Source organism: Bradyrhizobium sp. ISRA464, from assembly GCF_029910095.1.
Taxonomy (GTDB): domain Bacteria; phylum Pseudomonadota; class Alphaproteobacteria; order Rhizobiales; family Xanthobacteraceae; genus Bradyrhizobium.
Genome location: NZ_CP094526.1, coordinates 2,671,547 through 3,132,919 on the forward strand (window position 1 = coordinate 2,671,547; position 461,373 = coordinate 3,132,919).

Annotated in this window: 390 protein-coding genes, 29 pseudogenes and 1 riboswitch (2 of these 420 only partly in view); of the genes and pseudogenes, 242 read left to right on the forward strand and 177 right to left on the reverse strand. The window is 62.7% G+C overall.

The features are described 5' to 3' along the window. A protein-coding gene (locus MTX19_RS12395; RefSeq protein WP_280983842.1) for an ABC transporter permease crosses the window boundary here: on the reverse strand, positions 1–484 show its 5' end (the start). Its footprint begins 497 nt before the window's first position; the window shows 484 of its 981 coding nt (coding positions 1–484); its start codon is at positions 482–484; its stop codon lies beyond the left edge, outside the window. Positions 485–588: 104 nt separating this feature from the next. Next, complete coding sequence (locus MTX19_RS12400) at positions 589–2,187, reverse strand: ABC transporter substrate-binding protein (protein WP_280983843.1); 1,599 nt, start codon at positions 2,185–2,187, stop codon at positions 589–591. 197 nt (positions 2,188–2,384) lie between these two features. On the opposite strand from MTX19_RS12400, the pseudogene MTX19_RS12405 reads away from it, so the two are divergent. From MTX19_RS12405 to MTX19_RS12435, 7 genes and pseudogenes are all read left to right on the forward strand, one after another. Further along, positions 2,385–3,167, forward strand: a pseudogene (locus MTX19_RS12405) (FAD-dependent oxidoreductase). A gap of 112 nt (positions 3,168–3,279) precedes the next feature. Continuing rightward, on the forward strand, positions 3,280–3,534 hold the full coding sequence (locus MTX19_RS12410; RefSeq protein WP_280976740.1) for a DUF6489 family protein: 255 nt from the start codon (positions 3,280–3,282) through the stop codon (positions 3,532–3,534). A gap of 8 nt (positions 3,535–3,542) precedes the next feature. After that, on the forward strand, positions 3,543–4,334 hold the full coding sequence (locus MTX19_RS12415; protein ID WP_280983844.1) for an alpha/beta hydrolase: 792 nt from the start codon (positions 3,543–3,545) through the stop codon (positions 4,332–4,334). Between the two features lie 60 nt (positions 4,335–4,394). Further along, the gene (locus MTX19_RS12420) at positions 4,395–5,945 is read left to right on the forward strand and encodes a wax ester/triacylglycerol synthase family O-acyltransferase (protein WP_280983845.1); all 1,551 of its coding nucleotides are present in this window, start codon (positions 4,395–4,397) and stop codon (positions 5,943–5,945) included. 12 nt (positions 5,946–5,957) lie between these two features. Then, positions 5,958–6,953: an alpha/beta hydrolase gene (locus MTX19_RS12425; protein ID WP_280983846.1), complete on the forward strand. Its 996-nt coding sequence runs from the start codon at positions 5,958–5,960 to the stop codon at positions 6,951–6,953. Positions 6,954–7,664: 711 nt separating this feature from the next. Next, positions 7,665–8,987: a group II intron reverse transcriptase/maturase gene (gene ltrA, locus MTX19_RS12430; protein ID WP_280980119.1), complete on the forward strand. Its 1,323-nt coding sequence runs from the start codon at positions 7,665–7,667 to the stop codon at positions 8,985–8,987. 323 nt (positions 8,988–9,310) lie between these two features. Then, positions 9,311–9,771, forward strand: a pseudogene (locus MTX19_RS12435) (transposase); the annotation flags it as partial. 572 nt (positions 9,772–10,343) lie between these two features. Here the strand turns inward: MTX19_RS12435 and MTX19_RS12440 are convergent. Continuing rightward, positions 10,344–10,802, reverse strand: coding sequence for a hypothetical protein (locus tag MTX19_RS12440; RefSeq protein ID WP_280983847.1), 459 nt, complete (start codon positions 10,800–10,802; stop codon positions 10,344–10,346). A 418-nt stretch (positions 10,803–11,220) separates the two neighbouring features. On the opposite strand from MTX19_RS12440, the gene MTX19_RS12445 reads away from it, so the two are divergent. Further along, positions 11,221–11,784 carry a DUF3617 family protein gene (locus MTX19_RS12445; protein ID WP_280985987.1) on the forward strand — a complete coding sequence of 188 codons (564 nt, stop codon included), beginning with the start codon at positions 11,221–11,223 and terminating at the stop codon, positions 11,782–11,784. 300 nt (positions 11,785–12,084) lie between these two features. Then, positions 12,085–12,645 (forward strand): hypothetical protein, encoded by a 561-nt coding sequence (locus tag MTX19_RS12450; RefSeq protein ID WP_280983849.1) that lies wholly within the window; start codon positions 12,085–12,087, stop codon positions 12,643–12,645. Between the two features lie 80 nt (positions 12,646–12,725). Here the strand turns inward: MTX19_RS12450 and MTX19_RS12455 are convergent, their stop codons facing one another. Beyond that, a complete protein-coding gene (locus MTX19_RS12455; RefSeq protein WP_280985988.1) occupies positions 12,726–13,157 on the reverse strand; it encodes a hypothetical protein in 432 nt (143 codons plus the stop codon). Between the two features lie 235 nt (positions 13,158–13,392). Here MTX19_RS12455 and MTX19_RS12460 point away from each other — a divergent pair, with 235 nt between their 5' ends. Further along, complete coding sequence (locus tag MTX19_RS12460; RefSeq protein WP_280985989.1) at positions 13,393–23,697, forward strand: DUF5801 repeats-in-toxin domain-containing protein; 10,305 nt, start codon at positions 13,393–13,395, stop codon at positions 23,695–23,697. Between the two features lie 144 nt (positions 23,698–23,841). Here the strand turns inward: MTX19_RS12460 and MTX19_RS12465 are convergent, their stop codons facing one another. The 6 genes from MTX19_RS12465 to MTX19_RS12490 all read right to left on the reverse strand — a co-directional run bounded on the left by MTX19_RS12465 (position 23,842) and on the right by MTX19_RS12490 (position 32,008). Then, positions 23,842–24,849 (reverse strand): transglutaminase-like cysteine peptidase, encoded by a 1,008-nt coding sequence (locus MTX19_RS12465; protein ID WP_280985990.1) that lies wholly within the window; start codon positions 24,847–24,849, stop codon positions 23,842–23,844. Positions 24,850–25,088: 239 nt separating this feature from the next. After that, complete coding sequence (locus MTX19_RS12470) at positions 25,089–26,336, reverse strand: HlyD family type I secretion periplasmic adaptor subunit (RefSeq protein WP_280985991.1); 1,248 nt, start codon at positions 26,334–26,336, stop codon at positions 25,089–25,091. Further along, a complete protein-coding gene (locus MTX19_RS12475) occupies positions 26,323–28,605 on the reverse strand; it encodes a type I secretion system permease/ATPase (RefSeq protein WP_280985992.1) in 2,283 nt (760 codons plus the stop codon). Before MTX19_RS12475 ends, MTX19_RS12470 begins: the two co-directional genes overlap by 14 nt. Before the next feature lie 171 nt (positions 28,606–28,776). Then, positions 28,777–30,477 (reverse strand): TolC family outer membrane protein, encoded by a 1,701-nt coding sequence (locus MTX19_RS12480; protein WP_280983853.1) that lies wholly within the window; start codon positions 30,475–30,477, stop codon positions 28,777–28,779. Between the two features lie 294 nt (positions 30,478–30,771). Then, positions 30,772–31,050 carry a hypothetical protein gene (locus MTX19_RS12485; protein ID WP_280983854.1) on the reverse strand — a complete coding sequence of 93 codons (279 nt, stop codon included), beginning with the start codon at positions 31,048–31,050 and terminating at the stop codon, positions 30,772–30,774. Positions 31,051–31,471: 421 nt separating this feature from the next. Beyond that, positions 31,472–32,008, reverse strand: a complete 537-nt coding sequence (locus MTX19_RS12490) for an NYN domain-containing protein (protein ID WP_280985993.1) — start codon at positions 32,006–32,008, stop codon at positions 31,472–31,474. Between the two features lie 790 nt (positions 32,009–32,798). Here MTX19_RS12490 and MTX19_RS12495 point away from each other — a divergent pair. Further along, a complete protein-coding gene (locus tag MTX19_RS12495) occupies positions 32,799–35,834 on the forward strand; it encodes a hypothetical protein (RefSeq protein WP_280983856.1) in 3,036 nt (1,011 codons plus the stop codon). Between the two features lie 358 nt (positions 35,835–36,192). Continuing rightward, on the forward strand, positions 36,193–36,513 hold the full coding sequence (locus MTX19_RS12500; protein ID WP_280983857.1) for a hypothetical protein: 321 nt from the start codon (positions 36,193–36,195) through the stop codon (positions 36,511–36,513). Between the two features lie 53 nt (positions 36,514–36,566). Here the strand turns inward: MTX19_RS12500 and MTX19_RS12505 are convergent, their stop codons facing one another. Continuing rightward, a complete protein-coding gene (locus tag MTX19_RS12505) occupies positions 36,567–36,761 on the reverse strand; it encodes a hypothetical protein (protein WP_280983858.1) in 195 nt (64 codons plus the stop codon). An 846-nt stretch (positions 36,762–37,607) separates the two neighbouring features. On the opposite strand from MTX19_RS12505, the gene MTX19_RS12510 reads away from it, so the two are divergent. Both MTX19_RS12510 and MTX19_RS12515 read left to right on the forward strand, forming a co-directional pair. Continuing rightward, complete coding sequence (locus MTX19_RS12510) at positions 37,608–38,852, forward strand: glycosyltransferase family 87 protein (protein WP_280985994.1); 1,245 nt, start codon at positions 37,608–37,610, stop codon at positions 38,850–38,852. Positions 38,853–39,259: 407 nt separating this feature from the next. After that, the gene (locus tag MTX19_RS12515) at positions 39,260–39,547 is read left to right on the forward strand and encodes a DUF5658 family protein (protein WP_280983860.1); all 288 of its coding nucleotides are present in this window, start codon (positions 39,260–39,262) and stop codon (positions 39,545–39,547) included. 211 nt (positions 39,548–39,758) lie between these two features. Here the strand turns inward: MTX19_RS12515 and MTX19_RS12520 are convergent, their stop codons facing one another. The 6 genes and pseudogenes from MTX19_RS12520 to MTX19_RS12545 all read right to left on the reverse strand — a co-directional run bounded on the left by MTX19_RS12520 (position 39,759) and on the right by MTX19_RS12545 (position 45,624). Beyond that, positions 39,759–40,001: a hypothetical protein gene (locus tag MTX19_RS12520; protein WP_280983861.1), complete on the reverse strand. Its 243-nt coding sequence runs from the start codon at positions 39,999–40,001 to the stop codon at positions 39,759–39,761. Between the two features lie 2 nt (positions 40,002–40,003). After that, positions 40,004–40,237, reverse strand: a pseudogene (locus MTX19_RS12525) (transposase domain-containing protein); the annotation flags it as partial. A gap of 22 nt (positions 40,238–40,259) precedes the next feature. Continuing rightward, positions 40,260–42,329 (reverse strand): recombinase family protein, encoded by a 2,070-nt coding sequence (locus tag MTX19_RS12530; RefSeq protein WP_280980173.1) that lies wholly within the window; start codon positions 42,327–42,329, stop codon positions 40,260–40,262. Then, positions 42,316–42,495 carry a hypothetical protein gene (locus MTX19_RS12535; protein WP_280980172.1) on the reverse strand — a complete coding sequence of 60 codons (180 nt, stop codon included), beginning with the start codon at positions 42,493–42,495 and terminating at the stop codon, positions 42,316–42,318. The genes MTX19_RS12530 and MTX19_RS12535 overlap by 14 nt, the downstream gene beginning before the upstream one ends. Before the next feature lie 302 nt (positions 42,496–42,797). After that, positions 42,798–44,183 (reverse strand): annotated as a pseudogene (locus MTX19_RS12540) (IS66 family transposase); the annotation flags it as partial. Between the two features lie 166 nt (positions 44,184–44,349). Continuing rightward, entirely contained in the window at positions 44,350–45,624 is a 1,275-nt protein-coding gene (locus tag MTX19_RS12545) for an IS256 family transposase (protein ID WP_280983862.1), read from the reverse strand. Positions 45,625–46,096: 472 nt separating this feature from the next. On the opposite strand from MTX19_RS12545, the gene MTX19_RS12550 reads away from it, so the two are divergent. The 20 genes from MTX19_RS12550 to MTX19_RS12645 all read left to right on the forward strand — a co-directional run bounded on the left by MTX19_RS12550 (position 46,097) and on the right by MTX19_RS12645 (position 66,122). Then, entirely contained in the window at positions 46,097–46,915 is an 819-nt protein-coding gene (locus tag MTX19_RS12550; RefSeq protein WP_280985995.1) for a sterol desaturase family protein, read from the forward strand. Between the two features lie 530 nt (positions 46,916–47,445). Beyond that, positions 47,446–48,243 (forward strand): sterol desaturase family protein, encoded by a 798-nt coding sequence (locus MTX19_RS12555; RefSeq protein WP_280983864.1) that lies wholly within the window; start codon positions 47,446–47,448, stop codon positions 48,241–48,243. A 429-nt stretch (positions 48,244–48,672) separates the two neighbouring features. Continuing rightward, positions 48,673–49,608 carry a phosphatase PAP2 family protein gene (locus MTX19_RS12560; protein WP_280985996.1) on the forward strand — a complete coding sequence of 312 codons (936 nt, stop codon included), beginning with the start codon at positions 48,673–48,675 and terminating at the stop codon, positions 49,606–49,608. Between the two features lie 444 nt (positions 49,609–50,052). Beyond that, positions 50,053–50,268, forward strand: a complete 216-nt coding sequence (locus MTX19_RS12565; RefSeq protein WP_280983867.1) for a hypothetical protein — start codon at positions 50,053–50,055, stop codon at positions 50,266–50,268. Between the two features lie 105 nt (positions 50,269–50,373). Continuing rightward, the gene (locus tag MTX19_RS12570; RefSeq protein ID WP_348638281.1) at positions 50,374–50,574 is read left to right on the forward strand and encodes a hypothetical protein; all 201 of its coding nucleotides are present in this window, start codon (positions 50,374–50,376) and stop codon (positions 50,572–50,574) included. Between the two features lie 64 nt (positions 50,575–50,638). After that, the gene (locus MTX19_RS12575) at positions 50,639–51,145 is read left to right on the forward strand and encodes an A24 family peptidase (protein ID WP_280983869.1); all 507 of its coding nucleotides are present in this window, start codon (positions 50,639–50,641) and stop codon (positions 51,143–51,145) included. 1 nt (position 51,146) lies between these two features. Further along, positions 51,147–52,127 (forward strand): Flp pilus assembly protein CpaB, encoded by a 981-nt coding sequence (gene cpaB / locus MTX19_RS12580; RefSeq protein ID WP_280983870.1) that lies wholly within the window; start codon positions 51,147–51,149, stop codon positions 52,125–52,127. 170 nt (positions 52,128–52,297) lie between these two features. Then, complete coding sequence (locus MTX19_RS12585) at positions 52,298–53,329, forward strand: AAA family ATPase (RefSeq protein ID WP_280983871.1); 1,032 nt, start codon at positions 52,298–52,300, stop codon at positions 53,327–53,329. Then, complete coding sequence (locus tag MTX19_RS12590) at positions 53,326–54,765, forward strand: CpaF family protein (RefSeq protein WP_280983872.1); 1,440 nt, start codon at positions 53,326–53,328, stop codon at positions 54,763–54,765. The genes MTX19_RS12585 and MTX19_RS12590 overlap by 4 nt, the downstream gene beginning before the upstream one ends. 50 nt (positions 54,766–54,815) lie before the next feature. After that, positions 54,816–55,694 carry a type II secretion system F family protein gene (locus tag MTX19_RS12595; RefSeq protein WP_280983873.1) on the forward strand — a complete coding sequence of 293 codons (879 nt, stop codon included), beginning with the start codon at positions 54,816–54,818 and terminating at the stop codon, positions 55,692–55,694. Next, complete coding sequence (locus MTX19_RS12600; RefSeq protein ID WP_280983874.1) at positions 55,691–56,599, forward strand: type II secretion system F family protein; 909 nt, start codon at positions 55,691–55,693, stop codon at positions 56,597–56,599. Before MTX19_RS12595 ends, MTX19_RS12600 begins: the two co-directional genes overlap by 4 nt. Positions 56,600–56,602: 3 nt before the next feature. After that, positions 56,603–57,247, forward strand: coding sequence for an isoprenylcysteine carboxylmethyltransferase family protein (locus tag MTX19_RS12605; protein WP_280983875.1), 645 nt, complete (start codon positions 56,603–56,605; stop codon positions 57,245–57,247). An 87-nt stretch (positions 57,248–57,334) separates the two neighbouring features. Continuing rightward, positions 57,335–57,766, forward strand: coding sequence for a hypothetical protein (locus tag MTX19_RS12610; RefSeq protein WP_280983876.1), 432 nt, complete (start codon positions 57,335–57,337; stop codon positions 57,764–57,766). An 18-nt stretch (positions 57,767–57,784) separates the two neighbouring features. Then, positions 57,785–59,026 carry a pilus assembly protein TadG-related protein gene (locus MTX19_RS12615; protein ID WP_280984773.1) on the forward strand — a complete coding sequence of 414 codons (1,242 nt, stop codon included), beginning with the start codon at positions 57,785–57,787 and terminating at the stop codon, positions 59,024–59,026. Next, positions 59,026–59,430, forward strand: coding sequence for a TadE family protein (locus tag MTX19_RS12620; protein WP_280985997.1), 405 nt, complete (start codon positions 59,026–59,028; stop codon positions 59,428–59,430). The genes MTX19_RS12615 and MTX19_RS12620 overlap by 1 nt, the downstream gene beginning before the upstream one ends. Positions 59,431–59,877: 447 nt before the next feature. Beyond that, positions 59,878–61,506 (forward strand): type II and III secretion system protein family protein, encoded by a 1,629-nt coding sequence (locus tag MTX19_RS12625; RefSeq protein WP_280983879.1) that lies wholly within the window; start codon positions 59,878–59,880, stop codon positions 61,504–61,506. A 13-nt stretch (positions 61,507–61,519) separates the two neighbouring features. After that, entirely contained in the window at positions 61,520–61,915 is a 396-nt protein-coding gene (locus MTX19_RS12630) for a hypothetical protein (RefSeq protein WP_280983880.1), read from the forward strand. A gap of 207 nt (positions 61,916–62,122) precedes the next feature. Beyond that, positions 62,123–62,581, forward strand: coding sequence for a tetratricopeptide repeat protein (locus tag MTX19_RS12635; protein ID WP_280983881.1), 459 nt, complete (start codon positions 62,123–62,125; stop codon positions 62,579–62,581). A 627-nt stretch (positions 62,582–63,208) separates the two neighbouring features. After that, positions 63,209–64,531 (forward strand): group II intron reverse transcriptase/maturase, encoded by a 1,323-nt coding sequence (gene ltrA, locus MTX19_RS12640; protein WP_280980119.1) that lies wholly within the window; start codon positions 63,209–63,211, stop codon positions 64,529–64,531. A gap of 193 nt (positions 64,532–64,724) precedes the next feature. Beyond that, positions 64,725–66,122 carry an IS1380 family transposase gene (locus tag MTX19_RS12645; protein ID WP_280980118.1) on the forward strand — a complete coding sequence of 466 codons (1,398 nt, stop codon included), beginning with the start codon at positions 64,725–64,727 and terminating at the stop codon, positions 66,120–66,122. Positions 66,123–66,288: 166 nt separating this feature from the next. Here the strand turns inward: MTX19_RS12645 and MTX19_RS12650 are convergent, their stop codons facing one another. The 5 genes from MTX19_RS12650 to MTX19_RS12670 all read right to left on the reverse strand — a co-directional run bounded on the left by MTX19_RS12650 (position 66,289) and on the right by MTX19_RS12670 (position 74,477). After that, positions 66,289–67,416 carry a hypothetical protein gene (locus MTX19_RS12650; RefSeq protein ID WP_280985998.1) on the reverse strand — a complete coding sequence of 376 codons (1,128 nt, stop codon included), beginning with the start codon at positions 67,414–67,416 and terminating at the stop codon, positions 66,289–66,291. A 671-nt stretch (positions 67,417–68,087) separates the two neighbouring features. Continuing rightward, positions 68,088–69,332, reverse strand: a complete 1,245-nt coding sequence (locus tag MTX19_RS12655; protein WP_280983884.1) for a glycosyltransferase family 87 protein — start codon at positions 69,330–69,332, stop codon at positions 68,088–68,090. A 755-nt stretch (positions 69,333–70,087) separates the two neighbouring features. Further along, positions 70,088–70,354 (reverse strand): hypothetical protein, encoded by a 267-nt coding sequence (locus MTX19_RS12660; RefSeq protein WP_280983886.1) that lies wholly within the window; start codon positions 70,352–70,354, stop codon positions 70,088–70,090. Between the two features lie 690 nt (positions 70,355–71,044). Then, positions 71,045–71,473, reverse strand: coding sequence for a heme-binding protein (locus MTX19_RS12665; RefSeq protein ID WP_280983887.1), 429 nt, complete (start codon positions 71,471–71,473; stop codon positions 71,045–71,047). Continuing rightward, positions 71,466–74,477 carry an FAD-binding and (Fe-S)-binding domain-containing protein gene (locus MTX19_RS12670; RefSeq protein ID WP_280984774.1) on the reverse strand — a complete coding sequence of 1,004 codons (3,012 nt, stop codon included), beginning with the start codon at positions 74,475–74,477 and terminating at the stop codon, positions 71,466–71,468. The genes MTX19_RS12665 and MTX19_RS12670 overlap by 8 nt, the downstream gene beginning before the upstream one ends. Positions 74,478–74,647: 170 nt before the next feature. On the opposite strand from MTX19_RS12670, the gene MTX19_RS12675 reads away from it, so the two are divergent. Next, positions 74,648–75,844 carry an aminotransferase class V-fold PLP-dependent enzyme gene (locus MTX19_RS12675; RefSeq protein ID WP_280983888.1) on the forward strand — a complete coding sequence of 399 codons (1,197 nt, stop codon included), beginning with the start codon at positions 74,648–74,650 and terminating at the stop codon, positions 75,842–75,844. Positions 75,845–75,876: 32 nt separating this feature from the next. Further along, on the forward strand, positions 75,877–76,674 hold the full coding sequence (locus tag MTX19_RS12680; RefSeq protein WP_280983889.1) for an enoyl-CoA hydratase/isomerase family protein: 798 nt from the start codon (positions 75,877–75,879) through the stop codon (positions 76,672–76,674). A gap of 133 nt (positions 76,675–76,807) precedes the next feature. Here the strand turns inward: MTX19_RS12680 and MTX19_RS12685 are convergent, their stop codons facing one another. Then, positions 76,808–78,139 (reverse strand): acetamidase/formamidase family protein, encoded by a 1,332-nt coding sequence (locus tag MTX19_RS12685; RefSeq protein ID WP_280983890.1) that lies wholly within the window; start codon positions 78,137–78,139, stop codon positions 76,808–76,810. Between the two features lie 492 nt (positions 78,140–78,631). On the opposite strand from MTX19_RS12685, the gene MTX19_RS12690 reads away from it, so the two are divergent. The 7 genes from MTX19_RS12690 (at position 78,632) to ltrA (MTX19_RS12720) (ending at position 86,836) form a co-directional block, all read left to right on the forward strand. After that, complete coding sequence (locus tag MTX19_RS12690) at positions 78,632–79,282, forward strand: DedA family protein (RefSeq protein ID WP_280983891.1); 651 nt, start codon at positions 78,632–78,634, stop codon at positions 79,280–79,282. A 406-nt stretch (positions 79,283–79,688) separates the two neighbouring features. Beyond that, on the forward strand, positions 79,689–80,672 hold the full coding sequence (locus tag MTX19_RS12695; RefSeq protein ID WP_280983892.1) for a tripartite tricarboxylate transporter substrate-binding protein: 984 nt from the start codon (positions 79,689–79,691) through the stop codon (positions 80,670–80,672). A 205-nt stretch (positions 80,673–80,877) separates the two neighbouring features. Beyond that, on the forward strand, positions 80,878–81,753 hold the full coding sequence (locus MTX19_RS12700) for an S-methyl-5'-thioadenosine phosphorylase (RefSeq protein ID WP_280983893.1): 876 nt from the start codon (positions 80,878–80,880) through the stop codon (positions 81,751–81,753). Continuing rightward, positions 81,750–82,853 carry an S-methyl-5-thioribose-1-phosphate isomerase gene (gene mtnA, locus MTX19_RS12705; protein ID WP_280983894.1) on the forward strand — a complete coding sequence of 368 codons (1,104 nt, stop codon included), beginning with the start codon at positions 81,750–81,752 and terminating at the stop codon, positions 82,851–82,853. Before MTX19_RS12700 ends, mtnA begins: the two co-directional genes overlap by 4 nt. Positions 82,854–82,925: 72 nt before the next feature. Beyond that, entirely contained in the window at positions 82,926–83,468 is a 543-nt protein-coding gene (locus MTX19_RS12710; RefSeq protein ID WP_280983895.1) for a tripartite tricarboxylate transporter TctB family protein, read from the forward strand. A 22-nt stretch (positions 83,469–83,490) separates the two neighbouring features. Next, entirely contained in the window at positions 83,491–85,002 is a 1,512-nt protein-coding gene (locus MTX19_RS12715) for a tripartite tricarboxylate transporter permease (protein WP_280983896.1), read from the forward strand. Positions 85,003–85,513: 511 nt separating this feature from the next. Continuing rightward, positions 85,514–86,836 carry a group II intron reverse transcriptase/maturase gene (gene ltrA, locus MTX19_RS12720; RefSeq protein WP_280980119.1) on the forward strand — a complete coding sequence of 441 codons (1,323 nt, stop codon included), beginning with the start codon at positions 85,514–85,516 and terminating at the stop codon, positions 86,834–86,836. Between the two features lie 265 nt (positions 86,837–87,101). Here ltrA (MTX19_RS12720) and MTX19_RS12725 read toward each other — a convergent pair whose 3' ends face one another. Then, positions 87,102–88,499, reverse strand: a complete 1,398-nt coding sequence (locus MTX19_RS12725; protein ID WP_280980118.1) for an IS1380 family transposase — start codon at positions 88,497–88,499, stop codon at positions 87,102–87,104. Positions 88,500–88,593: 94 nt separating this feature from the next. Further along, complete coding sequence (locus tag MTX19_RS12730) at positions 88,594–89,784, reverse strand: CoA transferase (RefSeq protein ID WP_280972634.1); 1,191 nt, start codon at positions 89,782–89,784, stop codon at positions 88,594–88,596. Positions 89,785–90,179: 395 nt separating this feature from the next. Here MTX19_RS12730 and MTX19_RS12735 point away from each other — a divergent pair, with 395 nt between their 5' ends. Beyond that, on the forward strand, positions 90,180–94,046 hold the full coding sequence (locus tag MTX19_RS12735) for a M10 family metallopeptidase C-terminal domain-containing protein (protein WP_280983897.1): 3,867 nt from the start codon (positions 90,180–90,182) through the stop codon (positions 94,044–94,046). A 69-nt stretch (positions 94,047–94,115) separates the two neighbouring features. On the opposite strand, the gene MTX19_RS12740 is transcribed toward MTX19_RS12735, so the two are convergent. After that, positions 94,116–95,003, reverse strand: a complete 888-nt coding sequence (locus MTX19_RS12740) for a formyltransferase family protein (protein WP_280983898.1) — start codon at positions 95,001–95,003, stop codon at positions 94,116–94,118. Beyond that, positions 94,997–96,061 (reverse strand): glycosyltransferase family 2 protein, encoded by a 1,065-nt coding sequence (locus tag MTX19_RS12745; protein ID WP_280983899.1) that lies wholly within the window; start codon positions 96,059–96,061, stop codon positions 94,997–94,999. The genes MTX19_RS12740 and MTX19_RS12745 overlap by 7 nt, the downstream gene beginning before the upstream one ends. A 792-nt stretch (positions 96,062–96,853) precedes the next feature. On the opposite strand from MTX19_RS12745, the gene MTX19_RS12750 reads away from it, so the two are divergent. After that, the gene (locus tag MTX19_RS12750; RefSeq protein WP_280983900.1) at positions 96,854–97,627 is read left to right on the forward strand and encodes a class I SAM-dependent methyltransferase; all 774 of its coding nucleotides are present in this window, start codon (positions 96,854–96,856) and stop codon (positions 97,625–97,627) included. 98 nt (positions 97,628–97,725) lie between these two features. On the opposite strand, the gene MTX19_RS12755 is transcribed toward MTX19_RS12750, so the two are convergent. Continuing rightward, complete coding sequence (locus MTX19_RS12755) at positions 97,726–97,923, reverse strand: hypothetical protein (protein WP_280983901.1); 198 nt, start codon at positions 97,921–97,923, stop codon at positions 97,726–97,728. Between the two features lie 876 nt (positions 97,924–98,799). Between MTX19_RS12755 and MTX19_RS12760 the strand changes: the two genes are divergently transcribed. Then, entirely contained in the window at positions 98,800–98,979 is a 180-nt protein-coding gene (locus MTX19_RS12760) for a hypothetical protein (protein WP_280983902.1), read from the forward strand. 21 nt (positions 98,980–99,000) lie between these two features. On the opposite strand, the gene rffA is transcribed toward MTX19_RS12760, so the two are convergent. Continuing rightward, positions 99,001–100,143: a dTDP-4-amino-4,6-dideoxygalactose transaminase gene (gene rffA / locus MTX19_RS12765; RefSeq protein WP_280983903.1), complete on the reverse strand. Its 1,143-nt coding sequence runs from the start codon at positions 100,141–100,143 to the stop codon at positions 99,001–99,003. A 523-nt stretch (positions 100,144–100,666) separates the two neighbouring features. Here rffA and MTX19_RS12770 point away from each other — a divergent pair. The 8 genes and pseudogenes from MTX19_RS12770 to MTX19_RS12805 all read left to right on the forward strand — a co-directional run bounded on the left by MTX19_RS12770 (position 100,667) and on the right by MTX19_RS12805 (position 109,052). Next, on the forward strand, positions 100,667–102,538 hold the full coding sequence (locus tag MTX19_RS12770) for a hypothetical protein (RefSeq protein WP_280983904.1): 1,872 nt from the start codon (positions 100,667–100,669) through the stop codon (positions 102,536–102,538). A 352-nt stretch (positions 102,539–102,890) separates the two neighbouring features. Further along, the gene (locus MTX19_RS12775; protein ID WP_280983905.1) at positions 102,891–103,082 is read left to right on the forward strand and encodes a hypothetical protein; all 192 of its coding nucleotides are present in this window, start codon (positions 102,891–102,893) and stop codon (positions 103,080–103,082) included. Between the two features lie 222 nt (positions 103,083–103,304). Continuing rightward, positions 103,305–103,718 (forward strand): annotated as a pseudogene (locus MTX19_RS12780) (oligosaccharide flippase family protein); the annotation flags it as partial. A 106-nt stretch (positions 103,719–103,824) separates the two neighbouring features. Next, a pseudogene (locus MTX19_RS12785) lies at positions 103,825–104,356 on the forward strand (tripartite tricarboxylate transporter permease); the annotation flags it as partial. Positions 104,357–104,643: 287 nt separating this feature from the next. Continuing rightward, positions 104,644–105,198: a sugar transferase gene (locus MTX19_RS12790; RefSeq protein WP_280983906.1), complete on the forward strand. Its 555-nt coding sequence runs from the start codon at positions 104,644–104,646 to the stop codon at positions 105,196–105,198. 258 nt (positions 105,199–105,456) lie between these two features. Beyond that, positions 105,457–106,764 carry a nucleotide sugar dehydrogenase gene (locus tag MTX19_RS12795; protein ID WP_280985999.1) on the forward strand — a complete coding sequence of 436 codons (1,308 nt, stop codon included), beginning with the start codon at positions 105,457–105,459 and terminating at the stop codon, positions 106,762–106,764. Continuing rightward, the gene (locus tag MTX19_RS12800) at positions 106,761–107,822 is read left to right on the forward strand and encodes a Gfo/Idh/MocA family oxidoreductase (protein ID WP_280986000.1); all 1,062 of its coding nucleotides are present in this window, start codon (positions 106,761–106,763) and stop codon (positions 107,820–107,822) included. The genes MTX19_RS12795 and MTX19_RS12800 overlap by 4 nt, the downstream gene beginning before the upstream one ends. A 163-nt stretch (positions 107,823–107,985) precedes the next feature. Next, positions 107,986–109,052, forward strand: a protein-coding gene (locus MTX19_RS12805) for an IS630 family transposase (protein ID WP_280979624.1) whose coding sequence is annotated in 2 segments (ribosomal slippage) — positions 107,986–108,472 and positions 108,472–109,052 — 1,068 coding nt in all. Because the reading frame shifts where the segments join, the coding sequence is not laid out codon by codon here. A gap of 466 nt (positions 109,053–109,518) precedes the next feature. Here the strand turns inward: MTX19_RS12805 and MTX19_RS12810 are convergent. Beyond that, positions 109,519–110,175 carry a hypothetical protein gene (locus tag MTX19_RS12810; protein WP_280983908.1) on the reverse strand — a complete coding sequence of 219 codons (657 nt, stop codon included), beginning with the start codon at positions 110,173–110,175 and terminating at the stop codon, positions 109,519–109,521. An 865-nt stretch (positions 110,176–111,040) separates the two neighbouring features. Next, on the reverse strand, positions 111,041–112,042 hold the full coding sequence (locus MTX19_RS12815; RefSeq protein WP_280983909.1) for a hypothetical protein: 1,002 nt from the start codon (positions 112,040–112,042) through the stop codon (positions 111,041–111,043). 437 nt (positions 112,043–112,479) lie between these two features. Between MTX19_RS12815 and MTX19_RS12820 the strand changes: the two genes are divergently transcribed. From MTX19_RS12820 to MTX19_RS12845, 6 genes are all read left to right on the forward strand, one after another. Beyond that, positions 112,480–113,655, forward strand: a complete 1,176-nt coding sequence (locus MTX19_RS12820) for an oligosaccharide flippase family protein (RefSeq protein WP_280986001.1) — start codon at positions 112,480–112,482, stop codon at positions 113,653–113,655. Continuing rightward, positions 113,656–115,677, forward strand: coding sequence for an asparagine synthase (glutamine-hydrolyzing) (asnB, locus tag MTX19_RS12825; RefSeq protein ID WP_280986002.1), 2,022 nt, complete (start codon positions 113,656–113,658; stop codon positions 115,675–115,677). 8 nt (positions 115,678–115,685) lie between these two features. Beyond that, positions 115,686–116,774, forward strand: coding sequence for a UDP-N-acetylglucosamine 2-epimerase (non-hydrolyzing) (gene wecB / locus MTX19_RS12830; protein ID WP_280983912.1), 1,089 nt, complete (start codon positions 115,686–115,688; stop codon positions 116,772–116,774). Positions 116,775–117,223: 449 nt separating this feature from the next. Next, positions 117,224–118,420 carry a hypothetical protein gene (locus tag MTX19_RS12835; protein ID WP_280983913.1) on the forward strand — a complete coding sequence of 399 codons (1,197 nt, stop codon included), beginning with the start codon at positions 117,224–117,226 and terminating at the stop codon, positions 118,418–118,420. A 381-nt stretch (positions 118,421–118,801) separates the two neighbouring features. Continuing rightward, a complete protein-coding gene (locus tag MTX19_RS12840; protein ID WP_280986003.1) occupies positions 118,802–119,368 on the forward strand; it encodes an acyltransferase in 567 nt (188 codons plus the stop codon). A gap of 253 nt (positions 119,369–119,621) precedes the next feature. Further along, positions 119,622–120,698, forward strand: coding sequence for a glycosyltransferase (locus MTX19_RS12845; RefSeq protein ID WP_280983914.1), 1,077 nt, complete (start codon positions 119,622–119,624; stop codon positions 120,696–120,698). A gap of 181 nt (positions 120,699–120,879) precedes the next feature. Here MTX19_RS12845 and MTX19_RS12850 read toward each other — a convergent pair. From MTX19_RS12850 to MTX19_RS12865, 4 genes are all read right to left on the reverse strand, one after another. Then, positions 120,880–121,925 (reverse strand): IS630 family transposase gene (locus MTX19_RS12850; RefSeq protein WP_280986004.1). Its coding sequence is split into 2 segments (ribosomal slippage): positions 120,880–121,388 and positions 121,388–121,925, totalling 1,047 coding nucleotides; the frame shifts between segments, so codons are not numbered across the junction. A 365-nt stretch (positions 121,926–122,290) separates the two neighbouring features. Beyond that, positions 122,291–123,622: a glycosyltransferase family 4 protein gene (locus MTX19_RS12855; protein ID WP_280983916.1), complete on the reverse strand. Its 1,332-nt coding sequence runs from the start codon at positions 123,620–123,622 to the stop codon at positions 122,291–122,293. A gap of 348 nt (positions 123,623–123,970) precedes the next feature. Continuing rightward, positions 123,971–125,161 carry a CoA transferase gene (locus MTX19_RS12860; RefSeq protein WP_280983917.1) on the reverse strand — a complete coding sequence of 397 codons (1,191 nt, stop codon included), beginning with the start codon at positions 125,159–125,161 and terminating at the stop codon, positions 123,971–123,973. Between the two features lie 291 nt (positions 125,162–125,452). Next, positions 125,453–125,614, reverse strand: coding sequence for a hypothetical protein (locus MTX19_RS12865; protein WP_280983918.1), 162 nt, complete (start codon positions 125,612–125,614; stop codon positions 125,453–125,455). 270 nt (positions 125,615–125,884) lie between these two features. Between MTX19_RS12865 and MTX19_RS12870 the strand changes: the two genes are divergently transcribed. The 7 genes from MTX19_RS12870 (at position 125,885) to MTX19_RS12900 (ending at position 133,894) form a co-directional block, all read left to right on the forward strand. After that, positions 125,885–127,438, forward strand: coding sequence for an oligosaccharide flippase family protein (locus MTX19_RS12870; protein ID WP_280983919.1), 1,554 nt, complete (start codon positions 125,885–125,887; stop codon positions 127,436–127,438). A 2-nt stretch (positions 127,439–127,440) separates the two neighbouring features. Beyond that, a complete protein-coding gene (gene asnB, locus MTX19_RS12875) occupies positions 127,441–129,279 on the forward strand; it encodes an asparagine synthase (glutamine-hydrolyzing) (protein WP_280983920.1) in 1,839 nt (612 codons plus the stop codon). Between the two features lie 3 nt (positions 129,280–129,282). After that, positions 129,283–130,371: a glycosyltransferase gene (locus tag MTX19_RS12880; RefSeq protein WP_280983921.1), complete on the forward strand. Its 1,089-nt coding sequence runs from the start codon at positions 129,283–129,285 to the stop codon at positions 130,369–130,371. 272 nt (positions 130,372–130,643) lie between these two features. After that, entirely contained in the window at positions 130,644–131,234 is a 591-nt protein-coding gene (locus MTX19_RS12885; protein ID WP_280983922.1) for a methyltransferase domain-containing protein, read from the forward strand. After that, a complete protein-coding gene (locus tag MTX19_RS12890; RefSeq protein ID WP_280983923.1) occupies positions 131,231–131,794 on the forward strand; it encodes an acyltransferase in 564 nt (187 codons plus the stop codon). The genes MTX19_RS12885 and MTX19_RS12890 overlap by 4 nt, the downstream gene beginning before the upstream one ends. Positions 131,795–131,807: 13 nt before the next feature. Next, positions 131,808–132,737 (forward strand): NAD(P)-dependent oxidoreductase, encoded by a 930-nt coding sequence (locus tag MTX19_RS12895; protein ID WP_280983924.1) that lies wholly within the window; start codon positions 131,808–131,810, stop codon positions 132,735–132,737. Between the two features lie 14 nt (positions 132,738–132,751). Continuing rightward, positions 132,752–133,894 (forward strand): glycosyltransferase family 1 protein, encoded by a 1,143-nt coding sequence (locus MTX19_RS12900; protein WP_280983925.1) that lies wholly within the window; start codon positions 132,752–132,754, stop codon positions 133,892–133,894. A gap of 39 nt (positions 133,895–133,933) precedes the next feature. Here the strand turns inward: MTX19_RS12900 and MTX19_RS12905 are convergent, their stop codons facing one another. Further along, on the reverse strand, positions 133,934–135,316 hold the full coding sequence (locus tag MTX19_RS12905; RefSeq protein WP_280986005.1) for a hypothetical protein: 1,383 nt from the start codon (positions 135,314–135,316) through the stop codon (positions 133,934–133,936). A gap of 563 nt (positions 135,317–135,879) precedes the next feature. On the opposite strand from MTX19_RS12905, the gene MTX19_RS12910 reads away from it, so the two are divergent. From MTX19_RS12910 to MTX19_RS12920, 3 genes and pseudogenes are all read left to right on the forward strand, one after another. Continuing rightward, complete coding sequence (locus MTX19_RS12910; RefSeq protein ID WP_280983927.1) at positions 135,880–136,941, forward strand: Gfo/Idh/MocA family oxidoreductase; 1,062 nt, start codon at positions 135,880–135,882, stop codon at positions 136,939–136,941. Next, positions 136,938–137,406, forward strand: a pseudogene (locus tag MTX19_RS12915) (acyltransferase). Before MTX19_RS12910 ends, MTX19_RS12915 begins: the two are co-directional and overlap by 4 nt. A gap of 10 nt (positions 137,407–137,416) precedes the next feature. Then, a complete protein-coding gene (locus tag MTX19_RS12920) occupies positions 137,417–138,514 on the forward strand; it encodes a DegT/DnrJ/EryC1/StrS family aminotransferase (protein WP_280983928.1) in 1,098 nt (365 codons plus the stop codon). A gap of 17 nt (positions 138,515–138,531) precedes the next feature. On the opposite strand, the gene MTX19_RS12925 is transcribed toward MTX19_RS12920, so the two are convergent. Further along, the gene (locus tag MTX19_RS12925) at positions 138,532–139,062 is read right to left on the reverse strand and encodes an HAD family hydrolase (RefSeq protein WP_280983929.1); all 531 of its coding nucleotides are present in this window, start codon (positions 139,060–139,062) and stop codon (positions 138,532–138,534) included. 214 nt (positions 139,063–139,276) lie between these two features. Then, positions 139,277–140,500 (reverse strand): AMP-binding protein, encoded by a 1,224-nt coding sequence (locus MTX19_RS12930; RefSeq protein WP_280983930.1) that lies wholly within the window; start codon positions 140,498–140,500, stop codon positions 139,277–139,279. A 95-nt stretch (positions 140,501–140,595) separates the two neighbouring features. Here MTX19_RS12930 and MTX19_RS12935 point away from each other — a divergent pair, with 95 nt between their 5' ends. Next, complete coding sequence (locus MTX19_RS12935) at positions 140,596–141,747, forward strand: AGE family epimerase/isomerase (protein WP_280983931.1); 1,152 nt, start codon at positions 140,596–140,598, stop codon at positions 141,745–141,747. A gap of 57 nt (positions 141,748–141,804) precedes the next feature. Here MTX19_RS12935 and MTX19_RS12940 read toward each other — a convergent pair whose 3' ends face one another. From MTX19_RS12940 to MTX19_RS12965, 6 genes are all read right to left on the reverse strand, one after another. Further along, complete coding sequence (locus MTX19_RS12940) at positions 141,805–142,644, reverse strand: ABC transporter ATP-binding protein (RefSeq protein ID WP_280983932.1); 840 nt, start codon at positions 142,642–142,644, stop codon at positions 141,805–141,807. A gap of 138 nt (positions 142,645–142,782) precedes the next feature. Beyond that, complete coding sequence (locus MTX19_RS12945; RefSeq protein ID WP_280983933.1) at positions 142,783–144,066, reverse strand: ABC transporter substrate-binding protein; 1,284 nt, start codon at positions 144,064–144,066, stop codon at positions 142,783–142,785. 58 nt (positions 144,067–144,124) lie between these two features. Beyond that, positions 144,125–145,198, reverse strand: coding sequence for a branched-chain amino acid ABC transporter permease (locus MTX19_RS12950; protein WP_280983934.1), 1,074 nt, complete (start codon positions 145,196–145,198; stop codon positions 144,125–144,127). Positions 145,199–145,201: 3 nt separating this feature from the next. Then, positions 145,202–146,095, reverse strand: a complete 894-nt coding sequence (locus MTX19_RS12955) for a branched-chain amino acid ABC transporter permease (RefSeq protein ID WP_280983935.1) — start codon at positions 146,093–146,095, stop codon at positions 145,202–145,204. Between the two features lie 139 nt (positions 146,096–146,234). Further along, positions 146,235–148,163, reverse strand: coding sequence for a long-chain fatty acid--CoA ligase (locus MTX19_RS12960; RefSeq protein WP_280983936.1), 1,929 nt, complete (start codon positions 148,161–148,163; stop codon positions 146,235–146,237). After that, entirely contained in the window at positions 148,160–148,981 is an 822-nt protein-coding gene (locus MTX19_RS12965; RefSeq protein ID WP_280983937.1) for an ABC transporter ATP-binding protein, read from the reverse strand. The genes MTX19_RS12960 and MTX19_RS12965 overlap by 4 nt, the downstream gene beginning before the upstream one ends. A gap of 398 nt (positions 148,982–149,379) precedes the next feature. Here MTX19_RS12965 and MTX19_RS12970 point away from each other — a divergent pair, with 398 nt between their 5' ends. The 3 genes from MTX19_RS12970 (at position 149,380) to MTX19_RS12980 (ending at position 152,216) form a co-directional block, all read left to right on the forward strand. Beyond that, positions 149,380–150,054 (forward strand): Crp/Fnr family transcriptional regulator, encoded by a 675-nt coding sequence (locus MTX19_RS12970; protein WP_280983938.1) that lies wholly within the window; start codon positions 149,380–149,382, stop codon positions 150,052–150,054. Between the two features lie 139 nt (positions 150,055–150,193). Beyond that, positions 150,194–151,279, forward strand: a complete 1,086-nt coding sequence (gene gmd / locus MTX19_RS12975) for a GDP-mannose 4,6-dehydratase (RefSeq protein WP_280983939.1) — start codon at positions 150,194–150,196, stop codon at positions 151,277–151,279. Continuing rightward, complete coding sequence (locus tag MTX19_RS12980; protein WP_280983940.1) at positions 151,260–152,216, forward strand: GDP-L-fucose synthase; 957 nt, start codon at positions 151,260–151,262, stop codon at positions 152,214–152,216. Before gmd ends, MTX19_RS12980 begins: the two co-directional genes overlap by 20 nt. A 111-nt stretch (positions 152,217–152,327) precedes the next feature. On the opposite strand, the gene MTX19_RS12985 is transcribed toward MTX19_RS12980, so the two are convergent. Beyond that, positions 152,328–153,170: a uroporphyrinogen-III synthase gene (locus MTX19_RS12985; protein WP_280983941.1), complete on the reverse strand. Its 843-nt coding sequence runs from the start codon at positions 153,168–153,170 to the stop codon at positions 152,328–152,330. A gap of 138 nt (positions 153,171–153,308) precedes the next feature. Here MTX19_RS12985 and purU point away from each other — a divergent pair, with 138 nt between their 5' ends. After that, positions 153,309–154,172, forward strand: coding sequence for a formyltetrahydrofolate deformylase (gene purU, locus MTX19_RS12990; protein ID WP_280983942.1), 864 nt, complete (start codon positions 153,309–153,311; stop codon positions 154,170–154,172). On the opposite strand, the gene MTX19_RS12995 is transcribed toward purU, so the two are convergent. Beyond that, positions 154,169–154,459, reverse strand: coding sequence for a hypothetical protein (locus MTX19_RS12995; RefSeq protein WP_280983943.1), 291 nt, complete (start codon positions 154,457–154,459; stop codon positions 154,169–154,171). The genes purU and MTX19_RS12995 overlap by 4 nt on opposite strands. Before the next feature lie 342 nt (positions 154,460–154,801). Between MTX19_RS12995 and MTX19_RS13000 the strand changes: the two genes are divergently transcribed. From MTX19_RS13000 to MTX19_RS13025, 6 genes are all read left to right on the forward strand, one after another. Further along, a complete protein-coding gene (locus MTX19_RS13000) occupies positions 154,802–155,965 on the forward strand; it encodes an ABC transporter substrate-binding protein (protein ID WP_280984775.1) in 1,164 nt (387 codons plus the stop codon). Positions 155,966–156,140: 175 nt separating this feature from the next. Beyond that, a complete protein-coding gene (locus MTX19_RS13005) occupies positions 156,141–157,010 on the forward strand; it encodes a branched-chain amino acid ABC transporter permease (protein WP_280983944.1) in 870 nt (289 codons plus the stop codon). A gap of 7 nt (positions 157,011–157,017) precedes the next feature. Continuing rightward, a complete protein-coding gene (locus tag MTX19_RS13010) occupies positions 157,018–158,049 on the forward strand; it encodes a branched-chain amino acid ABC transporter permease (RefSeq protein ID WP_280986006.1) in 1,032 nt (343 codons plus the stop codon). After that, positions 158,046–158,798, forward strand: a complete 753-nt coding sequence (locus tag MTX19_RS13015; protein ID WP_280983945.1) for an ABC transporter ATP-binding protein — start codon at positions 158,046–158,048, stop codon at positions 158,796–158,798. The genes MTX19_RS13010 and MTX19_RS13015 overlap by 4 nt, the downstream gene beginning before the upstream one ends. Beyond that, positions 158,791–159,507, forward strand: a complete 717-nt coding sequence (locus MTX19_RS13020; protein WP_280983946.1) for an ABC transporter ATP-binding protein — start codon at positions 158,791–158,793, stop codon at positions 159,505–159,507. The genes MTX19_RS13015 and MTX19_RS13020 overlap by 8 nt, the downstream gene beginning before the upstream one ends. Before the next feature lie 19 nt (positions 159,508–159,526). Further along, on the forward strand, positions 159,527–160,645 hold the full coding sequence (locus MTX19_RS13025) for a cobalamin-independent methionine synthase II family protein (protein WP_280983947.1): 1,119 nt from the start codon (positions 159,527–159,529) through the stop codon (positions 160,643–160,645). A gap of 19 nt (positions 160,646–160,664) precedes the next feature. Here the strand turns inward: MTX19_RS13025 and MTX19_RS39220 are convergent, their stop codons facing one another. The 5 genes and pseudogenes from MTX19_RS39220 to MTX19_RS39240 all read right to left on the reverse strand — a co-directional run bounded on the left by MTX19_RS39220 (position 160,665) and on the right by MTX19_RS39240 (position 162,382). Then, complete coding sequence (locus MTX19_RS39220) at positions 160,665–161,306, reverse strand: caspase family protein (RefSeq protein ID WP_348638282.1); 642 nt, start codon at positions 161,304–161,306, stop codon at positions 160,665–160,667. Next, a pseudogene (locus MTX19_RS39225) lies at positions 161,293–161,361 on the reverse strand (hypothetical protein); the annotation flags it as partial. The pseudogene MTX19_RS39225 and the gene MTX19_RS39220, both read right to left, overlap by 14 nt. After that, on the reverse strand, positions 161,358–161,678 hold the full coding sequence (locus tag MTX19_RS39230; protein ID WP_348638283.1) for a hypothetical protein: 321 nt from the start codon (positions 161,676–161,678) through the stop codon (positions 161,358–161,360). The gene MTX19_RS39230 and the pseudogene MTX19_RS39225, both read right to left, overlap by 4 nt. Continuing rightward, positions 161,620–162,141: a tetratricopeptide repeat protein gene (locus MTX19_RS39235; protein ID WP_348638284.1), complete on the reverse strand. Its 522-nt coding sequence runs from the start codon at positions 162,139–162,141 to the stop codon at positions 161,620–161,622. Before MTX19_RS39235 ends, MTX19_RS39230 begins: the two co-directional genes overlap by 59 nt. Positions 162,142–162,160: 19 nt before the next feature. Beyond that, positions 162,161–162,382 (reverse strand): hypothetical protein, encoded by a 222-nt coding sequence (locus tag MTX19_RS39240; protein WP_348638285.1) that lies wholly within the window; start codon positions 162,380–162,382, stop codon positions 162,161–162,163. A 171-nt stretch (positions 162,383–162,553) separates the two neighbouring features. Between MTX19_RS39240 and MTX19_RS13035 the strand changes: the two genes are divergently transcribed. From MTX19_RS13035 to MTX19_RS13055, 5 genes and pseudogenes are all read left to right on the forward strand, one after another. Next, positions 162,554–163,909, forward strand: coding sequence for a hypothetical protein (locus MTX19_RS13035; RefSeq protein ID WP_280984776.1), 1,356 nt, complete (start codon positions 162,554–162,556; stop codon positions 163,907–163,909). A gap of 60 nt (positions 163,910–163,969) precedes the next feature. Continuing rightward, on the forward strand, positions 163,970–165,163 hold the full coding sequence (metK, locus tag MTX19_RS13040) for a methionine adenosyltransferase (protein ID WP_280983948.1): 1,194 nt from the start codon (positions 163,970–163,972) through the stop codon (positions 165,161–165,163). A 125-nt stretch (positions 165,164–165,288) separates the two neighbouring features. Then, a complete protein-coding gene (gene ahcY / locus MTX19_RS13045) occupies positions 165,289–166,716 on the forward strand; it encodes an adenosylhomocysteinase (protein WP_280983949.1) in 1,428 nt (475 codons plus the stop codon). Positions 166,717–167,380: 664 nt separating this feature from the next. Next, a pseudogene (locus tag MTX19_RS13050) lies at positions 167,381–167,611 on the forward strand (lipid A hydroxylase LpxO); the annotation flags it as partial. 588 nt (positions 167,612–168,199) lie between these two features. Beyond that, on the forward strand, positions 168,200–169,810 hold the full coding sequence (locus MTX19_RS13055) for an IS1182 family transposase (RefSeq protein WP_280978673.1): 1,611 nt from the start codon (positions 168,200–168,202) through the stop codon (positions 169,808–169,810). A gap of 72 nt (positions 169,811–169,882) precedes the next feature. Here the strand turns inward: MTX19_RS13055 and MTX19_RS13060 are convergent, their stop codons facing one another. From MTX19_RS13060 to MTX19_RS13075, 4 genes are read right to left on the reverse strand one after another with little or no spacing between them, the layout of a single operon-like run. After that, a complete protein-coding gene (locus tag MTX19_RS13060; protein ID WP_280983950.1) occupies positions 169,883–170,677 on the reverse strand; it encodes an IclR family transcriptional regulator in 795 nt (264 codons plus the stop codon). A 28-nt stretch (positions 170,678–170,705) separates the two neighbouring features. Next, complete coding sequence (locus tag MTX19_RS13065) at positions 170,706–171,470, reverse strand: glucose 1-dehydrogenase (protein WP_280983951.1); 765 nt, start codon at positions 171,468–171,470, stop codon at positions 170,706–170,708. Next, positions 171,467–173,191, reverse strand: coding sequence for an FAD-dependent oxidoreductase (locus tag MTX19_RS13070; RefSeq protein ID WP_280983952.1), 1,725 nt, complete (start codon positions 173,189–173,191; stop codon positions 171,467–171,469). Before MTX19_RS13070 ends, MTX19_RS13065 begins: the two co-directional genes overlap by 4 nt. Positions 173,192–173,201: 10 nt before the next feature. Further along, positions 173,202–174,401 (reverse strand): ABC transporter substrate-binding protein, encoded by a 1,200-nt coding sequence (locus MTX19_RS13075; protein ID WP_280983953.1) that lies wholly within the window; start codon positions 174,399–174,401, stop codon positions 173,202–173,204. A 394-nt stretch (positions 174,402–174,795) separates the two neighbouring features. Here MTX19_RS13075 and MTX19_RS13080 point away from each other — a divergent pair, with 394 nt between their 5' ends. Then, positions 174,796–175,725, forward strand: a complete 930-nt coding sequence (locus MTX19_RS13080; RefSeq protein WP_280983954.1) for an aspartyl/asparaginyl beta-hydroxylase domain-containing protein — start codon at positions 174,796–174,798, stop codon at positions 175,723–175,725. Between the two features lie 106 nt (positions 175,726–175,831). On the opposite strand, the gene MTX19_RS13085 is transcribed toward MTX19_RS13080, so the two are convergent. The 4 genes from MTX19_RS13085 to MTX19_RS13100 form a co-directional block, all read right to left on the reverse strand. Beyond that, positions 175,832–176,629: a class I SAM-dependent methyltransferase gene (locus MTX19_RS13085; RefSeq protein WP_280983955.1), complete on the reverse strand. Its 798-nt coding sequence runs from the start codon at positions 176,627–176,629 to the stop codon at positions 175,832–175,834. A gap of 452 nt (positions 176,630–177,081) precedes the next feature. Next, positions 177,082–177,360, reverse strand: coding sequence for a hypothetical protein (locus MTX19_RS13090; RefSeq protein WP_280983956.1), 279 nt, complete (start codon positions 177,358–177,360; stop codon positions 177,082–177,084). 21 nt (positions 177,361–177,381) lie between these two features. Beyond that, complete coding sequence (locus MTX19_RS13095) at positions 177,382–178,488, reverse strand: trypsin-like peptidase domain-containing protein (protein WP_280986007.1); 1,107 nt, start codon at positions 178,486–178,488, stop codon at positions 177,382–177,384. Between the two features lie 598 nt (positions 178,489–179,086). Continuing rightward, the gene (locus MTX19_RS13100; RefSeq protein WP_280986008.1) at positions 179,087–179,953 is read right to left on the reverse strand and encodes an FkbM family methyltransferase; all 867 of its coding nucleotides are present in this window, start codon (positions 179,951–179,953) and stop codon (positions 179,087–179,089) included. 291 nt (positions 179,954–180,244) lie between these two features. Here MTX19_RS13100 and MTX19_RS13105 point away from each other — a divergent pair, with 291 nt between their 5' ends. Together MTX19_RS13105 and MTX19_RS13110 are read left to right on the forward strand one after the other, a co-directional pair. Further along, positions 180,245–181,585, forward strand: coding sequence for an MFS transporter (locus MTX19_RS13105; protein ID WP_280983959.1), 1,341 nt, complete (start codon positions 180,245–180,247; stop codon positions 181,583–181,585). A gap of 38 nt (positions 181,586–181,623) precedes the next feature. Continuing rightward, positions 181,624–182,001, forward strand: a complete 378-nt coding sequence (locus MTX19_RS13110; RefSeq protein ID WP_280972572.1) for an SPW repeat protein — start codon at positions 181,624–181,626, stop codon at positions 181,999–182,001. Positions 182,002–182,437: 436 nt separating this feature from the next. Here the strand turns inward: MTX19_RS13110 and MTX19_RS13115 are convergent, their stop codons facing one another. The 3 genes from MTX19_RS13115 to galE form a co-directional block, all read right to left on the reverse strand. Next, positions 182,438–183,139, reverse strand: a complete 702-nt coding sequence (locus tag MTX19_RS13115) for a fumarylacetoacetate hydrolase family protein (RefSeq protein WP_280983960.1) — start codon at positions 183,137–183,139, stop codon at positions 182,438–182,440. Positions 183,140–183,173: 34 nt separating this feature from the next. Beyond that, positions 183,174–184,985 (reverse strand): ABC transporter ATP-binding protein, encoded by a 1,812-nt coding sequence (locus tag MTX19_RS13120; protein ID WP_280983961.1) that lies wholly within the window; start codon positions 184,983–184,985, stop codon positions 183,174–183,176. Between the two features lie 99 nt (positions 184,986–185,084). Continuing rightward, the gene (gene galE / locus MTX19_RS13125) at positions 185,085–186,098 is read right to left on the reverse strand and encodes a UDP-glucose 4-epimerase GalE (protein WP_280983962.1); all 1,014 of its coding nucleotides are present in this window, start codon (positions 186,096–186,098) and stop codon (positions 185,085–185,087) included. Positions 186,099–186,234: 136 nt separating this feature from the next. Here galE and MTX19_RS13130 point away from each other — a divergent pair, with 136 nt between their 5' ends. Then, positions 186,235–187,275, forward strand: a complete 1,041-nt coding sequence (locus MTX19_RS13130) for a glycosyltransferase family 4 protein (protein WP_280984777.1) — start codon at positions 186,235–186,237, stop codon at positions 187,273–187,275. Here the strand turns inward: MTX19_RS13130 and waaF are convergent. Next, positions 187,257–188,321: a lipopolysaccharide heptosyltransferase II gene (gene waaF, locus MTX19_RS13135; RefSeq protein WP_280983963.1), complete on the reverse strand. Its 1,065-nt coding sequence runs from the start codon at positions 188,319–188,321 to the stop codon at positions 187,257–187,259. The two genes, MTX19_RS13130 and waaF, sit on opposite strands and share 19 nt — an antisense overlap. 137 nt (positions 188,322–188,458) lie before the next feature. Here waaF and rfaD point away from each other — a divergent pair, with 137 nt between their 5' ends. The 6 genes from rfaD (at position 188,459) to MTX19_RS13165 (ending at position 196,386) form a co-directional block, all read left to right on the forward strand. Next, complete coding sequence (gene rfaD, locus MTX19_RS13140) at positions 188,459–189,439, forward strand: ADP-glyceromanno-heptose 6-epimerase (protein ID WP_280986009.1); 981 nt, start codon at positions 188,459–188,461, stop codon at positions 189,437–189,439. A 17-nt stretch (positions 189,440–189,456) separates the two neighbouring features. Continuing rightward, on the forward strand, positions 189,457–190,929 hold the full coding sequence (gene rfaE1, locus MTX19_RS13145) for a D-glycero-beta-D-manno-heptose-7-phosphate kinase (protein ID WP_280986010.1): 1,473 nt from the start codon (positions 189,457–189,459) through the stop codon (positions 190,927–190,929). A gap of 35 nt (positions 190,930–190,964) precedes the next feature. After that, entirely contained in the window at positions 190,965–192,215 is a 1,251-nt protein-coding gene (locus MTX19_RS13150) for an O-antigen ligase family protein (protein ID WP_280984778.1), read from the forward strand. Between the two features lie 76 nt (positions 192,216–192,291). Continuing rightward, positions 192,292–194,244 (forward strand): nucleoside-diphosphate sugar epimerase/dehydratase, encoded by a 1,953-nt coding sequence (locus tag MTX19_RS13155; protein ID WP_280983966.1) that lies wholly within the window; start codon positions 192,292–192,294, stop codon positions 194,242–194,244. Next, complete coding sequence (locus tag MTX19_RS13160; protein WP_280983967.1) at positions 194,228–195,442, forward strand: glycosyltransferase family 4 protein; 1,215 nt, start codon at positions 194,228–194,230, stop codon at positions 195,440–195,442. Before MTX19_RS13155 ends, MTX19_RS13160 begins: the two co-directional genes overlap by 17 nt. Beyond that, complete coding sequence (locus MTX19_RS13165) at positions 195,439–196,386, forward strand: NAD-dependent epimerase/dehydratase family protein (RefSeq protein ID WP_280986011.1); 948 nt, start codon at positions 195,439–195,441, stop codon at positions 196,384–196,386. The genes MTX19_RS13160 and MTX19_RS13165 overlap by 4 nt, the downstream gene beginning before the upstream one ends. A gap of 13 nt (positions 196,387–196,399) precedes the next feature. Here the strand turns inward: MTX19_RS13165 and MTX19_RS13170 are convergent, their stop codons facing one another. Continuing rightward, a complete protein-coding gene (locus MTX19_RS13170) occupies positions 196,400–197,416 on the reverse strand; it encodes a glycosyltransferase family 4 protein (protein ID WP_280983968.1) in 1,017 nt (338 codons plus the stop codon). 12 nt (positions 197,417–197,428) lie between these two features. Then, the gene (locus MTX19_RS13175; RefSeq protein ID WP_280983969.1) at positions 197,429–198,394 is read right to left on the reverse strand and encodes a lysylphosphatidylglycerol synthase transmembrane domain-containing protein; all 966 of its coding nucleotides are present in this window, start codon (positions 198,392–198,394) and stop codon (positions 197,429–197,431) included. A gap of 333 nt (positions 198,395–198,727) precedes the next feature. Between MTX19_RS13175 and MTX19_RS13180 the strand changes: the two genes are divergently transcribed. The 6 genes from MTX19_RS13180 (at position 198,728) to MTX19_RS13205 (ending at position 207,364) form a co-directional block, all read left to right on the forward strand. Continuing rightward, entirely contained in the window at positions 198,728–200,140 is a 1,413-nt protein-coding gene (locus tag MTX19_RS13180) for a mannose-1-phosphate guanylyltransferase/mannose-6-phosphate isomerase (RefSeq protein ID WP_280986012.1), read from the forward strand. Positions 200,141–200,577: 437 nt separating this feature from the next. Then, entirely contained in the window at positions 200,578–201,594 is a 1,017-nt protein-coding gene (locus MTX19_RS13185; RefSeq protein WP_280983970.1) for a Gfo/Idh/MocA family oxidoreductase, read from the forward strand. Between the two features lie 34 nt (positions 201,595–201,628). Then, positions 201,629–202,780 carry a DegT/DnrJ/EryC1/StrS family aminotransferase gene (locus tag MTX19_RS13190; protein WP_280983971.1) on the forward strand — a complete coding sequence of 384 codons (1,152 nt, stop codon included), beginning with the start codon at positions 201,629–201,631 and terminating at the stop codon, positions 202,778–202,780. A 44-nt stretch (positions 202,781–202,824) separates the two neighbouring features. Continuing rightward, positions 202,825–204,354, forward strand: a complete 1,530-nt coding sequence (gene murJ / locus MTX19_RS13195; RefSeq protein WP_280983972.1) for a murein biosynthesis integral membrane protein MurJ — start codon at positions 202,825–202,827, stop codon at positions 204,352–204,354. Positions 204,355–204,484: 130 nt separating this feature from the next. After that, positions 204,485–206,794: a xanthine dehydrogenase family protein molybdopterin-binding subunit gene (locus tag MTX19_RS13200; protein ID WP_280986013.1), complete on the forward strand. Its 2,310-nt coding sequence runs from the start codon at positions 204,485–204,487 to the stop codon at positions 206,792–206,794. A 123-nt stretch (positions 206,795–206,917) separates the two neighbouring features. After that, complete coding sequence (locus MTX19_RS13205) at positions 206,918–207,364, forward strand: cytochrome c (protein ID WP_280983974.1); 447 nt, start codon at positions 206,918–206,920, stop codon at positions 207,362–207,364. Between the two features lie 107 nt (positions 207,365–207,471). Here MTX19_RS13205 and MTX19_RS13210 read toward each other — a convergent pair whose 3' ends face one another. Further along, positions 207,472–207,894, reverse strand: a complete 423-nt coding sequence (locus MTX19_RS13210; RefSeq protein WP_280983975.1) for a CHRD domain-containing protein — start codon at positions 207,892–207,894, stop codon at positions 207,472–207,474. Positions 207,895–208,059: 165 nt separating this feature from the next. Here MTX19_RS13210 and MTX19_RS13215 point away from each other — a divergent pair, with 165 nt between their 5' ends. Beyond that, on the forward strand, positions 208,060–208,995 hold the full coding sequence (locus MTX19_RS13215; RefSeq protein ID WP_280983976.1) for a cytochrome c: 936 nt from the start codon (positions 208,060–208,062) through the stop codon (positions 208,993–208,995). A gap of 79 nt (positions 208,996–209,074) precedes the next feature. On the opposite strand, the gene MTX19_RS13220 is transcribed toward MTX19_RS13215, so the two are convergent. Further along, positions 209,075–209,320, reverse strand: a complete 246-nt coding sequence (locus MTX19_RS13220) for an Lrp/AsnC ligand binding domain-containing protein (protein ID WP_280972549.1) — start codon at positions 209,318–209,320, stop codon at positions 209,075–209,077. Between the two features lie 213 nt (positions 209,321–209,533). Between MTX19_RS13220 and thiD the strand changes: the two genes are divergently transcribed. Beyond that, positions 209,534–210,337 (forward strand): bifunctional hydroxymethylpyrimidine kinase/phosphomethylpyrimidine kinase, encoded by an 804-nt coding sequence (gene thiD, locus MTX19_RS13225; protein ID WP_280983977.1) that lies wholly within the window; start codon positions 209,534–209,536, stop codon positions 210,335–210,337. A gap of 221 nt (positions 210,338–210,558) precedes the next feature. On the opposite strand, the gene MTX19_RS13230 is transcribed toward thiD, so the two are convergent. Together MTX19_RS13230 and MTX19_RS13235 are read right to left on the reverse strand one after the other, a co-directional pair. Further along, positions 210,559–213,042 (reverse strand): hypothetical protein, encoded by a 2,484-nt coding sequence (locus MTX19_RS13230; RefSeq protein ID WP_280983978.1) that lies wholly within the window; start codon positions 213,040–213,042, stop codon positions 210,559–210,561. A gap of 261 nt (positions 213,043–213,303) precedes the next feature. Further along, positions 213,304–213,480, reverse strand: coding sequence for a hypothetical protein (locus tag MTX19_RS13235; protein WP_280986014.1), 177 nt, complete (start codon positions 213,478–213,480; stop codon positions 213,304–213,306). A gap of 899 nt (positions 213,481–214,379) precedes the next feature. Between MTX19_RS13235 and MTX19_RS13240 the strand changes: the two genes are divergently transcribed. From MTX19_RS13240 to MTX19_RS13250, 3 genes are all read left to right on the forward strand, one after another. Next, on the forward strand, positions 214,380–215,192 hold the full coding sequence (locus MTX19_RS13240) for a UDP-2,3-diacylglucosamine diphosphatase (RefSeq protein ID WP_280972545.1): 813 nt from the start codon (positions 214,380–214,382) through the stop codon (positions 215,190–215,192). Next, positions 215,189–216,280 carry a glycosyltransferase family 1 protein gene (locus MTX19_RS13245; RefSeq protein WP_280983980.1) on the forward strand — a complete coding sequence of 364 codons (1,092 nt, stop codon included), beginning with the start codon at positions 215,189–215,191 and terminating at the stop codon, positions 216,278–216,280. Before MTX19_RS13240 ends, MTX19_RS13245 begins: the two co-directional genes overlap by 4 nt. A 116-nt stretch (positions 216,281–216,396) precedes the next feature. Beyond that, the gene (locus MTX19_RS13250; RefSeq protein ID WP_280983981.1) at positions 216,397–217,386 is read left to right on the forward strand and encodes a threonine/serine dehydratase; all 990 of its coding nucleotides are present in this window, start codon (positions 216,397–216,399) and stop codon (positions 217,384–217,386) included. Positions 217,387–217,483: 97 nt separating this feature from the next. Here the strand turns inward: MTX19_RS13250 and MTX19_RS13255 are convergent, their stop codons facing one another. Next, complete coding sequence (locus MTX19_RS13255; RefSeq protein WP_348638379.1) at positions 217,484–218,578, reverse strand: hypothetical protein; 1,095 nt, start codon at positions 218,576–218,578, stop codon at positions 217,484–217,486. A gap of 234 nt (positions 218,579–218,812) precedes the next feature. Between MTX19_RS13255 and MTX19_RS13260 the strand changes: the two genes are divergently transcribed. Continuing rightward, entirely contained in the window at positions 218,813–220,012 is a 1,200-nt protein-coding gene (locus MTX19_RS13260; protein WP_280986016.1) for an MFS transporter, read from the forward strand. On the opposite strand, the gene dgcA is transcribed toward MTX19_RS13260, so the two are convergent. Then, entirely contained in the window at positions 219,982–220,983 is a 1,002-nt protein-coding gene (gene dgcA, locus MTX19_RS13265) for an N-acetyl-D-Glu racemase DgcA (RefSeq protein WP_280986017.1), read from the reverse strand. The two genes, MTX19_RS13260 and dgcA, sit on opposite strands and share 31 nt — an antisense overlap. A gap of 140 nt (positions 220,984–221,123) precedes the next feature. Between dgcA and MTX19_RS13270 the strand changes: the two genes are divergently transcribed. The 4 genes from MTX19_RS13270 to MTX19_RS13285 all read left to right on the forward strand — a co-directional run bounded on the left by MTX19_RS13270 (position 221,124) and on the right by MTX19_RS13285 (position 226,161). Beyond that, a complete protein-coding gene (locus MTX19_RS13270) occupies positions 221,124–222,257 on the forward strand; it encodes an ABC transporter permease (protein WP_280983983.1) in 1,134 nt (377 codons plus the stop codon). Next, positions 222,254–223,036 (forward strand): ABC transporter ATP-binding protein, encoded by a 783-nt coding sequence (locus tag MTX19_RS13275; RefSeq protein WP_280983984.1) that lies wholly within the window; start codon positions 222,254–222,256, stop codon positions 223,034–223,036. Before MTX19_RS13270 ends, MTX19_RS13275 begins: the two co-directional genes overlap by 4 nt. A 102-nt stretch (positions 223,037–223,138) precedes the next feature. Then, positions 223,139–224,005, forward strand: coding sequence for an MlaD family protein (locus MTX19_RS13280; RefSeq protein WP_280983985.1), 867 nt, complete (start codon positions 223,139–223,141; stop codon positions 224,003–224,005). 572 nt (positions 224,006–224,577) lie between these two features. Beyond that, positions 224,578–226,161: a Fic family protein gene (locus MTX19_RS13285; RefSeq protein WP_280983986.1), complete on the forward strand. Its 1,584-nt coding sequence runs from the start codon at positions 224,578–224,580 to the stop codon at positions 226,159–226,161. A 276-nt stretch (positions 226,162–226,437) separates the two neighbouring features. On the opposite strand, the gene MTX19_RS39245 is transcribed toward MTX19_RS13285, so the two are convergent. Together MTX19_RS39245 and MTX19_RS13295 are read right to left on the reverse strand one after the other, a co-directional pair. After that, on the reverse strand, positions 226,438–226,686 hold the full coding sequence (locus tag MTX19_RS39245) for a hypothetical protein (protein WP_348638288.1): 249 nt from the start codon (positions 226,684–226,686) through the stop codon (positions 226,438–226,440). A gap of 505 nt (positions 226,687–227,191) precedes the next feature. Next, complete coding sequence (locus tag MTX19_RS13295) at positions 227,192–233,233, reverse strand: negative regulator of septation ring formation (protein ID WP_280983987.1); 6,042 nt, start codon at positions 233,231–233,233, stop codon at positions 227,192–227,194. A gap of 369 nt (positions 233,234–233,602) precedes the next feature. Here MTX19_RS13295 and MTX19_RS13300 point away from each other — a divergent pair, with 369 nt between their 5' ends. Continuing rightward, positions 233,603–233,980 (forward strand): Hpt domain-containing protein, encoded by a 378-nt coding sequence (locus tag MTX19_RS13300; protein WP_280983988.1) that lies wholly within the window; start codon positions 233,603–233,605, stop codon positions 233,978–233,980. Positions 233,981–234,141: 161 nt separating this feature from the next. After that, the gene (locus tag MTX19_RS13305; RefSeq protein WP_280972534.1) at positions 234,142–234,462 is read left to right on the forward strand and encodes a 2Fe-2S iron-sulfur cluster-binding protein; all 321 of its coding nucleotides are present in this window, start codon (positions 234,142–234,144) and stop codon (positions 234,460–234,462) included. A gap of 80 nt (positions 234,463–234,542) precedes the next feature. Here the strand turns inward: MTX19_RS13305 and MTX19_RS13310 are convergent, their stop codons facing one another. Further along, entirely contained in the window at positions 234,543–235,004 is a 462-nt protein-coding gene (locus MTX19_RS13310; protein WP_280983989.1) for a thioesterase family protein, read from the reverse strand. A 165-nt stretch (positions 235,005–235,169) separates the two neighbouring features. Here MTX19_RS13310 and MTX19_RS13315 point away from each other — a divergent pair, with 165 nt between their 5' ends. Beyond that, on the forward strand, positions 235,170–236,198 hold the full coding sequence (locus MTX19_RS13315; protein ID WP_280983990.1) for an NAD(P)/FAD-dependent oxidoreductase: 1,029 nt from the start codon (positions 235,170–235,172) through the stop codon (positions 236,196–236,198). 125 nt (positions 236,199–236,323) lie between these two features. Beyond that, positions 236,324–236,893 carry a DUF2147 domain-containing protein gene (locus MTX19_RS13320; protein WP_280984780.1) on the forward strand — a complete coding sequence of 190 codons (570 nt, stop codon included), beginning with the start codon at positions 236,324–236,326 and terminating at the stop codon, positions 236,891–236,893. Between the two features lie 70 nt (positions 236,894–236,963). Here MTX19_RS13320 and MTX19_RS13325 read toward each other — a convergent pair whose 3' ends face one another. Together MTX19_RS13325 and MTX19_RS13330 are read right to left on the reverse strand one after the other, a co-directional pair. After that, positions 236,964–238,895 (reverse strand): hypothetical protein, encoded by a 1,932-nt coding sequence (locus tag MTX19_RS13325; RefSeq protein ID WP_280983991.1) that lies wholly within the window; start codon positions 238,893–238,895, stop codon positions 236,964–236,966. Positions 238,896–239,015: 120 nt separating this feature from the next. Further along, positions 239,016–240,092: a YbhN family protein gene (locus MTX19_RS13330; RefSeq protein ID WP_280983992.1), complete on the reverse strand. Its 1,077-nt coding sequence runs from the start codon at positions 240,090–240,092 to the stop codon at positions 239,016–239,018. A 587-nt stretch (positions 240,093–240,679) separates the two neighbouring features. Between MTX19_RS13330 and MTX19_RS13335 the strand changes: the two genes are divergently transcribed. Then, a complete protein-coding gene (locus MTX19_RS13335) occupies positions 240,680–242,122 on the forward strand; it encodes an MFS transporter (protein ID WP_280983993.1) in 1,443 nt (480 codons plus the stop codon). Between the two features lie 164 nt (positions 242,123–242,286). Then, positions 242,287–244,689 (forward strand): EAL domain-containing protein, encoded by a 2,403-nt coding sequence (locus tag MTX19_RS13340; RefSeq protein WP_280983994.1) that lies wholly within the window; start codon positions 242,287–242,289, stop codon positions 244,687–244,689. Positions 244,690–244,793: 104 nt separating this feature from the next. Here MTX19_RS13340 and MTX19_RS13345 read toward each other — a convergent pair whose 3' ends face one another. Beyond that, the gene (locus MTX19_RS13345) at positions 244,794–245,228 is read right to left on the reverse strand and encodes a hypothetical protein (protein ID WP_280983995.1); all 435 of its coding nucleotides are present in this window, start codon (positions 245,226–245,228) and stop codon (positions 244,794–244,796) included. A gap of 71 nt (positions 245,229–245,299) precedes the next feature. Here MTX19_RS13345 and MTX19_RS13350 point away from each other — a divergent pair, with 71 nt between their 5' ends. Then, the gene (locus MTX19_RS13350) at positions 245,300–245,926 is read left to right on the forward strand and encodes a hypothetical protein (RefSeq protein ID WP_280983996.1); all 627 of its coding nucleotides are present in this window, start codon (positions 245,300–245,302) and stop codon (positions 245,924–245,926) included. Positions 245,927–245,996: 70 nt separating this feature from the next. Beyond that, positions 245,997–246,537, forward strand: a pseudogene (locus MTX19_RS13355) (YdcF family protein). Between the two features lie 65 nt (positions 246,538–246,602). Here MTX19_RS13355 and MTX19_RS13360 read toward each other — a convergent pair. Next, positions 246,603–247,946, reverse strand: coding sequence for a PLP-dependent aminotransferase family protein (locus MTX19_RS13360; protein ID WP_280983997.1), 1,344 nt, complete (start codon positions 247,944–247,946; stop codon positions 246,603–246,605). A 182-nt stretch (positions 247,947–248,128) separates the two neighbouring features. On the opposite strand from MTX19_RS13360, the gene MTX19_RS13365 reads away from it, so the two are divergent. Beyond that, on the forward strand, positions 248,129–248,365 hold the full coding sequence (locus MTX19_RS13365; RefSeq protein ID WP_280983998.1) for a DUF1127 domain-containing protein: 237 nt from the start codon (positions 248,129–248,131) through the stop codon (positions 248,363–248,365). A gap of 151 nt (positions 248,366–248,516) precedes the next feature. On the opposite strand, the gene MTX19_RS13370 is transcribed toward MTX19_RS13365, so the two are convergent. Together MTX19_RS13370 and MTX19_RS13375 are read right to left on the reverse strand one after the other, a co-directional pair. Beyond that, the gene (locus MTX19_RS13370) at positions 248,517–248,942 is read right to left on the reverse strand and encodes a universal stress protein (protein ID WP_280986018.1); all 426 of its coding nucleotides are present in this window, start codon (positions 248,940–248,942) and stop codon (positions 248,517–248,519) included. A 134-nt stretch (positions 248,943–249,076) separates the two neighbouring features. Continuing rightward, the gene (locus MTX19_RS13375; protein WP_280972519.1) at positions 249,077–249,619 is read right to left on the reverse strand and encodes a histidine phosphatase family protein; all 543 of its coding nucleotides are present in this window, start codon (positions 249,617–249,619) and stop codon (positions 249,077–249,079) included. 95 nt (positions 249,620–249,714) lie between these two features. Between MTX19_RS13375 and MTX19_RS13380 the strand changes: the two genes are divergently transcribed. The 6 genes from MTX19_RS13380 to MTX19_RS13405 all read left to right on the forward strand — a co-directional run bounded on the left by MTX19_RS13380 (position 249,715) and on the right by MTX19_RS13405 (position 261,350). After that, positions 249,715–251,205 (forward strand): FAD-binding oxidoreductase, encoded by a 1,491-nt coding sequence (locus tag MTX19_RS13380; RefSeq protein WP_280986019.1) that lies wholly within the window; start codon positions 249,715–249,717, stop codon positions 251,203–251,205. Between the two features lie 62 nt (positions 251,206–251,267). Further along, positions 251,268–251,768 (forward strand): peptide-methionine (R)-S-oxide reductase MsrB, encoded by a 501-nt coding sequence (gene msrB, locus MTX19_RS13385; RefSeq protein ID WP_280984001.1) that lies wholly within the window; start codon positions 251,268–251,270, stop codon positions 251,766–251,768. 185 nt (positions 251,769–251,953) lie between these two features. Then, positions 251,954–253,762: a flagellar hook-basal body complex protein gene (locus MTX19_RS13390; RefSeq protein WP_280984002.1), complete on the forward strand. Its 1,809-nt coding sequence runs from the start codon at positions 251,954–251,956 to the stop codon at positions 253,760–253,762. Between the two features lie 44 nt (positions 253,763–253,806). Continuing rightward, the gene (flgK, locus tag MTX19_RS13395; RefSeq protein WP_280984003.1) at positions 253,807–255,684 is read left to right on the forward strand and encodes a flagellar hook-associated protein FlgK; all 1,878 of its coding nucleotides are present in this window, start codon (positions 253,807–253,809) and stop codon (positions 255,682–255,684) included. Between the two features lie 7 nt (positions 255,685–255,691). Further along, positions 255,692–257,572, forward strand: a complete 1,881-nt coding sequence (locus MTX19_RS13400; protein ID WP_280984004.1) for a flagellar protein — start codon at positions 255,692–255,694, stop codon at positions 257,570–257,572. A gap of 418 nt (positions 257,573–257,990) precedes the next feature. Continuing rightward, positions 257,991–261,350 carry an adenylate/guanylate cyclase domain-containing protein gene (locus tag MTX19_RS13405; protein WP_280984005.1) on the forward strand — a complete coding sequence of 1,120 codons (3,360 nt, stop codon included), beginning with the start codon at positions 257,991–257,993 and terminating at the stop codon, positions 261,348–261,350. Between the two features lie 67 nt (positions 261,351–261,417). On the opposite strand, the gene MTX19_RS13410 is transcribed toward MTX19_RS13405, so the two are convergent. Next, complete coding sequence (locus MTX19_RS13410) at positions 261,418–262,713, reverse strand: patatin-like phospholipase family protein (RefSeq protein ID WP_280984006.1); 1,296 nt, start codon at positions 262,711–262,713, stop codon at positions 261,418–261,420. A gap of 1,027 nt (positions 262,714–263,740) precedes the next feature. After that, positions 263,741–264,172 (reverse strand): flagellar biosynthesis repressor FlbT, encoded by a 432-nt coding sequence (gene flbT / locus MTX19_RS13415; protein ID WP_280984007.1) that lies wholly within the window; start codon positions 264,170–264,172, stop codon positions 263,741–263,743. A gap of 369 nt (positions 264,173–264,541) precedes the next feature. Between flbT and MTX19_RS13420 the strand changes: the two genes are divergently transcribed. From MTX19_RS13420 to MTX19_RS13430, 3 genes are all read left to right on the forward strand, one after another. Further along, positions 264,542–266,140 (forward strand): flagellin, encoded by a 1,599-nt coding sequence (locus MTX19_RS13420; protein ID WP_280986020.1) that lies wholly within the window; start codon positions 264,542–264,544, stop codon positions 266,138–266,140. A 212-nt stretch (positions 266,141–266,352) separates the two neighbouring features. Continuing rightward, complete coding sequence (gene flaF / locus MTX19_RS13425) at positions 266,353–266,718, forward strand: flagellar biosynthesis regulator FlaF (RefSeq protein WP_280984009.1); 366 nt, start codon at positions 266,353–266,355, stop codon at positions 266,716–266,718. Between the two features lie 27 nt (positions 266,719–266,745). Further along, positions 266,746–267,111: a hypothetical protein gene (locus MTX19_RS13430; RefSeq protein WP_280984010.1), complete on the forward strand. Its 366-nt coding sequence runs from the start codon at positions 266,746–266,748 to the stop codon at positions 267,109–267,111. A gap of 18 nt (positions 267,112–267,129) precedes the next feature. Here the strand turns inward: MTX19_RS13430 and MTX19_RS13435 are convergent, their stop codons facing one another. The 4 genes from MTX19_RS13435 to MTX19_RS13450 all read right to left on the reverse strand — a co-directional run bounded on the left by MTX19_RS13435 (position 267,130) and on the right by MTX19_RS13450 (position 269,601). Beyond that, the gene (locus tag MTX19_RS13435) at positions 267,130–267,516 is read right to left on the reverse strand and encodes a hypothetical protein (RefSeq protein ID WP_280984011.1); all 387 of its coding nucleotides are present in this window, start codon (positions 267,514–267,516) and stop codon (positions 267,130–267,132) included. A gap of 157 nt (positions 267,517–267,673) precedes the next feature. Next, entirely contained in the window at positions 267,674–268,171 is a 498-nt protein-coding gene (locus MTX19_RS13440; protein ID WP_280984012.1) for a hypothetical protein, read from the reverse strand. A 21-nt stretch (positions 268,172–268,192) separates the two neighbouring features. After that, positions 268,193–268,498 (reverse strand): flagellar assembly peptidoglycan hydrolase FlgJ, encoded by a 306-nt coding sequence (flgJ, locus tag MTX19_RS13445; protein WP_280984781.1) that lies wholly within the window; start codon positions 268,496–268,498, stop codon positions 268,193–268,195. A 50-nt stretch (positions 268,499–268,548) separates the two neighbouring features. Next, positions 268,549–269,601, reverse strand: a complete 1,053-nt coding sequence (locus tag MTX19_RS13450; RefSeq protein ID WP_280978156.1) for a flagellar basal body P-ring protein FlgI — start codon at positions 269,599–269,601, stop codon at positions 268,549–268,551. Positions 269,602–269,937: 336 nt separating this feature from the next. On the opposite strand from MTX19_RS13450, the gene MTX19_RS13455 reads away from it, so the two are divergent. Beyond that, positions 269,938–270,351, forward strand: coding sequence for a flagellar assembly protein FliX (locus tag MTX19_RS13455; RefSeq protein WP_280984013.1), 414 nt, complete (start codon positions 269,938–269,940; stop codon positions 270,349–270,351). A gap of 25 nt (positions 270,352–270,376) precedes the next feature. On the opposite strand, the gene MTX19_RS13460 is transcribed toward MTX19_RS13455, so the two are convergent. After that, positions 270,377–270,763: a helix-turn-helix domain-containing protein gene (locus tag MTX19_RS13460; protein WP_280984014.1), complete on the reverse strand. Its 387-nt coding sequence runs from the start codon at positions 270,761–270,763 to the stop codon at positions 270,377–270,379. A gap of 105 nt (positions 270,764–270,868) precedes the next feature. Between MTX19_RS13460 and MTX19_RS13465 the strand changes: the two genes are divergently transcribed. Continuing rightward, positions 270,869–271,480 carry an NAD(P)-dependent oxidoreductase gene (locus tag MTX19_RS13465; protein WP_280986021.1) on the forward strand — a complete coding sequence of 204 codons (612 nt, stop codon included), beginning with the start codon at positions 270,869–270,871 and terminating at the stop codon, positions 271,478–271,480. 210 nt (positions 271,481–271,690) lie between these two features. Beyond that, positions 271,691–272,056 carry an RNA polymerase-binding protein DksA gene (gene dksA / locus MTX19_RS13470; protein WP_197082755.1) on the forward strand — a complete coding sequence of 122 codons (366 nt, stop codon included), beginning with the start codon at positions 271,691–271,693 and terminating at the stop codon, positions 272,054–272,056. 241 nt (positions 272,057–272,297) lie between these two features. On the opposite strand, the gene MTX19_RS13475 is transcribed toward dksA, so the two are convergent. The 7 genes and pseudogenes from MTX19_RS13475 to MTX19_RS13505 form a co-directional block, all read right to left on the reverse strand. After that, positions 272,298–272,726, reverse strand: coding sequence for a hypothetical protein (locus MTX19_RS13475; protein ID WP_280984015.1), 429 nt, complete (start codon positions 272,724–272,726; stop codon positions 272,298–272,300). Between the two features lie 168 nt (positions 272,727–272,894). After that, entirely contained in the window at positions 272,895–273,662 is a 768-nt protein-coding gene (gene istB / locus MTX19_RS13480; protein WP_280982906.1) for an IS21-like element IS1631 family helper ATPase IstB, read from the reverse strand. Beyond that, positions 273,640–275,422, reverse strand: a pseudogene (gene istA, locus MTX19_RS13485) (IS21 family transposase). Before istA ends, istB begins: the two are co-directional and overlap by 23 nt. Positions 275,423–275,966: 544 nt before the next feature. Next, on the reverse strand, positions 275,967–276,329 hold the full coding sequence (locus MTX19_RS13490) for a hypothetical protein (RefSeq protein WP_280984016.1): 363 nt from the start codon (positions 276,327–276,329) through the stop codon (positions 275,967–275,969). Positions 276,330–276,536: 207 nt separating this feature from the next. Continuing rightward, positions 276,537–276,896 carry a hypothetical protein gene (locus MTX19_RS13495; RefSeq protein ID WP_280984017.1) on the reverse strand — a complete coding sequence of 120 codons (360 nt, stop codon included), beginning with the start codon at positions 276,894–276,896 and terminating at the stop codon, positions 276,537–276,539. Positions 276,897–276,965: 69 nt separating this feature from the next. After that, positions 276,966–277,223: a hypothetical protein gene (locus tag MTX19_RS13500; protein ID WP_280984018.1), complete on the reverse strand. Its 258-nt coding sequence runs from the start codon at positions 277,221–277,223 to the stop codon at positions 276,966–276,968. After that, positions 277,201–277,874: pseudogene (locus MTX19_RS13505) on the reverse strand (heavy metal response regulator transcription factor). The gene MTX19_RS13500 and the pseudogene MTX19_RS13505 overlap by 23 nt, the downstream one beginning before the upstream one ends. Positions 277,875–278,187: 313 nt before the next feature. On the opposite strand from MTX19_RS13505, the gene MTX19_RS13510 reads away from it, so the two are divergent. From MTX19_RS13510 to MTX19_RS13540, 7 genes are all read left to right on the forward strand, one after another. Beyond that, entirely contained in the window at positions 278,188–279,081 is an 894-nt protein-coding gene (locus MTX19_RS13510) for an N-acyl homoserine lactonase family protein (RefSeq protein ID WP_280984019.1), read from the forward strand. 113 nt (positions 279,082–279,194) lie between these two features. Then, positions 279,195–280,142 carry an ABC transporter ATP-binding protein gene (locus MTX19_RS13515; RefSeq protein ID WP_280986022.1) on the forward strand — a complete coding sequence of 316 codons (948 nt, stop codon included), beginning with the start codon at positions 279,195–279,197 and terminating at the stop codon, positions 280,140–280,142. Beyond that, a complete protein-coding gene (locus MTX19_RS13520) occupies positions 280,139–280,840 on the forward strand; it encodes an ABC transporter permease subunit (RefSeq protein ID WP_280984020.1) in 702 nt (233 codons plus the stop codon). The genes MTX19_RS13515 and MTX19_RS13520 overlap by 4 nt, the downstream gene beginning before the upstream one ends. Positions 280,841–280,852: 12 nt before the next feature. After that, positions 280,853–282,466, forward strand: coding sequence for a Gldg family protein (locus tag MTX19_RS13525; protein ID WP_280984021.1), 1,614 nt, complete (start codon positions 280,853–280,855; stop codon positions 282,464–282,466). Further along, entirely contained in the window at positions 282,463–283,527 is a 1,065-nt protein-coding gene (locus MTX19_RS13530) for a DUF4340 domain-containing protein (protein ID WP_280984022.1), read from the forward strand. Before MTX19_RS13525 ends, MTX19_RS13530 begins: the two co-directional genes overlap by 4 nt. Then, positions 283,524–284,615: a HupE/UreJ family protein gene (locus tag MTX19_RS13535; protein ID WP_280984023.1), complete on the forward strand. Its 1,092-nt coding sequence runs from the start codon at positions 283,524–283,526 to the stop codon at positions 284,613–284,615. Before MTX19_RS13530 ends, MTX19_RS13535 begins: the two co-directional genes overlap by 4 nt. A gap of 64 nt (positions 284,616–284,679) precedes the next feature. Next, the gene (locus MTX19_RS13540; RefSeq protein WP_280984024.1) at positions 284,680–285,399 is read left to right on the forward strand and encodes a GDSL-type esterase/lipase family protein; all 720 of its coding nucleotides are present in this window, start codon (positions 284,680–284,682) and stop codon (positions 285,397–285,399) included. A 406-nt stretch (positions 285,400–285,805) separates the two neighbouring features. Here MTX19_RS13540 and MTX19_RS13545 read toward each other — a convergent pair whose 3' ends face one another. The 3 genes from MTX19_RS13545 to MTX19_RS13555 all read right to left on the reverse strand — a co-directional run bounded on the left by MTX19_RS13545 (position 285,806) and on the right by MTX19_RS13555 (position 288,208). Continuing rightward, on the reverse strand, positions 285,806–285,943 hold the full coding sequence (locus MTX19_RS13545; RefSeq protein ID WP_280984025.1) for a hypothetical protein: 138 nt from the start codon (positions 285,941–285,943) through the stop codon (positions 285,806–285,808). A gap of 310 nt (positions 285,944–286,253) precedes the next feature. Beyond that, entirely contained in the window at positions 286,254–287,036 is a 783-nt protein-coding gene (locus tag MTX19_RS13550) for an enoyl-CoA hydratase-related protein (RefSeq protein ID WP_280984026.1), read from the reverse strand. 83 nt (positions 287,037–287,119) lie between these two features. Then, the gene (locus MTX19_RS13555) at positions 287,120–288,208 is read right to left on the reverse strand and encodes a LacI family DNA-binding transcriptional regulator (protein ID WP_280986023.1); all 1,089 of its coding nucleotides are present in this window, start codon (positions 288,206–288,208) and stop codon (positions 287,120–287,122) included. A gap of 285 nt (positions 288,209–288,493) precedes the next feature. Here MTX19_RS13555 and MTX19_RS13560 point away from each other — a divergent pair, with 285 nt between their 5' ends. From MTX19_RS13560 to MTX19_RS13595, 8 genes and pseudogenes are all read left to right on the forward strand, one after another. Further along, positions 288,494–289,729 (forward strand): CoA transferase, encoded by a 1,236-nt coding sequence (locus tag MTX19_RS13560; protein WP_280984029.1) that lies wholly within the window; start codon positions 288,494–288,496, stop codon positions 289,727–289,729. Between the two features lie 54 nt (positions 289,730–289,783). Next, the gene (locus MTX19_RS13565; RefSeq protein ID WP_280984030.1) at positions 289,784–291,058 is read left to right on the forward strand and encodes an extracellular solute-binding protein; all 1,275 of its coding nucleotides are present in this window, start codon (positions 289,784–289,786) and stop codon (positions 291,056–291,058) included. Between the two features lie 18 nt (positions 291,059–291,076). Next, positions 291,077–292,033: a sugar ABC transporter permease gene (locus MTX19_RS13570; RefSeq protein WP_280984031.1), complete on the forward strand. Its 957-nt coding sequence runs from the start codon at positions 291,077–291,079 to the stop codon at positions 292,031–292,033. Further along, entirely contained in the window at positions 292,030–292,884 is an 855-nt protein-coding gene (locus MTX19_RS13575) for a carbohydrate ABC transporter permease (protein ID WP_280984032.1), read from the forward strand. Before MTX19_RS13570 ends, MTX19_RS13575 begins: the two co-directional genes overlap by 4 nt. A gap of 14 nt (positions 292,885–292,898) precedes the next feature. Beyond that, entirely contained in the window at positions 292,899–293,996 is a 1,098-nt protein-coding gene (gene ugpC / locus MTX19_RS13580; protein ID WP_280984033.1) for a sn-glycerol-3-phosphate ABC transporter ATP-binding protein UgpC, read from the forward strand. Continuing rightward, positions 293,993–294,559 (forward strand): MaoC family dehydratase, encoded by a 567-nt coding sequence (locus MTX19_RS13585; protein ID WP_280984034.1) that lies wholly within the window; start codon positions 293,993–293,995, stop codon positions 294,557–294,559. The genes ugpC and MTX19_RS13585 overlap by 4 nt, the downstream gene beginning before the upstream one ends. 76 nt (positions 294,560–294,635) lie before the next feature. Beyond that, complete coding sequence (locus MTX19_RS13590) at positions 294,636–295,796, forward strand: hypothetical protein (protein ID WP_280984035.1); 1,161 nt, start codon at positions 294,636–294,638, stop codon at positions 295,794–295,796. Positions 295,797–295,840: 44 nt separating this feature from the next. After that, positions 295,841–296,047 (forward strand): annotated as a pseudogene (locus MTX19_RS13595) (dihydrodipicolinate synthase family protein); the annotation flags it as partial. A 35-nt stretch (positions 296,048–296,082) separates the two neighbouring features. Here MTX19_RS13595 and MTX19_RS13600 read toward each other — a convergent pair. Next, on the reverse strand, positions 296,083–297,306 hold the full coding sequence (locus tag MTX19_RS13600) for a glycoside hydrolase family 88 protein (protein WP_280986024.1): 1,224 nt from the start codon (positions 297,304–297,306) through the stop codon (positions 296,083–296,085). Between the two features lie 475 nt (positions 297,307–297,781). After that, positions 297,782–297,943, reverse strand: a complete 162-nt coding sequence (locus MTX19_RS13605) for an acyl-CoA dehydrogenase family protein (protein ID WP_280984037.1) — start codon at positions 297,941–297,943, stop codon at positions 297,782–297,784. Between the two features lie 376 nt (positions 297,944–298,319). Between MTX19_RS13605 and MTX19_RS13610 the strand changes: the two genes are divergently transcribed. The 7 genes and pseudogenes from MTX19_RS13610 to MTX19_RS13640 all read left to right on the forward strand — a co-directional run bounded on the left by MTX19_RS13610 (position 298,320) and on the right by MTX19_RS13640 (position 304,856). Then, positions 298,320–299,573, forward strand: a complete 1,254-nt coding sequence (locus MTX19_RS13610) for an ABC transporter substrate-binding protein (protein WP_280986025.1) — start codon at positions 298,320–298,322, stop codon at positions 299,571–299,573. Positions 299,574–299,653: 80 nt separating this feature from the next. Next, complete coding sequence (locus tag MTX19_RS13615; RefSeq protein WP_280984038.1) at positions 299,654–300,523, forward strand: branched-chain amino acid ABC transporter permease; 870 nt, start codon at positions 299,654–299,656, stop codon at positions 300,521–300,523. Further along, complete coding sequence (locus MTX19_RS13620) at positions 300,520–303,021, forward strand: ATP-binding cassette domain-containing protein (protein ID WP_280984039.1); 2,502 nt, start codon at positions 300,520–300,522, stop codon at positions 303,019–303,021. The genes MTX19_RS13615 and MTX19_RS13620 overlap by 4 nt, the downstream gene beginning before the upstream one ends. A gap of 133 nt (positions 303,022–303,154) precedes the next feature. Further along, positions 303,155–303,463, forward strand: a pseudogene (locus MTX19_RS13625) (hypothetical protein); the annotation flags it as partial. 243 nt (positions 303,464–303,706) lie between these two features. Further along, positions 303,707–303,949: pseudogene (locus MTX19_RS13630) on the forward strand (hypothetical protein); the annotation flags it as partial. Between the two features lie 60 nt (positions 303,950–304,009). Continuing rightward, a pseudogene (locus MTX19_RS13635) lies at positions 304,010–304,573 on the forward strand (multicopper oxidase domain-containing protein); the annotation flags it as partial. Beyond that, positions 304,554–304,856 (forward strand): copper-binding protein, encoded by a 303-nt coding sequence (locus MTX19_RS13640; protein WP_280984040.1) that lies wholly within the window; start codon positions 304,554–304,556, stop codon positions 304,854–304,856. The pseudogene MTX19_RS13635 and the gene MTX19_RS13640, both read left to right, overlap by 20 nt. A gap of 665 nt (positions 304,857–305,521) precedes the next feature. Here MTX19_RS13640 and MTX19_RS13645 read toward each other — a convergent pair. Continuing rightward, complete coding sequence (locus MTX19_RS13645) at positions 305,522–305,923, reverse strand: type II toxin-antitoxin system VapC family toxin (RefSeq protein ID WP_280984041.1); 402 nt, start codon at positions 305,921–305,923, stop codon at positions 305,522–305,524. Then, complete coding sequence (locus MTX19_RS13650) at positions 305,920–306,156, reverse strand: AbrB/MazE/SpoVT family DNA-binding domain-containing protein (protein WP_280984042.1); 237 nt, start codon at positions 306,154–306,156, stop codon at positions 305,920–305,922. Before MTX19_RS13650 ends, MTX19_RS13645 begins: the two co-directional genes overlap by 4 nt. 461 nt (positions 306,157–306,617) lie before the next feature. On the opposite strand from MTX19_RS13650, the pseudogene MTX19_RS13655 reads away from it, so the two are divergent. The 5 genes and pseudogenes from MTX19_RS13655 to MTX19_RS13675 all read left to right on the forward strand — a co-directional run. Then, positions 306,618–306,794, forward strand: a pseudogene (locus tag MTX19_RS13655) (integrase core domain-containing protein); the annotation flags it as partial. Positions 306,795–306,953: 159 nt separating this feature from the next. After that, positions 306,954–308,506 (forward strand): annotated as a pseudogene (locus MTX19_RS13660) (ISL3 family transposase). A gap of 51 nt (positions 308,507–308,557) precedes the next feature. Further along, positions 308,558–308,677, forward strand: a pseudogene (locus tag MTX19_RS13665) (SOS response transcriptional repressor); the annotation flags it as partial. Between the two features lie 312 nt (positions 308,678–308,989). Continuing rightward, positions 308,990–309,451, forward strand: a complete 462-nt coding sequence (locus tag MTX19_RS13670; RefSeq protein WP_280984043.1) for a GNAT family N-acetyltransferase — start codon at positions 308,990–308,992, stop codon at positions 309,449–309,451. Positions 309,452–310,132: 681 nt separating this feature from the next. Further along, positions 310,133–310,414: a tRNA 5-methylaminomethyl-2-thiouridine synthase gene (locus MTX19_RS13675; RefSeq protein ID WP_280984044.1), complete on the forward strand. Its 282-nt coding sequence runs from the start codon at positions 310,133–310,135 to the stop codon at positions 310,412–310,414. A 248-nt stretch (positions 310,415–310,662) separates the two neighbouring features. Here the strand turns inward: MTX19_RS13675 and MTX19_RS13680 are convergent, their stop codons facing one another. The 4 genes from MTX19_RS13680 to MTX19_RS13695 form a co-directional block, all read right to left on the reverse strand. Next, complete coding sequence (locus tag MTX19_RS13680; RefSeq protein ID WP_280984782.1) at positions 310,663–311,043, reverse strand: hypothetical protein; 381 nt, start codon at positions 311,041–311,043, stop codon at positions 310,663–310,665. 53 nt (positions 311,044–311,096) lie between these two features. Then, a complete protein-coding gene (locus tag MTX19_RS13685; protein ID WP_280984045.1) occupies positions 311,097–311,318 on the reverse strand; it encodes a hypothetical protein in 222 nt (73 codons plus the stop codon). Positions 311,319–312,403: 1,085 nt separating this feature from the next. Beyond that, the gene (locus MTX19_RS13690; RefSeq protein ID WP_280984046.1) at positions 312,404–312,853 is read right to left on the reverse strand and encodes a hypothetical protein; all 450 of its coding nucleotides are present in this window, start codon (positions 312,851–312,853) and stop codon (positions 312,404–312,406) included. Next, the gene (locus tag MTX19_RS13695) at positions 312,777–314,078 is read right to left on the reverse strand and encodes a Rieske (2Fe-2S) protein (protein ID WP_348638384.1); all 1,302 of its coding nucleotides are present in this window, start codon (positions 314,076–314,078) and stop codon (positions 312,777–312,779) included. Before MTX19_RS13695 ends, MTX19_RS13690 begins: the two co-directional genes overlap by 77 nt. Before the next feature lie 885 nt (positions 314,079–314,963). Here MTX19_RS13695 and MTX19_RS13700 point away from each other — a divergent pair. From MTX19_RS13700 to MTX19_RS13730, 7 genes and pseudogenes are all read left to right on the forward strand, one after another. Further along, positions 314,964–316,034 (forward strand): class I SAM-dependent methyltransferase, encoded by a 1,071-nt coding sequence (locus tag MTX19_RS13700; protein WP_280986026.1) that lies wholly within the window; start codon positions 314,964–314,966, stop codon positions 316,032–316,034. A 490-nt stretch (positions 316,035–316,524) separates the two neighbouring features. After that, positions 316,525–316,828 (forward strand): annotated as a pseudogene (locus MTX19_RS13705) (GlsB/YeaQ/YmgE family stress response membrane protein). 48 nt (positions 316,829–316,876) lie between these two features. Continuing rightward, positions 316,877–317,155 carry a hypothetical protein gene (locus MTX19_RS13710; RefSeq protein ID WP_280984050.1) on the forward strand — a complete coding sequence of 93 codons (279 nt, stop codon included), beginning with the start codon at positions 316,877–316,879 and terminating at the stop codon, positions 317,153–317,155. A 478-nt stretch (positions 317,156–317,633) separates the two neighbouring features. Continuing rightward, on the forward strand, positions 317,634–318,803 hold the full coding sequence (locus MTX19_RS13715; protein WP_280984051.1) for a saccharopine dehydrogenase NADP-binding domain-containing protein: 1,170 nt from the start codon (positions 317,634–317,636) through the stop codon (positions 318,801–318,803). A gap of 313 nt (positions 318,804–319,116) precedes the next feature. Then, positions 319,117–319,395: a hypothetical protein gene (locus tag MTX19_RS13720; protein WP_280984052.1), complete on the forward strand. Its 279-nt coding sequence runs from the start codon at positions 319,117–319,119 to the stop codon at positions 319,393–319,395. A 914-nt stretch (positions 319,396–320,309) separates the two neighbouring features. Continuing rightward, complete coding sequence (locus MTX19_RS13725; protein ID WP_280984053.1) at positions 320,310–320,741, forward strand: cupin domain-containing protein; 432 nt, start codon at positions 320,310–320,312, stop codon at positions 320,739–320,741. A gap of 177 nt (positions 320,742–320,918) precedes the next feature. Then, positions 320,919–322,033, forward strand: a pseudogene (locus tag MTX19_RS13730) (IS110 family transposase). 304 nt (positions 322,034–322,337) lie between these two features. Here the strand turns inward: MTX19_RS13730 and MTX19_RS13735 are convergent. From MTX19_RS13735 to MTX19_RS13745, 3 genes and pseudogenes are all read right to left on the reverse strand, one after another. Continuing rightward, a pseudogene (locus tag MTX19_RS13735) lies at positions 322,338–322,748 on the reverse strand (hypothetical protein). Then, positions 322,748–323,008 (reverse strand): annotated as a pseudogene (locus MTX19_RS13740) (transposase); the annotation flags it as partial. The pseudogenes MTX19_RS13735 and MTX19_RS13740, both read right to left, overlap by 1 nt. A gap of 709 nt (positions 323,009–323,717) precedes the next feature. Further along, positions 323,718–323,987: a hypothetical protein gene (locus MTX19_RS13745; RefSeq protein ID WP_280984054.1), complete on the reverse strand. Its 270-nt coding sequence runs from the start codon at positions 323,985–323,987 to the stop codon at positions 323,718–323,720. Positions 323,988–324,062: 75 nt separating this feature from the next. On the opposite strand from MTX19_RS13745, the gene MTX19_RS13750 reads away from it, so the two are divergent. After that, a complete protein-coding gene (locus MTX19_RS13750; RefSeq protein WP_280984055.1) occupies positions 324,063–324,839 on the forward strand; it encodes a Crp/Fnr family transcriptional regulator in 777 nt (258 codons plus the stop codon). A gap of 6 nt (positions 324,840–324,845) precedes the next feature. Here MTX19_RS13750 and MTX19_RS13755 read toward each other — a convergent pair whose 3' ends face one another. Continuing rightward, complete coding sequence (locus MTX19_RS13755) at positions 324,846–325,028, reverse strand: hypothetical protein (RefSeq protein ID WP_280984056.1); 183 nt, start codon at positions 325,026–325,028, stop codon at positions 324,846–324,848. Positions 325,029–326,271: 1,243 nt separating this feature from the next. Between MTX19_RS13755 and MTX19_RS13760 the strand changes: the two genes are divergently transcribed. Then, positions 326,272–329,601 carry an adenylate/guanylate cyclase domain-containing protein gene (locus MTX19_RS13760; RefSeq protein ID WP_280984057.1) on the forward strand — a complete coding sequence of 1,110 codons (3,330 nt, stop codon included), beginning with the start codon at positions 326,272–326,274 and terminating at the stop codon, positions 329,599–329,601. A gap of 20 nt (positions 329,602–329,621) precedes the next feature. Continuing rightward, a complete protein-coding gene (locus MTX19_RS13765) occupies positions 329,622–330,302 on the forward strand; it encodes a redoxin domain-containing protein (RefSeq protein ID WP_280984058.1) in 681 nt (226 codons plus the stop codon). A 297-nt stretch (positions 330,303–330,599) separates the two neighbouring features. On the opposite strand, the gene MTX19_RS13770 is transcribed toward MTX19_RS13765, so the two are convergent. Next, positions 330,600–330,797, reverse strand: a complete 198-nt coding sequence (locus MTX19_RS13770; protein WP_280984059.1) for a hypothetical protein — start codon at positions 330,795–330,797, stop codon at positions 330,600–330,602. Positions 330,798–330,805: 8 nt separating this feature from the next. Between MTX19_RS13770 and MTX19_RS13775 the strand changes: the two are divergent. From MTX19_RS13775 to MTX19_RS13785, 3 genes and pseudogenes are all read left to right on the forward strand, one after another. Continuing rightward, a pseudogene (locus MTX19_RS13775) lies at positions 330,806–331,497 on the forward strand (phytanoyl-CoA dioxygenase); the annotation flags it as partial. 193 nt (positions 331,498–331,690) lie between these two features. Further along, positions 331,691–332,719, forward strand: a complete 1,029-nt coding sequence (locus MTX19_RS13780) for an aldehyde reductase (RefSeq protein ID WP_280984060.1) — start codon at positions 331,691–331,693, stop codon at positions 332,717–332,719. Positions 332,720–332,806: 87 nt separating this feature from the next. After that, complete coding sequence (locus MTX19_RS13785; protein WP_280984061.1) at positions 332,807–333,592, forward strand: fumarylacetoacetate hydrolase family protein; 786 nt, start codon at positions 332,807–332,809, stop codon at positions 333,590–333,592. Positions 333,593–333,607: 15 nt separating this feature from the next. Here the strand turns inward: MTX19_RS13785 and MTX19_RS13790 are convergent, their stop codons facing one another. Next, on the reverse strand, positions 333,608–334,339 hold the full coding sequence (locus MTX19_RS13790) for a carbonic anhydrase (protein WP_280984062.1): 732 nt from the start codon (positions 334,337–334,339) through the stop codon (positions 333,608–333,610). Between the two features lie 776 nt (positions 334,340–335,115). Here MTX19_RS13790 and MTX19_RS13795 point away from each other — a divergent pair. The 3 genes and pseudogenes from MTX19_RS13795 (at position 335,116) to MTX19_RS13805 (ending at position 337,012) form a co-directional block, all read left to right on the forward strand. Then, entirely contained in the window at positions 335,116–335,775 is a 660-nt protein-coding gene (locus tag MTX19_RS13795; protein WP_280984063.1) for an Arm DNA-binding domain-containing protein, read from the forward strand. Between the two features lie 321 nt (positions 335,776–336,096). After that, a pseudogene (locus MTX19_RS13800) lies at positions 336,097–336,498 on the forward strand (tyrosine-type recombinase/integrase); the annotation flags it as partial. A 328-nt stretch (positions 336,499–336,826) separates the two neighbouring features. Continuing rightward, positions 336,827–337,012 (forward strand): hypothetical protein, encoded by a 186-nt coding sequence (locus MTX19_RS13805; protein WP_280984065.1) that lies wholly within the window; start codon positions 336,827–336,829, stop codon positions 337,010–337,012. A gap of 583 nt (positions 337,013–337,595) precedes the next feature. On the opposite strand, the gene MTX19_RS13810 is transcribed toward MTX19_RS13805, so the two are convergent. Next, complete coding sequence (locus tag MTX19_RS13810) at positions 337,596–337,808, reverse strand: hypothetical protein (RefSeq protein WP_280984066.1); 213 nt, start codon at positions 337,806–337,808, stop codon at positions 337,596–337,598. A gap of 282 nt (positions 337,809–338,090) precedes the next feature. Between MTX19_RS13810 and MTX19_RS13815 the strand changes: the two genes are divergently transcribed. Then, positions 338,091–338,414: a hypothetical protein gene (locus MTX19_RS13815; RefSeq protein ID WP_280984067.1), complete on the forward strand. Its 324-nt coding sequence runs from the start codon at positions 338,091–338,093 to the stop codon at positions 338,412–338,414. Positions 338,415–338,760: 346 nt separating this feature from the next. On the opposite strand, the gene MTX19_RS13820 is transcribed toward MTX19_RS13815, so the two are convergent. Beyond that, on the reverse strand, positions 338,761–338,937 hold the full coding sequence (locus tag MTX19_RS13820) for a hypothetical protein (protein ID WP_280984068.1): 177 nt from the start codon (positions 338,935–338,937) through the stop codon (positions 338,761–338,763). 421 nt (positions 338,938–339,358) lie between these two features. Here MTX19_RS13820 and MTX19_RS13825 point away from each other — a divergent pair, with 421 nt between their 5' ends. Together MTX19_RS13825 and MTX19_RS13830 are read left to right on the forward strand one after the other, a co-directional pair. After that, positions 339,359–339,559 (forward strand): hypothetical protein, encoded by a 201-nt coding sequence (locus MTX19_RS13825; protein ID WP_280984069.1) that lies wholly within the window; start codon positions 339,359–339,361, stop codon positions 339,557–339,559. A 51-nt stretch (positions 339,560–339,610) separates the two neighbouring features. Further along, a complete protein-coding gene (locus MTX19_RS13830) occupies positions 339,611–339,820 on the forward strand; it encodes a PRC-barrel domain-containing protein (protein WP_280984070.1) in 210 nt (69 codons plus the stop codon). 28 nt (positions 339,821–339,848) lie between these two features. Here MTX19_RS13830 and MTX19_RS13835 read toward each other — a convergent pair whose 3' ends face one another. Continuing rightward, the gene (locus MTX19_RS13835) at positions 339,849–340,202 is read right to left on the reverse strand and encodes a nuclear transport factor 2 family protein (protein WP_280984071.1); all 354 of its coding nucleotides are present in this window, start codon (positions 340,200–340,202) and stop codon (positions 339,849–339,851) included. A 145-nt stretch (positions 340,203–340,347) separates the two neighbouring features. On the opposite strand from MTX19_RS13835, the gene MTX19_RS13840 reads away from it, so the two are divergent. From MTX19_RS13840 to MTX19_RS13850, 3 genes are all read left to right on the forward strand, one after another. Continuing rightward, positions 340,348–340,497 carry a hypothetical protein gene (locus MTX19_RS13840; RefSeq protein WP_280984072.1) on the forward strand — a complete coding sequence of 50 codons (150 nt, stop codon included), beginning with the start codon at positions 340,348–340,350 and terminating at the stop codon, positions 340,495–340,497. 225 nt (positions 340,498–340,722) lie between these two features. Continuing rightward, on the forward strand, positions 340,723–341,361 hold the full coding sequence (locus MTX19_RS13845; protein ID WP_280984073.1) for a ParB/Srx family N-terminal domain-containing protein: 639 nt from the start codon (positions 340,723–340,725) through the stop codon (positions 341,359–341,361). Between the two features lie 48 nt (positions 341,362–341,409). Next, the gene (locus MTX19_RS13850; RefSeq protein ID WP_280984074.1) at positions 341,410–342,513 is read left to right on the forward strand and encodes an IS630 family transposase; all 1,104 of its coding nucleotides are present in this window, start codon (positions 341,410–341,412) and stop codon (positions 342,511–342,513) included. Between the two features lie 135 nt (positions 342,514–342,648). On the opposite strand, the gene MTX19_RS13855 is transcribed toward MTX19_RS13850, so the two are convergent. Further along, positions 342,649–343,071, reverse strand: a complete 423-nt coding sequence (locus MTX19_RS13855; RefSeq protein ID WP_280984075.1) for a hypothetical protein — start codon at positions 343,069–343,071, stop codon at positions 342,649–342,651. A 969-nt stretch (positions 343,072–344,040) separates the two neighbouring features. Between MTX19_RS13855 and MTX19_RS13860 the strand changes: the two genes are divergently transcribed. Beyond that, the gene (locus tag MTX19_RS13860; protein WP_280984076.1) at positions 344,041–344,280 is read left to right on the forward strand and encodes a PilZ domain-containing protein; all 240 of its coding nucleotides are present in this window, start codon (positions 344,041–344,043) and stop codon (positions 344,278–344,280) included. Between the two features lie 537 nt (positions 344,281–344,817). Here the strand turns inward: MTX19_RS13860 and MTX19_RS13865 are convergent. Beyond that, the gene (locus tag MTX19_RS13865) at positions 344,818–345,252 is read right to left on the reverse strand and encodes a hypothetical protein (protein WP_348638290.1); all 435 of its coding nucleotides are present in this window, start codon (positions 345,250–345,252) and stop codon (positions 344,818–344,820) included. A gap of 187 nt (positions 345,253–345,439) precedes the next feature. On the opposite strand from MTX19_RS13865, the gene MTX19_RS13870 reads away from it, so the two are divergent. The 5 genes from MTX19_RS13870 to MTX19_RS13890 all read left to right on the forward strand — a co-directional run bounded on the left by MTX19_RS13870 (position 345,440) and on the right by MTX19_RS13890 (position 347,902). Next, positions 345,440–346,138, forward strand: a complete 699-nt coding sequence (locus MTX19_RS13870; RefSeq protein ID WP_280984077.1) for a hypothetical protein — start codon at positions 345,440–345,442, stop codon at positions 346,136–346,138. A 157-nt stretch (positions 346,139–346,295) separates the two neighbouring features. Further along, complete coding sequence (locus MTX19_RS13875; RefSeq protein ID WP_280984078.1) at positions 346,296–346,619, forward strand: metalloregulator ArsR/SmtB family transcription factor; 324 nt, start codon at positions 346,296–346,298, stop codon at positions 346,617–346,619. Further along, positions 346,616–347,047: an SRPBCC domain-containing protein gene (locus tag MTX19_RS13880; protein WP_280984079.1), complete on the forward strand. Its 432-nt coding sequence runs from the start codon at positions 346,616–346,618 to the stop codon at positions 347,045–347,047. Before MTX19_RS13875 ends, MTX19_RS13880 begins: the two co-directional genes overlap by 4 nt. A gap of 74 nt (positions 347,048–347,121) precedes the next feature. Continuing rightward, a complete protein-coding gene (locus tag MTX19_RS13885) occupies positions 347,122–347,358 on the forward strand; it encodes a hypothetical protein (RefSeq protein WP_280984080.1) in 237 nt (78 codons plus the stop codon). 121 nt (positions 347,359–347,479) lie between these two features. After that, on the forward strand, positions 347,480–347,902 hold the full coding sequence (locus MTX19_RS13890) for a DUF1801 domain-containing protein (RefSeq protein WP_280984081.1): 423 nt from the start codon (positions 347,480–347,482) through the stop codon (positions 347,900–347,902). Positions 347,903–348,031: 129 nt separating this feature from the next. On the opposite strand, the gene MTX19_RS13895 is transcribed toward MTX19_RS13890, so the two are convergent. The 6 genes from MTX19_RS13895 to flgF form a co-directional block, all read right to left on the reverse strand. Beyond that, entirely contained in the window at positions 348,032–348,325 is a 294-nt protein-coding gene (locus tag MTX19_RS13895) for an antibiotic biosynthesis monooxygenase (RefSeq protein ID WP_280976967.1), read from the reverse strand. 97 nt (positions 348,326–348,422) lie between these two features. Next, positions 348,423–348,866 carry a hypothetical protein gene (locus tag MTX19_RS13900; protein WP_280984082.1) on the reverse strand — a complete coding sequence of 148 codons (444 nt, stop codon included), beginning with the start codon at positions 348,864–348,866 and terminating at the stop codon, positions 348,423–348,425. A gap of 221 nt (positions 348,867–349,087) precedes the next feature. Next, complete coding sequence (flgH, locus tag MTX19_RS13905) at positions 349,088–349,840, reverse strand: flagellar basal body L-ring protein FlgH (protein ID WP_280984083.1); 753 nt, start codon at positions 349,838–349,840, stop codon at positions 349,088–349,090. A 5-nt stretch (positions 349,841–349,845) separates the two neighbouring features. Continuing rightward, entirely contained in the window at positions 349,846–350,898 is a 1,053-nt protein-coding gene (gene flgA, locus MTX19_RS13910; RefSeq protein ID WP_280984084.1) for a flagellar basal body P-ring formation chaperone FlgA, read from the reverse strand. Positions 350,899–350,900: 2 nt separating this feature from the next. Further along, positions 350,901–351,689: a flagellar basal-body rod protein FlgG gene (flgG, locus tag MTX19_RS13915; protein ID WP_280976972.1), complete on the reverse strand. Its 789-nt coding sequence runs from the start codon at positions 351,687–351,689 to the stop codon at positions 350,901–350,903. Positions 351,690–351,703: 14 nt separating this feature from the next. Further along, on the reverse strand, positions 351,704–352,468 hold the full coding sequence (gene flgF, locus MTX19_RS13920) for a flagellar basal-body rod protein FlgF (RefSeq protein ID WP_280984085.1): 765 nt from the start codon (positions 352,466–352,468) through the stop codon (positions 351,704–351,706). A 381-nt stretch (positions 352,469–352,849) separates the two neighbouring features. On the opposite strand from flgF, the gene fliL reads away from it, so the two are divergent. Genes fliL through MTX19_RS13940 form a run of 4 tightly spaced genes read left to right on the forward strand, consistent with a single transcriptional unit; the run spans position 352,850 to position 355,823 of the window. Then, positions 352,850–353,338: a flagellar basal body-associated protein FliL gene (gene fliL, locus MTX19_RS13925; protein WP_280984086.1), complete on the forward strand. Its 489-nt coding sequence runs from the start codon at positions 352,850–352,852 to the stop codon at positions 353,336–353,338. Between the two features lie 18 nt (positions 353,339–353,356). Then, the gene (gene fliM / locus MTX19_RS13930) at positions 353,357–354,559 is read left to right on the forward strand and encodes a flagellar motor switch protein FliM (protein ID WP_280976975.1); all 1,203 of its coding nucleotides are present in this window, start codon (positions 353,357–353,359) and stop codon (positions 354,557–354,559) included. Next, positions 354,556–355,023, forward strand: a complete 468-nt coding sequence (locus tag MTX19_RS13935) for a DUF6468 domain-containing protein (RefSeq protein WP_280976976.1) — start codon at positions 354,556–354,558, stop codon at positions 355,021–355,023. Before fliM ends, MTX19_RS13935 begins: the two co-directional genes overlap by 4 nt. Beyond that, positions 355,020–355,823 carry a flagellar protein FlbB gene (locus MTX19_RS13940; RefSeq protein ID WP_280984087.1) on the forward strand — a complete coding sequence of 268 codons (804 nt, stop codon included), beginning with the start codon at positions 355,020–355,022 and terminating at the stop codon, positions 355,821–355,823. The genes MTX19_RS13935 and MTX19_RS13940 overlap by 4 nt, the downstream gene beginning before the upstream one ends. Positions 355,824–355,910: 87 nt before the next feature. On the opposite strand, the gene MTX19_RS13945 is transcribed toward MTX19_RS13940, so the two are convergent. Together MTX19_RS13945 and MTX19_RS13950 are read right to left on the reverse strand one after the other, a co-directional pair. Beyond that, complete coding sequence (locus tag MTX19_RS13945; RefSeq protein ID WP_280984088.1) at positions 355,911–356,303, reverse strand: type II toxin-antitoxin system HicB family antitoxin; 393 nt, start codon at positions 356,301–356,303, stop codon at positions 355,911–355,913. 44 nt (positions 356,304–356,347) lie between these two features. Next, positions 356,348–356,536, reverse strand: coding sequence for a type II toxin-antitoxin system HicA family toxin (locus MTX19_RS13950; RefSeq protein ID WP_280984089.1), 189 nt, complete (start codon positions 356,534–356,536; stop codon positions 356,348–356,350). A gap of 244 nt (positions 356,537–356,780) precedes the next feature. Here MTX19_RS13950 and MTX19_RS13955 point away from each other — a divergent pair, with 244 nt between their 5' ends. Then, positions 356,781–360,563: a tetratricopeptide repeat protein gene (locus MTX19_RS13955; protein WP_280984090.1), complete on the forward strand. Its 3,783-nt coding sequence runs from the start codon at positions 356,781–356,783 to the stop codon at positions 360,561–360,563. 628 nt (positions 360,564–361,191) lie between these two features. Here the strand turns inward: MTX19_RS13955 and MTX19_RS13960 are convergent. From MTX19_RS13960 to MTX19_RS13975, 4 genes are all read right to left on the reverse strand, one after another. After that, the gene (locus MTX19_RS13960) at positions 361,192–361,425 is read right to left on the reverse strand and encodes a hypothetical protein (protein WP_280984091.1); all 234 of its coding nucleotides are present in this window, start codon (positions 361,423–361,425) and stop codon (positions 361,192–361,194) included. A 539-nt stretch (positions 361,426–361,964) separates the two neighbouring features. Beyond that, a complete protein-coding gene (locus MTX19_RS13965; protein ID WP_280984092.1) occupies positions 361,965–362,237 on the reverse strand; it encodes a DUF5985 family protein in 273 nt (90 codons plus the stop codon). Continuing rightward, the gene (locus MTX19_RS13970; RefSeq protein ID WP_280986027.1) at positions 362,237–362,494 is read right to left on the reverse strand and encodes a DUF5985 family protein; all 258 of its coding nucleotides are present in this window, start codon (positions 362,492–362,494) and stop codon (positions 362,237–362,239) included. The genes MTX19_RS13965 and MTX19_RS13970 overlap by 1 nt, the downstream gene beginning before the upstream one ends. A gap of 6 nt (positions 362,495–362,500) precedes the next feature. After that, positions 362,501–362,872 carry a hypothetical protein gene (locus MTX19_RS13975; protein ID WP_280976983.1) on the reverse strand — a complete coding sequence of 124 codons (372 nt, stop codon included), beginning with the start codon at positions 362,870–362,872 and terminating at the stop codon, positions 362,501–362,503. A gap of 583 nt (positions 362,873–363,455) precedes the next feature. Between MTX19_RS13975 and MTX19_RS13980 the strand changes: the two genes are divergently transcribed. From MTX19_RS13980 to MTX19_RS13995, 4 genes and pseudogenes are all read left to right on the forward strand, one after another. Continuing rightward, the gene (locus MTX19_RS13980) at positions 363,456–364,262 is read left to right on the forward strand and encodes a Crp/Fnr family transcriptional regulator (RefSeq protein WP_280984094.1); all 807 of its coding nucleotides are present in this window, start codon (positions 363,456–363,458) and stop codon (positions 364,260–364,262) included. Between the two features lie 281 nt (positions 364,263–364,543). Continuing rightward, positions 364,544–364,636: pseudogene (locus MTX19_RS13985) on the forward strand (cytochrome c oxidase assembly protein); the annotation flags it as partial. Positions 364,637–364,706: 70 nt separating this feature from the next. Continuing rightward, positions 364,707–365,084 carry a c-type cytochrome gene (locus MTX19_RS13990; protein WP_280984095.1) on the forward strand — a complete coding sequence of 126 codons (378 nt, stop codon included), beginning with the start codon at positions 364,707–364,709 and terminating at the stop codon, positions 365,082–365,084. An 812-nt stretch (positions 365,085–365,896) separates the two neighbouring features. Continuing rightward, positions 365,897–367,479: pseudogene (locus MTX19_RS13995) on the forward strand (trehalose-6-phosphate synthase). A gap of 45 nt (positions 367,480–367,524) precedes the next feature. On the opposite strand, the gene MTX19_RS14000 reads toward MTX19_RS13995, so the two are convergent. The 3 genes from MTX19_RS14000 to MTX19_RS14010 all read right to left on the reverse strand — a co-directional run bounded on the left by MTX19_RS14000 (position 367,525) and on the right by MTX19_RS14010 (position 369,930). Next, positions 367,525–368,997, reverse strand: coding sequence for a chloride channel protein (locus MTX19_RS14000; protein WP_280984096.1), 1,473 nt, complete (start codon positions 368,995–368,997; stop codon positions 367,525–367,527). A 44-nt stretch (positions 368,998–369,041) separates the two neighbouring features. Further along, the gene (locus MTX19_RS14005; RefSeq protein WP_280984097.1) at positions 369,042–369,341 is read right to left on the reverse strand and encodes a hypothetical protein; all 300 of its coding nucleotides are present in this window, start codon (positions 369,339–369,341) and stop codon (positions 369,042–369,044) included. Between the two features lie 136 nt (positions 369,342–369,477). After that, on the reverse strand, positions 369,478–369,930 hold the full coding sequence (locus MTX19_RS14010; RefSeq protein ID WP_280984098.1) for a hypothetical protein: 453 nt from the start codon (positions 369,928–369,930) through the stop codon (positions 369,478–369,480). A 377-nt stretch (positions 369,931–370,307) separates the two neighbouring features. Here MTX19_RS14010 and MTX19_RS14015 point away from each other — a divergent pair, with 377 nt between their 5' ends. From MTX19_RS14015 to MTX19_RS14030, 4 genes and pseudogenes are all read left to right on the forward strand, one after another. Further along, entirely contained in the window at positions 370,308–370,481 is a 174-nt protein-coding gene (locus tag MTX19_RS14015) for a hypothetical protein (RefSeq protein WP_280984099.1), read from the forward strand. A gap of 112 nt (positions 370,482–370,593) precedes the next feature. Next, positions 370,594–370,689: pseudogene (locus tag MTX19_RS14020) on the forward strand (LysR family transcriptional regulator); the annotation flags it as partial. 9 nt (positions 370,690–370,698) lie between these two features. Next, a pseudogene (locus MTX19_RS14025) lies at positions 370,699–370,818 on the forward strand (4-oxalocrotonate tautomerase); the annotation flags it as partial. Positions 370,819–370,944: 126 nt separating this feature from the next. Beyond that, entirely contained in the window at positions 370,945–372,240 is a 1,296-nt protein-coding gene (locus tag MTX19_RS14030) for a YbfB/YjiJ family MFS transporter (RefSeq protein WP_280984784.1), read from the forward strand. Between the two features lie 41 nt (positions 372,241–372,281). Here MTX19_RS14030 and MTX19_RS14035 read toward each other — a convergent pair whose 3' ends face one another. The 4 genes from MTX19_RS14035 to MTX19_RS14050 all read right to left on the reverse strand — a co-directional run bounded on the left by MTX19_RS14035 (position 372,282) and on the right by MTX19_RS14050 (position 376,130). After that, the gene (locus tag MTX19_RS14035) at positions 372,282–373,433 is read right to left on the reverse strand and encodes an aminotransferase class V-fold PLP-dependent enzyme (RefSeq protein ID WP_280986028.1); all 1,152 of its coding nucleotides are present in this window, start codon (positions 373,431–373,433) and stop codon (positions 372,282–372,284) included. 56 nt (positions 373,434–373,489) lie between these two features. Beyond that, positions 373,490–374,377, reverse strand: coding sequence for a hypothetical protein (locus MTX19_RS14040; RefSeq protein WP_280984101.1), 888 nt, complete (start codon positions 374,375–374,377; stop codon positions 373,490–373,492). Between the two features lie 86 nt (positions 374,378–374,463). Next, positions 374,464–375,216, reverse strand: coding sequence for a flagellar type III secretion system pore protein FliP (fliP, locus tag MTX19_RS14045; RefSeq protein ID WP_280986029.1), 753 nt, complete (start codon positions 375,214–375,216; stop codon positions 374,464–374,466). After that, positions 375,213–376,130 carry a flagellar biosynthetic protein FliO gene (locus MTX19_RS14050; RefSeq protein ID WP_280984102.1) on the reverse strand — a complete coding sequence of 306 codons (918 nt, stop codon included), beginning with the start codon at positions 376,128–376,130 and terminating at the stop codon, positions 375,213–375,215. The genes fliP and MTX19_RS14050 overlap by 4 nt, the downstream gene beginning before the upstream one ends. A gap of 358 nt (positions 376,131–376,488) precedes the next feature. Here MTX19_RS14050 and flgB point away from each other — a divergent pair, with 358 nt between their 5' ends. From flgB to MTX19_RS14100, 10 genes are all read left to right on the forward strand, one after another. Further along, complete coding sequence (flgB, locus tag MTX19_RS14055; RefSeq protein ID WP_280984103.1) at positions 376,489–376,899, forward strand: flagellar basal body rod protein FlgB; 411 nt, start codon at positions 376,489–376,491, stop codon at positions 376,897–376,899. A 27-nt stretch (positions 376,900–376,926) separates the two neighbouring features. Then, the gene (flgC, locus tag MTX19_RS14060; RefSeq protein ID WP_280984104.1) at positions 376,927–377,352 is read left to right on the forward strand and encodes a flagellar basal body rod protein FlgC; all 426 of its coding nucleotides are present in this window, start codon (positions 376,927–376,929) and stop codon (positions 377,350–377,352) included. 29 nt (positions 377,353–377,381) lie between these two features. After that, complete coding sequence (fliE, locus tag MTX19_RS14065) at positions 377,382–377,693, forward strand: flagellar hook-basal body complex protein FliE (RefSeq protein ID WP_280984105.1); 312 nt, start codon at positions 377,382–377,384, stop codon at positions 377,691–377,693. A 122-nt stretch (positions 377,694–377,815) separates the two neighbouring features. Beyond that, positions 377,816–378,079 (forward strand): flagellar biosynthesis protein FliQ, encoded by a 264-nt coding sequence (gene fliQ / locus MTX19_RS14070; RefSeq protein ID WP_066514213.1) that lies wholly within the window; start codon positions 377,816–377,818, stop codon positions 378,077–378,079. Between the two features lie 18 nt (positions 378,080–378,097). After that, positions 378,098–378,868: a flagellar biosynthetic protein FliR gene (gene fliR / locus MTX19_RS14075; protein WP_280984106.1), complete on the forward strand. Its 771-nt coding sequence runs from the start codon at positions 378,098–378,100 to the stop codon at positions 378,866–378,868. Positions 378,869–378,884: 16 nt separating this feature from the next. Further along, a complete protein-coding gene (flhB, locus tag MTX19_RS14080; RefSeq protein ID WP_280984107.1) occupies positions 378,885–379,958 on the forward strand; it encodes a flagellar biosynthesis protein FlhB in 1,074 nt (357 codons plus the stop codon). 145 nt (positions 379,959–380,103) lie between these two features. Beyond that, a complete protein-coding gene (locus tag MTX19_RS14085) occupies positions 380,104–382,677 on the forward strand; it encodes an ATP-binding protein (protein ID WP_280986128.1) in 2,574 nt (857 codons plus the stop codon). 149 nt (positions 382,678–382,826) lie between these two features. After that, on the forward strand, positions 382,827–383,780 hold the full coding sequence (locus MTX19_RS14090) for a TIM44-like domain-containing protein (protein ID WP_280984108.1): 954 nt from the start codon (positions 382,827–382,829) through the stop codon (positions 383,778–383,780). A gap of 151 nt (positions 383,781–383,931) precedes the next feature. Next, positions 383,932–384,609, forward strand: a complete 678-nt coding sequence (locus tag MTX19_RS14095) for a lectin (RefSeq protein ID WP_280984109.1) — start codon at positions 383,932–383,934, stop codon at positions 384,607–384,609. Positions 384,610–384,717: 108 nt separating this feature from the next. Next, complete coding sequence (locus MTX19_RS14100; protein WP_280984110.1) at positions 384,718–385,425, forward strand: glutathione S-transferase; 708 nt, start codon at positions 384,718–384,720, stop codon at positions 385,423–385,425. 115 nt (positions 385,426–385,540) lie between these two features. Here MTX19_RS14100 and MTX19_RS14105 read toward each other — a convergent pair whose 3' ends face one another. Together MTX19_RS14105 and MTX19_RS14110 are read right to left on the reverse strand one after the other, a co-directional pair. Next, positions 385,541–385,900: a GFA family protein gene (locus MTX19_RS14105; RefSeq protein ID WP_280984111.1), complete on the reverse strand. Its 360-nt coding sequence runs from the start codon at positions 385,898–385,900 to the stop codon at positions 385,541–385,543. Between the two features lie 9 nt (positions 385,901–385,909). Next, on the reverse strand, positions 385,910–386,584 hold the full coding sequence (locus MTX19_RS14110) for an isoprenylcysteine carboxylmethyltransferase family protein (protein ID WP_280984112.1): 675 nt from the start codon (positions 386,582–386,584) through the stop codon (positions 385,910–385,912). Between the two features lie 133 nt (positions 386,585–386,717). Between MTX19_RS14110 and MTX19_RS14115 the strand changes: the two genes are divergently transcribed. Then, on the forward strand, positions 386,718–387,044 hold the full coding sequence (locus MTX19_RS14115) for a metalloregulator ArsR/SmtB family transcription factor (RefSeq protein WP_280984785.1): 327 nt from the start codon (positions 386,718–386,720) through the stop codon (positions 387,042–387,044). Continuing rightward, entirely contained in the window at positions 387,044–387,490 is a 447-nt protein-coding gene (locus MTX19_RS14120; protein ID WP_280984113.1) for an SRPBCC domain-containing protein, read from the forward strand. The genes MTX19_RS14115 and MTX19_RS14120 overlap by 1 nt, the downstream gene beginning before the upstream one ends. Before the next feature lie 37 nt (positions 387,491–387,527). On the opposite strand, the gene MTX19_RS14125 is transcribed toward MTX19_RS14120, so the two are convergent. Then, on the reverse strand, positions 387,528–388,019 hold the full coding sequence (locus MTX19_RS14125; protein ID WP_280984786.1) for a hypothetical protein: 492 nt from the start codon (positions 388,017–388,019) through the stop codon (positions 387,528–387,530). A gap of 97 nt (positions 388,020–388,116) precedes the next feature. Further along, complete coding sequence (locus MTX19_RS14130; protein WP_280984114.1) at positions 388,117–388,431, reverse strand: hypothetical protein; 315 nt, start codon at positions 388,429–388,431, stop codon at positions 388,117–388,119. A gap of 220 nt (positions 388,432–388,651) precedes the next feature. Here MTX19_RS14130 and MTX19_RS14135 point away from each other — a divergent pair, with 220 nt between their 5' ends. After that, a complete protein-coding gene (locus MTX19_RS14135; RefSeq protein WP_280984115.1) occupies positions 388,652–390,307 on the forward strand; it encodes a fumarate hydratase in 1,656 nt (551 codons plus the stop codon). Beyond that, positions 390,304–390,978 (forward strand): DUF429 domain-containing protein, encoded by a 675-nt coding sequence (locus MTX19_RS14140; protein ID WP_280984116.1) that lies wholly within the window; start codon positions 390,304–390,306, stop codon positions 390,976–390,978. The genes MTX19_RS14135 and MTX19_RS14140 overlap by 4 nt, the downstream gene beginning before the upstream one ends. A 122-nt stretch (positions 390,979–391,100) precedes the next feature. Here the strand turns inward: MTX19_RS14140 and MTX19_RS14145 are convergent, their stop codons facing one another. The 4 genes from MTX19_RS14145 to MTX19_RS14160 all read right to left on the reverse strand — a co-directional run bounded on the left by MTX19_RS14145 (position 391,101) and on the right by MTX19_RS14160 (position 394,318). Then, positions 391,101–391,397: a hypothetical protein gene (locus tag MTX19_RS14145; protein ID WP_280984117.1), complete on the reverse strand. Its 297-nt coding sequence runs from the start codon at positions 391,395–391,397 to the stop codon at positions 391,101–391,103. Between the two features lie 83 nt (positions 391,398–391,480). Then, entirely contained in the window at positions 391,481–392,035 is a 555-nt protein-coding gene (locus MTX19_RS14150) for a septation protein IspZ (protein WP_280984118.1), read from the reverse strand. A gap of 95 nt (positions 392,036–392,130) precedes the next feature. Beyond that, positions 392,131–392,706, reverse strand: a complete 576-nt coding sequence (locus tag MTX19_RS14155) for a hypothetical protein (protein ID WP_280984119.1) — start codon at positions 392,704–392,706, stop codon at positions 392,131–392,133. A 208-nt stretch (positions 392,707–392,914) separates the two neighbouring features. Then, entirely contained in the window at positions 392,915–394,318 is a 1,404-nt protein-coding gene (locus tag MTX19_RS14160) for a carotenoid oxygenase family protein (RefSeq protein WP_280984120.1), read from the reverse strand. A 112-nt stretch (positions 394,319–394,430) separates the two neighbouring features. On the opposite strand from MTX19_RS14160, the gene MTX19_RS14165 reads away from it, so the two are divergent. Then, positions 394,431–395,156, forward strand: a complete 726-nt coding sequence (locus MTX19_RS14165; RefSeq protein ID WP_280984121.1) for a TetR/AcrR family transcriptional regulator — start codon at positions 394,431–394,433, stop codon at positions 395,154–395,156. Positions 395,157–395,243: 87 nt separating this feature from the next. Here MTX19_RS14165 and MTX19_RS14170 read toward each other — a convergent pair whose 3' ends face one another. Beyond that, positions 395,244–395,846, reverse strand: a complete 603-nt coding sequence (locus MTX19_RS14170; protein WP_280984122.1) for a hypothetical protein — start codon at positions 395,844–395,846, stop codon at positions 395,244–395,246. A 164-nt stretch (positions 395,847–396,010) separates the two neighbouring features. On the opposite strand from MTX19_RS14170, the gene MTX19_RS14175 reads away from it, so the two are divergent. Next, positions 396,011–396,682: an SET domain-containing protein-lysine N-methyltransferase gene (locus MTX19_RS14175; RefSeq protein ID WP_280984123.1), complete on the forward strand. Its 672-nt coding sequence runs from the start codon at positions 396,011–396,013 to the stop codon at positions 396,680–396,682. Between the two features lie 117 nt (positions 396,683–396,799). Here MTX19_RS14175 and MTX19_RS14180 read toward each other — a convergent pair whose 3' ends face one another. Together MTX19_RS14180 and MTX19_RS14185 are read right to left on the reverse strand one after the other, a co-directional pair. Next, the gene (locus MTX19_RS14180; protein WP_280984124.1) at positions 396,800–397,087 is read right to left on the reverse strand and encodes a DUF6522 family protein; all 288 of its coding nucleotides are present in this window, start codon (positions 397,085–397,087) and stop codon (positions 396,800–396,802) included. Next, positions 397,084–397,518: an Rrf2 family transcriptional regulator gene (locus MTX19_RS14185; protein ID WP_280984125.1), complete on the reverse strand. Its 435-nt coding sequence runs from the start codon at positions 397,516–397,518 to the stop codon at positions 397,084–397,086. Before MTX19_RS14185 ends, MTX19_RS14180 begins: the two co-directional genes overlap by 4 nt. Before the next feature lie 83 nt (positions 397,519–397,601). Between MTX19_RS14185 and MTX19_RS14190 the strand changes: the two genes are divergently transcribed. Both MTX19_RS14190 and MTX19_RS14195 read left to right on the forward strand, forming a co-directional pair. Continuing rightward, a complete protein-coding gene (locus MTX19_RS14190) occupies positions 397,602–398,063 on the forward strand; it encodes a group III truncated hemoglobin (RefSeq protein WP_280984126.1) in 462 nt (153 codons plus the stop codon). Then, the gene (locus tag MTX19_RS14195; RefSeq protein ID WP_280984127.1) at positions 398,060–398,218 is read left to right on the forward strand and encodes a hypothetical protein; all 159 of its coding nucleotides are present in this window, start codon (positions 398,060–398,062) and stop codon (positions 398,216–398,218) included. The genes MTX19_RS14190 and MTX19_RS14195 overlap by 4 nt, the downstream gene beginning before the upstream one ends. A gap of 50 nt (positions 398,219–398,268) precedes the next feature. On the opposite strand, the gene MTX19_RS14200 is transcribed toward MTX19_RS14195, so the two are convergent. After that, entirely contained in the window at positions 398,269–398,667 is a 399-nt protein-coding gene (locus MTX19_RS14200; protein ID WP_280986030.1) for a hypothetical protein, read from the reverse strand. Between the two features lie 29 nt (positions 398,668–398,696). Continuing rightward, positions 398,697–398,921: a hypothetical protein gene (locus MTX19_RS14205; RefSeq protein ID WP_280984787.1), complete on the reverse strand. Its 225-nt coding sequence runs from the start codon at positions 398,919–398,921 to the stop codon at positions 398,697–398,699. A 95-nt stretch (positions 398,922–399,016) separates the two neighbouring features. Between MTX19_RS14205 and MTX19_RS14210 the strand changes: the two genes are divergently transcribed. The 3 genes from MTX19_RS14210 (at position 399,017) to MTX19_RS14220 (ending at position 401,291) form a co-directional block, all read left to right on the forward strand. Beyond that, the gene (locus tag MTX19_RS14210; RefSeq protein WP_280984128.1) at positions 399,017–399,841 is read left to right on the forward strand and encodes a helix-turn-helix transcriptional regulator; all 825 of its coding nucleotides are present in this window, start codon (positions 399,017–399,019) and stop codon (positions 399,839–399,841) included. A gap of 61 nt (positions 399,842–399,902) precedes the next feature. Further along, complete coding sequence (locus MTX19_RS14215) at positions 399,903–400,568, forward strand: DsbA family oxidoreductase (RefSeq protein ID WP_280984129.1); 666 nt, start codon at positions 399,903–399,905, stop codon at positions 400,566–400,568. Positions 400,569–400,652: 84 nt separating this feature from the next. Further along, entirely contained in the window at positions 400,653–401,291 is a 639-nt protein-coding gene (locus MTX19_RS14220; protein WP_280984130.1) for an NIPSNAP family protein, read from the forward strand. Positions 401,292–401,630: 339 nt separating this feature from the next. On the opposite strand, the gene MTX19_RS14225 is transcribed toward MTX19_RS14220, so the two are convergent. Next, on the reverse strand, positions 401,631–402,494 hold the full coding sequence (locus tag MTX19_RS14225) for a tetratricopeptide repeat protein (protein ID WP_280984131.1): 864 nt from the start codon (positions 402,492–402,494) through the stop codon (positions 401,631–401,633). A gap of 74 nt (positions 402,495–402,568) precedes the next feature. Next, positions 402,569–403,225: a FecR domain-containing protein gene (locus MTX19_RS14230; protein WP_280984132.1), complete on the reverse strand. Its 657-nt coding sequence runs from the start codon at positions 403,223–403,225 to the stop codon at positions 402,569–402,571. Positions 403,226–403,628: 403 nt separating this feature from the next. Here MTX19_RS14230 and MTX19_RS14235 point away from each other — a divergent pair, with 403 nt between their 5' ends. After that, positions 403,629–409,460: a DUF5801 repeats-in-toxin domain-containing protein gene (locus tag MTX19_RS14235; protein ID WP_280986031.1), complete on the forward strand. Its 5,832-nt coding sequence runs from the start codon at positions 403,629–403,631 to the stop codon at positions 409,458–409,460. Between the two features lie 165 nt (positions 409,461–409,625). On the opposite strand, the gene MTX19_RS14240 is transcribed toward MTX19_RS14235, so the two are convergent. Then, positions 409,626–410,810 carry a GNAT family N-acetyltransferase gene (locus tag MTX19_RS14240; protein ID WP_280984134.1) on the reverse strand — a complete coding sequence of 395 codons (1,185 nt, stop codon included), beginning with the start codon at positions 410,808–410,810 and terminating at the stop codon, positions 409,626–409,628. Positions 410,811–411,167: 357 nt separating this feature from the next. Between MTX19_RS14240 and MTX19_RS14245 the strand changes: the two genes are divergently transcribed. Beyond that, positions 411,168–412,292 carry an amidinotransferase gene (locus tag MTX19_RS14245; RefSeq protein WP_280984135.1) on the forward strand — a complete coding sequence of 375 codons (1,125 nt, stop codon included), beginning with the start codon at positions 411,168–411,170 and terminating at the stop codon, positions 412,290–412,292. A 35-nt stretch (positions 412,293–412,327) separates the two neighbouring features. Here the strand turns inward: MTX19_RS14245 and MTX19_RS14250 are convergent, their stop codons facing one another. Beyond that, positions 412,328–412,642 (reverse strand): multidrug efflux SMR transporter, encoded by a 315-nt coding sequence (locus tag MTX19_RS14250; protein ID WP_280984136.1) that lies wholly within the window; start codon positions 412,640–412,642, stop codon positions 412,328–412,330. Between the two features lie 283 nt (positions 412,643–412,925). Here MTX19_RS14250 and MTX19_RS14255 point away from each other — a divergent pair, with 283 nt between their 5' ends. Next, positions 412,926–413,864 (forward strand): complex I NDUFA9 subunit family protein, encoded by a 939-nt coding sequence (locus tag MTX19_RS14255; protein WP_280984137.1) that lies wholly within the window; start codon positions 412,926–412,928, stop codon positions 413,862–413,864. 102 nt (positions 413,865–413,966) lie between these two features. Here the strand turns inward: MTX19_RS14255 and MTX19_RS14260 are convergent, their stop codons facing one another. The 4 genes from MTX19_RS14260 to MTX19_RS14275 all read right to left on the reverse strand — a co-directional run bounded on the left by MTX19_RS14260 (position 413,967) and on the right by MTX19_RS14275 (position 418,987). After that, entirely contained in the window at positions 413,967–415,316 is a 1,350-nt protein-coding gene (locus MTX19_RS14260) for an IS5 family transposase (protein ID WP_280984138.1), read from the reverse strand. Between the two features lie 311 nt (positions 415,317–415,627). After that, a complete protein-coding gene (locus tag MTX19_RS14265; protein WP_280986032.1) occupies positions 415,628–416,458 on the reverse strand; it encodes a hypothetical protein in 831 nt (276 codons plus the stop codon). 1,133 nt (positions 416,459–417,591) lie between these two features. Further along, complete coding sequence (locus MTX19_RS14270; protein ID WP_280984139.1) at positions 417,592–418,284, reverse strand: response regulator transcription factor; 693 nt, start codon at positions 418,282–418,284, stop codon at positions 417,592–417,594. A gap of 97 nt (positions 418,285–418,381) precedes the next feature. Further along, positions 418,382–418,987, reverse strand: coding sequence for a hypothetical protein (locus tag MTX19_RS14275; RefSeq protein ID WP_280984140.1), 606 nt, complete (start codon positions 418,985–418,987; stop codon positions 418,382–418,384). Positions 418,988–419,326: 339 nt separating this feature from the next. Here MTX19_RS14275 and MTX19_RS14280 point away from each other — a divergent pair, with 339 nt between their 5' ends. Next, the gene (locus MTX19_RS14280) at positions 419,327–420,205 is read left to right on the forward strand and encodes a tyrosine-type recombinase/integrase (RefSeq protein WP_280979743.1); all 879 of its coding nucleotides are present in this window, start codon (positions 419,327–419,329) and stop codon (positions 420,203–420,205) included. Between the two features lie 14 nt (positions 420,206–420,219). Continuing rightward, on the forward strand, positions 420,220–421,410 hold the full coding sequence (locus MTX19_RS14285; protein ID WP_280979744.1) for an IS91 family transposase: 1,191 nt from the start codon (positions 420,220–420,222) through the stop codon (positions 421,408–421,410). 450 nt (positions 421,411–421,860) lie between these two features. Here MTX19_RS14285 and MTX19_RS14290 read toward each other — a convergent pair whose 3' ends face one another. After that, the gene (locus tag MTX19_RS14290; RefSeq protein WP_280984141.1) at positions 421,861–422,607 is read right to left on the reverse strand and encodes a C13 family peptidase; all 747 of its coding nucleotides are present in this window, start codon (positions 422,605–422,607) and stop codon (positions 421,861–421,863) included. A gap of 342 nt (positions 422,608–422,949) precedes the next feature. Here MTX19_RS14290 and MTX19_RS14295 point away from each other — a divergent pair, with 342 nt between their 5' ends. After that, positions 422,950–423,399: an SCO family protein gene (locus MTX19_RS14295; RefSeq protein ID WP_280984788.1), complete on the forward strand. Its 450-nt coding sequence runs from the start codon at positions 422,950–422,952 to the stop codon at positions 423,397–423,399. 768 nt (positions 423,400–424,167) lie between these two features. Here the strand turns inward: MTX19_RS14295 and MTX19_RS14300 are convergent. After that, on the reverse strand, positions 424,168–424,620 hold the full coding sequence (locus MTX19_RS14300) for a hypothetical protein (protein ID WP_280977042.1): 453 nt from the start codon (positions 424,618–424,620) through the stop codon (positions 424,168–424,170). Between the two features lie 151 nt (positions 424,621–424,771). Between MTX19_RS14300 and MTX19_RS14305 the strand changes: the two genes are divergently transcribed. From MTX19_RS14305 to MTX19_RS14315, 3 genes are all read left to right on the forward strand, one after another. Further along, entirely contained in the window at positions 424,772–424,993 is a 222-nt protein-coding gene (locus MTX19_RS14305; RefSeq protein WP_280984142.1) for a hypothetical protein, read from the forward strand. A 135-nt stretch (positions 424,994–425,128) separates the two neighbouring features. Continuing rightward, entirely contained in the window at positions 425,129–426,553 is a 1,425-nt protein-coding gene (locus MTX19_RS14310; RefSeq protein WP_280984143.1) for a caspase family protein, read from the forward strand. Between the two features lie 75 nt (positions 426,554–426,628). Next, on the forward strand, positions 426,629–428,650 hold the full coding sequence (locus tag MTX19_RS14315; RefSeq protein WP_280984144.1) for a pyrroloquinoline quinone-dependent dehydrogenase: 2,022 nt from the start codon (positions 426,629–426,631) through the stop codon (positions 428,648–428,650). Between the two features lie 38 nt (positions 428,651–428,688). On the opposite strand, the gene MTX19_RS14320 is transcribed toward MTX19_RS14315, so the two are convergent. Further along, complete coding sequence (locus MTX19_RS14320) at positions 428,689–429,153, reverse strand: PaaI family thioesterase (protein ID WP_280984145.1); 465 nt, start codon at positions 429,151–429,153, stop codon at positions 428,689–428,691. 35 nt (positions 429,154–429,188) lie between these two features. Further along, positions 429,189–430,664: an amidase gene (locus MTX19_RS14325; protein ID WP_280984146.1), complete on the reverse strand. Its 1,476-nt coding sequence runs from the start codon at positions 430,662–430,664 to the stop codon at positions 429,189–429,191. Positions 430,665–430,827: 163 nt separating this feature from the next. Between MTX19_RS14325 and MTX19_RS14330 the strand changes: the two genes are divergently transcribed. From MTX19_RS14330 to MTX19_RS14340, 3 genes are all read left to right on the forward strand, one after another. Then, positions 430,828–430,959 (forward strand): peptidylprolyl isomerase, encoded by a 132-nt coding sequence (locus MTX19_RS14330; RefSeq protein WP_280977048.1) that lies wholly within the window; start codon positions 430,828–430,830, stop codon positions 430,957–430,959. An 87-nt stretch (positions 430,960–431,046) separates the two neighbouring features. Continuing rightward, positions 431,047–431,331 carry a hypothetical protein gene (locus MTX19_RS14335; RefSeq protein WP_280984147.1) on the forward strand — a complete coding sequence of 95 codons (285 nt, stop codon included), beginning with the start codon at positions 431,047–431,049 and terminating at the stop codon, positions 431,329–431,331. A 96-nt stretch (positions 431,332–431,427) separates the two neighbouring features. Further along, entirely contained in the window at positions 431,428–431,658 is a 231-nt protein-coding gene (locus MTX19_RS14340; protein ID WP_280984148.1) for a hypothetical protein, read from the forward strand. Between the two features lie 112 nt (positions 431,659–431,770). Here the strand turns inward: MTX19_RS14340 and MTX19_RS14345 are convergent, their stop codons facing one another. Beyond that, positions 431,771–431,977 (reverse strand): hypothetical protein, encoded by a 207-nt coding sequence (locus MTX19_RS14345; RefSeq protein ID WP_280984149.1) that lies wholly within the window; start codon positions 431,975–431,977, stop codon positions 431,771–431,773. Between the two features lie 1,445 nt (positions 431,978–433,422). On the opposite strand from MTX19_RS14345, the gene MTX19_RS14350 reads away from it, so the two are divergent. Then, positions 433,423–433,557, forward strand: coding sequence for a hypothetical protein (locus MTX19_RS14350; RefSeq protein ID WP_280984150.1), 135 nt, complete (start codon positions 433,423–433,425; stop codon positions 433,555–433,557). Between the two features lie 7 nt (positions 433,558–433,564). Here the strand turns inward: MTX19_RS14350 and MTX19_RS14355 are convergent, their stop codons facing one another. Then, a complete protein-coding gene (locus MTX19_RS14355) occupies positions 433,565–433,696 on the reverse strand; it encodes a hypothetical protein (RefSeq protein WP_280984151.1) in 132 nt (43 codons plus the stop codon). A gap of 348 nt (positions 433,697–434,044) precedes the next feature. Between MTX19_RS14355 and recA the strand changes: the two genes are divergently transcribed. Further along, positions 434,045–435,133 (forward strand): recombinase RecA, encoded by a 1,089-nt coding sequence (gene recA, locus MTX19_RS14360; protein ID WP_280984152.1) that lies wholly within the window; start codon positions 434,045–434,047, stop codon positions 435,131–435,133. A 105-nt stretch (positions 435,134–435,238) separates the two neighbouring features. Further along, positions 435,239–436,219 (forward strand): hypothetical protein, encoded by a 981-nt coding sequence (locus MTX19_RS14365; RefSeq protein WP_280984153.1) that lies wholly within the window; start codon positions 435,239–435,241, stop codon positions 436,217–436,219. A gap of 5 nt (positions 436,220–436,224) precedes the next feature. On the opposite strand, the gene MTX19_RS14370 is transcribed toward MTX19_RS14365, so the two are convergent. The 4 genes from MTX19_RS14370 to gcvT all read right to left on the reverse strand — a co-directional run bounded on the left by MTX19_RS14370 (position 436,225) and on the right by gcvT (position 441,413). Continuing rightward, positions 436,225–436,662, reverse strand: a complete 438-nt coding sequence (locus MTX19_RS14370) for a thioesterase family protein (RefSeq protein ID WP_280984154.1) — start codon at positions 436,660–436,662, stop codon at positions 436,225–436,227. A 200-nt stretch (positions 436,663–436,862) separates the two neighbouring features. Further along, positions 436,863–439,736, reverse strand: coding sequence for an aminomethyl-transferring glycine dehydrogenase (gene gcvP / locus MTX19_RS14375; protein WP_280984155.1), 2,874 nt, complete (start codon positions 439,734–439,736; stop codon positions 436,863–436,865). Positions 439,737–439,892: 156 nt separating this feature from the next. Further along, complete coding sequence (gene gcvH / locus MTX19_RS14380; protein ID WP_280977060.1) at positions 439,893–440,258, reverse strand: glycine cleavage system protein GcvH; 366 nt, start codon at positions 440,256–440,258, stop codon at positions 439,893–439,895. A 9-nt stretch (positions 440,259–440,267) separates the two neighbouring features. Beyond that, complete coding sequence (gcvT, locus tag MTX19_RS14385) at positions 440,268–441,413, reverse strand: glycine cleavage system aminomethyltransferase GcvT (protein WP_280984156.1); 1,146 nt, start codon at positions 441,411–441,413, stop codon at positions 440,268–440,270. A 142-nt stretch (positions 441,414–441,555) separates the two neighbouring features. Beyond that, positions 441,556–441,643: riboswitch (glycine riboswitch) on the reverse strand. A gap of 199 nt (positions 441,644–441,842) precedes the next feature. On the opposite strand from gcvT, the gene alaS reads away from it, so the two are divergent. After that, complete coding sequence (gene alaS, locus MTX19_RS14390; protein WP_280984157.1) at positions 441,843–444,512, forward strand: alanine--tRNA ligase; 2,670 nt, start codon at positions 441,843–441,845, stop codon at positions 444,510–444,512. Between the two features lie 15 nt (positions 444,513–444,527). Here alaS and MTX19_RS14395 read toward each other — a convergent pair whose 3' ends face one another. The 4 genes from MTX19_RS14395 to MTX19_RS14410 form a co-directional block, all read right to left on the reverse strand. After that, positions 444,528–445,028, reverse strand: coding sequence for a DUF3455 domain-containing protein (locus MTX19_RS14395; protein ID WP_280984158.1), 501 nt, complete (start codon positions 445,026–445,028; stop codon positions 444,528–444,530). A gap of 35 nt (positions 445,029–445,063) precedes the next feature. Next, positions 445,064–446,278, reverse strand: coding sequence for an NADP-dependent isocitrate dehydrogenase (locus MTX19_RS14400; protein WP_280984159.1), 1,215 nt, complete (start codon positions 446,276–446,278; stop codon positions 445,064–445,066). A 118-nt stretch (positions 446,279–446,396) separates the two neighbouring features. After that, a complete protein-coding gene (locus tag MTX19_RS14405) occupies positions 446,397–446,813 on the reverse strand; it encodes a hypothetical protein (protein ID WP_280986033.1) in 417 nt (138 codons plus the stop codon). 5 nt (positions 446,814–446,818) lie between these two features. Then, on the reverse strand, positions 446,819–447,034 hold the full coding sequence (locus MTX19_RS14410) for a hypothetical protein (RefSeq protein WP_280984161.1): 216 nt from the start codon (positions 447,032–447,034) through the stop codon (positions 446,819–446,821). Between the two features lie 669 nt (positions 447,035–447,703). On the opposite strand from MTX19_RS14410, the gene ltrA (MTX19_RS14415) reads away from it, so the two are divergent. Next, positions 447,704–449,026, forward strand: coding sequence for a group II intron reverse transcriptase/maturase (gene ltrA, locus MTX19_RS14415; protein ID WP_280980119.1), 1,323 nt, complete (start codon positions 447,704–447,706; stop codon positions 449,024–449,026). A gap of 238 nt (positions 449,027–449,264) precedes the next feature. Continuing rightward, the gene (locus MTX19_RS14420; protein ID WP_280984162.1) at positions 449,265–450,464 is read left to right on the forward strand and encodes a TrmJ/YjtD family RNA methyltransferase; all 1,200 of its coding nucleotides are present in this window, start codon (positions 449,265–449,267) and stop codon (positions 450,462–450,464) included. Between the two features lie 805 nt (positions 450,465–451,269). On the opposite strand, the gene MTX19_RS14425 is transcribed toward MTX19_RS14420, so the two are convergent. Both MTX19_RS14425 and MTX19_RS14430 read right to left on the reverse strand, forming a co-directional pair. After that, positions 451,270–454,428, reverse strand: coding sequence for an efflux RND transporter permease subunit (locus MTX19_RS14425; RefSeq protein WP_280986034.1), 3,159 nt, complete (start codon positions 454,426–454,428; stop codon positions 451,270–451,272). After that, complete coding sequence (locus tag MTX19_RS14430) at positions 454,425–455,498, reverse strand: efflux RND transporter periplasmic adaptor subunit (protein ID WP_280984163.1); 1,074 nt, start codon at positions 455,496–455,498, stop codon at positions 454,425–454,427. The genes MTX19_RS14425 and MTX19_RS14430 overlap by 4 nt, the downstream gene beginning before the upstream one ends. A gap of 159 nt (positions 455,499–455,657) precedes the next feature. Here MTX19_RS14430 and MTX19_RS14435 point away from each other — a divergent pair, with 159 nt between their 5' ends. Continuing rightward, positions 455,658–456,233 (forward strand): Chromate resistance protein ChrB, encoded by a 576-nt coding sequence (locus MTX19_RS14435; protein WP_280984164.1) that lies wholly within the window; start codon positions 455,658–455,660, stop codon positions 456,231–456,233. Between the two features lie 365 nt (positions 456,234–456,598). Here the strand turns inward: MTX19_RS14435 and MTX19_RS14440 are convergent, their stop codons facing one another. Both MTX19_RS14440 and MTX19_RS14445 read right to left on the reverse strand, forming a co-directional pair. Further along, positions 456,599–456,868, reverse strand: coding sequence for a hypothetical protein (locus MTX19_RS14440; protein WP_280984165.1), 270 nt, complete (start codon positions 456,866–456,868; stop codon positions 456,599–456,601). Positions 456,869–457,289: 421 nt separating this feature from the next. Next, positions 457,290–458,276: a L,D-transpeptidase family protein gene (locus MTX19_RS14445; protein ID WP_280984166.1), complete on the reverse strand. Its 987-nt coding sequence runs from the start codon at positions 458,274–458,276 to the stop codon at positions 457,290–457,292. A gap of 206 nt (positions 458,277–458,482) precedes the next feature. On the opposite strand from MTX19_RS14445, the gene MTX19_RS14450 reads away from it, so the two are divergent. Next, positions 458,483–459,481 (forward strand): lytic transglycosylase domain-containing protein, encoded by a 999-nt coding sequence (locus MTX19_RS14450; protein WP_280984167.1) that lies wholly within the window; start codon positions 458,483–458,485, stop codon positions 459,479–459,481. An 80-nt stretch (positions 459,482–459,561) separates the two neighbouring features. Here MTX19_RS14450 and MTX19_RS14455 read toward each other — a convergent pair whose 3' ends face one another. The 3 genes from MTX19_RS14455 to MTX19_RS14465 form a co-directional block, all read right to left on the reverse strand. Next, positions 459,562–459,957 carry an NUDIX hydrolase gene (locus MTX19_RS14455; RefSeq protein WP_280986129.1) on the reverse strand — a complete coding sequence of 132 codons (396 nt, stop codon included), beginning with the start codon at positions 459,955–459,957 and terminating at the stop codon, positions 459,562–459,564. A 116-nt stretch (positions 459,958–460,073) separates the two neighbouring features. After that, on the reverse strand, positions 460,074–461,264 hold the full coding sequence (locus MTX19_RS14460) for an acetate/propionate family kinase (protein WP_280984168.1): 1,191 nt from the start codon (positions 461,262–461,264) through the stop codon (positions 460,074–460,076). Between the two features lie 28 nt (positions 461,265–461,292). After that, on the reverse strand, positions 461,293–461,373 hold the final stretch of the coding sequence (locus MTX19_RS14465; protein WP_280984169.1) for a phosphoketolase family protein. It continues 2,340 nt past the right edge of the window; the window shows 81 of its 2,421 coding nt (coding positions 2,341–2,421); its start codon lies beyond the right edge, outside the window — the gene reads right to left on this strand; it ends in the stop codon at positions 461,293–461,295.

The following is a 461,373-nucleotide window of genomic DNA, read 5'->3' on the forward strand; positions in this document are numbered from 1 at the left end:
GCAGCCAGCCCAGTGTCACCGCGAACAGATAGATCAGGAGGATGCCGATCAGGAAGGTCGGCAGCGAAATGCCGATCAGCGAAATCGCCTGGAATAATCTGGCAAGGATGGTGTCGCGGCGCAGCGCCGAATAGACCCCCATCAGGATGCCGGCCACCATGGCGAACAGCGTTGCGCAGATGGCGAGCTCCAGCGTCGCCGGCATGCGCTCCATCAGCAGCGAGGAGACCGGCAGGCGGAACTGATAGGACACGCCGAATTTGAACTGCAGGGCGTTGATGAAGTAGCAGCCGAACTGCACGAGCACGGGATCGTCGAGGCCGAGCGACTGCCGGATCGAGGCGCGTTCGGCAGCCGAGGTGTCGATCGAGACCATCTGGTTCACCGGATCGCCGGCGAAGCGGAACATCGCGAACGCGATGACGCCCACGGCGAGCATGACGCCGACGGCCTGGAGCACGCGACGAAGAGTGAAAGCGAGCATCTCTACCTTTCACTGCTTTTCAAGCTTGGCGCGCGGCGTTGCGCGGCCGGAAAGCGAGAAGTCCCGGAAGCAGGCGCTTTCGGGACCCACTTGGCAAGGCGCACTCAATCACCCTGTTTGGTCGCCCAATAGAGCAGGACCTGGTTGTCCGCACGCTGGGTCAGCTTGACCTTGTTCGAGACGCCCCAGGCCAGCGACTGCTGGTGCAGCGGAATGTAGCCGTAGTCCCTGATGACAATGTCGTAGGCCTGCTTGATCAGCTGGTCGCGCTTGGCGTTGTCGGTCTCGACCAGGATGTTGTCGGCGAGCGCGTCGACCTCCTTGTTGCAGTAGCCGCCGAGATTGGCCTCGCCGCGGGTCGGATCCTTCGGATCGTTGCGGCAGCCGAGGATGTCGTGCAGCACGTTGTGGGAATCGGACGTTGCCGGCGTCCAGCCAAGCAGAAACAACGAGGTCTGGTAGCCGCCGGGTTTCAGGACCTTGGCGAAATATTGTGCCTTCGGCTGCGCCAGCAAATTCACCTTGACGCCGATGCGGGCGAGCATGCCGACCACCGCCTGGCAGATCGCGGCGTCGTTGACGTAGCGGTCGTTCGGGCAATCCATCGTGACCTCGAAGCCGCTCGGATAGCCGGCCTCGGCCAACAGCTTCTTGGCGCCCTCCGGATCGACCTTCGGCCGGGTGAACTCATTCGACAGCGGGTAGAGCTGGGGGGCGATCATCAGCACCGAGGGGGTCGACATGCCCCGCATGACGCGGGACTTGATCAGATCGACGTCGATCGTCTTGTAGAACGCCTCGCGGACGCGGATGTCCTTGAACGGATTCTTGCCCTTGACGTTCGAGTACAGGAGTTCGTCGCGCGACTCGTCCATACCGATGAAGATGGTTCGGATTTCCGGCCCGGTCAGCACCTTGGCGGTGCCGCTTGAATTGACGCGTTGGATGTCCTGGATCGGAACCGGCTCGATCACGTCGACCTCGCCGGAGAGCAGCGCGGCGACGCGCGTGGCGTCGGAGGCGATCGGCGTGAAGATGATCTCCTTGAGGTTATGCTCCGGCTTGCGCCAGTAGCCCGGGAACACCTTGAAGACGGTCTTTACGCCGGGCTGGTGGCTCTCGATCATGAAGGGACCGGTGCCGTTCTCGTGCAGCGAGGCGTAGCTCGGCGTGGTCGCGGACGCCGGAGTCGGCGCGACGGAGCTGTTCTCCTCGCACCACTTCTTGTCCATGATGTACCAGCTATCCCATTGCGAGATCAGGATGGGATTGGGCGAATCCAGCGTCACGTCGACGGTGTAGTCGTCGACCTTGGTGAACTTGGCATCGGCCGGAACGTTGCTGAGGAAGTTGGAGCCCTTGGCGCGGACGCGATCGGCGGAGAACAGCACGTCGTCCGCGGTGAAGGGGTCGCCATTGTGGAATTTCACGCCCTTGCGCAAATGGAAGCGCCATTTGGTCGGGCTCAGATTCTCCCAGCTTTCCGCCAGCGCCGGGATGATCTTCAGGTCCTTGTCGCGCGCGATCAGTCCTTCATAGACATGGGCATGATGCGCGATGGTCGTGGTTTCTTTCAGCGTATAGGGATCCAGCGATTTGAGCTCGCCCTGATTGGCGTAGCGCAAGGTCTGGGCTGATGCCGGCAGGGCACAAACGAGAAATGCGACGGCTGTCGCCGCAAACAAACGCCAACGTACCGACATGTAATTCTATTCCCCCGTTATTGTCTGCCGGTTGCTGACGTCCGGCTGATATTGTGGTGCATGTTGCCAGAGTTTGCTGCCCACGCAAGCGCGATTTCTCAAAGGGTTAGCCGGTTTGCGCGGGTGCGCCGCAATGACTAGGATTTCAGGATAAGGGGTAGCCGCGAGCGCGCGACATTCAACTTTCGGAGTGCCGGATGGCGGAATTGAAGGCCGACACTGTGATCCTGGGAGCAGGAATGGTCGGCGTCAGTGCCGCTTTGCACTTGCAAAAACGGGGCCGCGACGTGGCCCTGATCGATCGTCACAATGTCGCGGGCGAAGAGACGAGCTTCGGCAATGCCGGCATCGTCGAATACGCATCGATCTTCCCCTACATGTTTCCGCGCGACGTCGGCGAGATCCTCAACTACGCGCTGACCTGCACGCCGCACATGCGCTACCGCGTCGTCGACCTGCCGGATTTCCTGCCGTGGCTATTTCGTTACTACCTCGCTTCGTCGCCGCCGCGGGCGCTCGCCAGCGCGCATGCCGAGCTGCGTTGATCAGGCAGAGCCTCATCGAGCATGAGGCGCTGGTCGCGGAGGCGGGCGTGCCGCGTCTGCTGCGCAAGACCGGCTGGCTGAAGCTGTATCGCTCCGAGGCGTCGCTGGCCAAGGCGGTGCACGAGGTCACGCGCGCACGGGATTACGGCGTCGACAATGAGGTGCTCGACGCCAAGGCGATCGCGGCGCGAGCCGCAGCTGACCGGCGCGTTCGCGGGCGGGGTGTATCTGCCGACGCCGGGCTTCGTTCCGGATCCCGGCGGGCTCGCCAAGGCCTATGCCGCCCTGTTCGGTCGCCGCGGCATCTGGGCTTTCGGCCATCAGCATCGTGGCTTGACGCTTGGACCGGTCACCGGCCGGCTGCTCGCGGAGATGATGACCGGCGAGGCGCCGTTCGCAGATACCGGTCCATTTGCCGCGGAGCGGTTTGGTTGACCATAACGGATGATTGAGGCCGACTGGGGCCTCCGGCAGGTTGTGGTCGCTTGCATGACTCACCCTGTCGCGGTGATACTGATGCAGATCAGGCGCATGTGAGGAGGCGGATATGAAGGTCAATGTCGAGGTAGATTGCACGCCCCTCGAAGCGCGGCAGTTCTTCGGTCTGCCCGACGTGGCGCCGATGCAGACCGCCGTCATGGACAAGCTGCAGCAGCAGATGCTGTCGAATATCGAGAAGATCTCGCCGGAATCGCTGATGCAAAGCTGGTTTACCTTCGATCCCAAGCTCGCCGAGCGCTTCCAGGACATGTTCGTGGCGATGGCTGGCCTTGGCGGCATGGGCAAGAAAGACAAGAAATAGTGGCCGCCATGGACAGGAGCGCCGATGTGGCCGGACGCCGGTTGCGCCCACCGAGCCTGTTCCTGATGCTGGCCGAAGCGCGCGGCGTGCTCGAATTCAATTCCAGCCTGTTGCTGTCGCCGCTCTTGATGCAGGCGCCGAGAGGCGACGGCCATCCGGTCCTGACGCTGCCGGGCTTCCTCGCCAGCGACCTTTCGATGGCGCCGATGCGGCGCTATCTGAAGGAACTCGGCTATGACGCCTATGCCTGGAACATGGGCCGCAATTTCGGCGGCATCGCCACTAGGCGGAGCGCGTTGCGCGACCTCCTGAAGCGGATTCACGAGGCGTCCGGGCGCAAGGTCTCGATCGTCGGCTGGAGTCTGGGCGGCGTCTATGCGCGCGATCTCGCGGTGCAGATGCCGGAGCTGGTGCGCTCCATTATCACGCTGGGCAGCCCGTTTGCCGATGACATTCGTGCGACAAACGCGACGCGCCTCTATGAGCTGTTGTCCGGCGAGGCGGTGGACGACATCCCCGAAATTCGCGCGGCGATCGCCGGCGACATGCCGGTGCCTACGACCTCGATTTATTCCCGCACCGACGGCATCGTGAACTGGCGGACCAGCCGGGTGCGGCTGTCGGCGACGGCGGAGAACATCGAGGTGCATTTCGCGAGCCATATCGGGCTCGGCGTCAATCCGGCCGCGCTGTGGGCGCTCGCCGACCGCCTGGCGCAGCCGGAAGGCGAATTCCGTCATTTTGACCGGTCCGGCCCCTTTGCCATTGCCTATGGGCCCGCGGAACAGGCACTATCCTGACCGGACAACAAGAAGCGCCGCCAGGGCGCCCGCATGAGTTCTTGCTCTCGGGAGGAAACCATGGGCGACGCCAGGAAGCTGTCCTCGCTGGACGCATCGTTTCTCTATCTGGAAACGCCGGAGATGCCGATGCATGTCGGCAGCATGGCGATCTTCCGCCTGCCTGAGGATTACAAGGGCGACTTCTTCGAGGAATTCAAGGCGATGCTCGCCTCGCGGCTGCACATCGCGCCGATCCTGAAGGCGCGCCTGCAGAAGGCGCCGCTCGACATCGATCATCCGTCCTGGGTCGAGGATGACCAGTTCGACATCGACCGCCACATCTTCCGCGCCAGCCTGCCCGAGCCGCGCGACCGCGCGACGCTCGAGCGCATCGTTGGCTGGATGCACGCCAAGCTGTTGAACCGCGCCCGTCCGCTCTGGGAGTTCTACGTGTTCGAGGGCATGAAGGACAACGAGATCGGGCTTTATTCCAAGATGCATCACGCCTGCATCGACGGCGGCGCGGGAGCTGCGCTGACCAGCATGATCTACGACGTGACGCCGGTGCCGCGGCAGGTCGATCCGCCGAGCGCGAAAAAGGTCGCGCAGGAGCCGCGTGACATCGCCGCCAATCTGCTCGACGCTTATCAGCAGCTCTGGACCCAGCCCTTCGAGGCGGCGGCCGCGGCACAGAAGAGCCTGGAGCTGCCGCGCTCGGGCAAGAGCGACCTCGGCTCGATCCTGTTCGACAACGCCATGTTCCAGATCGAGAACGCGGTGAAGTTCGCCGGCAGCATGCCCACCGTGCTGAAGAGCCTGTCTGATGTCGTCGCCAAGATCGCCGATCCCAGGTCGCGCGAGAGCCTGCAGGCGATGTCCTCGCCGCCGACTATCCTAAACAAGGCGATCTCGTCTGAACGCAGTTTCGCCGGGACCTCGATCTCGCTGTCGCGGGCCAAGGCGGTGGCGAAGGCGTCCGGCGGCAAGCTCAACGATGTCGTGCTCGCGCTCTCTTCCGGCGTGGTGCGGCGTTATTTGATCAGCCAGGGCGCACTGCCGAACAAGTCGCTGACCGCGGGAGTGCCGATCTCGCTGCGCGAGGAGGGCAACGCCGAATCCAATAACCAGGTGTTCGGCATGATCTGCTCGATCGCGACCGATATCGAAGACCCCAGGAAGCGGCTGGAGACCATCATCGCGCAATCCACCAAATCCAAGGAAATGTCGCATCCGCTGCGCGCCCTGGTACCGCAGGTTTCCAACATCTCATTGCTGGGCGCACCGATCCTGGTCCAGGTCCTGTCGCTGCTGTACAGCCGCTCGGATCTTTCCAACGTGCTGCCGCCGGCGGTCAACATCACGGTCTCGAACGTACCTGGGCCGCGGCAGACGCTGTACGCCGCCGGCGCCGAGCTGTTGCACATCTTCCCGGTCTCGATCTCGACCCACGGGGTCGCACTGAACATCACCGTGCAGAGCTACCGCGATCAGCTTGATTTCGGCTTCATCGTGGGTGCCAACATCATTCCCCACGTGCAGGTTTTGTGCGACATGCTGCCGCTCGAGTTCGATGCACTCGAGGCGGCGTTCGCGCCTTCGCCTGCGGACATCAAGGGCGCAGCCGAATAGGAGGGGCTCTCAATGATTGAAATGCCGCAGCTGCAGTTCGCCGAGACCAACGGCATCCGCATGGGGTTCTACGAGGCAGGCCCCAAGACCGACACCCCGCCGGTGGTGCTGTGCCATGGCTGGCCGGAGCTTGCCTTTTCCTGGCGCCACCAGATCAAGGCGCTGGGCGTGGCCGGCATCCGCGTGATCGCACCGGACCAGCGCGGCTATGGCGCGACCGACCGGCCGGAGCCGGTCGAGGCCTATGACATGGAGCATCTGACCGGGGACCTCGTCGGCCTGCTCGATCATCTCAAGATCGACAAGGCGATCTTCGTCGGTCACGACTGGGGCGGGTTCGTCGTCTGGCAAATGCCGCTCCGGCATCCGTCGCGGGTCGCCGGCGTGGTCGGCGTCAACACGCCGCATTGGGATCGTGCGCCGATGGATCCGATCGCGCTGTTCCGCCAGCGCTTCGGCGACCAGATGTATATCGTCCAGTTCCAGGATCCGGCACGCGAGCCGGACCGCATCTTCGGCAGCCGCGTCGAGCAGACTTTCGACGCATTCATGCGCAAGCCCGTGACGCGTCCTCCGGGCACGCCGGAGGAGCAGCCGATTGCCGGCGTCGGCGCGTCGGCCCGGCTCAACCTCGCGTTTCCGCAGATGATCGCGAACTACGACGCCAGACATGATCCGCGCACGCCGATCTTGTCGGCGGAGGAGAAGAAGGTGTTCGTCGATACCTTCACGAAGACCGGCTTCACCGGCGGTATCAACTGGTATCGCAACTTCACCCGCAACTGGGAACGTTCGGCCGGCCTTGATCATCATGTGCGGGTGCCGGCGCTGATGATCATGGCCGAGAACGACGCGGTGCTGCCGCCGTCGGCCGCCGACGGCATGGAGAGGCTGGTGCCGGACCTCGAGAAATACCTGGTGCGGGACAGCGGCCATTGGACGCAGCAGGAAAAGCCGGACGAAGTCAGCGCCAAGCTGATCGAGTGGCGTAAACGAAGGTTCGGGTAGGCATCATCCTGAGGTGCGCGCCGGCTTCGGCGCGCCTCGAAGGATGGGCCGGCGGTTAGCCCAGATGAGACAGAGGCGTAGCTCGGATGAAGCGAAGCGAAATCCGGGGGCACGTCGATCCGCGGGCGGAGCCGACCCGGATTGCGCGGAGCCTGTCATCGGGCGCGCATTCGCGCGACCCGTTGGCTCCATCCGGCTCCCTGCTAGCCCGCATTTCTCAGTGCGCCCCGACGGCGCGCATCACCAGTGGAGGAGGATTCCACCCAGATAGTTGTCGATTGATCTGGTAGCTGACGAGCGGATCGGTCGGGTAACCGGCCGGTTCGAAGCCTCGTGACAAAGGCCGCCTTGGGCGGTCGAGCAATCCAGCGGGCCGTAATATGAGTGAAGTCTGAGCAGGCCTCGAAAGTGAAGATGCGGATGCCGACCCGCCTGAGATACGGGGAAGGCCGTGTGGATAGGGAAGCAATCGACGTGCGCACCTGTTTGATCCGCCGGGGTAGTGGACTCGGCACGCTGGAAGGGCGATGCGGGTAATCGGGGGAGACCCGCAGCGGGCGGAGGTCGCGTCTTCAACGTCGCAATTGGCGGCGGCCTGCAGCGGGAGTCGGACAGGGACGCGGTACCGTTGAAACCGGGTAATGCCGGCGGAGGGAAGGTCCCTGACTTCTGGTGTGCTTTCAAAGACGGTGAGGAAACAGGTGATTGGCGATGAGCCTCGAAACGCCTGAAAGGATCAGGACCCTTCAGAGAAAGCTCTATTGCAAGGCGAAGGCGGAGCCTGCCTACCGCTTCTATTTGCTCTACGACAAGATCTGCCGTGAGGACATTCTGCGCCACGCCTACGCGCTGGCCCGTGCCAATGCGGGTGCGCCTGGTGTTGACGGGGTGACCTTTGAGCAGATCGAGGCGTCGGGCGTGGAAGCATGGTTAGCGGGGCTGCGCGAGGACCTCGTTTCGAAGACGTACCGACCCGATCCGGTGCGGCGGGTGATGATCCCGAAGCCCGGGGGAGGCGAGCGCGCGCTCGGCATTCCCACGATCCGCTGTCGCGTCATTCAGACTGCCGCCAAACTCGTGTTGGAACCGATATTCGAAGCGGACTTCGAGGACAGTGCTTATGGCTATCGTCCGCGTCGCAGCGCGGTCGATGCGATCAAGGAAACGCACCGGCTGATTTGCCGGGGCTATACCGACGTGGTTGACGCCGATTTGTCGAAATATTTCGACACGATCCCGCATTCGGACCTCCTCAAATCGGTGGCCCGACGCATCGTTGACCGGCATGTGCTGTGGCTGATCAAGCTGTGGCTGCAAGCGCCGGTCGAGGAGCGGGACGGCAACGGGAAGCGGCGCATGAGTGGCGGCAAGAACAGCAAGCGCGGCACACCGCAAGGCGGTGTTGCAAGCCCGCTGCTCTCCGTCATCTATATGAACCGGTTCCTGAAGCATTGGCGATTGACCGGACGCGGCGAAGCCTTCCGCGCCCACATCGTCTCGTACGCCGACGACTTCGTCATCCTCAGCCGCGGCTATGCGCACGAGGCTCTGGCGTGGACGAAAGCGGTGATGACGAAACTCGGGCTGACGCTCAACGAGGCGAAAACCTCGGTGAAGGATGCCCGGCGCGAGAGCTTCGACTTCCTTGGTTATAGCTTCGGGCCGCATCGGTACCGGAAAGATGGCCATTGGTATCTGGGCGCGAGCCCGTCCAAGAAGAGTGTTCAGCGGCTCAAAGCCAAGGTGAGCGATATCCTGGTCCCCGGCAACACCGGGTGCTGGCTTGACGTGCGTGACCGGCTCAATCGCTTGTTGCGAGGCTGGAGCACGTACTTCGGCTACGGCACTCGGAAACCGGCGTACCGGACCGTCGATAACCATGTGTACGAACGGGTCCGCGGATTCCTGGTCCGACGTCACAAGGTGCCGTCGCGTGGCACCCGCCTCTTCCCGCGAGAGGCTGTGTTTGGCGCGCTCGGGGTCTTGCACCTCCGACGCGTCCACTTGGGACCGCCGCCGTGGGCCTTGCACTGAAGCCAGTCGGAAAGCCGGATGCGGTAGCTCCGCACGTCCGGTTTGATGAGCGAGGAAGGGAAACGGGGCGTTGCCGAATGGCCCAAGCTACCGCGCCCTTCCCCGACTCTACCCCGAAGAGGCAGACGAGATCAATAGGCTCGTCGATGAAATCCTCAGCAGCAAGGCAAGTTGGATCGACAGTGCAGGGAAGGAAGCCGCGCGAACCGCCTGAACGTGGCCACGTCGCGTGCGAAATGCCTCTGCATTATGGTCGCCTTGACCTTGCCCCACAGGCTTAATCCAGCCAGAAGTTCGTTCTGGCCGACGACAAGGACCAGAGCGTGAAGCGCAGCCGCTTTTCGGAAGAGCAGATCATCTTGATTTTGAAGGAGCACGAGGCCGGCGTTTCGGTCGCCGACCTGTGCCGCAAGCACGGCGTCAGCGACGCCAGCATCTACAAATGGAGGGCGAAGTTCGGCGGTATGGAGGTGTCAGAGGCCAAACGGCTGAAGGCACTGGAGGATGAGAACACGCGGCTGAAGCGGTTGCTGGCGGATGCCATGCTCGACAATGTCGCGCTGAAGGATTTGCTGGGAAAGAAATGGTGACGTCCGCGACTGAGCGGAAAGCTGTCGCCCATCTCATGGATGCCCACGGGATGAGCGAACGGCGGGCGTGTAAAACCATCGGCGGCTGCCGCATGACTATGAGATACAAGACGATCCGGACGGACGACGGCGGCCTTCGCCAGCGATGAAGGCGATCGCTCATGAGCGCCGCCGCTTCGGCTAACCGACTGCACTTCTGCCTTGAGGGAGCTCAGCGTGCTCGTCCAGTCGCTGATCGAGCGGAGCGAAAGCGGTCAGTGCTTGTGCCCGGCAGAAATAATAACGACGCAAAGCGGACCGAATCTTTGCGGCCGGCCCAGCACCGGAGGAGAGGCTCGAGCTGCAATCAGTAATATAAGGATGCGTTGGGAGCGGGCTGCACCTTGATAAGCTCCCCCCGATTTGGCACTCTTGGACTCGACACGTCATCTGATCGAGGGCGTTATGCATAAGTCATTTTGTGCGATCATTGCCACCGCGGCTTCAATTGTGGTTCTTTCATCGACTGCGGCGCGATGCGGAGAGTATCCGTTTGGTGATCCGCCTTACCGGCTCGACTACTGGAGCGAGCCTCAGATTGAATCAGGCTGCTGGAAATGGAATTGGCAGCTGTATCAGTGGCAGGACTATTGTCCCGTGTACGTCTACCCCAAGGCTTATATGTATCCGCGCGCGTCACGCGCGGTGCTTCGCACCAAGGGGTGAGGACGACCTTCCGGATGATTGGGCCCGCGTCGCGCCGACCGAGCTGACGCGGGCATGCGCGCTAATGCGCGATGGTGCACGCCACCTGGCGGTGCTTTCCGAAATTGAGCAACGCGTTTTCCCGGAATCCGTCCAGCCAGATGCCGTGACCGGCGTAGCGATAGCCGACCCCCATCGGAACGAGCCGCACGCGTACGCCGCTGTGATGACCGGTGCGAAGTGAGGCCGTGACCACCTCACCTTCCACGCTTACCGCATGCGGGCATAGCGGGTACCGACGGCCATTCTCGCAGGTGAAGACGATCCCCGAACAGTTGCCGACCGACGCCGGTTCCGACGTCATCAGGCCGAGATCGGCGGCAGCCCCCGGCCGAGAATTGCAAAACAGCGTCGCAGCCAATGCCAGAACGCCAGCAACGGTGTAGCCAAACCGAATATGCATCAGAGCCGCCCTCGTCAGCGATAGGGAAAGTAATTGAACAGAAATATCTCGCTTTAGATGAGCAAAAATATCCCCCAAGGTCAAACCCGTCCGGCGCGGCCCGCAAGATTGTCGGCCTGCCTGTTGCAAGCATTCGGCCTGGCCGTGCCACGGAGCAGGGACCACCCGGAGGCATACCGGACGGCTGGTCCGGCGTCGACGGTCCGGCAGCTAACCCTGCGTTTTGTGGAGCCGACTTGGCGTGTCAATTAGAGTTGCTGGGACATTGGCTGCAACGGCGGACCTCGAGCCGTTGGCCGGAGCGGCCAGGTGTTGCAACTTTGCTGCAGTGAATCGGAATCAGATCTGCTCCGGCTTCACTGCGGCGCCACGCCTTTACTCGCCACAATTGGCCTGCAACTGGTGAGGAGATGCCGAATCATCTTCGTGGGGACTTCGTTAAGGGCTTGGTCCGAACTGCATCGCATGCGGTTCGGAATACCATTTGGGGGTGGGAATGATCTTCCGGAATGGCATCGCATGCATGCTGCTGACGTTGACGATCGTCGCGGCGCTATCGGCTGAGGCTCACGCACAGACGTCATCTCTTCCTCGGCCGCAGAACGGCAAGGAAAGCGCGGTTCGCTCCAGTCAAGACGATCAATCCTTCTCTGGCCCCAGCTTCCGCAAGGGCTTGTGGCGCTTTGTTAGAACGCTCGATGTCGTGAGAGGCGTCAACAAGAACGTGAAGTCTCGGATCATCGACAAGGAGATGACGCGCTGCGTCGACCCAACCCAAGCGATGAAGGCCACCTTCTCCTCGGGATCTGTCGGAAGCTGCGTCTCGGACAAGCCTGAAAAGGTCGGTAACAAATATACATTTGGGCACCGATGCGACTACATGGGCGCGGTCAGCACGGTCATCACTGTGCGCAGCGACGAGGCCTATACCGAGCTGAACGAAGTCACGACTGGCGAGCATCCCAAAACCGACCTGGTGGTGGCGACGAGGATCGGCGATTGCGACGACGGCGCGGCGGTCAATTCGGAAGAGTTGACCCCATCGCACCTGGACCACTAGCCCGGGGATCTGCCCGACAATCAGCCGTCAGGTCGTCGCTTAAGAGGGGGCGGCCGCAAGGTTCTGGGCCGCTCCTTTGGGACGAGAGTTTCTTCGGCCTGCCGCGAGACGCCGCGCTGCCGGTGTCGTTCCCCGCTCATCCGACGCCGAGAATTCGACCGTCGAGAAACTTTAACCATGCGGCAAGCATTTACTTCAACTTAACACGAAGTGGCATGGAATGATGCCGTACCAAAGCAAGCGCAGGCTTCGATCCGGAGCCGCGCAACCCCCGCAGTGCAGCCGATAGGGAATCGATAAATGATCTCCGGTGACGGCTTCGGGCGGTCGAAGATTTTCGCACGCTCCCTTTGCGCCACGATCGCCTTCTCCGTGTCCTTGCTTGCCTCGCACGGCGCGGCAGCGGACGAGAGCTTTGGCGGACCGACCTTTCGAAAGGGGATGTGGCGTTTCGTGCGGACGTTGGAAATCGTCACATCCTCAAACGTTCGGCAAAAGCTGCTTGAGCGCGAGATGACCCGATGCGTCGATCCAACTCAGGCGATGAAAGCTACGTTCGCATCCCCTTCCGTTGGAAGCTGTCATTCTTCGAAGCCGGAGAAGATCAGCAACAAGTACATCTTTTCCAACAGATGCGACTATATGGGGCCGGTCAGCACCGTCATTACGGTTCTCAGCGACGAAGCCTACACTGAAGTCAACAAAATCAATGTTGGTCAGGCACCGAGGACCGACCGGGTGGTCGCCCGCCGAATCAGCGATTGCCATGAGGGCAGTGCTTCGCCTGGCCAGCCGACGGCCGAACGAGGAGACGTCTCGCAAGGGCGTCAACTGGAGCTGGACGAGGGCGAGCCGCTCTGACGCGGGTGTCTATCGCCCGATCCTTTATCATCAAGGCACACTTGGTTCGGGCTTGGACAATTCCGTCGCCTGTGGCGCGATCAGATTTTTTGCTGCCCCCCTGGGGCACTGACCTTGACGGTAAACTTCTGAATTTCGGTACGTCCGCCCTGATACTTGACCTCGATGGTCAGGGTGTCATCGCCGACAAACTCGGGCGGTGCCTTGTAGAAGACAACGTAAGCGGGCACCTCGAGCGCCAGGCAGGCCTTGTAGTTGGTTGCTTTCGCTTTCCCAGACTTGACCACAACCTTTCCGGCGGCCGGAGGGCTGACCAGGCGAATGGTCGGCAGCGGTCCCGACGTGCAGTCAGGCAACACGTTGAGGTAGATGCCGATTTGGGTGTCTCGGTTAGCCTGGGTCCGAACTGAACGTTCGATCGTGGTCTCTGAGGCAGCGGGGCTTTGCGCGAATCCGGCGCCTAGAGAGCTCCAGAGCAAGGCTGCGGCACACGCCTGAGAGATCACCCGCATCGACCACTCCAAATCGCCAGACAAGGCAAGCTTAGCCAGGCTGTACACGGCCAGTGGGCCAAGTCGACCTGGCTAAGCCTTTGTTCTTTCAGACCAGGCCTGTCCGATCTTTACCACACTGCGACGGAAAGTATTGATTAACCAAATAGATTTCTTGACCGTCGGTGGGGTTAACAATAGCTTAAATCTAAATTTTTCGACAAGCTTTCCTCTAATCGTTTTTTCGGAGTTGATAATGCAGGGTCAGTTTCAGGTTGCTCAGGCCGCCGGCACCGGAAATTCCGCCAATTCTGCTCCCGTTCGAATTTACAAGCTGACGAAGCCGCTGACCGATCAGGCGGTAATCGTCAATCTTGGGTACGACCAGAAGGTGCAGGTCGATTTTTCGGCGATCGCCAAGGAAAAAATCACCTTGGTCCACATCGGCGAAAAGCTGATCATCCTGTTCGACAACCAGTCGACTGTGACTGTCGAGCCGTTCTTCGATTCGCGCTCGGACCCGCTCAGCAACATCACGGTTGAGGTGGCACCGGGTCGCGACGTCTCGGGCCAAGAGTTCGCGACTCTGTTTCCGATCAGCACAGACGCCTCCGTGCTGCCGGCAGCCGACAATGGCGGCAACGCGAACGGCAACGCCCAGGCGTCCGGTGCGAACTTCAGTCCATTTGCGATTGATGCACTGGATCCTGTGCCCACCAATCAATTGGCTGGGCCGGAAACGCTGCCGAATTTTACGGACACACAGCCGACAGGCTTTGTGCTCGAGCAGACTTTCGTCGCACCGACCATCGCGGTCAATTCCACGGTTGCACTCACGCTAAGTGACGCAAACCTGACGGCAACGACCAACAACGGCTTCAATGGCACCGCGCACAGTGCGGCGTTGACGAGCGTAAAGGGAAACTTTGCCGCTGACTTCACCGATACAGCGGGAAGCACGGGCATCAGCTCGGTGAGCTACGCGCTCTCGATTCCCGGCAACGGCACCCCATCTGGTTTAATCGATTCGCAGACCCAGCAGCAGGACGTGCTGGTCCAGGTCAACGCCACGACGATCGAGGGGCACGTCGGTATCGCATCAGGTGCGCTCGCCTTCACGATTACTGTCGACCCGACGACGGGCGTGGTGACGTTCACCGAGGACCGAGCGGTCAACAACAACGGCACCGGTGCCACTGGCGTATCGCTGGCGGCCGGAACCGTGACGTTGACGCAGACGGTCGTGGACAATGATGGCGGCACGGCTTCTGCGAGCATCGATCTCGGCACCAAGCTGTCGATCACCGACGACAGGCCGATCGTCACGGTGGTGCCGGGCAGCGAGCCGTCGCTGATGCTGAGTGAGACGCACCTGACGGCTGCGACCAACAATGGGGTCGACGGCACGGCGCATAATTTGGCGCTGACCTCGGTCACGCACAGCTTTGCCGGTGCTTTCAACGACAATTTTGGCGCGGACGGCAGCGGTCCGACGGCGCTCGATCCGCATCCCGTGGTGTACACGCTGTCGATCGGCAATGGCGGTCTGTCGGGGCTTGTGGATTCGCAGAGCCAGCAGAACGACGTGCTGGTGCAGACCAGCTCCAACACGATCACCGGCTACGTCGGCAGCCAGGCGAGCGGCCTGGTGGCGTTCACCATCACGGTCGACGGCTCGGGGAACGTGACGTTCACCGAGGACCGTGCGGTCGACAACAACGGCACCGGCGCGACCGGGGTGTCGTTCGCGGCTGGGGCGGTGACGCTGACGCAGACCATCACTGATGGCGACGGTTCGAGCGCGAGTGCGAGCCTCGACCTCGGCGCCAAGCTGTCGATCACCGATGACGGCCCGACCGTGACGGTGGTGGCGGCGAACGAGCCGTCGCTGACGCTGAGCGAGACCCACCTGACGACGGGGACCAACCCGGACAGCGGCACCGCGCCGAGCCTGGCGCAGACCACGTCGACGGGCAACTTCTCTGGCGCCTTCACGGACGTGGCGGGCGCCGACGGCATCAAGTCGACGGCCTATTCGCTGACCATCAATGGCGGCAGCGGCACCGCGTCCGGCTTGGTCGACTCTCACACCCAGCTGAGCGACGTGCTGGTGCAGGTCAATGCCACCACGATCGAAGGCCATGTCGGCAACGCCGCCGGCGCGCTGGCGTTCACGATCTCGGTCGATCCGTCGACCGGCATCGTCACCTTCACCGAGGACCGCGCGGTCGATCAGCCGCAGAGCGGCAGCAATCCGTCTGCCACTCCGGCGCTGTTCACCGCCGGTGTGCTGACGCTGACCCAGACCGTGACCGACAATGACGGCACGACGGCCTCGGCGGGCCTCGACCTCGGCGCCAAGCTGTCGATCACCGATGACGGTCCGACCGTGACGGTGGTGGCGGCGAACGAGCCGACGCTGACGCTGAGCGAAACCCATCTGACGACGGGCACCAACCCGGACAGCGGTACCGCGCCGAACCTGGCGCTGACCACGACGACGGGCAACTTCTCGGGCGCCTTCACGGACGTGGCGGGGGCCGACGGCATCAAGTCGACGGCCTATTCGCTGACCATCAATGGCGGCAGCGGCACGGCGTCCGGCCTGGTGGATTCCCACACCCAGCTGAGCGACGTGCTGGTCCAGGTCAATGCCACGACCATCGAAGGCCATGTCGGCAGTGCTGCCGGTGCGCTGGCGTTCACCATCTCGGTCGATCCCTCGACCGGCATCGTCACCTTCACCGAAGACCGCGGCGTGGATCAGCCGCAGAGCGGCAGCAATCCGTCTGCGACGCCGGCGCTGTTCACCGCTGGCGTGCTGACGTTGACGCAGACCGTGACCGACAATGACGGCACGGTGGCTTCGGCCGGCCTCGACCTCGGCGCCAAGCTGGCGATCACCGACGACGGTCCGACCGTGACGGTGGTGGGGAAGGCTCCGACGCTGACGCTGAGCGAGACCCATCTGACGACGGGCACCAACCCGGACGACGGCACCGCGCCGAACCTGGCGCTGACCACGACGACGGGCAACTTCTCGGGCGTCTTCGCTGACGTGGCGGGCGCCGACGGCATCGAGTCGACGGCCTATAGCCTGACCATCAATGGCGGCAGCGGCACGGCGTCCGGCCTGGTGGACTCCCATACCCAGCAGAATGACGTGCTGGTCCAGGTCAACGCGACCACGATTGAGGGTCATGTCGGCGGCATCGGCGGCGCGCTGGCGTTCACCATCTCGGTCGATCCGTCGACCGGCATCGTCACCTTCACCGAAGACCGCGCCGTGGATCAGCCGCAGAGCGGCTCCAACCCCTCTGCCACTCCGGCGCTGTTCACAGCCGGTGTGCTGACGCTGACCCAGACCGTGACCGACAATGACGGCACGGTGGCCTCGGCCGGCCTCGATCTCGGCGCCAAGCTGTCGATCACCGATGACGGCCCGACCGTGACGGTGGTGGCGGCGAACGAGCCGACGCTGACGCTGAGCGAGACCCATCTGACGACGGGGACCAACCCGGACAGCGGCACCGCGCCGAGCCTGGCGCTGACCACGACGACCGGCAACTTCTCGGCCGCCTTCGCGGATGTCGCGGGAGCCGACGGCATCAAGTCGACGGCCTATACGCTGACGGTCAATGGCGGCAGCGGCACGGCGTCCGGGCTGGTCGACTCCCATACCCAGCTGAGCGATGTGCTGGTCCAAGTCAACGCTACCACGATTGAAGGCCATGTCGGCAACGCCGCCGGCGCGCTGGCCTTCACCATCTCGGTCGATCCCTCGACTGGCATCGTCACCTTCACCGAAGATCGCGCCGTGGATCAGCCGCAGAGCGGCAGCAATCCGTCTGCGACGCCGGCGCTGTTCACAGCCGGCGTGCTGACGCTGACGCAGACCGTGACCGACAATGACGGCACGGTGGCCTCGGCCGGCCTCGATCTCGGCGCCAAGCTGGCGATCACCGATGACGGTCCGAGCGTGACCGTTGTGGCGGGGAGGGAGCCGACGCTGACGCTGAGCGAGACCCATCTGACGACCGGGACCAATCCGGACAGCGGCACGGCGCCGAACCTGGCGCTGACCTCGACGACCGGCAACTTCTCGGCCGCCTTCACGGACGTGGCGGGCGCCGACGGCATCAAGTCGACGGCCTATTCGCTGACCATCAATGGCGGCAGCGGCACGGCGTCCGGCTTGGTCGACTCTCACACCCAGCTGAGCGACGTGCTGGTCCAGGTCAGCGCCACCACGATCGAGGGCCATGTCGGCGGCATCGGCGGTCCGCTGGCGTTCACCATCTCGGTCGATCCCTCGACCGGCATCGTGACCTTTACTGAAGACCGTGCGGTTGATCAGCCGCAGAGCGGCTCGAATCCGTCCGCCACACCGGGGCTGTTCACCGCCGGTGTGCTGACGCTGACCCAGACCGTGACTGACAACGACGGCACGGTGGCCTCGGCCGGCCTCGACCTCGGCGCCAAGCTGTCGATCACCGATGACGGCCCGACCGTGACGGTGGTGGGGATGGCTCCGACGCTGACGCTGAGCGAGACCAATCTGACAACGGGCACCAACCCGGACAGCGGCACGGCGCCGAACCTGGCGCTGACCTCGACGACCGGTAACTTCTCGGGCGTCTTCGCGGATGTGGCGGGCGCCGACGGCATCAAGTCGACGGCCTATTCGCTGACCATCAATGGCGGCAGCGGCACGGCGTCCGGCCTGGTGGACTCCCACACCCAGCAGAATGACGTGCTGGTCCAGGTTAATGCCACGACGATCGAAGGCCATGTCGGCAGTGCTGCCGGTGCGCTGGCGTTCACCATCTCGGTCGATCCGTCGACTGGCATCGTCACCTTCACCGAAGACCGCGCCGTGGATCAGCCGCAGAGCGGCAGCAATCCGTCTGCGACGCCGGCGCTGTTCACGGCCGGCGTGCTGACGCTGATGCAGACCGTGACCGACAATGACGGCACGGTCGCTTCGGCAGGCCTCGACCTCGGTGCCAAGCTGGCGATCACCGACGACGGTCCGAGCGTGACGGTGGTGGCAGGGAGGGAGCCGTCGCTGACGCTAAGCGAGACCCATCTGACGACCGGGACCAATCCGGACAGCGGCACTGCGCCGAACCTGGCGCTGACCACGACGACCGGCAACTTCTCGGCCGCCTTCGCCGACGTGGCGGGCGCCGATGGCATCAAGTCGACGGCCTATTCGCTGACCATCAATGGCGGCAGCGGCACCGCGTCCGGTCTGGTGGATTCCCATACCCAGCAGAACGATGTGCTTGTCCAGGTCAACGCCACCACGATCGAAGGCCATGTCGGCGGCATCGGCGGCGCGCTGGCGTTCACGATCTCGGTCGATCCGGCGACCGGCATCGTCACCTTCACCGAAGACCGCGCGGTCGACAACAATCTGGCGGCTGCCTCGCTGACGGCCGGCGTTCTGACGCTGACGCAGACCGTGACCGACAATGACGGCACGGTGGCCTCGGCCGGCCTCGACCTCGGCGCCAAGCTGTCGATCACCGACGACGGTCCGACCGTGACGGTGGTGGCGGCCAACGCGCCGTCGCTGACGCTGAGCGAGACCCATCTGACGACGGGGACGAACCCGGACAGCGGCACGGCGCCGAACCTGGCGCTGACCACGACGACCGGCAATTTCTCGGCCGCCTTCACGGACGTGGCGGGCGCGGACGGCATCAAGTCGACGGCTTATAGCCTGACGCTCAATGGCGGTAACGGCACGGCATCGGGTCTGGTGGACTCCCACACTCAGCAGAGCGACGTGCTGGTCCAGGTCAATGCCACGACAATTGAAGGCCATGTCGGCAGCGCCGCTGGTGCGCTGGCGTTCACGATCTCGGTCGATCCCTCGACCGGCATTGTGACCTTCACCGAGGACCGTGCGGTCGACCAGGCGCAGAGCGGCTCGAATCCGTCCGCCACTCCGGCCCTGTTCACCGCCGGCGTGCTGACGCTGACGCAGACCGTGACCGACAATGACGGCACAGTGGCCTCGGCGGGCCTCGACCTCGGGGCCAAGCTGGCGATCACCGATGACGGCCCGACCGTGACTGTTGTGGCAGGGAGGGAGGCGTCGCTGACGCTGAGCGAGACCCATCTGACGACGGGCACCAACCCGGACGACGGCACGGCGCCGAGCCTGGCGCTGACCACGACGACCGGCAACTTCTCGGCCGCCTTCACGGACGTGGCGGGAGCCGACGGCATCAAGTCGACGGCCTATACGCTGACCATCAATGGCGGCAACGGTACGGCGTCAGGGTTGGTGGATTCCCACACCCAGCAGAATGACGTGCTGGTGCAGGTCAATGCCACCACGATTGAGGGTCATGTCGGCGGCATCGGCGGCGCGCTGGCGTTCACCATCTCGGTCGATCCGTCGACCGGCATCGTCACCTTCACCGAGGACCGCGCGGTCGATCAGCCGCAGAGCGGCAGCAATCCGTCTGCCACTCCGGCGCTGTTCACCGCCGGTGTGCTGACGCTGACCCAGACCGTGACCGACAATGACGGCACGACGGCCTCGGCGGGCCTCGACCTCGGCGCCAAGCTGTCGATCACCGATGACGGTCCGACCGTGACGGTGGTGGCGGCGAACGAGCCGACGCTGACGCTGAGCGAAACCCATCTGACGACGGGCACCAACCCGGACAGCGGTACCGCGCCGAACCTGGCGCTGACCACGACGACGGGCAACTTCTCGGGCGCCTTCACGGACGTGGCGGGGGCCGACGGCATCAAGTCGACGGCCTATTCGCTGACCATCAATGGCGGCAGCGGCACGGCGTCCGGCCTGGTGGATTCCCACACCCAGCTGAGCGACGTGCTGGTCCAGGTCAATGCCACGACCATCGAAGGCCATGTCGGCAGTGCTGCCGGTGCGCTGGCGTTCACCATCTCGGTCGATCCCTCGACCGGCATCGTCACCTTCACCGAAGACCGCGGCGTGGATCAGCCGCAGAGCGGCAGCAATCCGTCTGCGACGCCGGCGCTGTTCACCGCTGGCGTGCTGACGTTGACGCAGACCGTGACCGACAATGACGGCACGGTGGCTTCGGCCGGCCTCGACCTCGGCGCCAAGCTGGCGATCACCGACGACGGTCCGACCGTGACGGTGGTGGGGAAGGCTCCGACGCTGACGCTGAGCGAGACCCATCTGACGACGGGCACCAACCCGGACGACGGCACCGCGCCGAACCTGGCGCTGACCACGACGACGGGCAACTTCTCGGGCGTCTTCGCTGACGTGGCGGGCGCCGACGGCATCGAGTCGACGGCCTATAGCCTGACCATCAATGGCGGCAGCGGCACGGCGTCCGGCCTGGTGGACTCCCATACCCAGCAGAATGACGTGCTGGTCCAGGTCAACGCGACCACGATTGAGGGTCATGTCGGCGGCATCGGCGGCGCGCTGGCGTTCACCATCTCGGTCGATCCGTCGACCGGCATCGTCACCTTCACCGAAGACCGCGCCGTGGATCAGCCGCAGAGCGGCTCCAACCCCTCTGCCACTCCGGCGCTGTTCACAGCCGGTGTGCTGACGCTGACCCAGACCGTGACCGACAATGACGGCACGGTGGCCTCGGCCGGCCTCGATCTCGGCGCCAAGCTGTCGATCACCGATGACGGCCCGACCGTGACGGTGGTGGCGGCGAACGAGCCGACGCTGACGCTGAGCGAGACCCATCTGACGACGGGGACCAACCCGGACAGCGGCACCGCGCCGAGCCTGGCGCTGACCACGACGACCGGCAACTTCTCGGCCGCCTTCGCGGATGTCGCGGGAGCCGACGGCATCAAGTCGACGGCCTATACGCTGACGGTCAATGGCGGCAGCGGCACGGCGTCCGGCCTGGTGGATTCCCACACCCAGCTGAGCGATGTGCTGGTCCAAGTCAATGCCACGACAATTGAAGGCCATGTCGGCAGTGCTGCCGGTGCGCTGGCGTTCACCATCTCGGTCGATCCGTCGACCGGCATCGTGACCTTCACCGAGGACCGCGCGGTCGACCAGGCGCAGAGCGGCTCGAATCCGTCCGCCACGCTGACGCTGTTCACCGCCGGCGTTCTGACGCTGACGCAGACCGTGACCGACAACGACGGCACGGTGGCCTCGGCCGGCCTCGACCTCGGCGCCAAGCTGGCGATCACCGATGACGGTCCGACCGTGACGGTGGTGGGGAAGGCTCCGACGCTGACGCTGAGCGAGACCAACCTGACAACGGGCACCAACCCGGACGACGGCACGGCGCCGAACCTGGCGCTGACCACGACGACAGGCAACTTCTCGGGCGTCTTCGCTGACGTGGCCGGCGCCGACGGCATCAAGTCGACGGCTTATAGCCTGACCATCAATGGCGGCAGCGGTACGGCATCCGGTTTGGTGGACTCCCACACCCAGCTGAGCGATGTGCTGGTTCAGGTCAGCGCGACCAAGATCGAAGGTCATGTCGGCGGCGCCGCTGGTGCGCTGGCCTTCGTCATCTCGGTCGATCCGTCGACCGGTATTGTGACCTTCACCGAGGACCGTGCCGTCGATCAGGCACAGAGCGGCAGCAATCCGTCGGCCACCCCGGCGTTGTTCACGGCCGGGGTGCTGACGCTGACGCAGACCGTGACCGACAATGACGGCACGGTGGCCTCGGCGGGCCTCGATCTCGGCGCCAAGCTGGCGATCACCGATGACGGTCCGACCGTGACGGTGGTGGCGGCCAACGCGCCGACGCTGACGCTGAGCGAGACCCATCTGACGACCGGCACCAACCCGGACAGCGGCACCGCGCCGAGCCTGGCGCTGACCACGACGACGGGTAACTTCTCTGGCGCCTTCACGGACGTGGCGGGTGCCGACGGCATCAAGTCGACGGCGTATAGCCTGACCATCAATGGCGGCAGCGGCACGGCATCCGGCCTGGTGGACTCCCACACTCAGCAGAGCGACGTGCTGGTCCAGGTCAATGCCACCACGATCGAAGGCCATGTCGGCAGCGCCGCTGGTGCGCTGGCCTTTGTCATCTCGGTCGATCCGTCGACCGGCATTGTGACCTTCACCGAGGACCGTGCGGTCGACAACAATCTGGCGCCCGCCTCCCTGACTGCCGGCGTGCTGACGCTGACGCAGACCGTGACCGACAATGACGGCACGGTGGCTTCGGCGGGCCTCGATCTCGGGACCAAGCTGTCGATCACCGACGATACGCCGCATTTCGGTGAAATTGACACGGCGATCATCACGGACTCGGCAGGTTATTCGGTGACGGGCAATATTACCTTCGTTACCGGTGCCGACGGCTTCGGAACACCCGCGGCCAGCCTGGTCGGCAATACGGCGCCCGCCGGTTTGATGTTTGATGGCCAGGCGGTGAGCTACTACGTCGATCCGAGCAATCCCGAGCTCCTGATTGCCTATATCGGTACGGATCACACCATAGCTGCCGATCAGGTCTTCACCCTGTCGCTCGATCCGAGCAACGATCAGTATACGTTCACGTTGCTGCAGCCCTTCACCGAGAGTTCGCTCCTGTCCGTGACAGGTGCAACCTCGTTCGGATCGGGACCAGCTCAGGAGCAGATCCTGACCTCCAATGGAAATGAGGTGGCCGTCATTTCCGGCTCGAACAGCGGCGGCGCAGCGTCAGTGAACGGCTCGACCGCAGGATGGGGCGTCGATAACAACAACTTCGACCCCGGCGAGAAGATGTTGTTCGACTTCACGAACAATGCCCAGTTCACTCCGGGAGGGGCTACGGGCTTCACCCCGGTGGCAGGTACCTTGGATGCCAATTTTACGTTCTCGAAGAGCTTCAGCTTCAGCTACGTCGAGACATACGGCCATTACGTTGGGGGCACGTTCCACGTTGATGGTACGATCACCGGAACGGTCAACAACGTCAGCAGTTGGACCAGCCCAACGCTTTCCACGGCGCTTCCTGGCTACCAGGCCGGGGACCAAATGGGTTCACTTCAACTGAGTGACCTTTCCGGACAGTCAACCAAGGTGGACTTGACCGGCGTGGATGTACTCACGACCATCAATGTCTCGGAGAATCTCAGCTTTACGGTCCACACGACTGACGGTGACGGAAGCACTGCGGCCCCCGGTACGATCAATGTCGATATCAACGGCGGCACCAGCCTCTCCGGAACCGGCAACGAAGTTCTTGCCGTCGCGCCCGGCGACACCGTCACCCTGACGGGCAACAATAACACGATCCAGTTCGATCATCCGACTGACGGTGGTACTTTGGGGATCAGCGTCACCGGGTTCAATGCAGCCACTGACGCCATCTCCGTGTCGGCGGCGGGCTTCACCGCAGGCAGCATCACGTTCGGCGAGGTCTTCAACAATACCCAGGTGCAAAACAGCACGTCGAATGCGTTCACCAATAGTTCCGAGCGCTTCCTGTTCGATAGCACGAACCATACGCTCTACTATTCGCCCGACGGGACGACAGCGCACGAGCAAGCGCTGGCTATCCTGAACGGCGTTACGCAGATCAACGCGACGAACATCCACGTCGCGCATTGAAATCCGAAGCCAATTGACTTCGGTTTCTGATCTGAGCTGTTCGCCCCGGATTCGATCCGGGGCGAACGGAGAGGGATCTCGGGCGTTCTCGCTTACCCAAGACCAACCGGAGCCGGTCCGGAAGACAGTTAAGTCACCGGGCCCTCACATCCACAGCGGCAACGAGTTCAGTTCAACAGCGCCGTCGTTCGGCTCGTTCAATCCATTCCATTCCCCAGCATCATTGTCCTTCGCCGCAGCGGGGACGGCCTCGACTTCGCCCGCGAGCAGCGGGCGCTTCACGTAGGGGGCTGCAAGGAGACCGACCCCGTTATGGTCGATCGCGAACAAGGGTGTAAGGCCTAGAGCATCGGAGTCCTCGAGCAATTCCGGGCGCCTGCTGTCCAGGATCAGCCAGCGGCCATCGAGACGAGCAGCCAGGACCGCATGATCCTGCCCAAGCGAACGATCGCGGCCCAGCACCAATCGCAGGTCATCGCGCGGGAAGCCGGCTTGCTGCAGAGCCACGTATTTGGCGATTGCGTAGTCCTCGCAGTCGCCTTTTGCGGTTGCAAATGATGCCAACGGCGCGCTCCAGCGATCCGCTTCGCCGAATTGCGCATAATCGCTGACGTAGCGGATGGCGGCGTTGACGCCAAGATTGGCCTCTTCAAGCTGAGCTCGGCCAGACTTCCCCTGGACGGCACTGATCAGGCGCAGGAATTGCGCGGCGTTGGGGGGGCAGTCCTTGGCGCCGTCGCGGCAACGATCCAGGACGGCTTGTTCTTTCGCCATGTCGGCTTCGAGGCCGCGCCATTTCCGCCACAGCATCCCGTCGGGCGCGCGGAACGTGAACAGGCCAAATGGCTCCGTCCCTCGCGCCGGTGCTTCCTTCGGAGCAGGCATTGCATCGGTTGCGACGTTCGCCGGCGTCAGCGATGCGAGGCGCGTGGCGCCCGGGCCGCGCCCCTTTTGACGATCGATTTTCGCAAGGACGGCGTCGATGGTGAAGAACGTCGCCGCGGCTCGCACCGGTCTGGCGTCGGTGCCCGACGCAGACTCGCTGGAGTCAGCCCCCACGTCGTCGGCGGCTCGCGCAGTCGTTGAAACCGAATATGCACCCAGAGAAAGAATGAACGCAGCAACAAGTGCGGGTGAGCCCGGCTTCCGCAATCTCAAGCGCGGTGTCATGAATGACGTCCCCTGTGTCAGGGACGTCGTCAACGTCTTTGCGTCGATCTGCCGTCCCTATCTGTTATCGGGACGGAGGGTGCAGCCTTGGCCGCTTAAGCGGGGTTAAGGTGCGCTGCGGGTGGGGGGAATGTCCGTAATGCGGTCAACGGCAGGTTGGCGGGATCGTTCGAAGTTGAACGATCGGAAGATATCATCCGTTAAGCAAATCTTGGCCCGCCTCAATGCTCGCGCAGCGCCTCGCTGCGCAACGTGCGCGCCGGCTTGAGAAGATAGTCGAGAACAGATTTCCGACCGGTCAGGACTTCGACGGTCGCGACCATTCCGGGAATGATCGGCAACGGCTTCTCTTCCGTGCCCAGATGGTTCTTCTCGGTCCGCACCATGACCCGATAGAACGTTTCCGGACGCTCGGTCCTTTCCTTGTCGTCGACAATGGTGTCGGCGCTGATGCGCTCGACCTTGCCCTTCAGGGAGCCGTAGACCGAGGAATCATACGCGGAGATCTTCACGACCGCGTCCTGATCGGGCCGGATAAAGGCGATGTCCTGCGGCCTGATCCGGCTCTCAACCAGCAATGTATCGTCGAGCGGAATGATATCCATCAAATTGGCGCCAGGCTGCACCACCGCGCCGATCGTGGTGACGTTCAGTTTGTTAACGATGCCATGCACCGGAGCTTTCAGATCCGTCCGCCGGACGCGATCCTTGGCGGATTTGAGATTTTCGTCGAGCACCGCGAGGTCTGCTCTCGATTTGGCCAGGTCCTCATCGGCCTGGGATCGAAACGAGGTGGTGATGTTGGCGATCTTCGCTTGAGCCTCGGCGAGTTGCCCTCTCATGTCGGTGGCTTGTCGATCCAGCCGCAACATCTCGATCTCGGGCACAACCTTCTGATCATAAAGCTTGCGGGTGATGGCGAGCTCGCGGTCCAACAGCTTGAGCGTGCCCGTGAACCGCATCACCTGCTGGTTCAGCACGTCGATGTCCTGGGCCACCTTTTGCTGCCGCATCTTGAAGACACTGCTTTCGGTTGCGACGGCCGCCGGCACCACCTTGTCCAGTTGATCGGGAAACACGACTTCGCTGCGTCCCCTCGCTTCGGCCTCAAGACGCGCAACCCGCGCCGCCATCGCCGCGCGCCGCTCCCTCACTTCACCAAGCTCGGCGGCAAATTTGGTGTCGTCGATCCGCATGAGCGACTGGCCCTGCTCAACGATGGCTCCTTCTTGCACCAGGATATCACCGACGATGCCGCCCTCGAGGCTCTGGACCACCTGGGTCTGTCGCGATGGCACGACCTTGCCGTTGCCGCGCTTCACCTCGTCCAGGATCGCGAAATGCGCCCAGACGAGAAACACGACCAGAAGGGTGAGGGAGGCGAGCAGCAGCATGCGCGAGGTGCGCGGCGTGCGCAGGCTCGCAGCTGCCCGGATGTCATTGGCGAAGGCAAAATCAGACTGCGGCATTGGGTTTCTGCACCACGGTTGTCGTTGCCGCAAAGCCGGGTTGCGCCACCGTTGGCACCGCCGCGGGTCTACCCTGCAAGAGCGCCAGAACCTTGTCGCGCGGTCCGTCGGCGATCAGGCGGCCCTGATCAAACAGCAGCAGCCGGTCCACCATGCTGAGGAGCGAAAGCCGGTGGGTGGAGATGATAATCGTCATCCGCTCGGAGCGGATCGCCTTGAGGCGCTCCAGAAACTCGTTCTCGCTGCGGACGTCGAAGTGTGCGGTCGGCTCGTCGAGGAACAGGACCTGCGGCTTTCTGATCAGCATACGGGCGAGCCCGATGGCCTGCTTCTGCCCGCCGGACAGGCTGCGTCCTCCCTCGGAAATCGGCATGTCGTAGCCCAGCGGGTGTCCGGCAATGAAGCTTTCCACCCCCGACAGACGCGCTGCGGCGATAATCTCCTCGTCGGTCGCTGCCGGCTTGCCGAGCGCAATATTGTCGCGCAGCTTGCCGAAGAACAGGTCGGTATCCTGCATCGAGAACCCGATGCCGGTGCGCAGATCCGACGGGTCGTATTGTCGCGAGTCGATGCCGTCGACCAGGATGCGTCCTTCCTGAGCTTCGTAGAATCCGAGCAACAGGCGCCCGACCGTGGTTTTTCCGGAGCCAACGCGTCCGATGATGCCGACCCGCTCGCCGCCCTCGATCTTGAACGAGACCTTGCTGAGGGCTTCGTCAGCGGAATTGGGGTAGGTAAAGCTGACGTTCTCGAAAGCGATCCGGCCGTCCTGGATCTTTCGTGAAACGTAGGTCCGCTGGGGCGATCGCTCACGCTCCAGGGACATGATGCGGTCGATCGATTTCAGCGCGGACAAGGTCTGCGTTCCCCGGGTGATCACCGATGTGATGCCCGCGATCGGCGCAAGGATACGGCCGGCCAGCATATTGGCTGCGACCAGCGCGCCGACCGTGAGGTGACCATCGAGAATGAGAAAGACGCCGACAATGATCAACAGCAGGCTGGTAATCTGTTGGGCGGCGGCGGTGGCCGACAATGCCAGCGATGCCCAGAAGTGCACGTCTTCTCCTGATCGCGCGGTCGCCGCAACCGACCGCTCCCAGATCGTCTGCATCCGCGCCTCGGCACCGGCCGCCCGAACGGTCTCCAGCCCGGCGAGGGATTCGACGAGCACGCCGTGGCGGGCCGAGGATTCGGCCTGAAGCCGCTTCATGGCCCGGTCCAGCGGGCGCTGCATCGCCAGGCCGACAATCACCATGACCGGCAACATCAGCAGCGGGATGAACGCCAGCAGCCCTGCAATCGTGTACAGGACCGCCACGAACAAGACGGCAAACAGCAAGTCGGTGGCGGATACGACGCCGCCCGACGTGAAGAACTCCCGCACCGAGTCAAAGTCGCGAATCTGATTGGCGACAATGCCGACGGAGGTCGGCCGCTGCGACATCTTCACCGACATCACATGTTCGAAAATATTGGCAGCAAGAACGACGTCGGCGGTCTTGCCGGTCACGTCGATCATGCGGCTTCGCACCATGCGAAATATGAAATCGAAGAGGATCGCCAGTCCCATCCCAATCGACAGCGCGATGAGCGAGGGTATCGCACCGTTCGGAACCACGCGGTCGTAGACGCTCATGATGAACAAGGGCGTCGCCAGCGCGATCATGTTGATCAGGAAGGCGGCGATAGCGATGTGCCCGTAGCTGCGCCAGTGGGCCTTGACGACGGACCAGAACCAGTGGTTTCGCGGAAGGTCGGCGGCGGCTGCGGTCCGGGCGTCGGCCTCGACCGTCGCCCTGATCAGGAATGCGTAGCCGGTATAATCAGCCGCAAGGGCTCTCAGGTCGCGGAGCTCCGGAGCAAAGGGACTTAACAGCGGGTCGAGGACCTTGGCGCCTTTCTGCTGCTCGTCGAAGCCGAGAAGGATCAGCGCGGTCCCGTTCTTCATGATCAAGACAGCGGGAAGCACCAGCGCGGGGATATCGGTCATGTCGCGCTTGATGGCCTCCGTCTCGAGACCTGCGCGCCTGGCGGCGCGGTCGTAGAGCGAAACGGACAACCGTCCGTCCACGATAGGGAGACCGCCGAGAAGCGCCTCGCGGCTGACGGCGCGGCCATGATGAGCTGCGAGGTAGGTCAGCGAAGCGGCGAGGGAATCATCGCCCGGAGGGCGTTGCCGGCCTTGCGCGGCAGGCTGCGAATTGAGGTCATCTGCCGACAGCGGCTCGCCGGCGTCGGCCGCCGACTTGGGAGCTCGAAATAACAACTTGCAAACCCTTAAATGGCCAAAAGGGGAGTTTCAAAAATCGCATTCGATCAGTTCGGCCAGATTACAGCAAAAAACGAACGAAATCATCGAATCTTGCTTTAAGAGTTAATTAGGAAATGGAAAAGGGCCCCTTTCGGGGCCCTCGCGGAAGCCTTGATCCCGTTGCCGCTACTGAGCCGAAGTGGGGAAGGCCGACAGCAGCCAATGCGGCTTCGTCGAGGCATAGGAATTTACGTTCGCCGCTGATGGATCCGCGTAGATGACGTTCGGCTCGTCGGTAGCGCTCTTTTGCTGTGTGGCCCATTCGGGCGTGCCGGACACGGCCGCAGTCGCCGTCGAACTGGGCCAGCGGTCTGCGAACCCGGCATTCTTCGGCTGAGCTTCCGCGTAAGCCCTGGCGGGGCGAACCGAAGCAGCGGGTGCCGGAACAGCAACATGCACCGGCTCAGATCCTGTCTGCGGCAGGTCCACGCGCAGGGTCGGCAACGTGTAGCGGGGCAGGCCGTACTGAAGCACATCCACCGGAGCAGCATCGACCGGCGGAGGCGCCTTCAGATATTCGATCAGAGTCCCCATCGCTGCCAGCAGCTGATAATCGGCGAAAACGACGACGCCGCGAGCAGAGGTGAGCGAAACCGACGCGTTGAAGAATTGGTTCTGCGCGTTCAGCAGATCGATCAGGGAACGCTGACCGAGCTCATATTCCTTCTGGAAGGCCGCGATGGTCTTCCTGTCTGCATCGAGCTGGCGCGTCAGTGCCGCAATACGCGTGGCCGTAATAGTACGGGCATTCCACGCCTTGTCGATCGATTCATAGGCGTCGCGCTGCAGCCGGGCGTGGCGCATGGTTGCCTCGGTGTAGCGCTCGGCCTTCTCCGAGCGATTCCAGGCATCCTGTCCGCCACGGAAGATGTCCCACGACATCACGACCTTGCCGCTGTAGTCCTCATGGGTCACGCTGGGAAGCCCAGGGTTCGTGACGTAAGGGAAGGAGTTGTCGTAGTGCGTTGCGCGTCCCTCAAGATAGAACTTCGGGCCGAACAGGCCGTCCGTGGCCCGAAACTCATGCTTTGCGGCATCGACGTCGGACTGAGCCGCCGCGATCGTTGAATTGAACCGCAGGGTTGTCGCCAAAGCTTCGTCGCGGCTGTGCGGCAAGCCGGCGAGAGGTGCCGGGAAACGGAGATTGATCGGCTCGAGGCCGACCACCTTCCGATACTTTGCCCTGGCATCATCAAGGCTGCGCTGAAATTCCGCGAGCGCCGCGCGAGCGTTCTCGACGCGCTCCCGCGATTGCTCCAGATCGCCTTCGCCAGCCCGGCCACCCGAGAAGCGGGAGTTCACGTTTGCAAAAATCTTCTCGTGGTTTGCGACGTTTTGCTGCGCGAGGCTGACGAGGCGCATGTAGCGCACGACGTCCACATAAGCCTCAGCTGCGTCGAGCGCCAAGAGTTCGGTGCGCTCCTTGACGCGGGAGGCCGCAGCGTTCACGCGTGCCGTCTGACGCCAGACCTCATGGATCGACGCGAAGCCGTCCCAGAGCAGCTGCCGCACCACCACTGATTCCTGGCTGCCATTCCGCCACGGTCCTGACCCGGCGGTGGGGACCGTCAAATTCGTGCTGATGACGCCGGGCGGTTGATCGAACTTTTCCGGTCCGTAGCTGGCGTCGATGCGCACCTGCGGCAAAAGCGTGCTCTGCGTTTGCCTCAGCTCGCTTTCGGTCGCACGCCGGTTCGCCGACGCCTCGCCAACCCCCGGGTTGGTCTGCATCGCCTGGCGCAGTGCGTCGTTAATGGAAAAACCGTCAGCACATGCCGGGCTGGCCGCTAGGCAGAGGCCCGCGATTACGATGTATGCCGGTTTCATTATCCGCCCCTGCTCGCAAAAAAAATTAATTGGAATCTACCGAAACCGTAACAAATGAAGGTTCCAGAACCTATGACATTTCGGCCACACAACCGCCCTAAGTGAGCCGGGAGCTGTCATCCGTCCGTGAAAAATAGTCCTTAGATTATGAATAGAATTCAACGATTTAGGATGCGATTTGCAGATCAATCAGGTCGCGCGCAGGCAGCAATACCCTCGTCAAAATAGAAAGGTCGGTTAAGCCAGTCCTAATTCAGCCAGTCCTAACAAGAGCGAGCCAACCAGCCGCCGGGCCTATTGCTCCCGACAGGTCGCAATGTAGGTGGCCACGAAGGGAGACTGGGTTTTGTTGTCCGACGACAGGTCTCCAGCACGGCTCGTGAGCTTGTAGAGCGCGTTGCTGCCGAAATAGAATCTGAAAATCTCCGCCGTCGTTTCGTCCACCCGGGTGGCAAAGATCGACCCAGCATCACGTTGGGCGGCCGCAAAGACGTAGGTTGTGAGCTTCGCTCCCTTGCCTTCGGGGGCAACAGACGTTCCCCACGTCACCGAGAATGTCTGGCCATCGATCACAACGGCTGGTCGGACGTTATCCAGATCGTCGTCGTTTCACTGGGCGTCGTTGCCCGAAGGATCTAGTTCAATCCGCTTGCCCCGTGGCGGGTCGCAAGTAAATCGTGAGGGCGTGAGCGATCGCTGCAGTGGTCGTGGCCAGGAACAGGAACAGACAACCGACCGATCTCCGCATTGGCTTTCTCCCTGCCGTTCGTATTCGTCGTCATACTGACGTTTCCGCCAGGGCTTGCGCAACTCGACGATCGCCGGGACCAGCGCGGTCATGATCTTTGCGCCGCTTTGGCACGACGCGAGCGTCGCGAGCGCAGCATGACGCACGCCCGACGGGCTGGCTACCGGAGCGGCTGGTTTTCCTGCCTGTGCTTTCCGTCTCGTACCCTTTGTTGCGGGCTGTGTCCTTGGTGCGAACGGGCAGGCGTTACTCTGGCGCGATCGGATGCGGTGGCCGCTCGATCAATGGCCTGAGGCTGTCGAGCTCAAGGAACACATCAGCCTGCCGCCGAAGCTCGTCTGCTATCATGGGAGGCTTCGTGCGAATACTGGAGATGACGGTCACGCGGACCCCCATCCGACGAATTGCCTCGACGACGGCCCGCAAATCGCCGTCGCCCGAAAACAGGAATGCGTGGTCGATGCGGCGCGCGATCTCCAATGCGTCGACGGCAATCTCGACGCCGACGTTGCGCTTAATCCTTCGCCGTCCTTCGCCGTCGTCGTGCTCTCTGGCTGGCTTGGACCGAACCGCATACCCATTGTAGTCGAGCCAATCGATCAACGGTCTTGTGCTCGTGTACTCGCCATCATCTTTCACCACGGTGTAGAAGTAGGCGCGGACCAATCGTCCGTGCTTGCCGAACTCCGAAAGCAATCGCCGGAAATCGACCTCAAAGCCGAGGCTCTTGACGGTGTTGTGCAGATTCGCTCCGTCAATGAAGAGCGCAATACGATCGGTCATCTCAAATCCCCTTGACGTCGGATCGTTCGCTGTGTGCTTCGCTCTGGGGGCTCGTTGAGCGTATAGGGGTGAACGTTCCGACGGAAATATCCGATCCTAGAGCATGAAATCGGTCAGGAAGAAGAGGAAGTTTCGATAGTGCCGAGGCCGGCAGTCATCGCTCGTCCCGCATGTTCGCGGGCGGATGCGCATGACTGTGGGATCGCCGACGGGTGCCGGGTTTGGTCCCCTGCTGACATTGCGAGCGACGACCGATCCCTTCGGTCCCCGCTAGGGGGCCAGCCCTTGGCGGACGGGCAAAGGGCGTCAAGGATCGGCCGAGTGAATGCAGCGATATGGGTCCTCTTGCGGCGAAGCGAGGCATGTGGCGGCTTGAGGCGCTGACGGCGCCGCCGCCCATCTGAGTAGATTGAGACTCGGCAAGACGACTGTGCGTGCAGCGAGCGTCTCCTGCCGAAGTGGCGCCCGCGCCCGCAGCGCTTTCACGCTCATAAGGTTTCTATTGCGTCGGCAACAAAAGTATACTTAAAATTAAATTGTTGCGGCGGTGCCGTTCGCGCCGACGCTATTTTTGTGCCCAAAGCGATTTTTCCACCGACACGATTTCTACGCCCAGACGGGGGAGGGCGGTCTGCATTACCGATATGGGTCGAGACAGTTGACATGCGCTCTGCATGCACGCGGCCCCTTTGCGTTCACCATCCGACCCGTCCTTTCGCCTCACCAACGATGAGCCGATTACGGCTGGGTCTTGGCAACCATTTTTGTGTTGTTCTTACAGGGATTTCTCATGTCCATTTACAAGTACGATGCAAGCACCAACACGTATGTTCTCGTTGATGATTCTTCGCTTCTCGGCACCGATTCTTCACTCGCCGATCTTTCTGTTGCCACCGATCTTTCCGACTATGCGCCCGGTTCGACCGCCAGCGTCACAGCGACTGTCGGCGTGGGTGATACTGTGACATTCAATGTAAGCGACGTGGCGGGAGCTGCCGTCTCGGGCACCAACCAGCCTTGGACGGTCACCGATGGCGGTCCCGGTGATCTTGATGGGATTGCCAATGGCGTGATCCAGACCTCCTGGGCGGTCGGACTGGATGCAGCCGGCCAGTCCTTTGTCCTAAGCGCGACGGATCAGACGGTCGGCGCCATGGTGACGACCAGCTTCACGGACAGCCCGCACACGCCGGTGCCGGCTGTCGTTCCTGCAAATCTGACCAACGGCATCGTGTTTCTGACCGGTGATACCAACACGTCGACAGGCACCGGAATCTTCCCATCGTTCGTGCAGATTCAGGCAAGTCCGCAAGAAGGCGGCGTCGAGCAAGCCTTCAACACCGACGCCGCGCCCGTTGAGGATAGCGGAAGCTCGCCGCAGCACAATCACAGCCTTCTGCTGAGCGCCGTCCCGATCGTCACGGTCAACGGCGTCGACTATCGGGAATTCCGTCTCGATCTGAACGAGCAAAGCGATCCGATCAGCCTCGATAAGCTGCAGATCTATGCCGCGACGTCCGGAAACCTCACCTCGCTGGCCGGGCTGACCCAGATCTACGACATGGACGGCGGAGCGGACGGGAAGACCGGCGGCGGCGACGACGTCAATGTGTCCGTCGGCCTGACAGCGTGGTCATCGGGCAGCGGGCACAGCGACTACAAGGTCCTGATCCCGAATTCTTATTTCGCTGGGACGGACCCGGGAGCCTATATCTATCTCTACTCGCAGTTCTCGAACGCGGACGCGGGATTTGAGGAATGGTCGGTCGGGCCGACAAGCCCCGCAGGCACCACGCCGGCTGCGGTGGTGGGCATCGACAAGCAGGTTTCGGTCGATGGCACCAATTGGCAGGACGTCGGCGTGTACGGCACCATCGCCGGCAGCGACGCCGCGCCGACTCTGCTGGCGGGGTCGACCGTCTACTACAAGGTGGTCATCACAAACGAAACGGTCCCCAACGCGTCCGATCTCAATCCCAAGATGCTGGTTTCGTCGTTGACTGACGATCCGGCGCTCAGCTTTCAATACCAAAGCGGCGATACGAACAATAACGGCCTGATCGACCTCGGCGAATCCTGGATCTACACGGCGTCGACCACAGCGGTTGATGGGTTGCAGCCGGGCGGCAACGGTCAGAAGCTGCAGATCGACACCGCGACGGTGACCGGCACCGTAACCGATCAATATGGAACGACCACCGGCACAAACAGCGACCAGGCCAACTACATCGGCGTGACACCGAAGATCGCGATCGACAAGGTGACGGTCGACGGCACGCTGGATGCGAACGGCAACCTCGTCCTGGCGGACGGCAAGGGGGCTGCCGGCGACAACCTGACCATCATCGCCGGCGAGAACATCATCTGGGAGTACAGGGTCACCAATCCCGGCGATGTCGCGCTGTCCAATGTGACGGTGACCGATGATCACGCGGGCGTGACGCCCACGAGCCTGCTGAACGGCGACGGCTTCAATGTCGGCGACACCAACGAGGACGGCAAGCTCGACACCAACGAGACCTGGATCTACACGGCTGCCGGGGTCGCGATCGACGGTGCCTACACCAACAAGGGCACGGCGAGCGGCAGCTTCACCGACAGCACCGGGCATATGGCGACGCCGACGGCCAGCGACTCGTCCGGCTACACCGGCGTCAATCCTGCCATCGCTATCGACAAGGTGACAACGGGCGTCGACTCCGTGACTGTCGTGGACGGCATTGTAACGTCCACGCATGCGTCGACCGGTGATGGTCTCAGCTTCCTGGCGGGCTACGGGGTTACCTGGACCTACACCGTCACGAATTCCGGCGACGTCGCGCTGGCGAACGTCGCCGTGACGGACGATCAGCCCGGCGTTTCGCCCACCGCCGTGCTGCAGGCCGATCACGTTCACAATGTCGGCGACATCAACGACAACGGATTGCTGGATGTCGGTGAGAGCTGGATCTTCACGGCCTCCGGGACCTCCGTCCTCGGCAACTACAGCAATACGGGAACAGCGAGCGGGTCGTTTACCGATACGGCTCATCATACTGTCACCCCTACAGCCAGTGATCCCTCAAGTTACATCGGCACCTTCACCGAGCAGGGCGGCACGCTGACCCAGGGATTCTGGGGCAGTCATACCGATGCCTGGGATGGGACGCTGGGCAAGGAAAGCAATTCAACCAAGAGCGCTTATAGCAGCGGCGTGCTCTCGGCCCTGGACGTCAATCCGCGGCACGACGGTAATCTCCTGCTCGGCGATTCCAACCACAACGGTGTGGCGGACGATGCCCACGATCTGCTGATCTCGGACGCGTTGGCGGCGTCGATTCTGTCGTCGAGCACGAGCGGCGATGCGCGCATCATGATGCTGCAGCAGACGATTGCGGCGCAGCTGAACATCGACAACGGCAAGGCAGAGCCGAACGACCTGATCGACGAAGCGGTGATGTGGCTGACCGGCAAGGGCGCCTGGAGCGGCAATGGCTTCACCGTCGACGCCGACATTAACGGCATCATCGATACGTCCGGCGGCAAGCTCGCCGGCTCGGCGGTGTCGACCAGCGGCAATGCCTGGCAGAAGTACGTCGACGTGACTGATCCATCCTCGGGCATCGCCGACTGGAATGGCGGCAAGGAAGCCGACGGCGAAGGTCTCAAGAACGCGCTGATGTGGTGGAATGACGGCCACCTCGTGACCAGCACGTCGGGACAGGTCGCCTACGACACGAACGGGACGTCCGCTGGCGGCATCAATCCGGCAACTGTCAATCTGAACACGCTGGACGAGTTCTGGCTGACATTGCACCAGCAGACGTCGTTGACCGGGATTGCCTGATCGTTTGCGGATGGATGGACGACGATGCCGAACGCGGCCGGGTGCTCCGCGCCGGGCCATGCTCGGCCGTCGTTCCGTCATACGGCTCGATGGTTCGATCGGGCATGACAGTTGAACGGGTTCGCGATGACGGGCCCGTCGCAGCCGACTGATCAATCCGGCCTCCAGAACAAGGAGCGCAACCGGGAGCGTCGGTCACCGCACGCACGGCGCCTTGCCGCCTTGCCGCTCTGCATCATGCTGGCCGCCTGCGGGGGGGGGGGGGGGTCGCCAGGCCGTCGAGGAACAGGCCGATCCGGCGCCTGTCAATTTAAACGCTGCACTGGCGGATTGTCGCAATGCCTTTCCGGATCAAATCGTGCAAGCTGTGGCGCGTGCCTCATGCGTGGTTAAGGCGATGGACCTGGTGCGGCCCTTGTTGCCGTTTCCGGAACTGCTCGACCGGGAGAACGCCTTGCGCAGATCGCTGGCCGAGCAGGTTCAAGGCGGAAAGATCTCTCTGCTCGAGCGAAATCTTCAGATGCAGAAGCTGCATTTGCAGATCCTGGAGGAGGAGCGAAGCAGGCAATCCTCCGCGCCGGCCGACTCCGGCAAGCAGCCATTGGCGGTGACGCAGTGGCGGCAGTCCAATCCGGAGGTGTGCGGGCGGCTCGGAGGTGATACCGCGAATTGCTATTGAGCCGGGCAATGTTGAGAGCCATTGAATCCCGCCCCTGGGCACCACGTCGATTTTCATCCTTTAATCCTGTTGCGCTTTTTGGCGATGTTGTCCTGTTCGGACCGCACCGCTGATGTTGGCGGGACAATTTTGTTCGCGGTAAGTGCCGCGGCAAGTCTCGTGGCAGCCTCGTTGGCGAGGCGTTTCTGGTCCGCGCCGCGCGTGTAAGTCGCCACCCGTTTTCGGCTCTCCCAGCCAAACAGCGCCACAAGTTGTTCATTTGTTCGTCGGTCGCGCCTAGATCGGCGGCGATCGTTGCCCCGGCCCTTCATGGCCCGCGCGCGCTGCAATGACGGAGGCCAGCTGCATCGTACCAATCTCGGAAACAGTTCCCGAACCCCGCATCGCTGAACAGTTGCCGAAACCGGTAACGATATAGTTGAGTCGGTCAATCTTCGATATCGATCATCGACGGAAGCGCTGGCAGTACCGGTTGGCTCACGTCCTTCGCTGCTTTACCCACGTGTCGTGACTTTCTTCGGCGTAACCTCAGCCATCCGTCCTTGACGTGCTGCGGGCCCATTCGGAGTACGTCAGCGCGGCGCTGACCCGTGAGGAGCAACAGGCAAGCGCGAGAACCGCCGGCGAACCGACCCCGTAGTGATCGATGGACTTCGCCAACTTCATCCAACGTGCAGGTGTGGAAGCCGCCTGTAGCGATGGGAATGTAGGGGACAGCCTTCGCCGGATTGTCCCTCGCTTCGTCGAGACTCATCAAATGATCAAATACCGCGCTAGGCTTTGAGGAATTCATTTCGCCGCCTCAACGAACGTTTCGAGCGCATCGATCTGACGCGCCGCAAAGACGATTGATCCCGCCGCACGTTTGTGAACCAGTTCACAATCACGCTCCCGATGCGGATGGGGCAGCTAACCTTGATCGGTTAGGTTAAGGACAGAAACATCTTTGCGGCGTCTGCAATTAAAATTGAGACCACGCAAGCTGGGATAAGGCTCAGCGTGTCGCTTGGAATGCTTTAGAATTCTATTACGCGGCGACGTTGTTGGTTTTCCAGTTGCGCTTAACCCTTCGATTTTTAGAAGTGATTTCAATCATGACCCGTTCGCTGAAAAAAATTCTGGACTGGGATGTTTCTGCGGGGGATGACCCGGCGCAAGCAGTTGCCTGTGTTCTCTTAATACTTGTCTCGGTACTGCTATTTGTTAGCGGTGACGGCGAACCCCCTGGGTTCGATTTTTCGTGTTTTTGGGCTGCGGGCACGATGGCGCTCGATGGCCACGCGGCGTCCGCCTACGATTGGGAGCAACTGCATCAGCAAATTGTTGTTCGGATGCAACTGATCAATCACGTCTCGTATCCCTACGATCAGTTTCCAATTCCGTTTTTTTATCCGCCTGTGTTTTTCTTGGTATTGGCGCCCTTGGCGCTCCTGCCGTTTCCGATTGCGTTCTGGGTTTGGAGCGCGGCAAAGCTATTTTGCTGGCTCCTCGTTATCTATGCCATCCGGCCACGCTCCGCCGCGCTCCTGCTGGCGCTCGCCACTCCGCCCATCTTCTACGATATGTTTCACGGCCAAAGCGGGCTGCTTGCGGCATCGTTGTTTGGTGGCATCTTGTTGACATTGAATAGGCGTCCAATCTTCAGTGGCTTCTTGCTCGCGTTCCTTATCTTCAAACCTCAATACGGCATTCTTCTCCCTTTCGTGTTGGTCGCCACCAGGCGTTGGAGCATCATCATCACCACCGTTTTGGTAATGCTGGCCCTAGTGCTGCTCACCGGAGTCACCTTCGGCTGGGATACTTTCAGGGCATTTGGTGAGGCGGCTACTTTTGGAACGACACGGTTTCACCTTAGTGGAGGGCTAGCATGGTATAATTTGTCGAGTGTTTATGGACTACTTCGGCTGGTCGGCTTTGGTTACGGAGTGGCCTTGTCGTTCCACATAGCCGTCGCGTCAGCCACGGTGATTTGGGTGGTTGTCATATGGAGTCGCAACGTCTGCTTCGCCATTCAGGCGGCCAGCCTGCTTGTGGCAACGCCGCTCATTTCTCCTTACTTTGCCATCTACGATCTGCCGATCCTAGCGATGGCGTTGGTCTTTCTCATGAACGCGAACATGGATCAGGTCTCGCTGCTCTCGAATCGACGAGCCCTCCGGATCGGTCTCAGTACCATAATCGTACTAGGATACGCTTTCCCGTTCGTGCTCATGCCCGTTGGTCCGTTTATGTGCGCGACCATGATTGTGATCGTCTGGATGAAAATGCGGCAACTCGAGGCTAGCGGGATAATCATAAGCGAGCAGCCGCGAAAATCTGCAACGGTCCGAGGCTATTAACTCGGGTCTACCCAATTGCGGCGGCGCGCCAATGACGCCGCCCAGGCTGCCTGCCAACCAAGACGTCAAGTGCACTCGCCGCGGCAGGCGCATAAGCGTTCTACAGAGCAATTTAGATCCACTCTCGGGCCACACCGTGCGGCAGTTCCGATGCGAATGCAGAGAGCGCATTTGGAAAGACGATTGAGGCCGCCTCAGCGCGGGCTGCATGCCAAGCCGCTGTCCATGGAATACATCCAGCGGCCGATGAGACCCTGATCTCTCTCGCTGGCCACCTGCGTGCTTTTGTCCGGTTGACCCCGGCAATGGTCGCACCTTCAAAAATAGGACTTGTGCATAATGAGTGAGTAGACATTTAAATAGGTCGATCTGACCAGTCCGGCACCTTCGGCACCGCGAGGCGAAAAATGAATTGGGGTAAGGCAGTCTTGCTGCTCTCCTGCTTGTTTCTTGGGTGTGCAGACCTCATCACCACCAATGAGATCCTGCATCTTGGGTTGGGCGAGTTGAACCCGTTCATGCGGGTAGCCCAAGCATGGTTCGGTACGTGGTGGCTCATTCCCAAGCTGGGCTTAACGTATCTCGTCATGTGGCTGCTCTGGCGGAGCAACAACATCTATAATATCGCTCTCGTAGTAGCGTTCTGCTCTACGCCTGTGCTGAACAACCTCATGCTTATCGCCGGCACGAACTGAAGCGGTCACGCGTCGGTTGTCGCAACCGGCGACGTGAGGTTGTTCGGTGCGGCTGGCGATCCGATCGCCTCTGAAAAAGCTGCGCCGTCGAGCTCGAAATGTCGTCGTGTCGTCGTGTCCCGGCGGCGCCCTGTTGTTGCTGGGTCCTGAAATTCGCCAGCGAGCTATGATCTAGCAGCGTATCCATCCGACCTAGGCCGCGGACAGGGGCTCACCGAATCCACCGCTTGAGGAGTTCGGGGTCTTCCTTGTGCATCCTGATGAGCTCCATCAGGTTTTCGATGCCGAAGTCAGTGAACGCCATGACCTGGTCGTCACCTATGCCGTAAACCCAGATGACGCCATCCTCTGTGCCCATTCCGTTGGCCACGTCCCAGAGCCAGTCCTCGTCTTCGCCGAGGTCTTTTGCGACGCGAGCGATGGTAAAGACGGCGTGAACCTTGTTGACGTGCATGGCTACGCCGCCTGGGCGGAGGACCTCGACGCAGAAGGCGTCCAGTTCCAGGGCAGCAACTCGTGCAGGCGGTTCTGCGGCATGTCGGCGATGCGCGCGAAGACGTCGGCAAGCCAGGCTTTCGGGTCGATGTCGTTGAGACGCGCCGTCACGAGAAGCGTGGCCATCACGGCAGCCCGCTCGGCGCCGCGATCAGAACCGGCGAACAACCATGCCTTTCTTCCCAGAGCAAGCCTTGAGTCATTGTGCGCCCCTTCTTTAAGTGCTTGTAAACATTGGAAGCGTGTCCGCGTCAATTTCGCGAGACGGGCGACCCTTTCGGGCAATCGCTGTTTTGACCGCCTCGGACGCCAAATCGGCAGCTCGAATCTGACAGGGTGCTCGCGGAACAACCTGCACAGCAGGAAGAACGCCGCTGGAGACAAGGCGGCGGATCATATGACTTGAGACACCGAGCGCTTTTGCGGCCTCGATCTGCGTAAGCCATTCGCCGTTTTTTTCCGCTGAACGGTAGGCATGGATGCCACGCACACGGCGAATAGAGCTGACCCGATGTGCTGTCCAGGTCTTACCCATGCCGGTGGGCAAGCCCATGCGATTGAGCGTGGCGGCGATGTGCTCGTCAGACCAGCGCCCGGCCATGCTGCGGACAACAGCCAAGGCATCTTCCGCCGTGGAGGAACCGTGTTCACCGGAGCGCGGCTTGCGGATCCGAAGCTCGGAGTGCTGCCCACCCTGCCAATGGATCGTGAGCACAACGTCGCGTACCGCATCGTCGACGTCCGCGATGATGTCGACAATCAAGGCTCGCAGTAGCTGCTGGCGCGCGCGCATCGTCACATCAGGGGATTTCCAGGCTACGGACAGGTTATCCACCAGATCGGCAAAGGTGCCGGGATCGACCGCGTGGCCGGATGACTGATGGTCATTCTGGCGATTTTCCAGCTCGCGCAGACGGCGCAAAGCGTATTCCCAGTTCTTCTCCAACTGCGCAGCGATCAGGCGATTATCGGGGTCACAGGCAGCGTAGCGGCGCTCAGCAAGCGTGGCATCGTACCGGGCTTGCTGGAGTTCCAGATCAAGGATCCGGCGCTTGTCATCTTGGCGTTCCCGTTGCATGCGCTGCGCCTCGAACGCGGCCTCGATCGCCATGGGTTCTACCGCTCGTAACAGTTCTCGTGCAACTGCCGCGTCGATCTTTGAAGCACCGAATATCATACAGCGAAGCCGACCTGCCAGACTACCCTTGTCACAGCGGTAGACCGGGTAGCTGATTCGACCGCCCCTGTAGCTGACGCTCAGGCGCTGACCACAACGAGCGCACGTCAGAATGCCCGACAAGAGCGCCTGGCCGCCCCGGCCTGATTTTGCGCCATCTGGGCGACCGTAGGCGTTAAGCGCCAATTGCTTCTGGTTGCGCTGGTAGTCATCCCAGGTGATGTACCCTTCGTGATGATCCTTTATCATCACATCCCAGGTGCCCGCCGGTTTGTAGTGCCCGTAGGTCCGCCGCGCTCTTCCTTCGACAATCGCGGTTCGCTTCTCGCTTTTGCCGTATACGTAAACACCCGCATAGAACGGATTCTTCAGCACACTGATCACATTGCGGTAGCGGATGGGCTGCCAAACGAAGTTTGTCATGCGACCTTCATCAGCCGGTCGGGGGAAGTGGATTTGCTCCGCCTTCATCGACAACAACACCTGGCGAGCGCTACCAAGTTCGCGAAAGCGAGTGAAGATAAGTCGAATCACCTCTTGCAGACGCAGGTCAGCATCCAGGCCCAGACCGGCTTCGCGATGCCAGACATAACCAAACGGCACTGATAAGCGTAGCTCACCACGTTGGGCCTTCGCCCTGGCTGCGTCTAGCATCCGTGCCCGGATTATGCCCAACTCAAACTCGCTTATGCTTCCCTTCATGCCGAGCAAGAGCCGATCGTTCGGAAGGCAAGGATTATAAATGCCGTCGTGATCAATCACCCTCGCTTCAACAAGCCCGCACAACTCAAGCAGATGATGCCAATCGCGGCCGTTGCGCGCGAGCCGCGATGCATCGAAACAAATCACGGCGCCGACGGCTCCTGCGCACAACCATGCGACCAGCCGATCAAATCCGGGCCGGGCCACCGTTCCACTCGCCGAACGGCCGAGGTCATCATCAATGACTTCCACGTCGGAGAAGCCGTGCCGGCGCGCAATATCCACAAGATCGTACTGTCGCCGTTGGCTCTCCAGATTGGCCATCACCTGGGATTGCGTTGACTGCCGCACATAGACGACAGCTTTGCGCTTCAAGAGCGCTTCCGGGATCTGGTCAGTGTCGGGCATCACCGAGCTCCTCGACTACCAGGCCGGCGGCCTGCATGAGGATTTGGGCGAGCGTCAGTAACGCCTTCACCCGCGCCGCCTCGTTCATCCTGTCCAGCCTGTCCGGCTCGAATATCAGGCTCAGTTGCCCGACTGAAATCTGTGCAGCTACGCGCTCCTGCTTCATCGGCGTTCTCCCATACGACTCGATCGCTCGGGGAGTTTGCGGAAATGGCGAGCGCTGTGACCAGTCTCTTCAGCTCTGATAATGCAGCAAGATCAACTTGTGGTCGCCCGGAGGTCATCTCCGCGCACGCGATTGGATCTACCATCCAGCTGGGAATCGTGATGACCGTGCCCAATGGGGCTCGGATCCGCAAAAACTGACCTGTCGCGCGTTGCTCCACACGACGCACGTTCACCATCTGGCCAAAATAGGGATGCCAGCGATAGTGGACCTCAAAATCCTCCCCGACATGGGCAGAATGAACGGTAAACGGCAAAACCGCGCAACGCTCGCTCCGCTGCATTGTTTGTCATGCAGATCCGTCCGTCGTGGACAAGGCGGGCAAAGCCCTCCCAACGGTTGAGCAGATAGTTGATCGGCTTAATCACGTTGGACGAACGTGAGAGCCGGGCAGATTCCGTCCGGAGCCAAGCCTCAAGGTCGGTCAGCAGTGGCGCGCTTCTCTCCCGGCGGATCTGCAGCCGCTCCTCAGCGCTCAGCCCATAGATGTCGCGCTCGATCTCGAACAACTGGTCAATCCGACGAACCGCTTCCAGCGCAACGGGCGAGATCGCCGTCGCCGATCTTCCGCGGCGAGCGTTCTGGGCGATGTCGGCAAGTTCGAAGAACGCCCTCCGGCCATGTGCCCAACGGAAGGCGGGCGTGGCCGGCAACGCCTTGCGTCCGGGATCGAAGAGAGCGTTGAACCCGCTATAGGCATCGGCCTGCAGGATGCCGGCGAAGTTCTGAAGATGCCGCGCGGGATGCTCGCCGCGCCGATCACGTGAGGCGTAGAACAGCGCCGCCGGTGGATCTCGCCCGCCGAATGGCCGATCGTCGCGAACATAGGTCCAAATCCGGCCGGTATCTGCTTTCCCTTTCGCCAGGATCGGTATCTTGGTGTCGTCACCGTGGAGCCTGTCGGCGGAGAGCACATAGGCTTCGATCAGTTCAAAGATCGGCCTGACCGCAAAGGCTCCGGCGCCCACCTGGTCCGCCAGCGTCGAGACCGACAGGGCGATCCCCTCACATTTGAAGCGCTGGCTCTGTCGATTTAGCGGCTGATGCTGACCAAATTTGTCGAACAGGATTGTCGCCAGAAGCTGGGGTCCGATATAGCCCCGGGGTGTGGCATGGAACGGCGCTGGCGGCTGCGTGATCGCCTCGCAATCCCGACAACTGAACTTCTCCCGCACTGTGTCGATCACCTTGAACCGGCGTGGGATCTCCTCCAGCGTCGAGGTCACGCTTTCGCCGAGCTTCGACAGCCGGGCCGATCCGCAGCAGGGACACTGCGTCGGGGGCGGCAGCACCACGCGCTCCCGCTCGATATCATCGGGAAAGGGCTGGCGCACCGGCCGCCTGCGCTCAAACGAACGCACCGTCTGCGTCTTTCCGGTCGCCTTCTCGGCAGCGAGCTCATCCTCGGTCGCGTCCGCCGCGAGTTCCTCAAGCTCAAGCTCCAGCTGATCGAGCAGCCGCGCCGACCGCTCGGAGCGAGCGCCATATATCGTGCGTCGTAGCTTCTCGATCTCGAGCTTGAGATGGGCAATCAGCGCTTCGGTGCTCGATTGCTTCGCCTGGGCATTGGCCGCTTCAGCAAGCCTGGCTTCCGCCGCAAGCCTGGCCGTGCGCTCGACCAGGATCATTGCATGCGCGGCGGCAAGATCAGGCGGCAGGTCGGCGCTGGAGTCCATAGCCAGATGGAATCACATTCGCCACCAAACTCAAATAACAAAGTCTCAGCCTACGCTGGTCGGGGGGATGTCCCGATCGGTGTTGAACTACGTCGGGCCGACGTTGCCGGAATGAATGTTACGCGGCCCTCGTGACGTGGGCAACGGGCTTGATCGTCATGCGATCGTGGTGAGCTTGAAGGGCCGCACGCAGAACCGACAATTGCTTATGCGCCTTCAATCGTCGGAAGCCGTTGTTGGCCTCGATCATGCCGGCCGCGACCCATCGCAAGGCCATACCGGCATCCCGCCAGCGTTTGACGTTGCGCGTGACGCGGCGAATGGTGCCCATCATGTTCTCGGCGATGTTGGTACAGGCGAGCGATCGACGAAGCTCCTTCGGCAGCTTCAACCGGACGACAGTCAGGATTTCGTCGAGGCCTTCGAGGATGCTGGCCGCTACGCCGGGCCATTGCTGGTCGAGTCGACGCGCGAGATTGCGGATCAATTTTTCAGCCTTGTCGGCGTCATCGAGCTCCCAGGCCTGGCGCAGCACCCGACGAGTGGCCGCATGATGCTCTTTTGGCAGGTGTTCCATGATGTTGCGCGCCTTGTGGATCTGGCAGCGCTGGATCGCAGCGGCCGAACCGAAGGTGCGGCGGATCGCCTTCGACAACGCTTTCGCGCCGTCGACGATGAACAGTCTTGGCACCGTCGGGTCGAGCCCGCGCGAGACCAGGTTGTCCAGCAGGGCCTGAACCGTTGCGGCATTCTCGGTCGCCCCTTCCACCAGCGCCAGCGGATGCTTGTTGCCTTCGCCGTCAACCCCGATCGCGGCGACCAGCACGAGATCGTCGCCGAGATGCAGCCCATCGATTTGGACCACCAGAAGGTCGAGCGCGGACAGATCGGCAGCCATGAAGTCGGCCAGCCGCGCCGCCGACAGCGCTACGAACCTCCGCGAGGCCGCCGACTTCGAAACCCCCGATCCGGGCGGTGCCGGCACGTCACCCTCGGGCAGCCGGACAGCGCGGCCGAACCGGCGCGTCGACACATTGATCAGCATCAGGTTCATCGCCCAACGACCGAGCCAATCCTCCTCCGCCGCCGTTTCCCAGCTCGGGATCGTGACCTCGCGGCCGTCCACGCCTCGGACGCGCGGGCGCTCGACCTCGATCTTGCCGCCGTGGAAGCCGATCCGTCCCCGCGTTCGGCCCCAACGGTGCGCCCGCCGCGCCGCGTCGCGACCGTGGCGCGGCCCGCAGGCCGCCGTAACATCCGCCTCCATCATCGTGCCGAGCGCCTCGATTCCTGCCGCAAGGCAGAACCGATCGAAGCTCGCCCGCACTTCTGCAAACGCTTCGTCCACAGCCCCGGTCGCCGGCGAACCAGCCGGTGTGATATCTCTCGTCATGGCGTTGCTCTCCTTTGTGGAATCAGCACCCCGAGCCTACCGGCTCAAGGTGGGCAACGCCGACCTCTTCAGAAATTCAACAGAACCCGGGACATCCCCCTGGTCAAGGCGTCTCTCCTCGGAGGCTTACCTAGCAGCCATCGCGCCGCAGATTTGTGAACCAGTTCACGGTCGCGCCCCGTAGAACCACGGGCAGATGGTGGGCGCGGGAAGCTAACCTTGATTGGTTAGGTTAAAGGATGAAACGCGCTTGCTGTCTGCAATTGAAAATTGAGGCCAGCTCAAGCTGGGGTAGAGCTTAGCGTGGCGTTTGAAATATTATTGAGCACGCAATGAACAGCTCAACGACGTTAGTTCGCTATCTTCGCTTGGTCGAGATGCGTTAAGCGTGGCGAAGAAAATCCCGTAAAAACCCTGCTTGCGCTCCCCCGAAGACTGAGAAAAACTAAGGTTTTTGGCTCATGGTGATAGAATGCTCGCGTCATTTCTCATGTCAAGCGTGATTGCACGCGCTACTGGCTACGCGGCCTTGTACCTAGGAATCTATTACGCCACTCGCCTTTTGGAAAAAAAGTGGCCCATTGCGGATATTCCCCGCTCCGAATTTCGTGATGACTGGCTGGCGGTTATCGTGAGCATCGGACTGGAAAACATGTTTGCTCCGGTGGCTGCGATATGCGCTGGCACGATTATGGGCTATACTGGGTTCGGCTGGATTCAGCTACCGACTGAAGGTTACTGGTGGTGCGCCTCTCTCGCATTCGTCGTGGTGGCACTGGATCTCTACAAGTACGCATTCCATCGTCTCCAACATGCGATCCCGTTCCTTTGGGCGATGCATTCGTTCCATCACAGCGCAAATGCCGTTACGTTTATTACCGGCGGCCGACATTATTGGCTCGAGAGGGTGTTGGCTGATGCCTTTCTTCCAATTCTGGCGATCTTGCTTCGGGTCCCAGCAGATATGGCAATAGCCGCGGGCGTTATCTTCTTCGTCCCCGATACTTGTGCTCACCTCAACGTCCGCATGCCGCTCGGTCGGTTTGTGACATGGATAAACAATCCGCAATGGCATCGCATCCATCATTCAGTCCTGATGGAGCATCGGGACAAGAACTTCGCCTCCTTTTTCCCGCTCTGGGACATTCTGTTCGGCACAGCGTGGGTGCCGAGACCGGACGAGTACCCTGCAACAGGACTTGTGCCCGCTGAACGAGTAGACATCATAAATAGCGTGATCTGGCCAATCCGGCATCTTCGGCATCGTGAGGCAAAAAACGAACTGGGTTAAAGCACTATGGTGCTCTCCTGCTTATTACTGGGTTATCCGACCTCTTGACCACGATGTGATCCTGCAGCTCGGATTGGGCGAGTTGAACCCATTCATGCCGCTGGGCTAGTCATGGTTCGGTGTATAGTGGCTTATTCCCGAGTTGAGTTTAACGTTTGTCGTGATGCGGTTGCTTTGGCGCAGTAACAACCTTCACCACATCGCCGTGGTAGCTTTCTGCTCTACGCCTGTGCTGAACAACATCGTTATCGCAGACACGAGCTGAACCAATCACATCGCCAGTTGCGGCAATCGGCGATGTGATCGTTCTACTTGGGTTCCTTGCCGACAAGGGACGATCAGATCAACGTCGGCGCAGCACTGAAGCGGCACCTCCCCAAGAATATTGCGAGCGACCAAATTACCAAATTATTGTATCGCCGAAATCAGATGAATCGAGAGCGGAATGGTGATTGGCACTCTTCCTTTCTTGTTGACGCTCATGGGGGGGCAGATGATACCCTTCACCCATTTTGAGGGCGGCCATTTGAATGAGCGATCTATTTGGGCTGAAGCAGTTTTTGCTGACGCTTTTGATCTTCGTGCCGTTTGAGCGGCTATTTGCTGCGAGGCCTCAGAAGATTTTTAGGCGTGGCCTGCTGACCGATATGGCCTTCCTGTTTCTCAACGGGTGGTTGGTGATGGTCGGCGTGATCGTCATCGTCGCAGTGGCCACTCTGGTCAATCAATCGATACTGCCTTCAGCCGTGAAGCAGGCGATCGACGATCTTCCGTATTTGGTTCAAGCGCCCCTTGTGATCGTGATCGGGGATCTCGGGGTCTACTGGACACACCGCATCCTGCATGTCGTGCCTGCCATGTGGCACATCCATGCCGTTCACCACGCTGTCGAAGAACTGGACTGGCTCGCTGCAGTTCATCAGCATCCGCTTGATCTGATGTTCATGAAGGCCGGCTCGCTGTTTCCGCTCTTCGCGCTCGGCTTCTCGACAGAAGCGATCGGGACTTACTTCCTCGTCTACTACTGGCAGGCCTATCTCGTTCATGCCAACGTGCGCTTGAGCTACGGCCCTTTGCGCTACGTCCTGGTGTCGCCGGAATTTCACCACTGGCACCACAGCAGCGAGACGGAAGCCAGGGACAAGAACTTCGCCGGGGTGTTCGCGTTCTACGATCTGCTGTTCGGAAGCGTCTATCTTCCAGAAGGGCAGAAGCCGAAAACGTTTGGCGTCAATCATTCGATGCCGTCCAACTATTTGGCTCTTTTGGCTTACCCGTTCATCACATGGGCATCGAGCCGTAAGCGCGGCGATCCGTCGGGCACCTAGCGTCCAGGCGGCCGCGCTGCGCTTCAGCTCGAAATATGCGACGCGGCCTTCTCTATTGCGAGTGGCGGGATCGTGGCGACCGGGACTACACGCCACCACTCTTCCGGAGATGTGCAGGCGCTCGGAGCGGCTCCACGAATGGCTGCTGAGACAAGGGTCTCGCGAGTCGGGCCTCGTGCTAAGGTTTGTCGACAACGAGGTATTGGTGCTTATTCTGCTGTGTGATGCCGATCACCTTTCGGGTCGTTTCGACGAGATGTGCCTGGGCTCCGTATCTTCGGTAGGGGCGATTTGCTCGCCGCATTACCAGTCGACTTGATACTTAACCAAATAGTTGCCGCGTCCCTTTGAGGCGTCGCGCGGATCGACTATCGTGCCGATTTCGCGCGATTGACGCGCGGCCCGCTCGCTGTGCGGCCTGAGAGGCAGATGCTCATGCAAAATCGTGCGGGAATAGCGAAGCCGATCTACCGTAGCCACGCGGTCTGGGTGATCATCGTCCTGATCGGATGCGTAGATGTGTTGTGGGTATGGTGGGCCGGCATAAGGATTGTGCCCGATCTGAAGACCCCGCTCGGTCTGGCGGTGCTGCTTCTGATAAATTATGTCTACGTCACATTAAGGCAGAAGCCAAGGATCGCAGTTCTCGCCGCTGCTGCGGCACAACTGGTGGCGTTTACAGCGGTTTACGGCGTTCTCACCTATCTCGCGGCCAGATCCAATTTTCCGCTCATCGACCCGTATCTTTCAGCGGCAGATGCTTCGGTCGGATTCGATTGGCTTGCGCTGTTCAACTGGACTAAAGACCATCCTGACATCAATTCGGTGCTCGGTTTTATCTATGGGACCGGAACGGTGCAGATCGCCGTTCTCCTCATCCTGCTAAACGTGTTCGGAATGCTTGAGCGCACGACCGAATTCGTATGGCTGTTCGTACTGACATTGTTGATCATCATCCCGTTCTCCTGGCTCATTCCCGCCGAGGGAGCGTGGGCCTATTACGGGGTAGCGCACCTCACCAGCGCCTACTACCTGCCTGACTTTTTTGCACTGCGCGACGGGACGATGCAGGAAATCGTCGTGGGTAAAATGACAGGCATCGTTCAGTTTCCATCCTTCCATACCGCCCTTGCGCTCATTCTGATTTATGCCACCCGTGGAATTCGTATCTTGTTTCCCGCATCGCTCGGATTGAACGCGCTGATGATCGCTTCAACGCCCGTAGCCGGCGGACACTACCTTGTAGACATCGTTGGCGGCGCGGCCCTGGTCCCACTGGCCATCCTGATTCTTGGTTGGGGGCAGCGAGGGGCAAGCAAGCATCGGCTTGCCGACACCGGCGTGCTGAGCGTGGTGAGGGATTGAAATGCGCTCAGGAATCGCGCGCAGCGCCTGGCAAGAATTCGTTCACTGTCGCTGTCGCGTGTGCGGGCGCGGCGCGTGTCCGAAAGCAAGGCTCCTCGGGAGCCCTCGATAGAGCTCATCGAAGGGCCCTCATGCTTCCGGATCAAGAGGGGTACCTCTTCCGCGAACACCTCTTGTTCATGCCGGCAGGGCCTCCGTATTCACACGGAGCAGGCGCGCCAAAGGTGAGGCCCGTTGGAAATTCCCAATTATCTCAGGGGTTCTGGTCGTCACCTGGCGTAGGCGCAACGCTCAACAGAAGCGTCAGCAAGCTGCTCCGGTAGGGTTAATAAAGGATTACCAGATGACAGCGTTCGGACCAGTCATTATAGTTTGACTTCAGTTGGCAACGAATTTGCCTGCCAACCCTGTGCGTAAATTCATCGTAAAAAGGGATTTTGTCCTATGCTCAAGTATTACATCAAAACCACGGAAGCCTTTAAGCGTCTGCGCGCGGACCAGGACGGCGTCGTGTCGTTCGAGTACGTGATCGTCGCCGCTTGCATCGTCGCCGCAGTGGCCGCCGCGTTCGGCACCAGCACTGCTTCTGGTATTGGCTTGGCGCTGAGCACCGCGATCGCCAAGATCAGCACCGCTGTCCAGACTGCTGTCTCTGCCTAATTCCAGACGTTGAATGCCGTTGGCAATTCTTCTGCCAGCAATTGTCAACGGGATTGCGATGTTTGCAATTTTGAAGGGAGGCTTTCTTCTATGTTGCAGTCTTACATGCAGATCACGGAAGCGATGAAGCGTCTGCGCATGGACCAGAACGGCGTTGTGTCGTTCGAATACGTGATCGTCGCCGCTTGCATCGTCGCCGCGGTGGCTGCCGCGTTCGGCACCTCCACGGCTTCTGGTATTGGCCTCGCGTTAAGCAACGCGATCACCAGTATTAGTACCGCGGTCACCAACGCAGTCTCTGCATAAGTCCAGACAGCGCTTCGGAGGGGGCATCATTTTGTGCCCCCACCGTTTCTGAGGCATTTATTTCATGAGTTGGATTGCTTCCACGACCTCGTGTCTGGAAATCGCATTGTTGTTGTATGTCGCAACGATCGATATCGCGACGCGATTGATTAGAAATGAAATTTGTCTGGCGCTGGCGCTCCTTGGGATCGTCGGTCAAATGGCCAGCCCGATGCAGGTCGTCCAGTCGCTGATCGTCGCGGCGATCCTGTTGCTGGTGCTTTTCGTGATCTACCAGCGCGGATTGATCGGTGGCGGCGATGTTAAGCTGCTGGTTGCGCTGGCGACCGGTCTGCCGCTCACCGGCGTGATCGGATTGTTGACCGTAACCGCACTGGCCGGCGGAGCTCTCGGCGTGGTGCATCTGATGATGCGTGCGCTGCCGCAGCCCAGGCTGGCGCCCGCCGGATCGTCGCTGGTGCGCCGTGTCTACGCGATCGAGCGCTGGCGTCATTTGCGGCACGCACCGCTCCCTTACGGGGTCGCCATCGCGTGCGGAGGTATTTGGAACATTTTAAGCAAAGGATTGTGACATGTCATCCGCTTTGCGCCTTTCGATCATCATGGTGCTGTTGCTCGCAGCCACAGCGCTCGGGCTCATCGCCTATAACATGAGCCGGCCGGAGGCACCGGTGGCGGTCGCGGAGAAGGCGCCGGCGCCGGCAGCAGCTCCGGCCACGGTCGGCTATTTTGTTGCGGCACGTCCCTTACCGAAAGGCACGCTGACCCGCGAAGACGACTTCACCGTACGTCAGGCGCCGCCGGAAGGTGCTCCGGCCGGCGCGATCCTTGACACGCCGGAGACCAAGATCGGGCTTCCTGGCTCCCTGGTTCGCAAGTTCGTCGACGCCGGCAGCCCGATCACCCTGCAGGACATCTTGCGCCCGCGCGATCGCGGCTTCCTCGCCAGCGTCCTGGCGCCGGATAGCCGCGCCATCAGCATCAAGGTTGACGAGGAGACGGGCGTCTCGGGTCTGATCAGGCCGGGCGACAATGTGGATGTCGTGTTGACCCAGGTTTTCGAGAAGGCGGATCCAGCGCGTCGGGCCGTCAGCGAAACCGTTCTGTCCAATGTGCGCGTGATCGCGATCGATCAGGAGATTGCACAGGGCGGGCGACCCATTGGCAATGCCGTGAACAATGCCGTGGCAGCCAAGTCGGCGCAAACCGTGTCGCTGGAGCTCGCCCCCGATCAGGTCAAGAAGATCACGGTCGCGAAGCAACTTGGAACACTTTCACTGGTCGTGCGGGCAGCAGCCGATCAGTGGAACAAGGCGGACAATGGCGACATTTCGAGCTGCGATGTGTCTCCGGAGCTTGCCCGACAGAGTGCAATTGCCGGGCAGAGCACAACGATCGCGATCTACAACAGTGGGGGCGTCAAGCAGTACTCGGTGAGGAAGGATGATTCGGATGAGGGTGACGTGCTTGTCGCCTGCGATGGGTCGTCGGAGACGAGCCGTGGGACCACGACGGCGATGCGTGACGCGAGCAAGTTGCCGGAGAAACGCTGATGAGTGTTAACATGGCAATGGTGGGGCCACCCGAAGAAGCGACGTCTGCTCTCGCGCGCAATCGAATCGTCTGTTTCGTCAATGACGAGTTGAGTGCTGCGGCTTTGCGCAAAGGCCTCGATGGCAGCAATCTGTCGATCCGCCGTGGCACGATCCGCCACGCGACGCGGATGCTCGAGACCGACACCGACCTGTTCGCGCTGGTGACCGACATCAGCGGGATCGATGATCCGTTCGAAGAGCTGGAGCGACTGGCCAGCGTCTGCCCGCCCGATGTCCGGGTGGCGCTGATCGGTGAGAACAGGGAGATCACCTTCTACCGCGAGCTGATGGAAATCGGCCTGACCGAGTACCTTCCTCGGCCGATCACCCGCGATATGGTGCTGGACCAGCTGCGGCCGAAGCTGCTCGGCGACGTCGCGCCCGCTCAGAACGATCGCGGCGGACACGTGGTTTCGATCTGCGGTGCCCAGGGCGGCGCCGGCGCGACGAGTATCGCGATCAATCTCGCGCTGCAATTGGCTGAGACCACCAAGGCCAAGGTCGCGCTGCTCGATCTCCATCTGCAGGGCGGCGAAACCGCTGTTATGCTGGGGGTGCGGGCTGGACCCGGGCTGCGGATTGCGCTGGAGAACCCGATGCGGGCGGACACGCTGTTCCTCGAGCGCGCGGCGATCGAGGTCAATGAGCGGGTTTGCCTGATCTCGGGCGACGAGGATCTGGATGCGCAGCTCGACATCACCGAGGCGGGAGTGCGGCACGTGCTGGGTCTGCTCCGCCAGCGCTTCAACTACATCGTTGTCGACGTCCCGGTGCCGTTCCCTCCGTCGATCCATCCGGTGATCACGCTGTCGCGTCACGTGCTGGTGCTGCTGGAAGCCGAGGTGACCGGGCTGCGCAACGCGCATGCACTGCGCAACGCCGTCACCAACATCGCCGGCAAGGACCGCGTCTTTACCCTGCTGAATCGGGCCGACCGGGCCGGCGGCCTCCCCAAGGAGACGATCGTCAAGGCCCTGGGCGCAGAGCCGGACATGGTGATCCCGGATCTCGGCAAGGGAATGACCCAGGCGGTCAATCTCGGAATTCCGGCCCTGAAGCACGTCTCCGGTTTGCGACGCCATCTCGCTCCGATCGTGCGGGAGATTACCGGCGTCGGCGCCGAGCGAAAGGGACGGTGGAGGAGGTGGCTCGGGCTATGAAAAAGTTCGGGAGGCGCGCAGACGAAACGCCAACGCGTTTGCCTGCACTGATGCCGAGCTTGCCGGCGGCAGAGCCAAGCATGTCGCAAACCGCACCGGTCTCGCCGCCGGCGGCGCCGAGCTTGGTGTCATCGAGCGCCCTCCCGTCGATGCAGAGGCGCGACGAGCCTTCGAGCCATCATCCGGTGATGCCGGCGTCGCTGCGCGAGCGGGTGATGGAGCAGATTGATCCGTCGGTCGCCGCCACCGTCTCGCGGGAGGTTCTCCGGCGGCAGATCGAGGAGATCATCCATGGCATCGCCAATCAGGAGCGGCTCGAACTGTCGGGTCGCGAGCAGATTCAGCTGGCGGACGAGATCGCGGACGACATGACCGGTTACGGGCCGCTCCGTCCGCTGCTGCTGGATGAAACGATCAACGACATCATGATCAACGGGCCGGCCAACATCTACGTCGAGCGAAGCGGCAAGCTGGAGCGGGTCGCCGTGCGATTCCGCGACAACGATCATATCGTGTCGGTCGCGCAGAAGATCGCTGCGCAGGTCGGCCGGCGTGTCGACGAATCCAGCCCGATGGTGGACTGCCGCCTGCCGGACGGTAGCCGCGTCAACATCATCCTCCCACCGCTCGCGATCCATAGCCCCTGCATCTCCATCCGAAAATTCCCGAATCGGCGCCTGAACATCGCCGGAATGATCGAAAACGGCTCGATGAGCGCGGCCATCGGACAATTGCTGGAGATTGCCGCGCGGTGCCGGCTCAATGTTCTTGTCTCCGGCGGTACCGGTTCCGGCAAGACCACGCTGCTGAACGCGATGAGCCAGTTCATCGATCACAGCGAGCGCGTCGTTACGATCGAGGATGCGGCGGAGTTGCAGCTGCAACAGCCGCATGTGATCAGCCTGGAGACGCGCCCCCCGAGCCTCGAAGGCACGGGACAGGTGACGCAACGCGACCTCTTGTGGAATGCCCTGCGCATGCGCCCCGACCGGATCGTGGTGGGCGAGGTCCGCGGCGCTGAAGCATTCGACATGCTGCAGGCGATGAACACCGGCCATGACGGCTCGATCTCCACGGTGCATGCCAACAGCACCCGTGATGCGCTGACCCGCATCGAAAACATGGTGCAGATGGGGCAGGTCAACCTGCCGTCGCGTGCGATCCGCGCTCAGATCGTCGCCGCGCTGGATCTTATCGTGCAGGTCGAACGCATGCGGGACGGGCAACGCCGCATCGTCCAGATCAGCGAGGTGATCGGGCTCGAAAGTGATGTGATCACAACCAATGATATCGCGGCGTTCGAGTACAAGGACGAGGACGTTCACGGCCGGATATCTGGCACTTACAGGTCCACCAACGCGATCCCGAAATTCAAGAGCCGCCTTGTCTATTATGGGCTTGACCGAGCCTGGGCAGACGCGATGAGGCAGATATGATACCGACATCTGTCATCGCAATTGTCCTGGCGCTGCTGATGTGTGCTGCGATGACGTCGCTGTGGCTCGATGCGCGACAACGCCGCGTCGACCGTCAGCTCGAGATAGCTCTGCCGGCTGGCCAGGCGGCGAGCCTGCCATCCATCCGTCGTGCACAGGCGGCGTCCCGATGGCAGTCGATCCATCGCCTCACGAACTACAAGCCCGATATCGCTTACGGCTTTCATCCAGCCTATGTGCTCGTTGCCGGCCTCATTGCGGCGGGAGCCGTCGTCTACGCCAATCGTCTGCTGCATTATCCGACGCTCCAGGTGTCGGTCGCGGCCGTTGTCGTGGGCTTCCTGGTGGTGCGTGGCCTGTTCAAATGGCAGCAGCAACGCTTTGCCAATCAACTGTTTCGGCAGCTTCCTGATGCGATCCAGCTGGTGACAAGCACGGTTCGATCGGGGCTGCCGGTCAACGAAGCCTTTCGCACGATCTCTCGCGAGATGCCGCAGCCGACATCCGGCCAGTTCGCCATCGTATGCAGCGAATTGAATCTCGGAAGGCCCCCCGAAGAAGCTGTCGAGGCCGTTTACCGACGCACGCAAGTGTCGGAATACGCGATGTTTGCGGTGACCCTTGCGGTCCAGTTGAAGTCGGGCGGCAGTCTGGCCGAGACCTTGCAGACACTGGCTGAGACCGTGAGCCAGCGAGTTGCACTGGCTGCCCGCGCCAAGGCGCTGGCAGGAGAGGTGATCTTTTCTTCTCGCGCGCTTTCGCTTGCGCCCCTGATCGTAGGAGGATTGCTCTACGCGATCAATCCGCAGTCGATTGATCTGCTGTTCACCGACCCGACCGGAAACAAGCTTCTGGCCTACGCGATAGGCTCGGTGCTGGTCGGGCACTTCGTGATACGCTGGATGATCAGAAGGGAAACGACGCTATGACAGGTAGTCTCGGCCTCGCGACCCTTGCCGTTGCAGTCGCGGCTGCAACCTTCGTGCTGATCATCCGCGAAATGCATCTCCGGGCCCTGAATACCCGTGTATCGAACGCGGTGCTGGGCATTCCTGACCCGTCGAGCTCGTCAAAGGATCTGACCGGATGGCTTTCATCGGTTGGCGCGCGCTATCGGCGCTTCTATGCCGAGGAAAACCTGGACCAGCTCCGAACTATTCTTCAGTCATCAGGCTTCAACCATCATCGAACATTGCCGATCTGGATCGGCGTCAAAGTCGTCAGTACGTTCCTGTTCCCGATCGCTGCGTTCATTGCTGCGCAGCTTCTCGAAAGACCGCTGAGCGACGTTCTGATCTTCACGCTGTTTGGCCTGGCGATCGGAATCATGGGGCCGCGGTTGATCCTGCTTGTTGCGAAACGGCGATTTGATGCGGCCATCAGGCTCGGCACGCCCGATACCATCGATCTGTTGGTCGTTTGCAGCGAAGCGGGAATGGGCCTTGAGAGCGGACTGGAACGCGTGGCTGAAGAGATGAAGGAGACCAATTCGGCCATGGCGCAGGTGTTGCGCGGTCTCCTCGATGATCTGCGGATCTTGCCAAATCGTGCCGATGCATTCGAGAAGCTGGCCTCCACGTCGGAGGGCCTTCGCCGCTTCGGCACCATGGTCAGCCAGAGCCTGCAGTATGGAACGCCGTTAAGTCAGGCGCTACGCGCTATAGCGGTCGATCTTCGTCGAGAGAGGATCACCAAGCTGGAAGAACGAGCTCACAAGCTGGGCGCCAAGCTGACCGTCCCGATGGTGCTGTTTCTGCTCCCAGCCATGTTCGTCATTCTGGGTGGAAGTCCATTTCTGCATCTCATGGGCGCGTTCAACAACATTGGTAAGTAAGTCATGAGTACGATGACCCTGTCGACAAGCCTGTCTTATGATCGGACGCTCCGATTCCTGGGCAGCGCGTGGTTCATGTTGCTGGCGCTTTGCGTCGCCCTTAAGCTCGGGTCGTCGCCTGGGTCCGTGCCATCACTCCTGTCGAGTCTTTGCCTCGCGACCTTTTACGTGCTCCTGGCGCTGTTGATCCTCACGCGTCCGCCTGCGAAGGCGCATGCCGACGGCCTGATGCCGAGAATAGCGGCGTTCGTCGGCACCTATCTGCCATGGACGATCACCCTTTTCGGCAAGACCGAGGGGGCGTTGCCGAACGTGGCGTCGACCGTTTGCGTCCTGGCGGGCATGATCATGATGCTCGTCACGATCCGGCATCTGGGGCGGTCGTTCAGTATAGTGCCACAGGCGCATTCCGTGGTGCAAAGCGGTCCGTATCGATGGATCAAGCACCCGCTCTATTTGTCGGAGGAAATCGCGGTACTGGGCGTCGTGTTGCAATACCTGAGCCCGCTGACGGTTGCTTTGCTGATTCTGCACATCGGCATTCAGGTATCGCGCATTCTGTACGAGGAAGACCTGCTTCGGCGCACGCTTCCTGAGTACTCCAGCTACGAAGCGGCGCGCTGGAGATTGATTCCTTATGTCTGGTGAGTGACGACGATGGCCGGATGGTCGTGGATCTAACCGTGGTTCGAAGGTGCTGACGTGCTGCATTCTTTGTCCCGCAGGAACAGGCTTATGAGCCGCAAGTATTTTTTAATCGCGGATCAACGCGGCGCCGTCGCGTTCGAGATGCCGATTGTCTACCTTTTCATGATCATGAGCCTGCTGCTGCCGCTTGCCGACCTCGCTATCGCGGGCTTTAAATTCATCTCTGCACATCAGGCGTTGCGTGATATGGCGCAGCGCACGCAGTTTTCTCCGCCAGGCGATGTTACCAGTTCGTCCAGCATCGCGGCGTGGCAAAGCTCGCTCCCCGCTACGGTCGACGGCTATTCTGTCAGTGCGCAAGTTTACTGCGGCAATCCCGGGACGCTTGCCCCCTGCGCTTCGGGCGCAACGCTACCGAAGTACTACATCTTTACGACAAGCTTCACTTTATCGCCGATGGTGCTTGGGTCCGTGTTGTGCAGCACTTGCACCGTAAATTTCTCACATCCATTTCAATAGGAGTATGTCGTGCGTAACATGCTTCGCTGCTGTCGTGGCTCCGCCGCTTTCGCAACGGTCGTCGCCTTGGTTCCGCTGATAGGATTTGTAGCGCTCGGCGCGGAGGCTGGGTCGTGGTACGTCGTCAAGCAGCACGCGCAAAATGCGGCCGATAGCGCCGCAATGGCAGGTGCGTTGGCGATCGCGAATTCTGATTCACAACCAAATTTCGGTACAATGAACGGCTTCTCGTCAAACGTGACATTGACTCAGGGCACGTACAGCACCAGCTCCGGTTTTTCGTCTGGCGGTACCTCCCCGAATGCAGTTCAGGCCGTGGTTACGCAGTGCCAACCTCAGTCGTTGTCGCTAGTCGTTTACACGGGCACTTGCAACGGCACGTCGAAGAACGTCACGATCACGGCGCAAGCTGTCGCGAGTGTTGGCCAACCAAAGAAGCTTCCATGCGCTTTGGCACTTTCTGGTCCCGTCACGTTCCAGGACGCGGCGGTCCAAGTCAACGCCCCAAACTGCGGGATCGCGTCGAACGGCACACCGATCGGCATCAACTTTAGCGTAGCACCGAAAACGCTGAATGTCGGCTCGCTATCGACAGCCGGTGGCTGCAGTGGGTCTCTCTGCGGGTCCGTCGTGACTTATGCTCCACCAGTGACAGATCCATTCTCTGCTCTCACGACCGCCGTTGACAATCTGACGCTACCAGCGTGCGGGGGGGCAACGTTGCAGTCGTATGGCACCGGCCAGTGCGCTAACGACAAGCAAACGATCAACAGTGCTACTCAAATAACTGTCAGCGGCATCTACTTCTTTTCTGGAGGACTTTCGCTGGGCGGCACTGGTTCACTCACGACTGCGTCGGGGGTGACGGCGACGATCATTATACTTCCGGTCTCTGGCAACAAAGCAAGCCTCAAGATGGCCGGCGGCAGTTCTTTCAACATCACGGCACCAACGACAGCACCATCCGCATCCGCGATTCCCAGTCAGCTTTCTTCTGTTGCAAGTCTTCTCACGGATATGGCGCTCTTTGATCCCGAGAAGTCACCGCAGATCACCGGAAATGGCACCATGATGGGCAGTGGAGTGTTTTATCTTCCGAACGCAGCCCTCAACTATCAAGGCACGTCGACCAGCGCTAGCAGCACCTGCACCGAGGTCATCGCCGCGTCTATCCAGTTTTCCGGCACGCCGAGCTTCGATAACTCGGGATGCCCGCCCAGCATAGTTCCTACGAGCAAGCTTGTAGTATTGGTGCAATGATGAGGAAGCTCAACCAGCGGGGCACTGCGGCGCTAGAGTTTTGCCTGGTCGCCGTGCCGCTATTCACATTGATGTTTGCGATCTTCGATTTCGGTCGATACGTCATTACAATGCATTCGCTGCACACTCTCGCGGATGCGGGGGCTCGTGCATGGATGATCTGTTACCAAAATTCAGTACTCCAGAGCCAATCGGACAGTAGTTGCTTCGGAGACCCCTTGCCGAATTCCAAGCAGGCTATTGTCCCATTTCTCTTTAGTGGTGGTCTCACGCCTACTCTCAATGCATCTCAGGCAACCTCTGCCACCACGGTCACTGCTTCTCAGCCTGGCTTCACCATGCTGATGCCGATCTGGGGCACGACCTTCAACGCGCCGAGCGCGTCCACCAATATTCCGCTCTAGGCGCCCTGCTGGAATGCGTGACGGTAGACGATTCGCTGGCACAAGCGGACACGGAGATGGGCTAGGCCGCCGGCCATCTGGGCCGCCCGTTGCCCATTGGGCCGGAAGGAAACGACCAGACCAGCCGCGGAAGTGGTGCGCCTTGGCAACATCGGGGAGTTTTCTCCCGCGTTGCCACAGCGTGGGGGTGGTCTTTCCTTGCAATCGGGGCGCGCAGGGGATGATGATCCTGGTGCCGCGTTTTGCGGCTGGCAGGCGACCGGGAGTGTCCGGCCGGAGCGGCGTGTCGGTCAGCTCAGCGTGCCAGGACGTGGGACTTCGCAGTAACTATTTGTAATCGGACAGATTGTAAGCTCGACGACGTGGTGCACGAAGGAGAGTGATCAGGACGTCGAGGCCGTAAATTTACGGAGTTTGCCGTGAGAATCACGGCGAAGGGGATGCGAAATGAGAGGCGGTCGCGTTTGGGGTAGCGCGGGACGTAGGCTTGTCGCCGTGGGCGTGATGGCTCTTGGCGCTCCGCTCGCCCTGATTCATTCCACCGATCACGCAGGGGCTGCGGAGCGGCGCGCGCCTTCCGGCGGCGTCTTTGTCAGCGAAATGACCGACGTCCAGCGCGTCAAGGTGACGGTCAACAAGTCGCGCACCTTCAGGGTCGATACGGCCTTTTCGACGATCGTCGCGGGCTCGCCCGACATCGTCGACGTGAAGTCGCTGAGCGACCATCTGATCTACATCCAGGGCAAGAAGACCGGCACGACCAACGTCATCCTGTTCGACAGCTCGATGAAGCAGATCGGCATCCTCGATGTCGAGGTCACCTTGGATATCGGCAATCTGCAGCAGAACATCCGATCGAGCACCGGCGCCCAGGGCATCCGGGTCTCCGCCTCGGAAGGACAGGTGGTGCTGAGCGGAACGGCGGCCGATGCCGTCGCGGCGGATCGCGCGATGACGATCGCCAAAGGCAGCGTTCCCGAAGGCGGCGTCGTCGTCAACGCGATGAGCGTCGCGGCGCCGCAGCAGGTGATGCTGGAGGTGCGCTTTCTTGAGGTCAATCGTGACGCGGGCCGCGATCTCGGCGTGAACCTTTATGCGGCCAACGCCAACGGGACCAATGTCGCGAATACCGGGCTTGGATCGCTAAACACAGCGGCGGCGCGGGTGCCTATCGGTGGCGTCAATGGCGCTGTCGGGGCTGCTCCAACCGGGAGCCTTCCGCTCCTCGGAACGATTGGGACCCTCGTTGGCGGCGCGACTGGCGTATCTCCGGCACCGTTCGGACGTTTGTTGACCAGCATTCTCAGGACCAGCAACGGCGGCTCGGTGGATCTGCTGATCACTGCGCTGGAAACCAAGGGACTGGCGCGGCGCTTGGCGGAGCCTAATCTGATCGCGCTGTCCGGCGACTCGGCCCGCTTTCTGGCGGGCGGTGAATTCCCGGTGCCGGTACCGACCCAATCGACGAGTGGCTTCCCCACCGTTACGATCGACTACAAGAAGTTCGGCGTCGAACTGGCTTTCGTTCCCACCGTTCTTTCGCGTGGCCTGATCAACCTGCGGGTCGAGCCCTCGGTCAGCGAGCTTGATTTCACCAATGCGGTAACGATTCAGGGAACGACTGTTCCCGCGTTGACGGTCCGGAACGCGCGCACCACGGTCGAACTGCGTGACGGTCAGAGCTTTGCGATCGCCGGACTTCTGCAGACTAGAAATGCGCAGGGCGTGTCGCAATTGCCGTGGATCGGCTCGGTGCCCGTGCTTGGAACCTTGTTCAGCAGCAAGTCGTACCAGCAGCAGGAAACGGATCTGGTCATCATCGTCACGCCGCACCTGGTTGCGCCGGCGGCCCCGGGCCAGAAGCTGGCGTCGCCGCTGGACTCGCGCCTGCCGGCCAACGACGTCGATTTCTTCCTCAATGGCCAGATGGAAGTTCGGAAGCGTTACGACGACTACGTTAGCTCCGGTGGCAATCTGAAGGGGCCGTACGGCCACATCATTGCTCCCGAAGTCACCGCGCCCGTTGCAGCACCGGCCGCCACGGCGAATCAGCCGATCGTGAAAACCCTGAACTAGAGGAGGCGGAGAGATGACCATGAGGTATCTGGCTCTGCTCGCGCCCTTGCTGCTCGGGGGGTGCTATGGGGTCGCCGGTCATGACGAGGTCGATCGCTACTTCCAGCGTTCCGATACCATCACGATGACCGCGGGCGACGCCAAGCAGGTCAACGCCGCCACCCATACGATCCATCCGTGGCCGCGCTATGTCGGCGATCGCAGGATCGCGTACGACGCCCGGCGCACGGGGGCCGCTGTCCAACGCTATGGTGACACCAAGCGGCCGGTGGATCAGCTTCCCGACATAAGCGAACCCGGGATAGCAATGGGCCAGGCGCCGCCCGTTACTACGAATGTCAACGTCAATGGGTTGGGGCCGGGCACTTCGTCCGGAGTAGCGGTGCCGGTCGGAACAGGGGGCAAGTAGGAGCTATCGCGGCGCCGCCTCGATGCGGAGCCGATCGTTTTCGGACAATTTCTTTTGGTCGTTCTGGTGAAATCGATTGCGGTACATCGACGATTGCGGCGGGGGCTGCGGGGTGGAGAGATGCGACGGCTGTTTCTAGCGCTGACCTGTTGCTGGCTGGGGACTGGCCTTGCGGCGTGTGACTACACGACGAGGGAGGCCGCCGTCGTGGCCCCCGTGGATCCCGGGGGCCCGGACCCCGTGCAGGAGCCGACCGACGTCAAGTACTATCCGTCGGACGAGCCGGTGCGGTTGGGGCTCGAGGCCTACAACCGGGGCGCCTACGGGATCGCCCAGCGCTATTTCAAGGACGCCGTCGAGAAGTCGCCGAAGGACGTGACGGCCTGGGTCGGGCTGGCGGCGAGCTATGATCGGATCCGTCGCTTCGATCTTGCCGACCAGGCGTACGCGCAGGCGATCCGCCTGGGGGGCCGCACCGTCCAGGTCCTGAACGACCAGGGCTATTCCTACATGCTGCGCGGCAATCTGAGCGCGGCGCGGCGCAAGTTCGACGAGGCGCGTTCGCTCGATCCCACCAACCCCGTGATCGCCAACAATCTCGAACTGCTCAACGGCAGCCGGCGGTTCATCGAACGGCCGCCGAACAATCAGCCGTCGGTGGAATAACGGCTCGCGCCGCAGGACAGGAGATCAGCGCTCTGCGGCGTCGTCTGTCGACGCCGTCCGCTGTCACCGAACGCTGATCCTGCGGCGCTTGCGACTGACGTAGTGCCGACCTCCCGGATCTAGCCCGCATTTCTCAGTGCGCCCCGACGGCGCGCATCACCAGTGGAGGAGGATTCCACCCAGATAGTTGTCGATTGATCTGGTAGCTGACGAGCGGATCGGTCGGGTAACCGGCCGGTTCGAAGCCTCGTGACAAAGGCCGCCTTGGGCGGTCGAGCAATCCAGCGGGCCGTAATATGAGTGAAGTCTGAGCAGGCCTCGAAAGTGAAGATGCGGATGCCGACCCGCCTGAGATACGGGGAAGGCCGTGTGGATAGGGAAGCAATCGACGTGCGCACCTGTTTGATCCGCCGGGGTAGTGGACTCGGCACGCTGGAAGGGCGATGCGGGTAATCGGGGGAGACCCGCAGCGGGCGGAGGTCGCGTCTTCAACGTCGCAATTGGCGGCGGCCTGCAGCGGGAGTCGGACAGGGACGCGGTACCGTTGAAACCGGGTAATGCCGGCGGAGGGAAGGTCCCTGACTTCTGGTGTGCTTTCAAAGACGGTGAGGAAACAGGTGATTGGCGATGAGCCTCGAAACGCCTGAAAGGATCAGGACCCTTCAGAGAAAGCTCTATTGCAAGGCGAAGGCGGAGCCTGCCTACCGCTTCTATTTGCTCTACGACAAGATCTGCCGTGAGGACATTCTGCGCCACGCCTACGCGCTGGCCCGTGCCAATGCGGGTGCGCCTGGTGTTGACGGGGTGACCTTTGAGCAGATCGAGGCGTCGGGCGTGGAAGCATGGTTAGCGGGGCTGCGCGAGGACCTCGTTTCGAAGACGTACCGACCCGATCCGGTGCGGCGGGTGATGATCCCGAAGCCCGGGGGAGGCGAGCGCGCGCTCGGCATTCCCACGATCCGCTGTCGCGTCATTCAGACTGCCGCCAAACTCGTGTTGGAACCGATATTCGAAGCGGACTTCGAGGACAGTGCTTATGGCTATCGTCCGCGTCGCAGCGCGGTCGATGCGATCAAGGAAACGCACCGGCTGATTTGCCGGGGCTATACCGACGTGGTTGACGCCGATTTGTCGAAATATTTCGACACGATCCCGCATTCGGACCTCCTCAAATCGGTGGCCCGACGCATCGTTGACCGGCATGTGCTGTGGCTGATCAAGCTGTGGCTGCAAGCGCCGGTCGAGGAGCGGGACGGCAACGGGAAGCGGCGCATGAGTGGCGGCAAGAACAGCAAGCGCGGCACACCGCAAGGCGGTGTTGCAAGCCCGCTGCTCTCCGTCATCTATATGAACCGGTTCCTGAAGCATTGGCGATTGACCGGACGCGGCGAAGCCTTCCGCGCCCACATCGTCTCGTACGCCGACGACTTCGTCATCCTCAGCCGCGGCTATGCGCACGAGGCTCTGGCGTGGACGAAAGCGGTGATGACGAAACTCGGGCTGACGCTCAACGAGGCGAAAACCTCGGTGAAGGATGCCCGGCGCGAGAGCTTCGACTTCCTTGGTTATAGCTTCGGGCCGCATCGGTACCGGAAAGATGGCCATTGGTATCTGGGCGCGAGCCCGTCCAAGAAGAGTGTTCAGCGGCTCAAAGCCAAGGTGAGCGATATCCTGGTCCCCGGCAACACCGGGTGCTGGCTTGACGTGCGTGACCGGCTCAATCGCTTGTTGCGAGGCTGGAGCACGTACTTCGGCTACGGCACTCGGAAACCGGCGTACCGGACCGTCGATAACCATGTGTACGAACGGGTCCGCGGATTCCTGGTCCGACGTCACAAGGTGCCGTCGCGTGGCACCCGCCTCTTCCCGCGAGAGGCTGTGTTTGGCGCGCTCGGGGTCTTGCACCTCCGACGCGTCCACTTGGGACCGCCGCCGTGGGCCTTGCACTGAAGCCAGTCGGAAAGCCGGATGCGGTAGCTCCGCACGTCCGGTTTGATGAGCGAGGAAGGGAAACGGGGCGTTGCCGAATGGCCCAAGCTACCGCGCCCTTCCCCGACTCTACCAGTGTTGAGGCGCATCGGGGCGCGAATCAGCGAAAGTTCTTTTGCGAGAAGGACTTTGCGATGATTCAAGGAATGCCCCGATGCCGACAGAGTGTAGCGCAGAACGGTTTGATTTTGGAGTGGTGGAAGGCCGGGCTGTGGAAGCGGCCTTTGATGCTGGCCTGGTGACGTCGGACGCTGGAGCGCTGCTTCTGGGCGCCGCCGATCGAGCGATCGATCTGGTGGGGCGTTTTGCAGATTGCTTTCGCGATCATCGCCGTCCGGACTTGATCGAGCATGCGGTCGGGACGTTGGTCGGACAACGGGTCTTTGGCATTGCACTTGGCTACGAAGATCTCAACGATCACGACGAGCTGCGGCACGACCCGCTGATGGCGGTGCTGGCGGGCAAGCTTGAGGCCAAGCGCGAGGACTGCGCGCCGGTGGCCGGCAAGTCGACGCTGAACCGGCTGGAGCTGAGCCGAAACGAGCCTTCGCGCTATCACAAGATCGCCTACGACGCGGCGGCGATCGAGGCGTTGCCGGTGACGCTATTCCTGGAGGCGCACAAGCGACCGCCGGCGCAGATCATCCTCGATCTCGACGCCACCGACGACCCGCTGCACGGGCATCAGGAAGGACGCTTCTTCCACGGCTATTACGACTGTTACTGCTATCTGCCGCTGTACGTGTTCTGCGGCCGGCATCTGTTGGCGGCCAAGCTGCGGCCCTCCGACATTGACGCCAGCGCGGGCAGCGTCGCGGAGGTCGAGCGGATTGTCCGGCAAATCCGCGTCCACTGGCCGTTCGTGCGCATCCTGCTGCGCGCCGACAGTGGCTTTGCGCGCGAGGCGCTGATGGCGTGGTGCGAACGGAACCGCGTGGATTACCTGTTCGGGCTCGCCCGCAACACGCGCCTGGTCGCCATGATCGAAGAGGAGCTCGCCGCGGCGCGGGCTGCAGCCGAGAAGACCGGCCGCCCGGCGCGCCGCTTCAAGGACTTCCAGTGGAGCACGCGCGGCACCTGGAGCCGAAGGCGCCGCGTCGTCGCCAAGGCGGAGTGGACAAAAGGGGAAGCCAATCCGCGCTTCGTCGTGACCTCGCTCAAGCGGGCCGAGGCGGGTGCGCGGCAGCTCTACGAGGACATTTACTGCGCCCGTGGCGAGATGGAAAACCGCATCAAGGAGTGCCAGCTCGATCTCTACGCCGACCGCACTTCCGCGGCGACCATGCGCGCCAACCAACTGCGGTTGTGGTTCGCCTCGATGGCCTATGTGCTGATCTGTGCCCTGAGGCGCATCGGCCTTGCCGAAACCATCTTTGCGGACGCCACCTGCGGCACCATCCGCCTCAAGCTCCTGAAGATCGGCGCACTGGTGCGCATCAGCGTCCGCCGCATCAAGATCGCCATGGCCTCGGCCTGTCCGGCCGCCGAACCGTGGGGCATCGCCGCGCACCGCCTGGCCAAAGCCGCCGGAGCCCGCGCCTCGCCGGCCTGACACGCGAAGCTGCGACGCGCCAAACCGCGGCATCGCCAACTGGCCCACCGGAGAAACCCACAACCTAATCCCGCCAGCCGCGCCTTCCCGCGCAGCAACCCTTCATGGCCATACTGGCACACCAAATCGGTGTTGTCAGATCAGTCGGCCCTGTGAGAAATGCGGGCTAGTTGGGCGGCAATACGGCATCGACCCGGCGGCTGTTTCGCAGGCTGATGATGATCGTGCCGTTGTGGGTCGCAAATCTGGCCCCCATAAGTCTCGGCACCTTGTCTGTCAGTGGCGACGGCAGCGGAATCATTCCGCCGGTGACAGGATCGCCGACATTGATTGCCACGGCAGCTCCCCCTGGTGAGGGCGCGACCTTGATGTACTCTCTTACGAGCTGACTCTCTTCTCGAGACAGGCTGAGCGCGCTCTGCGCGATGCCGGCATCAGCGGCCTTGTGACCTGCCTCCGCCTTGTTCTGCGCATCTTCCCGCTCGGCATCTCGCTTCTCGCTTTCGATCTGCTCCAGTCTTGCAAGGCGATCTCTCAGTGGAGTTTGCTCGCGGTGCAGCGTGGCGATTTCTGACTTCAGCGAGGAGATCTGACCAAGTCCGATCACGGCAATGATACAAGCAACGAGCGATATCAAAGCGAGGCATGCGAGGGCAGGCCTAACCATTCGTTCGCCGGCGGTTTCCGCGCCTTGTTGCGGTAGGTTTTTTGCCGAACGCCGTCGCCGCGCGCGAGCCATCCTTGGCATGCTGGCGCGGATAGATTTTAAGAGAGCCGATAACCGCGAATCGTCGCGGTTTGCTCGTTGAACGGAGCCGAATGCCGGCCCGGGAAATGCCGGGACATTCAGTAAGCCCGCATCAGGAGCATGGATCGAACGGCTCGACCCCGAAGTCGCGTGATCGGACGCCGCTTCGCCAGCCGGGCCGCTGGCGTCGAGATCAACGTCCGAGGGCAGGTCAATGGCCGCGGGCGCGCCAGCACCATGCGATTCGGCGGCGTTGGCTTCCATTTGGTCGGCCTTCTCAGCGTTATGTTCCTGCTCGATGCGGGTGGCTTCAAGCGAGCGCCACAGCGAAAGGCCGGCTGGCGTGATCTGGAAGCCGGCATCATTTATCGAAACCCAACCCGATTCGAAGACATCGGCATCGCCAAGCTCGGACGATCGCGTCAATAGCTTAGCTTCGTCGCCCGCTGCGATCATTGTCCTGACCTCGCGGCGGACGTCCTCCATCGCGATCCGTTGATGGGGCCTCGCGGCTAGCACGCTCAAGATCGCCAGATTGAATCTCATGGGGCGCCTCTCGATGCCCAATCAACCTTTCGAATAGCCCGCCTTGTCCAGACCTGACGATCCGCTCGCCGCCACAAGGCGGTCGAAGCAGATGCATCATACTGGCTGGGACGTCCGTCAGCCAGAGAGCCAGGTGATTCTCTTTGGTCGTGCACGGATAAATCCGGAGGCGCCCAGTCGGTTGAGACCGGCCGCGAACTGTCTGTGCGGTCAAAGCAAGTCCCGAAGCCTGGATAGCTCGATAACGTGTTCCGGCGATAGGACATCAGTTATCAGCACTGCCTGGGGCGCAGTGCGGAATCTCACGTGCGGCAGCACCGAAGTTCAATTCGGGGAACGTCATAAGACATGGGACATCGCAAATGGCGTTCCATTGACCGGAGCGGCGGATTGCAGCCACATCGGTCGGGCATTTCGGCTGCCATCCCGCCGGCGCCGCCGCCATTTGGGACGCGCATCGGCGGAGGCTGCCCTGTGGGCATACGTGCCCTCCAGATCCCCGCCTCGCAGCGCCGACCTGCGCGACCTTTGGCAGCTCGTGCGCACCGCGCTCGATCTGGACCCGCTGCACTTGATCGCCATCATCGATTCGACTGAGGCGAGGCGGTCCGATCAGCCGGGGCATCGTTGGAAGCTCCAGTTGCTTTGATCATCCGTAAGCTTGACCCGAGTTAATGGCCTCGCACCGTCGCAGGTTGTCGCGGCTGCTCGCTTATGATTATCCCGCTAGCCTCAAGTTGCCGTAATCTCATCCAGATGATCACAATCATGGTTGCGCACATGAACGGGCCAACCGGCACGAGCACGAACGGGAAAGCGTACCCCAATAGGAACATGATAGTGACACCGATCCGGAAGGCGCGTCGTCGGTTCGAGAGCGGCGAGATCTGGTCCGTGGTAGCGTTCATGAGAAAGACCAACGCGATGGCCAGGATCGGCAGATCGTAGATGGCGAAGTAAGGAGAAATGAGCGGCGTTGCCGCAAGCAGGCTGGCCGCCTGGACGGCGAAGCTGACATTGCGGCGCCATATGACCAGCACCCAAATCGCCGCGGCTGACGCGATGGCTATGTGGAACGACAGGGCCGATCCGTAGCCAAAGCCGGCAAGTCGAAATAGGCCGTAAATACTTTGCAATTTAAACCATGGCAGCGCTCCACTAAGGTGAAATTGCGTCGTGGCGAAAGTTGCCGCCGCACCAAATGCCTTGAAAGTATCCCAGCCGAAGCTGAACCCGGTGAGCAGCACGAGGGCCGGCATTACCAAAACGGCGGTGATGACGACGCTCCAACGCCCGGTGGCGACCAACACAAAAGGGAGAAGAATGCCATATTGAGGTTTGAAGATAAGCAACGCGAGCAAGAAGCCGCTGACAAGCGGGCGCTTATTCAATGTCAACAGGATGCCACCGAGCAACGATGCCGCAAGCAGCCCGCTTTGGCCGGCGATGAAATCGTAAAGGATGGGCGGAAAGGCGAGTGCCAGTAGCAGCGCGGCGGAGCGTGGCCGGATGGCATAAACAACGAGGAGCCAACAAAATAGCTTTGCCGCGCTCCAAACCCAGAACGCAATCGGAAACGGCAGGAGTGCTAAGGGCGCCAATACGAAGAAAAACACGGGCGGATAAAAAAACGGTACTGGAACCTGATCGTAGGGATACGAGACGTGATTCATCGGCTGCATCCGGAGAACAATTTGCTGATGCAGTTGCTCCCAATCGTAGGCGGTCGCCGCGTGGCCGTCGAGCGCCATCGCGCCCGCGCCCCAAAAACACGAAAAATCGATGCCGGCTTGGCCGCCACCACTAACAAATACCAGTACCGAGACAAGTATTGTGATGCTTAACAAGATGACGCTGGCAATCGCTTGCGCCGGGTCATCTCCCTCAGAAACATCCCAGTCCACAATTTTCTTCATTGGCACTTAACCCAAAGCGATATTGCGGACGCCGCTGCATTCGCCCAAACTGAACGGGTCATGAAATCACCTCTGAAAAGCGTAGAGGATATCGAAACTCGGACGGGAGGAAAAGCGAACTCGCTTAGATGATCTATCCCTCGCCCGGTGAACTGCACCCCGTTTTGACTGGACACCGGCGTAGCCGGAGGAGCTAGGCCTAGTCCTAGGCATACGCCTACGTCCGGGACGTTTTCGAAGGTGGAAATCATCACCGGCGTTGCCTGCCGGCGTCGGTTTACGACGGAACAGAAGCTCTTGCTCATCAACGAGACGCTGCAACCGGGCACGTCGATCAGCTATGTTGCCAAACCAGCCTAAGGAGCGATCGGTTCGCGCTGCAGTCGCGGGGCCAATTTCGGTCGCGAACGAACGTCTTCAATGGAGCCGGTCGGAAGGCGACATAGATCAGCACCGACGCAAAGCTCGCCTCGGGCTGAATCCAGACATCCCGCCCGGCTTGCCTTTTCAGGAGTTAACGAAGACGCGGCCGGGAGGCTGACGCTTCGCGTTGAATAAGGTCTCTTCTGCAAGCGAATGACGGTGGAGGAGGTCAAATATGGTCGTCCAACGTTGACAAGGCAGGGACGAAGTTTGGAGGAGCATTCTGCGCTGCGGCCGGAACGTCCGTCAGCCAGAGAGCCGATCGGACGTGCACGGACAAATCCGAACGCGCCAAGCCGCTCGACGAGACCGTCAGCGGACTGGCCGCGCGGTCAAAGGAAGTCCCGAAGCCTGGACAGCTCGATGATGTGTTCCGGCGAGAGGATCTCAGGGATCAGCGGGGCCTGAGGCGTCGTCCGGATCTCATAGAGGTGGCGAGACTTCTCCGGCTTGGCCATGAATTCCTGAATGCATTCGTCGAGCGTGCCGTCCGAGACCATGTACGGCACGCGATCCTCGCGGCGCAAATTGCCGAGCGAAGGCCATTTGTAGAGGCGCGCCGCAGCACCGAAGTTCAGTTGGGAAACGTCGTCAGACATGGGACACCGCAAACGGCAATTATTGAGCGGAGCGGCGGATCGCAGACAGATCTGTCGCGCATGTCGGCTGACATTCCGCCGGCCGCAGCCATTTGGAGACGTGCAACGTCAGCAGTCCAATCAGGACGATGACGGTGACAACGAGCCTGGGCAAGAGATCGTCTTTCAAATTCGAGCTCCAAAAAACATTCGAGAACGCAATGAATAAAATCTGCAATGCAATACGCGCCGCCTGTTCTCGAGGCGCAAGCGGCGACCAAAGCCCGGCCGTCCGATCGCCCTGAAATCAGTCGATGCGGTCACGATCATGGCTGCACCTTCTTGCCAAAGTCTACACGCGGGTTGGTTTGCAGGGCAGCAAAGCGGAGCGACGTCTGTTGCGAATGGCGCAAGCTCGCCCATGCACCGGTTTGCGAAGTAAGTATTTGAAAGCACTAAATTATCTGCGTTAAGAGGCTCCGGCGGCGGTTTGTCGCGATCAAGCAAATCGCCCAGCGAGCGAGAGAGCAACGTGTGCATGAGAAGTGCCCCTGGCGCGCAAGAGCGAGCTCGCGACAGTTGGCGTGAACGGGCCATCGGCATGCGCGTGCCCGCGAGCGGCCTCAGTTCTTGAAGATGGCAGGTATCGTTCACCGGCCGCCGGCGCAGCGACGCATCAAGCCGCAGCGTGTGCGAGCAAAAGCCGCACGGCTATCCCGCATTCGCCTTCAGTCCGGCGGCCTCGATGCCGGCCACGGCGCAAGCCTCGTCATTGTCCGACGTGTCGCCGCTGACGCCGACCGCGCCGAGCAGCATGCCGCCGTCGAGGATCAGGACGCCGCCGGGGACCGGCACCATCCGCCCCTGCGCGAGCGTGTTCACGGCGTCGATGAAATAGGCCTGTTCCTGCGCGCGCTGGAACAGCGCCCGCGATCCCATTCCCATCGCCAGTGCGCCGTAGGCTTTGCCATGGGCGATCTCGGCCCGCATCAGGCTGGTGCCGTCCTGCGCGGCCGTCACCTTCACGGCGCCGCGGGCGTCCAGGATCGTGACCACGAGCGGCTTGAGCTTCTTCTCGTTCCCCTTGGTCAGGGCGGCATCGAGGATCTTGCGGGCGATGTCGAGAGTGAGCTCAGCCATGGGCCTCTTCCTTTGTCGGCGATATCTTGTCGGAATTGGACTTCGCACAATTAAGGCTCATCGCCAATACGCTGGCGACGTGGAGTGGCGTGCGTCCGCTGCCGTCCTTGATCTGGTGCCGGCACGAGGTTCCATCCGCCACGATCAACGTGTCCTGGTCCGCGCGCCGCACCGCCGGCAGCAGTGACAGTTCGGCCATGTCGATCGAGGCCTGGTAGGTATCGCCGCCATAGCCGAACGCGCCGGCCATGCCACAGCAACTCGACTCGATGGTTTCAACGCGGAGGCCGGGCACAAGGCGCAGCACTTTCTCCACAGGTTTGAAGGCGCCAAACGACTTCTGGTGACAATGACCGTGCACGACGGCCTTCTCGGCGACAGGTCCGAGCGGCAGCGCGAGGCGCCCGGCCTCCGCTTCGCGCACCAGGAATTCCTCGAACAGCAGGGCGTTGGCGCTGATCTCCTTCGCGGTCCCGTCGGAGCGCAGCGACAGCAGCTCGTCCCGCAGTGTCAGAAGGCAGCTCGGCTCGAGCCCGATGATCGGCACGCCGCGCGCCGCGAACGGCGCGTAGGTCGCAACCAGCCGGTCCAGCTCCGCGCGGGCCTGCTCGACCAGGCCGGCCGAGAGGAATGTCCGGCCGCAGCACAGCGGCCTCGCGCCGTCCAGTGGTCGGGGCAGATGCACGCGATATCCGCCGGCGACCAGCACCTCGACCGCGGCATCGAGGTTCTCGCGCTCGTAAGCGCGGTTGAACGTGTCGGCGAACAGGACCACCTCACGGCCATCGGCCGGGCCGAACGCCTCGGCGTCAGGCCGGAACGTGTCGCGGCGAAACTCAGGCAGGCTGCGCCTGGCGCTGATGCCGGCAAATCGCTCGAACAGCATGCGCAACAGCGCACTGCGGTTTCGCCAGTTCGCCAGCGCGGCGAAGCGCGATGCGATGTCGACGTAGCGCGGCAGATAGCCGACCAGCCGGTCGCGCAGCGACAGGCCGTGCCTGCTTGCGCGGGCAGCCAAAACCTCGATCTTCATCTTGGCCATGTCGACGCCGGTCGGACATTCGTGGCGGCAGGCCTTGCATGAGACGCAGAGCTTCAACGTCTCCATCATGGCGTCGGAGGCCAACGCGTCGGGGCCCAGCTGGCCGGAGATCGCAAGCCGCAGCGTATTGGCGCGACCGCGCGTGACGTCGGCCTCGTTGCGGGTCGCGCGATAGGACGGGCACATCACGCCGCCTTCGAGCTTGCGGCAGGCGCCGTTGTTGTTGCACATCTCGACCGCGCCCTGGAAGCCGCCGCCGGCGCCGGGATAGGCCGACCAGTCGAGCACGGTCTTCAACTCGCCGACGCGATAGTCCGGCGCAAAGCGAAACAGCGAGCGGTCGTCCATCCTGGGCGGATCGACGATCTTGCCGGGGTTAAGCGTGTTGCCGGGATCGAAGCGCTGCTTGACCTCGCGGAAGTCGGCAACGATCCGCGCGCCGAACATCTCGTCGTGGAATTCGGAGCGCACCAGCCCGTCGCCGTGCTCGCCGGAGTGCGAGCCCTTGTACTCACGCACCATCTCGAAGGTTTCCTCGGCAATGGCGCGCATTGCCTTGACGTCCTTTTCGAGCTTGAGATTGAGCACCGGGCGCACATGCAGGCAGCCTTCGGACGCATGCGCATACATCGTGCCGCGCGTGCCGTGCTTGGCAAAGATGGCGTTGAGCCGCTGGGTGTAGTCGGCGAGATGCGGCAGCGGCACCGCGCAATCCTCGACAAAGGAGACCGGCTTGCCCTCCTGCTTCATCGACATCATGACGTTGAGGCCGGCTGCCCGGAAATCGGCGATGCCCGATTGCAGCGCGGGCTCGACGATCTCGACCACGCCGCCCCATTTGCGTTGCGGCTTGTCCCATCCGAAGCCGAGATCGGCCATCAGCTCGCCGAGCTGCTTGAGGCGGGCGAGATTGTCGGCCTGGTCCTCCTCAGCGAACTCGACCACCAGGATCGCATCCGGATCGCCGCGCACCGCTGCCGAAATGATTGGCTGAAACATCACGATCTCGCTGCCGAGCGCGATCATGGTGCGATCGAGCAGCTCGACTGCGATCGGCCGCAGCTTGACCAGATGCTGGGCCGCATCCATCGCCTCGTAGAAGCTGCCGAAATGGCAGACGCCGAGCACCTTGTTGCGGATCACCGGCCACAGCTTGAGCTCGACCTGCGTCGTGAAGGCCAGCGTGCCCTCGGAGCCGACCAGGATATGCGCCATGTTGTTCGGCGCATTGCGCGGCACCAGTGCGTCGAGGTTGTAGCCGCCGACGCGGCGCTGCACCTTGGGGAATTTGTCCGCGATCTCGGCCGCCTCGCGCTCGCCGAGGTCGAGCATGGCGCGGAACAGCTTCACTCCACTATCGGGCGCGTTCACATTGGCGAGATCGCGCGGCACCTCGCCGAAATGCAGCAGCGTGCCGTCGGCCAGCGCCGCGTCCATCGCGAGCGTGTTGTCACGCATGGTGCCGTAGCGGAGCGAGCGGCCGCCGCAGGAATTGTTGCCGGCCATGCCGCCAATGGTGGCGCGCGAGGCGGTGGAGACGTCGACCGGAAACCACAGCCCGTGCTTCCTGAGCTGGCGATTGAGATCGTCGAGCACGATGCCGGGCTCGACCACACAGGAGCGGTTCTCGACGTCGAGCGAGATGATTCGATTCAGGTGCTTGGACAGGTCGACCACGATGCCGTCATTGACGGTCTGGCCGCATTGCGAGGTGCCGCCGCCGCGGGGGGTGACGATGCGCCCGTCGTCGCGCGCGATCGCGAGCGCCCGCAGCGCTTCGTCGGTGGTTCGGGGAACCACCACCCCAGCCGGCATGATCTGGTAGAACGACGCGTCGGTCGCGTAGCGGCCGCGATTGAACGCATCGAAGAAGACATCCCCGGTGATCTCGCGGCGCAGACGGCCGGCGAGGGGGCTGCTGTCAGCCGAACTTTGCGACTTCTCGGCCTGCACTGTCGCCATTGCATTGGTCTCGTTGATTGTCCCGCCTGTCTTGCCCGCCGGACTCAGGCTTGGCAAGGCAAAGCCCTGCTTTCTGTGCATTGACGATCCCCGCCGGGCGGAGGACAAGCCGACCAAATAGTGATATTCGAGCGGCTCGCGAAGCCAAGGCAAGACCGGGAAGGACGCCCATGACCGTGCATACTGGAAGGCATTTTCTGCAGATTCCTGGACCGACCAACGTGCCGGACCGGGTGCTGCGGGCCATGGATATGCCGACCATGGACCATCGTGGTCCGGAGTTCGCCGAGATCGGCTTTGCGGTGCTTTCGGCGATGCAGCGGGTGTTCCGCACCAAGCAGCCGGTGATCATCTATCCCTCGTCCGGGACGGGCGCCTGGGAGGCCGCGATCGTCAATACGCTGCAGCCGGGCGACAAGGTCCTGATGTGCGAGACCGGGCAGTTCGCCGTGCTGTGGCGCGGCATCGCCGACAAGTTCAAGCTCGACGTCGATTTCATCCCGGGCGACTGGCGCCATGGCGCCGATCTCGAACAGATCGAGGCACGGCTCTCCGCCGACAAGGCTCACAAGATCAAGGCGGTCTGCATGGTCCATAACGAGACCTCGACCGCCTGCGTCACCTATCCGCGCGACGTCCGCAAGATCATGGACACCCTGAAACATCCGGCGCTCCTGATGGTCGACACCATCTCGGGCCTCGGCTCGCTCGAATATGAGCACGACGCCTGGGGCATCGACGTCTCCATCGCCGGCTCCCAGAAGGGTCTGATGCTGCCGCCCGGGCTCGGCTTCAACGCCGTCTCGGAAAAGGCGCTGGCGGTCGCGAAGGCCAATCCGGGCATGCGCTCCTATTGGGATTGGCAGGAGGTCATCAACATCAACAAGGCCGGCACATGGCCCTATACGCCCGCAACCAACCTGCTGTTCGGCTTGCGGGAGGCGGTGAAGATGCTGGAAGAGGAAGGCCTCGAGAACGTCTTCGCCCGCCACAAGCGCCACAGCGAGGCGACGCGCGCGGCCATCAAGGTCTGGGGCCTGGAGACGCAGTGCCAGGAGCAGGGCGCCCACTCGCCGGCACTGACTGCGGTGCGCATGCCCGAAGGACATGACGCCGATCACTTCCGCAAGGTGGTGCTGGAGAATTTCGACATGTCGCTTGGCACCGGCCTGAACAAGGTCAAGGGCAAGGTGTTCCGGATCGGACATATCGGTCACTTCAACGACCTGATGTTGATGGGCACGCTCTCGGGCGTCGAGATGGGCCTCGATCTTGCCAGGGTGCCGCATCGCGGCGGCGGCGTGGTCGCTGCGATGGAGGTCTTGAAGGAACGCGCGACTGCGCACACGTCGAAGGCCGTCGCCTGAGGCCCTATCACAAGCAACAGAAGGAGCGAAACATGAACGCGCCCGCCACCCCGGCCGAAGACCTGATCTACTCCGTCGAAGACGGAATCGCGCGCATCACGTTCAATCGCCCGCAGGCCCGCAATGCGCTGACCTTTGCGATGTACGAGCAGATGGCAGCGATCTGCGAGAACATCAATCAGGATCACTCGATCAAGGCCCTGATCATGACCGGTGCCGGCGACAAGGCGTTCGCCTCAGGCACTGACATCTCGCAGTTCCGCGCCTTCAAGACCGCCCAGGATGCACTCGATTATGAGGCACGGATCGACCGCGTGCTGGGTACGCTCGAGCAGTGCCGTGTGCCTGTGATCGCTGCGATTGCCGGTGCGTGCACCGGCGGGGGCGCCGGCATTGCCGCGTGCTGCGATATCCGCATCGGCACCGAGGCGACGCGGATCGGCTTTCCGATCGCGCGGACGCTCGGCAACTGCCTCTCGATGTCCAACATCTCGCGGCTGGTTTCGCTGATCGGTCCGGCGCGGACCAAGGATCTGATCTTCAAGGCGCGTCTCGTCGAAGCGCCGGAAGCGCTGGTGCTCGGGCTGCTGAACGAAGTCGTGCCCGATGTGGCGACGTTGCAGCGCCGGGCCGAGGAGACCGCGAAGCTCGTTGCCAGCCACGCGCCGATCACGCTCGAAGTGACCAAGGAGGCAGTGCGCCGCATCCGCCGCACGCTGTCGCGCGACGAGGGCGAAGACCTGATCCTGCGCGCCTATATGAGCGAGGATTTCCGCGAGGGCATGGACGCCTTCCTCAACAAGCGCACGCCGAACTGGAAGGGCAAGTAGCGCTAGAGGCGCTCGTCGCTATCTTCCCCCGCAGGTCCGCTCTCGCGGGCGAAGCGGATGTGGACCGGCAGCAAACTTGCCGAATCGGTCCAAGATAACCCACGGCTGGAAGTCGTCGCTGCAGGCGCGCCCCTCACACCACCGTCATCTCGCGCCTGAGTTGGGGGGCGAAGATGGTCTTGGGTATCAGTGCGTGGACGCCGCGCACGATGTCCACCACCTGGGTCACGCGGAAGCTTACCGCGACGCTGCACAGCGCGTAGGCGTCGAGCTCGCTGATCTTCGCCCGGGCCGCCAGAAACTTGATGGCGTTACGCGCTGCGAGAGCCATCGCTGCGTTCAGGTCCTTGTCGAGGCCGATAATAATCCAGTGTGCATCTGTCTCGGCGACCGGCCAGGCCAGGTTCTTCTGCTTGTGGAGAATAACCTGGATGCGCAGCTCCTTCATGCGTGTCTCAAGGGCCGTAAGCGAGATCTCGCCGTCGCCCTGCACTGCATGGCTATCGCCCGTATAGATCAGCGCGCCGGGCTTCCATACCGGGATGTAAAGCGTCGAGCCCTCGGACTGGTCGCTGAGGTCGAGATTGCCCGCGTGCGGGCCCGGCGGCACCGAGCTGGTAACGCCAGGACTTAAGGGCGGGAAATAGCCATCGGGTGGCGCAACGCCCAAGGTGCCCTGGAATGGCTTCAACGGAATGGTGATATCGGGCAGGAGCCTGGCCTTCATGGCGCGCAGGTCGAGATCGACATACTTGACCTGGCCCTGAGCATAGTCCTGCGGCAGCAGGCCGGTTCCCAGCGCGCCGGGATTGTTGAAGACGGCACCCCATTGATAGGGGCGGATCCGCTCGTAGCGGATCTCCAACACGTCGCCCGGCTCAGCCTTGTTGACGGCGATCGGCCCGATGATCGAATGCGGCCCTTTACCCGGATTATCGACGCGCAGCTTAGCCAGCCTGTCGATCGTTACGCCCGGCTGCATTTCGTTGAGGAAATGCGACCAGGTATCCGGAAAGCTGATGATATCGCCCGAATCGATGGTGAGAATGGGCGCCAGGTTGGCGTCGAACACGCCGAGCCGCACCGTCTCCTTCGTCGAGGGAACCACGTGTACGCGGCCTCCACCATGGGATTGGCGCCTTGGAATTGCGCCGGACTCCTGCGCCCGCGCCAGCCTCGCGAACCATGGCTCGACCGCGGCGAGCGCACCCATGAAGCTGCTTGCTTGCAGGAACTTGCGGCGCCAATGGCCGCGCGCCGACAGATAGCCGTCGAGAGTCTCCTGTTCGACCTCGTCCATATGGAGAAGGGCGTCGCGGGCGCGATCATCGAAGGCGGCATCTTTGATGTCCTCGCGTATGATGCCCGTGCCCCTCTCGTCGCCGCAGCCGAAGAGATTGGCGCAGACGTGATGATCAGAGTGGTGGTGGGCGTGCTCACTTCCGTTGCCGTGGGTCTGGGACATGACGACCCCCAAGAAAGCGTCCGCGCGGTATGCCGCATCGATGGACCGCTACCCGCGCTCACTCGCGATCAAACAACCCGCCTTGGACACGCCACCTTGCCTGGTTCGACGGCCAAATCGCGGAATTATCGCGGACCTCTCACAAAGCTCGCTTCGCTTTGCGTACGAGAAAGACTTCAGTACCACGTTACTCGCTTGCCGTCGACATTGAGGTGGTCACCCGTGGTCCCCGCTCGTGGAGGGCAGGTCGGTTCCGTCCCACCCCAGCACTCGTCGTCGGCCGTCAGCGGTAAGGCGGGAAGGACGCGCCTTTGGGCTCGATCGTTGCTCATGACCCCAAACGGAAGTCCGGGGCAAGAGACTGGGAGGGAAGATGAGATTGATCCGATTATCGCGCGCGGCGACTTGCGCCCTAAGCCTGGTTGAGAGGCAATTTTGCTTCCCGCCTTTTCCAATTTCAGCTATGCAATCTGCAGCAGGCAGTCTTAGGAAATGGAGCTTGCCTCTTTCTCGAGTTATCTGATTGGCTTGGTCCATGTGCATGGACCTTGGATCATCTCCGTCGTTGTCGCGCTAGAAAGCGCCGGCGCGCCCCTTCCCGGAGAAACAATCCTTGTTGCTGCTGCTCTCTTGGCCGCCACCACCAATCAGATCGACATCGCTGTCGTTGTCGCCGCGGCGGCTGCAGGTGCGATCGTCGGAGACGGAATCGGATACATGGTCGGGCTCCGCTTCGGACTGCCGCTTCTTCGCAAACACGGGCGATACATTCATCTCGATGAAAACCGATTGTTGATCGGTCGGTATCTGTTTTTTCGGTATGGGAACGCTGTCGTATTTTTTGGCCGCTTTATCGCGGTGCTGCGAATGTTTGCAGCTTTGCTTGCTGGCGCAAATAGCATGCCTGCACCTCGCTTTTTCCTCTTCAACATCACTGGGGGCATCTGCTGGGCGTGTCTCTTCGGCTTCGGTGCCTACGCAGTCGGAACCGAAATCTATAAGATTTCTGAAGCGTTGACCCTGGTGTCACTGGGATTGTTTATTGCCGTTGGATCCGCGCTTTCGATCATCATTCGGCGATATGAAATTGTGCTTCTTCGTCAGGCCGAGCGCGAGTTGCCGGACCGAGGTGCCATTCGCTGAAAGCCGGGCAATCTCGCATCGATCTTCGAGAGAGAGCTGCTTGTAAGTCCGCCCCATGGCAACACCTGCCAGTGGCAAGTGTTGCACTTTGTTGGTGAACCAGAGGACCCATTACCCCAAATGCCAATCGTTGCGTGACGCCGGGGCTGCAATCCCTCTCACAACGAATGTCGGTGGTTATGGGTCCAGGCATTCGCCAGGACGACGATCGGTGAAATTGCGGGTTTAACTCCATCGTCATTATGACGCATGCGGTGGCTCGCAACGAGGCACCTGCCTCATTCCAAAGTCATACCCTATGCGGCAGTTCACAGCTTGAACTCACACCCATTATCCGCACAATGACCGCAACCCGCCATTCTCGCAGGTTTTTGCTCAGCCGAACAAATAAATAGGGAAGAAACACGTGGGACAGATTGTGAAAGCCACGGCCGCCATCGCTGCCATACTGCTCAGCACGCCGGCCTTCGCCTGGGAGCCGACCAAGCCGGTCGAGATCGTGGTCGCGGCCGGTGCGGGCGGCGCATCCGACCAGATGGCGCGCATGATGCAGGCTGCGATCCAAAAGAACAATCTGATGAAGCAGCCGATGGTGGTCTCGCTGAAGGGCGGCGCGTCGGGTGCCGAGGCGCTGATGTACATGAAATCCAGCGAGGGCGATCCCAACAAGGTGCTGATCGCCTATTCGCTGATCTACATGCTGCCATTGTCGGCCAAGATTCCCTTCAACTGGCGTGAGCTGACCCCGGTGTCGGTGATCGCACTGGACCAGTTCGTGTTGTGGGACAATGCGGCCGGTCCCAAGACGGTCAAGGACTTCATCGCGGCTGCCAGGGCGGCGAGCGCGCCGTTCAAGATGGGCGGCACCGGCTCCAAGCGCGAAGACCACGTGCTGACCGTGTTCGTGGAGCAGAAGACCGGCGCAAAGTTCTCGTACCTGCCGTACAAGTCCGGCGGCGAGGCCGCCACGCAATTGGTCGGTGGCCACACCGAATCCAACGTCAACAACCCCAGCGAAAACCTTGAAGTCTGGCGGGCCGGGCAGGTTCGCGCGCTCTGCGTGTTCGACAAGGAGCGCATCTCCTACAAGACCAAGGTCACAGACACACAGTCGTGGAACGATATCCCGACCTGCAGGGAGGAGGGGCTCGACGTGCAGTACCTGATGCTGCGCGCGATGTTCCTGCCGGGCAAGGTCACGCCGGAGCAGCAGGCGTTCTATGTCGACCTGTTCCAGAAGGTGACGCAGACGCCCGAATACAAGGAGTATATGGAAAAGCAGGCGCTGAAGCCGATCTTCCTCACCGGCAAGGACATGGTGCAATTCTTAGAGGATGACGACAAGCAGAACGCCACGCTGATGAACGAAGCCGGGTTCGTCGCAAAGTAACGGCCGGCGCTGCGGTCCTGCCGGCACATGGCCGAGTGGCCATCTGTCGGCGGACTGTTGCTTTTTGTTTTGCCGTCCGGAGGAATTGCCCTTGCAAGTGGCGGACGCGCGGTGATTATTGCGCCTCAGTATTGGTCGAACGTCCGGCGTGCCCATCGGGCTGGGTCAACTCTCCGTCGCCGTTGCAGAACCGTGAGGAGCGATCATGACCAAAGCCGTTCTCGGGATCATCGGCGGATCCGGCATCTACGACCTGCCCGGCCTTGAAAACGTCCGCGAGCAGGCGATCGAGAGCCCCTGGGGCGAGCCGTCGGCGCCGTTGCGACGCGGCGAGATGGCGGGACTGCCGATCGTGTTCCTGCCGCGGCACGGGCCGGGGCATGCTTTGTCGCCGTCCGATATCAACTACCGCGCCAATATCGACGTCCTGAAGCGGGCAGGGGTCACCGACCTGGTCGCGCTGTCCGCGTGCGGATCGTTCAAGGAAGACTTGCCGCCGGGCACCTTCGTGCTGGTCGACCAGTTCGTCGACCGCACCTACAAGCGCGAGAGCTCGTTCTTCGGCAAAGGCTGTGTCGCGCATGTGTCGATGGCGCATCCGGTGTCGCCGCGTCTCGCGGGGCATCTTGCCGCCGCGGCCGAAGCTGAGGGCATCGCATTTGCCCGCGGCGGCACCTATCTCTGCATGGAAGGACCGCAATTCTCCTCGCTTGCGGAAAGCCTGACCTACAAGGCGCAGGGTTATTCGGTGATCGGCATGACCAACATGCCGGAAGCCAAGCTCGCGCGCGAGGCCGAAATCTGCTACGCCAGCGTGGCGATGGTGACCGATTTCGATTGTTGGCATCCGGGCCATGATGCCGTGACGGTGCAGGATATCATCCGCGTGCTGAATTCGAACGCCGAGAGGGCCAAGGCGTTGGTCGCGCGCCTGGCGCGGGAGTTCCCGCGCGAGCACGAGCCGTGTCCCGTCGGCTCGGATCGTGCGCTGGACACCGCACTGATCACGGCGCCCGCGGCGCGCGATCCCGCGCTTCTCGCCAAGCTTGATGCCGTTGCCGGACGGGTGTTGCGCACATGAAGGTGGACGGACAGCATTTTCGCAGTATTTGGCTCGAGCCCGACGGCTGGTCGGTCGGCGCGATCGACCAGCGGCGGCTGCCGCACGAGTTCATCGTCGCCAGGATCACGACGGCGGAAGAGGCCGGTGAGGCGATCCGCTCGATGCTGGTCCGCGGCGCGCCGCTGATCGGCGCCACCGCGGCCTATGGCGTGGCGCTGGCGATGCGCAGCGATGCGTCCGATGCGTCCCTCGACCGGGTCGGCAAGATGCTGGCTGCGACCCGGCCGACCGCCATCAATCTGAAATGGGCGATCGACGAGATGCAGCGCGCACTCGCGCCGCTTCCGGCCTCGGCACGGATGGACGCGGCCTACGCTCGCGCCCGCGAGATCGCCGATGAAGACGTTGCGATCAACCGCGATATCGGACGCCACGGGCTTGGCCTGATCGAGGCGATCGCCGCAACAAGGAAGCCGGGCGACCCGGTCAACGTGCTGACGCATTGCAATGCCGGTTGGCTTGCAACCGTGGATTGGGGCACGGCGACATCGCCGATCTATCAGGCGCATGATCGCGGCATTCCGGTTCATGTCTGGGTCGACGAGACGCGCCCGCGCAATCAGGGCGCCTCGCTCACCGCCTGGGAACTCGGCCATCACGGCGTGCCGCACACCGTGATCCCGGACAACGCCGGCGGCCATCTGATGCAGCATCGGATGGTCGATCTGGCGATCGTCGGAACCGATCGCGTTGCCGCCAATGGCGACGTCTGCAACAAGATCGGGACCTATCTGAAAGCGCTCGCCGCGCGCGACAATGGTGTGCCGTTCTATGTTGCGCTGCCGTCGCCGACCATCGACTTTGGTATCGACGATGGTGTCAGGCAGATTCCGATCGAGCAGCGTGCGGCCAGCGAGGTCACGCATCTGACCGGGCGCACGGCGGACGGACGGATCGAGACCGTGCGCGTGGTTCCGGACGGCTCGCCGGCGGCGAACTTCGGTTTCGACGTGACGCCTGCGAGGCTGGTGACGGGATTGATCACCGAGCGCGGCGTCCTCAAGCCGGATCGTGCTGCACTTGCGAGCGCGTTTCCCGAACGCTCCAGTGTTAGCTGAAGGCTGCATTGACGGTGATTGTATCAGCACGCTATCCCAATCGTTGCCCTCGCAGCCCAGACCGTCTCATCCATGTCCCATGCCGATCTTGATATCGTCGTCGACGATCCGACCGCGCCCGAGGACGACTCGCCCGCGGTTGTCAGCACCGGTGCTGTCGACGTCGTCGTGTCGCTTCTGCTGCTCGCACTCGCCGTGATACTGGGTTGGGACAATTGGCGCACCGGCGCGTCGTGGGACTCGACCGGCCCGCAGCCCGGCTATTTTCCGTTCTATCTCTCGGTCATTCTCGGCGGAGCCAGCCTCTACGGCCTCGGTGCGGCCTTTGTCTCGCGCCGCGAGGCCGCCGAGACCTTCGTCACCCGCGCGCAGCTTCGCCGGGTGCTGGCGGTGTTCGTGCCGACATTCCTGTTCTGCCTCGCCACGCAGTATCTCGGGCTCTATGTCGCGAGCTTTCTCTTGATCGCGGGCTTCATGCGCCTCGTCGGCAAGATCGCGCTGTGGAAGTCGCTCCTCACCGCCTTCGTCTTCACCGCGGTGATGTTCGTGACTTTCGACATCGTGTTCGACGTCATCATGCCGAAGGGGCCGCTCGAAGCCGCTCTGGGCCGCTAGCAAACCGACGGGATCTCAGGACATGGAAGCCTTCGGTCTCCTGCTGCACGGCTTCGCCGTGCTGCTGACGTGGAAGACGCTGCTGTTGATGATGGTCGGGCTGGTGCTCGGCATCTTTGTCGGCGTGCTGCCCGGACTTGGCGGTCCCAACGGTGTCGCGATCCTGCTGCCCCTGACCTTCACGATGGATCCGACCTCGGCCATCGTGATGCTGTCCTGCATCTATTGGGGCGCGCTGTTCGGCGGCGCGATCACCTCGATCCTGTTCAACATCCCGGGCGAGGCTTGGTCAGTCGCGACCACGTTCGACGGCTATCCGATGGCGCAGCAGGGCCGGGCGGCGGAGGCCCTTACCGCGGCGTTCACCTCGTCGTTCATCGGATCGCTGGTTGCGGTGCTGCTGATTACCTTCCTGGCGCCGATGATCTCGTCATTCGCGCTGAAGTTCGGTCCGCCGGAATTCTTCGCCGTCTATCTCCTGACGTTCTGCTCCTTCGTCGGCCTCGGCCGCGAGGCCAAGCACAAGACGGTGATCTCGATGTCGCTCGGGCTTCTGCTCGCCGGCGTCGGCATGGACACGGTCTCGGGACAGTTGCGCATGACGTTCGGCTCTGCCGAACTGCTGCGCGGCATCAACTTCCTCGTCGCGGTGATTGGCCTGTTCGGCATCAGCGAGATCCTGCTCACGATGGAGGAGCGCCTGGCGCTGCGCGGACACGCCGCCAGCATCAGTCTTCGCGTCGTGCTCTCGGTGTGGAAGGACCTGCCGAAATACTGGGTGACGCTGGTGCGTTCGTCCTTCATCGGCTGCTGGCTCGGCATCACGCCCGGCGGCGCGATTGCGGCTTCCTTCATGGGCTACAATCTGGCGAAGCGCTTTTCCAAGGATCCGGGGAGCTTCGGCAAGGGCCGCATCGAGGGCGTATTCGCGCCCGAGACGGCCGCGCACGCATCCGGTACCTCCGCGCTGCTGCCGATGCTCGCGCTCGGCATTCCCGGCTCGGGCACCGCGGCGATCCTGCTCGGCGGCCTGATGGTGTGGGGTCTCAACCCGGGGCCGCTGCTGTTCGTCGAGCACAAGGATTTCGTCTGGGGCCTGATCGCCTCGATGTATCTCGGCAACGTCGTCGGCCTCGTGCTGGTGCTGACCACAGTGCCGATCTTCGCCTCGATCCTCCGCGTACCGTTCGCGGCGGTCGCGCCGATGATCGTGGTGTCCTGCGCGATTGGTGCCTATGCGATCCAGAATGCGATGTTCGACATCTGGCTGATGCTGGGCTTCGGCGTTGTCGGCTACGTCTTCAAGAAAATCGGCATCCCGCTTGCGCCGTTCACGCTGGCGCTGGTGCTCGGCAATCGCGCCGAGGACGCGTTCCGCCTGTCGATGATCGGATCGGGCGGCGACATGAAGGTGTTCTGGTCGAACGGGCTTGTCGGCACGATCACGACGCTCGCGATCGTGCTGCTGTTCTGGCCTTTGATCGACAGGGCCTTTGCCGGCGTTACGCGCCTGGTGCGGCCGGCAAGGGCGTAAGGGTTAGCCCGGATTTCTCAGTGCGCCCCGACGGCGCGCATCACCAGTGGAGGAGGATTCCACCCAGATAGTTGTCGATTGATCTGGTAGCTGACGAGCGGATCGGTCGGGTAACCGGCCGGTTCGAAGCCTCGTGACAAAGGCCGCCTTGGGCGGTCGAGCAATCCAGCGGGCCGTAATATGAGTGAAGTCTGAGCAGGCCTCGAAAGTGAAGATGCGGATGCCGACCCGCCTGAGATACGGGGAAGGCCGTGTGGATAGGGAAGCAATCGACGTGCGCACCTGTTTGATCCGCCGGGGTAGTGGACTCGGCACGCTGGAAGGGCGATGCGGGTAATCGGGGGAGACCCGCAGCGGGCGGAGGTCGCGTCTTCAACGTCGCAATTGGCGGCGGCCTGCAGCGGGAGTCGGACAGGGACGCGGTACCGTTGAAACCGGGTAATGCCGGCGGAGGGAAGGTCCCTGACTTCTGGTGTGCTTTCAAAGACGGTGAGGAAACAGGTGATTGGCGATGAGCCTCGAAACGCCTGAAAGGATCAGGACCCTTCAGAGAAAGCTCTATTGCAAGGCGAAGGCGGAGCCTGCCTACCGCTTCTATTTGCTCTACGACAAGATCTGCCGTGAGGACATTCTGCGCCACGCCTACGCGCTGGCCCGTGCCAATGCGGGTGCGCCTGGTGTTGACGGGGTGACCTTTGAGCAGATCGAGGCGTCGGGCGTGGAAGCATGGTTAGCGGGGCTGCGCGAGGACCTCGTTTCGAAGACGTACCGACCCGATCCGGTGCGGCGGGTGATGATCCCGAAGCCCGGGGGAGGCGAGCGCGCGCTCGGCATTCCCACGATCCGCTGTCGCGTCATTCAGACTGCCGCCAAACTCGTGTTGGAACCGATATTCGAAGCGGACTTCGAGGACAGTGCTTATGGCTATCGTCCGCGTCGCAGCGCGGTCGATGCGATCAAGGAAACGCACCGGCTGATTTGCCGGGGCTATACCGACGTGGTTGACGCCGATTTGTCGAAATATTTCGACACGATCCCGCATTCGGACCTCCTCAAATCGGTGGCCCGACGCATCGTTGACCGGCATGTGCTGTGGCTGATCAAGCTGTGGCTGCAAGCGCCGGTCGAGGAGCGGGACGGCAACGGGAAGCGGCGCATGAGTGGCGGCAAGAACAGCAAGCGCGGCACACCGCAAGGCGGTGTTGCAAGCCCGCTGCTCTCCGTCATCTATATGAACCGGTTCCTGAAGCATTGGCGATTGACCGGACGCGGCGAAGCCTTCCGCGCCCACATCGTCTCGTACGCCGACGACTTCGTCATCCTCAGCCGCGGCTATGCGCACGAGGCTCTGGCGTGGACGAAAGCGGTGATGACGAAACTCGGGCTGACGCTCAACGAGGCGAAAACCTCGGTGAAGGATGCCCGGCGCGAGAGCTTCGACTTCCTTGGTTATAGCTTCGGGCCGCATCGGTACCGGAAAGATGGCCATTGGTATCTGGGCGCGAGCCCGTCCAAGAAGAGTGTTCAGCGGCTCAAAGCCAAGGTGAGCGATATCCTGGTCCCCGGCAACACCGGGTGCTGGCTTGACGTGCGTGACCGGCTCAATCGCTTGTTGCGAGGCTGGAGCACGTACTTCGGCTACGGCACTCGGAAACCGGCGTACCGGACCGTCGATAACCATGTGTACGAACGGGTCCGCGGATTCCTGGTCCGACGTCACAAGGTGCCGTCGCGTGGCACCCGCCTCTTCCCGCGAGAGGCTGTGTTTGGCGCGCTCGGGGTCTTGCACCTCCGACGCGTCCACTTGGGACCGCCGCCGTGGGCCTTGCACTGAAGCCAGTCGGAAAGCCGGATGCGGTAGCTCCGCACGTCCGGTTTGATGAGCGAGGAAGGGAAACGGGGCGTTGCCGAATGGCCCAAGCTACCGCGCCCTTCCCCGACTCTACCAGGGCCGACTGATCTGACAACACCGATTTGGTGTGCCAGTATGGCCATGAAGGGTTGCTGCGCGGGAAGGCGCGGCTGGCGGGATTAGGTTGTGGGTTTCTCCGGTGGGCCAGTTGGCGATGCCGCGGTTTGGCGCGTCGCAGCTTCGCGTGTCAGGCCGGCGAGGCGCGGGCTCCGGCGGCTTTGGCCAGGCGGTGCGCGGCGATGCCCCACGGTTCGGCGGCCGGACAGGCCGAGGCCATGGCGATCTTGATGCGGCGGACGCTGATGCGCACCAGTGCGCCGATCTTCAGGAGCTTGAGGCGGATGGTGCCGCAGGTGGCGTCCGCAAAGATGGTTTCGGCAAGGCCGATGCGCCTCAGGGCACAGATCAGCACATAGGCCATCGAGGCGAACCACAACCGCAGTTGGTTGGCGCGCATGGTCGCCGCGGAAGTGCGGTCGGCGTAGAGATCGAGCTGGCACTCCTTGATGCGGTTTTCCATCTCGCCACGGGCGCAGTAAATGTCCTCGTAGAGCTGCCGCGCACCCGCCTCGGCCCGCTTGAGCGAGGTCACGACGAAGCGCGGATTGGCTTCCCCTTTTGTCCACTCCGCCTTGGCGACGACGCGGCGCCTTCGGCTCCAGGTGCCGCGCGTGCTCCACTGGAAGTCCTTGAAGCGGCGCGCCGGGCGGCCGGTCTTCTCGGCTGCAGCCCGCGCCGCGGCGAGCTCCTCTTCGATCATGGCGACCAGGCGCGTGTTGCGGGCGAGCCCGAACAGGTAATCCACGCGGTTCCGTTCGCACCACGCCATCAGCGCCTCGCGCGCAAAGCCACTGTCGGCGCGCAGCAGGATGCGCACGAACGGCCAGTGGACGCGGATTTGCCGGACAATCCGCTCGACCTCCGCGACGCTGCCCGCGCTGGCGTCAATGTCGGAGGGCCGCAGCTTGGCCGCCAACAGATGCCGGCCGCAGAACACGTACAGCGGCAGATAGCAGTAACAGTCGTAATAGCCGTGGAAGAAGCGTCCTTCCTGATGCCCGTGCAGCGGGTCGTCGGTGGCGTCGAGATCGAGGATGATCTGCGCCGGCGGTCGCTTGTGCGCCTCCAGGAATAGCGTCACCGGCAACGCCTCGATCGCCGCCGCGTCGTAGGCGATCTTGTGATAGCGCGAAGGCTCGTTTCGGCTCAGCTCCAGCCGGTTCAGCGTCGACTTGCCGGCCACCGGCGCGCAGTCCTCGCGCTTGGCCTCAAGCTTGCCCGCCAGCACCGCCATCAGCGGGTCGTGCCGCAGCTCGTCGTGATCGTTGAGATCTTCGTAGCCAAGTGCAATGCCAAAGACCCGTTGTCCGACCAACGTCCCGACCGCATGCTCGATCAAGTCCGGACGGCGATGATCGCGAAAGCAATCTGCAAAACGCCCCACCAGATCGATCGCTCGATCGGCGGCGCCCAGAAGCAGCGCTCCAGCGTCCGACGTCACCAGGCCAGCATCAAAGGCCGCTTCCACAGCCCGGCCTTCCACCACTCCAAAATCAAACCGTTCTGCGCTACACTCTGTCGGCATCGGGGCATTCCTTGAATCATCGCAAAGTCCTTCTCGCAAAAGAACTTTCGCTGATTCGCGCCCCGATGCGCCTCAACACTGTGAGAAATGCGGGTTAGACCACCTTGCGCTGCCGCAGTTCGGCGATCTCGTCCTTGCCGAAGCCGAACTCGGCCAGCAATTCCTCGGTCTGCTCGCCGAACTCCGGCGGCCGCGCCGCCATCTTGCTCGGCGTCCGCGACAGCGTCACGGGTTGTCCGACGAGCTGAATGTGCCGGTTCTCGTCATTGGGCACGTGCTGCGCGATGCCGAGATGCTTGACCTGGGCATCCTCGAACATCTGGTCGATCGAATAGATCGGCCCGCAGGGCACGCCGGCCTCGTTGAGCTCGCGGACCCAGGTCTCGGTCGATTTCTTCTCGGTCAGCGTGTTGATCTTCGCGTTCAAGGCATCGCGGTTCTTGGAGCGCGCCGGCGCGGTCGCGTAATCGGGATCGGTGATCAGCTCCGGCGCGCCGATCGCCTGGGCGCAGCGCTCCCAGATCCGGCCGCCGGTGGTGGCGATATTGATGTAGCCGTCGGAGGTCTTGAAGACGCCGGTCGGGATCGAGGTCGGATGGTTGTTGCCGGCCTGCTTGGCCACTTCCTGTTCCATCAGCCAGCGCGCGGCCTGGAAATCCAGCATGAAGATCTGGGCCTGCAGCAGCGAGGTCTGGACCCACTGGCCTTCCCCGGACACGTCCCGCTCGAGCAGCGCGGTGAGGATGCCGATCGCGCAGAACAGCCCGGCGGTCAGGTCCGCCACCGGGATGCCAACCCGCATCGGGCCGCCGCCGGGCGCGCCCGTGACCGACATCAAGCCGCCCATGCCCTGCGCGATCTGATCGAAGCCGGGGCGCTTGTGATAGGGGCCATCCTGTCCGAACCCGGAGATGCTGCCATAGACGATGCGGGGATTGATCTTGCGGATGCTCTCATAGTCGATGCCGAGCTTGAACTTGACGTCCGGCCGGAAGTTCTCGACCACGACGTCGGCCTGTTCGGCCAGCCGTTTGAACACCTCGAGCCCCTTCGGATCCTTCAGGTTGAGGGTCATCGCGCGCTTGTTACGGTGGAGGTTCTGGAAGTCGGATCCGCCGCGCGGACCTCCCGGCTGCTCGCCGCCGTCTTCCAGCAGGGCATCGATCTTGATCACATTGGCGCCCCAATCCGCGAGCTGACGCACGCAGGTCGGCCCCGAACGAACGCGGGTCAGATCCAGGACGGTGAAGCGGGACAGGGCTTGGGACGCGCGAGGAAAGGGCATTGAGAACACCTCTTGTTTGGCGGGCCGTTCCGGATTCCGGCCTGTCTGGCTTAGACAATTTGGCAGGGCATTCCAACCGCTACCCAATGGGAGTGGGCTGGAAACGAGTGGCCTGCCGGAGCGACGGTTCCGATCGGGAACGCGCCGTGGCCAGCACGATATCCGCAAATCCACGGTGTGGTCGACCCCGGGGATGGTCGCTGTTCTGCCATGATTTTTCTCGAAGCGGTAATTGCGTTTTCGGCGCGCACCTTAATGGTTTGCCAATGACGCTTCCGCAAGATTGCGTCAAACGACGGCGATCGGGCTATGTCATTCTGCATCTGATCGTCAGCCGTTTCATCCAACGCAACTAACTCCCAGGTACGGTCGGTGTGATGCGAAAAGGCCATTCGTTGTCCGATGATCTCGGCGTTTTTCCTCTTGATGGTTGGGATGGTCCGGCGCTGACCGCGGGATTGCAGACGTCTAATGGCGCAGCGGCAGGTCCCGCCCTTCTCGGCGATCCCGGCGATCAATATCCGCTGGCCGCGAGTTCAGCGAGCACCCCCACGAACGCCAGCTCTACCAAGCCGGTGGCGACGATCGCACAGCTTGCCGATTACCTCGTCAACGGATTCTGGGCCTACAACAACACGATCGCCCATCATTGGGCCTCGAATACGATCACCTTCAACATCAGCGCCCTGAATGCCGCCGAGCAGGCGCTCGCGCTGTCTGCGCTCGAGGCCTGGCACGAGGTCGCGAACGTGAGCTTCGTTCAGACAAGCGGCAGTGCCAACGTCACGTTCGTCGACACTGGCTCGATGACGGCCATGACCAGCGCCGACTGGAACAGCTCGGGCATCATGAGCTCTGCGACGGTCGATATCAGCTCGGACTGGATCACGACCGACGGCGGTGCCTATGACGGCAAGACCGGAATCGACAGCTACGGATATCAGACCTACATCCACGAAATCGGTCACGCACTCGGCCTCGGCCACCAGGGCCCCTACAACGGCAGCGCGAGCTATGCAACCGACGCGATCTACGCTGACGACACCTGGCAATATTCGATCATGTCGTACTTCGCGCAGGATAACTATTCCGGAAGTTCGTACCGCTACGTCGTCACGCCCCAAATGGCCGATATCTATGCGGTGGACTCGATCTACGGCGCCGCGACCACGGCGCGGACAGGCAGCACGGTCTACGGGTTCAACAGCAACGCGGGCTCGATCTTCAACTTCGCCAACTACAGCCAGCCGCCGGCTTTCACGATCTATGACAGCGGCGGCAGCAACACGCTCGACTGCTCCGGATACTCCGTCGCGCAGACCATCGACCTGCATCCCGGCGCCTTCTCCTCGATCGGCGGCCTGGTCCACAACATCGGGATCGCGACCAACACGATCATCCAGACAGCGATCGCTGGCAGCGGCAACGATACGCTGATCGCAAACGACTACGCCTGCACGCTGGTGGGCGGTGCGGGCAACGATACCATGATCGGCGGAGCCGGCGCCGACCGCCTGGTCGCCGGCTCCGGCGTCGATACCATGACCGGCGGTGGCGGCGCCGACACTTTCGTGTTTGCGACCGGCGACGTGACGGCGGCGAGCGGGACGCATGATCTGATCACGGATTTTGTCTCGGGCCTGGACCACATCGATCTGAGCGGCATCGATGCGATCAGCACGACCTCCGTGCACGACGCTTTTCGCTTCATCGGTCTCTCGGGATTTGACCATACCGCGGGTGAGCTCGACTACAGCTACAACAGCTCGCTCGGTGAAACAGTGCTTCAGGGCGACACCAACGGCGACGGCATCGCCGACTTTGCGATCGATCTGACGGGCAACATCGCGATCGCCGCATCTGACTTGATCGGAATTCTGACCACTCCGATTACGATCGAGTCCGCTGGTTCGATCAGCCTGGTCGAGATGGGCGCCAACTTCTACTTCAATCCTGTTGCCGGCGGGGCCAGCGTAGAGCTGAAATATCAGGGATCGCCGGTCATCTCGGGCCAATTCGACCCCTATGTGCCGGTCGGTGTGGAGCAGACGGCGAGTGGTTACGAGGCTGCGCTGAAGAACGCGGCGACCAACCAGTTCTCGATCTGGAGCACCGACAGCAGCGGCAATTTCCAGTCCTACACGGTGTATGCCGGCAACAGCGCGGCGCTGGAGTTGTTGGAGCCGAGCTTCCACCAGGACTTGAACGGCGACGGCGTCATTGGCGTTGCCACCACGACGATCGAATCCGCCGGTGCGACCAGCCTGGTCGAGGCCGGCAACAATTACTTCTTCGAACCTGTCGCCGGCGGCTCCGGTGTGGAGATGAAGTATCAGGGCGCGGCGGTCACGGTGGGGCAGTTTGATCCCTATGTGCCGATGGGCGTGGAGCAGACGGCGAGCGGTTACGAGGTTGCGCTCAAGAACGCGGCGACCAACCAGTTCTCGATCTGGAGCACCGACAGCAGTGGCAATTTCCAGTCCTACACGGTGTATGCCGGCAACAGCACGGCGCTGGAGTCATTGGAGCCGAGCTTCCATCAGGACCTGAATGGCGATGGTGTCATTGGTGTTACGACCACGACGATCGAATCCGCCGGCGCGACCAGCCTGGTCGAGGTCGGCAACAATTACTTCTTCGATCCTGTCGCAGGCGGCACCGGTGTGGAGATGAAGTATCAGGGCGCGGCGGTCACGGTGGGGCAGTTTGATCCCTATGTGCCGATGGGCGTGGAGCAGACGGCGAGCGGCTACGAGGTTGCGCTCAAGGACGCGGCGACCAACCAGTTCTCGATCTGGAGCACCGACAGCAGCGGCAATTTCCAGTCCTACACGGTGTATGCCGGCAACAGCACGGCGCTGGAGTCGTTGGAGCCAAGCTTCCATCAGGACCTGAATGGCGATGGTGTCATTGGTGTTGCGACCACGACGATCGAATCCGCCGGCGCGACCAGCCTGGTCGAGGTCGGCAACAATTACTTCTTCGATCCTGTTGCCGGCGGTGCCGGTGTGGAGATGAAGTATCAGGGCGCGCCGGTCACGGTGGGACAGTTTGATCCCTATGTGCCCATGGGCGTGGAGCAGACGGCGAGCGGCTACGAGGTTGCGCTGAAGAACGCGGCAACCAACCAGTTCTCGATCTGGAGCACCGACAGCAGTGGCAATTTCCAGTCCTACACGGTGTATGCCGGCAACAGCGCGGCGCTGGAGTTGTTGGAGCCGAGCTTCCACCAGGACTTGAACGGCGACGGCGTCATTGGCGTTGCCACCACGACGATCGAATCCGCCGGTGCGACCAGCCTGGTCGAGGCCGGCAACAATTACTTCTTCGAACCTGTCGCCGGCGGCTCCGGTGTGGAGATGAAGTATCAGGGCGCGGCGGTCACGGTGGGGCAGTTTGATCCCTATGTGCCGATGGGCGTGGAGCAGACGGCGAGCGGTTACGAGGTTGCGCTCAAGAACGCGGCGACCAACCAGTTCTCGATCTGGAGCACCGACAGCAGTGGCAATTTCCAGTCCTACACGGTGTATGCCGGCAACAGCACGGCGCTGGAGTCATTGGAGCCGAGCTTCCATCAGGACCTGAATGGCGATGGTGTCATTGGTGTTACGACCACGACGATCGAATCCGCCGGCGCGACCAGCCTGGTCGAGGTCGGCAACAATTACTTCTTCGATCCTGTCGCAGGCGGCACCGGTGTGGAGATGAAGTATCAGGGCGCGGCGGTCACGGTGGGGCAGTTTGATCCCTATGTGCCGATGGGCGTGGAGCAGACGGCGAGCGGCTACGAGGTTGCGCTCAAGGACGCGGCGACCAACCAGTTCTCGATCTGGAGCACCGACAGCAGCGGCAATTTCCAGTCCTACACGGTGTATGCCGGCAACAGCACGGCGCTGGAGTCGTTGGAGCCAAGCTTCCATCAGGACCTGAATGGCGACGGTTCGATCGGCATTCCGTCGGGCCAATCGTCGTTGGGTTCTTCAACCGTCGGCGGATCGACCGCTGCGCCTGCAACCGCTGAATCGTTTGTCTTTCGCACGGATCTTGGAGCGGGAGTCGAGGCTAACCCTGGCTTACCTGCAATAGAGCACGATCCTTTGTGGCCTGCGGCATCTGCTCATGGAGATGGTCCGCAGGGCAGCTCATCATCGACGGCGCAAGGGCACGTCGAGGCGTTTGCCGCGCTGTTCGATGCTATCAGCCAAAGTAGCGTGATTGCGCACAGCTCCGACCTGCACGTACATGACTTTCTCATTCGCTGATGGCAGACCGCCTCAGCGATGCGCGATGCGGCGCATGGCAATGGTAGGACATAGCCAATTCCCCTCTGTTCATTCTGATTTTTGTAGTCGCGACCGCACGCGATCAAAAATGAATGCCGCGCCATCTTCGCGGCGGCATTGATCAATCCTCAACATTCCGGTCCCGCAAATCACTATGGGAGAACCTTTATCAAGCCTCCAAATTTTGCCGGCGGTCCTGATCTCGAAGGTCATGTCTGGGACGATCGTAACATCGGAAATGCGCACGGTTTCTGTCCCGCCGACCGTGGTGCGGGCGCCGGCATAAGGGTATCCAACCGCGTTCACAAACCGCTGGATTGTCTCGGCATCGCTCGACCAGTCGATCTCGTAGTCGGCATCATCCCGCCAGATGCTGTAGGTCGCCTGATCCTCACGTTGAGGAGTGGCCGACAATTGACCGCTTCGCCATTTCCCGACAAGTTCGACGGCGATTTTCGTCATCAGATCGGCCTGAAGCTCCAACGCGTCACGGATCTTGAGCGGATAAGAGATCGGAAGCACACGCTGTGCGTAGATCGGGCCTGCATCGACCGTCTCAGTGGGGTGCAGCGCGGTCACGCCGATCTCGCGATCGCCCTTGATCAGTGCGGTGACCGTTGGTGCAAAGCCTCGGTACCTGGGAAGCAGGGAATCATGAAAAACCACGGTGGAAGCGGTGATTGCCGGCAGGAGATACTGCCAGCCGACCAGAAAGACGAGGTTCTCGGGGGCAAGGACAGGATGGCGCGTTCGAAGCAGGTTGATCGACCTTTCCAGCGCAAGATCGCGCAGGCGCTCGAAGCCGTTGGCCTGATCGCCGGCCTGGGGGTAGCTCGCGATGGTTCCGATCTCGATTCCGTAACGGAGCAGGCCTTCGACGAAGACCGCGCCCTTCAACCCGGCGCCACAAACGACGATCTGCCCCGCTCTCAGCATGTGTGGTCGTCGGCCTGAAGAATGCGAGCTTGGCTTTCAGGGCGCAGCTCGGTGCCGCTGCCGGTCAGAATCCGATCGACGATGAAGGTCGGCCGTCCCTTCGCTTCGACGAGAATTCGTCCGACGTAAAGGCCGGTGAGGCCAACTGCGAACAACAGGCTTCCGGCAAGGAACCAGAGCGACAAGGCAATGCTGGCCCAGCCTTCCACCGTGAGTGCGCCCATCAGGTGTGAGACAAGAACAAAGAACGTCATGCTGAACGAGAGCAGTGCAATGAGGAACCCGGTGACCATGACCAGTTTCAGGGGCTTGTCGGAGAAGCCGACAATAACGTTCATGCCCAGTGCTACGAGCTTTCCGAAGGTGTAGCTGGAACGCCCTTCAAAACGCGGAGCTTGCTCAACCGCGAGCGTCGTCTGCGAAAAGCCGACCCAGGAAACGATGGCTGGAAAATACTTCGATTCCTCCTGCCAACGAGTGATCGTCTCGATCACCCGCCGGCTGTAGATTCCAAAATTTGCGAATTCCGGCCGCTGGCGGGTGTCGGTCAAGTAGCTCAGCAGTCCGTAGAATATCTTCGACAGCAATCGACGGTGAATGGGATCGTTGCGCGTGACGCGCTCGGCTCGAACCACCTCAAAGCCTTCCTTGGCCTTGGCCCACAGCCTTGGAACCTCTTCCGGCTGGTCCTGAAGATCGCAATCCATGACGATGGTCCATTCGCCTGTTGCCCGGGACAGGCCGGCCTGGATCGCTGCGTGCTGGCCGAAATTCCGCGAGAGGCGGATACCGATGATCGCGGAATCGGTCGCGACCAAGCGTTCGATCTCGTACCAGGAGCCCTTGGGGCAACGATCATCGACGAGGATCAGTTCGTAAGAGACGTTCGTCCGTGAGCATACATCCTTGATGCGTTGGCTCAGCAGCTCGAGGCTTTCCGGTGAACCATAGACAGGTACGACGAATGACCAGGTGGGACCAGCGGAGCGGTCGTCACCGGCGGGCAAAGCGTCCGAATCGCCATCCTTCATTGCTGGATGCGTGGTGGCGGGGGTCATCTTTGCACGCTCGCGGTTCGCTGGCTCAAGGAAGTCATGGAGGATCGGTGAGACACGGAAGAAACCAAATTCACCCCCGGGGGGACCAGGCAACGCTGGCGAGACAAATACCCCAGAGCGACATGGCGTTCCAGTGGCCGGGTTGGTTGACGTGGATTGCCAATGCCCAAAAACCCGGTCTGCTTGCCAATGTCGATCTGGAACGGTATTGCACTGACGAGGATGTTGCTCGGCGCGGGTCGTTGCCATTAACAATGGAACGGGCATTCTTGAGAGTGGCGCGACGGCCCAGGTGCGCACCGGACAATCGGAGATTACTGGCAACGGAACCGGCGTCGCAGGGACCATGCTGTCTTACGGCACCAACCAGCTGAACGGAAATGGTGCCGATGGGACGCTGACGCTCCCGCCTCCCGCACTGAAATAGCAACAGGCTGGAGCAGCTCGCAGGGCTGGATGAGGACCTCCCGGACGCGCCGTCCGAGAGGGATTTGCGTTGATGTCGTCAACTCGTTATCTACGCGATTGCACCGTCCAATTTGGTGGCAGGCCGAAGCTGCCATATCCTCTTATGGTCGGTATTTTCGCGCGATGGTCGAATTGGTCGTAACTCGGGAAGCGCAGTCGAACGGCGTAGGACGAAGGATGCAGCCGAGCGTTGAGTTGGCGTCGGGGCGGCGTTGTCTGGCGTGTCATGCAATCGAACCAGTGGCCGCCGATCAACCGATTTGGCCACTTGGCTGGCGTTGCCTTCGGTGTGCGCACGTTGTTTCGCAAGCTGAGGGGATTCCCATGTTCGCTCCTGAGCTTGCGAATACAGCCAGCGGATTTGATCCCGATGCGTTCGACGAGCTTGCGCAGCTGGAAGCCGGACATTTTTGGTTTGTCGCCCGCAACCGGCTCATCGTCGGTTTGGCTGACCGGTTTTTCCCACAAGCGCGATCGTTCATGGAGATAGGCTGTGGGACAGGCTTTGTGTTGCGAGCCATGGCAGGATCCCGCACGTGGCAACGCCTGGTCGGCTCGGAATTGCACCCAGCCGGACTGGCGCATGCGAAGGAGCGTCTGCCGTCCGAGGTGGAATTCGTGCAAATGGATGCGCGCGATCTCCCCGCGGCGGACATGTTCGACCTCACCGGCGCGTTCGACGCGATTGAGCACATTGTGGACGATGAGGCGGTGCTGAGCGGATTGCGAGCCGCCACGAAGCGCGGCGGCGGCGCGATCATCACCGTACCGCAGCATCCTTGGCTATGGAGCCGGGCCGACGAGGTCGCCTACCATCAACGGCGCTATCGCCGCGGCGAACTGGAAGCGAAGTTGCGCCGCAACGGTTTCGAGGTCCTCTTTTCATCGTCTTTCACGGCACTGCTTTTGCCGCTGATGATGGCCAGCCGCTTGAAACCCGGAAAACCAAGTGCGGATGAAGACGTCTATGAATTCAAGCTCAATCCCGTCGTCAACGGGATGCTACGCGGTATATTGCAAGCCGAGGTTCGGATGACCCTGGCAGGCATTCGATGGCCTGCAGGAGGCAGTCGCGTTGTCGTGGCACAAGCAGTCTAGATTGCGTCGGCCGGTGGCACACAGGCAAAGCGCGTTCGTTGAGAGAGAGTATGATGAACTGGGCTGAGGTATTCGATGCGTGGTGGAGTCCGCTAGGGCTACCGGCGGGCGTCGCGGATATTCATTCCGCTGGTCGAGCGTGAGCTCAACGGCGCCTCGACCAGCCAGCCCAGCCAGATCGCGGGCGCCAGGAACAGGCCGAAGGGAAGAAATGCGGTCGATCGGAGCGGCCGCCGCCGTAGCGCGGCGTTGATGAGATAGGCGGCCAGCGCAGCCGGGGTTGCGATCTCGACCACGGCGAACAGGGTGGACAGCCCGAGTCAGGCACCACCGCGGCAAGCTTGATATCGCCCAGCCCAAGCCCGTTACGGCCACGCCAGGCCCTGTAGCCCGCCATCAGCGCGGAAGGGATCGCGAGCGCCCGCCCCGGCCGCCCGCAGCAGGCCATACCAGCCCGCATCTGGCGACGGTTGCGGCCTGGAGCAGCCCCAGGGCTGCTGCGGCGCCCGTCAGTTCGTTCGGAATGATGCGGCGCCGGTCGCGGCGGTTGCCAGCCCAGCATCAGCGCGCCCCGGATTGCGCCCTGCACCCCATCGGGGCCTGGGGCGGCAAGCAGGCTGGCCGCCACCAGCACCAGCGGGGTGATGGTGAGACTCAGTTGCCGCAACGGGTCGTCGGTTGTTACGAGATCATGCCGGCGTGGCGCCTGGCCGTTGGCCGAGACCGGGCCCGCATCCTGCCGCGGGGCCCGCAACGTTGTCCCTGGACGTGCTTCCGGTCGACCGGACCGGGGATGGCTCCGACTCCGTCGATGTCGGCGGCCTGAAGCCGCTGGCGCGGCCGAATCAGGAGCCGGCCGGAGCACTGTCGAGGGGAGATCCGCTGTGGTTGGTGCTATTGTCGGCCTGACCGTGACTGCGGCCCGGCCGCTCTTCTCGGCCTCGCGGCGGCCGCCACAGCCCGCGGTTGTTGCACCGACGGCCGAGCCGGACGCCAAAGCGCCGGCCCCGGCTGCACCGGACCACCGGCGTTGCCTCTGATCGGGGCGGTTGTCGGCGAAGGCGACGCTATCGCAGTGTCGTCGACCGGACGACCCAGAAGGTCGTTCGCTGCGCCGGGGTGATACGCACGCAGGATGGCAGCTCAGCGCCGTGCAGGCGCGGGAGGTCACCTTGCAGAAGGCCGGCCGCAGCGAGGTTCTCGTGCTGCAACGCCAGGAAGAGGCGGCCGCGCCGTCCGCGGGTAAGCCCACCATGCCGGCCCCTCAGCCGGTGCCCGGCGCACTCGACGGCGTTTACGCACCCTTCACGCCACGCTCGAGGCCGAAGAATGGCGAGCCGGACGGCCTTTGAGGCCTGTTCTGGGGATCACGGTCACGCCCTCAGGATCGTGCCCAGCAGGTCGCAAACCCGTTGCTGCTGGCCTTCGGTCAGTCCGACCCACATCGGCAGCCTGATCAACCGCTCGGACAACGACGTCGTCAACGGCAGGTCGCCGAAGGTGCGCCCGAAACGCCGACCGGCCGGGGACGAATGCAGCGGCACATAGTGAAACACGGAGTTGACGCCGTTGTCCTTGAGCTTCCGCAAAACCATCTGGCGATCGACGCCGGGCGCCAGGAGCACATAGTACAGATGGCCATTGTGCTGGCAGTCTGCCGGCACGATCGGTCGGCGCAGCAATCCCTGACGCTCCAGGTCCTCCAGGCCCGCATGATAGCGGCGCCACAGCGCGAGCCGTTCGCGCGTGATCCGCTCGGCTTCTTCAAGCTGAGCCCACAGGAATGCCGCGTTGATTTCGCTCGGCAAGTAAGACGAGCCGACGTCCTGCCAGGTGTATTTGTCAACCTCGCCCCGGTAGAAGCGGGCACGATCGGTGCCTTTCTCGCGCATGATCTCGGCGCGCTGGACCAGCGCGGGGGCGTTGACCAGCAGCGCGCCGCCTTCGCCTGCGATGACGTTCTTGGTCTCATGGAAGCTGAAGCTGCCGAGATCGCCGATCGCGCCCAGCGCGCGGCCCTTGTAGCGGGCCGCGACACCTTGCGCTGCGTCCTCGACGACGGCCAGTCCGTGCCGTCTCGCGATCGTCATGATCGTGTCCATCTCGCAGCCGACGCCGGCATAATGCACCACCGCGATCACGCGCGTGCGCGGCGTGATTGCGGCATCGATCATACACTCGTCCAGGTTGAGTGTATCCTGGCGGATGTCGACAAAGACAGGTATGCCGCCGCGCAGCACGAATGCATTCGCGGTCGAAACGAAGGTGAAGGACGGCATGATGATCTCGTCGCCGTCGGCGATGTCGAGCAGCAGCGCCGTCATGTCGAGCGCAGACGAGCACGAATGGGTCAGGAGAGCCTTGGCGCAGCCGGTCTGCTGCTCGATCCAGCGATGGCAACGCATCGTGAAGCAGCCGTCGCCGGACAGATGCAGGGAGCGCTGCGCCTGGGCGATGTTGTCGAGCTCCTTTCCGGTCGTGTAGGGCCGGTTGAAGGGAATGGGGTCAGTGGCCACGGTGCTGCTTTCAGGCCTTGCAATGTCGGTGGAAATTGAGCGCGGGCACGCCAGATAGGCGGTTTCGGTGTGCAGAATCAACTGCCAATTTGTGCACGCGTTATCAAGCCCCGGGTCCGCTAATCTCCGACAATCACCGCGCCGGCGGCTCATCCCTCGACGCAGCCCACGCGTTCGAGGAGCAAAGGGTCATCCTTAGGCTGACACGCATGTCCGGCTGGCCGCCTAGTGTCGTTCAGGACCGTTAGGCCATCCGGGCCGTCCTGCAGCTTTGGTAGCGAGCGGGCAGCGTCCCCGTCCGAGGGCAGGCAATCGGTATTGGGGATAGTGGCCAGCGTAGCGTGCCATTCGTCCCCCGCTCGGCGCCAAAGACAACGGATCGGACCGACTTCGACGTGTATTGCGGTTCTTGTGCGGTTGGTCTGGCGCAATGGCTGACGGTGCGATATGCCGCTGATGAAGTCGCAGCCTCGAGACGGTGTTCCGCTCACGAGGCTTGCCTAAATTCTTGCAGGGGGCTCGTTTGAGCAAGGATATTCGTCTGGTCGTGCCGACGTGCGGCGCTGCTCCGCCTTCACTTATGTTCGCAATCGATTATGTCGCGCTGGGTGTCAGCGTCCTGGCGTCCCTGTCGTTGCTGACATGGGTTCTGCTACGTTGCGAGGCAGGCTTTGATTTCACCGATGAAGGTTTCTATCTTAACTGGATTTCGTCGCCACATCGGTACACCGCGTCGCTTAGCCAGTTTGGATTCGTGTACCACCCGCTTTACCAGCTTCTCGGTGGCCGCGTTGTGCAGCTTCGGTGGGTCAATGTGCTAGCAATCTTTGGATGTGCCTTTGTTCTGTGCACAATTCTTCTTCGCTCGATCGCATGCGCGCGCCCGGATCGAAAGGAACTCCCGCTGCTTCAGGCGATTCCTCTTGCGCTTGCGATGGCCGCTGGTGCATTGACGTTCTTCGATCTATGGATTCCAACGCCTGGGTACAACGCGCTAACCTTTGTATCCTTAATGCTTTGTGCCATCGGTGCGCTACGCACCGGACCCAATGACCCAAAGCGGGGCGTTGCTGCGTGGATTCTGATCGGTGTAGCCGGAGGCCTCACATTTCTCGCAAAGCCAACGTCTGCAGCGATGCTGGGATTTGCCGTGCTCGCCTATCTTTTGATCGCAGGCCGATTCCAGTTTCGCGGTCTGGCGCTGTCCGTGTTTACAGCTGCGGTGTTCCTGGCTATCTGCGCGCTTATGATCGACGGATCGTTGGCCGGCGGCATCGATCGCCTATTGAGCGGCTTGTACCTTCTCCACACTCTCTCCGACAGCCACGATGCCCTCCGTGCCATGCGCCTGGATTCCTTTCACTTTAGTGATGAGCAGGAGATCAATTTTCTCTTGGTGCTCGTCGCAGCGCTGGCCGCGACCACGATAGTCATGTTCGAGAATGCAGCCACAAGGCTTGGGGCCGCGCTCGTGGCGCTCGTTTTGGCAGTAAGCAGCATCTCGGTAAGCACCGGCTTGGTATTGCCGGCAATTTCCTACGAGCCGTTCCAGCCGATGCTTGTGTGGGCTGTCTCGATTGCGGTCGCCGTATCGGTGTTGATGTTTCCAAGGTTTGGTCGGACGGCGCTATCACGTGATAATGTTGCGGCTGTAGTCTTCTTCCTCATTTTGCCCTACGCCTTTGCGATCGGGACTGAAAACAACTATTGGAGGCAGGGTGCGTGGGCCGGTTTCTTCTGGCTCCTTTGCCCCATCGTGATTAGCGCGGACATTGCTGCACGCAAAGGAGCGTGGTGGAAGCTAGTTCCGGTGACGTCGGCTGCATTGCTGGTTCCAACTATTGTCCTGTCTGCTGCAATGGAACATCCCTACCGCCAGATGCAGCCGTTGCGTCTTCAGACCGTCGCGACCAACCTCGGTACCAAACGCTCGTCGCTTCTCCTCAGCGCTGAAACGGCAGCTTATATTCGGGATCTGAGGCTGCTGGCAGAACAAAATGGATTGGTACCAGGCGGTCCAATGATCGATCTAGGCGGTCGCAGTCCCGGTCTGGTCTATGCCATCGGCGCCCAGGCGCCCGGAGCCGCTTGGCTGCTTGGCGGATATGCCGGCTCCAACGATTTCTTCAATGCGGCACTCGATATGGCCGACTGCGATATGATCGCTGCGGCATGGATTCTGACCGAGCCGGATTCACCTACTGCCTTGCCGTCGAAATTGTTGCAACGCTATGGAATTGATGCATCCCGGGACTATCGGGAGGTCGGCAGCGTGCATGCTATGCGCGGCCTTGGGACTCAGCGCTCGGAACAACGGCTGCTCAAGCCAACACGAGATTTTTCTGTCGCAAAGGAAGCCTGCGAGCAGGCTAAGAAGAAGCTTCTGGTTAAATGAGGCTGTACTGTGAGGCTTCAATCGGACGTGACTGAGCGAAGCGCGATCGGCAAGGAGCGCTGCATCTCGGCCAGATCGACGAGTTTCTTCCTGGTCAGGCGAGGTTGGCTGAATGGCGTGACGTCGTTGGCCATGCTATTATTTTCGAAGCTTGTCGGCTGAATCGGCTCACTGGCGAGCCAGATGGCGGTTCCGGAATGCAAAATTCACGGTGAACTGGCGCCGATGCCCGGCTTGGGCCGGTGGCCACCAACTCTCGACAATTGATGCGCCGACTGCTAGCCGATGCTGAAGGGGTTTTGCTCGACAGAAGAGGTGCTTAAGACGCATCGAAGGGTCGCCGAAGGCTGGCATGGTATTGAAGAAAAGTCCCTCCGATCTGCTCGGTAACCCGGCATGGAATGCGATCGCTTTTGCGGTCGCTGTGCTGCTCAACCTGGCGATCCTGCCGTTCGTGATCTCCCGTCTCGGCCCCGCCGCGTTCGGCGTCGCGGGGCTGGTGAGGCCTGCGTCGCACCGGGCTAATATTCAGCAATGCCCTTAGCCTGTCGTCGGCACGCGAGCTCGCGCAAAGGTTGAGGGCGCCGGATCGCGACGAAGCGCGGCGCTTCTTCGCGACTGCGCTGACGCTCGCCATTGTCGTGGGCGGTCTGATCGCGGCGTTGCTTTTTCTTGCTGGAGCACCGCTGGCACGGGCGGGATTCCGCCTTGAAGGCCGGCCGCTGACGATTTAAGGCTTGCCTTTGCGCTGGCCGGTGTCGGCTGGCTGTTTCAGTGCCTCTACGCGGTCTTCCTTTCGTTGTTTGCGGCACACCGGAATTATCGACGGATCGCGTCGATCAACATTGTTGCCACGTTCGTGGCGACGATGTCGATGTTACTACTCATACCACAAGCGCCGCGCGCCTCGACGTTCCTCGATTGTCAGGCGTTAGGCTTTGCGACGAATTTCCTGATGGCCGTCGGCTGGACCATAGGATCTTGGCTCGCGCGACCGCCGCTCGATCGCGGCGCACTTCGCGCGCTGGTCAGGCTTGGCGGCTGGCAACTGGCGGCGCAAACCGGCGCGCTGTTGGCCGGGCAGGCGGACCGCTACCTGCTTGGAGCGCTGCTGCGGCCGCAATTCGTCGGATTCTACAGTGTCGCGCAGCGGCTGGAGGAGGCGGTCTATATCGGTGTGCTGAAGGTCGGCGAGATCCTGTTCCCGTTCCTCAGTACGCTGCAGCAGGAGGCCGAAGATCGCAAGGTCGATCTCTTGCTGCGCTCGTCCTGGATCCTCAACGTGCTCGGGCACCGCGGCGATCCTGCTCAGCGGCCTGATGGTGTGGGGGCTCAATCCGGGGCCGCTGCTGTTCGTCGAGCACAAGGATTTCGTCTGGGGCCTGGTCGCCTCGATGGATCTCGGCAACGTCGTCGGCCTCGTGCTGGTGCTGACCACCGTGCCGATTTTCGCCTCGATCCTGCGCGTGCCGTTCGCAGCCGTCGCGCCGATGATCGTGGTGTCCTGCGCGATCGGCGCCTATGCGATCCAAAACGCGATGTTCGACATCTGGCTGATGCTGGGATTCGGCGTCGTCGGCTATATCTTCAAGAAGATCGGCATCCCGCTTGCTCCGTTCACGCTGACGCTGGTTCGGCAATCGCGCCGAGGACGCATTCCGCCTGTCGATGATCGGATCGGGCGGCGACATGAAGGTGTTCTGGTCGAACGGGCTTGTCGGCACGATCACGACGCTCGCGATCGTGCTACTGTTCTGGCCGGTGACCGACAAGGCCTTTGCCGGCCTCACGCACCTGTTGCGGCCGGCAAGGGCGTGAAGCATCGAAGCCAAACCCGCGCTGAGCTATCGAAATTCACCAATTGCAGCGCAAAAGAGAAAACCGGTAGGGATATTAGCCGCGATAGAGAGGTGAGTCAGAGAAGGACTGATCGAGCATCATCAGTCACGAATTAGAACTAATCGAACAGGACAACCGGTCCGGGGCTGTTTCCAGCCACAGTTGACTGCCACAAAGTCTCCGTAACTCACCCATAGTCAATTGACGATCATCGTTCGTACGGGTAGCCCAATAGCTCTTTCGCTTGACAAGCATTTCTGGACCAGATGAAGCGTACTTTCGACCTTATCATAAGCGCGATAGGGCTTATCTGCTTAATTTGGCTTATCTTTCTACTTGCGCTGCTTGTACGGTCAACGTCTCGTGGTCCAGGTATTTTTAAGCAACATCGTGTGGGACTGGGGCAGAGAATCTTCACCTGTTACAAGCTGCGGACCATGCATTTTGAAACATCGACGGATGCGACGCACAATGTCTCCGCGTCGTCGGTGACCGGTCTGGGACGCTTGCTTCGGCGGCTAAAGCTTGATGAGCTGCCACAGCTCTGGAATGTATTCAAGGGCGACATGAGCTTGGTTGGTCCGCGTCCATGCCTGCCGCTCCAGACCGAGTTGATTGAAGAGCGACAGCTGCGCGGCGTGTTCAGCATTCGTCCAGGGATTACCGGGCTTGCCCAAGTACAGGGCATCGATATGTCCGAACCAAAACGATTGGCGGAGGTCGATGCAGAGTATTTGGCCCAACAAAGTTTGCTCTACGACCTCAGTCTCATTATTCGAACTCTTGGTGGCGGTGGTTCCGGCGATCGGATTCGAGTTTGAAGAGGCTCGGAACGGAGGCGGTTCGAGGCTTTTGCGTGTGAGACCACGAATCCCGCAATTCGCTAAATTGATAGGCGGCCCTTGGACTTAGCTTGGGTGTCAGGTTAAAAAGAAGTTGCAATGAACCGTTCGGCAACCTAGTTTGACTGGCCAGCGTGGTTCCCGCTGCTACCATATGGTGTAGCGTGGGCTGGATTGGTGTGCGGCTGAATTACCAACCTAGTTTCGCAGCCGAAAGCTTGATGAGGACGTTAATCTGTGTTGGCTGCGCTTTTAGGAAAGATCGAGTCCCGTGACTCAGTGATTGGTATTGTTGGCTTGGGCTACGTGGGATTGCCACTGGTCCTCCGCTTTAGCGAGGCGGGGTATCGTGTCATCGGGTTCGATATAGACGATACAAAGGTCGACGCGCTGAACGCGGGTCGTAGTTATATTGAACATATTTCGGCCGATCGTATCGGACACGTGCGCGGGGCAGGTTTCGAAGCAACAAGTGATTTTTCACGTGCGGGCAAAGCCGACGTGCTTATTCTGTGCGTGCCAACACCGCTCAACAAATATCGCGAGCCCGATCTTAGTTTCGTCATTCAGACAACAGATTCGCTGGTGCCCTTCTTGCGCGAAGGGCAGCTCTTGTCACTGGAGAGCACGACCTATCCCGGAACGACTGATGAGGAGTTGTTGCCCCGCGTTCAATCGCGCGGGTTCACGGTAGGGAGTGATTTTTTTCTGGTTTATTCGCCAGAGCGCGAGGACCCTGGCAATGCGGCGTTTTCAACCCAGACAATTCCCAAGGTCTGCGGCGGGATTACCGAGCGTTGTCTTGAGGCAGGCCTGAGACTCTACGGGCAAGTGATTGATCGCGTCGTCCCGGTCAGTTCAACGCGAGCAGCGGAACTCACGAAGTTGCTCGAAAATATCCATCGGGCGGTCAACATTGGACTTGTCAACGAGATGAAAATCGTCGCCGACAAGATGGGTATCGATATACATGAGGTGATTCGTGCTGCGGCTACCAAGCCGTTCGGATTCGTTCCTTACTATCCCGGTCCAGGATTGGGAGGGCACTGCATTCCTATCGATCCTTTCTATCTGACTTGGAAGGCACGTGAATTCGGTGTCAACACTCGCTTTATCGAGCTGGCGGGTGAGGTAAATGCGGCAATGCCAGATTATGTGATCACCAAGATCGTCACCGCGCTTAACAAGTCCCGCAAATCGCTCAATGGAGCGTCCGTCCTTGTGCTGGGAATTGCCTACAAGAAAAACGTCGACGACATGCGTGAGTCGCCTGCGGTGGTTCTGATGGAGAAACTGCAGAAGCTGGGCGCCAATGTTTCTTACAGCGATCCTCACGTGGCGGTCTTTCCGAAGCTTCGCCACCATACCTATTTTAATCTGTCGAGCGTCGCGCTAACGCCAGCTAGTATTGCCTCGTATGATTGTATCGTACTCGCCACTGACCATGATCGGTTTGACTATGCGATGATCAGAGATCACGCTTCCCTTATCGTCGACACGCGTGGCAAGTATCTGGATGCTGCGGACAACATTGTAAAGTCATGATGACAAAATCTGCGCCGATAGTTGATGCTAAGGTGCGCTTTGCACTCGTCGGATGTGGTCGCATCGCCCAAAATCATTTCGCCGCCGTCCAGCAGCATGCCAGCTCGGCGGAAATTGTCGACGTCTGCGACGTTGATCCAAACGCGCTGGGCGCTGCGAGTAAGCTCACTGGCGCGAAGGCTTGGATGGATCTCGAGGCCATGCTCAGGTCCACTAGCGCGCATGCAGTGGTGCTGACGACCCCGAGTGGCTTGCATAGCCAGCAAGCAACGACCATTGCTGCAAGCGGTCGGCACGTTATCACTGAGAAGCCGATGGCTACGCGCTGGCGTGATGGCCTGGCAATGGTCGAGGCTTGCGACAGGGCCGGGATACATCTGTTTGTCGTAAAACAGAACCGTCGTAATGCAACCCTGCAGCTTCTCAAGCGTGCTCTCGATCAGGGTCGTTTCGGTCGCATCTATATGGTCAACATCAATGTTTTTTGGACGCGACCGCAGGAATATTACGACAGCGCGAAATGGCGTGGAACATGGGAATTCGACGGTGGTGCCTTTATGAACCAGGCCAGTCACTATGTCGATCTATTGGATTGGATGATCGGACCTATCGAAAGCGTACAAGCGTATACTGCGACATTGGCGCGGTCTATCGAAGTTGAAGACAGTGGAGTTGTTTCGGTTCGCTGGCGCTCCGGCGCTCTAGGCTCAATGAACGTCACTATGCTGACGTATCCTAAGAACCTTGAGGGTTCGATTACGATTCTCGGAGAGCGTGGAACTGTTCGCATCGGCGGCGTCGCCGTTAACCAGATCCAGCACTGGGAATTTGCGCAGCCAAGCGATGACGACCGGAAGATCGCCGACGCAAGCTATCATACCACGTCCGTCTATGGATTCGGCCATCCGCTCTATTACGCGAATGTAATCGACGTTCTCCGCGGAAAGGCGGAGCCAGAGACGGACGGTCGGGAAGGTCTTCGTTCTCTTGAGGTTCTGACAGCGATCTATCGTTCAGCGCGCGACGGACGACGTGTTCACCTTCCGCTCGACGTTTGACGTACTTCCTCGCAGCAGAAACCTCGAACGTCCTGACGAGCAAACTCGGCCAGATCTGACCGTAATGGCTTATACCAACGGCCCCCGGATTTGACTCACATTTGGGATTCCCAAATCAGTGAGTTTCTGAATCGATGTTGCTGCGTAGACAGGAGCAATATCGATGGGGGCAGCGGTAGCGATTACGCGGCTTGATTTGACCGCGGGCGAGCTTCGGAAGGCGGCGCGCAGAGAGAAGAATAGTACGGTAGCGCGGCGGATATTGGCGCTTGCGCTTGTGCTGGAGGGCGCGGACCGCAAGAAGGCAGCCGAAAGTTGCGGGATGGATCGTCAGACCCTGCGGGACTGGGTGCATCGTTATAACGCCGAAGGCTTGGCGGGACTGCGGTCGCGCAAACCGACGGGACCGCGGTCGCGGCTGACGACAGAGCAGCAGGCCGAATTGGCCGCGTTGGTCGAGGCCGGTCCCGATCCTGAGCAGCATGGGGTCGTACGTTGGCGGCGGGTGGATTTGCGCGACGCGCTTGAGCGGCGGTTTGGCGTCAAACTGCACGAACGTTCGGTCGGCAAGGTTCTGGCCAAGCTCGGGTACCGCCGGCTCTCGGTGCGGCCGCGCCATCCGCAAGCCGATGAAGCGGCTCAGGAAGCGTTCAAAAAAACTTTGCTACGACCCTCACGACAACGCTCCCCGCTCACGCCCAAGGCAAGCCGATCGAAATCTGGTTCCAGGACGAGGCGCGGATCGGCCAGCAGGGCACGCTGACACGCGTGTGGGCCAAGCGTGGCTCACGGCCTCGCGCGCCGCGCGATCGACGTTACGATTGGGCTTATCTCTTCGGTGCCGCCTGTCCTCAACGTGGCGTCGCCGCGGGTCTTGTCATGCCGACGGCAAATGCAGAGGCGATGTCACTGCATTTGGAGGCAATCAGCCGCAAAGTTGCACCCGACGCACATGCCGTTCTCGTCTTCGACGGCGCCGGCTATCACAGTGCCGGCACCGTCCGAGCTCCGGAAAATATCACTCTGTTACAGCTGCCGCCTTATGCGCCCGAGCTCAATCCGATTGAAAACGTCTGGCAGTACCTGCGCGCCAACAAGCTCGCCATCACCGTCTTCGACGACTACGACGATATCGTCGCCAAGACCTGCGAAGCCTGGAACTTCTTCGCAAATGATCCAGATCGCATCGCCTCAATCACAAGCCGCACTTGGGCAACAGTCAATCCTTAGGGCCATTGGTATTATAATTAGCCAGCTGGCGTGGCATTACTCAATCGAGCCGTACGACGCTAAATGGCTGAGAATTGAGGGCAGGGTGGCAGTTGTCCTTCACTGATGATGCTGAATTTGCAGCAGTGCTTCGCAGGGTAGGTCGCTCAGTGTCCGACACGTGCCACGTGCCTAACCTGCTCGACTCAGCGGTCGGACATACGCCTATGTCTTCAATCTCGATCACACCGCGCAAGGCAGCCTTCGCCGGAGCGATACGGATCGCACAACGTTATTTTAGTGAGCGGCTGGAGACTTCGTGGTCGTGCCGTGTGGCCCCGCGATCGTGAGCCGGTATCAGCACCAAGGCATTGCTCGTTCGTTCGCTTGTCACTGTCATCCGCGATCGACGCTCGCAATCTTATCGCAGCCCGGACTTTTCGTTTCCTATTTCACCGCTAGCTTTGGATCACCCCGTGGTCAGAGGTCATGAACATGGTGGCGCATTATCGAGTGCACGTTCTGAAAAGGCGACGAGCTCTGACGAATCGAGGCCAAGCAAATTCTGAAGTGATTTAGCCGTGATTGAGAATTGCGCAACATGTTCGATAAATTGAGGTCCGGAGAATGTAATTGAGCATGGCTTCGCTCCATCTTGATTCCCGCCATAGATGAATCTGACGGCTGAGCAGGAAGATGCAAGGTACGAATGAGTAAGCTCGCTGCGATACGCTCTGTCCAGCGCCCAAATGGCAGCGATTATCGCGCCTTTGTCTCGATGTTTCGATGCCTCGACAAGGTCCTTGAGTTGTCGAATCTTTGTTCCGAACGATATCTTGTTGCTTCGAACGCTGGCTAGCTTTGAAGGTTCATCCAGGCCTGTAAGCGCGCCAATCGCAAAGTCTATTACTAGGTCCAGCCCCTGCCAGATTGCGTGATACTTTCCTAGCGCGTCAAAAAATCCTTCGGGGGCCGGCGGTCCGCTGACATTCAAAGGTCTCTTCGAGGCTGTGGACGCCGGGCTACGAGTTGCTATCCATACCGATAGCTTGGGCATCACAACTTTTTCAAGCAGCGCTATCACCACGAGGATGAAGCCCAAAGCGAGATAGCAGTAAATCACTATTCTTACGGAATCTTCCATGACCCCATCCTGAAGCTTCATTAATAAGAGCCAGTGTATTGTCAAAAAGTCGACGTTTTACCCGATCTATGCTCGAGATTCTGAACGACGCGCCGCACGACATGCGTGCACCTCGATGGAGGTAGCTGCCTCCGGTTACGAGATGATGTCGCTGTGCTATCCGCTGCCATCTTGGAGCGAAGCGAACCGCAGATCGGGTAGTCCCCTGTCGCATCATGTGTCGATGGAAGCCATTTGCGTTTGGATCGCTCTCTGATCGCCGGCCCCCGAAAGGGACAACTAGCCACAAGGCTAGTTCAAGCAGCCCCGCGAACGGAAGAGGGGTCCGCAGCTTGATAGGCACACCAAACGGTTCGCGAACAAGTAAGCGGCAGAATCCTGACCTTTGCGGTACCCTGCGCGATAGCCTAACCAATAGGCCAGTAAACCGAAAGCGGCGATAACCAAAGCTGAGAAAACAACAAATATCACCATCCTGATCGTCCCTCAAATGCGGTTCTCTAGACCTCCTATTGGAGAATTGATGCGCGGATTGAGAACTGTCGGCGCACGGAAGTCAATGGCCCAAATGGGAGGTGTTAGCGAAACCGAGGTCGGTCCCGATTCTTGCCCTGGATGTTAACTTAAAGTAGAGAAGATCGGCGAGATCAGAAACGTAGGGTTGGGGTTAAAAAAACGCGACCGCGGCCCCGACCGAAGCATCGTTCTTGATCCGCTAGTCGATCCAGGAAATCCGCCACATCGCCATGAAGCTCGCCCAGCGGCGCATCCCGCATGCCCACATCCTCGCATGGTCTTCCTGGCGCAGGGCTCATCAAGCCAACGCGCGCAAAGCGCATCTCAAGCAAAAATTACAACTGTAATGCTAGGATCGCTGATAACTCCAGAGGATTCCTAAGACGCCTCCTATCAAAAAACCAATTAGCGCAATCGGAATCATAGGCGGAAATATTGATGGGTACTCGTAGGCTGATTGGGTAACGCGCATTGGGTCATCCAACGCCTTATCCAGCAATTTCAGTTTGCTCTCGTAATCCGTGATGGAGGCCATTAGGTCCGCATATCCTGGGATGGCGAGATCGTTTCCGATCCGCTTCGAAAGGCTCTTCAACTCGGCGTCCAACACCATAGTGCCATTCAGATAGAGTGGCATTTGTCCGTTTATGACTGAGACTGACGAATTGGAGCTAACTGTCAAAGGCTTCTCAATTCCCGCGTCTTTGGCCGCGTCCAAGGCGTTCCGGTACTCAAGCATTTGTTGGTTCGCAGACAAGTCCCGCGATTGGCGGAGTCTCGCCAGCTCAAGTTCTGACTTGGTCTTTGCTGCAACCAGTATTGATCGACCTTCCGTTAAAATAGTCTGCTTAGTGGCAGCGATCGTGGAATTGACGTAACCATCCAAAATCTCGGGGCCAGATGTTCCGCTCTTGTACTTAAACTTGATCTGAATCGAAGTATCCGTCGGATCTTGCACATTGAGCGACGGGACGACAGCGAGATCTTTGGTGATGGTATCCCGGAGCTTATCCGGGTTGTTGAGGTCGACGCCGCCAAACAGCTGCCGATGAGAGAGAATGTATGTTCGCCAAGCGCTATTGTCGCGAAGCAGATTTACAAAGATCCGCTGCGCTCTGATCTCCATGTTTGCTGATGTGCCAAAAGAGGCGTCCGGTATTAACACCGCAAATGGAGCAAACGCGTTCATCGTGTTTACTCGAACCAAAACGTTCGATTCATAAGTCTTGGGAAGGAGACTCGCGAGAGTTACGCCGATTATCGAGGTCACAATCGCACAGGGCAGAACCGCATATTTGTTTTTCCAAACAAGAGAGAGCCAATCGGTGGTACGCGTGGTCGTAAAATGCATTTGCGAGGTCTCGGAGTGCAGAGCTTGATTTGTCTCTAGTCGGAGACAATGACAGACGGCACATCTAGATGAAATGGCGCCATTTGTATGGTCTACGCCTAGCACAGATTAAGGAAACTGTGGCCGATTTCAGGTCTATTTAGTTGGGAAAGGGAAGCAAAGCCGGGAATTGGCAAGGGGACCTTCCTCCGATCAGCCTACGCAGGCGTCCAGAGCAGGGATTGACGTTCGTAGCTTGAACGGATAGCTGCAAAGCGGGGGAGCCCGACTGATCAAAGCGTTCATCATTTGTCCGGCAGCCCTATGTCGAGACGGACCGTCCTCGTTGGCTGATTCTCTAAACTCAACTGTGACCCATGCGCGTCCTCAATTTTGGTTCCATCACGACGCGCATCAGGAGCGGGGGCCAGATAGCTAAGAATCAATCCCTGAGGCACATGGCAACAATTGCTGGAGGTTCAGCAGCCGGTCAGTTGATCGTATTGGCGGCAACGCCTCTCTTATCGCGAATATACTCGCCAGCTCAGTTTGGGGAGTATGCAGTCTTTTTGGCGGTATGCAATGTCTTCGTGGCTGTAGCCTGCCTTCGCTACGATGCCGCGCTCAACGCTTCTGCCGATAACCAAATTATTCGCATCTTTGTTGTCGCTTGTTTGGCGGCCGCCATCACTGCGGCGCTTGTGCTCGCTTTTGTCTGCTCTAGATGGGGAGAAAGGCTATTCCGCCAGGCAGTGGGCACTCATCTAAGTCCGTACTGGATAGCTGCGGCTGCGCTCATTTGCGGAATCTATCAAGCAACCTCGACGCTCACCATCCGGCGCGGCCAATTTGGCTGGTCGAGCGTGCTGCGGGCCGGACAACCGACAACATTTTCAGTCGCCGCGATAACTCTGCCGATCGGTCTCATCGGCAGTTGTCTGCTCGGCTTTCTGACGGCCTTGCCGCTTGCTGCGAAATTCATTGCCGGGCTGCGGTCGACGGATGTGCGTGAAGTTGCCTCGGAGGCCTGGCGGTTCCGCGAATTTCCGCTGATGTCACTACCTACCTCAATTCTTGATACCGTCTCGTTGGCTATTCCGATATGGTTCATTTCCTCGCAATACTCATCAATGGATGCAGGCAATTTCGCTCAGGCGCAGCGCCTCCTTGCCGCTCCGGTCATGCTATTTGCGCTGGCAGTAGGGCAGGTTTTTATGAAGCGCGCGGGTGACGTCGTCCGAGCCGGCCAATCCGCAAGGGGGTTTCAGCGACGCGTCGTGATCAGTCTGGCGGGTGCGACGTGCGTGCTCGTGGCATTTGTCGCGTTGTTCGGCTCGCCGGTGCTCTCGTTGCTCCTGGGCAATCATTGGCGCACCGATACCGCGTTCCTCCTTTTGGTATTCGCTCCTGTTGCCGTGCGAAGCTGCGTTTCCCCCGTAACAGGCATTTTTATTCTGAAGCGTCGGTTGCGTATCTGCGCGATCTGGCAGACGTTTTATTTTCTGGTGACTGCCGGTTTGTTTTGGTCTTTTGCCGGCAACGTTTCACTAGAGCGCTTGCTGGCTGCGTATGTCGGAAGCGAATTCTTCTGTTATGTCATCTATCTTCTCCTTGCTGATCGGGTCGCGCTCTAGATGTGTGGAATTGTTGGGCTAGTTCAGTCGCGTTCAATCGACATTAGTCACGTGGTCGGAATGGCGGAACTTATCAGCCATCGAGGTCCAGATGACGAGGGATACGTAGTTTTTCCGGAGAGGGGCCCCGTTTGTCTGTCCGGCGATGATACAGCCGCGTTCGACGGAATGAATTCGTTGCCATATCAGCCGACGGTGCATCAACGGGATTGGCTGGGCAATGCGCAGGCGTCATTTGTTGCCTTGGGGCATCGCAGATTGTCGATCGTCGACCTGTCTCCGTTCGGCCATCAGCCGATGTCCTATATGGATCGCTACTGGATCGTCTATAACGGCGAGGTTTACAACTACATCGAGCTACGCGAGGAACTGCAACAAAGCGGCTACATTTTTCGCTCGGGCACCGATACGGAAGTCCTGTTGGCCGGGTACGATAAATGGGGGGTCGAGTTGTTCGATCGCTGCAACGGCATGTGGTCGATGGTGCTATATGATCGGAAAGCGAAAAAACTTCTCCTAGCCCGAGATCGATTTGGCATTAAACCGCTCTATTATCTGGTCGGAGCGGGGGGCGACTCACTGGCATTCGCTTCGGAGATTAAGGCATTCGCAGCCCTGTCGACCTGGCATCGTGAGATTGCGGCTCAGCCCGCGTTCGATTTTCTCGCATGGGGACTCCAAGATCACGGCGAAGAGACTCTGTTCAAGGGAGTCTTTCAGATCCCGCCCGGCCACTATGCGGTCGTGCAACTGGATGCCAGCGGACGTTTGGATGAAACGTTAGAGACCAAACTGAAGTCCATCCGATGGTATGACCTTTCGTCAAGGATAAGTGGTGTCTCGCTGGAGTTTAAGGATGCCGCGCAGCACCTGCGAGAATTGCTTTTCGACGCGGTGCGATTGCGAATGCGGGCGGACGTGCCGCTTGGGTCTTGCTTGTCCGGAGGTCTTGATTCATCCTCTATCGTTTGTTTGGTCCGCGCTCTGTTGTGCTCGATCGGTAGTGTGCAGCCGCAGAGAACGTTCTCGTCATGTTCGGAATTTTCTAGCATTGATGAACGAGACTTTATTTCCGAGGTAACGCGCGGAACGAATATTCAAGAAACCCACGTCTTCCCGACCGGCGAGGAACTATTCGATCGGATCGACGAACTCGTCTGGACGCAAGACGAGCCATTTGGGTCGGGCAGCATCTTCGCGCAGTGGTGCATTTTTCGCGCGGTACACGAACAAGATGTTGTGGTTATGCTCGATGGTCAGGGCGCCGACGAACATCTGGCTGGCTATCATGGCTTCATCGGTGCGAGGCTTTCTGGGCTCCTCCGGAAGGGAAATCTGAGTGAGTTTGGTGCCGAGTTTCGATCTGTGAGAGCCCTTCATGGCTACGGGCCTCAGAAGTTTTTGCAATATTTTCTTGCAAACCTAATGCCCTCCTCGATTCGTCCGCTGGGCGCGCTGGGAGGGATGACGCAGATGCGAAGGGATTGGATCGACGTACAGGCGCTCGGTGCGCTCGATCGTGATCCCATGGTGGCGCTCGGAGCGCGCGCCAAATCGGTTCGCGACCTCTCGCTTGCCCAGCTGGGAGGGGCCAACCTCCAGATGCTCCTGCATTGGGAAGACCGAAACTCGATGGCGCATTCGATCGAATCGCGTGTGCCATTTCTTGATTATCGCCTCGTCGAATATGTCCTCAGCTTACCTGACGCGTTCAAGCTCGAGCGTGGGCTAACTAAGCGTGTGCTCCGGGAGGCCATGCACGGTCTGGTTCCTGAGAAGATACTGACGCGTCACGACAAGAAAGGGTTCTTGACCGCGGAAGAATATTGGATGAAAGGCAAGCAGGCGAGGCAGGTCTCCGAGAGGATTGACGAAGCGATCAACTTGTCTCGAGGAATCATCAAGCCGGCGATGCGCGAAGTTTTCTCGAACGTTTTGGCCGGCAGAGCTCCGTTCAGCTACCACGTGTGGCGGGTGATATGTTTTGGAGCATGGCTTAAGAAGTTTCAAATTCGACTTTGAGTGAGATGATGCGACGGATAATCTCGATAGTTGGCGCGCGCCCACAGTTTGTAAAAGCTGCCGTCGTTGCGCACGCTTTTGCCGCGGAGAGCGATGTGGACCACTATATCGTCCACACCGGTCAGCATTTCGACAGCAATATGAGCGACGTGTTTTTTGCCGAGTTGCAAATTCCGACTCCGCGATATCGACTTGCTGTGCACGGCCTTTCTCATGGGGCTATGACTGGCCGGATGCTTGAGCAAATTGAGGAAATCTTTCTTAACGACAGGCCTGATGCCGTCGTAGTCTATGGCGATACCAACAGCACGCTTGCCGGTGCACTCGCTGCGGTTAAACTGCATATTCCCGTTGCTCACGTCGAATCAGGCTTGCGGTCGGGCAATCGCGCGATGCCGGAAGAGATCAATCGGATTGTAACAGATCACGTTAGCGACGTTCTGTTCGCGCCCAACGAAACGGCCGTGCGCCAGTTGCTCTCGGAAGGCCTGTCGAAAGCATACATAGAAAACGTTGGCGACGTGATGTTCGACGCTTGCTTGCGCTATGGCGCGGCGACGGACGTCGATAAGTTCAACCTGAGGGACTATGGATTGGAATCCCTCGGCTTCACTCTGGCTACCATCCATCGCGCCGAGAATACTGACGATCGAACACGTTTGGCCGGTATCTTCGAAGGTCTGCGTCGCTCCCGTGGTCCCGTTTTGTTGCCGCTCCATCCACGAACGCGTGACAAAATTGCCGCTTACCAGCTAGCGGTGCCCAGCAATGTAATCATTTTGGATCCGGTGGGCTTTGTGACGATGTTGCAGCTTGAGCGGTATGCCTCTTGCGTCGCGACCGACTCGGGTGGCGTGCAAAAGGAGGCGTTCTTCATGCGCAAGCCTTGTGTCACGATGCGGAACGAAACCGAGTGGACCGAGCTAGTCGAAAGCGGTTGGAATATGTTGGTTGGCTCTGATCCTGAGCGCATAAGTTCTGCGATCCTTAACGCCAAGGCACCTGCGATTTGGCCGAAATTCTATGGTGACGGCCGTGCTTCCGAGAAAGTTGCAACGAGAGTTTTGGCTCTTAGTGCTGAACGAGGCCGGGGCTGAAATCCCTAATTTCGCTGCAGGCAGATACATGCCGCTCAATGCCAGATCTGTCACTGAGCATTCCGCCTTGGCGGTTTGGTGGGGACGTGCCGTCTTGTCTTTTCGACAAAACTAGCGCGGTGCCTCTTCGCCAAGTCGCGAATCGTCGAGTACTAAAGTTAGCCCAGCAACGATCACTTGGGCCGAGGCCGACTCACCCGCGCGTTCCGGATGGAGATCGATCGTCTGCTGCTGTATTGGTCAAGATGACATTAGGCAGATGATGAACTCGATGGTATAGATTATGTGCGCTGCCGATTTGGCCTCGTCACATTGCTAGAACCCTCCCTGGAAGATATATTTGGGGTGGTCTTCGTGGAAAGAAAGCCGGTGTCGCGAGCGCAACTCCGGAAGGCTTGCGGAGCTTGCTTTTTCAGGCGATCGGTAGGAGATCGTAACGGATCAATTTCATGGAGAGGCTACTTCGATTCTTAGTCAATCCGGCTGCGGGCGCCTTCCTTTTCATGGTCGGACTCAGTGCTTTTTACGGCGTGGTGGTCTGGTATTTGGACTTGCCAATGTCGGTGCACACCCGTTCCGATATGGTTTTTCTTCCATGGTTGGCCGTTTCCGGAGTTGCTGTAGGCTCGACGTTGTTCTTTCGAGAACAGCCTTCGACTGTTTTCGTCGACACGCGTGGACGTATTCTAGTCTACGGTGTGACATGTCTGTTTTTGGCCTTTTGCGCAGTAACAATAGTTACCGCGCCTTCGTTGCCGTTGGCGGACGCGCTTCGGGGGGCTACTCCCGAGCAAATCGCAGTTTCGCGGGAAAATTTCCTCAAGGCACGCGTGGGGTGGGCAGCGATTTTGCCTTATCTCAATATCTTGCTCGCAGGCGCTTTGCTGCCCTATTGCATCTGTATCGCGATCTTACGGCGGTATCGTTTCCGCTGGTTAGTTTTGGGCATCTTTTTACTGTACACGCTGGCGTTCGTAGAGAAAGCGTTTTTCCTGCGATTGTTTATCCCATTGATGGCGGTCGTGGCTGTGAGCGACACCAAACGGTTCAAACTTACTTGGCTTCTCGCAGTAGCGGTCTTGCTGTTGTTCTTGAACACGGTGGTTTCGGGATTCGCTGAATCATCTGGAATGAATGCAAGGGATTTCTTGGTTTATCGGGCCCTCTACATTCCGATCAGAACCGTCACTGACTCGCTGGACTACTGGTGGAAAAGCTATCAGGGGCAGCTGTTGCTGGGTGCGACTAACCTTGTGCTGTCGCAGCTGATGGAATTGCCGCGGGTCTATTTTGAGCGAGAGGTCTTCGTGTATGAATGGGGGCCCTCTCTCACGGGGACCAGCGCAGCTAATGCTGCCTACTTCGTCGAAGCTTTCGTCAACTTCGGGTGGATAGGGGTTTTTGCTTTCAGCGCGCTGCTCGGAGCGACAATTAGTTATTTTGCGCACTCCAGCGATCGGGCGCTGCGGTGTATTCTCCTGTTGTTCTTGTTCAGTGTTTTTGTTGGCCCTCTTATCAGCGTTTTGATTGGTAATGGTTTCTTGCTGTGCATAATCGCATCCTCCTGGGTGAATGTTCGTCCGCAGACGAACGTGAGTCCGTCCGATGCGGCTTCGGTGGCCTTTAGGTCGGAAGGTGCGACCTAACGATACTCGCTAGCTACGTTGATCTTCTGTCGCTTATTGCGATGCGCTCGCATCTCTCAGAGGGCTTGCCAAAGCGAACCGCGAAGCCGATGTGTTGCGTGTCCCTGTCGAGCGGTTCCGTTTTGTAATTAATCGTATCGCAGCGGCATGTTAGGGCGCCGCCCGGGGCCCCGACCTCGGTCAACTGGTTGCGGTCACCCCAGCTCCTTGCTACAGCGTCTCCGAAAAAGTCGATGGCGATGCTCCGGGTGATGGATTGCGCAGGGGCAAGGCTGTGCGATAACGCCACTCGTTCCTAGACTCCGCCGCTTGAAGTATTGGCCACTAACAGTCAAGTGGTGGTAAGACGGCGACGCGGCGTGCTTCCATTGGAGATATCAGATGGTAACAACGATACATCCCACTGCAATTGTAGACGAGGGCGCTGAGATCGGTGATGGAAGTCGGGTTTGGCACTGGGTTCATATTTGTGGGAAGGCGAAGATCGGTAGGGGGTGCTCACTTGGCCAGAACGTTTTCGTTGGCAACGACGTCGTTATTGGCAACAACGTAAAAATCCAAAACAACGTTTCGGTCTACGATGCCGTGCGGATTGAAGATGATGTTTTTTGCGGTCCGAGCATGGTCTTCACGAACGTCTACAATCCTAGATCCGCGATCACACGCAAAGACGAGTACCGCCGAACCCTTGTGCGCAAAGGGGCGACCTTGGGAGCCAACTGCACTATCGTTTGCGGCACAACGATTGGCGAGCATGCGTTCATTGGCGCTGGTGCCGTCGTCAATCGGGATGTTGCACCTTTTGCGCTTATGTTGGGGGTTCCCGCGGCTCGCCGCGGATGGATGTGTCGATGCGGCGTGCGGTTGCCGGACGCATCAGCGGAAGTTGCATGTGAAGCATGCGGCAGCTCTTATCGCATTGACAGTGAAATCTGTAAACCTTTGTAAGTTGGAGCGGCTGTTATGATTACCTTTGTGCCTTTGGACCCCGGATATCGTGATCCAACCTAGAAAATAACCTCGGCGGTCATGCTGTTCAGGATCGCGGGCCATTCATTATTCATCTTGAAACATAGCTGAAGCGTATCGGCGGCACTGCACCATGCCGAGCAGGTCCTTCCAGCGATCATCTGGCAGATTGCGTTCAGATATCAACCGTAGGGTCGATCTGATGTCGAGGACTGTACTTTTCGCACGTGCGATGCCGCTCAACGTCACCCCGGCCGTCGAACGCTATGTAAAGTTCCTGCGTGAGAATGGCTTCTCTGGGCGGATCGTCGGCGCCGAACTCGATCCGGGCAGCAGCCGTACCCCCGTGAACTTCGTCGACGAGCTGTTTACCACCGGCGGATCGTTCGATGGATTAGGGAACCGTGCACGGGCTCTCGCGGCCTACCAAGCGTTTCTTGTGCGCACAGTTGCGCACGTCCGTCCGGACATTATCCATTTCTGCGATGTTTTCTCTGCCATTGCTGGCGTCACCGGTAAGCTGCTCAAGTCGGCGCGGCTCGTGTTTGACATTCGTGATCCCGTCAAGCTCTCGACCAGCCACTACGGTCGCTTTGTCCCAAGCGCGCTCCACCTTTTCGAATCACTTGCCGCGCGAGTAAGCGATGGAATCATTGTGGTGTCGCCGGCATTGATGGATTTCGTTCCGCGAAGCGCTCGTAAGCGCGCTGTCCTAATGCCGAATTCGCCCGAGGAGGATCGATTCACTGGGTATGAATTTAGTCACGACGACCACATCACCATCAGCCTCGCGGGATTCGTGTCGCACCGGCGAAACTTGGATGCTTGGTGCCGGGTTGTAAGGAACGATCCAAAATTGAAGCTTGACCTCTATGGGACGATTGCCGACGAGCAGTCGCGCCAAATCCTCGTCGCGCACGGCCTCGAAGAGGTCATACGGGTTTCGCACGAGGAAGCCTTGGCGCGCTCGCGAGCCGCGGACATCATGGCATTGATGTACGATCCCTCAATCATAGTCAATCAGTTCGCCGCGCCGAATAAGTTCTTCGAGGGATTGATGCTCGGGAAGCCGATCATTTGTGCTAAGGGAATGCGGCTCGGGGAGCAATTGACGCGTGAGGACTGCGGGCTCGTTGTTCCGTATGCGGATGTCGAAGCGCTCGGAGCTGCGGTCGCAATACTGCGTGATCTCGCGGTGCGGCGCCGGATGGGTGAGAACGCGCGCCGCCTCTTCGAACGGGAGTACCTTGGGCAGGCGCGCGAGGCGATGCGTACCTTGTACAGCCGCCTGGGGCTTTCTGCGACCTGACCGGGGAGTGTGGGGCGGTGTGAAGCTCCTGCCACGAGACCACTCAAGCATCCCACATGTGGCAACGCTTATTGTCTTGCGGACATGAGAGCGGATCTGTTCAGGAGCCAGTTAACTTGTGTTGCCGACGAGAAAGCAAATAGACTAATACCAATCCTCAAATTGATCGACCGATGTAGGCTCAATCGCGGAGCGCGATTGACATGATCTTCCACGGCTGATCGATGAGAGTGTTCCAGGCGTAACAGCAGTGATCGACGATGTCGTCATAGGATTTGAAGACGCGGTTTGACAGCCAATTTTGGCGCATGAACTGCCAGATATTCTCCTGGCTGTTCAGCTCGGGCGAACGCGGCGGCAACGGCATCAGCGAGATGTTGTGCGGGATCTTCAGCTCCTTCGCTCCGTGCCACCCGGCCTGATCGAGGATGACGATGGCGTGGGCGCCAGGGCTGACCTTGCTTGCGATTTCGTTGAGATGAAGCTGCATGGCCTCGCTGTTGCAGAAGGGCAGAACCAGTGCCGCGCCGGTTCCGAGCTCCGGGCACACGGCACCGAACAGGTAGGTCGATTGCGTGCGCTGGTCGTGTGCGGCCCGCGGCCGCGATCCCTTTCTAGCCCAGCGATAGGTGAGCTTGTTCTTCTGCCCCACCCGCATCTCATCCTGAAACCACACCTCTACCGGCGTGTCCGGCGCAAGGCTGCGGCGGATTTCCTCCACGCGAGCGTGGAATTTTTTTTAAATGCCTCGATCGCCTCGGGATCCTGCCTGTACGCTCTCGGCCGCGCGCTGACGTGTGAGAAACCGAGGTCCTTGAGGGCTCGATAGACCGTATCGTCTGACACCGAGATGCCGAACTCCTCATGCAGCCGCATGATCAGGTCACAGGCCCGCCAGCGCACCACGCCATGGATGGGCGAGGTCGGCCCTTCGTCCACGATCCGCGCCAGAAACGCCCGGTGCTCCGTGTTGAGCTTCGCCGGCGCACCTGGCGCGGGAACATTGATCAGACCATCAGGCCCTTGCTCGTTGAATCTGATCACCCAGTCGCGAAGCGTCTGCCGGTCCATCCCGCCGACCTTGGCGGCCTCCGCCCGCGATGCGCCATCGAGCACCGCAGCGATCGCCAGAAGGCGCCGGACCTGATCGCTGTCCTTCGCCCGCCGCGCCAGCCGGCGCAGCTCAACCGCTGCAAAATCCGTTCGAACCGCAATCGGCTGGCCCATGGCAACTCCCTCCAGTTGCCATGTTGAATCATCGATCCTCTGATTTGGGAATGCCCGCCGTGAGTCAGCACCTCAGCGGATTGGTATAAGATTCATTCTGAGATGGCACCGGCAGTGATCGGTGCCGGAGCGCATTTTTGTTTGCGGCAGCTTTTGATATGCTTTGCTAGCGAAAGGGGACTGCTTACGAGTCGAGGCTGAACTTGGCCTTTATATGAGCTGCAGTTCTCGCTTTGGACCTATCCGCTGCTGGCGCTGTGCTAGATGCTCCTAGCTGGAGAGCTTTTCGTCTCGCCACGGTCGGAGTCTTTGAGTGATCCAGAAGATCAGTCCAGTGTCGGTCCTCACGATACCCTGATCGGACATCACGAGGCGACGCGTGATGCGCGCAAGCGGTGCGCAAGTGTCCGGTACGCTGTGCCCGCGGAAGCGCGCGTAAACCTTTCTGTAAGGGCTGTTACCGCATTTCTGCGTTTTGCGGCGAGCTCGCTGGGGCGTCTCGCTGCAGTGGCAATTGCGCGTGCAAGTGCGGATGCGTTCTCCGGCTCCACGACCCATCCGGCGTCGTGGCCGGTGAGCATGAGAGCTAGTTCGGAGTCGGCTTCCGTCAGCGCGATGACGGGGCGGCCAATAGCCAGCAAATTGTACAACCGGCTTGGAACCGAGATGCCTGACATATTGCGGCGATAAGGAATGATCCATGCATCAGCCGCAGCGAGAAATTGGTCGAGTTGGTCTTCGGGGACCCGTTCAACCAGCGTTACATTGGGGAGAGACGTTTTCCTCTGATACGCCACGAGCCGCTTCCAGCCTACCCCCCAACCTGACAAGATGAAGTGAACCGATGTGTCGTCCGCTAGATTCTCGGCCGCTTTGAATACGGTTTCAGGATCATGCGTGAATCCAAGGTTGCCGGAAAGTCCGACGAGAAGCTTGTCAGAGTATTCCTTTCGGAAGAGGTTGTTTGGATCAATTGCTCGTTCACGCGGCGGCAGCGTTGACCAATGTGGAATATAGTGAATTCGAGCCGCCGGAGACACACATTGCGGTGCGATGTGCTTTTCCATATCTCGCCCAATAGTGACGATCGCATCCAGCGTCTTGAACAGCCAATGATTCATCCGCCGCACGAAACGCACTACCAGCGAGTTTTCAGTCGTAATTCCGCTCGCGATCAATGATTCGGGATATAGATCGTAAACGATCAATGCAGACGGAGCACCGCGAAGGCGAGCGGCGAGGACCACGAAGTAGGGCAGAAGAAAGGGAGTTGTAACAACGAACACAGGTGTGTTTGGTCTTGCCCGCCACAGCACCAACGCGAAAGCGGCGATGCAGAACCAGAGCATCGCCAATGTTCGGCGCACGAGCGCGGCCTTTGGCGTAGTCCAGGTGGGCACTTCAAAAACCGCGGGATTTCCCCCAAGCCGGGAGCCATCAGTTCCTGAAATGACTACGACCTCGATGTCGCGCGCAATTTCTTCGGCAATGGCCGTCAAGAAGATCGCAGTCGACGTATCGTCGGGACTGTAGTGTTGTGTCACCAGAATCGCAGTCATAGGTCCGTTTTGAAGTGGGCTCGGCATATCTAGTGTGCCCCAAATCGCCGCGCACTGTTGGGTTTGGCAATCAACTGCAACGAATTGAGCGTTTGTCAAGGTCTCGGCAAGCTTCGGAAGAGCCAGAATGTCATCCAAGCTGCTGCACCACTTGAATGAACTTAGCGGGCGCTGTTGGACGAAATTCGCGTTGGTCAAAGGCGAACCCAATGCAAAGTTCCCGCGACATATTTCGTACTTCGGACAAGAGACTGCGCATCATGTCAGTGCGCCGAAGATTCACTACGCTCTCGCCTTCCCTTAACTTAGCGAGCACAGTCTGCGACAGCAGCCTCTCGCGATTCGAGCGATGATTTGCTGCCAGCAGCGAGTGACAGTCTTGTCGAACGGCTTCGTCAACACGATCACGATACCGGCGGCCAAGGCGACATCGATCATGGGCTGGATCGACCCCACTCGCGTAGCGGTTCGCAAGCGCCTGTGACTTCAGACGACCTTGCGCTGCCTGAGCTCGGCGATCTCGTCCTTGCCGAAGCCGAACTCGGCCAGCAATTCCTCGGTCTGCTCGCCGAACTCCGGCGGCCGCGCCGCCATCTTGCTCGGCGTCCGCGACAGCGTCACGGGTTGTCCGACGAGCTGAATGTGCCGGTTCTCGTCATTGGGCACGTGCTGCGCGATGCCGAGATGCTTGACCTGGGCGTCCTCGAACATCTGGTCGATCGAATAGATCGGCCCGCAGGGCACGCCGGCCTCGTTGAGTTCGCGGACCCAGGTCTCGGTCGATTTCTTCTCGGTCAGCGTGTTGATCTTCGCGTTCAAGGCATCGCGGTTCTTGGACCGCGCCGGCGCGGTCGCGTAATCGGCATCGGTGATCAGCTCCGGCGCGCCGATCGCCTGGGCGCAGCGCTCCCAGATCCGGCCGCCGGTGGTGGCGATGTTGATGTAGCCGTCGGAGGTCTTGAACACGCCGGTCGGGATCGAGGTCGGATGGTTGTTGCCGGCCTGCTTGGCCACTTCCTGTTCCATCAGCCAGCGCGCGGCCTGGAAATCCAGCATGAAGATCTGGGCCTGCAGCAGCGAGGTCTGGACCCACTGGCCTTCGCCGGACACGTCCCGCTCGAGCAGCGCAGTGAGGATGCCGATCGCGCAGAACAGCCCGGCGGTCAGGTCCGCCACCGGGATGCCGACCCGCATCGGGCCGCCGCCGGGCGCGCCCGTGACCGACATCAAGCCGCCCATGCCCTGCGCGATCTGATCGAAGCCGGGGCGCTTGTGATAGGGGCCATCCTGTCCGAACCCGGAGATGCTACCATAGACGATGCGGGGATTGATCTTGCGGATGCTCTCATAGTCGATGCCGAGCTTGAACTTGACGTCCGGCCGGAAGTTCTCGACCACGACGTCGGCCTGTTCGGCCAGTCGTTTGAACACCTCGAGCCCCTTCGGATCCTTCAAGTTGAGGGTCATCGCGCGCTTGTTACGGTGGAGGTTCTGGAAGTCGGATCCGCCGCGCGGACCTCCCGGCTGCTCGCCGCCGTCTTCCAGCAGGGCATCGATCTTGATCACATTGGCGCCCCAATCTGCGAGCTGACGCACGCAGGTCGGCCCCGAACGAACGCGGGTCAGATCCAGTACGGTGAAGCGGGACAGGGCTTGGGACGCGCGAGGAAAGGGCATTGAGAACACCTCTTGTTTGGCGGGCCGCCTGGAGCGGCTCCCAATGCGGCCTGAATCTCTCCGTAAAATTACGGGACGGAAAGAGGGAGAATATTCTCCAATGGCTAAATCTTCGCACAGGTTTGGAGGCAGGTTCAACTTGGTACCTTGGTGCAAATATGAAAAGTTGGTGGCGTCAATACCGACTAGATGCCTCGCCAGCATTTTACACCATCGGTAATGACAACTAAACGGCTCGAGCTTGCGCGATACCGCTTATCAATATCGTCTTTATCAAGACCGTTTTCTACGCTACCACGCGGCGAAAGCTGGATTGTCTTCCATAAACTTTGGAACGGCACTTTCCGGCATTTGCCCGCTAAGGATGACCGATTCGTATGCCTCAAACTGCTCCCGACGGATTTGCTCGATCGGGAAACGCGCTACGTCATCATCATGGTTTGTTGGATCCATGCCTCATTATATCCTTGTTGGGATCTCCAAGGTCAACTTCCTTCCTCGCGCGGCGGTCAGTAAATTGGCTGGGGACGATCTGTAACACCTGAGGGCGGGCTACCCGAAGGGGCGGCGGAAGGCCAAATAAGAGGGAATTCATCCTACGCGCCGCGTTCGGGCCCCGTCAGCCAACCTCGACAATCTCTGCACCGGCTGCTAGCCCCGGTTTTGTTTGCTTTGATGGACGAGGCACTTGGTGCGCCTCGAAGCGATGGCCCGAAAGCTGGCATGGCGTTTGAAAAAGGTCCGTCGGATCTGCTCGGGAACTCGGCATGGAATGCGATCGCCTTCGCGGTCGCGGTGCTGCTCAACTTGGCGATCCTGCCGTTCGTGATCTTACGTCTCGGCCTCGCCGCGTTCGGTGTCGCGGGTCTGGTGACGGCCTGCGTCGCACCGGCGCTGATGTTCAGCAATGCACTTGGCCTGTCGACGGCGCGCGAGCTCGCGCAAAGGCTCGCGCCGTCCGATCGCGACGAGGCCCGGCGCTTCTTCGCGACCGCGCTGACGCTTGCCATCGTCGCGGGCGGCCTGATCGCGGTGCTGCTCGGCCTTGCCGGAGCACCGCTCGCGCGACTGGGATTTCATTTGGGCGGGCCGGCGGCCGACGACCTTGGGCTTGCCTTTGCGTTGGCCGGCGCCGGTTGGCTGCTCCAGTGCCTGTTCGCGGTCTTGCTTTCCCTGTTCACGGCGCGACAAGACTATCGGCGGATCGCGTCGATCAGCATCACGGGCACCCTGGTGACGACGATGTCGATGCTGCTGCTGATCCCGCTGGCGCCGCGTCCCTCAACGTTCCTCGGTTGCCAGACGTTGGGCTTCGCGACGAATTTTCTGATGGCTGTCGGCTGGTCGCGGCGCACGATCCGAGGGTGGCTCGCGCGACCTGCGCTCGATCGCGACGCACTCCGCGCGCTTGTCAGGCTTGGCGGTTGGCAACTCGCGGCGCAAAGCGGCGCATTGTTTGCCGTGCAGGCGGATCGCTACCTGCTCGGAGCGCTGCTGCAGCCGCAGTTCGTCGGATTCTACAGTGTCGCGCAGCGGCTGGAGGAGGCGGTCTATATCGGTGTGCTGAAGATCGGCGAGATCCTCTTTCCGTTCTTCAGCACGCTGCAGAGGGAGGCCGAGGACCGCAAGGTCGACCTCCTGCTGCGCTCGTCTTGGATCCTCAACGTGCTCGCCGCGAGCGCGCTGGGTGGTCTCATTCCCGTCGCCGGAGCGCTGCTGTATCGATGGACCGGCGCCGAGGTGGCCGCCGAAGCCCAACTGGTGCTGGTGGTGCTCTCAATCAGCGGAATATTGGGGTCGAGCGCCAACGTGTTTGCATTCTATCTGCTGTCGCAGGGGCGATCCGGTTCCAACGCGTTGATCTCGCTGGTTACGGGAGCCTTCACGCTGGCGACCAGCGCGATTGTGTTGCCGCATTTCGGTTGGCAGGCGGCTGGTTGGAGCACCTGTGTCGGCATGATCGCGCAGATGGTCACCACGATCTTCCTGTTGCGGCGGACTTTCAAGCTTGCGGACATATGGTCGCGCGTGGTCCATTTCGTCCTGGCACCGCTCGGCGCCGGGATCGTCACTGCGCTGGCGCTGCGTGCGCAGCTCGGGCATGCATCATTCGACCACCCGCCGTCATGGTGGTATGTGGTGTCGCTCTACGTGGTATCGGCGGCGGTGATCTTTGTCGCCGCCGTCGCTGCATCGCAACTTGGCCCCTATAGTGCGGTCTGCTGGCGGGATCTTGGCGCCATCGTGGCTCGCCTCCTGCACTTTAAGGCCAGCTAGACATGTGTGGTATCACCGGCATCGTCAATCTGCGCGGCGACCCCGTGCAGCCCGCCGAGCTCTCGCAGCTGACAAGCTTGATCGCGCATCGCGGCCCGTTCGGCGAGGGGGGCTGGTTCAATGCAAAGCGAAACCTCGCTTTCGGTCACCGCCGGCTCGCGATCATCGATCCGGGTGAGGGTGGCTATCAACCGATGGTGTCCGGTGATCGCCGCCACGTGATCGTCTACAACGGCGAGATCTATAACTTCCTCGAATTGCGCCGCGAGCTCGAGGCGAGGGGCGCAGTCTTCCGCAGTCAGTCCGATACCGAAGTGATCCTTGCCGCCTGGCAGGCATGGGGGGAGGACATGCTCCCGCGCTTCAACGGCATGTGGGCGCTCGCGATCTACGACACGACCACGGACGAATTGTTCCTGGCGCGCGACCGCTTCGGCATCAAGCCGCTGCTGTATGCACTGTCGTCCGAGCGCTTCGTGTTCGCGTCCGAGCAGCGGGCGCTGGCGCGCAGCGGCCTGGTCGAGGCGTCGATCGATACCGACGTGGCGCGGCGGTTGCTGCTCGATCCGTTCGGGATCGAAGGCAGCGAGCGGACCTTGTTTCGCCAATTGCGCCGCCTGCAGGCCGGCCACTTCATGTGGTTGCGGCAAGGGCGCATCGAGCTGCGCCGCTGGTGGCGCACCGTGGATCATCTGCCTGAGATACCGACCAGCGAAGCCGAACGCGTGGCGCGCTTTCGCGAGCTGTTTCAGGATTCCGTGGCCTTGCGCATGCGCAGTGACGTTCCTATCGGGACGTGCCTGTCCGGCGGATTCGATTCCTCGGCGGTGATCTGCGCCATGGCGTCGCACGAGAAGGCGGGGATGGGGCCGCGTGACAGCACCGCCTGGCGCCACGCCTTCGTCGCGACATTTCCGGGCGCGATCAACGACGAGCGGCCGATGGCCGAGGAAGCGGCCGCATGGGCCGAGGTTACGCCGACCTTCCTCGAGATCGGGCGGTGCGATGCGCTCACCGACCTCGACCGGATCCTCGACGACAATGACGATGTCTACATCGGGTTGCCGAGCGCAGCATGGCTGATCTATCGCGAGCTCCGGCGCCAGAACGTCACGGTGTCGCTCGACGGCCATGGGGCGGATGAATTGATGGGGGCCTACCTGCAGGAGGGCCAATCCGCCGCCTTCCGAATCCGGAACGCGGCGGCCGCGCTCACCTCGCGATTGCCGCTGGCGCAGCGCGGTGTCGATGTCCTGCGTGCGCAGATGATCAGGCGCCAGGGGCACTATTTCCTGCGTGGCGGCCTGTCGAACATTCCCGCGCCACTTCCGCTGGTGGCTGAGGATGACGAACTGCCGCGCGAATGGGGTGCCTTGAATCGCCGGCTCTACCGCATGTTCCACTCGACCACGCTGCCCACCATCCTGCGCAACTTCGACCGGCTCTCGATGGCTCACGGGATCGAGGTGCGAATGCCGTTCATGGACTGGCGGCTGGTGACCTACACGATGGCGTTGCCGGAAACGAGCAAGGCGGCGGATGGCTATACCAAGGTGGTGGCGCGGCAGGCGATGGCGAACCTGATGCCGGAGAGCATCCGTACGGCGCGCCGCAAGGTCGGTTTCAACTCGCCGATGCCGGAATGGCTGAACGGGCCATTATCCGGCTGGACTACGGATTTGCTCGATCGCGACGTTCCGACGTTTGCCGCAATCGTCGACGAAGCGCCGCTTCGCCAGACGGTCGACCGCTTGACCGCAGCGCAAAGTTGGGATTGGGAGACGGTCGGCCGGATCTGGCCGTATCTTAACATGAAATGGATGTTGGCCAGGTACGCGTAACCCATGCGTTTGTTTCAGAATAGCGGCCTTTACCCATCCTATCTACCGCGCCTCAACGAGCTCGCGCGGCACGCGTCGCGCTTCGAGGCGCGACGTGAGGTGTTCCTGCAGAATCGCTTCGGCGCGCCGCACATCCTCAAACCGGTGCTGGATGGTGCACCCGACGCCTTCTTCACCAATGGCGACGATGAGGTGCTGCAGCGCCAGTGGGCGCGTGCGCAGGGGATGCCCGGGACGCCGCCGCTCGAGGCGATCCTGCTCGCGCAGATCGAGCACCACGGAACCGAGGTGTTCTATAATCTCGATCCGGTGCGCTATCCGAGCGCGTTCGTCGCCAAGCTTCCCGGCTGCGTGAAGACCACGCTCTGCTGGCGCGCTGCGCCATCGGGCAACGCCGACCTGACTGCTTATGGCGCGGTGCTGGGAAATTTTCCCTCTATCCTGGAGTCGTGGCGCGGCAAGGGATGCCGGGCCGAGCTGTTCTTCCCTGCGGTCGATCCAGTGATGGAGCAATACGGCCATGGCGAGCGGCCGATCGACGTGGCGTTCGTCGGCGGATATTCGCGGCATCACAGCGCGCGGGGCCGGATCCTCGAGCAGGTGGCGGGTCTGGCGGGAGATCATGACCTCGTGTTCTGCCTCGACGCGTCACGGCTGACGCGCCTTGCCGAAGGCACGATCGGCCGATTGTTGCCATTGGGGAAGCACCGGCGCCCCGATGCCATCGCCGGCATCGCGCGACCGCCGGTGTTCGGCCGGGATCTCTATGCACTGTTCGGCTCGGCGAAGATCGTGCTCAACGGTGCGATCGACATGGCAGGCACCGATCGCGGCAATATGCGCTGCTTCGAGGCCATGGGGTGTGGAGCGTTGCTGCTGTCGGATGCGGGCAGGTATCCGGACGGGATGGACCCTGGGCAGACGATCGCGATCTACGAGACAGGCGATGACTGCCTGACCCAGATCGAGAATTGCCTGCGCGACTGGGACGAAATGAAGACGAGAGCCGAGCGGGGACGGCGAGTGGTCGGAGATTTGTATGGCAAAGAGCGCCAGTGGGCTCTATTTGAAAAGCTCTTGGAGCGCCTCTAGGAGCGGGCATGCACGTTGACGGTCTGGTTTTCAGGATCAAGGAGATCGCTGACGCGGTTGCATTGCCTGTGTACTTCCTGAGAGGGCGTCGACCCTGGTCGCTCGGCTACTATACGCGCAAGAAGGCGTGCATACAGACTGCGATCGATACGGCCGCCGTTCGACCGGGGCGCCCGCTGCCTGACGCGTTCGGCATCGCGATCGACGAGAGGGTTGTCGAATATCCATGGCTGTTCGAGCGGCTGCGCCGCGACGGCGTCGAGCTGGGGAGAATGCTCGATGCGGGTTCGACGCTGAATCATGACTACATTCTTGGCCGGCATCCGCTGCGCAAAGCAGATCTGACCATCACGACGTTGGCGCCGGAAAAGCGGTGCTATTGGTATCAGGGCTATTCCTATGTCTTCGGGGATTTTCGCAAGACGAGGTTCGAAGATGGTGTCTTCGACACCATCATCAGCATATCGACCCTGGAGCATGTCGGGCTGGACAACACGATGCTCTACACCAACGATCCGGCGAAATCAGAAGCCAACAAGCATGGCTTTGTCGATGCGATGCGCGAGTTCCGACGTATCATCGCTCCCGGCGGACGTTGCCTGATCACCGTGCCATATGGGCGGTATGAGAATTTCGACTGGTTTCAGGTCTTTGACCGGGGGATGATCCAGACCTTGATCGATGCATTTGCGCCGTCGTCCTTTGAGCTGGAATTCTTCGGCTATGGGAAGGCGGGCTGGCGGCGGGCATCGGAGGCCGATGTTGCCAACGCGACCGCATTTGACCCGCATAGCGGACGCGGCCGGCTCGACGACAGGGCTGGTTGCGCGCGCGCCATTGCCTGCATCGAGTTGATCAGATGAATCTCGACTACTGGCTGCAGCGGATGCTGGGGCGCGCGACCTGTCGCCTTGGGGCGCATGCCAGGCTGATGCCGACGGCACGCATCCGCAATATTCGCGGTGACCGCGACTGCATCGTCATTGGCGCGCACAGCATTATCCGCGGCGAGCTTTTGACGTTCGCCCATGGTGGGCGGATCGAAATCGGGTCGTGGTGTTATGTCGGGGAGAATTCGCGGATCTGGTCGGCCGGATCGGTGCGGATTGGAGACAGGGTGCTGATCGCGCATGATGTGAACGTCTTCGACAATCTGACCCATCCGGTGGACCATGTGGCGCGTCACCGGCAGATTCAGGAGATGTTTAACAAGGGCCATCCCCATCAATTGGACCTTGATGAGCGTCCTGTCATGATCAACGACGATGCCTGGATCGGGGCCGGCGCTTTCCTGATGCGAGGCGTTCAGATCGGCGCCCGCGCGGTTGTGGCCGCTGGCTCGGTTGTCACGGGGGATGTCGCGGACGACACAGTCGTCGCCGGAAACCCCGCGCGTCTGGTAAGGTCGATCCTTGAAACATAGCTGGGCCAACTGCATGATCACCTGGGTCACAGGCGCGAACGGGTTCATCGGCCGCTATCTCGTTCGGGAACTGGCGGCAGCGGGTCATGCGGTCCATGGCATAGGTCATGGCGCACTTGACGAAGCGGAAGCGCGCCGCCTGGGCCTGCTAACCTGGATCAACGGCGAGATCGATGCGGCCAATCTGAACGCGCTTGCGGCCGCACACGGGCTGCCTGCGCGGGTCTTTCATCTCGCTGGCGGATCGTCCGTCGGCCTGTCGATCGAGCGGCCCTTTGAGGATTTTTCCCGCACCGTCGCAAGCACCGCTCGGCTGCTAGAATGGCTGCGCGGGTCGGCACCGGACTGCGCGTTGATCGCGGCCTCGAGCGCGGCCGTCTATGGCGCCAACCACGCCGGTCCGATTCCTGAAAACGCCACTCCGGCGCCGATGTCGCCCTATGGTCAGCACAAGTTGATGATGGAACAATTGTGCCAGAGCTACGCACGATCGTTCGGTCTCCAATGCTCCGTCGTGCGGCTGTTCTCGGTCTACGGACCGAACCTGCGTAAGCAGTTGATCTGGGACATATGCTCTAGGTTGAGAGCAAAAGTCCCGTCGCTCAATCTCAGCGGAACCGGCCAGGAGATACGAGATTGGACTGACGTCCGCGACGTTGTCCGATTGTTGGCAGTCGTTGCGGAGCCATCGCTGCCGGGCGTTTTTCGTGTTGTTAATGGCGGCTCAGGCCGAGGCACGAGTGTGGCCGATATCGCGGACGACTTGATTAAGCGGTGGAACGGTTGCACTATCGTGAGATATACGGGGATCGCGCGACCTGGCGACCCCGACAGCTTGCTTGCCAACGACGAGAAGCTGAGATCAATAGGATTCAGTTGGAAAATTCCGCTCGACCAGGGTCTCGGCGACTACGTGACTTGGTTCAACCGGCAGATGCTATGACGGCATCCGCTCCGATGCGCATCGCCTTCAACCATATCTCGCGTGTCCTTTGGGCAGGTGGATATAATTATCAGAGAAATCTGTTCGCAGCGCTTGCTCGCTTCCGGCCCCGCGAATTCGTTCCAGTCGTATTTGCGGGCGAGCACGCCGACGACAGGGAGCTTGGCGAACTCGCTGCAATACCTGGCGTCCAGATCTTTCGTTCGGCAGCCTTTGATGGGCAACCAGGTTTGGGCCAAGCGCTCGCGCTTGGCTTGGACCGCGAAGCCGCGAAATCCTTACGTGTGGCCCAAGTTGATGTCGTAGTGGAATCTGCTCGCTTCTACGGCTGGCGGCTTCCGATACCCGCGGTGGCTTGGATTCCCGACCTGCAACATCGGTCCCTGCCCAAATTGTTTCCAATGGTCGCTCGATGGCGCCGCGAGTTTGGCTTTCGAATGCAGATAGCTTCCGGCCGAACCATCATGCTCAGTAGCGAGAGCGCGTTACGTGATTTTAGAGCCTACTATCCGCGGGCCCGAAACAGCGTCTCCGTGGTCCGCTTCGCGACGCAGCCGCCTGCTGCTCTGCTCGAAATGCAGCCGTCCAAAGTCATCGCAGCCTACGGCTTGCCGGAAAAGTATTTCTATCTGCCCAATCAATTTTACCGCCACAAGAATCATCGGGTTGTCGTCGACGCGTTGACAATCCTGAAGGGACGCGGGACGGACGTGGTCGTTTGCGCGTCTGGAAGCACCGAAGATCGACGCGAGCCGGGCTATTATGAGCTTATCGATTCGGAGGTCCGCCAGCGCGGCCTAGAAGCGCACTTTCGCCATGTTGGGATTATTCCGTTGCCTCACGTCTATGCCCTATTGAGGGCTTCGGCTGCGATGATCAATCCGTCGCGCTTCGAAGGCTGGAGCACGACAGTGGAGGAGGCGAAATCATTCGGCGTTCCGATGATTTTGTCGGATATTGAGGTGCACAGAGAACAGACGAGAGGCACTGCGCGCTATTTCGGCGTCGACGATCCGGTCGCATTGGCGGATCATCTTATGCAGGTTTCGCGAAATGCTGGCGAACTCGTTGTCCGAGGAATATTGGCGGATCAGGACGAGATCGTTAGCGAGTTTGCGACAGGCTTTGCTGCCACAATGCGTCAGGCTGTGCGATAGAGTGCCCGGTAGCCATGGTCCGCACAACTGTCTTCGAGCCTATCGGGTGATCGGTGTTAAGTACCAGAGTAAGAAGAGCAAGAGCGCGCCGTGCGTTAGCAACACGGTCGTGAAGGGCACGTTGAGCAACAGTTGAACCAAAACGGCTCCAGAAACTAGAACAAAGCGAGGTGGGAGATGGGCTGACGCTCGGTTTGCCAAGCCGATCACGAGCCCGCAAGCGAAAGCCGTGATGGGAGCGAATAATGGGCCAACCGATGCAATCCCTTCGGTTGCAAATAGAGATGCGTTGAAGTATCCGCCAGTCGGAAACGCCTTGTAAATTACGACAGAAATCTGCTCATTGTATGGACACGACATTAGCGGTTTGAGTAGGCTGATCTGACAGAAATGGGTTAGCTCGTGTCTGGAGAAAAAATCGTTGTAGTAGTCCATAGCGAGCGACGGAATTGCAATCATTCGGAAGTTGACCAGCCCCAAATACGGGAGTGCGATCGTAGACGAGATCCAGTTGTGCTTGGCTAACGCAAAGAGAATTAATCCAGCCGTAAGAGGGGCGAATAGCGACACGACAACCGCAACCCTAAGCTCAAGAATTCTCGAAAGAATTGTCATTACAACGAGCCAAATAGAAGTCAAAAGCGATATCTTGCTCAAGGTGATGGGGTAGAGCGCGAGGAGGAGGAGGAGCGCCACGGCAGCTCGCCAAGGTTTCCCTAGCTCCACTGAGCACGCAAAAGCAAACGGCAGCAGGGCACCGCTCGCAATACCTATCATATAATTCACTGCCCTCGGGGTCCGGAGAGTCTCACGGTAGTCGTAGATGTGCTCGATGGAGACGATCCTGAAATCGTAGGCTGCGCCGATCAATACCGCCGCTAACCCAAATACCAGGATAGCGTCGATAAGCCGATCAACGTCGCGAGCTGAGAGCATGCGGGGTTGCGGCAGAGGCGATCGTATGAAGAGCGCCGGCAGAATAAACGCGGTTGCCGAAGCGGCAGCGGAAAGTCCGCTCGAGATATGATTATAGGTGAATACCGAGAACTGGTTGAGCCAGAGATAGCCTGCAATCATCATGAAGAGATAGAATCCGGCGAAGTAACCAAAGCTGAACTCGGCATAGACGAAGCAAACCGCGATCACCGCAAAGGCTGCCACAACGGCGCTTGCCCACGGGAGGCCATCCCATTGGAACAGAATATGGTAGGCGGCATAAAGTTGTGCGACGCATGCAAGCGATCCGCACATTGCCGCAACATATAGAAGGAGTAGGGCTGCTAATTTGCAGCGCTCTGTCGTCAGGCCTCGACTGATTCCACGCACGTTGTGTCTCCGCAGCAATGCTTGACGGCAATAGAAAGTCGGATACAGCACCCACAAAGCGTGTGCAACGACTGGGCAACTGCTATCTGCAATCATGCCTCGGGCTCACCAGGCGTTCAATCTCGCCTCGTTCCACTAATTTTCTGATCAGGATTTGTTGAGCCATTGCGGTGCGCGCTACAATGTCCAGCGTGCAGCCGGTGAAATCAGAATGGATTGAATATCCCAATTGACTGCAATATAGCGGTGGCGGTAGTAGGCTGATGTACCTGTAAGTCGCCAGGCGCTGAAGGAAGAGACTGCAAACCTTGGTGCTGACGCGGCGTAGGAGCGGGTAACGCTGTAGATTCCATGGTCGCTCTCACGGGAAGTCTGATTGTCCTCCGGGAGCCGTTTAAGCTGTGCCCTGGGCACCAACGTTGCAGCGGACCCGAAGAGCCACTTCGCAAGGCGCTCGATAGGCCCGGTACGGTTAGCGTCGTGCAGGGCATTAGCACTACGCCGGGCCCCGCTCGTGCCGCTAGTTCTGGGATTGAGCCGGCTCACATTAGCCGGTACGCCTTGTCTTGATCGAAGCTTTTCGAGTAAGGACTACATAGAACGAGCTCCGAGCCTGCGCGTTCTCTCGGCGCCGTTACCAAGTAACATAGGGCCTGCGAATGATTAGATTTGGCCTGCTTGGCTGTGGTCGTATCGCCAAGCGTCACTCCGACCTTTTGGGCGGTAATCATATCGCAGGAGCGAGCCTCGTCGCCGTATGTGATCCCATTCGCTCCCGTGCGGATGCGGTTGCTGGCAAGTTTGAGATTACAGCCCACTATGCCATGGACGAGTTCCTGGCCCGCAAGGACATCGACGCGGTTGCGGTGCTGACGCCGAGTGGGCTGCATCCCGCGCATGTGATTGCCTGCGCAAAGGCCGGCAAGCATGTCGTGGTCGAGAAGCCGATGGCGTTGCGGCTGCAGGATGCCGACGACATGATACGGGCCTGTGACGAGGCCGGGGTCAAGATGTTCATCGTCAAGCAAAACCGGTTCAACGTGCCCGTAGTCAAGGCGCGCGAAGCGTTAGATGCCGGCCGCTTCGGCAAGCTCATCCTAGGGACCGTGCGCGTGCGCTGGTGCCGCGATCAGGCGTATTACGACCAAGACGATTGGCGCGGCACCTGGGCCTATGACGGTGGCGTGCTGACCAACCAGGCGAGCCACCACGTCGATATGCTGGAGTGGTTCTTCGGAGATGTTGTAAGTGTTCATGCGCGCGCCAGCACTGCGCTCGCCAGGATCGAAACGGAGGATACGGCCGTCGCAACGTTGAAGTTCCGCAATGGTGCGCTTGGGATCATTGAAGCCACCACGGCCACGCGCCCGACCGATCTCGAGGGATCGTTCTCGATCCTGGGCGAGCGGGGAACGGTCGAAATCTCCGGCTTCGCCGTCAACCAGATCCGGCACTGGCGCTTCATCGATGAGCTGCCGTCGGACAAGGACGTGGTGGAGAAGTTCTCGGTCAATCCGCCCAATGTCTACGGTTTCGGGCACCAGGCGTATTATCGCCATGTGGTCGATTGCCTGGTCAACCAGCGCTCGGCGCTGGTCGACGGGCTCGAGGGCCGCAAGAGCCTGGAGCTAATCTCGGCGCTCTACGAGTCGATCGAGACGGGTGCCGAAGTCGCGCTGCGGTTCACGCCGCGGCTGAGCCGGCTGGGAGTCGCATCGTGAACCGACCGGAGGTGCATCAGGCAGGCGTTCGCGACGTCGCGTTCGGCGCGCGCGTCAAGATCGTCGAGCCCTGCAATCTCTACGGGTGCAAGATCGGAGACGATTGCTTTGTCGGCCCCTTCACCGAAATCCAGAAGGGGGTCGTGATCGGGGCGCGAACCCGCGTGCAATCGCATGCCTTCGTGTGCGAACTGGTCACGATCGGCGAGGACTGCTTCGTCGGGCACGGCGTGATGTTCGTGAACGATACGTTCTCCACCGGAGGCCCCGCGCGCGGCCGCAGGGAATTGTGGCGTGAGACAGTGATCGGCAACCGGGTTTCGGTCGGCTCCAATGCGACGATCATGCCGGGTCAGGATCGCCGACGATGTCGTGATCGGCGCCGGTTCGGTGGTCACCAAGGACATCACGAAACCCGGCACCTATGCCGGCAATCCGGCGCGCCGCCTGCGGACGAGCCGATAGGGGACGACTGATGCCGGTGCCGTTTGCCGACCTGCAATTCCAGTACCAGACCATCAAGGCTGAGATTGACGGTGCGATCGCCGGCGTGATCCGCGACAACGCCTTCATTCGCGGCAGCTATGTCGACGCATTCGAGCGAGAGTTCGCCGCGGCCGCGGAGGTCGCGCATTGCGTGTCCTGCGCCAACGGCACCGACGCGCTCTATCTCGCCATGAGGGCGTTGAAGGTGAAGCCGGGCGACGAGGTGATCACCACGGCGCATTCCTGGATCTCGACCTCGGCGATGATCACCCATTCGGGTGCCACCCCCGTATTCTGCGATACCGATGGCACGACGTTCACGATCGATCCGGCGGCGATCGAGGCCGCGATCACGCCGCGCTCGGTCGGGATCATTCCGGTGCATCTTTACGGGCAGCCGGCGGATATGGACGCGGTCATGGCGATCGCGCGCAAGCACAAGCTCTGGGTGATCGAGGATTGCGCGCAGGCGCACCTCGCGCGCTACAAGGGACGGATGGTCGGAACGTTCGGCAAAGCCGCGACCTATTCGTTCTACCCAGGCAAGAACCTGGGCGCGATGGGCGATGCCGGCGCGGTGGTTACCAACGATGCCGCTCTCGCCGAGCACATGACCATGCTGGCGCGCCATGGCGGGCTGATGAAGCACCAGCACCACATCGAGGGCGTCAACAGCCGGCTCGATGGCATGCAGGCCGCGATCCTGTCGGCCAAGCTGCCGCACCTCGCCTCATGGACTGAGGCGCGGCAGTGCGCCGCGAAGGTCTATGACGCCGGCCTCAACCAGATCGAGGACGTTGTGGTACCCGAGGTCGGCCCGGCGCGCAGCCACGTCTATCACCTCTACACGATCAGGCATCCACGCCGCGATGCGCTGGCGGCACACCTAAACGCCAACGGCGTGCAGACCGCGATCAACTACCCCACGGCACTGCCGTTCCTGCCGGCCTATGCGCGATTCGGCCATCGTCCGGAACAGTTCCCGAACGCGCACCGCAACCAGGGGCAGATCCTCTCGCTGCCGATGTTCGCCGAGATCACGCGCCAGCAGCAGGACGAAGTGATCGACCTAGTGCGAAGCTTCTGATCGCAATTGCCGCGGCGTCAGCCGATCTGCAGCAGAGGTCTCACGAACGTCTCCAGATTGCGGCCTGAAAACAGATAGCCCTTCAGGCCGGCCGCACGGGCTGCCTCAAGATCTCTCGGTTGATCGCCGACGAGAAAGCTTCGTTCGACATTGACCGGAAAACGGTCAAGCAGGTCGTGGATCATGCCTGGCGCGGGTTTGCGCCGATGGCTCTGCCGCCGATACCGCTCCACGGTTCCTTCGGGATGAAATGGACAGTATTCAAAGGCGTCGATATGCGCGCCGACCTTGGCGAGTTCATCGGCCATCCACGCGTGGAGTTCGTGGACGTGTCCCTCGTCGTACAGGCCCCTTGCGACGCCGGATTGATTGGTCACGACAAACGCGAAATAGCCGAGATCATTGACAGCCCTCACCGCCTCGCGGGCGCCGTCGATCCAAACCAGCTTGCTCGTCTCGAACAGATAACCGATGTCTCTGTTCAGTACGCCATCGCGGTCGAAAAAGACGGCTGGTCTTCGCACCTGATCCGGGATGACACCACTCATAAGGCCGTAGTCTACTTGTTTGCGTGAAGGCGACAGCCACCTCTAGCAGCACGATGCAGCGAGTTGCAATGCAGCGGAATCTGTTCCCGTTGATCAAGACAGAAGGGCAGGTGGCGAACGAGTCGTTTACTTGGACTGGATTGGCGTCGGTCGCCTCATTCTTGCCCTGAATCGGTTGCGGCCTCCGAGCCGATCACATCGCCCCGGCGTCGGCTTACCGCTCGTCCGCGATCACCTTGCCGTCGTTGGGCAGCGAACCAGCACCGACCAGGTCGACGTTGCCGCCGAGCTTCGTGACGGCACGCAACGTTGCCGCAACCTCGATCCGCAGGGCCTCGGGCGGTGAAGCGCATTCGGCTTTCAGCGTCATCGCATCGGTCTCGCCGGCGCGTGTGACGACCAGGCGCAGCCGCCCGAGCTCAGGATGCCGTTTGCCGATCTCGGCGATTTGCTCGGGGCGGACGAACATGCCCTTGACCTTGGTGGTCTGGTCGGCGCGGCCCATCCAGCCCTTGATGCGCATATTGGTGCGCCCGCAGGGGCTATTGCCCGGCAGGGCTGCGGTCAGGTCGCCGAGGGCGAGGCGAATCCACGGATGATGCGTATCGAGCGAGGTCACGACGATCTCGCCGACGTCGCCTGCTGCCACCGGATCACCGGTGCCGGGCTTCACGATTTCCAGGATCAGATCTTCGTTGACCGTCATGCCCTCGCGCGCAGGGGTCTCGAACGCGATCATGCCGAGATCGGCAGTGCCGAAGGCCTGATAGGCATCGATGCCGCGCGACTTTATCTCCTCCTGCAGCGACTTCGGAAACGCAGCGCCGGAGACCAGCGCGCGCTTGATCGAGGACACGTCGCGGCCGGCCGTCGCGGCGGCGTCGAGAAGGATCTTCAGAAAGTCCGGCGTACCGCTATAACCGATCGGGCGATAGGCCTCTATCAACTCGAATTGTTGCTCGGTGTTGCCGGGACCGGCCGGGATCACCGCGCAGCCGAGCGCCCGTGCCGAGGCGTCGAAGATGAAGCCGCCGGGGGTGAGGTGATAGCTGAAGGTGTTCAGCACCACATCGTCGGGGCGAAAGCCCGCCGCGAACAGCGCCCGCGCGCCGCGCCAGGGATCGGCTTGCCGGCCTTCCGGCTCGAAGATCGGCCCTGGCGAGGTGAACAAGCGGGCGAACGAGCCGGGCGCGTCGGCCACGAAGCCGCCAAAGGGCGGGGCGGCCTTGTGCAGAGCGGGAAGTTCCGACTTGCGGAGCACCGGCAACGCCGCCAGCGCGTCCCGGCTGGTCACGGATGCGGGATCGATGCCCCTCAAGAGGTCGGCGTAGGCCGGCGCAGCCATCGCCCTGCGCAGCACCTCGGGCAATCGGGCGAACAGGGCGGCCTCGCGCTCGGCTGGATCGCGCGTTTCCAGGGCGTCGTAATGGTCGGTCATGGCGGGTCCTTGGGAAGATTTGCGCAGGTTGCGCGCCGCCTTGCGCATGCTATCAGACGGCGATCAGGGGTGTCGGGGCTGGTCTGGGGAACACGATGGCTGAAGCACAGAGCGCTGCGGCGGACGAGGCCGCCGACGTCGCCGCAAGGTTGAAGCGCCGGATGATCGACCATGCGTTGCCGCTGTGGTCGACTGTGGGCTGGGACGGCGTGGCCGGCGGTTTTGTCGACCGGCTGCATCAGGACGGCAGCGCCGATCGCGCCGCCCCGCGCCGCGTTTTCGTGCAGGCGCGGCAAATCTATTGCTACGCCAAGGCGGCGCAGATGGGCTGGTACCCGGAGGGCCGCGCGATCGCGCTGAAGGGGCTGGAATACCTGCTCACCAGGGCCAAGGCGCCGGATGGCCGGCCGGGCTTTGTCTTCAGCCTGACCCCCGGGGGCGACGTGCTCGACCCGCTGCGCGACACCTATGGCCATGCCTTCGTGCTGCTCGCGCTGGCGACCGTCTACGGCCTCGACCGTGACGCCCAGATTCGGGCCGAGATCGACGCGCTGCTGTCGTTCCTCGACGCGCAGCTCCGTTCGCCGCATGGCGGCTTCCTGGAAGGACAGCCGCCCTCGATGCCGCGCCGGCAGAATCCGCAGATGCATCTGTTCGAGGCGATGATCGCGTGCTTCGACGCCACCCACGACCTGTCTTTCCAGAACCGTGCCGGCGAGTTCTTCGCGCTGTTCCTGGCTAACCTCTACGACAAGCAGGCGCATGTGCTCGGGGAGTATTTCGAGGACGACTGGTCGAAGATCCCGCCGGTCAGCGTCGAGCCCGGGCACCTCGCGGAATGGGTCTGGCTGCTGAAGGGATTTGAACGCATCACGGGTTGCCCGACCGGACGTCCGCGTGGCGAACTGCTGGCGTCGGCGCTGCGCTATCGCGAGGCGGCCACCGGCTGCCTGATGGACGAAGGCGACACTGAGGGCAATATCCGCCGTCATACCCGACGGCTGTGGCCGCAGAGCGAACTGGCGAAGGCATGGATTGCGCAGGCCGAGGCAGGTGAAGTCGGGGCCGCGGACGAGGCGCGCGCGGCGCTTGCGCTGGTCGAGCGGCACTATCTCAGCCATCCGGTGGCCGGGGGCTGGTACGATCAGTTCGACCGCGATGGCAAGTCGCTGGTCGCCACGATCCCTGCGTCGTCGTTCTATCATGTTCTCTGCGCGGTCACCGAAGCCGAGCAGGTGCTCGGCTAGAACCGCCTTCCTGGTCTGACGCGTTTTCTTCACGCGAACCGGTCCTCAACTTCACGCTCAGAGCCAGCGCTTGCGCCGCTTGAAGCTCTTCAGGTTCTTGAAGCTCTTGCGCTGGTCGCCGGCGCCACCGAGGTAGAATTCCTTGACGTCCTCGTTGTCGCGCAGGTCGTCGGCGGAGCCGTCGAGCACGACCTTGCCTTGCTCCATGATGTAGCCGTGGCTCGCGACCGAAAGCGCGGCGCGTGCATTCTGCTCGACGAGCAGGATCGTGACGCCAAGATCGCGGTTGATCTCCTTGACGATCGCGAACACTTCCTTGACGAGCAGGGGCGACAATCCCATCGAGGGCTCGTCCATCAGGATCATCTTCGGGCGCGCCATCAGCGCGCGGCCGATCGCAAGCATCTGCTGTTCGCCGCCGGAGAGATAGCCGGCGAGCCCGGTGCGCTCCTTCAGGCGCGGGAAATACTTGAACACCATGTCGATGTCGTCGGCGACCTCGTTGTCGCGGCGGGTGAAGGCGCCGAGCCGCAAATTCTCCAGCGGGGTCATGTCGGCGACGATGCGGCGGCCCTCCATCACCTGGAAGATGCCGCGGCGGACGATCTTGTCCGGATCGATGCCGTTGATGCGCTGACCCTCGAACAGGATCTGGCCACGGGTGACCTCGCCGTCCTCGGTCTTCAACAGGCCGGAGATCGCCTTCAAGGTGGTCGACTTGCCGGCGCCGTTGGCGCCAAGCAGCGCCACGATTGCACCCTTCGGCACCTCGAGGCTCAGTCCGCGCAGCACCAGGATGACGTCGTCATAGACGACCTCGATGTTGTTGACGCTGAGCAGTGCCGGCGGCGGAACGGCGGTCGGCGCGGCGCGGGCGGCTTCGAGGGTTTGGGTCATGATCTTGATCATTCTCCGCTGTCGTCACCCGCGAAGGCGGGTGACCCAGTATTCCAGAGACGCCGGCGATCGATCGTTAGGCCGCGGCGTCCTCGATCCCCCGCTTTCGCGGGGGACGACGACTCCTGAGCTACGGTCTTACCACCCGAACCATTCCGGCTTGCGCGGCAGCTCGATGGTCTTGACCTTCTCGAGCTTGATGGTGCCCTTGGCCATCAGATCGTTGATGTCGCCATCGGTCGCGCCCGAGACTTTCGCGCGGTAGAGATCGACCTTCATCGTCGGACGATGGTCCTTCTCGGTCCAGGTCGAAGGATTGCAGACGCCCTCCATGCCGACCGGCACCCAGTCCTTCTTCTGATAGAAGCCCTTGGCGACGTTCTCGCCAGTGGTACCGCCGTTCTTGGCGGCCCAGTCGAGCGCTTCCTTCAGATAGAGCGCACTGCAGACCGCGGCGATGTAGTGCACCGGGCGATACACCTTGCCTGACGGGTCGGACATCCTGGAGATTTCCATCACCGTCTTCATGCCGGGCGCGTTGCCGCCCCAGCTCACTGCCGTTCGGAGCGGGAAGATCACGCCGTCGGCTGCATCACCGGCGGTCTTCGCTGCGTTCTCGTCCATACCCCAGACATTGCCGAGGAACTGGACGTCGACGCCGGCGGTTTTGCAGGCCTTCAGCACCGAGATGTTCGAGGCCGCGGTGTTGCCTAGATAGGCATAGTTTGCGCCGGAGCTTTTCAGGCTGAGACACTGCGCCGAGTAGTCGCCAGGCGAGAGCGCGAATACCAGCGGCGGCAGCACCTCGAAGCCGAGCTCGGTCGCGAGGGCTTCACCGGCCGCCTTGGGCGCGTTCGGATACGGATGGTTGGCGCCCATGTGGACGAATTTCGGCTTGCCGGGCTTGCCCTTGGCCTTCCAGTCCTCCGCGGCCCAGGTCAGCATCGCGCGCATCGAGTCCGAATAGCTCGGGCCATAGAAGAAGTTGTACGGCGCGGGCTTGGCCTTGCCGCTGGTGCCCTCGGGATCGGTCAGTGCCGCGGCATAGGAGCCGGAGATGTCGGGGATCTTGTCCTGCGCAAGGAAGCCCGTGAGAGCCTCGGTGTCCGCGGTGCCCCAGCCCATGATCGCCGCGACCTTGTTGTCGGGCGCCGACCATTTCTTGTAGAGCGCGATCGCGCGCGGCACCTGGTAGCCGTAGTCGTTGCTGTCGACGTTGAGCTGCTTGCCGCCGACGCCGCCGTTCTTGTTGACCCAGGCGAAGGTGTCGGCGACGCCCTGGCCATAGGGTGTGCCGACGTCGGACGTGCCGCCCGAGAGGTCCTGCAGATGGCCGATCGCGATCTGGGCCTGCGCGGTGGCGGCTGCGCTGCCGATCAGCAGCGCGAGAGAGACCGAGCTCAAAAGGGATCTAATCGTCATTCTTGGTTTCCTCCTGTTATTCATTGAACCGATCTTGTGAGCAATGTCCGTTCCTGCCTCAGTGCGAGAACGGGTAGAGTTTCCAGTAGGTCTTGATCTGCCGCCAGCGATGCGCGAGCCCGTCGGGCTCGAACATCAGGAAGCCGATGATGATCAGGCCAATCGCGATCTCGCGCAGAAAGGTGATGTTGTTGTTGAGCTGCAGCGCCTTGTCGACGGCGCCGCCCTTCAGCCAGGCGCTCAGCCACTCCATCGATTCCGGCAGCAGCACCACGAAGGCCGTGCCCATCAGCGTGCCCATGACCGAGCCGGTGCCGCCGATGATGACCATGGCCAGGAACAGCACCGAGCGCTCGATGCCAAAGCCCTCCTGCGAGACGACGAGCTGGTAATGCGCGTAGAGCGCGCCGGCGATGCCGGCAAAGAAGGCGGCGAGCCCGAACGACAGCGTGCGGTACTTGGTGAGGTTGATGCCCATGATCTCGGCGGAGAGATAATGGTCGCGGATCGCGACCAGCGCGCGGCCGTCGCGCGTCCGTATCAGATTGGTGACGAGGAGATAGCTGACCACGACATAGGCGAGCACGACGTAGAAATACTGCCGGTCGCCGCGCAACGTGTAGCCGAAGATCGAGAACGGGTTGGCGCTTGCCGGCACCGAGCCGCCCGAAAACCATTCGGCGCGCGAGAAGAAGTCCAGCAGGATGTACTGCGCAGCGAGCGTGGCGATGACGAGGTAAAGCCCCTTCAGTCGCGCCGCCGGCACACCGAAGATCAGGCCGACCAGTGCCGTGATCAGGCCGGCAAGCGGAATGGCGAAGAACACCGGGATCGGCGCGTTGTTGGAGATGTAGGCCGAGGTGAAGGCGCCGAGCAGGAAGAACGCGGCGTGGCCGATCGAGATCTGGCCGGTGAAGCCGACCAGGATGTTGAGGCCGAGAGCTGCGATCGCGAAGATGCCGATCTGGATCGCGATAGAGAGCCAGTAGTTGGTCAGCACCATCGGCGCAAAGCAGGCTAGCACGACGCCGGCAATCGCGAAATTGCGGCTGGTCACGGTCGGGAAGATGGTTGTGTCGGACGCGTAGGTGGTGCGGAAGTCGCCCGATGGGATGAGGGTGCGCGTTGCCATTGATCAGACCCGCTCGATGTCCTTGGTGCCGAATAACCCGTAGGGCTTGATCATCAGGATGATGATCAGGACGTAGAACGGCGCGATCTCGTAGAGATTGCCCCAGTGCAGATATTCGCTGTCGACATATTGGGCGACATTCTCCAGCAGCCCGATGATGATGCCGCCGAGCACGGCGCCGCCGACCGAGTCGAGGCCACCCAGAATCGCGGCCGGAAACACCTTGATGCCGTAGGCGGAGAGGCCTGATGACACGCCGTTGACCACGGCGACCACGACGCCCGCGACCGCCGAGACCGTGGCCGAGATCGCCCAAGCCATCGCGAACACGCTCTTGACGGAAATGCCGAGCGACTGTGCGACCTGCTGGTTGAAGGCCGTGGCGCGCATCGCCAGGCCGTATTTGGAGGCGCGGAAGAACCAGGCCATGCCGACCATCATGGCGAGCGACACCACGAGGCTCATGACATAGACCGTCTGGATCTGCAGGCCGAGCAGGTTGACCGACTGGCTCTCGAACACGCGCGGGAACGGCTGCGGGTTGACGCCGAAGATCCACTTCAATGCGGCCTGGAACACCGTCGACAGGCCGATCGTCACCATGATGACCGAGATGATCGGCTCGCCGATCATCGGACGCAGGATCACGACCTGGATCGCGATGCCGAAGATGAACATGAAGACCAGCGTGATCGGCATGCCGATCCAGAACGGCAGCTGGTACTTGGTCAGCAGCGCCCAGCAGATCCAGGCGCCGACCAGCAACAGTTCGCCCTGTGCGAAGTTCACGACCTGGGTCGCCTTGTAGATCAGCACAAACGACATCGCGACCACGCCATAGAGCGTGCCGACGACGAGGCCGTTGACGATGAGCTGGATCAGGAACTGGGTGTTCATGGGGTGTCGCCAGATTTGCCAGTTGTCATCGCCGGGCTTGACCCGGCGATCCATCGCGCGGGAGGCAGCTCTTTGCGAAGGAGATGGATACGCGGGTCAAGCCCGCGCATGACGATCGAACGTGCCGTGATGGAAGGAGTCATTCCGCGGCCTCCGCGGCAACCGTGTGGCCGAGATCCACCACCTGCAGCGTAGTGCGGACGCGCTGGGTCGTGCCGTCCTGGAAGCGGATCACGGTGTCGACGGGGATGTTGGCCTTGCCGCGATAGATCGCCTCGATGATGTCGGCATATTTCTCGTTGATGACGCCGCGGCGGACTTTTCTGGTTCGGGTCAGCTCGCCATCGTCGGCGTCGAGCTCCTTGTAGAGCAAGAGGAAGCGCGAGATGCGCTGCGCCGGCGGCAGCGTGGCGTTGACCGTCTCGACCTCCTTCCGCAGCAACGCATAGACTTCTGGGCGCGAGGAGAGGTCGGTGTAGGTCGTGAACGAGATCCGGTTCTTCTCCGCCCATTTCGAGATGATTGAGTAGCGGATGCAGATCATGGAGGCGAGCGCGTCGCGGCCTGCGCCGAGCACGACGGCTTCGGCAACGTAGGGCGAGAACTTCAGCTTGTTCTCGATATATTGCGGCGAGAAGCGTTCGCCGCGCGAGGTCTCGGCGAGATCCCTGATACGGTCGATCACGACGAGCTGCCGCTCATCGTTGTAGTAGCCGGCATCGCCGGAATGCATCCAGCCGTCCTTGATATCGGCCGTCGACGCCTCGGGGTTCTTGTAGTAGCCGAGGAACATGTTGGGGTGGCGCACGACGATCTCGCCGACGCCGTTGACGTCGGGGTTGTCGATCCGGATCTCGACGTCGTCGGCCATCGGAATGCCGGTGGTGTCAGGATCGACCTTGCCTTCGGGATGCAGCGTGTAGGCACCGAGCAGCTCAGTCTGGCCATAGAGCGTGCGCAGCGGCACGCCCATGGCCTGGAAGAACTTGAAGGTCTCGGGCCCGAGCGCCGCGCCGCCGGTGGCTGCCGAGCGCAGCCGCGTAAAGCCGAGCCGGTCGCGCAGCGCACGGAACAGCAGCTTGTCGGCGAACATCGAGCGCTTGCCCGCGGCGACCGCCGCGAGTCCGCTCTTCATGCCGATGTCGTAGAGCCGCTGCTTAAGCGGGGAGGCGTCCATCACGCCGGCGCGGACATCGGCGGCGATCGATTCCCAGACGCGCGGCGCGAACAGCACGAAGGTCGGCGCGATCTCACGGAAGTCGTTCATCATGGTGTCGGGCTCTTCGACGAAGTTGACCTTCATCCGGCAGAGCAGACCTTTGCCGAGCGCGTAAACCTGTTCCATGATCCAGGGCAGCGGCAGCACCGAGACGTATTCGTCGTCCGGGCCCTTCGGGTCGAATGCGAGATAGGTCGCGCAATGCCGCAGCACGCGGCCGGCCGCCAGCATCGCAAGCTTCGGATTCGCGGTCGTGCCGGAGGTCGTGCAGAGGATCGCGACGTCCTCGCCGCGGGTGGCTTCGACCAGCCCATCGTAAAGGCCCGGCTCGCGCGCGGCGCGGTCGCGTCCCATCGCGGCGAGCTTGCTCGCCTCCATCAAGCGCGGGTCGTCGTATTTGCGCATGCCGCGCGGGTCGGAATAGACGATGTACTTGAGATGGGGCACCCGATCGGCGAGGCCGAGCAGCTTGTCGACCTGCTCCTCGTCCTCGGCGAATACGAGCCTGGCCTCGCCGTAGCTCAGGAGATAGGCGGCTTCCTCATCCAGCACGTCGCGATAGAGACCGAGGCTCATCGCGCCGATCGCGTGGCTGGCGATCTCGGCGGCGACCCAGTCCGGCCGGTTGTCGCCGATGATGCCGATGACGTCGCCGCGGCCGAGGCCGAGCTCGAGCATGCCGAGCGCGAAGTCACGGGTGCGGGTCTGGTAATCGCTCCAGGTGAATTCGCGCCACAGCCCGAAGTCCTTCTCGCGTAGCGCGATCTCGTTGCCGTACTTCTTGGCGTTGAGGCGCAGCATCTTGGGAAAGGTGTCGGCCTGCGCGGCGCGTCCGGCGTAGTCCATCATGCCGCGCTCTCCCGCACCGCGGGCTTGTCGTCGGGATCGACCAGCACCTCGTCCTCTTCGCCGAGATAGGCGCGCTTGACGTGGGGATCGGCGAGCACGGTCGCCGGGTCGCCCTCGGCGATCTTGCGGCCGAAATCCAGCACCATGACGCGGTGGGAGATGTCCATCACGACGCCCATGTCGTGCTCGATCATCATCACTGTCATGCCGAACTCTTCGTTGAGGTCGACGATGTAGCGCGCCATGTCTTCCTTCTCTTCGAAGTTCATGCCGGCCATCGGCTCGTCGAGCAGGATCAGCTGTGGCTCCAGCGCCATCGCTCGCGCGAGCTCGACCCGCTTGCGCAGGCCGTAGGGCAAGGTGCCGGCGGTCGCCTTGCGCACCGATTGCAGATCGAGGAAGTCGATGATCTCCTCGACCTTGCGGCGATGCTCCAGCTCCTCGCGGCGCGCGCCGGCGAGCCAGTACAGCGATCCCGTGATGAAGTTGTTCTTCAGCAGGTGATGGCGGCCGACCATGATGTTGTCGAGCACGCTCATGTGGTGGAACAGCGCGAGATTCTGGAAGGTGCGGCCGATGCCGAGTCGCGGCCGCGCGTTCGGATTGAGGCCGGTGATGTCGCGGCCGCGATAGAACAGCTGGCCTTCGGTGGGCTTGTAGCGGCCGGAGATGCAGTTGACGATCGAGGTCTTGCCGGCGCCGTTCGGGCCGATGATGGAGAACAGCTCGCCCTCGTTAACGCCGAAGCTCACTTCGGTCAGCGCCCGGACGCCGCCAAAGCGCAACGAGACCTCGCGCACCTCTAAACTGTAAGACACCCTGTTCCCTCCAGATACGGCGCTTGGCGCGCTCTTTATCTATCGCTCGAAGTCCAATTCGATCTTACATGGGCCGCTATGGGCAGGCCATCCGGCTCATGATGCCGGGTGTCCGAGAGCTTTGCTCGTCCGCATCACCCGCGTCATGTGCGGTAACGCCGCACCCACTTGTCCCAGCCCCGCGCCATCCGCCAAAGGCGATCCACTTGAGGGAGCGCGCGGCGTTACGCGAGGTGGTTCTCAATACGAGAAAGCGATAGGTTGGATTGTCATGTGCCCGACAATTCATCAGGAAATTTTCATCAGGAAATTTTCGCTGGCATTCCAAGCCTCAGGTTCCTGATCGAAATGATGTTGTTGCGGTGCAATATGGTTGGGGTTGGGACGCCGTCGCTCGAATGATTGCTGCTGATTACCTGAGGCGCATCGCGGCCTGGTCGCGCGAATTGACCGAGCAGGAAATCGAGATCGCCCGCGCCGGCATCGCCGAGAAGTCCTATCGCGCCAACGAATTCATCTTCATGCGCGGCGACAATTTCCAGTACTGGACCGGCATCGTCAGCGGGCTGGCACGCATGGGCATCGTGTCCCGCCGCGGCAAGGCCGCGAGTTTCGCCGGCCTCACCGCCGGCGCGTGGTTCGGCGAGGGCACCGTGCTCAAGAACGAGGCGCGGCGCTACGACGTGGTCGCGCTGCGCGATACACGGCTGGCGATGATGGACCGCCGCACCTTCGTCTGGCTGTTCGAAAATAGCGTCGGCTTCAACCGTTTCCTGGTCGGACAGCTCAATGAGCGCCTCGGCCAGTTCATCGCTCTGCTGGAATATGGCCGCACGCTGGATGCGACCGAGCGGCTGGCCCGCTCGATCGCCTCGCTGTTCAATCCGATTCTGTATCCGGACCTCACGTTGCACCTGGAGATCACCCAGGAGGAGATCGGCGCATTGTCGGGAATCTCCCGGCAGAACGCCAATCAGTGCCTGAAGCGGCTGGAGCGGGAGGGGCTGCTCCGGCTTGAATATGGCGGGGTGACCATCATCGACCTCGAGCGGCTGCGCCACTACGGCGAGTGATCCCAACCAGGGCCTAAAGGGGCATTTTGGGGTTCAGAACGCCCGATTCGGGATGGTCTGGGCATTAGACTTGGGCCGGGTCGGATGCTACAGACCGACCCGATTTGGATCGCGCAGTTTCGCGCCCTCTGGAGAAAATATGGCAACTCAGGATTCGAAGCGGCGCGTAGCGCTGATCACCGGTGTCACCGGGCAGGATGGCGCTTATCTCGCCGAATATCTGCTCGGCCTCGGCTACACTGTGCACGGGATCAAGCGCCGGTCATCCTCGTTCAACACCGCGCGTGTCGACCACCTCTACCAGGACCCGCACGCCGGCAACGTGCCGTTCCTGATGCACTACGGCGACATGACCGATTCCACCAATCTGATCCGGCTGATGCAGCAGATCCGGCCGACCGAGGTCTACAATCTGGCTGCGCAGAGCCACGTTGCGGTTAGTTTCGAGAGCCCGGAATACACCGCCAACGCCGACGCGATCGGCGTGCTGCGCCTCCTCGAGGCGATCCGCATCCTCGGCATGGAAAAGGACACGCGGTTCTACCAGGCCTCGACCTCGGAACTCTATGGCCTCGTGCAAGAGGTGCCGCAGAAGGAGACCACGCCGTTCTATCCGCGCTCGCCCTATGGCGTGGCGAAGCTGTACGGCTACTGGATCACGGTGAACTACCGTGAGGCCTATGGCATGTTCGCATGCAACGGCATTCTGTTCAATCACGAGAGCCCGATCCGCGGCGAAACCTTCGTGACGCGCAAGATCACGCGTGGCGTCGCCCGCATCGAGGTCGGCCTCGAGAACTCGATCTATCTCGGCAACCTCGAGGCCAAGCGCGACTGGGGCCATGCGCGTGACTATATCGAGGGCATGCACATGATCCTGCAAGCGGATAATCCCGATGACTTCGTGCTGGCGACCGGGGAGACTCGCACGGTGCGCGAATTCGTCGAGCTGGCGTTCGCCGAGGTCGGCCGCGCGCTCGAATGGCGCGGCAAGGGCGTCGACGAGATCGGGATCGACAAGGCGTCCGGTCGGACCGTGGTGCGCGTCGACCCGACCTATTTCCGTCCGACCGAGGTCGATCTGCTGATCGGCGACTCGAGCAAGGCGCGCGCCAAGCTTGGATGGAAGCCAAAGACGTCCTTCGCGCAGTTGGTGAAGGAAATGGTCGCCGGCGATCTCGCAGAGGCCAGACAGGACGCCGCCAATGGCAAGCACTCCGTATGAACTGAAGGGCAAGACGGTCTTCGTCGCCGGCCATCGCGGCATGGTCGGCTCAGCGCTGGTACGCCGGCTGGCCCACGAGGGCACGAACCTCTTGACGGCCTCGCGCGGCGAGGTCGACCTGCGCGACCAGGCCGCCGTGAACGCGTGGTTTGCCGCGAAGCGTCCGCAGGCCGTGTTCCTTGCCGCGGCCAAGGTCGGCGGCATCGTCGCCAACAACACGCTGCGGGCCGAGTTCCTCTACGACAATCTGGCGATCTCGACCAATGTGATCCAGGCCGCGCACGCCAATGGCTGCGAGAAGCTGATGTTCTTCGGCTCGTCCTGCATCTATCCGCGGCTGGCGCCGCAGCCGCTGCGCGAGGATTCGATGCTGACCGGACCGCTGGAGCAGACCAACGAGCCTTATGCGATTGCCAAGATCGCCGGCATCAAGATGGCGGAGACCTATCGCAGCCAATACGGCTCCGATTTCATCAGCGTGATGCCGACCAATCTCTACGGCCCCGGCGACAATTATCATCCGGAATACAGCCACGTCGTCGCCGCCCTGGTCCGCCGCTTCCACGAGGCCAAACTGTCGGGTGCGACCAGCGTCGTGGTGTGGGGGACCGGCACCCCGCGGCGCGAATTCCTCTATGTCGACGATCTCGCCGACGCCTGCATCCACCTGATGAAGACCTATTCCTCTCCCGAACTGGTCAATATCGGCACCGGCGAGGACATCAGCATTGCCGAATTTGCGCGCGTGGTCGCGGCTGCCGTCGGCTATCGCGGTGAGATCAGCTTCGACACGTCGCGCCCGGACGGCACACCGCGCAAGCTGCTCGATGTCAGCCGCCTGGCCAAGCTCGGCTGGCGCGCCACCACCTCGCTCGAGGACGGCATCAGGCTCGCGTACCAAGCCTATTTGAACGAGACGAAACAGGCGGCGGAATAGTCGCTAGGCCGTTCCACATCGTCATTGCGAGGAGCGAGCGACGAAGCAATCCATTCTTCCGCCGCGCGGAGAGGTGGATTGCTTCGCTTGCGCTCGCAATGACGATTATGGTCACTGCTTCGCCGCCCGCGGAGGATTCTTCGACAGCGCGGCTGCCATCGCCGAGATCAGCGGCTTCATGAAGAACGCGTCGTTGGCCGGATAGATGTCCGTGCGCAGGCCATAGGCCTTCAACTCGTCGGATACGACGGGGCCGACGGAGGCGATCGGCGTCTGTTTCAGACCATCGCGCAACTGTGCCTCGCAATTGTGCGCCTCCGCCACGTCCATCAGGCGGCGTACCTGCCCCGAACTCGTCAGCGCGATGGCGTCGATGCGGCCCTGTGCCATCTCATCGATCGCGGCGACGATGTTGGCGTCGGCGGCACGCGCGTCGTAGACGTAGGGCAGGACGGTGTCGATGTCGGCGCCCTGCGCCTTGATTGTGCCGATCAACATGGCGTGATCCTTGTCCGGATAGAGCTGCAGGCCGACACGATGGCCGTTGAGGTCGAGCTTCGACAGCATCTCGGCGACACCTTCCGATGTCGGCTTTTCCGTCGTCATCTGGAGCTCCAGCCCGATTTCGCGCAGGGCTCGGCCGGGTTTGGGGCCGCGGGCAAACTTGCGCGTCCCGGCGAGGCTGCTGACGAACTCCGCCTCGACCGCGATCCGGCGAACGACCTTCATCAGGCGGCGCAGGCCTTCGCCGGTCATCAGCACGAGATCGTCGAGCGGTCGCTCAATCGCACGGCGGATCCAGGCCTCGATGGGCGCGGGGTCCGGCGCATCATGGATCGCGAACATCGGACACTGCAGCACATCCGCGCCCTGCTCGGTGAGCAGGCGGGAAAACTGTGCCTCCTCGCGGGTCTCGAGGATCAGGATGCGATAGCCATTCAACTGGTCAGCCATGATGATGCTCTAACAGACATTGCAGTCTTTTGTTCGATTTTGAACCCCGCCGCGGGATTGGCGCAAGGGCGCTGGCGGTGATAGACGAGGGCCGAAAACCGTCGCTCCGCGCTCTTGCTCAAGTTCTGGTCAATTGGCATGCCCGACCATCAATTCGTTCTGACCCTGTCCTGTCCGGATCGCCCGGGAATCGTCTCCGCGGTGTCGACCTTCCTGGCCCATAACGGGCAGAATATCCTGGACGCCCAGCAGTTCGACGATATCGAGACGGGCAAGTTCTTCATGCGCGTGGTGTTCACCGCTGCGGACCTTGCGGTCGAACTGTCGGCGCTGCAGACCGGCTTTGCCGCGATCGCCGAACGCTTCAGCATGGAATGGCAGATGCGCGACCGCGCCAGCCGCCGCCGGGTGATGCTGCTCGTCTCCAAATCCGATCACTGTCTGGTCGATATCCTCTACCGCTGGCGCACCGGCGAGCTCGAGATGATCCCGACCGCTGTTGTCTCCAACCATCCGCGCGAGACCTATGGCTCGCTCGATTTCGGGGATATCCCGTTCCATTACCTGCCGGTGACCAGGGAAACCAAGCGTCAGCAGGAAGACGCAGTGTGGAAGCTGTCGCAGGACACCCAGACCGACCTCGTGGTGTTGGCGCGCTACATGCAGATCCTGTCGGACGAGATGTCGGCGCGGCTGTCAGGCCGCTGCATCAACATCCACCATTCGTTCCTGCCGGGTTTCAAGGGCGCCAAGCCCTACCATCAGGCGCATGAGCGCGGCGTCAAGTTGATCGGCGCCACCGCGCATTACGTCACCCGCGATCTCGACGAGGGGCCGATCATCGACCAGGACGTCGAGCGGATCAGCCACCGCGACACACCCGAGGATCTCGTCCGCAAGGGGCGCGACATCGAGCGCCGCGTGCTGGCGCGCGCAATCCGCTACCATTTGGCCGACCGCGTCATTCTCAATGGGCGCAAGACCGTGGTGTTCGTCGACTAGTGCGCTGCGTTCTGTGACGTCGGAGACGGCGTCGATGCTGCCTTGGGATCGTCGCCGCGCTCAGCCGCGGGCATCAGGCGCTTGCGCTCGCGCTCCTTCATGAACTCGTCGTATTTGGCGGTCCCCGGGCGGGGCGGAGCGTCGGCGGGCAGGCCGCCAGCCCAGGCTGGGAGGTAATCCTCGACGCCGGCCGCCAATTTCTCGTTCATCGAGCTACATCCGCTGAGGGCGGACGCCGCGAGCACGAGGGCGATCATAACGAGGACAGGGCGGATGCAGTTCGGCATGTCGGTGGGGTACGACCCTTAACGATGATGGATTTGAGGCGCGAGGCTTCGTCCGCAATTGTGCTTCTTTGTTGACAGCGTCATTCTGGGCTGCGAGCGGGCATTGTCGATATTGAGTTTGGCGTGATGATATTGGTAATTTGATACCGATCAATGGTCGATGTCTCGGCTGCACGCCCGACACTCGCCCATCGTCCGATTGACAATAGGGCAGCGGAAGACGCCATGTCGCGGTGCGGCCTGGCCGCGATGCGTGTGGGCAAGGCGAGGCAAGAACCGGGGACTCGGTTCGGCGCACAAGAAGGGGAGAGGACGCTCATGGTCAATTTCAATCGCCGCAGGATGTTGCTGTGGGCCGCCACGGCGGCCGCCCTCCCGTGGCTGTGCGCCGTCGCGCCGGCGCGGGCCGAAGACACCGTGAAGATCGGCCTGATCGTGCCGATGACCGGCGGTCAGGCTTCGACCGGCAAGCAGATCGACAATGCCATCAAGCTCTATATGCAGCAGAACGGCGACACCGTCGCTGGCAAGAAGGTCGAAATCATCCTGAAGGATGACGCCGCGATGCCAGACAACACCAAGCGTCTGGCACAGGAGCTGATCGTCAACGACAAAGTCAACATCATTGCCGGCTTCGGCGTGACGCCCGCCGCGCTTGCCGCGGCGCCGCTGGCCACGCAGGCGAAGATCCCGGAAATCGTCATGGCAGCCGGCACCTCCATCATCACCGAGCGCTCGCCCTACATCGTACGCACCAGCTTCACGCTGGCGCAGTCCTCCACCATCATCGGCGACTGGGCGGCCAAGAACGGCATCAAGAAGGTCGCGACGCTGACTTCCGATTACGCGCCGGGCAATGACGCGCTGACCTTCTTCAAGCAGCACTTCACCGCCGGCGGCGGCGAGATCGTCGAGGAGGTCAAGGTTCCGCTCGTCAATCCCGACTTCGCGCCGTTCCTGCAGCGCATGAAGGATTCCAAGCCCGACGCGATGTTCGTGTTCGTTCCGGCGGGGCAGGGCGGCAACTTCATGAAGCAGTATGCCGAGCGTGGCCTCGACAAGAGCGGCATCAGGGTGATCGGCCCCGGCGACGTCATGGACGACGACCTGCTCAATAACATGGGCGATGCCGCACTCGGTGTGGTGACCGCGCATATCTATTCGGCGGCGCACCCCTCGCAGAAGAACAAGGATTTCGTCGTCGCCTACAAAAAGGCGTTCGGCAACCGCCCGGGCTTCATGGCGGTGGGCGGCTATGACGGCATCCACCTGATTTACGAGGCGCTGAAGAAGACAGGTGGCAACGCCAATGGCGACAAGCTAGTCGAAGCAATGAAGGGCATGAAGTGGGAGAGCCCGCGCGGCCCGATCTCGATCGACCCGGAAACCCGCGACATCGTGCAGAACGTCTATATCCGCAAGGTCGAGAAGGTCGATGGCGAGCTCTACAACGTCGAGTTCGCGACCTTCGAAGCGGTCAAGGATTCCGGCAAAACGAAGAAGTGACGAAGTCACCATTGCCGGGCACGTGCTCCGCTCTTTCCACGTTATGCCCGGGCTTGACCCGGGCGTTCTTCGCCGTGGCGAGAAAGGCGGGGATGGCCGGGACGAGCCTAGCCATGACGCTGTACCCGACTTTTGCGGCATGATCTTCGTTGCGTCCTCGCGGTTGAGCTGACCCATGGCTTCTGTCCTCACCAACCTGTTCGACGGCGTCGCCTACGGCATGCTGCTGTTCGTGCTCGCCTGCGGGCTCGCGGTGACGCTCGGGTTGATGAACTTCGTCAATCTCGCGCATGGCGCTTTCGCCATGGCCGGCGGGTACGTTTGTGCCGTGCTGGTGAACAATTCCGGCTGGCCGTTCTTTGCCGCGCTGCCGCTCGCTTTCGTCGCGAGCGCCGCGATTGGCGCTGTGCTGGAGCGCGCTCTGTACCGCCATCTCTACACGCGCAGCCATCTCGACCAGGTGCTGTTTTCGATCGGCCTGGTGTTCATGTCGGTTGCTGCGGTCGACTACATCATGGGATCGTCGCGGGTCTTCATCAAGCTGCCGGCGGCGCTGGAAGGGCAGATCGATCTGTTAGGCGTCGGGATCGGCCGCTACCGGCTGATGATCGTCGTGATCTGCGGTCTGCTGACGCTCGCACTGCAGCTGATCCTGTCCAGGACGCGGTTCGGCAGCCGCCTGCGCGCCGCGGTCGATGACCCGCGCGCCGCAATCGGGCTCGGCATCAACGTGCCGCAGGTGTTCGCATTCACCTTCGCCTTCGGCTGCGGACTGGCGGGACTCGGCGGCGCGTTGAGCGCGGAGATCCTCGGGCTCGATCCCTATTTTCCGCTGAAGTTCATGATCTACTTCCTGATCGTCGTGACGGTTGGTGGCTCCTCCAGCATCACCGGGCCGTTCCTGGCTTCGTTGTTGCTCGGCATCGCCGATGTCGCCGGCAAGTATTACGTACCGAAGATGGGGCCTTTCGTGATCTATACCGTCATGATCGTGATCCTGATCTGGCGCCCGAACGGCCTGTTCGGCCGTACCGCTGCGCGGTGAGGCCGCCATGACCGCGCTGACAGACGTTTCCTCTCAGGCAGTCGCCAGCGCGCGCTGGCGGATCAGCGAGGTGGTCTTCTGGGGTCTGGCGCTGGGCTGCGCCTTCCTGTTCCCGTCGCGCTATCTGATCATGACCGACATCGTGCGGCTCGGGCTGTTCGCGCTGTCGCTCGACCTCATCCTCGGTTACGCCGGCATCGTGTCGCTCGGGCATGCGGCCTTCTTCGGCGTCGGCGCCTATTCGGCTGGGCTGCTGGCGCTGCATGGCATCATCAACGAGCCCGTCATCGCGCTCGTCGCGGCCGGGCTCGTTGCGGCGGTGCTGGGTTTCCTGACCAGCTTCCTGGTCATCCGCGGCGTCGACCTGACGCGGCTGATGGTGACGCTCGGGATCGCGCTGCTGCTGGAAGCGCTCGCCGAACGCTTCTCCGACATCACCGGCGGCACCGACGGGCTGCAGGGCATCGAGATGCAGCCGATCCTCGGGCTGTTCGCCTTCGACATGTTCGGCAAGACCGGTTTTTTCTATTCGCTGATCGTGCTGTTTATCCTGTTCCTGCTCGCCCGACGCATCGTGCACTCGCCGTTCGGCCTGTCGCTGCGCGCGATCAGAAACAATCCGCTGCGCGCGGCGGCGATCGGCGTGCCGGTCAACCGCCGCCTGGTTGCCGTCTACACGCTCGCCGCGTTCTATGCGGGTATCGCCGGCGCGCTGTTCACCCAGACCACGGCGCTCGCCTCGCTCGACGTGTTCGCCTTCGAGCGCTCCGCCGATCTGATGCTGGTGCTCGTCATCGGCGGCACCGGCTATCTCTATGGCGGTCTGATCGGTGCCGTCGTATTCAAGATGCTGCAGGAGTTCTTCCAGGGCATCACCCCGCAATACTGGTTGTTCTGGATCGGTCTCGTGCTGGTCGTGATCGTGATGGTCGGCCGCGCGCGCCTCCACCGCTGGGTGCTGTTCGTGCCGAACCTGATCATCCGCCAGTTCGCCGGCCGCAAGGCCGTCGTCACCGTTCCCGAGAGTGATGCGTCATGACGATCGCGCTCGAAACCCGGGGCCTGGAAAAATCGTTCGGCGGGCTCCGCGTCACCCGCGATCTCTCGCTGAAGGTGATGCGGGGCGCCCGCCACGCCCTGATCGGTCCGAACGGCGCCGGCAAGACCACCGTCATCAATCAGCTCACCGGCGTGCTCAGGCCGAACAGCGGCCGCATCCTGCTCGAAGGCAACGACATCACTGCTCTCTCCGTGCACAAGCGCGTGCTGCGCGGCCTGTCGCGCACCTTCCAGATCAACCAGCTCTATGCCGATCTCACCCCGCTCGAAACCATCGGGCTCGCCGTCTCCGAACGGATGGGCCGCGGCGGCGACTGGTGGCGGCGGATGGGCACGCGCAATGATCTCAATGCCGAGATCACCGAGATCCTCGCGCGCTTCCACCTGCTCGACGTGATGACCGAGCTGACCTCGACGCTGCCCTATGGCAAGCAGCGCCTGCTCGAGATCGCGGTGGCGATCGCCGCCAAGCCGCGGGTCCTGCTGCTCGACGAGCCGGCCGCCGGCGTGCCCGAAAGCGAGCGGCACGACATCCTGGCGGCGGTCGCGGCGCTGCCGCGCGACGTCACGGTCCTGCTGATCGAGCACGATATGGACCTGGTGTTCTCTTTCGCCGACCGCATCTCGGTGCTGGTCAATGGCGGGCTGCTCACCGAAGGTGCGCCCGACGAGGTCGCGCGCGATCCGCAGGTGAGGGCGGTCTATCTCGGCGAGGCGGCCGATGCCTGATCTTCTTTCCGTCCAGAGCCTGCGTGCCGGATATGGCGAGGCGGTGGTGCTGCCGGGCATGTCGCTGACCCTCGCGCAAGGCCAGGTGTTGGCGCTGCTCGGCCGCAACGGCACCGGCAAGACCACGCTGATCAATTCGATCGTCGGCATCACCCGCCGCTTCGGCGGCAGCGTGTCGCTCGCAGGCCATGACATCACGGCGCTGCGGCCGGACCAGCGCGCCCGCGCCGGCATCGGCTGGGTGCCGCAGGAGCGCAACATCTTCCGCTCGCTGACGGTGGAAGAGAACATGACGGCGGTGGCGCAGCCTGGGTCGTGGACCGTCGAGCGGGTGTACGAGATGTTTCCGCGGCTGAAGGAGCGGCGCGGCAATTTCGGCAACCAGCTCTCCGGCGGCGAGCAGCAGATGCTCGCGATCTGTCGCGCGCTGACGCTGAACCCGAAGGTGCTGCTGCTCGACGAGCCGACCGAGGGCCTCGCGCCGATCATCGTTGAGGAATTGTTAAAGGCGATCGGAACCATCACGCGCTCGGGCGGCATCTGCTCGATCATCGTCGAGCAGAATGCGCAAAAGATTCTGGGGCTCGCCGACCGCGTTGTGATATTGGAACGCGGCACGATCGTGCACGACGCCGCGAGCAGCGCGCTGAAAGCCGATCCCTCCGTCCTTGAGCGCCACCTCGGCGTCTCCGGGGCCAAAGCACATTAGAAACGTCCGGGAGTTGACCATGCAGCGAACCAAGCCTCCGTTCCGCGCCGACGAGGTCGGCAGCCTGTTGCGTCCGCCAAAGATCAAGGAGGCCCGCGCCAAGCGGGAAAAGGGCGAGATCTCGGCCGACGAGCTGCGCAAGGTCGAGGACATGGAGATCGAGAAGGTCGTGCACAAGCAGGCCTCGATCGGGTTGAAGCTCGCGACCGACGGTGAGTTCCGCCGCTCCTGGTGGCATTTCGATTTCCTCAGCCACCTGACCGGCTGCGAGCTGTTCCACCCGGAAACGGGCATTCAGTTCGCGGGCGTGCAGACCCGGCACGACGCCATCAGGGTGATCGGCAAGCTCGACTTCTCCGATCATCACCCGATGCTCGATCACTTCAGGTTCCTGAAGAAATACGCCGACCAGGCGCATGTCACGCCGAAGATGACGATCCCGTCGCCGGCGGTGCTGCACTTCCGTGGCGGCCGCAAGCTGATCTCGAGGGAGGTCTATCCCGATCTCGAGGAGTTCTTCCAGGACCTCGGCAAGACCTATCGCAAGGCAGTGAAGGCGTTCTACGACGCCGGCTGCCGCTACCTGCAATTCGACGACACGGTGTGGGCCTATCTGTGCTCGCAGGAGGAGTTGCAGAAGTCGCGCGATCGCGGCGACAATCCCGATGGCCTGCAGGAGATCTATGCTCGCGTGATCAACTACGCGATCGCCGATCGTCCGTCCGATATGGTGATCACCACTCATGTTTGCCGCGGCAATTTCCGCTCGACCTGGATTTCGTCGGGCGGCTACGAGCCGGTCGCCGAGACCATGCTGGCCGGCACCAACTATGACGGCTACTTCCTCGAATATGATTCCGACCGTGCCGGCGGCTTCGAGCCGCTGCGCTTCCTGCCGAAGGGCAACAAGGTCGTGGTGGTCGGGGTCATCACCTCGAAGTTCGGCGAGCTCGAGAAGAAGGATGACATCAAGCGGCGGCTGGACGAGGCAGCAAAGTTCGCCCCGCTCGAGCAGCTCGCGGTGTCGCCGCAATGCGGCTTTGCCTCGACCGAGGAAGGCAACATCCTCTCCGAGGAAGAGCAGTGGGCCAAGCTGCGGCTCGCCGTCGAGGTCGCCAACGAAATTTGGGGCAAGTGACGGATACGCGATCACGCCGTCATTTCTCCGCCAGATAGACCTCGCCGAGCAGCGAGGAGTTCGACCACGGCACCTGCTTGCCCTTGGTCGCGGCGACGACCTCGGCGCGGACCCGCGTCAACATCTGCTGCACCTCGAGGCCGGGCGTGCCGATGTGGCGCGACAGCGCCGCCGAGAACGGGCTGTTGGCGCCTTCGCCGTCGAGTGCGACCTGGCCCGGCGCGGTCGCGAACGCGATCAGTGTGCCGGCGCCGAGCGTCGAACCTGATCCGAGCGAAGCGGGCGCGGCAAGGCCGGATCCACTCGTAATGCCGCGACTCGGGCCTGCGGACGCAACTTGCGGCGCCATCGGATTGTTGCGGCAGGCATCGAGGATCAGGATGTTGGTGCGGATCTGGTCGTCGAGCCCGGCCATGATCGTATCCATGTCGACCATCGCGTCGGTCATGCGGCCGCCTGCCCGGAAGTCGATGTCGATCGGCACGAGATAGTTGCGCCCGTCGACCTGCACGCCATGACCGGCGTAGTAGACCACGGCGACCTGCGACCGCGCCGCTTCGCGCAGGAAGCCGTGGATCGTCTTCTGCGTCGCGATCGAGATCGAGGCCTTCGGAGACGGTGAAGCCGATCTCGCGCAAGCTCTTGGCGATCGCGCGTGCATCGCTGGGTGGATTGGGCAGCGCCTTCGCATGGGCGTAGGCGCCGTTGCCGATCACCAGCGCGACGCGCCGGCCAGTTGCTGCGGCCTGCGCTGCGGGCGCGGCGGGTGCCGCGCCAGGAGAGCCGGCCCGGTGGCCTGGCTCGCCTCGGCGGCGGGCGCTGCGGCGGTGTTGCGTGGCGCGGCGGCCGCCTCCTGCAGCAATGACAGCCGCACCTTGGCGGTGGCCTGATTGGCCTTGCTGCCCGCATCCGACGCCTGGCCTTCGAGGGCCGCGGCATAATCCTGCTTGGCGTGCTCGCCGTCGCGCTTGGCTTCATGGGCGAGGCCGCGCTGGGGGTAGGCCGAGATCAGCACGCTGCCCGGCGGCGTCATGATGTTGGCGGGCTCTTTCGCTTTCGCCAGCCGGATCGCCTCCGTGGTGTCTGCGATCGCGCGGTCGGCGTCGCCCTTGGCGCGCCAGATCACCGCGCGGTTGGTCAGGGGCTGCGGCAGCGACGGGTCGATGCGGATCGCCTCGTTGATATCTGCCAGCGCGCCGTCGAGATCGCCGAGCGCCTGCCTGCAAATGCCGCGACTGATAGGAGAAGGCCGATTTCGGCCCGGCCTTGATCGCGGTGTCATAATCGGCGATCGCCCTGGCGTAATCGCCCTTGGCGCGCCAGGCGTTGCCGCGATTGTGGAAGATAATACCGCTCGGCGGCCCCATCCGGAGCGCGTCGTTGAAGTCGGCGATCGCAATGTCGTACTCGCCTTTGTCGTAATAGGCCGAGCCGCGCAGATTGTAGATCGCGACGTTGGGCTTGAGGCGGATCGCCTCGGTGGCGTCAGCGATCACCTGCGGATAGTTGCCCTTCTTATTCCAGCCGACTGCGCGCCAGAAATAGATAGATGGTCGCGAGCTTCTCGCCGGAAAACACCTTCAGCGCGATGATCTTGCTGCAGGCGTCGATCATCTGCTCGGCCGGCGTGGTCTCGGTGGTGCAGAGCGGTCCGAGCTGCGAGCGGGCCTGGGCGAGGCAGGGCGCCGACCACAGCGCGGCGGCGAGAAGGGCGAGGATCAGGCGCAGGCGGCGCATCGGTCATCCAGCGTGGCGGGTGCATGACGAGCCATGGCGAGGCGGTTCACGCATGTTTGGTGACCGGTGCACAGATAGGGGTTCAATCGGTGGGCAAAACGTGCTAGGGCACAATCGCTCTCTATTTCTGCCCACCATCGTCCCAACCACCGGCCCACGGCCCCTGGCTCCATGAAGAACGACGAAATCCTCGGCCAGATCACGGACTTCTGCCGTCGTTCCGACATGGCGGAGACGACGTTCGGCCGCCGGGCCGTCAACGACGGCAAGCTGGTGCACCGGTTGCGCGAGGGCAAGCGCATTACCATCGATACGCTCGACCGCATCAACGCCTTCATCGCGACGTCGACGCCGGGCGGCGTGGCGCCGCCGCGCGGCTTGGTCGTGCCGCCGGAGAAGCGGGATCCGCGGGGCAATTTCCGCTTCTTCGAGAACCGCCAGCGATATCTGCTGTTCGTCCACACCTGCAGCGAGAAGCGGGTGATCGCCGACCGGGTCGCGCTGGAATTGTCCGCGATCCATCCGCGGCCGCCGGCGCTGCGGGTGTTTGACGCAGGCATGGGCGACGGCACGGTGCTGGCGCGGGTGCTGCGGGCGATGCACGGCCGCTTCCCCCACATGCCGTTCTACGTTGCCGGGAAGGAGCTGAGCGTCGAGGATGTCCGCCTCACCCTGGACAAGGTGCCGGATCGCCTGTTCGAGCATCCGGCGAGCGTGTTCGTCTTCACCAACATGTACTACGCCGAGGCGCCCTGGCTGACGCCGCGGTCGAACACGGCCGCCGCGAGCATGATCTGGCACGAGGTTCCCCTGCGCGGGGCCTCGTCGGGTGAGTTTGAGGCCCAGATCGCGGAACTCGGCCCGTTTCTTGAGCAGAACTGGCGGGCCATGGTCAGCCCCCGGACCGCCATGCCGATCTACGAGCGGCCGGTTGCCCTGGTGCTGTACCGGGACGATCACCGGTTCCTGCTCGATTCGATCATCCCCCGGGCCGGCCGGACCGAGGCCAATTTCGATCTCGTGATCGCCTCCCAGCCCTACCGGGCCAAATCGTCTGTGAATTTCCGCGCCAAGCGGATCATCGCCCCGCTGGCCCGGGCGTTGCGCGGCGGCGGGCGGCTGATAGGAATCCACTCCCATGGAGGCGATCCCGGGCTTGAAATCATTCAAGCCGTTTGGCCCGGAGAAAATCCTTTCGCCGTCAGCCGTCATGAGATATTGCGCGCGGTGAAATACGAGTTGGGGTCGGTCGGCCGCGAGCTGAACTTCAACGCTTACGCCGATAACCGTTCGATTTTCCGATATGATATGGAAGCGCTGCCCAACGAGGTGACCGGCTCGATCGGAACCTCGACGGCCTTTGCAGCGTGGAATGCGGCAGTGTATGTCGCGCAGATCGAAGATGACCGGTTGACCGAAACGACCGAAAACGGACGAGCTCTCGAGGCCACGCGCGAAGTTCTCCGCAAACACAACGGGCTGTGGTTTTACGACGAATCCTACGTCATCTCGCGACGACGAGACTGACATTCCGGGGACATATTCACCAACGAACGTCGGCGTCCGACGAAACAAGGGGTTTGCTTGATGCGCGCGTCCTATCTGTTCACCAGCGAGTCGGTCTCGGAAGGTCATCCCGACAAGGTCTGCGATCGCATTTCGGATGAGATCGTCGACCTGTTCTATCGCGAGGGGCCCAAGGCGGGCATCGACCCCTGGCAGATCCGCGCGGCTTGCGAGACTCTCGCGACGACCAACAAGGTGGTGATCGCCGGCGAAACCCGCGGCCCGAGTTCGGTCACCAACGACCTCATCGAGAGCGTCGTTCGCGGCGCGATCAAGGACATCGGCTACGAGCAGGAAGGCTTCCACTGGAAGACCTGCGACATCGAGATCCTGCTGCATCCGCAGTCGGCCGACATCGCCCAGGGCGTCGACGGCAAGCAGCCCTCCAACCAGGAAGAGGGTGCCGGCGACCAGGGCATCATGTTCGGCTACGCCACCAACGAGACCCCGGACCTGATGCCGGCGCCGATCTTCTACGCCCACAAGATCCTGCGGCTGATCTCCGAAGCGCGTCACTCCGGACGCGAGAAGGTGCTGGGTCCCGATTCCAAGAGCCAGGTCACGGTGCAGTACGAGAACGGCAAGCCGGTCGGCGTCCGCGAGATCGTGGTCTCGCACCAGCATCTGGTCGAAGACCTGACGTCGAACCAGGTTCGCGACATCGTCGAGCCCTATGTCCGTGAGGCGCTGCCGAAGGACTGGATCAACGGCAAGACGATCTGGCACATCAACCCGACCGGCAAGTTCTTTATCGGCGGTCCCGACGGCGACTCCGGCCTGACCGGCCGCAAGATCATCGTCGACACCTATGGCGGCGCGGCTCCGCATGGCGGCGGCGCGTTCTCCGGCAAGGACCCGACCAAGGTCGACCGCTCGGCTGCCTATGCCGCACGCTATGTCGCCAAGAACATCGTCGCGGCCGGTCTCGCCGATCGCTGCACGCTGCAGCTCGCCTACGCGATCGGCGTGGCGCGTCCGCTGTCGATCTACATCGACACCCACGGCACCGGTAAGGTGCCGGAGGACCAGCTCGAGAAGGCGGCGGCGCAGGCGATGGATCTGACGCCGCGCGGCATCCGCACCCATCTCGATCTCAACCGCCCGATCTACGCCCGCACCTCGGCCTACGGCCATTTCGGCCGCACGCCGGACAATGAAGGCGGCTTCTCCTGGGAGAAGACCGATCTCGTCGAGCAGCTCAAGCGCGCGCTCTAAATCTCGCGTCATTCCGGGGCGCTCGCGCGAGCAGCGAACCCGGAATCCTTAATCCTCAATTCGAGATTCCGGGTTCGCCGCTGCGCGGCGCCCCGGAATGACGAGCTCAACAACAGGAAGCTCTCATGAACGCCCCCACGAAGCCAGGCTCCACCGACTACATCGTCAAGGACATTTCGCTCGCCGACTTCGGCCGCAAGGAGATCTCGCTCGCCGAGACCGAGATGCCCGGCCTGATGGCGACCCGCGAGGAATTTGGCCCGAAGCAGCCGCTGAAGGGCGCGCGCATCGCGGGCTCCCTGCACATGACGATCCAGACCGCGGTCTTGATCGAGACGCTGGCCGCGCTCGGCGCCGATATCCGCTGGGTCTCCTGCAACATCTATTCCACGCAGGATCACGCGGCTGCCGCGATCGCGGCCGCCGGCATTCCCGTGTTCGCCGTGAAGGGCGAGACGCTGACCGAATACTGGGACTACACTGCCAAGCTGTTCGATTGGCACGGCGGCGGCACGCCCAACATGATCCTCGATGATGGCGGTGACGCCACCATGCTGGTGCATGCGGGCTATCGCGCCGAGCAGGGCGACACTGCCTTCCTCGACAAGCCGACCTCGGAGGAAGAGGAGATCTTCTACGCGCTGATCAAGCGCCTCCTGAAGGAGAAGCCAAAGGGCTGGTTCGCCGAGATCGCCAAGAACATCAAGGGCGTCTCGGAAGAGACCACCACGGGCGTGCACCGCCTGTACGAGATGGCCAACAAGGGCACGCTGCTGTTCCCGGCGATCAACGTCAACGACAGCGTCACCAAGTCGAAGTTCGACAACCTCTATGGCTGCCGCGAGTCGCTGGTCGACGGCATCCGCCGCGGCACCGACGTGATGCTGTCGGGCAAGGTCGCGATGGTCGCGGGCTTCGGCGACGTCGGCAAGGGCTCGGCCGCCTCGCTGCGCCAGGCCGGCTGCCGCGTCATGGTCTCCGAGGTCGATCCGATCTGTGCGCTGCAGGCGGCGATGGAGGGCTATGAAGTCGTGACGATGGAAGACGCAGCTCCCCGCGCCGACATCTTCGTCACCGCGACCGGCAACAAGGACATCATCACCATCGAGCACATGCGCGCGATGAAGGATCGCGCCATCGTCTGCAACATCGGTCACTTCGACAACGAGATCCAGATCGCCAGCTTGCGCAATCTGAAGTGGACCAACATCAAGCCGCAGGTCGACGAGATCGAATTCCCCGACAAGCACCGCATCATCCTGCTGTCGGAGGGACGCCTGGTGAACCTCGGCAACGCGATGGGCCATCCGTCCTTCGTGATGTCGGCCTCGTTCACCAACCAGACGCTGGCGCAGATCGAGCTGTTCGCCAACAACATGGACGGCAGGTACGAGAAGAAGGTCTACGTGCTGCCGAAGACGCTGGACGAGAAGGTCGCCCGCCTGCACCTCGCCAAGATCGGCGTCAAGCTGACCGAGCTGCGCAAGGACCAAGCCGATTACATCGGCGTCAAGCCGGAAGGCCCGTACAAGTCGGACCATTATCGCTATTGATCCGCCTTTCAGACCACAAGAGGGGGAACTTAGAATCTAGCTATGATGAATTGGCTCAGAACGTTCCTTGTAGTATTTGGGATCTTTGCTGGATGGTTAGCATTGAGCGTGCTCATCTATGAGGATAATTTCACGATTGTTGATTGCCCATAGTTGTCGCCGACAGGACTAGTATAATTCCAGCGCGCCTTGAGTTGCAGCGTACGATCTCGCCGCTAGCGAATAGTTCGTGTGAGATCGCTGTCTCCCACGTCTGATCAACGATGGGCAAGCGCTGCCAACCAGCGCGCCCGTAGCGCCCCTGCTGCACGCTTGCTTGGGTGATTTCGCAAACATCTATCCGCGGAGAAATTGTTATGGGTGTCGGGCCCGCACCTTGAGGCGGCTCCCTGGAATGACGCGTCAGCATGCGGGACGGACGCGACGCTTCACAATTGGTGAGCGAACGCTTACAAGAGCGGGCTGGGACGGCGCCTCGGCCACGCTTCCGGTTCGGTGCCGGATCCTGACGTTGAGCCAACTCGCTATGAAACAAGGGGAATTTCGCGGACGCGATGTGCTCTGATCCTCCGTCTGTCCTGGGCCACCGGCCAGCCGGATCGGCTGTTGCGGGACAGGGCGAGGGGAATGGACGGCGTCGGAGGGCCGCGATCATAGACGGATCATGTTGAGACAGCTCTTTGCGCCGCAGCTCGTTATTCTCTACGTGCTGGCGGCTTCCACGCTCTATGTGCACTTCCGCGGCAAGCAACAGCTGCGGTTCGCGCGCCAGCTCGGCGATCACTCGACCTATCTCGCGCCTTACAACGTGCTGATGTATGCGGGGTCGGCAGTGCCGAACACGCCGGTGATTCCGGTCGAGCAGTTTCCCGAGCTGAAGAAGCTCTCTGACAATAATCGAGAATCCGCGGCTTACTGGATGCCCCACATGCGCGGGGCATGACGACGGTGTATGACGTACGTCCGCATTCTCGCGACACGATCTGTTCGAGTTCTGCATCTCGTTTCGCCCTCTAGTTATCAGAGGGCGCAGGGAAAGCCGGGTGCCGATCGCACCTATGCGTCCCGAGCAAATGGAAAGCACGGGAGGTAGGACCACAGGTGGAACCGGAAACACTCCGGCTTTCCCTGCGCGATGGTTTACGGCTTACTTCGTGCTCTCCCCGGCGAGACTTGGCTTTTTTGTCACCGTCTTCGCAAAGACGCCGAGCGTCTTGCGAGGAGACACCTGCCACTGGGGCGTCGAGACCACACGACTTCACCGTCCGTGTCACGCATGCTCGTCAGTCATGCGATCAGCATCCACCGCATCTCACCGCAACACTCGTGACGATCGCGACGCGCCCCTCAATCGGGTGAGATGGTGGATCTATAGCACTGAGTTGTGTTTCTGATAAACAGAAATACTTTTGCAGCGGAGGCTTGCCCCGTCGAGGCTGGGCAAGAACTCGGCATTTTTTGGAGTTGATGTACGATTCGGCGCATGGCGAATCGGACGTTCAAGGCCGGCGACAGCCGGGAGCAACCCAGTCTTCTTCCTCCCCGGATTGAGGACTATGTCGGACAGCAGAATCCGGTGCGGGCGATCGACAGTTTCGTTGGCGCGCTCGACCTTTCAAAGCTCGGCTTCCGCCATGCGGATCGTGCCGCGGACGAAGTGGGGCAGCCGCCCTACGATCCGGCCGATCTGCTGAAGCTCTACCTTTACGGCTACATCAACCAGATCAGGTCGTCGCGGCGGTTGGAGCGGGAGGCCTGCCGCAATCTGGAGCTGATCTGGCTGTTGAAGAACATGAAGCCGGGCTATCGGACGATCGCCAACTTCCGCAAGGAGAACTGGGCGGCGCTCAAGGCCGCGAACCGCAGTTTCGTGCTGCTCCTGCGCGACCTCGGCCTGATCGGTGGGACCTTCGTTGCGATCGACGGGGCGCTATTCCATGGTAACGCCAGCAAGGGCAGCATCTTCACGCAAGGGAAGCTGGCCAAACAGATCGCCGCGTTGGACAAGGAGATCGAGGCTTATGGCAAGGCCCTTGAAGCCAACGATGCCGAGGAAGCCAAGCGATGTGCCGGTCCGGGAGATGGCAGCAAGGGCAGCGGCGATGTCGGCGAGAAGGTGAAGGAGCTGATGGCCCGGCGCGAGCGCGCGCAAGCCGACCTCAAGAACCTGGAGACAAGCGACAAGGGGCAACTCTCGAAGACCGATCCCGACGCAAGGCTTCTGAGCAAGGGCGACCAGACCATTGCGGGTTACAACGTGCAGAGCGTCGTTGACGACAAGCACACGCTCATCGTTGCCAGCGAGGTCGTCAACCGCAACGACGCGGGCCATCTTCATGAGATGGCAAAGGCGGCAAAAGAGGCCCTCGACGTCGAGACTCTGCAGGTGGCGGCCGATGCCGGCTATTCCACCAGCGAGGACCTGAAGGCCTGCGAGGATGACGGCATTGTTGCCTATGTGCCGCTGCACGAGGGCAATGGCAAGCTCAAGGAAGGCCGCCTCAGCCGCAAGGACTTCAGTTACGATGCGAACGCCGATGCCTACCGTTGCCCGGCCGGCGAGCTGCTGCGCCCGACGGAAGGGCGCTGGACGAACACGAGCGGCCGCATCGAGATCCGCTACCTGGCGCGCAAGGCGGCCTGCGCAGCATGTCCCCTGAGCGCGCGGTGTCTTGCCCCGAAGGCGCCTTACCGGAGCATCGCGCGCTGGGAACACGAGGACGTTCTCGAACGTCACCGCATGAGGATGCAAAGCGCCGAGGCTGCCACATTGATGCGCCGCCGTTCCGCCATCGTCGAGCACCCTTTCGGAACACTCAAATGCCGCGCCGGCTATCAGCACTTTCTCGTGCGCGGCTTCGACAAGGTCCGCGGCGAATGGAGCCTGATGGCGCTTTGCTACAACTTCACCCGCGTGCTCAGCATTCTCGGCTTCGACCGCTTCGTCGCGTACCTTGCAGAAAAGACGCGCATTGCCGGCGCAAACCTCCTTGCGGCCACTCTGCGCGCCATTCGGCTTGCTTTGCGGCCCTTCCGCGCCAAAATCTCGCTGTCGCTCGTCGTCAGTGCTTTCCGAGCCGCCCCAGCCCCTTAGTTGCCATTCTTGCCCAGTCTCGTCGGGTAAATCAGTGGCAGGAGCGCTGCTCCATCCATCCGTTATTCAGCGTCACTCCGAGGCCCGCACCGTGCCGTGCCCGAGCTGCCTCGATATATCGCTCGCACAGTTGCGCAGCGCGGCTGCAATCGTGCTGTCCCAACTGACGTCGAAGGTGCCCTCCGGCCCCATCGCCGTGATGACCAGCGCGACGTGGCCGGCGTGATCGAACACCGGCGCGGCGAATGCGTTGACGCCCGGCAACGGGTCGCCGATCGCACGCGCGAGCCCGCGGCTGCGGACCTCGGCAAGCATCTCTGTCGTCTTCGCGCTTGCCGGTGCACGCTTGGGATTGTAGCCGACGCCAAGGCGATCGAGGCCGCTTTCGAGCGCGGTCTTGACCGCGTTCGGCGGCATGAAGGCGGCGAATGCCCGGCCGGTCGCGGTCTCAAGCAGCGCCACCACCGATCCGACGCGCATCGCGATATGCACGGGATGGCTCGGCTCCTCGAGCCGCACCACGGTCGGGCCGTGGGTGCCCCAGACCGACAGCGATACGGCATGATTGATGCTGTCGGCGAGGGTGGCGATCCGCGGTGTCGCGATGCGCACGGCCGAAAGCCGGCGCAGACTGATCAGGCCGAGTTCGAGCGCAAGTGCGCCGATCTCATAACGGCCGGTGGTCTCGTCCTGCTCGATCAGACCGATGCGGGAGAAGCTCACCAGATAGGGATGCGCCTTGGCCGGGGGCATGCCGGCTTCGCGCGCAAGGTCGCGCAGCATCATCGGTTCGCCGCTGCGGGCGAGCGCGCGGAGCAGCTCTCCACCGACCTCGATCGACTGTATGCCGCGGCTCTCTTTCGTCATGTGGCCCTGCAAGCTCTCCACAACGTCCTTATACGGCCAGAAATCCTCCGTCGACGGGCATGGTCACGCCGTTCACATACGACGCGAGTTCGGAGGCGAGAAACACCACCGGCCCGACCAGCTCCTCAGGCTCCCCGACACGGCCGAGCGGCGTTCGGCCCAAAAATCCTGCAAGCCGGGCGGGGTCGCTGCGGGTCACTTCGGTCATGGCGGTCGCGATCACGCCGGGTGCGATGGCGTTGACGCGGATGCCGTCGGCCGCGAGCTCCCGCGCCAGCGCCTGCGTCAACAGCTTCACGCCGCCTTTGGACGGCGCATAGCCCAGCGTGTCGGCAACCCCGACAAAGGAGGCGATCGAACCGAGATTGATGATTGCGCCCCGGGTCTCGCGCAGCGCCGGCAGGAATGCGTGGGTCACGTTGAAGGTGCCGGTGAGATTGACGTCGAGCACTCGCCGCCAGTTGTCGTGCGCCTTGGGCGAATCGATCCCCTCGCGAATGATGATGCCGGCATTGTTGACCAGCACTGCGATCGGCCCGATCTCGCGGCCGGCCCTCTGCGCCAGCGCGCGACAGGCCTCCGCGTCAGACACATCGAGGTGAAATGCCCAGGCGGCGCGGCCGGATCCGCGGATATTGGCCGCGGTTCGTTCGGCGCCGGCGAGATCGATGTCGGTCACCATCACGTCGGCGCCATGGGCCGCGAGCCCGCGCGCGATGGCGCGTCCGTTGCCGTGGGCCGCACCGGTGACGAGGGTGCGCTTGCCGGCCAGCAATTGGGCGGCCGCGCTCATGCTGCGCTTCTTTCCGAAGCGCCTGCCGCAAGGTGACGGCCGGCGATGTAGCCGAAGGTCAGCGCGGGGCCGAGGGTGATGCCGGCGCCCGGATAGTTGCCACCCATGATGCTCGCCATGTCGTTGCCCGCCGCGTAAAGCCCGGGGATGACGCGTCCCTCGGCATCGAGCGCGCGCGCATGCGCATCGGTGACGATACCGGCATAGGTGCCGAGATCGCCGATCACCATCTTGATCGCATAGAACGGTCCGTGTTCGAGCGGCGCCACGCAAGGGTTCGGTCCGTGCAGGGCGTCGCCCTGATAGCGGTTATAGGCGCGCGAGCCCTTGCCGAAGGCGGGATCGCGGCCTTCGATAGCGGTCTTGTTGAACTCCGCGATGGTTGCCTCGAGCCCCTTCGCGTCGATGCCGGTCTGCGCCGCCAGCTCCGATAGCGTCGCGCCGCGCTTGAGATAACCGGTCTTGAGGTGATGGCCGAGCGGCATCGGGCGCGGCGGCACGCAGCCGAGGCCGTAGTTGCGCAAGGTCTGGTGATCGCAGACGAGGTGGGCCGCGATTTCCTCGCCGGGCTTGGCCGCCTTCATCATCTCCTGCACGAAGTCGTGGTAGGAGTTGCCTTCGTTGGCAAAGCGCTTGCCGTCGCGCATCACGGCGATCACGCCCGGCTTGGCGCGATCGATGAAGTGCGGCATCACGCCCTTGCTGCCGTCCTTGCGCGTGGTGACCGAGACCGGCACCCAGGCTGCCGCGTTGGGCAGCGAATCCTCGACCCTGCCGCCGACGGACTCCGCAAGCCGCAAGCCGTCGCCGGTGTTGCCGGTCGGGCCCGGCGAGTAATGCTCCTTGCCGGTCGGTGCATGCGGGAACATCTTCTGCCGTCGGGCGACGTCATGCGGGAAGCCACCGCAGGCGAGCACCACGCCGCGCTTGGCCGTGATGCGGATCGTGCGGCCCTCGCGTTCCACCACCGCGCCGCGCACCGCGCCATCATCGACGATCAATTGGCGCACCGGCGAGTTGAGCCAGAGCGGGACGTTCAGGTCGAAGGCGGATTTGGCCAGCCGCCCGGCCAAGGCATTGCCGTTGGTCAGCGTCATGCCGCGGCCATGGCGCACCACGTCGCCGGCATGCTTCGAGAGTCGCTTGGCGACATAGGCCGCCGAGGTCAGCGAGCGGGTCGCGCGCATGAAGTGGATGATCTCCTTGCCGGAGCCGAGCATCATGCCGAACACGGTGAGCTCGGGCAGGGGGCTGCCGAGATCCTTGATGCGTTCGCCGAGCTCGCGCCCGTCGAACGGGCGGGCGACCATGGAGCGGCCACCCTGCGCGCCGCCGGGCGCTTCGGCGTGATAGTCCGGGAAGGTCAGCGGCATGTCGAAGCGGACCGCTGTCTTGGTGGTGAAGAAATCGACCGCCTTCGGCCCTTCGGTGAGGAACGCATCGACGCGCGCGGCATCGAAGCTGTTGCCGGCTTCGTGCCTGAGATAGGTCCTGGCCTGGTCCGGGCTCTCCTCGATGCCCCAGGCTTTCGCCAGGGACGTGCCGGGGATCCAAAGCCAGCCGCCGGAACGCGCAGTGGTGCCGCCGAACCGCGGCTCCTTCTCGACGACGAGGACCTTCAGCCCGTGGTGGGCCGCGGTGACCGCGGCCGACAGGCCGCTGCAACCGGAGCCGACCACAAGCGCGTCGCATTCGTAGGTCTCTTGCGCGTTGTCTGCCATGCGACCGATCCTATTTCTTCAACAGCGGGCACTTCGACTCCGACACTGGACGGAATGCATCCTCGCCCTTCACGGTCTTGACGATATCGAGATAGTCCCACGGCTCCTTGGATTCCGACGGCGACTTCACCTTGGCGAGATACATGTCGCGGATCACGCGGCCGTCCTCGCGCAGCTTGCCGCCGTGGACGAACGTGTCCTCGATCGGCAGCTCGCGCATCTTGGCCATCACCTTCTGCGGATCGTCGGTGCCGGCCGCCTTGATCGCCTTCAGATAATGCAGCACCGAGCCGTAGACGCCGGTCTGGATCATGGTCGGCATTACCTTGGTGCGTTCGTAGAACTTCCTCGACCACGCCCGGGTCTTGTCGTCCATGTTCCAGTACGACGCCGTGGTCATGTAGGTGCCTTGGGCCGCCTTCAATCCGATCGCGTGGATATCGGTGTCGAACATCAAGAGACCGACGAGCTTCTGGCCGCCCTGCACGAGACCGAATTCGCCGGCCTGCTTGATCGCATTGTCGGTGTCCTGGCCGGCATTGGCGAAGGCGACCACGTCGGCCTTCGAGCTTTGCGCCTGAAGGGCGAAGGAGGAGAAGTCGGCGGTGTTGGTCGGGTGCCGAACGCTGCCGAGCACCTTGCCGCCCAGCTCATTGATGAAGCGCGTGGCGTCCTTCTCGAGCTGCTGGCCGAAGGCGTAGTCCGCCGTGATGAAGTACCAGGACTTGCCGCCTTGCTGGATCACCGCCGAAGCCGTCACCTTCGACAGCGCGTAGGTGTCGTAGGTGAAGTGTACGGTGTTGGGGCTGCACAGCTCATCCGTCAGCGAGCTCGCGCCGGGACCGGACAGCAGCGCGATCTTGTTGCGCTCGCGAACCATGTTGTGGACGGCGATCGCGATGCCGGAGTTGGGGATGTCGACCACCGCATCGACCTTGCCGTTGTCGAACCAGCCGCGCACGATCTGCACGCCGACATCGGTCTTCATCTGGTGGTCCGCACTGATGATCTCGACCGGCTTGCCGAGCACCGTCGGCCCGAACTCCTCCACCGCCATCTTGGCCGCCTCGACCGAACCCGGGCCCGAATTATCGCGGCCCCAGCCCGACAGGTCGGTCAGCACCCCAATGCGCACGACGTCATCGGAGACCTGGGCCTGAGCGGCCGATGTCATGGCCGCAAGAATGGCGACTGCCAAAATGTGTCTCATCGTTCCTCCCTTCCTGAACCTTCGCCGTTCTGCGGCGTGTTCCTGCGATTAGTAACTATCTAATTCATTTGTCAATGGCAAATTAGTCCACGAAGTCCACTGCGTTCGGCTCCGCAATTTGAAGACGAAAGTCCGCAGGTGTGGCCGGCGCGACGCTTCACAATTGGTGAGCGAACGCTTACAAGATCGGGCTGGGATGGTGCCTCGGCAGCGCTTCGGGTTCGGTGCCGGATCCTGCCGGCGAGCCAACTCGCTATGAAACAAGGGGAATTTCGCGGACGCGATGTGCTCTGATCCTCCGTCTGTCCTGGGCCATGCGCCAGCCGGATCGGCTCTTGCGGGGCAGGGCGAGGGGAACGGACGGCGTCGGGGGGCCGCGATCGTAGACGGATCAATGTTGAGACAGCTCTTTGCGCCGCAGCTCGTCATTCTCTACGTGCTGGTGGCTTCCACGCTTTATGTGCACTTCCGCGGCAAGCAACGGCTGCGGTTCGCGCGCCAGCTCGGCGATCACTCGACCTATCTCGCGCCTTACAACGTGCTGATGTATGCGGGCTCGGCAGTGCCGAACACGCCGGTGATTCCGGTCGAGCAGTTTCCCGAGCTGAAGAAGCTCTCCGACAATTGGGAGACGATTCGCGACGAGGCGACGCGCCTGTTCGACGAAGGCTTCATCCGCGCCGCGGCGAAGAACAACGACTGGGGCTTCTATTCCTTCTTCAAGAGCGGCTGGAAGCGCTTCTACCTGAAATGGTACGACGACTTCCTGCCGTCGGCGCGCACGCTGTGCCCGAAGACGGTCGAGCTGTTGAACTCGATCCCGAACGTGCACGGCGCGATGTTCGCGATGCTGCCGCCGGGCGGCAAGCTCGGCGCGCATCGCGATCCCTTCGCCGGATCGCTGCGCTATCACCTCGGCCTGGTGACGCCGAACTCGAACCAGTGCCGCATTCTCGTCGACGGCGTCGAATGCGTCTGGCGCGACGGCGAAGCCTTCATGTTCGACGAGACCTTCATCCACAGCGCCGAGAACAAGACCGATGTCAACCGCATCATCCTGTTCTGCGACGTCGAGCGCCCGATGAAGTACCGCTTCATGACCAGGATGAACCGCTGGGTCAGCCACAACATCGTCAAGGCGTCGGCCACGCAGAACGTCGACGGCGAGCATGTCGGCGCGCTGAACAAGGTGTTCGGCAAGCTCTACGAGCTCCATCTCGCGAGCCGCAAGGTCAAGGAGTGGAATCGCAACCTGTACTACACGCTGAAGTACTCGGTGACCGCGTTGATCCTCGGCCTGATCGTGGTGTCGGCGCTGCGGTGATCGCGGCGGCGCTGCCGGTTTGCGACAAGCTAAATACTAATGTTGCAGCGTCAATTGGGCGAGTCTGCCTTTCGCGAACGCATCTGCATAGTCTGCCGCAACAGCGTTAAGCAGTGCCTCGGACCGCCCAAGCAACGCTCGCAAATCCGCGAGGGCCATCGCTGTCGCCGGCGAGATAGGCCGCTCTCACCGCGCCTCGAAGCCGCTCGCGCCGCGTCTCGGGTAACGCGTCAAAAAAATTCCCAAAGGTCCCCTGTCCGTAGACCATGGGGTGCCAGAAATCGTCGAAATTGGCATAGTCCATACGGATGGCGAGCATCGTATCTGCAACTCCCGCAAAACCCGCATTCTCGAACGCAGCGCGCAACTCGCCCTCGCCGGTCAGGGGCCGCTTGGTGACTGCCGCGCTTGTGCCGGCCGCTTCCGGCTCAAGCGCAAGGATCGTGTTCCAGAACAAGCGCCAACTTGGCATGCCGCCGTAATTGTCCCAGACCGTCGCGGCGGCCGTAGCGCCAGGCCGCAGGACCCGCCGCATTTCCCGCACCGCTTGATGCGGATCTGACACGAAGTGGAGGACCAACAGGGAGTAGACGCCGTCGAGCTCTTTGTCCCCATAGGGCAATGCACAGACATCACCCGGTTGCGCTCTTATTCTGGGGTCGGTCGAGCGCTTGCGCAGAGCGGCCACAAAGCCTTCCTCGAAATCCACGGCCTCGATCGCTGCAAGATCAGGATGAGCCGCTAACGCAAAGGTCAGACTGCCAGTACCACATCCCGCATCGAGTACACGGCCGCGGGATGGCACACCAGAAAATTCGAGGAATGGTGCGGCCAGCCGCCGACTCCAGCGTCCCATGATGGCGTCATAGCCATCTGCACCTTTGGCGACGAAGTTTGATGGCATGTGATCCTCCACGCCTCTCGGATTGGTCTGCCTGAGACTGACCTTGTCGCAGCGCCACTATGGCACGTGCCTCAGGAGAGTCTATTTCAATCGTAGAGCGCTGGATGTCTGCTCTGCTCCGCCGGATAAAAAGCCCAGGAGCGAGCTCCGCGGCTTTTCTGTTTTGCAGTGTGGGCATCACGGATGCGCGATGTCAGCGTGCCGTCTGGCATAGCGCAAGATGAGTTAGGATCGAATCGGTTCGGCCGCAGAGGCGGTTCACCCTTCCCCGACGGGGAGAGGTCGATTTGCGAAGCAAATCGGGTGAGGGGCCGTGGCTCTAACGGAGACCGTTCCCCTCACCCGGCGCTACGCGCCGATCTCTCCCGAGGGAGAGGTGAACCTCCGTTGCCGCTCCAGCTCAACCTCATCTCGTCACGCTTTAGAAGCCCAGCGGCCCGATACGTTCAGACCTACGATTCCCATTTGGCTTCGACGCCGAGCGAACCGACCTTGGTGTCGGACACGGCAGCCATGTCGGCCACCGTGATCGGCTGATCGACGATGAACAGATAGCATCCCGCCGAGACCACACCGATCAAGGCGCCGACGACGAGCGCCGGAACGACCCGGTCTTCTGCACGATCACGCCAGTCACGGTCGGCAGCGGTCGCTGACCGCTCTCGCGCAATCACGATGATGCGTGAGGCAGGTGCACCGTGCCGATCATCGGCGCGTCGGTCGCGGATCACGCGCGCGTGGCGTGATCGGTCTCAGCGAATGAGGCGATTTCTGTCGGCGAGCGCGCCGTTGCGGGCGAGCGGAGGCGCCACCCGAACGACAACGTCGGCGGGCCCGCCCTCGCGTTCGAGCGTGAGTCTGACGTCCTGGCCGATCCGGGCGAGGCCCACCAGATTGCGGAGCTGCGCCGCGGTGCGGATCGGGTGGCCGTCGGCCATGGTGACGATGTCGCCCTTGCGCAGGCCTGCTCTCTCCGCTGGCGAATCCGCCGCGACCTCGGCGATGACAGCGCCTTCGGTGCGGCCCCTGTTGCTGGACGGACGCAGGTCCTGCAGCGCGACGCCGATGCGGCCGCGCTCGACATGCCCGGTGGCGATGATCTGCTCCATCACCCGCCGCGCCATGTTGACGGGAATCGCAAAGCCGATCCCGACATTGCCGCCGGCGGGCGAGATGATCGCCGAGTTGATGCCGACAAGCTCGGCGCGCAGGCTGACCAGTGCGCCGCCGGAATTGCCCGGATTGATCGCGGCATCGGTCTGGATGAAATCCTCGTAACCTTGCTTGGCGAGGCCGGTGCGGCCGAGCGCGCTGACAAGGCCCGAGGTGACGGTCTGGCCGAGGCCGAAGGGATTGCCGATCGCGAGCACGAAGTCGCCGACCTCGAGCGCGTCGCTGTCGCCGAGCGGAAGCGCCTTGAGGTCGCCAGGATTTTCAATCTGCAGCACGGCGACGTCGGTCGGCGGATCGCGGCCGATCACCTTCGCGGCGAACTGCCGGCTGTCCTTGGTCGTGATCTGAACGACGGATGCGCCTTCGACGACATGGTTGTTGGTCAGGACATAGCCGCGCTGGGCATCGACGATCACGCCGGAGCCGGCGGCGTTGACCTCGTGCTCGATCTGCTTCGGAACATCGAAGAACTCGCGGAAGACGGGATCGCGGTAGAGCGGGTTGTCCTCGCGCACCCGGCCATGCACGGAGATGTTGACGACCGCCGGCGTGATCCGGCGGACCAGCGGCGCCAGTGTCGGGATCGAGCCGCCCGTTCGCAAATCCGGCACCTGGGCCGCGGCCGGATGCGTCGCCGACAGCGCCAGCACCACGAGACCAAGCGAGAACCAATGTGCACGAACCATCTTCGCCATCCGCCATTTCGCCTAGGTTTGAATTTGGAAAACTTTGTGGCCACGCGCCGCGCCGTCACGCGAAAGTGGCGACGCACGGCCGGTGCGGCTGCGAGGCAGCCGATCCGGCCTCACGGCTGAGTAAGAACTTGGCGAGCGGGGTGCCTTCGCGCTCCGATCGCTGGCGTCGAAGTGCTACGGTTCAGCCCGGCATTCCGCACTGATTGGCGTTGTCATGTCGGAGTCGTCTGGAGATTTCGCCACCACCGCGCTGAGCGGATACGAGTTGCTGGCCGATCCGCAGCTCAACAAGGGCACGGCGTTCTCCGAGGCCGAGCGCGAGTCGTCGGCAGCCCGTTCCCGCCGATCACGCGCGACAGCGTCCGGTTCAAGGTCGACCGGGCGCGCACAAGGAAGGTCTCACCGATGTTGCGATCGACCAGATCGAGCAGCGCATCCGTGCCAAGGTCTGGACACCCCGTTACGCACGGTATCGCCGAAGCGATCGGCCTTAGCGCGTGGGGCGCATCAGCGACGCCTGATCGGCCGCTCTACGGCCCCGCGACACGACGCGAGCGGGGCACCGTAGAACAGCTCCATCTCCAGGCAATCACTCCCTCATCGCATGGGTATCGTACCAGCCGGGCGGCGGGAATTGCGTCGCCGGATTCAAGTATTTTTTTGAACCCTTGAGGCGAAACATCTTCTCTTGAAGCTTGCCGACCATATTAAACATGCTTTTCGCGCCGCCGCCGAACAGTCCAAGGTCTCCATTGATCGCATATCCGCGAAATATGCTTTTGTAGTGCTCGATGGCTTCAAGCGCACTGACCCATGTTCCAGGTAACTCATTTCCGAAAAGGCCGCTGCTTCCGGTCCTGAACTGCCAATCGACAAACTTTCCTTCCTTCGGAATCGCTGGACATTTCTGCATGGAGACGAGTGACTGGTCTATTATTCTGTATTTCCGGTATCCCAGCTTTTCGAAGGTCTCGAACTCTTCGATGAGCCTTTTCCAGCTCGTCTTGTCGGACTCGATGGATACGAATTTGGGCAGCTCGGAAAGGCCCTCCAGAGACGCCAGGGCGTCGAGGTCGTTGCCTTCGATATCGATCTTGCAGTATCGCGGGGTGCCGTGCTGCTTCACAACGTCCGCGAGTTTAGCGGCTTGTATCTTCAACGTTCGGCCCACGCCTGCGCCAAAATTCCTGTTTCTTTCGGACCAATCCGGATTGGTTGTTCCCCATTCCGAAACACGATCGTCGACATAAAAGTTGACGTTCCCAGGCGAGTTGGAAACGGCAACATTGACCACTGAGAGCGCGCCCGACGTGACGTATTCCGAAAAGCGCTTGCTGATGGACTCGCAGAATTCCGGCATCGCCTCTATGGCGACGACACGAAATCCCTTTCTCAAGTAGAATTCAGTGTCCTCGCCCTTGTGGGCGCCCACGTCGTAAATCAAGGTCTCGTCCATAGCTGGTCCTTTGCGTGCCCCAAGGCCAAGAGGGTAATTGGGAAAGTGACAATTGAGAGGCTGTCGCGCCTTCCAGGCGGCTTGCATAAGAGCTGTGAAGCGTAATCCGCCATTCGGTGCGCGGGGCGATGGCCGATACGCCTTCGGCTCATCTCATCCCTCTACGGCCGACTAAAGTTCTAGCCTCCGGTTCCACCTCGGCTGGAACCCTTGGGCCGCAGTGTCCGTTTGTGATCGGGCGACACAATCACCCAAATTCCACGCGGGGGCTTGTCTGAGGGAGACAATCCCATGGCAACATTTGGCCTCGACGCCACCCGGCTTAGTCCGTCCGAGCATCAGCTCCAGCTTCGTCGCGCCGTCATCGCCTCCACGGTCGGAACCGCGATCGAATGGTATGACTTCTTCCTCTACAGCACCGTCACCGGCCTGGTGTTCGCGAAGCTGTTCTTTCCGCATTCCGATCCCTGGGTCGGTACGCTGGAGGCCTTTGCGATCTATGCGGTCGGCTTTGTCGCGCGCCCGATCGGTGCTGCGATTTTCGGGCACTATGGCGACCGCATCGGCCGCAAATCGACGCTGATCGCGACGCTGCTGCTGATGGGACTGGCGACCGCCGCGGTCGCGGTGGTGCCGACCTATTCGAGCATCGGCATCTGGGGCGCGGTGATCCTGACCGCACTGCGCTTCATCCAGGGCGTCGGCGTCGGCGGCGAATGGGGCGGCTCGGTGTTGATGTCGATGGAGTGGGCCCGCAACGACCGGTCGCGCGGGCTGATCGCCTCGTGGCCGCAGTTCGGCGTGCCATGCGGCCTGTTCCTCGCCAATCTCGCCGTGCTGGCGTTCAGCCAGATGTCAGGCGATCAGTTCCTGGCCTGGGGCTGGCGCATTCCGTTCGCCCTCAGCCTCATCCTGGTTGCCGTCGGCCTCTACATCCGGCTCGGCATTCTGGAAACGCCAGTGTTCTCGAAGCTGCTCGCCGAGCGTCAGCTCGACCGAACGCCGATGCTGACGGTGATCAAGGAATATCCGCGGGAGATTCTGCAGTCCGCGTTTGCGCGCATGTCCGAGCAGGCGCCGTTCTACGTCTTCACCGCGTTCGTGTTCTCCTACGGCATCGGTACGCTTCACCTCACGCGCGACCTGCTGCTGACCGCGGTGCTCGCGGCTTCGGTGGTGTCGTTCGTCGCGATCCCGGTGTCCGGGTACGTGTCCGACCAGATCGGCCGCAAGAACATGTACATGATCGGGGCCGTCGTGACCGGCGTCTTCGGCTTCATCTACTTCGCGATGCTCAATACCGGATCGGAGCCGATCATCTTTCTCGCGATCGTGCTGTCGCTGATCCCGCACGACATGCAGTACGGCCCGCAGGCCGCCCTGATCGCCGAGAGCTTCACCGGACGCCTGCGCTACAGCGGCGCGTCGCTCGGCTATCAGCTCGCATCTGTCATCGCCGGCGGCCCCGCGCCGCTGATCGCAGCCTGGCTGTTTGGCACCTTCAAGTCCGCGACCGCGATCGCAATCTATATCGCGATTTGCGCGGTCATCACGCTGATCGCGACCGCGCTGATGACCGACTACACGGGCAAGGATATCAACGCGGTCGGCGCGCATGAGCGGCGCGCTTGAAGCAGCGAGAGTTTGAAGCAAGCAAGGGAGGCATCGACATGATCAAATGGCGAAGTGAATCGGCGCTTGATCTCTACAATCTGGTGGCATCCATCTTCCTGCTCGCCGCACCGTGGCTGTTCGCGCACGCCAACCAGACGGCGGCGATCGATCTCAGGACCAGCGGTGCCGTGATCGCCGTGCTGTCGCTGGCGGCGATTGTTGCGTTTTCTGTCTGGGAAGAGTGGGTCAACGTGTTCGTGGGCTTGTGGCTGATCGTCTCGCCATGGCTGCTCGGCTTCACGCATAGCCGCGCGATGCATTTCAGCATCGCCGCCGGAGCGGTGGTGGCGTTCATGGCGCTGCTCGAGCTGTGGCTGGAATATGAGAAGACGCATCTCGGCCCGTCTGCGGCACGGGCCCCCGAAAAGCATTAGAGAAGACCGGCCGCCCAAATCCTGCAAACCCGTTGCTCGCCTTGATCAGGCGCTCGCGCCGGTGATCGGGCGTGATGAAATAACTTCGACCACAAATCGCTCTTGGTCACAGGAGCGGGGCTTGCCCCGGCTTCCACCACCCTGTGGAGAAACCTATGACCAAATTGACCTTCGTGGCGGTTGCTCTGGTTGCGGCAGCTGCATATTCGGCTCAGGCTTCCGCCGCCGGGGGCAATGCCGCGTCACGGCGCGCCCATGCGTCGACAACGGCCAGCAGCAAGACCGTCGATTGCATGCGCGCGCCGAACGTTGGATCTTTCGCAACCGCTCCGTTTACGGAGCCGCCCTGCATGCCTGGCGCGATGCGCTGAGCACACGCCCAGCAAAAAGCCCCGGACGCGACGTCCGGGGCTTGGCGTGATTCTTTGAGGTTGGCTTATTCCGGCTTGCCGATCGCAACCTTCAGCGTGCCGACGCCGTCGACGCCGCATTCGAGCTTGTCGCCGGGCTGGAGCTGGGAGACGCCGGCCGGAGTGCCGGTCATGATGATGTCGCCGGCGGCGAGCTTCACCTGCTGGGAGAGCTGCCAGATGATTTCCGGCACGCTCCAGATCAGCTCGGTGAGATCGCCCTTCTGGGCTTCCTTGCCGTTGACGGTAAGCCAGATCTTGCCCTTCGAGGGATGGCCGATCTTCGATGCCGGTTCGATCGCGGAGCAGGGCGCGGAATAGTCGAACGACTTGCCGACTTCCCATGGGCGCTCCTTCTTGCGCGAAGCAATCTGCAGGTCGCGGCGGGTCAGGTCGATGCCGACGGCATAGCCGTAGACATGCTCGAGCGCCTTGTCGGCGGGGATGTTCAGTCCGCCGCTCTTCATCGCGACCACCAGCTCGACCTCGTGATGCAGGTCCTTGGTCAGCGGCGGATAGGGAATGGTGGCGCCGTCGGACACCAGCATGTCGGCATGCTTGGCGAAGAAGAACGGCGGCGCGCGCTCGTCGTTGCCCATCTCGCGGATATGCTCGAGATAGTTGCGCCCGACGCACCAGATGCGGCGCACCGGGTAGGCGCTCGCCTCGCCGACGACGGGAAGCGAGGGCTGCGGCGGAAGCGGGATGACGTAGGAGGCGGCGTTCATGAGGCGGTCTCGCTGCTCTTGAGGTGAACTTGATCTAGCCGGTGGCGCTGATCGGCGCCAACGCCAGCGGGGACGGGTCGTGGTGATGCTGCAAGCGGAAGAACGAGGCGTAGCGGCCGCCGCGGCGCAGCAGCTCCTCGTGCCGTCCGCGCTCGACGATCTCGCCGCCCTCGACCACCAGGATCGCGTCGGCATGCATGATGGTGTGCAGGCGGTGCGCGATCACGATGGTGGTGCGGTTCTGGCAGAGATGCTCGATCGCCTCCTGCACCTGCTTCTCGGATTCGGAATCGAGCGCGGCGGTGGCCTCGTCAAGCAGGATGATCGGCGCGTTCTTGATCAGCGCGCGGGCGACCGCGATGCGCTGGCGCTGGCCGCCGGAGAGCTGGGTGCCGTGCTCGCCGACCGGCGTGTCGTAGCCGAGCGGGAAGCTCATGATGAAGTCGTGTGCGCAGGCGGCCTTCGCCGCCTCGATGATCTCGGCCTCGGTGGCGCCCTCCTTGCCGAAGGCGATGTTGGCGCGGATGGTGTCGCGGAACAGATAGACGTCCTGGCCGACATAGGCCGTCTGCTGGCGCAGCGACTTGCGCGACACCGACGAGATCGACTGCCCGTCGATCAGGATCTCGCCCTCGCGCGTCTCGTAGAAGCGGAGCAGCAAGGCGAGCACCGTCGACTTGCCGCCACCGGAGGGACCGACCAGGGCGGTGACCTTGCCCGGCTCGGCGACGAAGCTCATGCGGGTCAGCACCGGCTCACCGTCGCGATAGGCGAAGCTGACGTCGCGCAATTCGATCCTCGCGTCGGAGAGCTTCAGCGCCGGCTTGTCGTCGTCGGCCTGCTCGCTCGCCGGGCTGTCGACCACCTCGAGCAGCATCCGCGCACCGACCAACTGACTGTTGAGGTCGATGTTGAGCCGCGCCAGGCGCTTGGCCGGCTCGGTCGCCATCAGAAAGGCGGTCAGGAACGAGAAGAACTGGCCCGGAGTGGCGCCGAGAGCCACCACGCTGTAGCCGCCATAGAGCAGGCAGCCGGCGACGGCAAAGCCGCCGAGCATCTCCATCAGCGGATTGGAACGGTTGGCGACGCGCGCCATCTTGTTGGCGTTGCGCTCGACGATCGCGATGTTCTCGTCGATCCGCTGCTGCATGGTGTCTTCGAGCGTGAACGCCTTCACGGTGCGGATGCCCTGCAGCGATTCCTGCATCGTCTCCAGGATGTCGGCGGTGCCCGTGAACTGGTTGTAGGCGAGGCCCTTGATCCGCTTCACCAACTTGCGCAGCACCAGCATCGCCGGCGGCACCGCGACGAGCCCGATGAACGACATCAGCGGATCCTGCCACACCATCACACCGATCATGGCGACCAGCATCAGGAAGTCGCGGCCGATCGCGTTCACCAGCATGTTGAGCACATCGGTGATCGACTTGGCGCCGGCCGTCAGCCGCGCCAGGAATTCCGACGAATGCCGCTGCGAGAAAAAGCCGATGCTCTCGCTCATCAGCTTGGCGAACAACCGTCTTTGATTGCTGGCGAGGATGGCGTTGGAGATCTTGTTGAGGATCACCATGTGGCCGTAGGTCGCCACGCCTTTGATGAACAGCAACACGACCGTAATTCCGGCAAACATGGCGATGCCGGGGATGTTCTTATCGATATAGGCCTGATTGATCACCTGGCCGAGCACGTATGTGGCGCCCGCGGTCGAGCCGGCCGCAACGGCCATCAGCGCGAACGCCACCAAATAACGCCGCCAGTAAGTGACCCCCTGTTCCATGACCAGGCGGCGAATCAGGATCGCCGCGCCATAGGGATCGTCGGTGATTTTCTTTGGAAACTGGGCCATCCGCGTTCCATTGACGGCAGGCCTTGCCGGCCGTCAGGGTTGCGGAAACCTCCTTGCCCGCTTGTCGGCGCTTTTTCAAGCCCAATAACGGCTTGATTTTCAGGCCGATTCTGCCTGTAGCGGAAGCCCGCCGCGCTCCCGGAACAGCTTCTCTTCCCAGTTCAGCGCGTGGGTCGCGATGGTCTCGAGATTGTCGTAGCGCGGCGTCCAGTCAAGCAGCGCGCGGATGCGGCCGGTATCGGCCACCATTGTCATGATATCGCCGGGCCGCCGTGCCGCATAGGCGACGGCGAAATTGCGCATCGAGACACGGCGCACCACCTCGATCGTCTCGAGCACGGAATAGCCGCGGCCATAGCCGCAGTTCAGCGTCACCGATTGGCCGCCGGCGCGCAGGTAGGACAGCGCCGAACGATGCGCCTCGACGAGGTCGCTGACATGGATGAAGTCGCGAATGCAACTGCCGTCATGCGTCGGATAGTCGGTGCCGAACACGTCGATCTTGGCGCGCTGCCCGGTCGCGGCCTCGACCGCGATCTTGAGCAGATGGGTAGCGCCGACGGTGGCAAGGCCGGCCCGTCCTTTCGGGTCAGCGCCGGCGACGTTGAAATAGCGCAGCACGACGTAGCCCATGCCATGGGCGGTGGCGACGTCGTGCAGCATGATCTCGGTCATCAGCTTCGACGAGCCGTAGGGCGACAGCGGCCGCGTCGGCGCAATCTCGGGCACCGGCACGTGGTCCGGATTGCCGTAGACGGCGGCGGTCGAGGAGAAGATGAAGCGCTTGACGCCGCGCTTGACCGCGACATTGAGCAGGCTGCGGGTCGTCATGGTGTTGTTGCGGTAATAGCCAAGCGGATCGCGCATCGAGTCCGGCACCACGACAGAGCCGGCGAAATGGATAATGCTCTCGATCTTGTGCTGGGCGATCACGCCCTCGACGAGGTTCTCGTCGCCGGCGTCGCCGATGAACAGCGGCACGCCCTCGGGCAGGAATGCGGAGAAACCTGTGGAGAGATTGTCGATCACGACCACGCTTTCGCCGGCATCGACCAGCGCGTGAACCATGTGACTTCCGATGTAGCCGGCGCCGCCGGTCACAAGCACGGTCATGGATGCTGCTCTCCCGTTCTATTTGCCGGGGATGCTAGCGGCGTCGCGGTGAAGAGGGGGTTTCGTCGCGGCTGAACTGGCCACTATGCTTAATGTTGCGTATAGGAACTGGCGCGAAACGGAGACTTGCGTGCCGATCGAGAACATATCTGCCGGCGAGCTCGAACTTATCGTGCCGAACCTGCACAGACGCTATTCAGGCGTCACCGCGACCAACCGCATGGTCGCGCCGAAGCTCGCGCGGATGTTTCGCGCGGCATGGTTCGGCACGCATCGGCCCGACGGCATTGCGGCGATGGGATTTCTCGATCTGATGCGGCTGTGGCGCCGCCGCACGCCTGTGATCTGGCACGCGCGGCGCAACGACGAGATGATCGCGGGGCTCCTGCTGCGCGGGCTCGGCTGGCCGCTGAAGCTCATCTTCACCTCTGCGGCGCAGCGGCATCACACCTGGCTGACGCGCTGGTTGATCCGCAAGATGGACGCGATCATCGCGACCAGCCCGCTTTCGGCATCCTATCTCAAGCGTGAAGCGACGGTGGTGATGCACGGTGTCGACACCGATCGCTACGTGCCGCCGGCCGATCGTGCGGCGGCCTTTGCCGAGAGCGGATTGCCGGGCCGCTATGCGATCGGATGCTTCGGCCGGGTGCGCGCGCAAAAGGGCACCGACGTCTTCGTCGACGCGATGTGCAGGCTATTGCCGCGCTATCCCGAATTCACCGCTGTGATCGTCGGCGCCGTCGTGCCGGAGCAGCAGGCGTTCGCGAACGACCTGAAGCGACGCATCGAGGCGGCGGGCCTGCAATCGCGCGTGATCATCACCGGCGAGCTTCCGATCGAGGACGTCGTGCGCTGGTACCAGCGGCTGACGATCTACGCCTTCACCTCGCGCAACGAGGGCTTTGGCCTGACCTTGATCGAGGCGATGTCGGTAGGTGCCGCGCTGGTGGCGGCGCGGGCAGGAGCCGCGGAGTTCGTGGTCGAGGACGGCGTCACCGGTGTGCTGACGCCGCCCGGCGATGTCGATGCGTTGGTGGCGGCGCTGGAGCCGCTGATGCACGATCCGGCCGCGGCGACGGCGATGGGTGCGCGGGCGCAGGCGCGGGCTGTGGATAAGTTCAGCCTGGACGCGGAAGCAAATGCGATCGCCGCAGTCTATCGGGCGCTGATCTGAGCCAGCACGTGCTGGGCGGTCTCGACGACGTCGATGGCGGGGAGGTCGCGCATGCAGCGATGGTCGTTCATCCGGCAGATCGTGCTCTGGCACGGTTGGCACGACAGCTTCGCCTTGGTCTGCTGCATGGTGGCGGCGAGGCCGTTGATGGGGGCCCAGAGATAGGGGCTGGTCGGGCCGAAAATGCCCATGGTTGGCGTGCCGATCGCAGCTGCGATGTGCATCAGCCCGGAATCGTTTGATATCGCAACGCTGGCCGCGGCCATCGCCAGCACGCCATTGCGTAGGTCGGTGCCGGTAAGATCGCGGACCCGGGCGCCGCCGGCTGCGACGATCTCCTGCGCCAGCGGTTTTTCGGCAGGGCCGCCGATCACCCAGACGTCAAATCCACGCTCGGCGAACAGCCGCGCCGCCTCCGGATAGTAGGTCCAGCGCTTCGAGGCGCCGACCGAGCCGGGCCCCAGTGCGATGGCCGGGCCCGTGCCCAGGCCGTTGGCCTGCCGCCATCGCGCGACCTCGTCGGCGGGAACCTGGAGCTGCGGCACCGGCCATTCCGACGGCAGTGCCGCGCCGTCGGGCAGCGCCAGCGATGCATTCTGGTCGATGAACCGCGGCAGCTTCTTCTCGCCCCACCGCATCGAATTGATTAGGCCGAACCGGGCTTCGCCGAAGAAACCGACCCGCTCCGGGATGCCGGCCAATGTCGGTGCAATGGCGGACTTCCAGGTGCCCGGCAGCACCAGGGCGGTGGCGTAGTTCCGGCCCCGGAGCTCGGCCGCGAGTGTCCGCTGCCGGCCGAGCGCCAGCCGGCTCCGGGGCAGGTCGGACACAATTCCGGCGCGAACCCCCGGCATGTAATCCACCAGGGGGGCACACAGCCGGGTGACCAGCAGGTCGACCGGTCGATTGGGCCAGCGCTTCCGGAGCACCCGGATCACGGTGTGGCCACGCACAAAATCCCCAATCCACATATAGGGGATGACGAGAATCGGGCGCGTGTCCGCGGCATCCTCTGTCTCGATCCCTAGTATTGAATTGTTATTCATATCTAAAAGTGTGCCAAGCCGGACCGGTTGCGGCCCCGTCGGTAACCGGTTCGCGTCTGGAGGTAAAGCCGTCGTTGCTTGCGGCGCGGGAGTGGGGCAAAGCTGGCGACTGCAGTAGACTTGGGTGGGATTTCGCAATGTTTCTGGTAACCGGGGGGGCCGGTTTTATCGGATCGAACGTCGTCGCCGCGTTGAATGACGCCGGGCGGAGCGACGTCGCGGTCGCCGATATCCTCGGGCACGAGGGCAAGTGGCGGAACCTGGCCAAGCGCCAGCTCGCCGATGTCGTGCCGCCTGCCGAGCTCGGCCACTGGCTGGAGGGGCGGCGTCTCGATGCCGTCGTTCATCTTGGCGCCATCTCGGAGACCACCGCGACCGACGGCGACCTGGTGATCGAAACCAATTTCCGCCTGTCGCTGCGGCTGCTCGACTGGTGCACGGCCAACCGTACGCCGTTCATCTATGCTTCATCGGCGGCCACCTATGGCGACGGCGATCAGGGCTTCGATGACGATCCATCGGTCGCGGCGCTGAAGCGATTGCGGCCGATGAACCTCTACGGCTGGAGCAAGCAACTGTTCGACCTCGTGGTCGCCGAGCGCGCGGCGAAGGGGGAGCGGCTGCCGCCGCAATGGGCGGGGCTGAAATTCTTCAACGTGTTCGGCCCGAACGAATATCACAAGGGTCCGATGATGAGCGTGCTGGCGCGCCGTTTCGATGACATCAAGGCGGGCCGCGTCGTGCAGTTGTTCAAGTCGCACCGGGAGGGGATCGCCGACGGCGACCAGCGCCGCGACTTCATCTATGTCGACGACGTCGTGCGGGTGATCATGTGGCTGCTCGCAACCCCATCGGTGAGCGGGCTCTTCAATGTCGGAACCGGCAAGGCGCGCAGCTTCAAGGATCTCATCGTCTCGGCGTACAGCGCGCTCGGCGCGAAGCCGAACATCCAGTACGTCGACATGCCCGAGCAGATTCGTGGCAGTTACCAGTATTTCACGCAGAGCGAGGTCGATCGCCTGCGGTGCGCCGGTTATAACGGCGGCTTCACGGCGCTCGAAGATGCGGTCGATGCCTATGTGAAGGGTTTCCTCGACCGCGCCGATCGATATCGCTGAGCGGGGCACGATCACAGATGTTCGATTTTGAAGCCCTGTTGCATGCAATGTCCGGCCAGACCGTGCTCTGCGTCGGCGACCTCATGCTTGACGAGTTCGTGTATGGCGAGGTGTCGCGAATCTCGCCGGAGGCGCCGGCGCCGGTGATCGCGGTCGGGCGCAGCGAGACCAATATCGGTGGCGCCGGCAATGCCGCGCGCATCGTTGCCTCGCTCGGCGGGCGCTGCATCTTCATCGGTCTGATCGGCGAGGACGATGCGGGCGCCAGGCTGCAGGCCGTGCTGGGCCGGGAAAGCCGGATCGAGAGCATATTGGTGCGCGATTCCGGCCGGCCGACGACGCGGAAAGTACGCTTTGTGTCTGAGCATTTCTCGACACATATGCTGCGCGCCGACTGGGAGCAGGCAGTGCCGGCTTCGGCCGAGGTCGAGCAAAAGCTGATCGACGCCATCCTGTCGCAGCTGGCACGTGCCGACATCGTGCTAGTGTCGGACTACGCCAAGGGCGTGCTGACCGCGCGGGTGATCCGCAACACGATCGATGCCGCGCGCGAGCTGGGCAAATCCGTGATCATCGACCCGAAGAGTCTCAATTTCGCGATCTATCGCGGCGCCACCTTGCTCAAACCAAACCGCAAGGAATTCGCCGAGGCGACGCGGAGCCGTGCCGATTCAGACAGCGCGATCGCAGCCGCCGCCGAAGACGCGATGCGGCTCGCCGACTGCGAAGCCATGCTGGTGACGCAGGGCGAACGCGGCATGACGCTCGCTCTGCGCGACCGCGGTGTCATCCACGTGCCGGCGCTGCCGGCGAAAGTGCGCGACGTGTCGGGTGCGGGCGACACGGTGGCGGCGACGCTGGCTCTGGCGCTGGCCGCAAAGGCGGACTGGGAGGCGGCGCTCAGGATGGCGACCGCGGCGGCCGCCGTGACAGTCGGCAAAACCGGCACCGCGATCGTCAGGCCGGATGAATTGCGGCGGCGAATCCTGCCGCACGCATCGCTTGCCGCGGAAGACAAGATCGTTGCGGCCCGCGGCGATATCGATGCGCATCTTGCGGAATGGCGCAGGCAGGATCTGCGCATCGGCTTCACCAATGGCTGCTTTGACATTCTGCATCCCGGCCACGTCAAGGTGCTGACGGCGGCGCGCGGTGCCTGCGACCGCCTCGTTGTCGGGTTGAACAGTGATGCCTCGGTGAAGCGGCTGAAAGGAGAGGGGCGACCGGTGCAGGACGCGCAGTCGCGCGCCGAAGTGCTGGCTGCTCTTGAAGCCGTCGATCTCGTTGCGATCTTCGAGGAGGACACGCCAATCAACCTGATCACGAAGGTGCGGCCGAGCGTGCTGGTCAAGGGTGGCGACTACACCCGCGAGCAGGTGGTCGGCCATGAGATCGTCGAGGCATCCGGCGGCGAGGTGCTGCTGGTCGATATCCTGGCCGGACACAGCACGACATCGCTGGTCGATCGGGCCCGCGGGGGCAAGGCGTGAGCCCGGGCTCAGCCTCCGCGACCTCAGCCGCGGCGCTGCCCGCCTGGCGCGACCGGGCGCGGTGGGCGACCACGACCGACGTGATCGCGGTCTTGATTGCGCTGTCGCTGCCGTGGTCGACCTCGCTGGTCGGCATCTTCGGGGTGGTGTTGTTGATCGCAGTCGCGCCGACGCTCGAACTAAGGGCGTTCTGGGCGCTGGTGAAGCAGCCGATCTGCGCGGTGCCGGCCGCGCTGTTCGCCCTTGCACTTGTCGGCACGCTCTGGTCGGACGCCGCCTGGGGCGTGAGGCTGTACGCGGTCGGGCCGACGGCAAAGCTGCTGGTGCTTCCGTTCCTTTTCTATCATTTTCAGCGCTCGAGGCGTGGAACGTGGATATTCACGGCTTTCCTCGTGTCCTGCACGCTGCTGATGGTGATGTCCTGGCTGGTGCTGGCACATCCCGGCCTCTCGTTAAAGGGGGCGGGCGGTGAGCGCGGAATCTTCGTCAAGGACTACATCAACCAGAGTCAGGAATTCACGCTCTGCGCGGTCGCGCTGGCCTATCCGATCGTCATACTGCTGCGCGCCAGGCGCATCGCACTCGCCGTTCTGCTGATCGTGATTGCCTTGAGCTTCTTCGCCAACATGGCGTTCGTGGTGGTGTCGCGAACCGCGCTGGTCACAGTCCCGATCATGTTCGCGGTGTTTGCGCTGCTCCATCTGCGTTGGCGCAGTATCGCGCTGATTCTGTGCAGTGCTGCCGTGCTTGCCGTGGTGGCGTGGTATTCCTCTCCGCAGCTGCGATGGACCGCCGAAACGTTCACTCGCGACTACCAACTTTACAAGGAGCGCAACGAGCCGACCTCGATCGGCTTGCGGTTGGAGTTCTGGCGAAAGTCGCTCGGATTCTTCGCCGAGGCGCCGATCATTGGCCATGGTACCGGAGCGACGCGGGGCTTGTTCGAGCGAGTCGCAACGGGCGGCGCGAGTCACGCTTCGGGTGAAGTGATTGGCAACCCACACAATCAGACGTTGAATGTCGCCGTACAGTGGGGCATGATCGGCGTCGCAATCCTTTATGCAATGTGGATTTTGCACCTGTTGTTGTTCCGCGGGGATGGTGTCGTGAACTGGATCGGGCTCCTCGTCGTGGTGCAGAATATTTTTACTTCATTGTTCAATTCACACATCTTCGATTTTCACGAGGGCTGGATGTACGTACTGGGTGTCGGGGTCGCTGGCGGCATTGTGCTGAAAACGCGATCGACGGCAGGGACGGAACCTGAACGCCTAATCCATCCATGATGGCTGGCATGACTGTCGCAGATGCGCTATCAGCCTTGATATCTTGTCGCAAAACCCCATTAAATCGCTCGTATCCATGATGCGTCTTCCACGTTTCACTCTGCGCAACTTCCTGATTTTGATCCATGATGCCCTTGTAACGGCGTTTGCGCTGGTGGCGAGTTTCTATCTGCGCTTCGAGGGCAGCCTTCTCACGGATCGGCTGCCGCTATTGATGCACGTCCTGCCATGGTTCGTGCTGTTCAGTATTGTGGTCAGCTATCTCTGCAACTTGACCACGGCGAAATGGCGTTTCACGTCGCTGCCAGATGCCGTGAACATCCTGCGCGTCGCGGCGGTGCTGACGCTGGCGCTCGTGGTGCTGGACTACGTCTTCATCTTCACCGAGACAAGTTCGCATAGCGTTGTCTTTCTCGGGCGTGTCACGATCGTCCTCTTCTTCTTCCTCGAGGTGTTCGGGCTGAGCGCGTTGCGCCTCGGCTATCGCTATTTCCGCTATTCGCGAACGCGTCTTCATGCCCGCTCCGACAACGCCGCGCCGGCGCTGCTGGTCGGACGCACCGCTGACGCGGAAGTCGTGCTGCGCGGCATTGAGAACGGGGCCATCAAGGGACTGTGGCCGATCGGCGTGCTGTCGCCCTCGTCCTCCGACCAGGGCCAGAAGATTCGCAATATTCCCGTCGTCGGCGGTGTCGACGACATCGAGCCGGTGATTCGCGACTTCGGCGTTCGCCAGCGGCCGATCAAGCGGGTGATCATGATGCCGTCGGCGTTCGAGCCGGATGCCCATCCGGAAAGCGTGCTGATGCGCGCCAAGCGTCTCGGCCTGATCGTCAGCCGTCTGCCGTCGCTGGAAGGCGGCGACACGCCGCGGCTGACCAATGTCGCGGTCGAGGACCTGTTGCTGCGTCCGAGCCACAAGATCGACTATGCACGGCTCGAAAGCCTGGTGAAGGGGAAGTCGGTCATCGTGACCGGCGGCGGAGGCTCGATCGGGGCGGAAATCTGCGATCGCGTCGCGACCTTCGGCGCGGCACGTCTGCTGGTGATCGAGAACTCCGAGCCGGCGCTTTATGCGGTCACCGAAGCATTGTCGGCCCGCGACACCGGCGCGGTGGTCGAGGGCCGGATCGCCGACATCAGGGATCGCGAGCGCATGACGCGGCTGATGAGCGACTTCAAGCCCGACATCGTGTTCCATGCCGCGGCGCTCAAGCATGTGCCGATCCTGGAGCGCGACTGGAGCGAGGGCGTCAAGACCAACATCTTCGGCTCGGTGAACGTTGCCGACGCCGCGCTGGCCGCCGGCGCCTCGACCATGGTGATGATCTCGACTGACAAGGCGATCGAGCCGGTGTCGATGTTGGGGCTGACCAAGCGCTTTGCCGAAATGTATTGTCAGGCGCTCGACCACGATTTGATGGTCGGAGCCGCCGGCAAGCCGCATATGCGCCTGATCTCGGTGCGCTTCGGCAACGTTCTGGCCTCCAACGGTTCGGTGGTGCCCAAGTTCAAAGCGCAGATCGAGGCCGGCGGCCCGATCACTGTCACTCATCCGGACATGGTCCGTTACTTCATGACGATCCGCGAGGCCTGCGATCTCGTGATCACCGCGGCCACGCATGCGATGACGCCGGCACGGCCCGACGTCTCGGTCTACGTGCTGAACATGGGACAGCCGGTCAAGATCGTCGATCTTGCCGAACGGATGATTCGCCTGTCCGGCCTGCAACCCGGGGTCGATATCGAGGTCGTGTTCAGTGGCATTCGCCCCGGCGAGCGGCTGAACGAGATCCTGTTCGCAAGCCAGGAGCCGACCATCGAGATTGGCGTCGCCGGCATCATGGCGGCCAAGCCGAACCAACCGCCGATGTCGACGCTGCGCAAGTGGCTGGCGGCGCTGGAGGACTCCATCGAGAGAGACGACCGGGTGACCATCCGCGCGGTGCTGCAGGACGCCGTGCCCGAATTTGGATCGAATGCGCGCGACAGGAGCGTCTCGAAAGCGATTGATGCGCAAGCCCAATAAAGTCGTCGTCGTCAGCCAGCACTATCCGCCGGATCACAGCACGACTGCCGCGATCATGGCCGCAATCGCCGAGCGGCTCGCGCAGGACGCGGAGGTGGTCGTCGTGTCCGGCATGCCAGGCTCGGCAAAAGAGCCCGCACCAGGACGGCCGACCGTGATCGAGATCAGGAACTGGTTGCCGGACAAGGCGGCGCTGATCAAGCGCGCTCTGGCGGAGACGCTGTTCAGCTGCCGGATCTTTGTCGCGCTGTGGACGCGGCTGCAGCGCGGCGACGTGGCGCTGACGGTGACCGCGCCCTTCGTGCTGCCCTACGCGGTGGCCGCCGCGGCAAGGCTGAAGGGGGCGAAGTCGGCACTGATCCTGCACGACCTGTTTCCCGATGTGCTCGTCATGGCCGGATTGCTGAAGCCGTCCTCCCTCGTCGCACGCGCGATGCGGGGCATCAACGCACTGATGTTCCGCGCGCTCAACGCCGTCATCGTGATCGGCCGGGACAGCGAGAAACTGTTGCTGCGGTACCGCGCAATGACGCCCGACAAGATCAGGTTCATTCCGAACTGGACCACGCTGATGCCCGGCATCCGTGCCGTGGACCCCGACAATCCGTTTCGCAAGGCGATCGGTGCCCGCTTCGTCGTCGGCCTGTCCGGCAATCTCGGCTTCACTCACGACCCGGACATCGTGTTCGAGGCCGCGCGGCTGCTGCGCGGCGAAGGCGATATCCATTTCCTGCTCTCCGGCTGGGGCATGGGCTTTGACCGGCTGCGGGAGATGCAATCTACAGATCGGTTGGCCAACGTTACGCTGGTCGATCGGGTCGCTGATAGCGATCTCGACGCGCTGCTCTCCAGCGCCGACATCTGGCTGATTCCCTATCGCAAGAACGTCGCCGGCGTATCGGTGCCGAGTCGGTTCTACAATCTGCTCGCCGCGGGCCGTCCCGTGATTCTCATCTCGGAACCCGAGGCCGAGGCCGCGTTGACCGTGAAGGAAAACGGGCTCGGCTGGGTCGTGGCACCCGGCAGGCCGGATCAACTCGCCGACGCGATCAGGCTGGCGCCGCGCTCGCAGGACGCCGCGATGGCCGAGCGCGCGGTTGCGGCAGCGCGGACCTTCAGTCCTGAACTGGCCCTTGGCAGTTACGCCGCGCTCGTTGCCGAGCTATTGTGCAATCGCGACGTGGAGCGGACAGCATGAGTGATGGTCGTCGACCGACGGTTCTGGTGACGGGGGCGAGCGGCTTCGTTGGCCGCCACCTGGTGCCCTTACTGGTCCGCAACGGCTGGGTGGTGCGGCGCGCCGTGCGGACTCCGCCTCAGGACCCAAACGACGTGACGATCGATATGCTCGGACCAACCACCGATTGGCGCGAGGCGGTTGCCGATGTGGACGCCGTGGTGCATCTTGCCGCGCGCGTTCATCACCAAAACGACGAGCATGCGGTCCAACTCTATCACGACGTCAATGTCGGAGGGACGCTGCATTTGGCGCGCACCGCGATGGCCGCGGGTGTTAGGGATTTCATCTTCATCAGCACGATCTTGGTCCACGGGCGCAGTAATGATGGACGTCCCCCGTTTCGCGAGGACGACACCTTGACACCCCGCAGCCTCTACGGGATGTCGAAGGCTGCTGCGGAAGCTGGCTTGAGGGAATTAGTGGCGGATAGCGGTATGAGGGTGACCGTCGTTCGCCCGCCCATGATCTATGGTGCTGGGGCAAAGGGGAACTTTGCTTTTCTCGAAAGAGCAGTGAAACGCGGCGTTCCACTTCCCTTGGCCAATATTCACAACCGTCGTGCCTTTCTGTCAGTGGAGAACCTAACTTCGTTTGTCCTCCATCGGCTATCGTCCCCGGGGGGGAGGAATTTCGACGTATTTCTCGTGGCCGACCGCGAACAGGTGTCGACGCCGCAATTCATCGAACGTCTCGCCCATGCGGCGCAGACCTCGCCACGTCTGTTCCGTTTGCCACAGCCGATTCTTCGCACTCTGCTCAGGGTCGGCGGTCGAGGCGAGGCAAATGACAGCTTGCTCGGTTCGCTCGAACTCGATCTGTCGAAAGTCGCGGCGATTGGGTGGCAGCCGCCGATCAGCCTTGATGACGGGTTGAAACTCGCCATGAGTCAGTCATCGTCCTGATCGGGCCCACCGATCAAGATGTTCGCAGTCGCGAGAACTGCTGTAGAAGGAGAGCAACGGCAAGCGCACCGGCCAGCAGCAGGACGACGTCCGCGGCAAAGGAATTCAGGGCGACCGAAGCGATGGCGAGCAGCGCCAGCACGACATTGAGCGCGAACACTTCACCGATGACGCACCACACCGCAAATCCGTTGTCGGTTGCGCGCTGATAGAAGTGCGAACGGTGCGCGGCCCAGAATGGCTCGCGTCGCGCCATCCGCCGAAGCAGTGTGACCGTCGCATCCGCTAGGTAGTACAGCGGCAGGAGCAGCGCGGCAACGAATTGCTGATGCAGTGCGAGCTGCAGCAGACACCAGCCGAGCAGCAGGCCGATCGGCAGGCTGCCGACATCGCCAAGGAAGATCCGTGCGACCGGCCGGTTGAACGGGGAGAAACCAAGCAGCGCACCGCATAGCGAGGCGGCGACGATCGTCGTCGCAGCCGGGACATGGCCGAAGCTGCCGAGCAGGGCGACCGCCACCGTGATCGGCACGGCTTCGGCGGCTGTCATCAGGTCTAGCCCATCCATGAAGTTGACGAGATTCACGAACCAGAGGCCGGCGATCAGCAGCAAGGCACGTTCCAGCCACAGCGGGCAGGCCGGAACGATCCGCAGATCACCCGGCGCGGCGAACACGACGACGGCGACGGCCGCGGCTTGCAACAACAATCGTGGCACGACGGGCAGCGGGCGGACATCGTCGACGAAACCCACCACCGCGATGAACAGGCTGGCCGCGAACACCACGAAGGCAACCGTCAAGTCGGGGAATCCCGCCAGGACGAGGACGATCCCGCCTGCGAGCAGCGTAGCCAGCGTGACCGCGATGCCGGCGCCTTGCGGCGTTGGAATCTTGTGTGACGAGCGGGCATTCGGTTTCGCCAGCGCCACGCGCAGCAGCATCGGCCGCGTCGCCTGGATCAGCATGGCCGAGATCGATGCGGCCAGAACCGCTGCGATGAACGACAGGAGGATTTCGAAACTGGTCATTGCGGTCGACAGCTATTCCGATGCCGGCACTTTGATCGGCTGAGCGCCCTTGGCAGCTTTTTCCGGGCTAAGGATCCACACCAGGCCGCCGAAGATGCCGACCAGGAATGATATCGCGCCGAACAGCAGCGAGACGTTGACGCCTTCGCTCGAGATCAACCCGGCATATCCGAAGGCCAGTCCCATGGTGGCTTCGCGCACCCCCCAGCCCGCGATCGAGATCGGCATCATCGTGATCAGCATCACCGGCGGCAAGAGCTGGAAGATCTGACCGAACGTGACCGGGGCCGCGATCGATCGCACCACGCACCAGCCGATCACGGCCGTGACCACGTGAATCATCAGGGAAAGTACGATGACCTTCAGCCCGCGGTTTCGGCTGAACAGCACCCGGTTCGCAATCACGGCACAGGCATGCACGTGATGCGTCGCCCACCACCGCTTCAGCCACGGCCACGGCAACATGCCGATCAGCAGGAAGCCGAATCCGGCTGCGAGCGCGGCAAGGTCGAGGAGCAGCAGAGCCGTCCAGCCGCGGGGATCGGAGATCAACCGGTAGCTCCACGGCAGGGTTGCTGCGATGACGACGGCAAGCGCGACGAGTCCGATCGCGCGATCGACGAAGATCGAGTAGGTGGCCGCGCGCCAGCCCGCGCCGTTGCGCGCGACGAGCCACAGCCGCACCGCGTCGCCGCCGATCGAGGACGGCAGCGTCTGGTTGAAGAAGGTGCCGATCATGTTGAAGCGCATCGCCTGCGCGGTCTCGAGCGGCGCGCCGCATTCCACGCTGATCTCCCGCCAGCGCAACACTCCGAGAAAGATCTGGCCGAGCGTGACCGCGATCGCAAGCCCAAGCCAGCCCAGGCTCTCGACCTGGATGCGCGAGGCGAGGTCATAGAGATTGACCTTGCGCAATGAGAGATAGAGCAGCGCGGCCGAGATCAGTATCTTGAGGGTAGAAAGCAGGATTCGGCGCATTTCGCCCGCGCTTGCCAGGGTTCAGAATGTGTCAAAAACCGCGCAAAAGGCCTTCGCGCGTCCAAATTCGCCGCCTTGGTATGGTTTCCGCACCGATCTGGCAATAGCTGTGCGGCTCTTATTGCGGCCAGCCTGACGAGGGGGGTAAAGAGGTCAGACGGCGACTGTCGGCCGCACACTGGGGTTACAATACCGGTAAAATCCGACCTGACGCACGGGATCGCATGGTGCTACACCGTGGCGGTGCTTCCCGGGCAACAGGGGCGTCGATCACGGCCGCCTTCGCGCAAATTTGATGTGTCATCCGCGGACACGACAGAACTTGAGGGTTCAATGGACCGACGAATTATCCCCCTGATCATGTGCGGTGGCGCGGGTACGCGGCTGTGGCCGGCCTCGCGCGAGGTGCATCCGAAGCAGTTCCTGTCGCTGTTCGGGGCGCGCTCGACCTTCCAGGAGACGCTGCTGCGGGTCGCGGACCCGACCCTGTTCGAGCGGCCGATCGTGATCACCAACGAGGCCTATCGCTTCATGGTGCTGGAGCAGCTCGCCGAGATCGGCCGCGAGGCCGATGTGCTGCTCGAGCCGATGCGGCGCGATTCCGGCCCGGCGATCGCCGCCGGTGCGGCGTTTGCGCAAACCCGGGACAGCGATGCGGTCGTGCTGGCGCTCGCCGCCGATCATCTGGTGCGCGACATGCCGGCCTTCGTCGCGGCGTGCCGCGAGGGGCTGGCGGCAGCGGAGCAGGGCCGCATCGTGACCTTCGGCGTCAAGCCGGAACGGCCGGCGACCGAATACGGCTACATCAGCCCGGGCGAAGTGGTCGCCGGCGAGGTGCGCGCGGTCGCCAAATTCGTCGAGAAGCCGGATGCCGAAATTGCGGCCGGCTATATCGATGCCGGCTATCTCTGGAACAGCGGCAACTTCATGTTCCGCGCTGCGGTGCTGCTCGATGAGTATCGCAACGTCGACGCGGACAGCGTGACTTCCGTCGAGCAGTCGGTGGCCGAGGCCGCGCGCGATCTCGGCTTCGTCAAGCTCGATCCGCCGGCGTTCGGCGCGGCCAAGGCGATCTCGATCGACTATGCGGTGATGGAGAAGACCGCGCGTGCGGCGGTGGTGGCGGTGGCCTGCGGCTGGTCCGACATCGGCTCGTGGCGCCAGGTCTGGGAGCTCTCCGACAAGGACAGCCAGGGCAATGCGGCGCGGGGAATTGCGGTGTTCGAGGACTCCCGCAACTGTAGCGTCGCGACCGACCGCGCGCTGGTCGCGCTCGAAGGCGTCGACGATCTTGTCGTGGTGGCGACCCAGGATGCCGTGCTGGTGTCGCGGCAGAAGGATGCCAACGGGCTGAAGCGGCTGGTCGCGAAACTGAAGGTAACCGCGCCCGAGGTGACAGAGAGCCACATCAAGGTGCACCGGCCCTGGGGCTCCTACCAGTCGGTCGACAATGGCGACCGCCACCAGGTCAAGCACATCATCGTCAGGCCGGGCGGGCGGCTCAGCCTGCAGAAGCACCACCACCGCTCCGAGCATTGGATCGTGGTGCGCGGCACCGCGCAGGTGACCGTCAACGAGCTGATCAAGACCGTGCACGAGAACGAATCGATCTACATTCCGATCGGCGCGGTGCACCGGCTGGAGAACCCCGGCAAGATCCAGCTCGAGCTGATTGAGGTGCAGACGGGCAGCTATCTCGGCGAGGACGACATCATCCGCATCGAGGACGACTACCGGCGCACCTGAGAGCCGGTAGGCCTATCCAGTCCCGTCACTGCAAGGAGCGATAGCAGCGAAGCAATCCATGCTTCCGCGTATGCAGCGCGATGGATTGCTTGGCGGAGCCTGTCATCGGGCGCGCATTCGCGCGACCCGTTGGCTCGCAGTGACGGGGATGGAGCTGCGGCACAACCTTCACCGCGATCCTGACGCGAGGCGGGGTCCCGTGCCCAAAAGGGCTCACCGGACGATGTAACTCTTTGAATCAAAACGTGTCCGGATATCGTCCTTGTCAATCGCCACATTTGTGGCGCCGTGCTATAGCGGCTGCCAACGAAGCGGATCGTGGTTCGCGCCAAAAGCGCCAAACAGGGGATAGAGCCTTGGTGCTGATTCCCCTTGGGGCCGGGGTGGCTCCCTGAGAAGCCGGGACAACCGCCAGAACGTTACTTGGGGTCTACAATATGAACGCAAAAGTGTCCGCATCGGGCGCGAAGGCCGACATCAAGCGCGCACTGCGCGTCGGCGTGATCGGTGCCGGCGTGATGGGCAGCAATCATGCCCGCGTGCTGGCCGGGCTGCCCGGTGTCCTGCTGGTTGGGATCGTCGATCCGCTGCCGGAACACCGCTCGCGCGCCACTGATCTTGTCGGCTGCCGCGCGTTCGCGACCGTCGACGAATTGCTCGCCGAGGGCGTCGATGCGGTGACGATCGCGGCCCCCACCCACCTGCATCACGACATCGCGCTGACCTGCATCGCGCGTAACATCCACATCCTGGTCGAGAAGCCGGTGGCATCCTCGGTCGAGGAGGGCCGCGAGATCGTTGCCGCCGCGCAGCAGGCCGGAGTGACGCTGATGGTCGGCCATGTCGAGCGCTTCAATCCGGCGGTCGCCGCGATCAAGCAGGCGATCTCGGGCGAAGACATCCTGTCGATCGGCATCACCCGCGTCGGTCCGTTCCCGCCACGGATGTCCAATGTCGGCGTCGTGATCGACCTCGCCGTGCACGACATCGACCTGATTCGCTGGTTCACCGAATCCGACATCGTCGAGGTGCAGCCGCAGCTCTCCAGCGCGGTTGCCGAGCGCGAGGACATCGCGCTGCTGCAGTTCCGCACCGCCTCCGGTGTGCTCGCCCACATCAACACCAACTGGCTGACGCCGTTCAAGGCGCGCAACGTCACGGTGGCAACCCGCGGCAAGTACGTGATGGGCGACCTGCTGACGCGCCAGGTCACCGAATGCTTCGGCTTCAAGTCTGACGGCAGCTATTCGATGCGTCACCTGCCCGTCGGTCACGACGAGCCGCTGCGCGCCGAGCTGATTGCCTTCCTCGATGCGGTGCGCACCGGCAAGCTGCCGGCAGTGTCCGGCGACGAGGGCGTGGCGAGCCTCGAGATTGCGATCCGCTGCCTGGACGCGCCCGCGAAGCCTGCCGCTTCGACGGCGCGTAAGGGACCGCGCCGTATCGCCGGCTAATTTTGTCATTTCTCATCACGCGCAAAGAACCTCCATGAACCAGCACATCCATCCTGAACTCATCCCCTTCATCGACATCGCTGCGCAGCGTCGACGGCTCGGCAAGTCGGTCGATGAGGCGGTCGCCCGCGTCCTCAATCATTGCCAGTTCATCAACGGCCCGGAGGTCACGGCGCTGGAGAAGGCGCTGGCCGAGTACAGCGGTGCAAAGTATGTGGTGAGCTGCGCCAGCGGTACCGACGCGCTTCTAATGGTGCTGATGGCCAAGAATGTCGGGCCGGGCGACGCTATATTGTGCCCGACCTTCACTTTCTGCGCGACCGGCGAAGTAGTGACATTAACCGGTGCTACGCCGGTCTTCGTCGACGTCGACGAAGCGACCTTCAACATCGACGTCGGCTCGCTCAAGCGAGGCATCGCGACCGCGCGGGCGCACGGGCTGAAGCCGGTCGGTATCATTCCGGTGGACCTGTTCGGCCAGAGCGCCGATCATGATGCGATCGCAGCGGTAGCCGACGCCGAAGGCCTGTTCATACTCGACGACGCCGCGCAAGGCTTCGGCGCCAGCTACAGGGGGCGGAAGCTGGGCACCTTCGGACTGGCGACTGGGACCAGCTTCTTCCCGGCAAAGCCGCTCGGCTGTTTCGGCGACGGCGGCGCGATCTTTACCGACGACGAGGAACTTGAACGCACGCTGCGCAGCATCCGCGTTCACGGCCAAGGCTCAGACAAGTACGACAATATCCGGCTCGGCCTAACCGCGCGGCTCGATACCGTGCAGGCCGCGATCCTGATCGAGAAGCTGAAGATCTTTGAGGACGAGATTGCGGCGCGCAACGTGGTCGCCGACCGCTATTCGCGCGGGCTCGGCAATGTCGTGACCGTGCCGCACCTGGCCTCCGGCTGCACCTCTGTATGGGCGCAATACACCCTCCGGCTGCCCAAGGGGACCGACCGCGACGCCTTCGCGGCGGCCCTGAAGGCGCAGGGCATCCCCACCATGATCTACTACCCCAAGTCGGTCCACCAGCAGACGGCCTATCGCCACTTCCCGGTCGCGGACGGCGGTCTGCCGGTCAGCGAGCGCCTGTCGAAGGATGTCATCAGCCTGCCGATGCATCCCTATCTCGATGAGGCAACCCAGGATCGCATCGTCCAGGCGGTGCGCGGCGCGCTTTCGTCCTGAATACGTCATTTTGACGGATGGTGATCATGCGCTAGAAGCACCGCATGCTTGGGCGCATCTTCACCGTCGGTGGCTACACCCTGCTTTCGCGGCTGACCGGGTTCGCGCGCGACATCATGCTCGCGGCGATCCTCGGCGCAGGCCCGGTGGCGGATGCGTTCTTCGTGGCGCTGCGGCTGCCGAATCACTTCCGCGCGATCTTTGCCGAGGGCGCCTTCAACGCCGCCTTCGTGCCGGCCTATGCCCATGTCCATGGTGAGCGCGGCGAGGCCTCGGCGCGGCTGTTCGCCGACCGCATCTTCACGCTGCTGTTCGCCTCGCAGGTGGTCCTGCTGGTGGTGGCGATGCTGTTCATGCCGCAGGCGATGAGCATCCTCGCGCCGGGCTTCACCGAGGATGTCGAGCAGCGCAAGCTCGCGATCGAACTGACGCGGATCACCTTTCCCTATCTGCTCTTGATCACGTTGGTGACGCTCTATGGCGGCATGCTCAACGTGATGCACCGTTTCGCCAGCGCCGCGGCGGCGCCGATCTTCCTCAACCTGGCGATGATGATGACGCTGGCGCTGGTCGCGTTCTTCCCGAGCGCCGGTCATGCCGCGGCCTGGGGCGTGCTGATCTCGGGCTTCCTGCAGTTCTTCCTGCTGGCCGGCGACCTCGCGCGCCATGGCGGCTTGCCGCGCTTTGCGCCGCTGAGGCTCGACGAGGATGTCCGCGCCTTCTTCCGCGCGCTGGGGCCGGCCACGCTGGGCTCGATGGGGACGCAGGTGGCGCTGTTCGCGGATACCATCATCGCGACCTTCCTGCACGCCGGCGCGCTGTCGGCGCTCTATTACGCCGACCGCCTCAATCAATTGCCGATCGGCGTGATCGGGATCGCGATCGGCACCGTGCTGCTGCCGGAGATGTCGCGGCGCCTGTCGGCCGACGACCACGCCGGCGCGCTTGCGGCGCAGCGCCGCGCGTTCGACTTTACCCTTTTGTTCTCGGTGCCGTTCGTGGCGGCGTTCCTGACGGTCGCCGACCCGATCATGCGCGCGATGTTCGCGCGCGGCGCCTTCTCGAAGGCGGACGCCGCCACCGCCGGCGCGACGCTTGCGGCCTATGCGGTCGGCCTGATCCCGTTCGTGATGATCCGCAGTGCGGTCGCAACCTTCTACGCCCGCAAGGACACTGCAACCCCGGTGAAGGCGGCGCTGACCGGGGTCGCGGTCAACGTCGCGCTGAAGATCGCGCTGGTCGGCACGCTGGCGCAGGTCGGGCTCGCGCTCGCGACCGCGGTCGGCGCCTGGATCAATCTGCTGCTCGTGCTGTTCTTTGCTGCACGCCGCGGCTACCTCGACTTCGATCGCACGCTGGTGCGCTCGCTCGGCACCTTCGCGCTTTGCGGTATCCTGCTGGCGGTCGCCCTGTGGCTGACCTCGCACTTCGCGGCGGTCTGGTTCGCGCCGATGCAGATCTTTCGCGACGAATTGATCCTGCTGCTGCTCGTCGCGGTCGGCCTCTTCGTCTACGGCTTCGCGGTCCTCGTGCTGTTCGGCCGCGGTTGGCTGTTCGCACTGCGGCGCGGATAGTTTGCCCTGTTAAATCAAAAGCATAGGAGTGGGCTGCGCGATCGCGTCGCGGCATGTGGAAAGCGGTTTGCGCTTCCGGAACAACCACGCCAATATGCGGCCCAAACAAACCAAGACAATTGGAGACGAGATGGCAGCTCCCATCAAATTCGGCGTCGGTCAAAGTGTGCGCCGCAAAGAGGATGACGCCCTGATTCGCGGCAAGGGCCGCTACACCGACGACGTTGCGCCGTCTCCCGCATTGCAGGCGCTGATGCTGCGCTCGCCGCATGCGCACGCGACTTTCACCATCGACGCGACCAAGGCCCGCGGCATGCCCGGCGTGGCGCTGATCCTGACCGCGGCCGATGTCGCCGACCTCGGCGGCCTGCCGTGCCTGTTCAATCTCGAGACCGATCCATTCACGGCGCCGCCCTATCCGATCCTCGCCAAGGACGAGGTGCGCCATGTCGGTGACGCCGTCGCCTTCGTGGTCGCCGACACCGTCGATCATGCCCGCGACGCGATCGAGGCGATCGACGTCAAATGGACGCCGCTGCCCGCCGTCGTCGGTCTCGTGAACGCCGTCAAGAACGGCGCGCCGCAGGTCTGGTCCGACAAGCCGGGCAACGTGCTGTTCGACGTCTCGATCGGCGACAAGAAGGCCGCGGAAGAGGCCTTCGCCAAGGCGCATGCGGTGGCCGAGATCACCATCGTCAATCCGCGCGTCATCACCAACTTCATGGAGACGCGCGCGGCGGTCGCCGAATACGACACCAAGAAGGATCATCTGACCCTGACGATCGGCAGCCAGGGCAGCCACCGCCTGCGCGAGATCCTCTGCGACATGGTCCTGAAGATGCCGAAGGAGAAGATGCGGGTGATCTGTCCCGACGTCGGCGGCGGCTTCGGCACCAAGCTGTTTCCGTATCGCGAATATGCGCTGATCTCGGTCGCCGCGCGCAAGTTGAAGAGGACGATCAAGTGGACCGCCGAGCGCTCCGACCACTTCATGGGTGACGCGCAGGGCCGCGACAACGTCACGACCGCGAAGATGGCGCTCGCCGAGGACGGCAAATTCCTCGGCATGGACGTCGATCTGATGGGCGACATGGGCGCCTATCTCTCGACCTTTGCGCCCTACATCCCGCACGGCGGCGCCGGCATGCTGCCGGGCCTCTACGACATCCAGGCCTTCCACTGCCGCGTCCGCACCGTGTTCACCAATACCGTGCCGGTCGATGCCTATCGCGGCGCTGGCCGCCCCGAGGCCGCCTATGTGATCGAGCGCCTGGTCGACGCAGCGGCCCGCAAGCTCGGCATGACGCCGGATGCCGTCAGGCGGAAGAATTTCATTCCGCCGAAATCGCTGCCCTACAAGACCGCGACCGGCAAGGTCTACGATTCCGGCGACTTCGTCGCGCATATGAAGCGTGCGATGGAGATCGCCAACTGGAAGGAGTTTCCGAAGCGCGCCAAGGCGGCGAAGAAGGACGGGCTGGTGCGCGGTATCGGCATGGCGAGCTATGTCGAGGTCTGCGGCACCATGGGCGAGGAGACCGCCAATGTCGCGCTCGATCCCAATGGCGACGTCACCATTCTGATCGGAACTCAGTCGAGCGGGCAGGGCCATCAGACCGCCTATGCGCAGCTCGTCGCCGACCAGTTCGGGCTGCCGCCCGAGCGCGTCCATGTGCTGCAGGGCGACACCGACAAGATCGCGACCGGCCTCGGCACCGGCGGCTCGTCGTCGATTCCCTCCGGCGGCGTCAGCGTCGAGCGTGCCACGCGCGAGCTCGGCAACAAGCTGAAGGAGCTCGCGGCGCAGGCGCTGGAGGCCGGCGCGGGCGACCTCGAAATCGCCGACGGCCGCGTCCGCATCGCCGGCACCGACCGCTCGATCAGCTTTGCCGATCTCGCCAAACGTGCCGGCGGCGATCCCTCGAAGTTGAACGGCAGCGCGACCTTCTCGAGCGCCGACGGCACCTATCCGAACGGCACGCATCTCGCCGAAGTCGAGATCGATCCAGCCACCGGCATCATCAAGATCGTCAACTACGTCATCGTCGACGATTTCGGCGTGACGCTCAATCCGCTGTTGCTCGCGGGCCAGGTGATTGGCGGCGCGATGCAGGGTATCGGCCAGGCGTTGATGGAGCGGGCAGTCTACAGCGCAACCGACGGCCAGCTCGTCACCGGCACGTTCATGGACTATGCAATGCCGCGCGCCTCCGACGGACCGTCCTTCGTGTTCGAGACCCACAACGTGCCCTGCACGACCAATCCGCTTGGCGTGAAGGGAGCGGGTGAGGCCGGTGCGATCGGCTCGTGTCCGGCGGTGGTCAATGCGATCGTCGAAGGGCTGTGGCGCGAGTACCAGATCGACCACATCGATATGCCCGCAACGCCCGAACGGGTCTGGGTTGCAATCCGCGAAGCACAACGCCAGCACAAGCTCTGAAACTTTGTGCGGGAGAGGAATGAACCGGATCGAGCGGTGTTCGCCTGATCAGGCCGCTCGACGCAAATCCGTGGCCGAGCGCGAAGGTCGGTTCATCCGCCCCCTGAACATGGAGAGCTGTCGATGTTTCGAACTGGTACTGTCGCGGGAACCTTGCTGCTTGGCGTTGGCGTTGTGGCCGCGGCGGAAGACCATGTTACCTTGACCCAACTTGCAATGAAATCCAACCTCAAGAATGCCGTCGTACTCTACGACATTACCAAGGGTAAGGCGGCTTATGATCAGAACGCCGTTGACACGGCGCTTGTGGGGCTCGAGGATGTAGCCAAGCGCTTCCCTTCCTTTTTTCCCGAAAGCATCAAGGGCAAGAAGCCGAAGGGCGACTACTACGCGTCAATGAAGGTGTGGACCCAGCGAGCGGATTTTGAGGCCCATGCGGCCACCTTTGCCAAGGCTGTGGGTGAGGCAAAGACCAAGGTCAAAGATCTCGATAGTCTGAAGACGGAGTTTGCAGCCATTAACGATGCATGTCTTCGCTGTCACGAGACCTACCGCGTTAAGGCGCGTTGAGAAGAGCGGAAGGTTGCCAGAAATTCCCCTCGAGAAGGGCGGACGCCGCAAGGTGTCCGCCCTTCCTGCTGTGTCGGCCTTTTCTTGTCGGACTTACTTCGTGAGCTTTACTTGGTGACCTGGCCGCGGATCTCGCCGCCCGGATTCGCCGCGGTGTGGATGTTGACGTAGTACTTGCCGGCGAGCAGATCGGCGGCCTGAGCATCGGTTAGCGTGGCGCTGCCTTCCGCTGGGCTCTTGCCCGCGTTCGGGATCGCGACTGCGACGCCGGCGTTCTTGCCGGATTCTGCAGGACCATGGAAATGCGCGGCGGTGGCGGGGCCGGTCAGGCCGGAATAGCTCAGCTTCCAGGTTAGCTTCTTGGTCGCGGCGTCGTAGTCGATGTCGGCGGTGCCGGTGGCCGTGCTGGTGGTCGGCGGTACTTCGGACTTGCCGCTCAGCGTCGCCTTGAGCTTCTCGGCGAAGGCGGGTCCGGCAAAGGCGACCGCGGCGCTCAGCGTCAGCGCGGCAAGCATGGTCTTGTTCGGCATGGTTTTCTCCCTGTTGACATCAAACGACGGTATCAGCCTCAAAACAGCAGCCGTCCGGATTTATTCCCAAAAATCAACCTGAGCGGGCGAAATTTGATGGAAGCTTATGCGCCAGCTTGCGCTCATACTGGCTGACAGATGACCGGCCCAGTGACGGATCAATGAATGCCGCGACGAATTCTCCTCCTGGCCATTGTGGCCGGCATCGCCGGCTTCGGCGTGTTCTGGTGGTTGACGACCCCCGCGACCATTGCTGCAAGCGCGCTTCCTGCCTACCAGCCTGACTTGGCCAACGGGCTCACAACGTTCAATGCAGGTGGATGTTCCTCCTGCCATGCCGTGCCGAAGCAGGACGACCGCACCAAGCTTGGCGGCGGCCTTGCGATACCGTCTCCGTTCGGCACCTTCTATGCGCCGAACATCTCTCCCGATCCGAACGATGGCATCGGCCGCTGGAGCGAGGTCGACTTCGTCAACGCGGTTATGAAGGGCACCTCGCCGTCGGCGACGCACTACTTCCCGGCGTTTCCCTATACCTCTTACCAGCACGCCAGGATCAATGACGTGCGCGACCTCTTTGCCTATCTGAAGACGTTGCCGCCGGTCGCGGGCAAGGTGCGCGACCATGACGTGCCGTTTCCCTTCAACGTCCGTCGCAATATCGGCGTCTGGAAATGGCTGTTCATGGACGGCAAGCCGTTGGTGGCCGATGCAAGCCGTTCGCCGCAGTGGAATCGCGGCGCCTATCTCGCCGACAGTTTCGGCCATTGCGCCGAGTGCCACAGCCCGCGGAATATCCTTGGCGGCATCATCGGCGTGCAACGCTTTGCCGGCGGCCCCAATCCGGAGGGCGAGGGCTGGGTGCCCAACATCACGCAAAAGGGGCTTTCGGATTGGAGCGCGAACGATATCGCCTATTTCCTGGAGACCGGGCAGACGCCGGATGGCGACAGTGCCGGCGGGTCCATGGTGCGCGTGATCCGCAACACCTCGCAGCTCTCGCACCCGGATCTCGACGCGATCGCCGACTACATCAAGTCGCTACCGCCGGTCGAAGGCCCGCCGCGGCCACCGAAGAAAAAGCCGGCGGAGGAGTCTTGAAGCGCGATCAATTCGGGCGGTCTTCCGCCGGCTTGGTCGCCTCAGCTCGCCGCGGGCGTCGCATCGAAAGATGCGAACCTCACTTCGTTCCGAACGCCTTGAAGGTGATGATGGTGAGGGTATCCTGAATACCCGGGATCACCTGCACCTTCTCGTTGATGAAATGGCCGATGTCGGTGTCGTGGTCGACGTAGAACTTCACCAGGAGGTCATAGTTGCCTGCGGTGGAATAGATCTCGGAGGCAATCTCGGCTTCCGCCAGCGCGTTGGCAACGGCGTAGGACTGGCCGAGCTTGCATTTGATCTGGACGAAGAAAGGAACCATCGCTGTGTCTCCGGGGATATCGGCGACAATAGGCCAAAAACGGGCCGCCAAGGCAAGGCCAAGTCCAGGTCAAGTCCAGGTCAAGTCCAGGTCAAGTCCAGTCCAGGTCAAGTCGAGATCAAGTCGCGGTAAGGTCAGGCGAACTTGCTGCCAATGGGCGGCCGGGCTAGGACAGGTCATGACCCCGTTCATATCAACCGCTGGCGCTGCAAAATGACGCCGATCGCGCTCACCATTGCGGGCTCGGATTCCTCCGGCGGCGCGGGCATCCAGGCCGATCTGAAGAGCTTTGCCGCGCTCGGGGTCTACGGCGCCTCCGTGATCACGGCGCTGACGGCGCAGAACACCACCGGGGTCAGCGGCATTCATCCGGTGCCTGCGCCGTTCGTCACCGCGCAGATCGACGCGGTGTTTTCCGACCTCGCGGTCGGCGCGGTCAAGATCGGCATGGTGGCGCAGACCGAGACGATCGCGGCGATCGCCGAAGGGCTGCAGCGCTGGGCGCCGCACCACGTCGTGCTCGACCCGGTGATGGTCGCGACCTCGGGCGACCGCCTGCTGGCGGCCGAGGCGGTCGATGCGCTCAAGACCATGTTGTTCCCCCGTGCATCGCTGATCACGCCAAACCTGCCGGAGGCCGCGGCGCTGCTGAACGAGCCGGTCGCTTCGAGCGAGGCCGCCGTCGAGGACCAGGGGAGGCGGTTGCTGGCGATGGGATGTCGCGCCGTGCTGGTCAAGGGCGGCCATGCGCAGGGTGCCGAAAGCATCGATTATCTGATCGACGGCGAACGCACCGTCGCGCTTGCCGCGCCGCGCATCGCGACCGCCAACACGCATGGCACAGGCTGCTCCCTGTCGTCGGCAATCGCTGCAGGTCTGGCCAGGGGCGAGGATATGGAGACCGCCGTGCGCAACGCCAAGGCCTGGATCACGGCTGCGATCGCTGCGGCGGATCGCTTCGCCGTCGGACACGGCCACGGGCCCGTGCATCATTTCCACAAGCACTATCCGGATTGACGGCCCCGCCGCGCTCAACCTTGGCCTCCAGATCCGTGTGCGTCCTCACGGACGCCCTAGGCTTGCCCGGCCATTGCAGGCCGGCGAACACCGCTCGCGGGGCAGCCTGCGACAGACAGAAGCCAAGCCGCCCAATCTGGGTGGCCCGATGCTCCCCAGGAATTGACGGGGCGCGACTTCGAGCCAGTCGCCGCCGCTATGCGGGTATGCTTGATCGGTAGTCAGTGGGCGTGACGGAACTTGCCCCGTAGCTCGGCCAAGGCCCCTGCGAACGGATGAAACGTGAAGCTCACCGTGTGGTGCCCTGGGCGAAGAGCGACTGCCCGAAAGATGACGTTGGCCCTGAGGATGTCGCTCGGCTCGCCATCCACCGTTGCACGCCACCAGGGATGCCAAACGTCGTTGAGGAGCAGCAGGCCGCCTGACGGCGCGTCGACCTCGACGTCGACTCGTGTATTCTCATAGCGGATCAAGCGTGCTGTGCCGGGCGCCGCGCCAGCCGCGCTTGCACGCGGCAGCGCTGGCGCGCGGTCGAGCAGGACGGTGTGGCGCGGATCGACGTCCGTCGGCCAGCCATTGGTGAGAAGCTGATTGAAATCCGCGATGCGCCAGTCAGAGAGCACCATCACACGCGGCAGAGCGCGGGGATTCTCGTACACATAGGCGTCCGCCGTATGGGCGACGAGCGTGAGATCGCCGGGGGCAAGCGATGGATCGACCTTCTCGACTGGCACGCCGACGGCGATGAAGCGCAGACCGAACAGATCGGCGAAGGCGGAGCGATAGGACGGAAATAGCGGCGAGAAGCGGCGCTGGTCATAATCCACCACCGTATCACCGACCAGGGTGGCGTCGTAGAACCACTTGAGGCGCAGCGGATTGTGCCCGAACACGTGGTCGCAGCCGTGGATCATACACAGGTTCGGCCAATGATAGGCGATGCCGATCAGTTCGACGCGATCACGCCGGGCCGGATCTGACGCCGCCGCAAGCTTTGATTTCAGCAGCGCCAGCGTTGCGTTCCTGGTGTCGAGGCGCAGTGCATCGAATGTCGAAGCCGCCATAGCGGTGGAAATGTGCGGCGCATTGTTCCAGGCGAGGTCGACGGCGGAGAACGAGCTCAGCAGCAGCATGCCCGCAAGGAGCGAGAGACCGTTCAGCCAACGCGCGAGAACGAGCGCCACGACCGCACCGCTGGTGAAGACGAGCGCGGTGACGACCGGCACGATCACCTGCGTGATGGACACGACGGTGTGGGCGAGCCACAGCGCCACTGCGACCAGCACAACCGGCATGGCCAGTTCGACTGCCCGCTGCGCACTGGTGGGTTGCGGTACCGTGCCTTCGAGCCAGCGATGCACGAGGTAGCCGGCGATGATAGCGAGCAGCGCCCCGATGACGAACGTCGCATCGGCAGGTCGCCGGTATAGCATCACCCCGGGCAACCATTCGTACATCGCATGGAAGACGGGCGTGTACCAGCCGAGTCCATAGAGCAAGACGATGCTGGCAGCGATCGAGAAGAAGCGGATGTCACGCGACCAGGCGAGGCGGCGCACGATGCCAAACGAGACGATGACGACGAGCAGCAGGGCTCCCGAATAGACCAGACCCATGTTTTGCGCGAGCGAGAGATCAGCGCCGCCAAGCGCTGCTTTCCAGGACGACGTCGCCGGCCCCCAGTACTCGATGGCCGGGTCCATCGCGCCGTAGAGATCGGCGAAAGCGAGGGTCAGCAGATGTGCCGGATGCAGCGATCCCTGGCCGGCGACCATCCAGCCAATCTCGGGCCGGTTCGAGCGTGCGGCGAGCAGAGCCGTCAGCGTGACCGGAACGGCCGCGATGGGGATGCCGACCAGGCAGCTGGCCGCGAGCGGTCTGATGCTCGCGTTGATGCGCTTGCGCCAATCGTCACCCGCGATCCAGTGGTACGCGACAAATCCGGCGAGGACGTAGAGCGAGATCAGCGCAACCTGATCCCGCCCCACGGCGAGCAGGCCGCCAAACACGCCGGCCGCCAAGCCGGCGCGCCACGACGAACGTTCGAGCGCGCGCGATAGCATCCAGAGCGTCAACGGCAGATAGACCAGGCTGACGATCTGGCCGGTATGCTGCAATCGTGAATTCGCCGAGCCGCCGAAGGCGAAGGCGAGCGCAGCGACAAGCGCACCGGCCGCGTGCCAGCCGCGGTCGCGGAAATACAGAATGATGGCCAGGCCGCCGAGCAACAGATAGGCAAAGGTCAGCCCGTCGACCACACGGAAGCTTGGTTTCGGGTCGACGCAGGCGAGCAGAAAATGTAGCGGCGAGAAGATCAGCGATTGCGGATCGGAGATGAGCGGCCAGCCCCCGAAGACGTTGGGCGTCCAGAACGGCGACTGGCCATTCGCCAGCGACGTGGCGAGAAATTGCAACGGCGGCAGGAATTGCGACTTGGCGTCCCAGGGAATCGTGACGTGGCCGGATAGCCATGGCCATGCAGGCAACAGAAACGCGAGCGCGAACAGCGCGACGGTAAGGCCTAGCGGGAATTTGCCCGTCGAAACCGCCGGTCTGGCCCGCCGCCCCAAAGCGCGTGGCTCAGCACCGGCGAGCCACGGCGTCGCCTGGAAGGACGGCGCGGCCACGGGGTCGTCGATCCACGACAGCGACCGCGCTTCGCTCTCGGGTCCCTCGAGCGACCCGTCCCCAAGGTCGGTTCTCATCTATGGCCCATTGTTTGGCGGAGGCGAGGCCGGGCCTGGATCACAACTCCGGGACTGCAACCGGCGAGCTCCCTTTTGCTATCCGCATGCCGGCTTTGCCTGTTTGGCGCAGAGCGCGCGCTGTCGCCACAACAGCGATTGCACTCCGCCCCCGACGGAGAGTGTACTCTGATACTGAGGACGCCTTAGCTAGCTGGGCCATTGCGCCTCACGAAGGCTGGATATTACGGAATTTCTATGGCGTCGCGCGGTGATGGCACGTTATTCAACTTCATTGAGCTTCTGGTTCACGGCGACAACATTGCGCGCGCATTCCTTGCCGGTGGACCAAGCCTGATCGTTCTGGTTGACCCAGTGTTTTCTCCGCTGATGAAGATCGGCGACGCCGTTAGAGGCATCGCGCGAGCGCTTGAGTCTCACAATTTCGTAGTTCGCCAAGTACCGGCATCTGAAATATCTATACGATCACCCGGGGTAGATGACGGTCGTCGACCTCGTGGTGTTAACGCCGGAGAGGGCGTTCTCGATTACCGAGCTCATATTGCGGCTACCGGTCTGACCCGAAGTCGGCGCCTGTGGTCGTTGGGGAGCGACGCAGATGGCGCCGGTGAAACGCTTCCGACTGAGCAGCTTGGCGCGTGAGGATCGAGACCCGGCCAGAGCCAAATTGCTCGCAAGAAGAGGGCCAGCGTCGCTTGCCGGGTTCGCGACCAGCCGTGCCAACCCGGCATCTCCAGCAGGTGGCGGCCTGAAGAAAGACAATCAGCTAGGCGGACCTTTTCGGTGCAACTGTCGCACACGCCCTTCAGAGCCGCAAGCACCGGCCTCGCCTGTGATCGCAAACCCGCCGCCCCCTGCATCGTTACGCCGAAAGCGATGCCAACATCCTTCTCGTCGGCGTCGATACCGACCGGCCCAAATTGGATATGCACCCCGCCAGATATCGAGTTAAGTTCACGGTCCGATAAGCTGACTGCTTCGATAGGTCCTCTCATGACCATCTCTTCCGCCGCTGGGGTCAGGTCATCCCTGACGTGCCGCGGATCGTGACGGAGATTAGCGCTTACTGACTGTGATCTACGTAACATTTGAAATTGGCTCGCGACGGCCTTTTTCTTCGTCGCGCCGTCCGGGCAATGACGGCGGTTGAACCATCCGAGCGAACATCGAAGCAACCTGTGTTCCACACATCTACGCGCTGGCATGTCGCCAGATTGTCGCACGCCGCTGTTATCGGCAGTGAAGGGGCGTGCAACTGATTCTCGTTAACTTTCCGGGGGCCTTCGGTCGCGGGGATCGTCATCGCCTTGTCACAGGAATCTGTTAGGTGCACAGGCATGGGAAGTGACTCCTTGAGTGAAGAAAGCCCGGAGCGGCGCTTTCGCACTTTGTTCATCTCCGACGTCCATCTCGGAGCCCGCGGTTCGCAAGCCGACCGCCTGCTTGATTTCCTCCGCTCTCACGATGCCGACACGATCTACCTCGTTGGCGATATCGTCGACGGCTGGGCGCTGAAGTCGAACTGGTACTGGCCGCAGACCCACAACGACTTCGTGCAGAAGATGCTGCGCAAGGCGCGCAAGGGCGCGAAGGTGATCTACGTCCCGGGCAACCACGACGAATTTCTGCGCAAATATTACGGCACGCATTTCGGCGGCATCGACGTGGTGGAAAACACCATCCACACCGGCGCCGACGGCAAGCGCTATCTCGTGATCCACGGCGACATCTTCGACCTCGTGGTGCAGAACGCGCGCTGGCTCGCCCATCTCGGCGACAAGGCCTACGACTTCGCGATCCAGATGAATCGCTTCGTGAACTTCTTCCGCAAGATGTTCGGCGTGCCCTACTGGTCGCTGTCGCAGTGGGCCAAGCTGAAGGTCAAGAAGGCGGTGAACTATATCGGCGCGTTCGAGGCGACGCTGGCAGGCGAGGCGCGGCGCCACGGCTGCGACGGCGTGATCTGCGGCCACATCCACTACGCGACCATTCATGACGAGCACGGCATCCGCTACATGAACTGCGGCGACTGGGTCGAGAGCTGCACCGCGCTCGCCGAGCATGAGGACGGCCGCTTCGAGATCATCACCTGGACCGATCCGGTGCGCCGCATCGCGCCGGTTCCGCGAGTAACGGCGCGCGCTGCATGACGCATATCCTGGTCGCGACCGATGCGTGGCATCCCCAGGTCAACGGGGTTGTCCGCACGCTGACCATGATGGCGCAGGCGGCAAAATCGCTCGGTGTCGAGGTGAGCTTCCTCACGCCGGAATCGTTCCGCACCTTTGCGATGCCGAGCTATCGCGATCTCAGGCTGGCCCTGCCGTATCAAGCGAAGGTTGCCGGTCTGATCGCGGCAGTGAAGCCCGACAGTATCCATATCGCAACCGAGGGGCCGATCGGGCTCTCGGTTCGCCGCTATTGCCGCAAGCGCGGCCTGCCGTTCACGACGAGCTTCCACACCCGCTTTCCCGACTATGTCTCGGCGCGGTCGCCTGTCCCGGAATCCTGGATCTGGCGCGCGCTGCGCTGGTTCCACAAGCCGAGCCAGGCGGTGATGGCGGCGACGCCGGCGCTGGCCGGCGAGTTGCGGTTGCGCGGCTTCCGCAACGTGGTGCTGTGGTCGCGCGGCGTCGATACCGCGCTATTCCATCCGCGCGATGTCGATCTCTGCCTGCCGCAGCCGGTCTATCTCAGCGTCGGCCGCATGGCGGTCGAGAAGAATCTCGAGGCCTTCCTCGATCTCGATCTGCCCGGCACCAAGGTCGTGGTCGGAGACGGCCCGGCGCGCGCGGCGCTGGAGCGGAAATACCCGGAGGCCGTGTTTCTCGGCGCGCGCCATGGCGAGGAACTGGCCGAGATCTACGCCGCAGCCGACGTGTTCGTCTTCCCGAGCCGGACCGATACGTTCGGCCTCGTGCTGCTCGAGGCGCTGGCAAGCGGGCTGCCGGTTGCCGCTTTTCCGGTCACCGGCCCCCTCGACGTGATTGGGGCGGCTCCGGTCGGCGTGCTCGACGAGGATTTGCGCCATGCGTGCCTGGAAGCGCTGAGCATCCCGCGGCAGGCCTGCGTTGATTTTGCAGCGCTCCACACCTGGCAGGCGTCCGCGCGAGTGTTCATCGACCGCGCCCTGAACGTCCGGCCGGTGCTGCGCGACGGCGAGGGCGAAGCCATGGAGTTCGGTGCCGAAGAGCACCATTTCGGCGTCCTGCCGGCAACCCAGCCGACGCCGCGCTGACCGACCTCACGCCCCTTTGTTTTGACGCGTTTTCGTCACGCGAACCGGGCCCACTTCGCTTGAAAGCGCTATGAAGCGTCTTGCCGGGCTGTCCGCCAACGCGATAGAAATTGCGGATGATGGAAAACGCCATAAATCCGCCCGTGGCTGCCGCGGACATCGATGCCGCCGCAAGGGTGGTCGCGCCGTTCGCGGTGCGTACGCCACTCCTGACCTTCCCCGTTCTCAACGAACGGGTCGGCACCAAGGTCTTCCTCAAGCCCGAGATGTTGCAGCGGACCGGATCGTTCAAGTTCCGCGGCGCCTTCAACAAGCTGGCCTCGATCCCGCAGGCAGTGCGGGGCGGCGGCGTCGTCGCGTTCTCCTCGGGCAATCATGCCCAGGGCGTCGCGGCCGCGGCAAAGATCCTCAATATGCAGGCGACCATCGTGATGCCTGCCGACTCTCCCGTCACCAAGCGCGAGCGGACCAAGTCCTATGGCGCCGAGGTCGTGCTCTACGACCGGGACCGCGAGGACCGCGAGGCGATCGCCAACGGCATCGCCAGCAAGCGCGGTGCGACGCTGGTGCGTCCCTATGACGATCCCTTCGTGATCGCAGGGCAGGGTACCGCCGGCCGCGAGATCGCCGAGGACATGACGGCGCTCGGGCTGACGCCCGACATCGTCGTGGCGCCGGCCTCCGGCGGCGGCCTGATCGCGGGCGTCGCCACCGCGGTGAAGGCGAAGTTCCCGCAGGCCCAGGTGATCGTCGCGGAGCCTGCGGGCTATGACGATCACGCGCTGTCGCTCAAGGTCGGGCACCGTGAGGCGCATCCGGTCGCTGCGCGCACCATTTGCGACTCGCTGATGGCGATGATGCCGGGCGAGCTCACCTTCGCGATCAACAGCAAGCTGCTGGCGACTGGCGTGAGCGCCTCAGATGACGAAGTCGGCGCCGCGGTCGCTTTCGCCTATCGCGAGCTGAAGCTCGTGGTCGAGCCGGGCGGCGCCGTCGGGCTCGCTGCATTGCTGGCCGGGCGAGTCGACGCCAAGGGCAAGAACGTCGTCATCGTGCTCTCCGGCGGCAATATCGACGCGGAGTTGTTCGCCAAGCTGGTCGCCTGAGATGCTCGAACCAAATTGACATGGGCAGAGCGTTGGTTCGCTCTGCCCATTGCTATTTGTGGCAATCGATGTCGTCAGCGCATGAAGCCGCACGAGATCATGAGAAGAACGCGATCTTCTCGGCCTGGCTCATGCGGCGGATCGGCGCGAGCGGGTCGTTGGCCGCGGCGCCCGGCCTTTTCAAGAGGCCGCTTGCGATGATCGTCGAGCCAAGCGAGACGGCGGCCACGGGAGCCGGAGTAGTTTGGATGTCAGCTTGCGATGGTGCCGGGGTCGCCGACGCCTCTGCAATCCGCGCGGCGGCCGCCGGCTGCGGTTCGATCATCGGCTCGGGGGCCCGTGCGAGCTCTGGCACTGGCTTGGCCGCCTGCACAAGCTCCGGCTCGCGTGTCGGCGCAGCGATGTCGGGCTCTGACGCCATCGCTTCAGCGGCGTGCATCTCCGCGACAAGCATCGCCTCGTCGTCGTCGATCGGATCGGGCGCGCCCATTTCCATTGCAATGAGGTCGAGCACCGCGTCGTCACGCGCGTCGGCGGCGGCCTCGTCGGCGAGCTCGGCGGCTTCGGCTTCGGCCAATGCGGCCTCGGCTTTTGCAAGTGCGTGCTCGGTCGGTTGCGCCACGGTAGCCGTCGCGAGGTCAACGCTCGGCGTCGCGGCGACGTCGTGAACTGGCGCTGCTTCCGCGGCCACGATTTCGGGCTGGGCGCTTTCAGCTGCGCCAGCTGGCGACGGGGGGGCCGCGGGCGCCTCCGCGACCGCCGCCTCGGCAACAGCCGGTTCCGTCGCCGGCGCGGCCGCCTCTTCCGCGTTGAACTCGGCGAGCCGGCGGGTCAGCGCCGCGAAGGCCGCATCCACGACGGTCTTGGCCTCGTCGAGGGAGACCTGGGAGGCGCCGGCCTCGATGGCGCTGGCCTGCGAATCCATGATGTCGCAGATTCGGCCGTCATTGCCGATCTCGCGCAGCCGCCAGGAGATTTCCCGGATCACCCTCACGCCTTTGCGGATCGGCGCGAGCCTCTGCTCGAAACTGAGCTCATCGAGCGCGGCGATGGCGGAGGCTTGCACCGCCTCGACCGCGCCGCGCAGGGCGGCCAACGCCTGTTCCAGTTGCTCGTCCCTGAAAGCGTCTGCGGCAGCCTCTCGCTGCGCGGCAAGGCTTTCCTCGATCCGCGCCACGGCGTCGAGCACCATGCGGGTATCGGCATTGCGGTTGCGCTTGGCGTACTCGCCGAGGAACCAGCGCCCCCGCGAGGTCTCCATGAAGGCCTCGCTGATCGCAGCATAGTCCTCCTCGCTCGGCTGGGCCGCGCGGGCGGAAATCGGCGACAGGGCGAATGCTTCTTCGGCCATCACAATCTCTTCGCGCAAATCACCGCGCGCTGCGCTAACGATCACCACGATATCGCGCGAATCGCAATTGAATTGATGTCTTCCGAATCAAAAATCCCCATCGCAGCCAGGGTTGCGTCGCGGCGATTCGCCAGGAGCCTGGCCGCATTCTACGCCACGCTGTTCGGGATGACGGGCGTCCATCTGCCATTTTTCACGGTGTGGCTGAAGGCAATCGGCATCGATGCCACCTGGATCGGCATCATCACGGCAGTGCCCCCGGTGACGCGCTTCACCGTGCTGCCGCTGGTCACCGCTGCGGCGGAACGTCGCCAGATGTTGCGCGGTGCGATCATGCTCACTGGCTTTGCCACCACGCTCGGATTTTTCGTGATCCGCAGCCAGCACCAGCCTTTGCTCGTGCTGCTGGTCTATGCGCTGACCTGCTGCGTCTGGACGCCGATGGTGCCGCTGACGGATGCCTACGCACTGCGCGGCGTGGCGCGCTACGGTCTCAACTATGGACCGCTGCGGCTCTGGGGGTCGACCGCGTTCGTGGTCTGCGCGCTCGCAAGCGGACTGCTGCTCGGCTATGTCGCCGAGGTTCATCTGATCTGGATCATCACGGCCATGACCGTCGTCGGCGCGATAGTCGCCTTGACGCTGCGGCCGCTCGAGCGGCCGGAAGTCGCATCCACGCCCACGGCCGGCGCACGGCAGCTTCTGCGCGATCCCGGCTTTCTTGCCATCATCGTCTCCTCGGCGCTGATCCAGAGCAGCCACTCCGCCTACTACATCTTCGCATCGATCGCCTGGCGGCAAGCCGGCTTCAGCGGCCTGACGATCGCGGGCCTGTGGGTGATCGGCGTTCTCGCCGAGATCGTCCTGTTCGCGCTGTCGCCGCGCTTCACGCTGCCGTCGGCAACGCTTGTGGTGATCGCGGCCGCCAGTGCCATGGCGCGCTGGACCATCACCGCGCAGGATCCGCCGCTCGCGATCCTTGCCGTCGTCCAGCTTGCGCACGGGCTGACCTTCGGGCTGACCCAGGTCGGCATCATGGGGCTGATGGTGCATCATGTGCCGCCTCATGTGATGGCGCGCGGGCAGGGCTACCTCACCGCCTGCGGCGGCATCGTCGCGAGCACCACGTCGATCCTGAGCGGCATGGTCTATACACGCTACGGACTGGGCGTCTACGACATGATGGCCGCGATGGGGGCGGCGGGTGGGCTCGTGATATGGCTGTCGCGCAAGCGCTTCACCCATCACCCCCAGAGCGCGGCGTCCGGGGGATAGACGAGGCTGCCCTCGTAGCGCAGGCCGTTGTCGCGGTCGCGCGCCAGCAACAGCGGGCCGTCGAGGTCGACGAAGCGCGCGGCCTGCGCGATCAGCATCGCCGGGGCCGTCGCCAGCGAGGTCGCGACCATGCAGCCGACCATGATCTCGAAGCCGAGCGCACGGGCGGCGTCCGCCATCGCCAATGCCTCGGTCAGCCCGCCGGTCTTGTCGAGCTTGATGTTGACGGCGTCGTAGCGGCCGCGCAGGCCCTCGAGCGAGGCGCGGTCATGCACACTCTCGTCGGCGCAGACCGGAACCGGGCGCTGGATGCGCGACAGGGCCTCGTCCTTGCCGGCCGGCAGCGGCTGCTCGATCAGGGTGACGCCGGCATCGGCGCAGGCGACGAGATTGGCGGCCAGGTTGCCCTCGGTCCAGGCCTCGTTGGCGTCGACGATCAGTTCGGAGGCTGGCGCTGCCTTGCGCACCGCGGCAATCCGCGCACCGTCGCCATCGCCGCCGAGCTTGATCTTGAGCAGCGGACGGTGAGCCGCCCGGGCGGTGGCCTCGGCCATCGCCTCGGGTGTTCCGAGCGAAATCGTATAGGCGGTGGTGCGGGCCTCGGGCGCAGGCCGGCCCAGCAGGTTCCAGATGCGGTCGCCGGCACGCTTGGCCTCCAGGTCCAATAGCGCGCAGTCGAGCGCGTTGCGGGCGGCGCCCGCGGGCATCCTGGCCTGCAGGGCGCCGCGATCGATGCCGCCGGCCAGGGGCTCCTGCATGGCCTGAATCGCCCGCAGGGTCGCCTTCGGCGTTTCGCCGTAGCGGGGATAGGGTACGCATTCGCCGCGGCCGGTCAGGCCGCCCTGGCTGACCTCGGCCACCACGACCATCGCCTCGGTCTTGGCGCCCCGGCTGATCGTGAAGGTCCCTGCGATCGGCCAGCGCTCGATCCGGGCGCTCAGGAAAATTGCGCGGAGCGGGGTGGAAGTCATTTCAAAGTCTACTATTTCCTGAACCGTATGCTTGCGACCTGCAACCAACTATGGCTGGTTAGTGACAGATTCGACAAGCCGACCCGGCGGCGCCGGTAACTTGCTTTCGAACGGCCAACCAGCCGAGGGGTGGGCAAAAGGTGAGCGGCGACCCGACACTGGAGCGAATAGCCCAAGGCGAGGGACTGGCGTTGTGCGCGGCGGGCAGCTGGACGGCCCGCTTTGCTCCGGCGCTCGAGCGGATCGTTTCGGATGCCGAGAAGCTGCGCGGCAGCCGTCCGCATATCTTTATCGACGTATCGCAGATCTCCAGCCTCGACACCTTCGGCGCCTGGCTGATCGAGCGGCTGCGCCGCAGCCTCAGCGACCCCACGACGGAGGCCATGATCGCCGGCCTCTCCGCCAACTATTCCAGCCTGGTGGACGAGGTCCGCCGCGTCGGCACCGCGCCCCAGGCCGACAGCGAGCCGCTGTCGGTCACGATCATGCTCGAGCAGATCGGCCGCACGGTGGTCGGCATCGGCGGCACGATCGTCAGCCTGGTCGACATGCTCGGCGCGGTGATCACCGCGTCCGGCAAGGTACTGATCCATCCGCGCAGCTTCCGCCTGACCTCGACGGTGCATCACCTCGAGCAGGTGTGCTGGCGCGCGGTGCCGATCGTGGTGCTGATCACCTTCCTGATCGGCTGCATCATCTCGCAGCAGGGCATTTTCCATTTCCGCCAGTTCGGCGCCGATATCTTCGTCGTCGACATGCTCGGCGTGCTGGTGCTGCGCGAGATCGGGGTGCTGCTGGTCGCCATCATGGTCGCGGGCCGCTCCGGCTCGGCCTATACCGCCGAGCTCGGCTCGATGAAGATGCGCGAGGAGATCGACGCGCTGCGCACCATGGGCTTCGATCCGATCGAGGTCCTGATCCTGCCGCGCATGCTTGCGCTGGTGCTGGCAATGCCGATTCTCGCGTTCCTCGGCGCGATGGCCGCGCTCTATGGCGGCGGCCTGGTGGCCTGGCTCTACGGCGGCATCGATCCGGAGGCGTTCCTGCTCCGCCTTCGTGACGCCATATCGATCGATCATTTCATCGTCGGCCTCGTCAAGGCGCCGGTCATGGCCGCGGTGATCGGCATCGTCGCCTGCGTCGAGGGCCTTGCGGTGCAAGGCTCGGCGGAATCGCTCGGACAGCACACCACCTCGTCGGTGGTGAAAGGGATTTTCTTCGTGATCGTGATGGACGGCGTGTTCGCGATCTTCTTCGCATCGATCGGGATATGATCGTGCCGGAGCAGACAGACGACGCCATCATTCGGGTCCGTGACATCACCGTGCAGTTCGGCAAGACCCGCGTGCTCGACGGCCTCAACCTCGACGTCAAGCGCGGCGAGATCCTCGGCTTCGTCGGTCCGTCGGGCGCCGGCAAGTCGGTGCTGACGCGCACCATCATCGGCCTCGTGCCGAAGGTCTCCGGCCGCATCGAGGTGTTCGGGGTCGATCTCGATGCTGCTGGTACCGCCGAGCGGCGCGGGGTCGAGCGGCGTTGGGGCATCCTGTTCCAGCAGGGGGCGCTGTTCTCATCGCTCACGGTGCGGCAGAACATCCAGTTCCCGGTGCGCGAATATCTGCGCGTCTCGCAGCGGTTGCTCGACGAGATCATGGTCGCCAAGCTCGTGATGGTCGGCCTGAAACCGGAGGTCGCCGATCGCTATCCGTCGGAGCTGTCAGGCGGCATGATCAAGCGCGTGGCGCTGGCCCGCGCGCTCGCGCTCGATCCCGAACTCGTGTTTCTGGACGAGCCGACTTCGGGCCTCGATCCGATCGGCGCCGGCGAATTCGACGAGCTGGTGCGCACCCTGCAGCGCACTTTGGGGCTGACCGTTTTCATGGTAACCCACGATCTCGACAGTCTTTATACCGCGTGCGACCGTATCGCCGTTTTAGGGAACGGTAAGATCATTGCTGCAGGATCGATCGCCGACATGAAGGCATCGCAGCATCCGTGGCTGCAGCAATACTTCAACGGCAAGCGCGCCCGCGCCGTTGTGGCTAGTGCATGATCCCGACACGTGGAGACCGGTTTTCGGACCAGATCATGCGCCAAAGGGGAATTCGACGGGCTCTGACGCAGGCTGGCTGCGCGAGAGCCTAGGAGCCGATTGATGGAAACGCGGGCGAACTACGTGCTGATCGGAGCGTTCACGCTGGCGGTGATCGCCGCGGCGTTCGGCTTCGTGCTCTGGTTCCAGAGCCTGCACACCATCAAGCAGCGCAGCCCCTTGCGGGTGATCTTCGAAGGTCCCGCATCAGGCCTGCGCAACGGCGGCAGCGTCAATTTCAACGGTATTAGAGTAGGTGAAGTGATCTCGGTGAAGCTCGACAACCCGCGGCGCGTGGTCGCGCTGGCGATGGTCGAGAACAATGCCCCGATCCGCAAGGACACCCATGTCGGCCTGGAATTCCAGGGCCTCACCGGCGTCGCCGCGATCTCGCTGCGCGGCGGCGAGGAGGCGGCCCCGCCGGTGCCGCTCGACGAGGACGGCATCCCGGTGCTGACCGCCGATCCAAACTCGCTGCAAGACGTCACCGAGGCGATCCGCGCCACCCTGCAGAATGTCAATCGCATCGTTGCCGACAATCAGGAGTCGGTGAAGAACTCACTCAGGAACCTCGAGACCTTCACCTCGGCGCTGGCGCGCAACTCCGAGAAGATCGACAATGTCATGCTCAAGGTCGACGGCGTGATGGGCAAGGCCGACAGCCTGATGCTCGGGCTGAACGCGATTGCCGGCGGCAACAATGGCGGCGAGCTCAATCTGATGGTGAAGTCGATCCGCGAGCTTGCCGAGGATCTCGACAAACGTTCCAACGCGCTGATCCTCGACGGCCGCAGGACGCTGTCCGACATCAGCCGCGCCGTCAACAATTTCGACCGCAACCCGAGCCGGGTGATCTTCGGCGGCAGCAACAACAGCGTGCCGGAGCCCGCGCCGGCCCCCGTAGCGCCAGGGCCGAGGCGGCGACAGTGATGTGATGAGCGAATGGTGAGTGGCGAGTGGCGAATAGGGGTTTGTTGCACGCTGCTTGCGATGTCATTCCGGGGCGGTCCGCAGGACCGAACCTCAGGCGCGCATTGCGCGCCATGGTTCGATGCTTCGCATCGCCCCGGAATGACGGCTGTTGAGGCCGTCGAGCGCTTCGCAAACCAGATGTCGTTTTTTGCTCGATCTGAGTCTCGGAGCGAGAAAGACCAGTAGTTGCTCTACGGATTTTGGCCCCTTCAGAGTCTATTCTGGTTCCATCGGAGTCATTTGGCCAAGATTAGGGTTCCATCGGAGTCTTTGATTTTCCGGTTCGGTGGCAGCAAATTGGCCGACAGCAGACGGGCAGGGGGAGGCCTCAAGGGATCTCCGGATCTCTAATCGACTTTTACGGATAAAATCGTCAGCTAAATCGACTTTTACGGACAATTGGGCCTTGCGGAACGCGGCTTAATCGAACAATAAGCCACTAATCTAATTTTACGGACAAAATTTGGCCGTTAGTCGAATTTTACGGACAAGGCTGGCGCTTAATCGACTTATACGGACGGAGACTGCAGATGGTGTCGTTCGGGGAAATCCAGATGACGACCGGCGACGACGAGACGGCAAACCGGCAGATCCGTCGCCGGGCCGAGGCCGGAGAGTTGAGACAGATCACCGAGCGCGTCTACACGTCGAACCGTCACGACGATCTGGCCGCCGTCGTGAAACGCAATGCCTGGTACATCCTTCCACACCTCTTCCCGAACACCGTCATGACATCGCGGACGGGCGCGAAAGTCAGCGTGTACCAGCCGGAGAAGAACGGAAAATCGTACGTGTTCCTCACTGGGCCGTACGCGACACGCAACGTCGAGCTTCCCGGAATGGAGGTGAGATTAATTCGTGGGCCGTCAGCGTTGCCCGGCGACACGCCAATGACGACGGCAGACTTTTATGTTCCGTCGCGCGCGCGCACTCTCCTCGAGAATCTCATGCCCTCTCGCTCGCGCGGCGGCATCCAGCGAAATCTCCGCAAAGACGAATTTGAAGAGTACCTCGTCACGCTCCTCGATTCCGGCGGAGCCGAAAATTTCAACGAGATCCGCGATCAGGCGCGTACCTTGGCGCCCCAACTCAAGGCCGAGGAAGAATTCAAGACGCTCGACCGCCTCATGGGAGCACTCCTTGGGACGCAGAAGACCCGGTTCGCAAGTCAGGCTGCCAAAGTGCGGGCATCGGGAGCCGACAAGGTCTGCACCGAACGTCTGCAGGCCCTGTTCTCCCATCTGAAGTCCCTGACTTTCCAGAACCTGCCCGCCTCAAGCGACGGCGCGATCCGTCAGTCGACGGCCTTCATCGAAGCCTATTTCTCTAATTTCATCGAGGGCACGGAATTCACTCCCAAGGAAGCGCAGCGGATCGTCTACAGCGGTCAGGCGCCGGTCAATCGGCCCGCCGACGGTCACGACATCCTTGCGACTTATCGTCTTCTGACCGACGAGCGCGCTTTGAAGGCGAAGCCTTCAAACTACGAGGAATTCGAGAGCATGCTGCGCGCGCGCCATGCGCTCCTTATGGAGGCGCGCCCGGAAAAGCAGCCCGGCAAGTTCAAGACGGCGACGAACAGCGTCGGCGGAGTCCAAATGGTCGCGCCGGACCTTGTCATCGGCACCTTCAAGATCGGCTACGACTTGCTTCAAGGCCTGAGCGAACCATTCGCCCGCGGGCTATTCCTCCACTGTCTCATTGCGGAGGTGCATCCTTTCGATGACGGCAACGGTCGGATGTCGCGTCTCCATTTCACGTCGGAACTGCTGCAGGCCGATCAGGCCCACGTCATTATCCCGACGGTCTTCCGGGACGACTACATCGGAGGCATGCGGTCGCTGACGCGGCGCGGCGATCCGGCGCCGATCACGAGGGCATGTCTTCGAGCCCAGGAGACAACGGCCGCGATTCAGGTGCCAACCGTAGACGATGCGATCATCGCATGGGCTAAGACGAACGCCTTCATGAAGCCCAACGCAAACGCCCGATTGGAGGTCTACGATCCGGCCACCGAAATCGATTGGCGCGGCGAGATGCCGGCGCCGGTCAGCTACTGGGAAGCGGAAGAAAATCCGGGATCGATCCTTTCGCCGGGCTCCCTGAGCCGGTAAACATCAGCCGCAGCAGCAGCGCGAGGAGTGGCCAAAAGTCGGGAGCTCGGAAAGCGAACAGGATCAGCGAGAGCCGACTGGCTGCACTGCAGCGCCCCGCTGCCTGCCTTTGTCTATTGTGCTGCAAGAGGACCCACTCAGTTGTGAGCCTTTCGCAGTATGAGAGGCAACACCCCGCCGACGCGGAGGATCTCGCACTCAAGATGAGTTTCGATCGCGGCGGTTGCGACAAAGCGTGCGATCTGAGTGCCATCTCGCACGATACGCACCACGACATCAGCCCGTGGTTGGATCGCTTCGGTTGGGGCAATCGATCTCGAGGCTATAAGTCGGTCTAAGTCCGAGGTCCCGCGGCCGACGATCGGCAGGCATACGCGGCGGTAGTACTCCCGTGCCGATCAGGTTGGAGCGGTGGATTCGCTCGAAGCTTGACGCCAGCACGGCGCGAACACCGAGCAGCGCAACGCCCTTGGCGGCCCAATCGCGTGACGAGCCCATGCCGTAGCGTTCGCCGGCCACGATCACGACCGAGCGGCTCTCCTAGGCATATCGCTCGGCAGCAAGTCGAAGCGAGACCTGTTCGCCGGAACCGGCGTGAATCGTCGTGCCCGGTGCAGATCGGGACCGATCAGGTTGCGCACGCTCTTGTTGGTGAACAGCCCGCGCAGCATCACCTCCCAATTTCCCCGGCGCGAGGCGTGTCGGGGGCCGCGAACGCTGCCCAATCGGCGCTTGCTTCCGCGGCATCATAGGCGTGGCTGTAGTCGCTCGTTTCGCGCGCGGGCGCGAGTGCGGTATCTATCTCACGACCGGTCGGCCAGAGATCGGCGAGGCGGACTTCGGTACCGGCCGCATTTCGCGCAATGGGATCGCGCAGGATGTCGCGCGTGGCGTCACCGGCGATTGCAAAAGCAACTCGTGCGACCGGCCGGTCTGTAATCGAGAAGAATCTACCGGCCAATCTCGCCCAAAAACAAAAACGGAGGCCTTCCGGCCTCCGTTTTCCATTCGCTACTTGCTATTCGCCAATTCAGCCCAGGCGTCCCGCGGCATGCGCGAGCAGGGTGTAGACCAGCCCCGTCTCCGAGGTCAGGTGGTTGCGCAGTTCCTGCGGGCTGCGGCCGTCGCGGGCCACCTCGTCGAGCAGACGCTCGAACTCGGCGATGTAGCGGTCGACCGTCTGCTTGAAGCCGCGGTCGGAGCGATACTTCCGAGCTACCTCATCGAAGGCCTTCTGGCCGGCCGGCGTGTAGAGGCGCTTGTTGAACGCCTTGTTCTCGCCGCGCTGGTAGCGATCCCACATTTCGGCAGCCAAGTTGCGGTCCATCAGCCGGGCGATGTCGAGCGACAGCGATTCCAGCGGATTGGCGGCGGCCTGCGGCGCCGGGCGTGGCCGCTGCGCCTCGCGGCTCGGGGCGGGCGGCGGCGGGGCGTCGCTGCGGTTGAGCAGGTCGGACAGCCAACCATCGCCGCGGCCATTGTCGGGGCCCGCGGGGCTGACCGGCGGCGCTTCGGTCCGGCGCGAGGACGGCATGCCCAAGTTCTGCATACCAAGGTCCGGCGGCGGCAGCGTCGACGCGCTGTTGCCGTTGTCGCGCATGCGCACCTCGCCGCGACCGCCGCCGGCCGCCGCCGCCATCAGCGGTTCCTCCTGGCGAACGCTGCCGCGGTTGCCGCTGACGACGTCGAGCCCGCGGCCGTGATGCGCCACGATGCGGTTGAGCTCGGCCAGCGCTTCGATCTGGTCGACGATCACCTTGCGCATCTGCGCGGTGTTCTCGGCGGCTTCCTGCGGCATTTCGAGCACACCGCGGCGCAGCTCGTTGCGGGTGGCTTCGAGCTCGTTGTGCATCTCGGTCGCCATCTGCTTCATCGCCGTGACCATCGCGGAGAACTTCTCCGTCGATTCCTTGAACATCGCATCGGTCTCGGCGTTGCTCTGCTGGTACAGGTCGTTCATGGCGTCGATCGTCTGCTGACGCTCGTTCTCGGCCGCAAGCCGCACCGCCTCGAACTGCCGGCTGATGGTCGCCGAACCGGCGCCGGCGGTCTCCGCCACCACGCGGGCGATGTCGCGGGCACGCTCTTCGGCCGCGGCCAGCGATTCATCGAGCAGGCCGGTGAAGCGCGACAGCCGCTGGTCGAGATCGGTGGTGCGCAGGTCGATGGTGGTGATCAGCGATTCCAGCTCCGACTTGCGCTCGTTGACGGACGCCGTCGTGGAGCGATTGGCCTGCTCGACCATGGCAGCTGCGTCGATCAGCGCCTTGCCATGGGTTTCGAACTGGCTCGACAGCTGACCGAGGTCCTCCAGCGCGCTGCTGGTCTTGCTGTTGAACACCGTGAGCTGGTCTTCCAGGGTCTGGGTTGCCACGCCGTTGCGCGAGGTGACGTCGTTCATGGCGGACACGAAGTCGGCCACCCGGGTCACCAGCGCACGCTCCAGCGAGTTGAGGTTGTCGTGGGCGCCGGTCAGCACCTCCTGCAGCAGGATGTTGCCCTCGCGCAGCCGCTCGAACAGCGCCACCGTATCGGTGCGCAGGATCTTGCTGGTTTCCTGCATTTCGGTGACCGCCGAGATCGAGACCTGGCGCGACTGGTCGATCGCCGCACGCGAGGCCTGCTCGAGCTCCTTGAGCGACTTCGCCACTGCGCCGGTCGCCTGATCGCCGGCCGAGGTGATGTTGCGCGCGACGTCGCTGCCGTGCGCCGCCATCGACTGCGAGAACGCCTGGCCGCGGGTTTCGATCGCCTTCAGCGCATCGGCTGTCGAGCGATCGATGTCGGTCGCAAGCTGCGTGGTCTTGGCGGTCAGCGCCTCGACCAGCGCGCCGCGGCGGCTGTCGACCATCTGCGACAGGCGGTCGGTCTGTTGCTGCACATAGGTGACGATCTCGTCGGTCTTGCCGGTCATCGCCGATCCGAACGCGCTCGAGGCAGACAGCACCGAACGTTCGATGTCGGCCGCGGTCGACTTGACCTTGGTCGAGACCTCGCTCGACATGTTGACCAGCGCCGCCTGCGCGTTCTGCGCCGAGGTCTGGATGTTGTCGGTGGTCTTGGCCGTGACCGCGCCGAGCGAACGCTCGATATCGGTCGAGAGCGCGCGGATCTGGTTGGCGGCGTCAGTGGAGGTCGCCGCGAACGAGCTCTGGGCCTCGTGGGCGCTGCCGAGGATGGTTTGCGCAGTCTCCGCACTGGCCGCAGTCAGCGTGCGCTCGATCTCGGCCGAGAGGTTGCGGATCTGGTTGGCGGCGTCGGTGGAGGTTGCCGCGAACGAGCTCTGGGCCTCGCGGGCGCTGCCGAGGATGGCCTGCGCGGTTTCCGCACCGGCGGTGGTCAGCGTGCGCTCGATCTCGGCGGAGATCTCGCGGATCTGGCTAGCCGCCTCGGTGGAAGTCGCCGCGAACGAGCTCTGGGCCTCGCGGGCGCTGCCGAGGATGGCTTGCGCGGTTTCCGCACCGGCGGTGGTCAACGTGCGCTCGATCTCGGCGGAGATCTCGCGGATCTGGCTAGCCGCCTCGGTGGAAGTCTCCGCGAACGAGCTCTGGGCCTCGCGGGCGCTGCCAAGAATGGTCTGGGCCGTGTTGGCGCCGACCGCGGTCAAGGTGCGCTCGACATCGATCGCCAGCGACTTGACGTGGTTGGCGGCGTCCGACGACGCCGACACGAGGGCGCTCTGCGCCTCGCGGGCACCGGCGGTGATGGTTTCGGCCGTGCCGGTGCCGGCCATCGACAGCGAACGCTCGACGTCGGCGACGAGCGCCGTCACCTTGGTCGCAGCCTCGGTCGAGGCATTGATCAGCGTATTCTGGGCATCACGCGCACCGGCGGTGATGGCTTCCGCGGTCGCGGCGCCGGCCATCGACAGCGAGCGCTCGATGTCGGCCGCGAGCGTGCGGACCAGGCTGGTGGCTTCGGTGGACGCGTCGGCCAGCGTGCTCTGGGCCTCGCGCGCACTTGCGACGACCGCCTCGGCGGTGGCCGTGCCGGCCGTCGAGAGCGAGTGCTGCAAGTCGGCGGAGAGCGTACGCACCAGATCGGCGGTCTCCGTGGATGCGTCGGCCAGCGTGCTCTGGGCTTCGCGGGCAGAGGCGACCACGGCTTCCGCTGTGGCGGTACCGGCCACCGACAGTGAGCGCTCGACGTCGCCGGCGAGCGACTTGATCTGGCCGGTGACGTCGGTCGACGTCGAGATCAGCGTGGTCTGGGCCTCGCGCGCACCGGTCATGATTGCTTCAGCGGCGGCGGAGCCGGCCATCGACAGCGAATGCTCGACATCGGCGGCCAGCGACTTGACCTGGCCTGCGGCCTCGGCGGAGGCGGTGACCAGCGTGGTCTGCGCTTCGCGGGCGCCCGACAGCACGGACGCTGCGGTGGCGCTGCCGGCGGCCTGCAGCGTGCGCTCCACGTCGGCCGACAGGGCCTTGATCTGGGAGGCGACGTCGCCGGAGGAGGAGACCAGCGAGGCCTGCGCGTCGCGGGCGCTGGTGAGGATCGAATTGGCGGCGCTGGTGCCAACGGCGGTCAGCACGGCCTCGACCTCGGACGAGGTCAGCTTGAGCTGCGCCCCGACGTCGGTGGACACGGTGAGCAGCGACTGTTGCGCGGTACGCGCACCGGTCTGGATGGTCTCGCTGGTGTTGACCACGAGGTTCGTCAGCGAGCGCTCGGCGTCCTCGACATGAGACTTGATGCTCGACGACAGCAGCTCCGCGCGAGCCATCAGGTCGTCGCTCGCCTGGCGGCCGCTGCTCTCGATGCGGCCTGCGACGGCCTCGACGCGCGAGCCGAGCAGATCCTCGAACTGCGCGACGCGGGTGTCGATGTCGTTGGCGATCGCGCCGACGCGGGTTTCGATACCCTGCTGGACGTCGACGAAGCGCGCCGAGATGGTGTCGGTCAGGCGCGCGCTATGACCGTTGATGGTCTCGGCGAGGCGGTCGCTGTGGCCGTTGATGGTCTCGCTGACACCGTTGATGCGATGGTCGACCGCGGCGATCGCCTGCACGGTGCCCTCGGTCAGGGTCGTGGTGAGCAGGCCGAGCCGCGAGTCGATCGACTGGATCGCCTGAGCGGCGCCTTCGGTCAGCGAGGTCGCGAGCGTGCCGAGATGGCCGTCGATGGAGGCCGTGACGGATTTCGCACGGCTCTCGAAGGTGACTTCGAGCGTCTTCAGGCGGTCATCGATGGTGCCATCCAGCAAGCTGAGGTGGCCGTCGAGCGAGCCGATCCTGCTGGCGAGGGAACTGTCGAGGGAACCGATCTTGCTGGCGAGCGAGCTGTCGAAGGTCGAGAGCTTGTTGTCCAGCGAGGCGTCGAGATTGGTGACGCGGTCGCCGAGCGTGGTCTCGAACTTCAGCAGGCGCTGGTCGAGCGAGGCGGTGATCTCGCCGCCGTTCGAGCTGACGCGATGATCGAAGGTGTCGACATAGGTCTTCAGGCTGTCGGCGATGTCCTGGGTCCGCTGGCCCATGCGCTCGACGATGTCGCCGCCGAAGGTCTTCACCGTGCGGTCGAATTCCGAGATGTGGCGCGTGATCAGCGCGCCGAGCGTGCCGGAGTCGCGGGCGAAACGCTCGGCAAGCTCGCTGCCGTGATTCTTCACCAGCTCGTCGAATGCGCTCATCTGCAGCGACAGCGAGTCGTGCGCGGTCTCGGTCTGGCTCACGACCCTGGCGACCAGCGAATTGACGGTGACGTCGAGCGCCTCGCTCGCCTTGTCGCCGCTCGTCATGATCTGGCCGGCGAGGCGGTTGCCGGCGTCGTCGATCTTGCTGACGAGGTCGTTGCTGCGCAGCTCGAGCTCCAGCAGCAGCGAGTCGGCGGAGTTCTTGAGCGAGTCGTGGACCTGCTCGGTGCGGTCAGAGATGCCGTCGACGATGGCCGACGACCGCTGCTCGAAGTCGCCGGTGATGCGGTCGACGCGCTCGTTCAGCATCTCGTGGATGCGATCGGCGAGGTCGACGAATTCGTCGTGAACGTGGCCGGTCTTGAAGTTGAGGCTGGTGGTGAGCCGCTCGGACGCTTCGAGCACGGCACGCGTGGTCTCGGCGCTGGCTTCCTCGAGGCGGTCGAGCAGGTCGCCGCCGCGCTCGCCGAGCGCGAGGATCATGTTGTCGCCGGCATGGCTCAGCGCGGTCGTGATGTGCTGGCCGCGCTCTTCCAGCGCGCCGGTGATGCTCTTTGCGACCTCGTCGACGCGCGAGGCGATCGCATCCGAGATCAGCGCGATGTCATGGCGCAGGTCGATCTGCACGCCGGAGATCGCGCTGCGCACCTGCTCGGCCTGGCCGACCAGATTGTCGCGCTGGTGGGCGATGTCCTGCAGCAGCGCGCGGATGCGCACTTCGTTGTCGGAATAGGCGCGCTCCAGCGCCGCGACCTCGTTGGCGACGAGGGTTTCGAGTTCGCCAGCGCGCGCGATCGCACGCTCGACGCCGTCGCCCATCGCCGCGACCTCGCGGCGGATCGCCTGGCCGACCGTGACCATGGAATCGGCGGCGGCGTTTTCAGGCTCGGAGAAACGGATCGCGACCTGGGCCATCGATTGCGCGATCATCTGCATTTCCTGGCCGCGCCAGGCGAGGCTCGCGAGGAAATAGAACAGCAGAATCGGCGCGAGGAAGAGGGCGGCGAGACCTGCGAACATCAGGACGCCGCTGCCCTGGGCCATCCCGGCTTGCAGCGACGGCAGGAAGGCAACGGTGAGGATGATGCAGCCGAGCAGCCAGACACCGGCGGCGATCGATGCGAACACAAAGGCGTTGCGGGCGGGGCGGCCCTTGCGCAGCGACTGAAGAAGCTGGCCGATGGTTTCGCGATCGTCATTGGCGGCGCGGCGCGGCGCGCGCGGCTCCTCGATCGGATCGAACGCGGAGCGGTCTGTGCTCGGGCGCGGCTCGAACGCCGTCGCCGAGAAGTCGGGCGAAGCGGGCGGAAGGCTCGGCACGGCCTGCTCGTTGGTGGCGTCTGATTTTTCGGCGCCCTGTTCGTTGATGTTGAGGGCTTCCTGAATCGCAGAAAGCGCGACTTCGGTGGGATCTTTGACCTTCTTTGGAGTGTTCGCCATCTGAGCCCTCTACTATTTTACGCGCGGCGAACTTGCGAACGCCCCCCGCAAGCTCGAGCCTGTGCCCAAAGCGGAACGCAAGCGTGCCCGTCGGCGGCTTGTCCGCTACATCCGCAAACATCCTATTGGCTGAGCGATGCGAATGAAATGCTTGCGATTAATACTTTCTTAATCATCGTTAACAGCTTTAAGCCATAAGGCCTTATGGGTACTGGAAATTCCTGTCGAACCGCGCCAATTGTGTCGAGATATTGTCCGAAATCGGGCCGATTTGCAGATGATCCCGACAACAATCCGTTAACCAGTTTCATGATTGGCTAGGCCGATAAGCCGCCGGGAAGTGCCCTGCGGGGACGACAGGGACTGGCCATGCCGCTTCATCTCGAACGGGTTGAATGGACGCAATCGCCGCCGCTCGCGCCGGGCAACGGTCCGATCGATCTCGACCACCTCCAGCGCATGACGCTGGGCGACCCGGGTCTCGAGCGGGAAGTGCTGGCGATGTTCTCGGCCCAGTCGGCCAGGATCCTGGGTGAACTGATGGCGTTGCCGGCCGAGGCCGCGACCCATGCCCACACCCTGAAGGGGTCGGCGCGCGCGATCGGAGCTTTCGGCGTGGCCGACGCCGCAGCCCGGCTGGAAACGGCGCTGTCCTCCGGTTCCGACCCGTCCCAGCCGCTTGCCGAACTCGGGACGGTGATTGCCGAGGCGCGCGCTGCGATCGACTTGATCCTGCATCGGTCCTAGGGAAACCCCTCAAGGGGCCCGCCAAAGGGGGCGATGGCCCATCCGAAACCGGCCGGCAGGTTTTCGGTCCCCGCCGCTAGCGCTGTGCGGATCGACCCGTTATAGGACTGCCGGGGACCTTTCCATCTATTGTCCGGCGCATTCCGGCAGCACGAGCGATCATGGCCAAAATCCACTTTATCGACCATTCCGGCGAGAAACGCACCATTGAGATCGAGAACGGCGCGACCGTTATGGAAGGGGCGATCCGCAACGGCATCCCCGGCATTGAAGCCGAATGCGGCGGGGCCTGCGCCTGTGCGACCTGCCACGTCTATGTCGATGAAGCCTGGCGCGAGAAGGTCGGTCCTCCGTCGCCGATGGAGGAGGACATGCTGGACTTCGGTTTCGACGTGCGGCCGAACTCGCGGCTGTCCTGCCAGATCAAGGTGACCGACGAGCTTGACGGTCTTGTCGTGTCGACGCCCGAGCGGCAGGCCTAAGGCCTTTGAGCATGATCTTCGCGCAAACGCTTGGCGTTTGTCGCGAGGGAAAACCGCTTCACACTTTCCCGGATCATGCTCTATTCGCCGTCCGGATTCACGCCGCGGCGAACCCAGCGTCGAAAGTTCTCTTTGACCTCGGCCGGCAAGGGCGTCGGCCTGCGGGTCGCCTCGTCGATCATGACGGTCACGGCCCGCGCCGACGCCACGCATTTCCCTTCTGAAAACACCACCTGATCGAAGCTGGTCGAGGTCCGCCCGAATTTCACGAGGCCGAGCCCGAGCTCGATCTCGCCCGGCCAGTGCAGCTCGGCGCGGAAATGGATGTCGAGGCGCACCATGATCCAGCCGAGCCCGGACGGCATCAGCCCCATGCTGCGGTCCTTCACCAGCGTGACGCGGCCGGTCTCGAAATATGTTGCATAGACCGCATTGTTGACGTGCCCGTTCGGATCGAGATCGGCAAAGCGCACGTTGTCGGTGAGGCGATAGGGGAAGTCTTCCAGGCGCAGCGTATCGTCGGCGCGGATCGGGGCGTTCACGAGGGGTCTCCGTCAGTTTCCCGCCCATACAGCCGACTTGCTGAAGCTCGGCAAGGGGTTGCCGCGCCAGCCTCTGCCCCTATTATGCATGTCACGATCCGGCATCACCTCGTGGCTGGACAGGCGGCGGCCGTCCCAGTCAATTTCAACTGAAAAGAAGCGGATATGAGCGAAGCGATTAAAACCGATGTGCTGATTATTGGCGCAGGTCCCTGCGGACTGTTCGCCGTGTTCGAACTTGGCCTGCTCGACATGAAGGCGCACCTGGTCGACATCCTCGACAAGATCGGCGGCCAGTGCGCCGAACTCTATCCGGAAAAGCCGATCTACGACATTCCCGGCATTCCCTTCGTCACCGGCCAGGGCCTCACCGAGCAGCTGATGGAGCAGATCAAGCCGTTCCATCCGACCTTCCATCTCAACGAGATGGTGGAGACGATCGAGAAGATCGGCGATCCGCTGTTCCGCGTGAAGACCGATGCCGGCAAGGAGTTCGAGGCCAAGGTGGTGGTGATCTCCGCCGGCGGTGGCTCGTTCCAGCCGAAGCGGCCGCCGGTGCCCGGCATCGAAGCCTATGAGGGGACATCGGTGCACTACGCCGTGCGCAAGATGGAGCAGTTCCGCGACAAGAGCATCCTGATCGTCGGCGGCGGCGATTCCGCGCTCGACTGGACGCTCAATCTGCATCCGATCGCCAAGCGCATCACGCTGCTGCACCGGCGCGACGATTTCCGCGCGGCGCCCCACAGTGTCGAGCAGATGCGCGCGCTGGTCGCCGACGGCAAAATGGATCTGAAGATCGGCCAGGTCACCGGGCTGGAAGGCGCGAGCGGTCAGCTCTCGGGCGCGACCGTGAAGGGCAACGACAATTCGGTCTCGACCGTCGCCTGCGATACGATGCTGCCGTTCTTCGGGCTCACCATGAAGCTCGGCCCGGTCGCGAACTGGGGCGTGGCGCTGGAGAACAATCTGGTGCCGGTCGACACCGCGGCGTTCGAGAGCAACGTTCCCGGCATCTTCGCGATCGGCGACATCAACACCTATCCGGGCAAGCTGAAGCTGATCCTCTCCGGCTTCCATGAAGGTGCGCTGATGGCGCAGAAGGCGCACCGCTATGTCTATCCGGACAAGCGGCTGGTGTTCCAGTACACGACCTCGTCATCGAGCTTGCAGAAGAAGCTCGGCGTGAGCTGATTGCAGCCGAATTGTGACCGGCAGAAGCGGCGCGGACGTCTCCGGCATGACGCGGGGTACTAGAACACTCCGCGAAATGGACGTAGACTCCGAGCATCAGTTTGTCGGTTGATCAGGTGATGACGATGCGGAACACGCTATCCAGACTTCGGCTGATCTTCGCAATCGCAACGGCGCTCATCGTTGCGATTCCATTTGCGGCCTCGGCCGCGGAGCCCTCCGCCGCCGGCCTGTGGCAGAAGGTTGAGGACGGCAGGACATCCGGGTGGTTTCTGATCGTAGACCACAGCGGCATTTTCGAAGGCGTGATCGCCAAGATGTTTCCCGAGGCCGACGATTCACCCAATCCCGTCTGCACGAAATGCACCGACGATCGCAAGAACGCGCCCTGGCTTGGACTGTCCTTCATCCGCGACATGAAGCGCGCGGGCCTGAAATACGAGAACGGCAACGTGCTCGATCCGCGCGATGGCAAGGTCTACAAGGCGAAGATGACGCTGAGCCCCGACGGGCAGACGCTGACCATGCGCGGCTATGTCGGCATCTCGCTGTTTGGCAAGGACGAGGTTTGGACCCGGCTGCCTGACTCCGCGATGGCCCAGCTTGATCCGGCGATCGTCGCCAAATACATGCCGTCGGTCGCGGCAGTGAGGACGCCAGCGCCACCACCGACGCCGATGACGAAACGGCACTAGGGAATCGGAATCGCGCGCGTCCTTGTTTGGACACGCTCCATTGAGCGCTCATGTCCAGGTAGCGTGAACCTTAACGCTGCTCCGGCGCAGCCGGCACAGGCAGTGGCGCAACCGGTTCCGAAATGATTTCCGGCACGACATTGTCGAGCTGCAGCACGCTGGCGGCGGCGGGCACGGCGGCATCCGCCATCGCTGCGTGTCCTTCGGCGGTCGGGTGCACGGCGCCGCCGTAAACGGCCGAAAGGATGCCCCACGTCGCGTCGTGGATATCGGTCGGCTGCATCGAGGCCGGCAGGGCCTGCGGATAGGTCATCGCAGCGAAATAGCTGTCATTGGCATCGCGGATCCAGCGCGCGCGCGGCAGGTAGGCGCGATAGTCGCCCGCGCTGCGACCGCATTTGAGCGGCTGGTTCGCCGCGGCGACGATGTCGGACACGAAGCTGTCGCCATTGGCGGAGAAGCAGTCGCGGTCGAACTCCGGATCGGTCGACGCACGCGCGCAGAAGCCGTGGCTGGCAAACGCGTCCTGGTGCGCATCGACGAACGTCATGCGATCGGTCTGCGGATCGCGGCAGATGGTGCCGGACTGGCATAGCGCGAGCGCCTTGAGCTGCGGCAGGAACTCGTTCTGCACGAAACTCGAGACGGTTGCGAGCCGCTGCGGATCGGCGTTGAAGGAGGGGTGGATGTCAAAGCCGGCGCGGCCGCCGGGGCAGGGCGTTCCGCCATTGGTCAGTGCCGGATTGGCATAGGCCGTATAGATGACCCGCGACAGGTCGCCGCCGACCAGCGGCTTCAGCGCATCGCGCAGCCTGGCGAACCCGGACGGCAGATCGCGCGCCAGCGCCGAGCGGGCATCGTCGACCGAGGCCAGCGAGCCGCTGCGCTTGAACAGTGTGCGCTCGGTCGGCGTGTCGACGATCACGTCGGCGACAAGACCTGAGAAGTAGATGTCGTTGGCGCCGATCGACAGCAGCACGAGGTCGAGCGTGCGGTCCGGCTGGCGGCGCTTTGCGGCCGCCAGCGCCGCGCGCAGCTCGGCGAGTTGGCCGTTGACGGAGCCCGAACAGGTGTTGGCGGTCTTCGTCGGCAGGCACTCGCGCGCCTGCTGCGAACCGAACAGGCCATCGGCAATGGTGGCGCCGGTGCAGGCCAGCGGCAGATAAGTCACCGCGATGTGCGGATATTGCACGGCGAGCGCCAGCGCGGTGCGGGTTTGGTAGCTGTAGAGCGAGCGATGGCAGGCCGAATTGAACCATAGCGCGCTGTGGCGCTGCCAGTTCGACAGGCTGTCCGGCGCCTCGCAGGCGCGCCCGCCCTTGTAGCCGGCGCGGCTCGGCCGGTAGTATTGGGCACCGCCGAGATAGGAGCGGAAGCAGAAGCCGTCGTCGGACAGCGCGATCGCGCGGTCTGGATTGCCCTCGCCGGAGGCGATGCTGTCACCCAGGCCGGCGATGAAGAAATCACGCACCGCGATCTGGGTCGTGACACGCTGGTTTGCCTCCGAGCCGCTCGCGACGTCGACGGTCGCGACCGTGGTACGCCCGTAGCGGACGCGTAGATTAACCGGTTCGGCGCAATCGAACGTCGAGGATTGCGGCCCGTCGCCGTCGTCGAACGACCAGGCGCAGGTCGCGCCGACCGGAACCGGACCTGTAAGGCGGACGACGATCGCGTGGTCGATCGGCGTCAGGTAGCTTTCCTTGACGTTGTCGCGGGTGCAGGGCTCGCTGACGCGGCCTTGCAGGTCGATACAGAGCCGGTTGACCGTATTGCGCGCCCAGCCGCGGCCATCGCTTTGCAGTTCCAGGGCCCGCTCGGAGTCCAACACGCTGCGGCCGAGCCCGCTCTCGACATGGAGGCGGAAGTCGCGCTCCTCGCGGAACAGGCGGAAGCGGTTGCGAACCTCCCAGGAGATCTGCAACGGGTTGTCCTGGGCTTCCGCGGCCGATGCGATGACCGCGGATAGCGCGCTGCCGAGCAGCGCTGCGCAGACCGTCAAACGAAACGAAAATCGAGCCAAAAAACGAACCATGGCGCGTTTGACGTCAACGGTAAGGCAAAAATAAGAGAACGGGGTTGAGGGGATAAAAAACCCTGCAAGGGGGTGATAACGTCGCTGTTACCTCTTCAGCCGCCGAATCCGCTGCTGTCGGCTTTCGATCGGCTGCCGCACGGTCGCCGAAGCCGTGCAGGCCTGGCTAAGTCGCTTACGTTCCTGCCAGGGCTGCACCACGTTGAGCCAGAGCTCGCGCATGCCCATGATCGAGATCGAGATCCCGAAGGGGATCAGGAAATAGAGGACGCGGAACACGACCAGCGTCGCCAGCAACTGTTCCTTGCTGAATTCCGGCAGCGCCACCAGCATCGCGGCATCGAACACGCCGATCGAGCCGGGGGCGTGGCTGGCGAAGCCGAGCAGGGTGGCCAGGATGAACACGACCGCCAGCGAAACGAAGTCGATATACGGCTCGGTCGGCATCAGCAGGTACATCGCGAGCGCGCAGAAGCCGAGATCGACCACGCCAATGAGGACCTGCAGCAGCGTCAGCTTCGCCGAGGGCAATACTACCTTCCAGCCGTTCTGGCCGAGTTCGCGACGCTTGTCGCCGGTGAGGAGCCAGACGAAATAGGCGGCGATGCCGGCAAGGCAGCCGATCGCGATCAGCCGGTTCATCGCAGGCGGCAGCAGGTCCATCGCCGATGCCGCGGCAGGGTGCCAGGCCATGCCGAAACCCAGCACGAACAGGTTGCCGAGCCAGAACGTCAGCCCCGACAGGAAGCAGATCTTGGCGACGTCGATCGCGGTCAGGCTGTAGTCGGAATAGATCCGGAACCGGATCGCGCCGCCCGTGAAGACGGTCGCGCCGATATTGTGGCCAATCGTGTAGCTGGTGAAGCTCGACAGCGCTGCAATGCGGTAGGGGACGTGGTTCTTGCCGATCGTGCGCAGCGCAAAGAAATCATAGAAGGTCAGCGTGCAGAAGGCGCCGACGACGCAGAGGGCAGCCAGCGCGATCCGGTGCGGCGCGATGTTGGTCAGCGCGGTGAGGATGACACCGGTATCGACGCCCTTCAGGGTCCGGACCAGCGTCGTGACCGCAAACGCGATGATGAGCACACTCGCAGCGATCCCGAGCCGTTTCCAGCCGATCTGTTCCTTGAAGCCACGCCCGAGCGTGGTCAGCAGCCGATGCATTCATCCTCCCGGCGGGCGGCAATTTCAGTGGGACCCGGTCACGGATGGCGACGGGTGACGGGCAGACGCACCGTGCGCGATGACCCATAAGGCAAAACCGATGCGTTGTGCAGTCCTTGACAAGCCAAGCTTCGGCTCCCGTCGGTCGTCATTGTCATATTGGCTACATATGATGTCGTCTTGTGGAATGTGAGTCGCATGTAAGGCATTTGCCGCCGTCAGTTCACCGCACGTTCTGGTGTTCCGGCCGGTTTCCTCCACATTTTTTTCATATTTGCCGCAGCGGCTGGTCTGCCGCCCCAATTCTCGAATGGACGATATGCATGAGAGTGGGGTCGCGCCACCAGCCCCGTTTACCAAGGCGACAAGTCGGCGCGCACACATGCCTGCAGGGGGATGTGCGGCCCCCGGCCGGGAAGCGACCGATATCGTGCCGGTCCGTTGGTTTATTGAGGCAAAACGACGCGCGATCCGGAGCCCGCCCGCGCGTCGACCGACGGCAGGATGACACACTTCGGTGTAAAGCGAAGTATTCCGTCGAAACAGATGCCTATGTGCTGCATTGGTAGCCACGATCGAGGTGAGCCATGCAACGCATATCCCCGCGCGTCCACTCCGAGCCGGAACAACGCGCAGCCTCCCGCCCCGAGCAGACCAGGCTTGCGACGACCCTGACGCTTGCCGCGATGAGCCTCGGCTACGGCGTCGTGCAGCTCGACGTCACCATCGTCAACACCGCACTCAATGCCATCGGCACCTCGCTCGGCGGCGGCGTTGCCGAACTGCAATGGGTGGTGAGCGCCTACACGGTCGCCTTCGCCGCCTTCATCCTGACTGCGGGCGCGCTCGGCGATCGCATCGGCGCCAAGCGCATCTTCATGGCCGGGTTCGCGCTCTTCACCGCGGCTTCGGTTGGCTGCGCATTTGCGCCTGATGCCGTGATGCTGATCGCGGCACGCTGCGTGCAGGGACTGGCCGCGGCCATCCTGGTGCCGAACTCGCTCGCGCTGCTGCGCCATGCCTATGCGGACGAGAAGGCGCGCGGACGCGCCGTCGGTATCTGGGCCGCAGGCGCGAGTCTTGCGCTGACCGCCGGCCCGCTCGTCGGCGGTGGCTTGATCGCGCTGGTCGGCTGGCGTGCGATCTTCCTGGTCAATTTGCCGATCGGACTTGCCGGTTTGTGGCTCGCCTGGCGCCATGCCGGCGAAACCACGCGCCACCTGCAGCACGAGCTCGACCTGCCGGGCCAGCTCGCCGCGGTCGCCGCCCTCGGCACGCTGGCCGGTGCGCTCATCGAAGGCGGCGCACTTGGCTGGAGCAGTCCATTCGTGGTCGCAGGCTTCGTTCTGGCGGCGGTCTTCGCGATGCTGTTCGTCTGGCGCGAGTCGCGCGCGGCCCAGCCGATGCTGCCGCTGTCGCTGTTCCGGCAGCGGATATTCGCCCTGACCTCGCTGGTCGGCCTGCTCGTCAATGTCGCCTTCTACGGTCTGATCTTCGTGGTCAGCCTTTACTTCCAGCAGGTCAACGGCCTGTCGGCGTTCGAGACGGGTCTTGCTTTCGTGCCAATGCTGGGAGCGGTCCTGCCGGTCAACCTGATCGCGCCGCGCGTTGCGGAGCGGATCGGCGCGGTTGCGACCATCGCGCTCGGCACCGTGCTGGCGGCCGCCGGGTGTCTGGCGATGCTCGGCATCGATCGCGACACGAGCTATCTGGCGATCTGCCTGCAACTGATCGCGATGAGCGGCGGGCTGGGCCTTCTGGTGCCGCCGCTGACATCCACGCTGCTCGGCAGCGTCGAGCCGCAGCGCTCGGGCATCGCGGCCGGCGTGCTGAACGCCACGCGGCAGACCGGCAGCGTGCTCGGTGTCGCGCTGTTCGGGTCGCTGGTCAGCCGGTCCTCGGCCTTCATCACCGGCCTGCATGCCTCGCTCCTCATCTCGGCCGGCGTGCTGCTGACGGCGGGCGCGATGATCTGGGTCGGCGCATCATCACAAGCGCGGCAATGGTCGAGGCAGGTGATTGCAGAGTAGCGGCTGTGTGACGCTCAGCGCCAACTCCCGCGACCCGACCGGGTTGGACGAAGCCTTGTCGCGCCGTTCAAACCTTTCTTCACCATGCGCGGAGTCCCGCTGCACGGAGTTACCGTTCGTACACGAATGGGATCGCCTTTATAGGTCTATAACGGGGGCCTATAATGTATCGCGTTCTGACCTGTCTCACCTTGGAGCATGACTGGCGGCTGGTCGTCCTTGGCGGGGTGATCTGCATGCTCGCCAGCGCAGTCGCGATCAGTCTGTTTCATCGCGCCCGTGCCGCGGACGGCCGCGCGCGCGATATCTGGATAGGCCTTGATGCGGCGGTGGGCGGTTGCGGCATTTGGGCCACCCATTTTGTCGCCATGCTGGCCTATGATCCCGGCGTTGGCGCCGGCTACAGTATCCCGATCACCCTCATGTCGCTGGTGCTTGCCGTGGCCGTCCTGGCCGTCGGGCTTTCCGTCGCCTCGTTGGACGGGCGTTGGTGGACGGTCGCAGCCGGCGGCGCGATCGTCGGCGCCGGTGTCGCGGCGATGCACTATACCGGCATGTTGGGGCTCGAATTGCCGGCACGCATCGTTTGGTCGCCGAGCATCGTCGTGGCTTCGATCGCCTTCGGAGGCGTGTTTGCAGCGCTTGCGCTGATCGTCGCCGCCCGCGGTGAGAGCTTCGGCCATACCGCCACCGCAACCGGCCTGCTGACGATTGCGATCGTCTCGCATCACTTCACGGCGATGGGCGCGGTCACCGTGATCCCCGATCCGACCGTCGTTGCCGACGGACTGACGATCTCGCCGTCGGTGCTGTCGTTCATGACCGCCGTTGCGGCCTTCGCCATTCTCGGTATTTCGCTGATCGCAGCCATTCTCGACCGTCGCGCCAAGACCGAGCTTCAGAAGCAGAAGCTGGTGCTGGATACCGCGCTCGAGAACATGTCGCAGGGACTGTGCATGTTCGATGCCGACGGCCGCATCATGCTCTTCAACGAGCGCTACGGCGAGATCATGGGCCGCAGTCGCACGCCGTTGCAGGGACGCCTGCTGATCGACGTGTTGCAGGACCTTCGCTCGCTCGGTGAGTGGGATGGCGATCCGGACGAGTTCTGCGCCGGCCTGATCGCCGAGGCGAAGGCGGGCAATACCGCGACGCGGATCATCAGTCGCAACGGACGGGCCATCCGTGTCGTCGACCAGCCGATGAAAGGGGGCGGATGGGTTGCGACCTTCGAGGACATTACCGAGTGGCAGCAGGCCCAGGAGCAGATTTCGCACATGGCGCGGCATGATGCACTGACCAATCTGCCGAACCGGACACTGTTCCGTGAGCAGCTCGAGAAGGCGCTGCGTCTCGCCAAGCGCTCCGACCAACTCGCGGCGCTCTGCCTCGATCTCGACCATTTCAAGGAGATCAACGACACGCTCGGACATCCGATCGGCGACGCGCTGCTTCGGGAAGTGGCGCGCCGGCTCGGCGAATGCGTGACCGAGCATGACACTGTAGCACGGCTTGGCGGCGACGAATTCGCCATCGTGCAGTTCTGCAGCAACAGCGAACCATCGGTCGTCTCAGCGCTTGCCAGCCGGATCGTCGAGACGATCTCGGCGCCCTACGAGATCGGTGGGCACCAGCTCGTGATCGGCGTCAGCATCGGGATCTCGCTCGCGCCGGAGGACGGCAAGGATCCCGACGAGCTCCTGCAAAAGGCCGATCTCGCGCTGTACCGCGCCAAGGCCGACGGCCGCGGCACCTACCGCTTCTTCGAGACCGGTATGGACGCACGCGCGCAGGCGCGCCGCATGTTAGAGCGCGACCTGCGCCTGGCGCTGCAACGCAATGAGTTCGAGGTCTACTACCAGCCGATCCGCGACGTCGCGGGCGACCGGATCGTGGCATTCGAGGCGCTGGTGCGCTGGAACCATGCGTTGCGCGGTTTGATCGCGCCGAACAACTTCATTCCGGTGGCCGAGGAGACCGGCCTGATCGTTCCGCTTGGCGAGATCGTGCTACGCAAGGCCTGCGCGGACGCCGCGGGCTGGCCTGAGGACGTTGCCGTGGCGGTCAACCTCTCGCCGGTGCAGTTCAAGAATCCGAACCTGGTGGCGTCGGTGAGGGGCGCGCTGCAAGCGTCCGGACTGGCGGCGGATCGGCTCGAGCTCGAGATCACCGAATCGGTGCTGCTGCAGAACAGCGAGGCGACACTCGCCGTGCTGCACGAGCTGCGCGGGTTCGGCGTCCGGATCTCGCTCGACGATTTCGGCACCGGCTATTCTTCGCTCAGCTATCTGCGCAGCTTTCCCTTCGACAAGATCAAGATCGATCGCTCCTTCGTCACCGACCTCGCGACCCGCGACGAGTCGATGGCGATCGTGCGGGCGGTCACTGGTCTCGGCAAGAGCCTCGGCATTGTGACCACGGCCGAGGGCGTCGAGACCGATACCCAATTCGACCTGCTGCGCCAGGAGGGCTGCACGCAGGCGCAGGGCTATCTGTTCAGCCCGCCGCGGCCAGCGGCCGAGGTGGCGAAGATGTTGCGGAGGACGCCGGAGCGTTCCGTGGCCTGATCGGGAAGCGCATCCGGCGCGTTCTCAAGTGGACGTCGGTTCGCGTGAGGACAGCGCGTCAAAACTGGAGCCTCGGTTCTGATCCAGCCGAACCGAACAATGCGCTAGGTCTTGCGCAGGGCGAAATAGGCGCCGCAAAACGCCATCACCGCGCCAAGGCACAGCGCGGCAAGTCCGGCGAGTACGGCGGAAACGGTCGACACGGAACTGGGCGCCGACGCGGCCTGGCCGGCGCCGGCCAGGATCAGCACGCCGACGACGATCAGGAACTGCCGCATTCGCCGCGGGATCTGGCCTGACGCCGCACTCTGCATCAGGTTGCTGGTGAAGTAGCCGCCCGAGAATCCGACGGTCGCGATCAGCCACCACGCGATCGCCGCGCCTGCTGGCATGAATTCATGCGTGTCGGACCGCCACAGCCCGCCAAGGTCGAGTCCGTAGCGCGCGCCGAGCATGTGCACGGCCAGCGCCAGCAGTACTCCGGATACCATCGCGCCGCCGAGGATCAGGTAGCGCGGAAAATAGATCGTCTCGGCCATGCGTCGCTTGTAGGATAGGCGTGACGTGCCGCGCAAGCTCGCGCACGCGTCTGAACAGGCGGAATGGCGGATTGCCAACAACGTTGCAGGATCGATCGGAGGCGGGCGAGCGCTCACCGGTGCGCTATGCCTACAAGGCCTCCCTGATCGGCTCAGCGCATCAGTTCGAACTGACCGATGCGGGGCTGGCCTGGACGATCTCCGGCAGATCGGGTGTGTGGGACTATTCGGACCTTTCCGCGGTCAAGCTGTCCTATCGCCCGGTGTCGATGCAGCAGCAGCGGTTTCGTGCCGACATCGACAACGCCAAAGGCGGCCGCATCGCAATCCTTTCGACCACCTGGCAAACCGCGACGCTGATCGCGCCGCAAGGGCATCTCTATCGCGACTTCATCGTCGAGCTGCATCGCCGGATGCAGGCGGCCGGCAGCGAAGCCGTGTTGACCGGAGGCCTCGGGCCGAAGACCTATGCTGCGGCACTGGCATTGCTGGCGGGTCTCGCCATTGCGATGACGGGACTGCTGTTGCGTGCGCTGACGACGGCCGAATGGACCGGCGCGCTGTTCCTGCTCGGCTTCGCCGCGTTGTTTGCCTGGCAGGTCGGCGGCTTCATCACGCGCAACCGGCCGCGCCGCTACGACTTCGATCATTTGCCCGAGGCGCTGCTGCCGCCCGCGTCCCGCAACCAAGCGCAATGAAATGTGACTTCGTCTGCGCGCCCACGCGCGGCATCGTCGGCGCGAGATGTCGTGGCCGGGGAGCAGGGGCGTGCAGGATCGAAGTCTGCGGATTCCGTCTGATGACGAGATCGCAGCGATCAATGCACGACACCTGATCGAGACGCCGCTGCGGTCCGCCGATCTGCTGTTCGTGTTCGGCACGCGTATGGACGTCGCCGAGCGGGTGGAGGCGGCAGTCCGGCTCTGGCGTGACGGGTTCGTTCGCTGGTCGATCGTGAGCGGCGGCGTGACGCCAGGCGATCATCGTTCCGAATGCGCGATTATCAAGACCGCGATGGTCGAGCGCGGCATGCCGGCCGAACGTATTCTCGATGAGCACCGCGCGCAGAACACCGGCGAGAACGTGATCTTCTCGCTGCCGGTGATCGACGCCGCACTCGGGCGCAACAACATCAAAGGCGTGATCTGCCTCGGCAATAGCTGGATCGCGCGGCGCTATCCGAAGACGCTGCAGCGGCACTGGCCAGAGGTCGAGAAGATGCTGGTCACGGTCGACACCTTCGCGACGCCGCGCGCTCTGGCACACCGATCCGGAATTCCGCCGCCGCGTCCTGATCGAATGGGACTAGATCGAGCCTTACAAGGCGAACGGCTTCATCGCGGAGTGGCCGGTCGTTTGAGGGAGGCTTTCCCGTCACTCCGTCGAGTCGAAATCCTCTTCCGTCGCGCTCAGCATTCCCGCCAGTGTCCGCAAGCCGACGTCGAGCTGCTCCATCGGCGGTGCCGCAAGGGCGAGCCGTACCGCATTGGGCGCGTGCCCCGGCGTGGCGGCGAAGGTCGTCGACGGCGTTAGCGCGATGTCGCGGCGCGCTGCGGCTGCGACCAGGGTCTGCGAGCGCCAGTGCTGCGGCAAGGTCAGCCAGAGGTGATAGGACTTGGGGTTGGTCTGAACTTCGAAACCGGCCAAATGCTTCGCCGCCATCTGCTGACGGCGGCCGGCATCGATCCGCTTCAGCCGGGACAACTCGGCGGCCGTGCCGTCGGCCATCAGCCGCTGCCCCGCGGCGAAGGCATAGCCCGACGCCGTCCAGCCGCCCGAGCGCACCGCGGCCATGATGCTCTCGCGCAGCCGCGGCGGGGCGACAATGAAGCCGAGCGCCAGCCCCGGCGCCACCTTCTTCGACAGGCTGTCGAGCACGATGCAGCGGTCGGGCGCGAGCGCCGCCAGCGGCATCTCGTCGTCGAGGAACCCGTAGACGCCATCCTCGACAATGACGAGGCCAAGCTTCTCGACTACGCGCAACAGCTCGGCGCGGCGCTCGGCCGGCATGGTGATGCTGAGCGGGTTCTGGATCGTCGGCTGGATATAGAGCGCGGACAGATGCGCCTCGCGGTGCGCCTTCTGGACCGCATCGGGGCGGACGCCATGCTCATCCATCGCGAGCGGCACCAGCGTGATCCCGAGCCGCGCGGCAATGCCCTTGACGAAGGGGTAGGTCAGCGCCTCGACGCCGCAGCGTCCACCTGATGAGACGACGGCGGCGAGCGCTGCGGCGATGCATTGCCGGCCGTTGGCGGTGAACACGATCTGGTCGGGATTCGGCGTCCAGCTCTTCCGGGTGAGGAATTCGGCGGAAATGGTTCGTGCCGCCCGTGTGCCGAAGCTGGTTGCCGGACGCAGCGCGCCCTCGAGCACCTCGGGCCGTTCCAGCCCCTCGAGGCTCTTGGCGATCATCGTGGCCTGGTGCGGCAGCAGTGGATAGTTGAACTCCAAGTCGATGCGGGCGCCGCGCGGCTCTGTGGGCGCTGCGACGCCACGGCGCGCCTCGCCGGACACGAATGTGCCGCGGCCGACTTCGCCGACCACGAGCCCGCGCCGCAGCAGCTCGGTATAGACCCGGCTCGCGGTCGAGACCGCGATCTTGCGTTCATAGGCGAAATGGCGCTGCGGCGGCAGGCGGTCGCCGGCCTTGAGCGCGCCGGAGGCAATCTCGGCGGCGACCGCGTCCGCCAGCTTCAGATACTCGAACCTCGACATTATTGCACCGAGAGCAATGTTTTACTTGCTCCGAGCAATGTACCGGATCATTTAAGAGGGAACAAGCCCGCTATTGCACTGAGGAGAGCGCAAGCACTCCGAAGTCCCTGACGGCGCAGACGCAGAATACGCGTTTGCGTCAAGGGCATCGCTTGGCCGTGCGGGCGCCAAAGGAGATGACAATGACCACGATATCTTCAGCTGCGACGCTGCCCGCGCGGCCTGGTGTGTTGGGCAGATTGCTCCGATTGCTCCGAGGTTGGAGCGATGCAATTGTCACCTATTGGATGCGCCGCGAAGCGATCAAGACGCTGCACGAGCTCGACGACCGGTCCTTGCGCGATATCGGGATCCCACGCTGCCACATCGAGATCGCCGTCGCCGGCAATGTCGACCTGGAGCTCATCCGTATCCGCTGAACTTGCGGGGCGCGGCACTGGCCGCAAGGCTAAAGCGCGATGAGATTGCGTTGAATCGTCAGCGCGCTTTAGCTCCTTGTTTGAGCATGATCTCCGCGCAAACGCGTTCCGCGTTTGTCGCGAGGGAAAACCGCTTCACGCTTTTCCGGATCTAGTGCCGCACCACCAGCACGGAGCATTTGGCGTAGCGCACGACGTGTCCGGCATTCGAGCCTAGGAAATAGGTGCGCATCGCCGGGCGGTGCGACGTCATCACGATCAGGTCGGCCTTCATCGCGGCAGCCTCTTCGAGGATCTCGTGATAGATGCCGCCCTGGCGGACCACCCCCGAGATGCGCGTCGGCTCTATGCCGGATTCGCGCGCCACAATGGCAAGGGCCTCTTCCGATGTTTCGCGCTGCTGGGTGTCAAAATCCGCCGGCACATATTCCGCGAGCATCACCGGTGTCATCGGCAGCACATTGAGCAGGCGGATCGAGCCGTTCCACGTCTTCGCCAGCGTTGCAGCGGTTGCGATCGCCGGCTTCGCCAGATCGGTATCGGCGAGGTCGATCGGCACGAGAATGGACTTGTACATCTGCGCCTCCTGTCCGCGATTGGTCTGGAGCCGTTTCGTCCCTGCGACGCCGTGCCTCTTGTTATCTTGACGCGAACCGGTCCCCTGTCGCGCAGGGGAACTATAGCATGGTGGGGCTGCGATGTCCGCCAATGTCAGCTGCGCGAGGCCTGCTTCAACAGTTTCGGACTGACGAACAGCACGAGCTTGCCGCGGCGGAAGGACACCTCGTTCCAGTCATTGGTCGCGAAGTCGAAGACGGCCAATCCCGAGGTCGGCAGGTTGTGTCTGAGCGCGCGCTTCGCGTCGTCGTCGCCGCTGCCGGTCAGCGTCAGCGCGAGCTCATGCATGCCGGGATTGTGTCCGACCAGCATCAGCCGCTTCGGATCGGTGGCCGAGGCCATCCGGATCGTGGTCAGCAAATGTGTCGGATCCGCGCCGTAGAGTTCCGGCTGGAATTCGACTTTCGGCTGCGGCGTGTGGCCCTTCATTGCGTCGCGCACGATCTCCCAGGTCTGCGTCGCACGGACCGCGGGCGACACAAACACCCGGTCGGGGAACGGCGGATGGTGGGCGATCCAGCCGCCGATCTCCGCTGCATCGCGGTGACCGCGATCGTCGAGACGACGGTCGTGGTCCCGTCCCGACGGCGCGTCGGTTTCGGTCTTGGCGTGACGCAGCAGCAGCAAACGGCGCATGGACTTCCATCTCGATTCGTTCAATCGGAATTAATTCTACAGGCTCATGCCCTGGACAAGGTGACAAGCGCCGCAGCGGTTCGTAAGAAAACGCCATGAGCGAGACTTCCACAAGTGCGGCAGACGGCCCGGATGGGGTGGCCTCGCCGTTCCGCGAGCGCTTGGCGTTCGATCTCGATGTCGACATCTGTGTGGTCGGGGCAGGGCTTGCCGGCCTGACGGTGGCGCGCGAGGCCGCACGGCTCGGCGCAAGCGTCGCCGTGCTCGAGGGCCGCCAAGTCGGCTGGAACGCCTCCGGCCACCATCTCGGCACGGTGATGCCGGGTTTCGGCCTGCCGGTCGCGGACCTGATCGAGCGTGTCGGCCTCGAGGATGCGCGCGAGCTCTGGGCGCTGTCGAAGGAGGGCGCCGAATATGTCCGCGCCACCGCCACCGAAGAATTGATGCCTGGCATCGGCTACAGCGAAGGCGTGCTGGAAGTCTCCAACGTCGATGTCGGCGAGGCGCTGATCGGCCGCCTGCAGATGCTCGCTGAGGATTTCGCGACCGAGGTCGAAGGCTGGCAGGTCGATCGCGTGCGCAGCATGCTCCGGACCGGCCGCTACTTCCACGGCATCCATTATCCGAAGGCGTTCCAGATCGACGGCCGGAAATACGTTCACGGCCTCGCGGATCTGGCGACACGGGCGGGTGCGCGGATCTTCGAGGACACGCCGGTCGTCAGCATCGACTTCTCAGGCATCCGCAAGCGCATCGTGACGCCGTCGGCGCGGCTGCGCGCCGGGCACATCGTGCTCGCGGGCAATGTCCATCTTGGTGCGCCGCTCAAGCGATTGTCGGACACGCTGCTCCCCGTGTGGCGCTACGCCGCGCTGACCGAGCCGCTCGGCGAGCGGCTGGCGGAGACGATCGCCTTTTCGGGCTCGGTGACCGACAGCGACGGCATCGACCATTTCCGTATCGTGGGCGGTGATCGCCTGTTATGGGCCAGTCCGGAAACCACCTGGGACGCGCGGCCGCAGCGCTTCGGCGCCGCAGTGCAACGGCGGATCGCCACGATGTTTCCGCAGCTCGGCAAGGTGCCGATTGTGGAGGTGTTCGGCGGCGCAGTCGGCGTCACCGTGCATGGCATGCCGCAGATCGGCCAGTTGCGCAGAGGCCTGTGGGTGGCGAGCGGCTTCGGCCGGCAGGGGCTCAACACCTCGGCGGCCGCCGGACAGTTGATTGCGCGCAGCATCCTCTGGGGCGACGACCGGTGGCGGCTGTTTTCGCCGTTCGAGCTGGTCTGGGCGGGCGGCGCCACCGGCCGCGTCGCCGGCCATTTTGTCAGCCTGTGGACGAGGGGGGCCTCGTCGGCTGCGGGCGTCCTGGCGCGCTACCGCGAGGGCGCGCGGGCAAGGGAGCGGTCCCGCGAGGCGCGGCTGGCCGAAGCCAATCTCAAAGCGGGAACCAGGGGGCCAATCGGTCGGCCGCCGCCGGGTGCCGTGCGTCTTGCACCACCACGGGCGCCTGCGCCGGTGCCGGACGACGAGCCGTATCCGCACGCCTCGCGAGAAAGTGAGAGGATCCCCGGCGGGCCGGTGTAACGTTGTGCGGCTGCCTTCGTATTTGATGGCGAATAATGGGCCGTCCGCATCGGAGAACATTGATGATCGATCGCCGTATCCTGCTCGCTTCCGTCGCCAGCCTGCTCAGCATCGCCTCTCTCCGCTGGCTGCGCGCCTCGCCGGCGAAGGCCGCCGAGAAGTTCGAGGTCGAGAAGACCGACGCCGAGTGGCGTGCGCAACTCACGCCGCAGCAATATGAGATCCTGCGCAATCAGGGCACCGAGCGGCCGGGATCGAGCCCGCTGCTCAACGAGCATCGCAAGGGCATCTTCGCCTGTGCCGGCTGCGACCTGCCGCTGTTTTCGTCCGACACCAAGTTTGAGAGCGGCACCGGCTGGCCGAGCTTCTATCAGCCGCTGGAGAATGCGGTCGGCACCACCTCCGACCGCACCTTTGGCATGGTGCGCACCGAAGTGCATTGCCGCCGCTGCGGCGGCCATCTCGGCCACGTCTTCGACGATGGCCCGAAGCCGACCGGATTGCGCTACTGCATGGATGGCTTTGCGCTGGTGTTTCACCCGGCCACGCCCTCAGCCACCTGAGGCGTCCTTCCCCGGCAATTGTTGCCGGCCCGGCAATTGTGCCCCGGTCCAACGATCGGGGCTTTTTTTTCAAGCGCATGATTTTGTTACATTTTGTTTCCTGGCACGAGGCTTGCGACATGCTCCGCCGATGCGGCTGATCCTTCAATGACGAGTCGCCGGAATTTGAATTTGGAGAATATGTCATGGGTATCTTCGGCGCTCTCACCACCGCGGTCGGCGGCCTGCGCGCAGGGTCGTATGCGCTCGAAAACATCTCAGGCAACATCGCCAACTCGCAGACCACGGCGTTCAAACGCATCGACACCTCCTTTCTCGATCTCGTCCCGCAGACCGCGCTGACCGCGCAGCTCGCGGGCAGCGTCACCGCGCAGTCCCGCTCCACCAACACGGTGCAGGGCGACGTGCAGTCGGCGTCGGTCGCGACCTTCATGGCGATCAACGGCAACGGCTTCTTTGCAGTGCAGAAGCCCGGCAGCTTCACTGACGGCTCGCCGGTGTTCGACGGCGTCGACCGCTACACCCGCCGCGGCGACTTCCAGCTCAACAAGGACGGCTATCTGGTCAACGGCGCCGGCTATTATCTGGAGGGCGTGCCGATCGATCCGACCACCGGCAATCCCTCGGGCTCGTCGCCGCAGGTGCTACGGTTCAAGAACGATTTCCTGCCGGCGCAGCAGACCACCAAGATCGACTACCGCGCCAACCTCGCGTCCTACCCGCTGACGACCAAGCACGACACTTCGGTTCCAGGTTCCGAACTGATCCGGCCGGGCTCGTTCAGCTCCGGATACAACCCGCTGGTGCTGGGCACGCCCGCGGCGCCCTATACCGATGCCTCGACCACGGGCACGGTCCAGAACAACAAGGCGACGCCCTCAGTGCCGAACACCGGCAATACCGCGCTGTCGGGCACCGCCGGCACTGATTCGATCAACGCCAACTTCGTTGCCGGTGACACCATCACGGTTGACGGCACGGTCATCACCTTCGTCGCGTCAGGCGCCACCGGCAATCAGCTCAACGTCACCGACAACATCTCGACCCTGTTGCAAAAGATCGATTCGATCACCGGCACGGGCACCGCATCGTCGATCTCGGGCGGCTCGATCACCTTGCATTCGGGTACCTCGGCCGATCTCTCGATCACGAGCTCGAACTCCACCGCCTTCGCCGCGCTCGGCTTTGCCGGCGGCCAGGCGACCGCAACCCGTGGCGGCGGCGGCACCGTCGGCACCGGCCAGGTCATCGGCAACGACAACTCGACCTTCCTCGACCAAAGCGTCTCGGGCGGCGCGGTGACGGCCTACGACGTGTCGGGCGCGCCGGTGAATCTGCAGTTCCGCTGGGCCAAGACCGACAGTTCTTCGCTTGGCGCCGGGCATACCGATACCTGGAACCTGTTCTACCAGGTCAATCCCAATGCGACGGGCACCCAGGTCGCCTGGCAGAACGTCAACATCAACTTCACCTTCGGGTCGAACGGTCAGATGTCGCCGCCGATCGCGTCGGTGACGCTCAACAATGCCGTCGTCAACGGCGTGTCGCTCGGCAGCCCGGTGATCAACTTCGGCAGCGGCGGCGTCACCCAGTTCGCCGACGCCAACGGCAACGTCCAGGTCAACCAGATCCAGCAGGACGGCTTCCCCGCCGGCCAGCTGCAATCGGTCAGCGTCTCCACCAACGGCCGCATCGTCGGCAACTACACCAACGGCCGCAACATCGATCTCGCCGAGATCTCGGTTGCGACCTTCAACGGCACCAACTTCCTGAAGCGTATCGACGGCGGCGCGTTCGAGGCGACCGACGAGTCGGGCGCCGCGCTGTTCGGCAAGGCCGGCACCATCGTCGGTTCCTCGCTCGAAAGCTCGAACACCGACATCGCCGACGAGTTCACCAAGCTGATCGTCACGCAGCAGGCCTATTCGGCGAACACCAAGGTCATCACCACCACCAACTCGATGGTGCAGGATCTCCTCAACGTGATGCGCTGATCGCGGCGATGACGGGCGGCACGAGTAAAGGCGAGTAACAGATCATGGGTTTGAGCCAAGCCCTTTCCACCGCTATGTCGGGCCTGCGCGCCACGCAGGCTTCGCTCTCGCTGGTGTCGTCGAACGTCGCCAATTCGGAGACGCCCGGCTATACCAAGAAGACGCTGAACCAGGTCGCCGGCACCACCGGTGACTACGGATCGAGCGTTCTGATCAGCGGCGTCAACCGTCAGCTCGACGAGTTTCTGCAGACCCAGCTTCGTACCGAGACATCGGGGGCGTCCTACGCCGACATTCGCTCGACCTACCTCGCTAACCTGCAGAGCGTGTACGGCAACCCCGACTCTACCGGCACGATCGAGGATACCTTCAACAAGCTCCTGACCGCGATCCAGGGCCTGTCGACCAGCCCGGACTCGCAATCGGCGCGGATCGGCGTCGTCAATGCCGCGCAGGCCATGGCGCAGCAGCTCAATGCGACCTCGCAGGGGATCCAGACGCTGCGCGCCAACGCCGAAGCCGGCATCAACGACTCGGTCAATACGGCCAACAACGCCCTGACGCAGATCGCCCGTATCAACGTTCAGCTGCAGGCCGGCGGCCAGACCGACGCATCGACCGCGGCACTGCTCGATCAGCGCGACCAGTACATCACGCAGCTCTCGCAGCTGATGGACATCCGCACGGTCACCAACAGCCAGAACCAGGTGACCGTGTTCACCAATTCCGGCGTGCAGCTGGTCGGTACCGAGGCGGCGCAGCTCAGCTTCAACGCGCAGGGCACGATGACGCCCAACGCGCTGTACAATTCCGATCCGACCAAGAGCACGGTCGGCACCATCAGCATCACGTTCCCGCATGGCGGCAGCTACGACCTGGTGTCGACCAACTCGATCCGCTCCGGCAAGATTGCCGCCTATCTCGAGTTGCGCGACAACACGCTGGTGAAAGCGCAGGCGCAGATCGACCAGTTCGCGGCCTCGATGGCGAGCGCGCTGTCGGACAAGACGACCGCGGGCACCGCGGCGTCGGCGGGGGCGCAGTCCGGCTACGACCTCGATCTCTCGGGGCTGCAGAGCGGCAACGTCATCCACGTCTCCTACAAGGACAACACCACCGGCGCCACGCACAACCTCTCGATCGTCCGCGTCGACGATCCGAGCGTGCTGCCGCTGAGCAACACCGCGACCGTCGATCCAAACGACGAGGTGCTTGGGATCGATTTCTCCGGCGGCATGAGCTCGGTGCTGTCGCAGCTCAACGGGGCGCTCGGCGCGACTGCGGGGCTGCAGTTTTCCAATCCATCCGGATCGACCCTGCGCGTGCTCGACGACGGCGCCGCCAACCGTTCGGATGTGACGGCGGCATCCGTCACCACGACGGTGACCTCGCTCACATCGGGCGATCCGCAGCTTCCGCTGTTCACCGACAATGGCGCGCCCTATACCGGCGCGATCACCGGGAGCGGCTCGCAGATGACCGGTCTTGCCGCCCGCATCAGCGTCAACAGCTCTCTCGTCGGGGATCCCTCGCGCACCGTCGTGTTCTCGACCAATCCGCCGACCGCGGCCGGCGACACCACGCGCGCCAACTTGCTGCTGTCGCAGTTGTCGATGGCGTCCTACAGCTATTCGCCGCAGACCGGCCTCGGCACCAATAGTGCGCCGCTCACCGGCACGCTGGTGAGCTTCGCGAGGCAGTTCATCAGCCAGCAGGGCGAGGCGGCGACGGCTGCCAAGCAGCTATCGGACGGGCAGGACGTGGTGCTCAATACGTTGCAGAGCAAGATGAACGCGACATCGGGCGTCAACATCGACGACGAGATGGCGCACCTGCTGGCGCTGCAAAATGCCTATTCCGCCAACGCGCGCGTGATGTCGTCCATCAAGCAGATGTACGACACGCTGATGCAGGCCATGTGAGGACTCGATGTCGATCGACGGCGTTAGCGGCAGGACCTCCTATATCGGGGCGACCATCCTCAATCTGCGCAGCCAGCTCAACGATCTGACGACGCAGCTCGCGACCGGCAGGGTCTCGACGACCTATGCAGGGCAGGGGCCGGACCGCGGCTTCGCGCTGAGCCTGCGGGCGCAGATCAGCAGCATCAGCGCATTCTCCGACACCGCGTCCAACCTCAATACGCGCCTGGGCGTCGCCAATCTCGCCTTGCAGGGGCTGAGCGACATCGGCACCCAGGTGAAGAGCGCATCGACGACGGCGACGCTGACCCTTAACGACAAGGGTCAGACATCGGGCCAGATCACGGCGCAGGCCGCTTTCTCCAATGCGGTCGCGATGCTGAACAGCCAGTCGGGTGACCGCTATCTGTTTTCCGGCCGCGCCATGGATACGCCGGCTACCGTGCCTGCCGACACCATGCTGAACGGCACCGCGACGCAGGCCGGCCTCACGCAGCTGATCAACGAGCGCAAGCAGGCCGATCAGGGCACCAACAATATGGGCCGCCTGACCGTGTCGTCGCCGCCGGCGACCACGACCGTGACCAGCGTCGCCGAGGACGGCTCGGCCTTCGGTCTGAAGCTGCTGTCGGTGCAGTCGTCGCTGACCGGCGCCAACGTGACGCAGCCGACCGGTGCGCCGCGCGCGGCCTCGGTCGATCTCGGCGCGGTCAATCCGAATGAAGGCGATACAATCAAGTTCAACTTCACGCTGCCCGACGGCACGACCGAAGCGATCGAATTGACGGCGACCAAGACGAACCCGCCGCCGTCAGGCTCGTTCCTGATCGGCGCCGATACCGCGGCGACGACGGCCAATCTGCAGTCGACGCTGACGTCGTCCATCAAGACGTTAAGCGACACGTCGCTGGTCGCCGCGTCGGCCATTGCGGCGTCGAACAATTTCTTCAATCCAGTGGCGACGGTGTCCGGCAGCGCGGTCAACAACCAGGCCACGCCGCCTGCGCCGATCACCGGGGCGACGGCCCTGTCGGGCGCGGCAGGCACGGACTCGCTGGCCCCGAGCTTCGCGGCCGGCGACACCATCACGGTGAACGGCACGCCGATCACCTTCGTGGCCTCGGGCGCGACCGGCAATCAGGTCAATATCACCGACAGTGTCCAGACGCTGATGGCGAAGATCGACCAGATCACCGGCACCAAGAACCCGTCGACCATCAGCAATGGTGCGATCACGCTGCACGGCGCCGACGGTGCGAACCTGTCGATTTCGAGCTCCAATCCGGCGGCGTTCGGCGCACTCGGCATCGCCAACAACACGACCGCTGCTCCGGCGCCGCTGCGGGTCGGCGGCCCGCCCTTCAACACCGCGACCGGCCTGGTGGCGGGAACGCCTGCAAACACCGTGTATTGGTACACCGGCGAGAGCGGAACGGATTCGGCGCGCGGCACCGCGGTCGCGCAGGTCGACCAATCGATCACGGTGCAGTACGGCGCGCGCGCCAACGAGCAGGCGTTCCGCTATCTGCTGCAGAACGTCGCGGTGTATGCGGCGGTCACGACCAACGCCAGCAATCCGAATGCAAGCGCGCAGGTGACGGCGCTGGCGCAACGCGTGACGGCGAACCTCGCTCCGCAGAACGGGCAGCAGCAGATCCAGGACGTTCAGGCCGAGTTCGCTGGCGCGCAGTCGGCGACCAAGGCAGCGACGGATCGCCAGACCCAGCTCAAGGGAATGGCGCAGACGATGCTCGACTCGATCGAGGGCGTGAACCAGGACGAGGTCGCGACCAAGATCCTGGCCCTTCAGACCAGTCTACAGGCGTCGTACCAGACCACGTCGATGCTGTATCAGACGACGCTGCTGAAATATCTGCCGATTGGCTGACCGCGCGGCTTCAATTTTGCAACCATGAAAAAAGGCCTCCTCGCGGACCAGCCCCTAGCTTAAATGTGGAATCGCCAAAATGGCGATTCCACATGGCTTTTTGAACAACCCGACAAACGCCTCGTCGACGCTCAGTCGCATTAAAATCGGTATCGGGAAGGCGTGAATTGCGCCCTTGGCCGTCAGTCGTACCGGCCAACCGACAACGCCCCGTGGCCATGGCCTCAGAATTTACGTCCGCTTTTGGGGGCATAAAGGACTTGACCGGCTTCGGTGCTGTCGCGACCCGGTCGCGAATGACCCCAAACTGACATAGCTTGGCAGTTCGGCGCCTCGTCGACAGATGTGCCTTCGCAGGCTTCTTCAATGTGCTATTCTCCAAAGCGCGGTTCTGATCGCATATGCCATAAGGTATACCATGACAGGTATTGCAGAGTGGCTAGCATCGATCGGTTTGGGTGAATACGCCCAGCGTTTCGCCGAGAACGCCATCGACCTCTCGGTCCTCAGAGACCTCACCGAACAGGACCTCAAGGACCTTGGCGTCCTGCTTGGGCACCGGCGCAAGATACTGCGCGCGATCGCAGAACTTAAGGGTGATGTCCTTGCGTCAGCTCAAACCGGGGCGAAACCAGCGCCACGGGACAGCGCCGAGCGGCGCCAACTCACGGTCATGTTTTGCGATCTGGTGGGCTCGTCGGCGCTTTCGGCCCGACTGGATCCGGAGGAGTTGCGCTCGGTAATCGGCGCCTATCACGCCTGCATCGCGGAGGTCATTGTTCGGAATGAGGGCGTCATCGCGCGGTACATGGGGGATGGCGTTCTTGCCTATTTCGGCTATCCGCAGGCGCACGAGGACGATGCCGAGCAGGCGACACGCGCGGGGCTGGCACTGGTCGATGCCGTAGCCAACCTCCAGACAGATGTTGGCACCAAGCTACAGGTCCGCGTTGGCATCGCCACCGGCTTGGTAGTCGTGGGCGATCTGACCGGCGAAGGCGCCGCCAAGGAGCAGGCGGTCATTGGTGAGACGCCGAACCTGGCTGCTCGCCTGCAGCAGTTCGCCGAGCCCGGTATGGTGCTGATCTCCGAGAGTACGCACCAGCTCACCGATGGATATTTCGAATTCCGCTATCTCGGCTCTTTCGCGCTCAAAGGATGGGCGGAGCCAATACCTGCCTGGCACGTGCTCGGAATAAGCGGAGTGCAAAGCCGCTTCGAGGCGCAGCACAAGACTCGATTGACACCGCTAATCGGGCGTGACGAGGAGATCGAGTTGCTGTCGCGGCGCTGGCAGCATGCCGCGTCAGGGGATGGCTGTGTAGTGGTTCTAAATGGAGAGCCGGGCATCGGTAAGTCGCACATCGCGCTGGCGCTTCAAGAGCGGCTCAAAGCCGAACCATATATTGCGGTACGCCATTTTTGCTCGGCGCACCACACCAACAGTGCGCTGTATCCATTCATCGCCAACCTCGAACATGCTGCCCGGTTCGAACGAGGCGAGACGCCGACGGAGAAGTTTGCCAAGCTTGAGGCTCTGCTGTTGCGGTCAGGCGCTGACGCAGACGCTGTGGTGCCGGCTCTGGCCAACCTTCTATCGCTGCCGGTCAGCGACCGCTACCGCCTGCCCGAGCTGAGTCCGCAGAAGCGCAAGGAGATGACGCTGGCGGCGTTCTTGGCTCAGCTCGGCGCATTGGCGGCGCGGCAGCCAGTGTTGATCATCTTTGAGGATGCCCATTGGGCGGATCCGACTTCGCTGGAGCTGCTCACGGTTACACTGGAAAAGGTGCCGCGACTTCCGGTGCTGTTGCTCATCACCGCGAGACCGGAGTTCACGCCGCCCTGGCCTGGTCATGCACATGTGACGACGGTCTCGCTCACACGGCTGAACCGGCGCAACGGTGCGGCATTGGTCGAGCGCGTCACGGCCGGCAAGACGCTCCCGGAGGAGGTAATGGACCAAATCCTCGCCCGTACCGATGGCGTGCCCTTGTTCGTGGAGGAACTGACGAAGGCCGTGCTCGAAACCGGGCTGTTGCAGGAGCGGGACGACCATTACATGCTCAGCCGTCCGCTACCCTCGATGGCGATTCCAACGACATTGAGCGCATCGCTGATGGCCAGACTCGATCGTTTGGCTCCGGTGAAGGAAGTGGCTCAGATCGGCGCCGTTCTGGGGCGGGAGTTCTCCTACGAAACGCTGAGCGCCGTTGCCGAGATGCCAAGGCAGAGGCTTGAGGAGGCGCTTGCCCAGTTGGTTCGAGCGGAGTTGATATTCTGCCGGGGCGAGATACCCCGAGCGGTCTATACCTTCAAGCATGCGCTCGTGCGGGACGCTGCCGAATCGGGACTTCTGAAGAGCCGACGCACAGCGCTGCATGCCACCATCGCAGACGTCTTCGAGCAACGGTTCCCGGAAATTGTGGAGGCTCAACCCGAGACTGTGGCGCTCCACCTTACGGAGGCGGGACTGTTCGAAAAGGCAGCGGAATATTGGCTCCAGGCAGGCAAGAAGGCGGCCATGCGCTCCGCCAATCTCGAGGCGATCGCACACTTGTGGAAAGGCATCGAGGCCTCGGCCCATTTGGCCGACGGCGCACTGAAGGACAGGCTGGAGCTTGATTTCCAATTCGCGCTGGGACCATGCCTGATCGCTACCCAGGGGCCGGCCTCGCCCCGAGCGGTAGCGACCTTCGCTCGTGCGCGCGAGCTGTGCCAGCGCCTTGGAGATCCCCCCGAGCAACTACAGATCATGTTTTGGTTGACCACCGCGAGCGTCGTTCGTGGTGAGTTGCCGGTCGCCGAGGAAATGATCTCGGCGCTGCTCGATCTCGCGGAGACGCGCGGCGATCGACCAGCGTTGCTCAACGCGATGCGTGGGCAAGGGATGATTCGCCTTTTCATGGGACATCTCAAAGGCGCCCACGAAGTGGTCGAACGGGCCTTCGAAGCGTTCGAGGCGAGCAGCGAGCAGGACAGATTGGCGGCGCGTGCCGCCGGCCAGGATGCGGGCGTGGCCGATCTTGCCCTGATGTCATGGGCGCTCTGGCTGCTGGGCCGCGCCGATACGGCAATCGCTCGTCTGGATGCCGCCATTCAGCGTGCCGACGCCATCAGTCATCCGCATTCGCAGGCCTATGGATGCTATTATGCGTCCATTCTCCACGCTCTTCGGGGCGAGTTCCCGACTGCACACCGCTATGCGGAACGCTGTCTCACCTTGTCGGAAGAGCACGGATTCCGGCAATGGCGAGGATTGGCGCGCGCCGTCCGGGGGATAAGTGCCACCGTTCTTGATCCTTCGTCCGCAGCGCTCGCGGAAATCCAGGCTGCGCTGAACGAATATCGCGGCGCGGGCTATCAGCTCGGCATCACAGCACTGTACGTGCTTCTGACTCCGGCCTTGTTGTCGAGCCATCAATGCGAAGCTACGCTGGAGCTGATCGAGCAGGGTCTCGCCGCAACCAGCCGCAATAGCGAACGGATATTTGAGGCCGAACTGTATCGACTGAAAGCGCGCCTGTTGCTCGTCCGCGGCTTACCGGAAGCCAGCACCGAGGTGCAATCACTGCTCGATCACGCATTGACAACCGCAAGAGGCCAACACGCCAAGGCCCTCGAACTTCGAGTTGCAATGGACCTTGCCGCCTTGTGGATCGATCAGGGCAGGTGCGCTGAAGCGCTCGACCTGCTCGCGCCCATTTGCGCCTGGTTCACCGAGGGCCTTGAAACGCAGGATCTAAAGCAAGCAAGGGCGTTGCTCGACCAGGCGCAGTAGTTCTGCCTGGACTACAGAAACTGGGGCCCTGACTCGGCAACCGGTCGCTAGCCACTTTACTGTGGCACTACGCGTCCGCTCGCTTTCGACATTCCTGATACGTATCTTGCAGCTCTTGCCATCCCTCCGGGTCGTCTTTCGCCGGATTCTCATTTATGAAATGTGGCCCACCATGCGGTGGACGCTTTCCATGTTCGTTGTATGCCTTGATTGCGTGTTCCGCAGCGGCTTTCCCCAACCTTCGCCCCATATCCAAGTTGCTGTGATTCCATTTGAAACTGATGTGCCCCGGCACCCGAATCTCGACGATCGTGCCTTCCCACCGAACCTCGCCGGATTTTGGTTTGTCGTAACGCACATGGTATTTGAAGAGCCTGACGTCATCTTCGCCAACGGTCGCTGCGAACAATTGGCAGAGATTTGCCAGCGCATCATGAAGGTTCTCCGGTTTGCGGACTTGCTTCGCATCGACGATCCTGCTCACCCATATTTCGTCCAGCTTGTCGTCTGGCCGATGGTGCTCCTGGAGCAGGCTCTCGAAGTTGACCGTGTCGACCAGCGCTCCTTCGCAGTATGTAACTCCGTCGATCTTCACCGTTTCTTCGATGAAGGGAAGTGCCGAACACGCACATAGGCTGGATGCGCTGATAGGCCCCTTGTATTCTTTCTCGTCGGCCTTCTGGGTCATTGGACGGTTGGAAAACAACGCGAGCTTATGCTCGTCAAGATTCCAAGCGTTGTGAAATATGAATGGCTTATCGGGCTTCTTCAGCCTCTCGAAATTTATGCTCTTCATGAACTGGCTGTGCGGATAGTTGATCCTGGAGAGGCCAGTGACATGGGACAGATACATCATGGACGTGAAATAACGAACGAAAGGATTAGGTGCCAGCACCTGATTAAGAATCCATCCGTTGATGTCTCCCTTGTCCAGGTTCGTGAACTTCTTCTCGCCGTCTGTGTCAGGGTGTTGAGCAAACCAGAGCGACATGGAATCCCTGAAGGCATTCACCATCGCGAGTGGGTCCCATAAGTCCTTATAGGTCTTGGAATCTGTGACGAAGTTGGTCAGAGCCTTGCCGATGCTTTCCCAATCCGGGCCGAACACGGTGTTGATGGGAAAGCGCTTATAGCTTTCGTCGTCCCGAAACACGCCATTCTTGAAGAATTGATAGGTCTTTTCCGCCCTATCTTCATTTTCAACTTTATCAAACTGATTATAGACGATCCCAACCCAAGCACCGATGCAGGACAATGCCCACACATCAAAAGTGATGCCTGCCTTGGCAAGAGCTTCCAGAACCCCAATGTGCAGTCCTGCGGCCGGACCGCCACCGCCGAGCGCAATTGCTCTCTTCACCATTGGTTCCTCCAATCTAATTTATTGCGTGGCTATTCTCCGATCAATTCTAGATTGCGTGATGAAGAGATTAGTCGTTCCTGGGATCGTTGAAAAGCGTCCGTAGGGCCTCGGAAGACACCATTGAACCAAACCAGACAGCTCACAGATCCAGCATCGCGAAACGCGATGCGTGCGACGGAGCAGTAGACGTCGATGTTCGACGCTTTCGCGAACCTGCCGATCGCGTTGGCGCACGTCGGCCATTAGCCCGGGCTAGCGTATGCCGCGGTCACGTTTGGCTCTTCTCGTCCATTTGTGAACCAGTTCCCGTTAGATATCTATCGCTGACGATTACGCAGTAATCCAATCGTGACGTCCGTTATTGGCCGTGCGCCCCGAAGGCGCGAACCATCAGTAGAGGAGGATTCTACCCGGAAAGTTGTCGATTGGTCCGGTAGCTAGCGAGCAGCTTGGTCGGGTATGCCCAGTCCGGATGGAGAACGTCCTTCGGCACGCTTTGCAGCGATACCGTGCAGCACCGCTCGCGCTGGTGCCGTGCCGGAAGTAGGATTTTGGGTGCGAATCAACCAGTTTGGTGTGATTCTCGCGGGCGTCGTTGAGGCAACGATGTCCGCGGGGACGCGACAGCGCCTTCAGGTGCCGGTCGAACTCCTCCCAGACCGCCTTGTTGCTCTTGACGACGGTGTGGATGTTGCAGACGGAACAGCGGATTGACGCTTCGCCACGAGCTCCTGTGACAACGTACGGCGATCGATAGTTCGATCCACGCGACCTGCGCCGACGATCTATCCCGATTTCGGCTGGAACGCCGAAATTTTGGCAGAGCGGGTTTTTGCATGACGTTCACCCCCTCGAACGGGGGAGGGAGACGAAGCTGCGCACCTTCCGAAGATATCTCCGGCATGACCGACACCCCGAATTCCTTACGAAATAAGGGATGCCGATGAAAGGCGAGTTAAAATTCCACACTTAAGCTAAGGGCTGGTCCTCGCGGAGGCCTTTTTTGTCGTTGGGACGAGGGGAGGGCTCAGGCGCTCTTGCGGGTGTCGTCCTGGGCGGACGCCTGCAGGTTTCGTGCGTTTTCGAGCAGCTTCTCTTCGTGCGCGATCAGCTTCTTGGACTCCTTCAGCGCGTGATAGAGGTCGCCGTTGAGGATGAAATTGTTGATGCCCTCGATGAACGGCCATGCGCTCGGCATGGCGGTGATGATGTCGCGCACCAGGCTGAAATAGGTCGGGTGGTGCGCCATCGGATCCGGCGACAGATACATCAACTGCACTGCGAGGTAGATCAGCTTGGCCGGCGTATCCGCGGTCTCGGGCGTCAGGATGTCCTTCTCGCGCAGGATCGGGATGCGGTCGCCGTCGATCAGGAGGCGGGCGCGCTGGTCGGTGTTGGTGATCACGCAATTGCCGACGATGATGCGCTCGTTCGGCTTGAGTTCGACCTTCAGGGCCATGCCCGTTCTCCTTTGTCGGCAGTCGCGGGGGACGTCGTTGCTGCAGATCGAAATTGAGTTCGGCACTGCTTAGCTGCCGCTGTCGCAGCTTCTGGCCGATGCGACGGCGATCCTTTCCCATGATGGTTAACGATTGGTATACGCCGGCCAGGGCCGGGTCGACGTGCTGCGGAAATTCTCTGTCGTCTCAGTAGCTTTCCGGACGAACTTCATTCGGCCGCGATCATTTTACTCTCTTTCATTTGGCTTAAATGCCGGCGGGGAGATTTGGTTTTCTTTCGCGGCTTGTTTCGCACGATCGGCCATCCGCCCGATCAGAAAAGATCGGCGCGGTTTCTTCCCTCGGTTTCACACCAGAAAGGTATGAAAATGTCCGATCTTGTTCTCTCCGCTTCGGTTCGTCAGAACCTTCTCTCCCTCCAGTCGACCGCCGATCTGCTCGCCACCACGCAGAACCGCCTTGCCACCGGCAAGAAGGTCAACACTGCGCTCGACAATCCGACCAACTTCTTCACGGCGCAGTCGCTCGACAACCGCGCCAGCGACATCAACAACCTGCTCGACGGCATCAGCAACGGCGTGCAGGTGCTGCAGGCCGCCAACACCGGCATCACCTCGCTGCAGAAGCTGGTCGACAGCGCCAAGTCGGTCGCCAACCAGGCGCTGCAGGCCGCCGTCGGCTATTCCCAGAAGTCTTCGGTGTCGACCGCCGCGATCACCGGCGCGACTGCTGACAACCTCCTCGGCACAACCACCTACAGCAACGCCCAGCTTACCGGCTCCGTCGTCAACAACAACTTGTCGACGCCCGCTGCGATCACGTCGGCCACCAAGCTCGTCAGCGCGGCCAACTCCGACACCTTGGCGGCGACGCCGACCGGCGTCCTCACCGTGAACGGCAAGACGATCACGTTCTCGACGGCGCAGACCACCTCGACCACCGACGCGTCCGGCAACGTCACCCTCGGCACCGGTGCGGGCAGCACGCTGACCGTCGGCGACCTGCTCACGGCGATCGACGGCATCACGGGTGCGGCCACCGCCTCCTCCGTGTCGGGCGGCAAGCTCCAGATCAGCACCGGCACCGCCCAGGATCTCGTGATCTCCGGCACCGGCACCTCGCTGACCGCCTTCGGCCTGACCGCCGGCACCACCGCGCGCACCGCGAGCACCCCGCTGGGTGGCCTGATCCTGACGATCGGCGCGACCGGCAACGGCACCGCCACCAACATCACCTTCGGCACCGGCGCGGGCCAGGTGAAGTCCCTCAACGACCTGAACACCGCGCTTGCGGCCAACAACCTGCAGGCCTCGCTCAGCTCGGCCGGTGCGCTCACCATCAGCACCACCAACGATGCCGCCTCCGCGACCATCGGCACGATCGGCGGCACGGCAGCCGGCGCCGGCAAGCTGTTCAACGGCCTGGCGGGCAGCGCCCCGGTGCAGGATCCGACCGCGCTGGCCAACCGTGCCAACCTGGTCGACCAGTACAACAACATCCTGGACCAGATTACCACGACGGCCCAGGACGCGTCGTACAACGGCATCAACCTGCTCAACGGCGATCAGCTCAAGTTGACCTTCAACGAGACGGGCTCCTCGACGCTGAAGATCCAGGGCGTGACCTTCAATGCCACAGGTCTCAACCTCACCAAGCTGACAGCCGGAACCGACTTCCTGGACAACGCTTCGGCCAACGCCACGCTGAAGACGCTCAACACCGCGAGCGGCCAGCTGCGGACCCAGGCGTCGACCCTCGGCTCGAACCTGTCGATCGTGCAGATCCGTCAGGACTTCTCGAAGAACCTGATCAACGTGCTGCAGACCGGCTCGTCCAACCTGACGCTGGCCGACACCAACGAGGAAGCGGCGAACAGCCAGGCGCTGTCGACCCGCCAGTCGATCGCGGTGTCCGCGCTGGCGCTGGCCAACCAGTCGCAGCAGAGCGTTCTGCAGCTGCTCCGCTAAGCGCTGCCGCGACAGGCATCGATATGAAGGCGGCGGAGAAAACTCCGCCGTTTCTCTTTGTTTGCAGGTATTTCAATATCCGTCAGTGCCGCGAGAAAGGCGCATTTGGTAACGCTTGCTAACCATATTTAAAGGCGTTTTCTGGCATAGAAAATGAGCAGTCTCTTGCAGTCTCTGCGGTCCAAGAAATCCGCATCCATCGAGGTCATTGAATGTCGAATGCAGCCCAGGCCTACGCGCGCACGTCCGCAACGACTGCGTCTCCACGTGAAATCGAAGCGCAGGCGCTCTTGAAGGCCGCTCGGCAGCTGCAGGAAGTTCAGACCAACTGGACCGGACCCGGCAAGGAGATGGAGCAGGCGCTGCTGTTCAACCGTCGCCTGTGGTCGATCTTCATGAGCGCGGCGGAGGGCAATGACAATCCGCAGCCGCTCGAGATCCGGCAGAACATCGCCAATATCGGCGTGTTCGTGATGAAGCAGACCGTCGACATGCAGATGAATCCCGATCCGGCGAAGCTGAAGTCGCTGATCGACATCAATTGCCATCTCGCCGCCGGCCTGTCCGGCCGCGGCTGATCGGCCGGACTTCGACGGAGCCCCGGCATGGCCGATCTGATGAGCATCCTGTCGGCCAACTACAAGGCGGTCGGGCTGACCGTTCCGTCGAACACGCCCTATGTCGCGGTCGACCCGAAGCTCTATCAAGGCAACTGGAGCGGGAAGTACGCCAACAACAAGTCGTTCAACATCACGATCTCGAACGTCTCGGGCTTCCGCGCCAAGGTTCACTATCAGAGTGACGGCACCAGCAAGTATCAGGACGTGCTGATCAAGGACGGCGGGTTCCGTATCGGCGATACCAAGTTCACGCTGGTCCAGTCGGGCACGGCGTTGATCAAGAACGTCGTCACCGATCCGGCGACCGGATCGACCTATCTCGACCAGGCCTACGCCACGCAGGCGACCTGACGGTCCGGTTCTCTCCGCCTAGACCTGACGATCGGTCGAACGCGCGCGGGTTGGTGCATTCTTGCCGAGATCGAGGGTGCGGAAATAGGCGCGTCGGCGCAGCACCGCTTCTTCCGGATACTGCCTCACCACCAGGTTGGTGCGATTGTCAACCACCTGATAGACCACGGCGGCGGCATCGCGGTCGATGGTGACCTGGTTCGTGAACGTGGCTGTCTGAGTGGAGGCCTGCGCATTGGCGGCATTCGCGTCGATCGTGACGCGCACGGTCGGTTCCGGGGCCGCGACGCTCTGGCTCGGCGGCAATTCGGTTGCAACGGCTTTCTGCGCCGTCTCGCTTGCGGGAGATGCGATCGGCGCCGCAACCGGTGCTCCCACCGGCTTGATGTTGAAATCCGTACTCATGGCAGCCTCTTAGTGCGCAGGCACTAGTTTGCTTGAGTCAAATCCCAATCCGCAACTATGCGGCGGGATCCCTCAACAGGCTGTTAGAGAACACGCTGAACGCGGCGCTGACCTGTGTGGATCGAATTGAGGAAAATTGTAGGGAGCGCCGCGCGCGTCAGAGCGAGCGGCTGACGGCGATCGGCGTCATGTTGCGCGGGCCGGGCGCTGCGCGCCGTCCGGCCGCGGTGTAGGTGTTGGGGATGTTGCGCCGCTGCACCTCGGCGTTGACGCCGCGCACGATCCCTTCGGACACCGCATGTGCAGTCGCAAGCACTGTCAGGTTCACCTGGAGCATGGCGCGGAACGTCTCATGATGCCGCCGCAACGTCGCCAGCAGCTCGGGCTCGGTCTGCGACAGCATCTTCTGCATGGATTTCAGATGCTCGACCGCCATCATGTAACGCCGCGACAATTCCGATTTCTGCGCCTCGAGCCGCATGCCCTCGCGCACCTTGCCGGCGCGGACGAACTCGGTCTCCTGCTCGACGACGCCAAGCAGCGCGCTCATCACGTCCGTCAGCTCCTTGGCGAGCCTTGCGACATCGGGAGGCGTCGCCGTCGCGGGCCCTGCGGCGGGGGCGGTCGCGGGCCGCTGCTGTGGACGCTGGTTCATCGCGGTTCTCCTTGAGGCGAATTAGCTGTGGTTGGCTTGCTGCAGGATTAGCGAGCGATACACCTCGCTGGAGATGCCGACGCCGCCGGACTTGGCGAAGTTCTTGGCATATTGATCGGTCAGCATCGATCGCCACACGCCGGTGCCGACCGTATCGCCGAACGGGCCGTCGCCCTTCAGGCCGCTCGTCATCTGCGAGAACATCGAGCTCAGGAACATCGACTCGAAATCGGTCGCGGTGGCTTTCGCCTTGGCCTGTGCCTGCGGCGACACCTTGGTGAGTGCTTCCTGCAGCACCGGATCGGGGCGCCCCTTGTACAGCGGCATCGTCGTCTGCGTCGGCTTGCCGCCGGTGGCGCCGTTGATGAGACTGCCCATCACATCACCTCGATGTCGGCTTCGATCGCGCCGGCGGCCTTGATCGCCTGCAGGATGCTGATCAGGTCGCGCGGTCCGATGCCGAGGCCGTTGAGGCCGTCGACGAGCTGTTGCAGCGAGACGCCGTTCTTCACGACGGCGAACTTCTTGCCGTCCTCGGTGACCTGGACATTGGTGCGCGGCGTCACAACGGTTCGTCCGCGCGACAGCGGATTGGGCTGGCTGACCTGCGGACTCTCCGAGATCGTGACGGTGAGATTGCCTTGCGCGACCGCGACGGTGGCGACGCGGACGTCGCGGCCCATGACGATGATGCCGGAGCGTTCGTCGATCACGATCTTGGCCGCAAGGTCCGGTTCGACCTGCAACTGCTCGATCTCGGTCAGGAAGGCGACGACGTTGCCCTTGAACTCCGGCGGGATCGAGAGCTGCACCGTGGACGGATCGAGCGGTTCGGCGGTCTTGACGCCGAGATAATCGTTGACCGCGGCGGCGATCCGCTTGGCGGTGGTGAAGTCGGCGTTGCGCAGCGCCAGGCGCACATTGGGCAGCCGGTTGAGCGCGAACTCGATCTCGCGCTCGATGATGGCGCCGTTGGCGATGCGGCCGACGGTCGGCACGCCGCGCACGATCTTGGCGGCCTCGCCCTCGGCCTGGAAGCCGGAGATCGCCAGCGTGCCCTGCGCGACCGCGTAGACATTGCCGTCGGCGCCGAGCAGGGGGGTGACGAGCAGGGTGCCACCCCGCAGATCCTTCGCATCGCCGAGCGCGGAGACGGTGACGTCCATGCGCGTGCCCTGGGTGCCGAACGGCGGCAGATTGCCGGTCACCATCACAGCCGCGACGTTGCCGGTGCGGATGGTGGCGCCGCGGATATTGACGCCCATGCGTTCGAGCATCGCCTGCAGCGACTGCTTGGTGAAGGGGATGTTGTTGAGGGTGTCGCCGGTGCCGTTGAGGCCGACCACGAGGCCATAGCCGATCAGCTGGTTCTGGCGCACGCCTTCGATATTGGCGAGGTCCTTGATCCGCGATGTCGCGGCGGCGGGCATGACCGAGCCCGCCAGCGCCAGCAACGCGGCGCAGGCCAACCCAAATAATCTTACGTTGCGGATGCCAGGCATCCCGGTGCTCCCCACAAGCTTACTGGCGGATCACGCGACACTCCCATGACGGCGATCCGCCATTACCCATGCCAGCTCCATGCCATGTCGTTTCATCGATGCAATCTATTGATATGCTTATCGAAATTATCGGCGCGCGGTTCTTCCCAGGTTTGGCAGCCCGCGCGAAATTGCCGCGCGGCGGCAGAAATTGCCGGGTCGTTTACGCGCCGTTAACCATAAGGCGGTGATGCTTGCGGCATTCAGGCCTGCGGGATCATCACGATGCGTATCTACGGACCGAACGGCACCACGCTTGGCACGTCCTCCAGCTCTACGCGCCGGATCTCGTCGAGCGGCTTCGCACTGCCGGACACGACGTCGGTTCCGGACGAGGTCCGCTCCACCGTCGCGCCGAAGGCGGCGACCAGCCTCGACGCGCTGCTGGCGCTGCAAGGCGTGGAAGACCCGACCGAACGCCGCAAGCGCTCGGTCGCCCGCGGCAGGGGCGCGCTTGACGTGCTCGACGACCTCAAGCTCGGGCTGCTCTCCGGCAGCTTCGATTCCTCCACGGTAAGCCGGCTGCGCAATGCGGCGGCCAGCCTGAAGGAATCCTCGGGCGATCCCGGCCTCGACGCCGTGCTGGGCGAGATCGAGCTGCGCGTCGAAGTCGAACTCGCCAAGGCCGGTCACTACTAGCCCCTCCGCCATCGGCCAACGCGTCTCACGCCGCCAGCGCCTTGCGCTGCGCGTCGTAGCGGCGCTGCGCCGCCAGCACCTCCTTCAAATTCTGCTCGGCCCAGTCGCGCAACGGATCGACCGCACCGGCCAGCGTCAGCCCGAGTGGCGTGATCGAATATTCCACCGTGACCGGAACGGTTGCGATCGCGCGGCGCCGCAGCAGCCCGTCGCGCTCCAGGCTCTTCAGCACCTGCGACAGCATCTTCTGCGAAATGCCTTCGATCGCGCGGCGGAGCTGGTTGAACCGCATCGGCTCGTCGCGCAGCAGCAGCAGGATCAGCACCGCCCATTTGTCGCCGATCCGGTCGAGGATCTGGCGAGTCGGGCAATTGGCGGAATAGGCGTCCGGTTTCAGGCTGGCGGCTTTCATCGCGGTTACTCCGGCGTAATCAGGTGACACATAAGTGCGTTCTTCACAGCTACATGCATTTGGCTATCTAGTCACCATTGGAAACCACATGATCGGAGACCTCTGATGAAGATCGCCATTGCCGGCGCATCCGGCCGGGCTGGCTCGCGCATCACCGCGGAACTGGCCTGCCGCGGCCACAGCATCACCGCAATCGCCCGCAATCCCGAGAAGATCACCGAGCTGCCCAACGTCACGGCCAGGAAGGGCGACGTTCATGACCAGGCCGGGCTGGCCTCGCTCTGGGCCGGCCACGATGCCGCGATCAGCGCGGTGCATTTCCTGGCGAGCGACCCGGCCAAGCTGATCGGGGCGGCCAAGGAGTCTAGGGTCGGCCGCTATCTGGTGGTTGGTGGGGCCGGCAGCCTCGAAGTGGCGCCCGGCGTCCGGCTGGTGACGACCCCGAACTTCCCGGCCCAGTACAAGGCGGAGGCGCAAAAGGGTGCTGAGTTCCTCGACTTGCTGCGGCAGGAGAAGGAACTCAACTGGACCTTCCTGTCGCCCTCGGCGCTGTTCGTGGACGGCGAGCGGACCGGCAAGTTCCGTCTCGGGACCGACCAGCTTCTGACCGCCGCCGACGGCAAAAGCTGGATCTCGTTCGAGGATTTCGCAGTTGCACTCGCCGACGAAATCGAGCGCCCGGCGCATGTCCGGAGCCGTTTCACGGTCGGCTATTGAGGGGGCACGGCGGCCCCCGACCGTGCCGGATAAGTTTGCCTGTGCAAGGCCTTGGGGGCGGCCCCGCTTTGGCGGTGGCAGATATTGTCTGTCACATGTCGTGGCTATATAAGGCGCCGCGCGGAGGGGAGATGTTCCCTCCGCCTGACAGGGACATGGCTGCCTTTGGAAAAGCTGAAGAACTACCGGCCGACTGAAAAAGAGCCTTTCATGAATGAGCGGCAGCGCGAATATTTCCGCGCCAAGCTGCTGGCCTGGAAGGACGAGATCCTCCGCGAATCGAAGATCACGCTGCAAACGCTCCAGGAAGAGAACGTCAATCATCCCGACCTGGCCGACCGCGCGTCCTCGGAAACCGACCGTGCGATCGAGCTCCGTGCCCGCGACCGTCAGCGCAAGCTGATCTCCAAGATCGACGCGGCGCTCCAGCGCATCGAAGACAACACCTACGGCTATTGCGAAGAGACCGGCGAGCCGATCTCGCTCAAGCGGCTCGAAGCCCGCCCGATCGCAACGCTGTCGGTGGAGGCGCAGGAACGCCACGAGAAGCGCGAGAAGGTCTATCGCGACGAGTAGCGGCGGCGAACCGCCACGCATTGCTTCCGGCGCGCATATATGCCGACACACTTGGACCGGGGCGATTACGGTTTAAGAGTGGGGCGGTAGGCGCATGGCTCTTTTTACGACCGGGCGTTGCCGCTCGGCGAGATTTATTTTCTGTTTGGCGGCCGATTCCACGAAATTATTCTCTCGCTGGTCTAGCGCCTGAGCAGGGCTAGTCGATTGAGCGCATCGAAGGCTGGCGGAGATCGATCCTTCAGTACCAGTTGCCTTGGAGTTCGACCTTCCGCAGTTCCTTGATCAAGGGGACCAAGGCTTCGGTCGGCACCCGTCCGTCCGTCAGGTTGTCCAGTAGCTCATGAACTTGAAGCACACGCGGCATCCCCGCTTCGTCGTATAGCGGTTCGTCGATCTGCCACGCGAATTCGACGAATGGTGACACAACTCGCCATTCGATCGATTTGGCCCAAGACACGTCGAAGTTCGTGCCCTTGGGTTCCTTCGCGACCCGCTCCGCAAGCGAGCCCGCCTGGTCGACCTTCTCGAGAATGAACTTCTTTCTCTTGTCGAAGACGCTCGGTTTTCCCACTTCGAAGTCGAGCGGGTAGGAGAAGCATTCGATCAAAACGAGCCGATCGCCTATCCGGACGTCGTGGTGGATGCGCCCCTCCCAATCCGGCGGCAATGACGGCCTCCAAACCTATGATTATCGTAGAGGTCTACTCGCCCGGCTCTCCCGTCTTCGACTATGGCGCCAAAATACGCGAATACCAGGTCCCCGCGGGTCACTTCAAATTCCTCCGGGTGTGGTCAGTCAAATTCCTCCACCCGCGAGGCAGGACAGAAGGGATTGTTATTTTGACTTTGTTTCACGGGCAAGAGCTTCAGCGGCCTCTTTGAGCCGATAGCTGCGTCCGTCGAACTCAAGCAGATGGCAGTGGTGCATCAGGCGATCGAGGATGGTGGTGCTCATGGTGTTGTCCCCCAGATATGTCCCCCAATCCTGCACGACGCGATTGGAGGTGACGATGACGCTGCGGTGCAGTTTGTAGCGCTGATGGATCAGGGTCTGCAGCAATGCGCCGGCGTCGTCAGGGATGGCGCGTGCGAGGAACAGATCGTCCAGCACGAGGAGATCGCAGTCGATGATGGTTCGCAGCCGGACCTCGCGTTGCGCCGGGGAGTTCAGGGCGTAGCGGTGGAAGAAGTCGTCGGTCTCAAGATACTGGACCTTGTGGCTTTGCAGGATCGCCTGATAGGCAATCGCCTTGGCGATGTGGGACTTCCCGGTGCCAGGTTTGCCGACAAGCAGGGCGTTCTCGCCAGCGGCTATGAACGCCAGGGTGTGGAGCTGGAAGCAGGTTTGGCGCGGCAATTTGGGATTAAAGGACCAGTCGAACTCGGCGAGCGTCAGCTTTTCGTCGAGCCCGGATTGCCGGTATCGTCGCTCGATAAGGCGGGACTGACGACGGTCCAGTTCGTCCTGCAGGATCAGAGAGAAGGTCTCGAGGAAGGGCTGGTTGGCGCCCTGCGCCTGCAGCACGCGCGTCTGCAGCGTGTCGCGGACGCCCGACAGGCGCAGCTGTCGCAGGCAACGCTCAATTTCCGGCATGGTCATCATGTGGCTGGGTCTCCAGTTTGAGGTGAGAAGGCGCAGCGGGAGCGCTCGTGGCGCCGGAGCTGGCCGGGGTTGCGCAGGCGCCACGAGCGCGGATTGCAGGGGCGCGGTCGTCGTGAGCCTCGGCCTGCCGGCCATTGTCGTCGGCGTCGCGCCGCACAGCGCGGCTGAAGAGGTCGCCGTATTCCTCGGAGGTGCGGATCAACGGATGATCCTGGATGAGCTGCGATGTCGGTGGTGGCGTCGTTTCAATCTGCGCGAATGCCTGTTCAAGCAGCCGCTCGACGGTCGCACGCACGTGCTTGTAACGGTAGATGCGGTTGCTGATGGCGTGCGCACAAGCCTGTTCGACCAGCCGTGCCGGATACTTCCGGCTCAGCCCGACAATGCCCCACATCGCGCGTTGTCCAACGCGCCCTTCGGTGTCAAACATCTGCTGGCACAGCGCCTTGGTCTGCGGGCCGATGCGGCCGGCGCTCGACAGCAGCAAGGCTGTTTGCCGCGACGGATTGAATGGCCGCTCGTTGGTCGGCAGGACGACAGAACCGGGATGCGCCATCCGGGGATGAACGCGCAGCAGCGCATGGGTGTGGCGATCGCGGATCTCGATCGTCGCGGCGTAGATCCGCACCACGACCTGGCTGCCGAGGGGCGCAGGCCGCGCGGCGTAATAGCTGCTATCAACACGCACGGTGGTATCGTCGCAGACGGTCCGAACGACCTCGGTGAAGATGCGGAAGGCCGCCACTGGCAACGGCCGCAGGTGTGGCTTCTCCTCCTGGAACATCGCCTCGACCTGACGACGCGTGCTGCCGTGGATGCGCTTGGAGGCCCAATTCTCCTCCCAGTGCCTCAAGAACTCGTTCTGGGCTTCCAGCGTCGCGAAGCGCCGTCCGGCCAGCGTGGTGCCCTGGGTATGTTGAATCGCACTCTCGACGCATCCTTTCCGATTGGGATCGGCCACGCGCGCGGGATCGGCGACCACGGCGTAATGAGCCAGCATCGCGCTGTAAATCGGGTTGAGCTGGGGCTCGTACAAATCCGGCTTGAGAACGCCTTCCTTCAGGTTGTCGAGCACGACATAGCTGGGGACCCCGCCAAAATACCGGAACGCCTCTTCGTGAAGCTGCGCCCAGACTTGTTGGCTGGACTGCCAGACTACCCGCCGGAAGCTGCGCCGCGAGTAGCGCAGCGTCATCACGAACAGGCGGGGACGACGGTACCGCCCGCTCTTCGGATCAACCGTCGGCGCGCCCTCGCCGTAGTCGACCTGAGCTTCCTCGCCGGGGAGGAACTCAAGGCGATCAAACTGCTCGGGGTCGGTGCCGCAACCGGCGCACAAACCGCTTGACGCTCTGGTAGCTGGACGGAAAGCCAAATTGATCGACCAGGTCCTGGTAAATCGCCTGCGCATTCCGCTTCAGGCGGACCTGTTCTTCGATCCACGTCCGATGCGCTTCGCAAGCCGAACGGGCCAGGCTGCTGGTGACCGTCGCTTCCGATGCCCCAAAAGCCGGTGGTCGGGGTGGAGGAATTTGGCCGTCCACGCTCACCGGGCCGGTGGTCACTTCCCCGGGGGAATTTGCCTCCGCACCAGCCCGCAGCGCCCGGTAACGCCGGATCGTCTTTCGATCGACCCCCGTCAGCCGGTGGATCTCGCGCTGGCTGGTGTTGCGATCGAGTAGCGTAAATACCGTGCTTTGCAGGTGTGGCTTCAAGACGTTCAACTCCCCGGTCCCTTGCTGGCTAAAGGGACCGAAAATAAACGTCCTGCCTGACCGGCTACCGCTGTTCAGCGGCGCTGACGGCGATCATCAGGTGGGGGAGTTTCAAGTGACCATACCCGGGGGATTTTGACCGACCCACGGGGCCAGGTCGTAGAAAGCGTCGATACGGTTATTCAGATCGAATCGGAGATTGCCCTCGTTGAGGTTCATAGACGGCAAAAGGATGGAACTTGGACCGAGGAAACTATCCAAGAGTTTGGTATCGCTATCCCCCTCCCGTCCTTGGCGACGTCCATCACGTTGAACGAGATAAAAAATGACCGCTCCCGGTTCTGATCTCATCACTCGGGTCAATTTCTGATCACGAAATACAAAGTCGTGATGGCGTAGCGGCGCGACGCCGCGGCCACCTCTTCGAGGAGGCCGCCGGGGCTTAAGCGCATTCTCCCCGCAGATCGTTGAGTCGTCGTCCCTCCGCGTCAGTATGCCGGCGCCGCCGAAAAGGAAAGGTCTGCCGTCCCCGCGGCGACATGTCCTTTCGGCGATCTCTCTCAATAAACGGGACTGACCTTTTGATACTTCATGTCTGTGGGCTCGCTAGTTGGTAGGTGCGCGGTTTTCCCGCTGCACCAGTGGGCTGTCCCGGCTCATCGGCCTCCTCGTCGACATCCTCGTCGTCTTCTCCGCGAAGCATCGGCAAGGAGCCGGCGATCTCGTCGAGCAATGAGCGATTCACATTCAGCAGCAGGTTATTTAACCGTCCTGTTGAGCCCAGATGAAATCGCCTCGGATAGGCCCCTGATCTCGGCCTGCCAGCCGTCCGCACTATCAAGGAACCGAAGAACGTCGCCAGGCGAAAATCGTCCCTCTGGCCCCAGCGCTTGGCCAACGCGAGCGCCTGACGCCGTATTCCATCGCCCTCGGCCGAGCGCAACGCGGCCAAGGCCTCATCGCACCGCCGAGTAAGGATTGTTTCGGCATAGGCAGCAAAGTCATCGTGAAGCGCCGCGCTACCGCGACTGGACGGATCAATAAGGAAACGCCGGTCCAACAACTGAAACCGTCCCGAACTTCCGGTTCGAAGGATGCCGAAGACGTTGCGCGCGAGGTCGTGGCGTTCTTTCTCCCTGGTGCGGACGTTGCCATCGTCTTACACGCCTTCTTTGCTGAACGCAGCCCCGAGGTATTCCTTCAGGAGCTCAGTTGGGGAAAACATCGCCCAACTGTCGGGCCTCACGAAGCGCGCGCGATCGTAGGCGGTGACCAATCCCGTCTCACGTTCGGTCAGGGCGTCCGCCGTTCTCTTCTGCGCCAGCCGCTCCATTGCGACCTGCATATATTGCGGCGGCTCTTCCGCTCTCGTTGCCGCCACGCGAACGACCAAGCTTAAGAACGGCTTGCCAGACTGTGATACGATATCGCGTGTTTCGCTGCCGGAGCTCCCGATGGCCGCAAGCTCGCCCTTGGTCGGGGGCGGCAGCTCAGCCGCCGTTCCGGATGTCTCGGTCAAGGTGTGGCCGTTGCTATCGAGAACGCGCAGATAGATTTCGGGCTGATGCGCCGGCGCCCAGGATGGCCGTTACTCCTTGGGAGAGGGTACTGTCGTAGGCGACGACTGGAGCAGCAGCCGAGCATTGTTCAGGTTGTCGGCGAGATCACGATAGTCTTCCCGATAGAGGGCGTCCACCAGCACCCAATAGAGCAATCCGGTTGCGACAGCGACCAGAGCGAAACTGGAAAGCGCGTACCAGAGCGTCATTCGCGAAGCGATCGACAGCGGGCGATACCGCCGCGGCGTCGATCTTACCGAAATTTCAGGCTCGCTGTTCGAGGACATACCCAACACCTCGGACAGTATGGATGAGCTTGCAATCAAAGGGATCGTCGACCTTGGCGCGAAGCCGGCGCATATGGACCTCCACCACATTCGAGCCGCTGTCGAAGTTGATGTCCCAAAACCTGCTCGGCAATCAGCGTCCGTGATACCACCTCGCCGGTGCGACGCGGCAGCAGAGACAACAGCTGGAATTCCTTCGGGGTCAGCTCGAGCGCGCGTCCAGCACGCATCACGCGATGCCGGTGCAGGTCCAACTCGAGATCGGCGAGTCTCAAAACCGATGATTGTCGCGAGGGACCGCGACGCAAGATCGTCCTGACGCGCGCAAGCAGTTCGGCGAAAGCGAAAGGCTTTACCAGATAATCATCAGCCCCAAGCTCCAGCCCTTTGACGCGATCGGCCACTGCATCGCGCGCCGTCAGGAACAGAACCGGCGTGCTAATCCTTTGCCCGCAGCTCGGTTATAATGCTCCAACCGTTCCGTACCGGCAACATCACGTCGAGAATGATCAAATCATACGACCCACTCTGCGCCAGGTGGGCGCCGTCCTCGCCACTATCGGCGAGATCGGCAACAAAGCCGTTCTCCTCCGGCCCGCGCTTGAGATAGGCGGCCGTCTTCGCTTCGTCCTCGACAATTAAGACCTTCATGGAACCGCGTTCGGACAACTAATTGTCGGCTCTCATCAGATTTTGCATCGCCTCGCGGCGCGGAAATGATCTCACCTCGTCTAGGCTTTGGCCACTTTGGTGATTAGTCCTGAGAGTAGCTAACGTAAAGTGCGGACCGCAACAAAAGGGCTCCTGCGTCTGGAGCGGCCCGGTATCCGGGCTTTATGGTTCCATGCCGGCGGCCGAAATTGCGAGGCAATTTTTGGTCGGCGGCCGACACTCGAATATGCACAACCGCCACAATTTGTGGTAAAGCATGCGGCGCCGAAAAGAATTACATCGGGAGGACGATATGCGGGTTAACTGCTCGAAAGTCCTTAACCTGCTGGCGGGAGCGGCGTTTTTCGTGTCCGCTGGCGCAATGGCAGCGGAGCCTCCTCCCAAGGAGATGAAGCTCTACGTGTTCTCCTCGGGAGCACTGACCCTCGACAAATCGATCATCCAGAACGGCGCCAGCGGAAAGGTCACGATTCCTGTTGCCTTCTTTCTGATCCGGCATCCCAAGGGCGACGTGCTGTTCGATACCGGCAACAACGACAAGATCATCACCGATCCCGATTATTGGGGGCCTTTTGTCAAGGCGCTTGATCCGGGTCGCTCGCCCGACATCGCCATCGACGCCCAGCTGAGCAAGATCGGCGTCAAGCCCTCCGATATCAAATATGTCGTGCTCGGTCATTTCCATGTCGACCATGCCGGCAATGTCGGCAAGTTCCTGAACTCGACATTCGTATTCCAGCGCGACGAGATCAAGAATGCATTCTGGCCGGCGCCGGGCTATGCCACGTTCTTCATCACCGCCGATTTTGCCATGTTGCGGAACGATGTGGGCGGCGGCTTGCCCAACAAGTACAAGACCATCGCACTTGAAGGCGACCTCGACCTGTTCGGCGACAACAGCATCTACATTCATCGAACCGTGTCGCACACGCCGGGAAGCCAGATCATGGTCGTACGGCTGCCCAAGACCGGCACGGTGGTGCTCACCAGCGACGCCGTTTACCTCCAGGAGAATCTCGACAAGAACATCTTGCCGAGTGTCGGCAGCGTCTATAATCCCGCCGGCATGCTCGACGCCTATGCGTGGGTGCGGCGCATCCGCGACCTGGAAGGAGCCGACATCATCTACGCGCACGACCCTGACGTGTTCAAGGCGCACAAACATTCGCCCGAATATTACGAGTGATCGAAGGGCCGGTGCGAGACTGTGAGCAGGTTGCAATCCCGGGCGCCGTGCCCGCGATGGAGTGAGGCAGCAGCGTCGGGCCAAGCGTCCGGCCGTAGGTTCCGTGAGTACTTATGTCTCCCGCTGTGCTGGCGCAGCATGTAACCAAGTGGTACGGGCCGCGCTGCGCCGTAAGTGACGTTTCCTTTGCCATCGAACCCGGCGAGGTCGTCGGCCTGCTCGGCCCCAACGGCTCGGGTAAGAGCACGATCTTTCGCATGCTGACCGGCTATCTTGTGCCGACGTCGGGGCGCATCGAGGTCGCCGGCAATGACGTGGTTGCCGACTCCCTCGCCGTCCGCCGTGCGATCAGCTACGTGCCTGAGGATGCGCCGCTCTACGACCAGATGCGGGTCGGCGAATTTTTGCACTTCATGGCCAGCATCAAGGGTTTGCGCGGCGCTGCAGCGCGAAGCGCCGTGGACGCCGCCGCCGAGCGGCTCGATCTCACGCGCGTGATGAAGCTCCTGAACGGCAAGCTGTCGCGCGGCTACCGCCAGCGCGTCTCGTTCGCGCAAGCCCTGCTGGGCGACCCCGCAGTCCTGGTGCTGGACGAGCCGACCAGCGGGCTCGACCCGCATCAGGTGATCGCCGTTCGCAGTCTGGTTCAATCGCTTTCCGGACGCCACACCGTATTGATCGCCTCGCACGTCCTGCCCGAGATCGAAAGGATCGCTTCGCGGGTGATGATCCTGCTCGACGGCAAGCTCTTGACCGCCGACGCGCTGAAGGAGCCGGCGGGAGGTCTGGTGCTGCGGCTTTCGACGGAGGCCTCCGAGGATACTGTTCGCGGCGTCGTCGCAGCCGTCAAAGGCGTGCATGGCATCGCCGTTGATCCCGACGGCGGCGCGCCCTCGCGGCATTACCTGATAGAGGCGGACCAGCGTCCGTCGCTTGCCGCCGACATCGTGGCGGCGCTGGTGGCGGCCGGGATCCAGGTTTCAGGACTGACCGAGCGTCGCCCGGGTCTCGAGCGCGTGTTCCTCGACCTGACGCGGAAACCGGCGAGGGTGGCTGCATGAGAAGCTTCGCGGTTTTGCTGCTCAAGGAGGAGAGGGCGCTGTTTTCCTCTCCCGTTGCCTATGTGGTGATGACCGTCTTCCTGCTGATCATGAGCTACAGCTTCACGCTGACCCTGTTCCTCAGCCATCAGCCCAGCATGGTGCATCTCTTCTTCCAGATGTTCGTGCTGTTCATGCTGACCGCGCCGCTGATCACCATGCGGCTGTTGGCCGAGGAGCGAAAGCTGCGCACGCTGGAGGTGTTGCTCACGTCGCCGGTCTCCGAGGTTTCGATCGTGCTTGCGAAATTCGTCGCCAGCATGAGCCTGATTGTCGTCATGCTGCTGCTATCGGGCTCCTATGCAGCTACGCTCGCGTTTTTCGGCGACCCCGATTTTGGCCCGATCTATAGCGGCTATGTCGGCCTGCTGCTGTTCGGCTCGACGCTGGTCGGCACGGGGCTCTTGGCGTCGGCGCTCTCCACCAATCAGGTGATCGCCGCGTTGATCTCGCTCAGCGTGTTCCTGCTGCTGTGGATCATCGACAATTTCGGCTGGCTGTTGCCGAGCCCGGCCGACGCGCTGGTGGTGAATCTTTCGCTGTCGGTGCATTTTCGGCCATTTGCGGTCGGCTCGATCTACCTGTCCGACGTCGGCTTCTTCGTCAGCGCCGCGTTGCTGACGCTGCTTTTGACCGTGCGAGCGCTCGCGCGACGGTGAGGGGAGGAAGGGATGTCCCGCTTCGCCCGACCTGATGTCGTTATCGCCGCGATCGTCGCTGCCGCGGTCGTTATCGGCATCATCGGTTTCGCCGGCTTTAGCGATGAGATCTCGAACAGTCTTTTGTTCGTGGCCTGGTCGCTCACGCTGCTGGCGCTGTTCATGTTGGCGATCCGCCTGCCGCTGCGCGGTGGTGGATCGCGTGTGTCGGCCTGGGCGACAAACGCGCTTGTCGCTTCCGCCGCGATCGCCGTCGTGGTTGCCGCCAATGTGGCGCTATATCGCCACGACGTGCATTTCGACGTGACCCGCGAGGGACGGAACACGCCTCCGCGGCAGCTCACGGACGTCATCGATCGGCTACGCGTGCCGCTCTCTCTGACTTACTTCTATAATGCGGGCGACCCGAATGCCCTCGTCGTCAGGGATCTGGTCGCCGTCGCGGCGCGGAACCATCCGCTCTTTTCATTCCGCGCCATCGATCTCGACAAGGAGCCGGGGCTTGCGCGCGATGCCGGCGTGCATTCCTACAACTCGGCGGTGCTGCAGGCGGGCGACCGCAGGGTGATCGTCGAAAACGCCATCGATGCCGCCCGCCTGGGTTATGCTGCACTGCGCGTGCTTCGGGAGCGCGCCGAGACAATCTGTTTCGTGACCGGGCACGGCGAAACATTTCGCCCGACGCAGGCGCATTTTCACTACAGTCACGTCGAAACGTTGAGGGGCCACGATATACCTGGCGCCGGCGATGTGCTCGTTGCCAAGCCGGAGCAGCTTGATCGTCTCCAGCTCGCGCTGAATGAGATTGGCTTGGACATGCGCGCCATAGTCACGGTGGAAACGGCCTCGATTCCCTCCGATTGCGCCGTTGTCGCCGAGATTGGCCCACGCACGGCGTTCACGCCGGGGGAAGCAGAGCTGCTGGCGAATTCTCTGAAGGGCGGCGGTCGATTGCTGTTGTTGATCGATCCGCTGTTTCCCGTGGATTCCAATTTGCAGAGCCGCCTGCTCGGCCAGGTCGGACTCTCGACGGAGCCGGCGATCGTCATCGATCCCTTAAATCATTTCCGCACCGATCCTGACAAGATCGCGGTTCCCTATTATCCGCCGCACCCGATCACCGAACATCTCGCGCTCACGGTCTTTCCGCAGGCAAGGCCGATCCACCTCGTCAAGCCACCGGCCGCGGTGACTGCCAGAGTGCTTGCCGCCAGCAGCCAGGACAGCTACCTGCGACCGCCCTCGGCGGCCGGCGGGATGGTGACCGCAGCGGCCGGACAAGCTCCATCCGGTGTCGGCCGCGGCGCGCAGGCGCTTGCTGTTGCGCTCGAAGGAGTCTGGCCGGGAGCCCCGCCCGACAAGCGCTTTCGCCTGGTCGTCGCCGGCACCAGCAAATTCGCGACCAACGAATATTTTCCGTATGTCTCCAACGGCGGGCTGTCGGTCGCGATGGTGCGCTGGCTTGCCGATGACGATGCGGGGCCGAACATCGCGCCGCAGACCTATACCCTGCCGGAAATCGTGCTCACCAGCCGACAAATGCGCGATACCTTCATCGCGCTGGAGGTGCTGCTGCCGCTGACCACGCTCTTCTGCGGAGTCTTTATGTGGTGGAGGCGCCGTTGACGAGGCTGGCCGCCAGGCGCGATGCTGCGCGATGGCAGATACTGCTCGCGAGCGCACTTGCAGTGGCGCTTCTCGCCGCGCTCGTGGCCACCGGGCGCTGGCCCGAGCTGCGCGGTAAAGTGTCGTTCGCGCCCAAGGGCCTCGTTAGCATTGCGCCCGCCGAAATCGGCCGGGTCGAAATCCGCGCAGGCAGTGACAGCGTCGCGTTTCATCGCCAGTCAGGCCGGTGGTCGCTCGCGGGACGGGAGGGTGCTGTTCCGGCCGAGCTTGCGTCGCATCTCGACACGGCGCTCAGATTCGCGAATGTCAGCGAACCGGTGCGGGAGATCCCGGCGGCCGAGCTTACGGCCGAGAGCTTTGCTGAATTCGGGCTCGATCCTCCAGCCAGTGTCGCGGTGCTCGAGACCCAGGCTGGCGGCGTCGCGGCGACGGTGAACTTCGGCAGCCTCAATCCGGCCGGCACGTCGCACTATGTCAGGCTGGGCGGTGCTCCAACTGTGTATCTGATGTCCCGCCATGTGGGAGCCGAATGGCGGGTGGTGTTCGACATGGCGCACCGGCTGCAGGAGCAGGCCGGAGCTTCCGCGGCAGGCCGCGGACCGAGCCTGCTGCTTCCGGTTTCGCTGGCGCAGGTGTGGGCCATCGAGATCGCGTTTGCGGGAAAGCTCACCCGTTTCGAACGCGACGCTGCTGGGAATTGGTTCAGGCATGTCGGCCAGCACACTCACACCGGCGGCAGCAATGTTCACGTCGCCGATCCCGCACAGGCGCGGCTCATCGATACTGCGTTCCGCGCCTTCGATGCTGCCGCGATCGAAAGGCGTATCGGGCCCGGCGATGCTGGGCGCCTGGCTCAATATGGCCTCGCCTTGCCGAGCCTGATCGTGTTGCTCTACGCGCGCGACAACTCGACAGCGTTGGCACGGCTTGAAATCGGCGCGGCGGCCGACAGCCTTGATCGCTATGCCCGGCTCGCGCCGGATGGTGCGGTCGTAACGGTTGCGGAGTTCGAGATCAGGCGCCTAACCGAGCTCCTCAAGGCTGTGGGAGCAGGGTCATGAGGTTTGCCCGCGCGGTTCTGCTCGCCGGGTTCATGCTCGGCAGCGCTGCGTCCGCGCAGGCTCATCAGGTCAATTTGTCGACGGCGCGCGTCAAGATCGGCGGAGACCGTAGCGTCGCTGTCGAGGTGGCTCTCAAGGGCAGTGACGCCGACCGCCTTGCAGGCACAAGCATTTTCGATGAAAAGCGCAACACGGTCGACCCGGTCCTGGTCGCGGCATCAGCGGCACCGATTATCGCCTATATAAACGCACACATTGCCGTGACCGGTCTCGACGGCACGCCATGCGTTGCGGGCGCCGCTGTGCTCGCGCCCGACGGCGACGGCGTGGTTTTCCGCGACACCTTCTCCTGCCGCAACGTCAAAGGCGACATCGTTTACCGGTCCACGGTTCTGACTGCGACAGACGCCGGCGCCCGCCAAGTCGTGTTGATCGGCGAGGGAGCCAACGCGCCGCAAGCGCTGCTCGACGCCGGCAACACGACCGTGACACTGTTTGCGCCCCCGCCGTCGCTGCTCTCGACAATGCGGCGCTATCTCGTCACCGGCATCGAGCACATCTTCTTGGGTTACGACCACATCGCTTTCCTGGTCGGCGTCGTGTTGTGGGCGCGACGGCTCATTCCGGTGATCAAGATCGTGACCGCGTTCACGATTGCCCATTCGATCACGCTCTCGCTCGCCGCGCTGAATATCGTTGTCGTTCCTACCATCATCGTCGAGCCGGCGATTGCCGCCTCGATTGTGTTCGTTGCGATGGAAAACTTCTTCTCGCGGGATATCGATCGCCGCTGGCGAATTACCTTCGCGTTCGGACTGGTTCACGGCTTCGGCTTCGCCGGCGCCCTTCGCGACGTCGGCTTGCCGCAGAACGCCGTGGTTCCCGCGCTTGCCGCCTTCAATATCGGGGTGGAGATCGGGCAGGTGGCCATCGTCTCGATCGTGATTCCGGTGCTGATCGCCCTCGACCGGCTCACGGCAGTTGACCCCGCCAAACCCTTGCGAGCCACGCCGCTGGTCTACACGATTTCCGCCCTCATCAGCCTGCTCGGCAGCTATTGGCTCCTCACACGTATTCTCAATGCGTAGCGGGACGGAAGCTTGCGCGGAATTCGGCGGAGAAGGAAACGCCCAAAAACTGAGCGAGGCAGTGATGACGAGGCGAATCTTGTGCTTTGGCGATTCCCTCACCTGGGGATGGATCGCCGTTCCGGAGGGAGCGCCAACGACGCGGTTTTCCTTATCCCGAGCGTGGACGGGAGTCATGGCCTTAAAACTTGGGCCCGACTACGAAATCGTCGAGGAAGCCCTGAACGCGCGCACGACATCGATCGATGATCCGGTCGATCCGCGCCTGAACGGATCGGCCTATTTGCCTGTCGCGCTGGCAAGTCACTTTCCGTTGGACCTCGTCATTATCATGCTGGGGACGAACGATACCAAGAGTTACTACCGTCGCACGTCCTATGAAATCGCCGTTGGCATGTCGAAACTGGTCTGCCAGGTCCTCACGTCGGCCGGCGGTCTGGGCACAGTCTATCCCGCACCCAGGGTGCTCGTCGTGGCGCCGCCTCCACTTGGTCCTCTGACCGATCCCTGGCTTCAGGAAATGTTTGACTGCGCGCGCGAAAAGATGTTGGAGCTCGCAAAGCAGTACAGGGCGCTTGCCGGTTTCATGAAGGGCCGGACCCGGAAGTGGCAGGCCGCAACAATCTGTCCACTTTTTCTCCCGGGGCCAATGCAAGCTCAGTGTAGACCAACACGGGACAGTAGTCGGGGTGACGCCAGCCGACGTAGACGCGGACCTGGCAATTGGCAGTTCGGGGCCAAAGCCTGGCATCCGCTAGAGCGGACGCCGTCAAGGCTTATCTAAACAGATGCGCTACGATACGCTGCATCGCCGAACCCACAGAAACACACGCTTCAGTATGGGCCGCCGCTTTTTGGGCCATCATGGTCTCCCAGGGACATGACTACTGAGGACCGTTCGTGACTGGCCCATTTGCGGAGCACTTCTGGTACACGTTGAGAGTCCTGAACTCAGAACCGATGGAAATACGATTCAAATCTTCTGAGCGAAGGATCAAATTCGAAGATGTGGGTTGGGTCTGTCCTTGCCCGACGCACCGCAAACGAGCAGAATAAGTTGGTCTTTTTGTGCCGGGCGTTTCGCTCACATTTATAACGCTGCATGAAGTCTGCGAGCTTGTGTAGGATTTGCCTGACAGAGTGGTGATCGATTGATCTGCCGCGTGGGCACAGGCATCGGCGTTTAGCGCCTATGCGCCCCAGAAAGACTTCGGAATCTCCGCGAGCCGTTTCACATCGGCGATAGCCGGGCGTGATCTGATCAACATCGTGGCGGACACATCGACAATAAGCGCGATGATTATGCCGGTGGCGTATTTCATGCGCATGGCAACTCGCCCCTTGCTATCCTAGTTATTCGTCGCGGTCACGTTGTTCACGAAAATCGCGTTTTCCGACTCCGCCCGCAAGTGCATCCGGCGCGCCATCTGCAAGCATTGACCTAGGTCAAACGCGCCAAACGGTCGCAGGCCTCTCGTGCCTGCGCGGCAATCGCGCGGCGCGGCGCATTCTGCTCTAGATCTTGGGAGCTCTAACAGCCCCCAAATCCATGGCACTCGCGCGCAGAACCATCTCTCGCGATAACGGAAAATCGAAGGCGCGCTTTGCGCCGCCCTTGGGCTTCGGAATGTGTGAACTTTACTTCCCGCGGTAATTTGGCGGTCGCTTCTCAAAGAAGGCGTTCATCCCCTCCTTTTGGTCCGATGTGGTGAAGGCATGCCGGATGGCTTGCCGCTCGAATTCCAGTCCGGCATCGAGCGTAGTTTGGTAGGATGCAAGCACGGCCGCCTTGGCGAGTTCGGCGGAGCGCGGCGGCTTGCGCGCGATGATTTCGGCGATTTCCAGCGCCCGGGCCAGCGCTTTGCCGCCGTCAGTGACTTCGGCCACAAGGCCTGCCTGCTGGGCGGCGCGTGCGGAGATGGGTTCTCCAGTTAGGATCATCAGCATCGCAAGGGATTTACCGGCAACCCGCGTCAAACGCTGGGTTGCTCCGTCGCCCGGCAATATCCCGATGTTGATCTCAGGTTGGCCGAACACAGCGGTTTCGCCGGCGATCACGATATCGGCCAGCAACGCGAGTTCGTGACCGCCTCCGAAGCAAACTCCCTCGACGGCCGCGACTAGCGGTTTGGGGAAATTGGCGATATCTCGCCAGGCCGAGCGTCGGGCGGGATTGTCGATGGCCCCAAAACCACGCTGCTGCATCTCCTTGATATCAGCGCCGGCGGAAAAGAATGCTTCGCTTCCGCAAATCACGACACAGCGGATATCATCATCCAACGCGGCATTACGACACGCGGCTGCAAGCTTTGCGATCAGATCATTGTTCAATGCGTTACGTTTGGAAGCCCTGTTCAATGTCAGCAAAAGCACGTGTGGGCGGGGAGATGTCGAAAGAATGAGATCCGGCTTCGTGTTCAATGCTGACGCTCCAGAGATCGTCGAGGCAGCCATTTACACTGAAATCGTTTTCCGAAACAACCATCCCGCTTGAGGGAGTTTGCTTATCGGATCTTCGTTCGCGTCCGCTTCGCGGACCGTTCATTTACCCGCGGCGCGGCCGTCGATGACCGCATCACCAGTCGATACGGCAACAGGACGCTCTTGGGAACAGGTCTGCCCGCGATGGCATTGATGAGATAATCGGCGGCGCCACGGCCGATTTCTGCAGCGGGAATGCTGATCGTGGTGAGCGGAGGGTCCACTTGCGCCGACAGCTCCACGTCATCAAATCCCGTGACGGAAAGGTCCCGCGGCACGTTTAAGCCCATTTTTCTCGCTTCGGCCATGGCGCCGATGGCGAGCGTATCGGTTGTGCAAATCACAGCGGTCGTTTCCGGATGGTCGGTAAGCAACTGACGAAGCGCGCCGCGCCCTTGAGCGAGGGAGTGATCGGCCCTGATGATCTGAGTCGGCCTAAGCTGGATGCCGACTTTGGACAGGGCTCGTTGAATTCCGTCAAGCCGTGCACGCGAACGATCGTTTGAGGGAGGAATGTTGGCGATTGCTCCGAATCGAATATGGCCGAGCCCGATAAGATACTCGGTCATTTCGTGGGTCGCGCGCTCGTTGTCGACGCCGATCGCTGGAATGCCGCCGTTGGCCTTGGAAACATAGGTGGTAACGACCGGAACGCCGGCCTGTGCTACCAGTTCTCTCAACTCCCGTCCGTGAGAACCTCCGACCAGTACAATGCCGTCAATGCCGCGTTGAATCAGGCTCTGCACCTCCTGCAGTTCTCGACGCTGATCGTATTGCGAGTTGGCGATAAAAAGCGTGTACCCGCTTTCGCTCAAACGATTCTGCAGCGCTTCCACGCCTTCCGCAAAGATGCCTAGGCCAAGGGTGGGAACGATCGCGCCGATCGTGCGCATACGTCCTGATTTCAATGCGCGGGCTGCACTGTCAGGCGTATAGGAAAGATCGGTGATGTATCGCATCACCTTGTCGCGCAGTTCCGGCCTCACAATTTCAGGATGGTTCAGAACGCGTGAAACGGTCGCCGGCGAGACGTTTGCCTTCCTGGCAACATCCTCGATCTTCACCCTGGCGTGCGGTCGGACTTTGGGGTCGGTAAATGATTTCTTTTCCATCGCATGTGCTCGAACGCCCGAAGCGGGCCGCGTCGATATCCAGAGGAGGTTAGATCACTTGCAGCGCAGGTATCGCAAGCCAAGCGCGCACGAGACGGGTGCTGCGTTAACGCACTGTGTGCGCGATCCCAATCTATATCAAGCGGAGTGCCTGATACGCTGGCTCTTTCGCCCGGCCGCGGCTTGACGCGCTTGACTTCGTCGATCGCCGGTCTATCCTGAAAACGATTTCAGTAAGCGGATGTCGCCGCTTGGCCGCGGAAATAGAAAAGGCAAGCAAAGCGTATGGTCGATCTTCTCAAGGGCATCCGGATCCTAAGCTTCAACCACTTCCTGATGGGTCCCGTTGGCGTGCAGTTTCTCGCCGATCTCGGCGCAGACGTTATTGCCGTGGAGCCGCCCGATGGCGCGTTTCAGCGGAAATGGGGAGGGGCAGACAAGCAGGTCGATGGCCAGACCATGTTGCTTCTGACAGGCAATCGCAACAAGCGCGGCCTGACGCTTGACCTCAAAAAGAGCGAGGCAGTTGCCGTAGCCAGGAAGCTGATCGCAACATCGGACGTGATCGCCGAGAACTTCCGGCCTGGTGTTTTGGACAGGCTTCGGCTTGGCTATCAAGATGCCAGGAAGATCAAGCCCGATATCATTTATGCTGCAGCGTCCGGATACGGTTCAGACGGGCCGTACGTCAATCGCCCCGGTCAGGATCTGTTGATGCAGGCGTTGTCCGGGCTCGCCATGATCACCGGAAGCCGCGAGCACGGGCCGCGCGCCGTGGGCGTTTCGGCGATCGATCACCATGGGGCGGCGCTGTTCGCGGCCGGCATCCTTGCGGCATTGGTGAGAAAAGGGCGCACGGGCCAGGGATGCCGGGTCGACGTCAGCCTGCTGTCTGCTGCCCTCGACCTCCAGATGGAATCCTTTACCTGCTACCTCAATGGCCGGAGGCCCGACGACGTGCGTCAGCCGGGACCTATCGCTGGATGGTACTACGGCGCGCCTTACGGCATCTATGCCACTCGGGACGGACATATCGCGCTCTCTCTCGGATCGCTCGACGTGTTGGCCGATGCACTGGAACTCCCTGCCGATCAGCGTGTTCCGGACAGAGAGGCCTATCGCAGACGCGAAGAAGCAACGGCGGCAATCGCGGCCAATCTCGCCAAGCGTACGACGTCGGAATGCCTTGCGCTGTTTGAGGTGCGCGGAATATGGCACGCGCCCGTCAACGACTATGCGGACGTCGTGGCCGACCCGCAGGTTATTCACAACAAGAGCTTCCAGGTCGTAAAGGGCGCAACCGGGTCGCCGATCACGCTCGTCAGCCATCCTGTCCGTTACGACGGCGAGGTTCCGGAAGTGCGTTTGCCGCCACAGGCATTGGGAGCGCAGACGCGTGAGATCTTGAAGGAGATCGGGTACGGTGAGGCCGATATCGACGCTCTCGCGGCGAATGGAGTCGTCGGCTTACCGCAGCCGGAAGACCGCGGACGAACGGTCAACAGTGGTGGCAGCCGTTAGGGGGCCGGTTACGCTGTACAAACGGAGGAAGCAATGCCGAAGAGGAAAGGTCTGGTGCGATTGCTGATGAGTGCTGCACTGGCGGTCGGGGCATCGTCGTGGGGCGCCGCCGCGCGAGCGGAGGAAACGCTCAACATCTGTCATGGCGGCCATCCGATCATGGTCGCGAGCCAGAAGATTCTCGACAAATGGGCGAAGAAGGAGGGCGTCAAATTGACGACGACGCTTATCGCCTACGATGTCTACGTGCCCAAGGTCACGCAGATGCTGACGACCGGAAGCGCTCAGTGCGATATCATCTGGCACAACGACGATTGGGGTCAGCTCTGGAAGCAGTATCTGGTCACAACGGACGATGTCGCCGGCATCAGCAATGTGGAGAAACAACCGCTCGACGCTTTCTGGAACGATCAACACAAGCTCACGGTCGTTCCCATGGCCCATACCATCGGCACCTTCTTCTACCGCAAGGACCTTATTTCCGATGCCGAGGTGCCAAAGACTTTTGCCGATATGGTCCGAGTTGGCCAGAAGCTGCAAAAGGAAGGCAAGGTCAAATGGGGATATGTCGGCGGCATGTCCTTCAACAATACATGGTTCACACTGTGGTGGACTATGTGGAACAACGGCTGCGATATCTTCAAGCCAATCTACGAGCGGGACAACAAGGTGCTCGCCGCCAACGGCTGGACCTCGATCATCGACCAACCCTGCCATCAGCAGATCGTCGATTTCTGGTGGGACGCGCTGCACAAGGACAAGATCGCACCTGAGGCAAACACGACCTATGGACGCAACGAGGCGAACGCCATCTTCATGGCAGGCGATGCGGCGATGACGGTCGCCGATTCGACCTTCTGGGGCGATTACAATGACAAGAATAAATCGCGAGTGGCCGGAAACATCGGCATGGCTCCGTACCCGGCCGGCCCCGGCCGTGGCAAACCTATTACGTGGCTCGACATCTGGGGCTGGGCGATTCCGAAATCCGTGTCGCCCGCGCATCAGGCCCTTGCCAAGAAACTGCTGGGCGAGATGCTCACCGACGAAGATGGCCAGGTGCAGATGTGGAAAGAAACCGGCGGGCCTCCGCCCGACGTCAAGGTCTGGGACCACCTGGCAGCCAGCGATCCGGTATTTCGCAAGCTGAAGGAGGTCGACTTCGACCAGGATCACGCGCATTCAGCCTACTACTTCGCCAACTGGCCGAAGGTGCACAAGGCTTACTCGGACGTAGTGATCAAGGCGCTGACCGGAAAGCGCGAGGACATTCCTGCCGTCCTCAAAGAAGGCGCCAAGTCGGTGCACGACGCAGCCGTCGCGCAGTAGCGCACGGCGCGACGTCCGATGACGAAGACGCATCCTTCCTCTGCCACCGACGGTCTGGCGCCCGGCACGGTGCCAGGCCGGCCGAGTGCGGGGCCGTGGCTCGGCGAGAAGGAGCGTTTCATGCTTCTTCTCATTGCGCCCGCCGGCATCGTGCTTGTGCTGTTTCAGATCGTGCCGATCATTATCGGCGCGAATGCAAGTTTTCGCGACTGGCAACTCTTCAATCCGGCCCAGACCTGGGTCGGTCTCCAGCATTATCTCTACATACTCAATGATCCGACATTCCTGACCGTTGTCTTGCCCAATACCTTTCTGCTGATGTTCTTTTCGGTGACGCTGTCGCTCATCGGCGGACTGGCGCTGGCGCATTACCTCCACCGGAATTTCGCGGGTCAGTGGCTCATGCAGACCGTCATTCTGCTGCCGCAAATGATCGCCCCGGTCATCAGCGCCATGATGATGCGCTGGATATTCAACGACCAGTTCGGCGTGGTGGCGGCGTTCCTCGATTGGATCGGATTGGGGCCGATCTCATGGCTTGCGCAGCGTTGGCCGAGCTTTTTTATCGTCATCTTAACTGATGTGTGGATCTGGACGCCTTGGTTCGCGCTGATCCTGCTCGCCGGGCTGCGGAGCCTGCCACGTGAGCCGTTCGAGGCGGCCGAGATCGATGCGGCGAGCGCCTGGCGGACGTTCACTCACCTGACGCTGCCGATGCTGCGGCCGGTGATCGCCGTCTGCGTTCTCATCCGCTCGATCGACGCCTTCCGCACGTTCGATGTGGTCTGGATTCTCACCGGCGGCGGTCCGGCGCGCTCCACCGAAGTTTTCAGCATCTACACGTATATGGAGACCTTCGTGAACCTCGATTTCGGGCGCGGCTCGGCGGCCGCGATCATCGGGGCGCTCATCATTTTGGTGGTCGCCGGCGCCATGTACAAGGTGGCCGGCCGAGTCACGGATGTGTCGCGATGACGATATTGCACACGAAAGAGTTCGACCGTCGCTACCGCTGGACCGATGCTTTGGCTCCGGGCGGCCGCCGCGCCTTTCTTTCGCTGGCGACGATCGCGATCGTTCTTCTGTTCCTCGGGCCGATCGTCATCCTGGTGGTCACTTCGCTTCGTCCGGGCTGGGCGGTCTTCTATGTCTACCGCGGTACCGATTTCACCCTGCAAAATTACCGCGACGTGCTGGCGACCGAGGCGGTTATGCACGCCTTCGTCAACAGCTTCCTGGTGGCAACGCTGGCCACCATCGTCTCCATCGGCGTCACGGTGTCGAGCGGCTATATGCTCTCGCGCTTTCGTGGACCGATCCCGCGAGCCTGGTTCGGCACGATCTACGTGTTCCGTACCGTGCCCTACATCTCTTGGGTATTGCCGCTGTATCTCGTCTGCTACTACCTTGGCATCTACGACACCTATGCAGGCATCCTGCTGCCGCACATTGCCGTTCACATCTGCTTCTTCTCGTGGATCATGAAGGGATTCTTCGACGGCATCGATCCGTCGATGGAATATGCGGCGCTGATCGACGGCTGCACGCGCTGGGGAGCCTTTCTGCGCGTCGCCTTGCCTTCGGCGATCCCGGCCATCGCCGCGCTCGGCATCCTCTCCTGGCTCTACACCTGGAATGAGTTTCTGTTCGCGTTGATCCTCACTGGTCACAACACCGCGCTGATCACAGTGACGATGGCCCAGTTTGTCACTGAGCTCGGTACCGCCTGGAATCTGATGAGCGCGATGGCAGTCATGGCCATGGGGCCGGCCATCATCATCACCATGTTCGCGCAGAAATATGTGATCCGCGGCCTGCGGATCTGAGATGGATCGTCATCATGGCCCAGGTCGTTCTCGAAGAGGTCAACAAGGAATACGGCAGCGTGCGCGCCGTCGTCGACGTGAATTTGACGGTGGCCGACGAGGAGTTTGTCGTGCTGGTCGGACCCTCAGGCTGCGGCAAGTCGACCACCTTGCGAATGGTCGCTGGGCTCGAGGAGATCACCCGCGGCGTCATCCGCATTGGCGAGCGGGTGGTCAACCGGCTGCCGCCGAGGGATAGGGACATCGCCATGGTGTTCCAGAACTATGCGCTCTACCAGCACATGACGGCCTACGACAATCTCGCCTTCGGACTGCGGAACCGGAAGGTGCCGGAAGCCGATATCACGAAGGAGGTTATGCGCGCCGCCGCGGTCCTCGGCATCGAGCAACTGCTGAGCCGCAAGCCGCGCGAGCTATCCGGCGGACAGCAGCAGCGGGTCGCGCTCGGCCGCTGTATGGTCCGGCATCCGCAGGTGTTCTTGTTCGATGAGCCGTTGTCCAATCTCGATGCCAAGCTGCGGGCGCAAATGCGCATCGAGCTGAAGCGACTGCGCGAGCGCGTGGCGACCACTTCGATCTTCGTCACCCACGACCAGGTCGAGGCGATGACGCTCGGCGATCGCGTCGTCGTCATGCTCGATGGCCGCATCCAGCAGGCCGCAACACCGCTCGAAATCTATAACCGGCCGTGCAATCGCTTCGTCGCCGGGTTCATCGGCGCGCCGGCAATGAACTTCCTGTCTGTCGAGCTGCAGAACATCGATGATCGCTTGCACGCCGTAGCCGAGAACTTCCGCATTCGCGTGCCGCAAGATCGGGTCGGCGAACTCGCGCGCAGGCGTGCGCCTGACGTCGTGTTGGGCGTGCGGCCGGAGCACGTGCTCATGGGCGAGCCGCGGCCGGAACATGGCACCGGCTTCGACGCCTGTGTCGAAGTGACGGAGCAGCTCGGTGCCGAGCTTCTGGTCGCAGTGCGTGCGGCCGGGGCCACGGTGCTGGCTTCGCGCATCGACGCCGAGACGATGCTGGCGCTGCACCAGCCATTGCGTCTGTCGCTGGATCCGCGCGGTTTGCATTTCTTCGACCGCGAAAGCGGCGAGGCGATCAGGTGAGAGCAGCTGGCGAGGGGAGGAGAGGTCGCGCTGTCGGGGATCTGGATTGGATGAGCGCGACGCGCCCAAAGAACCGAATGTGGAAAGGCAAGACAATGAGTGCAATCGGAGCGAAGGTGGGGGACACCGTCAGATTCTCGAAAACGGTCGGCGAGTCCGACATTTATCTCTTTGCGGGGTTGACCGGAGACCTCTCGCAAAATCACGTCGATGACGAGTTCATGAGCCATTCGATCTACGGCAAGCGCATTGCGCATGGTGCGCTGATGGTCGGCTTCATGTCCACCGCTTCGACCCGGATGATCGAAGAAAGCCTGCGCAAGGGTATCGATTCGACGCCGGTGTCGCTCGGCTACGACGGGGTGCGGTTTCTCAGGCCCGTCTATATTAACGACACTGTGACGGTGACCTACACGATCACCGAAGTCGACGAAGAGCGGCGCCGGACGCTTGCAAGTGTCGACGTTACCAATCAGCGGGATGAGCTGGTTGCCGTCGGCAAGCATCACCTCAAATGGACGCGCAATGCGACGGAGCGGCCCGGATCGGGATCGGCCGCTTGAGGGGCGGATCTCGCGATCCCCGAAAGAAAAGGCGGTCGCAGTGACGGCCGAAAAAACGACAATCCGGGAGAAGATCGTGAACTCGAGCAAGTGGCGCTGGGCACAGGCCATCGACCGCATGCGGGAGCGGATCGATCAGACGCTAGGCGTTCTGCAATCGGAATTCCCGCACTGGGCCGATGCTGCAACGGGCAAATGGACCACGACGGTCGACGGGGATTGGACCGGCGGCGCCTGGCCCGGTATGATGTGGCTGCTGGCACGACGTACCGGTGATGCAAAATACCTCGATGCGGCCCGCCTGTGGAGCAGCCGGCTCAGGCCGCGCGCGCACTTGCAAACCGCATTCAAGGGCTTTGGATTCTATTACGGCGTTGCGCTCGGCGATCTCCTGTGCGGAGACAAGGATGCCGCAGCGCTGGCGCTGGATGCCGCCCAATCCTTGAGGAGCCAGTATGATCCGAGGCTCGAACTCATCCCGCTGGGTGGCGACGCCGAGGAATCGGAGGGCGTCGGCAACTCATTTAGCAGCATCGATTCGCTGCAGGCCGTGCCGCTCCTGTTGTGGGCGGCGGATAAGACAGGTGACCCGTCATTCGCCGATGTCGCGGCACGACACACCACGCGGGTCCTTGACATTCATATGCGGCCTGAGGGCTCGATCATCCAGTCGAGCGAGCTGAATCCAGCGAACGGCGATGTCGTTCGCCATTTCACTCACAAGGGGTTTAGCGACAACAGCGTCTGGGGGCGGGCGCAGGCTTGGGGACTTGTCTATGCCGCGATGGCGTTCGCTCATCGCCCGCAGGAGAAGCGCTGGATGGAGCAGTTGCTTGCCGGCGCCGACTGGTGGCTCTCGCACGTGCCTGCCAGCCTGGTTGCGTTCTGGGATTTTGATGATCCGGGGATTCCCAACACCGAAACCGATACGGCGGCCACCACCATCGCCTGTTCGGCCCTGCTCAAGCTCGGGCGGCTCGCACCGTCAGCGGAGCTGCGCGCGAAATATCACGACGCAGGCGAACGCACGGCGATCGCACTTATCGACGGCTACCTGACACCTGTCGGCAATAAGGACCCCCGGCCGCAGGGCATGCTGGTCGGCGCTTGTTTCAACAAGCGTCGCGATGCGCGCGTGCGGGATTTTGCAACCAATGCCGAGACGATCTTCGGATCTTACTATTTGTTCGAGTCGCTGAATGTCCTGGATGGACTGATCGAGGCTGAAAAGATCTAGCTTTACGGATTGAATAGTTGCGCATTTATCGTGGAACTTCGTTGATGACGAAATCAGAAATTCCGGTTTATAGCCGGCTGTTTCCGGTCGCGCCGACGCCGTTCACCGAATCCAGTGAACTCGACCTTGAAGGCCTGCGTCGCGTCTTGGACTGCATGATCGACCACGGCATCGACGGCATCTGCATTCTGGCCAACTATTCCGAGCAGTTCCTGTTGTCGGATCAGGAACGCAACGCACTGGTCGATCTCTGCCTGTCGCATGTGGCCGGCCGCCGACCAATCGCTCATGCGAAAACCGGCACCTCCGCCAGCGCTCGGAATTTGCCGGGCAGCATGACCCGGCACAGGGCCTCGTTAAAAAAGAAGTCGCCAAACATGGTAGCGCTGCGCACGCCTTCATTGTGGGGCTTCGAATAGCAGGAATTCTTCAAGAGCCCACGATGCGAAGATTCTCGTGCGAACTCGTCGCGGCACAGTGCTTCCAGCATGGCCAGGCCCCGTTCGGTCCATGCTGAAGCAGCGGCGGCGCCCGGATGCAGCCGGCCCATCTCCAGCAGGGCTGATGAAACCACGGCCGCTGCTGCCGTATCCTTGATGTCGGCGTCAGTTCCCGTTGCATCGAAATCCCAGGGGGGCACCTGCCGTCCGGCAAGGCGCTTCACATAATAGTTTGCAAGCTGCTCCGCCAGCAGAAGATATTTGCGTTGGCCGGTCTCCCGCGCGGAATTGACATAGCCGTAGATGGCCCAGCCCTGACCGCGGCTCCAGGCGGATTCGTCGCTCGCCCCCTGGTAGGTATAGCCGCGCTTTCGTTCGCCGCTCACAACGTCGTATTCCACTGCATGGTAGGTCGAATGATCGGAACGGATGAAGGCTTTTGCCGTCATGTCCGCATGCGCCTCGGCTGCCAGCCGATAGCTACAATCGCCGCTGTAATTTGTTGCCCAGTACAAAAGCGACAGGTTGGCCATCGTATCGATGGCCGAACTGCATCGCCCACGCAGATCGTTCAGCGGACCCCATGCGGCGAGATAGGCACCGCTGCGTGTGGTCATGATCCGCGCCCGCAGCTTGTCGGCTGCGGTCATCGCGATATCCGCATACCAGTTGTCCCCGGTGATCGTGTAACCCGGAATCGCGCTGCTGTCGAAGATGAAGCCGATGTCATGGGTGTTGGGATCTTCGGCGCGCTGTGCAACGAGCCGCATGCGCTCGCGCGCCCAGGTCAGGTATTTTTTCTCGCTGGTGTGGAGATAGCATGCAAGCAGCAGACCTACCCAGAAGCCGCACAGCCAATTGCCGTGGCTCCAAGCCTCACCGGTGTAGCCGGCCGACAGCGACGCGGGCAGCTTGATCCATGAACCGTCAGGCGCCGTCACATGCGGAAACTCGACGCCGAGCGTCGGTTCGTCCTCGGCCACTTTCCGCGCCATGATGTCCAGCACCTCGGTGAAGAGCCGACGCCGGGCAGCGGTGATCTTGATCGGGCTGATTGAGGTGTCCGGCATGCCTGTTTCCCGATAAGTAGAGTTGGGAGTGGGGCTCGCGCGCTTGGTGAGTTAGGGTGAGAGCGAAGCGGGAGTCGAGCGACTTGATTTCAGAGCCGTAATCGTGGTTCGCGACCGGCAACGAGCAACACGAAGCTGCCAGGTCTGTGGAGCAAAAGGCGAAGGATCGATCCTACCGGTTGTCGGTTGGACCCCACGGGCATTGCTTTTCTTACCTCGTCCATCGGCATGCGGGGTGGGCGCTGAAAACAACGTCCTCCATATCGTCGAATGAGATAACAGGCGAGCCCATTTTTGGCAGGTCGTCCCGCGCCGAATTTGTGCTGCGATGCAACGAAAAAGGGCGGACTATTTATCTGCGAAGGTGCTTGGGCGTCGACAGTCCGCGGAGGACGGCCTCGCCGGTGTGCCCCGCTTCAAGCATCAAGCCCGCGCTCCGAAATCGGCATTCGTCGCTTTTCGCGGTGTCGACATCTCATTGCGCCGGGAGTTCGCGTGAGATGATCATGCGCTGGATCTCCGATGTGCCTTCCACGATCTCCAGCACCTTGGCATCGCCAAAGGCCCGCGAGACCGCGAACTCGCTCATGATGCCGTACCCGCCGTGGATCTGCAGCGCCTGGTGTGCTGCTTCCACGCGCGCTCGGTTGCGAGCAGCTTTGCCATCGCTGCCTGCTGATGAGGTCGGCCCCGGTTAGTGCGAACCGCCCTTGGCGATCCACAAGGCTTGAGAACCTCGGCCAGCGCTCTGGAAGTGTACCACCTATGCTGCTGCACGACCTAGCCTTTAGCATCGAACGCGGATCGGGTGCCTTTCGTAGAAAACGATTTCAGGATATGGTTTTTCAGGAACTTTCCGGAGACCGATTTCTTGGATTTTTTCGTGGCTGCCATGCGCGCAATGCGCGGCTGCCTAGGTGGGTCGAAAAGCCTGATCCACCTACACCTGCCTCCGCAACGATGCCTGAAACCCGCGACGACAAGCGGTTCAAACTACAACCAGGGAGAAGCTCATGAAGATCAGCAAGGACAATAACAAGGGGTTCGGCATGACCCGCCGGACACTGCTGGCGGGGGCGGCCATCGGCGCAACCCAAATCGCGGCGCCCTTTGTCATCACGGCGCGGGCCGCGGAAGCAATCAAGATCGGCATTCTTCTGCCGAAATCCGGACCCTACGCGATCCAGGGCGAGACGGGTCACAACGGCGCCCTGGTCGCCGTCGACGATTTCGGCGGGCATGTGCTGGACCGGCCGATCGAGATCGTCTGGCTCGACGAATCGAGCCCGCAATCGACCCAGCAGAACATGCGAAAGTTGATCGAGGAGGAGAAGGTCGCCGCGATCCAGGGCGGAGTATCGAGCGGCGATGTGCTTGCGATCATGCCGGTCGCCGAACAGGCGAAGATGCTGCTGATGGCGACTGGGCCGAACGCGACCGAAATCACCGGCAAGAACTGCAACAAATATACCTTCCGCGTCGATCTTCCGAACAAGGTCACCGTGCACAGCGTCTATCCGCAGCTGAAACAGCGCGGGAAGAAGTGGTATTTTATCGTCGCCTCCTACGCTTGGGGCATCGACGCCTACAATCAAATGAAGGACGTTCTCGTCAAGGACGGCGGAACGGTGCTGGGATACGATCAGGCCCCGCTCGGAACGACCGACTTCAGCTCCTACATTCTGAAATTGCGCCAGGCCAAGCCGGATGTCCTTTATGTCGGATTGGGCGGAACCGATCTCACCAACATGCTGAAGCAAATGCATGAGATCGGGCTGACGCGGCAAATGGGGCTGTCGTCTCCGATTGTGAACGACAGCGACTTGTGGGCAGCCGGCCCAGAGGCGGCGTTCGGGACTTATCCGAAACTGTGGAACTATACCGGTCCGCACCTCACCAAGCGCAGCGCCGAGTTCGTCGACGCCTACAAGAAGAAATTCGGCGCGCCGCCGGAAGTCGAAGGCTGGCAGGACTGGTTCGGCATGACAGCGATCTTGACGGCAATCAAGGAAACCAAATCGACGGATTCGGCGAAGCTGATCGCCTTCCTCGAAGAACACAAATTCGACGGCTACAAGGACGCGCCGATCGGCTTCCGCAATTTCGACCATCAACTCGTGCAGCCGCTGCTGGTCGCGACGGTGAAGGAAAAGATAACCGACAAGTACGACTACTTTGATATCGGCAGCGAATATCCCAACGATCCCTCCCAGCTCGACGCCGCCTACGGCACCAAGGCCGAAATCGGCTGTGTCTTCAAGAGCTGACCGGGCGTTTTCGCTGTCGAGCCGGCGTGGCGGCAAAGGCCGCCTTGCCGATTTTTGACCCAAGGCGAGACGGAAATGGCATGACCGATCTCATCATCTCGCAGGTCGTCAACGGGCTCGTGCTCGGTTTCCTGTACGTGCTGATTGCGATCGGCCTCTCGATCATTTTCGGGATGCTTGGCGTGGTGAACTTCGCCCATGGCGTCTATTTCGCGCTGGGCGCATATTTCGCGCTCTCCTTGCTCGACAGCCTGGGCCCCTGGGCGATCATGCTTGCGCCGCTCGGGGTCGCGATCATCGGCATGGTTATCGAAACGACGCTGATGCGCCCCCTCTACGGCAAGGAACCGCTGCTCGGCCTGTTCATGACCTTCGGCATCGCGCTGTTTATCGAAGAACTGATCCGCACCATTTGGGGTGCGGCCGGACGGCCGTTCAATCCGCCGGCCTTTCTCTCGGGCTTCATCGTCTGGGGGCCGGTGCTCGTCACAAAGTATCGCCTGTTCGTGCTTCTGGTGACCATTCTCATCCTGGTGGCGCTCTGGCTGTTTCTGCACAGCACGCGATATGGCCGCATCATTCGCGCCGGGAGCCGCGATCCCGAGATGGTGAGCATGCTCGGCATCAACCTCAAGCGGGTCTTTACCGCGGTATTCGGCCTCGGAACTGCGGTTGCCGGCATCGCCGGCGTGCTCGCCGCGCCGCTTTGGAGCGTGGTCCCTTCGATGTCGGAAGCCGCCATCATGCCGGCCTTCGTCGTCGTCACGATCGGCGGATTGGGCAGTTTCGGAGGCGCCATGATCAGCGGACTTCTGGTCGGAATATCGGTTGCGCTGTCGATCCAGTTCTGGCCGGCGGCATCCGCAGCGGTGATGTACGCGCTCATGATCGTCGTGCTCTTGATCCGGCCGCGCGGCCTGCTCGGCGAGAGCTGGGAGCGATTTGAATGAAGCGTGCTCGGAAATGGCTCCGGCATCCCATTCTGATTGCCGGCATTGTGTTCGCGGTGCTGCCGTTCATCCTGCCGAGAATCGGCTCGACCACAAGCCTTGCGACGGAGATCGCGATCTACGCGCTCTACGGCCTCGGCTTTAACCTGCTGCTCGGATACACCGGGCTGGTCTCGTTCGGTGCATCTGCATTTTTTGGCGCGGCAAGCTATGCCGCGGGCATCGCCGTGCTTCACCTGTTCGACAACATGTACCTGTCGATCGTCTTCGGCACTTTGACCGCTGGCGTGCTCGGCCTCGTGATCGGGCTGCTCATCTTGCGGCGACGCGGCATTTATTTCTCGCTGCTGACGCTGGCATTCACCCAATTATTTTACGAGATCGCGTTCAAGTGGACCGACGTGACCGGCGGCGAGAACGGTCTCCAGGGCATTTCGCGATCCAGTTTGGTCTCGCCGCTGGCCTATCACTATTTCGTGGTCTCAATCGTGCTCTGCGGCATGTACGCGATCTGGCGCATCGTCCACTCGCCGTTTGGACGCGTGCTGCAGGCGCTGCGGGACAATGAGCAGCGCGTGCGCTGCCTCGGCTACGACACCAAGCGCGCCAAGCTTGTGGCATTTGTCGTCTCCGCAACCGTGATCGGGCTCGGCGGAAGCCTGCTGACCTTCCTGATCCAGAGCGTCTATGCCGACAACCTGAACTGGCAGCATGCCGGCGACCCGGTGATGATGACCATTCTGGGCGGCATCCATCACTTCCTCGGTCCAACCTGGGGAGCGGTGATCTTTACCGTGCTAAGCGACCAGTTGAGCTCGATCACGGAGCACTGGTGGCTGTTCTTCGGAGCGATCCTGATCGCCTTCATCCTGCTCTCGCCCGAGGGCGTTTCCGGAATCTGGTTCCGGCTGACAGGACGAAGACACTGGAGCTTGACCGCGGAAGAGATTCCACCAAGACCGCGGGGGCTCAGGAGCCTGCTTGACAGCGAACCCGCGGCATCTGCTGCCGGAGACGATCTGGTCCTCGAGGTCCGTGGCTTGTCGAAGCGGTTCGGCTCGCTGGTCGTCGCCGACGAGGTCCATCTCACCGTCAAGGCGCGTACGCTGCACAGCCTGATCGGTCCAAATGGCGCCGGCAAGACGACATTCTTCAACATTTTGACCGGGCTGTTGCCGAACGACGGCGGCACGCTGCGATTCCGCGGCCGCGACATCACGGATATGCCAGCGCACAAGCGCATCGACGCCGGGCTGGCGCGATCCTTCCAGATCGTCAGCGTTTTCACCAATCTTACGGTTTTCGAGACCGTGCGGGTCGCAGCGCAAGCGCATTCGCGATATCGCGGCTCGCTCTGGCGTGACGCCTATCGCTTGCCTGGCGTCTGCGAGAAGGCATGGACGCTGCTTGCCACCGTGGGGCTCGCCGCGCGAGCGCACGAACTGTGCGCCAACCTTGCCCATGGCGAGCAGCGTCTGCTCGAAATCGCGGTGGCGCTCGCGACCGACCCCGAACTGCTGCTGCTGGACGAGCCGCTGGCGGGGCTGGGCGACGCCGACCGGGAGCGGATCGGCAGCCTGGTCCGCGAACTTTCCCGCAGCCATACCGTGCTGCTGATCGAACACGACATCGATCGTGTTCTGTCGCTCTCCGACCGCATCACGGTCCTTCATCAGGGCCACGTCATTGCGGAAGGCGAGCCGTCCGCAATCGCCAACGATGCGGCGGTGCTCGAGGCCTATCTCGGACGTCACGGCACTCGCCGCGCGCAACAGCCGTCGGGCAAATTGGCAGCGGCCGTGCGTCCGCCGCTGCTGACCTTGAGGGGCGTCGACGCCGGCTACAAGGCGAGCCGTATTCTGCACGGCATCGACCTCGAGGTGCGGGAAGGCGAGGTGGTCGCGCTGCTTGGGCGCAATGGCGTCGGCAAGACGACGACACTGCAAACCATCATGGGCGTACTCAGGCCGACCGGGGGCACTATCACATTTGCCGGCGCGGACATCACCTCGCTGTCGCCGGATCGTGTCAACCGTCACGGCATCGCCATCGTGCCGGAGGGGCGCCGGATATTTCCGAACCTCACCGTCGCGGAGAACCTTGCGCTGGCGCAGCGCGAGGGAGGCTGGCCGCTCGACGACATTTATCGACTGTTCCCCAAACTGCGCACGCGCCAGGATGCGCGCGGCGAGAACCTCAGCGGCGGCGAACGACAGATGCTGGCGATCGGGCGCGCCCTGTGCGCGCCGCAGCGGCTGATCCTGCTGGACGAGCCGTTCGAGGGTCTAGCGCCCTCGGTGGTTGCGGAGGTGCTCGCTGCGATCGAACAACTTCGCAACAGGACCAGCATCCTGCTCGTCGAACACAAGGTCGACTTGGTGCTCAATTTCGCCGACAGAGCCTACATCATGGTCAACGGTCAGATGTCCTATGTCGGCGACAGCGCGGCCCTGCAAAATGACGCCGAGACTCAAACTCGGCTGCTCGGCGTCGGATGACGGAGAGCGGGCGGGAACGGATGGTTTGCGCCGGTCCAACCCGATTCCGGGTAGAACTCTAACCTCGATGGGGCTCGCCAATAGCGAACGATCGGGCGGGACCGCCGCAACGCTGGCGCGCTGCGCTCTGGCCATGGTTGCATTCGGATTGTTCCTGATCGCAGGACCCGTCGCTGCGGTCGGACTGACGCCGCCGCAGGCGGCCTCTATACCACCGTATCGATCTTCCCGCCGTCGGCGGACTCAATGACCGTGTGCTACGGTTTCGTCTGCCGGCGCCGCGAAATCCTGAACTTCACGCCAGCGGACGGCCCTCAACAAGATTCTCGCCGCGGGACACAGCTCGGCTGCCGCCGAGCGGGCTGCCGTGCAGAGGGCCGTGATCTGGTTCGACCGCCGCATGGGGCCGATCATCGGCACCGACAAGCGCGTCGCGAAGGCTCCGCGCGCTCGAACCCCCGACGCCTCGGATGCATCGATCTGCCAACGCTGAAGCGCGCCTCTGGTTGGATTTTCTGCTGCAAGCCATTGATCTCCAATGCTCGGATTTTGACTCAGGAGATGCCACCGGCCATCATTCAAGCCGACAACTGGAACGCCCCGAGTTCCTCGGCGGCCACGGTCGCCGAACCGACAGAAGACCGCCGCGGCCTCACCGGCTCCGCCCGACTCATCGCCGACATCTATTCAGCTCGATCAGTACGCGTTTGACACGAATAAACGCAAGCTCGCCATCTCGAAAACTCTCTCCCTCGCACAGACGGCGCCGGGTGAGTTTCAGAACCTGCGCGAAACCGGCATCATGCGGTTCACCACCCCGATGGAGATGTTCGACCGCGATTCCCCGGGCCACTACTTGCGCCTCATTCGCCGCGTACGCACCTCGGTGAATGCCCTTGTTCCGACGACCGAAGGCATTCGCGCAACGTTCTCGAACACGGGTATCTCCCGTGTCATCATTGGCGGAGATTCATTTCAGGCGGCGACCGTGCCGGTCGGCGCCATCAGGGCCGTTGACGTGGTCGCCGACAATCCGGGTGACTGGGCATTCAATTGCCACAAGGCGCATCACACCATGAACGCGATGGGACACGACGTGCGCAACCTCATTGGTGTGTCGAAAAAGGATCTGGCGCGCGCGGTCGGAAAGCTCGCGCCAGATGCCAAGGTTATGGGCTCAACCGGCATGGCAATGGGCAACATGGAAATGCCTGCACCCGATAATACGTTGCCGATGATGACCGGTAATGGCCAGTTCTGGCCGATCGAGATGGGCGGAATGTTCACCGTGATGAAGGTCCGCGAGGATCTTGCGCGCGACGATTACCGCGATCCGGGTCCCTACAAACACCCGCAAGGAACGGTTGCCTACCAAGTGGAAGCGCCTCCATCTGAACCCGCCCGGCAGGGTTCGCCAGGCGCGGCCAAGCCAGCGGCAAAGGACAGGGGCGGCAAGCCGATGCAGATGAAGAACAGAAGATGTAGCGCGGCGATTAAAGGCAAATTCGGAACACGTGAAGAAGGAGAATGCCATGAACAGGATCATCAATAATGCACGCGCACTGCTACTCGCTGTGGCGTTTCTTGCCACGTCGGCGGCCGCGCAGGACGCAAGCATCAATGGGGAAGTCAAGAAGATTGACCAAGGCGCCGGCAAGATCACGCTGAAACACGGCCCGGCGCCGAGTCTTGGCATGGACGAAGGGATGACCATGGCCTACCGCGTCAAGGACCCCGCAATGCTCAAGCAGGTCAAGGTCGGAGACAAGGTAAAGTTCGAGGCCGACAACGGGGATAGCGGCTACACCGTCACAAAGTTGCAGAAGTCGAAATAGATGTTCGTGCGCATGGTAGCGCAACCGACACAGGACGGCTTTTGCTTGTGCTCGGCGTCCAACGACGTCGAGCGCAAGCGGAACTGGCCCATGAACCGACGCTAAATTCGCTATTCCGAGCTTGTTCAGGCGTTCGGCCCCATGATCTCGATCCCGATGGAAATTTGCTGGTCATTTCCGATCCGGTTCGGGGGCTTTATGGAGGATAGTCATGAGCAGGAACAAGTTTCGAAAAATTCGAACAGTGTGGATGGTAAGCTCGGCCCCTCCAAAAGCCGACCCCCTATGAATCATTGAAAAATCGATTCGGGAATCCTGATAGCTCACCAAACCGACGAATCTGCCAAAGTAGTGCTAAGACGACCCCCCGACTTCGGCGATTCGAAAGTAGGGACTGTCTTGGCTCCCCACTCGGGATTTCTGTCTAGTGCATCGCCGTTGGTCGTGAGCCCAATTCGAGCTACGAGTCTCCGTGGCACGTAACATCAATTATCAAACGGGATATGTAAGACATATTGTGAGTCGGCTTGAAGTTCGTTTTGAGTCCCAAGCATAGATCTCGACCGAAATCCGAGTTTCCTCGCAGGATCGATTCGGCGACCGCGCGTTGTCTGAACGGCCATGCACCGCGCTTCGTTCTCGGCAGCGATAGCTTTTGGTGCTTTTCAATCAAGCCAGTTGGTGACTTTTAAGCCACGGGCTCGTTTGAACTCGTCGGTATTGGCGGTCACGATAGTCATGCTCAATGCGGAGGCGTGCGCAGCGATCAGGAGATCGTTGCTACCAATCGGCTTTCCGGCAGCTTCCAGTTCTGAGCGGACAACCCCGTATTCTGCGTCGGCGGGAACATCGAAGGGCAGCACGGGGATCTCGCCAAGAATCTCCTCGACGGCTTTGGTGAGCCGTGGCGATCCGGCCTTCGCACAGCCGTAGCGCAGTTCGGACGCGACAATGATGCTTGTGCAGACATTGGCCTCGCCAACCTTTGCGATCCGCTTCGCCACCTTGCCTTGCGGATTTCTGACGAGGTCGGAAATGATGTTGGTGTCGAGCAGGTAGCGCGTCACAGCACACGTTCCGGCTTCGGCGCAGGATCGTCGATCTCCGGGAAATGCTCGGCAACGGGCGTCATCGTTTTGAGAAGGGCAAGAAGCCCGCGCTTACGCAGCGGCTCGATCACGAGCCTGTCGCCGTCGCGAAACATGGTCGCTTCATCGCCCGGCATTTCGAATTCCACGGGGATGCGGACCGCCTGGTTGCGGCCATTCCGGAACAACCTAACGTGTCTCCGCTGGGTCATCTTGTTATCTCTCAAGTGCCTTATCTCCGGCTGGCATATGCCAGCAACATATGCCAATCAAGCACCCATCACAAGCCCCCGGTTCTGTCAGACCAGTTCGCGTCGCGGGCAGAGTATGGACGCTGCTCAGAGGACGCCTAATTCTCTGGAGAATCGGGCACGGGCAGCCGCGGTCAGCCCTCCTCTGCGGCGATCGGGCCGCAGGCCAGTCCAACCATTCGCAAGAACCGATTGCGATGAGAAGCAACCGCTCATGGTGCGGCCTTAGATTCTGTTCTGATAGACTCGCTATTGGCTTAAAGGGACTCGTCTCTGCTTTAGGGCACACAGAAAACAGCGGAGCCTGTTCGGCGCGCAGACGTGCGCTGAGAGTACGGTGGCCAGCATTCAAACGGGGAGGGCGGCCCGAAGCTCCTCCGCCGGCGCCGTACTTCCGCCTGAGGGGCCTTGCACTCGTCGGCTCGATGGGGCGGCGCGGCAATCCGTACGACAACGCCAAGGCGGAGAGCTTCATGAAAACCATGAATGTCGAGGCGGTATATCCGATGGCATACGAAACGTTCGAGGACGTTATCGAGAACCTTCCCCGCTTCATCGATGAGGTTTACAATAAGTGTAAATTGCACTCCGCTCTCGACAGTTCGAGGATCAGCACGCCCCGCAGAGCGTCAAATCAGCCGCCTGACCCTGTCCGGCCCCAGGGGCCCACTCCAGAACGGCGTCCAATTTTGGCTCTGACTCACTTTTGATGCAGTTTAGGGGATGTCTGGCGCATTGATTGGGGGAGAATCAGCGCCATGCAGCAAGCACTCCACCGCTCCAGTCTGGTGCCGCGTGGGTTTGCTGTAGAGAGTGCGTACTACGAAGGAGATAAGGCCGTTATGCGGTCCGGGCGTCCGGAAGCGTTGGTCTGTGTCCATCTTGCGGAACGGCTTCCCGACGTGTCCATAGCCGGTATCGACGACGCGTGACCGATCTGCCGCTCTCAGGGCGGATGGTGCAACTCCTGGTGATCGCCCGCCGCTTCCGCTGTGACGCCGTCCTGTGCGGGCGCCAGATCTTCACTGAGCGCTTTGCCGAAGGGGTGCTGGCCTCGTCGGCGCGACGCACGGCGAGGCTCGACTCTATCGTCCATCACCTCGGTCTGGCGCTTGGCGGTCGACAGGCGGCAGGATTCGCAAAACGGCTGATGCTGCCAGTGCGCAAAGACACGCTCCTTCGCGTAGTTCAGCGCTGGAGCCGTCCGCCGGCTGGTTCGCTCCGGGTCATCGGCATTGATGATTGGGCCTGGCGGCGCAATCACAGGTACGCCAGCATCATCTGCAACCTGGAAAGGCGCCGGATCGTCACGCTGCTGCCAGACCGGGAGCCCGCGACCGCGCAGGCCTGGCTCGCTGCGCATCCCACGATCGCGATCGTTGCCCGTGACCGTGGCGGGGGATATGGCGAAGCGGCAGCAAAGGCCCTGCCGCACGCTGTTCAGGTCGCCGATCGTTGGCATCTGATGGAGAACGCCAGTCGGGCTTTCCTGGATGCCGTCCGCAAATCGATGCGGCAGATACGCACCGTTATCGGTGCGACCACGATCAATCCCAAGCTGCTCACAGCCGCCGAGCGCCTCCGGTATGAGGGCTATCTGCGCCGCGAGGAGACCAATGCGGCCATTCTGGCGCTGTCGAAGAACGGCCTACCCATCAAGCAGATCGTGCGGCAGACTGGCCATAGCAGGAAGCTGGTGCGGCAGGTGATCCGCGGCGAACTCACGATGTTTTCCGGATCCCGCAAAGTTCGTTGGATTTGCATTTGCCGTGGCTCGACGATCAGTGGGCGTCTGGCTGCCGAAACGGGGCTGAACTTTGGCGCCGCTTAACGGCGCGTGGCTTCCGAGCTCGCTCCGCGTCATCAGCGAATGGGCGACCCGCAGACGACGGGCCGAAAGGCCGACGCACAAAACCTTCAGCGGATTCCGACGGCCAGAACGATCGCGCGCCTGATGACAATCGGCCGCGACTTGCTCACGAAAGCGGAGACCGTCACGGTCGCAGCAATCGAAGCCGGGGCACCAGCCTTGGTCGAGGCGCGCGAGCTCATCGCCGCATTCCACTTGATGATCCGGCGCAAGGCTGAGGCGGGCCTTAGCCCATGGATCGAGCGCGCCCGCGCCAGTCTCGTCGCCTCGTTCGCCAGCGGCGTCGCCAAGGATGAAGCGGCGGTTCGGGCGGCAATCGCTTCGCCCTGGTCCAACGGACAGACTGAAGGTCAGATCACCCGCCTCAAGCTGGTCAGACGTCAGATGTACGGTCGCGGGAAAATCGATCTGCTTCAAGCCAGACTAATCGGCGCAGAATAATCGGAGCTGCACCAAAATTGCGTCAGAGCCAATATTGCAGGCCGAATGACACCCTCGGTTCACCAGATGGTACTCACACTGGAACGCGAGGGCTTCATCAGAAGGCAGCCGAGGGCCCCCCGCAGCATCGAGCTCCTCGTTGATCCGCGCCAGTTGCCGGAGCTACTCTAAACAGCAATCCTACTTGTCAAATTCACTGTGCAGCGGTACTAGTCCTGTCGGGCGGATCGCGCGGGGATCATACGAATGCGCGGTGCTGAGGCCGCAGTGTAGCCAAAGCCGTTTGAGCCGCTGCCGCGCGAAAGCCCTGCTTCAAATTGCGACGGCCGGGCGAACGCAAATATAACTTCGTGAATGCCGCTATTGTGCGCCGGATGCGCGCTAGGGGACGAGGCAAAGGCGCTGCAAGCGGCCGCTGCCCGACGATGCGCTCAAGATCGTGATACGCTGGGCGGACAAGGAAGATCGGGCGGCGGCGCAGGGATGACTAACGTTCAGACCTTCATTGTGGAGCCCGGCACGCCTGAGTTGGCAATCTGCGCGCGCTGGCGCGCAAATGCCTTTTCAGTGCTACAAGCCTCCTTCGAGCAGGAATTGCGGTCGCTGGAGCTATTTGCTTCCGATCACACACACGGTGTAGCGCTAATCGCTAAGGCCGATGGCGAGGCGGTCGGAACGTGTCTTCTGGTCGAGTCGGAGATCGAGCCTAACCATGATGTGTCGCCATGGCTTGCAGGCCTGTTTGTGGTCCCCGAGCATCGGCGAAAGGGTGCAGGCGCTGTATTGGTTCGAGCGATCGAGGACCAAGCACGACAGCGAGGGTTTTTGCGGCTATACCTCTACACCACAGAGGCTGTCGGGTTCTATGCGAAGCTCGGTTGGTCAGTCCTTGATCGCACCAACTGGAAGGGCTTAGACACAGCTCTAATGGTCTGCGATCTGTAAATGTCGCGAGGGGAGCCGCTGCAATGGGCTTTGCCGATTGGCGCGGATCGGCGTGATGTGTGCGATGTCGAGATGAAAAGCCGGTGCCGACGCGGCGTAAGAAACCCGCGAAGAAATATCACATCGCAAGATGAAGGTGTGGAACTTCGACGAGCAGTATTTTGATTGCTAAGGAACATTGCTGCCGCGAAGGAATTTTCGCGGCAGATGGATGACCTTCTCAGACGAGCTGACGCGGCGATATGCGACAGCCGCGGGATCAGAAGCGAGGTTCGCCATAGCCTCGCCGGGGCTCGGATCGCGGTGGCGCAGGTCCAGCAGATAGTGCAATGGGCGCGCGCAGAGAATGAACGCGCGAACGCGCTCGTCGGGTAAGTGGTACACCAGAACTCAAGACTCGGGCGGCTCCGGATAGACAATCACCATAAGCCGGTTGCTGGTTAAATGACAAAACCCTGATCATCGCGCCAAAAATCCGCACCATGGTGGACTAAAGGAATTTGGTGCGTATCTGCGAGCAACAAGCCGCCCTCTGCGCCGATCCGAGCGCGCGCGAAGAGCTGAAAGCGATGGCACTGGAATATCGCGTCTCGGCTGAATGGCAGGAACGGCAACAAACGGCAGAGGCGAGAGGAAGGCGGTTCGCCGAAGCCACCACAGCGGAGAAGAAGAGGTGGCGTCATGACACATAGCCAGCCGTTAGGGGTTGCGTCCCGTTCTTCAGCGTTGCTGAACATGCCCCGCTATTTTTTCCACATCGAAGGCGAGAAGCCCCACCACGATGAGGTGGGCAAGGCGCTTGCCGACGATGGGGCGGCTTGGGCGCAGGCGGTCAGGATGCTGAGGCGCACCGAAAACGGAATGCAGCCGGGCGACAACTGGACCTTGCGAGTGTTCAAGGGCGAGAAGCCGGTCTATGTAATCGCCGTTGTCTCACAGAGATACGGAGAACCGCCGCGCTGAGGGTGGGGACAGGTAGACATTGGCCGGTACACAGCAGATCGACCGAGGCCACCAAGCAGAACACGGTGACGCCGACGACGATCGCTGACCAGACTGCTCCCAGCGCAGGCACCGGGACATTGACGATGATCAATAGAGCGACCCATGCCGCGATTGCGTCATCCGAGCAGCCGTCCGGTTTCCCGCCCGCGCGGATGCAAGCGCATCTCGAATAGGGCACAGCGTCGCCAATCGAACCGCTTCGTGCATCAGCGCAGAGGCCGGCTTCGCCGGAACGAGTACCCGTTCGGAGCGAATCTTCTGGCCACCGCGAGCGCGCGGCTCTCGCAGCTTTCCAGCGCGATCTTCTGGGAGAGCATGACGTCTCCGATCGGCAGCCCGCCCAGCGGCAGGAAACACAGCCCGACTTCGGGGCGGCCTTTTTCGTCTATCTCGCAGACGTTCGTCGCTGCGCCGGCATAGATCCTGTACTGCTTGCCGGTGTCGCCGCCGACGACCTCGAAATAGCCCTTTTCCGCGAACTGCGCCCGTTGCGCCGACGACAGCCAGTGGCGCAAGAGCCCCAGCGACCGGCCTTCCGGAGTGCTCTCGGCGCCGTGGCTGACGAAGAGGGCCCTTATCGCTCTCATGCGCGAGCGTTCAGCCGGCCAAGACGGCGTAAGGCGCAACATGGCGTGGCCGACTAACCGCCGACCAGCCTTGGAAAAAACACTGTTTCTTCCGCATTCGGGTCGAACGCTCGGATCTGCGAGACCTGACCCGAACCGGTCCGGACCGCGGCGGTGAAGCCGGCGTTCGTCAGCTCGTTGAAGCGGTTCTCCGCCCTCGCCAGTTGCAGTGCGTCGTTCGGGTCGAAAGGGTGGCGGCTGTCGCCGGTGTGGTCCATCACGATCTGGATTGCCATGATCGTCCTCCTCGGATTGCTGATGGCCAAGGACTTAGAATCCAGTATCCGGCCGAAGTGGCGGAGTTTCAAGAGAAGAAGATTCCGTCGCGAACGCCGAACTTGATCGACCCCAAAAGAGGGCCCGCGGGCAGAAGGAAATGCTGCTGCCGAGCGACGGCAAGATGCGAACCAAGCGGCCGCCGAAGAAGACGGCGGCCGAGCCGCAGCACGTACAATCTTATTAACCTAGCTCATGAATGACAGGGGCCATGTTGACGGCGGTCTCTAATCTTTTGGGGGTCGACAGGCGAAAAGTCCTGCGGGAAGTAGCCTCGTGGTGGCAGGATCGCTATCGTGGTCTGGCATGTCCTGACCTCAATGACCGCCTCCTTTGGCCAACGGAGCGCGAGCATTCGGTAACGAGCCGGCATCGCATGGCCGGCGAATGCGCCCGGCAGGCGCTTCACCGCGAGATCGGACGATGAAACAGGCTATCGATACTTCGCCTTCGCGTCGCCAAGTGTTGCGACTGGCAGCCATGGTTACGGCATCTGCCGTGGTTGCGAAGGCCCCGAACGCCGCGGAGCCTCTAAAGGAAGAGGCAAACAACTCCTCTGTTCCCTCCGACGGCGTCTCGACCTTCGAGAGGGTTTGGCTGACCCTACGTGAGCGCTTTTACGATCCGCGTCACAATGGACTAGACTGGCTGGCGGTTCGGGAGAGATATCTCCCAGACGTTAAGCGGGCAACCTCCCAAAACTCTCTGGCGCGCGTCATCAATACCATGCTGTCTGAGTTGCACGCTTCACACACGCGCTTCTATACGCCGGATGAGCCGGAATACTATCAACTGGCAGATATCTTTTCCGCCGCGCTGCGACGCCGGGGACTGCAGGGTGCGTTTCCGGACGGCCGCAATTCGTACCCTGGCATAGGTATCATTTCGTGTCTCGAGGCGTCTGGCCGTAGCACGATCACCGCCGTCGTAGACGGAACGCCGGCTCAGCAGGCGGGCCTCCGTGCTGGAGATGAGATAGTCGCGGCTGACGGGCGCCTTACTCATTGGCAAAGCGGAGGTCTTGATGCGCCCTCAGCGCGTGAGGTCAGGACAACCCAGCCTCTTGATGCAGCTCGCCACCGCGCATCAGGCGGCGGGCGATGTCGGCGGTCTGCAGGGCCGCGCGTTCGGTCGGTGAATGGGCCGCCACATAGCGGGCAACCGCGATCAGGATGTGCCGGCCCGCGTCCGTGTCACCCCACGCGCCGAATTGCCGGACTCCCGCCTCCAGCATCTGATACGCATGGAAGCCGGCATCTTCGCGCAGCACTGCATGGGCGAGCGTGGCGATCAGCGGCTGCGGCGCATGGCCGAGCGTGAGATGCCGGGCCACCAGGCTGGCGGCGAGATCGACCTGTCTCTGCCGGTCGAAGGCGTCGAGCAAGGCGGCGCCGATCGTCTCGGGATCCGCGGGCAGATCATCGAGCTGCTCGGCGCCGTCGCCCGGGATGCGCGCCGGTGGCACATTGAGATAGCGAGCAAGGTAGAGCGCCATCGCGCCGTGCAAGACGCCGCGGACAGCCGTGACGTGCGTGTCGATGCTGGCAATGCCCATCCGCGTCAGCGTTGGCGTAGGTGAAGATGTGATGCGCCGTCTCCCAGTCGGCGTGCTCGTTGGCATTGCCGAAGCGCGCCAGCCTGAGCGCCGCCGCGTAGGCGAGGGATTGGCCGAGGTCCGCAGGAGCGGCACCGGCGCGGATCGCCTCCTTGAGCGCGTCAGCGATCCTGACCGGATTGTCACCGAGCAGCTCTCGAGCAAGTGCAGCGTGGCCCGACCAGTCGCACGCGCCGCGTCCGGCAGTGAACAGGTCCGCGACTTCGCTGGTTGATTCCTCACATAATGCAACAAGGTCAACGGGCTGGCGCCAGGCCGTCGATTCCTCGGCGCCACGGGCCGCGACCATCTGACCGACGACAGTCGGCAGCAGAGCCGCCGCGTGTTGCCAGCCGACCAGATCGAGGCACTCGAACGCCTTGTTGATGAAGTCGAGCGAGTGCCCGGAGTCGGCGAACGCCCGCTCGGTCGCGGCGGCGAACAGGGCATCAGCGAGTTCAGCCGGGGAGAAGCCGGCCGCAATCGCCGTGAGCAGGGTGCGCTCGGCCGCCTCGCGATGCCGCACGTTTGTCCAACGCCGCAGCCAGCGTTTGAGCGCGGCCGGCTCCGGCCGGCTGCCCAGCGGCGCGCGTTCCCGCCGCGGCGCCGCGCCGTCGCAGTCCGCCGCCACGCGGCGTGCGCCGTGGAAGAGAGCGAGATAGGCTTCCTCCTCCGGCAGCACAGGTAGGAGATTGGCGAGTGCCGTCAGAATCGTAAGACCCACGCCCCAGCCGTCGCGATTTTGCGCCCCGAACAGCGCCACCTGCCGGACGATTTCGGCCTGCGGTACGCCGGCCGTGAGCTGACCATGCACGGCCTTGGCAATGGCGAGGCCGAGGTCGTGGGCGAGGCCGTTCGCAAGCCGCTGATGCCAGTGCGCGGCGGGATCGGCCTGCGTGAACGTGGTCTTCACCCAGACGTGACCATTGCGCACCTCGACCGGGCAGATCGGCACGTCGTCCGCCCATAGGTCGAAGGTACAGCCGCTTTCGAGATCGAAGCGAGCGTGGTGCCAGTGACAGGTCAAGATGCCGTCCTCGACGCTGCCGCGCTCAAGGGGGAAGCCCATGTGCGGGCACCGATTGTCGAGGGCGAAGACGCGCCCGCGGTCGTAGATGACGAGGATCGGACGATGGCACCAGCCGCCCCTTGATCTTTAGCTCCTCAAGGCTGCCCGCCAGCACGAATTCCTTGCTGGGCAATTCCATGAGCATCCCTCCCATTGTTGCTTTGGGGGCACCGCAGGTACTCCGCAACATAGGCATCCTCTTGCGCAAAGGCGAGAGGATGCCGTGGCTTGGGGCTACGCGAAAGGAACCGCACTGGATCATCAAGCGGTACGGAACTGAGAACTCGATCGCGTTCGGAAGTTTCGACCAACCGTGTCGATGACAAGCAGCAAACGCAGAGACAAGTACTGCGTGGCTGGTCAAATCGCGTGACCATCCATCGTCGCACCGCCAGCGAGTTGCCGAAATCGCCTGTCGATTCAACCAGCGCTAGGCCGTGTACTCGTCAATTGATCATGTCCGCAAAGCTACCCAGAAGCGATAAGACCTGCGACTGTCCAGGTGCGGACGGTCTCATATATGAGCCCGCAGTCATGTGCGGCGGTTCAATGGCACGCGAGCCGCTCATACCACTGTCATCTCGCGTCTGAGATCGGGAGCGAAGATGGCCTTCGGGATCAAGGCGTGAACGCCGCGCACGATGTCCACCACCTGCGTCACGCGGAAGCTCACCGCGTGCTGCACAGGGCGTAGGCGTCGAGCTCGCTGATCTTCGCCCGCGTCGCCACAAACTTGATCGCATTACGCGCAGCAAGCGTCATCGCCGCGTTCAGGTCCTTGTCGAGCCCGATGTGTGTCCGTCTCCGCCACGGGCCAGGCCTGGTTCTTCTGCTTGTGGAGCATGATCTGGATGCGCAGCTCTTTAAGCCGCGTCTCCAGCGCGGTGAGCGAAATCTCGCCGTCCCCTTGCACCGAACCGTTTCCCTGGTCGAGGGAACCATGTGTACGCGACCATCAGGCTGGGAACGACGCATAGGTCCGGCGCCGGATTTCTGCGCCTGCGCAAGGCTGGTGGACCACGGTTCGACAGCAGCCAGCACACCCAAAAAGCTGCTCGCTTGCAGGAACTTCCGGCGCCAGCGGACACGGGCCGTGTAGCCGCGTCCGAGGAGCCTCTCGGACAGAAATCGGCCTCCGGCAACCAATGGGCCGCCGACGCCGATTTTGTCATGTTCATATCCAGGGAGCAGTCAGCCGAACGTGATCCGCGGTTACTGGTCGCATCCAATGCGACACCCCAGATGTCCGGTATGGGCCGCTTCGCCACGACCGCTCCGCTGTACGAGCAATTCCGTCCGCCATATTTCCCCGAGTTCTTTCGTACCGTGGCGCAGAAGCAAATGCTCGGAAGGCAGCATGCGCTCATCGATCTGGGCACCGGTCCCGGGCTGATCGCGCTCGGATTCGCACCGTACGTGGGACGAGTCGTCGGCGTCGATCCGGAGCCTGCAATGCTTGAGGCAGCAAAAAGGGCCGGTTCCCGCGCCGGACTAGACGTTGAGCTCATAGAGAGCGCGGCCGAGCAGCTTCCCCGGGACGTCGGCCCGTTCGACGTCGTCACGATCGGTCGGGCGCTCCACTGGATGGATCGCAACCTGGTCGGCTCGCTGCTGGAGCGGCTGGTCGCGCCAGGCGGCACGATCCTCATCTGCTCGGCGCGCTCGGCAGACGATGGCCGCAACGGCTGGCTCGACGCATACAACGAGGCGCGGCGTTACTGGTCGGGCGCCACCGACCTCACACGTCATCGTCAGGATCTCTCGGCCGTTCTTGCCGGCACACGATTTCGCATCGAGGAGCCGATCGCGGTCGAAAGCAGTCACGAATTGAGCGCCAGGGACTTGGCCTACCGCACACTCACTTTTTCGACTTCGTCACCTGCGGCACTCGGGGACAAAGTCGACGCGATGCTTCGCGACATCGAGCAGCGCCTGCTGCCGTTTGGCCGCGACGGGTTGCTGCGCGAGGTCGTGATCGCGAAGACGGATGTTGCCCGCTCACCTCCGCTGTAACGCGCACGAATTTGCCGACCCCTCACGCAGCGCGTCGCGTTCTCAGTCGCAGCGGCGCTCCCTGCGCGTGATCATGCGGCCGTCGTCCCGTTCACCGTGGTAGGCCGATGGTGACACCACCTGGGCCGACGCCAACTGTGGTGTCGGCGTCATACCGCCGGCGATGGTCCTATCGTAGTCGCAGCAGTAGTCGCGGTCCCGGCCGAGCTGAACATCGACGCCCTAGGCCACCTTGACGCCCTCGGCCTTCGTCGGAGTGCTGAGTGGGGCAGTCATAAGTATCGCGGCGGCTGCGGCCACAGAAAGAGCGATCTTCACCATTTGCGAGTCCTCCCTCAGGCTTGATTTGGAGATGCAACTGGCGCGAACCCCGAACCTCATCAAACTAAGGCCAAGCGTCGGATGTATGTCGCCGCAGGAACTCTGGCGGCTGTTCGCAGTTATTTGCGCACATCATATCGGCCGACCCTTTCGACCGAAGGAGGCCAAGATGTTCATTTCAGGTGAAGGTCTCCTCGTCATCTTGCTGGCTGGCCTCATTGCAGGCTGGTTAGCGGGAAAGATTGTTGCGGGCGGGAGCTTTGGTCTGATCGGTGACGTCGCCGTCGGAATTGTCGGCGCTCTTCTCGGCACTTGGCTGTTGCCCCGCTTGGGGATCCATCGGCAGTGGCCTCGTCAGCACCATCATTGCCGCCACTATCGGCGCCGTCGTGCTCTTGCTCATTATCAGGCTGGTTAGCGGGGGATTTCCACGACGACGATGGGGCTTTCCGTGGCGAGGCTGGCGACTATGAGGCGATCCGAGTAACTCAGGAAGGGCGCGCGCCAATATTGCGGGAGACTTGTCAACCCATGCCACGATTGCGCGCTTCAATTCTGCCGATAATCATCCTGGCGCAACTCGCCACACCGGCTGCATTGGCTCAAACTCAGACGCAGCAAGAATCGAAGCCGGGATCAACGGTAACGACGAAAATGGAAGATGTCTCGAAGTGGAGCCGACGGCAGTGGAACGCGGCAAAGGCGGAATGGTCACAACAGAAAGCGAAATGGTCCGATTGTCAAAAGCGGGCGGACCAGAAAAAGCTTTCGGGTCGGAAAAGCTGGACCTTTCTTTATAATTGCATGACAAAGTGATTTTGCGGACGCGAGGCGCTCTGACGGCCTGATTTCGCGCCATGCTTTCTGCCGTTGGCAGCCGGCGCTTGGCGAGACGCCGGAAATCATGAAAGTAGTGACAGTTGCGCAAATTCATGCGCTCGCACTCCCTCGAAGAGTCGTGGAGACCTCACGCCCCCTCAAATGGCACTTGCTGCGGTGCTGATCGTCCCCGTGTCCTCTCCGGGCTCCACGACAGCACAAAATGGCCTGGCATCCCCAACTCTTAGGCGCTGCTCGCCCGCGCCGACGAGGTGATCGAATGAGCGCGCCAGGCAAGCTGGCGCGATCCGGCCGGCGGAAGACCGGTCCGAGTAAGGGGTAGCGCCCGCTTGGTAGCGAATGTTGCGTGGCTCCTGGCGACAGTGGCCGCGAAGCGTACAGTGCGATTGCACACGGATCCGAAGATAGCGCCCCCGGGTCTCGAGGAGGACCAACGTCGTGAAGCAGGACTTCGACCTCATCGTCTATGGCGCGACGGGTTACACCGGCCGTCTCATCGCCGAATATCTGGCGACGTCCTATCGCGGCGACGATGCTCCGTCCTGGGCGATCGCGGGACGCTCGACCGATAAGCTCCGGAAGGTGCAAGTTGACATCGGCGCACCAGACGATTTGCCTTTGGTTAAGGCGGATGCCGCCGAGCCGACCAGCCTGCGTTCGATGTGCGAGCGCGCGACCGTGATCATCACGACGGTCGGGCCTTATCAGCTCCACGGTCCCGAGCTGGTGGCGGCCTGCGCGGCCACGGGCACGGCCTATGTTGATCTGTGCGGCGAACCGGCGTGGATGCGGCGGATGATCGACGCCCATCACGAAGAGGCGAAACGGACCGGCGCGCGCATCGTCTTCTCCTGCGGCTTCGATTCCATCCCGTTCGATCTCGGTGTGCTCACGTTGCAGGAGAAGGCGCGTGAGAAATTCGGACGCCCGGCACGCCGGGTCAGGGCCCGCCTGCGCAAGGTGAAAGGCGGCATGTCTGGCGGCACCGCGGCGAGCGCCCAGGCGACGTTGGCCGCCGCCGCGCGCGACCCGGCCCTGATCCGGCTGCTGACCGATCCCTTCGCGTTGACGCCGGGGTTCACCGGGCCGTCTCAGCCGTCGGGCCTCCTCCCCGAATACGACCCGAGCATGAACGCGTGGCTCGTGCCGTTCCCAATGGCGCCGATCAACACCAAGAACGTGCACCGCACGAATTTCCTGTTGGGTCATCCCTATGGCACGGACTTCGTTTACGACGAGATGATGGTGGCGCCGGGATTTGGGGAAATCGCTCGCGTGACGACGGAGACGTTCGCCACGATGGTGTCCTTGTTCGGGACTGGCGGTCTCAAACCTGGCGCAGGCCCGACTCGGGAAGAGCGCGAGAAGGGCTTCTACGACATTCTCTTCCTGGGCGAGCTGCCGGATGGCCGACGGGTCGAGGCGGTAGTCACGGGCGACCGCGATCCGGGCTACGGCTCGACCAGCAAGATGATCGCCGAGAGCGCTCTCTGCCTCGTGCGCGACGTGCAGGGCGAAGGCGGCACCTGGACGCCGGGCGCGCTGATGGGTCCCGCGTTGCGCAAGCGTCTGAAGGAGCGCGCCGGCCTCACCTTCAGCGCGCATTGAGGTAACGCTCAGAACTGCAGCGGCGTGCTGGATTACGTGAATCGTAACTCGATTTTCGCTCGGCCATACATTTGTCGTTTGAGGGCCGTACTTGACCTCCTCCGGAAACACGATGCCGGTGATTGAGAGGGGGCCAAGCGCCGCCTCGTTGACTTTGCGCACGCTGGCCGGCTGCATCACCGCCTGGCGGGTAAGTTCTGCTTCGGCAAGCCTGAGCAACTCGCGCGCATCGGTGGTCGCGGGCGGAGTTAACTTGACCCATCGGCCGGTGAGCACCTGAGCGTCTTGTGGTTCCGTCGGAAAGCCGAACCTCTTGCCGATTGCCGCGCCGCTGCTGGTCTTCAGTTGCCGCAGCACGCCTTCGAACGCGGCGTCGTTCGTGCGGCTGGAGCGAGCCGAGCAGACCACCTCCAGCAGGCCATGCGGCGCGGGCGGCAGCGGCGCATGGCCGTCGAAAAGAATGACCGAGTCCTCTTCGGAAGCTCCTGCGAAATACGGCATCAACGGGTCGGCGGCCTGCTCCTCGAGCGTGGCGGCATTCATCCCAGCGGCCCTCTTTTCTCGCCGCGAGGACACGCAGGAGATGGTTTAGCCGCTCCTGGACAAAGTCGGCGACGAGCTGGTTGGAGTCCTATTGACCCGATTCCTGCGTGAGCAGGCACAGCTCACGACTGAGGGGGTTTTGATGGCGCTCGAAGCTCTCGTTCGGTGCAGCCACCGCCGGGCGAAAGAAGGGATGCAGCGGGGAATACCCGATCCCAACAGCATCGGAGCGGACTGCCCGTCTACCGGCCAGTCCGCTTCGAGGATCAGGACCCCGTTTCCCTTGTGAACAGTTCGAGGCGCAATCCCGAGCCGCGCGAAGGCCGCCAGCTCGGCATCAAAGATCTCCGGCCAGATCGTCCACCAATCCTGGTCGTCGCCGGGCTTGTTGTGTTTGGCCAAACTTAACCCACGGGCCGGTGTCCAGGCGGCGTGCTAGGTCGCGGCGGACCTTTGCCAGGCGTCTCACTCGGCGGACCGGGCGGCACGTCCGGGTGCTCCGGATGTTCTGGATGGGGCGGTTTAGCCATCGTGAATTCCCTTCTCTGTTTGCTGTCACCTCGGCGCCGTGGCGCCGAGGTGGAGAACCTACTTTGGGGGACCAACTTTGCCCGCAGCTGCACCAGCTTGAACTTTCCGATCTCGGCGGACTGACGCTCGCTTAGAAAATTTTTCTGTTCGCAGATTTGTTTGAGCAAAATGGACGCGAAACGGCCCTGGATGGACGACTTGGGCTGAATTTCACATCAAGTGACTTTCTCGCAAGATTGAGATAGCGTCCATTTTCCCGTTACACATCGGGCCTGCTCCCGCGAGGAGCAAGAGACGAAGCCGTCCACTTAGGCGGCCAAAATTTTCCAACCTTTGGCTCCAGATATTTCGGAGTCCGCATCTACTCAGCAGTTTGCCGGGGCTCCGCGCCGGCGGGTATTGCATTGAGAGGCGTATTTTAGGAGGTCATTCATGCTAACACGCAGAGATTTCGCCGGTATCGCATCTTGCGCGATTTGCGGACTTGCTGGATTCATGGCGAGCGATGCTTCCGCGCAGGGCACTCAATCAGCATCGTCGTCGGGTGGGGTTACGCGCAAGATCTTGTCGCAGATTGACGGCCCGGTCCCGGGCTACACGACCATAGTAATGGACGTTACCATAGAGCCGGGTGTGGCGGTCGCACGCCACACGCATCCGGGGGTCGAGTCGAGTTACGTCATGGAAGGAGATGGCAGGGAACTTCTGGTCGAGGGGCAGCCGATGCGCATAATCAAAGCTGGCGACGCATTCCAGATTCCGCCCGAGACACCGCACGCCGGCGGCAAACCCTCGGAGACCAAAACCAGGCTGTTGATCAATTACATCGTGGAGAAAGGCAAACCGCTCGTGAAGCCGGTCTGATGGGCTGATAGGGCGCGACGAGGATCGATGCGCATGGCTTGGCCTCGCCAGCCCTGCAAGGGTCTAGACCCTATGTTCGCCCTCTGAGGTGACGGGCGGCCCGCCCCGCGGCAAGCTCCTATCGAGGGTTGCGCCGGATGGTCCGGTGCCGAGCCTCAAGCATGGGGAGCGGGCCTGATGAACGATAGCATTTTCGTGGGGCTAGATGTGCACAAGGCGACGATTTCGGTTGCGGTAGCCGAAGCGATGCGCGGCGGGGAAGTTCGGAACTTGGGGATTATCCCTAATCGCGCCGATCAAATCGCCAAACTGGCGGAGAAGCTTGGCAAGGGTCACCGGCGGGTAAATTTTTGCTACGAAGCCGGTCCCTGCGGATATGGCCTGCATCGACAGCTGACGGGACTGGGGCACAGCTGCATCGTAGTGGCGCCCTCGCTGATCCCGATGAAGGCCGGGGATCGGGTAAAAACCGACCGGCGCGACGCGGCGATGCTGGCCAAGCTGCATCGGAGCGGCGAGCTGACAGCGGTGTGGGTTCCGGATGCGGCGCATGAGGCCATGCGCGACTTGGTGAGAGCCCGCGCCACGGCGATGCGTGTGCTCGGCAAGGCGCGGCAACATCTCCAAGGCTTCCTGCTGCGACATGGGCGCATCTATGCCGGCAAGAAGGGCTGGACCCTGGCTTACCGTCGCTGGCTCACCACGGTGCGCTTCGATCACCCGGCGAGCCAAATCGTTCTGCAGGACTACATTCATGCCGTGACCGACGCTGAGGCCCGTGTGGACCGCTTGACCAATCAGATCGAAGAGCTGGCGCCACAATGGTCGATGACGCCATTCGTAGAGGCCGTGCAGGCCATGCGCGGCGTCGCCTTCATCGTTGCCGTGGCTGTGGTTGCTGAGGTCGGCGACTTCTCCCGCTTCGACAATCCACCGCCAACTGATGGCCTATCTCGGCCTCGTGCCGTCGGAGCATTCGAGCGGCGCCACCATCCGACGTGGCAGCATCACCAAGGCCGGCAACGCTCTGGCCAGGCGGGCTCTGATCGAGGGGGAATGGACCTATCGCATGCAAGCCCGCGTCAGTCGCAAGCTCCATGACCGTAACGAGCGCTTTGCCTCAAACTATCCGCGATATCGCCTGGAAGGCCCAGGTTAGGCTCTGCGCACGCTATCGCCGTCTGTCGGCCGCCGGCAAACCCAAGGTGATCGTCACCACCGCCATTGCGCGCGAGATGGTCGGCTTCCTGTGGGCGATCGCTCGTCAAGTACAAGTCGGGCCGGCCGCCTGAAAGAAGGCTGCGCCACCATATCAATATCGGTGCCCAGGGCAGGAGGCAGGGCGCGGTGGGGAATCCTCGTGGCCTGTTATGAGCTGGCATTGCCGACGCTCGCCCCCTAGACCGAGGCAGCCCCAAGACGAAACCACGGTCATGCGGTAGCCAACCCGCGCATGAGAGCTTGATCAACCGTCGTCTTTGGCCCTGCCTCCTACCGTGGACACCTTCAAAGTCCAGCGCCCGGGCGCTGAGCCGGGAGCGGCTCCGCTTGATCAAGTCACTTGACTGCGAACATGAGAGCAGGCTGTTGAAGAACTCAGCCGCGTTCGCAAACGAAGGCTGAATCTTCGCCATTGTGGATGTAGAAGTGGCCGACGAGCCTATAGCGCGACAATCTGGGTGGGAAGCACTGTCACCTTGATTGCCGCGCGGCAGACGAGCCTGTCTGCAGTGCCGAGCCGATCATAGCCCATCCGCGACCGCAGGACGGATCGTTCTTGTCGTGCCCTTCCCATGAGAACTCCGCGCATGCCGATCCGTCGCGGGTGCCGTAGCGCACGTCCAGGAAGCCCCTGAGAGCCCCAAAGGCGATTTCGCCATCGGACTTGCCCTGGAAGGCGAGATGCGCCTCTTCGACAAGATCGAGGAAGTCGCTATCCCAGACGTCCATCTCGATGATGCGCCAGCGGCCTGCAAAGGCCTTGGCGAAGCCGGGCACCTTGGCCATCAGCCGGTCTCCGCGATCAGCTTGGGCAGCCGCACCAGATTGTAGGCGGTGGCAGCGAAGGTAAAGGCCCATGCGACGCGATCACGGCCACGGAAGCGGGTCTTCTCTTGCCCCGCGATCGTCTTGATCCAGCCGAATGCCTCCTCGATCCGCTTGCGGATGCGCTGGCTGACAGCATAGCCGCCGTGCCGGGTCGTTCGCCCGTCAATCGTAGAGCTGCGGCCGCTGGTGTTCTGTGCAACATGCGGCGTCACGTTCATCGAGCGAGGCGAGAACTTCTCGCGGAAGTCTCGAATGGCCGATCGCACCACACAAGTCTTTTCAACGGCTTAAGGGTATCGATCCGTTCCCAAAGTAAAAGAAGGCCAATCGCCCCGTTCTTACTGTCAAAGTCGCCCTATTCTTTGTGGGCGGAGGCAGCAATATCAGTCACTTAATCGCCCCGCTCTTGTTGTGTCAGCATACGCATATGCCGACCCGTTCGGACCGGGGCGATGACGGTTTAAGAACGGGCGGTTGGCGTAGGGCTCTTATTGCCACCGGCAGTTGCGGCCCGGCGAGATTTGTTTTCTGTGACGCCCCCGAAAGGCAGCCGATTCGACGATTTTATTCCAAATTCTGGACCGAGCGGGAGCGGGCTAAGACCGCGCTGGCAGCCAGAGGCTGTCGGGGCGTTACGGCTTGGGCCCGTCGCGAAGCAGCGATTCGGCGTAGGAGACTTCAACAGCCTCAACGCGTTCTCGATCTCATAGACCGGATCCACCTCGCAGGTGCCGATAGCGCGAATATTCGCGAACTGTCGCCCCTCGTGCCGGGCGCGAGTACGACCGATTGTAGAGATCGACAGCATAGCAACGCTAATAACAACAGCGACTACTCATCTCGGCGCTGTTCCAGTTAGATGCAGGCGGGAGCGCGACAGGTCTTTTCCTTGCCGGGCGATGAAAGCGGCTTCCCAACTGAGTGGCCTTACCGCATGCCAAGCTGCTTCACTGCGATCTTGGCAATCTCCGTCGTATCGCGAACACCGGTCGGGCCGATCTCAATGATCTTTCTTGCGACGAGTTGCGAGAGTGGATCGTCGCGATCAACCAAACTCAGCAAACGCAACGCCTTCTCAAAGGCTCGGGTCAGAATCTCAATTTCATCCGCCCCCAATTGGCTGCCCCTAAGCAGCCGCCCTATCGGCATTTCCGTCCGCTGATAAAATAATGCTACAGAAAGCTGGAACCAGCACATTAAACTAGGATATGTCCCCGCGACTTGGGTTAAGCTAACTTGATGGACGCAGCCTTAGATGACTTGGATCATTGATTGCTCGTTTCACGGAATGACACTGTGAGCGGGCGCCGGAGCATTGGTAATCGGCTTCTGGCGGTGTTGCCGCCGGCAGATTTGGGCCTGCTCACGCCCCACCTCCAGAAAGTCTCGTTCGAAGCCGACGAGGTCTTGGTGCGGTCGGACGATGAACTCGACCAGGTTTATTTTCCCCATAGCGGCGCCGTCGCCTTCATGCTCGATATGCCAGACGGACAAACGGTCGCGACCACGCTGATGGGACGGGAAGGGGCATTGGCCTCGCTCTCCGTGCTCGGCCCCGCGCTTTCGTCCGTTACGGCGATTGCTCGCGTGGCCGGCACCGCATCGCTGATTTCCGCCGCGAAATTCCGGGTCGCCTATGCGCAAAGCGCGGCCATCAGGCATGTTGTGCAAGTCCATGCCCGCGCGCTGCTGTTGCAGCTCCAGCACGTGGCCGCCTGTAACGCGTTGCATCGGGTGGACGGCCGCATGGCGCGGTGGCTATTGCAGCTCCACGACCGTGTTCCCGACGACCTCCTTCCGGTGACGCAGGAAGGGCTTGCCCAATTGCTCGGAGTCCGACGGACGACGGTGACGCTGACGATGAACAAGCTTCGCGCGGCGGGCGCGATCCCGTCCGACGGGCGCGGCTTCGTCGAGATCGACCGGGCGCGGCTTGAGAGGGTGTCATGCGAATGCTATGCGCTGATGCAGCGCAGGATCGATCGCATGTACTGTCAGGAGTTGTCGGTGTCGCAACCTGCCCTTGCGCCCTTCCGGTCGCCAACTTAGGCGGCCCTACGCTTCCTCCGACTGCATCCCCGCCATCGCCCGCTCCAGCTCATCTGCAAGCGCCTTGTAGTGAGTCATCAGCCGCCAAAAGATGTCGCGCTTGATCCTACTTTTCGACTCCCGGTGAAGGCGCTCGCATTGAGCGATGTTCGCGCGAAGGGTCTTTAGGTGCGCTTGCATATCCTTCATAGAATGCCCCCTTGAGGAGCAGGTTACCACGCTAGGACTGGATAACTTTAGCGCAGTCCCGTCCGAAGGCGAGCAACTAAAAATAGTATACAATCGTTAAGGTTGCGGAACCAAAAAAACAGTTCCACGTTGTAGTGGGTCCAGTCATCACTCCCGGGGAGCCTAAAGTGCGGGCGACAAAGTACGTCGCGCGTCAGGTCGCGGCCCTGTTGGGCTACGCCAAGTCCACTGTGATCGAGCGATCGAGAAGGCTGGTTAGACGACGCTCTGCTAGCAGGACGGCGCTCGACCGGGAGGCCGTCACGGAGCTTATTAGGCTCACCGACAACCTGCTCCGGCAGTACGGCCGAGACGTCGAAGGGGACGATAGAGTCACCCGCTGCTTCGCTACCGACGAATTTTTCGTCGCTACCTACGCAGTGGAACCGGGCCTCGCTCTCTACCAAATTTCGCAGCACACTGACGGTGAGAATATATCTCAAGTGTTTGTCGCGACGTGGCACTGCACTTCGGGCACGCCAGACCTGCGACTCTACCGTGACGGAGCTTGGCGGAGGCGATTTCGGAGTTTCGCTGACGGCTCATTGGACCCGGCTCCACTACGGCTTCTACATTGATAGCGCAAGGTCCTGATCTCGTTCACGTCGCCTTGAGCCGACTGCATCTGCTCCCCGCAAGACCATTCAGGCGTAGAGTAGGCTACGGCCTCAACCAGTGAGTGTACAACTTTCAAGGGCGAGCGGCGAGAGTCTGCTGCGGGTCACGAGTGCCGCCCTCTGCAACAGACGGCGACCGGTAGACTTCCGCTATGCCCCGTTGGCGACCAAGGTCGTGTGGCGGCGCAATATGTCGCGACGGGCCAATGCCGGAAGTCTGCGCTGCGCTAACCCAGAATTGCGGCACCAGCACTCCGGCGAGCGCGCAAAACGACAACTGGAGCCTTTCGGTTTTGACGGTATCAAAACCGAGGCTCCATCTTTTTGTTTGTCGCGTCTTCTTCGCGCGAAACGGAGCCTACTTCGCCCAAAAGCGCTCTTGGCAGACCGGCGTCTGCCAACAGGAAGATCGCGAGGACGAAATCCGTCGTATCGGTGATCCCCGTCGTCCATGCCCGGTGGCAAAGGCAGCAACCACCGCTTGCTCTTCTGGCGCTACGAGCTCATTCTCGCCAAGGGATCCATGACCCATCCGATAAGGTCGAGGATCAGATCGCGCCATCGCGGCTCCCGCGAGGTCTTGACCCATGAACTGCTCTTGTTGCGGTTCCGAGGTTCAGAGCGGCTTTGCTTTCTGCCCGAAGTGCGGCACGAAGCAGCCGGACGCGTGCCCCGGCTGCGGCTATCTGTGCGCGCCGGATTTCGCGTATTGCCCAAAATGCGGCGTCCTTGTCGCTGCGGCCCCTAAAGCCGGCGGGCAGCCGTCATCACGGACCGGTCCGTTGGCATTCCCGATCAGGGCATACTCACCACCGCTGGCGCCGCATCCGACAGTCGACGCCGAACCAGCATTTCGACCGCAGCCGCACAAAATCGATAGCGAGGCAAACCGCCGCACCATTACCGTGCTGTTTGCCGACCTCAGCGGCTTCACCACGATGAGCGAGCGGCTCGATCCCGAAGTCATGCAGACGCTTCAGAACGAATTGTTCGAGGAGTTGACGGCAGCGGTGCAAGGCTTTGGCGGCTTCGTGGATAAATTCATCGGCGATGCGCTGCTTGCGCTATTTGGTGCGCCAGCCGCGCACGAAGACGATCCGGAGCGGGCGGTCCGCGCTGCCCTCGACATGATCAGGCGGACGGCGCAGCTCGAAGAACGTGCGAAGGCATACGTCGGTTCGCCGCTGCTGCTCCATATCGGCATCAACACTGGGCACGTGGTTGCAGGTGGGCTAGGTGTGGGTGTTGCCAAATCCTATTCGGTGACCGGCGACACGGTGAATACCGCGCAACGAATTCAGTCGATGGCGCCCCCAGGCGACGTGCTTGTGGGGCCGTTGACCTACCATCTTACCCGGCATGCGTTCTTGTATGAATCGCTTGGCGAGGTCTCGCTCAAGGGCAAGATGGGCGGTGTCCTGGTCCATCGCCTGAAGGGGCCGCTCGACACGCCGCGTGCGGCACGCGGCCTCGACACGCTGGGCCTCAGTGCGCCGCTGATCGGGCGCGACGCCGAGCTTGCTCGCATGATCGGCAACCTCGACCTCGCGTGCGGCGGCGCGGCGCAGCTGGTGCGGCTGGTCGGCGAAGCCGGCATCGGGAAAACGCGGCTGACGAACGAATTCGTTACCCGCGCCCGCGATGAGGAGCGCTTCGCTGACGTGGCGATCCGGCGGGCCATTTGCTCGCCGCTGGGCGAGCAATCCTACGGCACGCTCGCCGCGGTGCTGCGCAGCGCTTACGGCATCGCGCAGAAGGCCTCCGCCGCAGAGGCTCAGGCCAAGCTGGCCGCAGCGCTGTCGGACCTTGGCCTTGCGGCCGAAGAGGCCGAGCGGCTGATGCCCCTCTATTTCCATGTTCTTGGTCTCGGCGACCCGGACGCGGTCCTGCAGCATGTCGAGCCGGCACAGCTCCGGCGGCAGATCTTTTTCGCGATCCGCACCGTTTTCGAACGGCGGCTGGCCTTGTCGCCGCTTCTGATCATTGTCGAGGATCTGCACTGGGCCGATGCCGTGTCGCTTGAAGCGCTGCGGTTCCTGATGGATCGACTGGAACGCACGCGGCTGATGCTGTTGTTCACGCACCGGCCCATGCATGAAATGGATCAGTTCGGTGCGAGTCGCATCAGCCATACAATCCTGCGGCTGGCCCCCCTCGGCGTCACCGACGGACAGAAACTGCTCGCCGCCTTCTTTAGTCACGGCTGGAGCGATCCGCCCGGAGATCTGTTCAGTCGAATTCTCGAACGTGCGAGCGGCAACCCGCTTTTCATCGAAGAGATTGTCCGCGGCCTCATCGAAGCCGGCACTCTGGAGCGTGACGGTACGCATTGGCGGATCAAGTCCAATTTGGCGGCAGCCGACATTCCGGCAAGCATTCAGGCGTTGTTGCTGGCGCGGGTGGACCGGCTGCCACATGACGTGCGCCGATTGGCCCAGGAGGCGGCTGTGATCGGCCCGCGCTTCGATGCTGCTCTGCTCAGCGCGACAGCGACCGAGCCTGCGAACGTGGACACGGGGCTCGAGCTACTGTGCGACGCAGAGATTGTCGAGGAGGCCGCGGGTGCGAACTCGATGTCGCTGCGATCCTATCGGTTCACCCAGACCTTGCTGCAGGACGTGATCTATCAAAACCTCCTGTTGCAGCGACGCATCGAGATGCATGGACGGATCGGGGCTGCTCTGGAGCGGTTGTGTGGGGATGCCCCCGAGCGGCTCGAAGATCTCATTCTGTTGGGATACCATTTCAGCCTCAGCGCGAGCAAGCCGAGAGGAGTGCATTACCTGAGTGCGGCCGGCGACAGAGCCCGCGCGATCTACGCCAACGATGACGCGATCCGTCTCTATCAGCAGGCGCTCGCAGCAACGCTGACGGCTGGCGATCCAGGCCCGGGACGCCTCGTTCTGGACGAGCGGATTGGCGACCTGTGTGCGGCGGCCGGCCGACGCAGCATGGCCGAGGAACATTACCAGACGGCGTTGGAGGCCCACCGCGCCGCTGGCGATCGCGCCGCCGCGGCGCGCATCCTTCGCAAGCTTGGCCGCTTGCTGTGGGACGCCAGCAAGCGAAGCGGGGCGGAGGCGCATTATGCCGAGGCGGCTGCGCTACTTGAAGGGACCGACGCGCCGATCGAGTGGGCGCACCTATTGCAGGAGCGCGGTCACCTCGCGTTCCGCCTAGGCGATCACGCAACCGCCGCAAGATGGGCAGACGAAGCGCTCGACTACGCCCGATCCGTGCCGCCGGACGCGAACAAGCAAGCCGGACTCGAAGCGGCGCGTGCGATTGCGGAGGCTCTCAACACCAAGGGAGTTGCATTAGCGCGGCTCGGCCGGTCCGCGGACGCGGTGCGCGAGGTCGAGCGAAGCGTCGCCGCCGCGGAAGCCGCCGGGCTGCTCAACGCAGCCTGTCGCGGATACAACAATCTCGGCGTGCTCTACACTATGGTCGACCCGGCGCAGGCCATCGCGGTGTGCCGGCGCGGGCTCGATGTCGCGCAGCGTATCGGCGATCTCGGCTTTCAGGCGCGGCTTCTTGCCAATCTCGCGGTCGCTTCCTGCACCTTTACCGACACATGTTCCGACGAAGGCGTGCCTGCCGCCGAAAAGGCCATCGAACTTGACCGTGCGCTGGATCAGCGTGAGCACCTTCCGGTGCCCTTGATCGTGCTTGGGCAGATCTATCAATGCCATGGCAAGCCGGGGCTGGCAGCCCGCTGCTACAATGAGGCAATCGCGGTGGCGAAGGAAACCGGCGAGCCGCAACAGCTCTTTCCGTGCTATGATGGCCTTGCGACCCTGAACCTTGATCGCGGCGACATGCCCGAGGCCGAGCGATATTTTGCTTTAGCACATGATGTCTGCGCCCGGCACGGGCTTGATCCCCAAGGGCTGATCGTACTGCCGTTTCTTGATTAACAGGGATGAAGGAGGTCATCATGTCCGAACGTCATGTCGATGGGCCACTCCAGCCGGGCGACCGCGCGCCGAACATCGTGCTGGACGCGATCACGCGCGAAGGCAAGATCGCCTTGGATGACTATCGCGGCCACAGCCCGATAGTAGTCGGCTTGTTCCGAGGCCTGCATTGCCCGTTCTGCCGGCGCCATATCGCGGCGCAGGCGCAGCTTGACGCCGCCCTGCACGAGAAGGGCGTCGAAAGTCTCACGGTGGTCAATACGCCAATCGAGCGCGCGCGACTCTATTTCCGTTACCATCCGTTGCCCAATCTGCTCGCTGCATCCGACCCCGACCGTATCTCGCACCGCGCGTTCGGCCTGCCCAATCTCGAGTTTACCGAGAGCGAGACCGAATGGCCGCACAAGGTAGGCATGAACGTGGTGACGAGCATGCAGGTCGAAATTCCCGGCGAATTGTCCGAGCCGATGAATCGGCTGGCGGCAGTAGGGTACCTCAATAACAAGGACGGCTACGAGATAACAGAGGCCGATCAGCGCATGCTCGCAACTGGCCAGGGCCAGCTCTTTGGGCAGTTCCTGGTCGACCGCGAGGGGATTGTGCGCTGGAGCTTTACGGAGGTCCCCGAAGGCGGCCACCGCATGTTCGCGGCGCCGAGCCCGCAGGAACTGATGTCGGCCGCCGCGCAGGTTGCAGGCTAAGCATCGTAGCGTGGTTTGGCGTGCAAACCTGCCCCTTGGCTGAGGACAAAGGAGCCTGTCACCGATAAGAATGGTTTGCTGTCCGGCCAAAGCAGGAGACGTGGTTACGCTTCGCACGTCTGGATGTCAGGGGGTCATTTTCGACCGATCCAGCGCGGACGGTCGGCTGATTGAAGTCCGCTTTGCCCCAATTGCGCCGGGCCAGGGCGTTGAGTTTAGCCGGACTCCTGTGATTCAAACTCCCAAACTGGTGGTCTCGAAATTATCGAGCCTGAAATGCCAAGTAATCAGCCGGGGCTATTCCTCGACCTCGACGTCTGCCGGCATTTGCCGCAGCTTCTGATAGGGGAATTCTCCGAGCTCGGGATGCAGCCGGTCAGCTTGGATCATCGCGGCCGCGGCCATCCGTGCGGTGCCCAAGGCATTCGGCAGAGTCAGCAGCGTAAGAGCGATCGGCACCCACGTCGGGATGTCTTGGACCTGGCCGTCCTTCATCTTGACCTCAGGCCATCATGTGGCGCGACCTGCCCTGCAGTGAGAATGATCCCTCGACCTGGACGCAGCCGGTGATCCGGCTGCCCGGATATGGCGGCGAGCCGTTCCGGCAGGCGATCAACACGCCGCTGCTGCGTCGGGCCTTCGACCAGATCGCCGGTCCCGGCCGCTGGAGTCCGCGCGACAACACGGAACTTTTCCGGTGCGCTTCCCGCATCCGGACGATCCCGGCGACGCCGGCCGGCACGTCGAGGTCAGCTTTCCCGGCGACGATTGCGATCCGAACGAGCAGCACGACTTCTCCGCCTGGCGGGTCAACGTCGTCTCGCGCGGCCGGGCGCTGTTGATGCTGTTCCTGTTTTCCGATGTTGGCGAAGACGACGCGCCGACGCGGATCAGGGTCGGCTCGCATCTCCCGAGGGCCCGTTATCTGGCGCCGGCGGGCGCAGCTGGACGTGCGCGCATGAGGCTCGACAAGATCGGCGCCGATTGCGAGATCGCGCTGGCGACGGGCGCAGCGGGCACGGTCTATCTGTGCCATCCTTGCCTTGTGCATGCCGCGCAGAAGCATCGGGGCAGGAGGCCGCGCTTCATGGGCCAGCCGTCGCTGGGCGCGGGCGAGCAGTACCGGCTCGTGCGCGGCGAGGGCGCCTATTCGCCGGTCGAGATCGCGATCCGGCGGGCGCTGGGGATGGGCTGAAGCACGATCGCGTTTGATTGAAGCGGTCCGTCCGCAAACAAGGTCCGCCTCTCCCGCTTGCGGGGGTGGGGGGCTCTCTCCTCGATATGACTCGTGGAGACACGCCCCGTCATGACGATGTGGAGATGTCGATGCCAACATCGCCGACGGCGCGTACTGCGCCGCCGCCGAACCATTGGGGAAGGGCGACACTATGAGCACGGTTTTGGTCACGGGCGGATCGGGGTTCATCGGCGCGTATGTGATCCTGCAGCTTCTTGCCGCCGGGCACGTGGTGCGAACCACGGTGCGTAATCCGGATCGCAACAAGGATGTGCTCGCGATGCTGCGCGCGGGCGGCGCGTCCGCGCCCGACAAGGTCGGCTTCGTCACTGCCGATCTGCTGCGCGACGACGGCTGGCAGGAGGCTGCGGCGGGTTGCGATTACGTGATGCATGTGGCCTCGCCGCTGCTGACCCATGTGCCCGACGACGAAAACGAGCTGATCATCCCGGCGCGCGACGGAACCCTGCGCGTGTTGCGCGCGGCGCGCGACGCCGGCGTCAAGCGCGTCGTCGTGACGTCGTCGTTTGCCGCGATCGGCTACGGCCATCCGCCGCGGTCGGCGCCGTTCGACGAGACGGTCTGGACCAATCTCGACGGCGACGACGTGCAGGCCTATCCGAAATCCAAGACGCTGGCCGAGCGCGCGGCCTGGGATTTCATCGCCCGCGAAGCCGGCGGCCTCGAGCTTGCCGTCGTCAATCCGACCGCCGTGTTCGGGCCGGTGCTCGGTCCCGACTTCTCCGGCTCGATCGGCATCGTCAAGGCGCTGCTCGACGGCGCGATGCCGGCGGTGCCGCGGATCCATTTCAGCCTGGTCGACGTGCGCGACGTCGCCGACCTGCATCTGCGCGCCATGACCTCGCCCAAGGCCAACGGCGAGCGCTTCCTCGCGGTGGCCGGCGAGACCATGTCGGTGCTGCAGATCGCCCGCCTGCTGCGCGAAAAGCTCGGCAGCCGGGCGCGGCGGGTGCCGCGGTTCCAGGCGCCGGACTGGCTGATGCGGCTTGCGGCGCGGCGCAATCCGCTGGCTCGCGCGGCCTTGCCGCTGCTCGGCAAGGTCAGGCAGGCGACCGGTGCCAAGGCGCAAAACCTGCTCGGCTGGCGCCCGCGCGGCAACGAGGAGATGATCGTCGCGACCGCCGAAAGCCTGATCAGGCTCGGCCTGGTCAGGACGTGACCGTGCGCGCCGCCGGGCACGCTTGCCATACCCTTCACCGAGTGCTGAATTGCCACAAGCAGACAGAACATCAGGGAGGCTGCGCCGATGGACAGGATCCTCGCGGCCGCAAAAGCGATCGCCACCGCCCGCCGCAGCCGCGCGCCGCTGAAGGCATTGCCGAAAGACGTCGTGCCGCGCGACGAAGCCGAAGGCTATCGCGTGCAACGGGCGGTGCACGATCTGCTGCGTGCGCAGGCCGGCAGCCTCGTCGGCTACAAGATCGGCTGCACCAGCGCGGTGATGCAGGAATATCTCGACATCCCGCATCCCTGCGGCGGCGGCGTGTTCGAGAAGGCCGTGCATGACAGCGGCGTGCGATTGCCGGTGACCGATTATGTCCATGTCGGCGTCGAGTGCGAGATCGCGGTGAGATTGGCACGCAATCTCGCGGCGAGCGAGGCGCCGTTCACCGCCGAATGGGTCGCGGAGGCGATCGAGGCCTATTATCCCGCGATCGAGATCGTCGACGACCGCTACGTGAAGTGGGAGACGCTGGGCGCGCCGACGCTGATCGCCGACGACTTCTTCGCCGCCGGCTGCGTGCTCGGGGAGGCGGTGCCGCGCCTCGCCGGGCTCGATCTGCTGCGCGTCACGGGACGCGCGATCGTTAACGGCAAGGAGGAGGGACGCGGCACCGGTGCCGATGTGTTCGGCCATCCCCACAATGCGCTGGCCTGGCTCGCCAATCATCTCGCCGCCGAAGGCAAGGGCCTGCACGCAGGCCAGATCGTGCTGACCGGCAGCCTGGTCAAGACGGTCTGGCTGAAAGCCGGCGACGCCGTCGTGATGGAGCTCGATGGGCTCGGCACAGTCGAGGCCACGTTCACGTAAAGCGGTCGAGCCTGTTCATACGATCAATTCGACCTTGCCGTCGCGGAGCCGGTAGATGCCGCCGACGACCTTGAGGTTGCCCTGATCGACCGCGGCGCTGAGGATCGGCGTCGCCGACTTGAGCTTGGTGATGTTGTCGATCACGTTCTGCCGGATCGCGTTCGCCAGGAGGTCGCCGGGCTTGCCTTCGCTTGCCTTCACTGCCGGCGCGATTGCCTTGACCAGCGCGGGCAGATGGCCGGGCAGGGTGGTGTTGTCCTTCAGCGATTTGATGGTGGCGTCCACCGCGCCGCAACTGTCGTGGCCGAGCACCATGAACAGCGGCACGTTGAGCGCAGACACCGCGTATTCCAGGCTCGCGACCTCCTCGTCGCTGGCAAAATTGCCGGCGACGCGGCAGACGAACAGGTCGCCGCGGCCGCTGTCGAAGGCGTATTCCGGCGCGATGCGCGAGTCGGCGCAACTCAGGATGCCGGCAAAGGGGTTTTGACCGCCGGCCAGCGCCTCGCGCTCATGCTTGAAATCGTGGCGGCGCGACACGCCCTCGACATAGCGGGCGTTGCCCTTCATCAGCCGGTCGAGCGCCGCGTCCGGCGACACCACGTTTTGCGGCTTCGGCGGCGGCTTTGTCTCCTTGGCGAACACGGGCGACGCGAAGGCAAGGCTGGCGGCGATGCCGCCGGCTGCAGCGATGAAGCGGCGCCGCGAGGTCGACGTGAGAGCAGGGGAATCGCAGAGCTGGCACATGAAGGTTCTCCATGGTGACGGCGAAGGCGACATCGCTGACGGTTTATGTCATTGCCGGCGAAGCGAGGCAATCCGCGCTTCGTTTGCACGGTCTCACGGCCGTCATTGCGAGGAGTGTCAGCGACGACTTGTCCGCCGAAGCCTCGGCGAAGGTGGAAGCAATCCATCGCTCCGCCGTCATACCCCGCGCATGCGGCGTATCCAGTACGCTGCGGCCTCCCGGCTCAATCACTGCTGCCTCTGGAATACTGGATCGCCCGCTTTCGCGGGCGATAACAGTCGTGGAGATATAGTTTCGCGTTCTCGCGGCGCGTTGCGTCCGAGCTTTGCACTTCGTTTCGCCCTCTCTTGATCAGAAGGCGCAGGGAAAGCCGGGTGCCGACCCGAGCAAATAGAAAGCTCGGGAGGTAGGACCACAGGTGAAACCGGAGCAATCCCGGCTTTCCCTGCGCGATGGGTTACGGCTTATACGTGCTCTCCCCGGCGAGACTCGGCTTTGTTGTCACCGTCATCAGTGAGAGCTCTAGCTCTTACTGATGAGACACCTGCCACTAGGGCGTCAGGCCTGCACGTCTATAATTTGGCATTCGGTGAAACACGCCGAAACCAAGAAAAGCCTTTAAAACAAGTAGCTTTTGCCTAGCCTGTTTCGGGCTGCTTCGGCGGGTTTCGCCAAATCTAGGGCCCGGCCCAAAGCCTCTTTCAACCCTTCCACGGAGACTGAGAGGCCCAAGGCCGAGCGCATGGTCCAAACCCTTTGGGAGCCTGAAACCGTAATGACGACTATCACAACCACCGACCCCTCCGGCAAGCGCGCCCGCAACGGCAGTGTCATCCTGACCGATCGCCTCTGCGAGAAGCGGGTCGCCAAGCGGGTCAAATTCTACGACCGCAAATGCCCGGGCCTCTACGTCAGCATCACCACGGCGGGCGTGGCGACGTTTTCATTCAAGTTCACCGACAGGCAGACCGGCAAGCAGCGCACCGGATGGCTGGGCCTTTATAATCCCGAGACCTTCACCGTCGAGGATGCCCGCACCAAGGTCTACGGGCTCATGGGCATGGGCGGCGATGCGCTGGTCGAGACCTTCCGCGACCGGAAAGCGCGGCAGGCGAAGCGCGGCAAGACCGTCGATGAGATCATCGAGGAGCGGATCGCGTGGATGCAGACGCCGGTCCGCAAGCCCGACGGGGAAATGCGGCCCCGGATCGAGACGTGGGAGAACGTCGCCAGCCACCTGCGGCGATTTCTCAGCCCCCGGCTCGGCAAGAAGCTCGCGGGCGAGGTCACCAAGCACGACATCGCGACGCTCTCGAACGACATCGTCGCCGGCCGGCACGGCGGCAAGACGTCGGTCGCCAACGCCCGCCACATGCGGCGCGCGGCCTCGGGCCTGTTCAAAACTGGGCGGCGGAAGCCGGCCGCGACTACGTGACCGCCAGCCCCTGCGTCAACCTGCCGAAGCTCGACCCGGAACATCCGCGCACCCGGGTTCTCTCGCCCGACGAGATCAGGATTTTCTGGCACGGCCTCGATCGCGACGACCTGCCGTGGGATCGTCGGACCCGCCTCGCGCTCAAGTTCGAGTTGGTTACCATGCTGCGATCCTGCGAACTGCTCGGCGCCAGCCGCGACGAACTGTTCGATCTCGACGGCGACAATCCGCGCTTTGACGTGCCCTTGAAGCGGGTGAAGAAGCGGCGGGTGATCCAGCAGCCGCTGCCCGACCTGGCGGTCGAGATCATCAAGGAGGCTCACCAGCGACAAGCAGCAATACGTCTTTGCGAGCCCACTTGGCGATCAGCAAATGAACCGCAGAGCCATGGCAACTGCGCTGCGCGGCACCAAGGTCAAGGGCAGGGTGAAGACGCCCGGCATCTGCGCGCTGCTCGGCCTCAAGCCATTCACGCCGCACGACCTGCGCCGGACGGCGGCGACCTTGGCCGGCGACCTCGGCTTTGATGATGCGTGGATTGCGAAATGCCTCGATCACGCCGCGAGCAAGAAGTCAGAGCAGATCGTGCCAAGCGTCACCGGCAAGGTCTACAATCACTCCAAGCGCATGCAGCAGAAGCGCGCTGTGCTGGACGGCGTCGCAGCCGAACTACGGCGGATCATCGCCGAGCCTGCCGAAACCGAACTGCGTCTCGTCGCCTGACCACCAGCCCGACCCAGAGATGGGTCGGGCTTTTCTGTCGAAACACGCTGAAGCGCGCCATTTGGCCACTGGTGCGCTTGCCGGGCGCGCTGGGAGATGGGCTGGGCCCTTGTGTGAATGCATGGGTGGCTGTCTTATTGAGCCAGGTTTATCGGCCCGGCCGGGTTTTCCGATTTGGCCAACCAACGACAGAGCGAGCATCGACGGTCAGGCTGACAGCTCCTTCGGAACGAAAACGCAGCTTACTGTTTGTCTTCAAAAACGGAGGCCCCTCATGGCTTCTCGCGTAGCAGACGTTGCGTGCGCTTCCGCTTGGAGCACGTATTTGATGGCCCACGCAGACGTCGATAACGATGATGTTCGGCTTATGGCGCTGCATCGGTACATCACCAATCTCTGCGAGTCCGGCGAGCAAGACCCTATTGCTCTTCAAAAGGCTGGGCTGGCGCATCTGCACCGGCTCGACCAGTTGGTGCAGAGCGGGAGGAGCGACTCGCGAGATATCGAGCTTTGAACAAGACGGTCTAAAAACGCCCCCCTTTTCTCCGGGGCACCACGCGAGACACGCTCTCGCGCCAGTTACTTGCGCGTTCAGAAACATCCGCTGCTTGATCTATGCTGCGGATCTCCGCTCCGACAGGAACCTCAGCCTAGAGGGCGCGCAATTAACGCCGCCAGCTGCCTCTGAAATCCGTCGATCTCCCTTAATGCATTCTGTCGCTCTGATCCCTCGGGAAGTCGTCGCGCGGCTTCGCATAGGCCCGCCAGTAATTGCACCAGCTCCTGCAATTCGTGAGTCTCGGATCTTCCAACTGCGCGTCGGCTCAACGTTGTGTCCTCACGGATACGAATGGATCATCGATGCCGTTGCCGCGCAAACACTTGTCGCGGCAAAAGCTGTTCAACGTTAAGTAGCGCCAATTTCCAGCTCTTACTTATGTCGAATGAGAGGATCAGCCTCCGGTTTGCCGCATAGATTTACCAGGAAATTGGCTCTGCGTGACGTGACACGCAGCCGCCCATGCGGCCCATGGGCCACGCTTACAGATGCATCTGCGACAGGCGTACCCCCACGGCGCTAGCCCTGATTAGCTTCCTTAGAGCCCGAATTGACACTGGCGCTCTGGGCAAAAGCCTTTTTGATTGAAAGCACTCGCGCGGGCTGCGGCGGAACCGGACGACTGGAGCCCGGCAGTCGCAAAGAACAAAGGCTTGGCGGGCGGGTTACGCCGCCAGGCCTTTTCTTCGTTGGGCTTGAGCGGCCCCTGCCCGATGATGCGCTCAAAGATCGTGATGCGCGGCGCGGACAAGGAAGATCGGGCAGCGACGCATGGCAGCAACCAACACCCTCATTAACCTCTGATCGTTGTGTTACTACTTCAACGCTCCGCTTAAGAGGGGCAAATATTTTTGAAAGAGTTTTTAGGAGGGAATGCCATGCGAAGGTATGTATTGGCCTTACTGATCATCACTTCTGCGCCGTCCGCATTTGCAGGTGAGCTACCAAAGGCAGCTACGACTACACCGCCTGCTGGTCCGGCGTTAACAACGTGATCACCTTCTCCAAGACACACACCGCGGCGAGTTACGAAATGACGGGTATTATCCGAAGCACCTCTCCAGGTGGGTTGTTTGACAAGAATACTTTCCACTGCGTTGGGATGAATGCCTCTCTTGACGGGAAGAACACAAGGTCCACCGTATGCGAGGGTATCGATGCAGACGGCGACAAGCGCCTGTCATATTTTTCGCTCGGGAGCGATGGAAAGATCATCCGAGAAAATATCACCGGCACCGGGAAATATGAGGGTATGGTCGCAACCGGCACAGTCCAACCATTGGGCCCGTTTCCGGTCGTCAAAGCCGGAACGTTTCAGGACTGCAATCATCAGACTGGCACGTATAAGCTAAAGTGAGTCCCTAGCGAGAATGGCCGCCGCTGATTTCTGTTCAGCGGCGGCTTCCGCAGCTACGTCGAGCCGTGAAAGTTCCGTGATTGCGTGCGGTTTGGCGGACGATCTGCTCAGTGCTCCGATGACGCGCAATGACGCGGCGACTGATCGGGCGCTGTAGGCCGTGGCGCGCCGTCGAAGTTGCGGGCCAAAGCAAAAGCCCGGCCGCAAGTTGAGGAAGGCCGGGCGATCGGAAATATGAATTTGATGAACGCCGCGATTATGCTGCTGTGCGCGTAGAACGTCTCTCCCGGGGGAATACGGGTGGCAGGCGGCGCCTAGGCGCACCCCGTTTGAGTTGCGACGGCTGTTAGCCACCGGGCCGATGCAAAAACGTATCCACGGACGCAGCTAATCGGTCCGCAACTTGCGTGACGGCCGGCGTGGACTGCTTTTCGAGCGTTAGCGCGCCGACGGGATGCACCACCAGTGCAGCACCAGCGGTGAAGGCAGCGATCGCAATTGCAGCAAGATATTCGATCCTCATGGCGATGGTCCCTCCCATCGGCCCCACGAATTAACCGGACACTTTCAGAATTGGTTCCCGAGCGCGAGTGAGTTCCTATGGGCGATCGCCCGGCAGGGATCGCTGCCCGGCTTTTGCATGATCAATGCTTTGCGCTCAATAGGTTCCTCATTCCGATCGCGATCAGAATTGGGAACGAAGAGCCTTGCCAGGACTTTAGAAGCCATGAGACCGCCGCTCGCTGGTGAACAACCCGGCGCATGTCGCGGATAGCCAAAGGTCGCTACCAAAGACCCGCTGTTGTCAAAACAAGCGCGCGCGCAAGATAGCCAAAAGCGGCGGTCTCCGGTCTTATTCAAAATCGCTAGCCGCGCCCCGATCAGTCGCGGGGGAAGCGTACTGTCGGCCTGCCGGTGGCGTTGTTCATACCGGAGGCTGTGTTATGCGCAACCGCATCGACATCGACTACGTCCACAGCCGGACCATTGTTCGAGTGATTGGCAAGGGACTACGCGCGTCGCTGAAACCAGAACCGGAACTCTCGCCGAGGCTCAAAATGCAAATCGATCGGCTCCGCGAATTGGAAGAGCAGTCACCCTCAATCAGTCCAGCGGCTGAGCGCTGGGACAAGTCTCGCCGTTGAGCCGCCCTGGGACAGACAGCACGGACGGCTCCGGCCGAACAGGGACGAGCAATGCCATCGGCGAAGCGCCGGGCGTCAAAAATTTTGCAAGAATACGCAGAGGCGCAATCCGAATTGATCGGCAAAACCGTCGTCCTTACCGACGGAAAGGCCGGCATGGTGGAGAACGTTTGGCTGGATGAATTGCACGGGCTTCGGATTTCGATCAAAGGCCATGATGGAAGATGGCCGGTCTCAACCATCAAGCTTGTGGAGAGCTAGACCTCGCAGGCCAGCGATAGCCGGCGCGCTAAGCGGCCTCTTTGATCGGCGCGCAGGCCGTGAGCCGGATTTTTCCAGCATCCGTAAACTGGAAATACGTCCGCACGCGCTTGCCGTCATATCCCCGATAGTCGAGCGAAACACCGTCTTCTTCGGGCATCAATGCGTCGATCTCGAAAGCATCGGCTCCGGATGCCGCGAGCCTTTGACTCCAGTACCATTTCATCGCGGTTCGGCCTTGAAAGCTCCCGCCCTCGCAGCACTCGACCGTAGCCGTCTCATCATAGAGGTCTAACAAATCATCCAAGCGACACTGCTTACAGGCGTCGATCCAATCGACAACAATAGCGATAGTATCGAAGCCGTCCCGAGCATTCGACATAGTCCACCTCCTCGTTCCTTCCCGCCGAGATGGCTAGGGACTCTGGCCTGAATGGACTATGAACCGGCCCTGATTGTGCCGAATATTTTTCAAGTTCCCGCAACCATCAATCTTGTACCGCGTCAGCCTCACGCAAGGAGCGCGAATGGCTGACAACAAGCAAAAGCAAGAACTGCAAGAGATGGTGATGCGCTACCGCATGATGGAGCGCGAGGCCACTGACCCGCTCGCCATCCGTCTCTTGCGCGACATCGTTGCAGAACTGGAAGCGGAGCTACAGCGGTCCGACGAGTAGTTCCGGATCATGCGAAGGCCCGGCAGCCATCGAGAATGCGCGCGGCCGCGAGTGGGCATTTGAAAGGTACTGTAGGTTCCTCCGCCGGCCCCGGGTACGCGGGACCGCCCGCCTTTTGCGTATTTCCCGAAGCCGTTTCCGGGCTTTGTTTTGGCCTGAAATGGCGCAAAACCGGGCCAGAAACCCGCGCTTTTGGCTCACAAATCGACCAATCCGGCGGTGGAAATGGATGCTTTGACGCGATCGAGCGGCGTGGAGATGTGGCCGATCGGGCGGTTGCGGCCCTATGCGCGCAATTCGCGCCGGCATTCGCCCGAGCAAATCGAGCAGATCGCGGCGTCAATCCGGCAATGGGGCTGGACGATGCCGATCCTCGCGGCCGACGACGGCATGGTGCTGGCCGGTCACGGCCGATTGGCCGCCGGGAAGCAGTTGGGATTTACCGAGGTCCCGGTCATTGTGGCGCGCGGTTGGACCGATCAGCAAAAGCGCGCCTATGTCATTGCTGATAATCGGCTGACCGATGCCAGCGATTGGGTTGACGAGATGCTGCGGCTCGAATTGGCCGACCTCGTGGAGGGCGGTTTCGAGATCGCGCTGACCGGCATTACCGAGGACGAGCTATCGAGGCTATCGGTCGGGGTCGGCGAATTGGAGCAGATGCCCGAATTGCCGGACGGCGATCGGTCGCCTTTCCGCGACATGACGTTCATCCTGTACGGGGAGCAATTCGGGATCGTCGAGCGCGCGATAGCCAGGGCGACCAAGCCGCGCGCCCCGGACAATCCCAACCGATCGCCGCAAGGCAATGCGCTCGCCGCGATCTGCGCCGAATATCTAGTGTTCTGTCCCGTTAGTTCGTAGCATAATAATTGCATGGGTTTCGGGTGTCCCGATCGAAGGAGATACCCGATGCGCACCGGACGCCCGAAGGCGATGCTGACGATTTCCGGCGATGAACGCACACAGCTCACGGCCATAACACGGTCGCGCTCGCTCCCTGCGGCGCTGACGCTGCGAGCAAAGATCGTGCTTGCCTGCGAACGTGAGCCGAGCAACGCCCTCGTGGCGACGCGGCTTGGTATCGGCCCCCATACGATCGGCAAATGGCGCAATCGCTTCATCGCAAATCGCATCGAGGGTCTCTACGACGAGATGCGTACCGGCAGGCCTCGCACGGTTGCGGATGAGGCTGTGGCAGAGCTGATCACCAAGACACTCGCTCGCAAGCCCAAAGCCGCAACCCATTGGAGCGTGCGCGCCATCGCCCAAGAGACGGGAATTGCCAAAAGCACGGTTCATCGCCTGTTCCAACTCTTCGGTCTGCAGCCTCACCGTACCCGCAGTTTTAAACTCTCGACCGATCCCTTCTTTGTCGAGAAGTTGCGTGACGTCGTCGGGCTCTATCTCAATCCGCCTGATAAGGCTGTGGTGCTTTGCGTCGACGAGAAGAGCCAAATTCAGGCCCTCGAACGAACCCAGCCCATGCTTCCTATGGGGTTCGGCTACATCGAAGGTGTCACCCACGACTACCAGCGTCATGGCACGACCACCTTGTTCGCCGCCCTCAACGTGCTCGACGGCGAAATCATCGCTCAATGCAAACCCCGCCATCGCCACCCGGAGTTCCTCGCCTTCCTGCGTCACATCGAAGCTAACGTGCCGGACCAACTGGACATCCATCTAGTCGTTGACAACTACGCCACCCACAAGCATCCCAAGGTCAGGACCTGGCTCGCCCGCCGGCCGCGTTGGCACATTCACTTCACGCCAACCTACGCCTCCTGGCTCAACCAGGTCGAACGCTTCTTCGCGCTCATCACCCAACGCGCCATTCGGCGAGGATCGTTCGATTCCACCGCCGACCTCATCACAAAAATCGACCGCTTTATCCGCACCCACAATGCAAATTCACGTCCCTTCGTTTGGACCGCTACCGCGGATTCCATCCTCCAGAAACTCGCGCGACTTTGTCGACGAATTTCCCGGGACAGAACACTAGAGCGCGTCTCATAAATCGAGTTTGATTGGTGCGGCTTACGCGATGTCCGCCATGCCCCGATACCGACCAAACACCGCAGCGCAGCGAAGTGATGCGATGGGCCATGAGCCGACATCGCTCCAATCAAGCAGCGATACTTGTCAGGCTCCTTAGCGGCCGTAGGGGAAGCAGCGGTTGCGATTGAGTGTGAGACCGAAATGCGCTCCCAGCGCAGCGATGGCCGCGTCCTGCTGAGGATAAGGATCGGCATTGGATGCGGCAACGATGATGATCTGGAACCCGCCGCGATCCTTGCCACCCGGTGGCAGCATCGCTGTAGTCAGTGCATTGCCCTCCCTGTCGCGCAACGTGAGGAAAAGCGGCATCTCTCGCTGTACATGGGCCTCGAGGCCGATGTCGCGCTCGATCGCGTTGGGCCGCTCCGGACGCCAGGACTGGACCGCCTTCTCCCGCTCGCGGCGGAAATATTTCTCGACTGTGTGGCTCATCAGGCGCGACTCATGCACCGCTTCACCTTCCGTCTCGATACGGAACCAGGTCTTACCCTTCGGCGCGTCGCAAACATACTGCATTTCGCCCGTCCTGCGATCGCCGCAACTCTAGGGCGGCGGGCCTGCAAAGCCAATATGAAATTCGCTCCCGTGTATAACGCTGCACGATCGTATAATCGGAAGTTCGGCTGCAACACCGCGCGTAAAGAGATCGGGAACGAAATGCCTCGGCGCAACTTGGACGCATAAGGCCGTCGCTCGCCGTCAACTACACGGCGCATGTCGCGGATAGCCAAAGGTCCTACAACTGGACCCGGCGTTCTCAAATGCAAGCGCTCGCGCAGATAGCCAAAAGCGGCGGTCTCCAGTTCCATTGAATGGGCAGCTGTGCTCGCAGGCGGAAAGCCAGCGGGAGGGGCGGGCGCTTTTTTCGGTGCCGAAGGACACTTCGCTATGCCCCACCGCATTGACATAGACCACAAACACAGCCGAGCAATTATTGGAGTGATTGGCAAGGAACTGCGCGCGTCGCTGAAGCCTGAGCCGGAACAACCGGAGAGTCTCAGAGCGCAAATCGAACGGCTGCGGGAATTGGAGGAGCGCTCATCATTAATCGTTCCCACTGACGAGCAGCGACCAACTTTCTTGGCTCGGAAAAATCCCGGGAACTGGCTGGGAGATCAATATTCTATGGGCCGATGGCGAAACGGAAGTAATCAAGGGTTTTATTACGGAGCATGATGCGGTTAAGTGGGTTGCTGAGTACTCAAAGGCGTGGCAGCGAATTACGGATGACAAGCCATCCGAAACGCCCTAGCGATGCCGAACCAAGCTAGTCAGGTCGAGCCGGACCGCGATCTTACCAACGAGGCCAATACTGGACCAAGGTGCTCGGCGTGATATAGAGAGACCAAACCAGCTTCGACCGGAGAGCTTATCGAGAACGTTGGCCTGAAGCTGGAGGGACATCAAGCCCAATGCGGACGTGCTTTTTTAATCCAAGGCGACTGACCTAATCAGATTTTGAATGCTTGGCACAGCGCGGTTGTGATGAACGGCAAGCGAGATACCCAGCGCCAGATTGGCATGAAGGCGGGAACAATCTTGTTCGGCGGCTCTGGTATCGACTGTTTGGTCCGTAACATGTCAGTCGGCGGTGCGAATCTTGAAGTCGAAAGCCAAATCGGCATCCCCGGTTCATTTGATCTTGTTATTGAAGCCGAGCATAGTAACCACCGTTGTCACGTCGTTTGGCGGAAGGCACGCCGGATCGGCGTTGCATTTGATTAGCCATCATTTCAAGGGGCCGATGCGGCCTTGCCCCACAGCTTGCGGCAGGAGTGCGACGGCCGTGTTCTCGGCATCATCGGTGCGGTCGATGCTGGCGTAGATTTATGATCACGCCGATGACGCACCGCTGCCACATCCTGCACAAGTGAAGTGATTGCTAAGTCTGGGGTCGTGCGAGAACGGCAAGGCGGCGCCTGCCTACACTATCTACGACTTCAGCCGATCCACGGTTCCTGGATGCCGCGCGCCGGATCTGGTGGCTGGGTGATGGACAATCTCTCTACGACGTGCTGGGACCCGGGTTCACACTGATCCGGCGCGATCCAAGCATCGATGTCGGCCGTTTTACGGCGGCGGCAACGGATCGAGGCGTGCCGTTCAGCATTGTGGACATAAACGCAAATGAGGCGGAGACATCGCTTCGGGCCCAAGAGCCGACATCGTCACTTTTTGTTTTTGCAAGTGGTGCAAGCGAGACAGTACCGCCGTTTGCCTGAACAAGATGAAAGGGGGCAGCCTGAGGTGGCCTTAATTCCGCTAGCGGACGAAATCGAGAACAAGCTTAGCCCGCAGTACCGGGCCGTCGCCGTCGCGGACCTCGATTGACATTCGGTAGTTCGGACTGTCCTCGCCGAACCCCCGAGTGACATCCCTTGCTACGTCAGCGAGCGCCTGGGCGGCTTCATCTTGCGCTGCCTTTATGTCGGGAAATTCCACTCCCTCTTCATCAGAAGCGATGGCATCACCATCTCGTATGTCGAAATAGTCGAAATAATAGCGTTTCAGAGGCTGCGGAGAAAAACGGAGTCGCCGCTTGAACATGCGCCACTCCCTGCTTGTTTTGGCGGGAGCGCAACTGGCGTTCTCATCACCGTAGATGCCACGGGCCAAGGTGACAGCGGGCAAAGCTTCTGCAATCGAATTCGTTCCAAAAATAGGCTGCTTGCGAAGTTCAGCTTCGAGGTCAAACACGGAACGAGTGCTGACCCGATGTCCGGGTCGAGCCAGCAGCAAGTCCGGCAATATCCGCCATGCCCCAAAAGCGGAAGTGAATTCTGAGCATTGCCGCCTCCGCGACGGGCCGTTGTGGGTTGATGTACCGCCGCGACTCCCGAACCGGAGCCTCGGATCATGCGCTTCCGAAACTCAGTGACTAACCATGGGACAGGCTAAAGAAATCCGCGTCGCGCCGATCTCGAAGAAAGACGCCGACGCGCTGATCATTCGGCTGCATTACAGCCATAAGACCGTCAACAACGCCTTCCTCGCGCTCGGCGTCTTCATTGGCGGGCGGCTTGAAGGCGCGATGACGTTCGGCCCGTCGATGGACAAGAGCAACATCCTCGGGCTTGCGCGCGATACCGCATGGAATGGCTTTCTCGAATTGAACCGGCTGGCGTTCTCGGAGGCGCTGCCGCGCAATTCCGAAAGCCGCGCGCTCTCGATCGCGCTGCGGGTGATTCGGAAGCATTATCCGCACATCGAGTGGGTGATCTCGTTCGCCGATGGATGCCAGTGCGGGGATGGTACGATCTATCGCGCCGCCGGCTTCGTCCTCACCGGGATCAAGGCGAACAAGAGCCTATTACGGCTGCCGGACGGATCGGTGACGCACAAGATGACGCAAGTCACCGGGAAGAACCGCGCAAAGCATTTTGCGAAAACCGGGGGCTCATGGTCGGGCCAGGGCGAACCGCTCGACGGCTACCAGATGCGCTATATCTGTTTCCTCAATCCGGATGCGCGCGGGCGGCTGGTGCCACGCGTCATTCCGGGGCGACGCGTAGCGTCGGGTCCGGAATCCATTCATCCACGGAGCGCGTGGCAAAATGGATTTCGCGCCGGGCGCGGCGGATAACCGTCTCCACCATAACCTCTGGGTTATTGCTTGCGGCGGCCTGCTCCCGGACGATGCCGCCGCGAGGCGGCATTTGCCCGCAGCGCCCATATTTCGGGTTGACTCATCCATAGCTGGACAGTTATACGTAAATCCATAGCCAGCGGGTTATTGATTAATGTCTGAAGCTCACGACGTGCTGTTCAGAACGCTCGCCGATCCAACGCGGCGGGCCATTTTCGAGCGGCTGTGCCGCAACGGAGAGCAGACGGTCGGAGCTCTGACCCTGCATGCCGGCATCTCGCAGCCGGCCGTCTCGAAGCATCTCGGCGTGCTGAAGCAGGCCGGGCTGGTGCGGGACCGCCACGAGGGCCGCCAGACGCACTACAGCGCGCAGCTTGGTGCCCTGGCTCCGCTGATCGACTGGACCAGCCAGATGGCCGGCTTCTGGCAGAACCGGTTCGACCACCTCGAAGATCTCCTCAAAAGGATGGACCAATGACCATGCAAGCCACTGAAACGCGCTCCGCGATTGTCGAGCGTGAATTTCCTCATCCGCCGGAGAAGCTCTGGCGCGCGCTGACGCAACCGCATCTGATCGAGGAATGGCTCATGAAGAACGACTTCAAGCCTGTCGTCGGACACAGCTTCAATCTGCGCGGCGAGTGGGGCGGCGTGCTGGACTGCAAGGTGCTGGCCGTCGAGCCGAACCGGACGTTGGCCTACACCTGGAATTTCGCGCATGAAGACCCGGCTTACAATCTGGAGAGCGTGGTGACCTTTACGCTGACGCCGACGGCCAGCGGCACTCACCTGCGCGTGGAGCAGGCTGGCTTCCAGCCGCATCATAAGCAGGCCTTTGGCGGCGCTCACGCCGGATGGAAGCAGTTCCTTGGCAAGCTCGATGATCTCCTGGCCCGGGGAGACTGACGTTCGCCGCACAGAGTGAGCCGCCGCGTGGCTGCTCACCGATCCGCATCAGTTCGTCTCAGGAGGAGGTCTCATTGAACTGGAATAACTGGATTCGGCAGCTTCACCGCTGGCTGTCGATCGCCTTTACCTTGGCCGTCATCGTCAACATCGTCGCCATGATCCAACAGGTGCAAGCGCTCTGGATCGGATTGCTGGCGCTGTTCCCGCTCGTCTTCCTCTTGCTCACCGGCCTGTACATGTTCGCGCTGCCCTATGCCGCGAAGTGGCGCAGCGGATATGCCGTGAGCGGAGCGGTGCGAACCGAATAGCGGCGCGATATCGAGGGCGGCGGCGAAGATCACACGAGACATGTCGCCGCTCTCGACTTTTGCCTCGACCCCGGTATCACGGTTATGGTTGCATGACGCGGGACCACACCACGAGGCATGAATGACCCCATCGGAACGCATCGACCGGATGATCGCGGAGCTCACGGATTGGCGCGGCAAGACGTTTGCCAGCATGCGCAAGGCCATCCTCGCGGCCGACCCTGAGATCACAGAGGAATGGAAGTGGATGGGAAGCCCGGTGTGGTATCGCGACGGGATCATCGCGGTCGCCAATGCCCACAAGGGCAAGGTGAAGCTGACCTTCATGTACGGCGCGAGCCTTCCCGATCCCGACAAGCTCTTCAACGCCGGGCTGGAAGGCAATGCGCGGCGCGCGATCGATTTCCTCGAGGGCGACAAGATCAACGACCGCGCGTTGAAGAACCTGATCCGCGCCGCGATCGCGTTCAATCAGGCGAAGTCGAAGAAGCCGGCAAAGAAGGCCGCTGCGGGCGCTCGCGCGCCGGCGCGGAAGAAGGGGTGAGGCTTCCGGCTGAGATCGACGTCATCGGCGCGCGGCAGGAAGGTTTTTGCCAGGGTGAAGTTTGCCCGGTCGCGGCCGCGCAAAAGCATGCGCGCAACCCGCACGCGCCCTCGCTTGCGTTGCCGGCGGTCACGCCATCGTATGCACGATCACCGGACCCGCGACCGCGGAGGCTTGCCCGACCAGCAACGGACCGAGATTGTCGTCGATCCAGGCCAGCGCGCGACGGTTGGCCTCCTCGGCGCCGGCGTGGTTGTTGAAGACGCTGATCGCGGTGACCGTGTCGTCGCCGGCATAGACCACGTAATAGGCCATGAAGCCTTCGACGTCGCTGATGATCGGGATCGCGCCCTCCTTGATCCGGCGCGCGAGTTCTTCGGCGGTACCGGCCTTCGCCTTGGCCTGACGGATGGCGGCATACATGGAATCCTCCTTCCGGCTGCATCGATCGGGCTGCGCTTCGCGCATGCGCGATCGTACGCCTGCCCGGACGGAGACGCCATCGGCATCGGGGCGGGGATCAGCCGAAACGCTTGCTTGCGAACGGATTTGCCGTGCGGCGGTCGGATGGGAGCTTCGGCAGCCTAGTCACATCAGTCCGCACCGGCGTGGATTTCTTCGGGCCGGGCGCGGGCGGCGGCTCCTGCTGCTGCAGGAATAGCGTCGCCTCGAAGCGCACGCCGGGCGCCTGCTTGGCCGTGCCCGAGCAGACCGCCCGGTTGCCGCGGATCGTGCCGACCAGCTGCGCCTCGACCTCGTCGCAACCGAAAACGGTGGTCGGGCCGTCGGCATAGCGGCGGGTCGTCAACGTCGCCGTGAAGCGGTCGTTGTCGACCTCATAGGATCCGCCGTAAGCGAACATGCTGTCGCCGCCGGAGATCTTGCCGTTTGTGAGATAGACTATCCCGGTGCCTTCGCCGCGCGGCGTCCGGAACCACGCCGCATATTGACCGTCTCTGATCATGGCTGTCGAACTGCAACCCCTGCGTGGTCGTCTAGCTACGTTGCAATCGAGCGAACGGCTACTGCGCTCTGTGGCGAAGGTTAATGAACCGAGAAGGCGGCGACGCAACTTGTTGGAGTGCGGAAAAGCCGCGGCCTCCGTCAGGGGAGCTAACGGAGGCCGCGTTGGTACACCGCGCCGCGCCTAGGTTCGCGACGTGATGTGGGAGCTCATGAAAGAGGTCAGAACGGCAGCAGCACGTCGAGGACCTGTTGACCGTAGCGTGGTTGTTGCACGTCGGTGATCTGGCCGCGGCCGCCATAGGCGATGCGGGCCTGCGCGATCTTCGAGGAGTCGATGGTGTTGTCGCTCTGGATGTCCTCCGGGCGGACGATGCCGGCCACGATCAGCTCGCGGATCTCGTAGTTGACGCGGATCTCCTGCTTGCCTTCGACCACGAGGTTGCCGTTCGGCAGCACCTGGGTGACAACAGCGGCGACGTTGGTCTGCAGTGCTTCCTGGCGGTTCACCGAACCCTTGCCGTCGCTGTTGGACGACGAATCGGCGGTGAGGATGCGGCCGGGCAGGATCTTGTTCGCCTGCGTGATGGTCTGCGAGCCCAGGAAGTTGGTGACGCCGGAGTCTTCCGTATTGGTGCGGCTGCGCTGCGTCTCGTTGGCGATCGCGGCCTTGTCGGTGAAGTTCACGGTGACGGTCAGGATGTCGCCGACGCGCGAGGCGCGCTGATCCTTGAAGAAGGCCCTGGAGCCGCTTCGCCACAGCGAGTTCGGGCTGTAAGAGGCGACCTCGGGCTTCGGCATCGGCATCTGCACCGGCTTGTAGCCGGGCTGCGTGGTCGGATTGTCGATCGACGACAGCTTCGGCTGCTCGCCGATCTGGGAGAGCCGGTCGATCGACGAACAACCGCTGGCGATGGTGCCAAGTGCGAGCAGGGCGCCGGTCAGGACAAGGCGGTTGATACGATACCAGGACATGAACTTTACTCGGCGTTTGGAGCGACTGAACTGAGCTTGATCGGGGCTGACGTTGGCTCGGTGGCATCGGCGACCGGCGCCGGACGCGGCGTCGCAACCGTGATCGAGACCTCGCCGCGGCCGGTGACGACGCCGGAGATGACGCGCTTGGACTGCAAATTCATCACGCTGACGACGTCGCCCTCGGCGCCGTTGTCCATCGCCTTGCCGCGGATCGTGAGGTAGAGGCCGCCGTTCTGATAGACCAGCGTGACGTTCTGGTCGCGGGTGACGAGATCGGGCTTGGCGAGGTCGGTGACGCGCAGCGCGCGGCCGGCGCCGATCTGACGGCGGGCCTGCATGCCGACCGCGCTGTCGCGCACCGCGGCATCGCTGCCGACTTCGGCCTTCGGGCGGCGTTCGACCACCACATCGGAGGCCTTCAGCACGTCGCCGCGCTCGACGCTGCGGGTCAGGATGACGGCTTCGACGGTTTCGATTGCGGTGCCGGTGAAGCGCAGCTTGACCGGCGCGGTGCCACCGCCGTTGCCGATCTCGAAGGTGACGTCGAAGCGCGTGCTGCGCGGGTCGTAGCGCACGGCGACGGGCTGCAACGCGCCGGTGTTGGTGGCTTCGAGCCTGATGTCGCCGGGATCGCGGTCGAAGGTCAGGGCGATGTCGGCGGCGTTGCCGAGGCCGTGGCGGCGCTCGAGCGCGCGCGCCACCTGCTGCTCGATCTCCTTGCTGTCGATGGTGCGCGCCAGCCGGGTGACGGTGACTTCCTTCAGATCGCGGGTGTCGACGCCGATGATCTGGCGCGCGCGCAGCGTGGTCAGCACTTGCGCCACCGGCAGCGTGCCGGTGGTGCCGAGATCGGGCGCGCGATAGACCGCGATCGAGGCGGCGCTGCCGGCATTGTCGACGAGGTCGCCGACCCGCACGATGTCGTCCGCGACCGTGACGCTGGCGCGCAGCGTCGGCACCGCGATGGTCTCGCTTTGGCTTTGCGCGATTGACGCCGTCGCGGTGACTGCGAGCAGCGCGGCGGCGAGGAGCGAACGGGCGATCATCGACATCATTCTCAGCGGAACAGGTTGGAGGTCGACTGCATCATCTGGTCGGCCGCGGAGATCACCTTGGAGTTCATCTCGTAGGCGCGCTGTGCGGCGATCAGATTGGAGATTTCCGAGACCACCTCGACGTTGGCCTGCTCGAGGTTGCCTTGCTGCATGTCGCCGTAGCCGTCGGTGTTGGCGGTGCCATCCTGCGGCTGGCCGGACGCCGGGGTCTCCGTGAACAAATTGTCGCCGATCGGGTTCAGCCCGGCCTTGTTGATGAAGCGCGTCAGGCCGATCTGGCCGATCGTGGTCGAGGCGGTCTGGCCGGGCAGCGTCACCGAGACCTGGCCCTGGGTGTTAATGGTGATGCCGGAGGCGTTCTGCGGGATCGTGATCGTCGGCTGCACCGGGTTGCCCTGGGCGTTGACGATGCGGCCCTGGTTGTCCATCTGGAACGAGCCGTCGCGGGTGTAGGTGAAGGTGCCGTCCGGCATCAGGATCTTGAAGAAGCCTTCGCCGCGGATCGCGATGTCGAGATCGTTGCCGGTCGGCGACAGCGTGCCCTGGGTCATCATCCGCGGCGTGCCGACGGTCTTGACGCCGCCGCCGAGATCGATGCCGACAGGCAGGATAGTGTTCTGCTGCGAGGCCTGCGCGCCGACCCGGCGCACATGATCGTAGATCAGGTCCTGAAACGCGGCGCGCTGCTTCTTGTAGCCGGTGGTTTGCAGGTTCGCGATGTTGTTGGAGATCACCTGGACGTTGAGTTCCTGGGCGGCCATCCCGGTCGCAGCGGTGTAGAGTGCGCGCATGGATCAGCCTCCGATCAGGTCGGCACGTCGGCGAGCTTTTCGATCGCCGATTTATGCAGGTCGCTCTGCTGCTGCAGCAGCGAGGCGATTTGGGTGTAGGTCCGCGTGATCTCGATCATGCGGCTCATCTCGGTGACGGAATTGACGTTGGACTTCTCGATGAAGCCCTGGCGCAGCACCGATTTGGTATCGACCACCGGCGCGGCGCCTTCGCCCGGCGCGTAGAGGTTGGAGCCTTCCTTCAGCAGGCGCTGCGCCTCCGGGAACGACACCAGGCGCAGCCGGCCGCGCACCGAATCGAGGGTGGAGGTGCCCTCGATCACGGTGATGTTGCCGTCGGGGGCGATGCTGATGTCGTGGTCGGTCTGCTGGAAGGTGATCGGGCCGGAGCTGCCGAGCACCTGGTAGCCGTCGGCGGTGACGAGCTGACCCTGGTTGTTGATCTGCAAATTGCCGTCGCGGGTGTAGCGTTCGCCGCCGGGCGTCTGCACGACGAGGAACGCGCTGCCGTCGATCGCGACGTCGAGCGGATTCTTGGTCTGCTCGGTCGAGCCCTGCGAGAAATCGTGGTACGTCGCGCGGTCCTGCACGAAGGAGACGCGGCGGTCGTTGCCGGCGAAATTGTTCTCGCGCGCGCTCGACGACAGGTATTCCTGGAACAAGGACCGATCGGCCTTGTAGCCGTTCGTGTTCATATTCGCGATGTTGTTGGCAACGACGTCGATCTGCCGTTCCAGCACCATCTGCTTCGATAGTCCGATCAGAAGCGTGTTCTGCATCGGCGGTTCTCCCCTGTGAGGTGATCCGTTGCAGAGGCTCTCCCAAGCCTTCACCCCGGACCGTCGTTAACCTTTGGGCTCTCCCAAACCCGTGGGTTACGCCAATCTCTCAGCGAAAGCCGTGCCAACTCGAAATATGATGATGTTTGAATGGGTTAGATATTCCGCCAGGCCTCGAGAGGGGCGGCAGAAAGGTCTTGTTGACCATTCTTGCCCGGCAGTTTTTTCCTAGTTGAGGGGTAATCCTAAGCTTCCGTTAACCATTATTACCCTAGCGTTGCCGGCATTGGGGCGCGTGTGCACCGGCGGCATTTGTATCGCGTCTTCAGGCCAAGGCTGGTGGCAATCGCGTTCGCATCATTCAATTGAAGCGAGCGGACGATGGCGGACGAGGACAAGACGGAAGGCGGCGAGGGCGCGGCCGCTTCCAAGAAGGGCAAGCTCAAGCTGATCATTGCCGCCGTCGGTTTCCTCGTCATCGTCGGTGCCGGCGCGGCCGGATGGTTCTTCTTCATGCGCGGCCATGGCGACGAGCAGCACGCCGCGGCGGCGCCGCCGAAGCCGCCGTCCTTCGTCGACGTTCCCGACATGCTGGTCAACCTGGTCGGCGCACCGGGCGAGCGCGTGCAATATCTGAAACTGAAGCTCGTGCTCGAAGTGAAGGAAGAGAAGCAGGCCGAGGCCATCAAGCCGTCGCTGCCGCGCGTCACCGACCTGTTCCAGACCTATATGCGCGAGCTGCGCCCGAGCGACCTCAACGGCTCCGCCGGCCTGTTCCGCCTCAAGGAAGAGTTGACCAAGCGCGTCAATCTGGCACTCGCACCCAACCACGTGAACGCGGTGCTGTTCAAGGAAGTCGTGATCCAGTGACAGGGCGGATGTAAAGCCATGGCCGGCAACGACCAGATGGACCAGGACGCCATTGCGGCGCAGTGGGAAGCCTCGCTCGATTCCGAGGATCCCGTCGCCGCGGCGGCGGAGGCTGCCAAGAACGAGCTCACCGAGAGCATGGCGCTGCAATGGGCGGCCATGGTCGAGGACGGCAGCCGCGACTTCGGCAGCAGGAACACCAACGGCGAGCGCGTCTTGTCGCAGGAGGAGATCGACAACCTCCTCGGCTTCACCGTCGGCGACGTCAACGTTGACGATCATTCCGGCATCCGCGCCATCATCGATTCCGCGATGGTGTCCTACGAGCGCCTGCCGATGCTCGAAATCGTGTTCGACCGCCTGGTGCGGTTGATGACGACGAGCTTGCGCAACTTCACCTCCGACAATGTCGAAGTCTCACTCGACCGCATCACCTCGGTGCGCTTCGGCGACTACATGAACTCGATCCCGCTGCCGGCGGTGCTCTCGGTGTTCAAGGCGGAGGAGTGGGAGAATTTCGGTCTCGCCACCGTCGATTCCAGCTTGATCTATTCGATGATCGACGTGCTGCTTGGCGGCCGCCGCGGCCAGACGCAACTGCGGATCGAGGGCCGGCCCTACACCACGATCGAGACCAACCTGGTCAAGCGGCTGGTCGAGGTGGTGCTGGCCGATGCCGAGCAGGCGTTCCGGCCGCTGTCGCCTGTGACCTTCACCATCGACCGGCTCGAGACCAATCCGCGCTTCGCCGCGATCAGCCGTCCGGCCAACGCCGCGATCCTGGTGCGCCTGCGCATCGACATGGAAGACCGCGGCGGCAACATCGAATTGCTGCTGCCTTATGCGACCATCGAGCCGATCCGCAACGTCCTGTTGCAGATGTTCATGGGCGAAAAGTTCGGCCGCGACCCGATCTGGGAAGGCCATTTCGCCACCGAGGTGGCGCAGGCCGAGATCTCGGTCGACGCCGTGCTCTACGAGGCCGACATTCCGCTAAAGCAATTGATGCGGCTCAAGGTCGGCGACACGCTGCCGCTCGAGATCCGCGCCGACTCCCTGGTGTCGGTGCGCTGCGGCAACGTCACCCTGACGGAAGGGCGGATGGGCCGCGTCGGCGACCGCGTCGCGATCCGCGTCACCAAGAATTTGCGCAAGCCGCAGACCACCTTCGCGATGTTCGAGAAGGCGGACGAGCAGACCAAAATGATGGAGGCACCATGAGTCATGTGCTTGGACTAGCGATCGAGAGCCTGGTGGCCGTGCTTCTGATGCTGACGATCGGCTATTGCTGGCTGCTCAACAAGCGCCTGCAGCGGCTGAAGGCGGACGAGCATTCGCTGAAGGCGACGATCGCCGAACTGATCACCGCGACTGAGATCGCCGAGCGGGCGATCGGCGGGCTCAAGCACGCGGTGCGCGACGTCAACGAGAATCTCGGCAACCAGCTCGACGCGGCGACGCAGATGTCGATGCAGTTGAAGAACCAGCTTGCCGAAGGTGATCACGTGGTGCGCCGCCTGTCCAAGATCGCGCTCGCCGCGCGGCCGTCGGCGCCAGCGCCGGCGGCACCGGTACAGGCGCCCGCACCCGTCGCACCGGCCCCGCGCGTCTCCGCCGCGCGCGCCGTCGCCGCGGCCGCCGAGGCCTTCACCGAGCGCAGGAGGGCCGGCGGCCTCGCTGCATGAAGTCGTTCCGTGACATCAGAGTGATGCCCGTCGTGCTGGTCGCGGTCTTCGGCCTGATGGTGCTGAAGATCGCCGGCCTTGTGCTCGATGGTGGCTATGTCTTCGATGATGCTCCGCAGCCGGCGGGGCAATCGTGGGCTCAGCAGAACTTCAACTTCCCCGGCGGCAGCAAGGTCGCTGCCGACAACAAGGTCAAGGGCGATCCCTCCGATATCACGGGATCGGTCGAGAACAAGGAGACCAAGAAGGACGAGGCGCCGAAGCCCGCAGCTCCCGCGGCGGCGCCGCCCAAGCCCGACGGTGTGGCGGTCAACATGGATCAACCCGCGCCGGTGTCGGCGACGGAGCGCGCGATCCTGGAACGGCTGCAGTCGCGCCGCCAGGAACTCGATCAGCGCGCGCGCGAGGTCGAGATCCGCGAAAGCCTGTTGAAGGCGGCCGAGAAGCGCATCGAGGCCAAGGTCGAGGAGGCCAAGGCCAACGACGCCAAGGCGAACGCCGACGCGGTGGCGAAGGCCGCGGCCGAGGCCGCCCGTTTCAAGGGCATCGTCACCATGTATGAGAACATGAAGCCGAAGGACGCCGCCAAGGTGTTCGACCGGCTGGACATGGGCGTGCTCTATCAGATCGCCTCGCAGATCCAGCCGCGCAAGATGTCCGATATCCTCGGCCAGATGCAGCCGGAGGCCGCCGAGCGCCTCACGGTCGAACTCGCCCGCCGCGCCAGCGGTGACACCTCGGCAGCGGCTGACGATCTTCCCAAGATCGAAGGCAGGTTGCTGACACCGAAGACGAATTGACTGACGACGTAGCTCTTCCGTCTATCAACAGCGGCTCGCAAGAAATCTAACCCCGGTTGCCAACCGCGATCGCCTCGTTACGCTGGCTCAGGCTGTCAACGCTTTCCTAGCAGCCTGAGCGAGAAAGCCCGAGCGAGTGAATCCCTCTTGTTCGGCACGACGATCAATCTCGTTGAGTATGTCGGACGGAAGAGTGATGTTGACACGAACACTCTTCACGCCCTCCGACGGGGCCGGAATGAGCACGGCTACGCCATCTCGATTTTCGACATCGGCCATGATCTCCTCGAGAGAGGAAGGCTCAGGCACGGCTTCACCGTCTTCGGCCAAACCTTCTAGATGGAGGGCCAAGGCTTCCGCGGCCATCGTGCGCGCGTCGTCCAGATCAGTACCCGCAGTGATGACGCCAGGTAGATCGGGAAACGAGACGCCGTAATCGCTGTCGGCGTCCTTATGGATCAGGGCAATGTAGTGTCGCATGGTTTCCCTCCTTGGGACGGGCCGTTGGCCCTCTCTATGCGATGTCATTTCAGTTTCAGGCCGGACTGCTTCTCAATGCTCTTGAAGGTCCCAACAGGGATATCCCGTTTCGGGTGAGGGACTGTCACGCGGCCCGGCTTGGTTGGGTGTTTGAACTGAACGTGGCTACCCTTCTGGGTGACCTGTCTCCAACCATCGGCCAGCAGGGCCTTGATGATGTCCGTCGACCTCATGTGTGTATTTATACACACAGTATGCTCATTGTCAACACATAAATACACACTGGCCGAGCAATAAACCTACTCAAACGGCGAGGCGGCTTTCATTGCTTGTCCCCGGCTTTTTCCCAGTCCGCGATACGGGTGTTCGCAATGCGTTGACGTTAACAGCTCCTTAACGCCGCCAATCCAAGATCGGGACGCGTGGGCGAGGGCGCTTCGCGCTGGCATCGTTAAGGCATTAAGAAGACGTTTCGAGATGGCGCGAACGGCTGCCGCTGGAACATGGTCGCTGAGCCGCGCCTGGACGCGGGCTGCGCGTCTGTGTCTGCTGACCGCGGGCCTCGCTGTTGCCGCTCTCACATCGTCAGGCGCCGCGCGCGCAGACGATCCGGTGCCCGTGCCGGGTGAGGCGACATTCTCCGCCGCGAACGGGTTTGCCCGGTTGGTGCTCAAGCTGAAGGAGGACGTCGATGCCGAGGTGACGACGGCGGGCTCGATCATCGTGATCCGCTTCAAGCGCCCGGTCGACATCCCCGTCGAGAAGCTGTCGGATGCGGTGCCCGACTATGTCGGCTCGGCACGGCGCGATCCGGACGGTTCGGCAATCCGCCTGTCGCTGGCGCGCCGCGTCACCATCAACACCATGACCGCAGGCGAGCGCATCTTCGTCGATTTCCTGCCCGACAGCTGGACCGGCCCGCCGCCGCCGCTGCCGCAGGAGGTGATCCGCGAGCTCGCCGAGCGTGCCCGCAACGCCGAGCGCCTGCTTCGCCTGCAGCGCGCGGCCGATGCCGCGAAAAAGCGGCCGCCGGTGCGGGTCCGCGCGCTGCTGCAGCCCACCTTCGTCCGCTTCGTCTTCGAGGTTCCTGACGGTGTCGGCGTGTCCTCCGTATTGAACGAGCAGAAGCTGACGCTGTCCTTCAATGCGGTGCTGACCTTCGACCTCGCCGACGCCAAGATCGCCGCGCCCCCCAATGTCGCGTCGATCAGCGCGCGCGCAGATACCGATACGTCGGCGGTCGACATGACGCTGGTCGGCGATGTCGACGTGCATTCGTTCCGCGACGAGAAGAACTATATCGTCGATGTCGCCTTCCAGCAGAGCGACCAGCAGGCGCAGGCAAAGCCTGCGCTCACCGCGCTGATGCCCGCACCGCGCGGCAAGCCGAAAGCCGCGATGCCACAACAGCCGGCCGCGATCCCGCCCGTGACCTCGGAAGGCATCGCGCAACAGGCCAAGATCGAGATCAAGCCCGAGCAGCCGAAATCCGAGCAGCCGCAGGGCGAACCGGCCAAGCCGGAGCAGGGCAACACCGAACAGCAGACATCTGAGCCAGCCAAGTCTGAGCCGCCCAAGTCGGAGTCACCCAAGGCTGCTGCCGCGCCGGCGGAGAAAGCACCGGCTGCCGAGAACGTGGTGACGCCGGCCGCGCCGCATGACGGCGCGGCAGCACCTCCGGAGGACGCGAAGCCGGCAGCCGCGATGGAAGCGCCGAAGCCGGCGACTGCTGCCGTGCAGATACCGAAGGCGGCCGCGGTGCCGCCGCCGTCCTCCGAGGCCCGTGCGAATGGCAAGCCTTCGGTCGAGGCACAGCGCGACAGCGACGGGCTGCGCGTGACGTTTTCGTTCCCCGCGGCCACTCCGGCTGCACTGTTCCGCCGTGCCGATGCCGTGTGGATAGTGTTTGACACGCCTGACGCGGTCGACGTCGATCCGATCCGCGCCAAGGGCGGCTCCATCATCGCCGATGTCACCCGGTCTCCGCTGGAGAAGGGCCAGGCGGTGCGCTTCCGCCTTAACCGGCCGCAGATGCCGTCGCTCGAGAGCGATGACCGCTCGCGCGGCGTCAGCTGGACGCTGACCTTCGCCGATCGTGTGCAGAAGCCGCCGCTGCCGCTCACGGTGGTGCGCAACATCACTGAGCCCGCGCTCGCCAATGTCAGCGTGCCGCTCGCCAATCCCGGCCAATTCCACAGACTGGTCGATCCCGATGCCGGCGATACGCTCTGGGTCGTGACCGCGCCGCCGCCGACCCGCGGCATACTGAAGCGGCAGGATTTCGTCGAACTGTCGCTGCTGGAATCGATCCACGGCCTGGTGGTTCGTCCGAATGCCGACGACGTGAAGGCGGAGGTCGGCGACGACAAGGTGACGCTGGGGCGTCCCGGTGGGCTGACGCTGTCGTCGGCCGATGTCGCCGCCGAGCGCGCCACCGCTGCGGTCAAGCCGTTGTTCGACATCGACGAATGGCACAAGAACCGATCTGAGAATTTCCTCAACCGGCTCGACAGCCTGATTACCGCCGCGGCGTCGGCCAATGCCGACCAGCTTCCGCAAGCGCGGCTCGATCTCGCCGACTTCTACATGGCCTGCGGCATGTATGAGGAAGCCCACGCCGTCACCAATCTGATGCTCTCCGAAAGCAAGCGCGGCAACGAGACGCCGGCGATGGTGATGGTGCACGCCATCGCGAGCATCCTGATCGGCCGGCCGGCACAGGGCCTGAAGGATCTCGCCAGCCCGGTGATCGGAAACGGTTACGATTCCCAATTGTGGAAGGGGCTCGCCTTCGCGCGCGAGGACAAATGGGTCGAGGCGCGCGAGAAGTTCAAGAACGTGGAGTTCGCGGTGGCGACGCTGCCGTCCGACCTGCAGCGCATCATCACCATGAATGCGATGAAGGCCTCGCTCGAGGTCAAGGATTATGCCGGCGCCGCGCGGCGCAAGAGCGACCTCGACGTGGTCGGCGTCCCCGACGACCTCAAGCCCGCAGCGGCGGTGCTGAAGGGCCGGCTGGCCGAAGCCCTCGGCCAGGAGAAGGATGCGCTCGACGCCTATCACTTCGCAGCCATCTCCTCCGATCGTCAGGCGGCTGCCGAAGGCAAGCTGCGCGAAACCCTGCTGCGGCAGAAGCGCGGCGAGATCGGCCAGGACGACGTGCTGAAGGAGCTCGAGCTATTGTCGATGACGTGGCGCGGCGACAGCATCGAGCTGAAGACGCTGTTCGTGTTGTCGAAGATCTATGCCGACACCGGACGCTATGCCGATGCCTTTGCCGTGAGCCGCGCCGCGACGCGGCTGCAGCCCAATGCACCGGAGTCGCGGCAGGCGCAGGATGCGGCATCGGCGCTGTTCGTGCAGCTCTTCCTCGGCCCCAAGGGCGACGAGATGTCGCCGATCGACGCGCTCAGCACCTTCTACGAATATCGCGAGCTGACCCCGATCGGCCGCCGCGGCGACGAGATGATCCGTCGGCTGGCCGATCGCCTCGTCGGCGTCGACCTGCTGGACCAGGCCGCCGACCTCCTGCAGTACCAGGTCGACAAGCGGCTGGAAGGCGCGGCACGCGCCCAGGTCGCCGCGCGCCTTGCCATGGTGTATCTGACCAACCGCAAGCCCGATCGCGCGATCGCCGCGCTGCGCTCGACGCGGATCGCCGACCTGTCCGGCGAACTGCGGCAGCAGCGGCTGCTGCTCGAGGCGCGGGCGCAGAGCGACGTCGGTCGCCACGACCTCGCGCTCGACATCATCTCGAATATCACCGGCCGCGAGGCGATCCGGCTGCGCTCGGACATCTATTGGGCGGCGCGGCGCTGGCGCGAGGCGTCCGAGCAGATCGAACTGTATTACGGCGACCGCTGGCGCGACTTCACCCCGCTCAATGCCGCCGAGAAGGCCGACATCATCCGCGCCGTGGTCGGCTACGCGCTGGCCGAGGACGCCATCGGCCTGGCGCGGTTCCGCGAAAAATACGCTCCACTGATGTCGGGCGAGGCCGACAAGCTGGCGTTCGACACCGCCAGCAAGCCGGTTGCGACCTCGAGCGCGGAGTTCGCCCTGATCGCCAGGATGGCGGCGAGCGTCGACACGCTGGACGGCTTCATCCGCGAGATGAAGACCCGCTTCCCCGACGCCACCGCCCGTGCGCCGCTGCCGGACCCGGTCACGACCGGATCGCTGTTGGACAAGGCGAAGGCCGCGCCGGTGAGCGCCTTGACGGCCATCAAGGGCGAGCGGCGCGCCAGCGCCTCGCGCTAGCGCGCGCCATGCTGCGCAGTCGCAGCTGGGCAGGCCGACGCCTCACTTGGGACGCCTTCAACCAAATCAAAGAACGGACACCGTTGCTGAAGCCTAAGCTGCGCCTCCCTTATCGGGAGCTGCAGGCGCTTGCAGTGCTGTGAACCAACTGTCGAAGAGCGTCGGTGCGGGAAATCCGCACGCCACGTTCTGTGGGAACCGGGGGCGGGCGACCGCCTCCGGTGACCCGGTCGGCGGCGAGCGATCGCCGCCTCTACTCGACCCTTTGCGGCAGGCGAAAACTCTATTTCTGGCCGTAGCTCAATTGGTGGGTTTCGGCTCCGGAAAGTCGAAAATGCTTGATCTTTCAATGGGGATTGACTGACGCTCTCTCCGCCATCGCTCGATTTTGTGCGCCAAACTACGCTGTTTCGATAGGCGGCGTCAGTTCGTTGCAGAGACCGAACTCGAATGTTCGGCTCGGCGAGAGACAACGGCCGCTCACCTACATTGAACTGAATCAAGACGCGACAGCCGGCAGGTGTCAAGTGCCTTCAGGAACCTGCGCAAGGTTGCGGTCCTTGCTTCTCTGTTTTCACGCCGAGGATGACAGTCCTCATGAGATGTCGCTCGCCACGGCGCATTTTCTTCAGGCGTCCAGCACCTCTTGGATTGCTTCATATATGTCGTCTGCCGTCCCTTCGATCTTGCAATCGGCCCAGGCTTGGTAAGCCCTGGCATAAACCAACTTTTCGGCATCTGGATCGGTCATCGAGACCGGCTCGTCACCGGATTCGCTCAAAGTGAGGGCTTTCACCTCCATGGCGATCGCGGTGATGAACCTCACGCGACCTTCATGCTCGTCGAAAACATTCGCGGCCATGAGCGCTTCTCCCTGTTCGGCCTGACGGCTACTGCCGATGCCGCGCGCCGAAAATTATCGGCGCCAGCCCATCCGTGCAGTGGCAAGCTACGACCGCGGCTCGTGCGGTTGTTCCTTTGGCCGCTCTCTCTTGCATATGAAGCAGACCGAGCGTGCTACTTGAACTCCGTTGATGGCTAACCGTTCGTGGACGTGCGGAGTCCTCGTCGTACAGAACTCGCAGTATGCGCGCGGCAACCGCAATGCAATTTCTCTTGAAGTGTCCACGAATCGCCCCCGCGCATAACAATCACTTCCCTCCCACTCAGGGCAACTTTGAAAGACAACCGATCCGCGGAGCCGTACGTTATCGTACCGACTTTGTACACGACGGCCTTCGACAACGCAAAGCATGGACGCTTGCTACAGCAAGACCAGGGGCGCGCGGCCAAGGTGACCGGACGCGTCCCGTCTGGAAGAAACGATCGGCACGATACCGATAATCGGGATTACCCGGCATGCCGACGACGCATTGCGATCCGGCAGCCAGCGCGTCTGCTTCAGGGACCGCTGCGCTCCGCGTTTTTGCCGATGATGGCTGCCACGATAAGTCCGAACATCACCAGACGCGGCAATAAATACATGGGCTCCGTCGTATCGGAAACCTGGCTCATTCCCAGCGCGAAGCGCGATATGGCATCGATGGCAAAAGCCGCCGCGAAAATTAGAAAGAAGGTATCTCTCGTTCGTCGCCAAAACTTCAGAAAGAACAGGGCGACGGCCAGAGAGGCCATCGAGGCGGCGCCTGAGAGAACGTCGGCGAGGTGTGTCATCAACGCTCCTCCCAAATCAGCCCATACAGCAGGACCAGCGTTGCCGGCAGGCCGATCGATATCCTGAAGACTGAAAAATCCGTCGTGGGAAGCACCAGCTTGTCCGCCCAAAGTGCGACGTTGTTCAGTGCAAGACCCGAGAAGCAGATCGAGCTCCACAGCAGAAGCCTGGAGTGCGTCCGCAGATGCGCGCGAACCAGCAACCAAGTGCACAGCGCTCCGGTGATCGCACACAAGCTGTAGATCACCGCGGCCATAGCTTCCTAGTCCTTCCGGAACTTGAACGCATCCGAGAATGTTCGGATATGGCGGGGTTTTGAGTGGATCAGATTCGTAATGGGAATCAGGTAATGCGCATAGGCCTCTGCGAGCGCCTCGACGGCGGCGTCTCGATCCGAACGCCGGGCATAGCGATATTGCCCGCCATCTCGCACGAGAAATCCGTCATCGGCGAGCCCAGCCAGGGCTGCGGCCATATCCGAAGGAGGCGCATAGAGCCGCTTGGCCACGGAAGCGGCGTCCCATTGTTCGCTTGAACGTGCGTGCAAGAAGAGAAGCGCTTCGAGTTGAGCCACGGAATCGATATGTCTTACAATCAAATCCCGGACCTCTTCTGGCATTGGTGCTTTGGACATTCAGCGACCTCGGGCGAGCGTCACCTCGACCGCATATCAGGAATCCAAGATTGGATTGAGCCGAGACGATCAGGCACGCGCTTTCAAGCCGCATGCCTGTTGCATCACTCAACCAGGCTCAGGCGCGATCGGCTTTTCAATCGTCTCACCGCGAGGGCAACGGATGGATCACACAAGATGAACTGGAGCATCGCAACTAGGTCTTCCTGATTTTTCCTGGAAGTCGCCTCATCGTACACGGCCAGGAGTCGCTGGGCTTCCTCGACTGCGGCGATCACGGATTCATAGTCTGACATCATGCACCTGCGCTTCGGATGCTCGACTATGACACAAAGCGGATTTTCTCCCATTAGCTAGATCGTCGCCACAGAAGGTACGGTAGCGTACATAGAGAGCTGACCGCGCGCTGTCGCGAGACCCTCGAAGGCCGGATCATACCTAAGTTGAGAATACGGCTCGTGCTCACTGGAGCAGATGTCTACGTGCGGCAAGATGCTACTGAGACCCGTTCGACCGCGTCTTGTGGAGGTGTTCAACCCGCCATACGCTTCCTCGATCAGAGTTGCGCAGTACACAGAAAGCGATGACGCCCAAGGTTAGAAACAGTCTGTTGCGCCTTATCCCGAATGACGAGCTCTTGCGCGTTATGGACGTCTGCGAGCGGGTCAGGCTCGCGCCACGCCAGGTTCTTCATCACTACATGCTGCCAATGGAGCACGTATACTTTGTCGAAAGTGGACTGGTGTCGGTGGCCGCGAAAGTGGGTCGGGAGAAATTCGTCGAGGTCTGGCTGATCGGATCCGAGGGACTGGTCGGCGCTCCGGTCGTTCTTGCGGCCAGGGGAGTGCCGCTGCATAGAAGAACCGTCCAGCTGACGGGCGATGCTTGGCGGATCAGGACCGCGGAGTTTTGCGAACTTTTGGAATCCCTTCCGCACTTGCGCTCGGTGGTCGAGAGATATCTGGCCGTCGTATTGGCGCAGACTTCCCAATCGGGCGCCTGCAACTCCTATCATAGTCTCAAGCAGCGACTAGCGCGCTGGCTGCTCATTGCCCAGAACGCCACAGGCGAAGACGAGATTCCGCTCACTCACGGAGTTCTGGCGGAATTGCTGGGTGTCCGGCGTGCCAGCGTTACGGAATGTCTGGAAGTCCTCCAAAGGGATGGAACGGTAATAACCAGACGCGGTTCCGTGAAGATACAGGATGCTGCCGAGTTATCGAAGCTTTCTTGCGATTGCTTCAAGCTGATCGAGCGCGAATATCGCCGCCATCTACTGCCTGCGCTTGACATCGGCTCCCGCCAACGACCGCCTGTCTCGCTCTCGGCTCCTGTCGGTGCGGGCGAGTCCGCACTCGTGGACCGAGAGCCAAAACGGCCTTCCGGGTAAATGTTCTCCATAACGCTTCCGGCCGGGATCCGGCGGACCTTCTCGCGTTCCATGCTCGATGTGGCGAACAGCTCCAGCGGTCGTCCGCCTCGTTACATGAGTCGCTCTTCGGGAGCGCATTTCAAGGTCACAATATCGTCAAGCACCGAAGCCTTCCTGGGTGCCCTGCCTCGGCGCGGTTGATCTGCAAAGCAAGGGCTTGAGCGGCACCGGAGAGAAAAATGGACGTACGCTACCGAAATATGAATGTTCTGGTGCCTTGCTTTGTCGCGCTCGCCATCATGTGCGGGTTGGTGGCCTATTCGCCGGAACTATACCGTGCATTCTGCGGCGCAACGGGATATGGCGGAACGACACAAAGAGCTTATACCTATCCAACCACCACGTCGCAACGAACCGTGACGGTCGACTTTGACAGCAATGTCGTACCCAGACGCAAAGAATTTGTCGCGCTTTCTCGCCAACGCTGCTCCGGATGCCGTTCATGGCCTCGAGCTTTTTACCCAGCGTTGCAGCGCATGCCATGCACTGGACAAGAACATGGCCGGTCCCATGCTGGGCGGTGTGGTCGGCCGCCCGGCCGGCTCCGCTGCTGGCTTCAGCTACTCGTCAGCCTTGAAGAACGCCCATCTCACCTGGTCTAACGACAAGCTGGACGAATGGCTGGCCGGTCCCCAGAAGTTGGTGCCTGGAGCAAGAATGCCGGTTCGCGTGCTCGATGCTCCGTCTCGCCACGATATCATTGCCTACCTGCAGGCGGTCGGCGAGAAGCACGGCGATCAGGCGCATCCTCAGGCACGCGCATCGGGGTCGGAATATTAGCGGGTCCATGAGACATTTGTGCGGCATGCCAGTGCGGTTGGGGAAGAGCAATGGAAGATCGGATGGACCGTATCGGCGGCGAATTCGAACGGCGTAGTCGTAGCTGGATGCGACGCATGGGAGCCCAGCGGCTGCTCCGCGATCCGCTCGCTCGCTACACGCTGCTCGGTCTCTTCGCCGCCGGAGTCGTGATTGCGGCGCTCACCTTGCTCGCTGCGGTCATGGTCGAGGACTGGTCCCAGCGTGACATCGATCTGCGTTCCCGCCTCGTATTCCGGTCGATCCGGGACCAGGTCGCGATGGCGATGACGGCCAAGCCGGACATCGATCTTGCTCAAGTGTTCGAGCGGATTACCGAGGATGAACGAATACTGGCCCTGGGCTTCTGCTCCGCGCAGGGCCAGTTGCGGTACGCGACCAAGGAGTTTCCGAAGTCTGTCACATGCGACAGCCTGAAGCGGACCAAGTCCAGCACTTTTGCTGCGGTCGCGGATTCCGGCCGCCACATCCACATCAGCTCCTTTCCGATTACCGTCGCAGACTCGACCGGCCACCTGCTGGTGTTGCACGATCTGGCGTATATAGAGGCGCGTACGAACGAGGCGCGCCTCTATACGCTGCTTGCTCTCGTCGGCGTGACATCAGGCCTGGGGCTGCTCGCCACAGCCATCGTCCTCGCACTTATGCGGGCATGGACCCGTTCGATTCGAGGCGCTCTCACCGAGGTCCGACACGGAGCCGTCGGCGAAGCTTTGGCGCGTAGCCGTTTTCCGATCAGTCGCGAGGTTCACGCGGCCCTCTCGGAACTGCGAATGGAGCGTCGTTTTGCGAATGGCATCCATGTCGAATGGTCGCCCAAGACCTTGCATCGCCTGCTAGTTGAGGAACTTCCGGACGCTCAGGTGCTCGTTGTTTCCAATCGCGAGCCTTACATTCACAACCGCTCCGGCGGCGAACTCACGTTGCAGATTCCGGCGAGCGGCCTTGTGGCCGCCCTCGAACCGGTGATGCGGGCTTGTGGCGGAACATGGATTGCGCACGGCTCCGGTTCTGGAGATCGCGACACTGTCGATGCCAGCGACAGACTGCGTGTGCCTCCCGCTGAACCGACTTATCTGCTGCGTCGGGTATGGCTCTCGGAAAAGGAGCAGAGCGGATACTACTATGGGCTGGCCAACGAAGGGCTATGGCCGCTTTGTCACATCGCATTCGTACGCCCGACCTTTCGAGAGGAGGATTGGGCCCAGTACCGGAAGGTGAACGAGCGGTTCGCCGACGTAATTGTCGAGGAGGCGACCTGCGACGATCCGATCGTGCTGGTTCAGGATTATCATTTCGCCCTGCTGCCAAGGATGATCCGCGATCGGCTGCCAAAGGCAACGGTCATCGCGTTCTGGCATATCCCGTGGCCCAACGCCGAGACGTTTGGAATCTGCCCGTGGCGGCGGGAAATCATCGACGGGCTGTTGGGGAGCACCATCCTTGGCTTCCATACGCAATTCCACTGCAACAATTTTCTCGAAGCGGCGGACCGCTTCATGGAGAGCCGCATCGATCGCGAGCATGACTCCGTCACTTTCCGCGGGGATGAGACGCTGATCAGACCTATCCGATCTCGATCGAATGGCCGCCGGCGGCGCTCGTCGAGCAGGCGCCTGTTCGGGAGTGCCGCGACGCGGTCCGGCGGCGCTTCTCTCTGCCTGCCGATGTCCGCATCGCTGTCGGCATAGAGCGGTTCGACTACACCAAGGGAATCCTCGATCGCATCCGCGCGGTCGACGATCTGCTGACCTGCCACCCCGAATGGATCGGGCGGCTTGTCTTCATTCAGGCGGCGGCTCCCACTCGCAGCAAGCTCGCCACCTACAGCTCCCTGCAGGGCGAGGCCGAACAGCTCGTTACGGAGGTGAACGCGCGGCACGGCAAGAAAGGTTTTCAGCCGATTCGTCTTGTCGTGCGACATCACGAGCCTGACGAGGTTTTCGAGCTTTTCAGGGCCTCGGACATGTGCATTGTCTCCAGCCTGCACGACGGCATGAATCTGGTTGCCAAGGAGTTCGTGGCCGCGCGCGACGACGAGCATGGTGTGCTGATCCTCTCGAGCTTCGCGGGAGCGTCGCGCGAACTGTCGGAAGCGTTGATCGTCAATCCATATGACACGCACGGCATGGCCGAGGCGTTCGTGCAGGCGTTGCAGATGTCACACGCGGAGCAGCGCGACCGCATGCGGCTGATGCGCGATCTCGTGCGCGAGCGGAACGTCTATCGATGGGCGGCGCAGATGCTGCTCGACGCAGCCCGCCTGCGTCAGCGAATCGTCTCGTCCAATGCGCTCCATGCCGGTCGGGCCAGCCCGCAACCAATATCGCCCGCGAGCCAGCGCAGAACGGCCTGAAAGAACGGCGATTTCTGGTCGGCGTCGATTAGATGCCCACGCGGGTCAGTCTTCGTAGCTGTCGATGACCGCGTCAGCGATCACACGCTTGGTGACGATACCAACTATATCGTTTACCCGCGGGCGGGCGCCGCCCCGAAAAACGATCGCGGCGCCGGCGCGGTGACGCTTGAGTCTCGCAAATACCAAGCTCAGGAGGTCCTGATCGCGACAAATGACGATTCGCTGTTCGGCGAACGTCTCGATGACGAGGTCGGGGTTGGTTCGAGATTCCATCCACAGACCCGAGCGCGGCGGAATCAGCCCCACGATCCGACCATCCCGCTCCACGACGATAGCGCGCGCGTCATCGGTTTCTTCTGCAGGCATGGCTTGCTTCAGCGTTGTGCCGGCCCTGGCTACGATAAAGCGACGCTCCATAATGTCTTGCGCCTGCCTGACCAGGTAAAGGTTGATATGTCGCTCCTTGGGGATACGGTGACCGCGATGACGCAGCTTGACGGTGTAGATCGTCTCATTGACAAGCGCGCGTCTTACACCTGCAGCCAGCGCCACCGCGACGATCACCGGTACAATGATCGCATAGTCACGCGTCATTTCGAACACCATGACGATGGCCGTCATCACGCCGCCTGTTCCCGCGCCGACCATGGCTGCCATTCCAACGATAGCGGCCGAGGAAGGCGTCAGCCCGGAATGAGGCAAAATCGAGCTGCTCCCGGCCGCAAATGCCGCACCCAGCGTGGCGCCAAGATACAGCGAGGGAGAGAAGATCCCGCCCGAGGCCCCGCAGCCAAGGCTGACGGTCGTGGCAACCAGCTTCAGCGCAAATAGCAGTGCAAGAAGGCCTGCTGCTGTCATCTTGTGGTCAAGGATGTCCTGAATGACCGAATAGCCCACCCCATCGATGTAGGAACGGCCGAACGCGCGAGTGAGTCCCACCATCATCAGGCCGATAACCGCCATGCCAACGATGTTCTGGACGTACTCGTCGCCAAACAGTTTCGGAAATCCATCCTCCATGAAGACGAGCAGCCGGATGAAAGACCAGGCTGCTACGCCGCAGAGCAATCCAAGCAGGACGAACGCAACTGCCTCCTGCAGATTGAACGACGCAACCATGGGAAATTGTACGTCCGGCACCGCAAAAGCCGGATCCGGGCCGATTAGAATTCGTCCGATCGTCGTCGCAGCACCAGTCGCCACGACGACGGGAAGGAAGGTACGGTTCGACACTTCCGGTAGGAGAATTTCGAGAGCAAACAGGACGCCGCCAAGCGGCGTGTTGAACGTTGCGGCGATACCTGCGCCGGCGCCGGCGGACAATAGCGTTATCTTCTGCCGTGTGGAGAGCCCGATGAATTGAGAGAAGGCCGAACCAAGCGCCGAGCCGATCTGGATGATCGGCCCCTCGCGCCCGACGGCAGCGCCGCTACCGATCGATATTGCGGAAGCCAGGGCTTTGATCACGGCCACCGTGCCGCGGATATTGCCGCGCTTGTAGAAGATTGCATCCATCACTTCGGGGACGCCGTGCCCTTTTGCCTCGGGAGCAAAGCGCCTCACGAGAAAACGACAATCAGGCCTCCGACGATCGGGGATAGCAGAACAAAGTCGCCAAACCGGCTGGGACCCTCGCTGATATTGGCGTCGTAAACGAAACTGAGCCTGCCGTTGTAAGACATGTTGTGCACGAAGGCGATCAACGCGCGGAACACGACCGCGCCGAGTCCAGTCATCACCCCGATAACCAGCGCGAGGCCACAGAGAACGAGCAGGCTCACCCGTCGTTCCTCCGGCAACGATTTGCGGCTGCCGGCTGCGATCGCTTTGATATTGTCGGAAGCCAGCACCACGGGCATTCGGGGTCACAAAGACTGGATCAAGATCAGGATAGCGAGATACGGACTTACCCGCCAGAAAGTCTTCCGGAGGCCGTCCGCGAGTGGGCGGTTAACAGAGACCTGGATGGCCTCTGATCGGGAATCCGGACAATCGCTAGGCGATTGCCCTTCTATTGAGCGATGGCCAGCTGTACTCCGGAAGTTCCATAGAGTCTGCAATATCCCAGCCTATAGCAAGCCTGGCCAGGCCAGGAAAAGCAAAGGTCTTGACCACCAGGTTGCGGAACAGCAGCCCGAATTGTGTCTTCGGTGCAAAGGTGCCGGCAAAACGCTCGGCCCCGCGCTGCTTCGCATTGATGTAGCTTCGCAGCAATGTCTCGTATTTGCGGAATGCAAGTTGATAGTGCCCGACCGCAGCAGCGAGTTCACCGGCAAGGACGTAAGCCGAAATCATCGCGAGCGCCGAGCCTTGCCCGGCCAGCAGCGAGACGCAGAAAGCGGCGTCGCCTACCAGCGCGGTGCGGCCGCGACCGTTTAACCCAAGGCGACGTGAGCTTTCGAAGTACTCAGTGTCACAATTGGCTATTGAGGGGCCGAATTTGAACATGGGTGCCATCGATAACGGGCGTATGCTGCGACGCCGCGATTGGGATGGGCCTTGGCCTAAAATAATCGTCGGTCCAATTGACTCTGCTTGGATGCGGCGTAGCCTCATCGCCGGATCGCGAGCAGGCCTCCCACGCCAGCCGAGCCAGAGCGGGTCGCTCCCGCCAGCGCCAGTCAAAGTGGGCCGATTCCACGCGTTAGGTGCACCGAAGCGGCGCTGGCAACAGCGCCGTTTCGCTTTGTGGGGGCGACACCGTCACCATGAGCAAGCCGATCAAGACCGAGGCCAAACTCATCGCAATGGCGCGGGCCGAGTTGAAGGAGACCGCGCTCGCGCCTCCTCACCATGAGGGCTTGAGGACGCGCTGAGGAAAACTCGTGGACCGCATTGACGCCATGAATGTTTTTGTCGCTGTTGTCGACAAGGGCAGCCTTGCCGGCGCCGCAGGGCAATCGCATATGCTGATCATGCCTGCGGTTCGGTTAGTCTCCCCACAAACTCGTCGTGCCCGGGTTTGTCCCGGCCATCCACGTCTTTGGTTTTCCATGTGAAGAAAGACGTGGATGGCCGGGACAAGCCCGGCCATGACTACGCGGAAACGTCAGCCCAGAGTTCGCGGACGTCATATGCGATTGCCCTGGCCGGCGCCCGGCAGCTGTTGCGGCGCTCAGCCCCGCGATCGCGTTCCTCGAGCATCATGTCGGTGCCGAGCTGCTTCATCGCACCACGCGGTCGCTGAAGCTGAGCGACGCCGGCCGGCACCGCGCGGAATCGACCTTCGTCACTATCGAGGAGGTCGACACCGACAATTGGGGCTGGGGCGGGCTGCCCGCGCTCGACTATCGCAGGAAGCTCGCCGCGGCCGCTTCGCCGACATCTGCCAGCTGACGGCCCTGGCCAATCGATCTGAACACCTCGCCTTATTGGAAGAGGTGCCCGTGATCGCTGCAAACGATCGCTGCGATCGTATCTAATCATTTTTCAAGAACGATCCCAGGGCCTGCTGCCGTGTCCATGTCTGCCAATGTCGATCACCGGCACCGCCACGCCGCGCCGCATCAGGATGCGGGCGGGACGGTGTGGCTGTCTGCGGCCGCCGGGCTCTGCGCCTCGCTAGTCGGGCTCGGGCTTGCGCGCTTCGCCTATACGCCGCTGATTCCGGCGCTGATCGCAGCAAATTGGTTCACGCCGGCGGAAGCCGTCTATCTCGGCGCCGCCAACCTTGCCGGATACCTCGCCGGTGCGCTGATCGCCCGCGACCTCGGGGCGCGCATCGGCTCGGTGCGCGCGCTGCGCGGCATGATGGTGCTGGCCGCGCTCTGCTGCTTTGCCTGCGTCGTGCCGATCTCGTTCGTCTGGTTCTTCGGCTTCCGCTTCCTCGCGGGCGTCACCGGTGGAGTGATCATGGTGCTGGCGGCAACGGCGATCCTGCCGCACACCGCGCCGAGCAAACGCGGCTTCGTCGGCGGCGTGATCTTTGCCGGCGTCGGGCTCGGCGTCGCGGCATCGGGCACGCTCGTTCCGCTCTTGCTGCGCCACGGGCTCACCCAGGCCTGGTACGGCCTTGGCGTGCTCTCGGCGCTGCTGACGCTGATCAGCTGGAAGGCGTGGCCGGCCGAGGCGCCTGCCGTGCATGGTGAGGCAGAGCATCACGTCGCGGCGCACGGTGCGCGATCACCGATGGTGCTGATGCTGAGCCTGGAATACGGCCTCAACGCGCTGGCGCTGGTGCCGCACATGGTGTTCCTGGTCGATTTCGTGGCCCGCGGGCTCGGGCAGGGGATCTCGGCGGGATCGTATTACTGGGTGCTGTACGGACTGGGCGCTGTGGTCGGACCGCCGTTGACCGGGCATCTCGCCGATCGCTCCGGATTTGCCGCGGCGCTTCGCGTGGCTTTCGTGGTCGAGGGCGTGGCGGTCGGGCTGCCCGCCGTGAGCACGTCGGCCGTCGCGCTGATCGTGTCGAACATCATCGTCGGTGGCTTCACGCCCGGCATCGTGCCACTGGTCATAGGCCGCATCCACGAACTGATCCCGCATTCCGCCCCCAGCCAGCGCACCGCGTGGGCGCAGGCCACCACGACATTCGCGCTGTTCCAGGCGGCGGGCGCCTATGGGATGTCGTTCCTGTTCGCGCAGAGCGGCGGCAATTATGCTGCTGTTCGTGATCGGCGCGGCCGCGGTCGTCCTGGCGCTGGCGCTCGAGCTCGTGAGCGCTGTTGCGGCAAGAGCGCGCCGCTAGAGCAAGATGAGTTTGGATCGAATCGGTTCGGCGACGGACTCGCTTTACCTCTCCCAAGGGAGAGGTGAATCTCCGTTGCCGTTTCAGCTCAACCTAGTCTCATCACGCCTTAGCCGCGGAGCGCGCGCGAGAGCACGGCGACGAACCGGTCGGTGTCGGCCTCGTCGTTGAAGACATGCGGCGAGACGCGCATCCGGCCGAGCCGCAGCGCGACATGGACGTTCTTGGCGGCGAGGCGCGCGATCAGGTCTCTCGGCACGCCGCCGGCCATGCCGAGGCTCACGATGTGCGGCGCGCGCAGCCGGCGCTCCAGCGCGCCGACGCCGAGGTCGCGCACGCCGTCGGCGATCCGCTGGGTGAGCATGGCGAGCCGCGCGCTGACGGCGGCCGCGCCCCAATCCGCCATCATCTCCATGCCGATGGACGCCATCTCCAGCGAGATGAAATGATCGCGCTCGCCCATGTCGTAGCGCCGCGCGTTGTCGACATAGGCGAGATCGCCGAAATAGATCGGATTCTCGGAGTTGACGTTGCGGCGGCCGGCCGAGGTCTGTTCCAGCGGCACGCCGTTCTGGTGGCGCTTCGCGACATAGAGGAACGCGCGGCCGTAGGGACCGATCAGCCATTTGTAGGTCGGGAAGATCAGGGCGTCGGGATCGAGCTGCTTCACATCCATCGCCACGACGCCCGCGCCCTGCGTCGCGTCGATCACGAACATGGCGCCCTGCCGCCGCAGTGCCGCCTGCACCTTCTCGACGTCGATCAGTCCGCCGTCCGACCAGTGCACCGACGAGATCGAGGCGAGGCCGACCGGCGGCGCGCCGGGGCGCTCGATCGCCGTGAGCACCGCCGAGGTCCAGTCGCCGTCGGCGGGCTGGCGGATGGTCTCGACCACAAAGCCCTGCGCGTCGGCGCGGGCGTGCCATTCCAGCACCGGCGAGGAGTGATCGTTCTCGAGCACGATGACGCGCGTGCTGCGCGGGATGGTCAGCACTTTTGCCATCGTCGCGACGCCATAGCCGATCGCAGGGATCAGCGCGATGTCGTCAGCATCGGCATTGATCAGGCGCGCGGCCGCGACACGGGCGCGCTCATGCTGACGGTGGGCAAAGTCCGCATCCAGCGTCCAGGGCTGGCCCTTCCGCGCCACCGCGATGCGGCCGGCGTCGAGCGTTTTCCGCGGCAGCGGACTGTAGGAGGCCGAGTTCAGGTAGCAAACGTCTTGCGGAACATCGAACAGATGGCGCTGCGAAGGAAGCATGGCGGCTCGTTGCTGGCGGTTTTCGGATGAGATCTGGATGCGGGAGGCACAGGCCGTTATCCGTCGTACTGATCCGGCCCCATGGCCCACAGCGCCTGGTCGTGGCCATGGGCGAAGGTGCGGTTGGTCTGCGCAGGATTGCGGTTGATCAGCGGCCGCAGATACATCGGGTGCGTGGCGCTGCGCACCTCGTGATCGACGGTGAACAGGTGCCTGCCGTCGGCGGGATCGACGATGTCGCAGAAGCGGTATTGGTACTGATTGTCCTCGCGCGAGATCAGGTTGCGCTCGCGCAGCCGCCGGTAGGGGCCCGAGAAGTCGGTGATGTAGATCTGGATGTGGTGGCCGTCGAACTCCGGCTGTGCCTGGTCGCTCTCGCGGAATTGCAGATACTGATCCTTGCCGACCTTCACGCGCGCAACCATTCCGTCGCCGTTCGCGACGCTGGCGGGGATGCCCATGATCTCCGGATAGAACCGGCTGATTGCCTTGGCGGTGCCGCGCGGCACGTCGAACTCGACATAGGGCATGCCGAGTGTGATGCGCCCGAAGCGGCCGGGGTCCGGCTCGTAGCAGCGCAGCCGATTGCCCCAGGGGCAGGTGGCCTCGACGTGGTCATTGTGCTCGCGATAGGCGAAGGCGGTGCCTTCGAGCTTCGCCGCGACGGAGGCGAGGCGGTCGAGCAGCGCCTGCCGCCCGGCGATCACGAGTGCGGTGTGACCGCGCAGCACCTGCGGCCGGCCGCTCGGCAGATGAAACTGGCTGCGGCCGACATTCACCCACATGTTGCTGTCCGAGACCATCAGATAGGGATCGCGGGTCAGGCCGATCCCAGCGACGTAGAACAGCGTGGCCAGGCGCTGGTCGGGCACCTGCACGTTGACATGTTCGAGATGAATGGCGTTGCCGAGGTCTTCTGCGGCGCGGTCGAACTGTTGTTGCATGGACGCGGCTCTCCGGATGCGACGCCGCGCATGATAGTGCAACGCGGCGCCCGATCCAGCGATCGGGCCATGAATGTTTCGCGGGGCTACCCTCCGTAACTCTGCACCAGGCTGCCGGCGACCAGCGACCAGCCGTCGACCAGCACGAAGAAGATCAGCTTGAACGGCAGCGAGACCACGACCGGCGGCAGCATCATCATGCCCATCGACATCAGGACCGACGCGACCACGAGGTCGATAATCAGGAACGGCAGGAACAAGAGGAATCCGATCTCGAAGGCGCGCTTCAGCTCGGAGATCATGAAGGCCGGCACCAGGATACGCAGCGACATCTCGTCCGCCGTCGCCGGCGGCGGTTCGCCGGAAAGGTCCATGAAGAGCTTGAGGTCCTTCTCGCGCACGTTCTTCTGCATGAAGCCGCGCAGCGGCACCGAGGCGCGTTGCAGCGCTTCCTCGACGCCGATCTGGTTGGCGACCAGCGGCTTGATGCCGTCGTCGTAGGATTTCTGCAGCACCGGCCCCATCACGAAGGCGGTGAGGAACATGGCGAGCGCGATCATTACCGAGTTCGGCGGCGCGGTCGCGGTGCCGAGCGCGGTGCGCAGCAGCGACAGCACGACCACGATGCGCGTGAACGACGTCATCATGATCAGGATCGACGGTGCGATCGAGAGCACCGTGAGCAGCGCGATCAGCTGGATCGCGCGCTCGGTGACGCCGCCATTGCCGCCACCGAGGTTGATGCTGATGTCCTGCGCCATCGCCGGGTCGGCGAACGATCCGGCGGCGATCAGGACAGCGATGAAAAAAACTCTACGCGGGAGGCTCGCGGACCTCACGAAGGATTCTTCGGGCGGCCGAGCAGCGATGCCATCTCGTCCTCGAGATTCTCGAAGCCGCTCTTTTGCGGTGCGGGCGACGCGGGCGGCTCGCTGCGCGGCGGACGCACCGGCGGAGCGTCGGGCGCAACCGGCGGCGCGACGGCGTCGCCACCGCCGGACGGGCGGCGCAGCGCCGCCTCAAGCCGTTGCGCCATCTCGGCCAGATTGGCGTCGGCGTTCGGCGGCGGAGCCGCCGGAGGCGCGGGCGTCGCGGCCGGCGGCGGAGGAGGCGGCGTCGGCGATGCGGCGGCGCGATCGGGCGCGCGCAGCGGTGGCGGCGCCTTGGGCGGCTCGGCGGCGCGCGGCGGACGCGGGATCACCGGTTCGGAGCGCGGCAGCCGCGGCGGCATCGGTTCGGTGCGCTCGGGCGTGAAACCCGCCAGCGGATCAGCGCGGCGTTCGGAGGCCGGCGCGGAGCGGCGGACCTCGTCGGCAAAGGAGGGACGGGCCGGACGCGACGGCAGCTCGGGCAGCTGCGGCTCCGGTTGATCGAAGTCGGTGCGGGCGGTTTCGCTCTCGTTCCAGGCCGCGTCCGGCAGCGGCGCAACCCGCGGCGGGGCGGAGTCGGCTGCGACCGCCGGGCGCGTCGACATCTGGTCGCGTCCCGGGCTCGCCCGCACGATGTTGGGCTCCACCACGATGTCGCTCGGACCGCCGATCATCAGCAGGTGCTCGACATTGTCGCGGCGGACCAGCACCAGCCGGCGGCGGCCGTCGACCGCGGCGGCGTCGATCACGGCCAGTCGCGGCATCCGCCCGCGATTGGCGTTGGCGCCGAGCCGATTTCCTCCGAAGCGGCGGACGAGCCACGCGGCGACGCCGATCAGCGCCAGCACGGCTACGAATGCGAAGACGAATGTAAGTGCCTGCATACTGGAGTCCCCGGCCATCGTGGCCATCCTCAGCTATCGCCGTCTGTGAGCGCGAACTGATATCGCGGATTGCGCAGCGAATCGCGCCCGAGATCCGCCTTATTCCTTAATTCCCCGCGGCTTGCAGCCGACTGTTCTATTAATAGACCAAGAATCGCTTGTCCCAAAACGACTTCTCAGCGCGCCACGCTGGCTTGGGCGGGGCTGGTTAACGCAGCTTTCGTGGCCAAAATGCGCTCGCAAGCCGCAATTGCGGCGTTCTCCACGGATCCAGGCGCTCTTTTAACCCTCCGTTAACCATATACCGGGCAAATTCTGCCTACCTCGGGAGGCCCCAGAGGTTAACGGAGCCGCGCCAATGTCCATGAACGACCTCCCGATCCTGTCGGCGTTGCGCACCAAGATGCAATGGCACCAGGAACGCCAGCGGGTGCTCGCCGAGAACATCGCCAATTCGGACACGCCGAACTTCCGGCCCCGCGACCTGGCCGAGCCGAAGTTCGACCGGGCCGGTTCCACGATCGGCGGCGGCCCGGGAACGCTGCCGATGACGCAGACCAGCGCCGCCCACATGGCGGCGTCGGGCGCGCCCGACAGGTTTGACAATGACCGCGGCAAGAGCGGTTTCGAGACCCGCCCGGCCGGCAACGCGGTCAATCTCGAAGACCAAATGCTCAAGGTGTCGGCCAACCAGATGGACTACGCGGCGGTCACCTCGCTCTACAGCAAGAGCCTGCACCTCCTGAAAACGGCGATCGGCAAGGGCTAGGCCGCCTGAGGGCGGCGGGAGGATGTCATGGCAGATGAGATTAGCGATTTCGCCCGCTCGATGAGCATCGCGACCTCAGGCCTGCGCGCGCAGGCCGGGCGGATGCGGGTGATCTCGGAAAATATCGCCAACGCCGATTCGACCGCGCAGACCGCGGGCGGCGACCCCTACCGCCGCAAAGTGCCGACATTCTCCTCCACGCTGGACCGCACACTCGATGCTCAGGTTGTGTCGCTCGGCAAGGTGAGCACCGACCGGTCGGCATTTCGGATCAAGCATGAGCCGGGCAATCCGGCGGCGGATGCCGCCGGCAACGTCAAATATCCCAACGTCAATGCGCTGGTCGAAATGACCGACATGCGGGACGCCCAGCGCTCCTACGAGGCGAACCTCAACATCATCAGCGCGACGCGGCGGATGATCCAGCGCACGCTCGACATCCTCAAGTCCTGACACAACAAGAACAGCAGGGATCGTAGATCATGGCTTCACCGACAATCGCCGCCAACGCCTACGCCAATTTCGCCAAGCTGATGGAGCGGGGCGGGCTTGAGAAGGCCGGCAATCCGGTCGCCGGTCCGTCGTTCGGCGAGCTCGTCAAGGACGCCGTCGGCAGCGTGATGGAGGTCGGCAGGAAGTCCGATGCGCAGACCATGGCGATGGCGTCGGGCAAGGCGAACGTGATGGACGTGGTGACCGCGGTCGCGGACACCGACGTCGCGGTGTCGACGCTGGTTTCGGTCCGCGATCGCGTGATCCAGGCCTATGAAGACATCATGAAGATGCCGATTTGACCGATCCTCATCCTGAGGAGCCAGCGAAGCTGGCGTCTCGAAGGGTGGACCACAGGCCTCATGGTTCGAGACGGCGCTTCGCGCCTCCTCACCATGAGGACGAACAACAGTGAGAACTCCAAATGACCGGTCCTGAAACTCTCGACGTGGCGCGTGATGCGATCTGGACCATCGTGGTGGTGTCGTCACCGCTGATGGTGGTCGGCCTCGTGGTCGGCGTGGTGGTGTCGCTGTTCCAGGCACTAACGCAGATCCAGGAGCAAACCCTGGTCTTCGTGCCGAAGATCCTGGCGATCTTCGTTACATTACTCCTCGCGCTGCCGTTCATGGCCGACTCGCTGCACGCCCACATGATGCGGATTTCGTCGCGAATCATCGGCGGATGATGCAGTAATGCCCCGGTCATGCGCATCGACATCTCGCTCCTGCCGGCGCTGGCCGCAACCTTCGTGCTGGTGTTCGCCCGCGTGGGCGCGATGGTGATGCTGCTGCCCGGCTTCGGCGAGACCAACATCCCCGCGCGGGTGAAGCTGTCGATCGCGCTGTTGCTGACGCTGATCATCTTGCCGCTGCATCGCAACGCCTATCATGTCGACCTAACGTCGATCGCCTCGATCGGGGTCCTGATGGTGCATGAGCTCATCATCGGCATCGTGCTCGGCGCGACCGCGCGGGTGACGCTGTCGGCGCTCAATGTCGCGGGCTCCATCATCGCCCAGCAGCTCGGCCTCGGCTTCGTCACCGCCGTCGATCCGACCCAGGGACAGCAGGGCCAGATCATCGGCAATTTCCTCACCATCCTCGGCATCACGCTGCTGTTTGCCACCGACACCCACTATCTCGTCATCGCCGCGCTGAGCGAGAGCTACCGCATCTTCTCGCCGGGTGAGGTGATGCCGACCGGCGATGTCGCTGCGCTTGCGACCAGCGCCTTTGCCGCCGCCTTCAAGATCGGCCTGCAATTGTCGGCGCCGTTCCTCGTGTTCGGCCTCGTGTTCAACATCGGCCTCGGCGTGCTCGCGCGGCTGATGCCGCAGATGCAGGTCTATTTCGTCGGCGTGCCGCTCTCGATCATCGTCGGCTTCCTGATCTTCGGCCTCGTGCTCGCGGCGATGATGGGCACCTATCTCGATTACTTCGTCGGCGTCATGCGCCAGCTCGCTCCCATGAACTAGGCATCAAGGAGCCGAGATGGCCGAGGATACCGAAGACAAAACAGAAGACCCTACGCAAAAACGTCTCGATGAGGCGCTGGAAAAGGGCGACGTCGTCAAGAGCCAGGAGGTCAACACCTGGTTCGTGATCGCAGGCGCGACGCTGGTGCTGTCGACCTTTTCGGGCTCGATCGGCGGCGGCATCCTGATGCCATTGCGCAACCTGATCGCCAATTCATGGATGATCCGCACCGACGGTGCCGGTCTCCTCCAGCTCACCCAATCGCTCGGCTATGCCGTGGTTGCCGCGATCGGCGTGCCGTTCCTGATGCTGGCGCTGGCGGCGATCGCGGGCAACATGGTCCAGCACCGCCTGGTGTGGTCGGGTGAGCAGCTCAAGCCCAAGCTCTCCAAAATATCGCCGGGCGCCGGCCTGGAACGGTTGTTCGGCAAGCAGGCGGTGGCGAACTTCCTCAAGGGCGTGCTCAAGCTGATCGCGCTCGGCGCCGTCATGGTCGCCGTGCTGTGGCCCGATCGTTTCCGCATGGAAGCGCTCCTGCATGTCGAGCCGGCCGAGCTCTTGCCCGCCGTCGTCAGCATCACGGTGCACCTGATGGCCGCGGTGGTGGCGATCCTCGCGGCGGTCGCGATCGGCGATTACTTCTTCCAGTACCGGACCTGGTACGAGCGCCACAAGATGTCGCTGCAGGAGATGAAGGAGGAGTTCAAGCAGTCCGAAGGCGACCCGCACGTCAAGGGCAAGATCAAGCAGTTGCGGGTCCAGCGCGCCAAGAAGCGCATGATGGCCCAGGTTCCCAAGGCCTCAGTGATCATCACCAACCCGACCCACTTCTCGGTGGCGCTGGCCTACGACCGCAGCATGTCGGCGCCGGTCTGCGTCGCCAAGGGCGTCGACAATCTGGCCTTCAGGATCAGGGAGATCGCCAAGGAGCACGACATTCCGATCGTGGAGAACGTGCCGCTCGCCCGCGCGCTCTATGCCACCGTCGAGGTCGACCGGGAGATCCCGGTCGAGCACTATCACGCGGTCGCCGAAATCATCGGCTACGTGATGCGGCTGAGGCGCGGGTTGTCCGGCCTGCGGTCGTAAAAGCCGGCTGTTATCCGCTTGAAATGCGCGTAACTTGCGAAATTGCCGCCTGATGGACTTGGTTTTAGGGTCCGATTCAGGCACTCAGGGAGCAGGCGTCCGGGTCCGGACGCCCTCTCGATGCAGACGAGCCATGTCTCTCCAGATGACTGCCGATTCCAACGATCATCCCGCGACCGAGCCGTTCGTGGCCCATGGACCGGTGCGGCGGGGCGGCAGCATCCTGCTGGTGCTGCTGATCGCCGCGGGTATCGTCGCGGTGGCGGTCTGGCTCATGACCATCGGCCGCAACCAGGCGCAGCCCTATATCCTCGGCCTGCTGGCGCTGCTCGCGACGTTCGGGCTGTTCAACCTGTTCGCCTTTGCCGCCGGCATCATCCGCTTCTCTGACCGCGCCACCGACGATCCCGTGATGGGGCGCATCGCCGACCATGCGCAGGAGGGACTCGTCGTCACCGACTCCCGCGGCCACGTGGTCTATTCCAACGCGGCCTATCTCGCGCTGACCGGCGCGGCCGGGCCGCAGGACGTCCGTCCCGTCGAGCGCGTCTTCATCGGCAATCCCGACGTCTCGGAAGCGGTGTTCCGCCTGTTGAAGGCGGCGCGCGAGGGCAAGCGGCAGCAGGAGGAAGTCCGGATCGCCGGTCATGACGGCAGCCAGGGCCGCTGGCTGCGGCTGCGGGTCCGCCCGCTCGGCCAGGGCAAGCGCGACGGGAAATATGCGGTGTGGTCGATCGCCGACATCACACGCGACCGCGAGCGACAGGAGGACGTGTTCCAGGAGCTGCGGCATGCGATCGAATATCTCGATCATGCGCCCTGCGGCTTCTTCTCGGTCAATCCGGCCGGCGAGATCGCCTATGTCAACGCGACGCTGGCGAACTGGCTCGACTACGACCTCGCTGAGATCGGTTCGGGCGGCCTGAAGCTGACCGACATCGTCTCCGGCGATGGCGCGGCGCTGTTGACCTCGATCGTGCCGGTGCCGGGCGAGGTCAAGACCGAGGTGTTCGACATCGACCTGCGGATGCGCGGCGGCAGGACCGTGCCGGTGCGGCTCTATCACAAGCTCGCCTTCGGCGCCGATGGCGCGCCGGGCGCCTCGCGCACGCTGGTGATCAGCCGTGCCCGCGACGAGCATTCCGATCCGGAGCGCGCCGCCGAGGTGCGCTTCATGCGCTTCTTCGACCAGACGCCGATGGCGATCGCGACCGTCGATCGCGGCGGCAACGTGGTCGGCGCCAATGCACGCTATGCCAAGCTCGCGCAAGGTCTGAACGGCGAAGGCGGCACGGCCAAGTCGATCTTCCGCGCGGTCAATTCGCGCGACCGCGGTCTCCTGATCGCTGCGATCAACCATGCGGCCGAGGGCCAGGGCGACATCCCTCCGGTCGAGGTGATGCTCGACGGGCCCAAGGAGCGCTTCGCGCAGTTCTTCGTCACCGCCGTCGAGAAGAAGGACGAGCGCGACGCCGAGACCGCGATCGTCTACATGCTCGAAACCACCGAGCGGCGCACGCTGGAAAACCAGATCAACCAGTCGCAGAAGATGGAGATGGTCGGCCAGCTTGCCGGCGGCATCGCGCATGACTTCAACAACGTGCTGTCAGCCATCATGATGGCGAACGACTTCCTGCTGAACGCGCACAAGCCGACCGATCCGTCGTTCCAGGACATCATGCAGATCAAGCAGAACGCCACCCGCGCCGCGACTCTGGTGCGGCAACTGCTGGCATTCTCGCGCCGTCAGACGCTGCGGCCGCAGGTGCTTGATCTCGGCGATGCGCTCAGCGACCTGACCATGCTGCTGCGCCGGCTGATCGGCGAGAAGGTCAAGCTCGACCTGGTGCACGGCCGCGACCTGTGGCCGGTCAAGGTCGACGTCTCCCAGTTCGAGCAGGTGATTGTCAACCTCGCGGTGAACGCGCGCGACGCGATGCCCGACGGCGGCAAGCTGATCGTGCGGACCGCCAACGTGCCGACCGCGGAAGCCGCGCAGCTCGCCAACAAGGGCATGCCGGCCGCGGACTATGTGAAGATCGAGATTTCGGACACCGGCACCGGCATCCCGCCCGAGATCATCGACAAGATCTTCGAGCCGTTCTTCTCCACCAAGGATGTCGGCAAGGGCACCGGCCTCGGCCTCTCCACGGTCTATGGCATCGTCAAGCAGACCGGCGGTTTCGTCTATGTGGATTCCAGGCCGGGCGAGGGCACCACGTTCCGGATCTACCTGCCGCGGCACTGGCCCGAGCAGGAGGTCGTACCCGAAGCCCACGCCGGCAACGGTGCGGCGAAGGATCCAGCCGTCGCAGCCGAAGCCGCCAAGCCGAAACCCGATCTCACCGGGCAGGGCACCATCCTGCTCGTGGAGGACGAAGACGGATTGCGCTCGCTGAACGCGCGCGGCCTGCGCTCACGCGGCTACAGCGTGATCGAGGCCGCGAACGGCGTCGAGGCGATGGAGGCTTTCGACGAGAAGAACGGCGAGGTCGATCTCGTCGTCTCCGACGTGGTGATGCCGGAGATGGATGGGCCGACGCTGCTCAAGGAGATGCGCAGCCGCAATCCGAGCCTGAAGATCATCTTCGTCTCGGGCTATGCGGAGGATGCGTTCGAGAAGAGCCTGCCCGAGAACCAGCAATTCGCCTTCCTGCCCAAGCCGTTCACGCTGACCCAGCTGGTCGCCGCGGTGAAGGAAACCATGACGCTCCAATAGGATGCGCTGTTGCATCCACAAGGATCAAAGTGTCACATCTCCGCGACTGAGGGCCGCAGCTGCGGTTCCCGTTTGCCGCTTCACTTTTATCTATCGCTGCCCATCTTTAGGGCGCGTCCCCATGCCGGGGAACCTTTGAGGAAACCAACATGAATTTCTCGCAACGCACCGGTGGAATAGTTCGGGCGATCGCCGTCGCGATGGCGTTGGCGTTGCCTGTCGTGATGACCGTTTCGGCGGCCGACGCACGCGTCGGCGGCGGAGGCTCGCGCGGCTCGCGCACCTTCTCCGCGCCGCCTAGCACCAATACGGCGCCGGGCTCGGTCGCGCCGATGAACCGTACCTTCAGCCAGCCTGGCAGTCCCAACATGGGCGCGCCGGCGACGAATTCGGGCGGCCTGTTCGGCCGTCCGGGCATGGGCCGCAGCTTGCTCGGTGGATTGGCCGCCGGCTTCCTCGGCGCCGGCCTGTTCGGCATGCTGTTCGGCGGCGGCCTGTTCTCCGGTCTCGGCGGCCTGTCGTCGATCCTCGGCCTGCTGCTGCAGATCGGCCTGATCGTGCTCGTGGTGCGGCTGGCGATGTCGTGGTGGCAGCGCCGCAATGCGCCGGCCTATGCCGGCGGTCCTGCCGCCGGCGCCGGCCCGCAGCCGAACTACCGCTCCGGTTTCGGCTTCGGCCTCGGTGGCGCCTCGAGCGCACCTGTCGAGATCGCGCCGGCCGACTATGAGACCTTCGAGCGGCTGCTCGGCGAGATCCAGACCGCGTGGTCGAACGAGGACATCGCGAAGCTGCATACGCTGGCGACGCCCGAGATGGTGTCGTACTTCTCGAAGGATCTCGAGGAGAACAAGGCCCGCAATGTCACCAACAAGGTGACCAATGTGAAGCTGCTGCAGGGTGACCTCGCGGAAGCCTGGCGCGAAGGCGACAGCGAATATGCGACGGTCGCGATGCGCTACTCGCTGGTCGACACCATGCTCGATCGCGGCACCGGGCGCGTGGTTGACGGCAGCGAGCAGCCGGAGGAGGTCACGGAGGTCTGGACCTTCCTGCGCCAGCGCGGCGGCCCCTGGGAGCTTTCGGCGATCCAGCAGACCAACTGATCGATTGCCGGTCCTGACGATGCAAGGCGCCGCGGCTCAAATCCGCGGCGCCTTTGTTTTGCGCGCGCTTCACGAGCGCGTCGCGCCATCGGAATATCCGGCGCCGCGGCGGGTTGATGTCAGCGAACCACAACAACCATTGGAGGATGAAATGAACGTCGTTGCGCGGATTGCCATTCCCGCCTGTCTTGCGCTTGTCGTGGTTGCCGCGCCGCCGGCGCTGGCCCAGTCAGCCGACGCCAGCTTCTTTGTGACCAGCAGGGGCATCGGCAATGGCGGCAATCTCGGCGGACTGGCCGACGCCGACAATCACTGCCAGACGCTGGCGCAGGCCGCGGGCTTTGGAGCGCCGAAGACGTGGCGCGCCTATCTCTCGACGCAGGCGGCCGACGGAAAGCCCGCGGTGAATGCGCGCGACCGCATCGGCAAGGGGCCGTGGAAGAACGTCAAGGGCGTCGTGATTGCGAAAGACGTCGCCGACCTGCACAGCGCCAACAACAATCTCACCAAGCAGACTGCCCTGTCCGAGAAGGGCGAGGTCATCAATGGTGTCGGCGATACGCCGAACCGCCATGACGTGCTGACGGGATCGCAGGCGGACGGCACCGCGTTTCCTGCCGGAGAGGACCGCACCTGCAAGAACTGGACAAGCAGCACGCGAGGTGCCGCCATGGTCGGGCATCTCGACCGCAAGGGCTTGCGCGACGACGAGCCGTCAAAATCCTGGAACATGTCGCATCCCTCGCGCGGTCCCGACGGCGGCTGCTCGCAGGCCGACCTGAAGAGCACCGGCGGCGACGGCCTGTTGTACTGCTTCGCGGCGAACTGATCCCGGATTGGTGCGTTGACGCCTGCGATAGCGCGCCGCAGATTGCGGGGCGCTACCGCAGGTCGAGGCTTCTGTTCACGCGCCCAAGGGCCATCCCAAGGATCGTCCATGCATTATCAACTCTACTACTGGCCTTTCATCCAGGGCCGCGGCGAATATGTCCGGCTCGCGCTGGAGGATGCAGGTGCCGGCTACACCGACGTCGCGCGCGACAAGGGCGGCACGGGCGCGATGATGAAGATGATGGAGGGCCACAAGGGCACGCCGCCGTTTGCGCCGCCGTTTCTCAAGGCCGGCAGTCTCGTGATCGGGCAGACCGCCAACATCCTGCTCTATCTCGGTGCGCGCCACGGCCTGGCGCCGAAGGCCGAGGCGGGAAAGCTGTGGGTGCACCAGCTCCAGCTCACGATCGCCGATTTCGTGCTGGAGATTCACGACACCCATCATCCGCTCGGGCCGTCGCTCTATTACGAGGACCAGAAGGCGCCGGCGAAGAAGCGCACCGAGGAGTTCTGGAAATCGCGCGTGCCGAAATATCTCGGTTACTTCGAGGATCTGGTGCAAGCCAATGGTGGCGCCTTCGTCACTGGCCGCCGTGTGACCTATGCCGATCTCTCGCTATTCCAGATCATCGAAGGCTTGCGCTATGCGTTTCCGAAGCGGATGGCGGCGTTCGAGAAGAACATTCCGCGCCTCGTCGCATTGCGTGACCGCGTCACCGAGCGACCGAATATCAAGACTTATCTTGCGAGCAAGCGGCGGATTGCATTCAACGAGGACGGGATCTTCCGGCGCTACAAGGCGCTGGATTTGTGATCGCCAGCGAGCGGCCTCGTTGCGATCGTCATGGCCGGGCTTGACTACGTCTTTGTTGCCGGAAAGATGGATGCCCGGGTCAAGCCCGGGCGCGACGGAGTGAGAGGGGAGCCCGCTATCGGCTCCGCCCATCCACGGGCGTCATCGCGATTTTCGACAGGTCGATGCCGTCGATGCAACTCACATTCACGGCCACCACGTCGCTGCCGTCGGGCTTCTTGCCGCGCGCGAACACGTCGACGCCGCAATCGATGCAGAGCTGGTGGCGGATCACGTGGCGGTTGAAGAGATATTCCTTCAAATTCTCGCCGCCCGCACGGAGCTGGAAGCTCGACGGCGCCAGGAAAACGAAGTGCAGGCCCTTCTTGGTGCAGATCGAGCAGTTGCAGGCGGTGACGACAGCCATGTCGGTGGTGCATTCGAAACGAACCTGGCCGCAATGGCAGCCGCCCGTATAGGTTTTGCTGTCAGGCATGACGTGTCCTCACCAGAGCCCCGGGACCAGACGATAACGCACCCGCGTCGCATAGTCGGCGTAGCCGGGCAGTCCCGCCGCCAGCGTGCGCTCCTCGATGCGCGTGCGAACCGCGAACATCAGAAAGAACACCGGCACGAAGGCAAGGCCCCACCATGAGGCGAGCATGAGCGGCACGCCGATGAAGAACAGCATGATGCTTGCATACATTGGATGCCGCACCAGGGCATAGGGACCGGTCGAGATCACACGATGATCGCGCTCGGCCTGCACCTTCACCACCGGCGCGGCGAAGGAGTTGGTGCGGAACACCCAGAGGATCAGGACCATCGAGATCAGGTACAGGACGAGGCCGAGCAGCATCAGCGGGGTGCCGGCCTTGGCGCCGTCGAACCGCCGATCCAGCCCCATCGCGACCAGCCAGATCACGACAAGAATGACAAGCACCAGCATGAAGTACTTGTCCGCGGCGGGCTGCTCCTCGCGCCCCATCAGGCGCATGCGTTCGGCAAGCAGCCCGGGATCGACCCTGGCAAGCCAAACGCCGCCGGCCGGACCGAGCACGGCGGAGGCGATGAGATAGGCCCACGCGCCGGGCCATTGCAGCGTGCCGGCAGACGCGAACAGCAGCGCGCCCATGCCGATGACGAAGGCGGTATTTTGCAGGAGGAGCTTGGCGATCATTGGCGGCTCCGTGCGACTCCTGAAAGGGAAAACAGATCATCGCATGTTTTCCGACGAACGTGCGACGGCAGCCATCAACTTTCCGATCGTCCGCGCCATTGACACATGTATAAGTGTCAACTTATATATCAGCATGACCAGCACGATGCAGCTCACCAATGTGTTGAAGACCCTCGCGGACCCGACGCGGCGCGCGGTATTCGAGCAAATCGCGCAGGAGGGTGAGATCGCCGCGACCGGACTGGTGCGCGGCTCAAAAGTGTCGCAACCGGCGGTGTCGCAGCATCTGCGCGCGCTGCGCGACGCCGGTCTCGTCGCCGAGCGGCGCGACGGACGGCACATCCACTATCGCGTGGCGCCCAAGGGGCTCGGCCCGCTGATCGACTGGCTCGGCCACTACCAGACGTTCTGGGCCGAACGGTTCGCGAACCTCGAGAAACTTCTGAAGGAGACCGAGTGATGAGTGAGAAGCATGCGATCACGGTCGAGAAGGTGCTGCCCTATACGGCGGAGAAGATCTGGCGGACGCTGACGACGAGCGAGACGATCGCGAAGTGGCTGATGCCGAACGATTTCGTCGCCGCCGTCGGCCACAAATTCTATTTCCGCACCACGCCGCTGGGCGACTGGGACGGCATCGTGCATTGCGAGGTGCTCGACTGCGATCCGCCGCACCTGTTGCGCTATTCCTGGAAGGGCGGCGCCGACAGCAATCCCGCCTACGGCTCGAAGCTCGACTCGGTCGTGACCTGGACGCTGACGCCGGTCGAGGGCGGCACCCATCTGCGCATGGTGCATGACGGCTTCGTCTTCCCGGGCAACCAGATTGCCTTCGACATGATGAGCCCGGGTTGGGGCAGGGTGCTCGACGGCATCGCGCGCGTCACCGGCGAAGCCGGAGGCTAGGGCAGCTTCGGTTCTGATTGAATCAGAACCGCGCTGATCACTCGTTCCTGCCGCGCCGGATCGTGATCGACGCCTCAGTCCTGGAGCGTGTGCATTCCATGTTGAGCCGCTTGTAGCGCATCGTGATCTTGTCGCCGCGCAGCAGCCCCATGCGCTTCAGGCAGCGCGAGGTGCCGGTCATGGTGTCATCCTTCGGCACGGTGAACACCAGCGCCGTGGCGGAGCCGACCAGGTTGAAGAACTGCGGCTTCATCTTGCGGTCGGTCTTGGCGTAGAGCTCCGTCGAATAGTCCTTGCCGCGGCAGCCGAGCGACAATTCCTTCGCCGCTGGATGCGTCAGGTAGGTGACGTTGCCGGCGCTGAAATTGACCTTCAGCCCTTCGATCTGGCCTGCGAGCTGCTTTGCGATATCCTCGCAAGGATCGGCATGCGCCGGCGCCGTGACGAAGGCTGCGGCCAACGTCAGCAGCGCAACTGACAGGGTGGAGCGAATATCGAACGGCAAGCGTCGGCGCGATCGTCCGGTCATGAATACCCCCGCGGCATGAAATGCGCGAAGGTTCATGCAGGCTCCCGCGGATCGCGTCAATACGCCGTCAACCTCCGGTATGGGGCGGACCAGCGCGTCACGAGGTGCACTTGCCCTCATGTGCCTTGGAAGTCCCGGCGGTCATGCGCTCGCAATCATTGCCATAGGTCTTGCCGTCGCAGCCGCAGACGGGGCGGAAGATCTTGTTGCAGAACCTCGGCTTGCGCGTGCAGATGCCGGTCTGGTCGGAGCGGCCGCACGTTCCGGACCTGAACTGGCAGAACTGGTCGGGGCGGCATTGCAGGCCGGCGAGGCCGCCGCAGCGTTGGCCGAGGATTGCCGCATTGGCGCCTGTCGCCATCGGGACCAGCAGCGCGAGCGCCGCGAACGAGACGAAAAGTCCTGCCTTCATGATGCCTCCCTTGACCGATTTCTGGCGTGCTCGCGATACGGCAACCAGAGATTACATGTCCGTGGAGAATACCATATGGATTGCCGTTCCCCGCGCATGGCTGGGGGCAGCCGGCTTCCCTTTCCTTTGTCGGAAAAATGCTTAGAACGGCTCTATGTTGCCGCAGGCCCTCATGGCCGATGCGGCCTTTCGAACCGACGAGCAGCCCAAAGAGCAGCCCATGAACGCCCCCACCGCCTTTCCCGACCAGCAGAAGCCCGTTCCGCCCTACAAGCACACGCCCCTGTTCCCGCTTGGCGCGGATACCACGCCCTACAAGAAGGTCACGAGCGAGGGCGTGCGGGTCGAGAAAGTCTTGGGCAAGGACATGCTGGTGGTGTCGCGCGAGGCGCTGCGGGCGCTCTCGGAAGCGGCCTTCGGCGAGATCAACCATTACCTGCGTCCGGGCCACCTGAAGCAACTCCGCTCGATCCTCGAAGACAAGGAAGCCAGCGACAACGACAAGTTCGTCGCCTTCGACTTCCTGAAGAATGCCAATATCGCCGCCGGCGGCGTGCTGCCGATGTGCCAGGACACCGGCACCGCGATCATCATGGGCAAGAAGGGCTGCAACGTCATCACCGATGGCGACGACGAGGCTGCGCTCTCCGAAGGCGCGCGCGACGCCTATCTGCGCCGCAATCTGCGCTACTCGCAGGTGGCTCCCTTGTCGATGTATGAGGAAAAGAACACCGCCAACAACATGCCGGCGCAGTGCGAGATCTACGCCGAGGGTGACGACGCCTACAAGTTCATGTTCATGGCGAAGGGCGGCGGAAGCGCCAACAAGAGCTTCCTGTTCCAGGCGACGCCCTCGGTGCTGACCAAGGACCGGCTGCTTGCGTTCCTGAAGGAGAAGGTGCTGACGCTGGGCACCGCGGCATGCCCGCCCTATCACCTCGCGATCGTGATCGGCGGCACCTCGGCCGAGCTCTGCATGAAGACGGTGAAGCTTGCCTCCGCGCGCTATCTCGACGCGCTGCCGACCCACGGCTCGGCCGACGGCAACGCGTTCCGCGATCTCGAGATGGAGCAGGAAATCCTCAAGATGACGCAGAGCCTGGGGGTCGGCGCGCAGTTCGGCGGCAAGTATTTCTGCCACGACGTGCGCGTGATCCGCATGCCGCGCCATGGCGCGTCGCTGCCGATCGGGCTCGGTGTGTCCTGCTCGGCCGATCGCCAGGTGCTCGGCAAGATCACCAAGGACGGCGTCTATCTCGAGGAGCTCGAGCACAACCCGGCGCAGTATCTGCCGGCGGTCGAGCAGTCGCTCGGCGGCGAGGTGGTCAAGATCGACCTCAACACGCCGATGAAGGAGATTCTGGCGACGCTGTCGCAATATCCGATCAAGACCCGGGTCTCGATGACCGGCACCATGATCGTGGCCCGCGACGCCGCGCACGCCAAGCTGCGCGAGCGGCTGGAGAAGGGCGAGCCGCTGCCGGATTATTTCAAGAACCATCCGGTCTATTACGCCGGTCCCGCCAAGACGCCCGACGGCTACGCCTCCGGCGCGTTCGGCCCGACCACGGCGGGGCGCATGGATTCCTTCGTCGACCAGTTCCAGGCCGCGGGCGGATCGATGGTGATGGTCGCCAAGGGCAACCGTGCGGTCGCGGTGCGCGAGGCCTGCAAGAAGCATGGCGGCTTCTATCTCGGCTCGATCGGCGGTGCTGCGGCGAACCTCGCCGAGCACTGCATCAAGAAGGTCGAGGTGCTCGAATATCCCGAACTCGGCATGGAGGCGATCTGGCGCATCGAGGTCGTCGACTTCCCGGCCTTCATCATCATCGATGACAAGGGCAACGACTTCTTCAAGGAATTGAACCTGGGTTGAGGGTAACAGGCCTCGACGGGTTCTCCATGGGCTGGGTCGCCGTCACGATCGACGGCGACCGGCAGACGATCTCCTTCCACGCTAATATCGCGGACGCGCTGGCCGCTCCGTTCGATCGTGCCGGCATCGATATTCCGATCGGCATGACCAACGACGGGGTGCGCGATTGCGACCTGCTTGCGCGCGACCGGCTGCGGCCGCACGGCTCCCGCGTGTTCACCGGTGCGCGGCGCTGGCTGTGGCAGGAGTTTCGCGATCCCGACAAGGCAAATGAGGACGCGTTGCGCCGTGGGCAGGCGCGGGTCTCGCGTCAGCTTTGGCACATCGGGATCAAGATCATGGAGGTCGACGCCTTCATGCGCGCAGACCGCACGCGCGACATCCGCGAAGTGCATCCCGAACTGGTGTTCCTGCGGTTGAATGGCGGCAAGCCGCTGGCGCCGAAGAAGTCGGAGGAGGGCGATGCCCTCCGCCGCAGGCTGCTCAAGCGGAGCGGCTTTCGCGAGATCGATCGCTGGCTGACCAAGACGCGGATCGGCACCGGCGCGAAGCGCGACGACGTGCTGGATGCTTGTGCCGTTGCGCTGGCCGCATGTGAGCCTCATGGCTGCATTCCCGAAGGGACGCCGCTAAGCGACGCGTGCGGGTTGCCGATGCAGATCTGGTTCTAGCGCCGGCGCTATAGTCCGTCGGCAACGATCCGGCCGAGCACGCGCCCGATACAATTAGGGCCGCGTTGGTGATCGGCGCGGCCCTAATGCGTGACGGAGTGTCCCTCCGCCCATCGGATGACTCAGGCGCGCGTGCCTGTGAAGGGGAAGCTGCCCATCGGGCCGATGCCCATCTCGCCGGAGATGCTGTCGCCCGCGACCTTGCCGCTGAAGTCGAGCGTGAGCGGCATCGGATTGGTGATCGAGACCTTCCAGGCGACGTCGTCACCGTTCACGGTGCCGTCGAAGATTTCGGTGGAATTGCCCTCGGCGCCCTGCGTGCCCGTGAGCGTGCCGCCGGAGGCCTTCAGCGACAGGGTCGCCTTGCGCTCGCCCATCGGCGTCGTCATGGTGAGATCCCAGTTTCCGTCCACCGCCATTTATGTCTCCCCTCGAGGTGAAAGCGTGCGGGGCGGTATAACCCATCTCGCCGCGCAAACCTAACGCTTTGAGCCTGCGGCGATCAGGCGCGGGCGGCGGCGCGCAGCCGGTTCGTGATCAGGATGCGGAAGGCGAGGTACTGGATCGCGAAGGCGGTGATCTTGGCGCCGGCTGCGACCACGGTCACATAGGTCGCCCACAGCCTGACGTCGCCGGTCGCCGCAACGGCGATCGTGCCCGCGCCGAGGGCGAACATCAGCACAGCCCAGGCATAGCCTGCGACCGTGACATATTCCGGGATCACCTCGGTCACTCGCGGCGGCATGTAGCGCAGCATCCAGCCGCGCTTGAGCATGATGGCGCCGATCGCGAAATGCGCAATGGCGGGCTTGGCGAGCACGAAGCGGGGATCGTGGGTCAGCAGCGTCGCCGTGCCGAGCACGATGACGAGCGCGAGGCTGGCCCAGGTCATGAAGCCCAGCGCCTCACCCTTGATCCGCGAATAGACCGCCCGCGCGATCGCGCCTGCGATCGCAACGCCGGTGGCGAGCAGCACATTATCGGTGGTGAGGTAGACCACCAGAAACACGATGGTGGAGAGAAAATCGCTCGCGAGCTTGGCCAATACGCTCTTCATCGTCGTGTCTTCCGTTCCTCTGGCGCTTGATCGTTGTGGCGGTGCGGTTGTTCTATCGCGTGGCGTCGGTTCTGGGTCAGCCAGAACCGAAAGGCCTAGGGCGAGGGCAGGGCGTTGGCCGGCGGCGCCCCGTACCTAGCCTTGCGATACTCCGGATACCATTTGGTGAAATAGATCGCGCTGTTGCGGGCGGCGAAGGCGATCAAGAGGCCCGACCACAGCGGCAAACCGGGCACGTAGAGCACGGCAATGTCGCCGATCGCCATTAGCAGGAATGCGACGGTCCAGGCCCAGGTGAGCAGGTAGTTGGTGTGCACGAAGCCGGGATACTGCATGGTCTGCGCGTCGACCATTTCCCGCGCATATTGCAGCGTGAAGGGGTGGCGGAAGACGATCGACAGCAACGCCACCGACAGCAGGCCGGCGTTGACGGCGAAACTCACCGCGTTGTTGCTGAGCGTCGCATCGACAAAGGTGAGATAGCAGCCGATCGCGGTGAACACGGTCACCGAGCCGACGGTGAGGATCTTGATGCTGCGGCCGCGCGCGATGTCGAGCGCGATTACGGCGAGGCAGATCAGGGCGGCGCAGAGCAGGCTCACGGTGGCCGATGCCAGCAGCGACAGCAAGGCGAGGGCGCCGTAGGGGGCGAGGATCAGGAAGATCGTCATGAGCAGCCTCGAAGGCTAATCTTTACATCGTAAAGATACTAGGAGTCAACCGCAAGGTCGTCAAGTGAAATCTTTACAGTGTCAAAATCATAAAGGGGCGCAAATAGGCGAGGAGATCAGCGGCTTGACAGCAATAATCCTGACGGCGCGTCGCGCGCCGCCCGGAATGTCTGATGTCGCGACGGTCCAAAAGCGACGAACGAGGAGGCTATTCCGCCCCGACCCAGTTGCCGTGGAATCCGTCAGGCACGCGATGGCCGAGATGCACCAGCGCCGTCGGGCCGGCTTCGACATCGGTCGCGTTGAAGACGGCGAGGTCGCTGCGGTTCTCGCGCGCGCGCCACACCACGGCGAGCAGCCAGCCGTCGCCTTCGGCAGCATCAGGGCCGCGTTCGACGAAGATCGGCTCGGAGATGGTATCGCCGGCGGGCAGCAGGTAGTGACCGAGCCGCTTACCCTTGCCGTCGACATGCACGATGCCGGACAGCGCGCCGAACATCGGCAGATCCGGGTTGGCGCAGGCGTACCAGCCGTGATTGCTCGAAAGCCCGGCGCGGCGATCGTCGATGCGGGGGAATTCGCCGGTGAGATCGTCGAGATAGGTCTGCGTGAAGCGGTCAGTATCGCCGGCAAGATCGAAGGTCCAGCGGCAATAGCGTGCGCGGTTCTTCTTCGGGTCGGTCGGCGAGCCGTCGGGATGGTCGAACAGCGGCGCTTCCTCGAACTGCATCACGTCGGCGATGATGCGGTTGCCGTCTTCCCACGCATTCATGACGTGGAAGACGTAGCAGGTCTCGGCACGGTACCAGACGATGTCCTTCGAGGAGCCGCTGCGCTTCATCACGCCGACATAGGCGCCTTTCTCCGGCTCCCAGGCATAGGGCGCCTGTCCGCGCATGGCGCGCTGCATGCTGCCGGTGATGGGCAGGATCGGAAACAGCACGTGGTTCTCGGTGACGATGAAGTCGTGCACCATGCTGGCATAGGGCGCTTCGAAACGCTCGATCCGCGTCACCACGCCGGACGAATTGACCGCTCCGTACGACAGCGCCGGCGTGAGCGGACCTGCGGCGTTGTAGCCGAAGAACACCAGTTCGCCGGTTAAGGGATCGATCTTGGGATGCGCGGTGAAGGGACCCGTGATCGCGCCCTTGTAGTCGCAATAGCCAAGGCGATTGAGCGTGCCGGGCTCGATCTCGGTCGGCAGATGGCCTTCCTCGAGCGCGAGCAGGCGGCCGGCGTGGAAGATGATGTTGGTGTTGGCGACGCCGCCGTCGGTCGTCGTGGCGGCGGGCGTGTCCGCGAGCTTGCGGCCGAAGCCGCCGAACAACGCGCGGCCGGCGTCGTGCTCGGCCTGCCATTTCGGAGTGCGGACCCAGCGGTTGCGGTAGCTGGCGCGGCCATTCTCGAGATGGAAGGCGTGCAGCATGCCGTCGCCGACGAACCAATGCGCGCCCGGCGCCTCGAACTGCGGGTTGGGACCGTTGCGATAGAACGTGCCGTTCAGCTCGCGCGGCAGTTCGCCCGTGATCTTCAGGAAGGGGGCGTCGGCTTCAAAGGGAATCGGTGCCAGATTGGTCCGCGCCGTGTTTGACGTCAGCTGTTCGAGCATCTTACGCCTCCTCCATTTTTATCTTTACATTGTAAAGATATTGGTAGGTGCAGGGCACACGACCGTCAAGCAAAATCTTTACACTGTCAAAATCGCGTCATATAAGGAGGTCATGGCTAGATTGTCCAAGGAAAACAAGGCGAGCCGACCGGCGCCGACGCGCGCGCGGCGGGCCGCCCGCGTTGCGGCCGATCGTCCCGCTCCGCGGCGGCGTGCCGGCGACACGCCCTACCATCACGGCGACCTGCATGAGGCGCTGTTGAAGGCCGCCGAGCTGGTGCTCGAGCGCGATGGGCTTGCGGGCCTGACGCTCCGCGCGGTGGCGCGCGAGGCTGGCGTGTCGCACGCCGCGCCGACGCATCATTTCGGCGATCTCACCGGGCTCGTCAGCGAGCTCGCCGCGATCGGCTTCCGCCAGTTCAACGAGGCGATGATCGCGGCGGGCGCGACCGGCTCAACGCCGAACGAGAAGGGGCTGGCGCGCGCCAAGGCCTATATCGCCTACGCCCAGGCGCATCCCGGCATGTACGGGCTGATGTTCCGGACCGAGCGGCTCGACATGAAGCGGCCGTCGCTGCATGAGGCGGCGAATGCCTCGTTCGCTGGGCTCGCCGGCTCGATCGGCGAAAGCCGTCACGAGCAGATCCAGGAAAGGGCGTTGACGCTCGAGCAGGGCGCAGCGATCGTGCGCGCCTGGTCGCTGGTCCATGGCTTCACGATGCTGCTGCTCGACGGGCGGCTGACCGATGTGCTGAACCGGATGCCGCCAGGAAACACCGTCGAGATGCTGCTCGAGGCGATGCTGAAGGGGTCGATCAGCAAGCCACCGGGTTGTTAGCCAAAGCGCTTCCGAGCGAAAGCCTGTCCGGGACTTGATCCGGGACAAACGCTGGTCGCGCGAAGGAAGCACGCTAAGGCGAGGGGTCTAGCGCCTGGTCAGCGACGTGGTGCGGCCGCTTTGGCCGATCGTCTTCACCTTGTCCTCGCCGCATTTGAAATCGCGGGCGAAATCGTCGGCGGCCTGCCGCGCCAGCTCGTTGGCGGTGGGATTGGCCGCGACATCGACATAGGCGACATGGCACACGGCGCCCGGCGGCAGCTGCGTCACCGCGAGCATCGCTCGCGACTTGGGGCTCCCGCTCTTGTCCTGCTCGCTGTTGTCGGCGATCAGCCAGCGCTGGATGATGGCGAAGGGTTTGCCGTCGGCCGCGCGCCACTCGACGGTATCGCCGGTCGAACTGAACGGGCCGAACCAGGCCTGCGCGGCCGGTTCCCTGGCCGCCGCCTCACGGTTTCGGCCGACCGAGACCACTTCGCGCAGGTCGCCCTCGTTGATCAGCACCACAAGGCCGGACTTCCCCGGACAGACCCGGGTCGTGCTGCCGTCTTCGTCGTTGGGCTTGCCGATCATGCGGCAGTCCTTCGGCGCGGTCGACGTATAGAAGCTGCTGATCGTTTCGGCGCCAGCCTGGCCGGCATTCGTGCTGACGAGCGCCACAACAGCTGTTGCAAAAGTAAGGTATTTCATCGGGAAAGCCTGCGATCCGGACCTACTTTTGTGTCTGACATGTACAATCTGGGGAAGGTTCAAGAGACACGCGGGAAATACCTGACAGGAGCGCGGAATCGTCCTAGAAGGGCGGCTTCGCCATTTCTGTCGCTTGCGCCTTGCGTGCTGTAGCCTCGATCGCCATGCCCACGATATCACCGAACAAGCCCTATCGCGTCGGCCGGTCCCGCACCGGACTTGGCCTCTTCGCCACCAAGCCGATCAAGAAAGGCACCAAGATCATCCGCTATTTCGGGCCGCTCCTCGACTCGAAAAAGAAGGATGAGGACGCGATCGAGAACAAATATCTGTTCGAGCTCACCAATCGCTGGACCATCGACGGCTCGATCCGCGAGAACATCGCCCGCTACATCAACCACGCCTGCAGGCCGAACGCGGAATCGGACGTCAAGCCCCGCAAGCGCAAGGTGTTCATCCGCGCCATCAAGAACATCGAGCCGGGCGAGGAGATCAACTACGACTACGGCACCGACTATTTCAAAGCCTATCTGAAGCCGATCGGCTGCAAGTGCGACGCCTGCGAGAAGAAGCGCAAGAAGAAGCGCGCGGAGGCGAGGGCGGAGCGGCTCCGCCTGAAGGAAAGGGCCGAACGGAAAGCGAAGCGCAAGGCCGAGAAGGTCGCCCAGGAGAAAGCCAAGGCCCGGGCGAAGGCGAACGGCGCCAAGGCCAACGGCAAGGCGCTGAACGGCAAACAGCTGAACGGCAAGCAGCTGAATGGTCACAGCCTGACCCGGGCGGCGGGCAAGAGAGCCGCTTCATCGAAGCGTGGCGCCGCGCGGGCGCTGCAAGCCTGATAGCCAGAACCGGGCCTAGACATTTTCGGTTCTGATTGAATCAGAACCGAAGCTCTAGCTTCTTGTTTTGACGCGTTTTCTTCACGCGAACCGGTGTCCCCTTCGCTCGAAAACGCTCTATCCGGGCCGGTGCGCCGAGCGCGGCATCGGGGAGTTGCCGAAATCCAGCGTCGAGCGCTGGATAATCGTGCCGTGCTCGTCGATGACGAGACGGAAACGCCTGTTCTCAGAGAAGAATGTCAGGCGATGTCGTCCCTGATCGGCCTCGATCCCGCGCTCCGACAGCGTCGTGATCCTGCCCTCGCGCATCCCAGCCTGCAGCAGCGGAACCGCGATGCCGAGCCCCTCGGCGACGATAGCGGCATCGACCTCGAACGCACCATCTGCGAATGCAATCGTCGTCATGACGCCCTCGCAGGATGGCGGGAGGGGGCCGGCAGGTAGGCGCATTGCGCGAGCGTCGTTCTGTCGAGCTCGCGCAGGAAGGCCTCGCGCGCCGCGGCGAGCTTCGCCTTCAGCCGGCAGCGCGGCAGCAGCACGCAACCTCCACCATCGTCCCTGAAGCATTCGACGAGCGCGCCGCTGCCCTCCAGCGCGCGGACCACTTGGCCAAGCGTGATGGCCTCCGCCGGCCGCGCCAACAAAAATCCACCGCCCGCACCGCGCTGGGTCGTGATGAAACCGGCCTCGGCCAGGTCGCGCACCACCTTCGCAAGGTGATTGCGGGAGATGCCGAATTCGGCCGCGATCTCGCTCGTCGCGAACGACCGGCCCGGCTCGCCGGCCAGCCGCATCAGCGCGCGAAGCGCAAAATCCGTGAACGATGTCAGGCGCATGGAAGCCCTTCGAAATCAGTACTTGGCGGATCAGCTATACCAGTCTAAATGGGCATTTGAAATACCTATTTAGGATGTAAGCCATGACAGGACCAGAGCGCCGCGAGCAGATCACCGCCGAGATTGTCGCGCGGACCGGGATCACCGAGGCTGTCATCGAGCAGCTGGTGCAGGCGTTCTACGCAAAGGTCCGCAAGGACCCGATGATCGGGCCGGTATTCGAGGCCAGGATCACCAACTGGGAGCCGCATCTGGCGCAGATGTGCGCCTTCTGGTCCTCGGTTGCGCTGATGACCGGGCGCTATCACGGCACGCCGATGGTCAAGCACATGCCGCTGCCGATCGATGCCGCGCATTTCGACCGCTGGCTCGAACTGTTCGAGGCAACGGCGTCCGAGCTGTGTCCCCCGGCGGCGGCCGCGCATTTCGTCGACCGCGCCCGGCGCATCGCCGCGAGCCTGGAAATGGGCGTCGCCAGCGGGCAGGGCGTCATGCTTGGCGTCGGCGAGCGTTACCGGCGAGGCGAAGCAGGAGCACTGCAATGAGGGACAGAGCGAAAGCGGTTGCGCGTGCAATCGACAGCGCGGAGTCTCAACAAGACCAGGCCAATCCCTTTTCCGGCAGCAGCCTCGTGCCGATGCTGATCCTCGGTCTGGTGCTGACCTTTGCGGGCATGATCGTCGCGGTGGCGTTGAGCTGACAGGCGAGAGCGGCCGCCGCGATGGCCGCTTCTCACGTCTTGTATTCGGCTTATGCCGCGACGGCCCCGCCACTCCGGCGCAGGCCGACATATTGCAACTCGGCGAACACGCCAGTGGCGATCGCCTGGGCCACGACCACGATCGTCCCGAGCAGGTTCGGCGACACCGCATCCGAGAACAGCAATGCGATGCTGGCGAGCGTCCAGGCGGCGTTGCCTATGATCACGAGCATCACCAGCGCCTTCGGCACCAAGATCCGCGTGCCGAGCCAGCCGACCAGCGCGGTGTAGACGATCAGGAACAGGCCGGTCTCGCGCAAAAGCGCCTCCGGCAGGTTCAGGAATGGGGCCATTACACCGGCATCGAGCGTCATGGCGACCGCGGATACGCCGCTGAAGACGGCGTCCGCGAGCAGTGCGCGGCGCAGGAACTGGGACGAATGGATCATGGCAGTCTCCTCTCGTTGGGATCGGGTTGTCAGCTGAACCAGGACTGCAGCTGGCGCCACAGGCGGAGCGGGCAGAGCGCCTTGCCGACCCTCATCTCCACCGCCTGCACCTGCGCGACCACGAACACGCCGGTGTCGTGCACGAGCGGCTGAGGCATGTTGAGGCTTCGCGCGACCAGCCAGGTGGCCAGATGGACCAGCCACGGGAGGAGGATGGCAGAGGCGCGAATGAGGGACAGCATCAGCATGGTCATCTCCTGTGGCTTGGGAAGATGATCCGCCGCGCGCGCCAATTCGATTACCTCACGCGTAATGGAACGAGCGAAATCCGCGTGGTAGGTTTTCCATCATGAACGCACACGCATCCACGGCGCGGGCCGAGCCCGCAAGACCCATCCATATCGGCGAGCACCTGCGTGAGTGGCGGCAGCGCCGCCATCTCAGCCAGCTCGACCTTGCTGTCGACGCCGAGATCTCGGCGCGGCATTTGAGCTTCGTCGAGACCGGGCGCTCGGCGCCGTCGCGCGACATGGTCCTCAAACTGGCGGAGCGGTTGGACGTGCCCCTACGCGAACGCAACGTGCTGCTGGTCGCCGCGGGTTTCGCGCCCGCATTCCCGCAACGCTCGCTGGACGATCCCGCGCTGAAATCGGCGCGCGAGGCGATCAACCTGGTCCTGAAGGCGCATGAGCCCAACCCGGCGCTGGCCTACGACCGGCACTGGAATCTGGTCTCCGCCAATCGGATGGTGGCGCCGCTGCTGGAGGGCGTGCCGCAGCGCCTGCTCGGCCAGCCCTTCAACATCCTGCGGCTGGCGTTCCATCCCGAGGGGCTGGCGCCGCGCACCGTCAATTTGCCCGAATGGGCGGCGCACCTATTGGAGCGGTTGCACCGGCAGTGCGAGGCGACCGCCGATCCGGAACTGCTGAAACTCTACCAGGACCTGAAGTCCTATCCGATCCCGGCGCGCTCGGCGCCGATCGCCCCCGACAACAACGTCGCGATCCCGTTCAAGCTGCGCCACAATGGCGAGGTGCTGAGCTTCATCTCGACCACCATGGTGTTCGGCACGCCTGTTGACGTCACGTTGCAGGAACTGGCGCTGGAAACCTTCTTTCCGGCCGACGAGTTGACCGCGGAGCGGATGCGGCAGATGGCAGCCAGTATGAAATAGCAGCTTGTCTCGCGGCGCTTTCGGCCTACCTTTGCGGTTCCACTTCCGCGAGGAGCCTGCCATGAGCGACCTGAAGCCGCTTCGCCTCGACATCGTCTCCGACGTCGTCTGCCCCTGGTGTTACATCGGCAAGCACCGCATCGAGGATGCGCTCAAGCTGGTGCCCGACGTTCCCGTCGAGGTGCACTGGCGGCCGTTCTTCCTCAACAACTGGGTGCCGCGCGAGGGCATCAGCCGCGAGGAGTATCTCACCGCCAAGTTCGGCTCGGTCGATGCGTACAAGGGCATTGCCGGCCGCGTGGTCGCGGCCGCAGGCGAGGAGGGGCTGAGCTATCACCCCGAGCTCGTCAAGCGCCAGCCCAACACGATCGATTGCCACCGCCTGATCCACTGGGCCGAGGCCAGGGGCAAGGCCGCCGAGATGAAGCAGCGGCTGATGGAATTGTATTTCCGCGACGGCGGCGATCTCACCGATACCAACGTGCTCGTGCAGGCGGCCGCCGATGTCGGGCTCGATGCCGATGACATCCGCAAGCGCCTTGCCACCGACGAGGACACAGAGCTCGTCACGGCGCAGGCGCAGGAAGCGTCCGACAAGGGCATTTCCGGCGTGCCGACGTTCGTGTTCGCGCAGAAATACGCCGTGTCCGGCGCCCAGCCGGCCGAGCAGCTCGCCCGCGCCATCCGCCAGGTCTCGGCCGAGATCAACGCCGAGGCGGCGGAGTAGATTGCAGTCCTTCCTGAAAGCCCGGCTCGCGCCGGGCTTTTCGTTTGCATCAGGGATCAATCAGGAACAATCAAGGAGACCAGCATGATCTATGAGCTGCGGACCTACACGGTGCGCCCGGGCGCCGTCGGCGACATGGTCAAGTTCGCGAGTACGCTGTCGCGCAACATCCGCGGCGATAATTTCGGCAAGCTCGAAGGCTACTGGATCACCGAGATCGGCCCGCTCAACCAGGTCATGCACATGTGGAGCTACGCCGATCTCAACGAACGAACCCGGCTGCGCGGCGAGCTCGCCAAGAACCCGCGCTGGACCGGCGAGTACATTCCGGCGATCCGGCCGCTGCTGGTGCGCCAGGAGGTCCGCCTGCTCAACGCGATCATTCCGCCGATCGCGCCGGCCGCGTCAGGCAACGTCTACGAATTTCGCAACTACCGCGCCAAGCCGCTCGGCGCCGCCAAGCAATGGCTCGACCTGGTGAAGGGCGTGCTGCCGGCGCGCGAGAAATACTCCAAGATCGTCGGCCTCTGGCAGACCGAGACCGGGCAGCCCAACGAAGTCTGCCACATCTGGGCCTATCCCAGCCTCAACGCCCGCGCCGAGGCGCGTGCCAATGCGATGAAGGATCCGGCGTGGCTGGAATTCCTGAGCAAGGGCACGCTGCTGCTGGAAGAGATGCACTCCACCATCATGCTGCCCGCGCCGCACTCGCCGTTGCAGTGAGGAGGGCGGTGTTCGCCGCCGCGGCGAGCCGTGTTTTCTGGACGCTTCACCGTGCACAACCTGAAAATTGCGGTCGCCATCGACGCACACTCGCTGGGAAACAAGGACAGGCAAAAAGCCTCACCCGATGTTTCCACCGGATGAGGCTTTCCAAGGGCATGCGCCGTGCTGAGAACCAGCGCGCTAGCAATGCTAGTAGGGCCGGCTGACACCGACCTGACGGCGGCAGCTATTTGTTTCTTGCTGTGTCTGCATGGCTACGAAAGGGTAAATCGCTCGCGGCGGCGAATTGGCGAGCTGGTCCTTGTTATGCGGCAGCAGGCTCGCGCCGGTTGCTTCCTATCGCACGCCATACCGCGTGAACTCGTTGCCTATGGTGCCGCGGATTGCCTTTGCCGCGGAGATATCGGCATCGCCGCCGGCCTTGTTGCCCTGTTTGAGCTCGGCAAGCCCGCGCCCATAGAGCGCGCTCGCCAGCTTCGGGTCCAACCGGAGTGCAGAATTGTAATCATCGATAGCCGCTGACATCTGGCCCATCTTCAGGTGGACCAGGCCGCGCGAGTCATACGTCGCCGCGTTGCCGGAATCCAACTGAAGCGCCTTGTTGCAATCCTCCAGCGCCGTGTTCAACGCTCCAAGCACGGCTCGGGTCCAGCAGCGTCCGTTCCACACGCCTGCCAAATTGGGCTCGAGGCGAATTGCTTCATCATAATCCCGCCCCGCGCGATCGTACTCGTGCTTCTGCAAGTGGGCTTCTGCGCGGTTGGCGAAGGCTTCGCCGTAGTTGGAGTTGAGCTTGATCGCCTGGTCGAAAGCACCGATGGCGAGATCGTATTCGCCTTTCCTGAGGAGGGCCACGCCGCGATTGTTGAACGGCTTGACGTATTTTGGATTGAGCTTGATTGAGCTATCAAAGTCCCGGATGGCGCGATCATAGTCATGCTCTGCGGCATAGGCATTGCCACGATTGTTGTATGCGACAGCCAAGCCAGTCGTCGTCATGTCCTCGCTCGCATCGATGAGCGCCGTGCAACCATTGATGCGAGCTTCAAACGGCGTGCGGTTCAGCCCGTTGCAGAGCTCAATATTCCGAAGATAGCCTTCTTTCTTCGTATCTTGCGCCAATGCCGGTGACGCGAGCAGCAGCACGACGAGGAGCGGCGCCAGGCCGTCGATAGCCCCGGTGACTGCACGAATTTCCATATCAGGCTTCCCGATTTTGCAATGTGCGGCCGCTGATGTCCGCAAGTCGCCGATCTGTGGCGAAGCCCTAATCTTCAGCACCCTCGACAGATGTGGGGATTGAACGTGTGGTCGACCTTTTGCTCAGGTGGCTGCGTCGCGGGTGCCTTGAGCTTTTTCACAATCTTGGTTTTGCCCTCTTCAATGAGCGTTGCGAATTTGACGGTTCCATCATCCGATATTTCGATGTGCGGCGTGGTGCCGCGAATTCCCATCGTCGCGACAGGCGTGTCGATCTTCATGTCGCCGGTCTTTGCGATATTGCCGGCAACGAAGGTGAACGTGCCCTTTGTCAGGGTGAGCAGGCTCGAATTGGACTTTCCGTGTGGGGCGTAGACGAACTCGGTCAAGGCCATGCGGGCGTTGCGCGACAGGTTGAACGAGGTGCCGTCAGCAAAGTTGATCCCGACCCGCCCATCGGCTCCGGTCAGGACCACGTCGCCCAAATAGACGAGATCGCCAACCTTGGTCTGGGAAGCTTGACCGGACACATTCGCCTGAACGACGACGGCATTCACATGCTCGATCGTGACCGAACCGGTTACAGTGACGACTTTTCCAACGGGCGTTGACGAAGAGTCCTGAGCGGCGGGTTGGGCTGAATCGGCCTGTGCCTGCGCTGGAGCAGGCGCCAGACTTGCCAGCGCCAAAACAAAACTTGCTGCCAATACGCCCATCAAATGTATGCGCATGATCCCCTCCTTCTTGAGAAGACCTTATTGTGTGGTGCTCGATGATGATTGGTCTTCGAGCCAAATAACTTTGACGTCAAAAAAGGTGCTTTAGCCAAGCTCACCCAAGAGCCGGGCGTCGCACAATTAACAAGTAGACATTTCGTCGCTAAACTATACTATAAGTTTTATGGGACCGCACTTGCAACGGTACGACAGCAATACTGTCGGATCGGCGAAGGCGTCCCCGATTTTTTGGGAATTAATTCACTGTAGTAATTGAGTTCAATCAGGACATTTCGGCGGGCAGGCCCAAGGCTGCCAGCGCCAAGATATTTTGACTGCGTGGCGTGGGCAAGCCAGAGCAAAAAGATTGCGGCACCGCGCCGAGCCTGAGCTACTGAGCAGGCGAGGTCGAAAGCCTATGTTTGTTGCGTCTGGCGTGGAGTTCGGGGACGCGAGCACGGCCGCATTGGGCCAGCTTCCCCCGGTATTGGGCAATGTCATCGGTAACATTGAGACGGCGATCGGCCGCGCCACCATCAGGCGTGCGGGCGACATTCCCGTTCAAGCTATGGCTGGCGAGCCCGTTTGTCCGGGTGACGTCATCGAGACCGCGACCGACGGACGGATCGAAATCCGCTTCGTTGATGGCACCGTGTTCAACCTGTCTCACGACGCCGCCGTGGTGCTGGGCGATTTCGCGCGCGACACCAACGGTACCTTGCGGTCGGCCCTGTTTACAGTGACCAGAGGCGCCTTCGCTTTCGCTGCGGGCGAACTGGCGAAAGCCGGCTCGCTGACCGTGGACACGCCCATTGGCAGTATTCGCAGCCGGAGCCAGGCCAGCGGTTTCGGCTTGCTGTCGCTCGCGACGTTGATCTTCTCATTCGCAACGGAAGCCCAGGCCGCGGACCCGAACGTCACATTCCTGGATGACGACAGCGTCACGTACAAGGACCTGCATCACGGCGCCTTCGAACTCGTAACCAAGGAGGCAATCCCGCGACACCTCGTTGTTGAGGATCCCGGTGAGACGGTGGTCTTGAGCAGGACAGGGTCTTCGGTCGGCGTGAACACTGTTGCGAATACGCCTGCTCAAATGCAGTTGCTGCAGATCGCCCAACAGGACGCGCTGGCCAACTACGCGAAAGGATGGGGAATCGGCTCCGGCGCATCTCCTTTTCCCAATCCGCAGGATTTGCTGCAGCCGATCAAATACGTTGAGCCTGATCCTGCCCCGCCGCAAAATCAGCTTCCTCCGTTGGAAAACGCGGTCCTCAAGCTCCCGGATATCCTCCCTCTCACGCTGAATCTGGGAGCGCTGCCGGCCGAAAACGATACGGTGGTATTTGATACGTTTGCCGCGACAAGCGGGGCGTTCTCCGCCGGCAATACCAATGGTTTTACACCAGTGTTCGGCATCAGCGGGGGCATTGCAGGCAACACGGTGCTGGGCGGGGTGACATACAACGAGTCGGAGACCGGCGCGTTCGGCACATTTTACCTGAACAGCGCAAGCGGCGCCTACACGTTCGTTCCGAACAACGACGCAATCAATGCACTGAAGTCCAACACGGTTCAAACCTTCGTCATCACGCTATCGGCGGGCTCGTTCTCGACCGAGCAGGCCTTCAACATCACCATCGTCGGCGTCAACGACGCTTCGATCATTTCCGGCGCCACGACGGGTTCGGTGGTGGCAGCCGTCGGCGTCACCAGTGCCTCGCCCGGCCTGCTGATCGCGACCGGCCTGCTCACCGATACCGACGTCGACGATCCGGCCAACACCTTTACGGCGGTCAATTCGCCGATCAGAAGCGCCGGCGGCTACGGCACGTTCACGATCACGACGGACGGCGTGTGGACTTACACGCTCGACGACGCCAACAGCGCGGTGCAGGCGCTCGGGGTCGGCGGCACGCTGACCGACAATTTCACGGTGACGACGATAGGCGGCACCCCGCAGGTGGTGACGATCACCGTCCACGGCCCGCTGATTGGGGTGACGGGAACGGGTCCGGCGCTGACGCTGAGCGAGGCGCATCTGACGGCAACGGCGCTCGACGACAACATCGCCGGCTCGGCGCCGGATGCTGTGCTGACGACGATTTCAGGCGACTTCTCGACCGCGTTCGCCTCGGCTCTCAGCGCCGATGGCGCCACCATCGGCTATGCGCTGACGATCGTCGGCGGCAACGGCATCGCATCGGGCCTGATCGACTCGCATACCGGCCTGGCCGACGTGCTGGTTCTGAACGGGAGCACCATCGAAGGCCGTGTCGGCACCACCGGCGGCACGCTGGCGTTCACCATCACCGTCGATCCGGCGACGGGGCTTGTGACCTTCACCGAGTATCGTGCGGTGACCCAGCCCTTCGGCGGCAATCCGGACACCGGGGAAGGCATGTCGCTGACACCGGGGATTTTGGATCTTGTCGCGACGGTCACGGAGAAGGACGATGCCTTCCAGACCGCGAACCTCGACCTTGGCGGTCGGCTCACCATCACCGACGACGGTCCGAGCATCGGGGCGACCGGAACGGCTCCGTCGCTGACGCTGAGCGAGACGCATCTGACCGCGACGGCGCTAGACGACAACACCGCGGGCTCGGCGCCGAACGCGGCGCTGACCACGACGTCAGCCGACTTCGCGACCGCATTCACTTCGGTTCAAGGCGCCGATGGCGCCTCCATCCGCTATGCGCTGGCGATCACCGGTGGCGACGGCACCGCGTCGGGCCTGATCGACTCGCATACCGGCCTGGCCGACGTGCTGGTTCTGAACGGCAACACCATCGAAGGCCATGTCGGCACCACCGGCGGCACGCTGGCGTTCACCATCACGGTTGATCCGGCGACGGGGCTTGTGACCTTCACCGAGTATCGCGCGGTGACCCAGCCCTTCGGAACCAATCCGGACAGCGGGGAAGGCGTGTCGCTGACACCAGGGATCGTCGACCTGGTCGCGACCATCACCGACAGGGACGGCGACGTCCAGACGGCGAGCCTTGATCTTGGCCAGCAGCTGACCATCACCGACGACGGTCCGAGCATCAGGACGACGGGAACGGGTCCGTCGCTGACGCTGAGCGAGACCCATCTGACCGCGACGGCGCTGGACGACAATATCGCCGGTTCGGCGCCGAACGCCGCATTGACCACGACGTCGGGCGACTTCTCGACCGCGTTCATCTCGGTTCAAGGCGCCGATGGCGCCACCATCCGCTATGCGCTGGCGATCACCGGCGGCAACGGCACCGCGTCGGGCCTGATCGACTCGCACACCGGCCTGGCCGACGTGCTGGTTCTGAGCGGCAACACCATCGAAGGCCATGTCGGCACCACCGGCGGCACGCTGGCGTTCACCATCACCGTCGATCCGGCGACCGGGCTCGTGACCTTCACCGAGTATCGTGCGGTGACCCAGCCCTTCGGCACCAGCCCTGACACCGGGGAAGGCGTGTCGCTGACACCGGGAATTGTCGACCTGGTTGCGACGATCACCGACACGGACGGTGACTTCCAGACGGCGAGCCTTGATCTCGGCATGCAGCTCACCATCACGGACGACGGTCCGACGATTGGCGGGTTCGAGCAAGCGTTCGTCGCCGCTCAGAACAATCAGGTCGTCAATGGTACCTACAATCTCAATTTCGGCGCGGACGGCGACGCCGCGATGCTCGTTGCGGTCAGCGACGGCGCGGTCGGCAGCACCGGATACAATCTCGCCACGTCAAGCCTGGGCGGCGGAATCACCTCGGTGCACGTGACCGGGAATGGCGACGATTACACCTTCTACTATTCGACCCACGCCGTAGGCGGTGGTGTCGAACTGGACGCTTACCTGACGGATGTCAACGGCACGCTGAGCAATCCGTACTTTACGCTGCTGATCAATCCAAACGGGACGTACACCTTTGACGTCGAGAACGTCGGGCTCCTGAAGCAGGTCACCGTGGCCGGCTCCGATTTCGGCGCCTCCGGCGGCGGCACGCCGTCACTCACTGCTCCGGACGGAAACCTCGTCATCACCGGCTCTGACAGCGGCGGTAATCCCCTTGACGTCAAGGCGTCGAGCAACGGCATTGCGGTCGGTGATACCGGGCTGCAAATGGATCCCAACGAGGATTTGCATCTCGCCTTCGCGCAGCAGCAATCGCAGGTCAGCTTCATTCTGACCCAGTGGCAAGGCAACGGCACGGCAGATGTCATCTTCAGGATCCTTGACGGCAGCAACGACATCCACGACTTCAACATCAATATTCCGAAGCCCGCGGGCGGCAGCGCCAACATCGTGGTGCAACAAACGTCGAATGCCGCGCTGGTGGGCACCCACACGTTCGATAGCGCGACCTTGACCTATACGCTCTACGTTGGGCAGACGTTCAACCAAATCCAGGTCGACTACGATCAAGCGACAACCGGGAATGCGACCTTCACCGTCAACAATATCACCTACGACGAAGAGACGACGATCCCGAGCACCGATCTGTTGTTCAACGTCTCGGCAGTCGATGCTGACGGCGATTCGGCCACGACCAGCCTGCAGGTCAATCTCCAGGGCAGCACGACCGGGGCGCCCGCTCTCGCATCGACGAGCACGTCGAGCAGCAATGTGCCGATTGGCGGCAGCGGCACGGGCGCGACGACCATCACTTCCAGCGCCACCACCGGCACGGCGACCGTGATCGCCAGCGCCACGCCTAGCACGTCCACAGGTACCAATGTCGATACTGCGCCCGACGTCCTCACAGCGGTCAGCGCGCCGACGAAAGGCGGTCGTGGCTATCGCTCTGTCCCGACAACGGCGACCACTGCGTCGGTCCCCACGACCGCCAATCACGGCGCGGCAAGCGCGCTCACCGGCCGCGACGCGCTGACCGACGTCCTCGGCGGACTTGGTGCGGTGCTGCTGACAGGCGCAAACGCAAGCCACGCATTCGCCAAATCGTCCCCGGCAGGTTCCGACCTGACCTGGTTCGTATCCGGGTCCGACAAGATCGATCTGACGGCTTTCGGCCCGTTCGCCTCCGCTCTGTTGGCCTTGACGCCCACAAGCACGAGCGTCCCGGCGCATACCATCGCCTGGCGCTACGACAGCGCGACGAACCAGGCGATTGTGTACGTCAATCCGACCGATCACACCCTGAGCATTGGCGATTCCAGCCTCGTGGCAATCCATCTGCCGGGTGTGGCAAACGTGCACTTGTCCGATTTCGTGCTCGCGACGACAACGGCGACCCACGACGACGCGACGATCGCCCTCGTCGATGCATCCGATGCGACTGCGCTCACGCCGGCAAGCAGCGACGCTTCGTCCGACGCGAAGGCGCATCACGGCTTCGATGCCACGCGGGATGCGATCGACGATGGCAAATCTGCCAGCTTTACCCACGGCGGGACGCTGGCTAGCGTCGATGACGCCGCGACAAGTCTGCCCAGCGGACTGTCGCTCGAGCTGCCACACGTTGCCATGATGGCACTGACGCAGGCGAGCTTCGTGTTTGATCAGGTGCCGATGTTCGACAGCGCCAATGCGATGACAATCGATCACGGAGCCGTGCCGCATGGTGCGGCAGCGGAGAGCGGCAACTGGCTCGCGTCATCCGGGAACGATTGGAAGGACGATTCAGACACGCTCTCGAAGAACCAAGATCACGGGGTGTCGCCCGCGAACAACGCGGGGGCCACGAATGCCGGCAACGGTAATGGCAACGGCAATCACTCGACTGCAAGCGATACAGGCGAACAGGCTGCGTCCACGCATGGTGCTAGCGCGCATGACGATGGAGCATCCCCTCCGGGGCAGGCCAAGTCCGGGGACTCTGTCGGCACGCCCTGGAACGCATTTCATTTCAAGGACAACATTTCGGGGGCCGATGGGTCGGACGTCAATGACGCTGCAAACGATAACCCGGCGTCGAAGGGCCATCACGACGACGCTGCGGTGACTCAGGGATCGCAGGCGACTTTGGTGGGAGGCGAGACCTCCGGTACGTCTGGCGACTCATTTACTTTCAAGGACTGGAATTCCAGCCCCAAAGGTTCGGCCGCCACCGACCTCGCAGAGCTCAATCAAACTCCAGCAGTCTCCAATGGTCTCAAAGGCACCAACGTGCCCCCGGGATCAGACGGAGCGCAAGCCGTTGGCCTGTCTTCGCACGAGTTGCATCCCGGTGACTATTTCAATGGTGTTCCAGGCCAGGGAGAAAACGCCCACGTGATCCACGCGCTGCACGACCTGATCGTGTGACCTCGCCGGCGCCAGAATCCGAGAGGCTGCGGATTTATGCAGCCGTCATTGCGAGGAGCTCGCGACAAGATTGCAAAGCAATTTTGCGCTGAAGCGACGAAGCAATCCATGCTTCCGCGCACGCCGTGCGATGGATTGCTTCGCAGAGCCCGTCATCGGCCACGCTTATCCGGACTTGCCGCGCCGATTGCGGATGAAGCGAACGGCGCCGCGCGCGGCGTCGTAGGCGAGGTTGTTCACGGTCAGCGCGGCATGAATGGCCGGGACCAGCGGATCGCGGCATCGCAATGGAATCAGCACGTCGCCGATCGCGAAGCGCGCGCGCCAGATCGGGTCGATCATGGGATGGCCGGGCGCGGCGGTGGAGTCGGCCGAGACGATCGCGGGATCGGCGCAAAGGTGCCTCGTCAGGTCGAGCGTCAATTGCGCGCCGGGCGAGCATTTCGCAAAGCGTTCGTCGATGCCGATCTTGAAGAAGAAGGCGCGGTCCTGATGGCGCAGCACGATGCCACCAGCGACGGGCGTGCCGCCCGCTTGGAGCGTGACGATCTCGCAGCGGCCGATTTCGGCCATCGCTGACGTCGCGCGGCGGATGAAGGCGGCATCGCCGGGATGCTGGCTGAGCGCGGTGCCGCGCTTGCCCTTCCAGCCGCCGGCTTCCAGCGCAAGAAACGTCTCGAGCGCGGCCGCGACGGCGCGCGGCGTGCGGGCGACATCGAACCGCACCGCGCCATGCTCGGCGAGGCGATTGCGCTGCCGCCGCAGCTCCTTCAGTTTCTTGGCGCCGAGCGCATCGCGCAACAATTCGTCGGCGTCGCGCGTCGCATCGAGCTCCGCGCGCTGACACGCGCTCAGGACGTGCGACTGCAAGCCGTCGCGCGCGAGCGCCGCGCGGATCGCCGCCATGGCAGGCCCTTCCAGCGACATGGTACGCAGGATCAGCGCATGCGCGCCCGCGCTGCGCGCCTGGCGCAGCAATTTTGCCGTGGCATCTTCGGCGGCATGACGATCGAGCAGCGGCGTGCAGAGCGTTCCGTAAGGCTCGGCGCCGACGAGGGCGGGCAGGGGGATTCTATAGATCCGCCGCATCGACACGACCGGCAGGAATCCGATCAATTGGCCGCCGTCGCCGAAGGCGCTGAGCGCTTTGGCGCCGGTGCGGCCGCGTGCGGAGGCATCGACCGCCAATTCCCAGTCGGGTTGGTAGTAGCCATTGGCCTCGATCGCGCGGTCGGCGAGGGCGCGCCATTGGCCGACCGGAGTAGCTGATAGCGGCGGTAGCGCATGCCTGTCGGCAGCACTCTTGCGCGATGCGCCACGGCTCACTGCCTGGTGCGCGATATCGGCCATGTCCCTGTTTCCCCGTGCGCAAGGCCTCTCCCGAGCGGCCCGCGGTCGTCAAGGGCAACGCTAGCGGAAAGAGATGGACAATGCCGTTGGGGCGGGCGAGCAATTTGAGCGGTCACGTTAACGGGCTGTTCAGCATGCGGCCCGCGGGAGACGCGAAATTCGCGGGGAAACGGCAGAAGCTACGATGATGGGAACTGCGGATAGAACGGCCCCGCGATCAGCTGCGCATGCGCGGCGTGCTCGCTCGCTACGAACTCCCTGAAGAGCCGCCCGCCCTCGGCCCTGCGTGACTGGCCTTGCCAGCGCGCTGGAACTTCCAGGACTGGTGGCTGTTGTAGCGCACGGAGGGCCCAATGCATGGACATGGTCACGCGCCTTCGCGGTTCGGATGCCGTCCCGGCGGGACGAGTGTCTCCGGTGAACTCACACAACGAGTGGGACACCCTGGAGGAAGTGATAGTCGGAAGGCTTGAAGGTGCGGTTATCCCGTCCGATCATCCGGTTGTTACCTGCAACATTCCGGGCATGGCAGCGCGTGCGCAGTCGCTGTTGGCAGGCTTCCGTTACCCAAAGATCATGATCGAACCGGCGCAGCGTGAGCTTGATGGCTTTGTTGCGCTGCTACAGTCGCTGGACATCGTCGTAAGGCGGCCGGACGCCGTCGACCACAGGAAGAACTTCGGCACGCCGGAATGGTCCTCGCGCGGCTTCTGCAATTCCTGCCCGCGCGACAGCATGCTCGTGATCGGCGACGAGATCATTGAAACCCCAATGGTGTGGCCCTGTCGTTACTTCGAGACACACTCCTATCGTCCGATTCTGAAGGACTATTTCCAACGTGGCGCGCGGTGGACGTGCGCGCCCAGACCGCAACTGACGGACGAACTGTTCGATCCTGAATTTCGCGTCCCCAAGAAAGGCGAGCCGATCTCATACATCCTCACCGAATTCGAACCGGTCTTTGACGCCGCCGACTTCTTTCGCTGCGGGCGCGACCTGTTCGTGACCCGCAGCAACGTCACCAATGCGTCTGGTATTGAATGGCTGCGCCGCCACCTTGGCGGCGGTTATCGCATCCATGAGATCGAGAGCCGCTGTCCCAATCCGATGCACATCGATACCACCATACTGCCGCTTGGGCCCGGCAAGATTCTGATCAATCCCGAATACATAGACGTCGACCATCTTCCGGCCATCTTGAAAGGATGGGACATCCTCGTGGCCCCCGAGCCCGACCGGATAACCGATCCCATGCTCAGGATCACTTCGCTATGCGGGAAATGGCTCAACATGAACGTACTGATGGTGGACGAGAGGCGCGTCATCGTAGATCCACATCATACCGCAACGATGCGTGCATTGGAGAATTGGGGATTCGAGCCGATTCCCTGCGAGTTCTTGCACTATGCAGCATTTGGTGGCGCCTTCCATTGCGCCACGCTCGACGTCCGACGGCGCGGCACGTTGGAGAGCTACTTTTGAACCGACTTCCAACAGGTCTCGTCGCGCCGCTCCGCCTAAGAGGTGATTTTCAGTCCGATCATGCCCAAGAGAATAAAGCCGATACAGGTAAGCCTAAGCAACGTCAGGGGCTCGTTAAACAGATAGATGCCGAGCGCCGTGGTGCCAACAGTGCCAATGCCCGTCCATACCGCATAGGCCGTACCGACCGGCAGCGACTTAAGGGCGAGTCCGAGGAACCCAATACTGGCCGCCATAGCGGCGACTGCGCCGATTGTCGGTGAAAAGCGCGCGAAGCCTTCCGTGAATTTTAGGCCGATCGCCCAGGCGATTTCGCACAGGCCGGCAATGAACAGGAAGAGCCAAGCCATGGGAATGCCCCTAAAATACTTGAACCACGAGCAATCTCTCTCAGAGTATGCTCCAATCAAAGGCACATCCGATCATCGAACGGGTGGAAACGCTCTATATAATGAAGCGCAGTCGCTGATCGATCAAGCCAGGAAAGGAGTGGCAGACGGTCGGCCCCGCAGCGCAAATTTTGATTGATGTGATCTTACATCATTTCAACAAAGGCAGTTCGCCGGCGGAGGCCGCTGAGGCAGTGTGTCCGGCGCTCGGCGCGTTAATATAGACGTCGTACAGGATCGTGGGATGGACCAGGGAATGAACCGCGTGACCGTGTTTGGCGGGACTGGGTTTGTTGGTCGTCGCGTTGTTCGCCATTTGAGCGACTTCACCGTTACGGTGCGCATAGCCTCGCGGCATCCTGCGCGGGTCGACGGCGACAACGCGGAACGGGTCATCGCTGATGCACATGACGAGCGCTCCGTAGAGGCCGCCGTTATGGGTGCCGATGGCGTCGTCAACGCAATCAGCCTTTACGCCGAGCGTGGAGGCGACACATTTCATTCGGTGCACGTCGAAGCGGCCGCCAGGATCGCTAGAGTGGCGCGGCGGGCCGGGACCAAACGATTTGTGCACCTGTCAGGAATTGGCGCTGACCCCGCATCACGTTCGCCCTATATTCGCAATCGCGGCGAGGGCGAGGCGGCCGTGCAAGCCGCATTCCCTGGCGCAGTCGTTATCCGCTCAGCGGTAATGTTCGCGGCGGATGACGCCTTTCTGACAACAATTCTTGGGCTGCTTCGGACCTTGCCGGCTTATCCGCTATTCGGCGACGGCAGGACAAGGCTTCAGCCGGTGTACGTGGACGACGTCGCCGCGGCGATCGCACAAGTCCTGCGGCAAACACAAAGACCTTATCCCATCTACGAACTGGCCGGCCCGCGCGTTTACTCATACGAGGAGCTGTTGCGGACCATTGCGCGCGCCGCTGAGTTGCGGCCAGTGCTGGTGCGAATACCCTTTGCTTTGTGGAATGCCGCCGCCTGTCTCGCTGAGATCCTGCCGCACCCGCCGCTCACGCGGAATCAGGTTGAGCTTATGCAGATCGATACGACGGTCTCGGGCAGCCGGCCGGGATTTGATCTACTCGGAATTTCGCCGCGATCGCTCGAACAAGAACTGGAAGCGATGCTCAGGCACACAAACGAGGAAACTCAAAACCCAAGGGAGGATCGTACCAGGTAGGGGCTAAGGAGACTTCGTTACCGTATCACGATGTGACGACTGATGTCGGGAAGCGGCTTGCCTCCGAGGTCGCGCACTAGTCGTCCGTGAAGAACCCGGATTTCAGCCTGGGACGAGCTGAAGTCCGAGGGTGAGCTGGACGAAGATTTGGCGCAACAAGAGCGCCAGCCACCGGATGAGGCGGCGGAAGTTGTAGCCGGCCGCGGCGAGAACGGCATTGATGGTGTCGCCCTGGCGGTGCCACAGGTAGTTGCGGCCCATCCGGTGCTCGGATTTGAGATGGCCGATGACCGGTTCGACGGCCGAGCGTCGACGCAGCTCGCGCTTGATCTGTGGCGTCACCCGCCGCTTCTGGCCAGAGATGAACACCCTGAACTTGTACTCGGGCGGGGCATTGTGACCGCGGTAGCCTTTGTCGAGCAGCATGCGCTCGATGACGTTGCCGACGAGCGCCTCCATGTCCGGGATCACGGTTTTGAGCGTATGGCCGTCATAGGGGTTCCCGGGCAGCGCTTTCACGTGGGTGACGAACTGGCCGCCTTTGGCGTGCGATAGCGTCGTGGCGACGGAGACCTTGACCCCGAACTCGTAGGGCCGGTGCGCCTTGCCCTTGCCGATGCACTCCACCTCCGGGGCGTGCAGCGAGTAGACCTTCGGCCCACGCTGGTGCTGCTTCTGGTCAAGCACCCGTCGCGCCAGTGTGAGCATGCGGTCGAGGACAATCTCACCGAGCAAGTCGGTGCGGCCTTCGATCTTGCGGGCGATGTCGCGGATGACGCGGCCGAGATAGGTTCGAAGCGTCCTCAAGGCCCGGTTGGCACGCCTAAACTGCTTGGCGTGGGCATAGCGCTGGTGCTTGATCAGCGCGAACTTGCCGACCCGCCCATAGGACTGACGCAGCTTGACGCCGGCTCCCTTGGCGAGCCGCACCAGGATCTCGCGGGCGCGGTTTAGAAGCCGCGCGTCGGTCGGGAACATCACGTTCTTGGGCTGCACCGTGGTATCGATGATGACGCGATTGAGATCGGATGGCTTGATCGCCTCGGTCCTGGTGGCGACCGAGAGGCTCTCCTGGAGCAGCGCCTGCAGCTTCTCCTCACCCATGCGCTGGCGCCAGCGCGTCAGCGAGGAGCGGTCGAACACCAGGCGGTGCTGGAAGAACTCTTCGCCGCAGAAGAACTGGTAATAGGGGTTCTCCACCCAGCGCTCGCACAGGACCTCGTCGGAGAGGTCGTAGGTGTGCTTGAGGATGGCAAGTCCGGCCATCAGCCGCGTCGGCAGCGGCGGCCGGCCCGGCTTGTCCTCATAGACCGCTCCGAGCCGCTGTTCGAGGAACGACCAGTCGATCGTCCGCGCCAGCTTCACCAGCCCATGGTCCATGTCGATGATCGCATCCAGCCGCGACCGCAGCAGATCGGCCTGGCCGCTGTCGCGTCGTTCCTTTGGTCGCATCGGTCCTCGCAACGAAGTCCTTCGCAACCACAGAATCACGAATCAGATTTGCAAGGAATCCCCCTTCGCAATCACGTTTCCCAGCAAATCCTATTGCCCGGTCGTCGCTCTTTCCGATTCCAAATCAAGCCGTTGGGGGTTCTTCACGGACGACGCACTACGCGTAAGCGCGATCAATGGTCGGCTCCGGGTCCAACAGCGGACTCGTGCACCGCCAAGGCCTATGTCGGCACCGTGGATACGTTAGGCCTTAGTATCGGGGCCACGTCAGGCGGCTGCATGACCTGGTCAACACAAACTGTGCGGCCAGCTTAACCACGCAACCAGTCAAGGGGAATTGGCTCGCGCAGGCGGTGGTGAGCATTAGCCTTAAAAATCTTAAAACACTCCTCTTGGAAGCGCGCAATAGCAGGCGATAAATCGACTGCGCTCACTGAGATAGTTCCTGTGCTGGTGTTATACGAGAACCGGGATCTCGCCGATTTCAGGATGGCCCAGAATTTGTTGTTCTGATCAGCGAACTCAGGATTTAACAGCACTATTCCGGTCGCGTACACATCGCTTGCGTAAGGCACCAAAAAGACGAAATTCGCCGGCTCGTTTGAATCCGCCCGTGCTGTAAAATTAAAATAGGGGGGAGGTTTGGCTTCAGGGCGTCCAGTAGTCGCGCGGGGATCAGGAATTCTAATAAAGACCATGTACGTCATTGCGGCGTCGGAACACCTGACAGCAAGATTCCCAGTGTCGGAGTGAAGCGTGATCACAGAGTCCTTCTTGGTGATAGTCCAATCACCAAAGCGGCGTAAAGTGTGAGAGCCTTCCGGTGCCCACGCTTGCGAAGCTAATGGATTTCCAGGCTTCACTGGGACGGTGCCTGTAACTTCTCTGCCGGAGCCCGGTTGTTCGGATGTTTCCTTAGGCCACTCCAACAATGATTTCGAAAGCCCGGGCTTGCCTTCGTACCAGCATTTTCGTCCATCGATGAGACGATAGGACCACCATTGCCCGTGCGTATCTGATGGCACTGCGACACTGCATTGTCGCTTCGCCTGCGCGGCTGTCATCCCAATCGACGACAGCGCTGCAATGCAGGCGGCCAGAACAATGGATGGAAACGGCTTCCCAATTTTGAGCGCTGACACGTTACCTCGTTGATGCGACCGACTCGAAGCGTGTCGATCAGTCGAGCAGCTCTAGCCCGCTATGCCCCACTAAGCGAACCTCAACGAGATCGCTGATCGGGGGCCGATAGCGGACCCTGGTCGATCCATGAGCACTAAACTGTTTCAGGCTCATCCAAGCGCCATGGCACAGCCTCGGCATGAAATTCCACCTGCACAACCTCCATGCCCTCTAGGCTTGGCAGTCTTGGTGCCGAGGCGTGCCACATCCAAACGGTAACGCCGCCTCCCAGATAGCAGGTGATAAATTTCCGGTTGGGTCCAGAGTACCTATGAAGTGGTACCGTCCACCATAAACGTGAGGGTCCGGAGCAACTGAGCATTGTGATACACCTCAGCGTCCTTACGAGGATCGATCCCTAGTTGATCAAGCAATGCGAGGAACGCGGTTGGAAAACAGTCGCCCCGCGCCAGTCAAAAATTCTACACCCAGCGTAATTGCACGGGTCAGCGCCGCCGCCACGTTCCGTTCGGCCGTATGCCAGGACTGTTGCGTCTCGATCCTCGGTATATTTCCATACTGACGTGTCACGCGCAATTACGGGTGACATCCTTTGGCCAGTTCCGGGATTAGCCGGGATTGACCGGGAAGTGACGGGTTCTCAAAGGGTTGGCCGGGCGGTGGCGCGCAATCGGCGGGACCGCGGTCGCGCAACTTCAAATGACACCCTAGCCAGCGCGGCGCGATCGACACCAGCGGAATTCCCGGCAAATGCCGTTCGTGGTCGCACGGAATCCGAACGCGACAGCGGCTTCGCTATCGCCATTCGGATTCCATCGAAAATCAGAGAAAGCCGCGTCTTATAGGGGCTTTCCGACACGATGGCAGCAATGGCTCCGGGGAGAATCCGAAATCGAAGCCCGAACGGGTGGCTAAACGACCAGGGGTGGTCCGCTTTACCTTGCTGAGCGGACGCAAAATCGGACCTGGATACATGTCGGCTAAGGGCCCACTTCCGGACTCATGCATCGCAGCAAATTACGTTCTATTCGATCAGCTCGTCGGCGCTGCCGAGCAGGGGTGGAGGCACCAGGACCTCAATCTCCCGCCGATCGCGATCAGCGCCTGTTTGAAAGTCGTTGAGCTGAGCGTCTTAGCCAGGACCATGGAGACAGTATCCGACACCGCGAATCGTATGGATCAGCGGATAGGCCTGCCGGTCGTCCACCTTGCGACGCAGGCGTCCGACATAGACGTCAATGATATTCATCGATTGATCGGAATGAAGATCCCAGACGTGCTGCAGCAACATCGCGCGCGACACGATGCGGTCTTCGTTGCGCACCAGATATTCCAGAAGCTGGAATTCCTTGGGCAGAAGGAGAATCTCCTTGCCGCGCCGGCTGACGGTCCGCGAGATCAGGTCGATTGCGAGATCGCCGACGCGCAGGATCGTCTCCTTGGCGATGGTGTCGCTGCGCCGGCCAAGCGCTTCCATTCGCGCCAACAGCTCGCGGAAGGAGAAAGGCTTGACCAGATAGTCGTCGCCGCCGGCGCGCAAGCCACGGACCCTGTCGTCGACTTCTCCGAGCGCGCTGATGATCAGGAAGGGCGCGGCCACGCCGCCGTCGCGCAACTGGCGCATCACCGCAATGCCATCGATGTCGGGAAGCATGCGGTCGATCGTGATCACGGCATAGTCGTGTGCCGCACCGTGGCTCAGCGCTTCGTTGCCGCTGGAAGCCAAATCCACCTGATAGCCGCTGGTCGTGAGCTGTTCCATGAGCTGACCGGCGGTTTCCGGGTCGTCCTCGACGACCAGAATGCGGCGGTGGCCACCCGTCATCGTCTTTCTCCGACGATCGCCACCAGCCCTATCCAGTTTCTCTTCGCCAGAAAATGCGCCAGTGGCGATCATCACAATGACGTCGGTTCGCCAGCGTTTAGTAGCCGTAGTCGTAGCAGACGTTGACCCACTGCAGTCCATATCGCGTCCACACTCTGCGCCAGCAATAGTCGTAGTTGTAGGCGGCGTAGACGAAGGGCACGCCAAAGAAGGCGAAGCGGTGGAAGCGACGATGGAAGAAGCGGTGATGGAAGCCGGGGTGGAACGCGAAGCGTTGACCCGGCACGAATGCCGCACGCGCCGCAAAGGGCGCCCCCGCGAAACGAGCGCCGCCGAAATGCGGGCCGCTCATGCCTCCGGTGCGCGGGCCGATGCCCGTGCCGAAGAAGCGGGCGCCGCCGAAATGCGGGCCTGTCATGCCACCGGTGCGAGGGCCTAGGCCCGCGCCGCCGAAGCGGGCGCCACCGAAACCGCCACCGCCACCGAAGCGTGCGCCGCCGAAGCCACCACCGCCGCCGATAGCATGCCCGCCACCGCCGCCGATGCCTCCTCCCATAGCATGCCCGCCACCGCCACCCATGCCGCCACCGCCACCCATGCCACCACCACCGCCACCCCCTCTCTGGGCAAGGGCCGGTGATACAAGGGCAAGCGTGGAGGCGAGCGCACCTGTGATGAGGTAACTTGCGAGCCTGTTGCTCATCGAATAATCCTCCGTTGTTGACGCGACAGCGAGAACGCCTGTCGCAGGAAGAACAACGATGAGGAGGCCAAAACTCTTTTGAAACGTCAAATGACTGATGTGACAGATTCTGACATCCAAGTTAGTTTTACTATCGAGGATCGGCTTGACGACGCGCGGCGGGACGGAACCCGAGATATCGGCACGCCGGAGCGCGTTGGACCGCTGTGGGTCATAGGACTAAACCGCTCGCGCGGTAGGGCGCTGGGGCTGGCGACGCAGCCAAGACGATAGCGCGACGGGGCGTCCTGTTTTGAGATGAGGGGTTCGCAACCTTCACTCAAAACAGGAGCATCCCCAATGACCAAGCAGGCCATCAGTCCGTTGCGCCAGCGCATGATCGAAGACATGGCGATCCGCAAGTTCGCGCCCAAGACCCAACACGACTACGTGCAAAGGGTCAAGGACTTCGCGGTATTCCTCGGCCGCTCGCCCGACCTGGCCCAGTCGGAGGACGTGCGCGGCTTTCGGCTGCATCTGGCGTCGAACGGCGCCGGCGCGCCAAAGATCAACGCCACCGTCTCGGCGCTGCGGTTCTTCTTCAATGTGACGCTCGATCGGCCCGAGCTTGCCAAGCACCTGTCGTTCATGCACGAGCCACGCAAGGTTCCGGTTGTTCTCAGCCCGGAAGAGGTTGCGCGCTTTCTGGAGGCGGCGCCGAGCATCAAATACAAGGCGGCGCTCAGTGTCGCTTACGGTGCAGGGTTGCGTGTCTCTGAGGTCGTCGCGTTGAAGGTATCCGACATCGATTCCGAACGCATGATGCTGCGCGTCGAGCAGGGCAAAGGCCGCAAGGATCGCCACGCGATGCTTTCCCCTGTGCTGCTCGAACTTCTGCGCGATTGGTACCGCATTTCCCGCCCGCAGGGCTGGCTGTTTCCGGGACTGAAGCCGGCCAGCCCGATGACGACGCGCCAGCTCACGCGCGCCTGCCACGCGGCGGCCCACATGGCCGAGATCGCCAAGCGGGTGACGCCGCACACCCTGCGCCACAGCTTCGCGACCCACCTGCTCGAGCAGAACATTGATATTCGGGTGATCCAGGTCCTGTTGGGCCACGCCAAGCTCGAGACCACGGCGCTCTATACCCGCGTCGCCACCAACACCATCCGCGAGGTCATGAGCCCGCTGGATCACCTCACCCCGCTCCGCGCCAAGCGAGACGAGCCGCCTGCCTGACGCGCAGGCCGCGCATGTCGCGCCCGGCTTTGGAGGTTGCGGATATCTTCCGCAGCCATGGCCTAGCATGGCGTCAAGCCCATGCCGGTCATATCAGCCTCGACCAGATGAAGGTGATGTCGGCGATCGAGCGCTGCCGCACGGCGGCCCTCGGGGGCCACGTCGCGCGCTGCGCGGACTGCGCTTATACCACGATCGCCTACAACTCCTGCCGCAACCGGCACTGCCCGAAGTGCCAGGGCGCCGCCGCGAAGGACTGGCTTGCCGACCGCGAGGCCGAGCTGTTGCCGGTGCCGTACTATCACGTCGTGTTCACGCTGCCGGCGGCCATCGCCGACATCGCCTACCAGAACAAGGCCGTGGTCTACGATCTGCTGTTCAAGGTCTCGGCCGAGACCATGCTGACGATCGCCGCCGATCCGAAGCATCTGGGTGGGCGGATCGGCGTCACCTCCGTGCTGCACACCTGGGGTTCGGCGCTGACCCATCACCCCCACGTGCACATGATCGTGCCGGGCGGCGGCATCTCGTCCGACGGCCAGCGCTGGGTGTCGTGCCGGCCGGGCTTCTTCCTGTCCGTGCGCGTGCTCTCCCGCCTGTTCCGGCGACTGTTCCTGGAGAAGCTTGTCGCCGCCCACCAAGCCGGCCGCCTCAGCTTCTTCGGCGACCACGCCCATCTCGCCGAGGCGCAATCCTTCGCGACTCATCTCGCCCCGCTGCGCACGGCCGAGTGGGTCGTCTATTCAAAGCGGCCGTTCGGCGGCCCTGAGGCGGTGCCGGCCTATCTGTCGCGCTACACCCATCGCGTGGCCATCGCCAACAGCCGATTGATCGCCTGCGACGAGGGCGGCGTCACCTTCAAGTGGAAGGACTACCGCATCGAGGGCCGCGATCGATACAAGCAGATGACGCTCGCCACAGATGAGTTCATCCGCCGCTTCCTCATCCACGTGCTGCCAAAAGGCTTGCATCGCATCCGCCACTACGGCCTGTTCGCCAAAGGCGCTTGTGCCGCCAACGTCGCACGCGCCCGTGAGCTGCTCGCCGCTGCAAAACCTGAAGGCCAGCCTACCGCCGATCCCAGCAAGCCGAGCTGTCCATGCTGTGGCGGCTGCATGATCGTCATCGAGGTTTTCGCGCGCGGTGCAACGCCGCGGCATCGGCCGACAGCTCCAATGAACCGCATCAGGATCGACACCTCATGATCACGTCTCAATCCTGCAAATCTGCTCGTCGTGCCCGCTGGCTCTCGACCGGCCACGGCAGAGCGCGCTCAGATTTCCCCCAGCCGTCGCAAATCGACGGACAAATTATGGAGTTCGATGCCACCCGTGGCCCGTTCGTCAGCCGCTCAACCGTCGAACAACCCGCTGCATCGGCTCGATTCAAATCAGCCATCTCGCCCGCGGCGCTCAAATCCCCATAGTCCCGGCCGCACAGCCTTACGTTCCCTTACCCGCGGTTTCCTCCCTTGGAGGCTTTCGGACGCCGGCCGCCGAATGCGCGGCGCTGTCCCTCAAACGGCCGGCATCCGAAACCCTTCACACAAGCGGCGGTGGAGGCGAGCGCGGACCGATGTCCGGTTTACCCCTGACAGCCGACGTGACAACGGCTTGAGCTCTGTTCGGCTGGGGGCCCAAAAGCAGAAGTGCAGTTCAAGGACTCGCCATGAGCAACGGCTCCACGTTTGCGCCGCCTGCCATTAGGGGATTCGAAGGCTCGAAGTGCTCGCGCAGTTCTCGCTTCCGGACGAGCGCGCGCGCAACAACAAAGGCGTCCTTAAGGCTTTTAGCTTGCCGGAGCGCAACGTTGAAAAAGGCATCGCCGAAATAGGTCCACTTGGCCTTGTCCCGACAGCCGAACGATGGATGGTCGGCGTCGGCCGCGGTGATGACCAACATATCGGGGTTCGCGAGACGAGGGATAAAGACTCCAGAATAGCAGGCCGATATGACCACCACCTTGTGTCGTACGCCCGTCCGCGCCAACATATCAGCGAGATTAGACGGCGTGAGCGTTTGCGTGAGCCGCCCCGCTTTGATTGCAAGACCGGCGCGGGAGCCGTGCGAGGTCAGAATCAAAAACAGAACGTCGTTCTCGGCGTCCATCCCATTGGCGGCAACTTGCAATGACATGGCCAGGGCTTCGATCGTTGCACCTCCGCCCTTCTTCGAATTGTATTGCACATTGACTGGGCCGCTCCCGAAACGGCCCGCTACGACCTGTGCTGCGCCGGTCGCCTCGCTTCTGAACACGCCTTGATCGCCGAAAAGGCCGAAGGACACCACGCTCACCTTGCGAGCGTCCTCAACCGCGTGCATCGTCGAAACCGACGGCACGACCGTCAAAACAAGCGCGATGAGCGGTGCGCCGACCCGGCTGATCCAAGACTTGGACGTCATTGCGAACCTTGTCTCGTCATCGCCACCATAGCATAGCAGCACAATCCGTGACACGGTCAGTCTCCGTTGCAAGCTGACGTCAATTGATCACTTCGTCATGTCGCAGAGGGTCCAGCTCCGGACATCTGTGAGAGCTGCAGTCTCCGCACGGGATGCCAATAGGTCGTGGGCGCGATTGCTGCGACCAGCCGCAGGACGAGTCAGTGACGCTGACTTGCCACATTCAGTTGGCTGAAATGAAAATGCCTGCCGCACGCAGCGGGCTGCTCTTTGGCTCTAAGCAAACTGAGACATTGTGCCTCTCTCCCCATTTCTAAGGCGCATCGGGTCGCGTAGAACTTAATCGGTGGCTCATTCGCTCTCATCGATCACACCGGCAAGCCTCGTACGGACGCCGATTTCCGCGGCAAGCTGATGCTCGTCTATTTCGGATTCAGCTTCTGTCCCGACGTCTGCCCGACCGATCTGATGGCGATCCGGCAGACCATCGACAAGCTTGGCGCCGCGGGCAACGCGGTGCAGCCGTTGTTCGTCACTGTCGATCCCGACCGCGATACGCCTGCGCATCTTGCCGACTACGTGTCGTTCGTTCACTCGCGCCTGCTCGGCCTAACAGGCGACGCTGCGCAGATTCGTGACGCCGCGCGCTTGTATCGGGTCTATTACGCCAAGAGCGCGATCGAAGGGGCCGCAGAATACACCGTCGATCATTCAGGTTTCATCTATCTGATGGATCGCGACGGCAAGTATGTCGGGTTCTTTCCGCAGATGGCCGGGCTGGGCTCTACCTGACCAGCCGACACCGAATGCGCTCGAAATCATTCCCCGTCATCGGCTGTTCACCCGGCCGACCCCGGCGGTTCCGCCCCCGCTGGGCACGCCCCCCGGGCCTAGCCGGGGTGTCATTCGAAGTTGCGCGGTGCCATTCGTTCTTGCGCGCTACAACAACGATCGCCCTTGGCATTGATTTGCCCGACGGCGCAAGACCCCGCGCGCAAAATATTTCTGTTTTCCGGAAATGCAACTCAGTGTATGAATGGCCCGTCTCACCCGCCTGAGGGGCGCTTCGCGATCGTCACGAGTGTTGGGTTGGGATGCGGTGGACGCCGATGTCACGGCTGACGAGCGTGGCAGATAGCGGACGGTGAAATCGTGCAGGCCTGACGCCCTAGTGGCAGGTGTCTCCTTTGCAAAGCGCGAAGCGCTTTTGCAAAGACGGTGACAACAAAGCCCAGTCTCGCCGGGGAGAGCACGTATAAGCCGTAAACCATCGCGCAGGGAAAGCCGGATTGCTCCGGTTACACCTGTGGTCCTACCTCCCGAGCTTTCCATTTGCTCGGGACCCATGGGTGCGATCGGCACCCGGCTTTCCCTGCGCCCTCTGCTCTCTAGGAGAGGGACAACGAGATGCAGAACTCGGACAGATGATGTCGCGAGGGAGCGGAATCATGTTTGCCGGCATTGCGAGCCGGCGGACGCAATCGATCTCGCCGCGCGGCTGTCGCGCCGGAGGGCTTTCGAGCGAAGTGGATGCCGGTTCGCGCCAGGCCACGCGACAGACTAGGATTTGGGGTTTCGTTGCGCTTCCATCGGACCGGAGCTCTCGATCGGCTCGTAATTTTCCGTGAGGCAGTTGTCGTCGGCGTCCACGAGCCGGCGATCCTGGATCGTGCCGCCGTCGATGAAGATGCGGTAGGTCTGGGTGCCGAGCGGCTTGCCGATCACCGATGTCAGCTCGGCGCGCACGCAGGCGGTCCAGCCGGGGCCGCGCGGATCGTGCAGCGGCGCCGAGACCCTGACATGGGTCGGCTGCGAGCCCGCGGCGAACACCGAATCCAGCTTCGTGCCGACCAACTGTTTGATATCCGGCGGCGTTTCGAGCGGCGCTGGATCGGAGGCCTTGGCTTTCAAGAACTCCGGCCACACCGCGTGGCTATCAGCCAGACCGCAGCCGCTCAAGGTCAACATGGCGCCGGTCAGCAGCGCCGCTATGGAAATACGTTCCTGTCCCATGGAAGTTACTTAATGTACCGCCGCCAAGATTGCGCCCCCTGGAGGCGCTGAATTCGCTTCACGGGTGCGCTTGTCGATCAACAAATGTCGATGGGCAAGTTATTCTTAAGGTCCGGTGTTGCCGGATGTTTCTGCGCGGGGATGGGTTGACATGAAGAGCTTCACGGTGGCTGCGGTCATTCTTGCGCTGATCGCGACGCCTGCGTTGGCGCAGGGCCGGCGGGGACATCAGCAGGACAAGACGACCGAAAAGAAGCCGCAGATCGACGAGAAGGCCTACAAGGCCGCGCTCGACCGGATTCCCGAGCCCAAGGAGAAATACGATCCGTGGGGCGTCACCAAGCCGGCCAATACCGCCAGGAAGCCGAAGTGATTCCGTTACGGTCCGCCGTCGGTCGCTGCGACAATTCGACTGTTGAGAACGCCGGCCAGACAGCGCACGGCCGGTCGTCATGAACCTTCGCGTGGAGATTCCGACCTATTCTTGACGTTGTCGTCGGAGGTCACCATGCTTCGCCGCTCACTCCTCAGCCTGATTATTCCCGTCTCGATCCTGCTCAGCAGCACCGCGTCCTTCGCGGAGAGCCGCCTTGCGCTGGTCATCGGGCAATCGGCCTACAAATCGGTTCCTGCGTTGCCCAATCCGGCCAATGACGCCAAGGCTGTGACCCAGATGCTGACCGAGTCCGGATTTACCGTGACATCGGCATCCGACCTTTCGCAGGATGAGATGCGGGCAAAAATCAGTGACTTCGCTGGCGAGGTCGCCGCAAGGGGCGCCGACACGGTGGCGCTCGTGTTCTATGCCGGCCACGGCCTGCAGATCGACGGCGAGAACTACCTGATCCCGGTCGATATCGATCCGAAGCGCGAGGCCGACATCCCGATCCAGGCCGTCCGCCTCAACGACATCCTGAACACGCTGACCTCGGTGCCGAGCCGGATGCGCATCCTGCTGCTCGATGCCTGCCGCAACAATCCGTTCCCCGAGCTCAGCAAGACCGCGGGCCATGGGCTTGCGATCATCGATGCCAAGGTCGGCGCGCCCGGGACCTTCGTGTCGTTCTCGACCTCGCCGGGCGCCGAGGCCGAGGACGGCAGCGGCAGCAACAGCCCCTACACGACGGCCTTGCTGGCGACGGCGAAAGAGCCCGGCATTCCGATCGAGGATACGTTCAAGCGTGTGCGTCTTGCCGTGAACAAGGCGACCGACGGCCGGCAGACGCCGTGGGATTCTTCGTCGCTCACCGAGGATTTCCGCTTCACGGCCGGTGCGGCGACGCCGCCGCTCGCGGATGCGCCAAAGCCGGCAGCGACGAAGCCAGAAGCGACGAAGCGCACCGTCGCGGACTGGAAGCGCGAATTGCGGGGCAAGCCGGTCGAGGCCGCGAACGAGCTGATCGTCGTCGACGGCACCGACGAGGCCTATGAGGCATTCGTCGCGCTCTATGCCGGCACGCCGCGCGGCCTGCAGGCGCGCGACTGGCTCGATCGCCATCGCCGCATGGTCGCCTGGAATAATGCCGTTCTCGCCAACACGGCCGCGGCCTATCGCGCGTTCCTCGCGCAGTATCCCGACAGCGATCTGACCGCAACCGCGCGCAAGTTGATCGAGCGGCTGCGCTACCGTCCCGACGCCGTGGCCGCCGCGACCAATGTCGCGCTGGCCGGGCCGACCTGTCCCTGCAACGCGGCGCCGCCGCAGCCGAAGAAGGCCGACGCCGTGACGAAGAAGCGCGCGGATCGCGAACCTCCGCCGCGTTCGCGGAAGAAACGCTATGTGGATGACGGTGACGTCGTCGTGGTGCGCGAGCCACCTCCGCCCGTCGTGTACGCGCCTGTGGGACCGCCGATTGGCGTCGGCATCGGAATTGGCATCGGTGGCGGTTATGGCCGCTATGGCGGCGGAGGTGTTCGCAGGGGTGGATACTGACGCGCTGATGGCTTAAATCCTCCAGCGCACGAGATGCGACAAATCGGTCAACGATCGCATCGGCCGGAGGGTGCGATGCGATCGCTGTTTCGCCTGCTTGCGCTGCTGTTGCTTGTCGCATCACCCGCGCTGGCCTGGGAGCATTGGGGCGGCGACCGCGGCGGCACGCGATTCTCGCCGCTGACGCAGATCACGCCTGATAATGTCGGCAGCCTCGTGCGCGCCTGGGAGTTTCGCACCGGCGATCTCGAGAGGCGCCCGCACGATGTGATGAAGCGCACCAAGTTTGAGGCGACGCCGCTGTTCGTCGAGGATAGCGTGATCTTCTGCACGCCGTTCAACGAAGTGATTGCGCTCGATCCCGGCACGGGCGCACAGAAATGGCGCTTCGACCCCAAGATCAGCATCACGCAGCGGCCGGCCAACCGCTTCGTCTGCCGCGGCGTCGCCTATTGGGTCGACGATCATGCACCTGACGGCGTCGCCTGCCGCTCGCGGATCTTCACCGGCACCAACGATGTGCGCCTGATCGCGCTCGACGCCAGGACCGGCAAGCCTTGCGCCGACTTCGGGACCGGTGGCGAGATCCGGATCGACGCCGGGATGAAGCTGGGATGGCCCGGTGAATTCCAGATCACGTCGGCCCCGGTGACGGGGCGCGGCGTGGTCGTGGTGGGATCGGCGATCGCGGACAACCGAAGGGTCGACGCGCCGGTCGGCGCGGTCCGCGCCTATGACGCGCGGACCGGGCAGCCGCGCTGGAGCTTCGATCCGCTGATGCATGACGGCATCGCCGCCGGCCACAGCAATGTCTGGGCGCCGATGTCGGTGGACGAGGCGCGCGGCCTGGTGTTCCTGCCGACGACGTCACCCAGTCCTGATTTCTGGGGTGGCGAGCGCCCGGGCAACGACGAGCACGCCAACTCGGTGGTGGCGCTGAAGATCGAGACTGGCGAGCTCGTCTGGGCGTTCCAGACCGTTCATCACGACGTCTGGGACTACGACCTGCCGGCGCAGCCCACGCTGGCGCGGATCGACACCGGCGCTGGTCTGCGCGATGTCGTGATCCAGCCGACCAAGCAGGGTTTTGTGTTCGTGCTCGACCGCGACACCGGCAAGCCGGTCTGGCCGGTCGAGGAGCGCGCGGTGCCGCAGGACAGCGCGGAGGGCGAGCGGCTGTCGCCGACGCAGCCGTTTCCGACCCACGTGCCACCGCTGCTGCCGCAGCATATCTCCGCCGCCGATGCGTTCAGCCTGATGCCGGGTCTTGGCGGCGCTTGCGAAAAGCTGCTCGCCCAATCCCGCAACGAGGGCCTCTACACGCCGCCATCGACGCTGGGCACGGTGGTCTATCCGATGACCGGCGGCGGTGTGAACTGGGGCAGCGCGGCCTTCGATCCCGTTCATCAGATCCTCTATGCCAACACCAGCCACGCCGTGCATATCGTCAAGCTGATCCCGCGCGACGAGGCGAAGGGCTTCAATCCGCCGCCGGGTCATGACTTCGGCCGCCAGGAGGGGACACCATTTGCGATGTCACGGGCGCTTGCGATGTCGCCGCTCGGCCTGCTCTGCAACAAGCCGCCATGGGGCGAGATGGTGGCCGTCGACCTGAAGGCCGGCAAGATCCTGTGGCATTCGACGGTCGGCACCAGCGAGGATCTCGCGCCGCTCGGCCTCGCATTCCATTGGGGCACACCGCTGGTGAACGGCGTGGTGATCACCGCGGGCGGGCTGGTCTTCACCGGCGCGATGGACGCCTATCTGCGCGCGTTCGATGCCAGGTCGGGCCGGGAGCTGTGGCAGGGCCGCCTGCCGGTGCCAGGCGTGGCCAATCCCATGACCTATCTCTGGAAGGGCGAGCAATATGTCGCAATCGGCGCTGGCGGCCATTCCGAAGCCGGCACCTCGATCGGCGACAGCGTGGTGGCGTTCCGCCTGCCGCGCGGGGGCGAGGGGCCTTCGCTGTGGTCGCGGATGATCGATCGTCCGGGCGGGCGATTTGCGGCCAAGGCGGCTGCGGCCGTTGTCGTGCTCATCGCACTCGTCGCGCTGCTGTGGCGCTGGCGGCGGAGGCGTCGCGTGAGGGCCGCATAGCCGAGGTCGGGCGCATGACACTCCCCGCGAGCCAGTACCTAGCCCGGCAGCATCGCGAATGCACTCGACACCATGGCCACCGGCTTGTTGTCGGTGGCGGAGAGAAGCGTGACGCGGCCGAAGCTCATGGTGCGGCCGAGCCGGACCACGCGCGCATCGGCGAGCACGTCGGACGCAGTCACCGCGCGCATGAAATGGCTGGTCTGGTCGACCGTCGTCATCGGGCGGTAGGCCTTGTTGGCGGCGAGGTTGGCCAGCACCATCGCGGTGTCGGCAAACGCCATCAAAGCCTGGCCGCAGACGATGCCTCCGGTGCGGCAGAGCCGTTCGGAGAACGGCATGCGCAGCACCGCGCCGGGCTGCCAGTCGGCGGCACTGCCTGAAGGCGGCGCGAAGTCGAACTGCTCGATCGACAGATTGAGATCCTGCACCCACGGCGCAAACACGTCGCCGAGCAGGCGCCGCGCATCGTCGATCCCGAACTCTCCGGCTTGCTGCTGCATGATGTCCCGTTTCCTCTCCAGATGGCTATCTCGTTCTAGTCGCGAGTCACATGAACGCGCGGCGTCTCGCCGCGATTCCACTTGCCGCCGATCGCCCGCTCGATCTGGGCGGCGAGCTGCAACAGGAGCCCATCATTGGCCTGCTTCGCAATCGCCTGGATGCCGAGCGGCAGGCCATGCTCGTTGGTGGCAAGCGGCAGCGAGATCGCGGGGATGCCGCAGAGATTGGCGAGCGGCGTGAACGCGAAGTTGCGCCAGAGATTGGCGAACCAGTCCAGCACCGACGGATTGTCGCTGATCGTAAGAAATTCGGTCGTGCCGATCCTTGGTGTCGGCAGTGCCGTGATCGGCGTCAGGATGATGTCCCAATCCTCGAAGAAGGTGCCGAAGCCGCGTGATGTCGTGTTGAAGGTGGCTTGCATCCGGGCGCGATCGGCAAAGCTGGTGTGCCGGCCGTGCTCCCAGATCCGGATGTTGATCGGCTCGATCAGGTCCGCCGGCGGCTGCTGCAGGCCGCGCGCGGCGAGCATGTTGCTGATCACGACGGCGAAGTTGCTGATGTAGCAGGTGGTCTGCGCCGCGAAGGCCTCTCGGTAATCGACCGACGGCAACGCGTAGTCGACCTGATGGCCGAGGCCTTCGAGGAAGCGTCCGACCCGCTCGAGCTCGGCTGCGATATGCGGCGTCGCGCGATGGTCGCCCCATTGGTGCGACAGCGCGATCTTCAGCCGTGCCGGATCGCGGGCAATGGTCGCGGTGTACGGCTCGGGCACCGTCCAGAACGGCATGAACTCGCCCGGACCGGGGCCGCGGCAGGCATCGACAAAGGCCGCGGTGTCGCGCACCGAGCGCGACTGGCAGCCCTGGATCGAGACCAGCCCGGTGAGGTCCGAGAGATGCGGCGCCAGCGAGAACACGCCGCGCGAGACCTTCAGGCCAATGTTGCCGTTCACGCCTGCCGGAATGCGGATCGATCCGCCGCCGTCGGTCGCATGCGCGATCGGGACGGCGCCGGCCGCCACCATCGCCGCGCTGCCGGCCGACGAGCCGCAGGTGGTGTAATCTGTGTTCCAGGGATTGCGCGTGACATAGACCGCGGGGTTCTCGGCCGAGCTGCAGACGCCGAACTCCGGCGTGGTAGTGCGCCCGATCAGGTTGAGACCGGCCTTGCGCATCTTCGACGTCAGGAAGGTGTCTTCCGCGGCGCGATTGCCGCGCATCATCAGCGAGCCCATTTCCTGCAGGCGGCCCTTCAGCGTTGGGCCGAGGTCCTTCATCAGGAAGGGCAGGCCGGCGAACGGGCCGTCGAGATCGGCGCCGTCGCGCGCCGGGTCGGCAATCACGTCATCGAACAGTTCGACCACGCCTGAGAGTGCAGGATCGACCCTGGCGACGGCGGCGGCGGCCTGGGCCGCCAATTCCCGGGGCGTCAGCTCACCCGTCTTGACGCGGGCGGCGAGTGCCGTTCCATCGTGCTGCGCCCATTCGTCCCAGCCCATCGCCAAAGTCATGTTGTCGATTCCTTTTCTGCTTTGTTTCGCACTGTAAATTGAGCGGGCGTCGGGTCAAACCATCCGCAGCGTGTGGCGGCGCAGGAGCGGCGCGCTGCGCCCGCCGGCTTGAAAATGCCCCAGTTTTGGGGCCTATTGCCGCCGTCAGGGGATGGGGCCGCTCATGTTCCGCAGATTGGTGATGCTGGGCAGCGTGATCGCGATCGGGCTTGCGCTCAGTGGCTGCACGAAGTGCGGACCGATCTGGGATGACTGGGTGCAGTCGCCGAAATCCTGCAAGTCGGACAATCTCTAGAGGGCATGAGAGGTCCGCCGCAGGCGCGCTTGGCGGCGCCTTTTCTGCGGTGATATACCGCTGACGACAATGCGAGGGAGCGTTCTCATGCGAGTTTTGTGCGCGGTTGGGGTCGCGGTGCTGCTGTCGGCGCCGGCCTATGCGCAGATGCCCAACATCAACCTGATGCCCGAGGTCAAGAGCAAGACCCAGGAAGAAAAGGATCAGGACGCGGCCAACGACAAGGCTTACAAGGACTCGCTCAGCAAGATCCCGGACGCCAAGACGTCGTCCGATCCCTGGGGTGCGGTGCGCAGCGATGCGCCCAAGGCGGCCGCCCGTCCCGCCAAGCCGAAGGCCAAGACCGGCAGCACGGCGCAGCGCGGCCAGTAGCGCACGACCACCCGGCATCGATCATCTCGCGGACTCGGATTCCATCGGCGCCATCCCTATATTGGGAAGGTCGTCAGATGGTCTGGAGTTGCGACAATGGCCTTTCGCCCGCGCGATCTTGCCAGCCGAATGGCCGAGCGGCGGAAGCCGCAGGACGGCTATGTGCGCGAGACCTTCACCTTGCCACGCGACGAGGCGCGGTTGCGGGCGCGCGACTTTCTCGCGCGCTACCCGAAGGCCGCCTATATGAGCGCCGTCGAAAGCTGGCGTGAGCTGCCCGGTGGCGACATCGAGTTCACGATGCGGCGGCTTGCGAGCGCGGACTAGGTCCTGATGCGGCTACGGGAATCCGGCATGCGTCGTCGGTCAAGTTGATCTCGGCACGAGTGTGTCTCATCGGTTCGTTCGGGAAGGTGCTGCGGTCTTGTCCGGATCGCGCTTAATCCGTATCGCCGCGTCCACGAGGCCGGTCCTGCCCGATCTTCTTCAGCTCGCGGTCGATCCGCAACTGCACGCGGCGGATCGCCAATAGATTGAGATTTGTCTCGGTCCTGCCGGTGAAGACCTGATCGCCGATCTGGAAGCGCCATGTCCAGACGCCGGCCGCAACCTCGGTGACGCTGAATTCGACGCCCTTGTGGATCATTGATGGAGCTCCGCGGAAATCAAAGGCGGGCGCTTAAACAATTGGTTGTATTAATAAATAAAGCTCGTCAGACGCGCATTGCGGCGCGTTGCCCCAAGTTCGGATTTCAGTTTTGTAGCGGACCTTCGCGGGGATCCGTCCGCTAGCGGTCGCCCGCGCGTCCAGGGGGCTCGCAATTCGCGCGCAGGCACGGTCGAGCGACATTGTCCGGGCACTTGCTGTGACGAACACCGATGGAACCGGTGTGTTCCCTTGAAGGCTACGCACATTTTTCAGGAGTAGGAGGCGTACCAAGGTAGTACGTGCAAATACGGATCGATGCCTCAACCAGATTTCCGAAAACGGGCTGGAGTGGGTTCGGGATGCATTTTCGGCTGCTCATTAAGGGTTTGATTTATAGAGATAACATATGTTCTAGGCGAGGCCGTGTTGCCTCAGGAACTTTGTTCTGCCCGGAGAACTACGGACCTTGACGTGGCCCTCGTTGCCGGATCGTGCGCTGTCTGCGATACCGGGAGCTTCGGATGCACAAGCTAATGCGGGAACCGCAAGCGACCGCGCAGCATCAACGATGTCTTCTGTGCTAGCCGCGGATCAGGCGACGGCGCCAGCACAGGTCCCGATGGTGTCCAAGGGCGCCAGGCGATTTCGTTTCAACCCAACGCCGCCCGCTTGAAATACGTGCGAGCGGCGTCGGCTCTAGCCCCAGGAAGGTTGCTGCAAAATCCTGGCCCACATAAGTCTGCACGATGTGCCAAAAAGGTTCATGTGTTTGGGCCCGTATGATTACGGGGTTCGCGTGAATTTCCAAAGATTGGATTGGGAGAACATTTGCTAGCCATCTCAGCAGGACTACTCGGAACGCTGCTAAGTCGTGGTTTTCCTTCGGTTTAAACCGAATTAGGCCGCTCCCAAAATCAACCTGGGCCAAGGGGGATAAACAGGCCAGCGCTCAGGCATCGGTGCTGTCCCGATTAGGACACGCGCCGCGGGAAGCTAGGACACCTACCAATTGAGGTAACCCGGGAGGGCATCTCCGTTGCCAGCCTTTCCCGGTACTGTGAATGGCGCTCCGGTGGAGCGCAATGGTGGGACGGCTCCGGCGCGTGCCGCCAAGCCCCGGAAGGTGCGCCGGGGCCGTTTCGAAGGATCGCAACACAACGCCGCCCGCTTGAAATACATACGGGCGGCGTCTGCTCTAGCCCCAGGAGGGTCGTGGCAAAATCCTGACCTCTATGAGTCTGCACGAAGCGGGCCAAAGGTTCATGACATCGCGCCCCGTATGATTACGGGCACGGGTAGGAACGAACGACATCGCCCCGGATTGGGGTCTCACTTCGAGTGAGTTTCCGCCCTTCGGCCTCGGCGCAGCAACCGCGCTGGGGCCGCTTCTTTTGGGCGAGCGCGGAGGCGAATTGGGCAAGTCGTAAATCCCAGCCGTTTTGATGATCCCAGAGGCCAGCCAGATCAAATTCGGCGCGGGCTTCGTCAATTGGGATTTCGAATTGAAATTGGACCGCATCCATCCGCGTTACGACGGAATGCTGCCATTGCCGTTTAAGGAAGGGGCCGCCAACTGAGGCCGCCTCATACTCCGAAAGAGCGTCTGATCTGAATCATCATACGCTGGAGCGCGTCGGTATATTGACCATCAGCGAATTGCTGGTCGATTACGTAGAGGGCCAGAATGACGCCCAGGGCAATCAATATGCCTTTCATCAGATGCTCCCACACCTGAAATATCGGGCATCCTATCGGTTGCTGGACGGAGGCACCTCCGGAGAACTCCGGACAGAACAACTTTTTACGCCGTAAAATTTTTTGTGGTCGGAACGTTCTTTGACCTCTCAGTAATCCTACTGAGAACGCGGCCTAACCAATTCAGGCCACTGCGAAAATCAAACTAGGCCACTAGAGCCGGAAGCAGGCCAGCGCCACGCGCACAGAAAGAACATATTGCGAACATGGAACAAACGTGGTACGCAGTTCCCAGCAACAACGCATTCCGTCTGATCTTATCGCCGTTTGTCCCGCTAGCGAATCCCCGCCATAAGGAGCACATCCCAAATGTCCGCCACTGCACTGCGTATCGTCGAAGGATCCTCCATGGACAAGTCCAAGGCCCTCTCAGCCGCGCTCTCCCAGATCGAGCGCCAGTTCGGCAAGGGCTCGGTGATGAAGCTCGGCAAGAACGACCGCTCGATGGATGTCGAGACGGTGTCGTCGGGGTCGCTCGGACTCGACATCGCGCTCGGCGTCGGCGGTCTGCCGAAGGGCCGCATCGTCGAGATCTACGGGCCGGAATCCTCGGGCAAGACCACGCTGGCGCTGCACACGGTCGCGGAAGGCCAGAAGAAGGGCGGCATCTGCGCCTTCATCGACGCCGAACACGCGCTCGATCCGGTCTATGCGCGCAAGCTCGGCGTCAACATCGACGAGCTCTTGATCTCGCAGCCGGACACCGGCGAGCAGGCGCTGGAAATCGCCGACACGCTGGTGCGCTCCGGCGCGGTCGACGTGCTGGTGATCGACTCGGTCGCGGCGCTGGTGCCGAAGGCCGAGCTCGAGGGTGAGATGGGCGATGCGCTGCCGGGCCTCCAGGCGCGGCTGATGAGCCAGGCGCTGCGCAAGCTCACCGCCTCGATCAACAAGTCCAACACCATGGTGATCTTCATCAACCAGATCCGGATGAAGATCGGTGTGATGTACGGCTCGCCGGAAACCACCACGGGCGGCAATGCGCTGAAGTTTTACGCCTCCGTCCGGCTCGACATCCGCCGCATCGGCGCGATCAAGGAGCGTGACGAGGTCGTCGGCAACACCACTCGCGTCAAGGTGGTGAAGAACAAGCTGGCGCCGCCCTTCAAGCAGGTCGAGTTCGACATCATGTACGGCGAGGGCGTCTCCAAGATGGGCGAGATCCTCGACCTCGGCGTCAAGGCCGGCCTCGTCGAGAAGTCGGGTGCCTGGTTCTCCTATGACAGCCAGCGGCTCGGCCAGGGACGCGAGAACGCCAAGGCGTTCCTGCGCTCGAACCCCGACATCACCACCAAGATCGAAGCCGCGATCCGGCAGAACTCCGGGCTGATCTCCGAGCAGATCCTCGCCGGCACGCCCGAGCGCGACGCCGACGGCGAAGAGCCGACGGAGGAGTAAGCCTCAAGGCTTGAATGATTTCGCTGCAAGCGGGCGCTGAGGACGTTGAGTTGCCGACGTCTTCGACGCCCGTTTCGCTTTGTGCGTTCGCTGAGTGAATGACCGATGAAGCGTCTGATACTGACCGGCTGGCTGACCCCGGAGTTCACCAAGTCGGGTTTCGCCGATCTGGCGGTCGATTTTACGTTCCGCTTCGTTTGGGGGCCGCTGCCATCTCCAGGCGAACTCGCAGCCTATCTCGGTGCGCGCACACCCGATCTCCGTCCAGGCTTCCATTGGTCGGATTTTGCCAGTCGATGGAATGAGCGCAACGAAAGTGCCAGGAACCTCAGCTTGGCGAGCGCCTGCCAACAGTATGAGACAGTCGAACTTTGGTTCGATATGGACCCCAAGGCTCAGTTGCAACTGGTCTGGCTGCTCGATTATTTCCGGTCCCATCCGCAAGCTGCGACCAAGTTGAGATTGTGCCTGGTCGATTCGGAGATGATAGGGCTTCGCCCGGGTGCACTCGACAATTGGCGACCGCCGGTCGTTGACGTTACCGAAATAGAGCTCGCGACAGCGCGTGCGGCATGGCACGCATATCGGGCGGCGACGCCGGAAGGCTGCTTTGATCTACTCGGTCGGGATTTGAGCGCATTGCCATTGCTCAAGCCGGCTTTGATCGATCTGCTCGCCGAACTGCCGTCGCCGTCAACAGGACTTGGCGCCACGGAAATGCGGATGCTCGAGATGGTCGCGAGAGGATACTCGCTAACGAACGCGCTCTTCTATCTTGAGAGCTTGCGCCAGACTCGCATCTTCAACGAGAACGAGCTTGGTTATCTGCTTGACGGACTTGCTCTCGGCTCGCGACCAGCCGTGGCGGGCCTTGATGACGAATTGCGCACCCTTGATAGGGACGCGCTGCGGGCTCGCTTGTTCGCGTATCGCCGAAGCGAGCTTTCTCTAACGAAGTTCGGTCAGAGGGTCATCGCGCACAAGGAAGATTTCAGCAGCCATAATCCGATCGATCGCTGGTGGGGCGGCACGCACCTCACCAACGATAATCTCTGGCGTTGGGCTCCGACGCTGATCAAGCCGTAACCCGCTCAACCCTGCGCGAGCGCCTTCTCTCGGCTTGCAATCAGCGCCCGCAGATCCTCCGTCACGGCGACCGATTGATGCGTCTTCTGATCGGTCGCCACCCACACGATCTCGCCCGTCGCGCGCAGATCGTCCGTGCCCTTGGCGAAGATCGCGAGCGCCAGCGTGATCGAGGAACGGCCGATCCGCGCGACCCGCACGCAGACATCGATGTCCTCGTCGAACCGGATCGGCGCCTTGTACTCGACCACCGACCTCACCGTGTGAAAATCGATGCTGGTCCTCGCCACTTCACCGAGGTAGTCGTAGCCGAGGGCGCGAAAATACTCTGTTATCGCGGTGTCGAAGTAGGTCAAGTAGTGAGCGTTGAACACCACGGCCTGTGCGTCGACTTCGGAATAGCGGACGCGAAACGGGAAATGGAACCAGAAATCCTGGCGCATGAATCCTCCTGCTACGAGCGGCCTTCTTATGAGCCATCGTTGGTCCCGCAATCAGCCCGCGTGAATAGCTGCCGCGACACGGGGGGCAGTTCGGGGCGAGACGACAGGTTCTTCTCGTTGAAGATGGCGGGTTGGGCCGCTGGGCCCAACCCATGCTTCGATATCCGGAGCACACGTGGTGCGGGTCCGGATCGATGTCGCTATTCCGCCGCCTGCGCGTAGTCCTCGACCGGCGGGCACGAGCACACCAGGTTGCGATCACCGTAGACGTTGTCGACGCGGCCAACCGGGCTCCAGTATTTGTCCGATCGCGACACGCCGTCCGGGAAGCAGCCCTCGGTGCGGGTGTAGGCCCTGTTCCAGGCATCGTCGGCGATGTCGTGGACGGTGTGCGGTGCGTTACGCAACGGCGAGGCCTCGACCTTGAAGCGGCCCTTCTCGATCTCGGCGATCTCGTTGCGGATCGCGATCATGGCGTCGCAGAAGCGGTCGATCTCGATCTTCGACTCCGATTCCGTCGGCTCGATCATCAGCGTGCCCGCGACCGGGAAGCTCATGGTCGGCGCATGGAAGCCGTAGTCGATCAGCCGCTTGGCGATGTCGTCGACGGTGACACCGGCGCTCGTCTTCAGCGGCCGCGGGTCGACGATGCACTCATGCGCGACGCGGCCGCGCGCGTTGCGATACAGCACCGGGAAGTGCGGCTGCAGCCGTGCGGCAATGTAGTTCGCATTAAGGATCGCGATCTCGGTCGCCCGCGTCAGACCTTCGCCGCCCATCATCAGGATGTAGATGTAGGAGATCGTCAGGATCGACGCCGAGCCGAACGGCGCGGCCGACACCGGGCCGATCGGATGCGCAGTCGCGCCGTCGGTCGCGGGATGGCCGGGCAGATACGGCGCCAGATGCGCCTTCACGCCGATCGGGCCCATGCCGGGGCCGCCGCCGCCATGCGGGATGCAGAAGGTCTTGTGCAGATTGAGATGGCTGACATCGGCGCCGTAATCGCCGGGCCGGGAGAGCCCGACCTGCGCGTTCATGTTGGCACCGTCGAGATAGACCTGTCCGCCATGCGCGTGAACGATGTCGCAGATCTCGCTGATATGCTCCTCGAACACGCCATGGGTCGAGGGATAGGTGATCATCACAGCGGCAAGGTTCTTCGAATGCTTCTCGGCCTTGGCGTGGAGGTCATTGACATCGACGTCGCCTCTGATGTCGCAGGCCACCACCACGACGTCCATGCCGACCATCGCAGCGGATGCCGGATTGGTGCCGTGCGCCGAGGAGGGGATCAGGCAGACCTTGCGGTGCGGCTCGCCGCGCGCAAGGTGATAACCCCGGATTGCGAGAAGTCCGGCATATTCGCCCTGCGCGCCGGAATTCGGCTGCAGCGAGACCGCATCATAGCCGGTGATGTCGCACAGCCACTTTTCCAGCCGCTTGAACAGCGCGTGATAGCCCTTGGCCTGGTCCGCCGGCGCGAACGGATGCAGATTGCCGAACGCCGGCCAGGTCAGCGGAATCATCTCCGTGGTGGCGTTGAGCTTCATCGTGCACGAGCCGAGCGGGATCATCGCGCGGTCGAGCGCGAGGTCGCGGTCGGCAAGCTTGCGCATGTAGCGCAACAGCTCGGTCTCCGAGCGATGCGTGTTGAACACGGGATGGGTGAGGAAGGCGCTGGTGCGCTTCAGATCCTTCGGCAGTGCCTCGCGCGCGCTGCTCTCGATATCCGCATAGCTGAGCTTGCCCCCGAACACGTGCCAAACGGCCTCGATGGTCTCGGGCGTCGTGGTCTCGTCGACCGCGATGCCGAGCGTGGTCTCGCCGATGCGCAGATTGATCCGCTCCGCGAGCGCGCGGGCGATGAGCTCATTCTGCTTCGCGCCGACCTCAATGGTGAGGGTATCGAAGAACGCCTCGCTCGTCGGCGCGAAGCCGAGCTTGCGCAGGCCCGCGGCGAGCGCCGTGGCGCGGCGATGCACTGACCGCGCGATGTGCATCAGGCCCTCGGGGCCGTGGTAGACCGCGTACATCGAGGCGATCACCGCAAGCAGCACCTGCGCGGTGCAAATGTTGGAGGTCGCCTTCTCGCGGCGAATGTGTTGCTCGCGGGTCTGCAAGGCGAGCCGGTAGGCAGGCAGCCCGCGCGAGTCCACCGACAGGCCGACGATGCGGCCCGGCAGCGAGCGTTTCAACGTGTCGCGCACCGCCATGTAGGCCGCGTGCGGGCCACCGTAACCCATCGGCACGCCGAAGCGCTGCGCCGAGCCGACCGCGATGTCGGCGCCGAGCTCGCCGGGCGAGGTGAGCAAGGCCAGCGACAGCAGGTCGGCTGCGACGATGGCGAGCGCGCCCTTTGCGCGCAGCGACGCGATCGCGGGCCGGAGATCGCGCACCGCGCCCGACGTGCCGGGATATTGCAGCAACGCGCCGAGCACATCGGCCTTGTCGAGCTCGGTCAGGGGATCGCCGACGATCAGGGCCCAGCCCAACGGCGCGGCGCGGGTGCGCATCACAGCCAGCGTCTGCGGATGCACGTCCTTGTCGACGAAGAAGGCCTTCGCCTTCACCTGCGAGTGGCGCTCGGCGAGCGCCATCGCTTCCGCCGCCGCGGTCGCCTCGTCGAGCAGCGAGGCGTTGGCGACGTCGAGCCCGGTGAGATCGCAGATCATGGTCTGGAAGTTGAACAGCGCTTCCAGCCGACCCTGGCTGATCTCCGGCTGATACGGCGTGTAGGCCGTGTACCAGGCCGGGTTCTCCAGGATGTTGCGCTGGATCACGGTGGGTAGGATGGTGCCGTAATAGCCTTGGCCGATCAGCGAGGTGAAGGTCTGGTTTTGCGCCGCGAGCTCGCTCATATGCGCCAGCGCCTCGGGCTCGCTCAGCGCGCGCCCGAGATCGAGCGGCGCCTTTTGCCGGATCGACGGCGGCAGCGTCTCGTTCATCAGCGCCTGCAGGCTCGAGGCGCCGACGGTTTCCAGCATCGCGTCGATGTCGCGGGGCGACGGGCCGATGTGGCGGCGCACGAAATCGGTGGCGGCTTCATTGGTCGGCTTGAAGGGCGCGTTCATGGAGAATCCTCTCTGTTCGCCGTCATGCCCCGCGAAGGCAGGGGCATCCAGTACGCCGGGACATCAGCGATCGAGCCGAAGGGCCGCGGCGTACTCGGTCGCCCGGTCAAGCCGGGCGATGACAGTGAGTGCGTGGTCGCGAATGTTGTCATTCTCTCAGGCCGTGTGCGCGGCGTAGGCGGCCTCGTCCATCAGGCCGCCTAGCTCGCTCTTGTCGGCAATCTTCAGCTTGAAGAACCAGGCCTTGCCGCCGGCATCCGAATTGACCAGCGCGGGGTCGGCCGCGAGCGCCTCGTTGACCTCGATCACCTCGCCGGTGATCGGCGCGTAGACGTCGGAGGCGGCCTTGACGGATTCGACGACGGCGGCGGCCTCGGCCTTCTTCAGGCTGCGGCCGACCTTGGGCAATTCGACGAACACGACGTCGCCGAGCTGCGATTGCGCATAGTCGGTGATGCCGACGGTGGCGACGTCGCCCTCGATGCGGAGCCACTCGTGATCGGAGGTGTAGAGCGTCGTCATGGATGTCCTCTAGCGTTTATAGGTGTTGGGGACGAAGGGCGTGGCGGCGACCTTGAGCGGCAGCCGCTGACCGCGCACTTCGGCGAAAACGGTGGTGCCGATGGCGGAAAGGGCGGTGGGCAGGTAGCCCATTGCAACAGGTGCATTGAGGCTCGGGCCGAAGCCGCCCGAGGTGACCTTGCCGATCTGCTCGCTCGAACTGGCATCGGCGAACAGCGCGGCACCCTCACGCACCGGGGCGCGGCCGTCCGGCTTGAGGCCGACGCGCCGGCGCGATGCGCCTTGCGCGAACTGCGCGAGGATCTTGTCCGCTCCCGGAAAGCCGCCGGCGCGGGCGCCGCCGCTGCGGCGGACCTTCTGCACCGACCATTCCAGCGCGCCCTCGACCGGGGTTGTCGTGGTGTCGATGTCATGGCCATAGAGGCAGAGCCCGGCCTCGAGCCGCAGGCTGTCGCGCGCGCCGAGCCCGATCGGCAGCACGTCGGGATTGTCGAGCAGGGCGGTGACCAGCGCCTCGGCCTTGTCGGCGGGCACCGAAATCTCAAAACCGTCTTCGCCGGTGTAGCCGGAGCGCGAGACGAAACAGTCGACGTCACTGAGGCGGCGCGGCCCGGCGTCCATGAACTTCATCGCCGTGACGTCGGCACAAAACGTCGCCAGCGCGGATTCTGCCTTCGGCCCCTGCAGCGCGATGAGCGCGCGATCGGCCAGCGACACGATCTCGCAGGTATCGGAGAGATGCGCGCGCAGATGGGCCTCGTCCTCGGCCTTGCAGGCGGCGTTGACCACCAGGAACAGGTGATCGCCGAAATTCGCCACCATGAGGTCGTCGAGCAGGCCGCCGTCATGGTTGGTGAACTGCGCGTAGCGCTGCCGTCCCGGCGCGATGCCCAGGATGTCCTGCGGCACCAGCTTTTCCAGCGCGAGCGCCGCGTCCGCGACCTTGCCGGATTTGGGCTTCAGCAGAAGCTGGCCCATATGGGAGACGTCGAACAGGCCCGCCTGGCTGCGGGTGTGCAGGTGTTCCTTCAGGACGCCGGCGGCATATTGCACCGGCATGTCGTAACCGGCGAACGGCACCATCTTGGCCCCACGTGCAAGGTGCAGCGCGTGCAACGGGGTCTGCTTCAGCGGGGAATTATCGGGTGCAAGCATCACAGGGCCCTCGCGGTTCCCGCCGGGGACCCATTCCCCTTGAGAAACCTGCAGAAAGCCCCATCTGTCGCTGTGCCTGAGAGTATTATCCCGTCGGCGGACGCATCAGGGTCTGGCCCGTCGGCGTCTCTTTCCAGATGTCAGATGTCACGCGGTCCTTTTGCCTGAGAGTTTCCGGGGCGGTTGCTCCTTCGGCGCCGGCAAGGCCGGTCTCTCCCGACGTGACTTAACAATAGGTAGGACAGAACCACGCCTTCGCCAAGGCTGTCAACGCGGCTCAAGGCACTATCAACGGGCTTTGTGCTCCTGCGGCAAGCCCATGATCCGCCTGCACAGTTTCTGGACACCGCGGCTGGCAATGTCTAAAAGCGTTCGGCCGGAAATTGACGTTATTTTGCGCCTGGCCGGCCCTTTTCCGATTGGATGAACATGAGCAGCGTCAACGACATCAGGTCGACATTTCTGAACTTCTTCAAGGAGAACGGCCACGAGATCGTGGCGTCGTCGCCGCTGGTTCCGCGCAATGATCCGACCTTGATGTTCACCAACGCCGGCATGGTGCAGTTCAAGAACGTCTTCACCGGCGTCGAGAAGCGGCCCTATCAGCGCGCTACCACCTCGCAGAAATGCGTGCGCGCCGGCGGCAAGCACAACGACCTCGATAATGTCGGCTACACCGCGCGCCATCTCACCTTCTTCGAGATGCTCGGCAATTTCTCGTTCGGCGACTACTTCAAGGAGCGCGCGATCGAGCTCGCCTGGAACCTGATCACCAAGGATTTCGGGCTGAAGAAGGACAAGCTGCTTGTCACCGTCTATCACACCGACGACGAGGCGGCGGGCCACTGGAAGAAGATCGCGGGCTTCTCGGACGACCGTATCATTCGCATCGCGACCTCGGACAATTTCTGGGCGATGGGCGATACCGGCCCGTGCGGTCCATGCTCCGAGATCTTCATCGATCGCGGCGAGCACATCTGGGGCGGACCTCCTGGCAGCCCGGATGAGGATGGCGATCGCTTCCTCGAGTTCTGGAACCTGGTGTTCATGCAGTTCGACCAGGTGACGAAGGAGGAGCGCGTGCCGCTGCCGCGCCCGTCGATCGACACCGGCATGGGGCTGGAGCGCATGGCCTGCATCCTGCAGGGCGTCGACAGCGTCTTCGAGACCGACCTGTTCCGCCAACTGATCGATGCCGCCGCGTCCGCGCTCGGGCACGGACCCACTGAGCGGACCGTCGCGTCGTACCGGGTGATCGCGGACCATCTGCGCTCTTCGGCGTTCCTGATCGCCGACGGCGTGCTGCCGTCGAACGAGGGCCGCGGCTATGTGCTGCGCCGGATCATGCGCCGCGCGATGCGCCACGCGCAGCTTTTGGGCGCGAGCGAGCCGCTGATGCATCGCCTGGTCTGGGCGCTCGTCCGCGAGATGGGCCAGGCCTATCCGGATCTGGTGCGCGCGGAGAAGCTGATCGAGGAGACGCTGCGGCTGGAAGAGACTCGCTTCCGCAAGACGCTGGCGCGGGGACTATCGATCCTCGACGAGAAGAGCGCGGGCCTCAAGAAGGGCGACATGTTCGACGGCGACACCGCCTTCACGCTCTACGACACCTATGGCTTCCCGCTGGACCTGACGCAGGACGCGCTGAAGTCGCGCGGCATCGGCGTCGACCAAGCGGCCTTCACCGATGCGATGAACCGGCAGCGCGAGAAGGCGCGCGCCTCCTGGGCCGGCTCGGGCGAGGCGGCGACCGAGAGCGTCTGGTTCCCGCTGCGCGAGAAGCTCGGCGCAACCGAATTCCTCGGCTACGAGACCGAGAGCGCGGAAGGCGCGGTCACCGCGCTGGTCAGGGACGGCGCCGAAGTCGACAGTCTCAAGGCGGGCGAGACCGGTGCGATCGTGCTGAACCAGACCCCGTTCTATGCGGAGTCCGGCGGCCAGGTCGGCGACACCGGCGTGCTGACCGGCGAGGGTGTCAGGTTCCGTGTCACCGACACGCAGAAGAAGGCCGGCGATCTCTTCGTGCATCTCGGCACGGTGGAGCAGGGCATCCTGAACGTCGGCACCGCGTTGCAGCTCGAGGTCGACCACGCCAGGCGTTCGTCGATCCGCGCCAACCACTCGGCGACGCATCTGTTGCATGAGGCGCTGCGCCAGGTGCTCGGCGACCACATCGCCCAGCGCGGCTCGCTGGTCACGCCCGACCGGCTGCGCTTCGACTTCGTGCATCCGAAGCAGATCACGCCCGAGGAGCTCGCCCGGATCGAGGACATCGCCAACGACGTCGTGCTGGAGAACGACGAGGTCACCACCCGCCTGATGGGGGTGGACGATGCCCGCGAGGCCGGTGCCCGCGCGCTGTTCGGCGAGAAGTACGGCGACGAGGTCCGCGTCGTCTCGATGGGCAAGGGCGCGCGCGAGTACGGCCAGAACGCGCTCGGCTGGTCGGTCGAGCTTTGCGGCGGCACCCATGTCCGCCGCACCGGCGACATCGGCCTGATCTCGGTGACGCATGAGAGCGGAATCTCGTCGGGCGTCCGCCGCATCGAGGCGCTGACCGGCCGCCATGCGCGCAGGCACGCCAACGACACCATGGCGCTGGCCAAGACGGCGGCGAACGAGCTGCGCACCACGATCGAGGACGTGCCGGCGCGCATCGCGGCGTTGATGGAGGAGCGCAAGAAGCTCGAGCGCGACCTGTCGGATGCCCGCAAGAAGCTCGCGATGGGCGGCGGCGCTGCGTCGAACGGCGCAGCCGCCGTCCGCGAGGTCGGCAACGTCAAGCTGCTGGCGCGCGCGATCGAGGGCGTCGAGACCAAGGACCTCAAGAGCCTGGTCGACGACGGCAAGAAGCAGATCGGCTCCGGCGTGGTCGCGATCGTCGGCGTCACCGAGGACGGCAAGGCCGGCATCGTGGTCGGCGTCACCGCCGATCTCACCTCGCGCTTCAACGCGGTCGAGCTGGTGCGCAAGGGCTCGGAAGCCCTCGGCGGCAAGGGCGGCGGCGGCCGGCCCGACATGGCGCAGGCCGGCGGGCCCGACGGCGCCAAGGCGAACGCGGCGCTGACGGCGATTGAACAGGCGATGGTCGGCGCCTGAGCGGGCGTCGACGGCTCAGTTCTTTCGCAGGAACACGTAGTCCACGGTGTACGGCGCGCTCTTCAGCGCGCCGGCCTTGTCGCAGGCGCCCTTGAGCTGGCCGCCCGACGTATTGATCCGCTGCACGGTGGCGACGCCGGTGAGCACGCCTTCGCCGCGGTGGGAAATCACCTCGAGCTTCAGCCAGGGAATGTCAGACGCGGTGGCGCCAGGCGCGTCGCCGGCGGTGCGGGCGGTCACGGCGCTGCCGTCCACATGCTCCCAGTTTGGCCCGGCATAATGCCGGCCGACGGTCCGGCCGTCGGCGATCAGGGTCGCTATCGGCTCTCGGAACGACCAGGCGAACTTGCCGTCGGTGACCGGCTTGCATTCGTAGACCTGCACGCCCTCGGCGTGGATGGTGAGGACGGCGGTCTCGCCCGACGTAGCGACGGCGGAGGGAAGGGGATCGGCGGCGAGCGCCGCCGACCCGGTCAGTAGCAAGGATGCGAGCGTCACGCTTTGGACCAGGGCCATGGTCACGCTCGCTGTTGCTGCCGGCAAGAGCGGCCTCAGGCCGCCATCGCCTTCACGAGGTTGTCGGAAACCTTGTCGAGGAATCCGGTGGTGGAGAGCCAGCGCTGGTCGGCGCCGACCAGCAGTGCGAGGTCCTTGGTCATGTAGCCGTCCTCGACGGTCGCGACGCAGACCTTCTCCAGGGTGGTGGCGAACTTCGCCAGCTCCGGGTTGTTGTCGAGCTTGGCGCGATGGGCAAGGCCGCGGGTCCAGGCGAAGATCGACGCGATCGAGTTGGTCGAAGTCTCCTTGCCCTTCTGGTGCTCGCGGTAGTGGCGGGTCACTGTGCCGTGGGCGGCTTCGGCTTCCACGGTCTTGCCGTCGGGGGTCAGCAGCACCGAGGTCATCAGGCCGAGCGAGCCGTAGCCCTGCGCCACGGTGTCGGACTGCACGTCGCCGTCATAGTTCTTGCAGGCCCAGACATAGCCGCCGGACCACTTCAGCGCCGAGGCCACCATGTCGTCGATCAGGCGGTGCTCGTAAGTCAGGCCCTTGGCGTCGAATTCCTTCTTGAACTCGCGGTCGAAGACGTCCTGGAAGATGTCCTTGAAGCGGCCGTCATAGACCTTCAGAATCGTGTTCTTGGTCGAGAGGTAGACCGGGTAGTTGCGCATCAGGCCGTAGTTGAACGAGGCACGGGCGAAGTCGATGATGGAGTCGTCGAGATTGTACATCTCCATCGCGACGCCGGCGCCAGGCGCCTTGAACACTTCCCTCTCGATCACGGTGCCGTCCTCGCCGACGAACTTCAGCGAGAGCGTGCCCTTGCCCGGGAACTTGATGTCGGTGGCACGGTACTGGTCGCCATAGGCATGGCGGCCGATGATGATCGGCTTGGTCCAGCCCGGAACGAGGCGCGGCACGTTCTTGCAGATGATCGGTTCACGGAAGATGCAGCCGCCGAGGATGTTGCGGATAGTGCCGTTCGGCGACTTCCACATCTCCTTCAGGCCGAATTCCTTCACCCGGGCCTCATCAGGGGTGATGGTGGCGCACTTCACGCCGACGCCGACCTTCTTGATGGCGTGGGCGGCGTCGATGGTCACCTGGTCATTGGTGGCGTCGCGGTGTTCCATCCCCAGGTCGTAATAGAGCAGTTCGACATCCAGGAACGGGTTGATCAGCTTGTCCTTGATGTACTGCCAGATGATCCGGGTCATCTCGTCGCCATCGAGTTCGACGACGGGGTTGGACACCTTGATTTTTGCCATGACGGAGAGGCCCTCTTGGGAACAGCGCGCTTTTGACGGCGGGGTGGAATAGGCCTGCGCTATAGCACCGCCCGCGGGCGGGCGGAAGCGGACCGGTTATGCAGTTTAAGCCCATCTTTTAGCCTAAAAAGGGGGCCTGCGTGGCGGTCTCGGCCACGACGTACCAGGTCACGAACAGCCCCGCGATCAGGGCGCCCGGCAGGCTCGATCCGGTCCGCCGCCAGGTGAAGGTCGCGATCACGGCCACGATCGCCAGCAGCGGCACGAACTGGATCGCGACGATGGTCGAGAGCGGCACGAAGCCGGGGTCCGGGATCGGGTTGAACAGCTTCCCCGTCAGCCACAGCGTGCCGTATTGCAGCACCAGCAACACAATGAAACCGAGCGTCAGCGCCAGGATGTTGGTGAGGTAGAGGGCGCCGCGCGAGGCGTCCATGGTCGAGAAATTTCGGTGCAGCACGTTCAGCGCCACGGCGAAAAACGCCGTGAACGGAATCAGATAGATCAGGAAGATGAGGAATTGCTTCGCGCTCATCAACTTCAGCGCGACGATCCAGAACCGGCGATCTTGAAGGCGAGATCGGCAGGCCACAGCGCGGCATAGCCGACCGCGACCGAGACGAGCGCGATCACGATGGACTGGCCGATCAGGCCGGCGCGGCTGGCGCGCTTGGGCGCGAGGCGCATCAGGGCGAGCAGGCCGCCCGCCACGATCAGGACGATCCCGAGGATCGCCAGCGTCCATCTGCCCCGCATTGTCGTTTTCCCCTGCGCCCCGCCGTTCAAGCGGCGTCTGAAGCGCGGCTTTACAGCTTCGCTTTGATTGTGGTTGATAGCCTATCCGAAGGCGAAGCGCGCGCGAGGCGCGGCCCCGCAGCAGCGTGGCCGGGATTCCGATTGAGGATTCGCAAACGCCGCTAACCCTGTTATCTCCGTGCGCCCCGACGGCGCGCATCACCAGTGGAGGAGGATTCCACCCAGATAGTTGTCGATTGATCTGGTAGCTGACGAGCGGATCGGTCGGGTAACCGGCCGGTTCGAAGCCTCGTGACAAAGGCCGCCTTGGGCGGTCGAGCAATCCAGCGGGCCGTAATATGAGTGAAGTCTGAGCAGGCCTCGAAAGTGAAGATGCGGATGCCGACCCGCCTGAGATACGGGGAAGGCCGTGTGGATAGGGAAGCAATCGACGTGCGCACCTGTTTGATCCGCCGGGGTAGTGGACTCGGCACGCTGGAAGGGCGATGCGGGTAATCGGGGGAGACCCGCAGCGGGCGGAGGTCGCGTCTTCAACGTCGCAATTGGCGGCGGCCTGCAGCGGGAGTCGGACAGGGACGCGGTACCGTTGAAACCGGGTAATGCCGGCGGAGGGAAGGTCCCTGACTTCTGGTGTGCTTTCAAAGACGGTGAGGAAACAGGTGATTGGCGATGAGCCTCGAAACGCCTGAAAGGATCAGGACCCTTCAGAGAAAGCTCTATTGCAAGGCGAAGGCGGAGCCTGCCTACCGCTTCTATTTGCTCTACGACAAGATCTGCCGTGAGGACATTCTGCGCCACGCCTACGCGCTGGCCCGTGCCAATGCGGGTGCGCCTGGTGTTGACGGGGTGACCTTTGAGCAGATCGAGGCGTCGGGCGTGGAAGCATGGTTAGCGGGGCTGCGCGAGGACCTCGTTTCGAAGACGTACCGACCCGATCCGGTGCGGCGGGTGATGATCCCGAAGCCCGGGGGAGGCGAGCGCGCGCTCGGCATTCCCACGATCCGCTGTCGCGTCATTCAGACTGCCGCCAAACTCGTGTTGGAACCGATATTCGAAGCGGACTTCGAGGACAGTGCTTATGGCTATCGTCCGCGTCGCAGCGCGGTCGATGCGATCAAGGAAACGCACCGGCTGATTTGCCGGGGCTATACCGACGTGGTTGACGCCGATTTGTCGAAATATTTCGACACGATCCCGCATTCGGACCTCCTCAAATCGGTGGCCCGACGCATCGTTGACCGGCATGTGCTGTGGCTGATCAAGCTGTGGCTGCAAGCGCCGGTCGAGGAGCGGGACGGCAACGGGAAGCGGCGCATGAGTGGCGGCAAGAACAGCAAGCGCGGCACACCGCAAGGCGGTGTTGCAAGCCCGCTGCTCTCCGTCATCTATATGAACCGGTTCCTGAAGCATTGGCGATTGACCGGACGCGGCGAAGCCTTCCGCGCCCACATCGTCTCGTACGCCGACGACTTCGTCATCCTCAGCCGCGGCTATGCGCACGAGGCTCTGGCGTGGACGAAAGCGGTGATGACGAAACTCGGGCTGACGCTCAACGAGGCGAAAACCTCGGTGAAGGATGCCCGGCGCGAGAGCTTCGACTTCCTTGGTTATAGCTTCGGGCCGCATCGGTACCGGAAAGATGGCCATTGGTATCTGGGCGCGAGCCCGTCCAAGAAGAGTGTTCAGCGGCTCAAAGCCAAGGTGAGCGATATCCTGGTCCCCGGCAACACCGGGTGCTGGCTTGACGTGCGTGACCGGCTCAATCGCTTGTTGCGAGGCTGGAGCACGTACTTCGGCTACGGCACTCGGAAACCGGCGTACCGGACCGTCGATAACCATGTGTACGAACGGGTCCGCGGATTCCTGGTCCGACGTCACAAGGTGCCGTCGCGTGGCACCCGCCTCTTCCCGCGAGAGGCTGTGTTTGGCGCGCTCGGGGTCTTGCACCTCCGACGCGTCCACTTGGGACCGCCGCCGTGGGCCTTGCACTGAAGCCAGTCGGAAAGCCGGATGCGGTAGCTCCGCACGTCCGGTTTGATGAGCGAGGAAGGGAAACGGGGCGTTGCCGAATGGCCCAAGCTACCGCGCCCTTCCCCGACTCTACCTGGAGAAAACGGTCTTGCGCGAAACCGGTGGACAGCCGATCGCAAGTCTCGGCGTGAGGTGTTGAATCAGCCGGTTCGGAAACTGATTCAAAACCTTCAGACGTTGAATCAGAAAGTGAAGTGAGATGTCCGGCACCGACAAGACCAAGGCAGGGCACGACCTTGCCGGTCCCGTCGTCATCCTGGTCGAGCCGCAGCTCGGCGAGAACATCGGCATGGCCGCGCGCGCGATGGGCAACTTCGCGCTGACCAGGCTTCGCCTCGTCAAGCCGCGCGACGGCTGGCCGAACATCGCCGCCCAACGCGCGGCCGCGGGCGCCGACCACATCATCGGTTCCGTCGAGCTGTTCGACACCGTCGAACAGGCGATCGCCGACCTCACGCTGGTGTTCGCGACCACGGCCCGCGCCCACGACCAGGCCAAGCCGGTGGTCGGGCCGGAGGCCGCGGCGCGCGAGATCGTCGGCCATGTCGGGCGTGGCGGCGGCGCCGGCATCCTGTTCGGGCGCGAGCGCTCCGGCCTGACCAACGAGGAGGTCGCGCTCGCCAACCGCATCATCACTTTCCCGGTGAACCCGGGCTTCGCCTCGCTCAACCTCGCGCAGGCAGTGCTGCTGACGGGCTATGAGTGGTTCAAGCTTTCGACCGCGGGCGCGCTGCCCTTCGCCATGCCCGAGCGGTCCGAGCCGGCGTCCCAGCACCAGATCCAGGCCTTCTTCGACAATCTCGTCGCCGAGCTCGACAAGGTCGAGTTCCTGCGGCCGGCGGAGAAGCGCGACACCATGCTGGTGAACCTGCGCAACATCTTCACCCGGATGGACCCGACCAAGCAGGACATGCACACGCTGCACGGGGTGGTGATGGCGATCGCCGAAGGGCGCAAGGGCCCGGCCAAGGGCGGGGTGCTCGACGGCGCCCAGGCGACGCGCCTGCGTGCGCTGCTCGCCGAGCAGGGGCAGGGCGGCGCAACCGCCGACAACAGCAGCACCGTCCGCGGGTTGGCGCGGCTGCTCCGCCGCAACCCGACCGATGCCGAGCGGATCCTGTGGCAGGCGCTGACGCGGGACCGCCGCTTCGCCGGCCTGTTCAAGCGCCAGACCCCGGTCGGCCGCCACATCCCCGATTTCGTCTCCTTCGCCCACCGGATCGCGATCGAGCTGGTCAACCCGAATGAGAGCGAGGCGATCGCGGCCGACCGCGCCAAGCGCCGCGCCTGGCTCGAGGCGCGCGACTACCGCGTCGTCGACATGCAGGTCGCCGACGTGGAGCGCGATCTCGACGGTGAGTTGGCGCGGTTGGAGGCGAGTCTTCGGCAGGGGCGGTGAGCTTAGCAAGGGCGATAACTTCACCGTTGGGATCAAGTCGGATAGTTCTCGTTTCGAGGTGTAAGCAGCTCGCTCGGTGTCATCACCCGCGAAAGCGGGTGATCCAGTATTCCAGAGACGTCAGGACTTGAGCCGAGAGGCCGCGGCGTACTGGATCGCCCGGTCAAGCCGGGCGATGACAGAAGTGGATGGGGACGCAGCTTTGCATTCTCGCGACACGATCTGTCCGAGCTTTGCATCTCGTTCCGCCCTCTCAATTCGCAGAGGGCGCAGGGAAAGCCGGGTGCCGATCGCACCCTTGGGTCCCGAGCAAATGGAAAGCTCGGGAGGTAGGACCACAGGTGAGACCGAAGAACACTCCGGCTTTCCCTGCGCGATGGCTTACGGCTTATACGTGCTCTCCCCGGCGAGACTGGGCTTTGTTGTCACCGTCATCAGCAGAGGCATAGCCTCTTGCTGATGAGACACCTGCCACTAGGGCGTCAGGCCTGCACGACTTCACCCTCCGCCTTACGCGCACTCGTCAGTTGCGCAATCGGCGTCCACCGCATCTCGACCCAGCACTCGTGACGATCGCGCAGCGCCCCTCAGGCGGGTGAGACGGGCGGATAATACACTGAGTTTCATTTCTGGAAAACAGAAATATTTCTGCCGCGAGGGCTTGACGGGTTTTGCTGAGTTGCCCGTCGGGTTGATTTGTCGCACTTCACCCCGTGGACTTGCCGTGGACTTGCCGGGTCGCCGTCTCTCCTTGGCAGGAGAAACCAGGCCCCTTACAAGCGCCGGCGGCTGAGCGGCGCACCCCTCACTCAGCAGCCTTGGAGCGATGAGATGAAGCCAAGTGAGTGAATTCCTCAGGTTTGGGTTCAAAGCGTCCATAGCGCAGCGCCAGTGTCGGCAATACGATCAGGTTAAGTGCCATCGACGTTACGAGCCCGCCCAGGATGACGATTGCCATCGGTCCCTGAATTTCACGGCCGGGTTCGTCCATGCCGATCGCGAGCGGCAGGATGCCGAGCCCTGTCACGATCGACGTCATGAGGATAGGTGTAAGCCGATCGGCGGCGCCCGCGATGGCAGCCTCCAATCCCCATGCCCAGCCCTCCATTTCAACAAGATGTTCGTAATGTGCGATCATCAGGATCGAATTGCGAAGGCTGATGCCGAACAACGTGATGAAGCCGACCATGCCGCCCAGGGTCAAAACCCCACCGGTCGCGAAGACCGCCAGCACGCCGCCCACCAGCGCGAACGGCAGGTTCGCCAGCACCAGCAGCAGATTGCGCCAGTTCCGGGTGACGACCGACAGTAAGAGGACGATGCCGATCGTGGCGATCAGCGAGTTGACGATGAGATCGCGCTGCGACCGCGATTGCGCCTCCGCTGCACCGGCGAACTGGAGGTACGCTCCGGAGGGAAGATGGATCTTCGAGGCAATCATCGCCTTGGCCGCGCGAACATAGGAAACCACATCGGTCCCTGTGACGTTGGCTGTCACGGTTTGAACGCGACGCGCTCCTTCGTGGAGGACCTGGTAGCGTCCCGAACTTTGGTAAATGTCTGCGATCTGCCTGAGCGTGACGTACACGCCACTCGGACTGCGCAATGGCAGATCGCCGACCTTGGTAATGTTGTCCCGGCTGGCAGCGTCCAGGATCGTCATGACGTCGAAGACCTGATTGCCTTCATAGGTCTGCCCGACGACGTCGCCCTGATAGGCGGTGCGGATCAATTCGAGCACCTCCACCGCGTCGAAACCCCAACGCTCCAGATCGGGATTGCGGAGGCGGATCGTCAGCTGCGGCAGGCCTGGCGGCGACTGCACCTGAACATCGGTCGCGCCAGGAACCTCATTTAATACCTGGGCAATTTCCCGCGCCTTGCGATCGAGGAGGTCGAGATCATTGCCGAAGACGTTGACCACAACGGCCGCGGTGTATCCCGAGAGCGTTTCCTCGATGCGCTCGGTCAGAAAAGTCATGACGGAGGCGCTTACGCCGACGAAGCCGGCGAGCGTTCGGCGAATGTCTGCTTCGGCCTTCTCGGTGTCGTCTCCTGACAACCCCGGCTTCAAAGCAACTTCGAGCTCACTGTAGTGAGGCCCAAAGGTGTCCTCGGACTCTTCCGCCCGCCCTGCGCGCTGCGCAACCGACCGCACCTCAGGCAATTTTAGCAATGCATCGGCGATGCGCGCGCCAACTTGCAGCGAACCCTCGATGGATGTACCCGGCACTGTCGCCATGTGGACGACGAAGTGCCCCTCCTTCAACTCGGGAATGAGCCCGCGGCCGAAAAACGGCAGCGCAGCGCAGCCGGCAATCGTCAGCGCGGCAGCGACCGTGATCAGCGTACGCGGCCATTCTGCAAGCTTCCGCAACAAGCCCTGGTAGCCAGCGCGCACCCAGCGGATCACGGGCGGATCGCCGGCGGGAATCCTGTCCGGCAGGAGCGCCATCGACAAGGCGGGCGTGACGGTCAACGCGACGACAAGCGAGGCCATGACGGCGGTAGCGTAGGCGAGCCCGAGCGGAGCAAACAGGCGTCCAACCGTTCCGGACAATGCCATCACCGGCAAGACCACCAAAATGACGGCGAAGGTTGCATAGACGACGGCGCCGCGAACCTCGAGCGTTGCATCGAGGACCACCTGAGCGAACGGCCGCGGCTCGGGCAGCCTTCTGTTCTCGCGCAGGCGTCGCACGATGTTCTCGACGTCGATCACCGCGTCATCCACGACAACGCCGATCGCGATGGCCAGCCCGCCAAGCGTCATCGTGTCGAGCGAGGCGCCCATGCGCTCGAGGATCAGCGTGGCGGCAAAGAGCGAAAGCGGGATCTCGGCGCAGGAGATCGCTGCTGTCCGCATGTCGAACAGAAAGAGGAACAAGACGACGATAACCAGAATGCCGCCCAAAACCAGCGAATCCCGGACATTGCTGGTTGCCACGTTGATGAAATTTGCCGGTCGGAAAAGATCGGCGTGGAGCGTGATGCCATCCGCCGCAAGACCCGGCCGCAGCTCTTCCAGTGCCGCTTCGACCTCCTGCGTGACCTTGAGCGTGTCGGCGGCATATTGCTCTGCCAGATTGAGAATGACGCCGGGCTTTCCTCCAATCTCGGCACCGCCGATGGGTGGTACAGGCGCGTCAACGACATCGGCCACGTTCCCCAGCGTGACACTCGCGGCCCCCCGGCTCAGCAGCACGGTTCGCGCGATGGCATCTGGCTTGAGCGATTGTCCCTCGGTCTGAAAGACAATCCGCTGGTTTCTTGTGTCGATGAAGCCCGAGCCGCGCACGCCGGTCGACCGGCGCGCTGCGGTCAGCACATCGTTGAGCGTCAGGCCGTATCGGATCAATTCGTCAGGGTGGACCTGGATCTGGATCGAGCGCTTGTCGCCCCCGAACACCGTGACGCTGGCCACCCCGGGAACGGCGAGCAGGCGCAAGCGAACCGTCCAGTCCGCGACCGTGCGCAGCTCCATCAATGAGCGCGTCTCGGACGTCAAGCCAACCACCAGCATTCGGCTGGTCGATGACGTGAGCGGCGTCATGACGGGCGCCTGCACCCCCTGCGGAAGCTGCTGCGCGGCAGCCGCCAAACGTTCAGCGACAACTTGCCGGTCGCGATAAATGTCGCTCGACGAATTGAAAAACACCGTCACGACGGATAGCCCCTGGATCGACGTGGAGCGCAGGGTCCGGACGCCAGGGACGCCACTGATGGCGTTCTCGATCGGACGTGTGACGAGGACCTCGACCTGCTCGGGCGTCAGCCCGACGGCTTCGGTCTGAATACTGACCTGGGGCGGCGCAAATTCGGGGAAGACATCGTACTTGGCGCGGCCAAGCCCATAGACCCCGTAGGCGACGAGAACGCAAGCGAGCGCGACGACAATGCCGCGGAATCGGATCGCCCAAGCGAGGATCGCGGCCTGTGGACCAGAACGCGAGGCGGCGCTCACTGCGAATCCTCGCCAACCTGGATTTGTGCGCGGAACTCCTCGGACAGCAGCAACTGCGCACCTTGTGTGACGATCTCCGCGTCTTTCGCCACGTTGTTTGCGATGTAGCCGCCGTCCGGTGTTGGCGCGTCCGTTGCGATTGCCAGGCGTGTGAAACTCGACGGGGCCGTGCGGCGATAGATCCAGGCTCGACCTTGCCACCAGACGACAGCGGAGGCTGGCACTGCGACGCCCTCGATCGATTTGCCGGTGGGCAGGAAGGCGAGCACGTTCATCCCGGGCAGAACGCCACTTGCCGCTGCCACGGTGTAGAAGAAGCTGACGCCCTGAATCCTCGGGTCGATGCGCGTTGCTGGCGATACGAAGGCGATCTGTTGCCGAGCGTCGCCGACCTTTATCGAAGCCGTGGCAGGTGGCGTCGGGAGCACCACGCCGGGGGGCAGGGTGATTTGCAACAGGAAACTCTGCCGCTCGATCAGCGCCTTGATCATCGGGGACTCCTCGATCAGCGATTTGCCGAGAACGGCGCCCCACTCCTGGTAGGCCGTTGCGCTGAGGGTGCGTACCTGAGCTTCCGCTGCGACCAGACTGGCCTGGTCCGTACCGAAAGCCGCCTCGGCGGCCTGCACCTGGGCCTGCGAGACGACGTGAGTCTCGTTGAAAAGCTTTTGCGCGCGGTCGTATGCCGGTTTCGACATCGCAAGCTTCGCCTGTGCGGTCTGCACCTGCGCCTTGGCATTGGCGTAACTGTTGCTGAGCTCAGTCAGTCGCGCGACATCGAGAACCATTCCGTAGGCGCGAAGCTGCTCTGGATGGGGAGTCGAAGACAGAACACCTGTCTCGATGCCGCTGCGTTGTTGCGTATCGGCGTCGAGCCTGATCACCCGTTCGCCGTTCTTATCGGAGACCCGAACCGGGACCTTGATAGCCCCTTCCTGCTGCTCCTCGACTGCGGCCTTCTCCCGTCCCGCGACGAGTCCCCAACCCAGCAGAGCACCGCAAGCGACGACGGCCGCCGCAACCAGCAGTCTCACCGACCACGACACTGCCGATTCCTTCTGCCGGCTCATGTGGCGTCCCCGACCAAGCTCGTCCCGGATTCACGGCCAAGTCTCGAGTGTCTGACTGATGCGTGGTTAGCGCGCTTTGGTATCATTATAGCCAAAAACTTCGCTTTGCTCGGGCGCGTTCCAATTGATTTGTAACCATGGTAACACTATATTGTTGCCATGTCACAACCAAATTGGCTGCTTCTGACCTACAAAGTTCCGTCCGAACCCGGTGCCAGGCGGGTCGCGTTATGGCGTCGCGTGAAAGCAATGGGCGCGGTCTATCTTCAGAACGGTGTTTGCCTGCTTCCGAAAACGGATGCGCACATCAGGCAGCTGAAGATGATCGAGAACGAGGTCGCCGAGATGGATGGTGAGGCCGTCATCCTGGAGACGGTCGCGCTCGACAAAAGTCAGGAGGACAAGGTCGTCGACCGCTTCAAGGCGGACCGCGATGAACAATATCGCGAATTCCTCGGGCGCTGCGCCGACTTCGAGAAGGAGATCGCAAAGGAATTCTCCATCAACAAGTTCACCTACGCGGAGCTCGAGGAGGAAGATACAGATCTCAAGAAGCTTCAGGGATGGCTGGAGAAAATCAAGAAGCTCGACTTCTACGGCGCAACGCTTGCCGCCGAGGCAGAGAGGCAACTCAAGGCCTGTGAAGCGCTGCTTGAGAGCTATGCGCAACGGGTATTTGAGGCCCAAGACGAAAATCGCGTCGAAAATCGCGGCGAAAATCGCATCAAGGATTGACACTTCGTTCGGCCAGACGCCGGTCGCTGCAGGCCGTTTCTCGTGCGCTTGATCACCAACGTCCCGGATAGCCCATTTGGGACATGAACCTTGGGCCGGGGTGTGTAGACCTATAGCTACCGGGATTTTGCATCACCTTCCTGGGGCTAGAGCCAACGCCGCTCGCACGTATTTCAAGCGGGCGGCGTTGTGTTGTTTGGCGCACACATTGTTTGCCGAACACAAAGGCGTTTGCCGCACACAAAGGCCCCGACGCAGGGGCTGATGCGCCAGGGCCTTCTCCAGATGGCAGTACGGACCGGTAACGCGCGCTGTCCTGATTTGTTCCTGCGACCGCCATGCGTTGGCGATCGAGTTTCACGCATTCATTTGCAGAGATGCATCTGACCGTCGTCGCCCTTGAAGAATGTGTCCCGCTGACACGAGACGCCCTTGCGGCCGGCGTTGTCGTCGGATGTGCGCGGGTTGTCTTTGCTGGAAGCGTGTCCAGCACCTTTCGGCGGTGTGGCAGTATCTGCGCCAACGGTGCCGGTTGCGCCGCGACCGTGGCCGGTCGCTGCATCGCGTGCAATTGCAGGGCCCGCGAGCGCACAGGAAAGAATGGAGCAGGCGACGACAAGGTGTGCGAGTTTCATGCGAACCTCCTCATGGCCCCTGTCGCGGGAGGTAGGAACCAACGGAGCGGGATCAAGCATTTTGCCTGCCGACATGCGATCAGCAATGACCCTGGGGCAGGCCCGCGGCGGGCCGCCGGCAACGGGCGCTTGGGGGTGACCCGCCCAGAGCTAACGTCGATTGGCGGAAAACTCCGTCGGGCAATTCGGACACGACAAGTCGGCCTTATCCCGCACCCGCCAAATCAGAAAGCCTCCGAGCAGAAGGGCGGTGATGACCAGCTTGGCCAATGTATCGTTGCTCAGCAAATGCGCCCCCGGCTTCATGAGACACCAAGTATTCGATGAGCGGACGGCGAGGGCAAGGGGCCATCGGCCCTCGAGGGGAATTCGATCGAACATCGCGGCCGGGCGCACGTTCTACTTTTCCAGCAATCCCGAATCACGTCCGGCTCGTCAAATCCAGGAAGATCACGGGCGTGCCGCGCTTGACGCCCGCAGCCAGCGCATGCGCATCCCAATTGGTCAATCGCACGCAGCCATGTGAGGCTGCTTTGCTGATCCTGCTGGGATCGGCAGTGCCGTGAATGCCATAGCCCTCCGCCGAGAGGTTGATCCACATCGAGCCGACCGGATTGTTCGGACCGGGCCTGATGGTGAAGGGCTTCTTCGATTTGACGCCTTTGAAGTGATATTTGGGATTGTAGCGATAGGTCGGATTCTTCTCGATCGCCGTCACTTTCAGCGTTCCGCTCGGCGTCGGTTTCTCCGCGCTGCCGACCGTCGCGGGATAGAACGCGAGCAGTTTCCCCGTCGCGTCGAACGCCTTGACCGTCTGCCGCGTCTTGTTCACCTCGACGCGCGCGACCGGCACCGAATTTCCGGTTTGCAGGACGTTTGCAACCGCAATTGTTTCGCCGGCCTTGTCGAACTTCTTTCCGGGATTGATCGCCTGAAGCAACTCTTCGCTCATGTGGAATTTCTCGGCGAGCGCTTCGCGTGGACTGGTGTAGTTCAGAGCCGGCAAGTTCTTCATGTTCTCCATTTTTGCAGGCAGCTTCTTCAGGAACGGTCCTTTCACGTCGGCCTTGGCGATCTCGTAGTTGACGATCACGGCACCATCGCTGGCGGCGGCAAGCTTGTCCCAGAGATCCGTCGTGACGACGTTGTCAAACGACAATCCATTCGCCCCGGCAAAGGCCACAAGCGCCTTCTGCGCGTTCTCGCCAAGCTTGCCGTCGATCTCGCCGGGGGAAAAATGCGCGCGATCGAGCAGGATCTCGAGCTTGGCAATGGAGGCGCTGAACTGGTTATGGCCCGGCATTTTTGCCGGCGCCGCCGCGTCATTGATGGAGGCGGCATCGAGCCGTGCTGCAATCGCCGGCCCGGCCGACACAAGCAGAAGGACAATGGCAAGCGATCGGAACATCGTGCATCCGATGCGTGGATCATTCGGTAAAGTTACGGGGAGCTTCGAAGTTCCATCGCAAACACCGGCGACGTTCCGAGATGGAACAGGGAAGATCGCAGCTTCGCCGCAATCGACCCGTTAAAAAGTCGTTATCAGAAGCGCATTTCTGCGCGCAACTCACACCACAATTCAACTCACAGCACAATTCAGGTCCTCCGAAGCAAATGCGATTCATCGTCGCGGTGCTTGCCGCGTTTCTCGCCTTGATGGTCGATGTCGATCGTTCGCCAAGCCCAGTTCCAAACGATACCCCAACAACCCAAGCCTCGCCTGTTTCGGAAGACTCCGTATCCGACGCCGTTCCCTTCGCCGCCCGCTTCATCGAAAGCGCGGTTGCCAGCGAACAGCCGAGTTGGATGGTCGAGAGTGCGACGGTCGAGGGTGAAACGCCTGCGCCTGCAAGCCAGCCGGGCAATACCGCAGCCGAGCCGCAGGCATCCGCGATCGATGCGTTTTGCCGTACCCTGCGGGATGCCGCCGAGGCGAGCAAAATACCCGTCGCGTTTTTTGCGCGCCTGATCTGGCAGGAGAGCCGCTTCCGCCTGAACGAAGTGAGCCATGCGGGCGCGCAGGGCGTTGCGCAGTTCATGCCGGAGACGGCCGCGGAAGTCGGCCTCGACGATCCCTTCGATCCGCTCAAGGCGCTGCTCGCTTCCGCAAAACTGTTGCGCAAGCTGCGCGACGATTTCGGCAATCTCGGTCTTGCGGCTGCTGCCTACAACGCCGGCCCCGGCCGTATCCAGAAGTGGCTCGCCAGGCAGCGCGAACTGCCGCGCGAGACCCGCGACTATGTCCGGATCATCACCGGAACCAGGGCGGAGGACTGGATCGAGGACGCCGACCGGCTCGCAATCCGCATCGATCTGCCGCGCGAAGCACCCTGCGAAGGGATCGGCGGCTTGTCCAAGTCGAAGGATGTGACATTCGTCTCGGCATTAGCCGCGCCCGGCGTGACCACGATCATCCGCAAGGCCGAGGCCGCGGAGCAGGCGGCAAGGCTTGCTGCCGGCCGCGCGCGCAAGCGGCTTGCGATCCTGCTCAAGAAGACCACGCCGGGGGCTGCCCGGCTCGGCAAGGTGCGCCACGTCGTCGCACACGCCAAGACAAGGTCCGCGAAAGGCCGTGCCATTCGCCTGGCCTCGCGCGAGCGTTCATCGAGCTGACGCAGCGACGAGCGATCGACATTGGGGTTGATCGCAATGCGGAAGCTTGCTGCCTCCACGGCGGTCGAATATTCCGCCGCCTATCCCCGGCGTCCCCGCTTCCTCGGAAACAGGCGGTCACGGATATAGCGTGACGTCGGCGTCAGGCGGATGCCCCGGGGCTTCTGCCAGACGGCGCGGTCGATCTCCTTCTTGTCGCCGATCGCCAGCCTGCCCTTGGCGTTCTTGGCGATGAAGATCGCGTCGCTCATCTTGCGGCCTGAGCGCTTGTTCCTTGCCTTTACTTCCTTCCAGAGGCTGAGCCTGCCGAGCTTGAGCTTTGGCAATTCCTCCTTGATTTCGCGCCGGAGACAATCCTTTCCGGACTCGCGAGCGCGCCTGCGCCCCCCGGGGAACATCCACAGACCGTCGGATCGGCGTCGTACCAGAAGAACCTTGCCGCGTTTCGCGGCCACCAGCTTGGAAGACTTGGGCATTGCTTGCAGTAAATCTAAATGGAATCGATCACACTTTAGCTTGTCTACTTTGATAGACAAGTTAGTCGACGCATTATTCCACTACCGGTTGATGATTGCGGACGCTACCCGGGACTTTACGGATCCGCTCGCGAACGGAGCAGCGCCGCGCAGTGTCGCGCGATGCTTGTCTCCTCGCTGGTGGGGACGATCAGCACGTCGACCCCGCTGTCTGCCGCCGCGATGCGCGGCCGCCCCTCGGCGTTGGCTGCGGCATCGAGGCGGACGCCGAGCCAGGCGAGGCGTTCGCAGACCTGCTGCCTGATCTCGGCGGCATGCTCGCCGATGCCGCCGGTGAACACCAGGCCGTCGAGACCGGCGAGCGTGTTCGCCATCACGGCGACCTCGGCGGCGACGCGGAAAGTGAAGAGGTCGACGGCTTCACGCGCGGCAGCCTCCCGACTTGCCAGCAGCGCGCGCATGTCGGCCGACACGCCGGATATGCCAAGCAGGCCGGACTTTTCGTACAGCAAATGCTGCACCTCGTCGGCCGACATCTTCTCTTCCTGCAGCAGATACAGCAGCACGCCCGGATCGATCGTGCCGCAGCGCGTGCCCATCACGAGACCGTCGAGCGGGGTCAGGCCCATGGTGGTGTCGACGCTCTTGCCCCGATGCAGGGCGCACAGACTCGCGCCGTTGCCGAGATGCGCCACCACGACGCGCTTGCCGGCCCATTGCGGTGCGATCGCGGCCAGGCGCCCCGCGACATATTCGAAGGAGAGGCCATGAAAGCCGTAGCGGCGGATGCCGCGCGCTTCCAAATTCCGCGGGATGGCAAAGCGGCTCGCCGGCGGCGTCAGGCCGTGATGAAAGGCCGTGTCGAAGCAGGCGATTTGCGTCAGCTCCGGCTGCAGCGATTGCACCGCGCGAACCGGCGCCAGGCAGCGCGGCTGGTGCAGCGGCGCAAGCGGCGTCAGTGCATCCAGCGCGGCGAGGGTTTGCTCGGTGATGAGGACAGGGCCGGAAAAGTCGCGCCCGCCATGGACGATGCGATGGCCCACCGCGGCGAGCCTGCCGCCCGCAAGATAGTCCTCGATCCAGGCAAATATGTCGGCGAACAGGCCGTTGTCCTTTGCCGCGCCGCTCGCGCGGCGCTTCTCGAACAATTGATGGCCCGACGCATCGTTTGCCACGATGCGAGGGACCTGCTCCTGCTCGTCGAGCAGGCCCTTGCATTTGAGCTCCGGCTCGGCCGGCGCGATGTCGAACAGGCCGAACTTGACGCTGGAGGAGCCGGCATTGAGCACCAGGACGCTATCGGACATCGGCGGTCTCTTTCGCGTTCGCTGCGCCTCAGTCTCCGGACTTGCGCGGTGTCGCGCCGGCTGCGCGATAGGGCCAGACCCAGTCGCGGATCTGCGGCATGTCCTCGCC

Excerpts from the sequence above, each read along its gene's own strand:
- MTX19_RS13835 (WP_280984071.1), bottom strand. The coding sequence starts at position 340,202 with ATGTCGAATGCTCGGGACGGCTTCGATACTATCGCTATTGTTGTCGAT.
- waaF (WP_280983963.1), bottom strand. The coding sequence starts at position 188,321 with ATGAATAACAATTCAATACTAGGGATCGAGACAGAGGATGCCGCGGAC.
- MTX19_RS13095 (WP_280986007.1), bottom strand. The coding sequence starts at position 178,488 with ATGGTTCGTGCACATTGGTTCTCGCTTGGTCTCGTGGTGCTGGCGCTG.
- MTX19_RS13205 (WP_280983974.1), top strand. The coding sequence starts at position 206,918 with ATGTTTCGAACTGGTACTGTCGCGGGAACCTTGCTGCTTGGCGTTGGC.
- MTX19_RS13815 (WP_280984067.1), top strand. The coding sequence starts at position 338,091 with ATGACGGGTATTATCCGAAGCACCTCTCCAGGTGGGTTGTTTGACAAG.
- MTX19_RS12675 (WP_280983888.1), top strand. The coding sequence starts at position 74,648 with ATGACCGTGCATACTGGAAGGCATTTTCTGCAGATTCCTGGACCGACC.
- MTX19_RS14330 (WP_280977048.1), top strand. The coding sequence starts at position 430,828 with ATGTTCCGCAGATTGGTGATGCTGGGCAGCGTGATCGCGATCGGGCTT.
- MTX19_RS12715 (WP_280983896.1), top strand. The coding sequence starts at position 83,491 with ATGGAAGCCTTCGGTCTCCTGCTGCACGGCTTCGCCGTGCTGCTGACG.
- MTX19_RS13420 (WP_280986020.1), top strand. The coding sequence starts at position 264,542 with ATGTCCGATCTTGTTCTCTCCGCTTCGGTTCGTCAGAACCTTCTCTCC.
- fliE (WP_280984105.1), top strand. The coding sequence starts at position 377,382 with ATGGCTTCACCGACAATCGCCGCCAACGCCTACGCCAATTTCGCCAAG.
- MTX19_RS39230 (WP_348638283.1), bottom strand. The coding sequence starts at position 161,678 with ATGACGCCGCCGGGCAGCGTGCTGATCTCGGCCTACCCCCAGCGCGGC.
- MTX19_RS12815 (WP_280983909.1), bottom strand. The coding sequence starts at position 112,042 with ATGCATTTTACGACCACGCGTACCACCGATTGGCTCTCTCTTGTTTGG.
- MTX19_RS13765 (WP_280984058.1), top strand. The coding sequence starts at position 329,622 with ATGTCCGAACGTCATGTCGATGGGCCACTCCAGCCGGGCGACCGCGCG.
- MTX19_RS14445 (WP_280984166.1), bottom strand. The coding sequence starts at position 458,276 with ATGTTCCGATCGCTTGCCATTGTCCTTCTGCTTGTGTCGGCCGGGCCG.
- MTX19_RS14085 (WP_280986128.1), top strand. The coding sequence starts at position 380,104 with ATGACTGCCGATTCCAACGATCATCCCGCGACCGAGCCGTTCGTGGCC.
- MTX19_RS13520 (WP_280984020.1), top strand. The coding sequence starts at position 280,139 with ATGAGAAGCTTCGCGGTTTTGCTGCTCAAGGAGGAGAGGGCGCTGTTT.
- ltrA (WP_280980119.1), top strand. The coding sequence starts at position 85,514 with ATGAGCCTCGAAACGCCTGAAAGGATCAGGACCCTTCAGAGAAAGCTC.
- MTX19_RS12600 (WP_280983874.1), top strand. The coding sequence starts at position 55,691 with ATGACAGGTAGTCTCGGCCTCGCGACCCTTGCCGTTGCAGTCGCGGCT.
- MTX19_RS12860 (WP_280983917.1), bottom strand. The coding sequence starts at position 125,161 with ATGCCCTTTCCTCGCGCGTCCCAAGCCCTGTCCCGCTTCACCGTACTG.
- MTX19_RS14120 (WP_280984113.1), top strand. The coding sequence starts at position 387,044 with ATGAGTGAGAAGCATGCGATCACGGTCGAGAAGGTGCTGCCCTATACG.
- MTX19_RS14420 (WP_280984162.1), top strand. The coding sequence starts at position 449,265 with ATGTCCGGCACCGACAAGACCAAGGCAGGGCACGACCTTGCCGGTCCC.
- MTX19_RS13900 (WP_280984082.1), bottom strand. The coding sequence starts at position 348,866 with ATGATCAGAGACGGTCAATATGCGGCGTGGTTCCGGACGCCGCGCGGC.
- gcvH (WP_280977060.1), bottom strand. The coding sequence starts at position 440,258 with ATGACGACGCTCTACACCTCCGATCACGAGTGGCTCCGCATCGAGGGC.
- MTX19_RS12595 (WP_280983873.1), top strand. The coding sequence starts at position 54,816 with ATGACGTCGCTGTGGCTCGATGCGCGACAACGCCGCGTCGACCGTCAG.
- MTX19_RS12455 (WP_280985988.1), bottom strand. The coding sequence starts at position 13,157 with ATGCGGGTGATCTCTCAGGCGTGTGCCGCAGCCTTGCTCTGGAGCTCT.
- MTX19_RS12470 (WP_280985991.1), bottom strand. The coding sequence starts at position 26,336 with ATGCCGCAGTCTGATTTTGCCTTCGCCAATGACATCCGGGCAGCTGCG.
- asnB (WP_280983920.1), top strand. The coding sequence starts at position 127,441 with ATGTGTGGTATCACCGGCATCGTCAATCTGCGCGGCGACCCCGTGCAG.
- MTX19_RS12980 (WP_280983940.1), top strand. The coding sequence starts at position 151,260 with ATGGCAAGCACTCCGTATGAACTGAAGGGCAAGACGGTCTTCGTCGCC.
- MTX19_RS14050 (WP_280984102.1), bottom strand. The coding sequence starts at position 376,130 with ATGCAGGCACTTACATTCGTCTTCGCATTCGTAGCCGTGCTGGCGCTG.
- MTX19_RS12545 (WP_280983862.1), bottom strand. The coding sequence starts at position 45,624 with ATGACGAGAGATATCACACCGGCTGGTTCGCCGGCGACCGGGGCTGTG.
- MTX19_RS13155 (WP_280983966.1), top strand. The coding sequence starts at position 192,292 with ATGATGCGTCTTCCACGTTTCACTCTGCGCAACTTCCTGATTTTGATC.
- MTX19_RS14205 (WP_280984787.1), bottom strand. The coding sequence starts at position 398,921 with ATGACCATGCTGATGCTGTCCCTCATTCGCGCCTCTGCCATCCTCCTC.
- MTX19_RS14395 (WP_280984158.1), bottom strand. The coding sequence starts at position 445,028 with ATGGCCCTGGTCCAAAGCGTGACGCTCGCATCCTTGCTACTGACCGGG.
- msrB (WP_280984001.1), top strand. The coding sequence starts at position 251,268 with ATGATCGATCGCCGTATCCTGCTCGCTTCCGTCGCCAGCCTGCTCAGC.
- MTX19_RS12955 (WP_280983935.1), bottom strand. The coding sequence starts at position 146,095 with ATGAACACCCAGTTCCTGATCCAGCTCATCGTCAACGGCCTCGTCGTC.
- MTX19_RS14175 (WP_280984123.1), top strand. The coding sequence starts at position 396,011 with ATGCCCACGATATCACCGAACAAGCCCTATCGCGTCGGCCGGTCCCGC.
- MTX19_RS12575 (WP_280983869.1), top strand. The coding sequence starts at position 50,639 with ATGAGTTGGATTGCTTCCACGACCTCGTGTCTGGAAATCGCATTGTTG.
- MTX19_RS14300 (WP_280977042.1), bottom strand. The coding sequence starts at position 424,620 with ATGGGACAGGAACGTATTTCCATAGCGGCGCTGCTGACCGGCGCCATG.
- MTX19_RS14165 (WP_280984121.1), top strand. The coding sequence starts at position 394,431 with ATGGCTAGATTGTCCAAGGAAAACAAGGCGAGCCGACCGGCGCCGACG.
- MTX19_RS12400 (WP_280983843.1), bottom strand. The coding sequence starts at position 2,187 with ATGTCGGTACGTTGGCGTTTGTTTGCGGCGACAGCCGTCGCATTTCTC.
- MTX19_RS12605 (WP_280983875.1), top strand. The coding sequence starts at position 56,603 with ATGAGTACGATGACCCTGTCGACAAGCCTGTCTTATGATCGGACGCTC.
- MTX19_RS14315 (WP_280984144.1), top strand. The coding sequence starts at position 426,629 with ATGCGATCGCTGTTTCGCCTGCTTGCGCTGCTGTTGCTTGTCGCATCA.
- MTX19_RS12415 (WP_280983844.1), top strand. The coding sequence starts at position 3,543 with ATGGACAGGAGCGCCGATGTGGCCGGACGCCGGTTGCGCCCACCGAGC.
- MTX19_RS14130 (WP_280984114.1), bottom strand. The coding sequence starts at position 388,431 with ATGAAGGCAGGACTTTTCGTCTCGTTCGCGGCGCTCGCGCTGCTGGTC.
- MTX19_RS12750 (WP_280983900.1), top strand. The coding sequence starts at position 96,854 with ATGTTCGCTCCTGAGCTTGCGAATACAGCCAGCGGATTTGATCCCGAT.
- MTX19_RS14170 (WP_280984122.1), bottom strand. The coding sequence starts at position 395,846 with ATGAAATACCTTACTTTTGCAACAGCTGTTGTGGCGCTCGTCAGCACG.
- MTX19_RS13285 (WP_280983986.1), top strand. The coding sequence starts at position 224,578 with ATGGTGTCGTTCGGGGAAATCCAGATGACGACCGGCGACGACGAGACG.
- MTX19_RS13010 (WP_280986006.1), top strand. The coding sequence starts at position 157,018 with ATGACCGCGCTGACAGACGTTTCCTCTCAGGCAGTCGCCAGCGCGCGC.
- MTX19_RS12645 (WP_280980118.1), top strand. The coding sequence starts at position 64,725 with ATGCCGACAGAGTGTAGCGCAGAACGGTTTGATTTTGGAGTGGTGGAA.
- MTX19_RS13410 (WP_280984006.1), bottom strand. The coding sequence starts at position 262,713 with ATGGTGAAGAGAGCAATTGCGCTCGGCGGTGGCGGTCCGGCCGCAGGA.
- MTX19_RS13465 (WP_280986021.1), top strand. The coding sequence starts at position 270,869 with ATGAAGATCGCCATTGCCGGCGCATCCGGCCGGGCTGGCTCGCGCATC.
- MTX19_RS39240 (WP_348638285.1), bottom strand. The coding sequence starts at position 162,382 with ATGCGCCGCCTGCGCCTGATCCTCGCCCTTCTCGCCGCCGCGCTGTGG.
- MTX19_RS12425 (WP_280983846.1), top strand. The coding sequence starts at position 5,958 with ATGATTGAAATGCCGCAGCTGCAGTTCGCCGAGACCAACGGCATCCGC.
- MTX19_RS13240 (WP_280972545.1), top strand. The coding sequence starts at position 214,380 with ATGGGAAGTGACTCCTTGAGTGAAGAAAGCCCGGAGCGGCGCTTTCGC.
- MTX19_RS12450 (WP_280983849.1), top strand. The coding sequence starts at position 12,085 with ATGATCTCCGGTGACGGCTTCGGGCGGTCGAAGATTTTCGCACGCTCC.
- MTX19_RS12700 (WP_280983893.1), top strand. The coding sequence starts at position 80,878 with ATGACCAAAGCCGTTCTCGGGATCATCGGCGGATCCGGCATCTACGAC.
- MTX19_RS14255 (WP_280984137.1), top strand. The coding sequence starts at position 412,926 with ATGGACCAGGGAATGAACCGCGTGACCGTGTTTGGCGGGACTGGGTTT.
- MTX19_RS12905 (WP_280986005.1), bottom strand. The coding sequence starts at position 135,316 with ATGATTGCAGATAGCAGTTGCCCAGTCGTTGCACACGCTTTGTGGGTG.
- MTX19_RS13870 (WP_280984077.1), top strand. The coding sequence starts at position 345,440 with ATGGGACAGGCTAAAGAAATCCGCGTCGCGCCGATCTCGAAGAAAGAC.
- MTX19_RS12725 (WP_280980118.1), bottom strand. The coding sequence starts at position 88,499 with ATGCCGACAGAGTGTAGCGCAGAACGGTTTGATTTTGGAGTGGTGGAA.
- MTX19_RS14180 (WP_280984124.1), bottom strand. The coding sequence starts at position 397,087 with ATGACGACGATTGCATTCGCAGATGGTGCGTTCGAGGTCGATGCCGCT.
- MTX19_RS13620 (WP_280984039.1), top strand. The coding sequence starts at position 300,520 with ATGAAGCGTGCTCGGAAATGGCTCCGGCATCCCATTCTGATTGCCGGC.
- MTX19_RS13545 (WP_280984025.1), bottom strand. The coding sequence starts at position 285,943 with ATGCGCATGAAATACGCCACCGGCATAATCATCGCGCTTATTGTCGAT.
- MTX19_RS13760 (WP_280984057.1), top strand. The coding sequence starts at position 326,272 with ATGAACTGCTCTTGTTGCGGTTCCGAGGTTCAGAGCGGCTTTGCTTTC.
- MTX19_RS12950 (WP_280983934.1), bottom strand. The coding sequence starts at position 145,198 with ATGGCAACGCGCACCCTCATCCCATCGGGCGACTTCCGCACCACCTAC.
- MTX19_RS14125 (WP_280984786.1), bottom strand. The coding sequence starts at position 388,019 with ATGACCGGACGATCGCGCCGACGCTTGCCGTTCGATATTCGCTCCACC.
- MTX19_RS14240 (WP_280984134.1), bottom strand. The coding sequence starts at position 410,810 with ATGGCCGATATCGCGCACCAGGCAGTGAGCCGTGGCGCATCGCGCAAG.
- MTX19_RS13450 (WP_280978156.1), bottom strand. The coding sequence starts at position 269,601 with ATGCCCGCCGCCGCGACATCGCGGATCAAGGACCTCGCCAATATCGAA.
- MTX19_RS12800 (WP_280986000.1), top strand. The coding sequence starts at position 106,761 with ATGATGACAAAATCTGCGCCGATAGTTGATGCTAAGGTGCGCTTTGCA.
- MTX19_RS13575 (WP_280984032.1), top strand. The coding sequence starts at position 292,030 with ATGACGATATTGCACACGAAAGAGTTCGACCGTCGCTACCGCTGGACC.
- MTX19_RS14090 (WP_280984108.1), top strand. The coding sequence starts at position 382,827 with ATGAATTTCTCGCAACGCACCGGTGGAATAGTTCGGGCGATCGCCGTC.
- MTX19_RS13745 (WP_280984054.1), bottom strand. The coding sequence starts at position 323,987 with ATGTGCTGGTTCCAGCTTTCTGTAGCATTATTTTATCAGCGGACGGAA.
- alaS (WP_280984157.1), top strand. The coding sequence starts at position 441,843 with ATGAGCAGCGTCAACGACATCAGGTCGACATTTCTGAACTTCTTCAAG.
- fliQ (WP_066514213.1), top strand. The coding sequence starts at position 377,816 with ATGACCGGTCCTGAAACTCTCGACGTGGCGCGTGATGCGATCTGGACC.
- MTX19_RS13280 (WP_280983985.1), top strand. The coding sequence starts at position 223,139 with ATGGAAACGCGGGCGAACTACGTGCTGATCGGAGCGTTCACGCTGGCG.
- MTX19_RS14370 (WP_280984154.1), bottom strand. The coding sequence starts at position 436,662 with ATGCGCCAGGATTTCTGGTTCCATTTCCCGTTTCGCGTCCGCTATTCC.
- MTX19_RS13365 (WP_280983998.1), top strand. The coding sequence starts at position 248,129 with ATGACCACGATATCTTCAGCTGCGACGCTGCCCGCGCGGCCTGGTGTG.
- MTX19_RS12510 (WP_280985994.1), top strand. The coding sequence starts at position 37,608 with ATGACCCGTTCGCTGAAAAAAATTCTGGACTGGGATGTTTCTGCGGGG.
- MTX19_RS14400 (WP_280984159.1), bottom strand. The coding sequence starts at position 446,278 with ATGGCAAAAATCAAGGTGTCCAACCCCGTCGTCGAACTCGATGGCGAC.
- MTX19_RS14405 (WP_280986033.1), bottom strand. The coding sequence starts at position 446,813 with ATGAGCGCGAAGCAATTCCTCATCTTCCTGATCTATCTGATTCCGTTC.
- MTX19_RS13345 (WP_280983995.1), bottom strand. The coding sequence starts at position 245,228 with ATGGCCGAGACGATCTATTTTCCGCGCTACCTGATCCTCGGCGGCGCG.
- MTX19_RS14365 (WP_280984153.1), top strand. The coding sequence starts at position 435,239 with ATGAAGCGTCTGATACTGACCGGCTGGCTGACCCCGGAGTTCACCAAG.
- MTX19_RS14305 (WP_280984142.1), top strand. The coding sequence starts at position 424,772 with ATGAAGAGCTTCACGGTGGCTGCGGTCATTCTTGCGCTGATCGCGACG.
- MTX19_RS12620 (WP_280985997.1), top strand. The coding sequence starts at position 59,026 with ATGAGGAAGCTCAACCAGCGGGGCACTGCGGCGCTAGAGTTTTGCCTG.
- MTX19_RS14450 (WP_280984167.1), top strand. The coding sequence starts at position 458,483 with ATGCGATTCATCGTCGCGGTGCTTGCCGCGTTTCTCGCCTTGATGGTC.
- MTX19_RS12530 (WP_280980173.1), bottom strand. The coding sequence starts at position 42,329 with ATGCCCGACACTGACCAGATCCCGGAAGCGCTCTTGAAGCGCAAAGCT.
- MTX19_RS13015 (WP_280983945.1), top strand. The coding sequence starts at position 158,046 with ATGACGATCGCGCTCGAAACCCGGGGCCTGGAAAAATCGTTCGGCGGG.
- MTX19_RS14035 (WP_280986028.1), bottom strand. The coding sequence starts at position 373,433 with ATGCTTCCTTCGCAGCGCCATCTGTTCGATGTTCCGCAAGACGTTTGC.
- MTX19_RS13935 (WP_280976976.1), top strand. The coding sequence starts at position 354,556 with ATGAGTCATGTGCTTGGACTAGCGATCGAGAGCCTGGTGGCCGTGCTT.
- MTX19_RS13950 (WP_280984089.1), bottom strand. The coding sequence starts at position 356,536 with ATGAGGTCGACGGACATCATCAAGGCCCTGCTGGCCGATGGTTGGAGA.
- MTX19_RS13005 (WP_280983944.1), top strand. The coding sequence starts at position 156,141 with ATGGCTTCTGTCCTCACCAACCTGTTCGACGGCGTCGCCTACGGCATG.
- MTX19_RS13335 (WP_280983993.1), top strand. The coding sequence starts at position 240,680 with ATGCAACGCATATCCCCGCGCGTCCACTCCGAGCCGGAACAACGCGCA.
- MTX19_RS13955 (WP_280984090.1), top strand. The coding sequence starts at position 356,781 with ATGGCGCGAACGGCTGCCGCTGGAACATGGTCGCTGAGCCGCGCCTGG.
- rfaE1 (WP_280986010.1), top strand. The coding sequence starts at position 189,457 with ATGTTCGATTTTGAAGCCCTGTTGCATGCAATGTCCGGCCAGACCGTG.
- MTX19_RS13600 (WP_280986024.1), bottom strand. The coding sequence starts at position 297,306 with ATGCCGGACACCTCAATCAGCCCGATCAAGATCACCGCTGCCCGGCGT.
- MTX19_RS13120 (WP_280983961.1), bottom strand. The coding sequence starts at position 184,985 with ATGGCCCAGTTTCCAAAGAAAATCACCGACGATCCCTATGGCGCGGCG.
- MTX19_RS12685 (WP_280983890.1), bottom strand. The coding sequence starts at position 78,139 with ATGTCCCAGACCCACGGCAACGGAAGTGAGCACGCCCACCACCACTCT.
- MTX19_RS12445 (WP_280985987.1), top strand. The coding sequence starts at position 11,221 with ATGATCTTCCGGAATGGCATCGCATGCATGCTGCTGACGTTGACGATC.
- MTX19_RS14100 (WP_280984110.1), top strand. The coding sequence starts at position 384,718 with ATGCATTATCAACTCTACTACTGGCCTTTCATCCAGGGCCGCGGCGAA.
- MTX19_RS14215 (WP_280984129.1), top strand. The coding sequence starts at position 399,903 with ATGAGCGACCTGAAGCCGCTTCGCCTCGACATCGTCTCCGACGTCGTC.
- MTX19_RS13160 (WP_280983967.1), top strand. The coding sequence starts at position 194,228 with ATGCGCAAGCCCAATAAAGTCGTCGTCGTCAGCCAGCACTATCCGCCG.
- MTX19_RS13115 (WP_280983960.1), bottom strand. The coding sequence starts at position 183,139 with ATGAACGCCGCCTCCTACGTCATCCCGCTTCCGCCGCAGCCCTCGCTT.
- MTX19_RS13405 (WP_280984005.1), top strand. The coding sequence starts at position 257,991 with ATGACAGGTATTGCAGAGTGGCTAGCATCGATCGGTTTGGGTGAATAC.
- flgF (WP_280984085.1), bottom strand. The coding sequence starts at position 352,468 with ATGCAGAACACGCTTCTGATCGGACTATCGAAGCAGATGGTGCTGGAA.
- MTX19_RS12560 (WP_280985996.1), top strand. The coding sequence starts at position 48,673 with ATGCTCATGCAAAATCGTGCGGGAATAGCGAAGCCGATCTACCGTAGC.
- MTX19_RS12790 (WP_280983906.1), top strand. The coding sequence starts at position 104,644 with ATGAAGCGTACTTTCGACCTTATCATAAGCGCGATAGGGCTTATCTGC.
- MTX19_RS14225 (WP_280984131.1), bottom strand. The coding sequence starts at position 402,494 with ATGGAAATTCGTGCAGTCACCGGGGCTATCGACGGCCTGGCGCCGCTC.
- MTX19_RS14460 (WP_280984168.1), bottom strand. The coding sequence starts at position 461,264 with ATGTCCGATAGCGTCCTGGTGCTCAATGCCGGCTCCTCCAGCGTCAAG.
- MTX19_RS14200 (WP_280986030.1), bottom strand. The coding sequence starts at position 398,667 with ATGATCCATTCGTCCCAGTTCCTGCGCCGCGCACTGCTCGCGGACGCC.
- MTX19_RS14335 (WP_280984147.1), top strand. The coding sequence starts at position 431,047 with ATGCGAGTTTTGTGCGCGGTTGGGGTCGCGGTGCTGCTGTCGGCGCCG.
- MTX19_RS12810 (WP_280983908.1), bottom strand. The coding sequence starts at position 110,175 with ATGGAAGATTCCGTAAGAATAGTGATTTACTGCTATCTCGCTTTGGGC.
- MTX19_RS13570 (WP_280984031.1), top strand. The coding sequence starts at position 291,077 with ATGACGAAGACGCATCCTTCCTCTGCCACCGACGGTCTGGCGCCCGGC.
- MTX19_RS13975 (WP_280976983.1), bottom strand. The coding sequence starts at position 362,872 with ATGTCCAAAGCACCAATGCCAGAAGAGGTCCGGGATTTGATTGTAAGA.
- MTX19_RS12920 (WP_280983928.1), top strand. The coding sequence starts at position 137,417 with ATGCCGGTGCCGTTTGCCGACCTGCAATTCCAGTACCAGACCATCAAG.
- rfaD (WP_280986009.1), top strand. The coding sequence starts at position 188,459 with ATGTTTCTGGTAACCGGGGGGGCCGGTTTTATCGGATCGAACGTCGTC.
- MTX19_RS12880 (WP_280983921.1), top strand. The coding sequence starts at position 129,283 with ATGCGTTTGTTTCAGAATAGCGGCCTTTACCCATCCTATCTACCGCGC.
- MTX19_RS14005 (WP_280984097.1), bottom strand. The coding sequence starts at position 369,341 with ATGCCCGTGGTGCTGGCTTCCGACAATATCAAAGCGATCGCAGCCGGC.
- MTX19_RS13455 (WP_280984013.1), top strand. The coding sequence starts at position 269,938 with ATGCGTATCTACGGACCGAACGGCACCACGCTTGGCACGTCCTCCAGC.
- MTX19_RS14280 (WP_280979743.1), top strand. The coding sequence starts at position 419,327 with ATGACCAAGCAGGCCATCAGTCCGTTGCGCCAGCGCATGATCGAAGAC.
- MTX19_RS12665 (WP_280983887.1), bottom strand. The coding sequence starts at position 71,473 with ATGGCTGAGCTCACTCTCGACATCGCCCGCAAGATCCTCGATGCCGCC.
- MTX19_RS12570 (WP_348638281.1), top strand. The coding sequence starts at position 50,374 with ATGCAGATCACGGAAGCGATGAAGCGTCTGCGCATGGACCAGAACGGC.
- flgJ (WP_280984781.1), bottom strand. The coding sequence starts at position 268,498 with ATGCCGCTGTACAAGGGGCGCCCCGATCCGGTGCTGCAGGAAGCACTC.
- MTX19_RS12690 (WP_280983891.1), top strand. The coding sequence starts at position 78,632 with ATGGAGCTTGCCTCTTTCTCGAGTTATCTGATTGGCTTGGTCCATGTG.
- flgA (WP_280984084.1), bottom strand. The coding sequence starts at position 350,898 with ATGATGTCGATGATCGCCCGTTCGCTCCTCGCCGCCGCGCTGCTCGCA.
- MTX19_RS13535 (WP_280984023.1), top strand. The coding sequence starts at position 283,524 with ATGAGGTTTGCCCGCGCGGTTCTGCTCGCCGGGTTCATGCTCGGCAGC.
- MTX19_RS13000 (WP_280984775.1), top strand. The coding sequence starts at position 154,802 with ATGTTGCTGTGGGCCGCCACGGCGGCCGCCCTCCCGTGGCTGTGCGCC.
- MTX19_RS14345 (WP_280984149.1), bottom strand. The coding sequence starts at position 431,977 with ATGATCCACAAGGGCGTCGAATTCAGCGTCACCGAGGTTGCGGCCGGC.
- MTX19_RS13275 (WP_280983984.1), top strand. The coding sequence starts at position 222,254 with ATGATCGTGCCGGAGCAGACAGACGACGCCATCATTCGGGTCCGTGAC.
- MTX19_RS14250 (WP_280984136.1), bottom strand. The coding sequence starts at position 412,642 with ATGGCTTGGCTCTTCCTGTTCATTGCCGGCCTGTGCGAAATCGCCTGG.
- MTX19_RS12535 (WP_280980172.1), bottom strand. The coding sequence starts at position 42,495 with ATGAAGCAGGAGCGCGTAGCTGCACAGATTTCAGTCGGGCAACTGAGC.
- MTX19_RS13300 (WP_280983988.1), top strand. The coding sequence starts at position 233,603 with ATGCCGCTTCATCTCGAACGGGTTGAATGGACGCAATCGCCGCCGCTC.
- MTX19_RS12740 (WP_280983898.1), bottom strand. The coding sequence starts at position 95,003 with ATGCTGAGAGCGGGGCAGATCGTCGTTTGTGGCGCCGGGTTGAAGGGC.
- MTX19_RS13320 (WP_280984780.1), top strand. The coding sequence starts at position 236,324 with ATGCGGAACACGCTATCCAGACTTCGGCTGATCTTCGCAATCGCAACG.
- MTX19_RS13875 (WP_280984078.1), top strand. The coding sequence starts at position 346,296 with ATGTCTGAAGCTCACGACGTGCTGTTCAGAACGCTCGCCGATCCAACG.
- MTX19_RS13965 (WP_280984092.1), bottom strand. The coding sequence starts at position 362,237 with ATGACACACCTCGCCGACGTTCTCTCAGGCGCCGCCTCGATGGCCTCT.
- MTX19_RS13690 (WP_280984046.1), bottom strand. The coding sequence starts at position 312,853 with ATGGCGCTCTACCTTGCTCGCTATCTCAATGTGCCACCGGCGCGCATC.
- MTX19_RS14285 (WP_280979744.1), top strand. The coding sequence starts at position 420,220 with ATGTCGCGCCCGGCTTTGGAGGTTGCGGATATCTTCCGCAGCCATGGC.
- MTX19_RS13400 (WP_280984004.1), top strand. The coding sequence starts at position 255,692 with ATGTCGATCGACGGCGTTAGCGGCAGGACCTCCTATATCGGGGCGACC.
- MTX19_RS14210 (WP_280984128.1), top strand. The coding sequence starts at position 399,017 with ATGAACGCACACGCATCCACGGCGCGGGCCGAGCCCGCAAGACCCATC.
- MTX19_RS13430 (WP_280984010.1), top strand. The coding sequence starts at position 266,746 with ATGGCCGATCTGATGAGCATCCTGTCGGCCAACTACAAGGCGGTCGGG.
- MTX19_RS14040 (WP_280984101.1), bottom strand. The coding sequence starts at position 374,377 with ATGCAACAACAGTTCGACCGCGCCGCAGAAGACCTCGGCAACGCCATT.
- MTX19_RS13890 (WP_280984081.1), top strand. The coding sequence starts at position 347,480 with ATGACCCCATCGGAACGCATCGACCGGATGATCGCGGAGCTCACGGAT.
- MTX19_RS14435 (WP_280984164.1), top strand. The coding sequence starts at position 455,658 with ATGTCACAACCAAATTGGCTGCTTCTGACCTACAAAGTTCCGTCCGAA.
- MTX19_RS12945 (WP_280983933.1), bottom strand. The coding sequence starts at position 144,066 with ATGACGATTAGATCCCTTTTGAGCTCGGTCTCTCTCGCGCTGCTGATC.
- MTX19_RS14355 (WP_280984151.1), bottom strand. The coding sequence starts at position 433,696 with ATGAAAGGCATATTGATTGCCCTGGGCGTCATTCTGGCCCTCTACGTA.
- flgC (WP_280984104.1), top strand. The coding sequence starts at position 376,927 with ATGGCAGATGAGATTAGCGATTTCGCCCGCTCGATGAGCATCGCGACC.
- recA (WP_280984152.1), top strand. The coding sequence starts at position 434,045 with ATGTCCGCCACTGCACTGCGTATCGTCGAAGGATCCTCCATGGACAAG.
- MTX19_RS12590 (WP_280983872.1), top strand. The coding sequence starts at position 53,326 with ATGAAAAAGTTCGGGAGGCGCGCAGACGAAACGCCAACGCGTTTGCCT.
- MTX19_RS13610 (WP_280986025.1), top strand. The coding sequence starts at position 298,320 with ATGAAGATCAGCAAGGACAATAACAAGGGGTTCGGCATGACCCGCCGG.
- MTX19_RS13515 (WP_280986022.1), top strand. The coding sequence starts at position 279,195 with ATGTCTCCCGCTGTGCTGGCGCAGCATGTAACCAAGTGGTACGGGCCG.
- MTX19_RS13840 (WP_280984072.1), top strand. The coding sequence starts at position 340,348 with ATGGCTGACAACAAGCAAAAGCAAGAACTGCAAGAGATGGTGATGCGC.
- cpaB (WP_280983870.1), top strand. The coding sequence starts at position 51,147 with ATGTCATCCGCTTTGCGCCTTTCGATCATCATGGTGCTGTTGCTCGCA.
- gmd (WP_280983939.1), top strand. The coding sequence starts at position 150,194 with ATGGCAACTCAGGATTCGAAGCGGCGCGTAGCGCTGATCACCGGTGTC.
- MTX19_RS13830 (WP_280984070.1), top strand. The coding sequence starts at position 339,611 with ATGCCATCGGCGAAGCGCCGGGCGTCAAAAATTTTGCAAGAATACGCA.
- MTX19_RS12490 (WP_280985993.1), bottom strand. The coding sequence starts at position 32,008 with ATGACCGATCGTATTGCGCTCTTCATTGACGGAGCGAATCTGCACAAC.
- MTX19_RS12935 (WP_280983931.1), top strand. The coding sequence starts at position 140,596 with ATGGCTGAAGCACAGAGCGCTGCGGCGGACGAGGCCGCCGACGTCGCC.
- MTX19_RS13850 (WP_280984074.1), top strand. The coding sequence starts at position 341,410 with ATGCGCACCGGACGCCCGAAGGCGATGCTGACGATTTCCGGCGATGAA.
- MTX19_RS14160 (WP_280984120.1), bottom strand. The coding sequence starts at position 394,318 with ATGCTCGAACAGCTGACGTCAAACACGGCGCGGACCAATCTGGCACCG.
- flgB (WP_280984103.1), top strand. The coding sequence starts at position 376,489 with ATGTCCATGAACGACCTCCCGATCCTGTCGGCGTTGCGCACCAAGATG.
- MTX19_RS12845 (WP_280983914.1), top strand. The coding sequence starts at position 119,622 with ATGCCGCTCAACGTCACCCCGGCCGTCGAACGCTATGTAAAGTTCCTG.
- MTX19_RS13860 (WP_280984076.1), top strand. The coding sequence starts at position 344,041 with ATGAACGGCAAGCGAGATACCCAGCGCCAGATTGGCATGAAGGCGGGA.
- gcvP (WP_280984155.1), bottom strand. The coding sequence starts at position 439,736 with ATGAACGCGCCCTTCAAGCCGACCAATGAAGCCGCCACCGATTTCGTG.
- MTX19_RS12865 (WP_280983918.1), bottom strand. The coding sequence starts at position 125,614 with ATGGATCCAACAAACCATGATGATGACGTAGCGCGTTTCCCGATCGAG.
- MTX19_RS14320 (WP_280984145.1), bottom strand. The coding sequence starts at position 429,153 with ATGCAGCAGCAAGCCGGAGAGTTCGGGATCGACGATGCGCGGCGCCTG.
- MTX19_RS14325 (WP_280984146.1), bottom strand. The coding sequence starts at position 430,664 with ATGACTTTGGCGATGGGCTGGGACGAATGGGCGCAGCACGATGGAACG.
- MTX19_RS14195 (WP_280984127.1), top strand. The coding sequence starts at position 398,060 with ATGAGGGACAGAGCGAAAGCGGTTGCGCGTGCAATCGACAGCGCGGAG.
- MTX19_RS12550 (WP_280985995.1), top strand. The coding sequence starts at position 46,097 with ATGCTCGCGTCATTTCTCATGTCAAGCGTGATTGCACGCGCTACTGGC.
- MTX19_RS13510 (WP_280984019.1), top strand. The coding sequence starts at position 278,188 with ATGCGGGTTAACTGCTCGAAAGTCCTTAACCTGCTGGCGGGAGCGGCG.
- MTX19_RS13500 (WP_280984018.1), bottom strand. The coding sequence starts at position 277,223 with ATGTCCTCGAACAGCGAGCCTGAAATTTCGGTAAGATCGACGCCGCGG.
- MTX19_RS13215 (WP_280983976.1), top strand. The coding sequence starts at position 208,060 with ATGCCGCGACGAATTCTCCTCCTGGCCATTGTGGCCGGCATCGCCGGC.
- MTX19_RS13980 (WP_280984094.1), top strand. The coding sequence starts at position 363,456 with ATGACGCCCAAGGTTAGAAACAGTCTGTTGCGCCTTATCCCGAATGAC.
- MTX19_RS13945 (WP_280984088.1), bottom strand. The coding sequence starts at position 356,303 with ATGCGACACTACATTGCCCTGATCCATAAGGACGCCGACAGCGATTAC.
- MTX19_RS14115 (WP_280984785.1), top strand. The coding sequence starts at position 386,718 with ATGACCAGCACGATGCAGCTCACCAATGTGTTGAAGACCCTCGCGGAC.
- MTX19_RS13245 (WP_280983980.1), top strand. The coding sequence starts at position 215,189 with ATGACGCATATCCTGGTCGCGACCGATGCGTGGCATCCCCAGGTCAAC.
- MTX19_RS13230 (WP_280983978.1), bottom strand. The coding sequence starts at position 213,042 with ATGAGAACCGACCTTGGGGACGGGTCGCTCGAGGGACCCGAGAGCGAA.
- MTX19_RS14275 (WP_280984140.1), bottom strand. The coding sequence starts at position 418,987 with ATGAGCAACAGGCTCGCAAGTTACCTCATCACAGGTGCGCTCGCCTCC.
- MTX19_RS14430 (WP_280984163.1), bottom strand. The coding sequence starts at position 455,498 with ATGAGCCGGCAGAAGGAATCGGCAGTGTCGTGGTCGGTGAGACTGCTG.
- MTX19_RS14410 (WP_280984161.1), bottom strand. The coding sequence starts at position 447,034 with ATGCGGGGCAGATGGACGCTGGCGATCCTCGGGATCGTCCTGATCGTG.
- MTX19_RS13220 (WP_280972549.1), bottom strand. The coding sequence starts at position 209,320 with ATGGTTCCTTTCTTCGTCCAGATCAAATGCAAGCTCGGCCAGTCCTAC.
- MTX19_RS13940 (WP_280984087.1), top strand. The coding sequence starts at position 355,020 with ATGAAGTCGTTCCGTGACATCAGAGTGATGCCCGTCGTGCTGGTCGCG.
- MTX19_RS13675 (WP_280984044.1), top strand. The coding sequence starts at position 310,133 with ATGACACATAGCCAGCCGTTAGGGGTTGCGTCCCGTTCTTCAGCGTTG.
- MTX19_RS13035 (WP_280984776.1), top strand. The coding sequence starts at position 162,554 with ATGAAGAACGACGAAATCCTCGGCCAGATCACGGACTTCTGCCGTCGT.
- MTX19_RS12520 (WP_280983861.1), bottom strand. The coding sequence starts at position 40,001 with ATGCACGTCAACAAGGTTCACGCCGTCTTTACCATCGCTCGCGTCGCA.
- MTX19_RS12710 (WP_280983895.1), top strand. The coding sequence starts at position 82,926 with ATGTCCCATGCCGATCTTGATATCGTCGTCGACGATCCGACCGCGCCC.
- ahcY (WP_280983949.1), top strand. The coding sequence starts at position 165,289 with ATGAACGCCCCCACGAAGCCAGGCTCCACCGACTACATCGTCAAGGAC.
- MTX19_RS12515 (WP_280983860.1), top strand. The coding sequence starts at position 39,260 with ATGAATTGGGGTAAGGCAGTCTTGCTGCTCTCCTGCTTGTTTCTTGGG.
- MTX19_RS12820 (WP_280986001.1), top strand. The coding sequence starts at position 112,480 with ATGGCAACAATTGCTGGAGGTTCAGCAGCCGGTCAGTTGATCGTATTG.
- MTX19_RS13780 (WP_280984060.1), top strand. The coding sequence starts at position 331,691 with ATGAGCACGGTTTTGGTCACGGGCGGATCGGGGTTCATCGGCGCGTAT.
- MTX19_RS12900 (WP_280983925.1), top strand. The coding sequence starts at position 132,752 with ATGCGCATCGCCTTCAACCATATCTCGCGTGTCCTTTGGGCAGGTGGA.
- MTX19_RS13825 (WP_280984069.1), top strand. The coding sequence starts at position 339,359 with ATGCGCAACCGCATCGACATCGACTACGTCCACAGCCGGACCATTGTT.
- MTX19_RS12615 (WP_280984773.1), top strand. The coding sequence starts at position 57,785 with ATGCTTCGCTGCTGTCGTGGCTCCGCCGCTTTCGCAACGGTCGTCGCC.
- MTX19_RS12460 (WP_280985989.1), top strand. The coding sequence starts at position 13,393 with ATGCAGGGTCAGTTTCAGGTTGCTCAGGCCGCCGGCACCGGAAATTCC.
- MTX19_RS13330 (WP_280983992.1), bottom strand. The coding sequence starts at position 240,092 with ATGCATCGGCTGCTGACCACGCTCGGGCGTGGCTTCAAGGAACAGATC.
- MTX19_RS14185 (WP_280984125.1), bottom strand. The coding sequence starts at position 397,518 with ATGCGCCTGACATCGTTCACGGATTTTGCGCTTCGCGCGCTGATGCGG.
- MTX19_RS13370 (WP_280986018.1), bottom strand. The coding sequence starts at position 248,942 with ATGTACAAGTCCATTCTCGTGCCGATCGACCTCGCCGATACCGATCTG.
- MTX19_RS12495 (WP_280983856.1), top strand. The coding sequence starts at position 32,799 with ATGTCCATTTACAAGTACGATGCAAGCACCAACACGTATGTTCTCGTT.
- MTX19_RS13755 (WP_280984056.1), bottom strand. The coding sequence starts at position 325,028 with ATGAAGGATATGCAAGCGCACCTAAAGACCCTTCGCGCGAACATCGCT.
- MTX19_RS13295 (WP_280983987.1), bottom strand. The coding sequence starts at position 233,233 with ATGGCGAACACTCCAAAGAAGGTCAAAGATCCCACCGAAGTCGCGCTT.
- MTX19_RS13880 (WP_280984079.1), top strand. The coding sequence starts at position 346,616 with ATGACCATGCAAGCCACTGAAACGCGCTCCGCGATTGTCGAGCGTGAA.
- MTX19_RS14190 (WP_280984126.1), top strand. The coding sequence starts at position 397,602 with ATGACAGGACCAGAGCGCCGCGAGCAGATCACCGCCGAGATTGTCGCG.
- MTX19_RS13165 (WP_280986011.1), top strand. The coding sequence starts at position 195,439 with ATGAGTGATGGTCGTCGACCGACGGTTCTGGTGACGGGGGCGAGCGGC.
- fliR (WP_280984106.1), top strand. The coding sequence starts at position 378,098 with ATGCGCATCGACATCTCGCTCCTGCCGGCGCTGGCCGCAACCTTCGTG.
- MTX19_RS13805 (WP_280984065.1), top strand. The coding sequence starts at position 336,827 with ATGGCCCACGCAGACGTCGATAACGATGATGTTCGGCTTATGGCGCTG.
- MTX19_RS14000 (WP_280984096.1), bottom strand. The coding sequence starts at position 368,997 with ATGGATGCAATCTTCTACAAGCGCGGCAATATCCGCGGCACGGTGGCC.
- MTX19_RS13685 (WP_280984045.1), bottom strand. The coding sequence starts at position 311,318 with ATGGCAATCCAGATCGTGATGGACCACACCGGCGACAGCCGCCACCCT.
- MTX19_RS14270 (WP_280984139.1), bottom strand. The coding sequence starts at position 418,284 with ATGACGGGTGGCCACCGCCGCATTCTGGTCGTCGAGGACGACCCGGAA.
- MTX19_RS12650 (WP_280985998.1), bottom strand. The coding sequence starts at position 67,416 with ATGAGATTCAATCTGGCGATCTTGAGCGTGCTAGCCGCGAGGCCCCAT.
- MTX19_RS13170 (WP_280983968.1), bottom strand. The coding sequence starts at position 197,416 with ATGACCAGTTTCGAAATCCTCCTGTCGTTCATCGCAGCGGTTCTGGCC.
- MTX19_RS13960 (WP_280984091.1), bottom strand. The coding sequence starts at position 361,425 with ATGGCCGCGAATGTTTTCGACGAGCATGAAGGTCGCGTGAGGTTCATC.
- asnB (WP_280986002.1), top strand. The coding sequence starts at position 113,656 with ATGTGTGGAATTGTTGGGCTAGTTCAGTCGCGTTCAATCGACATTAGT.
- MTX19_RS12985 (WP_280983941.1), bottom strand. The coding sequence starts at position 153,170 with ATGGCTGACCAGTTGAATGGCTATCGCATCCTGATCCTCGAGACCCGC.
- MTX19_RS13025 (WP_280983947.1), top strand. The coding sequence starts at position 159,527 with ATGCAGCGAACCAAGCCTCCGTTCCGCGCCGACGAGGTCGGCAGCCTG.
- MTX19_RS13085 (WP_280983955.1), bottom strand. The coding sequence starts at position 176,629 with ATGCCATCAAACTTCGTCGCCAAAGGTGCAGATGGCTATGACGCCATC.
- MTX19_RS12775 (WP_280983905.1), top strand. The coding sequence starts at position 102,891 with ATGGTATTGAAGAAAAGTCCCTCCGATCTGCTCGGTAACCCGGCATGG.
- MTX19_RS13305 (WP_280972534.1), top strand. The coding sequence starts at position 234,142 with ATGGCCAAAATCCACTTTATCGACCATTCCGGCGAGAAACGCACCATT.
- MTX19_RS13680 (WP_280984782.1), bottom strand. The coding sequence starts at position 311,043 with ATGAGAGCGATAAGGGCCCTCTTCGTCAGCCACGGCGCCGAGAGCACT.
- MTX19_RS13785 (WP_280984061.1), top strand. The coding sequence starts at position 332,807 with ATGGACAGGATCCTCGCGGCCGCAAAAGCGATCGCCACCGCCCGCCGC.
- ltrA (WP_280980119.1), top strand. The coding sequence starts at position 447,704 with ATGAGCCTCGAAACGCCTGAAAGGATCAGGACCCTTCAGAGAAAGCTC.
- murJ (WP_280983972.1), top strand. The coding sequence starts at position 202,825 with ATGCTTGGGCGCATCTTCACCGTCGGTGGCTACACCCTGCTTTCGCGG.
- MTX19_RS12655 (WP_280983884.1), bottom strand. The coding sequence starts at position 69,332 with ATGAAGAAAATTGTGGACTGGGATGTTTCTGAGGGAGATGACCCGGCG.
- MTX19_RS13315 (WP_280983990.1), top strand. The coding sequence starts at position 235,170 with ATGAGCGAAGCGATTAAAACCGATGTGCTGATTATTGGCGCAGGTCCC.
- mtnA (WP_280983894.1), top strand. The coding sequence starts at position 81,750 with ATGAAGGTGGACGGACAGCATTTTCGCAGTATTTGGCTCGAGCCCGAC.
- MTX19_RS12930 (WP_280983930.1), bottom strand. The coding sequence starts at position 140,500 with ATGACCGACCATTACGACGCCCTGGAAACGCGCGATCCAGCCGAGCGC.
- MTX19_RS13065 (WP_280983951.1), bottom strand. The coding sequence starts at position 171,470 with ATGAGCGCGGCCGCCCAATTGCTGGCCGGCAAGCGCACCCTCGTCACC.
- MTX19_RS14340 (WP_280984148.1), top strand. The coding sequence starts at position 431,428 with ATGGCCTTTCGCCCGCGCGATCTTGCCAGCCGAATGGCCGAGCGGCGG.
- MTX19_RS12835 (WP_280983913.1), top strand. The coding sequence starts at position 117,224 with ATGGAGAGGCTACTTCGATTCTTAGTCAATCCGGCTGCGGGCGCCTTC.
- MTX19_RS13650 (WP_280984042.1), bottom strand. The coding sequence starts at position 306,156 with ATGACCCAGCGGAGACACGTTAGGTTGTTCCGGAATGGCCGCAACCAG.
- MTX19_RS14245 (WP_280984135.1), top strand. The coding sequence starts at position 411,168 with ATGGACATGGTCACGCGCCTTCGCGGTTCGGATGCCGTCCCGGCGGGA.
- MTX19_RS12680 (WP_280983889.1), top strand. The coding sequence starts at position 75,877 with ATGAACGCGCCCGCCACCCCGGCCGAAGACCTGATCTACTCCGTCGAA.
- MTX19_RS12610 (WP_280983876.1), top strand. The coding sequence starts at position 57,335 with ATGAGCCGCAAGTATTTTTTAATCGCGGATCAACGCGGCGCCGTCGCG.
- MTX19_RS12660 (WP_280983886.1), bottom strand. The coding sequence starts at position 70,354 with ATGTCTGACGACGTTTCCCAACTGAACTTCGGTGCTGCGGCGCGCCTC.
- MTX19_RS12995 (WP_280983943.1), bottom strand. The coding sequence starts at position 154,459 with ATGCCGAACTGCATCCGCCCTGTCCTCGTTATGATCGCCCTCGTGCTC.
- MTX19_RS13070 (WP_280983952.1), bottom strand. The coding sequence starts at position 173,191 with ATGGCAGACAACGCGCAAGAGACCTACGAATGCGACGCGCTTGTGGTC.
- MTX19_RS13795 (WP_280984063.1), top strand. The coding sequence starts at position 335,116 with ATGACGACTATCACAACCACCGACCCCTCCGGCAAGCGCGCCCGCAAC.
- MTX19_RS12565 (WP_280983867.1), top strand. The coding sequence starts at position 50,053 with ATGCTCAAGTATTACATCAAAACCACGGAAGCCTTTAAGCGTCTGCGC.
- MTX19_RS14030 (WP_280984784.1), top strand. The coding sequence starts at position 370,945 with ATGTCTGCCAATGTCGATCACCGGCACCGCCACGCCGCGCCGCATCAG.
- MTX19_RS14135 (WP_280984115.1), top strand. The coding sequence starts at position 388,652 with ATGAACGCCCCCACCGCCTTTCCCGACCAGCAGAAGCCCGTTCCGCCC.
- flbT (WP_280984007.1), bottom strand. The coding sequence starts at position 264,172 with ATGGCCCTGAAGGTCGAACTCAAGCCGAACGAGCGCATCATCGTCGGC.
- MTX19_RS14155 (WP_280984119.1), bottom strand. The coding sequence starts at position 392,706 with ATGACGATCTTCCTGATCCTCGCCCCCTACGGCGCCCTCGCCTTGCTG.
- MTX19_RS14260 (WP_280984138.1), bottom strand. The coding sequence starts at position 415,316 with ATGCGACCAAAGGAACGACGCGACAGCGGCCAGGCCGATCTGCTGCGG.
- MTX19_RS13790 (WP_280984062.1), bottom strand. The coding sequence starts at position 334,339 with ATGTGCCAGCTCTGCGATTCCCCTGCTCTCACGTCGACCTCGCGGCGC.
- flgK (WP_280984003.1), top strand. The coding sequence starts at position 253,807 with ATGGGTTTGAGCCAAGCCCTTTCCACCGCTATGTCGGGCCTGCGCGCC.
- MTX19_RS13210 (WP_280983975.1), bottom strand. The coding sequence starts at position 207,894 with ATGCCGAACAAGACCATGCTTGCCGCGCTGACGCTGAGCGCCGCGGTC.
- MTX19_RS14455 (WP_280986129.1), bottom strand. The coding sequence starts at position 459,957 with ATGCCCAAGTCTTCCAAGCTGGTGGCCGCGAAACGCGGCAAGGTTCTT.
- MTX19_RS12895 (WP_280983924.1), top strand. The coding sequence starts at position 131,808 with ATGATCACCTGGGTCACAGGCGCGAACGGGTTCATCGGCCGCTATCTC.
- MTX19_RS13360 (WP_280983997.1), bottom strand. The coding sequence starts at position 247,946 with ATGTCGAGGTTCGAGTATCTGAAGCTGGCGGACGCGGTCGCCGCCGAG.
- MTX19_RS12890 (WP_280983923.1), top strand. The coding sequence starts at position 131,231 with ATGAATCTCGACTACTGGCTGCAGCGGATGCTGGGGCGCGCGACCTGT.
- MTX19_RS13820 (WP_280984068.1), bottom strand. The coding sequence starts at position 338,937 with ATGAGGATCGAATATCTTGCTGCAATTGCGATCGCTGCCTTCACCGCT.
- MTX19_RS39220 (WP_348638282.1), bottom strand. The coding sequence starts at position 161,306 with ATGCACGCGCGATCGCCAAGAGCTTGCGCGAGATCGGCTTCACCGTCT.
- MTX19_RS12555 (WP_280983864.1), top strand. The coding sequence starts at position 47,446 with ATGAGCGATCTATTTGGGCTGAAGCAGTTTTTGCTGACGCTTTTGATC.
- MTX19_RS12925 (WP_280983929.1), bottom strand. The coding sequence starts at position 139,062 with ATGAGTGGTGTCATCCCGGATCAGGTGCGAAGACCAGCCGTCTTTTTC.
- MTX19_RS12885 (WP_280983922.1), top strand. The coding sequence starts at position 130,644 with ATGCTCGATGCGGGTTCGACGCTGAATCATGACTACATTCTTGGCCGG.
- MTX19_RS13175 (WP_280983969.1), bottom strand. The coding sequence starts at position 198,394 with ATGCGCCGAATCCTGCTTTCTACCCTCAAGATACTGATCTCGGCCGCG.
- MTX19_RS12745 (WP_280983899.1), bottom strand. The coding sequence starts at position 96,061 with ATGACCCCCGCCACCACGCATCCAGCAATGAAGGATGGCGATTCGGAC.
- galE (WP_280983962.1), bottom strand. The coding sequence starts at position 186,098 with ATGACCGTGCTTGTGACCGGCGGCGCCGGCTACATCGGAAGTCACATG.
- MTX19_RS13110 (WP_280972572.1), top strand. The coding sequence starts at position 181,624 with ATGATCAAATGGCGAAGTGAATCGGCGCTTGATCTCTACAATCTGGTG.
- MTX19_RS13770 (WP_280984059.1), bottom strand. The coding sequence starts at position 330,797 with ATGAAGGACGGCCAGGTCCAAGACATCCCGACGTGGGTGCCGATCGCT.
- MTX19_RS13555 (WP_280986023.1), bottom strand. The coding sequence starts at position 288,208 with ATGGAAAAGAAATCATTTACCGACCCCAAAGTCCGACCGCACGCCAGG.
- metK (WP_280983948.1), top strand. The coding sequence starts at position 163,970 with ATGCGCGCGTCCTATCTGTTCACCAGCGAGTCGGTCTCGGAAGGTCAT.
- MTX19_RS12960 (WP_280983936.1), bottom strand. The coding sequence starts at position 148,163 with ATGATGGACTACGCCGGACGCGCCGCGCAGGCCGACACCTTTCCCAAG.
- dksA (WP_197082755.1), top strand. The coding sequence starts at position 271,691 with ATGAATGAGCGGCAGCGCGAATATTTCCGCGCCAAGCTGCTGGCCTGG.
- MTX19_RS12730 (WP_280972634.1), bottom strand. The coding sequence starts at position 89,784 with ATGCCCTTTCCTCGCGCGTCCCAAGCCCTGTCCCGCTTCACCGTCCTG.
- MTX19_RS13845 (WP_280984073.1), top strand. The coding sequence starts at position 340,723 with ATGGATGCTTTGACGCGATCGAGCGGCGTGGAGATGTGGCCGATCGGG.
- MTX19_RS13080 (WP_280983954.1), top strand. The coding sequence starts at position 174,796 with ATGTTGAGACAGCTCTTTGCGCCGCAGCTCGTCATTCTCTACGTGCTG.
- istB (WP_280982906.1), bottom strand. The coding sequence starts at position 273,662 with ATGATGACCATGCCGGAAATTGAGCGTTGCCTGCGACAGCTGCGCCTG.
- MTX19_RS12585 (WP_280983871.1), top strand. The coding sequence starts at position 52,298 with ATGCTCGAGACCGACACCGACCTGTTCGCGCTGGTGACCGACATCAGC.
- MTX19_RS13615 (WP_280984038.1), top strand. The coding sequence starts at position 299,654 with ATGACCGATCTCATCATCTCGCAGGTCGTCAACGGGCTCGTGCTCGGT.
- MTX19_RS14095 (WP_280984109.1), top strand. The coding sequence starts at position 383,932 with ATGAACGTCGTTGCGCGGATTGCCATTCCCGCCTGTCTTGCGCTTGTC.
- MTX19_RS14220 (WP_280984130.1), top strand. The coding sequence starts at position 400,653 with ATGATCTATGAGCTGCGGACCTACACGGTGCGCCCGGGCGCCGTCGGC.
- MTX19_RS13255 (WP_348638379.1), bottom strand. The coding sequence starts at position 218,578 with ATGGTGCTCGACGCCGTGGCGCGGATCGAGGAAAGCCTTGCCGCGCAG.
- MTX19_RS14235 (WP_280986031.1), top strand. The coding sequence starts at position 403,629 with ATGTTTGTTGCGTCTGGCGTGGAGTTCGGGGACGCGAGCACGGCCGCA.
- MTX19_RS13105 (WP_280983959.1), top strand. The coding sequence starts at position 180,245 with ATGGCAACATTTGGCCTCGACGCCACCCGGCTTAGTCCGTCCGAGCAT.
- MTX19_RS13390 (WP_280984002.1), top strand. The coding sequence starts at position 251,954 with ATGGGTATCTTCGGCGCTCTCACCACCGCGGTCGGCGGCCTGCGCGCA.
- MTX19_RS14110 (WP_280984112.1), bottom strand. The coding sequence starts at position 386,584 with ATGATCGCCAAGCTCCTCCTGCAAAATACCGCCTTCGTCATCGGCATG.
- fliL (WP_280984086.1), top strand. The coding sequence starts at position 352,850 with ATGGCGGACGAGGACAAGACGGAAGGCGGCGAGGGCGCGGCCGCTTCC.
- fliM (WP_280976975.1), top strand. The coding sequence starts at position 353,357 with ATGGCCGGCAACGACCAGATGGACCAGGACGCCATTGCGGCGCAGTGG.
- MTX19_RS14010 (WP_280984098.1), bottom strand. The coding sequence starts at position 369,930 with ATGTTCAAATTCGGCCCCTCAATAGCCAATTGTGACACTGAGTACTTC.
- MTX19_RS13670 (WP_280984043.1), top strand. The coding sequence starts at position 308,990 with ATGACTAACGTTCAGACCTTCATTGTGGAGCCCGGCACGCCTGAGTTG.
- MTX19_RS13540 (WP_280984024.1), top strand. The coding sequence starts at position 284,680 with ATGACGAGGCGAATCTTGTGCTTTGGCGATTCCCTCACCTGGGGATGG.
- ugpC (WP_280984033.1), top strand. The coding sequence starts at position 292,899 with ATGGCCCAGGTCGTTCTCGAAGAGGTCAACAAGGAATACGGCAGCGTG.
- MTX19_RS13180 (WP_280986012.1), top strand. The coding sequence starts at position 198,728 with ATGGACCGACGAATTATCCCCCTGATCATGTGCGGTGGCGCGGGTACG.
- MTX19_RS13380 (WP_280986019.1), top strand. The coding sequence starts at position 249,715 with ATGAGCGAGACTTCCACAAGTGCGGCAGACGGCCCGGATGGGGTGGCC.
- MTX19_RS13895 (WP_280976967.1), bottom strand. The coding sequence starts at position 348,325 with ATGTATGCCGCCATCCGTCAGGCCAAGGCGAAGGCCGGTACCGCCGAA.
- MTX19_RS13440 (WP_280984012.1), bottom strand. The coding sequence starts at position 268,171 with ATGAACCAGCGTCCACAGCAGCGGCCCGCGACCGCCCCCGCCGCAGGG.
- MTX19_RS13460 (WP_280984014.1), bottom strand. The coding sequence starts at position 270,763 with ATGAAAGCCGCCAGCCTGAAACCGGACGCCTATTCCGCCAATTGCCCG.
- dgcA (WP_280986017.1), bottom strand. The coding sequence starts at position 220,983 with ATGACTTCCACCCCGCTCCGCGCAATTTTCCTGAGCGCCCGGATCGAG.
- thiD (WP_280983977.1), top strand. The coding sequence starts at position 209,534 with ATGACGCCGATCGCGCTCACCATTGCGGGCTCGGATTCCTCCGGCGGC.
- MTX19_RS12625 (WP_280983879.1), top strand. The coding sequence starts at position 59,878 with ATGAGAGGCGGTCGCGTTTGGGGTAGCGCGGGACGTAGGCTTGTCGCC.
- flaF (WP_280984009.1), top strand. The coding sequence starts at position 266,353 with ATGTCGAATGCAGCCCAGGCCTACGCGCGCACGTCCGCAACGACTGCG.
- wecB (WP_280983912.1), top strand. The coding sequence starts at position 115,686 with ATGCGACGGATAATCTCGATAGTTGGCGCGCGCCCACAGTTTGTAAAA.
- MTX19_RS13020 (WP_280983946.1), top strand. The coding sequence starts at position 158,791 with ATGCCTGATCTTCTTTCCGTCCAGAGCCTGCGTGCCGGATATGGCGAG.
- MTX19_RS12420 (WP_280983845.1), top strand. The coding sequence starts at position 4,395 with ATGGGCGACGCCAGGAAGCTGTCCTCGCTGGACGCATCGTTTCTCTAT.
- MTX19_RS12840 (WP_280986003.1), top strand. The coding sequence starts at position 118,802 with ATGGTAACAACGATACATCCCACTGCAATTGTAGACGAGGGCGCTGAG.
- MTX19_RS14150 (WP_280984118.1), bottom strand. The coding sequence starts at position 392,035 with ATGAAGAGCGTATTGGCCAAGCTCGCGAGCGATTTTCTCTCCACCATC.
- ltrA (WP_280980119.1), top strand. The coding sequence starts at position 63,209 with ATGAGCCTCGAAACGCCTGAAAGGATCAGGACCCTTCAGAGAAAGCTC.
- MTX19_RS13200 (WP_280986013.1), top strand. The coding sequence starts at position 204,485 with ATGGCAGCTCCCATCAAATTCGGCGTCGGTCAAAGTGTGCGCCGCAAA.
- MTX19_RS12410 (WP_280976740.1), top strand. The coding sequence starts at position 3,280 with ATGAAGGTCAATGTCGAGGTAGATTGCACGCCCCTCGAAGCGCGGCAG.
- MTX19_RS14310 (WP_280984143.1), top strand. The coding sequence starts at position 425,129 with ATGCTTCGCCGCTCACTCCTCAGCCTGATTATTCCCGTCTCGATCCTG.
- MTX19_RS13250 (WP_280983981.1), top strand. The coding sequence starts at position 216,397 with ATGATGGAAAACGCCATAAATCCGCCCGTGGCTGCCGCGGACATCGAT.
- MTX19_RS13100 (WP_280986008.1), bottom strand. The coding sequence starts at position 179,953 with ATGGACGAGACCTTGATTTACGACGTGGGCGCCCACAAGGGCGAGGAC.
- MTX19_RS12480 (WP_280983853.1), bottom strand. The coding sequence starts at position 30,477 with ATGAAACCGGCATACATCGTAATCGCGGGCCTCTGCCTAGCGGCCAGC.
- MTX19_RS13075 (WP_280983953.1), bottom strand. The coding sequence starts at position 174,401 with ATGAGACACATTTTGGCAGTCGCCATTCTTGCGGCCATGACATCGGCC.
- MTX19_RS13525 (WP_280984021.1), top strand. The coding sequence starts at position 280,853 with ATGTCCCGCTTCGCCCGACCTGATGTCGTTATCGCCGCGATCGTCGCT.
- purU (WP_280983942.1), top strand. The coding sequence starts at position 153,309 with ATGCCCGACCATCAATTCGTTCTGACCCTGTCCTGTCCGGATCGCCCG.
- MTX19_RS12970 (WP_280983938.1), top strand. The coding sequence starts at position 149,380 with ATGATTGCTGCTGATTACCTGAGGCGCATCGCGGCCTGGTCGCGCGAA.
- MTX19_RS13340 (WP_280983994.1), top strand. The coding sequence starts at position 242,287 with ATGTATCGCGTTCTGACCTGTCTCACCTTGGAGCATGACTGGCGGCTG.
- MTX19_RS13970 (WP_280986027.1), bottom strand. The coding sequence starts at position 362,494 with ATGGCCGCGGTGATCTACAGCTTGTGTGCGATCACCGGAGCGCTGTGC.
- MTX19_RS12940 (WP_280983932.1), bottom strand. The coding sequence starts at position 142,644 with ATGACCCAAACCCTCGAAGCCGCCCGCGCCGCGCCGACCGCCGTTCCG.
- MTX19_RS14105 (WP_280984111.1), bottom strand. The coding sequence starts at position 385,900 with ATGCCTGACAGCAAAACCTATACGGGCGGCTGCCATTGCGGCCAGGTT.
- MTX19_RS12630 (WP_280983880.1), top strand. The coding sequence starts at position 61,520 with ATGACCATGAGGTATCTGGCTCTGCTCGCGCCCTTGCTGCTCGGGGGG.
- flgH (WP_280984083.1), bottom strand. The coding sequence starts at position 349,840 with ATGTCCTGGTATCGTATCAACCGCCTTGTCCTGACCGGCGCCCTGCTC.
- MTX19_RS14230 (WP_280984132.1), bottom strand. The coding sequence starts at position 403,225 with ATGCGCATACATTTGATGGGCGTATTGGCAGCAAGTTTTGTTTTGGCG.
- gcvT (WP_280984156.1), bottom strand. The coding sequence starts at position 441,413 with ATGCTTGCACCCGATAATTCCCCGCTGAAGCAGACCCCGTTGCACGCG.
- MTX19_RS14145 (WP_280984117.1), bottom strand. The coding sequence starts at position 391,397 with ATGGCGGTGGACGGAAACTGGGATCTCACCATGACGACGCCGATGGGC.
- MTX19_RS13855 (WP_280984075.1), bottom strand. The coding sequence starts at position 343,071 with ATGCAGTATGTTTGCGACGCGCCGAAGGGTAAGACCTGGTTCCGTATC.
- flhB (WP_280984107.1), top strand. The coding sequence starts at position 378,885 with ATGGCCGAGGATACCGAAGACAAAACAGAAGACCCTACGCAAAAACGT.
- MTX19_RS13435 (WP_280984011.1), bottom strand. The coding sequence starts at position 267,516 with ATGAGTACGGATTTCAACATCAAGCCGGTGGGAGCACCGGTTGCGGCG.
- MTX19_RS14290 (WP_280984141.1), bottom strand. The coding sequence starts at position 422,607 with ATGACGTCCAAGTCTTGGATCAGCCGGGTCGGCGCACCGCTCATCGCG.
- MTX19_RS12910 (WP_280983927.1), top strand. The coding sequence starts at position 135,880 with ATGATTAGATTTGGCCTGCTTGGCTGTGGTCGTATCGCCAAGCGTCAC.
- MTX19_RS12670 (WP_280984774.1), bottom strand. The coding sequence starts at position 74,477 with ATGGCGACAGTGCAGGCCGAGAAGTCGCAAAGTTCGGCTGACAGCAGC.
- MTX19_RS14350 (WP_280984150.1), top strand. The coding sequence starts at position 433,423 with ATGATCCCAGAGGCCAGCCAGATCAAATTCGGCGCGGGCTTCGTCAAT.
- MTX19_RS13185 (WP_280983970.1), top strand. The coding sequence starts at position 200,578 with ATGAACGCAAAAGTGTCCGCATCGGGCGCGAAGGCCGACATCAAGCGC.
- ltrA (WP_280980119.1), top strand. The coding sequence starts at position 7,665 with ATGAGCCTCGAAACGCCTGAAAGGATCAGGACCCTTCAGAGAAAGCTC.
- MTX19_RS13190 (WP_280983971.1), top strand. The coding sequence starts at position 201,629 with ATGAACCAGCACATCCATCCTGAACTCATCCCCTTCATCGACATCGCT.
- flgG (WP_280976972.1), bottom strand. The coding sequence starts at position 351,689 with ATGCGCGCACTCTACACCGCTGCGACCGGGATGGCCGCCCAGGAACTC.
- MTX19_RS13055 (WP_280978673.1), top strand. The coding sequence starts at position 168,200 with ATGGCGAATCGGACGTTCAAGGCCGGCGACAGCCGGGAGCAACCCAGT.
- MTX19_RS13640 (WP_280984040.1), top strand. The coding sequence starts at position 304,554 with ATGAACAGGATCATCAATAATGCACGCGCACTGCTACTCGCTGTGGCG.
- MTX19_RS12870 (WP_280983919.1), top strand. The coding sequence starts at position 125,885 with ATGGCGTTTGAAAAAGGTCCGTCGGATCTGCTCGGGAACTCGGCATGG.
- MTX19_RS13375 (WP_280972519.1), bottom strand. The coding sequence starts at position 249,619 with ATGCGCCGTTTGCTGCTGCTGCGTCACGCCAAGACCGAAACCGACGCG.
- MTX19_RS14440 (WP_280984165.1), bottom strand. The coding sequence starts at position 456,868 with ATGAAACTCGCACACCTTGTCGTCGCCTGCTCCATTCTTTCCTGTGCG.
- MTX19_RS13260 (WP_280986016.1), top strand. The coding sequence starts at position 218,813 with ATGTCTTCCGAATCAAAAATCCCCATCGCAGCCAGGGTTGCGTCGCGG.
- MTX19_RS13560 (WP_280984029.1), top strand. The coding sequence starts at position 288,494 with ATGGTCGATCTTCTCAAGGGCATCCGGATCCTAAGCTTCAACCACTTC.
- MTX19_RS13060 (WP_280983950.1), bottom strand. The coding sequence starts at position 170,677 with ATGACGAAAGAGAGCCGCGGCATACAGTCGATCGAGGTCGGTGGAGAG.
- MTX19_RS13725 (WP_280984053.1), top strand. The coding sequence starts at position 320,310 with ATGCTAACACGCAGAGATTTCGCCGGTATCGCATCTTGCGCGATTTGC.